Origin of the sequence: Agrococcus sp. ProA11 (assembly GCF_039880525.1) — a bacterium.
GTDB classification, from domain to species: domain Bacteria; phylum Actinomycetota; class Actinomycetes; order Actinomycetales; family Microbacteriaceae; genus Agrococcus; species Agrococcus chionoecetis.
In genome coordinates this window covers 2,141,844-2,598,817 of sequence record NZ_CP156989.1, presented here as the reverse complement: position 1 = coordinate 2,598,817, position 456,974 = coordinate 2,141,844, and the positions used below count along the sequence as shown (strand labels likewise).

The window sequence follows — 456,974 nt, the reverse complement described above, 5'->3', positions numbered from 1 at the left end:
CCCGTCGGTGCGCCGCAGCTCGCGCAGCTGCCGAGCACCGCGGCCCCCGCGCCGAAGTCGACCGTCTGGCGCTGGTCGAAGACGTACAGCGAGCCCTCCCAGAGCCCGGCGTTGCCGAAGCTCTCGCCGTAGCGGACGATGCCGCCGTCGAGCTGGTAGACCTCCTGGAAGCCGCGCTTCGTCATCAGGGAGGAGAGCACCTCGCAGCGCACGCCGCCGGTGCAGTAGGTGACGACCGGCTTGTCCTTCAGGTGGTCGTAGGCGCCCGAGTCGAGCAGCTCGACGAAGTCGCGCGTGGTGTCGACGTCGGGCACGATCGCGTCCTTGAACCGGCCCACCTCGGCCTCGAAGCGGTTGCGGCCGTCGAAGAAGACCACGTCGTCGCGCTCCTCCACCAGCGCGTGCAGCTCGCCCGGCTTGAGGTGCCGTCCGCCGCCGACGACGCCGGCGGCATCCACCTCGATCTCGTCCGCGGCGCCGAAGGTGACGATCTCGTCGCGCACCTTGACGCTCAGCCGCGGGAAGTCCGCGCCCGTGCCCGCCGACCACTTGATGTCCATGCCGCGGAACCCCGAGTACTCCCGGGTCGCCCTGGCGTACCGCTTGCACGCATCCATCTCGCCACCGACCGTGCCGTTGATGCCGTGGCGGGAGATGAGGATGCGCCCGGTGAGTCCGAGCTGCTCGCAGAGCGCGTGCTGCCAGAGCCGCACGGCCTCGGGATCGGCGATGGGCGTGAAGCGGTAGTAGAGCAGCACCTTGTGCATTGGACGATTCTCCCAAACGATGCGGGAGGCCGCGCACGCGTCGGGCAGGATTGCTCCTCATGAACATGTGGTTGCAGTGGCTGCTGGCGATGACCGTGAAGAGCAAGGGGCGCCCGGAGCTCGGGATCGACGAGGTGGCGCGCACGCCGTTCATGGTGCTGCCGACCGACATCGACCTGCTCGGTCACATGAACAACGGCCGCTACCTGTCCTACATGGATCTCGCGCGCGTGGACATGACCGTGCGCACCGGCATGCAGGAGGTGCTGGGGCGCGCCGGCATCTACGCGGTCGTGGGCCAGTCGACCATGGTCTACCGCCGCAGCCTCGACCTGTGGCAGCGCTTCGACATCGAGACGGCGGTGCTGGGTGCCGACGAGCGCGCCATCTACCTGCAGCAGCGCTTCGTCGTCGACGGCGAGCTGCACGCGCGCGGCGTCATGCAGGGCCGCTTCATCGAGCGGGGCGTCGGCACGGCGACCACCGCGCGCGTCATCGAGGTGCTCGAGGCGGCGGGCATCGCCGTGCCGCTGCCGGAGCTCGACCAGCGCGTGCACGACTGGGCCGAGATGAACCGGCTGCCCTCGAACCGGCAGCCGGCGCCGTCGAGCTGGGGCACGCGCACCCCTCGCTGAACCTCGTCCGTCAACCGGTCCAGTGGTCTGGCGAGTCGCGAATCCGGCCGCCAGACCACTGGGCCGGTTGAGCGACGGGGGCCGACGCGGCATTGCCGGTCGCCGCGCGCGCCGGCGGGCTCAGCGCAGGCGGTCGGCCAGCAGCTCCAGCGCCGCGTGAGCGGCGTTGTGGCCGCCGATGCCGGAGACGGCGCCGCCACGGCGCGCGCCCGATCCCGCCAGCAGGATCCGCGGGTGCGCCGTCTCGACGCCCCACGCCTCGGCTGGGCCGGCGGCCTCCGACTCCAGCCACGGCCACGACAGCGGGCCGTGGAAGATGTTGCCGCCCGGCATCGCCAGGGCGTCCTCGATGTCGAGCGTCGTCTTCGTCTCGATCGCACGACCCTGCGGGCCCTCCACGAGCAGCGGCTCGATCGGTTCGGCCAGCACCGAATCGAGCGACGCGAGCACTGCCTGCTCGAGCTCGCCGCGCATCCGCTCGTTGGTCTCGTCGGTCACCAGTCGGTCGGGGGTGTGCAGTCCGAAGACGGTGAGCGTGTGGGCGCCGGATGCGCGCAGCTCGTCCCCGAGGATCGTCGGGTCAGTGAGCGAGTGGCAGTAGATCTCGCACGGCAGCGGGTCGGGCACCGTGCCGCTCACCGCCGCGGCGTGCGCCGCACCGAGCTGCGTGTAGGTCTCGTTGACGTGGAAGGTGCCGCCGAACGCGGCCTCCGGCGCCACGTCACCGCGCAGCCGCGGCAGCCGCTGCAGCACCATGTTGACCTTCACCTGCGCGCCCTCCGGCCGCGGCGCCTGCTCGCCCAGCAGCTCCGCGAGCACGTGCGGCGCGACCGCCGACAGCACGAGGTCGAACTGTGCGGTGAGCTCGATGCCGGTCGGGAGGCCCGGCGAGCTCGTGGGCAGCCCGCCGACCCGCTCCTCCCACGTCACCTCGCCGTCGGGCGTCACGCGCGTGACCGTCACGCCCGTGAGGATCGTCGCGCCCGCCTGCCTGGCAGCGACCTCGAGCTCGCCGGAGACGCGCCCCATGCCGCCGATCGGCACATCCCAGTCGCCGGTGCCGCCGCCGATCACGTGGTAGAGGAGGCAGCGGTTCTGCTGCAGCCCGGGGTCGTCGAGCGCCGCGAAGGTGCCGATGAGGGCATCGGTCGCGATGACGCCGCGCACCAGGTCGTGCCGCACCGCTCGCTCGATGGCGTCGCTGATCGGCGCGTCGACGATCTCCGACCAGGCGGATGCCGAGCCGGCGGCCGCGCGGGCGGCGTCCCGGGTGGGCAGGGGCTGGGTGAGGGTCGGGAACAGCGAGCCGGCGAGCCGTGTCGTGCGGTCGGCGAACGCCGCGAAGGCGTCGGCGTCGTCGGCCGCGCCGATCGCGGCGAACGATGCGCGGGTGGCGGACTCGTCGCCGGCGTCGATGAGCAGGCCCCGGTTTGCATCCGCTCCAGAGCCTGCCGGCACGGGCGTGTAGCTCGAGTACCGGCGTCTGGCGAACTGCACGTCGAGGCCGAGATCGTCGATGATCTGCGCGGGCAGCAGGCTCACGAGGTAGGAGTAGCGCGACAGGCGCGCATCCAGACCGACGAAGTCGTTGGTCGAGACGGCGGCGCCCCCGACGTGCGGCAGGCGTTCGAGCACCGTCACCGAGACGCCAGCGCGGGCCAGGTAGGCGGCGGCGGTCAGGCCGTTGTGGCCTCCGCCGATGATGGCGACCTTCGGCATGCGACTCCTCCTCGAGCGACAGCGGTTCTGCGGGCCCGACTCGCGCGAAGTGAAGGCGCCGGGTCCCGCACGCATACGATATGCCGCATGACCGAGCAGCCCAGGCACGAGGACTTCGATGCCCTGATCAAGGAGGGCATCGCGCGGGCAGACGAGCAGCCTCCGGCGACGGAGCCGCAGCACGCGAGCGCCGACGACATCGCGCAGCTGGGTCTCGACGATCCGCTCGAGGTGGTCGAGGAGCAGGTCGTGGTGCAGCCGCCTGCGGCGCGGCCGGGCTCCGCAGCGCAGGATCCCGACGAGCCCATCGAGCTGCGGACGACGCTCGACTCCGGTCCCGCCTTTGAGATCGACGACGTCACCTGGGCTGCCGCGGTGCGGCCGTACGAGCCGGTGGAGGCGCCGGGCATTCCGCGCCCCGCTTCCGCCCCCGCGGCCGGCTGGTCGCTGTCGCACGATGTCGCCGAGGTGCCGACGGTGCAGATGGATGCTGCCGAGCTGCAGGCCGAGCTGCGCGCGGCGTCCCTGCCGCCGGAACCCGAGCCGACCGCGGAATCGGCGCCGCCGGCCACACGGAAGCGCATCAGGGCGCAGCAGGCCGCCGACGCGACGCCTGACGCGCCGACGCCGGATGCGCCGACGCCCGAGGCCTCGCAGCCGGACGAGCCGCGCATCGGTGGCCTTGCCGCAGCGGTCACCGCTCGCGCGGAGGCCAAGGCAGCGGCCGAGCGCGCGGCCGCGGCGAGCGCCGCCGAAGCGCTGTCGCAGCCGGAGCCCGCACCCGAGCCAGCGCCCGAACCTGAGCCCGCGCCCGCGCGCGCGCCGGAGCCCGAGCCGACGCCTGCGCCCGAGCCCGAGCCGACGCCCGCGCCCGCACCGATCACCGATGCCGCCAGCGACGACCCGTTCGCGCTCGCCGCGATCGAGCGCGTGCGCGGCTGGGTCTCCCGCCCGGTCGAGGGCAAGCGCGACAAGGCGGAGGAGCGCCTCGCGGGGCTGCTGCACGACCCGAAGGGCCTCGCCTTCGCGGTCGGGTTCGTCGACAAGGTCATGCGGCCCGAGGATCCGAAGATCAGCGCTCGCAACTTCGAGGAGCTCAGCCGCGACATCCCCGGCTTCCTCGACTGGTACCTCAAGCTCGGCGTCACGCTCGGCGGCGGCTTCGGCATCGTCACGCCCAAGCTGATCATCCCGGTGGTGAAGAAGGCGATGCGCGAGATGGTCTCGCATCTCGTGATCGACGCCACGCCCGCGAAGCTCGCGAAGCCGCTCGCGCGATTGCGCGAGGAGGGCAATCGGCTCAACATCAACCTGCTCGGCGAGGCTGTGCTCGGCGACGAGGAGGCGCTCGATCGGCTCGAGGGCACGATGGCGCTGCTGCGCCGCGATGACGTCGACTACGTCTCGGTGAAGGTGTCGTCGATGGCGCCGCAGCTGCAGCTGTGGGCATTCGACGAGACGGTCGACGCGGTGGTCGAGCGGCTGCTGCCCGCGTTCCGCCTGGCGGCCGAATCCCACACCCCCAAGTTCATCAACCTCGACATGGAGGAGTACCGCGACCTCGACCTCACGATCGCGGTCTTCGAGCGCCTCCTCGCCCGACCGGAGCTCGCGAAGCTCGAGGCGGGCATCGTGCTGCAGGCATACCTGCCCGACGCGCTCGCGGCCTACCGACGCCTGGCGGCCTTCGCCAAGGAGCGTCGTGCGCAGGGCGGCGCCGGCATCAAGGTGCGGCTCGTGAAGGGCGCCAACATCGCGCTGGAGCGCGTCGACGCCGCCCTCCACGGCTGGCCGCTCGCGGTGCTGCCCTCGAAGGAGTCGAGCGACGCGAACTTCAAGCGCGTGCTGCGCGAGGCGCTGCTGCCCGACAACGCGTTCGCCGTGCGGCTGGGTGTCGCGAGCCACAACCTCTTCGACCTCGCCTACGCGGCAGAGCTGTCGCGCCACCACGGCACGCACCATCGCGTCGATGCCGAGATGCTGCTGGGCATGGCCTCCGAGCACCGCGCCGCCGTGCGCGAGGTGTTCCCCGACCTCGTGCTCTACACGCCCGTCGTGCAGCCAGGCCATTTCGATGCCGCGGTCGCCTACCTGGTGCGACGGCTGGAGGAGAACGCCGCCGGCACGAACTTCGCCTCGAGCATGTTCGACCTCGCCGACCCGGCAGTGCTGCAGCGCGAGCGCGATCGCTTCCTCGACTCGCTGGCCGTGCTGGAGCGGGAGGATGCCGAGCGCGCGGACGGCGCCGCGCCCACGCCCAACCGCACCCAGGATCGCTCTGGCGACCTGCAGGCGTCCATGACGCATCCGGACGGCTTCGCGAACGAGCCGGACACCGATCCCGCGCTCGCGGCCAACCGCGACTGGGCTCGCCAGATCGTGCAGCGCGCGGCGTCCACCGAGCTCGGCAACCGCACGCTCGGGATGAACACGATCGAGGACTGGCCGACGCTCGAGCGCCGCATCGACCGCGCTGCGCAGGCGGCAGACGGATGGGCCGCGCGGGGAGCCGAGGCCCGCGCCGGCATCCTGCGCGATGCGGCGGCGACACTCGGGGCTTACCGCGGCCGCCTGATCGAGATCATGATCGCCGAGGCGGGCAAGACGCTCGCCGAGGCCGACCCCGAGGTGTCGGAGGCGATCGACTTCGCGCGCTACTACGCCGAGCAGGCGACGCTGCTGGAGGCGGCCGAGCACGCCACCCCGAAGCCGGTCGCGCTCACGGTGGTGACGCCGCCGTGGAACTTCCCCGTCGCCATCGCCGCCGGCGGGGTCACCGCCGCGCTCGCGACCGGCTCCGCCGTGATCCTCAAGCCCGCGCCCCAGGCACGCCGGAGCGCCGCCGTGCTGTGCGAGGCGCTGTGGGAGGCGGGCGTGCCGCGCGAGGTGCTGGTGCTGTGCGATGTCGCCGAGGGCGAAATCTCCCGGCAGCTCGTCACCCACCCCGCGGTCGGCCGCCTGATCCTGACCGGGTCGATCGAGACGGCCGAGCTGTTCTCCTCGTGGCGCCCCGACCTGCCGCTGCTCGCCGAGACGAGCGGCAAGAACGCGATCGTCGTCACCCCGTCGGCCGACCTCGAGCTCGCCGCGGCCGACATCGTGCAGAGCGCGTTCGGCCATGCGGGCCAGAAGTGCTCGGCCGCGTCGGTCGTCATCATGGTCGGCACGGTGGGGGACTCGGAGCGCTTCCGCCGTCAGCTCGTCGACGCCGCCACCACCCTGCGGGTCGGCTCGCCGCTCGACGCGCGTACGCACATCGGGCCGCTCATCGAGCCCGCGCAGGGTGCGCTGCTGCGTGCCCTGACCACACTGGAGGATGAGGAGGAGTGGCTGCTCGAGCCCAAGCAGCTGGACGCCGCTGGCCGACTCTGGTCGCCCGGCATCCGCGACGCGGTCGAGCCGGGATCGGTGACGCACCGCACCGAGTTCTTCGGGCCGCACCTCACGCTCATCGAGGTCGACACGCTCGACGAGGCGATCGACGTGCAGAACGACACCGAGTTCGGGCTGACGGCCGGCATCCATTCGCTCGACCCCTACGAGGTCGCGCAGTGGATCGATGAGGTGCGCGCCGGCAACCTGTACGTCAACCGCGGCATCACGGGTGCCATCGTGCGCCGGCAGCCGTTCGGCGGCTGGAAGCGCTCGCAGGTCGGGCCCGGTGCCAAGGCGGGCGGGCCGAACTACCTGACGACGCTGGTCGACTGGGAGCCCGTCGATCGTGGACCGCGACAGTCGGTGCGGCTGCACGGGCTCGACCGGCGCGTCTCCGCGGTGATCGAGGCGGCGACGCCGTCGCTCGACTTCCTCGAGTTCGACCGCGTGCGTGCGGGTGCCAACAGCGACCAGACCGCGTGGGAGGCGGAGTTCGGGCTCGCCAGAGACGTCTCCGAGCTCGGGGTCGAGCGCAACGTGTTCCGCTACCGTCCGGCCGATGTGCTGATCCGCGTCGCCGAGGACGGGTCGGTCGCCGATCTCGTGCGGCTGCTCGCCGCGGCGACCCGCACGCGTGCGATCGTGCGCGTGTCGAGCGCGGTGGAGGTGCCCGCGGGCGTCGTGCAGCTCTCGCGGCAGGCGATCCCGCCCCTGCGCCTCGAGGAGCTCGTGCAGGAGACGGATGCCGCCTTCCATGCCCGCATCGCCGACGGCTCCGTGCTGGCGGCGGTCGAGAACGAGGACGCGATGGGCCACACCCGAGTCACCGAGCCGCTGCGGCGCATCCGCCTCGTGGGCACCGACGCGGGGCTGCGGGGCGCGCTCGCGGGCAATGCGACCGTCGCGGTCTACGACCAGCCGGTGACCGGCGAGGGCCGCATCGAGCTGCTGCCGTTCCTGCGCGAGCAGGCCATCTCGATCACGGCGCACCGCTTCGGCACCCCCGACCCCGAGATGCAGGCGCTGCGCTTCTAGCCGCAGGCCGCCCGCGTCACGAGACCGGTCGTGCCGCCTCCCACCCGACCCTGCTTGACTGGCTCCCATGCGGTACGGATACAAGGCCAGCGCCGAGCAGTTCAGCCCCAGCGAGCTGCTCGAGCTCGTCGCGCTCGCCGAGCAGGCGGGCCTCGACAGCGCGTTCATCAGCGACCACCTGCAGCCGTGGCGGCACGACGGCGGCCACGCGCCGAACGCGGTCGCGTGGCTCGGGATGGCGCTCGAGCGCACCGAGTCGATCGTGCTCGGCACCTCGGTGCTCACGCCGACGCTGCGCTACCAGCCGGCCGTCGTCGCGCAGCAGTTCGCGACCCTCGGGCAGGTGCACCCGGGCAGGCTGATCCTCGGCGTCGGCACGGGCGAGGCGCTCAACGAGCAGATCATCGGCGTGGAGTACCCAGCGCTGCAGGAGCGCTTCGCCCGGCTGCGCGAGGCCGTGCGCCTCATCAAGCGGCTCTGGCGCGAGGAGCGGGTCGAGTTCGACGGCGACTACTACGCCACCAACGGCGCGACCATCTACGACCGGCCGGAGATGCCCGTCCCCATCTACGTCGCCGGCGGCGGGCCCGCCACGACGCGATACGCCGCGCGGTTCGCCGACGGTCACATCTGCACCTCCGGCAAGGGCGACGAGTACTACCGCGACACGATCGTGGCGAACCTCGAGGAGGGGCTCGCGAAGGCCGAGCGCGACACCGCCGAGGTCGACCGCATGATCGAGATCAAGGTCTCCTACGACCGCGACCCGGATGCCGCCTTGCACAACACCCGCTTCTGGGCGGCGCTGTCGCTCACGCAGGAGCAGAAGCACGCGGTGAGCGACCCGATCGAGATGCAGCGGCTGGCCGACGAGCTGCCGATCGAGCAGGTGGCAAAGCGCTGGATCGTGGGATCGGATGCGGCGGAGGTCGCCGAGGCGATCGGCCACTATGTCGAGCTCGGCTTCACCCACCTGGTCTTCCACGGCCCGGGCGACGACCAGCGACGCTTCCTCGAGCAGTTCTCGGAGGACGTGCTGCCGCTGCTGCCCGCCCGCTGAGCCGCCACGCATCGGCCACCTCGTGGCGCGTCAGACGGGCGCCGCGTCCGTCGCCACGCGGCGCACGAGCGGCAGCGCGCAGGCCGTCGCGCCCAGCGTGACCACCACGGCGCCGACCACGATCAGCGCCCACGCGAGCACCGAGTCGGGGCTGCGGATCCAGAACTGGATGCTCGGCAGGATGAGCAGCAGCGCCATCGCCGCGGCGCCGCCGACGGCGACCAGCAGCGGCAGCGCCACTTGGCGCACGATCGCGCCGCGCATCACCGACAGGTCGACGCCGAGCCGGTGCATCGCCTGGTGCTCCCGCCGCTGGTCGAGCACCTTCGCCGACTGCGCGATGCCCGCCAGCACGGCACCGAGCACGGCGGCGATCGCGATCGTCAGCACCGCACCGGTCGCCATGTCGCTGCTCATCGTGTCGTCCTCGGCGGCCAGCACCGGGGCGAGCGAGGCGAACCCGCCCGCCATCACGGCGATCGCCATCGCGCCGACGATGTTGAAGGCGCCGCGCGGGTCGTCGACCACGCGCCGCGCGGCCAGCAGGGTCGCGGGGCGACGTGCGCCCTTCGCCACGAGCCAGGCAACGCCTTGGATCACCAGTGGCCCGATCAACGCGTAGGAGAGCACGACGATCGAGATGAGCGCGATCGAGATGCTCAGCCCGACCGGGATGAGGTTCATGACGGAGATGACGATGTAGCTGGCCGCCACGAGCGCGAAGCCGGCGATGCGCCAGAGCGAGAGGCGCTTCGCGCCCACGCGCTGCGCGACGCCGAGCGGGGTGACGCGCACGCGCCGGAGCGACGCGAGCGCCGCGATGAGCGCGATGGCGACCACGGCACCACCGGCCGCGAGCCAGACCCACGCCGGCGGCAGGAGCTCGCCCACTGAGAACGGCATGCCCTGGAACTCGATGCGAGCGATCCCCGGCGTCACCGCGAGCGCGAGCATCGCGCCGACCAGCACGCCCACGAGCGCCTGCGCGACCGCGTCGAGCACGGCCATCGCCGTCACCTGCCCCTGGGTGGCGCCCGCGAGCCGCAGCGCCGCGAGGCGATCGTCACGGCGGGCGATCGCCAGCCGCACGGCGGCCTGCGCGAGGGTCCACACGGCGGGCAGCAGCAGGGCAGCCGCGACGAACGCGAGCGTCAGCACGAAGGCGCCGCTGTCCTCGTCGACGAGGCCGGTCTCCAGTCGCACGCGGAAGGCATTGACGCCGCCCAGCACGGCGAGCAGCGCCGCGGTCGCGAACGCGAACGCAACAGCGCTCAGCACGTCGGTGGCGCGCGGACCGGTGGCGCGGAGCAGTCGCGCCCAGAGGCGGAGGGCGGTCATCGCGAGACCTCGACCTCGGCGCGGGCGTCGCTCACGACGCGGCCGTCCTCGAGGCGGATCACGCGCGAGCACGCGGCGGCCACCTCGGGGTCGTGCGTCACCACCACGAGCGAGGCGCCGTGCCCGAGCGTCGCTCCGATCAGCAGCGACATGACGGCTTGGCCCGTCGCCCGGTCGAGCGCGCCGGTCGGCTCGTCCGCGAAGACGATGCCGGGGCTGCCGACCAGGGCGCGGGCGATCGCGACCCGCTGCGCCTGCCCGCCCGAGAGCTCGCCCGGCCGACGGTGCAGCATCCCGCCCAGTCCGAGCCGGTGCAGCAGTGCGCCGGCCGCCGCCTCCGCACCCGATCGCGGGCCGCCGCCGAGCATGAGCGGCAGGGCGACGTTCTCGATCGCGGGCAGCTCCGGCAGCAGCTGCCCGGACTGGAAGACGAAGCCGAAGTCGCTGCGACGCAGCCTCGTGCGCTGACTGTCGCGCATGGTCGCGAGATCGTCGCCGCGCCAGACGACGCGGCCGCTGTCGGGTGCGATGATGCCGGCGAGCACGTGGAGCAGCGTGGACTTGCCGGAGCCGCTGGGCCCCATGATCGCGACGGCCTCCGGGGCGTCGGCGCCGATGGAGACCGACACCTCGGCGAGCGCCGGGGCCGCCGAGTCGCCGCGCCCGTAGGTGTGCGTGAGCTGGTGTGCATCGAGTCGATTGATCTGCATGACTCCCATCGGAGCAGCAGCGAGCCGGCCGAGCGAGCGATTCGGCCCGCATTCCATCGGGCGTCGGATGCACGATCATCCGCTGGGATGAGAGCGCGGCACCGCTCGCTCACTCCGTAGGCTGGCGTCGTGACGATCGCAGCCGAAGGCGCCCCCACCAGGCCGATCGCGATCGTGCCCGCCGCGCTCGTGACGGCCGGCGCCGTGCTGCTGTTCTGGGTGCTGAGCGACTGGGGCTACCTGCCGCTCGTCGCGGGCGTCGTCGGCGGCATCCTCACCGACCGCGCCGGCGCCTCCCGCAAGCTCGGGCAGGATCTCGCGCTCATCGCGATCGCGCTCACGTGGATCAGCTTCATCTCGCTGCACGCCGACATCTCGAACGCGGGCATCGCCGGCTTCACGATCGCGCTCGGCGGCGCCGTCGTCATCCCCTACGTCGTCACGCGCTGGGGCTTCAAGGACCACGCCATCCGCTTCCCCTGGAAGGGCGGGCGCTGGTCGCGGCGCATGTGGACCTACATCGTCGTGGTGGTGCTCGCCGCCTACCTGATCCTGCCCTTCTACTTCCTCACCTCCGGCGTGTACCGCAACTGGCCGGCCGTGGAGGAGTGGGACATGATCGCGCGGCTCTTCATGGGCGTGAACGCCGTGGGGCTGTGGGACGAGCTGTTCTTCATCTGCACGGCCTACACGCTGCTGCTACGCCACTTCCGCCCGTGGCTGGCCAACATCCTGCAGGCGGGCATCTTCGTGTCGTTCCTGTGGGAGCTCGGCTACCAGGCGTGGGGCCCGCTGCTGACGATCCCGTTCGCGCTCGTGCAGGGCGCGATCTTCTCCTGGACGAAGAACCTGCTCTACGTCGTCACCGTGCACCTGCTGTTCGACGCCGTGGTCTTCCTCGTCATCGTGCACGCGCACCACCAGGAGGCGCTGCCGATCTTCCCGCTCGTCCACGGCTTCTGACCCGTCCGTGGCGGATGTCGCCGACCACGCGTAGCCTCACCGGCATGGCTATTGCACGCACCCCATCGATCGTCATCGACTGCCCCGACGCTCGCGGCCTCGCGACGTTCTACGGCGCGCTGCTCGACTGGCCGATCTCGCGCGCGAGCGACGACGAGGACGACCGCTGGGTCGAGATCCGCGGACCCGAGGGGCAGGTGCTCGACTTCCAGCAGGTCGACGACTACCGTGCGCCCGTCTGGCCCACGCAGGAGCACCCGCAGCAGATGCACCTCGACGTCGTGGTCGACGATCTCGACGAGGCAGAGGCGGCGACCCTCATCCTCGGCGCGACGAAGCACGAGCACCAGCCGGGCGAGACCTTCCGCGTCTTCCTCGACCCCGCCGGGCATCCGTTCTGCCTCTGCGCGAGCTGAGGCGACCGCTCAGTCCTGCGGCAGCACCACCGCCGCCTGGGTGCCCAATCTGGTGAATCCCAGTCGGTCGGCCAGCCGCAGCGATGCCTCGTTGCCGATCCGGGTGCGCCACTGCGCCACGAGCCCTGCATCGATCGCGGCGCAGACCGCGGCGGACGCGACCGAGAAGGCGAAGCCGCGCCGTCGCTGCGCCGGGACGCTCGCGACTCCCAGATGGGCGACGGTGCCGTGCCAGCGCTGGTAGCCCGCGACCGCCACGGGGATGCCCTCGTCGTGCAGTGCCCAGCGGTGCTCCATCGCCTGCACGCCGGCCTCCGCCCAGGCGGTCTCCACCAGGCTCGCGCCGACCGAGGCGACATCCATCGAGCTCGCCTCGTCGACCGGGAGCGGCGGATGCCCTGGCCGGGTGCCGGTGAACAGCAGATGGCCCGTGCCGATCGCGCGCGATCCCGGCAGCGCCGCCGCGATCGCTGCGGCGTCGCGCAGCGCCAGGACCGACAGCGACGCGAGCGCCGCCTTCACGCGCGGGGGACCGGCGACCACGGTGGCGTCGCCGATCGCCACCACGACCACCGCGTCCAGGTCGTCGCGCTCCACCCGGGTGATGCTCGAGCCCTCGAAGGCCGACATCGTGGTGCCCAGCGCCTCCGCCCACGCCGCGCGCAGCTGCACGCCCTCGCGCTGCGGCAGATCGGGGTTGCCGAACATGCCATCAGTGTCGTCCGCTTCGTGCGCTGCGGTCAACGCCACGCCCGGCCTAGGCTCGTCCCGTGACCACCGTGCTGCTCGACGTCGACACCGGCATCGACGATGCCCTGGCCATCTTCACCGCTGCGTTCTCCAACGAGATCGACCTCGTCGGGTGCACCGTCACCTGGGGCAACGTCGACGTGGCGCAGGGCGCCCGCAACACCTCGGAGGTGCTGCAGCTCGCAGGGCACCGCGACGTGCCGATCGCCGTCGGCGCGGCCGGGCCGCGCAACGGCGCTCCCGCGGTCTTCTCGCCCGAGGTGCACGGCGCCGACGGGCTGGGCGGATGCGCCGACCCGGCCCACGTGCCCGTCCTGGTGGCCGAGAGCGCCGTGGAGCTGCTGCTGCGGCTCAGCCACGAGCACGCCGGATCGCTCGAGATCGTCGCGGTCGGGCCGCTCACCAATCTCGCCGCCGCGCTGGACGCCGATCCCACGCTGCCCGAGCGCATCCGGCAGGTGACGATCATGGGCGGCACGGCGCTCGCACCGGGCAACGTGAGCGAGACCGCCGAGGCGAACATCTGGCACGATCCGGAGGCCGCGCAGATCGTCTTCGACGCGCCCTGGGAGACGACCATGGTGGGGCTCGATGTGACGATGACGTCGCTCATCACCGATGAGCACCGCGCGCGGCTCGCCGCCGGTGGCGCGATCGGCCGATTCTCGGCGGCGATCCTCGACTTCTACCTGGCCTACTACGAGAGCTACGCGGGCGAGCGCGCCTCCGGCAACCACGATGCCCTCGCCCTCGCGGTGGCGACCGGACTGGTGCGCACCACGCTGTCGCCGCTCGTCGATGTGACCGTCGACTGCTCGGATGGCGAGGCGCGGGGCCGCACGGTGACGACGCTGGAGGGCCAGTGGGGGATGTGGCCGGAGCGCGATGGCGACCGCCACCGGGTGGTGATGGAGGTCGAGCCGGGCTTCGAGGAGCGCATGGTCGACCTGCTCGCAGGCGCCTGAGCGCAGGCTCGGCAGCGCGATCAGGCGATCGCGCCCATGCGGCGCACGGCGTCCTCGATGACATCCGGCCTGGTGCCCAGGTTGAACCGCACGTGGTTCTCGCCGCCCGCGCCGAAGGCCTCGCCCGCGTTGAGCCCGACCCGCGCCTGCTCGAGGAACGCCTTCGCAGGGCCGGCGGAGAGCCCCTGGTAGCCGGCGTCGGCGCGTGAGGCGGGGTCGGCGACGCGGGTATGGCGGCAGTCGAGCCACGCGAGGAAGGTCGCCTCGCCCGGTCGCCAGCGGATCGTCGGCGCGTGCTCGGCGAGCAGCCGGGCGAGCAGCGCGCGGTTGTCGCGCAGGCCGTCGAGCACTTCGTCGAGCCAGGCGCGGCCGTCGTCGAATGCCGCGATGTGGGCGATGGAGGCGAGGTGGGAGGGGCCGTGGCTGACGACCTCGGCGATGCCGCCGATGGCCTCGCCCGTCTCCGCGCCGCCCACGATGAGCGCGGTGCGCAGGCCGGCGAGGTTCCAGGCCTTGGACGCGCTGGTGACCGAGAAGCCGCGCGGGTCGACGCTCCAGTAGGGCGTGAAGTCGGCGTCGAACAGCAGCGGGGCGTGCACCTCGTCCGCGATCACGCGCGCGCCGTGGCGGTCGGCGATCCGCGCCACGGCCTCGAGCTCCGCGCGGGTGTGCACGGTCCCGGTGGGGTTGTGCGGGTTGCAGAGCAGCAGCACCGCGCCCGCGGCGTCGAGGCGGGCGCACGCCTCCTCGATCGCGGCGAGGTCGAGCCGCAGATCCTCGCCCAGCGGCGCCTCGACGACCGCGCGCTCGGCGTGCGCAGCGTAGGCGTGGAAGGGCGGGTAGACGGGACTCGTCACGATCACCGAGCCGCTGGGCGGCGTGAGCATCCGGATCAGCTCGAACACGCCCATCATCACGTCGGAGACGAGGGCGGTGCGCGCCACCTCCAGCTGCGCGCCCCACCGGGCGTCGGCGAAGCGACCGAACGCCTCTGCGTAGCCGGTGCCGAACGGGTAGCCGGTGTCGCCGCGACCCAGCGCATCCGTGACGGCGCGGGTCACGGCCTCCGCCGGCATCACGTCCATCTCTGCCACCCACAAGGGCAGCACGTCGGGCTCGAAGAAGCGCCACTTGATGCTGCTGCGCTGCTGCAGGTCGGCGAGGGAGACGCGCTCGAACGGGTTCATGGCCCCATCCTGCCGTCGCTCAACCGGTCCTGTGGTCTGGGACGCCGGATTCTCGCCTCCCGCGCCAGCAGCCCGGTTGACGGACGGGACGCGGGGGAGTGGCGGGCGCTCAGGCGACCTGCTGCATGAGCCCCGTGTCGACGTCGTAGAGGAAGCCGCCGACGCGGACCCGGTCTGCGATCAGCGGGTGCGAGCGCACCCGGTGCACATCCTCGATGATCGCGAGCTCCTGATGCTCGATCGCGCCCAGGTCGAGCCACGATGCGTCGGTGCCGGCGGAGGCCGAGATGTCGGCGAGCAAGGTGCGCTCCGACTTCGACGCCATGGCGCAGCGGGTGTGCTGCACGATCAGCACGCGCTCGACGCCCAGCAGGTGCACGCCGAGGATCAGCGCCACGAGGGTGCGCTCGGTCGCGCGACCACCCGGATTCCGCAGGATCTTCGCGTCGCCCGGCACCAGCCCGACCATGCCGAGCGGATCCAGGCGCGAATCCATGCAGGTGACGATCGCGACGCCCGCACGCGCGACGCCATCGAACCCCTGCAGGTCGAAGGACTCGGCGAACGTCCTGTTGTGGGCGAGGAGATCGTCGAAGGAGGAGTCCATGGAGATGAATCTATTACCGCGTGCGAGCATTGGCCGCATGGAGCTCCGCGCCACCGCCCAGCAGATCGACGCGATCTCTCGCCGCTACGCCGACATCTACGGGTTCGAGCGCAGCACCGACTGGCTGGTGCTGAAGCTGCAGGAGGAGGTGGGTGAGCTCGTGCAGGCCTACCTGGCCAAGACCGGCAGGCAGCGCGACAAGGGCCACGCGCCGGAGGAGATCGACCGACGCTTCAGCCTGGAGCTTGCGGACGCGCTCGGCATGCTGCTCGCGCTGGCGGAGGCGACGGGCGTCGACATCGAGCAGGCGATCGACGACAAGTGGCTGGTGTGGGATCGGCGCGTCTCGCAGCGCGCCGGCGAGCGGGACGCCCCGGCGGCCGACTGAGGCGGGCTCCGGACCTCGCTGGCCGAGCACAGCCGCGGCCGTTAGCCTCGGTCTCATGACGCAGACCGCCATCATCGTCGGAGCAGGAATCGGCGGCCTCGCCGCCGCCCGAGGGCTCGAGGCAGCCGGCTGGCAGGTGCGGGTGCTGGATGCCGCGCCGGAGCCCGGATCGCTCGGAGCGGGCGTCTCGATCACGAGCAACGGCATGGCTGCGCTCGATGCGCTCGGCGTGGGCGACGCGGTGCGCGGCGCGGCCGTGCGCGCGCTGCCGGAGGGCGTCTTCACCGACCAGGGCACGCCGCTCCAGGAGGGGATGCACGCCGACTCGAGCGTCGTGCACGCGATCCATCGCTCCACGCTGCTCGACATCCTGCGCGGCGAGCGCGAGATCGAGACCGGGATGCGCGTCGCGGGCGCCAGCGATGGCGAGCGCGGACGGCCGAGCGTCACGATCGAGCACGGCGCGGCGGATCCCGACTCCTCCGATGCGCGGTCGGAGCGCGAGCGCCGCAAGGATCGGGCGCGCGGCACGAAGCTCGGCCGGCGACTGCACCGGCTGCTCGAGCCTGGCGACGACCCGATCGACCGGAGGGCGGAGGCCCGCGCGACCAGGGCGCAGGTGCGGTCACTGGCGTCGTCGCGCTTCGAGACGCTCGAGGCCGATCTGATCGTGGGTGCCGACGGCATCGACTCCGCGGTGCGGTCGGCGCTCTGGCGCAGGGCGCGCACCGACTACTCCGGTGCGACGGCGTGGTTCGGCATCGTCCAGGCCGAGGCGGATTCGCCCGCCGGACCCCGGATGTACCTCGGGCGCGGCGCCGCGTTCGGGATGGAGCCCATCGACGGCGGCCGCATCTCCTGGTGGGGCATGGCGTTCGCGCGCATGGGACGCCGTGCCGATGACGAGATCGAAGCCGCCGTGCGGCAGTTCGACGATTGGGCCCCGGAGGTGCGCGACCACATCGCCGCGACCGGCAGCAGCAGCATCACGCACCGGGATCTCTTCTCGCTCGCGACCCGCCTCGACTCGTACCACCGGCCGGGCGTCGTGCTCGTGGGTGATGCCGCTCACGCGATGCTCCCGACGCTCGGGCAGGGCGGCAATGCGACCCTCGAGGATGCCGCGACCCTCGGCATCCTGCTCGAGGATCACCCGCTCGAGCAGGCGCTCGCTGGCTACGACCGCGCGCGCGTGGAGCGCACCCAGCGCATGATGCACCTGTCGGAGCGCGTCGCGCGCGTCAACACGCGCATGCGGATGCCCGCGCTCGTCGCGGCGCGCAACGGCCTGCTCAATCTCACGCCGGCGCTGGCGACCGAGATCGCCAGCGACTGGATGCTCGCCTGGCGCTCACCCCGCAGCGCCGACTGACGCCGATCGCCGAGGCGCGGGCGGATCCAGCCTGGGGGACACGCGCGTTCAGGCAATGGGGAGTTCTCCCCATCGACGGCTCCCAGGAATCGCGCCTACCGTAGAGATACAGCCCGGCTGGGGCCCCGCGAGGGGAAATCGGGCTTGACAGGGTTTCGGAGTTTCTTCTCCGGGATGCAGAGGGAGTCCCGTTGCATGGACGGGGCAATGCGCGGCACTTCGGTGCCGTCCTGCTTTGCAAGGAGGGCCCGACCGCATCGGTCGGGCCCCCTTCGCGTCTCGGGCACTACTCGCGTGTCGGGCGCTATCGCGGCGTGCGCTCCGCGAGCAGCATCGGGAAGACGAGCTCGCGGTTGAGCGGCGCCTCCGACTGGTCATCGATGCCGGCCGCGGGGTCGATCCAGCGCACCGCCTCGATCTCGGCCTGCGCGATCGGCGCGACCGGCTCGCGGGTCCGGAACACGCTCGCGTGCAGCGCGAACCCCGCCTCGTTGGCGGCGCGCGTCTCGAACTCGCCCATCGGCTCGATGCGGTCGAGCGGGATCTCGACCCCGAGCTCCTCGAAGACCTCGCGCACCGCGCACTCGGCGGCCGTCTCGCCGGCCTCTGGCTTGCCGCCCGGCAGCATCCACGCGTGCGTGCCGCGCTTCCGCACCGTGAGCACGGCGCCGTCCTCACGCTGGAAGCAGATCGCCGACACGGTGATGATGCCCATGCCTTCAGGCTAGGGCTCGATACCGTCGACGGTATGCGGATCCCCAGCCGGCATCTCGGCAGCCCCTGCGCGCGGGCTGCGGTCGTGAGCGCGCTCCCGCGTGGCCGCCGCTCGGTGAGGCCCACGAGCCGATGAGGCACGTGGTGCACCTCGCTGGGGACGACCGTGACGTCATGGCCGTCGCCCAGGCGGCGCTGCGCTCCATCGGTCCGACCCACGCCTCCTGGGTCGCCAGCGTGCGGCGGCTCCACACGGAGCGGCGGGAGTACGTGCGCTCGCTCGCCACGGGGGACTGGAGTGAGGAGAGCGCTGTCGCCTCGATGGCGGCGGAGTCGCCGCAGCCGAGCACGACGGAGGCGACACCGGCGGCGCGCCCCGCGATGCTCATCACGGTGTGGTGGACGCTGCTGTCTGTCGCGGCCGTCGCCGCCACGATCGGTGCTGTGCCGCTGATCCCGCTGCAGATCGCGCAGGACCCCGCGCTCATCCTCGCGATCACACCGGCCGCCATGCTGCTGGCGGGAGCGCTGCTCGTGCTGACCGCCGCGTTCACGCCCAGGTCGGCGCGCAGCGGCACCGCGCTGGGACTCGCGCTGAGCAGCGCCGTGTTCGCTGCCGCCGCGGCCGCGCTGAGCGCCGTTCGCTGGGATCTCCTCATGGCGGCCGGCGGCGCCAGCAACGTGCTCACCTGGCTGATCGGCGCGACCGGCACCGTCGTGGGTGGCACCGTGCTCGCCTGGCGGGCCGCGCCACGCCGCGAGCGGAGCGTCGAGCTGAAGCCCGCGGAGCATGCTCGGCGGGAGTTCGCGATCGAGCTCGTCTCCCGCGCCCGCCGCTACGCGCGCAAGGTGCCGATCGACGAGGCGGTGCGGGAGCGGTGGCGGATCGAGCTCGCGGAGCTGGCCGGCAACGTGCCCCTCGAGTCGATCGAGCAGGCGCGCGCCCTCGGCCCGTGGGCTTGGCTGGTGTGGGCCGCCTACGACGGCGAGGTGCACCTGCCCGACCTGCTGGCGGCTCGCCGCTAGCCGGTGCTGCTGCGCCCGAGCGGTGCTGCTGCGCCCGAGCGGTGCCGGCGCGCCAGCCCCGCTCGGGCGGAAGCGCACCGGTCGGCGGCGGCCGGCGCGCCGTCAGCCGGCGTGGCGGCTGATCAGCTTCGAGAGCAGGATGGCGCTGGTCGTGTGATCCACCGACGCCGCGGCGCGCACCTTCTCGAGCGCCTCCTCGAAGGCGATCACGTCGCGCGCACGCATCATCACGATCGCGTCGGCGGTGCCCGTGACCGTGCTCGCCTCGATGACTTCCGGCACGCCGGAGAGCATCCGCTTGAGGTCGGCCGGTGAGACGGTGCCGCGACAGAAGAGCTCGACGTATGCCTCAGTCGCGAGCCCCTCGACCTTGGGGTCGATCTGCACCGTGAAGCCGCGGATGACGCCGTCGGCGATGAGCCGGTCGATGCGGCGCTTCACCGCGGAGGCTGAGAGCCCCACCTCGGCGCCGATGTCGGCGTAGCCCGCCCGCGCATTCAGGCGCAACTGGTCGATGATGCCGTGGTCGATTCGGTCCATACGCAGGAATCTACGACGCATTCAGCCGATCCGCAAGAAACTAGCGTTTCAACCCGTGCAATTGTGTCGATTCGTTGCAACCATCGAAGCATGCAGCAGACGACGACTTCGACCGCGACCACCGAGGGCCGCACGCCCAAGCACAAGACCGTGCTCATGTGCCGGCCCGAGCACTTCACGGTGAGCTACGCCATCAACCCGTGGATGGATCCGTCGAAGCCCACCAGCACCGAGCGCGCGGTCGAGCAGTGGCAGACGCTGCACGACGCCTACGTCGCGCTCGGCTACGACGTCGAGCTCATCGACCCGGTCGACGGCCTCGACGACATGGTCTACGCGGCGAACGGCGGCTTCACGCTCGACGGCCACGCCTACGGCGCGAAGTTCACCTACGCCGAGCGGATGCCCGAGGGCCCGGCCTACATGGAGTGGTTCGCGGCGAACGGCTTCCAGGTGCACGAGCCCGTGCACGTCAACGAGGGCGAGGGCGACATGCTGCTCTCGCAGGGCGCGATCCTGGCCGGCCACGGCTTCCGCACCAGCCTCGAGTCGCACGACGAGCTGCGCGGCATCTTCGACCGTGAGGTCGTGAGCCTGCGCCTGGTCGACCCGCGGTTCTACCACCTCGACACCGCCATGGCGATCCTCGACGACGACAACATCGCCTACCTCCCGACCGCCTTCGACGAGGCCAGCCGCTCGGCGCTCGAGCGTCGCTACCCCGACGCGATCATCGTCGACGAGGCCGACGCATCCGTCCTGGGCCTCAACTCCTTCGGCGACGGCCGCACCATGGTCATCGCCGAGCGCGCCGCCGGCTTCGAGCGCCAGCTCGCCGAGCGCGGCTACCAGACCACCGGTCTCGACCTGTCGGAGCTGCTGCTGGGCGGCGGTGGCATCAAGTGCTGCACGCTGGAACTGCGACGATGAGCACCGGCAGCACCACGCACGACCTGCCCACCGAGGCCACGACGACGGAGGCGACGATGACCAACATGACGGATGCCGTGAGCTCGGCGACGCAGGCCGCGATCACGCAGGTGGAGGCGCACGCCGCCCACAACTACCACCCGCTGCCCGTGGTGGTCGTGGAGGCCTCCGGCGCCTGGGTCACCGATGTCGACGGGCGCCGCTACCTCGACTGCCTCGCCGCCTACTCGTCGATGAACTTCGGCCACGGCAACCGGCGACTGCTCGACGCCGCCCACGCGCAGCTCGATCGCGTCACGCTCACGAGCCGCGCCTTCCACGCCGCCGCCCTCGGACCCTTCGTCGAGGCGCTCGCGGCGCTCGCGAAGAAGGACATGGTGCTGCCGATGAACACCGGCGCCGAGGCGGTCGAGTCGGGCATCAAGGTCGCCCGCCGCTGGGCCTACGAGGTGAAGGGCGTGCCCGCCGGCCAGGCGGAGATCGTCGTGATGGAGGGCAACTTCCACGGACGCACCACGACGATCGTGTCCTTCTCGGACGACCCGGATGCGCGCGAGGGCTACGCCCCGTTCACGCCCGGGTTCGTGCGCGTGCCGTTCGGCGACATCGCGGCCCTCGAGGCCGCGATCACGCCCAACACTGCCGCCGTGCTGCTCGAGCCGATCCAGGGCGAGGCCGGCATCAACGTGCCGCCCGCCGGCTACCTGCAGGCCGTGCGCGAGCTGACGACGCGCGAGCAGGTGCTCTTCATCGCCGACGAGATCCAGTCGGGACTCGGCCGCACCGGCGCGACGTTCCAGTGCGACAACGAGGGCGTCGTGCCCGACATGTACCTGCTGGGCAAGGCGCTCGGCGGCGGCGTGGTGCCGGTCTCGGCCGTGGTCGCGGACGCGGATGTGCTGGGCGTGCTCACCCCGGGCTCGCACGGCTCCACCTTCGGCGGCAATCCGCTCGCGGCGGCCGTCGGCCTCGAGGTGGTGCGGATGCTCGCCGAGGGCGACATGCAGGCGCGCGCCCGCGAGCTGGGCGAGCGGCTGCACGCGGGGCTCTCGGAGCTCGTCGGCCACGGCGTCACCGCGGTGCGCGGCGTCGGCCTGTGGGCCGGCATCGACATCGATCCCGCCGTCGGCACCGCCCGCGACGTGTGCATGCGCCTGCTGGACGCCGGGATCCTCGCGAAGGACACCCACGGCCAGACCGTGCGCCTTGCGCCGCCGATCGTGATCGACGAGGCCGACCTGGACATGCTCGTCCGAGAGTTCCGCTCGGCCGTCGGCGCGTAGCGCCGGCGCCCGAGCGGGTCGAGGAGCCGGCCCTTCCGGCCGGCGTCGCGAGACCAGGCCGTCGCGCAGGGCGCCGGCGTCCGCCCTGCGCGGACCCCGCCCGCCCTCGGCGACCCGGTGCACCGGGTCGCCGGTGGCGCCAGGGGTCGGCGGGATCGCCTCAGGGCTCTGGCGTGACGCGCATGGGGTCGAGCGGCTGCGACTCGCCGTGCATGGGTCGCTCCAGGTCGACATCCGCCGCGTCGATCTCGGTCGTGCCGTCGGTGCGCTGCGGCGAGACCATGCCGAACACGTTGCCGTCCGGATCGAGCAGGTAGGCGAGGCGGCCGACGCCCGGCATGTCGTGGGGCGCCAGCGCCTCGACGCCGCCGAGCGCGAGCCCCCGGGTGAAGCTCGCGTCGACGTCGTCGACCCCGACGACCAGATTGGCGCCGACGACCGGCGCGCCCGCCGCCGGTGCCGGTCCGCGGCGCCGCGTCAGACCGCCGTTGATGCCCATGCCGGGCTGCGGCTCGCCGTCAGCGCCCTGCTGCACCGCCCCGCTGCCGGTGTCGATCGACCAGTACTCCAGCTCGCCGAAGCGTGTGAACCTCCAGCCCAGCAGTCCGCTGTAGAAGTCGATCAGCCGCTGCGGCTCACTGGCATGGATCTCGAAGTGCACGACGAGGCTCATGGCGGCGAGGCTACGCGCGCCGCATCGCTCGCGCCAGGGGCGCGACGGCGCGGACGCCGCGCGCGGACTGGACTTCGTGCGAATCCGGCGTATGGTGACGGCGTGGTTGCACGCATCCTGCTCGGGCACGCCCCCAGACCGACCTCCGGCACGCAGCTGGAGAAGCGCATCCGCACCCTCGTGGTGGCGGCGGAGCCCGCCGGCGTCGCTTGCACGTCGGTGATCGACGCCGAGCTCGACGGCGCGGATGTCGCGCACCTGCACCTGGACCTGACCGGCTTCCGGCTCGCGGGCGAGCACGACCGCGATCGCGTCCGGCTCGAACCGCAGGGCGCGCCCGTGTCGGCGGAGGATGCCGTCATGCGCGAGCTGCGCGTCACCGGCGACCCGATGGTGATCTCCGGCGCCGAGGTGCGCCTCGATGCCCAGCTCGCCGACGTGCCGTTCCGCTGGGTCGAGACCGACAACGGGGAGCTGGCGGTCGAGGTCGCGCGGACCGACGCCGACCAACCGCTGCGCGGCCGAGCGCGCGTCGCGGTGCCCAAGGACGAGCTGGGCAAGGCCGTGCTCGGACTGGCCGATGCGATGCTGCGCGATCGCGGCGTCAGCGTCTCGCGCCTCGACCTCGACGTCGAGCAGGAGAGCCCGGACCGGCTGCGCCTCACATTCGAGGCGAAGGTGCGCAAGGGGCTGCTGGGCGCGCACGTCACGGGCGCCGCCACCGCTGTGATCGACGACGCCATGGGCGTGACGCTCTCCGACATCCGGGTGGAGAGCGGCAACGCGCTCGTCGCGGCGATGCTGGGCTCCCTGCGCGGCAGGATCGCGCAGTTCGAGGGCCGTCGCTTCGACCTCGCCTCGGAGCTGCCGGCGGGCGTGCGCGTCACCGACGTGCAGGTCGAGGTCACCGATCGCGTGACCATCGAGGCCCGTCTGGGCTGACGCCCCCGGCTACGCGTCGACCAGCTGCGCCGGGATGCGCGCGCGGGGCGGCAGCTCGACCCGGGCGTCCGCGAGTCGACGCGCGGACTCCTCGGCGTCGATCCAGTCGAGCGCCGCGAACTGCCCGAGCGGCACGACCGAGTGCAGCACCGTGCTGGGGTAGACGTGCACGAGGTTGAACGCGCGAGCGCCGTCGCGACCGCGCGTGCCGCCCACCGGCACATTGAGGTCCTGCGTGTAGCAGGTGGCGGAGGCGACCGAGACGGGGATGCCCGCGAAGGTCGCGGTGGAGGAGTAGTGCAGGTGGCCGGCCAGGATGGCGCGCACGTCGCTGCCTAAGAGCGCGTCGGCGAGGTCGGCCTGATCGCGCAGCTCGACGCTGACGGCGAGGTCGAGCACGCTGGGCACGGGCGGGTGGTGCATGGCCAGGATCGTGCCGTGCGGCGCCGGGGTCGCGAGCACCGCGCGCAGCCAGTCGCACTGCTCGGCGCTGACGCGACCGTGGTGGTGGCCGCGCACGGTCGAGTCGAGCGTGATGATGCGGAGCCCGTTGACATCCGTCACCGCGTCGACGGGGGCATCGGATGCCGGCTCGTCGAGCAGGCCGGTGCGGAAGGCGCGGCGCTCGTCGTGGTTGCCCATCACCCACACGACGCGCGCCCCCAGCTCGGCGGCGATCGGATCCACGATCGCCCGCAGGCGCCGGTAGGCGTCGGGCTCCCCGCGGTCGGCGAGATCGCCGGTGAAGACGATCGCGTCCGGCCGCGCGCCGGACCCCTCGAACTCGGCGAACAGCCGCCGCAGATGCTCCTCGCTCGGCACGCGGTCGTAGAGGCGACCGCCGCCAGCGAGCAGGTGGGTGTCGGAGATGTGGAGCAGGAAGTGGTCGGGCCGGGGATGCTCGGCCGCGCGGGTGCTCACGATTGATCCCATCCGATCGCTCGGTCCGTGCACGATGTCGGGCACGTGCTCGCACGGTAGTCCAGCACGGCCGGATGGCCGCGGCGTGAACGCGGCGTGTACGCAGGCCCAACCCGCAGCCCGTGCGATGACGCCGACTGCCCCAGGTCGGCGCGGATAGCATGAGTCGACACCAGCACCCCACAGGCAGGAGCCGAGCAAGACGTGAGCGATCTTCGAGAGCAGGGCATCGACGGCGAGCGCAGCGCATTCGCCGCAGTGCGCGCAGAGCCGCCCGGCATCCGCGTCGCGAACGTCGAGGAGCCGGTGCTCGTGCCGACGGGCGGTCGCTTCGATCGCTTCGACCGGCCCGACATCGTGGTGCGGAAGGGTCGCTACGCCCTGCGCAACGGGCACATGAGCCCGCGCGAGTCGATGGTCGAGGATCTGCTGGCGCTGGGCGCCGCGATCGATGCGGCGGGCATCCCGTGCCTGCTCGTGCGCCACGACGACGGCCGCCCGATCATCGCGGTCGACCGCGCGCGCCGCAAGGAGCTCGCGGCGGCCCTGGCTGCGGCCTTCGCCGACGAGCCCTTCTACGCCGAGGCGATCGCGCCGGAGCGGGTCGCGGGCCGTGGCCCTGCGCTGCTCACCGACGGAGCGCTCGCTGGGCACAAGAAGGCATCGGCGATGCGCGTCTACCGGCCGAGGGTCGAGCCGGCGGGCCGGCTGCGCTACGGGCCGGACACTGCGGTGCAGCTGGAGCTGTGGCGCTTCGGCGAGGAGACGCTCGTGGCTCCGCTGCCGAACGCGCTGATGCGGGCGGCCATGCCGCGCAGCGAGGCGGTGGGCGAGACGGTCGTGCGCTTCGGCAGGGAGTGGCAGACCATCCAGCACATGTGGGAGCCGCTGGCGAGCGACATCACCTTCGAGATCGACATGGTGTTCTCGTGGGTGGACGGCTCCAGCAGCGAGTACCAGCGCGAGCGTGCCAGGCAGATGCAGGCGTACGTCGTCGGCGAGGGCGACGACTCCGAGGCGCGCTACCGCCAGCTCGACGAGCTGAAGTACGCGCTGCGATCAGTGCACATGTACGCGCCCTGGGTGCGGCGCATCTTCATCGCGACGGATTCGCCGGCGCCGAGCTGGCTCGCCGAGCATCCGCGGGTGACCCTGGTGCCGGCCGAGGCGATGTTCGCCGACACCTCGACGCTCCCGACCCACAACTCGCATGCCGTCGAGGCGCAGCTGCATCACATCGAGGGGCTCAGCGAGCACTTCCTCTACTCCAACGACGACATGTTCTTCGGCAGGCCGCTGGGGCCCGACATGTTCTTCTCGCCCGGCGGCATCACGAAGTTCGTCGAGGCCACCACCCGCATCGGGCTGGGCGAGACCGATCCGGCGCGCTCCGGCCACGACAACGCGGCCCGCTACAACCGGCGGCTGCTGCGCGAGCGCTTCGGCGCGGTCACCACGCGCCACCTGGAGCACTGCGCGGCCCCGCTGCGGCGCAGCGTGCTGGCGGAGCTCGAGGCGACGTTCCCTGAGGACTTCCGGCGCACCGCCGCGTCGCGCTTCCGGTCGGCCACCGACATCTCGGTCACCAACTCGCTCTATCACTACTACGCGCTCATGACCGGCCGTGCCGTGCAGCAGACCGACGCCAGGGTGCAGTACATCGAGACGACGCTGCGCGCCGCCCTGCCCGCGATGGATCGGCTGTTGCGCAAGCGCGACCAGGACATGTTCTGCCTCAACGACGGCAGCAATCCCGAGCTCTCCACCGAGCAGCGCACGCACGCGGTCACCGAGTTCCTCGAGGCCTACTTCCCGATCGCAGCGCCGTGGGAGCGCCCGCGCGCCGCAGAGGCGGATCCGAGCGTCCCGCTGCCCTGACCGGGGCGCCACCGCCGCGCCGGGTTGGCGCTCGGGCCGACTTCGACCCACAATGTCTACGGTTGACAGCGGGAGGTCATGATGTCGGAAGTGCAGCTGCACCGCCCGCGCAGTCTCGGGCGCCAGGTCGCTGATGTGCTCAGGCAGCGCATCGTGCGCGGCGAGCTGCTGCCGGGGGCGCGGCTGGTCGAGGAGGCGGTCGCGGAGGAGTTCGCGGTGAGCAGGGGCCCGGTGCGCGACGCATTCACGCAGCTGAGCTTCGAGCGGCTGGTCGAGGTGCGGAAGCCCGCCGGAGTGTTCGTCATCGGCCTCACGCTCGACGACGTGGAGCAGCTGTACAGCCTGCGCGGTGCCCTCGAGGGGCTTGCGCTCGAGCGCGCCATGCGGGTCGTCGATGAGGAGCCGTGGAAAGGCTCGGAGCGCGCTGCTGAGGCGATGCTCGAGTGCGCTCGTCGCAGCGATGCGGAGGGGTTCCTCGCCGCCGATCTCGAGTTCCACTCCCGCATCTACGACTTGGCCGAGCATCCCAGACTGCTCGGCGCCTGGCAGCAGTATCGGCCGACGTTCGAAGCGCTCCTGGACGTCACCATCCATCAGGACAGCGATCTGACGGAGGCCGCGGAGGATCACCGACGCCTGCTCGACACCATGCGCTCGGGGGATGTGGCGGCCGCGAAGCGAGCGCTCGCGCGGCACCTCGAGGGATCGCACGCGCGCATGCGCACCGCCATCGAGTCGCGCTGAATCGGTCCCTTCTGCCGCGCGCCGCGCGCCGGCAGCAGCGCCCTCGGCGCGCCGCGCCGACCGAGCGTTGACTGTTAACAGTCAACGTCGTAAGGTGTGGACACGGCAGTCGCCGAACCGCTCAATGACGAGGAGGAGCATGATGCCCCGACCGACCCCCCGCCGCGCATTCGCGGCGCTCGCAGCGATCGGCATCGGTGCCGCGGCGCTGGCCGGCTGCGCGTCCACCACGCCGGCAGACCCCGAGGCGACCGATGCCGCCGACGGCTCGACGTTCCCCGAGAGCGACATCCGCCTGATCATCCAGGCCAACCCGGGCGGCGGCTCCGACCTCTCCTCCCGCGCGCTCGCCGCAGAGCTCGAGCAGATCCTGGGCGTCTCGGTGATCGCCGAGAACATGCCGGGCGCCTCCGGTGCCCTCGCGATGGAGTACGTCGCCTCGCAGCCCGCCGACGGCTCCGTCATCGGCTTCGGCCCGGTGGAGATCGCGATGCTCAACACGACGCAGGGCGCCGACGTGCTGCCCGAGAACTACGACTTCCTCGGCCAGATCATGCTCGCGCCGGGCGTCATCTCGGTGGCTGCGGACAGCGACATCCAGACGCTCGAGGATCTCGTCGCACAGTCGGAGGCATCGCCGCTCACGGTCGCGAACTCCGGTGCCGGCTCGATCTGGGAGGCGGCGACGCTCGGCCTCTCCGACGCGACCGGCGCGCAGCTGACGCCGATCCCGTATGACGGCGGGGCCACGGCCGTCTCGGCGGCCGCCTCCGGCGAGGCCGACGCGGCAGTGTCGGGCCTCGGCGAGGCGCTCGCCCAGGAGGGCGCCGTGCGCGTGCTCGCCGTCTTCCACGACGAGCGGCACCCGAAAGCGCCCGAGACGCCCACGGTCGAGGAGGCGCTCGGCGAGTCCGTCGAGTTCGGCGGCTGGGGCGGCATCTACGCGCCGGCCGGTCTGCCCGAGGACGTGCACGCGACGCTCGAGGATGCGATCGCCCAGGCGGTCGAGAGCGAGAGCTACCAGGAGTTCCAGGACAACTCCGGCAACCTCGTCGTCTACCGCGACTCCGAGGAGTTCACGGGCTTCGTCGGCGAGCAGTTCGACGTCTTCCAGCAGCTGCTGGGCTGACGTGTCCACGGCCGGCCGGGCGCTGCCCGGCCGGCCACCCACCCGCAGGAGTCAACGATGACCGACATCGCACCCGCATCCGCGCCCGCCGGTGCGCGGCGCTGGACGCGCGACACGGCGATCGAGCTCGTGGCCGCGCTCGCGCTGCTGCTCGTCACGATCGTCTACCTGGTGCTCGCCGGGCAGATCGAGCTCCGCCGCGAAGCGGCACCGGGGCAGATGGATGCCCGCGCATGGCCGACTTTCCTCGGCGTGGCCGCGGTCGCGGCCGCGGGGCTGCTCGTGCTGCGCACGATGCTGCGCGGTGCCGGTGCGCGCGACGAGATCGAGGCCGCCCAGCCCGGCGCGCTGCTGCGCGTCGGCGGCACCGTCCTCATCGCGCTCGGCTACCTCGCCCTGTGGTCGGTGGGCGACATCGCGCTCCTCGGCCTCCGCCTCGCGCTCTTCCCGGTCGCGACAGCGCTCACCGTGGCCGCGCTCCTGCTGCTCTACGGCCACCGCGGCTGGAAGGGCCTCATCATCTACCCGATCGCGCTCGCGACCCTCAACTGGGTGCTGTTCGCGATGATCCTGAGGATCCCCCTGTGAACGCGTTCTTCGACGGCATCGGCGCCCTGCTCGAGCTCCAGGTGATCATCGCGCTGGTCATCGGGATGGCGCTCGGCATGCTCGTCGGCGCGTTCCCTGGCCTCACCGCCACCATGGTGGTCGCGCTCGCCGCCGGCTTCACGATGACGATGGAGCCCGTGCAGGGCCTCGCCGTGCTGCTGTCGATCTACGTCGCCGCGAACTTCGGCGACCGGGTGCCCTCCATCCTGGTGAACACGCCGGGGACCCCCGCGTCGATCGCAACGACGCTCGACGGCTACCCGATGGCGAAGCAGGGTCGTGCCGGCCTCGCGCTGACGATCTCGGCGATCGTCTCGGCGGTCGGCATCCTCGCCTCGATCATCCTGTTCTGCGCCGCCGCGGTGCCGATCGCGAACTTCGCGCGCTCGTCGTTCAAGAGCCCCGAGCTGTTCGCGCTCGTGGTGTTCGGCATCGCGATCATGATCGGCATCTCGTCGAAGTCGATGGTCAAGGGCATCTTGGCGGGCCTCATCGGGCTCATGCTCGGCACCGTCGGCGCGTATGCCGCGACGGCCGACCAGCGCTTCACCTTCGGGGTGCTCGAGCTCGCGGAGGGCCTGAACTTCATCGCCGTGATCATCGGCCTGTTCGGCATCGCCGAGCTGCTCGACCAGCTGCTGACCCACTCGAAGACGGCAGTGCGCCCCATCTCGAGCCTGGGCCGCTGGTGGCCCAGCCGCGCAGAGCTGCGGCAGACGGGCCGCGCCGTCGCGGTCGGCGGCGGCGTCGGCCTGGGCGTCGGCCTCATCCCCGCCGCCGGCGGCGACATCGCAGGCCTCATCGGCTGGGAGCGCGCACGGCGCGCCTCGAAGCACCCCGAGGAGTTCGGCAAGGGCTCCATCGAGGGCGTCGCCGCCGCCGACACCGCCTCCAGCGCGACCCTGGGCGGATCGCTCACCACCACCATGGCACTCGGCGTGCCGGGCGACTCCGTGATGGCGGTGATGATCGGTTCGATGATCATCTGGGGCATCGCGCCCGGGCCGAGCCTGTTCACCAACCGGCCAGACCTGGTGGTCTCGATCGCGGGCATCATGCTGCTCGCGACGCTGCTCTCGCTCGCCTTCAGCCTCGTCCGCATGAAGGGGATGGTGCGGCTGCTCGATGTGCCGCGCCCCTACCTCTGGAGCGGCATCCTGATCTTCTGCGTCGTCGGCACGTACGCGACGACGAACAGCCTCTCGACGGTGCTCACGATGCTGGTCTTCGGCGTCATCGGCCTCTTCTTCAAGCGCGTCGAGATGCCCGCCGGACCGGTCGTGCTCGGCTTGCTGCTGGGACCGCTCGCCGAGGAGAACCTCGCGCGCACGCTCGCGATCCTCCCGACGCGCCCGTTCCTCGAGGTGGTGAGCCCGATCGCGATCCTGCTGCTGGTGCTCGCGGTGCTCTCCGTCGCCCTGCCGCCGATCCGCGCCGCGCTGCGCCACCGTCGCGACAGCCGCTCGTTCGCCCAGCGGCTCGAGGACGAGGCGCATGCCGACGCCGTCGCGGGCACCACCCACGACCCCGACCCCGCTCCCTCCAGCGCGCACCGCGCGTCGGACCCCGATCACGACAAGAGATGAGCACGACGTGCCCCACGACATCCTGACCGCCGTCCCCACTTCGTTCCTGCCGGATGGGTCGCTCGACGTGCCCGGCAGCCGCGCGATCCTCGAGCACGTCGGCCGCTCCGGCAACGAGGGCGCATTCGTGCTCGGCACCACCGGGGAGTTCCCGGTGATCGAGGAGGCGGAGTTCGCCACCCTCACCCGGCTCGCGATGGACACGCTCGGCGACACCATGCGCGTCGTCGTGCACGTCGGGCACCCGAGTGCCTACGGCGCCCTGCGCCGGCTCGCGATCGCCCGCGACGCGGGCGCCACCGAGGTCGCCGCCATCACGCCGTACTACCTCCCGGCGAGCGAGCAGGGGATCGTCGAGTACTTCTCGCAGCTGGCGGCGGCCGCCGACGGCATCGCGCTGTGGATCTACATCTACCCCGCGCGCAGCGGCAACGCGGTCTCCCCGGCGCTGCTGGCAGAGCTCGCGACGCTGCCGGGCGTCGTCGGCGCGAAGGTCAGCGAGCTCTCGCTCGAGCAGATCCAGGCCTACCGGGACGCCGTTCCCGAGCACTTCGTGCTGTACACCGGCGCAGACCGGGATCTGGTCGCGGCCGCCGGCTCGGGCGCGCAGGGCGTGGTCTCGGGCGTCAGCTCGGTGCTGCCCCGGCCGTTCCGCGCCCTCGCGGATGCCGCGGCGGCCGAGGATGCGCAGGCGATCGACGAGGCGCAGCGGCAGGTCGACGACGTCGTCTCGATCATCGGCGGCGACATGGCCCGCATGAAGGTGGCGCTGCGACTGCTCGGCGTCGCCGACGGCACCTGCCGCATGATGCTGGATGCGCCCGATGCCGCCGCGATCGGCGAGATCGAGCGCGTCGTCGCGGCCTATCGCTGATCATCATCCGCTGAAGCATCCGATGTTCCATGCGGGACATCCCGAACGGACGAGAGCGGATGCTCGCGCCTGAGCGGCTGGCGGCGCGCGCGGCGTGCGAGAACATCCGATCTCTGGCACGCTAGAGCAGGATCGAAGGAGTGCTCCATGCCCAGTGTCACCATCGGCATCGACGTCGGCACGTCGAGCACGAAGGGCGTGCTCGTCGATCAGCACGGTGCCGTGCTCGCGACCGCGGTCCGTGAGCACGCCGTGCATCGGCCCATGCCGGGCCACGTCGAGATGGACGCGGAGATCTGGTGGAGCGAGCTCGTCTCGATCGTCGCAGAGCTGCGTGAGCTGGCTCCCGACGCCGAGCCGGCCGCCATCGGCGTCAGCGGCATGGGGCCGTGCGTGCTGCTGCTCGATGACGCGGGCGCCCCGGTGCGCCCCGCCATCCTCTACGGCGTCGACACCCGCGCGGGCGAGCAGATCGCGCGACTCACGGCCGAGCTGGGCGCCGACGAGATCGTCGCCACGGGCGGCACGCCGCTCACCTCGCAGGCGGTGGGCCCCAAGATCGCCTGGGTGCGGGAGCACGAGCCCGACGCCTACGCCAGGGCATCGGCGCTCGCCATGCCCGCGTCGTTCCTCGCCCAGCGGCTGACCGGCGAGCTCTTCCTCGACCACCACTCGGCAAGCCAGTCGTGGCCGCTCTACGACATCGACGCCGCCGCATGGCGCGACGACTGGTGGGAGCGCGTCGCGCCGGGCATCTCGCAGCCGCGGCTCGCGCTGCCCAGCGACGCGATCGGCGTCATCACCGCCGAGGCGGCCCAGCAGACGGGGCTGCCGGAGGGCATCCCGGTCGCGCTCGGCACCATCGACGCGTGGGATGAGGCGGTGAGCGCCGGCGCCACCCGGCCCGGTGATCTCATGCTCATGTACGGCACGACGATGTTCCTCGTCACGACCACCGCCGAGCGGCCCGCTGCGCCCGGCATGTGGACGACGCGCGGCGTCGCAGCCGGCACCTACTCGCTCGCGGGCGGCATGGCGACCTCCGGCGCGATCACGACCTGGATCCGCGACCTCGTCGGCGGCGACTACGCCGGTCTCACCGCCCAGGCGGCCGAGAGCGGGCCGGGCGCGAACGGCCTGCTGATGCTGCCCTACCTCGCCGGCGAGCGCACCCCGATCCAGGATCCGGATGCCCGCGGCGTGCTCGTGGGCATGACGCTGCAGACCACCGCCGGCGACCTGTACCGCGCGGCCCTCGAGGCGACCGCCTTCGGCGTGCGCCACAACATCGACGTCATGCGCGAGGCCGGCACGCCCATCGAGCGGGTCGTCGCCGTCGGCGGCGGCACCACCGGCGGCCTCTGGACGCAGATCGTCTCCGACGTCACGGGTCTGCCCCAGGTGATCCCGAGCGTCACCGTCGGCGCGAGCTTCGGCGCCGCGTTCCTCGCGGCGGGCCTGGTCGGCGATCCCGACATCGATGCATGGAACCCGCCGGCCGTCGTCGTCGAGCCCGATCCGCGGCTGCGCGAGACCTACGACGCGCTCTACCGCCACTACCGAGCCCTCTACCCCGCAACCCGCGACATCGCCCACGCGCTCGTCGACCTCCAGCGCTGACGCGCCTCCCGAAAGGACCATCATGACCACCACCTACGCGATGCCGCAGCTGCGCTCCCGGCCCGAGCCCGCATCCGACACCGTCTACGCGGTCGCCTCCGGCGACCTGCGCCTGGCAGCGAACACGACCTGCTGGCCGGCTCAGCAGGCGTTCGAGGAGCAGGTGCGCACCGCGATGGCATCGCACGGCTGGGCAATGCAGCGGGCGCACGACGTCGATCCCGCGACCGGCCACGGCTTCATCGACTCGCAGGCGCGCGGCATCGAGGTCTTCCGCTCGGTGCCCAAGGATGCGCCGGTCGTGGTCGTCGACGCCGTCTGGCAGTACAGCCACCACGTGCTCGCGGGACTGCGCGCGCACCGCGGTCCCATCCTGCTGGTCGCCAACTGGTCGGGGCAGTTCCCGGGCCTCGTGGGCATGCTGAACCTCACCGCCAGCCTCACGAAGGCCAACATCGAGCACTCGATCCTGTGGAGCCGCGACTTCACGGACGAGTGGGCGCTCGACAAGCTCGGGGAGTGGCTGCGCACCGGCGCCATCGCGCACGAGACCTCGCACGTGCGCGACCTGCCTGCGCTCCGCGACAGCGACGAGGCCCGGCTGGGCACCGCGCTCGCCGAGCAGCTGCGCGAGGATCACGCGGTGATCGGCATCTTCGATGAGGGCTGCATGGGCATGTACAACGCCATCATCGACGACGAGATGCTCAACCCCACCGGCATCTACAAGGAGCGGCTCTCGCAGAGCGCGCTGCTGGCCGAGATGGATCGCGTGCCGGCCGGCGAGGCCGAGGCGGCGCTCGCCTGGCTCGAGGAGGCAGGTCTGACGTTCCACTGGGGCGAGGACGACGCGACCGAGCTCACCCGCGAGCAGGTGCTCAGCCAGCTGCGGATGTACATCGCGGCGCTGCGCATCGGCGACGACTACGGCGTGGACGCGATCGGCATCCAGTACCAGCAGGGCCTCAAGGACCAGTGCGCGGCATCCGACCTCGCCGAGGGGCTGCTGAACAACGTGCAGCGCCCGCCCGTGCGCTCGCGCGACGGCGAGCGAGAGCTGTGGGCCGGGGCGCCGCTGCCGCACTTCAACGAGGTCGACGAGGGCGTCGCGGTGGATGCGCTCGTGACCAACCGGGTGTGGACCGCGATGGGGTTCGACCCCGCCACCACGCTGCACGACATCCGCTGGGGCGAGGAGTACGACGGCGAGTTCGTCTGGGTCTTCGAGATCTCGGGCTCCGTGCCCGCGAGCCACAACGGCGGCTACGACCAGTCGTACTCGATGCGCCAGGTGCCGATGTTCTTCCCGAAGGGCGGCGGCACGCTCTCGGGCGTCTCGAAGCCGGGCGAGATCGTCTGGTCGCGCGTGTTCGTGATGGATGACGCGCTGCATGCCGACATCGGCCGGGCCCACGTGGCCGAGCTGCCGGCCGAGGAGACGCAGCGTCGGCTCGAGGCGACAGACCGGCAGTGGCCCATCATGCACGCGGTGCTGCACGGCGTCAGCCGCGACCAGCTGATGGCGCGCCACAAGGCCAACCACGTGCAGGTCGCCTACGCTCCGGACGCCGAGGCCGCCGATCGGGCGCTGGAGGCGAAGGCAGCGATGTTCGAGGGGATGGGCATCCGCGTCCACCTCTGCGGCGACGTCGCGCTGTAGTCCTGCAGCCGCGGCGCCCTGCGGTCGGATGTCTGACCGCAGGCGCCGCAGGCGACCCGGGCTGTCGCTTGGCGTCGCGAGCGCCCCTGGTGGCGCCTGAAGCGCGCCCGCCGAGGGCCGATCCTCAGCCGATTCCACCAATGACGGCGCGACGTCGGGGCATCGGCCCCGAAATGGTTATCGGGTCGTGACCTTGGATGCTCGCGCGCAACGGCCACGTTAGATACATTCAGATACAACTTGCGACAGACCGCCACCTGAGGGCATGATTGGTCGGATCTTTCCGACCGGGTCTGACGCAGTCGGAATCCTTCAACGAAGCAGGTACCAACGTGACAGCAGCGCTCCTCGAGGTCGAGGGGATCAGCAAGAGCTTCCCGGGCGTCCGGGCGCTCCACCAGGTGCAGTTCACCCTGCACGCGGGTGAGGTGCTCGTCCTCGTGGGCGAGAACGGCGCTGGCAAGTCGACCCTGATGAAGATCCTCTCCGGCATCTACCAGCGCGACGAGGGCACGATCAAGGTCGAGGGCCGCGAGGTCACGATCGCCAACCCGGCGGCGGCGCAGCAGCTCGGCATCAGCATCATCCACCAGGAGATGAACCTGATGCCCGACCTCACGGTCGCCCAGAACATCTACATCGGGCGAGAGCCGCGCAAGGGCCCGTTCCTGGATGCGCGCGGCATCAACCGCAAGGCGCAGCAGCTGCTCGACGACATGGGGATCTCGCTCGAGGCCGACCAGATCGTCGGGGATCTCACCGTCGCGAAGCAGCAGATGGTCGAGATCGCGAAGGCGCTCTCGTTCGACGCCCGCGTGCTGATCATGGACGAGCCCACGTCGGCGCTCACCGACACCGAGGTCGAGACGCTCATCGGCCTGATCGACAACCTGCGCGCCAAGGGCACCGGCATCGTCTACATCTCGCACCGCATGGAGGAGCTCAAGCGCCTGGCCGATCGGGTCACGGTGCTGCGCGACGGTGAGTACATCGGCACCCTCGAGCGCGAGCAGATCGACGTGCCGACCATCATCGAGATGATGGTCGGGCGCCACATCGACGAGGGCGCGCGGCCGAAGGCGAGCGACCACGCGCGGGATGAGATCGTGCTCCGCGTCACCGGCCTCTCCACCCGCGCCCTGCTCCGAGACGTCAGCTTCGAGCTCCACCGGGGCGAGATCCTGGGGTTCGCGGGACTGATGGGTGCCGGCCGCACCGAGACCGCCCGCGCGATCATCGGCGCCGATCCCCGCACGTCGGGCACGATCGAGGTGCACGGCAAGCAGGTCGCCATCAAGCAGCCCGCGGATGCCGTGCGGCAGGGCATCGGCTACCTCTCGGAGGACCGCAAGCGCCTCGGCCTGCTGCTCGAGCAGAGCGTCACGTTCAACACGTCGCTCGCCTCGATCGGTGCGTTCGCCGGCCCCCTCGGGTTCATCCAGCAGGCGAAGGCGAAGAAGGTCGCGCAGCGCTACGTCGAGGAGCTCCGCACCAAGACGCCCTCCACCGAGCAGCACGTGAAGCTGCTCTCCGGCGGCAACCAGCAGAAGGTCGTCATCGCCAAGTGGCTGGTGCGCGACAGCGACATCCTCATCTTCGACGAGCCCACCCGTGGCATCGACGTGGGTGCGAAGGAGGAGATCTATCGCCTGCTGCAGCGCCTCGCCGCCGACGGCAAGTCGATCATCGTCATCTCCAGCGAGCTGCCGGAGGTGCTGCGCCTGGCGCACCGCATCGTGGTGATGGCCAACGGCCGAGTCACGGGCACGCTCGCGAACGAGGATGCGAGCCAGCAGAAGATCATGGATTACGCGACCCACCTGGTCGCGGACGAAGAGGGAGCAGCATGACGAACACCACCCCCCAGACTCCCGTCGACGCCCCCTCGGACACGGCGATCGCCAAGGAGCGCGGCAAGCGCGCCGATCTCTGGCGCAAGGGCCTGCAGCAGGGCCTCGCCTTCGGCACCCTGGTGCTGCTGCTGCTCTTCTTCTCGATCGCCAGCAACAACTTCTTCACCTGGTCGAACATCTCCGGCATCCTGCTGGCGACCGCCGTGATCGGCATCCTCGCCCTCGGCACGACCTTCGTCATCACCACCGGCGGCATCGATCTCTCGATCGGCACCGGCATGACGCTGGCGTCGGTGATGACCGGTGTCGTCGCCGTGAACTTCGGCCTGCCACTCATCGTCGGCGTGCTCGCCGGCATCCTGACGGGCGCGCTCATGGGCTTCGTCAACGGCTTCAACGTCGCCTACCTCAAGCTGCCGCCCTTCATCGCGACGCTCGCGATGATGATGGTCGCGCAGGGCCTGGCGCTCGTGATCTCGGGCGTCAGCCCGATCTACTTCTCCGGCGTGGCCGGCTTCAAGGAGATCGCGACCGGCACCCTCATCCCCGGTCTGCCGAACGCCGTGCTCATCATGTTCGCGCTCGCCGCGTTCGCCTACGTGCTGCTGAGCAAGACGACCTTCGGCCGGTACACCGTCGCCATCGGCTCCAACGAGGAGGCGACGCGCCTGTCCGGCATCAACACCAACCGTCGACTCGTGATGATCTACACGGTCGCCGGCGTGTTCACGGGCATCGCGGGCGTGGTGATCGCCTCGCGGCTCGACTCGGCGCAGCCGCAGCTCGGTGTCGGCTACGAGCTGCAGGCGATCGCCGCGGTGATCATCGGCGGCACCTCGCTCCTCGGTGGACGCGGCTCGATCGTGGGCACGCTCATCGGCGCGCTCATCATGAGCGTGCTCATCAACGGTCTGCGCATCATGTCGATCCAGACGGAGTGGCAGAACGTCGTCGTCGGTGTCGTGATCGCGATCGCCGTCTTCGCCGACACGCTGCGCAACCGACGAGGCGTATGACCCCAAGACCTGCGACCGGCGGCATCACGTGCCAGCCGCCGAGCGCAGCCGGACCGTCCCGGCATCCAGCTCGCCCCAGGGGGCAGGCACCCGGCACAGCAGGACCCGATCACCGGACATCCCGGGATCACGAGACAACGGAGTTTCCATGAAGTTCAGCAAGAGGACAGCGCTGCTGGCAGGCACCGCGACCGTCGCACTCGCGCTCGCGGGCTGCTCCGGCGGCACCGACGCCCCGGCAGGTTCCGAGGGCGCAGGCTCCGAGGGCAACGGCGAGACGCTGCAGATCGCACTCGTGTCGAAGGGCTTCCAGCACCAGTTCTGGCAGGCCGTGCGCACCGGTGCCGAGGAGGCAGCGGACGAGCTCGGCGTCGAGGTGACCTTCGAGGGTCCCGCATCCGAGACCGAGATCGACGCGCAGCTGCAGATGCTGCGCGCCGCGATCGACCGCGGTCCCGACGCGATCGGCTACGCCGCGCTCGACCCGCAGGCATGCGTGCCGCTGTATGAGCAGGCCGAGGGTGCGAGCATCCCGATCGTCGAGTTCGACGCGCCCTGCGACAGCGAGTACAGCCAGAACCTGGCAGCGACCGACTCCATCGTCGCCGGCGGCCTCGCCGCCGAGCACATGGCGGAGCTCATCGGCCACGAGGGCCAGGTCGCGATCGTCGGCCACAGCCAGATCAACTCGACCGGTGTCGAGCGCCGCGACGGCTTCGTCCAGTACATGGAGGAGAACGAGCCCGACATCGAGATCGTCGACATCCAGTACGGCGACGGCGACCACCTGCGCTCGGCCGACATCGCGAAGGCGATCATCGCCGCCCACCCCGACCTCGCGGGCCTGTACGGCACCAACGAGGGCTCGGCGATCGGCATCGTGAACGCTGCCAGCGAGCTGAACCTGCCGAACGGGCAGATCACCATCGTCGGCTTCGACTCGGGCGCCGCCCAGATCGAGGCGATCCGCAGCGGCGCGATGGCGGGCGCCATCACGCAGGACCCGATCGGCATCGGCCGCAGCGTGGTCGAGAACGCGGTCGCGGCGGTCAACGGCGAGGAGCTCGAGGACTTCACCGACACCGGTTCGTACTGGTACGACTCGACCAACATCGACGACCCGGAGATCGCAGCGGTCCTCTACGAGTGATCCGCTGAGCCGAGTCTGACGCGAAGCCCTCGACCATCGCGGTCGGGGGCTTCGTCGTGCCGTCAGCGGCTGAGCGTGAGCAGGTCGCGCGGATGCTGCACGAGCATGCGCTCGAGCGCGGCCTCGCCGATGCGAGCCCGCAGCCTCGGGAGGTATCGAGCGCCGAGGTAGGCGAGCCCCGGCATGCCGCCGTAGGCGACGTAGCGGGAGGCGCGCGCGACGTCGCCGCCCAGCAGGAGGCGATCGTGCCCGCGCTCGACGACGGCTGCGGTGAGCGTCAGCAGCTCCTCGTCGCTGCGGTCCTTCCATCGGGCGATGCCGTCGTAGCCCAGCGCCGCGCCGCGCTCGAGCAGCTCGACGTGATGACCCGCGTCCAGCAGCCTGTCGGCGTGCGCGAGCATGACACGTTCGGCGCTCACGTCGAGCGACTCCAGCAGGTCGAGCACCTCGTGCGCGGCCGTGCCGTGCTCGAGGTGCACCATGATCGCCGCGCCGGTCGCCGCGTGGGCTGCGGCTGCGGCCTCGAGGGTGGTGCGCTCGAAGGCAGAGATCGACCAGTAGCCGATGCCGGTCTTGATCAGTCCCGCGCGCACGGGCGCACGGGAGGCGTCGTCGAGATCGGGCTCCGCGGCGTCATCCGCGTCGGGCATGCCGTCGCGCAGGTCGCGCAGGAACAGCGCGGCGCGCGCGTCGGCGTCGAGCGCGCGCAGCGGATGGCCGTCGGGGTAGTGCGCCTCGCGGTGGATGCCGGTGCTCGCGACCACCCGCAGGCCCGTTGCTTCGCTGATGGCGGCGACCGATGCCGGTCGGCGCCCGAGGCCGATGGGCGTGGCGTCGATCATGGCGTCGAAGCCGGAGTCGCGCAGGCTCGCCGCCTCAGCCGCGGAGCGCCGGGCATCGTCGAGCTCGTCGCCCGGCAGCAGCGGCGAGACCTGGAACAGGTGCTCGTGGGCGTTGACCCTGCCGAGCGACGCCGCGTCGATGTCGCCCAGCACCGTGCGGATGAGCGGTGCAGGAACGGGCGCCGCGCGCATGCCGCTCATGCCCGGAACGGCTCCGCCGCCGCTGCCAGGCGCTCGACGATCTCGGGCGTCATGTCGGTCTCGAAGACCTCGCCGATCACCTGGGTCCAGCCGTGGATGAAGTAGCGCCAGCCGTCGACGATCGTCAGCTGCCGCTCGGCCTGCTGCGCGCGGGCCTGCTGCAGGAACTCGAGGCTGCCGCGGTAGTTGAACTCCCAGACCACGGCGCGCTCCGGGAAGCGGGCGCCATCGGGCACGGGCGAGCCGGGGCGGTCCTTGCCGAGACCGGAGGCGTTGACCACTAGGCTGCCTGCCGGGGCATCGTCGAGCGCTGCGCGGGTGGCCGAGGGGCTCGCGAGCACGAGGTGCAGCAGCGCCGGGTCGGTGCCGCGCGCCTCGTGCACCTGGGCGAGGTGGTCGAGCCGATCCTGGCTGGCGTCGGTGACGATGATGCGACGCGGCCGGTCGTCGCGCTCGGCGAGCCGCCATGTCAGCGCGAGGCCCGCGCCGCCGGCGCCCAGCACGACCGCGTCGCGGGCCCCGCCGAAGGCATCCGTCGGCAGGAACTCGTCGAGCGCGAGCCCCGCCGTGATGGGGTCCTTCGCGTGCCCGAGCAGCCGGCCGTGACGCTTGGCGATGCTGGAGACCTCGCCGCAGGCGCGGGCGAAGTCGTCGAGCTCGTCGAACAGGTCGTGCGCCGCCTCGTAGAGGGCCATCTTGTGGGTCGTGACAAGCGCGCCGCGATGGGAGGGGTCGTCGCGGATCTGCTCGACCAGCGCGCGGTACTGCGTCGGCGTGGAGTCGAGCGGCAGGTCGTGGCCCGCGAGCTCACGCGTGGGGAGGTCGAGGATCTCGGCCCACACCGGGAAGATGCGCATGATCGACGACGACCCGGTCGAGACGCCGACGAATCCCATCCGCTCGCTCACGACTGCCTCGCCGCCTGCAGCGCAGCCGCGTAGTCGCGGGCGCGGGCCTCGATGCGGTGCCAGTCTCCGCCCGCCAGGGCGTCCTTGGCGAGCAGGTCGCCGCCGGCGCCCACCGCGACGGCGCCGGCCGCGAGGAACTCCGCGAGGTTCTCGGCGGTCACGCCGCCGGTGGGCATGAGCACGGCGTCGGCGAAGGGCTCGCGCAGCGCCTTGAGGAAGCCGGGGCCGCCCAGCGACGCCGGGAACACCTTCACGACATCCACGCCGAGCGACATCGCGACCATCACCTCGGTGGGGGTCATGGCGCCCGTCATGGTGACGAGGCCGGTGCCGAGCATGGCGCCCGTCAGCCCCGGGAGGGTGCCGGGGGAGACGAGGAACTGCGCGCCGGCCGCGGCCGACTCCTCTGCCTGCGCCGGCGTCGTGACGGTGCCCGCACCCACGAGCGCGGCGTCGCCGTGGCTGCGGCGCAGCTCGGCGATCACCGCGGGCGCGTCGGGCGTCGAGTAGGTCACCTCGATGCCGGTCACGCCGCCGCGGATGAGCGCATTCGCGGCCTCGATGGCGGTCTCGGGGCTCGCGGCGCGCAGCACGGCGAGCACGCCGGTCGCCCGGACGGATGCGAGCCGGTCGGCCACTGCTGTCGGATTCACGCGGTCTCCTGTCGTCGGCGGCTGGCCGCCGGATCTGGTTCGTTCACGGGGTTCGGGGCCGTGCGCCCGGCCAGCGCGGCGAGGGCGTTCTCGACGGCCATCGAGCCCATGCCGTCGACCGCCTCGACGGTCTGCGCCGCCAGGTGCGGGGTGATGGTGACGCGATCGGCGAGATCCTCCACCAGCAGTGCGGATGCGTCGGCCGCCGTGTCGCCGAGCAAGGTGTCGGCGGCGTACGCCGCCACGGTGCGCGCCCGCAGCGCCGCCGCGAGCGCGTCCTCGTCGATGAGGTCCGCACGCGCGGTGTTGACGAGCACGACCGGGCGCGCGAGGGTGCCGAGCCACGCGGCGTCGACGAGCGTCTGGCCGCCGGGCGCGTGCAGCGTGATGAGGTCGCACTCGCTCGCCATCTCGGCGAAGCCCATCGGCTCGGCGCCGGCCTCGCGCAACTGCTGGTCGCTGAGCATCGGGTCGGCGGCGACGATCCGCGAGCCGAAGCCGCTGAGCCGCTGTGCGACCCCGCGGCCGATGCGGCCAAAGCCGACGATGCCGACCGTGAGCGCGCCGAGCTGTCGACCGCGCACGACCGTCCAGTCGCTCGCGCGCACCCGCCGGTCGCCGTCCGCGATCGAGCGCAGCGCCGCGAGCATGAGCGCGACCGCGTGGTCGGCCACCGCGTCTGAGTTGGCGCCCGGCGTGTTCGTGACGAGGATGCCGCGCTGGGCGGCGGCCTCGACGTCGACGGCCTCCGTGCCGACGCCGTAGCGCGCCACCACGCGCAGCCGCGGCGCGGCGTCGAGGTGCGCCGCGGTCACGGGGCCCGTGCCCGCCACCCAGGCGTCGGCCGTGGCGAGGGCGCCCCGCAGCGCCTCGAGTCCGTGGTCGCTCGGCCCGCGGAGCACCGTGTGGCCCGCGCGCTCGAGGTCGCCGGCGAGGTCGATGCTGCCGGCGCCGAAGGAGCGGCTGGTCGCCAGGATCGTCGCCATCACTGCCTCCCGAACCACGGCTGGAGGGCATCGTAGGCCTCGTCGAAGCGCGTCAGGCGTCGCCGGTAGTCGTCGTGGCGGCCCACCTCGGGCGTGAACTCCGCGGTCACCTCCGACAGGTCGCGGGCTGCCGCGAAGGAGTCGACCAGGCCGAGGCCCACCGCGCCGACGACGGCGGCGCCGAGGCTGTTGGCCTCCTCGACCACGGAGCGGCGGCGCACGGGCACGCCCCAGACGTCCGCCATGATCTGCAGCCAGGCGTCGCTCGCGGCACCGCCGCCGACCGCGTCGATGCGGTCGATCGTGGTGCCCGATGCCCGGAACGCGTCGATGCAGACGGCGAGGTTGAAGGCCACGCCCTCGAGCACGGCGCGCACCAGGTGGGGCCGGCCGTGGTGCCGGCCGATGCCGACGAAGGCGCCCCGCGCATCCGGGTTCCAGCGCGGCGAGCGCTCGCCGAGCAGGTAGGGGAGGAAGTAGAGGCCACCGGTCGCGGCGTCGTCGGTGTCCGCCTCGGCGACGAGCTGCGAGAGGGTCTGCCCGTCGGGCTCGGGCGAGAGCACCTCGTTGATCCAGCTCACCGATGCGCCCGCCGACTGCATGGTCGCGGTCGGCACGTAGAGGCCCGGGACCACGTGGTCGAAGGTGAAGGTGCGCTGACTGGGGTCGAGCACGGGCTGCTCGGCGGCGAACGAGATCCACGACGAGGTGCCCATGCACACGTAGGCGCCATCCTCGGGGGCCACGATGCTGGCGCCGACCGCAGCGATGGGGCCGTCGCCGCCGCCCATCACGACGCGCGTGCCCTGCAGCAGGCCGGTGGCCGCGGCGGCATCCGCCGTGAGCGTGCCAACCACCTCGGTCGACGGCACGATCTCGGGGAAGATGGCGCTGTCGAGGCCCGCCGCGTCGATGACCGCCTGCGACCAGGTGCCCGCGCGCTGGTCGAAGGCGTTGGTGGCGGATGCGTCGCTCGGCTCGGTCGCGAGGCGGCCGGTCAGGCGGTGCACGACGAAGTCCTTCGCCACGCAGAACCAGCGCACGCGCTCGAACACCGACGGCTCGTTGTCGCGCACCCACATGACCTTGGCGATCGAGTAGGTGGGGTTCAGGCGGTGGCCCAGCAGGGCGTAGGCATCATCCTCACCGAGCCGGTCGACGAGCTGCTGCGTCTGCGGCTGCGACCGGGTGTCGGCCCAGATGATCGCGTCGCGCACCGGCTCGTAGCGCTCGTCGAGCAGCACGGCGCCCATCATCTGGCCGCTGACGACGAGCCCCGTGACCGTCGCGGGGTCGGTCCCCGTCTCCGCCAGGAGCGTGCGGGTGGCCTCGACGACCGCGCGCTCCCAATCGCGGGGATCCTGCTCGGCGACGCCGCCGTCGGCGAAGTGCGCCGGATAGCCGACGGTCGTGGAGGCGCGGAGGCGCCCGTCGTCGTCGTGCAGGCTGGCCTTGTTCCCGGTGGTGCCGAGGTCGTGCGCGATCAGCATGCTCAGGCGCTGTAGGGGCGGCGCTCGAAGCCGGCGCCATCGCGGTGGATGCGGTTGCCCATGCCGTGCTCGAGCACCCAGCCGTAGTCGTGCCCGGCCCCGCCGGGGTAGACCGCGAGGAACGAGTAGGGCTCGTCGCCGACGTTGACCGAGCGGTGCGCCCAGCCCGGCGGGATGTAGCCGATGACGCCGGGCGTCATGTCGAGCCATTCGGTGCGCTCGCCGTCGAACATGAGCAGCCCGCCGGTGCCGTGCAGCGCCAGGTAGATCTCCCCCTGGTGGTTGGGGTGCTGGTGCCCCTTCGTCATCCAGCACTCGCCGGCCGTCGTGCCGGGCTCGATCGTGGTGATCGACTGCGGCAGCTCGCGGTCGGCCTCCGGGACGGGCGAGGACTGCACGCGGTAGACCACGGGGTCGCCGTCGGCGACCGCTGCCTGCCAGGCGTCGTGGTCGGCGAACAGGCCCTCGAGGTCGCTCATGCGGCGCTCCAGCGTCGGGCCGGACGGCGTGAGGGTCGCGGCCTCGGCATCGAAGCGAATCGCGAACGGGGCGATGGGGGGCGTGGCGAACTCGGGCACGGGTCTCCTCGGTCGGTGGGCGCGCGTCCTCGCGCACACTGCGACCCTACCTGTCATTACAGGTTTGCGCCAGGTGGAACGGGCGCCGAGCGCTCAGTGCGTGCGGAACAGCGGACCGTGCGGATCGCTCGCCGAGGGATGGAACTCGAAGCGCGTGCGATCGCCGCGATGCAGCGCGCGGAAGTGCTCGATCGGGCGATCGGCGGCATCCACCATGGTGCTGCGCAGCAGCAGCACCGGCTTCGACGGCCCGATGCCGAGCAGCTCGCCCTCTCGCGCATCCGTCATCGACGCCTCGACCGAGCGCACGCCCTTCGCGGCTCGGATGCCGTGCGAGGCGAGCAGCGCATAGAGCGAGCTCTCGGTGAGGTCGGCGCCGAAGACGTGCGCGCCGATCGGCTCCGGAAGCCAAGTGGTCGAGAGCGACCAGCGCTCGCCGTCCACGAAGCGCAGCCGCTCGAGCGCCACGACTGTCGTGCCGGGCGCCAGCTGCAGTTGGGCGGCGACCGCGTCGGTCGCGGGCACGCGCTCGAGCCGCAGCACCTCCGAGTGCACGTGGCCGCCGCGCGCGGAGACCTCCTCGAACAGGCCGGCGAGCCCGTTGGCGAGCGACTCCGCCGTCTTCTGCGGGGCGACGAACGTGCCCTTGCCCTTGACCCGGGTGATGACGCCGTCGTGCTCGAGCTGCCCGAGCGCCTGCCGCACGACCGTGCGCGAGACGCCGTAGAGCTCGCACATGCGCAGCTCGCTCGGCAGCAGGTCGCCCGGCTGCAGGTCATCGTCCTCGATGGTCTCCAGGATCTGCCGGCGCAGCTGGTCGTACATCGGTGCGGCGGAGAGCCGGTCGATGCGGATCGAGGGCATCGACGCCGCGGTCCGCCCGCGGCGCGGGGTGGTGGTCGCCATCGTCAGTAGTCGACGCCGGCGATGAGCGCGACGTTGGCGTACGACGTGTACTCGCCGCTGCGCACGAACGCCCGGGCGCTGTGCGACCTGGCCTTGTAGTCGACGTGCGGGATGAGCTCGACCTCGATGCCGAGCGGCTCGAGCCGCTCCCGCACGGCGGCGAGCATGTGCGGGCTCGCCTCGGCGACCTCCGCTGGCATCACCGCGCCCTCGATCACGATCTCGGCGAGGATCGTGTCCAGCACGTCGAGGAACGGCGGCTCACCCTTGCGGTACGCGAGGTCGACGCGCTCGGCACCGGCGGGGATCGGCAGGCCCGCGTCGGTCACGAACAGCTCGTCGAAGTGCCCGAGCTCGGAGATGATCCTGCTCAGCTGCGGGTGGATGGTCGTGGCGCTGGAGCGCATCAGGCGTCCGTTCGTGCGCTGGCTCGGTCGGCGAGCAGCGCATCCACCTCGGCGGCCGTCGGCAGGCTGGGGGAGGCGCCGCGCTTGGTGACGGCGAGGGCGCCCGCGGCACCGGCGCGCCGGATCGCCTCGTCGCGCGGCAGCCCGGCGGCGAGGGCCGCGGCGAGGAAGCCCGCGAAGGCGTCGCCCGCGGCGGTCGTGTCCACCACCTCGACCGGGATCGGGGCATGGTCGGTGACGGTCTCGGCGGTCACGAGCACGCTGCCGGCGCCCGCCATGGTGATGAGCGCCGCGCCCACACCGCGCTCGATGAACCAGCGCCCGGCTTCGACGGCGGCGTCGCGGGAGTCGACCTGGATGCCGGTGAGCAGGGTCGCCTCCGTCTCGTTCGGCGAGACGATGTCGATGAGCGGCCAGATCTCGTCGTCGAGCTCGTGCGCCGGCGCGGGATCGAGCACCACCGTGATGCCGGCGGCATGCGCGCGGCGGATGGCGTGCATCGTGAGGCGGAACGGGATCTCGAGCTGCGTCAGCATCACGCGGGTGCGGGGGCCGAGCTCGGCGAATGCCCGATCGATCTGCTCCTCGTCGAGCGATGCGTTGGCGAGCGGCACCATCACGATGTCGTTCTCGCCGCTCGCGTCGACGCGGATGTGGGCGATGCCGGTCTGACCGGGCACCGTGCGCACGTGGCTCACGTCGACGCCCGCATCCTCGAGCCCGTGGAAGACGAGATCGCGGAAGAGGTCATCGCCAACGCAGCCCACCATGCGTGCCGGGACGCCCGCGCGGCCCGCGGCCACCGCCTGATTGGCACCCTTGCCGCCGAGCACCATCGTGAATGCGTCGCCCAAGAAGGTCTCACCCGGCTTCGGCAGCCGGCTCGAGAACGTCGTGACGTCGGCGGTGATCGATCCGACCACGAGCACACCGGCCCGGTCGCTGTCGGCTCGATCGTCGGCGGGATCCTGCAGGTCGGTCACGACTTCTCCGTCTCCGGCGCGGTCCTCGTTGACGTGTGCACGCGCCTGTCATTACATTAGCGTCCGTCCCCGCTGTCCTCGGGGCTGTCGCACGCCCTCGTCAGGAGCCCCCTTTGTCTGCACCGCGCCTCTACGTCGACTCCGCCGACCTCGATGCGGTCTCGCCGCTGCTGCAGCGCTCGCTCGTGCACGGCGTCACCACCAACCCGACGATCCTCGAGCGCGCCGGTCGCACGGTCGGCGAGATCCCCGCGCTCTACCGCCGCTGGGCCGACGAGGGCGCGCGCGAGATCTTCTTCCAGGCGTGGGGCGGCGACGCCGAAGCGCTCGAGGCGCGAGCGCGTGAGATCCTCGCGCTGGGCGAGCTGGCCGTCGTGAAGATCCCGGCGACCGGCGACGGCTTCGGGGTCGCTGCGAGGCTCGCGCGCGACGGTGCGCCGGTGCTGCTGACCGCCGTCTTCACGCCGGCGCAGGCGCTCGCCGCCGCGTCCTGCGGCATCCGCTACATCGCCGCCTACCTGGGCCGCATGCGCGATGCCGGCTTCGACGCCGTGACCGAGATCGCGCGCATGCAGGCCGCCTGCGGCGACTCCGGCACCGAGGTGCTCGCGGCGAGCCTGCGCACGCCGGACGACATCGTGGCGCTCGCGGAGGCGGGCGTGCCGACCTTCACGGCAGCGCCGGAGGTGCTGCACGCGCTGCTGGCGCATCCGGCCACGGATGCCGCGACGGAGGTGTTCGAGGCCTCCCCGTCGCTGCGTCCGTGACCGGTTGACGCCGCGCTACTCCTTGCGCAGCCGCAGCTCCTGCATGCCGCCGTCGACCGCGACGCTCGTGCCGGTGGTCGAGCCGGCCCTGGGGCTCGCGAGGTAGGCGACCGCATGCGCGATCTCCTCGGGCGCGACGAGCCGGCCGTGCGGCTGGCGGGCCTCGAGCTGCGCACGCTCCTGCGCGGGGTCGGGTGCGGCGTCGAGCAGCCTGGCGACCCACGGGGTGTCTGCCGTGCCGGGGTTCACGGCGTTGACGCGGATGCCCTCGCGCAGGTGGTCGGCGGCCATCGCGCGCGTCAGCGCGAGCACCGCGCCCTTCGTCGCCGAGTAGAGCGCGCGCTGCGGCAGGCCCGCCGTCGCGGCGATCGACGACGTGTTGACGACCGCTGCCGCAGCCGATTCGCGCAGGTGCGGCAGCGCCGCGCGCGTCACGCGCATGATGCCGACCACGTTCACATCCCAGACGCGGTGCCACTCGTCCTCGTCGTTGCCGTCGATTGCGCCCGCGGCGCCGATGCCGGCGTTGTTCACGACGATGTCGATCCCGCCCAGCTCGCTCGCGACCCGATCGATCGCCTGCCGCACGGAGGCGTCATCGGCGATGTCGCACTCCACCGGCAGATGCCGATCGCCCGGTCGCAGATCGAGCACGGCGACGCGGGCTCCGCGTCCTGCCAGCTCGTCCGCGATCGCCGCGCCGATGCCGCTGCCACCACCGGTGACGACCGCGACCAGTCCATCGAACTCGCTCATGCCGCTCCCTCCGCGACCATGGTGTGGCGCTGCGCGCCCAGGCCGTCGATCTCGATCTCCACGATGTCGCCGTCGGCCAGGTAGGGGAACCGGCCCGACAGCGCGACGCCCTCGGGCGTGCCGGTCAGCACCAGATCGCCCGGGTCGAGGCGCATGTAGCGGCTCAGGTCCTGCACCACGGTCGCGACGTCGAAGATGAGGTCGGCCGTGGAGGAGTCCTGCCGCGGCTCGCCGTTCACGCGGCTCCGCAGCCGCAGCGCGCCGAAGTCGACCTCGTCGCTCGTCACGAGCACCGGTCCGAGCGGCGTCGAGCTCGGCGCGCACTTGCCCTTCGACCACTGGCCGCCCGAGATCTCGAGCTGCCACGTGCGCTCGGAGAGATCGTCGGCGACCGTCGCACCCGCGATGCACGCGAGGGCCTCCTCGCGCGATGCGAGATTCCAGGCGGGCTTGCCGATCACGATGGCCAGCTCGACCTCCCAGTCCATCTTCTCGGCGTGCGCGGGCAGCGGCACGTCGTCGTCGGGCCCGACCACCGTGTTCGGGTGCTTGAGGAAGATCACCGGCTGCTTGGGCGGCTCGCTGCCCGACTCGGCCGCATGCGCCGCGTAGTTCATGCCGATGCAGACCACTGCGCCCGGACGCGCGATGGGCGCACCGACGCGCAGGCCTTCGCGGTCGAGCGTCGGCAGCTCGCCGGCCTCGAGCGCTGCCCGTGCTGCGTCCATGCCGTCGGCGAGGAACGCCCCGTCGATGTCCGCGGTGATGGAGCGCAGGTCGAGCGCGCGCTCGCCGTCGATGATGACGGGCACCTCCGCGCCCACCGCTCCGAGTCGTGCCAATCGCATCCTGCCCCTTCCGTCATCGCTGTCTGCGAGCCTGCTGCCGGATGCAAGAACATCCGAAGTCTGCCCCGATCGTAGGGCAGAGCCGCGAAGAATCCCAGAGACTTGCCTCTCAAACATCGGATCTATAGTCTGCAGGGGCCACAGCAGAGCAGGAGCGCGCATGAGCACGATCGTCACCGTCGACGTCGCCGACGTCCGATTCCCCACGTCGCAGGGCCTCGACGGCTCCGATGCGATGAACCCGGATCCCGACTACTCGGCGGCCTACCTCGTCATCCGCACCGACGCCGACGATGTGCTGGAGGGACACGGCTTCGTCTTCACGATCGGTCGCGGCAACGACGTGCAGCTGGCGGCCATCAGCGCGGTCGCGGAGCACCTGCGTGGGCGTGAGGTCGAGCCGCTGCTGGCCGACATGGGCGCGACCTCTGCCTGGCTCATCGGCGACTCGCAGCTGCGCTGGCTCGGGCCCGAGAAGGGCGTCATGCACATGGCGATCGGCGCCGTCATCAACGCGCTCTGGGATCTCAAGGCCAAGCGCGCCGGCCTGCCGCTGTGGCAGCTGCTGGCGCGCATGAGCCCCGAGGAGCTCGTCGACCTGGTCGACTTCCGCTACCTGAGCGACGCGCTCACGCGCGAGGAGGCGCTCGAGATCCTGCGCGCCGCCGAGCCCGGCCGCGCCGAGCGCGAGGCCGAGCTGCTCGCGACCGGCTACCCCGCGTACACGACCACGCCCGGATGGCTCGGCTACTCCGACGAGAAGCTCGCGCGGCTCTGCCGGGAGGCAATGGCGGATGGCTTCACCCAGATCAAGCTCAAGGTCGGTGCGGATCTGTCCGACGACGTGCGCCGCTTCCGCATCGCGCGCGAGGTGTGCGGGCCCGACTTCCCGATCGCGATCGACGCGAACCAGCGCTGGGACGTGCAGTCCGCCATCGACTGGGTGCGGGAGCTCGCGCCCTTCGGCGTGCACTGGGTGGAGGAGCCGACCAGCCCCGACGACGTGCTCGGGCACGCCGCGATCGCCCGCGGCATCGCGCCCGTGCCCGTCGCGACCGGCGAGCACGTGCAGAACCGCATCGTCTTCAAGCAGCTCATGCAGGCCGAGGCGCTCAACTACGTGCAGATCGACGCCACGCGCGTCGGCGGCGTGAACGAGAACGTCGCGATCCTGCTGCTGGCGGCCAAGTTCGGCCTGCCGGTGTGCCCGCACGCCGGCGGCGTCGGGCTGTGCGAGGCCGTGCAGCACCTGTCGATGTTCGACTTCGTCGCGGTCGCGGGCACACGCGCCGGCCGCGTGATCGAGTTCGTCGACCACCTGCACGAGCACTTCGTGACCCCGACGGTCATCGAGCAGGGCTCGTACCGGGCGCCGACCGCGCCCGGCTCCGGCATGGAGATGCTGCCGGAGTCGGTGCGGGAGTTCACGTGGAGCGGCGCGCATCGCGAGGCTGCGGCAGGCTAGGGGCATGTCGATCTTCGCCGACCACCCGCTCGCGTTCGGCGCCGCCACCGTCGGCAACCTCTACCGCGAGCTCACCGACGAGCAGGCGCTCGCGACCCTGCAGACGGCCTGGGATGCGGGCATCCGCCACTTCGACACCGCACCGCACTACGGCCTGGGTCTCTCGGAGCGACGACTGGGCGCGTTCCTGCAGACGAAGCCGCGCGACGAGTACGTGCTCTCGTCCAAGGTCGGGCGGATCCTCGAGCCCGTCGATCCCGGCGAGCCCGCCGGCGACGACATGGCCCACGACTTCGCGGTGCCGCGCACGCACGTGCGCCGCTACGACGCGACGACGACCGGAGTGCGGCAGAGCCTGGAGTCGTCGCTCGAGCGCCTCGGCCTCGACCGCGTCGACATCGTCTACCTGCACGACCCGGATGCGTCGCCGGAGGGCGAGCGGGCCGCGCTCGAGACGGGGCTGCCGGCGATCGCCGCGCTGCGCGACGAGGGCCTCGTGCGCGAGGTCGGCATCGGCACGAAGTCGCTCAGCGCCCTCGAGGCCGCCGCTGTCAGCGGCGCCGTCGATGTGCTGATGGTCTCGAGCCGCATCACGCTGCTCGACCACTCGGCGCAGGAGCGCGTGCTGCCGGCGTGCGTCGCGCACGGCGTCGAGGCGATCGCCGTGTCGATCTTCAACTCGGGGATGCTCGCCAGGCCCCGGCCTGCGTCTGACGCCCGGTACGACTACGGGTCGGCCGATGCCGCGCTCGTCGAGCGCGCGCACCGCATCGCCGACGTGTGCGAGTCGCACGGCATCGATCTGCCCACCGCCGCGATCGCCTACCCGCTGCAGCTCGCCGGCGTCACGGCTCGTGCGGTGAGCGGCAGCACGGTCGCGCAGGTCGAGCAGACCGCCGCGCGCGCGGCGACCGCGGTGCCCGATGCGCTGTGGAGCGACCTCGAGGCGGCGGGCCTGATCCCGGCACGGCCCGATTCGGCACGGCCTCGATCATGACCGACGCCCCCCGGCGCCGCATCGACGCCCACCTGCACCTCTGGCCCTCCACCGAGGGCTACGACTGGCTGACCGAGGCGCTCGCGCCCATCTGCCGCGGCTTCACCGCCGAGGAGGCGCGGTCGGCGATCACCGCGCATGGCTACGACGAGGCCGTGCTCGTGCAGGCGGCCGACACCGAGGCAGACACCGAGTGGCTGCTCGAGACCGCCGAGGCGCACGACTGGATCCGAGGGGTCGTCGGCTGGGTGCCGCTCGACGACCCGCACCGGGCCGAGCGGCGCCTCGATGCGCTCGCGGGCCGGCCGCTCGTCGGCATCCGCGTGCTGCTGAACGACCAGCCCGACGCGTCGCTGCTCGACCGGGCGGCAGCGCGCCAGACGCTCGCGCTGCTTGCCTCGCGTGGGCTGCCGTTCGACGTGCACGATGCGTGGCCGCATCACCTGGGTCGTGCCGCGTGCGCCGCGCGCGAGATCGACGGCCTCACGATGGTGCTCGACCACCTCGGCAAGCCGCCCACCGAGCCCGACGACCACGACGCCTGGCAGGCCGCGCTGCGGGAATTCGCAGCGGCACCGGGCACCGTCGCCAAGCTCTCGGGCCTCCATCGGATGGGCGCGACGCTGCCGCCGGACGCGTTCGATCGTGTCTGGGAGGCGGCGCTCGCGGCATTCGGGCCCGATCGCCTCATGCTCGGCTCCGACTGGCCGCTGCCGCTGCTGGGTGAGGGGCTCGCGCCCGTCGCCGCGCAGCTCGAGGCGGCCGTCGCGACGCTCTCGGCGGCCGAGCGTCGCCAGCTGGAGGCGGGCACCGCCGCTCGCGTCTATGGATTGCCCGCGTGAGCATCGGCTCGCGCGACCGACTCGGATGGAGGAGCCATGCTCACCGGAATCGACCCGCTGCTGAGCGGTGACCTGCTGCGGCTGCTCGACCACATGGGCCACGGCGACACCGTGCTCGTGGCCGACGCGCACTACCCCTCGTATGCGACCGGCGCGCCCGTCATCGACGTGCACACGACCTCGCCCGAGATGCTGCGCGCGGTGCGCTCGGTCGTGCCCTTCGATGACTACGAGGGCCCGTCGATCACGCTCATGACACCGGAGCCCGGGGAGGGCGAGGAGGTCGGCGCGCAGCTGCGCGAGGCGGCGCGCGCGCCGGGCGATCGCATCGACGCCGTCGAGCGCTTCGCCTTCTACGAGCTGGCGAGCACCGCGTTCGCGATCGTGCGCACCGCGGAGTCCCGCAAGTACGGCTGCGTGCTGCTGCGGAAGGGCGTGGTCGGCTTCGGCGACTGACGCGGCTCGCGCGAGCCTCAGCCGGCGTCGTTCTCCAGCGCCTTCGCCTCCCGCTCGGCGGCCCCGTGGAGCCACTGCTCGACGCCGGCGATGTGCACGATCATCGCGGCGCGCGCAACCTCCGTGTCGCCCTCCTCGATGGCGTCCAGGATGCGCTCGTGCTCATGCAGGGTGCGCGGCACTGCACCGTCCTCCGTGAGCGCGCGCCACACCCGAGCCCTGGCGGTCTGGCTCGAGATGGTCTCGAGCAGGCTGACGAGGTAGTCGTTGCCGGTCGCGCTCGCGATCATGCGGTGGAACGCCACGTCGTGGTCGACGAGCTCGTCCTGAGGAGTGTCGGGGTGCACATGCGTCAGGTGCTCGCGCATCTCGGCGATCTGCTCGGGCGTGGCTCGCCGGGCGGCGATCGCGGCCGAGGCGGGCTCCACGATGCGGCGCACCTCGAAGACCTCCAGCACCGCGTGCGACTCGTGGAAGTCGAGCACGAACGACATCGCCTCGAGCAGCAGGCTGGGCTGCAGGCTCGTGACGTAGGTGCCGTCGCCGCGCCGCACATCCAGGATGCGCATGGCTTCGAGCGCCTTCACGGCCTCGCGCATCGACGAGCGCGAGAGCCCCAGCCGCTCGGAGAGCTCCTGCTCCGGCGGCAGCCGATCGCCAGGGCGGAGCTCTCCCTGCTGGATCATCTGCTTGATCTTGGTGATCGCATCATCGGTGACAGCCACGCGGCCATCCTACGAAAGATCCGACCTCTGCGCGCGCACCGGGTGCGACGGGGCCTACCGTCGCGGCACGAGCCGGTCGAGCTGCGTGACGTGCTGCGGCCCGAGCTCCTCGAGCGAGCCGACGCCCAGCAGTCGCATGGTGCGCCGCACCTCCCCGGTGAGGATCGCCAGCGCGCGGTTGACGCCAGCGCGGCCGCCGGCCATCAGGCCGTACAGGTAGGCGCGACCGACCATGGTCGTGCGGGCGCCCAGCGCGACGGCGGCGACGATGTCGGTGCCCGACATGATGCCCGTGTCGAGGTGGATCTCGAGATCCCTGCCGACCTCGCGCGCGACCTCCGGCAGCAGCAGGAAGGGCACGGGGGCGCGGTCGAGCTGGCGGCCGCCATGGTTCGAGAGCGTAATCGCGTCGACGCCCAGGTCGGCGAGCGCGCGCGCGTCGGCGACCGACTGCACGCCCTTGACCACGAGCTTGCCCGGCCAGGCGGCCCGCACCTCGGCGAGCGCCTCGTAGTCCACCGACGGGTCGAACATCGAGTCGAGCAGCTCGCCGACGGTGCCGTCCCACTTCGAGACCGCGGCGAACGTCACGGGCTCGGTGGTGAGGAAGTTCCACCACCACTCCACCTTCGGCGCCGCGTCGAACAGCGTGCCGAGCGTCAGCTGCGGCGGGAACTGCATGCCGTTGCGGGCGTCGCGGTGGCGGGCCCCGGCGACCGGCGTGTCCACGGTGATCATGAGCGTGTCGTAGCCGGCCTTCCAGGCGCGGTCGACCAGCTCCAGCGAGCGGTGGCGCTCCTTCATCATGTAGAGCTGCATCCACAGGCGGCCGTCGGGCGACGCCTCGCGCACGTTCTCGATTGACGTGGTGCCGAGCGTCGAGAGTGTGAAGGGGATGTCGTACGCGGCGGCCGCGCGGGCGCCCGCCGTCTCGCCCTCGGCGTGCATCAGCCGGGTGAAGCCCGTCGGCGCGATCGCGAGCGGGAAGGCGCTGGGCGCGCCGAGCACATCCCACGACGTGGAGACATCCGTCACGTCCTTGAGCACCGCAGGGTGCAGCTCGACGTCCTCGAACGCCTGCCGGGCGCGGGCGATGCCGATCTCACTCTCGGCGGCGCCGTCGGTGTAGTCGAACGGCCCCTTCGGGGTGCGACGCTTCGCGATGTCGCGCAGATCCCAGATCGTCTGCGCCTGCGCGAGCCGCGCGGCTGCCGGGTTGCCCGGCGTCCTGAAGTTCAGGTTCGCACGCAGGTCGGTCAGGGTCGGGATGCGTCGTTCCATGAGGTCCTCGTCGTCACGTATTGGTCTGATGTCATTCTGTCACCGGGCGCCGGCCGCGCGCGGCCGGTACTCGGTGAGCTCGTGCGTGGCGCGCACGAGCGCACGCAGCTCCTCGAGGGTGTCCGGCGCCGCACCCAGCGTGCGCGCCTGCACGAGCACGTTGCCGATCGCGGTCGCCTCCACGGGGCCCGCGACGACCGGCAGCCCGGTGCGGTCGGCCGTCAGCTGGCACAGCAGGGCGTTGCGCGAGCCGCCGCCCACCACGTGCACGCGCTCGATGCGCTGCCCGCTGATGCGCGCCGCGTCCCGCAGGGTGACCGCATAGCCCTCGGCGAGCGACTCGAGGATGCAGCGCACCACCTCGGCGTGCCCCTGCGGGCCTCGCTGACCGCGCTCGCCGAACCAGGCGGCGATGCGCGCGGGCATGTCGCCGGGTGGGTAGAAGGCAGCGTCGGTCGGGTCGAACACCGGCAGCGGCCGGTCGACGCGCGCCGCAGCATCCAGCAGGCTCGGCAGATCGATCCGCGCGCTCTGCGCCTGCCAGGTGCGCATCGACTCCGAGAGGATCCACAGCCCCATGACGTTCTTCAGGAAGCGATTGCGGCCATCGACGCCGCCCTCGTTCGTGAACTGCGCGTCGAGCGCATCGGGCGTCGCGATGGGCTCGGCGGTCTCGATGCCCACCAGTGACCAGGTGCCGCTCGAGACGTAGGCGGCGTCTGGCTCCATCGGCACGCCCACCACTGCGGAGGCGGTGTCGTGCGAGCCGACGGCGAGCACCTCCGGGGATCCCTCGATGCCGAAGTGCGCGCGCGTCGTGGCATCGATCGCGCCGATCCTGGTGCCGGGCACCACGACCTCGGCGACGAGCGAGGAGGGGATGCCGAGCATCGCCATCAGCTCGGTGTCCCACGTGCCGTCGAGGCGCATGAGCCCGGTCGTGGAGGCATTGGTCGCCTCCGTGACCATGCGACCGGTCATCCAGTAGTTGAGCAGATCCGGCAGCATCAGCAGCGTGTCGGCCACCTCGAGCAGACCGCCCTCGCGGTCGACCATCAGCTGGTTGATGGTGGTGAACGGCATGCGCTGCAGGCCGCAGCGGGCGTAGAGCGCGGGCTGCTCGATGACCGCATCGACGAGCTCCAGCCCGCGCGCCGTGCGGTCGTCGCGGTAGGAGAAGGGGATGCCGAGCAGGCTGCCGCCTCGCAGCAGGCCGTAGTCAACCGCCCACGAGTCCACCGCGACCGACGCGAGCTGCGCGTCGCCCGTGCGACCCCTGGAGGCGGCCGCGACGCCCTGCATCGCATGGTCGTAGAAGCCGAGCACCGCCCAGTGCAGCCCGTCGGCGATCCGCACCGGGCGATTCTCGAAGCGCGTGATCTCGTCGAGTCGCAGCGACGTCCGGCTGACCTCGGCACGCACCACGCGGCCGCTGGTCGCGCCGAGATCGATCGCGGCGACGGTCGCCGTCATCGGAGGAATGCCGCCGCAACGCCCGAGTCGACCGGCACGTGCAGGCCGGTGGTGTGGCTGAGCTCGGGGCCGGTGAGTGCCGCCACGGCGTTGGCGACGTGCTCGGGCAGCACCTCGAGGCCGAGCAGCGTGCGACCGGCGTAGTACTTGCCGAGCTCTGCTTCCTCCACGCCGTAGACCTTCGCACGCGACGCGCCCCAACCGCCAGCGAAGATGCCGGAGCCGCGCACGACGCCGTCCGGGTTGATGCCGTTGACGCGCACGCCGTACTGGCCGAGCTCGGCGGCCAGCAGGCGCACCTGATGCGCCTGGTCGGCCTTCGTCGCCGAGTAGGCGATGTTGTTCGGCCCCGCGAACACGGCGTTCTTCGACGAGATGTAGATGATGTCGCCGCCCATCCCCTGGTCGATGAGCACGCGGGCAGCGGCGCGCGAGACGAGGAACGAGCCCTTCGCCATCACGTCGTGCTGCAGATCCCAGTCGGCCTCGGTGGTCTCGAGCAGCGATCGCGAGAGCGACAGGCCGGCGTTGTTGACGACCAGGTCGAGGCCGCCGAACGCCAGCAGCGTCGCGTCGACCGCTGCCTGCACCTCCGCCTCCTGCGTGACATCGCACTGCACGCCGATCGCGACGTCGGTGGAGCCGAGCTCGGCGGCCGCGGCCTGCGCCTTCTCGAGCGAGAGGTCGGCGATCACGACGCACGCGCCCTCCGCGGCGAGCCGGGTGGCGATCGCCTTCCCGATGCCCGACGCCGCGCCCGTCACGAGCGCGATGCGGCCGGCGTGCGAGCGCGGCTTGGGCTGCCGCTGCAGCTTCGCCTCCTCCAGCGACCAGTACTCGATGCGGAACTTCTCCGCGTCGGAGATCGGCGTGTAGGTCGAGACCGACTCGGCGCCGTGCATGACGTTGATGGCGTTGATGTAGAACTCGCCGGCGACGCGTGCGGTCCGCTTATCCTTGCCGAACGAGAACATGCCGACGCCGGGGATCAGCACGATGGCGGGGTCGGCGCCGCGCATCGCGGGGGAGTCCTCGGTCGCGTGGCGCTCGTAGTAGGCGGCGTAGTCGGCGCGGTACTGCTCATGCAGCTCCTGCAGCCGCGCGATGGCCTGCTCGACGGGTGCGTCGGCCGGCAGGTCGAGCACGAGCGGCTTCACCTTGGTGCGCAGGAAGTGATCCGGGCACGAGGTGCCGAGCTCGGTCAGCCGGCGGTGGTGCTCACGCTCGAGGAAGTCGGTGACGACCTCATCGTCGCTGAAGTGGCCCACCATCGGGCGGTCGGTCGCGGCGATCGCGCGCACATGCGCGCTCAGCGCGGCGGCCTTCGCGCGGCGCTCGGCGGGCGGCAGCGCCGCGTAGCCCTCCAGCGCCGTGCCGAACGGCTGCTGCGCGCCGTGCTCCTCCAGGTAGGCGGCGGCGGTGCGGATGATCCACAACGAGTTGCGCTCGGCCGCCTCGCTCGTCTCGCCCCATGCCGTGATGCCGTGCCCGCCCAGGATGCAGCCGACGGCATCAGGATGCTCGCGCTGGATGGCGCGGATGTCGAGCCCGAGCTGGAAGCCGGGTCGGCGCCACGGCACCCACACGACCTTGTCGCCGTAGATGCGCTCGGTGAGCGCCGGGCCATCGGCAGCGGTCGCGATCGCGATGCCCGCGTCGGGGTGCAGGTGGTCGACGTGCGGCTGCTCGACCAGCGCGTGCATCGCGGTGTCGATCGAGGGCGCGGCGCCGCCGGAGCCGTGCAGGCAGTAGTCGAACGCGGCGACCATCTCGTCCTCGCGCTCGACGCCCGGGTAGACGGCCTCGAGCGCCCGCACGCGGTCGAGCCGCAGGGCCGCGAGGCCCGACTCGGTCAGGGTGCCGAGATCGCCGCCGGAGCCCTTCACCCACAGCAGGTCGACCTGCTCGCCGGTGGCGGGATCGGTCGCCTGCCCTTTGGCAGAGGTGTTGCCGCCGGCGTAGTTGGTGTTGCGGGGGTCGGATCCGAGCCGGTTGCTGCGCTCGATGAGCTCCTGCACTGCCTTGTCCATGGCCGTCTCTCTCTGCATCGTCGTTCAGGCTCCCCAGCTCGCCTGCGCGCCACCGACGCGCTCGTCGGCGATCCGGTCGAGGTAGCCGGAGGCCAGGAAGGCGCGCATCGGGTCCTCCGGCAGGCCGCGCGACGCGCGGAACTCCGCGAGCAGCGGGCGCACGTCGGTGCTGTACGCGTCCATCACGATCTCGTTCGCGAGCAGCACGTCGGTGTCGCGGCGGGCTGCGGCGAGCGCCTCGGTGTCGAGCGAGAGCACCTTCGCGACCGCCTCCTGCACGTTCAGCACGCTGCGGATCTGGCCGGGGATCTTCGCCTCGATGTTGTGGCACTGGTCGAGCACCAGCTGCACGTCGGGATCGCCGTAACCGCCGCCGGAGACGAGCTCCATGACGATGCGGAACAGCTGGAAGGGATCCGCGAGGCCGACGATCAGGTCGTCGTCGGCGTAGAAGCGCGAGTTGAGGTCGAAGGCGCCGAGCTTCCCCAGGCGGAGCAGCTGCGCGACGATGAACTCGATGTTCGTGCCGGGCGCGTGGTGGCCGGTGTCGAGCACCACCTTCGCCTGGTCGCCGAGCGCGACCGTGTGGGCGTAGCTCGTCCCCCAGTCGGGCACATCCGTGTGGTAGAACGCCGGCTCGAAGAACTTGTACTCCAGCAGCAGCCGCTGGTCGGCGTCGAGCTCGGCGTAGATCGCGCGCAGGCCCTCGGCCAGGCGGTCCTGGCGCTCGCGGATCGAGTCCTGACCGGGGTAGTTCGTGCCGTCGGCGAGCCAGATCTTCAGGTCGCGCACGCCGACCGCGCGCATGATGTCGAGGCACTCGAGGTGGTGGTCGACCGCTCGCCGCCGAACGCGAGCGTCCGGGTGGCAGAGCGACCCGAACTTGTACTCCTCCTCCTGGAAGGTGTTCGAGTTCACCGTGCCGATCTCGACGCCCTGATCCTCGGCGTGCCTCCGCAGTGCCGCGTAGTCGGCGACGCGGTCCCAGGGGATGTGGATCGCGACGCGCGGTGCGAGGCCGGTCGCGGCGTGCACCTGCGCGGCATCGCTGACCTTCTCGAACGGATCCCGCGGCGTGCCGGGCGTCCCGAACACGCGAAAGCGCGTGCCGGAGTTCCCGTAGGCCCAGCTCGGCACTTCGATCTGCAGCTTGGCAAGCTCTTCCAGCGAGGGCGCGATGGCCATGGTCGCTCCTGTCATCGTCGACATCGGGGGGCGCCCCGCGACAACGGCGCGAGGTGCTCGTGCCTGCCAGCATGCCCCTCGTCGCTTTCGAACGCAACCACAAATGTTGCGGTTTGGTATCGAACGCTTGCGAAGGGGGTTTCGAAAGCGTACTGTCGCCAGCATCACTGACGAAGGAGTCTCTGTGGTCACTCGCGATTCGCGCATCCTCGATGCGTTGGATCAGCACGGCGCCGTGCAGGTCGCCGATCTGGCCAGGGAGCTCGGCGTCTCCGAGGTGACGATCCGCAAGGATCTCGACTCGCTCGCCGAGCGCGACCTGCTGCGGCGCACGCGCGGCGGCGCGCTGCCTCCTGACCGCGGCGATGAGGGCGCCTTCACCGACCGGCTGCGGCGGGAAGCGGGCGCCAAGCGCGCGATCGCTGCCGAGGCGGCCGCGCTCGTGCGCGACGGCGACGTGATCGCGCTCGACACCTCCAGCACCGCGCACTTCCTCGCGCTCGAGCTGCTGCAGCGCACCGGGCTGGTCGTCGTGACGCAGTCGCTGCGCACCGCGGTGCTGCTCATGGACCGCTCCGACGCGAGCGTCATCGTGCCCGGCGGCACGCTGCGCCGCGAGAGCTCCGGGCTGGTCAGCCCGATCACCGACACGCTCGTCGGCAGGGGGCGCATCGACAAGGCATTCGTGGGCGTCGTCGGCCTCTCCCCCGAACGCGGTCTGCTCGAGCTCGCCACCGACGAGGCGGTCTCCAAGCAGGGCCTGGTCGAGGCCAGCAACGAGGTGCACGCGCTGTTCGACAGCAGCAAGACCACCGGCTTCGCACTGCACTCGTTCGCGAGCACCGAGCTGGTCACGAGCCTCATCACCGATGAGCGCGCATCCGACGACTTCGTCGACGAGTGGGAGGCAGCGGGCGTCACCGTCACGCGCGTGCCCCTCGGCGACGCACAGACCACCGACACGGAGTCGGTGCCGGCGCGGGTGGGACGAGCCTCCCGACGCCTCACCCAGAAGGAGCATCGATGAAGATCTCACGCAGGATCACAGGTGCACTCGCGCTCACGGCGGCCGCTGCCGTCGTGCTCGCCGGGTGCACCTCGCGAAACGACCCGGGCACCACGCCCGCACCCGGCGCGACGGAGGGTGGCGACGAGCAGATCTCGATCGCCTTCGTCCCCAAGCTGCAGGGCATCCCCTACTTCGAGGCGATGAACACCGGCGGCCAGCAGGCCGCGGAGGATCTCGGCTTCGAGTGGCTGTACCAGGGCCCGACGACCGCCGACGCAGCAGCGCAGGCCGACATCGTGCGCTCGTTCATCCAGCAGGGCGTCGATGTGCTGTTCGTGGCACCCAACGACCCGAACTCCATGGCACCGCTGCTGCAGGAGGCGCAGGACGCCGGCATCCACGTCGCCACCACCGACACGGATGCCCCCGACTCGGTGCGCGAGCTCTTCGTCAGCCAGGCCTCCGTGGACGGCATCGGCGAGGCGCTGACCGACTCGCTGCTGGAGGCCATGGGAGGCTCCGGCAAGTACGCGATCGTGTCGTGCGGTGAGACGGCGGCGAACCTCAACGCGTGGATCGAGGTGCAGGAGGCATACACGGCATCCGAGTACCCCGACGCCGAGATCGTCGATATCGTCTACGCCGGCGAGGACCAGGCTGCGGCAACGCAGATGGCGCTCGACCTCATGAACTCGAACCCCGACCTCACCGGTCTGGTGGGCGAGTGCACCTCGAGCGCCCCGGGCGTCGCCCAGGCCGTCGAGGACGCCGGCCGCGCGGGCGAGGTCTTCACGGTGGGCCTCGGCACGCCGCAGGCGATGCTGCCCTACCTGGAGTCGGGTTCGTCGAGCGGCTCGATCCTCTGGGATGTCGAGGGTCTCGGCTGGCTCACCGGCTGGGCTGGCATGCAGCTGGTCAACGACGGTGACCTGAGCGACACGTCGAGCATCTCGAACCCGGATCTCACGGATGTCTCGTTCGACGAGGCGAGCGGCGTGCTGCTGCTCGGCCCGCCGACGGTCTTCACCGCGGAGAACGCCGGAGACTACGACTACTGATCCCTCGCCGGTCGCGGTTGATGCGACCAGCACCCGCCGGGGCGCGGCCCAGCCGCGCCCCGGCACCCCTCACGCTCATCCGCCGGTCACCGGCGGCACAATCGCTCGGGAGCACCATGACTGACACCGCGCCACGGCTCGAGATGCGCGACATCTCGAAGCGCTACGGCGGCGTCCGCGCCATCCGCCACGCCGACCTCACCGTCAAGCCCGGCACCGTGCACGCCCTGGTCGGGGAGAATGGCGCCGGCAAGTCGACGCTCATCAAGATCCTCGCGGGCGCCGAGCAGCCCGACACGGGCACCATCACGATCGACGGGCGCGACGTCACCATCCACTCGACGTCGGACGCGATCAAGCTCGGCGTGCAGACCGTCTACCAGGAGCCGCAGCTCTTCCCCGAGCTCACGGTCGCCGAGAACTTCTTCGTGGGGCGCGAGATCACGCGCGGGCTCGCCATCGACTGGCGCGCGCAGGCGCCGCGCATGCTCGAGCTGCTCGACACGGTCGGCCTCGACCGCGCGCTCGCGTCGCAGCCGCTCGGCACGCTCTCGATCGCCAAGCAGCAGCAGGTCTCCATCGCGAAGGCGCTGCTCGAGCAGGCGAGCGTGCTCATCCTCGACGAGCCGAGCGCCATCCTGACCGACAGCGAGATCGAGGTGCTCTTCACGGTGGTGCGCAAGCTCGCCGCCGAGGGCGTCTCGATCATCTACATCAGCCACCGGCTCGACGAGCTCTTCCGCATCGCCGACGAGGTGACGATCATGCGCGACGGCGAGACCGTGTCGTCGCAGCCGATCGGCGAGCTGACGGTGCGCGAGATCGCCGAGCGCATGGTGGGCGGCGAGTTGGAAGAAGGTGTGCGGGACACCGGCGAGCTCGGCGCGCCGGTGCTCGAGCTCGACGGGCTCTCGCTCGCGGGCGCCTTCGAGGACGTCTCCTTCAGCGTCCGCGAGGGCGAGATCGTGGGCCTCTACGGCCTGGTCGGCTGCGGCGCGGCCGAAGTCGGCGAGGTCGTCTACGGCATGCGGCACGCGACCGGCGGGCGGATGCGCTCCGTCGGCTCCGACGCGCACGTCACGAATCCCTCCGCAGCCAAGCGTCGCGGCATCCGCATGCTGCCGGCCAACCGCTCGTCGCAGGGCGCGTTCGCGTTCCAGCCCATCGCCTTCAACATCACCATCGGATCGCTCCCGCTGCTGAGCAGGATCCCCGGCTGGGTCTCGCCGAAGACCGAGCAGCGCATCGCCCGCGACCTCATCGGCCGACTGTCGGTGAAGACCCCCTCTGAGCGGCAGCCGATCGGCGCGATGTCGGGCGGCAACGCGCAGAAGGTCGTGCTCGCGCGACAGGTCGTCGAGCAGCCGAAGCTGCTCGTGCTCTCCGAGCCCACGCAGGGCGTCGACGTCGGTGCGAAGGAGGAGATCCACAGCATCGTCGCCGATCTCGCCGACAAGGGTGCCGCAGTGCTCGTGATCACGACCGACCTGGCAGAGGTGCTGCGCGTCGCCGATCGCATCCTGGTGTTCCGCGCCGGCCGCATCGCCAAGGAGTTCCCGCCAACCGCCAGCCAGGCCTCGCTGCTCGCAGCCGCGGCCGGCGCGATCGAGGAGGACGCCGCATGAGCGTCGACACCACTCCGGCCAAGCCGGCCGCGAGTCCCGAGCCCTTCAGCCTGCGTCGCATCCTGCCGCCGGTGGTGACGGGGCAGGAGATCGTGCTGCTCGTCGTGCTGGTCGTGCTCTGGGCGCTGCTGGGCATCTTCACCCCCGCGTTCCTCACGCCCGGCTCCGTCGGGCCGCTGCTCGTGCAGGTCGCCCCCATCGCGCTCGTCGGCGTCGGCATGACCTTCGTCATCATCACCGCGGGCATCGACGTCTCGGTCGCGTCCATGATCATGGTCGCCGCCGTCGTCACCGCTCGCATGATGGTGAACCTGGAGATCCCGGCGCCGCTCGCGCTGCTCGTCGCGATCGCCATCGGGCTCGCCCTCGGCGCGGTCAACGGCCTGCTCATCGCCTACGGCCGCGTGCACCCGATCATCATCACCTTCGGCACCCTCAACGTCTTCCAGTGGATCGGCCTGCAGGTGTTCGACTCGTCCACCGTGAACGGCATCCCCGGCACGCTCGACTTCCTCGGTCGTGGGAGCGACGGCTCGACGCTCGGCGTGCCGCACTCGTTCGCGATCGCGGTGGTCGCGGTCGCGGCCGCCTGGTGGTTCCTGCGCTACGCGAAGGCCGGCAGGAGCCTCTACGCGATCGGCGGCAACGCCAACGCCGCGCGTCTCGCGGGCATCAAGGTGCAGCCGCGCCTGGTGTGGGTCTACGCCGTCACCGGCGCCCTGGCCGGGCTCGCCGCGTGCATGATGATCGCCACCGGCACCTCGACGCTCGACCAGTCGGTCGGCTCCGGCAAGGAGCTGCAGGTCATCGCGGCCGTCGTCATCGGCGGCACCTCGATCATCGGCGGCCGCGGCAGCGTCATCGGCACGCTGCTGGGCGCGATCCTCGTGCAGACCGTCGTGTCGGGCGTCACGCAGCTCGGCTGGCCGACGCAGCTCGGCTTCCTGTTCGTCGGCATCTTCATCGTCGTCGCCGTCGGCACCGACCTCATCCGCGAACGAGCCAGGAGGCGCGCATGACCGCCGTCAAGCCGACCGATCGGCAGCAGACCAGTGCGCGGCCTGCGCGCGCCGACTCCCGCGTGCGCGACTGGCTCAGCGGCGGGATCATGAAGGACCGCACCGTCCTGCTGCTCGTGCTGGTGATCGCGCTCATCGTCGTCATGACGATCCTCGACCTCACGGGGCAGACGCGCGGCGACTTCAACAGCGACTACCTCGCCTCCTCGCTCATCGCCTACGTGCCGCTCGCGCTGCTGGCCATCGCCGAGCTGTTCGTCATCACCTCCGGCCGCGGCGGCATCGACCTCTCGGTCGGCTCGATGGTGTCGCTGTCGGGCATCGTGTTCGCGATGCTGTTCCAGCAGGCGGGGCTGCCGATCCTCGTCTCGATCGTGCTCGCGGTGCTCTTCGGCGCGGTGCTGGGAGCGGTCAACGGCTTCCTCTCCGCCTACCTCGGCTTCCCGCCGCTGATCGCCACGCTCGCGACCTTCTACGGCTACCGCTCGATCGCGCTCGTCATCAGCGACCAGCGCCCGATCTCGGGCCCCGAGATCTCCGAGTTCTACAACGCGGCGAAGGCCATCGAGCTGCCGGTCATCGGCGGCGGGCTGCCGCTCGTGCCGCTGGGGGTGTTCACGTTCCTGATCCCGGTCGCGATCGTCGCCTGGTTCGTGCTGAACCGAACCGCCTTCGGCCGCTCGCTCTACGCCATCGGCACGAACGACACCGCGGCGCAGTGGGCGGGCATCGACACCCGCCGCAAGCGCATGACCGCGTTCGTCGCCGCGGGCGCGATCTCCGGTCTGGTCGGCGTCTACACCGTCGCGCAGTTCGCCTCCGCGCGCCCCGACGCCGGTACGAGCGGCGGCGGCATGGCGCTGCCCGCGATCACCATCGCGGTGCTCGGCGGTGTCGCCATCACCGGCGGCATCGGCAGGCTGAGCGGCGTGCTGCTCGCGGCCCTGCTCATCGTCTGGCTCAACGCCTCGATCCTGATCGTGGTGCCCGGCAACGACGGCGCGCAGGCGCAGCTGCTGGCCCTCGGTCTCGTGCTCCTCGGCGCCGCGCTGTTCGGGCAGTTCTCGCTGCGACGGAAGCGGTCGAGCCCGCCACCGACCGGCACCGGCACATCCCCGATCATGACGCAGCCGGGATCACCGAAGCCATGACCCTCACCGATGATCTGCTCGCGCTCTGCCACGCGGTCGGCGAGCCGCACCGCGGCCTCGCGATCCTCGGCGAGGGCAACGTCAGCGCCCGCCTCGACGAGCAGCGGATGCTGGTGAAGGCATCCGGCTCGACGCTCGGCTCGGCGGGCCCGGACGATCTCGTCGAGTGCGAGCTCGCACCGATCCTCGCGATGCTCGACGCCGAGGACGCGGACGACGATGCCGTCGGCGCCGCGCTGATGGCCAGCCGCGTGGACCAGCAGGCGAAGCGTCCGAGCGTCGAGGCGCTGCTGCACGCGGTGGTGCTGTCGTTCGGTGCGGGCGCCGCCTGCCACACGCATCCGATCTCGGCCAACGGCATCCTGTGCTCCGACCGAGCAGAGCTCATCGCGGCCGGCGCGCTGTTCCCCGACCAGATCGTGGTGCTCGGCCAGCGGGCGCTCTTCGTGCCCTACGTCGACCCGGGCCTGGGCCTCGCGCTGCACATGCGCGATGCGCTGCGACGATTCGTGGCCGAGCACGGGCGGCTGCCCAAGATCGCCTACCTGCAGAGCCACGGGATCTTCGCCATCGGCGACGATGCGGCCGAGTGCCTGCGGATCACCGAGATGGCCGACAAGCACGCCAGGATCCTGACGGCGGCGCTCGCCGTCGGGTCGCCGAACTTCCTCGGCGACGACGTGCTCGATCGGATCGAGAATCGCGCGGACGAGCACCACCGCCGCCGCGTCCTGCAGAGAAAGAGGTAACACCATGCGCATCGGCTGCCACGGCTTCGTGTTCTCCGGCTCCTTCGACGAGGCGGGCATCCGCACCGCGATCGAGGGGGTGCAGCGCGCGGGGTTCGACTTCATCGAGATGCCGCTGATGGATCCGTTCAGCTTTGACGAGCACGTCGCCAAGCAGGTGCTGGCCGACACCGGCATCACCATGACCTCGTCGCTGGGCCTCAGTCCCGACACGGACATCTCGAGCGAGGATCCCGCGATCGTGCAGCGCGGCGAGGATCTGCTCAAGCGAGCGATCGACATCGTCGCGCACGTCGAGGGCACCGATCTCTGCGGCGTCATCTACTCGGCGCTGCAGAAGTACTCGCAGGCCGCGAGCCAGAAGGGCCGCGAGCACAGCGCCGAGGCGCTCAACCGGCTGGGCGACTACGCGGCAGAGCGCAACGTGCAGCTCTCGCTCGAGGTCGTCAACCGCTACGAGACCAACATCTGCAACACCGCGCGCGAGGGGCTCGCGTTCCTCGAGCTGGTTGGTCACGACAACGTGCACCTGCACCTCGACACGTACCACATGAACATCGAGGAGTCGGGGATGCTCGAGCCCGTGCTCGACGCGGGCGACCGCCTGCGGTACGTGCACATCGGCGAGAGCCACCGCGGCTACCTCGGCTCCGGATCGGTCGACTTCGACGGGCTGTTCCGCGGGCTCGCGCGAGCGAAGCACGACGGCCCCATCGTGTTCGAGTCGTTCTCGAGCGCCGTCGTCGACGAGCAGCTCACGCGGTCGCTGGGCATCTGGCGCAACCTGTGGGACGACTCCGACGACCTCGCCGCGCACGCCAACCGCTTCATCCGCGACGGGCTGCGCGCGGTGGAGACCATCGCGATGCACTGACGCGGCGGTGCCGAGCTGTCGTACGGCGCGCTCCTCCGCGCCGTACGATGGTCTCGGTGTGCCGGGAAGCCTGGTCGGCTCGCTGCGATACCTCGCAGCGGAAACGCTGGAAGGACCCAATGCACGCTTCGAAGTCCCGTCGCTCCCGACTCGGCGCCGCACTGCGGCTCGAGACCACGAGCGGTGTGCTGCTGCTCATCGCCGCGGCGACCGCGCTGATCTGGGCGAACTCCCCATGGCGCGACGGGTACACGGCGCTGTCGGAGACGGTGGTCGGCCCTGCAGCGCTGCACCTCGACCTCTCGCTGGCGACCTGGGCCGCCGACGGACTGCTCGCGATCTTCTTCTTCGTGGTCGGGGTCGAGCTCAAGCACGAGATCGCCGCGGGCACGCTCCGGCGCCCTCGGGAGGCTGCGGTGCCGGTGCTCGCCGCGATCGGTGGCATGGCGCTGCCCGCCCTCATCTTCGTCGCCATCATCGCGATCTCCGGTGACACCGAAGCGATGAGCGGCTGGGCGATCCCGACCGCGACCGACATCGCCTTCGCGCTCGCGATCCTCGCCGTCTTCGGCCGCGGCCTGCCGGTGCCGCTGCGCACCTTCCTGCTCACGCTCGCGGTGGTCGACGACCTGCTGGCGATCATCGTCATCGCCGTCTTCTACACGGCGTCGATCAGCGTGCTCGCGCTCGTCGGGTCGGTCGCGACGGTCGCCGTGTTCGCGGTGCTGGTGCGCACCCGCTGGGCGCGCTGGTGGATCCTGGTGCCCGTCGCGATCGTGGCGTGGGTGCTCATGCACGAGGCGGGTGTGCACGCGACCGTCGCGGGTGTGCTGCTGGGAGCCGTGGTGCCAGCGAAGGCGATCCACGGCGAGTCGGGGCCGCGAACGCACCGCTACGAGCATCTCGTCCGACCGGTGTCGACCGCGGTCGCGCTGCCGGTGTTCGCGTTCTTCTCCGCCGGCGTCAGCGTCGGCAGCGAGGGCTTCGTCTCGCTCATCGCGCAGCCCGTCGCGATCGCCGTCATGGCGGGTCTCATCCTGGGCAAGCTCGTGGGCGTCCTCGGGGTGACCGCGCTGGTGACCCGGCTCACGCCCCTCCGGCTTCCCGACGGCATCGGCCTGCGCGACCTTCGCCCGATCGCACTCCTGACCGCGATCGGATTCACGGTCTCGCTGCTGATCGCGGAGCTGTCGTTCCCCGACGAGGGCCAGACGGATGCAGCCAAGCTCGCGATCCTCATCGGCTCCGGCCTCGCTGCGGTCCTTGCCGCATTCGAGCTCCGCCGCGACGCGCGCAAGGCGCGCACGCGCGACATGAATGAGGATGGCGTGATCGACCGGATGTGGCCGGTCATCGGCGGCGACCGCGACGTCTGAGGCGGGCACGCGCATCCGCCGCCTCAGTCGGGGCACGGGCCGCCACGACTAGGCTCGCTGCATGGGCGATCTGTTCGAGGACTACGACAAGCCCTTCGAGACTCCGCGAAAGCGCCAGGGTGAAGCCTGGGATGAGATGTTCGAGGGCGAGGGGGCGCCGCGCGCCTCCTACAAGCCGCTCTACGACGCGCTCTCGGAGCTGACGAAGGATGAGCTGCGAGCCCGCGCGGACGCGCTCGCCACCTCCTACCTGGCGCAGGGCGTGACATTCGACTTCGCGGGGGAGGAGCGGCCGTTCCCGCTCGATGCGATCCCTCGTATCATCACCGCGCAGGACTGGAAGCACGTCGAGTCGGGTGTGCAGCAGCGGGTGCGCGCGCTCGAAGCCTTCCTGGCAGACATGTACGGCCCGCAGCGCGCGGTCGAGGATGGCATCATCCCGGCGAAGCTCATCAGCACGTCGACGCACTTCCACCGCCAGGCGGCCGGCGTCGTCGGCGCCAACGGTGTGCGCATCCACGTTTCGGGTATCGACCTGATCCGCGACCAGGATGGCGAGTGGCGGGTGCTCGAGGACAACGTGCGCGTGCCCTCCGGCGTCTCCTACGTGATGTCGAACCGTCGGGTGATCGCGCAGACGCTGCCGGAGATGTTCTCGTCGATGCGGGTGCGCCCGGTCGGTGACTACTGCGACGTGCTGCTGCACGCGCTGCGCGCCGCGGCGCCGGCGGGCGTCGACTCGCCTCGCGTGGTCGTGCTGACGCCCGGTGTCTACAACTCGGCGTACTTCGAGCACACGCTGCTCGCGCGCCTCATGGGTGTCGAGCTCGTCGAGGGCCGCGACCTGTTCACGAGCGGTGGGCGTGTCTACATGCGCACCACCGAGGGTCCGTCGCGGGTCGACGTGATCTACCGCCGCGTCGACGACGACTTCCTCGACCCGCTGCAGTTCCGCGCCGACTCGATGCTCGGCAGCCCCGGCCTCATGATCGCCGCGCGACTCGGCAACGTGACGATCGCGAACGCGGTCGGCAACGGCATCGCCGACGACAAGCTGGTCTACACCTACGTGCCCGACCTGATCCGCTACTACCTGAGTGAGGAGCCGATCCTCAAGAACGTCGACACCTGGAGGCTCGAGGAGCCGGGCGTGCTCGACGAGGTGCTGCCCCGGCTGCATGAGCTGGTCGTCAAGCCGGTCGACGGCTCCGGTGGCAAGGGACTCGTCGTGGGTCCGGATGCGACCGAGGAGGAGCTCAAGCAGCTCGAGCAGCGGCTGCGTGCCGACCCGCGCGGCTGGATCGCGCAGCCGGTCGTGCAGCTCAGCACCATCCCGACGCTCGTCGAGGATGGCGTGCGGCCGCGCCACGTGGATCTGCGGCCCTTCGCCGTCAACGACGGCAAGGATGTGTGGGTGCTGCCGGGAGGCCTCACTCGCGTCGCGCTGCCCGAGGGGCAGCTGGTCGTGAACTCGTCGCAGGGCGGTGGCTCCAAGGACACCTGGGTGCTCGCCGGCGCACGGGAGCAGATCCCGGTCGTCGACCACGACGCGGAGTTCGGCGCCACGGGCGAGCCCCCCATGACGAGGCCCATCCCCGTCATCACCGGCAACGACCACCCGCAGGACCAGTCGCCGCAGGACGCCCCGCGCCGCAACGACCAGGCCGAGCAGCAGCAGCAGTCCACCACCGTAGGTCGAGGAGCACGCGGCGAAGCCGCGCGCGTCACGAGACCGGGCCCCGCCGACGAAGGAGGCGCAGCATGATGCTCAGCCGCATCGCCGAGAGCCTGTTCTGGATCGGCCGCTACATCGAGCGTGCTGACGGCACCGCGCGCATCCTCGACGTCTACCTGCAGCTGCTGCTGGAGGACGTCGCGGTCGACGAGGACACCGCCTGCCGCGCCCTGCTCGGCGTCATGGGGCATGAGGCGGCACCGGAGGGGAAGCTCTCGCGTGCCGACGTCGTGAACATCCTCGCCATCGACCGCACCCACACCGCCTCCATCGCCTACTCCGTCAACGCCGCACGCGAGAACGCGCGCCGTGCGCGAGAGACGATCTCGACCGAGCTGTGGGAGGTGCTGAACGCCACCTACACGAAGATGCCGCGGCGGGTGAACAACGAGCAGGTGCACCAGATGTTCGGCTGGGTGCGCGAGCGCATGGCGCTCGCGGGCGGCATGGCCGACGCCACCTCGAGCCGCGACGACGCGTGGAGCTTCTTCACGCTCGGCCGCTACATCGAGCGCGCCGACATGGTCGCGCGGCTGCTGGCGACCCGTGCTCTGACCGAGGCATCCGGACCGTCGTGGACGACGATCCTCCGCTCGGTCGGCGCCTACGAGGCCTACCTGCGCACCTACCGCGGCGTGCCTTCGAGCACGAACGCGGCTGAGTTCCTGCTGCTCGACCGGCTCTTCCCGCGCTCGATCCTGTTCTCGGTGCGCGGAGCGGAGCAGTGCCTGGAGGACATCGAGCCGCGGCGCGAGCGCGTCGGCTACATCGGCGCGGCCGAGCGGATGCTCGGGCAGATCCGTGCGGAGCTCGAGTTCCGGCCGATCCAAGACATCATCGACGACCTGCCGACTGTGATGGACAAGGTGCAGACCACCACCACGTCCGTCTCGCATGCGGTGCGGGAGCGCTACTTCCCCACCCACAACATGCCGGCATGGACAAGGGAGGCATCGTGAGCCGAATCCGCATCCGCCATACGACCGGTTACCGCTACGAGACGCCTGCGGTCGCGAGCTACAACGAGTCGCGCATGCTGCCGTCGACGAGCGACGGCCAATTCGTCATCTACTCGAACCTCGACATCCGCCCCAACACCTCGGTGAACTCCTACGAGGACTACTGGGGCACGACGGTCGTGTCGTTCGACGTGCTCGCTCCGCACACCGAGCTGCAGCTCACGGCGACGAGCCTCGTCGAGGTGCGGCCGAAGCTCATCGGCGGCCGCGAGCTCACCTGGGACCAGGTCGAGAAGGTCGGCCAGCGCGCGACGCAGTACGTCGAGCAGCTCGTGCAGACCGATCGCACCCGCCCCACCGACGACCTCGTGCGCGCGGCGCGGGAGATCAAAGCGACGTCGGAGACGCCCGGTGAAGCCGCGGCTGCGATCTCTCGCATGATCGGCGAGGAGATGGAGTACATGTCGGGCGTGACGCACGTGCACACGCTCGCCTCGGAGGCGTGGCCGAGCCGCAAGGGCGTGTGCCAGGACATCGCGCACATCACGATCGGTGCGCTGCGCGCGGTCGGGATCCCGGCGCGGTACGTCTCCGGCTACCTGCACCCGAAGCCGAACGCGCAGATCGGCGAGACCATCCGCGGTGAGTCGCACGCGTGGGTCGAGTGGTTCACGGGTGAGTGGAACGCGTGGGATCCGACCAACCTGATCGACATCGGCGAGCGGCACGTGAAGGTCGGCCTGGGGCGCGACTACAACGACGTGCCCCCGTTGCGCGGCGTCTACGCGGGTGCCGCGAAGAGCCAGCTGTTCGTCTCGGTGGAGATCACCAAGGAGAGCTGAGCGCGGCGCGCCCCGGCATCGGACCGCGTCACGCGTCGAAACGGGTTGCCCGGCGATTCCCGCCACGCGGCGACACGACTCACGTCACAGGCGCATGACGATGGTGTGCGCGGGATGGTGATCGATCGGCGACACCCGCCGCCCGCGTCGACGGCTGGACGACAGGCGAAGCCGCAACTGGCGCTGGGACTGATCGCTGCTGCGTGCGCGCCGCCCACCGGCCTGGCGGGCTCGTCCGAACGCTGTGCTTTCGTCGAGCCGCCGCGACGGCGTCGCGTCGCGCGCCCGTTTCAGGGGTGCCTCTGGCAGTTTGATCGCGAGTGGCGGCGGCGCGGCGTGCGCCACCGTTGCGTGTCGACCAGTGGTGATCGAGTCGGGAGCGATCGAGTCAGGAGAGATCGCATCGAGCGTGCGCGGATCGGGAGTGCGCGGTGCGACTCCCGAGCGCCGGTTGCGGGCGTAGCGGTCAGCAGGGCGCAGCTGAGCAACGACCCGCCAGTCGCCGGGAGTGCCGACGACGAGTAGCCGGCCGGCATGCACCTCGTGGTGGCAGTGGCTGCAGAGCAGGATGCCGTTGCTGACGTCGGTAGGGCCGCCGTGCTGCCACCAGACGACGTGATGCGCTTCGGTCCAGGCGACTGGGAAGCCGCATCCCGGAGTCGCGCAACCGCGGTACTTGACAGCGAGCGCACGACGTTGCGCGCGGTTGAACGTGCGCTGCTCGCGCCCGAGGTCGAGCAGATGCCCCTCGGCGTCGAAGAGGGCACGCTGCACGACGGCGTTGCACAGCAGTCGATCCACCGTCTCGATCGGCACGATCGCACCGGTGTGCTCGATGGTGAGCGTGCGGTCGGCGTGCTCCTGGTTCCGCTGGTAGGCGTCGAAGGCTTCGATGCTGCCGTTGAAGACGAGCCTCGGCACTTCGCCGCCGGCGACGGGCGCCTCACCGGATGCGGCGTGCGCCTCGATGATGGACATGATGATGTCGTGCCGCTTCTGCTGCGGTGTGCGGTCGTCGATGTCCGCCAGGTCGTTGTCGGGGGCGTCCCCCGCGGCTGCGTCTGCCGGCTCGTCGTCGGTGAACGCGACCTTGCTGCGCGGCGATTCGTACGCATCCGTCAGTGTCTTGAGGGCCGAGCCCGACTCGGCCGGGCTGAAGATCTCCAAGCGCCACACGCCGTCGCGTCGCTGCCACACGCGGGCCGAACGAAGGTCGCGCTGCCGTTCGCTGTCAGGCAGCACGCCGTCGGGGTCGAGCACTGCCACGTAGGCGCGCGCCTGGGTGACCAGCAGTTCCGGCACCAACGGTGAGTCGGGGTCGGTTGCCGCATCCACAAGGCAGCCCTCCGCCCACGCCAACTGGTCAAGATCGGCGCGCGGTGCCGCGGGTTCGAGCGTGGTCAGGATGGCTCGAGCCTGAGCGAGCGAGAGGTCGCCGTCGTCGAGTGCGCGCGCCACGCGCGGATACTTGACCGCGATGACTTGGCCGGTGAGGCTCACCGGTGCAGACGTGCCGGCGGCCATCGACATGAGCTCGGCCGCGTCGCGGCTGCGAATGCCGAACGCCGATGCGATCGCTGCCCGCGCATTTCGGGCGCCCAGCACCCGGCAGATGGAATCGTCGTCCGAGCCCTTGGAGCGCTCCGCGATCGCTCCTGCCAGCCGCACCTGCTGTGCCTCCAACAACCTGGCTGCGGCAGCCGTGAGAGCGAGCAGGTCGGCCACCTCCTGGTTCGAAGCGGTGGAGAGCGAGTCGGCATCGACGAATGCCGCGCGGACTGCCGCGACTGCCGCTGCTGCTCGCTCGCTCCTGATCACCGTCGACTCCGTTTCCCTCGCGTCTCGTGGGATGGGAACCCATTCCCTCGAACGTTTGTTCGAATAGGTTAGCGTGCACCGCCGACACGGTGCCGTGCGCGAGCACCGCCTGTGGAGAAGTCACCCTCGCGTGTGTCTCGAGGTGCGGCAGCGCGACGAGGGGCGCGACTGCAGGGGCAGGCACCTGTTGTCGTCGGCGACGCGCGCGTACCGTGAAGCCATGTGCAGGAACATCACCGTGCTCCGCGGCCTTGAGCCCGCCGCGAACGAGACCGAGATCGAGGCCGCCGCCCGGCAATACGTGCGCAAGGTGTCGGGCATCACGCATCCGACTGAGCGCACGAGCGACGTCTTCGAGCGCGCGGTCGCCGAGGTCGCTCACATCACGCAGCACCTGCTCGAGGATCTGCCCGAGCGGCGCCAGCCTCCGAAGACCGTCCCGCCACTGCGACGGCCCGAGGTTCAAGAGCGCATCGCCGCGCGCGAGGCCGCCGCTAGCTGACGGCGCTCGCGTCAGTCCTCGCGTCGCATCTGCCGCGCGATCTCGTCCATCACCCGCATGATGGCGACCGTCTCATCGAGCGGCATGAGCTCGCTCTCGAGCTGCCCGGCGGCGATGCATCGCTCGACCTCGGCGGCCTGGAACTGCATGCCGCGCCCCTCGATCGAGGGCGTGTAGGCCTCCGCAACGGCATGGTGGTCGGATACGTCACGTCGCGTGAACGCCGTGGAGACATAGAACGCGGGGTCGAGCTCGATGACGCCCTTGGTGCCGGCAATGACCGCGCGATTCGAGCCCAGCGTCTCCATTGAGAAGGTGACGGAGGACGAGCCGCCGCCAGCGTGCTCGAGCATCGCGGCCCCGCGGTGGTCGACGTCCTGGTCATCGACGACTCCCGCCGCCTGGATGCGCGTGACGGGCCCGAGGAAGGCACTCGCGAGCGAGACGCAGTAGACGCCCAGGTCGAGCAGCGCGCCGCCGCCCAGCGACGGTTCGATGAGACGGCTGCCGGGGGAGAGGTCGAGCACCTGCGAGTGGTCGGCCGTGATGCTCACGATCTCGCCCAGGTCACCCGCGGCGATGCGGGCCCGCACGGCTTCCATCGTCGGGAGGAAGCGCGTCCACATCGCCTCCATGACAAACACGCCCTTGGCGCGGGCTGCATCGACGATCTGCTGCGCGTCATCGCCCGTGGTGGTGAATGCCTTCTCGATCAGCAGGTGCTTGCCTGCCTCGATCGCGGGCAGCGCGTGCTGCAGGTGGTGCGAGTGGGGCGTGGCGATGTAGATGACGTCGACCTCGGGATCGGCGGCGAGCGCCTCGTAGCCCTCGTGCACGTTCTTGATCGAGTACTCGTCGGCGAACGCCTGCGCGCGCTGCGCATCGCGGCTGCCGACCGCAGCGATGCGGTGGCCTCCCGTGCGCAGGTCACGAGCGAACAGGTGTGCGATGCGTCCGGCACCGAGGATGCCCCAGCCCAGCGAAGAAGTCGTCATGCCGCGACTCTATGACGAAGCCGCGGGCTGAGGTCAACCGCAGCCTGCCGCGCTGGAGTTCGCCGTGCAGTCACCATCGGTCAGCACGGTGTCGACGTCGAAGAGCTTGACGCTCACGCTCGGTGCGTCCACGGGCAGACTGCCCGGCACGGCGAACCACCCGCCGCCAGCATTGACCTCCGCGGTGAAGACGACGGTGACGGATGCGGTCACGTCTTCCCGGTCGGAGTACGTGTGGCTCGTGCTCGTCTCTGTCCACGACTCGTCGGGACCGTTCCAGGGTGCGCCGGATGCTTGGGTCTCCTCGATCGTCCCGTCCCCGTAGTCGAAGCGGTACGAGCTGGGCGTCCACCTGACCTCGATCGGAGCGTCGAACAGTTCGCCGTCGATCGAGTGCGTCTCGGCCGTGGCATAGAAGTTGGTCGGCGTACCGACGACTCCCCACCCCTCGGGTTCGACGACAAGCTCGCCGACGAGCGGCCTGAACCGAGCGAGGTCGCTGATGGTGATCACGGGTGTGCCCGCAATCGGCGGCGTGCCCGGGCCACGAACAATCAGCAGGTCATCGCACCGCGCGGCAGCGATTGAGCCAGATGCGGAATCTCGGCAAGCCTGAATCAAGCTGTCCACGTAGTCGTCCCACAGTTGGTCTAGCTCGGTCTGCGTCAATTCGCCCGGAGGCTGAATGCCAGGATCTTCTCGTCCGGAGCAGTCGATTCCGACCTGCGCATAGCCGCCGACGATTCCGCCGACTGGTCCGTCGCACCCGCGGACTACTGGCGAGGGTGATGCCGTCTCGAACAACCCAGCGAAGCCGAGTATGAGAATCAGGCCCGCTACTAGCCGCATCCCGCGAGCTCCGTGTTCGGATCGACCGGGGTCAGATCTGCGACTCGCATCCCCGACTCATCGTGCTTCACAGTGAAGAGCCGAGGCTGTCGCGGCTCGCCGCCAGTAACGGGTTCGCCGGCAGCGTTCATTGTCACGACGTTGGAAGTGTCAAGGCATGCGAGCACTTCGATGGTGCCGCTCGCGTCCGACCAATCGTCCCAACGTGTCAAGGCGGGGCTATCAAGGCTGGAGGTGCCGTTGAGCGTCCAGCCCAGGCCAGTGAATTCATCGAGTTCGCTTTGAACTTTCGCGATCGCCTCAGCGGTGGCGACGCGTTGCAGCGCCGCGTCCGAAAGCTCGCCGGTGGCAAAGCCTTCATCGACGAGCCGATAGAACTCGCGCGCGGTGGCGAACGCGTCGTCCAGTATCTCTTGCTCATCGGGCACGCCAGACGCGGCCGGCTCGGTCGCGGAAACACTGGCTGTCTCGACCGGATCCTCCGGCGTGCACCCGACCACCACCAGCGCCGCCACCGCCGCGACGGCGAAGGCTGTCCCGATCCTGCCGATCATGGGGGCAGGCTACGCGAGTGCCAGACAGCGCGGAACGGTCTCTCCACAGGACGCGGCCGCCCGAAGCTGCTCACTCAGCGATCGCTACCTCGGTCGCCTGCCGAGAGCGACTCATCAGCATCAGCGCGATCCCGCTGACCAGCGAGACGACAGCCGTGGCGAGGAGCAGCACTGCTAGCCCCGCTCCCGGGATCACGGCACCTGCGATGGCCGGTGCCACGACCGAGCTGACTGCGCCCACAACTAGGCACGCCGTGAAGGCAGCGCTCGCACGCTCCTGGGCGAGCTCTGCGGTCCAGATCGCGAGCACCGCCGACCCGGTCATGTAGCCGGCGCCGAAGACGACCGCCGAGATCATCGTCGTGATCAGCGAGTCGTCGGCAAAGCCGAGGAGCGCCAGCGCCGCACCGACGATCGCCAAGCAGGCCGCAGCGACTCGCGCCGCTCCGAGGCGCCGGGCGAAGGTTCCGGTGGCGAGGGCAACGATCCCGCTGAAGCCGACGGCCGCGTAGAGCGCGGGCACAGCGACGGCCGGGAGCGATTCGTCGTCGAGCGCATCGGCGGCGTAGGTGAAGTAGATGACGACGACGGCGAAGTAGACCAGCGCATACGAAGCGGGCACCCACAGCGCCCGCACCAGCGAGGCCATGGCAGCGAGTCCGCCTTGGCGCGCTTCCGGCTCGGTCTTCGGCACCAGCCGAAGGTTCAGCAGAGCGGCGGCCACAGCGGCCAGGGCGATGCCTGCCCAGACCAGGCGCCAGTGGCCCACCATGGCCAGTACGGCCAGTCCGCCGAGCAGCACCAGCCCGCCAGTCGTGCCCGTTGTGATGAGCGCCAGCGCCCTCGACTGCTGCTGCCGCGGCACGTCGCGCGTCACGATGTCGGAATAGGGCGCCCACACCAGACCGCCCGCGCTGCCGGCCAGGATGGCGCCGACCGCCAGCAGCCAGGGTGGCTGCGCGACGGTCACGATCAGTGCGCCGAGCGCGCCGCAGACGCCGCCGAGGGTCGTCGGAGCGCGCGAGCCACGCCGACTCGCGAGCCACCCGGCAAGCAGCAGACCGAAGAGATAGCCGACGAACGTCGCGCTCGAGATCAACCCCAGCACCAGCTCCGAGAGGTCCAGCTCCTCCCGGATGTCGGGCAGCGTCAGACCGTAGGCGTAGCGCGCCATGCCGAAGGCGACCCCGACGACCGCCGCGCCAGCCAGTCCGATCCGAGTGCCTGCGGCGAGTGTCATGGTGCCCTCTCATGCCAACGGAACGGAGCCCCCCGGATGCGCAGGGCTTGCGTGCGCGGAGGTCTTTCGCGGGAAGGATGCTAGCTCGTCACAGATGGGGTCAGGCTGGGAGCCCCGCGAAGGGTCGACCCGTAAGTCCCACACGCCACGGCAATTCGCTCGAGAAAGTTCGGCAATGCGCTTGCAATTCCATGCTCGATGCCGATATCTTCGTCATCGCGACCCCCGCGTCCGAACAGAAAGGAGGAGCTCGCGATGTTTGACACGATCATCCAGACCGCTGGAGCCCTTCTTCCGGGCGGAGTCTCCTAGCGGCAGCACGCAGCGGCTGAACGTCGCCGATGCTCTCCCAGCATCGCTTCTGCCAGGCCATCGTTGGCCTGCGACCTCTGCGTGAGTCCCATCACCGCACGCCGACGCCCGGCGGCGACCGGTCGGCCTCGCTTGACGAGGCGACCCGACCGCATTCCGCGATGCACGCATTCGCGTGAATGCAATGCGGCATTCGCCGCGCCATCGATCAGCAATTGATCGCGATTTCAGACGCCCAAATGCAGGGGCGATATCGCTATGCCAGAAAGCAGCACACCATGTCAACCATGTCACTCGCGCTGCCGGCCCCTCGCCGGCTCGCACTGCAGGCATCCCGCGTGCTCGAGCGATGGGCCATGCAGCCCCATCGCGATGAGCAGCAGCAACGCGAGCAGCTCGCCTACGAGGCGGCGCTCGAAGCTCGCGAGCAGCGCAACCTCGACGCGCTCGCGCGCCAGATGCTCGCCTGATGCGCACATCCCGAACGGGGTCGTCCCGCAGCGGACGGCCCCGTTCGCTGTGCCGCGAGGAGCGCTGCGTCCGCGCTCGGAGCGCTCCGAGCCCTCACGCCCTCCTGAACCCATTGACCTTTGAGGCGCGCGGGCTAAGTTGATGCCGTGGCTCGAGCCGAGGAACCGACCGACGCGCCGATGGATGACCCGCCTGCGGGCGACGACACATCCGGTGAGCTGATCGGGGGCGTGATCGGCTCGATCCCCCCGGAGGCGAAGTCGGGTGCCCGAGCCGCCAAGCGCAAGGTCAAGCGAGCCGTTCCGCTCTACCGCGTGCTCATCGCCGTCCGCACCGCGGTCGCCGCCATGCTCGCCTGGATCGTCGCCAACCGGCTGGGCGGCGACTTGGCCGACTATGCCTACGCGGCGCCGCTCGGCGCGTTCGTCGCGATCGGCACGAGCGTGTTCACGATCGCGCGCACGGCGCTGCAGCAGGCGATCGGCATGACCGTCGGCGCAGCGCTCGGGATGTTCATGATCCTGATGGATTGGAACGGCATCCTCGAGATCGGCCTCATCGGCGCCGTCGCCGTGCTGCTGCAGGGCGTGCCGCGGTTCACGGCGGGCGCGGCGATGGTGCCGGTCGTCGGCGTGCTCGTCATCATCTTCGGTGGCATCGACGCGGACGGCTACGCGATCGGCTACGTCGGCCAGTTCACGCTCGGTATGGCGATCGGCGTGCTCGTCAACGCTCTCGCCCCGGCGCTCTACGACCGCGAGGCGCGTAAGCAGATTCGCGACGCCGTCAACGACCTCGCGCGACGCGTGGATGTGCTCGCGGAGACCATGCGCGGCGACTGGCCGCCCGAGCGCGAGGACTGGGCCGGCTGGGGGCCTGAGCTGCGCGTTGCCGTCGAAGACCTCGGTACGCAGATCGAAGAGGCACGGAATGCGCGCCGCCTCAACATCCGGATGCTGTGGCACAAGCACGACCTGCAGTCCGACGAGCAGGCGTTGACCGCGCTGCGCTCGGTCGTGCACCGCATGGAGGACGTGCTCGAGGCGATCGCGAGCGCCGCGTGGGAGCAGCGACCGGTCGTCGTCACGCTCGAGCAGGACGAGCGGCAGCTTGCCGCCGACGCCGTCGAAGCGCTCGCCCAGCACCTGTATGCGTGGCACGGCGCTCGCGACGTTGATGCGGCCTCGAAGTCGTCCAAGGACGCGATCGACGCGCTCTACGACCGGGTCATGCAGGTCGCCCAGCCGCAATCGGGAGTGGTCTCGGTCGTGTTCGCGCTGCGCGCGATCCGGGAGCGGGTCGACTGGGCCGCGGCGCGACAGTACGACTGATAGCGCGAGCAGGCGGTCCTCGCTGATCTCTGCAGTCTTGTCGCTGTTGAGCGCCGCCGCGATCTACCCGACCGAGCCAGCCCCTCCGCCTCGGCCGAGGCGCATCGGGTCGACCAGCAGTCCGCGATCCTCCCGCATCCACACCTGCCCGGTCGCCCGATGCTCGGCGTGCGTGGCGAAGCGGTAGCGGTAGACCCGCGCCCGCACCCACGCGGGTCGCTCACCGTCGAACGGATCCTTCCCGAGCAGCCGCAGCGTCGGCTCGTCGGCCTCCAGCAGCCGGTGCAGCAGTGCTCGGAACCACGGTCCGCGTGCCCCGAGCGCCAGGAACCACATCATCCAGTCGAGCCGCAGATGGTACGGCGCGAACCACCCCGGCACCCGCCGCACGTCGCCGGGCTTGCCCTTGAACCCGTATTCCACCCAGCCGTCGTCACTCGGCGCATCCGACCCCGTCAGCCGCTCCCGCATCGTGCCCTCGACGACGATCTCGTCGCGCACCTTCGTGACGGTGCCGAAGGCGCCGTAGGCGTTCGCGAGCCGCAGCCGGTTGAACGACGCATTCATGAGCTGTCGGCGCGAGAGCAGATTGCGCACCGCGGGCATCGACAGCCACGCGTAGCCGATGAAGACGACGGTGGCGAGGATGCTGAACCAGACCGGCGTCGGCGCATAGCCGTGCTCGGCGGGCCAGGCGGGCAGCAGCCACGACACCGCACGGTCGTCCACGGCGGCGAACGCGAGCACGATCGTGATCCAGTTGAGCCAGGCGAAGTTGCCGGTGAGCACGAGCCACAGCTGCGTGAGGATCACGACCGCGGCCGCGGCGCTCGCGATCGCGGAGCCGGGCCAGGGCAGGAGCAGCGCGAACAGCAGCCAGGGCGCGACCAGCTGCGCGACGTGGTTGCCGAGCACCTCTCCCTTGTGGAACCAGCGCGGCAGCAGGTGCGCGGTGCGGCTGAGCGGGCCCGGCATCGGCTGCGTCTCGTGGTGGAAGGTGAGCGCCGTGAGGTCGCGCCACTCGCGGCCGCCGCGGATCTTGATCATGCCGGCGCCGAACTCCAGCCGGAACACCAGCCACACGACCAGCAGCACGACGAGCGTCGGGGGAGCCGTCGCATCCGAGCCCAGGAACGCCACCAGGAACCCCGCCTCGCACAGCAGCAGCTCCCAGCCGAAGCCGTAGAACACCTGCCCGATCGGCAGGATCGAGAGGTAGACGGCCCACAGCACGAGGAACGCGAGCATCGGCACCCACGGTGGCCCCAGCTGTGGCAGCCCGGCGACCAGCGCGACAGCGATCACGATGCAGACGACGCAGAGGATGCGCAGGAAGCGATCCGAGTAGTGCAAGCGGAAGATGCTGGGCTGGCCCTCCAACGCACCGGCAGCGATGAAGCGCGGCGCCGGGAGCAGGCCGCGCTCGCCGAGCAGCGCCGGGAACTGCAGCAGCGTCGACAGGAATGCGACGGCGAAGATCACGGCCGTGCCGCGTTGCAGCACCTGCCGGGCGAGCTCCGCGTGCGGGGCGTCGAGCCAGGCGACGGCTGCTGCCCATTCCATCGGTCACCTCCGCTCATCCGCTCGCATCTAGCGTCGCGCGCCGGGCGGCGGGCGACAAGTGCCGCGCTGTCGGGTCAGGCGGGGTCGGCGGTGCGCCGGCTCGCGTCCGCCAGGCGGCGCGCCAGGTTCTCGATGATCGATCGACGACTCGCCGTGCCCTCCGGCACGGGCAGCAGCGGCGTGACGTGCACGGCGCCGTCGAGCTCGTGATAGCCGGCGAGCGTCGCCGCCGGCAGCCGGTCGCGCAGCACGCGGCAGTCGGGCAGCGTGATGTCGCGCGTGCCTACCCAGATCTCGATGGGCGGCAGCCCCTGCAGATCGCCGTAGAGGGGGCTCAGCCTCGGGTCTCGGAGATCGGTGCCGTTGGCCCATGACTCGGCGATCGGGCGCAGGCCCGCGCGCGCCAGCCAGGGATCGGTCGGCTCGATCGCGTCGACCTCGGGATTGCTCATCGACAGATCGAGCCATGGCGCGATGAGGGTCGCGCCCAGGAGTCGGATGTCGGCGCGGTCGACCGCCGCCTGCGCGGCAACGAGCGCGAGCCCGCCACCCGCGGAGTCACCGATCAGGTGCACGGGACGACCCTCGGCGCCGAGCTCGCCCAGCATCTCCATGACGAAGGCGAGCGCCTCGAGGCCGTCGTGCTGCGGCGCCAAGCCATAGATCGGCACGTGCACCTCGGCGCCGGTCTGCTCGGCGAGATCCGCGATGAGACTCCAGTGCTGCGCGACGATCTCGTTGCAGTAGGCGCCGCCGTGCAGGTAGACGACCGCGGGCCCGGTGCCGGCGGCGCTGCCCGCATCCTTGGTGCGCACCACGTGGACGTCGAAGCCGCCGATGGCGGCACTTCTCACGGTGCACCGTGCCGTCAGCGAGCTCGGCGGCTGCGACGACCGCTTCGGCCGCTCGAGCATGGCGCGCCCGGCTGCCGCCGTCGCGAACCGGCGCTTGTAGACGAGCCCGAGCAGCGTCGCGAGCACGCGCATCTGCACGCTGGCCACGGCTAGCTCCCGCGCTTCGCTCGGATGCCGCCAGCACAGGCGGGGCGAACCGGTCGGCAAATGCGCGACCCGTTGCGCGACCCGCTGCACGTCGTGATCCCGAGCATCACCACTCGAGCGTGTTTCGCGGCGGCACCCCGACGTGCCTGCTCGACCGGCCCGGGCGCTGTGCGCGTCGCGCCGGCGCCGCTCGGCGGGCGGGGGCGACCTGCTGGCGCGCCGACCGGTGTGTGCCGCCAGCCGCCTTCCAGCGCGCGGTGTCCATCGTCCCGTGCCGGACTGCGAGACGAATGAGCCAATACGTGGCGTAGGCGACGAGGAACGTTCCTGCGGCCCAGATGAGCAGACCGAACAGCATGGTGCCACCAGTGAAGCTGGCGAGTCCGGTGAGGAACCCGAAGCTATCGAACGATCCGCTGGGGGAGGGAGACGGGTTCACGCTCGTCAATCTAGCAACGGCGGACTACGCGGACTTCGTCGGCTCAGCCCGGCTCCAGACCGCAGTCCTGCAGCGCCGCCTTCGCCGCGTACCAGCCGCTCATGCCGTGCACACCGCCACCGGGCGGGGTCGACGACGAGCAGAGGAAGACGCGGCCGGGCGTCGGCACGCGGTACGGATTCGCGAGCGTCGGGCGCGCCAGCTGCTGCGTGCCGGCCAGCGAGCCACCGCCGATCGAGCCGCCCACGAGATTCGAGTTCCACAGCTCGAGCGCGGCAGGCGGCATCGCACGCCGCTCGAGGATGCGATCGCGGAAGCCCGGCGCGAAGCGCTCGATCTGCGCCTCGATGGCGGCGGATGCGTCGCCCGGCCAGGCGTGCGGCACATGCGCGTACGCCCACACCAGGTGCTTGCCCGCCGGTGCGCGCTCGGCGTCGGCGGCGGTCGGCTGCGTCACGAGCACGAACGGTCGCTCCGGCATGCGACCGCGCGCGACGTCGGATTCGGCGGCGGCGATCTCGGCCAGGGTGCCGCCCACGTGCACGGTGCCCGCCCGCGCCACCCGCGCATCCGCCCACGGCACCGGGCCGTCGAGCAATAGGTCGAGCTTCGAGACGCCCGGGCCGTAGCGCCAGTTCGCGAGCCTGCGGGTGTAGCTGCCGGAGAGGTCGAGGCCGGCGAGGCGCAGCAGCTGGTGCGGGGTGAGATCGAGCAGCACCACGTCGGCACGCAGGTCGCGCAGGTCGGTGACCTCGACGCCGGTCTCGATGCGTGCGCCGGCCGCCTCGGCGACGCGCGCCAGCGCATCGGCGATCGACTGCGTGCCGCCGCGCGCGAAGGGCCACCCCGTGGCGTGGCCGAGCCCGCCGAACGCGACAGCGAACGCGCTCGTGATCGGCGCGCCGAGCGGCAGCGTCGCGTGCGTCGCGCTGCCGGCGAAGAGCGCCTGCGCCGCCCCGGAGCGGAAGACCGAGCGCGCCAGCAGGCTGGCGGGCCAGGCACCGCGCATGCCGATGCGAGCGAGCAGCAGGGGGTCGTCGGGGATGCGGATGAGCGGGGCCATGATGGCCTCGGTCGTCGCGTAGGGGTTGGCGGTGGTGGGCGCGTGCATGCGCAGCCACGCGCGCGCGTCGACGCCCAGCTCGCGGGCGGTCTGCTCGGCATCGCGGTGCAGGATCGCGGCTCGGCCACCCGGCAGCGGATGCGCCATCGGATAGTCGGCGTGCACCCACTCGAGCCCGTGCTGCTCGAGCCCGAGCGAGCGGAACGCCGGACTGGTCGCACCGAACGGGTGGCCGGCTGCGCCCAGATCGATGATCGCCTGATCGCCGAAGGCGGGCGCGGATGCCGCGGCGCCACCGATCTGCGGCAGCCGCTCGAGCACCGTGACCTCGATCCCGGCGCGCGCCAGCACGGCGGCTGCCGTGAGCCCGTTGGGGCCGGCGCCGACGACGATGGCGGTGGTCACGCTGCCTCCTCTGGTCGACGTCGCGGGGTACAGGCTCAGCCTGGCGCGGCTGGCGGATCGGTGCAAGCCGCCGGCGCCGCGCCACCGCAGAGAGGCTGCATGCGCGCGGCAGCGGCGAGCGTCAGGCGCCGAGCGTCAGGCGTCGCCGCGCAGGAAGCGCTCGCGCACCGTCTCGCGATTGATCCGCACCAACTGCTCGATCTGCTGGTCGGCGCGCAGCTGCAGCGCTCGCAGCATCCGATCCTCGAAGCGCGGGTCATCCTCGGCGAGCTCGAGCAGCGCGTCCCACATCGACCGCTTCGCGCGCACGGCGCCGGTGAGGAAGTCGAGCTCGAACTGCGCCATCGAGCTGCGGCGCAGGCGCAGCAGGTTGACCGGATTGACGCTGCCGCCGGCCCGCAGCGCCAGCGTGAGCAGGCGCTTCCAGCCCTTCGGCCGGAAGCCGAGCTGCTGGATGAGGCGAGCGAGATCGCCCCGATCGCGGGCGATCTCGTCAGCGAGCGCGAGCAGATCGCGCTCGTGCTTGGTGCCCTCGAAGGTGCGGGCAGCGGCCTTGAACGCCTGCACGCCGCCCTCGGAGGCGAGCAGGTGCTCGTTGAGGTATGCCGCGAGGTGGTCGTCGGCATCGGTGCGGCGGTCGTCGGGCATCGTTGGCTCCTGTGGTTCGGGTGCAGCACCAGCCTGCCGCGTGTCGGCGATGGTGACGGAGGACACGCGGAGTGCCGTGCGGGGATCGCGGATGCGGCACGGCTTCGGCACGTCGCGCGATCCCTCGAGCGGCTGGCGACCGGCCCCGGCCCACCCCGCCCGTGTAGCGTGCGATGCGATCCCCAGCCACGTCAGGAGCCCACTGTGACCGAGCCCATCGGACCCGTCGACGCCAGCCGCGTGCCCCGCTTTGCGGGCATCGCCACCTTCGCTCGGCTGCCCCGCATCGACGAGGTGCAGCACGCGGACATCGCCGTCGTGGGTGTGCCATTCGACAGCGGCGTCAGCTTCCGGCCCGGTGCCCGCTTCGGGCCGGCGCACGTGCGAGAGATCAGCCGCCTCCTGCGGCCCTGGAATCCCGCGCAGCAGGTGGCGCCCTTCGGCAGCCAGCAGGTCGTCGACGCGGGCGACATGGCCGTCAACCCCTTCTCGATCGACGAGGCGGTCGCCGACATCGAGGCGCACGCGCGCGAGCTGACGGCGAACGGCACGCGCCTGGTCACGATCGGCGGCGACCACACGATCGCGCTGCCGCTGCTGCGCGCAACGCACGCCATCCACGGGCCGGTCGCCGTGGTGCACTTCGACGCGCACCTCGACACCTGGGACACCTACTTCGGCGCACCCGTCACGCACGGCACGCCCTTCCGTCGCGCGAGCGAGGAGGGGCTCATCGACCTGACGGCGAGCGCCCACGTGGGCATTCGCGGACCCCTCTACAGCCAGCAGGATCTCGTCGATGACGAGCACCTCGGGTTCGTGCCGATCACCGCCGTCGAGATCGAGGAGCGGGGCGTGCAGGCGGCCATCGACCGGCTGCTCGAGCGGATCGGAGACGCGAAGGTCTACATCTCGATCGACATCGACGTGCTCGATCCCGCCCACGCGCCCGGCACCGGCACGCCGGAGGCGGGCGGGCTGACGAGCCGCGAGCTGCTGCGCATCCTCCGCGCGATGGCGCACCTCGAGATCGTCGGCGCCGACGTGGTGGAGGTCGCCCCGGCCTACGACCACGCGCAGATGACGGCGGTCGCCGCGAGCCACGCGGTCTACGAGCTGCTCTCGGCGATGGCGCCGCGCGACTGACGCTGCTGCGCGAACTGATAGCGCTCCCGACGGATGCGCGCATGCAGCCAGGTGTCGACGGCCAGCACGCCATCGAGCGCGCGCAGGGTGTCGAGCAGCTCGTAGAGCTCGTCGAATGACGCGAAGGGCGCCGTCGCGATCAGGTCGAACCGGCCGTAGGCGCGGGCGAGGAACTCGAGCCCCGGCCGCTTGGCGATCAGCTCGATCGCCGCTTCGCCCGCGTCGTGCAGCGTGATGCCGAGGCCGAAGAGGAAGTTGCGGGTCGTGTCGGAGCGCTGGCGCACGGCGCCGATGCGCATGATGCCGAGGTCGAGCATCCGCTGCACGCGCCCGCGCGCACCGTTGATCGACAGGCCGCTGGCAGCGGCGAGCTCGGCGTAGCCGACGCGGCCATCGCGCTGCAGCTCGGCGATGAGCGCGAGGTCGGCGTCGTCGAGATGCTGCTCGCTGTCGGGCTCCGCTCCGAGGAAGAAGCTGTTGAGCACCTGCTCGTACAGCGTCACCTGCATGTCGACCACGCCCTCGGCACCGCGCAGCAGCCGCATCGCGGCCTGCAGCTCGTGCCGGTCGCGGGTGTGCACCTCGGCCGCCACCGCGAAGGGCCCCACGGTCTCGGAGATGAAGACGGGGGAGTCGAGCTGGTCCATGCGCTCGAGCAGCGGTGCCGTCGAGCCGGCGACGCGGAACGAGAGGTGCGCGAGCGAGTGCAGTCCTCGAACGCGTGGATGGACGGCGGCGAGGATCCGCAGACCGCCCGTCTCCAGCAGTGGGGTGACCCGCGCGGTGATCGCAGCCCGGGTCGTGCCGAGCTGCCGCGCGATCTCGCTGAACGACAGGCGGCCGTCGCGGCGCAGCAGCTGCACTGCGGCCTCGGTGAGTTCGTCCATGGCTCCAGCGTAGGGGAGCAGACTGGATCCCTCTACAAGTTTTCTGTTTCGGGCGCGTTTCGTGGTTGTCAGCGCGGCCGAAAGTCGGTTCTGTGTGGCAACTTTCTCATTTCGACACGCCGCAACTGCAAAGTTGCTTGACATCATGTGTCGTCGACCGCCACGATGAGGCAACGGCAGCCGCAGCGGGTGCCCTTCCGATGGAGAGAAGCATGAACAATCGATTTGGCGCCCTCGGCGCAGCCGCCGCCGCGGCGGTCCTGCTCGCAGGATGCTCCGCCGGCACGCCGACGTCCTCGGCTCCCGCGAGCGACGAAGCATCCAGCAACGCGCCGGAGGGCCTCGTGAACGAGGGTCAGCTCTCGGCCTGCATCGACCCCGAGTACCCGCCGCTGGAGTACTACGAGAACGGCAGCGACGGCGAGATCGTCGGCTTCGACGCCGACAGCATCGAGGCGCTCGCCGACCACTGGGGCGTCGAGACCAACTACGTCGTGACCAGCTTCGACGGCCTCATGCCGGGCCTCCAGTCGAGCACCTGCGACGTGATCTTCGGCGGCCTCTACATGAGCGAGGAGCGGCTCGAGATCGCAGACGCGTCGCCGGTGATGAACGCCGGACCCGCGATCCTCGCCACCCCGGAGAACGCGCCCTCGATCACCGAGCAGTCCGACCTGTGTGGCCTCACGGTCGCGGCGCAGGCCGCCAGCGCCAACGAGGCGACGCTGCAGAGCCTGAACGAGGGTGCGTGCGCCGACGACGCGGTGAACATCCAGAGCTACCCGAAGACGGCCGAGACCGTGCTGGCCGTCGTCAACGGCCTCGCCGATGCCCTCATCGAGACCAACGTGGGCGCTGCCTATATGGAGACGCAGAACGAGGGTCGCCTGGCGATCGCGGCAGACGTCTTCCCGCCCGACACCACGTTCGGCGTCTTCACCCGCAAGGACGACGCGCTGAGCCCCGCGGTGGCCGAGGGCCTGCGCGCGATCTACGACGACGGCACGCTCGCCGAGATCGCCGCCGAGTACAACCTCGACCCGACCATCGTCGACGTCTACTGATCCGACCTCACCACTGAGCGTGCCCGACGGCTGCGTCGTCGGGCACGCGAGAGGAGCCCCTCGTGGGATTCGACTTCCAGATCTTCATCGGGCAGCTGTTCAGCCCCGTCTACCTGCAGGGCGCGATGCTCTCGCTCGGCGTCGCCGTCGTCTCGCTCATCATCGCGACCGTCATCGGCTTCATCGTCGCGATGGGTCGCGGCTCGAAGAGCCGCATCGCGCAGTGGCTGGCACTGACCTACACGTGGTTCTTCCGGGCCATCCCGGCGCTGCTCGTGCTCCTCATCATGTGGAACGCGCTGCCGCAGCTGCTGCCTGACCTGCGCGCCTGGGGCTACAACCCCTTCATCGCCGCGTCGATCGGCCTGGGCCTGGTGGAGGCGGCGTTCATGGCCGAGATCATCCGCTCGTCCCTCTCGTCGGTGGACGAGGGCCAGGGGCTCGCGGGCCGGGCGCTCGGCATGAAGCCCGGCACGGTGATGTCGAAGATCATGGTGCCGCAGGCGATCCGCATCGCCCTGCCGCCGACCACGAACGAGTTCATCGGCCTCATCAAGTACTCGTCGCTCGCGTCCGTCATCTCGCTGCGCGAGCTGCTGACGACCGCGCAGGTCGGCGTCAACATCACCTTCCGCTACGCCGAGTACTACACCGTGGCGATCATCTACTACCTGGTGATCGTGAGCATCATCACGGTCATCCAGATGCAGATCGAGCGGCGCTTCCACTGGGCGACGTCGCTGCCGGCGAAGAAGCGCCGCACCAACAAGCTGGTGGGAGCCGCACGATGAATGAGTCCACGACGTACACCCCCACCGGCGCCCTGCTGACGGACATCCCGACGCTCGAGGTGCGCAACCTCCACAAGGCGTACCACGGCAACGAGGTGCTCAAGGGTGTCGAGTTCAAGGTGCGACAGGGCCAGGTGAAGGCCGTGCTCGGCCCCTCGGGCTCCGGCAAGTCGACGATGCTGCGCCTGATGGCGCTGCTCGAGCCGGCCGACCAGGGCGAGATCCTGCTCGAGGGCGACCGCATCGGCGTCGACGGCCGCGGCCGCGCGCTGCCGGAGGCGCGGCTCGCCGTGCAGCGTCGCGAGGTGGGGATGGTGTTCCAGAAGTTCAACCTGTTCCCGCACCTCACCGCCGCGAAGAACGTCGCGCTCGCGCTGACGGCCGTGCAGAAGGTCGGCCGCGCCGATGCGCTCGAGCAGGCGCACGTGATGCTCGAGCGGGTCGGCCTCTCCGACCGGGCCGACCACCACCCCTCGCAGCTCTCCGGCGGTCAGCAGCAGCGCGTGGCGATCGCTCGGGCACTGGTGCTGAACCCCACGGTGATGCTCTTCGACGAGCCCACCAGCGCGCTCGACCCCGAGCTCGTCGGTGAGGTGCTCGAGGTCATGGAGCAGCTCGCGCACGACGGCATGACGATGATCGTCGTCACGCACGAGGTGCGATTCGCCCGCCGCGCCGCCGACGAGGTCACGCTCTTCGACGGCGGCGTCATCGTCGAGCAGGCACCGCCGGAGCAGTTCTTCGACGACCCGCAGCACGAGCGCACGAAGAAGTTCCTGAGCCATGTCCACTGAGGCCGCGGCGGCCGGCAGCCGAGTGGTCGCCGTCTGCCGCGACCTGGACGAGCTCGACATCGAGGCGGGCGTGCGGATGCTCGAGGCGGCCGGATGCACCGTGCTGCGCCTGAGCGCCGACGACCCCGACACCATCGCCCGCGAGGCAGCGGATGCCGAGGCGCTGCTGCTCGGCTACGCGCGCGTCGACGCCGACCTGCTGGCGCGACTGCCTCGGCTCGGGCTCATCGCGAACGCATCGATGGGCGTCGACATGGTCGACGTGGATGCCGCCACCGCGCGCGGCGTATGGGTCGCGAACGTGCTGGGCGCGGCGACCGAGGAGGTCGCCACGCACGCCCTCGCGCTGGCGCTCGCGGCCTCCCGCAGGCTCATCCCCTACGTGGATTCGGTGCGCTCGGGCGGCTGGGATCTGGAGGCGGCGCCGATGCCGCGCCGCGCCAGCGAGCAGACGCTGGGGCTGCTGGGGCTCGGCCGCATCGGGCTGGCGCTCGCGGAGCGGGCATCCGCCACCTTCGGTCGCGTCGTGGGCTACGACCCCTATGCCGGCGAGACGCCCGGCGTCGAACGGATGAGCGCTGACGAGGTGCTCGCCGCTGCCGACGTGCTCTCGCTGCACCTGCCGCTGATGCCCGAGACCGCCGGCTACCTGAACGCCCACCGAATCGCGCTGCTGCCTCCGGGCGCCACCGTCGTCAACGTCAGCCGCGGCGGGCTCATCGACGAGCCGGCGCTGCTCGACGCGCTCGAACGTGGCCACCTCGCGGCCGCAGCGCTCGACGTGCTCGCCACCGAGCCGCCGGCCGCCGACGATGCGCTGGTCGCGCATCCGCGGGTGCTCGTCACGCCGCACGCCGCGTTCCGCTCGGATGCCTCGATGGCCGACTACGTGCGGCTGCAGGCCGAGAACGTGCTCGCGTGGCTGCGCACCGACCGCCCCGTCTCGCCTGTCAATGCACCGCTCCCGAACTCTCAGAGGAAGACCGCCGATGCGCACCCTGCCACCGCTTGAGGCCCGCAACGAGCACCCGCTGCTCGTCACCGCGCACCGCATCCGCACCATGGCCGGCCCCGGCGCCACGGCCACGTCGATGCTCATCGTCGACGGCCGCATCGCCGCGATCGGCGGCACCGCCGAGGTCGAGCGCGCTGCCGTCGAACTGCCGCACGTCGAGCGCATCGACCTCGGCGACGCGACCGTCGTGCCGGGCTTCATCGACGCCCACGCGCACCCGCTCATGCTCGGGCAGTTGAGCACCTGGGTCGACTGCGGGCCCGACCGGGCGAGCGACATCCCCGGCGTCGTGGCGCTGCTGCGCGCCGCGGCCGAGCGCCTGCCAGCCGGCGCCCCCGTGCGCGGCTACGGCTACGAGCAGCGCAACCTCGCCGAGCTGCGCCACCCGACGCGCTTCGAGCTCGACCAGGTTGCGACCGACCGCGAGGTCTACCTGATGAACGCCTCCGGCCACGGCGGTGTCGTCAACTCGTGGACGCTCGAGCACAACGGCGTCACCAGAGAGACGCCGAACCCCGAGGGCGGCGAGTTCTTCCGCGACGCCGACGGCGAGCTGACGGGCGAGCTCTCGGATGCGGCGTGCAACGTGCTCACGGGCCTGCACGGCGTGAAGATCGGCCACCACGGCCCCAACTTCCACCTCGGCGACGAGCCGGCCGAGCTCGTGCGGCAGCTCGAGGGCGCGCAGGCGCAGTTCCTCGCCGGCGGCGTCACGACCGTCGGCGACGCGCAGGTGTCGAAGCGCGAGCTCGACACCTACCTGCGGCTCGCCGAGACCGGCGGGCTGACCATGCGAGTCTCCGGCTACCTGCTCTCGCACCTGCTCGACGCAGCGATCGAGATCGGCCTGCACGGGCCGCTCGGCGACCGCCGCCTCTCGATCCAGGGCATCAAGCTCTATGCCGACGGCACGCTCGGCGGCGAGACCGCCTGGTTCCCCGACGGCTACCTCGACGACCCGTGCCGCACGGGGCAGCTGTACCACTCGCCCGAGGAGTACCGCTCGCTCGTCGCCCGCGCGCACGCCGTCGGCCTGCAGACGGCCACGCACTCGCAGTCGCCGGATGCGATCGAGATGGTCATTTCGACCATCGAGGCCGCGCTCGCCGAGCGCCCCGACGCCGACGCACGCCATCGCATCGAGCACTGCGGCCTGCCCACGCCCGACCACATCGAGCGGATGGTCGCGGCCGGCATCATCCCCGTGAACCAGCCGCAGCACCACTTCAACTGGGGCGAGGGCGTCACGCGCGCCATCGGCACGCCGGGGGAGCGGTTCAACCCGCTGGGCGAGTTCGCGCGCGCAGGGCTCCCGCTCGTCATCTCGTCGGATGCGCCGGTGGCCGACCCGGTGCCGCTCGAGGCCGTGCAGGCAGCCGCATCCCGCATCACCCGCCGCGGCGTGCAGCTGGGCGGCGACGAGCTCGCGATCGACGTCGACCTGGCGCTCCGCGCCCACACCATCAATGCGGCCCGGGCGCTGGGACGCGAGAGCGACCTCGGCTCGCTCGAGGTCGGCAAGGCGGCAGACTTCGCGGTGCTCGCCGCCGACCCCGTCGTCACGCCCGTCGGAGAGATCGCGCGTCTCGGCGTGCTCGCGACCTGGGTGGGAGGCGTGGAGGCCTTCAGCGCGCAGACCGCGGCCGACACCGGCTCCGCCGCCGACGGACGTCAGCCGGGCGCATCCGCGCACGACCTGGAGGCAGCACGATGACCGAGCACCGCAGGAACGCCGGCTGGGCCGTGCTGCAGACGCTCGCGAACTACGGCGTCGACACCGTCTTCGGCATCCCCGGCACGCACAATCTCGAGCTCTACCGCCACCTGTCGGCGCTCGGCATCCGGCCAGTCACGACGCGGCACGAGCAGGGCGCCGGCTACGCCGCCGACGCCTGGTCGCAGCGCCGCTCGGCCGCGGGCGAGGTGACCCCCGGCGTCGTGATCACCACGAGCGGGCCCGGTCTGCTGAACGCGCTCTCGGCCGGCGGCACCGCCTTCGCCGAGTCGCGCCCGATGATCGTGCTCTCGCCCGGCGTCGCCATCGGCGACGAGTTCGCCGACCGCGGCGCGCTGCACGAGACGAAGGACCAGTCGGCGGCGGCCGCCGCGATCCTGCTGTGGAGCCGCCGGGTGCGCTCCGCGGAGGAGGCGGTCGAGGCGGTGCACGACGCCTTCGCGCTGTTCCGCTCCGGTCGCCCGCGTCCCGTGCACATCGAGGTGCCGCTGGATGTGCTCGAGGCCGAGACGGACATCGACGACTCGCTCCTCGCGCCACGCTCGGCCGCCGCGGCTGCGGCGCTCGACGCAGCTGCGCTCGACGCGGCCGCGGCGGCGCTGCAGGGCGCCGAGCGCCCGGTCATCATCGCGGGCGGCGGGGCCGTGCGCGCCGCGAGCGCACTCACCGCACTTGCCGAGCAGCTGGGCGCCACGGTGCTGACGTCCTTGAACGGCAAGGGCGTCGTGCCCGAGTCGCACACGCGCTCGCTCGGCAGCGAGCTGCGCCTCGCCCCCGCCGCCGAGGTGGTGAATGCGGCCGATGCGCTGCTCGTCGTCGGCTCCAAGCTGGGCGAGGCCGAGCTATGGGGCAACGAGCTCGCGCCCGAGGGCGCCGTGATCCGCGTCGACATCGACGAGGCGCAGCTCGACAAGAACCTGCCCGCGACCATCCGCGTCCTGGGCGAGGCGCGCGCGGTGGTGGAGGCGCTCGCCGCTCGAATCGAGCGTGAACCTGCCCCGGATGCGGGCCTGGATGCCGTGCGCAATGCGCTCGTCGAGGCCGCGCACGACTTCGCCCCGCGCGAGATGGTGGCGGCCGAGGCCATTGCCGCGGGCATCCCCGCCGGCGCCGTGGTGGCAGGCGACTCCTCGCAGATCACCTACTACGGCATGACGAGCGCCGTGCGGCAGGATGCGCCGGCGTCGATGCCCTACATGCCCGCCTACGCGACGCTCGGCTACGGCCTGCCCGCCGCGATCGGCGCCAGGATCGCCTCGCCCGAGACTCCTTCCGTCGTCGTGACCGGCGACGGCGCGCTGATGTTCAGCGTGCCGGAGCTCGCGACCGCCGTCGAGCAGCAGCTCGACATCGCGGTGATCGTGGTCGACAACGGCGGCTACGGCGAGATCGAGCAGAACGAGGCCGATCGCGGCATCGATCCGATCGGCGTGCGCCTGCACCAGCCCGACTGGGCGATGCTCGCCCGCGCGTTCGGCGCCTCCGGCACCCGCGTCGACGACGCATCCGCAGTGCCCGCCGCCGTCGCGGCAGCCATTGCCGAGCCGGGCGTCAGCCTCGTCCACATCCCCCTGCAGATCTTCGGAGCATGACCATGACCGACACCGACGTCGCGACCGCGACACCCGCATCCGCCCAGCTCTCGGAGGCCGCGAAGGCCACCGCGCGGGCCTGGATCGACGAGCACATGGGCGAGCTCTCGGCCTGGCACAGCGAGATTTTCGGCTTCGGCGAGCCCGCCTGGCGCGAGTACCGCTCGGTCGCCTGGTACGTGGCGACGCTGCGCGAGCACGGCTTCGAGGTGGAGGAGGGCTCGGCGGGCATGCCGACCGCGTTCTCGGCCACCTGGTCGAACGGTGTTGATGCAGACGGTGATGCGCCGACCCTGCTCACCTACGCCGAGTACGACGCGGTGCCCGGCAACTCGCAGGCGCCCGTCACGCACCAGCAGCCGCGCGAGGGATCGAGCCGCTTCGCGGGCGGCCACACCGACCCGCACTCGGCGCTCGGCATCTCGACGCTCGCGGGCGTGCTCGCGACGAAGCACGCCATGGAGCAGCACGGCATCGCCGGCACGCTCAAGTACACGGGGGAGCCGGCCGAGAAGATGCACGGCTCGAAGGTCGTGCACGGCCTGCGCGGCTACTACGACGACGTCGACGCGATCGTCTCGTTCCACCCCTTCTACATGCTGCCGCTGTGCAACACCGCGCGGTGGGACACGCAGTGCGGCGCCTACTACTCGAAGGTCTACACGTTCCTCTGCGAGCAGCCCGAGACCTGGCAGATGGGGCACGGCGACTCGCCCATCCCCGCCTCGCACTCGGCGGCGCGGGCACCCGGCGCCAACCTGGCGCTGACGCAGATGTACTCGGCGTCGCGGTCGATGCAGGATGCGATCCTGCCCGCAACCGGCGGCTGGTCGCTCACCGATGCGATCCTCAGCGACGGGCAGGCGACGGCCGACAACCTGCCGGCCCGCTCGGCGCGCATCCAGTTCTCGTGGCGCACCCCCGACATCGCGATGGCCGAGGCGATCCTCACCGCGCTCGACCGCAACGCGGCGGCGGCGGCGATGATGGCGCACTGCACGGTCGAGGAGACCTGGGTGGCGCGCTCGCGGCCCGGGCGCACGAATCACGTGCTCTCGACCGCGCTGTTCGACGAGCTCTCCGCTGTCGGCGCGCCGTCGTATGGGACGGATGCGGTGGCGGTTGCGCAGGAGATTCAGCGCAGCGTCGGCATCGAGCCGATGGAGCGGCCGTTCCTCGACGAGTGCGAGCAGCTCATCAGTCCGCAGGATGCCGAGGCGAAGCTGCGCGAGATGATGCCCGCCTGGCAGCGCAACTGGACGAGCGACGACTACGTCGAGATGACGCACTACGCGCCGACCGTGCGCTTCTACGTGTCGCGGCCCGCGCTGAAGGGCGACCCGACGGTGCCCTACCCGGCGTGGACGATGAACGCGATGGGCGGCATCCCGGCCACCATCGACCCGACGATCGAGACGGCGGGCAAGACGATCGCCGGCACGTTCCTGCGACTGCTGACGTCGCCCGACGAGCTCGCGGCCGCGAAGGCCGAGTTCGACGCGCGCACCGCCGCCGACCCGAGCCCTGCCCTGCTGCCCGCCAGCTTCGAGCCCCCCATCGACCTCCCCTGGCCCGAGTACTCGTAGGCCGAGGAGCACGACGCCACCGGCGCCGCCCCTTCCTTCCGTAGGCCGAGGAGCCCGATGCCAAAGGCATCGGGCGTCACGAGACCGATCCCGCCCCTCCCCGAGCAACGACCTACACTGCACTCAGTCGTCGCCAGCAAGGAGGCCGAGTGCTCGACCACCCCTTCCTCACCGATCGCTCCCGCGGCTTCCTGCCCTCGCCGGTGCGCGACGTGTGGGAGGCGTCAATGCAGCCAGGCGTCATCTCGCTCGCCGGCGGCAACCCCGACCTGTCGCTCGCCTCGCTCGACTGGCTCGCGGATGCCGCCGCGCGGCTCGTGCGCGACCGCCCTCACGACGTGCTGCAGTACGGCTCGGGCTTCGGCTCGACCGAACTTCGCGAGGCGATCGTCGAGCTGATGGCCGCCGAGCACATCGCCGCCGACGTCGACAGCATCCAGGTCACCGCCGGCTCGCAGGTGGCGCTCGACATCGTCACCAAGGTGCTGTGCGAGCAGGGCGACACGGTGCTCGTCGAGGATCCGACCTACGTGGGTGCGCTGGGCGCCTTCGGCGGCGCGGGCCTGCAGGTCGAGCACGTGCCGATGGACGCCGACGGCCTCGTGCCCGACGCGCTGCGGGAGCGCATCCGCCGCCTGCAGGCCTCCGGCCGCCAGCCGCGCATGCTCTACACGATCCCGAACTTCCAGAATCCGCGTGGCGTCACCCTCGCGGCCGAGCGGCGTCCCGAGATCGTCGAGATCTGTCGCGAGGCACGCATCCCGATCGTCGAGGACAACCCCTACGGCATGCTCGCGTTCGAGCCGCGCACGATGCCGTCGCTGCACGAACTCGACCCGGAGCACGTGGTCTACCTTGGCTCGTTCTCGAAGGTGTTGGCGCCGGGCCTGCGGGTGGGATGGGCGTCGGCGCCGACCTGGATGCGGCGCTCGCTGCAGCTTGCCTCCGAGTCGACCGTGATCTGCGCTTCGCCGTTCAGCCAGGCGATCGCGGCGGAGTTCATCACGAAGCAGGACTTCCGCGGTGCGATCGCGAGTGCCGCCGCGGTCTACGGCGAGCGAGCGCATGCGCTGTGCGAGGCGCTCGCGGTTCACCTGCCCGCGGGGTCGACGCTCACCGAGCCCGAGGGCGGCTTCTTCGCGTGGCTCACCCTGCCCGAGGGCTGGACGACGGATGCGTTGCTCGACGCCGCGATCGACGAGCAGGTCGTGTTCGTGCCCGGTGCGGCGTTCTGTGCGCCCGGCGAGGGGTCGCGCGAGCTGCGACTGGCGTATTCGTTTGAGTCACCGGAACGCCTGGCCGAGGGTGCGCACCGACTGGGGCGGGCGTTCGAGCGGGTCGCGGGCACGTTCGACGACTGAGCGCGGGAAGGCCGTGGGGCACGACGGCAGGAGCCCCGAGGATCAGCTCGGAGCATCCGCCCAACGGACACGCTTTACCCATTCGGAAAGCACGCTGGCGACCCGATGCGGGCTGCCGAGCCAGGGCGCATGCCCGCCGGGGACTAGGGCGAGCTCGGCGCCCGGGATGCAGGACTGGATCGTGCGAGCCACGTCACTGCCGCCGAGCGGGTCGTGCTCGCCCCAGACCAGCAGCGTCGGCACGGCAACCTCGTGCAGGTCTTCTTCTCGCACACGCGCTCGGCGACGGAACCCCGTTCGCGTCGCGAGCGCCCACGGCGCAACGAGCGCACGTATCTCCGCTCGAAGCGATCGCGCTGCGATGGGGTCGTTCCCGACCGCGACCATGAGTTCGACGAGCTCGGGATAGGCGCGGAGCGAGTCGCCTTCGCTCACTGGTTTCGCGAATTGCGCCACGGTGCGCGGGGTCTCTCGCTGCCGCTCGATGAGACTGCGCACACCCGGCGTGCCCATCAGCCGGAAGGGCAGCATGGCGCGCGTGCCTGGCAGGCCTGGCGCGGCGATCAGGGCGAGCCCGACGACGCGCTCGGGTCTCTTGAGGGTGAAGCGCAATGACCACAGGCCGCCCATGGAATGGCCGACGAGGATCGCCGCTGGCAGCGCGAGCGCGTCGAGGAGCATGTCGAGCCACCGCGCCTCCCATCCCTCTCCCATTGCGGTCGCCGGAGGCGGATCGCTCAGTCCGAAGCCAGGTCGGTCGACCACCACGGCGCGCATCCCTTCCAGGTGCGGCAGCAGCGGCAGCCAGAACGACCCGGGACTGCCGGAGCCGTGGACGAACACCACGGGTGGCCCGGAGCCCTGCTCGGCGACGTGGACCCGAGCGCCGTCGGAGGTGCGGACCATGCTGCTCGACAGATTCGCCTCGATGAGCAGGCGCTCATGGAGGCGCTGCACTGCGCTCGGATGTGCGGATGTGTCCTGTGGCTCGATGCCCATCGCGACCCTCCGATGCGTCGGTGGTCCTCCTCGAGTATGCGCGCGATGGGCGAAGGTCACCATGGGCCCCGTGGAGGCCGTCTCGGCAGGCGCTCGCGATTGGCACCGCGTTCACGCAGCCCCGCTAGTGTCTGCACCAACCACCGCCCTCGATGGCCCGCAGGAAGGAACAGACGTGAGCACCCACTACCTGGTCGTCGCGACCTACACCGCCAAGCCCGAGACCGCCGACCAGGTGGCAGAGCTGCTGCCGACGCTCGCCGCGGCGAGCCGCCAGGAGCCGGGCAACATCTCCTACTCCGTCGCCCGCGACCTCGAGCACCCGCAGGTGTTCACGATCGTCGAGGTCTACGAAGACGCGGATGCGTTCACTGCGCACCGCGAGAGCGCGCACTTCGCGTCGATCGGCAAGATGCAGATCATCCCGCTGCTGGAGTCGCGGGCGGTCGTTGGGTACGAGGGCGACGGCGTCGTCGGCTGACGGTCGATGCGACGACTGGCGACGCGGGACCTGCGATGGTGAAGACCGGAGCAAGAGCCGCCGCTCTCGAGACCTTGCTGTCCGACGCTGGGATGGCAGCAGTCGCCAAGCCCCCATCGGTGAGACTCGGCACGCTGCCCGATCAGATGCGCCGCCAGATCCTCGATCTGTACCGCTCGATGGGCGGTGCGCAGCCGGAACCGAGGCTTGCGCCCGGGGCATGGGATCTCGCGCTTGCCGACGGCAGGCTCGTCGAGCTCGATGAGGAGTTCCACTTCACCCGGTACCGCGCGGCGACGCTAGAGGCGGACTTCGCTGGCCATCTGCCATGGGCGTCGGCGTATCGCACGTACGTCAAGCAGTTTGAGCGCCGAGCGATCGCGCCCGGAAACCGCTGGGCATCGCCCTCTTCGATCGCAATGTTCGGCGGCGCCGACCCAGTCGGCGAGTTCTTCACGTTCGGCTCGCCCCGCGGCAAGCAGCGCGCGATCTATGACGCGATGAAGGACGCCGCTGCGGCAGCAGGCGTCGTTTCTCTCGTACGGGTGTCCGTCTACGACTCGATCGGCGAGGCCACGCTCGAAGGTGTTGTGCGCGGTAGAGCCGCGCCGAACCCACCCGCGTTGGCTGAACTCGTTGATCGGCGGACGAGTCAGCCCATCGTGTGACTCGAGGCCGGTGCGGCTGATCGGTCGGCGTCTCCCAGCGATGTGCGCCATCCTCAATCCATGCAGTCCTCGCCCACCGCAGCATCCGGACCCTCGCTGGCGCTGACCGCGTGGGTGACGATGCTCGCACCGTTGGTCGCGGTGCTCATCAAGGCGGCGAGTGGAGGCTGGCTCCTCGTGATGGTGGTCTGGTCGAGCCCACTGTGGCTTGCTGGCTACGTGCTGCTGGTCGTCGCGGCGGCGCGCGGGATGCTGCGGCAGCAGGGCGTGCTGCGCGAGGGTGCGCGCCGCACGCGCGCAACGCTGTGGGCGTGGCTGACGTCGGTCGGCGTGCTGCTGTTCGCGTTCTCCGTGGTCGACGGCGGCGACACGCGTGAGTCGATCCAGTCGACGCTGACGCTCGCGCTGGGAGCACCGATCAGCCCCTCGGCTGCCCACGAGGTCTCGGCCGGGATCGCCTACGTCGCGGTTGTCGCGTGGGCAGGCGGTTGGGTCGCGCTGCTGGTCGAGTGGGCGGTCGGCGTGCAGCGACGGCGACCGGTCGTGCCGCGCGTGGCGCCGCCGACCACGTAGACCTCGCGGCATCGTCTGCGCGCGACGAGCCCGCCGGCGACCTCCGCCTGCTCCGGCAGATAGCGTTGCCTCGACGCGATCGAGGGGAATCACGCGATGCCGGATCTGGCGAACGGGAACTACGTCTCGCAATCTGACGCCGACCGGCAGTGGGTGCCAGCGGCTCGCGACGTGCTCCTCGAGGTCGCTCGGGACTATGGAGCGTGGATCACCTACGACCAGCTGAGTCAGCGAATCCAGGCGTCCACCGGCATCACGACTCGGCAGCCCTTGGAGGGCTGGATCGGCCGCGTAATCGGCAAGGTGGCGGATGACGCGGCGTCGAGAGGCGAGCCACGGCTCACGTCGCTCTGCGTGGGATCTGATCTGACGATCGGCGAGAGCTACCCCGGTGTCGAAGCCGACGCTAGCGAGCGCATGCGCGAGCAGACCGCCGCAGCCGATCGCCTCGAGTGCTACCGCTGGTTCGGAGCCACGATGCCCGCCGACGGTGGTGCGCCGAAGGTCTTGCCGCAGTTGAGCGAGCGACCCGCTCGTGCGCGAGCGACTCAGCGCCCGGCGACCTCGCGCTCGACGAGCACGCGCGCGGCCGCGCCGACTCCGCAGCTGCGAGAAGCGACCTGCACCGAGTGCTTCATGGTCGTCCCCCTGGCGCCGACGTGCCGAGACTGCGGCGCCCCGATGGTGAGCGAGGGCGCGTAGCCAACAGTCGGTCGACGCTCCGCAGCGCAGGCACGTCAGCCGCGCGGTGCCGCCATCCGCTCCACCGCAGCAACGGCAGCCTCCACGCCGAGCTCGAACCCGGCGGGCGCGCGTCCCTCGTCATCGCCGGCAGCCGCCACCTCCCGCAACTCCGGCAGGTCGTGTCCCTCGACGCGCCACAGCGGCACGGGGGAAGCGGCATCCACCGCGGATCCCAGCACGACGGCGTCGATCATCGCCGAGCACGCCACCCGCTGCGCGACCGGCACCCCGGCGTCGCGCAGGATGACGAACAGCGCCTCGTAGATCTCGAGCGTGCGCGCATCCTCCACCGGTGCCCCGACGAGCACCGGCACGACGGCAGGCACGCGGGCCGTGGCGGCTCGGTAGGCCCGCATCCACAGTCGCAGCCGGTCGAGCGGCGGCAGCGCCGTGTCGAGCGCCGGCGCAAGGTCGATGTCGGCGTAGAGCTCCTCGCGCATGCGGTGCACGATCGCCGCGCGCCCGCCGGGCAGGTGGTGGTACAGCGACGAGGGATGCACGCCGAGCTCGGCGGCGACGCCGGGGATGGTGAAGTCCCCGTGCTTCGCGACCAGCCGAAGCGCAGCGGCAGCGATCAGCTGCGGGGAGAGGATGCTGTGCTTCGGCCTGGCCACGAGGCTCCGTTCGGTGAGGGCTTTAGAACATGATGACGCTTCGCCCGCGGGCGCCGGAGCGCATCAGTTCGAAGGCGTCGTTCACCTCATCGAGCGAGACGCGGTTGGTGATGAGTCGGTCGATCGGCAGTCGGCCCGCCAGGTAGAGCTGCGCGAGCATCGGGAAGTCGCGCGCAGGCACGGTCGAGCCGTAGTTCGAGCCGATCAGCGACTTGCCCTCCTCGGCGAGCGCCAGCGCGTCGATCGGCACCGGGCGGTCCTGCGGCGGCAGCCCGACGATCACCGCGGTGCCGCCGCGCTTGAGCGTTGCGGGCATGATCGCGATCGTGTCCGGGCGGCCGATGGCCTCGAAGGCGACATCCACGCCCTCCGGCATGATCTCGCGCACCTTGTCGGGCAGCGACGCATCCGACTTCACCGTGTGCGTGGCGCCGAACTCGCGCGCGAGCTCGAGCGACGCATCCGTCACGTCGGCGACGATGATGGGGCTGGCACCGGCGAGCGCGAGGCCCATAATGATGCTGATGCCCACGCCGCCGGCGCCGATCACGAGTGCCGAACGGCCCGCCTTCAGCTGCGCGTCGTTCACGACCGTGCCGACGCCCGTGGCGATCGAGCAGCCGATGAGCGCCGCCACGTCGAACGGCAGCTCCTTCGGCACCTTGATCGCTGCCTGCTCGGCCACCACGACGCGCTCGCTCATCGAGCCGACCGCCAGGTAGGGGTAGGCGGTGGCGGCGTCGAGCGTCATGGGCGTCGAGCCATCCGGCAGCACGCACGCCTCGGAGCCCGACCCGGTGCACACCCAGGTGCGGCCCTCGCGGCAGCTGGTGCAGACGCCGCACGGGTAGAACCAGGTCATGATCACGTGGTCGCCGGGCTCCAGCGAGCGCACTCCCTCGCCGACCGCCTCGACGACGCCGGCGCCCTCGTGACCCATGATCGTCGGCGTCGGCATCTGCCAGTCGCCGTCGAGTACGTGCCGGTCGGATCCGCAGACGCCCGAGGCGCCGATGCGCACGAGCACCTCGCCGGGGCCGGGATCGCGGAGGGTGACCTCGCGGATGTCGAGGGTCGCCTTGCCGTCATAGACGGCGGCACGGGTGGTGGTCGCCATGTCAGCCTGCCTTCGTGAACGCGCGCTTGCGGTAGATCACGCGCGTGAGCAGCAGGTAGGCGACCGCCGCGACGATCGCCGCCGGCAGGCTGGCCGTGATGACCGAGAACGCGGCCTGCGTCTCGAGCGTGATCGGGTTGTAGAGCCAGAGGTAGAAGACGGCACCGGTCAGCAGCGCGCCGATGCCGGCCCAGTTGATGCCCGCCGGGTAGGCGTAGAGCGTGCCGCGCTGCGCCAGGTGCATCTCGCGGAGGTCGATGCGCTGCTTGCGCAGCACGAAGTAGTCGGCGAGGGCGACGCCGCAGAGCGCCGTGAGGAACGCGCCCGACATCAGCACGAAGACCATGAACTGCTCATACATGAACTGCGGGAAGAAGGTCATGATCGCCGGCACCACGAAGAACGACGCGGTCAGCACCTTCCACGGCACCTTCGCGAGCAGGCCGCCGGACGACTGCCGGATGGCGAGGATCGTCGAGTAGACGATCGACGACATCGAGGTGATGTTGGCGAAGGCGATGAAGACGAGCACCGCGATGCCGAGCACGGCGCCGCCGAACGGCACCATCCAGACGGTCGGGTCGGAGTCGCCGAGCGTGAGCGCGGCGGCCATGCCGACGACCTGCGCGACCATCGTCGCGATCAGGAGGCCGCCGTAGGCGGGCCAGACCGCGGCCTTGCGGCTGCGGGTCATGCGGGCGAGCGATCCCATCACCGGGTACCAGGAGACGCCGACGCCCACGTTGAACTCGATGGCGACCATGAAGTTGAGCGTCTCGTCGTCGAACGGCGCGAGCGGTGCGGCCGAGAAGAGCTGGTCGAGCGAGGTGTTGGCGATCAGGAAGACCATCATGATGACGGTGATGACGGCGAGACCGGGAGCGATGATCGCGTTGAAGCGGCCGATCGTGACCGGTCCGCGGGAGAGCACCCACCAGGCGATCGCGATGGCGATCAGGCCGCCGATCGTGACGACCGGGCCGTACTGGCCGAGATCGGTGCCGGCGACGGTCGAGGCGACCTGGCTGGTGGCGCGGCCGGCCATGACGGCGAGCAGCGACGACCATCCCATCTCGGTGATGAGGATGACGGTGAAGACGAGCGCGCCGACGCCCACGACGCCGAACGCGCCGCGCAGCAGCATGTACTGCTCGGAGCCGTAGCGCTGCGAGGCGACGACCGAGGCCAGCACCATGAAGCACAGGCCGATGGCGTTGCCGATCAGCATCGCCGCGATGCCGGCCTGGAAGCCGACGAGCAGGGCCGTCGAGCCGCCGACCAGGAACGCCCAGGTGGCGATGGCGAGGGCGGTGTTGACCCAGGTGAAGTCGAGGGCGCTCCAGGAGCGCTCCTGCTTCAGCAGCGGGAAGGTGCCGAAGACGTGCTCGCTCTTGAGCTTCGGGTCGGCCAGTGCGGCCTTGCGCTCGCTCACAGGATCACGACCAGGATGCCGACGGCCACGGCAGCGACCGTGACGGAGACGTAGAGGGCGAGCTCACGGACGGTGAGCGGCAGGCGGGAGTCGTCGTCGCGCTCGTCGCGCTCAACGACGCGGATGCGGCGCTCGAGCTCGGTCGCGACGGCCGGCTCCTGGCCGGCGGCGATCATCTCGCGCTCGAACGACGAGGCGTTCGCCTCGTCGGTGGTGCCCTGCGGGGTGGGGGTCATCGTCGGCTCCTTCGCCGTGTCGGTGGACCGCGTCGAGTTCATGACGCTAAACCCAATCGAATTTGGTTTAGCGTCATACTGAACTACGACGGGCTTGCGCGTCAACTTGTTGTTTGCGCCGATGTGGCCGCCTGGCACGACCGTGGACGAGGATGGACCCATGAGCGACGACCGAACGCACACCATCGCGGTGGCCCAGGCGGCCGCCGTTATCGACGACGTCGACCAGAACCTGGCGACGCTGGCAGGGCTTGTCGCGTCCGCTGCGGAGCAGGGCGCGGACGTGGTCGTGACACCCGAGCTCTTCGCCACTGGCTATGCGCCCGACCGCGCCTGGCAGCACGATGGCGCGGCGATCCGAGAGTCGCTCTCGGCGCTGGCGCTCGAGCACGGGATCGGGCTCGTGGCGTCGTCGATCGACTCGGTGGGCGACGCGCATCACATTGCCGCCTCGTTCTTCTCGTCGGAGGGGGAGGAGCTCACTCGCGTACACAAGCGTCACCTCTATGGCGGCGTGGAGCAGCAGTGGATCACGCCGGCTGAGGCCTACGGGGTTCCGGTCGCCTGGCGCGGCACGTCGTGGGGCGTTGGCATTTGCTACGACGTCGAGTTCCCGGAGTTCGCCCGCTCGCTCTCGGTCGCGGGCGCCGACATCCTGCTGGTGCCGACCGCGGTGCCGACGGTCGAGGAGGGCGTTGAAGGGCTGGGCGACGCCTGGCACTACTCGGCGACGCAGACGTCGACGCTGCAGGTGCCGGCGCGGGCGCTCGAGAACGGAGTGGTGATCGCGTATGCGAACCACTGCGGCCCGGGGTTCACGGGGCGGAGCTGCGTTGCGACGCCGTTTGGGCACAACGTCGCCCTACTCGGCGACGATGCCGGCGTGGCCGTGGTGCGGGTGCCGGTCTCGGCGATCGAGCGTGCGCGCTCGATCAACACCTACGTCGCCGACTTGCCTCAGGACTGACGGCGATCCGCGAGCGCTCGTCCAGTCGCCGCCGCGCGCTGGACCGTTAGCCGCGAACCTCCGCCAGCGGCAGCTGCTGCGCGAACTGGTAGCGCTCCTGCTTGATTCGCGCGTGCAGCCGCGTGTCGACCGCGCGGACGCCGTCGAGCAACGCAGCGTGACGCGCAACTCCTGCTCGTCGCGGAAGCGCTCGAGCAGCCGGATCTCGTGCACGCCGCCAAGCTCCGCCGCGCGCTCGAGCATCGCGTCGTCGGGCGGGAGCGGCTCGGTGTCCCAGCACAACCCGGTGGTCGAGCACGTGCAGGAGGGCGAATTCGAGTCGGATGCGAGAGTCAGGTCGCTCGTGCTCGTCACGAGGGCGGTGTCGGCCAGGAGGAACACGGCTACTTTCGAAGCGGGTCGACTCTTGCGGGCACCGGCTCGGCCTACATTGCTCGCATGAAGCGATACTGCCGAACAGATCCGGCCCTGACGGCTGGTGCCGCTTGCTGTTTGCGGGCAGCCGTTCGGCACAGTGGCCACCTAAGAGTTGACGACGCCGGTGCGATACGCGTGAACGGCACGAGTTCGAACGGTCAGCGACCGCTCGAGCTGGGGCGGCGATGTCGCGCCATCCGCGCAGCGCTACGCCGTGTGCCGCGGGCATCCGCACCGTCCGCCGTCGATAAGGTTGCGGTATCGGCGCATGTAGCCCGGAGGCCACCGACGTGGTTCAGCCGTGGCTGTCTGCGGAGGAGATCGCCGTCACTTGGGCATTACGAAGGACACCTGCGAGTGGATCACGGACGAGAGGATGGCCAGCCATCGCGTTGGCCAGCGGCGGAGGTTCAGGCCAGCGAGATCGGCGAGGGGGTGCGCAGCGGCTGGGCAGCGCCCGAGCCGCGGGACGACAACACGTGCTCGCTCCCCAGCGGTGTCAGTAGGTCGACGTATCCTGATCAACTTGCCGATTTGCCAGGGAGGAGGTTTCCATGAATGGCAGTTATGCTGCCGGGCCGCGCTATGCGCTGAACTTCGTCAGCCGAGCACTACTTGTGCGCGAGACCACACTCCTCGCCGGTCTGCGTAGGCCTGGCGAGTCATGGGAGTCGGTTCGTGATCGCGCGGTCAGGGAGAATGCGGTTCAGGCTCGAACGCACAGGTCCGGCGTTCGCCTGACCCGTGAAGCTGTTCGACGGCTGGTCGTACTGTCCGATGACGAGGTCGAGTTCTTGCTCGACGCGGCTCCGAGGGAGCGCGGGTACCTCACGTGGGCGGCCGCCTGCCGCGCCTACCCGTTCATCGGCGATTTCGCAGAACAGGTGCTCCGCGAGCGCTACTTGATCCTTGCGTTGACAATCTTGCCGGAACACCTCGAAGCATTCGTGTTGAGCCAGGCGATGTGGCACGCAGAGCTGGCTGATCTCTCCGACTCGATGGAGAGCGGCATCCGGCAGACCGTCTTCCGGATGATGCGAGAGGCCGACCTAGTGACATCAGACGGTGAGATCGTGCCCGCCCTGCTCTCCGGTCGGCTGGCTGAGCTGTTGACAGCGGCTGGCCGAAACGACCTGCGCTTCTTCCCGACGAGAGGTGCCTAATGCCTTTCCAGCCCACACTGGCTCAGCAAGAGGAACACCTATTCAAGGTGCTCAGCAGCGAGCGCTTCCTCAAGATGGAGGGCCTCGGCAACGAGGTTGCCCACTTCATCTACGACTACGACCCCGCCTGGGCCCTCGACGTCGCCCAGGCTAAGAAGCGCATCAAGACAAAGCTCGACACCGAGCGCGGCATCAAGGTCTTCGAGATCAACCTCTATGACCTGTGCGTTGAGCTGCTCAAGGCGCGCAGCGTGTGGGAGCGCGTGCTCGCCGCCGAGACGACGATGGACAAGCCCGACTTCCTCAAGATGCTCCAGAACATGCTCGACCCGCAGATCCACCTCGCACCGGCGATCAAGGATCGCATAGCGGGCGAGTCGTTCCACATTCTGTTCCTCACCGGAATCGGCGAGGTGTTCCCGTTCGTGCGCTCGCACACGGTACTGAACAACCTGCAAACCGTCGTCTCGGACAAGCCGATGCTGATGTTCTTCCCCGGACGGTACGAGGTGTCGGCCACACAGGGCTCAGCACTGGTGCTGTTCGACCGGCTCAAGGACGACTCCTTCTACCGCGCCAAGCGCATCCTCGACCAGGAAGCATGACCCGATGAAACTCAACGAGATCTTCCTCAAGGATGTCACCCGCTCGATCGAGGGCGTCGTCAAGGCTGACGACGGAGACCACCTGGGCATCGAGGTTGAGGAGTACGTCTTCACCAACGACGCCGCGAAGGGTGTTGCGCCGCTGCTGGAGCAATACACCAACTACACGAACGCGAACGGCGTGTGGATCTCCGGCTTCTTCGGCTCCGGTAAGTCTCACCTGCTCAAGATGCTTGCCCACCTCCTCGGCGATGTCGAGGGTCAGGCGTTCCCCCGCGAGAAGGTGAGCGAGGCCTTCCTCGGCAAGACTGACGACGCGATGCTTATCGCCTCACTGAAGAAGGCCGCAGCCATCCCGGCTAAGAGCCTGCTATTCAACATTGACCAGAAAGCGACCTTGATCGCCAAGGACCAGGCCGACGCCCTGCTCAAGGTCTTCGTCAAGGTCTTCGACGAAAGCCGCGGCTACTTCGGCAACGACGGTGCTGTCGCCCGGTTCGAGGAGGATCTTGACCGGCGCGCCCAGTACGAGGCGTTCAAGGCGGCCTTCGCCAAGCACGCCGGCGTCGACTGGTCCCGGGGGCGCGAGCAAACCGCCCTGGAAGGTCACAACATCGACAAGGCGTTCGCCGAGGTCAACGGCGAGGCGAACCCCGGGATCATCGCGCAGTACCAGAACTCCTACGCCGTCTCGATCGAGGACTTCGCCACGTCGGTCAAGGCATGGATCGACAAGCAGGAAGCGGGCTTCCGGCTCAACTTCTTCGTCGACGAAGTCGGCCAGTTCATCGCCGACGACGTCAAGCTCATGCTCAACCTCCAGACGATCGCCGAGTCCCTCAACACGAAGTGCAAGGGGCAGGCGTGGGTCTTCGTGACGTCGCAGGAGGACATGGACAAGGTCGTCGGCGACCGCACCAAGCAGCAGGGCAACGACTTCTCCAAAATCCAGGCTCGGTTCAGCGCGAAGGTGAAGTTGACAAGCCAGGACGTCGAGGAGGTCATCAGCAAGCGTCTGCTGGAGAAGAGCGACGCGGGCGCTGCCGCCCTCACGTCGATCTACTCCGAGGAAGCGGCGAACTTCCCGACGATATTCAACTTCGTCGACGGCGCGAAGACTTACCGCAACTACGTCGACGAAGCCCGCTTCATCAACACCTACCCGTTCGTCACCTACCAGATCCCGATGTTCCAGGCCGCGATCGAGGGCCTATCCGACCACAACATGTTCGAGGGCAAGAACAGTTCCGTGGGCGAGCGCTCGATGCTCGGCGTAGTCCAAGAGGTCGCCAAGCGCATCGGCGAAGAGCAGGTGGGTTACCTCGCGACCTTTGATCAGATGTTCGCGGGTATCAGCGCCGCGCTGAAGTCGGCTGCCCAGAGCGCTATCCTCCAGGCCGAGAAGCACTTGCCCGAACCTGGTTCCGAAGTCACGATCCTCGCCAACCGGCTGCTTAAGGCGCTGTTCCTAGTCAAGTACGTCGACACGTTTAAGGCCACGCCCCGCAACCTCACCGTGCTCGTCTACGACCGCTTCGGGCTCGACCTCGCCGGGCGGGGCAGGCAAGTGCAGGACGCGCTCAACCTGCTTGAGGCACAGTCCTACGTCCAGCGCAACGGCAACGTCTACGAATACCTCACCAACGAGGAGCAGGAGATCGAGAAGGAGATCAAAGCGGTCGACGTCGACTCGTCCGAGGTCTCTAGCAAGCTTTTCCGGTACCTCTCGTCCGACATCCTGAAGACCAACAAGCTGAAGTACGCGAAGAACGGCCAGGACTTCTCCTTCGGCTACAAGCTTGATGACACAGTGCAGGGAAACCAGCGTGAGCTGACCATCCACTTCATCACGCCCGAGACCAACTACAGCGATTCCGAGATTGCAGCGCAGAGCATGGGTAGGGACGAGCTGCGGGTCTTCCTCGGCCGCGACAAGCGGCTGCTTGCCGACCTGCGCCTGCTGCTCAAGACGGAGAAGTACACCAAGCAGCGCACCAACTCCGGTGCCACGCCATCGATGCAGGCGATCCTCCAGTCGAAGCATGTGCTCAACGCGGACCGCGAGAAGGAACTCGTCGAGCGCCTCCGGCAGGCTGTCGGCAAGGCGCAGCTAATCATCAACGCCGCTGAAATCACCTCCAGCTCGCAGGATGCCGCCATGCGCGTGGCCGATGGGTTCCAGGAACTCGTGAGCCGCACGTACACCAGCCTTGGGCTCCTCGGCGGCAAGGTGTTCTCCGAGCAGCAGGTCGCCAACGTAGTCCAGAACGACAAGGGTCTGTTCGACGCGGCCACGCTAAGCGCGCTCAAGTCGCCGGGCGCCGAGATGGAGTCTTGGATTATCACCCGGTCCGGCCTGGGTGAACAGGTGACGATCAAAAAGATCGTCGACCGCTTCGAGACCAAGCCCTACGGCTGGGGTCTCGGCTCCATCGAGGTCGTGCTGGGCTGGCTCGTCGGCAACGGCAAAGTCGCGCTCAGCGTCGACTCGAACCCGGTCGTTCGGACCGAAGCATCGTCGCTCATCCGCAACACGGGTAAGCACCAGCACCTCGTCGTCGCTCCGCAGAAGGCGTACGACCAGGCGAAGGTTGCGGGTTTCAAAAGGTTCTGCACCGACTTCTTCGACGAGGGTGCCGTACCAAGTGACCCCGCCGAACTGGCTAGGTTCGGCAAGGACCGGCTCGCGTCGAGGCGCGACGAACTCAACGCCCTCGTGAGCAGCAGCCGGTACCCGTTCGTCAACCAGCTCTCCGGCGTCGTCGCCTTGCTCGACGAGGTCGTCGGCAAGCAGGTCGACTGGTACCTCAGCGAGTTCGACAAGGGTGAGGAGTTGATCGACGCCAAGGAGGACCTGGTCGACCCGATCAAGTCCTTCCTCAACGGGCAGCAAGCCAAGATCTTTGACGAGGCGCAGACTTTCCTCAACGCCAACGTTGGGAACCTCGGCTACCTTCCCGTAGGCAGTGCCGACTCGGCCAAGGCCTTGCTCTCTGATGCCAACGCCTTCCGTGGCAACAAGATGAACCAGCTCAAGTTGGCTGCGGACGCCTTGCGGGGTCAGATCGACGATGTCGTCTCCGGCAACCGCGCCGACGTGACCGCAGCGATCGAGGGGCGCAAGGCAGAGATCCTCGGCAGCGTCTATTACGCCAACGCCAGCTCACTCGCGCAGGAGAGCGTGGTAGAGCGCATCGACCAGATCCTCGTGCGACTCGGCGGCGAGACTCAGATCGCTCTCATCCTCCAGGTTGGAGCAACGTTCGAGCAGGATGATTACCCGGCGCTGCTGAGTCGTCTCGTCGAGACGCAGCCGGGGGTGGGCGACGACGTTCCGGCGCCCACGCCGATCGTGTCGGTCAAGACGATCAGCGCCCCCGGCGTCTCCGGCATCCTCGAATCCGAATCCGATGTCGACAACTACCTTGCCGCCCTGCGCACCGCGCTCATCGCGACCCTTAGCGACGGAAAGCGAATCACGCTCTGATGGACACCGCACCGCTTAAGGCCTTCGCCACGTCGGCGCGCACAGAACTGATTCGCGAAGTCGGCGCGCGCATCACCGCCGTGCTGGCCCAGGGGTCACCGGAGAGGGTCGAGCAGCGCTGGGCCGTGACAGCGCTGGAACGTGCCATCACCGGCGGGGGCGGTGGCGACAACGGCAAGGCGCATGTGGCCGACAAGGTCGCCTACACGTGGTTCAACCGCATCATCGCCCTGCGCTTCATGGATGCAAACGGCTATACCGGCATCGGCGTGGTCTCGCCCGCCGCCGATCAGGTCGGCCAGCCCGCGGTCCTCGCCGCAGCCAAGCGCGGCCAGGTCGACAGTGTCGTGGTTAAGGGAGCGCACTCCGCAACCATCACCGGACTGCTCAACGGCACCCGCCAGCCACGACCTGGCGTCGACGCGCAAGCGGAGTCATACGCCCTACTTCTCGCGGACTACTGCCGCTACTGGAATGCGGCCATGCCCTTCATGTTCGAGCGCGACGGTGACTACACCGAGCTGCTCATCCCAGCCAACCTGCTCGCCGAGGACTCTGTCCTGAGCCGCTCCGTCAAGGTGCTCACCGAGGACGTGTGCCAGGACGTCGAGGTCATCGGCTGGCTTTACCAGTTCTACATCTCGGAGCGGAAGCAGGAAGTGTTCGACGGGTTCAAAGCGAAAGGCGCCGAGCGGAAGCGGGCCGGCGCCGACGAGATCCCCGCCGCGACGCAGTTGTTCACTCCGCACTGGATCGTCCGCTACCTCGTCGAGAACTCCTTGGGTCGCCTGTGGATGCTCAACCATCCCGAGTCTCGCCTCATCGACCAGTTGGACTACTACATCGCCCCGGTTGACCAGGAGGCCGACTTCCACAAAATCACCAAGCCGGAGGAACTGAAGGTGATCGATCCGGCGTGCGGCTCGGGTCATATGCTCACGTACGCTTTCGATCTCCTCTACGCAATTTATGAGGAGGAGGGCTACACGCCGTCGAAGATTCCCAGCCTGATCCTCACGAACAACCTCTACGGCATCGAGATTGACCCCCGCGCCGGCGCACTGGCCGCATTCGCCCTGACTATGAAGGCCGCCGCTAAGCGCAAACTCTTCCTCAAGGATCCGGTCGAGCCGAACATCTGCGTCCTGTACCCGACTACCTTCACACCCGACGAGGTGGGCTTCCTTGTCACGGAGGACGGCGACCGGTTTTCGGAGGAGGCATTCTGGAACCAGTTTGCCGAGGCTGACACGTTCGGCTCCCTGATTCAGCCCAACCCTGCCCTGGCCGTTCGGCTCGCGTGTCACCTCGCGACGCTCGACGCCGACGGCGACATTCTTCGGGCCGATACGCTTGACCGAGCCCAGAAGGTGATTCACCAGGCGGAGTACCTGTTGCCGAGGTACGCGGTGGTTGTTGCCAACCCGCCCTACATGGGCAGCAAGAACATGTCTTCTCAATTGGTCGAGTTTGCGAAGTCCAAGTATCCGAGCGCGAAGACTGACCTCTACTCCATGTTCATCGCGCGGAACCTCGTCCTTGCCTCGAGGGGCGGATTCGTGGCCATGATCACGATGCAGTCTTGGATGTTCCTCAGCACCTTTTCTGCCTTAAGGCAGAAGATTCTACGTGAGTTCATCGTTGCGACGCTTGCGCATTTGGGAGCAGGGGCGTTCGACACGATCGGCGGAGAGGTAGTTTCTACCGCCGCGTTCGTGATCCATGTCCAGCCGGGCGAAGCGCGCGGCGTCTATCTCCGCCTGGCGGGTCTAAGCGGAGAAGCCGTTCAATCAAGAGCTGCGCTAGTAGTGGCGGCCGGCACCGATTCGACCCTTCGGCACGAAGTCACCTCCCGCGACCTCACCGAGTTGCCGCTGTCGTCGATGGCCTACTGGTTGAGTGCCAGTGAGAGGCACATCTACCGAGACCACCCTAGCCTTATGACGTTGGCAGGAACTCGGCAAGGACTGGCAACTGGAGACAACAGCCGGTTCCTCAGGTTCTGGTGGGAGGTGTCTAGAGCGCGGACCTGCCGAACTGCGGCCAGCCATGCGGAAGCTGCCGAGTCGCGTGCACGATGGTTCCCCGTGCAGAAGGGCGGTACGCCCCGACGGTGGGTGGGGAATGACGAACTAGTCGTTGACTGGGAAAGCGACGGGTTGGCGCTCCTCAACTTTCGTCCGCGTTCGGTGATCCGGAATCCTAGCTACTACTTCCGTGCCGGCGCGACGTGGTCGAGTCTCTCCGGCGAGTTCGCGGTCCGCGTCTCACCTGAGGGATTCCTGTTCGAATCCAAGGGATCGATGCTCTTCCCACTTAAGAACGAGGACCTCAACTGGATTCTTGGATACCTGAACACCCCGATCGCTCGGAGATTGATCGACTCGCTCTCCCCGACGCTCGATTATCACGAAGGTCCAGTCGCGAGAATCCCCGTGATTCACCCTGCACGTCCCGAAGAAGTTGCCTCAAGCGTGACCTCGGCCCTCGTGTCCGCAGGCGAAATCTGGGCCAGGCGCGAGACTTCGCCGTCATTCGATCGATTCCTAATGGTCGACGCACCCTCGTCGGTGAAGGATGCCTTGGATTCGGACCGCTCGGCGCGTCTGGAAGCGGAGAAGCGTGTTCTCAAATTGGAGCGGACCATTGAAGAGCACTTCCGCGAGTCAGGTTCGGTTGGTCCCGACGTTTTCCCGTTGGCGGAGCAGCGGCCTACGGGTTTGGTCCATGATGACCTCCGCAATGATGCAAGTGCGGCGCGGCTGTTGGCTGAGGACCTCGTCTCCTATGCAGTCGGCTGCATGTTCGGCCGCTACAGCCTCGACGAGTCCGGGCTAATCCTTGCTGACCAGGGCGCGACGTTGCACGACTACCTCACGAAGGTTCCGTACCCGACGTTCACGCCCGACACAGATAACGTCATCCCCATCGTCGACGGCGACTGGTTCGAGGACGACATCGTCGAGCGGTTCCGGCAGTTCCTGCGTGCCGCGTTCGGCGAAGAGCACTTCGAGGAGAACCTCCGATTCGTGGCCAACTCGCTTGGGGTGAAGAGCCTACGCGGTTACTTCGTGAAGTCCTTCTATAAGGATCATTGGCAGCGGTACAAGAAGCGGCCGATCTACTGGCAGTTCTCCAGTCCTAGGGGTTCGTTTAATGCCCTGATCTACATGCACCGCTACACACCGTCGACAGTCTCGACGGTGCTGACCTACCTGCGCGAGTACGTGACGAAGCTGGAGTCGGCCCTTCAGCAGGCCGAGCGGGCCGGCAACGCGAAGGAGGCGGATCGGCTTCGCAAGATCCTCGTCGAGCTGAACGAGTACGAGCACGACACGCTCTTCCCGAAGGCGTCCGAGAACGTCGTGTTCGACCTCGACGACGGGGTCCGGGCGAACTACCTGAAATTCGGCGCCGCACTCAGAAAGATCGTCGGAATGGAGGCTGCAAGTGACTGATCTGAGCGCCGTCCAGCGCGCCCTCCACAGTCGACTAGCCTCCCAACGTGTTGTGTTCTGGCACGATCCCCTCGGCGAGTGTGCCGCCGATCTAGATGCGCTCGATCTCGGCGCGGTCAACGTCATCCGTCTACAGCACAATGAGTTCAGCGTGAAGAACACCATCCTCACCGACCCCGTCAACAAGCACCTTGTCTACCGCTCCGGTGACCTCCCGCGTGTCACCGAGAACTGGCTGCTAGATCTGGAACTCGCCCACGGCATCTTTACGGCCGACAAGACCTCCATGCTCCAGCAGTCACTTGGCCTTAATGACCCGGCCCTGTTGCCGGTGATCGAGCAGCACCATCAATTCTTCGCCGCGAATAGTCGGAAGCAGGCGCTGGAAGAACTGCTTAATGACGAAGACGACGCCGCCCGCCTGCGAGCCAAGCTGTGCCAAGTGCTTGTCAGAGCGTCAGGGAACCAGCTGACCGATATCATCCGCGAACTTCTCGTCGAGAACGCTGCCGGGAAGACAGCCAAGTTCGACGACCTCGTCGCCTTCGGCCTCGACCAGTTCTTCTGGCACGGGCTCGCGAGCATTTACAAGTACCGGAACACGACGCCGACGATCGATGACTTCGTCATCTGGATGTTCGGCCGCGCCATCGAGGACTTCGCGTCGGCCACCCCTGACGAGTTCCGTAACATCCGCAGCGACTTCAACGCCTTGCGCTACGACGTCCGCACCCAAGACGTGATGAAGAAGCTCGCCTCCCGCGCGGCAGAAGCACTCGACGTGAACTCGAAGATCGAGCATCGCGACTACCGCGAACTGACCAAGATCACGATCTTTGAGGAGATTGACCGCAAGGTGATCGTCGACCTCGCCGCCGCCGTCGCTGGTCAGTCGGTGACGCCCCGCGAGATCGCGGACATCGTTCGGCACCGTCATCACAGCCTGTGGAGCGCCAAGTACGTCAAGCTCTACGAAGCGATTCAGAGCGCCTCCGAGTTGCTCGCCGCGATCGCTGCGCTGCCGCACGCCATCGCTTCTGCCGCCCTTGGGCTGGAAAAGTACCAGTCCGATTGGTTCCGCATCGACCAGCACTACCGCTGGTTCACCTACGCCCACCAGACCGCCGATTTCCAGAAGCCGCTAGAAGCGCTTAAGGCCGAGGTCGATAAGCAGTATGCCAATAGGTACCTCTACGACTTTGGCGGGCTCTGGCAGCAGGCTCTTGAGCCCATGAGCGAGTGGAAATCGGACTCCCTGGCACCACAGGCGAAATTCTTTGATCACTACGTCGCTCCCGTCGTCAGGGACGGACGCACCAAAGCGGTCGTGATCATCTCCGACGGCATGCGCCACGAAATCGCCGAGGAACTCGCGTCGATGATCCGCAGCGAGGACCGGTTCGACGCCTCACTCTCGGCCGTGCTCGGCTCACTGCCGAGCTACACCCAGCTCGGTATGGCGTCGCTGCTTCCGCAGTCGAGCCTGGAACTCTGCCCCGCGGGTCTGCCGGTGCTCGCGGACGGGAAGCCGACGAACGGAACCGCGAACCGCGACAAGATTCTGCAAGCCGTCAAGGGACACGCAATCACCGCGGCCGAGGTCCTGGCTATGCCGGGGAGCGAGCTTCGCGAGCTGTACACGAAGCACCAGATCTTTTACGTCTACCACGACCGCATCGACGCCGCGGGCGACAAGGCCCCGACGGAGCGGACTGTCTTTGAAGCCGCCGCGGAGGCCCTCCGCGAGTTGCTCCAACTCGTCAAGAAGTGGGCAAACGCGAACGCGACGAACATCCTGATCACCGCCGACCACGGGTTCCTCTACCAGGACATCCCGCTGGAGCAGTCGTACTACGTCTCGGAAACTCCCCGGGGTGACGCGGTCACTAAGATCAACCGGCGTTACGTTCTCGGCCGGTCGCTGAAGCCATCCCCGTCGTTCATGACGTTCACCTCGGCGCAGGCGGGGCTCTTGGGCGACCTCGATATTCAGATTCCCAAGTCGATCCACCGCATCCCGCAACCCGGCGCTGGCACCCGCTACGTCCATGGTGGCGCATCTCTTCAGGAGATCGTCGTCCCGGTGCTCATGGTCAACAAGAAGCGCAAGAGCGACATCCGTTCGGTCAACGTCGACCTCATGCCCGAGACCGACAAGATCACCACCGGGCAGCTGGCGGTCAAGCTGCTCCAGCGCGAGGCGGTCACGGACAAGATCCAGCCGCGTCAGGTTCGCCTCGGTCTTTACGTCGGCGACATACTGATCTCCGACCAGCCCGTCCTCCCCTTCACCAGTGCATCCGACGACCAGCGCGATCGGTATCAGAAGGCAGTGCTTTACCTAACCCAGGACGCTGACCGGTACAACAATCGGCCCGTCGAGCTGCGTCTCGAAGAGCCGGTCCCGAACACGACACAGTGGAAGACGTTCTCGAAGGGGAACTACACCATCAAACGGTCGTTCACGACGGACTTCGACTTCTAGGGGGAGTTGTGACGAACCTCGAAGACGCTCTCGGCGAGATCGATGTTTTCGCTCCTGAGGCGACCGATGCGGCCCCGGCGAAGTCCGAGCTCGACGACAAGATCAACGAGCACTTCGCCGGTGCCGTCGTCCGCAAGGACCTTGTCAAGGCGGTCCGAGGCAACGCTGTGGTGCCATCGTACGTCCTGGAGTACCTGCTGGGCCAGTACGCCGCGTCCGACGACGAGGCGACGATTCAGGCCGGGATCGACAGCGTTCGCCAGATCCTCGCAACCCATTACGTCAACCGCAACGAACACATGCTCGTGAAGTCGGAGATCCGCCGCAAGGGCCGCCATCGCGTGATCGACAAGGTCACGGTCACGCTCAACGAGAAAAACGACGTCCACGAGGCGGAGTTCGAGAACCTCCAGGTCAAGGGCGTCATAATCGACGACGTCACGGTTAAGCACAACCCCAAACTCCTCGTCGGCGGTGTGTGGTGCATCTGCGACATCGAGTACTTCCACTCCGATGACCAGCGCGTCGTGCCGTGGATTCTCGGCAGCCTCAAGCCGATTCAGGTCGCCGGCGCCGACATCGACCACTACTACGAGGCGCGCAAGGCCTTCACCACCGACGAGTGGATCGACCTGCTCATGCAGTCGATCGGTCTCAACCCCGAGCGGTTCAACGAACGCGGCAAACTTATCGCTCTGACTCGGCTCATCCCGTTCGTCGAGCGCAACTACAACGTCGTCGAACTCGGCCCCAAGGGCACCGGCAAGTCGCACACGTTCAGCGAGTTTTCCCCGAACGGCATCCTCATCTCCGGCGGCGAGGTCACCGTCGCCAAGCTCTTCGTGAACAACGCGAGCGGCCGTATCGGCCTGGTCGGGTACTGGGATTGCGTCGCGTTCGACGAGTTCGCCTCCATCCGACGGGCCGACCAGAACCTTGTCAACGTCATGAAGAACTACCTTGCGAACAAGTCGTTCTCGCGAGGAACGAGCATCTACGGCGCCGAGGCCTCGATGGCCTTCATTGGCAACACCACGCACACAGTGCCGTACATGCTAAAGAACACCGATTTGTTCGACGAACTGCCCGACGCATACCGCGACCCGGCCTGGCTCGACCGCATCCACCACTACATCCCGGGCTGGGAGGTCGCCCCGATCCGCTCGGAGATGTTCTCGACCGGATACGGCTTCGTCGTCGACTACCTCGCCGAGATCCTGCGCGCCAAGCGGTCTGAAGACTTCTCGGACAAGTACAAGGAGTACTTCGCACTTGACAACTCGATCTCGACGCGCGACCAGGACGGCGTCCGCAAGACCTTTTCGGGGCTAATGAAGCTTGTGCACCCGAGTGGCGCGGCCACCGAGGACGAGATCCGTGCGCTGCTCGAGTTCGCGATCGAGGGTCGCAAGCGCATCAAGGACTCGATCCTTCGCATCGACGCCACGATGCGCGACACCTCCGTCCACTTCCGGTACGCCGACAAGACGGGCGGGTGGCACGACGTCACCACACTTGAAGAGGACCAGTACCCACAGCTTTATCGACGGGACTGGGATTCATCGCCCCACGATGAAGGCGGCTCAGGTGCAGGTGCGCCTACAGCGACCTATCCGACCCCGACGCCCGCGCCATCGACCGCCTCTTCTGCGGCCGCACCGGACAAGCCCGCGGAGCCCGCTACCTCAGCGTTGGCCGAGGGGCATCGGGACTTCACGGCCGGCCAGAAGGGCGTGTCCTACGAAGCACTCCTTCTGCCTTACCTTCGCGGCGCATCCAAGATCACCATCACGGACCCGTACATCCGCCTGCCGCACCAGGGGCGCAACCTCGCGGACCTGCTGAGCCTGCTCGCCGCGGCCAAGGACGACGCCGACGAGATCGATGTCGAGTTGGTCACCACCGAGGAGCCAAAGGTCGAGTTCAAGCACAACCAGTTGCTAATGCTCAAGTCGATCAAAGACGCGTCCGACGCCGTAGGTGTACGCCTCGGTGTGCGGCTCGACGATACGATCCACGACCGCCGCCTCGAGACCAACCACGGTTGGCGTGTTGACCTCGGCAAGGGCCTCGACATCTGGCAGAAGCCGAGCGACAACCCCTTCGACTTCGGCCGTAACCGCCAGGAGTTCCGACTCATTGGCTCCGCGTTCAGTGTCCACTACGTGAAGATCCCCATCGCGCCCAGAGAGGAGGCAGCGCAGTGACACGTCTTCGTCGAATCGAGCACGGCGCGTGGCGTCATGGCAAGTCCGGAGCGAGCCGATGACATCGGATTAGGCCGAAGCCGTCGTGGGCCGAGGTCATCCGGATGTTGGCTCGCTAACTTCAGGCGACGACGTCTGCATCCGTGTCGCTCGTCCTCGGCTCGGCTGATTGGCTGGAATGCGATGCGAGGCTGGTTTCCGTTGCATCCTCGAAGGTGGCACCGGGAGCAGCGGCGGCACTGTGAACCGTCCCCGGTTTGATGCCGGTTCCTTTCGAGTCTGGAAGGAAGATAGTCATCATGCCGAAGCAGATCCCGGAGGAGACGAAGCAGCGAGCGATCCGGCTCGTGCTCGACCATCTCGATGAGTACCCGAACCTGACGACCGCGTGCGAGACGGTCTCGAAACGGCTCGGCTTCGGGGCCGAGTCGCTGCGCCGATGGGTGCGGCAGGCTCAGATCGACGCCGGCGAACGGCAGGGCGCCTCGACGAGCGAGTCGGAGCGGGTGCGGCGGCTTGAGCGGGAGAACCGTGAGCTGCGTGAGGCGAACGCGATCCTGCGCGACGCGGCGGTTTTCTTCGCCGGGGAACTCGACCCCCGACGCCGCTGATCGTCGGCTTCATCGACGAGCAGCGAGCCAAGGGCCGCGCGGTCGAGTCGATCTGCCAGGTCCTGCGGGAGCAGGGTGTGGAGGTCGCCGCGCGAACCTACCGGGCGTGGAAGCACGCTCAGCCGAGCAGCAGGGACCTCGCCGACGCGGCCGTCATCGACGCGCTGCTGGCGACCGTCGGCACGCCGGAGGGCATGTACGGGCGGCGGAAGATGACCACGCATCTGCGACGTGCCGGCCACGACGTGTCCCAGCGGCGCGTGGACCGGCTGATGCGGGATCTCGGCCTCAACGGCCGGGTGCGCGGGCGTGGCGTGCGCACGACCGTCCCGGATCGGAACGCCGAGCGCGCACCGGATCTGCTCGAGCGGGACTTCACCGCGCCCGCGCCGAACCAGCGCTGGGTGGCGGACTTCACCTACGTGCGCACCTGGGCCGGGTTCGCGTACGTGTCGTTCGTGATCGACTGCTTCTCACGCGCGATCGTCGGCTGGCAGGCCGCGACCACGAAGACGACACCGTTGGTGACCACGGCGCTGCGGATGGGCCTGTGGCGGCGCGACCGAGCCGGCCGCCCGGCGCTCGACGGACTGGTCCATCACAGCGATGCCGGGTCTCAATTCACGTCCGTGAGCTTCGCCGAGACGCTCGCCCTGGAGGGCATCGCTGCGTCGATCGGCTCGATCGGCGACGCGTATGACAATGCTCTCGCCGAGTCGACGATCGGGCTGTTCAAGACCGAAGCGATTCGCGACGACTCGCCCTTCCGGACCGGTCCGCTCAAGCAGCTGGAGGACGTCGAATGGGTCACCGCTGAATGGGTCGACTGGTACAACGCCAGGCGCCTGCACACGACCCTCGGCGACGTCCCTCCCGAGGAGTTCGAGGCCGCGTACTACGCTGACCTCGAAACGCCATCACACCCGGTGCTGGCACCCGCATAGGAGCGGCAGAGAACCGGGGACGGTTCAGTCCGACGCGTCGCCGGATCTGATGCGCAGTCTGTTGCAGACGATGATCAACGCGCTGCTGTCCGCCGATGCGGACGCGGTGGTGGGCGCGGAATGGGGCCAGCCCAGCCCCGACCGGCTCGCGCGTCGCACCGGCTACCGGCATCGCCCGCTCGACACCCGGGTCGGCACGGTCGATGTCGCGATCCCGAAGCTGCGGCAAGGCACCTACTTCCCCGACTGGCTGCTCGAGCGGCGCAAGCGCGCCGAGACGGCGCTGATCACGGTCGTCGCCGACTGCTACCTCGCGGGCGTCTCCACCAGGCGGATGGACAAGCTGGTGAAGACGCTCGGCATCCACTCGCTGTCGAAGTCGCAGGTCTCGCGCATGGCGGCCGAGCTCGACGAGCACGTCGAGCAGTTCCGCCACCGACCGTTGGACGAGGCTGGACCGTTCACGTTCGTCGCCGCGGATGCGCTGACGATGAAGGTCCGCGAGGGCGGCCGCGTCATCAACGCCGTCGTGCTCGTCGCGACTGGCGTGGACGGCGACGGGCGCCGAGAGGTCCTCGGCATGCAGGTCGCCACCAGCGAGACCGGGCCGGCCTGGAACACGTTCTTCGCCGACCTCGTCGCCCGCGGCCTGGCGGGCGTGCGCCTGGTCACCTCCGACGCCCACCGCGGGCTCGTGGAGGCGATCGCCGCGAACCTGCCGGGAGCGGCCTGGCAACGCTGCCGCACCCACTATGCCGCGAACCTCATGTCGGTGACGCCCAAGAGCTACTGGCCGGCCGTGAAGGCGATGCTGCACTCCGTCTACGACCAGCCCGACGCTGCCGCCGTGCACGCTCAGTTCGAGCGGCTGCTCGACTACGTCGAGGAGAAGCTGCCCGACGCGCACCAGCACCTCGATGCCGCCCGAGCCGACATCCTCGCCTTCACCGGCTATCCCGAGGCCGTTTGGCAGCAGATCTGGTCGAACAACCCGAACGAGCGCCTGAACCGTGAGATCCGCCGCCGTACCGATTCCGTCGGCATCTTCCCGAACCGCGACGCGATCATCCGCCTCGTCGGCGCGGTCCTGGCCGAGCAGACCGACGAATGGGCCGAAGGTCGCCGATACCTCGGCATCGACGTGCTCGCCAAGAGCCGCCTTACCCTCGTCCCCGACACCGGAAGCGAGGTGACCACCGACCCCGTCCTGCAGCTCTCCGCCTAACCCTCCAGAACGAAGGACACCGCTACACCACTACTTGGGACTTGACCCGGTCGAGTTCACCCACGAGCAGTGTCTGGGCGTACAACGGCGGGCTCCCGGGCGGAGGTCGACGCTAACGATGAGAATCGAGGAGCGGTCACCTTCATCGCAGAAGGCAACGAGGCGACGGGACGCGGCGAGCCCGATGCCTTCGCCGGTTGGGCGACACGAGTCGCGGGGCTTTTTGGGGCTCTTCGGACATTCGGTAGGGCAGGGGCGCGCCGGGTGATGACGCGCGGGTAGGGGTCGAGGTCCCCGAAGATCGGAAGCGCTAACCACCCGATCGATCGAAGGACCTCGACGTGTTCCACGCTACGGGGCGCGCTGCCGCGCGCGCTACCGACCCCTGCTCGCGCTGCGATCTGCTGCTTGGCCTGGAGTGTGTCCGGGTCGAGCATGTCGATCGCGGCGCTCGGGTGATGACCGTGACGGTCTCGAGCGCGGATGGGTCGGCCGGATGCCCGTCGTGCGGTGTCGTCGCGGTCGGCCACGGTCGCCGCAAGCGCATGCTCAACGACGCGCCAGGGACCGTGCGGGTCCGAATCCTCTGGCGGCAGCGCGTCTGGCGCTGCCCCGATCCCGACTGCGCGCGCGGCGTCTTCATCGAACAGCTGCCCGGCCTGGTCGCCCCTCGCGGCTCCATCACCGTCCGGGCGATCGACTGGGCGATCGGGCAACTGCGCCGCGAGCATGGCACGATCGCAGGGATCGCCAGGCAGTTGGGCACGTCGTGGAAGACGCTCTGGCGGGCGATCCGGCCAGAGCTGGAACGGCTGGCCGCCGACGAGTCGCGCTTCGACGGCGTCACCTCGCTCGGGGTGGACGAGCACGTCTGGCACCACGTCGACCGCCGCAGGCGTGGGCCCCGCGAGCTCACCGGCATGGTCGACCTCACCCGTGACAGCCAGAGCCGCGTGCGGGCGCGGCTGCTGGATCTCGTGCCCGGCAGAAGCGGCAAGGCCTACTCGGGCTGGCTGGTCGAGCGCGGCGACGCGTTCCGGCGCGGCGTGCGGGTCGCGGCACTGGATCCGTTCGCCGGCTACAAGACCGCGATCGATGCCCGGCTCGATGACGCGACCGCCGTGCTCGACGCGTTCCACGTCGTCAAGCTCGGCACCCAGGTCGTGGACGAGGTCCGCCGGCGCGTGCAGCAGGCCACGCTCGGTCACCGCGGCCGCAAGGGCGACCCGCTCTACGGCATCCAGACGATCCTTCGCGCCGGGGCCGAGCACCTCACCGACAAGCAGCTCGCCCGCCTCGCCGCCGCGATCGAAGCCGACCCTGCCCACGAGGAAGTCTTCATCGCCTGGCAATGCGCGCAAGACCTCCGCACCGCCTACCGCGCCGGCAACCTCGCCGAGGGCCGCGCGATCGCCGAGCGGCTCGCGGACAGCCTGCACACGAGCCCGATCCCGGAGGTCGCGCGGCTCGGGCGGACGCTGCGCCGCTCGCGGGCCGCGTTCCTGGCGTACTTCACCACGAACCGCTCATCGAACGGCGGCACCGAGGCCATCAACGGCATCATCGAACTCCACCGCCGCCTCGCCCGCGGCTTCCGAAACCGCGACAACTACCGCCTCCGCATGCTCCTCGCCGCCGGCGGCCTCACCGCGTGACCCCCACCGAATGTCCGAAGAGCCCTTTTTGGATTGCAGCCATGAGTCGCTGCGACGTCGTCGCCGCCATTGCCAAGTTGATGACCTCGAGACGTCAGGGACGTCGCGCTGGTGTTGCGTTGTGGCGCCGTCCGCCGGGTTGGCGAGAGGCCGCTGTTGCGCCTCGAAGCGGCGGCGGGTGAGCCCTTCCGCAAGCGCCGATGGCGCACATGTCGGCCGTTTCTGATTGCATAGCGCCAGCGGCTGATCCGATCCGAGGAGCGCAGTACATGACGCAGATTTCAGCTTACGAAGAGAAGGTTTGGTCCGCTCTTGTTGCGGGGGAGCGAGCGCGGCGAAGCCGGCCTGCCTCACGTGTAGTCACGCGTGTCTCCCACGCGGTCGGCATCGCTGTCGCTCGGGTGCGAGAGAACGAAGTCGCCGATTCGGTATTCGAGTTGAGTGGAGAGACGCTCGGCAAGGCACTTGAGGGCGCGTTCCACGCCGTGTTCATCCCCGCGATTCGAACGGCATCGATCGACCGCGCAGAGCGCCGTGTCCTCAAGTCCTTCCCCCAGGCGGACCCTGAATCGCCATTCTTGTCGATCGACTTGAAGCATCTCGATCGTCATCGGCCCGGAACTGTTACCCCGTTCGTCGGAGCTGCAGAGTCGGGCGCTGCATCCGTTGTCGTTAGCGGGTTGACAGTCAGCGCAACGGTGAGTGGCGGCACGACGGCACTGGTCGCACTGGGTGCCATTGCCGCGGATGCCATTGCTTCCATCGCATTGCTCGGCAGAACGATCGCCGAGATTGCAGCGAATTATGGTTACGATCCCCGACTGCCTGAGGAAGAACTGTATTTGCTCGGCGTGCTCAATTACAGCATGGCTGCAACCAGCGGCAGCAGGACCGCCGCGCTTGCTAGCGTCTCACGGCTATCGCAACAGATGATGCGAAACCCCACATGGGCCCAACTCAGCACTGACCCCATTGTCATCATCATCCAGCGCATCTTCGCGACGTTGGGACTGAAGTTGACCCATACCAAGTTGGCGACCGCTGTGCCGATAGCAGGGGTCGTCATCTCGTCGGGGTTGAGCTTCCAAGCGCTGAAGAGCGCTGCCGATGATGCGACGAGGCTCTACCGAGCGCGGTACCTCGCGGAGAAGCACAACCTGTCGTGGGATGCAATGTTCGACGCAAGCCAAGCTCGTGCAACCGATGATGAGTCGTCCATTGATCCGTCCAGCGCGGCGGTCGATGACTTGTTCAATCAGGTCGTAGACGGCGTCGTCGAAGGCGACGTCCCCGCTGGGCGGGCGAGTTGAGCATGTCGGCGCGATGGCAGAAGAACTTCAGTCGAATGTCGTCGGCTCGCAGCCTCCTCGGCGCGGCGTCGAGTCGCATCCTGACTTGGGCGATGATGTCCGGGTCGCTGTCGCGTGCAGGACGTGCGCGCCGCCGCGAAGGAGTGGATGCGTGACCGAGTCCCAGAGCAAACACCTACGTCGTCAGAATGCGCTCGCCTGGTGGTTCGCGTCGACGCTGGCGCGAAGGAACTCGCGCCTCCTCGTTTGGGGACACCATCCGATGGGTGGCTTCTACGACTCGCTCGGGATTCGCGACGGAGAACTGAGAGACTTCGGCTCGACGGTCGACATCAATCGTCCCGGCAGTCTGCACGTGCACGCTGACCGGGATTGGCGACCGGTTGGTATGTCCGAGATGTTGCAACTCGATGAGCCCTTCGCATTGGTGAAGCGGGTGGAGTCTGCGGCCGGGTGGGCTAAGGGTCATGCCGTGACCACACCTCGGTCGCTGACCTACCGGGTGATCGCTAATGTGCTCCAATCGCAAGTGGAAGACAAGCATGCTTGGGACGCACGGCACGTGCGACCGTCGACGGCGGCACTCGACGAGACGTCCGAGCTGTACTTGCCACCGTCCGTGATCGAGGGTTTCCCGGGTGGCGTTGAGCTCGTCTCGAGCCGCGACGAGACAAGGACCATGTTCGAGCCTTGGGAGCACATCTGGGTGCTCCTACGAGGCGAAGCGCCAGTCGCGATCTTCGATACGGAGGGACGGGTGGCTACGTTCCACGGCACTCACGAGATGATGCCTATCTACAAGGCCGAGGGGCATCGGCTCGGCAGTGTGATCGCTGCGACTCTAGGGCGCACCCTGCCCTAGGGGTTGTCCGTCGCCGCGGCATGAGCGACAGGACTGTTCCGCGCCGCGTCAACAGACTTAGCTCACATCGTTTCAGAAGGTTCTTGCGCGTTCGTGGCGCACCTCTGGCCAATGTGGGACGCGGTCGCAACTACTGGGCATGGGCCGTTGTGCGCTAAACCGGTTCCATGACCCTCGACGACGAGATCCGCGAAGCCGCCCAGGCGATCGTGCGCGCCTTCCGCAACAACGACGAGGAGGCGTACTTCGCCGGCTTCGCCGACGACTGCTCCTTCGCGTTCCACACCGATACTGCGCCGCTGCTCGGCGCCGACGCCTGGCGCGAAGGCTGGCGCGAACTGCAGGCGAGCGGCTGGCGAGTGCAGGAGTGCCGCACGCTGTGGGATCACGTGCAAGTCATTGGCGACGGCGGCGTCTACCTGCATGAGCTCGAGACGACGGCAGGAGAGCCGGACGCGGTCGAGACCTATCGTGAGCGCGAGTCGATCGTGTTCGAGCGGCGGGACGCGCGCCTGGTTGCGGTGCACGAGCATCTTTCGCCGATTCCGGCGCAGGACGACGGCGGGGCGTGAGGCGACGCATTCGCCGATGACTGACACTGGTCTCGAGACGCGCCCTTTGGGCGCTCCTCGACCGACAGGGGACGGCACTCCTCGACGACGACGAACCACTGAAGGACATCCATGACCGACACCAATCGCCGCCGCCTGCTCGATCGGATCGAGGAGGGCTCCGGCGGCTTCGGCCCGATCCGCGGCAACCGCGGCACCGGCCGCGTGCTGCTCATCTGGCTGGCCGCCAACCTCGTCGTCACGACGCTCCTCACCGGCACGCTGTTCGTGCCGGGCGTGAGCATCGGCGAAGCGATCATGTGGATCGCCCTCGGCACCGTCATGGGCGCGGTCGTTCTGACGCTCATCGGCGTGATGGGCGTACGCACCGGCCTGCCGACCATGTCGCTCACGCGCGGCTCCTTCGGCCTTCGCGGCTCGATCGTGCCCGCTATCTCGAACTTCATCGTGCTGATGGGCTGGTCGTGGGTGCAGGCGATGCTCGCCGGCATCTCGATCGACTGGCTCGTCGCGCAGGCGACGGGCTTCTCGAACCCGGCGATGTGGGCGGCGATCTGCCAGGCGATCGTCGTGACGCTCGCGATCTTCGGCCACGAGGGCATCGCCCGCATCGAGCCCTACTTCGCGTTCGTGATCCTCGGCATCATGGCCTACATCTTCGTGGTCGCGCTCACGACCTACGCGCCCACCGAGTTCGCCGCGATCGAGCCCGACCCCGAGTTCGGCATGACGAGCTCGCTGGTGTTCGACATCGTCTTCGCCACGGCAATCTCCTGGACGGTGCTCTCCGCCGACCTCACCCGCGTCGCCCGCACGCAGCGCGCCGGCGGCGTCGGCGCCTTCGTCGGCTACACGCTCTCCACGACGCTGACCATGACGCTTGGCGCGGTCGCGATCGCCTTCGTGCTGCTCTCCGGCGGCGAGGTCATCGCCTTCGACCCGGTGACGATCATCGAGGCCTTCGGTGCCCCGCTCGCGATCGCCATCTTCCTGTCGGTCATGGCGACCAACACGATGGTCATGTACGGGATGACGCTGTCGCTCACGAACGCGCTCCCCACCCGCAAGCCGCTGCGCTTCCTGCCGACCGCGCTCGTCGTCGGCGCGATCGCGATCATCGGCTCGACCTGGCTCGCGCTGCTCGAGCAGTTCACCGTCTTCCTGTCGACCATCGGCGCCCTCTTCATCCCGGTGTTCGCGATCATGATCGTCGACTACTACCTGATCCGCGGCCGCGCCTACGGCCGCGACATCCTCGAGCGCAAGGGCGGCCGCTACTGGTTCACCGGCGGCGTGCACTGGGCGGCGATCGTCACCTGGGCCATCGGCGCACTCACCTACCTCGCGCTCACGTTCTGGTGGGGTTCGCCGATTGGGGCGGCACTGCCGACCTTCGCCGTGGCGTTCCTCCTCTACTGGGTCTGGGCGCGTGCGACGCGCGTCGGTGCCGGTGACACGGTGGAATCGCGCAACCTGGCTGAGGTCGAGGGCGTCACCGACGGCGACGCCGCGTGATCGTCGACCTGTCGCATCCGATCGTCACGGGGATGCCGCTGTATCCAGGTGATCCGGAGGTGGCGACGTCGCCGGCCACCACGCTCGAGGCCGACGGCTTCGCCGTGACGGCGCTGCAGCTCGGCTCCCACTCGGGCACGCACGTGGATGCGCCGTCGCACTCCATCGCGGGCGGCGCGGCGATCGACGAGATCGACCCCTCGCGGCTGATGGGCCGCGCGCGCATCCTGCGGGTGACCGTCGGTGATGGCGAGACGATCGGCGTGGACGGGCTCGACGCGCAGCTGCGCGCCTGGGATGGCGAGCGGATTGCCCTCCTCCACACCGGGTGGGATGCCCACTGGGGCACCGACCGCATGCTGCGGCACCCGGCGGTCTCGGTCGAGTTCGCGGACGCGCTGCTCGCGCTCGGCGTCGATGTGCTCGGCGTCGACACGCTCAGCCCCGACTCATCGGAGCCTGGCGCGGACGACGCCGACGACGGCCCCGCGGTGCTACCGGTGCACGATCGCTGGCTCGGCGCGGGTGGTCTCATCATCGAGAACCTGCGTGGGCTGGACATGGTGCCGGGGGAGACGTGCGAGCTGATCGCGCTGCCCCTGCGGCTGCAGCGGCTCGACGGGTCGCCGGTGAGGGCGATCGCGCGCTGCTGAGCACTCCGCCGTTAGCGTCACCCCGGCGGTCATCCAGTAGACATCTGGTTGCTGCTCTCGCGAGACTCGCCGGGCAGGCCGCCGACAGAGACCCACGGCGCTAGCGTGATGCCCATGAGTGAGGACGCTTCGGTACACGTCGGCATCGACCTTGCGTGGGGTCCGAAGAATCGCACCGGCCTCGGGGTGGTCGCCGCGGATGGCCGGCTGCTCGCATCGGGAAGCGCAGGCGGAGACGACGAGATCGTCGAATGGATCCGTGCGAACGCGCCGCAGCTGGGCGTGGTCGCCATCGATGCTCCACTGATCGTGACGAACGCGGTGGGACGGCGGATGTGCGAGTCGTTCATCCACGCGGCTTTCGGGCGGTACGACGCCAGTCCGCACTCCACGAACCTCGGCAACCCTGAGATGAACCCGCCACGAGGAGCGGTGATCGCTGAGCGGCTTGGCCTGCCGGTCGATCCAGACGGACCGCGCGATGCGGTCGCGATCGAGGTCTACCCGCATCCAGCGATGGTCGGTCTGTGGGAACTCGACCTGATCCTGAAGTACAAGCACAAGGCGAAGTACGAGTTCTCGTTCCGGAAGGAGCAGTTCGGCCAGTTGCTGACTCTGCTCAAGGGAGAGTCATCACTCCGCGTCGCCGAGTCTCCCCGATGGGGTGAGATCCGTGCAGTCGCGGCGCAGGCGACAAAGCACAGCGAGTTGAACCGCATCGAAGATGAGGTGGACGGCATCGTCTGCGCGTGGCTGGCGTATCTCTGGGCTAATGCTGACGAGCGGCTTGAGGTCTACGGCGATACTGCAACCGGCTACATCGTCGCGCCCGAACCTCCTCGCCATCGTCCCCGGCCACGCTCGGAGAGACAGGCGCCACGATCCGCTTCGCGGTCTGCCGCGGTCCAGCCAGCAGTGCGGTTCGTGGACACAGGGTCGGATCGAGCCGACGCGGGCGCTGTTGTCGGTCAACCCGAGTTCTACCTAGACGGCCCAAGCGGCCGCAGGCTGCTGACGTCTGCCGAAGCGCGGATGCTCGAAGGCGCACTTGCCGCCGTTCGCGACGAGACCGCGCGAACCATCGCTGGCTGATCGCCGCCGAGCCGCGTCCGCTACCGCAGCGGCACCCACGCTCCGGTGCCCACCGGCTCAGCAGCCTCCGCGGTCGCGAAGCGCTCGATGCTGAACGGCGCAAGCACCGGCGACGAGGTGCCGGTCGCGATCTCCTCGGCGAGCAGTTCTCCCAGCACGAGTCCGAGCGTCGCGCCCGAATGCGTGAACAGCGTGTAGAGCCCGTCGACCGACGGCACGCGCCCGGCAACCGGGTCGCCGTCGCCGGGGATGGGCTTGAGCCCAGCGCCGACGCGCTGCGCCGTCAGCGTTGGGTTGCCCGCCAGCACCTTCGACGCCGCTTCGAGCAATCCCTGCACCGACGCATCCGGCACGGTGATCGTGCCATCGTCGGCGACGCGGATCGACTGCTCGGCCCAGTCGGCGTCGAGCACGAGGCGACCGTCGGGCGTGGGGCGCACGGCCACACGAGGAGTATTGAGCACGGTCTTGACGGGCACGTCGACCGGGTCGGTGAAGAGCACGAATGCAGTGGGCGTGGCGTCGGGTACCTCGACACCGAGTGCCAGCAGCTGCGCCGGCACGGCACCGCCGGTGGCGAGCACGACGCGGTCCGCGTCGATGCGCGAGCCGTCACCGAGGATCACACCCGCGACCGAGCCGTCCTGCGCGTCGACGCGGGCGTCGCCAGCCTCCTCGACGACGCGCGCGCCGAGCGCGGTCGCCTCGTCGATGAGCGCCGCAATGAGGTTCGGCAGGTTGACCCAGCCCTCACCGGGGTTGAAGATCGCGCCTTCTTCGGCCACTGCGTCCGGATCCACGTCGGGAGCGACGCGACTGATGTCGGCTCGGTCGACCCACACGGAGTCATAGCCGCCAGCGCGCTCGAAGGCGTAGGTGTCCGCGAAGCTCTCGCCCGGCGCCGCCCACTTCAGGGCGCCATCGAACCGGAGATACGAAGCGCTCTCCGGGTGGCGAACCGCCCACGTGCGGTAACGGTCGAGCGCGAGCAGGCGCAGGTAGTGGTAGGCGCCCGAGCGCGCACCGGAGGAGTTCAGCCACGCGATCGAGCGGCTGGATGCTCCGTCGGCGATGGCGCCCGCGGTGACGAGAGTGGCTTGGACGCCCGCGCGCGCGAGGTGCGCGAGCGTCGACGCGCCGAGGATGCCGCCGCCGAGCACGACGACGTGGGTGGGCTGGCTGTTGGCCATGGTGGTGTTCGCTTTCTGGTCGAAGGTCAGCGCGCTGCCAGGGCGTGCGCCTGCTCGATGATCTGGAGTGCCGCGACGGCGTCGCGGGGGTCGACGGGCAGTGGCCCGCCGGTGCGCAGCGCGATAGCGAGCTGGCGGTAGAACGCGCCGTAATCACCGCGCTGCGTCGGCACCGGGTGATGCTCAGCGTCGGTGCCGAGCGTGCCCCAGCGCGCTTCGGGCGTCTCGCCGAAGCCGGGATCCCCGGGGCGCGCACTGGCGATGAGCGCCGGCTCCTGTCCGTCGAGCCCCCAGGACGTGTAGGCGGCGCGCGAGCCGAGCACGCGGAATCGCGGGCCGCACATCGGCGCGACCGCACTCATCCACAGGTGTGAGATCACGCCCGACTCATGCTGCAGTGCCACGAAGGAGTCGTCATCGGCGCCGGCGCCCGCGCGACGGGTGGAGGCCTCGGCGTGCACGTGCGAGACCGGCCCGAAGAGCTGCAGCGCCTGATCGATCAGGTGCGCGCCCAGGTCGTAGAGGATGCCGCCGGCTTCTGCCGCGGTGGCCTCGGCCTTCCATCCGGCACGCAACTGCGGCTTCCACCATTCGAAGCGCGATTCGAAGCGACGGATGTCGCCCAGCGCGCCGTCGTCGACGAGCGCCCGCAGCGTGCGGAAGTCGCCATCCCAGCGACGGTTCTGGAACACGGTGATCCGTCGGCCGAGCCGCTCGGCCTGCGCGATGAGCGCTTCCGCCTCCCGTGCTGTCGCGACGAAGGGCTTGTCGACGACGACGTCGAGCCCGGCCTCGAGGGCGGCGCGCGCAAGCGCTGCGTGCGTGCCGCTGGGGGAGCCGATCACGACCAGGTCGATCGACTCGCTCTCGGCCCATAGCTCTGCCGGTGTCGAGAGGATGCGGGCGTTCGGGTACTCCTCCGACGCGGCGGCCCTCCGAGTCTCGTCAGCCGTCACGATGACGTCGAGCGAGAAGTCGGGGTCGGCGGCCAGGAAGGGCGCGTGGAAGATGCGACCGGAGGTGCCGAAGCCGATGATCGCCGTGCGGATGGGCGTCTCGGAGCCCGGCATCACAGCACCTCCGACAGGAACCGCTGCAGGCGGACGCTCTGCGGATTCTCGAACAGCTCGTTGGGCGGCCCGGCCTCGACGACCTTGCCCTCATCCATGAAGACGACCTGGTCGGCGACCTTGTGCGCGAAGCCCATCTCGTGCGTGACGACGAGCATGGTCATGCCGCGCTGGGCCAGCTGTGCCATCAGGTTCAGCACGCCCTTGACGAGCTCGGGGTCGAGCGCGCTCGTGACTTCGTCGAAGAGCATGACCTCGGGATCCATCGCCAGCGCACGGGCGATCGCCACGCGCTGCTGCTGACCGCCGGAGAGATCGCGCGGTCGGTGATCGGCGCGCTCGCCGAGCCCGACCTCCTCGAGCCGCTCGCGCGCGATGCGCTGCGCTTCCGCCTTCGACATCCGCTTCACATTGCGCAGCGCGAGCGCCACGTTCTCGAGGGCGCTGTGGTCGGGGAAGAGGTTGAAGTGCTGGAAGACCAGGCCGATGCGCCGACGAATCTCATCGGGCTTCTGGTTCAGCACGCTCTCGTCTGCGAGCAGCACATCACCCGACTTCGGCTCGTGCAGGCGGTTGACGCCGCGCAGCAGCGTCGACTTGCCCGACCCCGACGGGCCGATGATGCAGGTGGTGGTGCCGGGAGGAACTGCGAGGCTCACGCCGCGCAGCACCTCGATCTCGCCGTACGCCATGCTCAGGTGGCGCAGCTCAAGGCTCGAGCCGGTGTAGTGGTGGCCATCGGTGATGGGCACGGGCGTGGTGTAGGTCATGTGTTGCTCCCGTGGGTGAGCGCCGGGCTGGGCGAGAAGTCCTCCACCTCGTCGAGGCCGCTCTTCGGCGGGGCCGCCTTGCGGCGCCCGGTGCGGAAGCGGTCGTCGAAGTAGTTGACGAGGTGGGTGAGCGGAACGGTGATCACCAGGTAGAAGATGCCGGCGAGCACGAGCGGCGACAGGTTGCCGGTCAGCACGGCCGCGTCCTGCCCCACGCGGAACAGCTCGCGTTCCGAGGCGAGCAGGCCGAGGAAGTAGACGAGGCTGGAATCCTTGACGATCGCGATGAACTGGTTGACGAGCGCGGGAAGTACGCGGCGGATGCCCTGCGGCACGACCACCAGGCGCATCGCCGAGCCGTAGCTCATGCCGAGCGCGCGGCAGGCTTCCAGCTGGCCGCGGTCGACGCTCTGGATGCCGGCGCGGAAGATCTCGCCGATGTAGGCGCTCGCGATCAGGCTGAGCGCGAGGATGCCGAGCGGGTAGGGCGACGGGCCGAAGAACTCCTGGCTGACGCGGGCGAAGCCCTGCCCGATGAGCAGGATGGTGAGGATCGCCGGCAGGCCGCGGAAGATGTCGGTGTAGACGCGCGCCGGGACGCGCAGCCATCGCGAGGGCGAGATGCCCATGATCGCGACGATCATGCCGAGCACGACGCCGATGACGGTCGCGGCGATCGAGATGATGAGGGTGTTGACGAGCCCGGTGCCGAGCATCTGCGGCAGGACCTGCCACATTGCGCCGAAGTCGAGGAACGTCCTGACGAGGTTGTCGAGCCAGTTCATGGTGTGCTCCATCCGGTGGGCGGCGACCGGCGTGAGGTGGATGCCCCGCGCCGGTCGCCGACGGCGGGATTATTCGGACTGCTCGCCGGAGGGCAGGTACTGCTCGGGCATCGGGGAGCCCGGGAACCACTCCTGGTAGAGCTCCTTCCAGGTGCCGTCCTCCATGGCTGCGGCGAGTGCCTCGTTGAGGGCCTCCTGGAACGCCGGGTTGTCCTTCGCGATCGCGAAGCCAGCAGGAGCGTCGAACGACGGGATGTCGATCGAGTTCACGAGCCCGTACTGCTCCGCGTACACCTTTGCCGCCTCGTAGTCGAGGAACGTCGCGTTGATGGAGCCCGAGTTGACGCCGGAGATCGCGGTGTTGTTGTCGGGGAAGCGAACCAGCTCGGTGTCGGTGAAGTGCTCGACCGCGTACGCCTCCTGCAGCGTGCCCTGCACGACGCCGAGACGCATGCCGGCCAGGTCCTCGACATCGCTGATGCCGGCGTCGGGGCTCGCCATCACCGTGAGGTAGCCCGCGAGGTAGCCGTCGGAGAAGTCGACCGTCTGCTGGCGCTCCTCGGTGATGCCGATCGCGGCGACGCCCACGTCGAACTGGCCGTTCGCGACCGCGGCGAGCAGACCCGAGAAGTCCTGACCCGTGAAGACGACATCGTCGATGCCGATGCGCTCCGCGACGTCGGTGAACAGCTCGACGTCGAAGCCGGTGAACTCGCCCGACTCATCGGTGAAGGTGTAGGGGCGGGCGTCGCCAAGGCTTGCGACGCGGATCTGGCCCGGCGTGATGAGGCCGTAGGGGTTGTCGTCGACAGCGTCAGCGGTATCGGCCGCGGGGGCGGTGCCGCCAGAGCAGGCGGCCAGGACGAGCGCCGCCGTGGCGGCGACAGTGACGGCCGCCGTGCGGCGGAAGGTGGTGCGGAACTTCATGGTGGTCCTCTCGATGGTGCTGCAGTCGTTGGAGCGTGATCGGATTCGGGGAAGGCTTGCTGAGACCGGTCTCAGTCCCGTACGTTGAGACCGGTCTCAGTTGCTGGGAGCGACAGTACGCGACGATGTGATGAGACGTCAACACGATCTTTGGAGGACGGGTGCCCGAACCCCACGCTGAGGCTGCGAGCCGCCGCGAGGCCACCGTGGCTGACGTCGCATCTGCCGCGGCTGTCTCGAAGGCGACGGCTGCGCGGGCGCTCGGTGACTACGGAGCCGTGAGCGACGCCGTGCGCGATCGCGTGCTGGCGGCTGCGGATCGGCTGGGCTACCGCCCGAATGCGCTCGCACGCACCATGAGCACGGGCCGGTCGAACACCATCGGCATCGTCGTCGGCGACATCGAGAACATCTTCTTCGCGCGCGCGACCCGGGGCGCAGCCGACGTCGCGCGAGAAGCCGGGTATGACCTCATCCTCTCCAACTCCGACGAGGACGCCGAGATCGAGGCGAAGGCGATCGGCGTGCAGCTCGCGAAGCGTGTGGATGGCTTGCTGGTCGCCGCGGCATCATCGCTGGCGACGCAGAACCTGCGCCCGATCATCGAGTCGGGCAGACCGTTGGTGCTGTTCGATCGGGCCGTCCCCGAGCTCGGTGTCGACACCGTCATCGCGGCGAACCGCAGTGGGGCGCGAGACCTCACCGCACTGCTGGTCGATGCGGGCCATCGACGGATCGCGTTCGTCTCCACGCTTGCGCACGCAACCGCCTTCGATGGCTCCGACCCGCTGTACTCGTCGCCGGTGGCTGAGCGCGTGGAAGGCTTCACCGATGCACTCGCGGCGGCGGGCGTCTCGCAACCCGAGGCCTTCGTGCATCTGAACGCGCGAGCAGAAGGCGTAGAGTCGCTCGCGCGACGGCTGCTGACCGGTCGCGACGCCGTCACGGCGGTGGTCGCCTCCGACAGCCTGGTCGCGCTCGGCGTCTTCCGTGCGGCACGCGAACTCGGGCTGCGCATCCCGACCGATCTCTCGCTCGTCGCATTCGACAACGCGGATTGGACAGAGGTCGCGACGCCAGGCATCACGGTGATGGCGCAGCCGATCCACGAGATCGGCGCGGAAGCGGCGCGGCTGCTGATCCGGCGCATCCACGGGTCGAACGATGCTGCGATCACGGTGGTGCTCGATCAGAACCTGATCGTCCGGGAGTCGGTCGCGCCGCCCTCGCGCGACCGCTAGAGGAACTCGAGCGGGTCGAACTCGTCGATCGGGATGACCCGCACGCGCGGCAGGCGGCTGGTGAACGCCGCGACGTCGTACTCGAGGTCGAAGAACTCGGCCCCCGGCACCTCGCGCAGGCTGGCCGCCATGAACTCGCCGAAGCCGAGGATGCCGACGCGGCGGTTCTCGTCCTCAGCCAGGCGTTCGAGCTGCGGCACGAAGTCGCGGTCGTGACTGAGCAGCATGACGTCGGCGTCGCGCTCGACGAGCGCCTCCGCCGTGCGCTGGATGGCGATGTCGACGACCTTGCCGTCACCGCTCAGCGGCACCGGCCGGTAGCCCATCGCGATGAGCGCCTGCACGAACGATGCCGGCAGCTCGTTGGTCACCGCGAGGAAGAACAGCCCCTTGACCGGCTGCTGCCACTCCTGCTCGGCGAAGGTGAGCACCTTGTTCCAGCGCGGCCGCTCATGCGGCTCGGGGCGCCGGTCGAGGATCGAGACGCCGAGCGTCGCATCGATGTTCTCGCCGTCGACGAGGAGATAGGTGGTGCGCTCGGCCATGGCCTGAGCCTATTGGCCGAGCGGCACCAGTGACGTGCAGCCTTAGTTGGAGGCCTGCAGCTCGTCCATCTGCGCCTGCAGCTCCTCGAGCTGCAGCTCGAGGCGGTCGCGGTTCTCGCGCATCAGGTCGAGGCTGCTCTGCGCGATGCCCGCACGGGTCTCGAGGTCGCCGTGCTCCTCCTGCAGCGCGGCGAGCTGTGCCTGCGCGTCGGCCGCGGATGCAGCGGCGATGCCGGTGCCGGCGGCACCGAGACCGGCCACCACGACCAGCGCGGCGATCCACGGCCAGCGGCGTGCGGTGCGGGCGGGCGCCTGCTTCGGCGCCTCGGTCGTTGCGCCGGCCTCGGTTGCGGGGGTGACCTGGTCGATGGTTCCGGTGTTGCTCATGTTGATGCTCTCGTCGTGTGAGACGGATGCGCGCGCGACGGAGCGCGAGGCATCCGCCGTTGGATTGATGGGGTGAGGAGGCGCTGCAGCGAGGTCGCTCTCGTACCCCATTATCGCACTCTCCAACCTGAGTGCGCGCCGCGCGGTATCCGCCATGGGCGAAGACGCCGGTGACCGCAGCGCTCGCGCGGTCGGACCGTGCGAGGCGGGGGTGATTCGCTGCGCTCCAGGGCGACGACTGACGCCAGCAGGCCGGTGTGGAAGAGTCGCAGAGCGGGATCGTGGTCCGCTGCGGCGGGCCGGGAGAGTAGCGGAGGAAGCCATGTCAGAGCTCCTGATCATCTCGATCGTCGTGTTCGCCTTCGCCATGGTGTCGGGGCGGCTCTCCATGTCGCCGGTGACAGCCCCGATGGTGTTCACGGGCGTGGGCGTGCTGCTGGGTCTCGTCGGCGGCGAGTGGTTCCGCCTCGATCTGGAGGGCGAGGCGGTCTCGCTGCTCGTCGAGGCAACGCTCGTGCTGGTGCTCTTCACCGACGCGGTGCGCATCGATCTGCGAGCGCTGCGGCGTCAGATGGCTCTCCCCGCGCGGCTGCTGGGCATCGGTCTCCCGCTGACGATCCTCCTCGGCACGCTCGCCGCCGTCGTCCTCTTCGAGCGGCTCACGATCATCGAGGCCGCGCTCATCGCTGCCGTGCTCGCCCCGACCGACGCGGCCCTCGGGCAGGCCGTCGTGAGCGACAAGCGGCTGCCGGTGCGCATCCGGCAGACGCTCAACGTGGAGAGCGGCCTCAACGACGGGATCATGGTGCCGGTGGTCACGGTGCTGCTCGCGATCGCGGCGACCGAGACGGGCTCGGGCATGGACAACTGGGGTCTCTTCGCCGCGCAGCAGATCGGCTTCGGGATCCTTGCCGGCCTCCTGGTCGGCCTGCTCGGCGGGTGGTTGCTCGACCGTCTCGCTCGCGCCGGCCAGGTCGCGGGCGTCTACCGGCAGCTGGCCGCCATCGCCATCGCGGTCGCAGCGTTCACAACCGCCGGCGTGGTCGGCGGCAACGGATTCGTCGCTGCGTTCGTCGCCGGGCTCGCATTCGGTCATGTTGCGCGCGAGCAGAGCGAGCATGTGCAGGACTTCACCGAGGACGAAGGGCAGCTGCTGGAGGCGGTGACGTTCCTCGTGTTCGGTGCAGTGCTGGCCACCCAGGTGCTCGGATCGCTGACCTGGCAGATCGCGCTCTACGTGGTGCTCTCGTTGACCGTCGTGCGGATGCTGCCGGTGCTGCTCGCGCTCGCCTGGTCTGGGACTCGCACCCAGACGCGGCTGTTCATCGGGTGGTTCGGACCCCGTGGTCTCGCATCCATCCTGTTCGCGCTCATGGTGGCCGAGCAGCTGAGCGGCGCGGTCGGCGACACCGTCTTCTCGGTGGCGGTGTGGACCATCCTCGTCAGTGTCTTCGCGCACGGCGCCACGGCAAGCCCGTGGGCGGCCAGACTCGCGCGGCACCTGGAGGGGGCGCCGGCGTCCGCGCCCGAGATGGTCACCGTCGACGAGATGCCGACCCGGCGCCGGTTGTGACGCGGGCCGCAGATCCACGCTGCACATCCACCTGGGTCATAGGCGCACTCGTTACGCTGAACGACGGGCCCTTTCCCGATACTGGCTCGCGACGGAGGTTCTGTGGCTGGCAACGCGACCACGCGGTTCGAGAACGTCTCGCTGCTGTCGGTCGCGAGCACGCTGCCGAGCAGGGTGACGACCTCGATCGACATCGAGGAGCGACTGGGCGACGCACTCTCGCGCCTGCGGCTCAAGAGTGGCCTGCTGCGCCGCGTCGCGGGCGTCGACGAGCGCCGCAATTGGGCCGACGGCGAATCCGCCGACGACGCCACCGTGGAGGCGGGCAGGCGCGCGCTCGCCGAGGCCGGCGTCGACGCCTCGGAGGTGGGCCTGCTCATCAACACCTCGGTCACGCGCAAGCACCTCGAGCCCTCGGTCGCCGTGCGCCTCCACCACGAGCTCGGCCTGCCGACCAGCGCCATCAACTTCGACGTCGCGAACGCCTGCCTCGGCTTCGTCAACGGCATGAGCCTCGCCGGGGGCATGATCGAGTCGGGCCAGATCGACTACGCGATCGTCGTCAACGGTGAGGACGCCGACGACATCCAGGTCAACACGATCGACCGCCTGCTCGGCAGCGACATCGACCGCTCCGACTTCCTGAGCGAGTTCGCCACCCTCACGCTCGGCTCCGGCTCGGCCGCCGCCGTGCTCGGCCGCACCGACCTGCACCCCGACGGCCACCGGATCCTGGGCGGCGTCACGCGCGCCGCCACCCAGTGGCACGACCTGTGCGTCGGCAGCGCCGAGGGCATGTACACGAACGCGAAGGCGCTGCTGAAGGGCGGCCTCGACCTCGTGGTCTCGGCGTGGAAGGAATCGGCGCCGGAGTGGAACTGGTCCTCCATGGATCGCTACATCACCCATCAGGTCTCCTCCGTGCACACCAACGCGATCGTGAAGGCGGCCGGCCTCGATCCCGCCCGCGTGCCGACGACCTTCCCGCGCTTCGGCAACGTCGGCCCCGCGTCGATCCCGATCACGCTCGTGGAGGAGCAGGAGCGGCTCAAGAAGGGCGACCGCGTGCTGCTCATGGGCGTCGGCTCCGGGCTCAACACCGCCATGATGGAGCTCGCCTGGTGACAGCGCTGGCCTCGCCGTCTGCGGCGGCGCCCGCCGGCGCCGCTGCGTCGCTGCCGCCGAGCGACCTGCCCGGTCTCGACCCGGCGTGGAGCCGCCTCGTCCAGGTGCCCGGGCGCGGCCTCGACGCGGAACGCACGCGCGAGTGGCACTGCCTCGACACTGCGGATGCGCTGGCGCAGCTCGGCGTGGAGGCGGCCGGCACGATCCTGGCCGTGCACGGCAACCCCACCTGGTCATACCTGTGGCGCCGCATCGCCGCCGAGTCGCTGCGGCGCGCGGCCGCGGGGGAGACCGCCTGGCGCGTGGTCGCGGTCGACCAGCTCGAGATGGGCTTCTCTGAGCGCACGAAGCTCGCCGTCGGCGCCCGTCGGCACCGCACGCTCGCGCAGCGCGTCGCCGACCTGTCGGCGTTCACGGATGCGCTGGATCTCCACGGCCCGGTCGTCACGCTCGGGCACGACTGGGGCGGCGTCATCTCGCTCGGCTGGGCGATCGACCATCCGGAGTCGCTCGCGGGCGTCGCGCTGCTGAACACCGCCGTGCACCACCCGGAGGGCACCCCGATCCCGGCACCGCTGCGACTCGCGGGCGCTCGCGGGGTGCTGAGCGCGGCGACGGTCGCGACCAGCGGCTTCCTCGACACCACGCTGGCGCTCGCGTCGCCGTCGCTCGAGCCCGAGGTGCAGGCCGCGTTCCGCGCGCCGTACGGCTCCGCATCGCGGCGCCAGGGCATCGGCGGCTTCGTCGCCGACATCCCCGTCGACGCGCAGCACGAGAGCTTCGCCGAGCTCAAGCGCATCAACGCCGGTGTCGCCGCGCTGACCGTGCCCGCGCTGCTGCTGTGGGGGCCGAGTGACCCGGTCTTCGGCGACCGCTACCTGGATGACCTCATCGACCGGATGCCGCACGCCGACGTGCACCGCTTCGAGGGCGCCAGCCACCTCATCGCCGAGGACCGCCCCTACGCCCCCGCCGTCCTCGACTGGCTCGCCCACTCGCCCACCTCGCCGGTCGAGGAGCCGCCGAAGGCGGCGTCACGAGACCAAGCCGCCCACCCCGCCCTCACCCCGTCGGTCGAGGAGGGCATCGGCGAAGCCGACGCGCGTCACGAGACCAGAGCCCCCTTCACCCCCCTCTGGCACGGCCTCGACCAGCGCGCCGGCGACGCCGCCGTCGCCGTCATCGACATGGCCGCGCGCGGCGGCGGCCAGCGCCGCGTCAGTTGGCGGCAGCTCGACACCCGCGTGCGCGAGCTCGCCGCCGGCCTGCACGCCACGGGCATCCGCAAGGGCGACCGCGTCTCGCTCCTCCTGCAGCCCGGTCCGACGCTCACCGCCGTCCTCTACGCCTGCCTCCGCATCGGCGCCGTCGTGGTGGTCGCCGACGCAGGCCTCGGCATCCGCGGCCTCACTCGCGCCGTGCGCGGCTCCTGGCCCGACGTCGTCATCGGCGAGCGCCTCGGCCTCACCGCCGCCCGCGCGCTCGGCTGGCCGGGAACCCGCATCTCCGCCGAACGGCTGCCGCGCGTCGCAGCCGCGGCGCTCGGCGTCTCGCGCAGCCTCGCCGATGTCGCCGAGCTGGGGCGTGGCGTCCCCGACTCCGAGCAGCCCGACCCCGAGCAGCCCGGCCCCGACGACGAGGCCGCGATCCTCTTCACCTCCGGCTCCACCGGTCCCGCGAAGGGCGTCGTCTACCGCCACGGGCAGCTGAGCGCCCTGCGCGACGTGCTCGCCGCCCACCTCGACATCTCGCCCGAGATCGGGCTCGTCACCGGCTTCGCGCCGTTCGCGCTCCTCGGCCCGGCGCTCGGCACCCGCTCGGCCACACCCGACATGGATGTCTCCGCGCCGCGCACGCTCACCGCCAGAGCGGTCGCCGATGCGGTGCGCGCGTCGGTGGCGGGCATTGTCTTCCTCTCGCCCGCCGCGATCCTCAACGTGGTCGAGACGGCGGATGCGCTCACCGCCGACGACCGCCGCGCACTCGAGCGCGTGCGCACCTTCCTCTCCACCGGCGCGCCGATCAGCGCGGCCATGCTCACCGCCGTCGCCGAGCTGATGCCCAACGCCACCCCGCACACCCCCTACGGCATGACCGAGTGCCTGCTGGTCGCCGACATCACGCTCGACGGCGTGCGCGCGGCGGCCGAGGCTCCGGATGCCGGTGTCTGCGTCGGCACGCCGATCGGCGCCAACCGCGTGCTCGTCAGCGCTCTTGACGCGGACGGCCGCGCGACGGGGGAGCCGAGCGCGACCCCCGGCGTGCTCGGCGAGGTCATCATCTCGGCCCCGCACCTCAAGCAGCGCTACGACCGCCTCTACCTCACCGACCGCGCCGCAACGCGCGACACGGAGTCACTCTCGCCGGTCGAGGAGCGTGCGCCGCAGGCGCGCGCGTCACGAGACCAGACCGCCCCCACCGCCCGCTGGCACCGCACCGGCGACATCGGCCACCTCGACGAGCACGGCCGCCTCTGGGTCGAGGGCCGCATCCAGCACGTGATCGTCACCGCCGACGGCCCGGTCGCGCCCGTCGGCCCCGAGCAGGATCTCGAGGTGGTCGACGGCGTGCGCCGGGCGGCGGTCGTCGGCATCGGCCCGCACGGGCTGCGGCAGGCGGTCGCGGTGATCGAGCCCGCCGCCGACGGCTCTCGCCCGCAGGCGCGCCCCGGGCTCGCCGACCCGCAGCTGACCGCCGCCGCACGCGAGCGCTCGCGGGCGCCGCTCGCGGCGGTGCTCGTCGTGCCGCAGCTGCCCACCGACATCCGCCACAACTCCAAGATCGACCGGTCGCGCCTCTCCGAGTGGGCCGAGCGGATGCTCGCCGGCGAGCGGGCGGGCAAGCCGTGATCACGCGCTCGAGCAGCACCGGGAGCCGCCGGTGAGGGTGCTCGCAACCGGCGCCTCCGGCTTCCTCGGCCGCGCCGTCGCGGCGGCGCTCGTCGACGCCGGCCACGAGGTGCGCACGCTGCAGCGGCGCCCCTCGAGCGTGCCAGGCGCGACGGATGTGCTGGGCTCGGTCGCCGACCCGACGCACGTGGCGCTCGCCATGGAGGGCGTCGAGGGCGTCGTGCACCTCGCGGCGAAGGTGTCGCTCGCGGGCGACCCCGACGACTTCCGCCGCGTGAACGTCGAGGGCACGCGCACGCTGCTGGATGCCGCCGAGCGTGCGGGCGTCGCGCGCTTCGTGCAGGTCTCCTCGCCCTCGGTCGCGCACACCGGCTCGTCGCTCGCGGGCGTGGGCGCCGAGCCCGCATCGCCCGAGCACGCGCGCGGCGACTACGCCCGCACCAAGGCCGCCGCCGAGCTGCTCGCGCTCGAGCGCGACACCGAGACCATGCACGTGCTGGCCGTGCGCCCGCACATCGTCTGGGGTCCGGGCGACACGCAGCTCATCGAGCGCGTCGTGGAGCGCGCCCGGCGCGGCCGCGTGCCGCTGCTGAGCGGCGGACGCGCACTCATCGACACCACCTACGTCGACAACGCGGCCAGCGCGATCGTCGCCGCACTGCACCGAGCGGATGCCGCCCACGGCAAGGCCTACGTCGTCACCAACGGCGAGCCCCGGCCGGTCGCCGACATCCTCGCGGGCATCTGCCTGGCCGCAGGCGTGCCGGTGCCGCGCCGCAGCATCCCCGCCGGTCTCGCGCGCGCGGCCGGCTCGGCCGTCGAGCGCGTCTGGGCGATCCGCCCGGGCAGCGACGAGCCGCCCATGACGCGCTTCCTCGCCGAGCAGCTCTCGACCGCGCACTGGTTCGACCAGCGCGAGACGCGCGCCGCGCTCGACTGGGCGCCGACGGTCACGATCGACGAGGGCCTGCGCCGCCTCGCCGCCCACTACGCCTAGCCGCCCCCCCCGCCCCGCCCCCGCGGGGCCAGCCGACGCGTGTCAGGTTGTTGCTGTCCCTGCGCCGCAGAACTGCAACAAGTTGACACGCGCCGCACAGGAGGGGGCTTCAGGGCGAGACAGGGTCGGAAATATAGCGGATTGCGCAGATTTGAACCGGTAGCCTGGCTACAAATGACGTCTCCCCCGCTCCGCGTCCTCGTCCTGGAGGACGACGACGACGTCGCCATGCTCGTGGTGACCGTGCTCGAGCGACGGCTCGGCTGCGAGGTGCGACGGATGCCGAGCGTCGTCGGCTTCGTCGAGGAGATGCGCGAGTTCGCGCCCGATGTGGTCGTCACCGACATCGAGATGCCCGGCGGCAGCGGCCTCGACCTGATCACCACCGCTCGCGACCTCGACCCGCACTTGCCCATCATCCTGATGACCGCGCACGGCTCGGTCACGTATGCGGTGACCGCCCTGCGCGCCGGCGCCGACGAATTCCTGCAGAAGCCGCTGTCATCGGCCGACCTGATCGCCGCGGTCGAACGCCTCGGCCTCGCGGCCCGGCGCAAGCGGGCAGCGCGCGTCGCGCGATCGGTGCTGGCCATCGGCGCGCACCCGGATGACGTCGAGATCGGCGTCGGCGGCACACTGGCCGCACACGCGGCGGCGGGCGACCCGATCACGATCCTCACGCTCTCCCGCGGGGCGCGCGGCGGCAGCGCCGACGACCGGCAGCACGAGTCGCTCGCGGCAGCCGAGCTGCTGGGCGCGCGACTGTTCCTGAAGGATCTGACCGACACCGCCATCTCGAACTCCGACCCGACCGTCGGCATCATCGAGCGTGTGGTCGCCGAAGTGCTGCCGACGACGGTCTACGTGCACTCCCGCAACGACCGGCACCAGGATCACCGCGCCGTGCACGAAGCCGCCATGGTCGCGACGCGCAACGTGGCCCAGGTCGGCTGCTACCAGAGCCCATCCGCGACCATCGGGTTCGCGCCGACCCGCTTCGTCTCGATCGACGGCTACGTCGATGCGAAGCTCCGGCTGCTGGAGAGCTTCGCGTCGCAGAGCGGCATCCGCAACTACCTCGCACCCGACCTGGTGCGGGCAACCGCACGCTATTGGTCGCGCTTCGGCACCGGCACGCACGTCGAGCCGCTCGAGATGATCCGCGATGCGCGCGGTATCGAGGCTGCGTCGGAGCACGCACACCGCGGCCGCGACCAGCTCGGCGGCGCATTCGAGACGACCAGTGGAGAACGACCATGACGACCCGAGTGCTCGTAACCGGAGCGGGCGGAGCAGCCGGCGTCGCCGTCATCCGCTCCCTGTTGCAGCGCGGTGACCTGGAGGTCTTCGCCGCCGACATGGACGGCTGGGCGAGCGGCCTCTACCTGGTCGACGCCGAGCATCGGCGCATCGTGCCGCCGGGCAAGGCCCCCGGATTCGTGGATGCTGTCAGCGCGCTCGTCGCCGTCGATGGGATCGACGTGGTCGTCTCGACCGTCGACGTCGAGCTCGTGCCGCTGAGCGCCGAGCGGGATGCGCTCGGGGCCGTGCTGGCGGCGCCGTCCGAGGCCGCGCTGCGCACCTGCCTCGACAAGTGGCTGCTCGTGCAGGCGTGCGCCCCGCACGCGCGCGTGCCGCAGACCGCGGTGCTCGACGACGCGGGCGTGGCCGTCGACTGGACCTTCCCGGTGATCGTGAAGCCGCGCAGCGGCGCCGGCTCGCGCGGGGTGCACCTGGTCGACGACCGCGCCGCACTCGAGGCGGAGCCGCGCGATGACGCCTGGATCATCCAGGAGAACCTGCCCGGCGAGGAGTTCTCGGTCGACGTGCTCATGGGCGCCGACGGCACCGCGATCGCCGCCGTGCCGCGCCTGCGCGCGCGCGTCGACTCCGGGATCGCGATCGCCGGCCGCACCGTGCACCGCGACGAGCTGGAGCGCACGGCCGAGGCCTGCGCCGCGGCCGCCGGGATCGTCGGCGTCTGCAACGTGCAGCTGCGCTACGCCACCACCGGCGAGCCGGCGCTGCTCGAGATCAACCCGCGCTTCCCCGGCTCGATGCCCCTGACGATCGCAGCTGGTGTCGACATGCCGTCGCTCGCCATCGACCTCGCGCTCGGCCGCCCGGTACCAGAGCGCGTGCCGTTCGCAGAGATCGCGAACGTCCGCTACCTGGAGGACGTGTTCGTCGCGACCAGCGAGATCCTGGCCGGGACCGAGGCCGTGCGATGACGCACCCGGAGCTCGCCGGCGACTGGCACATCCACTCGACCTTCTCCGACGACGCCGAGAGCACGCTCGCCGAGAACGTCGCCGCGGCCGTCGCGCGCGGCCTGCGGGAGATCCGCCTGATCGACCACGTGCGCGTCGACACCACCTGGGTGCCGGAGTTCCTCGCCGCCGTGCGCGCGCTCGACGTGCCGCCCACGCTGACCGTCCGTACCGGCGTCGAGGCGAAGATCCTCGATGCGTCGGGCACCCTCGACATCCCGGCCGACCTGGTCGTCGGGCCCGGCGGCATCGACGGCATCGTGATCGCCGACCACCAGTTCCCGGGTCCGGACGGGCCGTGGAGCCCGTCGCGCACCGCTGCCGCACTCGCCGACGGCCTGAGCGCCGCCGATGCGGTCGCCACGCTGGTCGGTGCCACCATCGCCGCCATGGAGCGCGCCGGAGGCGGCGCGCAGCTCGCGCATCCGTTCTCGATCCTGCCGAAGATCGGGCTCGACGAGCGCGACATCGACGACGAGCTGCTGCGCGCATGGGCCGAGGCGGCCGCGCGCACCGGCACCCGCATCGAGGTCAACGAGAAGTGGGGATGCCCGAGCCCGCGCGCCGTGCGCGCCGCACGGACCGCAGGCGCAGCCCTCGTCGCATCCACCGACAGCCACACGGCCGACGACATCGGGCGCTACGAGCGGGTCGCCGCGATCCTGGAGGAAGCAGCATGACCGGTGCGGAGTGGCTGAACATCGGTGAAACGGTGCTCGTGGTGGTGCTCGTCGCCATGGTGCTCATCGGCGCGGTGCCCGCGTTCGTGATGGCGAGCCAGTTCCTGCTGGTGCCCGTGCACGGATTCGTCAACCACCTCAAGCGCAGCGCACCGACGAGCCCGCGCGTCGCCGTGATCGTGCCCGCCTGGAACGAAGGGGCCGTGCTGGCCGAGTCGATCGACCGACTCATGCGGCTCGAGTATCCCGACGGGCGCCTGCGCATCTACGTCGTCGACGACGCCTCCACCGACGACACCCCCCAGGTCGTGCAGGCGAAGGCGCTGCAGTACCCGGGTGCCGTCTTCCACCTGCGCCGGGAGGTCGGGGGCGAGGGCAAGTCGCACACCCTCAACCACGGCATCCGCCACGTCATGGCCGACGACTGGATGGAGGCGCTCCTCATCATGGACGCCGACGTCATCTACCTGCCGGACTCGCTGCGCAAGATGACGCGCCACCTCGCCGACCCCGAGGTGGGCGCCGTGACCGCCTACATCCGCGAGGGCAGCGCCGACAAGAACTACCTCAGCCGCTTCGTCTCCTTCGAGTACGTCCTCGGCCAGCTCGGCAGCCGCCGCGCGCAGAACGTGGGCGGCGCCATCACTTGCCTGGCGGGCGGCGCGCAGCTGCACACGCGGCGCAACATCGAGGATCTCGGCGGCGCGATCGACACGAGCTCGCTCGCCGAGGACACGGTGACGACCTTCGAGACCCAGCTTTCCGGCAAGCGCGTCGTGTTCGAGCCGCTCGCGGTGGTGCTGGCCGAGGAGCCGCAGCGGGTCGGCGCGCTCTGGAAGCAGCGGCTGCGCTGGGCGCGCGGCAACGTGCAGATCACCAAGCGCTACCGCGACATCTGGTTCCGGCCCTCGAGCGAGCACCGGCTGGGCTCGATCTTCTTCGGGCTCGCCTGGTTCGGCATCTACCTGCTGCCGGTGTTCATGATCATGGCGTCCATCGGGCTGATCTCGCTCTACGTGATGGAGTCGCCGATCTCGGAGTTCATCTTCCGATCCATGTGGATCGTCGTCGGCGCGGCCAGCATCTACACGATCACGCTCGCCGCGATGCTCGACCCCGGCATCACGCGCACCGCGTGGCGCGAGGTCGTGCTCTTCCCCGGTGTGCTGTTCACGATCGTCGTGCTCTCAGCGTTCTTCCCCGGCTTGTTCACCGAGCTGGTGCCCTCGCTGTTCGGCCTGCGGATGACCGAGACCGGCATCGACATCTGGTACATCGCGATCTATGCGTGGATCTCGCTGTGCATCCTGGGCGCCTGGGGAGTGAAGAAGCTCGACGAGGCGAACGCACCAGAGTGGCTGATGGCCATGACCGTCTACCTGCTCGGCTACGGGCCGATCCTCGTCGCCATCACCTTCGACTCCTACGTCAAGGAGGCGCAGGGGGCTGCGATGGTCTGGGACAAGACCGAGAAGACAGGACGGGTGATGGCATGAGCGGGCTCGACTTCGAGGCGGAGCAGCAGGAGATCGAGCGCGACAAGCGGGTCGAGCGCCACCTGCTGGTGCAGGCCGCCATCGCCGCGGCCATCGTCTCCGCCTTCGTCATCGTCCGGACGCTGATCGTCGGCTGACGAGGCGCGCGCCGCAACCCCGCTCACCGCGCCCCCTCGCTCGCTCCGCCCGCCCATCCGGCGCGCGCGTGTCAGGTTGTTGCACTGTCGCGGCCCGAACTCAGCAACAACCTGACACGCGCGGGCGGGCGGGCTGGCGGGCTGCGCGGGGCTGGGCGGGCGCGCGGGTCAGCGGGTGGCTGCCGCCTCGGCGAGCATGCGCGCGCGCTCCGTCACGTGCGAGGGGAGCGGATGCGTCAGCACGTACGCGCGGTCGTGCACGATGGCGTCCACCACCATGGGGCCGACCAGCGCGGGGTCGATCGCGTCGCTCGCACTCGCGCCGGTGTCCGAGGGCTGCCCCTCGGTGTACGTCGTCCACGGCACGACGCCGCGCGCCTCGGCTCGCTCATCGGCTGAGCGCAGCCGCTCGCTGGAGGCGAAGTCGGTGCGCACGGGGCCGGGGAAGAGCACCGTCACGCCGATGTCCAGCCCGGCGGCCGCGTACTCGGCGCGCACGGCCATCGAGAATCCGTCGACCGCCGCCTTCGACGCCGTATAGGCGGCGTGGCCGGGGATGGGCTGCAGCACCGCGCGCGACGCCGTGTTCACGATGTGCGATGGCAAGCCGGAGCGGCCCATCCGCGGCGCGAACGCGCGATGCCCGTGCAGCACGCCCCAGAAGTTCACCGCCATGATCCAGGCGAAGTCATCGGTCGAGGCATCCCAGCTCGCGCGATACGGGCGCCAGGTGACGCCCGCGTTGTTCACGAGCACGGCGATGTCGCCGAAGGCGTCGAAGCTGGCGTCGGCGAGCGCCTCGACGTCCGCCTGCTGCGACACGTCGGTGCGCACCGCGATCGCGCGCCGCCCGAGTCCGCGGATCTCGTCCCGGACGCGCTCCGCGGACTCCAGCTCGATGTCGGCCAGCACGACATCCATGCCCTGCTGCGCGAGCGAGAGCGCGATGGACCGGCCGATGCCACCGCCGCCGCCGGTCACGACGGCGCCGCGACCGGCCAGCTGCTCGACGCGCATGCCGAGCTCAGTTCTCGGGGAAGCCGAGGTTGAGGCCGCCGTGGCTGGGGTCGAGCCAGCGCTGCGTGATCGCCTTCTCGCGGGTGAAGAACTCGAAGCCGGCCGCGCCGTAGGCCTTCGAGGATCCGAACAGCGACTGCTTCCAGCCGCCGAACGAGTGGTAGGCGACCGGCACGGGGATCGGCACGTTGACGCCCACCATGCCCACCTGGATCTCGTTCTGGAACTTGCGCGCAGCGCCGCCGTCGTTCGTGAAGATCGCCGTGCCGTTGCCGAAGATGCCGGAGTTGATGAGCTCGACGCCCTCCTCGAACGACTCGATGCGCACGATCGAGAGCACCGGGCCGAAGATCTCCTCCCGGTAGGCGCGCGACGTCGTCGGCACGTTGTCGAGCAGCGTCGGGCCGAGCCAGAAGCCGTCCGCGTCGCCGTCGACCTCGATGCCGCGGCCGTCGATCGCGACCGTCGCGCCATCCTCGACGGCGATGTCGATGTAGCCGGCCACCTTGTCGCGGTGCGCCTCGGTGATGAGCGGCCCCATGTCGGTGCCGCGGCGGCCATCGCCGATGCGCAGCGTCGACACCCGCTCCTTGACCTTCTCGATCAGCGCATCCGCGACCGAGTCGATCGCCAGCACGACCGAGACTGCCATGCAGCGCTCGCCGGCCGAGCCGAAGCCCGCGTTGACCGCGGCGTCGGCGACCAGGTCGAGGTCGGCATCCGGCAGCACCAGCATGTGGTTCTTCGCGCCGCCGAGTGCCTGCACGCGCTTGCCGTGCTGCGCGGCGGTCTCATAGATGTACTGCGCGATGGGCGTCGAGCCGACGAAGGACAGTGCCTGCACCTCGGGGGCCGTCAGCAGGCCGTCGACCGCGACCTTGTCGCCATGCAGCACGTTGAAGACGCCGTCGGGCAGGCCCGCCTCCTGCAGCAGCTCGGCCATCCACATCGCCGCAGAGGGATCCTTCTCGCTCGGCTTCAGCACCACGGTGTTGCCCGCGGCGATCGCGACCGGGAAGAACCACAGCGGCACCATCGCCGGGAAGTTGAAGGGGCTGATGATGCCCACGACGCCGAGCGGCTGCTTGATCGAGAAGACGTCCACTCCCGTGGAGACGTTCTCGCTGTAGGCGCCCTTGAGCAGGTTGGGGAACGCGGTCGCGAGCTCCACAACCTCGAGGCCGCGTGCGATCTCGCCGCCGGCATCCGAGACGACCTTGCCGTGCTCGCTCGTGATGATCTCGGCCAGCTCGCCCTTGCGCTCGTTGAGCAGCTCGCGGAAGCGGAACATGATCGCCTGCTTGCGGGCGATCGACAGGTCGCGCCAGGCGGGGAATGCCGCGTGCGCCGCCTCGATCGCGGCCCGCGCCTCGGCCTCGTCGGCGAGCGCGACGTGCTTCGTGACGACGCCGCGCGCCGGGTCGTAGACGGGTGCGGTGCGGCCGCTCGCGCTCTCGTGCGCCTTGCCGCCGATCCAGTGGTGGACCTTGGTGGTCTTGGTGGTCTGCTCGGTGATGGTCATGGATGCTCCTGCTCGGTGGGATGTCGGGGTCACGCGTCGACGGCTCAGGCCTAGACGGCTCAGGCGTAGACCGCTCAGGCGTAGACCGCTCAGGCGTAGATGGCCGTGTACAGCTGCGCGACCTGTTCGGCCGTCGGCACGCGGGGGTTGTTGTTGGGGGATCCGGAGGCCAGTGCCTGCTGCGCCATCACCGGCACCAGCGCGTCCCAGGTGGCGCGCTCGATGCCGCGCAGGGCCGGCGTCGGGACCTCGAGCTCGACCGCGAGCGCGCGCAGCTCGGCGACCAGCCGGTCGGCCGCGGCGGCGTCGGTGTCCTCTGCGCTCGCGACGCCCAGCTCGCGAGCGCAGGTGGCGTAGCGCTCCACGGCGTCCTGCACCGAGAACGCGGTGATCTCGGCGAACAGCATGGCGTTGGCCATGCCGTGGGCGATCTGGAAGTGGGCGCCGAGCGGTCGGCTCATGCCGTGCACGAGCGCGACGCTCGCATTCGAGAAGGCCATGCCGGCGAGCGTCGCCGCGGTCATCATCTCCTCGCGGGCGACGCGGTCGGCGCCGTCGCGGTAGGCGCGGCGGAGGAAGCGGCCGATGCGGCCGATCGCGGCGAGCGCGTAGGTGTCGGAGACCGGGTTGGCCTTGCGGCTCACGTACGCCTCGATGGCGTGCGTGAGCGCGTCGATGCCGGTGTCGGCGGTCAGGCGCGGCGGCATCGAGAGCGTCAGCTCGAAATCGACCACGGCGGCCTTCGGCAAATAGCCGGGGCCCGCGCACAGCATCTTCTCGTTCGTCTCGCTGTCGGTGATGATCGTGAACTGCGTCACCTCGGAGCCCGTGCCCGCGGTCGTGGGCACGGCGATCACGGGGAGCGCTTCGCCGGTGAACTGGAACGGAGCCTTCAGCTCGCGCATGTGGCCGCCGCGCACCGCGAGCACCGAGAGCGCCTTCGCGGTGTCGATCGGGCTGCCGCCGCCGAGCGCCACGATGCTGTCGGCGCCGTGCGCGCTGATCGCGTCCAGGCCCGCCTGCAGCGAGTCGGTCGTGGGGTCGGGGATCGTGCCGTCGAAGACCGCGGGCTCCTGGCCCGACGCGCGCAGCGCATCCGCGACCTGCGCGGCCACGCCGACCGAGACCAGGAACCCGTCGGTCACCACGATCGGGCGCGCGACGCCCATGGTCGCGAGCAGCTCGCCGATGCTGCCGACGCTGCCCGCGCCGAATCGGAGGACGGGAGGGGTGTGGATGTCGATGCTCACCAGTGACACGCCTTCGTGATCGGCCCAGAGAGGGGGAAAGTGGATGGCTCCACTCTGCGATGCACCGATGCAGGCGTCAACGGCTAATCCCGCAGATTCGACTGCAGAAGTGCAGACTGTTCCTATGGACACCGAGAACCTGCGCTACCTGCTGGAGGTCGCACGCACCGGTCGGCTGCGCGAGGCGGCGGCACGGCTGCAGGTCGATGAGACGACCGTCTCCCGCCGCATCAGCCGACTCGAGCAGGAGCTCGGCGTGCGGGTGTTCGACCGCACCCCGCAGGGGTGGCGCATCACCGAGCCCGGCAGGCTCGTGGTGCCGCATGCGGAGGCGATCGAGTCGAGCGTCTCGCGCGCCATGGAGGCCGTCGCGTCGCGCGCCGGCGAGCTGAGCGGCGCCGCGCGCATCCTCGCGCCCGACGGCTTCGGCGCCAACGTGCTCATGCCGGGCCTGCGCCCGCTGCTCGACACCTACCGCGGCCTCTCGCTCGAGGTGATCACGGCGACCAGCCACGACCTCATCACGGCGCGCGACTTCGACGTGGCGGTGACGCTCGAGCAGCCCTCGCCGCGCGCCGCGGCCGTGCAGCACCTCGCCGACTACGAGCTGCGCTGCTATGCCTCGCGCGAGTATCTCGGCCGTCGTGGCACGCCGGAGTCGGTCGACGAGCTCCGTCGCGACCACGACCTCATCTGGTACGTCGACGCGATGCTCGACGTCGTGCCGCTGCGGATCCTCGATGAGCTGCTGCCGCGGGCGCATGCTCGCCTGCAGACCACGAACATCACCGGCCAGCACAGCGCGGCACGCGCGGGCCTGGGCGTGGCGCTGCTGCCGGCCTACATCGGCGCCACCGATCCCGAGCTCGTCGGCGTGCTGCCCGACGAGCTGCGCATCAGCCGCACCTACTGGCTCGTCGTGCCGCGCGATCTCAGCGAGCTGCTGCGCGTGCGCGAGATCTCCCGGGCGATCCGGGCGCTCGCCGCGGAGCATCCCTACCTCACGACTCGCGCGAACTGAGCCGGGTGAGCTGAGCCGCACGAGCTGACTCGTGCCCGCTGACGCGCGGGCGGGCGCGGCCTCAGCGAATGCGGTTGCGCAGCGTCTCGACGCCGGAGAGCTCGGTCTCGAGCAGCTGGCCCGGCTGCAGATGGCGCGGCGGCTGCATGCTGTGCCCGACACCGCCCGGCGTGCCGGTCGCGATCACGTCGCCCGGCCGCAGGCGGACGAGGCCGGAGGCGTAGGCCACCAGCGCGGCCGCGTCGAAGACCAGCTCGTCGATGCGGCCGCGTTGCACGACCTCGCCGTCGACCCGCGTCGTGATCGCCAGGTCGTCGGTGAGCGGCGCGACGATGGAGCCCATGGGGGAGAGGCTGTCGAGCGCCTTCCCCTGCAGCCACTGCGTCGTGCGGTACTGGTGACCGCGCGAGGTGACATCGTTCAAGGCGCTGACACCCAGGATGCCCCCGGTGTCAGCGGCGGCATGGCGCAGGTGGCCGCCGATGACGAGGGCGATCTCGCCCTCCCAGTCGAGCTGATCCACGTCGGCCGGGCGCACGATGTCGTCGCTCGGACCGACGCAGGAGTCGACGAACTTCGCGAACAGCGTCGGGTACGCGGGCGCCTCGCGCCCCATCTCCTCGATGTGCGGCCGGTAGTTGAGGCCGACGCACAGGATCTTGGCACCGTGCCGCAGGAACGGCAGCGGCTTCGCGGTGCCGGGGTCGAGGTGCTCTGTGCCGTGCTGCGGCACCGCCTCCAGGATGCGGCCCTCGTCCCAGTCGCCCAGCACCTCGAGCGCGCCGGCGCCCCGCCGCACGAGCAGATCGCGACCATCCGGGGTCGCGATGCGCTGCAGCGTCATGCTGCCGCCTCCAACGGGGAGGGCACGCCCGCCTGCGCGGCGAGCGCCTGCAGCTCGTCCACCGTGGCCGTCGAGAGCGTGAGCTCCACCGCGTTGCGGGCGGCTGCGGCGCGCTCCAGGTCGCCCGGCGCGAAGATCGCGTCGACGCCGGGCGCGCGCTCGCTCGCGCGGATCTGCGCGGCGAAGCGGTCGACACGGTCGGCGACCTTCTCGGTGCCATCGAAGCGCGACGCGTCGATGGCGAGGAAGACGTGCGAGCACTCGTTGGGCCGGTCGCGCTCCTGGTAGAGGCTGCGCACCTCGCCGCCCACGGCGCCGCCGCTGAGGATGCCGGTCAGCACCTCGATGAAGAACGCCAGGCCGAAGCCCTTCGCCCCGCCGGCCGGCAGCAGCAGACCCTGCCGCGCGGCCGCGGGATCCGTCGTCGGCGCGCCCTGCGCATCCGTGGCCCAGGTGGGCGGGATCTCGGTGCCGGCACGGTCGGCCTCGATGATCTTGCCGAGCGCGACGGCGGAGAGCGCCATGTCGGTGACGGGGATGCCGTCGTTGCCGGGCGCCGCGATCGAGAGCGGGTTGTTGCCGATCACCGCCTCCGCCCCGCCGACGGCGGGCATGAGCGGCGTGGTGTTCGCGGCGACGATCCCGACCATGCCGGCCGCCGCCATCCGCTCGCTGAAGGCGCCGGCGCGGCCGAAGTGGTCGGCGCCGCGGGCGACGACGATCGCCATGCCCGCCTCGCGCGCCTTGGCGATGCAGAGATCGGTCGCGCGGGCGGCCGACCAGGCGCCGAAGCTGTGGCCGGCGTCGATGATCGCGCCCGTGCCCCACTCCTGCACGATCCGGGCGGCATCGTGGCCGACGATCGCGCCGCTGCGCAGCCGGTCGAGGTAGAGGCCGAGCCGGGAGACGCCGTGCGACGCGACCCCGTGCAGGTCGGCATCGACGAGACCCTCGGCCACGACCGTCGCGACCTCCTCGTGGCAGCCGTTCGCGACCAGGATCGCCTGCACCGACTCGCGGAGGCGCTGCGGCGTGACGGTGCGCGCGGCGGTCATGCGGCGTGCAGCCGGCCGCCCACCGCGGCGGCGTTGGCGAACACGTCGGCCGCGGCCAGCACCTGGGCGGCGTAGGGCAGCAGCCGGCGACCGTTCGCGGTGAGCGCGACGCTGCGGGCTCGGGTGACGACGTCGTAGCCGAGCGAGATCTCGAGCTGCTTGATCTGCAGCGACAGGGCTGGCTGCGTGATGAACAGGCGTGAGGCCGCGCGACCGAAGTGCAGCTCCTCGGCGAGCGCCGCGAAGCATCGCAGCCGCCAGATGTTGACCTCGCAGCTCACGCCGACACCCCCTCGAGCACGCGGGCATCCTGGCTCGGCTCGCCATCGATGAGGTACTCGTCGGGCCGGAAGGTGCCGCTCTCGCGACGGAACTTGTGCATGAAGTCGGGCCAGACTGTCGTCAGGCGGCCGTACCGGTGGTCGACGTACCAGGAGTAGCAGCCGCCGTTGAGCCACACCGTGTTCTGCGCGCGCTCGTCCACCGACGCGACGAAGCGGTCCTGCGCCTCCTGCGTGATCTCGATCGTGGAGGCGCCCACCTGCTGCAGGTGCTCGAGGGCGCCGATGATGTAGCGGATCTGCGACTCGACGATGTAGATGATCGAGCCCGCGCCGAGGCCCGAGTTCGGGCCGTTCATGATGAACAGGTTGGGGTAGCCGGCGACCGTCGAGCAGGCGTACGCGGCACCGCCCGATGTCCAGGAATCGGCCATGGAGCGTCCGTGCTCGTCGAAGATGCGGTGCGTGATCGGCAGGTCGGCCGCCTCGAAGCCGGTGCTGAGCACGAGCGCATCCAGCTCGATCTCGCCCTCGTTCGTGACGATGCCGCGCTCGGTGACCTCGACGATGCCGCTGGTCTCGAGCTCGACGTTGTCGCGCAGGAAGGTCGGGTAGTAGTCGTTCGAGATCAGGATGCGCTTGCAGCCGATCATGTAGTCGGGGGTGAGCTTGTCGCGCAGCTCGCCCTCCGGCACCTGCGCGGCGAGGTGGTCGAGGGCCGTCGACTCGATCTTGGAGATGAAGTCGGCGATGCCGCGGCGCTGCGGCAGGCGTGCCTCGTTGCCCCAGAACAGCTCGTCTCGCAGCGCCTGCGCGGTCTCGGGCATGCGGCGGAACATCGACTTCTGCGCGTCGGTGTACTCGTGATCGACGCGGGGGATGATGTAGGGCGCCGAACGCTGGAAGACGGTGAGCGTGCCAGCGGTCTTCGCGAGCTGGGGCACGATCTGGATGCCCGAGGCGCCTGAGCCGATGACGCCGATGCGCTTGCCCTCCGGCTCGAACGAGTGATCCCACTGCGCCGAGTGGAACATGGTGCCGGCGAAGGTCTCGAGCCCAGGGATGTTCGGCAGCTTCGGGTCGGAGAGGTGCCCGGCCGCGGTCACCACGAAGTCGGCCGTGAACGCGCCGGCCGTGGTCTCCAGCGACCAGCGCGCCGCATCGGGCTGCCAGGTGGAGGAGAGCAGCTCGGCGTCGAAGGTGACGTGCGGCAGCACGCCCTCGTCGATCGCGGCCTCGCGCAGATAGGCGAGGATCTCGGGCTGCGTCGCGTAGACCCGCGACCAGTCCGGGTTCGGTCGGAACGAGAACGAGTAGAGGTGCGACTGGATGTCGCAGGCCGCTCCCGGGTAGGTGTTGTCGCGCCAGGTGCCGCCGACATCGCCGGCACGCTCGAGCACGATGAAGTCGTGCTCACCGCGGCGGCGGAGCTGGATCGCCAGGCCGAGGCCTGCGAAGCCCGAGCCGATGATGGCGATCTTGGCGTGGGTGGTCGACGGCTGCTCGCTCGTCGCGGTCGTGGATGCGTGCTGCATGGTGGCTCCCAGCGTCGGTGCCGGTCAGGCGTGGTCGGTGCGGATGATGGTGCCCGCGGCGTGCTCGCGCGGGTCAGCCGTGAAGTCGTCGATGGCGACGGCGAGCTCGGCGGGGCGTTCGGTCACGACGCCGTGGCCGCTGTCGATCTCGAGGTAGCGGGCGTCGGAGATCGCGCCGAAGAGCATCCGGCTGTGGTGCAGCGGCACCATCGCGTCGTGCTTGCAGCCGATGACGAGCGTCGGCACGTGGATGCGGCCCAGGCCCGACTCGATGTCGATCTCGCGATTCAGCCGCATGATCTGTGCGGGGAAGGGGCGGGATGCCACGGCCGCCTGCAGCTCAGCCCAGTCGCGCTGGTTGCGGCCGATGATGTAGCCGGGTGAGAAGCCCATGACCAGGCCGAAGGCGCTGAGCGCTTCGGGGTCGCTCTCGTGCAGGCGCTGCCAGAGGTCGTTGCGCAGCAGCTGGTGGCGGTCGGTCCTCGACCAGCCGGCCACGAGGGAGAGCGATGCGATGGTCTCCGGCTGCGTCGATGCATAGGCGGCGGCGACGACGGCCCCGAAGGAGTAGCCGACCAGGGCGACCGGGCCCTCGGCGGCTGCGTGCTCCACGACGGCGCGCAGCTGATCGACCGCCTCGGCGAGCGTGAGCTCGCCCTCGGCCGGCAGCTGCAGGTCGAACGCGACCACGCGACGCGTGAAGGTGAGGATCGGGTAGACGGCCTGGAAGCTGCCGCGCGCGGTGCCGGAGGTGCCGTGCACGAGCACGATCGTGGGGCTCGCGGTCTCGTTGCCGCTGTCGTAGATCGGGATCGACCGGTCACCGTGGTCGACATGCCCCGACGGCTCGACCAGCAGCGGTGCTCGCAGGGTCCCGTCCGAGTGCCATGCGCTCTTCGGCGCTGCAGCCTGCTCCGTGACCATTGCCACCTCAACCTCACTTCGTCGTGATCTGAATTCTGATAGTACGCTATCAAAAGATGTTCTCCGGGGAGGTTACACGGCTCCGGATCGGTTGCCAATAGGGGGAACTGATTGCCGGCTCTCGCTTTGCTCCCTACGCTCGGAGGTGCGGCGACGGAGCCCTTGCCTTGCGCTGCCACGACGAACGACGAGCTGGAGACGGGTGGTGCGGCGATGGCCGAGACGACGAACGAGCGGGTGCTGGTGACCGGTGGGGCGAGCGGAATCGGCGCGGCGATCGCGGCGCAGCAGCGTGCCCAGGGGCGCGAGGTCGTGATCATCGACAAGCAGCCCGGCGGCATCGAGGCAGACATGGGCGACGCCGAGCAGGTCGAGGCGGCGCTCGCGGAAGCGCTCGCGGGCGGCCCCATCCATCGCCTCGTCAACAACGTCGGCTACATCCGGGTCGCCGACCTGGAGGATCTCGACTTCGACGACGTGCTGCGCACCTACGAGATCAACACGGTCGCGGCGATGCGCTGCGCGAAGGCGCTGCTGCCGGGCATGCGGAAGGCCGGCTTCGGCCGCATCGTGAACATCGCCTCGCGTGCGGCGCTCGGCAAGCCGGGCCGCGGCGCCTACGGCGGCTCGAAGGCGGGCCTCATCGGCATCACGCGCACGTGGGCGCTCGAGCTGGGCCGACACGGCATTACGGTGAACGCTGTGAGCCCCGGCCCCATCCGCACCGCCATGTTCGAGGCGGCGAACCCCGCTGGTGAGCCGCGCACGCAGCAGATCATCGACGCGATCCCGGTCAAGCGGGTGGGGGAGCCGGAGGACATCGCCTCGGCGGTGGCCTTCCTGCTCGACGACCGCGGCTTCATCACGGGCCAGAACCTCAACGTCTGCGGCGGCATGACGATCGGGGCCGCACCGCTGTGACCGGGCCGACGCTGGCGGCGACGCTGGCCGCCCACATCGTGCGCACTGCGGCCACGCCGCTGCCGGCTGCGACGCGCAGCGCCACGATCTCCGCGCTGCTCCACAACCTCACCGTCGGGCTCGCCGCGCACGGCATGGCGCTGCCCGGGATCGCCGGCAGCCGCGAGCTGCCGTGGGCGGCGACGGCCGTGTCGGTCCCCGACCGTGCCTTCGCGACCTCGCTCCGCATGGGCGCACGCGCCCAGCACGACGAGCATCCGCGCTCCGTGACGCATCTCGGCAGCGTGGTGACGCCAGCCGTGCTCGCGGTCGCGCCCCGCGACGTCGATGGTGACCGCGTGCTCTCGGCGCTCGCGATCGGCTATCAGGTGGGCGGCGTGCTGGGCGGCGCGCTGCTGCCGCACGCGCGCGCCCGCGGCATGCGCGCCACCGGGGTCGTGGGCCCGATGGCTGCCGCCGCCGGTGTCGCCGCGGTGCTCGGCCTCGACGAGCGGGCGACGGCCAACGCGATCGCGCTCGCGGCGAACCGCGCCGCCGGCTACACCGAGGTATGGCTGGTCGGCACCGACGAGTGGCGGCTGCAGACCGCGGCGGCGTCGCGCGACGGGGTCGAGGCCGCGCTCTGGGCGGCGGGCGGTGCTCGCGGCGCCGCGACAGCGCTGGAAGGCCGGTCCGGCCTGCTCCGCGCGCTGGGCGCAGACCCCATCGACACCGGGCAGCTCGCAGCGGAGCTGACGGGCGACGCGGTCATCGAGCAGATGCTGCTGAAGGCGCATCCGGTGTGCGCGATCAACCAGGCCGCGGTGGAGATCGCGCTCGAGCTGCGGGGCGAGCTCGAGCCGTTCGACGCCGCATCCGTCGAGCGCGTCCTCGTGCGCCTGTCCGACGCGGATGCGGCCTACCCCGGCATCGACAGCCCACAGCCACCGACGTCGTGGCCGCAGGCGATGATGGATGCGCGGCAGGGCGTCGCCGTCGCACTCGCAGCGGGCCGCGTGACGGTGGCGGCGCTGCACCCGGCGAGCGCCGAGGTGGCGCACCTGCGCGAGCGGATCGAGGTGGAGGGCGGGCTGCGCGCGAGCGATGGTCGCGGGGCCGACGCGCACGGCGCCGAGGTGTCGATCGAGCTCCGTGACGGTCGACGCGTGCGCGGTGCGCTGGACAGTGTGCGGATGGATGCCGCTCGCGCCGCCCAGCTCGCGGTCGAGCTGCTGCCGGCAGCCGGCATCGCGCGGAGCCTCGCGATGCAGCTGCCGACGCTGGTCGAGGGCGTCGATGAGGCCGGTGGCATGCGGCGCCTGATCGATGCGCTGTACGGCATCGAGCCGTGGGGCTCGCTGTGCTCGGGATGATGCAGGCTGTCGCGGCGACCGCGTGGGGCGGGCCGGATGTGCTGCAGCCCGTGACCGTGCCGATCCCTGCGCTGCTCCCCGGCGAGGTGCTCGTGCGGGTCGAGGCGGCGGGCGTCAACCCCACCGACTGGAAGTCGCGCGCCACCGGCGGGCGCGGCCTCTGGGGCGACCCGGCGATCCTCGGCTTCGACGTCGCAGGGATCGTCGAGGAGGTCGCCGACGGTTCGAACGTGCTCGTGCCCGGCGACCGCGTCTTCGGCATGCCGCGCTTTCCGCTGCCGGCTGCGGCGTACGCGCAGTACGTCTCGGCTCCCGCGCGGCAGCTGGCGCGCATGCCTGCGGGGCTCGACTTCGCCGACGCGGCATCGCTCCCGCTGGCCGGGCTCACCGCGCTGCAGGCGCTCGAGGCAGCGGGCCGGCTGCGCGCCGGCCAGTCGGTGCTCGTCTGCGGCGCCGGCGGGGGAGTCGGCAGGCTCGCGGTGCAGATCGCCATGGCGCTCGGCGCTTCGGTCACGGCGTGCGCCCGACCCGCGCGGCTCATCGAGGCGTCGAGGTGGGGCGCAGCCGTCGTCGAGGCCGCGCCCGACGGCACGCCCGGGCAGCCCTCGCGGCACGATCTGGTCATCGATCCCTTCGGCGGCGAGCGCACCGCCGCGCTGCTCGACTGGTGCGCACCCGGCGGCAGCCTCGTGTCGCTCATCCCGCGCACCGCCGAGAGCGTGGAGCAGCGCGCCAGCAAGCGCGGCATCAGGCTGCGCAGGGTCGTGGTCGAGCCGTCCGAGACCGGGATGGCACGCATTGCGCAGTGGGTCGAGCTCGGTGCCCTGCGGCCCCGCGTGGCGCGCACGTTCCCGCTCGTCGACGCCGCCGCGGCGCACCGTGCGGGCGAGCGAGGCGGCCTGGATGGCAAGATCGTGCTGCAGCCCTGGCAGGGCAGCAGATCCCAAGACGCGATGAGGTGACGCCGTGACGACCGCTCCGGAGATGTCGGCGCGCCAGCGCGGCAAGCAGCGCAAGCGTGACGCCATCCAGGCTGCCGCCGCATCGCTCATGCACGAGAAGCGCTTCGAGGACATCACGATGCGCGAGGTCGCGCTGCTCGCCGGCGTCGGCGAGGCGACGCTGTTCCGCTACGTGGCGAGCAAGGACGAGCTGCTCCACATGGTCTTCGGCGATGAGCTCGACGACGTGCTCGACCGCATCGAGGATCAGGATGCGGCGCTCGTCGCCGCGCAGGGCGACAGCCCCACCGGCGTCAACTTCGTCGAGCGCGTGCGCGCGGTCTACCTCGAGCGCTGCGCCTTCTATCGCCGGAATCCGGCCAACTCGGCGCGCTACCTGCGCGAGGGCTTCGCGCTGAGCGAGCGGAGCGCGCGCAACGTCGCGCAGGGTGACCGCACGATCGCGCTCGTGCGGGCGATCATCGAGGCCGGCCAGGAGCGGGGCTTGCTCGACCTGCGCGCCGAGGCGCTGCTGGTCGCACAGAACTGCCACGCGATCTTCATGCACGAGATCGATCGCACCCCGGTGCGCGGATTCGATCCGAATCGCATCTGGGAGCGGCTCGGGCCGCGGCTGGATGCGCAGCTGCGGCCGCTCGTGCTCGTCGCGCCGCGATGAGGCGCGCGCGCAGCGACCGCACGACCACCCCGAGTGATTGTCGATGCTTATCGCGGCTTGACGCCGCGACCGCCACGAGACTACGTTCGCGACAGGACATTTCGAGAGTCCACTCTCAAAACCAGGTCCACTGTCACTAACAACGAGGTTAGGAGCCGCCATGCGCAGCATGAGCAGGAACAACAATCGGTCGCTCATCGCGGCCGGAGCCATCATGGGCGTCACGCTGCTCGCAGGCTGCAGCGCGGCTGACGCGGGCGAGACCACAGCACCGGAGGCGGAGGCCGCGGCGTTCCCCCAGGGCGACATCCGCTTCGTGGTGCCGTACTCGGCCGGTGGCCCGACCGACGTCACCGCCCGCGCACTCGCGCCGTGCCTCGGCGACGAGCTCGGCACCAACATCATCGCCGAGAACATCACCGGCGGCTCCGGCTCGGTCGGCCTGCAGGACATGATCTCGAAGCCGGCCGACGGCCAGACAATCGCGATCGTCTCGCCCGGCATGGTCGCGCTGTCCCCGATCGCGAACGGCCTCGACTACTCCCGTGAGGATGTCGCCCCGATCGGCGTCATCTCCTACTCGCCGATGATCCTCGTCGTCGGGCAGGACTCGCCCTACGCCTCGGCCGAGGACTACTTCGCCGCAGCGGAGGAGGCTCCCGGCACGCTGACGGTCGGCGTCTCCGGCGCATCCACCCCGCAGGCCATCGAGCTCCAGCGCCTCGCCGACGAGTACGGCATCGAGGTCACCGTGGTGCCCTTCGACGGCAGCGCCGGCGCCATCACCGCGCTGCTGGGCGGCCACGTCGACTCGATCTTCGTGAACGACCAGGAGGATGTGGTGCAGCGCATCGAGTCCGGTGAGTTCTCGGCCCTCGCCGTCTCCTCGCCCGAGCGCCAGTCGCACCTGTCGGAGACGCCCACGCTGAGCGAGCTCGGCTACGACGACCTCACCCTGGCCGTGACGATCTACGCCCTCGCCGCCCCTGCGGGCACGCCCGACGACGTCGTGGCGACGCTCTCCGACGCGCTTGAGAGCTGCCTCACCAACGACGAGACGGTCGCCGCGATCGGCGAGAACTACGTGCCGGCCGAGTACCAGACCGCCGATGACTTCGACGGCTTCCTCGCGGAGGCCGAGGAGGTCTACACCCGCATCCTCGGGAGCTGACGACCATGACCGACGACGCTGACCGCGCTGCGCTGCTGACGGCGCCTCCCGCATCCGATTCCCCCGAGGCGCTCGAGGGCGCTCGCGGGCGACGGATCGCGCGCTGGAGCGCGGTCGCCGTGCTCGCCGCGGTCAGCGTCGTCGCCATCATCCTCAGCACCGGCTACGGCCTCGGCACGGGCACCCGCCCGGGGCCGGGGCTGTGGCCGTTCATCGCCGCCGTGCTGATGCTCGGCTCGACCATCGTGGTCGCCCTCACCGACACCTTGGACGACTACGAGCCATGGGGCACGGAGTCCGTGCGCACCCTCATCGCGCTCGGCTCGCTCGTGGTCTTCGCCGTGCTCTTCACCGTGTTCGGCTTCACGCTGCCCGCCATGCTGCTGATGCTGCTGTGGCTGCGGATGTTCGGGCAGATGCGGTGGGTCACCGCCGCGCCGCTGGCCGTCGTCGGTGCCATCGCCCTCTTCATGCTGTTCGACGTCGTGCTCGGCGTCCCGATGCCTCGGGACCTGCTCATGACGCCGCTGACGTCCTGGATGTGATTCGCCATGCTTGATGGCCTGCTGACCGGGTTCGGTGTCGCGCTCGACCCGATCAACCTGCTCTACGTCTTCGTCGGCGTCGTCATCGGCACCGCGATCGGTGTCCTGCCGGGCCTCGGCCCGACCGCGACCATCGCGCTGCTGCTGCCGCTCACCTACGCGCTCGACCCCGCGACCGCGATCATCATGCTCGCGGGCATCTACTACGGCTCCATGTACGGCGGCACGATCACGTCGGTGCTGCTGCGCATGCCGGGCGAGGCCGCCTCCGTCGTCACGACCTTCGACGGCTACCAGATGGCCAAGCAGGGCAGGGCCGGGCCCGCGCTCGGCATCGCCGCGATCGGCTCCTTCATCGGCGGCATCGTCTCGGTGATCGGGCTAGCGATCTTCGCCCCGATCCTCGCCGACGCCGCACTCGCCTTCGGCCCGGTCGCCATGGTGGCGCTCATGGTGCTCGGCCTCATGCTCGTCACCTCGCTCGGCACCGGATCCACCTGGAAGGCCATGACGATGGCCGCGGCCGGTCTGCTGCTCGCCACCGTCGGCCAGGATCAGATCAGCGGCATGCCGCGCTTCAACTTCGGCTCCGCCTCGCTGCTCGACGGCTTCGACTTCGTCGCCATCGCCATGGGCCTGTTCGGCGTCGGCGAGATCCTGCACAACCTCGAGCAGGGCGGCCACCTGCACAAGGTGGCCAAGAAGGTCACCAAGATCATGCCGACGCGCGGCGACCTCGCGCAGTCGGCCATGCCGATCGTGCGCGGCTCATTCCTCGGCTTCTTCATCGGCATCCTGCCCGGCGGCGGCGGCGTGCTCTCCTCGCTCGCGTCGTACGCGCTCGAGAAGCGCAGCTCGAAGACGCCAGAGCGCTTCGGCAAGGGCGCCATCGAGGGCGTCGCCGGCCCGGAGACCGCCAACAACGCCTCCTCGACCTCGGCATTCGTGCCGCTGCTGGTGCTCGGCATCCCCTCCAACGTCGTGCTCGCGCTCATCTTCGGCGCCCTGCTCATCCAGGGCATCACGCCGGGACCGAGCCTGATCCCGAACCACCCCGAGATCTTCTGGGGCGTGGTCGCCTCGATGGTGATCGGCAACGCGATGCTGCTCGTGCTCAACATGCCGATGGTGGGTGTCTTCGTGCAGCTGCTGCGCGTGCCCATGGGGATCCTCGTCACCTTCGCCATGGCGATCGTGCTGATCGGCACCTTCTCGATCGCGAACGACCCCTTCGACATCTGGATCGTGCTCGGCTTCGGCATCCTCGGCTGGCTCATGAAGCGCACCGGCTTCGACCCGGGCCCGCTCGTGCTCGCGTTCGTGCTCGGCCCGATCCTCGAAGCGTCGGTGCGGCAGTCGCTGCTCATCTCCGGCGGCGACTTCACCGTCTTCGTCAGCGACCCGATCGCCATCACCATCTACTCGGTGCTCGCCATCGGCATCGCCTACGCCGCCATCCGTCGCCGCACGAAGGGCCGCCCGTCGGTGCTCGTGCAGGCACGCAACATCCCGCCGGCCACCGGCCTGCTCGAGCTCGCGCGCGTGAAGCGCGAGCAGCGGGCGAAGCGCGCCGCAGGGGATGCTCCGACTGACGCGACAGACGGCGAGCAGACGGAGGAGGAGCGCGCGGAGAACGCGCGACGGCAGTGACGCGCGATCGCCGGGAGCGGGGGCTCGTCGCAGCGCTGTTCGTCTCCGGCTTCGCGACCTTCTCGCAGCTGTTCGACGCGCAGGCGATCCTTCCGAGCCTCGCGCGCGATCTCGACATCTCCAGCGCGACCGCGGCCCTCGCGGTCTCGGCCACCACGACCGGCATCGCCGTCTCGGTGCTTGCGTGGGCATGGCTGTCGGATCGCATCGGCAGGACGGCCGTCATGCGCATCAGCCTGGTCGCGACGACGGCCGCCGCACTCCTGGCGCCCCTCGCGCCGACGCTGGAGGTGCTGCTCGTGATGCGAGGGCTCACGGGCATCGCGCTCGGGGGCATCCAGGCGGTGGCGATGGCGCTGCTGGTCGAGGTGCTGCCGCGCCACCGCGTGCCTGCCGCGGCCGCGGTCTACATCACCGGCAACACCATCGGCGGCGTCACCGGCCGCGTCATCGCAGGGCCGCTCAGCGAGCTGCTGCACTGGCGCGTCGGGCTGATCGCCGTCGCGGCCATCGGGCTGGTCGCGTGCGTGCTGTTCTTCGTGCTGCTGCCGCGCGGCATCGAGGAGCGCATCGCGCGACCCACGAGCTTCCGCGCATCGCTGGCGGATGTCGGCCACCACCTCTCGCGCTGGCGGACGACCTCGATCTACCTGCAGGGCTTCCTGGTGATGGGCTCGTTCACCGCGGTCTACAACTACCTCGGCTTCCACCTCACCGGTGCGCACTTCTCCATCCCGGCGGCGATCGCGAGCCTGTTCTTCCTCGTCTACTTCGTCGGCGCGCTCGCCGCACGAGTGGCCGGGCGGCTCGCGAGCGTCGTGCCGCCATGGTCGGTCGTCACCTTCGGCGGCCTGAGCGTGGCGATCGCGGCGCTGCCGATGCTCGGGCAGAGCTTCTGGGTGCTGCTCGTCGGCATCACGCTGCTGACCATCGGCACGTTCATGGCGCATCCGATGTCGAGCACCCTCTCTGGCATGGAGGCCGACCGGGGCCGCGCGCAGTCGACGGCGCTCTACCAGCTGAGCTGGCTGACGGGGGCTGCGCTGTGGGGATGGTTCGGCGGCGTGCTCTACGACCGGTTCGGCTGGGTCGGGGTCGTGGGGATGTCCACGGTGCTCGCGCTCGGGGCTGTGGGTGTGGCGGCGAGCAGAGCGTGGGTGACGAGAATGGGTTTGACCGGAGAAGGGAGCACGGCATGAAGGCGATGCAGTTCGAGGTCGATGGACCGATGGAGTGGGTGGAGGTGCCGGACCCGGTGGCCGCGCCCGGCGAGGTGCTGGTGCAGGTCGCGGCGACGGCCGTGAATCGCGCCGATCTGCTGCAGCGCGCGGGCGGCTATCCGCCGCCGGCGGGGGAGTCGGAGATCCTCGGGCTCGAGTGCTCCGGCACGATCGTCGCGCTCGGTGAGGGCGTCACCGACTGGGCGGTGGGCGATGAGGTGTGCGCGCTGCTCGCGGGCGGCGGCTACGCCGAGCTGGTGGCCGTGCCGGCGACGCAGCTGCTGCCGGTGCCGGAGGGCGTGACCCTGATCGAGGCCGCCGCGCTGCCGGAATCCGTCTGCACCGTGTGGACGGCGCTGCGCGAGCTGCCCGCACCCGAGCCGGGCGACCTCGCGCTCGTGCACGGCGGCAGCGGTGGGGTGGGCACCGTGGCGATCCAGATGCTGGTCGCTGCGGGCTGGCGGGTCGCGACCACCGCGAGCGCTCGCCACCACGAGCTCTGCCGCGACCTCGGGGCCGAGATCGTCGTCGACTATCGCAGCGAGGACTTCGTGGCGGCGGTGCACGGCGCGACCGACGGCCGAGGCGCTGGCGCGATCCTCGACGTGATCGGCGGCAGCTACCTCGCGCGCAACCTGGCCGCGCTCGCCCTCGACGGCACGCTCACCGTCATCGCGGTGCAGGGCGGCACCAAGGCCGAGGTGGATCTGCGCACCCTCATGCGCAGCCGCGCCACGCTTCGCGCGATGACGCTGCGCGCCCGGCCGCGCACCGGCCGCGGCTCGAAGCAGCACGTGATCGCACAGGTGCGCGACCACATCTGGCCGGCGATCGCGGCAGGCACCGTGCGGCCTGTGATCGGCGCGACACTCGCGCTCGAGGAAGCCGGTCGCGCGCACGACCTGATGGGCTCGCCGGAGGCGCCGGGAGGCAAGCTGCTGCTCGTGCGCTGAGGCAGGGCCAGGTCGGGTCGACTCCGAGCGGCCCGAGGGAGTCGTCGCCTCGCTCGGGCCCTGGCTCCTTCAGCTCGACGCAGCAGCCGGGCCAGCGAGCGCGTCATAGGCCGGCGTGCTCCGGCGGACGCCGTGCCACCATCGAGCCATGGCATCGACAGCGGCATCCGGGGCGCGGCTGAGGTTCGCCTGGATCGCCTTCGCGATCGCGATGCTCGTGCAGCTCGCGGTGCTCTACGCGCCCTCGACGCCCGACGGCACCCCGCAGGTGCCCGGGCTCGACAAGGTCGTGCACGCGACGATCTTCCTGCTCCCCGCGCTGTTCGGCGTGCTGGCGGGCATCCGGCCGCTGCGGCTCGCGGTGGTGCTCGTCGCGCACGCCGTCGCCTCCGAGCTCGTGCAGCATGTGCTGCTGCCGGAGCGCTCGGGGGATGCGTGGGATGCGGTGGCCGACGTCGCCGGGGTTGGGATCGGGCTCGCCGTCGGTGTGGTGGTCGTCAGGTGGGCGCGGTCGGGGGTGCGGAGGGGGCGCGGTTCGGTCTCGTGACGCCCGCGCTTGCGGCGCGGGCTCCTCGACCTACGAGGGTGGGCGCGGGGTCATCGACCTACGGGGCAGCGGAGAGGGGCAGCTCCGAGGCGGCCTCCACGCCGTCCATGGTCTCCGGCTCCTCGGCGATCGCCTCGACCGCGTCGGTCAGCTCCGGAGACTGCGCGGGGCGCGGGTCGAGATGCACGCCCGCGATCATGCAGCGCACCGAGCCGCCCGCGAGCTCGACCGTCGGGATGTCGACCGCGACGATCTCGCAGGATTCCTCGATGATCGCGATCTGCGCATCCGACAGTGACGCCCGCGCGCGCGCCGACATCGCCATGATCGTGCGACGCCGACCGTCTGGCCAACGCCCAGCCAGCTCGACCGCATTGCCGGCGAACTCACGCACCTGCCGCTCGCTCAGCTCGACCACCTTGCGCCCGGTGACGATCAGGCGCTCGCGCACCTCCGCGCGGCGGCGCTCATCCGGGATCATCTCCAGCGCGAAGAGCGCGACCTCGGTGCCGATCGTCGCGATGACGTTCGTGTGATAGACCGGCACGCCGTCGGCGTCGATCGCGTCGAAGACCATCGGCTCGTAGTTGAAGTCGGTGCAGAAGCGCTCCAGCACGTTCGTGTCGGCGCGGTGGCTGCGGGCCGTGTAGGCGACGCGCGAGATCGGGTCGAGCACCATGGCGCCCGTGCCCTCGAGGAAGATGCCGTCGGGCTCGAGGCCCGAGTAGTCGACGATCGCCTGCACACGGTAGCTCGCCTTCAGCATCTCGAGCACGTCGGCCCGGCGCTCGTGGCGGCGATTGGATGCGTACATCGGGTAGACCGCGACCGTGCCGCCCGCGTGCGTGGAGAGCCAGTTGTTGGGGAAGACGCTATCGGGGCGCGTGTGGTCCTCATCCTCGAACACGTGCACCTTGACGCCCGCATCGCGCAGCGCGTCGGCGAGCGCATCCATTTCGGCGAGTGCCTTGGCCGCGGTCGTCTCGGGGCTCTCGCCGTCGCTCGGCTCCGCCTGGAAGGCGTTGTCGGCCGCCGTGGCCGGGTTGGGGCGGAACCGCAGCGCGCGGATGAGGATGACGGACTGGGGTGCAACGGCGCTCACACCTGCCGAATCTAGTGGCGAAGTCGCGCGGATTCCGGGCATCGGCGCAAGCAGCGCGCGCGTCTGCGGGATCACACGCTCGTTCCTTGCTCACCGCCCGCGTGTGACCGCGGTCCAGGCGGCGGAGGGGCTAGAGGCCTCCGCTCGGGGCGGGAGGTGCGGCTGCGCTGACGCGGGTGCCCTCAGTCGGAAGCGCCGGCGCCCGTCTCCCCGGTGTAGAAGCCGAAGGTCGCGTCTGCCTGGGCCTGCGCCTTCGTGGCGGCGACCCCGTTGCCGATCGCGGCGCGCGCCCATGCATCCGCTGCTCCACGGTAGAACGACCGACCCTCCTCCGAGGCTGCCCAGGCGTTCAGGGTCTCCGCGTCCATGCCCGTCTCGCCGCTGCCCGACAGGTGCCGGGAGAGTCCGAGCAGGCCGCCGTCCCAACCCACGCCGGTGGCACCGGGACCGAACATCTCTGCCATCTCGACCGGGAGGTCCGCGTCGCGCGCGACGTGTTCGAGCTCGAGCCTCGTGCCCTGGCCCTCGGCCGCGAGCCGAATCGTCAGCCAGGTGACGCCGCCGCCGAACTCCCACGTGACGCGGTAGCTCGCGGCATCGTCCGCAGGAGGCGTGCACTCGAGCACCCTGCCGCCGGCGTTGCCCTCGAGCTGGTAGCTGCCGCCCAGGCGCAGGTCTCCGCTCACGGGCATGAACCAGCGCGCGATCCGCTCGGCGCGCGTCACCGCGTCCCACACATCGGCGAGCGATGAGGGATAGACCTGTTCGAGCGTCTGCACGGTCGAGGCCTGACCGTCGATCTCCTCTGTGCGCACGCCGCGCGACACCGCGCCCAACTGTCTCAGCACATCCATCGCTTCACTCCTGCTCTGCTGTTGTGTCCGCAGGCGCATCACCCGCGGTCTCGTCGTCCACGCGGGCGCCCCGCGCAGCGGTCTGTCTGCGCCTCGCGGCCTCGATCGCCGCGCTGCCGTCTGCTTGACGGCGACGCAGGCGACGGCCACGCGCGAGTTCGGTGTCGAGGGCGGCCAGTTTCGGCATCCAGAAGCCGTCGAAGGCGCTCAGCCACTCCCGCGCCTCGCTCGGGCCGCTCGCGTCGACGGCGTAGAGCCGCCGCTGGCCCTCCGGCCGCACCGTCGCGAAGCCCTGCTCGCGCAGGATGCGCAGGTGCTGGCTCACCGCGGGCTGGCTGATGCCGAACTCCTCGCCGATCACCGTCGCGATCGCGCCTGCGCTCGCCTCCCCGTCGCTGAGCAGCTCGAGGATGCGCCGCCGCACCGGATCGCCGAGAACGTCGAGGGCGTGCATGCAAGGATGGTTGCACGCAGACTTATATAAGTCAACCCTGAATTACACGGAGAGGCGGCGGCGGGCGCGCGCAGGGGTGGCTAGCGTGGGGCCATGAGCATCGATCAGGTTGACAACGCGCGGCTGCGGCAGGCGATCGCGGACTTCGCGACCGAACCGATCGAGCGGAGGATGGTCGACGTGCTGCGCGCCGCGCTGGTCGGCGAGCTGCTGCTCGACGCCACTCGCTCGGAGTTCGACCTGCGCGAGGGCAAGCCGCAGACGGGCTCCACGATTCGTCTCAGCAGTGGCGTCGGACCCGACGGGCGTCGCGCCATGCTCGCGTTCACGAGCAATGCCGAGATCGCCCGCATGCATCCGGAGGGCACGCAGCACCAGTCGCTCGCGCAGCCCGCGGCGGGCGTGCTCGAGATGGCGAAGAAGCAGGGGGCCGGCTGGCTGTTCCTCGACCCTGCCGACAAGAAGGTCGCGCTGTCGTCGAAGGACATCGACTTCGCGCTGCGCCACCACCGCAACGACCGCATCAGCGCCGCCATCGCCGCGACCGACGCCGGTGGCCCGAGGCAGGCGGTCGTCGACGCGCTGCGCATCGATGGGCCGATCCTGCTCGCGGGCGAGATGCAGTCGGGCGAGGAAGCGGAGGGGCAGCCGCGGCTGCGGATGCTTGGTCGGCCCAACGGGTCGCGCGCCCTGCTCGTGTTCACCTCCGCGCCGGAGATCGCCGCGCGGCATCCGCAGGACACCGTGATCTCGACGACGACCGCCAAGCTCCGTGCGCAGCTGCGCACGAGTTCGCTCTTCAGCGCGCTGGTGGTCAACCCGGCGGGGCCCTCGGCAGAGGTCAGCCGCGAGGAGTTCCTGGGCGACTGAACCCGCGAGCGTCCCGATGGCACCGTGGACACCGTCTATTCAGGCCCGCTCGCTACGTTGGTGGATCCATCTGCGAGAGGGAGGCGCCAATGAAAGCAGCACGGTTCTACGGCAAGGAAGACATTCGCATCGAGGAGGTCGACGAGCCTCAGACGCGTCCTGGCGCGGTGAAGATCGCGCCGGCATTCAACGGCATCTGTGGCAGCGATCTGCATCTGTACCACGACGGTCCCATCCCGCCGGCTCCGTCGGCCGACACCCCGCATCCGCTTTCGGGCGAGACCCTGCCGGTCGTGCTCGGCCACGAGTTCTCCGGCGTCGTGGAAGAGGTCGGCGAAGGCGTCGAGGCCATCGCCGTGGGTGACGCCGTCGTGGTCGAGCCGCTCATGGTCGATGACGCCTGCCCGGCGTGCAAGGCCGGCAAGTACAACCTGTGCAAGCAGATGGGCTTCATCGGCATTTCGGGCGGCGGCGGCGGCCTGAGCGAGCACATCGTTGTGGATGAGCGGTGGGTGCACTCGGTCGGCGATCTACCACTCGATCAGGCTGCGCTCATCGAGCCGCTGGCCGTCGCGGTGCACTCGGTCAAGCATGCGGGTGTCGAGGCCGGCCAGATTGCTGTGGTGGGCGGAGCCGGGCCGATCGGCCTGCTGATCGCCGCGGTGCTCAAGGCGAAGGGCCTCACAGTCATCGTGAGCGAGATGTCGGCGGCTCGCCGCGAGAAGGCGTCCGAGACCGGTGTGGCAGACGTCGTGGTCGATCCCGCGAGCGAGGATCTGATCGCGGTGGTCGAGCAGCACACCGACGGCGCGGGTGCCGCAGTCGCATTCGACGCCGCCGGCGTCAGTGTGGTCGTCCATCAACTGCTCGAGGTGCTGGCAGCCGGCGGTCGTCTCGAGGTCGTCGCGCTGCACGGCAAGCCGGTAGAGCTCAATATCACCGCAGAGCTCACCATGCAGGATCGGGTGCTCGGCTCGTCGATCGGCTACGCGCATGACCACGCGGATGCGATCGAGCTCGCCCGCAGCGGCCAGGTCGACCTGGCGCCATTCATCACCGGACGGATCCTCGTCGACGACCTCATCGAGCAGGGGTTCGAGCGCCTCACGACGAGCAAGGACGAGGTGAAGATCCTCGTGTCGATGCAGTAGCAGCACGACGGCCGGAGCCAGCCGTCGACATCAGCGGCCCCGTCGAGCGAGCGGCGGGGCCGCTGCGCGTTCTCGAACGGGTTGTCGCCTCTGCACGCGCCTCGCGACACGCCGAAACAATTGTTGTGAAAGGACTCTTGCAAAAGCGGTGCTTCGAAAGTACTCTTTCATATGTCGACAGGTCGTCGGCATTGGAAGAGGAGGCACCCCATGGAACGCACGAGCAGGATCGCCACCGCGGCGACCGCCGCGTTCGAGCTGGCCAGTGAGGCGCGACGCAACCGCACGCGCCTCGACCGTGACGACTCGCAGCGCTACTACGACCGGCTGCGAGCGGAGATCACCATGCAGCGTGGTTTGATCTGAGCGTGACTGAGGAGCGGGACATGCACGGCACGGAGGTGTTCGAGGACGAACGCGGTCGCGGGCTTCGCACCGGCGACCCGGCGATGCTCCGAGCGCTCGCGCATCCGCTCCGGATCGACATCCTCGCCACGCTCGACGAGCTCGGCGAGGCCACGGCCACCCAGATCGCCGAGAGGGTCGGCGAGAGCCCCTCCAACTGCTCCTTCCACCTGCGCACACTCGCGAAGGCAGGCTTCATCGAGCGCGGCGAGGCCAAGGGGACGTCGAAGCCGTGGAAGTCGGTCTACCAGAGCCGCGATCTGAGCCCCGAGGCTGGAAACCCCGAGTCGATGCGCACCTCCGCCACCATCGGCGCCCTCTACGTGCAGCACGAGGCCAACCGGGTCGTCGACTTCCTGACCCGGCACGGGCTCAGCGACGAGGATTGGCTGCCGGGCACCACGGTGAACTCCGCTGCGTTCTGGGCGACGAAGGAGGAGCTCGCCGAGCTCGCCGCCGAGATCGAGCACCTCGCCGACCGCTTCCGCGGCCGCAAGGACCCCGCGAAGCGTCCGGCCGGGAGCCGCAAGGCGCACCTGTTCGTGACGCTGAACCCCGACTTCGACCTGCCCGCGACGGGCGAGGAGCCGGCTGAGGGCTGACCGCAGCCCTTCCACCACCACTGCTGATCGTCGCCGCGAGGCGACGGCTGCTGACCGCCCTCTGGTCTCGTGACGCCTGGCGCCCTTCGGGCGGCAGGCTCCTCGACCGACGGGCGCACAGGACACAGGAGTCCTTCCATGACCGACAACGCACCCGCCCTCGCTCGGGCTGTCAAGCCGCCGTCGCCCATGCGCCGGCCCGCCTACCGCCGCCTGATGGTCGGATGGTTCGCCACCAACCTGGGCGACAGCGCCCTCTATCTCGTGCTCGCCATCTGGGTGCGGGAGCTCACCGGATCCGATTCGGCCGGCGCGCTCGTGTTCCTCTTCCTCGCGCTGCCGGCGCTGGTCGCGCCGTGGGCGGGCCAACTGGCCGACCGCGTGCGGCGACGACCGCTCATGATCCTCACGAACCTCGGCACCGCATCCGTCATCCTCACGCTGCTGCTCGTGCAGGGCGCGGCGCAGGTCTGGCTCATCTACGCCGTCGCGTTCGGCTACGGCCTCTCCGCCTACCTGACCAGTGCCGCGCAAGCAGGTATGCTGCGCGACCTGCTCCCCGACGACGAGCTCGGCAGCGCCAACGGCATCTTCACCTCGATCGACAACGGCATGCGCATCGTCAGCCCGCCGCTGGGAGCTGGGCTCTACGTGCTCGCCGGGCCGTGGGCCGTCGTCGCCGTCAGCGTCGCCGGCTACCTCGTGATGGCGCTCATGCTCCTCAGCGTGCGCATCGAGGAGTCGCTGCCCGAGCCGCGCACCGGCGACGAGAGCTACTGGGGCGAGGTCTCCGCGGGCTTCCGCGAGCTGTGGCGCGACCCGCTGCTGCGGCTGCTCACGCTTGCGGCCGCGGCGGGCTTCGGCCTCACGGGCATCCTCAACGCCACGGTGTTCCCCCTCATCGAGCACGGCCTGCAGGAGGGCCCCGCCGCGCTGGGGCCCGCCCAGGCGATCCAGGGTGTCGCGGCGCTCGCGGGCGGCCTCGTCTCGGCGGCGCTGCTGCGCCGCATCGGCGAGCGGCACCTGTTCGCCTGGGGCATGACGCTCGTCGCGATCGGCTCGTTCGCGGCGTTCGCGATCGTGCAGTGGCCGATGCCGGAGGCGTGGATGCGCTGGGCCGGCATCGCCCTCGTGCAGTGGCCGGTGGGCTTCGGCGTGCCGTGGGTCATCGTGGGTCTGTCGACGCTGCGGATGCGGCTCGTACCGCGCCGTCTGCAGGGTCGCGCGTCGGCGGCGATGAACGTCACCATCAGCGTGCCGCAGATGCTGCTGCTCGCGTTCGGCACGGCGGCGATGGTGGTCGTCGACTTCCGCTGGCTGCTGCTGGCGGCAGCCGTGGGCATCGGCGCGGCGGCCCTCGCGGTATGGACGTGGCGCTCGGCTCGCGCATAGCGGTGGCTGGCATGCTGGAGTGATGACGCAGACTTCCACGACCACGCTCGGCGACTTCACGGCCGAGGCACTCACGGGCGGCGAGGTGTCGCTGGCCGAGTACCTCGGCAAGGTGGTGCTGGTCGTGAACACTGCCAGCAAATGCGGGTTCACGCCGCAGTACGAGGGGCTCGAGCATCTCTACCGCGAGCTCGGCGACGAGGGGTTCGTGGTGCTCGGCTTCCCCTCCGACCAGTTCGGCAACCAGGAGCCCGGCACCGAGAGCGACATTGCCGAGTTCTGCGAGCGCAACTACGGCGTCTCGTTCCCGATGTTCGCGAAGGTCGACGTCAACGGTGCCGATGCGCATCCCGTCTTCGCGTGGCTGAAGAACGAGAAGAAGGGGATGATCGGCGGCGCCATCAAGTGGAACTTCACGAAGTTCCTGATCGGCCGCGACGGCACGCCCCTCGAGCGCTACGGCTCGGCGAAGAAGCCCGAGGAGCTGCGCGGCGACATCGAACGGGCGCTGCGGGCCTGATCGCTCGCTGTGGCGGTCACCCCGGCGGACGACCCGCGCTGATCCGGCGGATATCCCCCATGCGGTGCGTCGGCGCTCGGCCTAGCGTGGAGCCATGACGGTCCCGAACCCCAACACCCACGCCCCGCAGCCCGGCAGTGCCGGTGGTTACGGCGGCTACCCGCAGCAGCCGTACATGCCGCCCGTCTACGACACCGCCCCGCGCAAGCCCCCGCGCCCGAAGCTCACGAAGGCGGCCGCTCACCGCGCACGCCTCGCGGGAGGCGTCGGCGGCGGCATCGCCTGGCTCGGCCTCGGCATCACGCAGGTGAGCGCGACGCTGCTGCTCCTGCCGTTGGTCGTCGGCGCCGTCATCTACGGCATCGGCTTCGCGGTCATGCAGGATGGTTCGAGCGCCACCGCGGGCGCCTGGGACCAGACGCTCGCGTGGCTCGGCAGCCCCGGCGGCATCGCGCTCGCGATCGGCATCCCGGCCGGTATCGCCATCGCGCTGCTCGGGCTCTGGATCAGCACCCGCATCCTGCGCCACCCCGACCTGCGGCGTCCCACCGGCGTCACCTGGGCTGGCTTCGGCATCTCACTGGTCGCGGCGATGGTGCTCTCGGGCTTCGGCTCGATCACGCTGCCGTTCTTCGGGGGCATGCCGTTCGGCGACGCCGACTTCGACCGCGGCGGATTCGGCTCCGGACCCATGGATGACACGCGGGTGCAGGAGTGGTTCGCGCAGGGCGGCGGCGACCTGCTCGAGAGCATCGGCGATCCCGGAACGCTGCTCGGCCTGCTCGGACCCTGGATCGCGATCGCGCATCTGCTGGCACTCATCGTGCCGATCATCGTCAGCATCTTCACCTGGTGGTGGATGGCGCACGCGATGCGCCCCGCGCAGCGCCCCTAGGCCTTGGCGCGCTTGGCGATGTCGCGCGCGATGATCTCCTTCATGATCTCGGTCGTGCCGCCATAGATCGACTGCACGCGCGAGTCGCGGAACGCCCGTGCGACCGGGTACTCCTCCATGAAGCCGTAGCCACCGTGCAGCTGCAGGCTGCGGGTGATGACGCGCTGCTCGAGCTCGGTCGCCCACCACTTGGCCTTGGAGGCATCCGCGGTGGTGAGGTGGCCCTCGTTGAGCGCCAGCACGCAGCGCTCGATGTAGGCGCGGGTCACGTCGAGCTCGGTCTCGAGCTCGGCGAGCGTGAAGCGCACGGTCGGCAGGTCGCCGACCAGCCCGCCGAAGGCCTTGCGCTGGAAGACGTAGTCGCGGCCCCAGGCGTAGGCGGCCTCGGCCGACGAAAGGGCGCCCGTGGCGATCGAGAGTCGCTCGCGGGGCAGCCGCTCCATCATCGCGATGAGGCCCATGCCCGGCTCGCCGACCACGTTCTCGGCCGGGATGCGCACGTCGGTGAAGAAGAGCTCGGCGGTGTCCTGCGAGTGCAGACCGAGCTTCTCGAGCTTGCGGCCGCGCGTGAAGCCCTCCATGCCGTTCTCGACCAGGAAGAGCGTGAAGCCGCGCGAGCCCGCATCCGGGTCGGTGCGCGCGAAGACCAGCACCTTGTCGGCGTGGAAGCCGTTGGTGATGAAGGTCTTCGAGCCGTTGAGCACCCAGCCGTCGCCGTCACGCACCGCATTGGTGCGGATGCCCTGCAGGTCGCTGCCCGCGTCGGGCTCGGTCATGCCGATCGCGGCGATCGAGGTGCCGGCGGCCATCGGTGGCAGCCAGCGCTCGAGCTGCTCCGGCGTGCCGAGGTCGAGCAGGTAGGCCAGCACGATGTCGTCGTGCACGCCGAAGGTCGCGTTGACGGCAGCCGCACCGACCTTCGAGAGCTCCTCGCTGATCACCATGCGGAAGCGGTAGTCGTCGACCTCCATGCCGCCGAAGCGCTCCGGGATCGCCAGCCCGACCATGCCGGCCTCGCCCATCGAGCGGTAGAGGTCGGGGTCGATGAGGCCGTCTGCCTCCCACTGCGCGTAGTGCGGCGCGACCTGGCGGGCGACGAGCTCGCGCACCGTCTCGCGGAAGGCATCGTGGTCGTCGTCGTAGAACGTGGAACGCATCGGGTCTCCTAGCGGGCTTGCATGCGGATGGCGCCGTCGAGCCGGATGGTCTCGCCGTTGAGCATGGGGTTGGCGACGATCTGCGTCACCAGCAGCGCGAACTCGGATGGGTTGCCGAGCCGCGCGGGGTGCGGCACCTGGGCGCCGAGCGAGGCCCGCGCCTCATCCGGCAGTGCCGCGAGCAGCGGGGTGTCGAACAGGCCGGGCGCGATCGCGTTGACGCGGATCTGCGCATCGGCGAGTTCCCGGGCGATCGGCAGCGTCATGCCGACGATCGCGGCCTTCGAGGCGGCGTAGGCGGCCTGACCGATCTGGCCGTCGAACGCCGCGACCGAGGCGGTCGAGACGATGACGCCGCGCTCCTCGCCGATCGGCTCCAGCCGCGCCATCCGCTCGGACGCCAGCCGGATCACGTTGAACGTGCCGACCAGGTTGATGTCGAGCACGCGCTGGAAGCGCTCGATCGGGAACGGGCCCGACTTGCCGACCACCTTGGCCGCATCGTTGACGCCGGCGCAGTTCACCACCACGCGCAGCGCGCCGACCCGCTCGGCGGCATCCAGCGCCGCGGCGACCTGCGCCTCGTCGCGCACGTCCGCGGCGACGAACGTGACGCCGTCGCGGGAGCGCACCGCATCGGCAGCGGGTGTGCCGTCCAGATCGATGACGACGACGTGCGCGCCCTGCGCCAGCAGCGCCTCGGTGGTCGCGAGGCCCAGCCCCGACGCGCCGCCGGTGACGAGTGCCACCTGCCCCTTGATGTCCATGGAGACCCTTCCGCTGCCCTCATCGGCAGCCGCCGTCCGATCGCGTCGCGCGGCGAGCATCGTCGCTTCCCGCGTCCGAAGCACGGTGCTCTGGACGCTAACCGGTGCCAGGCGCGGCGAGCAAGCATCTTGGCAGAAGCCACAGCGCCGCTGGCGCGCCGCCTGCCCAGGATGGTAGATATGTGGACGTCCATGCAACTGCGAGGACGACAAGCATGAGCGGGCGATCCCTGCTTGCGACGAGGAGGTCGTGTCGACGTGACGCTGACGATGAGCCAGACCAGCGACGAGGATCGCGCCGCGCTGATCGAAGCGGTGCGCGACTTCGCCGATGCTCGCCTCGCCCCCTTCGCGAACCAGCGCGACGCCGACCACGAGTTCCCCGTCGCGACCCTGCGGGAGGCCGGCCAGCTCGGTCTCGCCGCCATCTGCGTGCGCGAGGACGTCGGCGGCGCCGGCCTCAGCCGCGTCGACGCCATCGCGATCTACGAGGAGCTCGCCCGCGGCGACATCGCTGTCGCCACCTACATCTCGATCCACAACATGGTCGCCGGCATGATCGACGCCGAGGGCACCGAGGAGCAGCGACAGCAGTGGCTGCCGAGGCTGTGCACCATGGACGATCTCGCGAGCTACTGCCTCACTGAGCCCGGTGCCGGCTCCGACGCCGCCGCGGTCGCGACGACGGCTGTGCGCGACGGCGACGACTACGTGCTGCACGGCACGAAGCAGTTCATCTCCGGCGCCGGCACCTCTGCGGTCTACGTCGTGATGGCGCGCACCGGCGGCACCGATCCCGAGCTGCGCGGCTCGCGCGGCATGACGGCGTTCATCGTGCCCGCGGGCACGCCCGGCCTGTCGTTCGGCAACCAGGAGGAGAAGATGGGCTGGCACGCGCAGCCTACGCGCGCCGTGATCCTCGACGGCGTGCGCGTGCCCGCCGCCAACCGTCTCGGCGCGGAGGGGGAGGGCTTCGGCATCGCCATGCGCGGCCTCAACGGCGGCCGCCTCGGCATCGCCGCCGCCTCGATCGGCGGCGCGCAGTTCGCGCTCGAGCGCACCATCGACTACGTCAAGCAGCGCGCCACGTTCGGCCAGCCGCTCTCGACCCGCCAGCACGTGCACTTCCAGCTCGCCGACATGGAGACCGAGCTGCAGGCCGCCAGAGCGCTGCTGGAGCGCGCGGCCATGAAGCTCGACGCCAAGGCGCCCGATGCCCCCACCGCCTGCGCGATGGCCAAGCGCTTCGCCACCGACACCGGCTTCACGGTCGCCGACCAGGCGCTGCAGCTGCACGGCGGCTACGGCTACCTGCACGAGTACGGCATCGAGCGTGTCGTGCGCGACCTGCGCGTGCATCGCATTCTCGAAGGAACCAACGAGATGATGCGCATGATCGTCGGCCGCGCCGTGCTCGGCGAGCGCTAGGCAGGAGCAGCATGGGCAGCATCCGCACCGAGATCCGCGGCGCGCTGGGCGTCATCACGCTCGATCGCCAGGAGGCGCTGAACGCGCTCACGCACCACATGGTGCGCGAGATGGCGGATGCGCTGCGCGCCATCGCGGCCGACGACGCGGTCGAGCGTGTGCTCATCACGGGCGCGGGCGAGCGGGCGCTGTGCGCCGGCGGCGACGTCGTGACGCTGCGCGATGACGTGGACCGCACGCGCGGGCAGGGCGCGGCGCGCTTCTGGCGTGACGAGTACGCGCTGAACGCGCAGATCGCGCGCTTCCCGAAGCCCGTCGTCGCGCTGCAGCACGGGATCGTGCTGGGCGGCGGCGTCGGCGTCTCCGGCCACGCGAGCCACCGCGTGGTCACCGATTCCACCCGCATCGGCTTCCCGGAGGTGACGATCGGCTTCGTGCCCGACGTCGGCGCCACCTGGCTGCTCACCAGGCGGCGAGGCGAGCTCGGCACCCGCGCGGCGCTCACCGGCGAGCACTTCGGAGCCGCCGACGCGATCGCGCTCGGCCTCGCCGACCGCTACGTCCCGGCCGGGCGCCTGCCGGAGCTCGCGCGGCTGCTCGAGACCACGCATCCGGATGCCGCGATCGAGCAGCTCGCCGCCGAGCCGCCCGCGGGCACGCTCGAGCAGGCGCGGGCGCTCATCGATCACGCGTTCGTCGGTGACGACGCGCAGCAGATCGTCGCGCGCCTGCACGCCGCAGGTGAGGAGGGGCAGGCGCTCGCGGCGACCATTGCGAAGCGGTCGCCGTTCGCGGTGGCGGTCACGCTCGCTGCGCTGCGTCGCGCCCGCCGGCTCGGATCGCTGGAGGAGGCGCTCGTGCAGGAGTACCGCGTCTCGCGGCACACGTCGCTCGCGCCCGACTTCAGCGAGGGCATCCGCGCGCAGCTGATCGACAAGGACCGCAGCCCCAGGTGGACGCCGCCGACCCTGGCCGGGGTCACGCAGGCCATGGTGGAAGGATGCTTCGCACCGGTGCCCGAGGGCGACCTCGAGCTGCCGGCCCCACTCGCAGAGGAGATCCCATGACCGACTACGAGACCATCACGATCGAGCGAAAGGGCCGCGTCGCCTGGATCACGCTCGACCGGCCGGAGGCGCTGAACGCCCTCAACACGCAGCTCATGCACGAGCTGGTGGATGCCGCGACGGCGCTCGACGCCGACGACGCGATCGGCGCGATCGTCGTGACCGGCTCCGAGAAGGCCTTCGCCGCAGGCGCCGACATCAAGGAGATGGCGTCGAAGTCGACCGCAGAGATGCGGGAGGCGGATCACTTCGGGCCCTGGATGGAGTTCGCGCGCGTCAAGAAGCCGGTGATCGCCGTGGTCTCGGGCTATGCGCTCGGCGGCGGGTTCGAGCTGGCGCTCATGTGTGACGTGATCCTCGCCTCCGACTCGGCGAAGTTCGGCTTCCCCGAGATCGGGCTGGGCGTGATCCCCGGCATCGGTGGCACGCAGCGCATCATGCGCATCGTCGGCTACCCCAAGGCCGCGGAGCTCGTGCTCACCGGTCGCCGCATCGACGCTGCGGAGGCCGAGCGGATCGGCATCGTGTCGCGGGTCGTGCCGGCGGCCGAGCTGCAGGCCGAGGCCGAGCAGCTGGCGACCGCGATCGCCTCGAAGTCGCTGCCGGCGTTGGTCGCGGCGAAGGCCGCGCTCGACGGCGCGCTCGAGAACGGACTCGAGGAGGGGATCGCGCTCGAGGCCGAGCGCTTCACGGCGCTGTTCGACACCGTCGACCAGAAAGAGGGGATGGCGGCCTTCCGTGAGAAGCGCGAGCCCAACTTCCGCCATGCGTGACCCCCGCCGCGCCGCCCGTCCGCCGGTCGAGGAGCACGCGGCCGCAGCCCGCGCGCGTCACGAGACCCTTCGCGCCGCCGCCGCCCGCCCGCTGGTCGAGGAGGCTGGCGCAGCCAGCCGTCACGAGACCAAGGCCCCCGGCTACAGCGGCTCCGCCGCCGGCCGCGGATCCTCGAAGTCCCCCGACCGCTTCCGCAGCAGCGCGATGATCCGCACCAGCTCCGCGAGTTCCGCATCCTCCAGCCCCGTCGCCGTGAACGCCTCGTCGTTCAGCGCCGCCGTCGCCAGCTCCACCCGCTCGCGCCCCGCATCCGTGATGGCCAGCACCGTCGCGCGCCCGTCCGTCGGGTGCGGCTCCCGGAGCACCAGTCCGTCCCGCACCAGCCGGTCGACCGTGCTCGTGACGCTCGTCGGATGCACCTGCAGCCGCCGCACCGCCGACTGCATGGGCATGCGCCCCTCGCGCATGAAGGCCAGCAGCCGCAGCACCTCGAAGCGGGCGAACGACAGCGAGAACGGCCGCAGCACCGCCTCGACCCGCGCCTCCAGCAGCTGCTGCGCGCGGTTCACGGAGGTCACGAGCGTCATGCCCGGCGCCGCATCCGCCCAGCCGTGGTCGAGCCACTGTCGACGCGCTTCCGCGATGGGGTCGAGTGTCTCCGGCCTGTCGCTCATGGGTGCCTCCTCACTCCGAGTCACCGTAGCGTGGGCTGTGCCCTCCGCCCCACTCCTCCAGAAGGGAGCCCGCCGATGAAGATCATCGTGCTCGTCAAGCCCGTGCCCGACACCTACGGCGAGCGAGTCCTGAGCCTCGAGACGGGGCTCGCGGACCGCGCGGCCAGCGAGACCGTGCTCGATGAGATCACTGAGCGCGCGGTCGAGACCGCGATCCGGCACGCGGAGTCCGCGGGCGACGCAGAGGTCGTCGTGCTCTCGATGGCGCCGACCGAGTCGCAGACGACGCTGCGGAAGGCGCTCGCGATGGGCGCATCCGCGGCCGTGCAGGTCGCCGACGAGCGGCTCGCCGGCGCCGACCTGGGCCGCACGGCCGAGGTGCTCGCCGCAGCCCTCAAGCACACCGGCTTCGACCTCATCATGACCGGCAACGGCTCCACCGACGGCAACGGCAGCGTGATGCCGTCGATGCTGGCCGAGCTGCTCGAACTGCCCGCGATCACCCGGCTCGAGACGATCGAGATCACGGCGGATGCCGTGCGTGGCACGCGCGCCACCGACGGCGGCGCGATGACGGTCACCGCGCCGCTGCCCGCGGTCGTCTCGGTCACCGAGCGCATGCCCGACCCGCGCTTCCCCGCGCTCAAGGGCATCATGGGCGCGAAGAAGAAGCCGTTCGAGGTGCTCTCGCTCGACGACCTGGGGGTCGAGATCGACGAGACCGCCGCGCCCCGTTCGATCATGGTCGCCGCCACGCAGCGACCGCCGCGCGAAGCCGGCGAGATCATCACCGACGACGGAGACGCCGGGGAGCGCATCGCCGCCTTCCTCGCCGACCGCCGGCTGGCCTGAGGAGCCTGACATGACCAACATCCTGACCCTGCTCCTCGCCGCTCCCGGCGACGAGGTCGCGCTCGCCGACGGCGCCGCCGAGGTGCTCGGCGCCGCAGCCCAGCTCGGCACGCCGGTCGCCGTCGTGGTCGGCCCAGAGGCTGCGCTGCCGCAGCTTGCCGAGGCCGCCGCATCGCTCGGTGCCGCACAGGTGCTCACCGCCGCCGTCGACTCCGCGCAGCTCGGCGCACCCGTCGCCGATGCGCTCGCAGCCGCCGTCGTTCAGGTCTCGCCAGAGGCCGTGCTCGTGCCGCACTCGATCGAGGGCACGGATGCGGCTGGCCGCGTCGCCGCGCGACTGCGCGCCCCGCTCTCGGTCGACGTGGTCGGCGTCGAGCGCGACGACGAGGGCATCGTCGCCCGGCACTCGGTCTACGGCGGCGCCTACGACGTGACCGCGGCGTCGACCTACGGCCCCCTGATCGTGACGCTGCGGCTCGGCTCGGTCGACCACCGCGCAGATGCGGCGACACCCGAGCTGAGCGCGCTGCAGGTCGAGGCCACTGGACGCCCGGCGGCTGCCGTCGAGGGATTCGAGCCGGAGGAGCAGACCTCGACCCGGCCCGACCTGCGCGCGGCGAAGAAGGTCGTCTCCGGCGGTCGGGCGTTGGGCTCGAAGGAGCAGTTCGCGCTCGTCGAGCAGCTCGCGGATGCGCTGGGTGCCGCCGTCGGCGCATCGCGCGCGGCGGTGGATGCCGGCTACGCCGACCAGTCGCTGCAGGTCGGGCAGACCGGCACCTCGGTCGCACCCGATCTCTACATCGCGGTCGGCATCTCCGGTGCGATCCAGCACCGCGCTGGCATGCAGACGGCGAAGACGATCATCGCGATCGACAAGGACCCCGGCGCACCCATCTTCGAGGTCGCCGACCTCGGCGTCGTCGGCGACCTCTTCACGATCGTGCCGCAGCTGATCGCGGCGCTCGAGTCGCGGAAGGGCTAGCGATGACGACCGGCGCGATGCAGGGGGAGCCGCGGGCAGTTCGCCGCGGGCTGCCGCGCACGCCCGGCGGCGAGCCGTGGCCGCCCGTCGCGGCCGTGCCCGCCGGTGCGCCCGACGTGGCCGCGGCTGCCGAAGCGGCGCCGGTTGCGCCGCCGGCCGAGCCGGCCGCGCCCGCGCCTGTCACGCCGCCGGCCGAGCCCGCCGCGCCCGCGCCTGTCACGCCGCCGGCCGAGCCCGCCGCGCCCGTTGCCCCTGCGTCCGAGCCGGCCGCGCCCGTTGCCCGGGCGTCCGAGCCGGCCGCGCCCGTCGCGCCAGCAGCCGATGCTGCGGCGACCGGCCTGCCTGCGGCTGGTCCCGCATCCGCTGAGGCGACCGCGCCCGAAGCCGCCGCCGCCGGGTCGCGGAGCGCCACCGCATCCGACGACCGCACCGCTGCACCCGAGCGCGAGGCCTCGCAGCCAGCGGCGAGAGCAGTCACCATCCGTCGTGGACTGCCGCGAACGCCCGGCGGCGAGCCCTGGCCGTCCGCCGCGTCGCCAGCTGTGTCGTCAGCCGCGCCCGCACCCGCGCCAGTCCCCGCCGCCGCGCCGGCGGACATTGCTCCACGGTCGGGCACGGAGTCCGCCGACGTCGAGCCCGAGGCGCCGCGGCAGGAGCCGCAGGAGTCGCAGCAGGCACCGCCGCCCGAGCCGCAGCCAGCGCCCGCTGCCGGTGCCGCCGCTGCCGCCGCTGGTGCGGAGACACCGTTCCGGCGCGGCCTGCCCCGCGTCGCAGGCGGCGATCCGTGGCCCGCCACCGCGCCAGCGGTCGCGCCGGCCGCCGCCGCGACGGCACCACCGTCCGCCGTTACGCCCCCCGCCTCGGCACACGCGGCGCCGGGTTCCGGTACCGAAACGTCGCCTGACCCCACCCCCGAGCGACAGATTGGTACCGCTCCCGCCGCTGGCGCCCCACGCGGCGCGAGCGCGACGGGTTCCGGTACGGAAACGTCGCCTGACCCCACCCCTGAGCGACACATTGGTACCGCTCCCGCGCAGCCGGCTTCCGCGCCGGCCGCTGCCGCGCCGGCCGCTGCCGCGCAGCCGGCTCCCGCGCGGGCCGCTGCGCAGGCGCCCGCCGCGCAGGCGGCGCCGGCGGCCGAGCCCAGCCTCCGCCCGGTGACGCGCAAGCAGTGGGCGTTCACGGGAGTCCTCCTCACCCTCGCCGTCATCGGCGCGGCCACGATCATCGTCGCGATCGCCCGCTGGCTCGCCGGCCTCGAGCCGGTCGCCGCGTTCATCGCCCGATACCCCGGCACCTACGAGTTGCCCGAGGGCGCCCCCATCGGCCTGCCCGCGTGGCTCAACTGGGCGCACTTCTTCAACTTCCTGCTGCTCGCCCTCATCATCCGCTCCGGTCTGCAGGTGCGGGGCGAGCGCAAGCCACCGGCCTACTTCACCTCGAAGCGCACCGGCGCCAAGGTCTCGCTCACCGTCTGGCTGCACACGAGCGTCGACATCCTCTGGGTCGTCAACGGCCTGGTCTTCCTCGTGCTGCTGTTCGCGACCGGCCAGTGGATGCGCATCGTGCCCACCAGCTGGGAGGTGTTCCCGCACGCGATCTCGGCGGCGCTGCAGTACGCGACGCTCGAGTGGCCGCTCGAGGACGGATGGGTCAACTACAACTCGCTCCAGCAACTCGCCTACTTCGCCACCGTCTTCATCGCCGCGCCGCTCGCGATCGCGACCGGCGTGCGTATGAGCACCTGGTGGCCGAAGGACAACGACCGGCTCAATCGCGCCTACCCCGTCGAGTGGGCGCGTGCCATCCACTTCCCGACGATGCTCTACTTCGTCGCGTTCACCATCGTGCACGTGCTGCTGGTGTTCACCACCGGCGCGCTGCGGAACCTCAACCACATGTTCGCCGCGCGTCCCTCGGATGATTGGCTCGGCTTCGCGTTCTTCGCCGGCTCGATGCTCGTGGTCGCGGGCGCGCTGGTCGCCGCCCGGCCCACGCTGCTCACGCCCATCGCGAGTCGCTTCGGCACCGTTTCTGGCCGATAGCGCGGCCCGCGGCGCGTGTCAGGCGGATGCCCTGCGGCACGGCAGGATGGACGGGTGACTGAGCACGCAGCGACCGACCACCGCAGACCGATCTGGGCCCTAGTGCTGATCGGGCTCATCTCCGGCTTCCTGTCGGGCATGTTCGGCATCGGCGGCGGCATCGTCATCGTGCCGCTGCTGGTGATGCTCGCGAAGTTCCCCCGCAGGCTCGCCGCCGGCACCTCGCTGGGTGCCATCGTGCCCTCGGCGCTCGTGGGCGTCGCGAGCTATGCGGCGGTCGGCAACGTCGACTGGCTCGTTGCCCTGATCCTCGTCATCGGCTCCGTCATCGGCGCTCAGATCGGCGCCCACCTGCTGCACCGACTGCCCGTGATGGCGATTCGATGGGCGTTCATCGCGTTCCTGGTCGTGGTCGCGGTCAGCCTGTTCTTCGTCGTGCCCTCGCGCGACGGCTCGATCGCGCTCGACGTGCTGCCGATCATCGGGCTCATCCTGCTGGGCTTCATCACCGGGGTGCTCTCCGGCATCCTCGGCGTCGGCGGTGGCATCGTGATCGTGCCGATGCTCATCCTGCTGTTCGGCCAGAGCGATGTGGTCGCGAAGGGCACCTCGCTCGCGATGATGATCCCCACCGCGATCTCAGGCACGATCGGCAACCTGCGGCGCAAGAACGTCGACCTGCTCGGTGCCGCGATCGTCGGCGTCGCCGCGAGCGTCACCACCGCGCTCGGCGCTGCGGCAGCGATCGCGCTCGACCCCCGCACCGCGTCGATCATCTTCGGCGCGTTCCTGCTGCTGCTGATCGTGCGCCTGGTCGTGGAGGCGATCAAGCTGGGCCACAAGGAGTAGTCAGCTACCAGCCGCGCGTGCCGGGCGCGCCCTTGAACGGGCCGACCACGCGCGACGTGATCCAGCCGCCATAGAAGTCACCCTCCTGCGCCTGCACGACCTCGCCGTCGACCTCGATGCGATCCATGCGCGCGGGGTAGAGCGCGACGTGGTCGCGCAGCGATTCGAACCCGGGCTGCGGCGTCGGGTAGTGCCAGCCGGCGGCCTGCTCGGCGCGGTCGCCGCCCGTCACCGTCAGGTAGCTGGCGGCGCCCTTCCACTCGCACATGCTCGCGCCGGGCGCGGCGGCGAGCGCGCCCTCGATGAAGGCCTCGCGCGGCAGGTAGTAGGTGGGCGGATGGCTTGTCTCGAGCACGCGCAACGCAGCGCGCGTCTCGGCGATCACCACACCGCCGAGGGTGACGCGCACGTGCTCGTCGGTCGGTTCGACGCGTGGCGGCCGGGGGTAGTCCCAGACGGATTCGGTCGGTCGCATGCTGCTCCTGCTCTGCACCGACGGGTGTCGCCGACGCTATCGGACGATGTTGATGGACTCCGAGGCCGGAGGCAAGGTCAGGGTGCCCGTGCGGCTCATGCGGTCGTCGCGGCGCACCCGCACCCAGAAGATCGCGCCGACGATGAACGCCGTCAGGCAGGTGATCGAGGCGACCATGATGCCCATCCGCGGCCCGAAGAGATCCGCCACCCAGCCGACGATCGGCGCACCGACGGGCGTGCCACCCATGAAGACCGCGCCGTAGAGCGCCATCACGCGGCCGCGCACCTCGGGCGCGGAGGTGAGCTGCACCATCGAGTTGGCGTTCGTCATGAACAGCTGCGCGGTGAAGCCCGCGACGGCGAGCGCGACCGCGAACAGCACGATGGTGGGCGACCATGCCGCGAGCGTGCAGGCGATGGCGAACATGCCGATGCCGCCGACGATCGAGGTCCAGCGCGGCCGCGCCGATCGCGCCGAGAGCAGCGCGCCGGTGACAGATCCGATGGCCATCGCGCTGGAGAGGATGCCGAAGGTGTCGGCCTGGGCGCCGAACTCGATCGACGTCATGGTGGAGATGTAGATGGGGAAGTTCAGGCCGAACGTGCCGAGGATGAACGCCATCACGAAGATGATGAGCAGGTCCTTGCGCTTCCGCACGTAGCGGAAGCCCTCGACGATGTCGCCCAGGCCCTTCGCGCCGCGCGGCGTCGGCTGCAGCTCACCGGTGCGGATGCGCATGAGCGCGACGAGCATGGCGATGAACGTGACCGCGTTGATGAGGAAGACGGGGCCGGGCGCGACGAGCGCGATGAGCAGGCCGGCGACGGCGGGCCCGATCAGCCGGGCGCCATGGAACGAGGCCGAGTTCAGCGCGACCGCGTTGGCGATGTCGGTCTGCCCGACCAGCTCGGAGACGAACGCCTGGCGGGCGGGCATGTCGAACGCCTGCACGACGCCGAACATCAGCGCGAAGACCTGCACATGCCAGAGCTCGACGACGCCGGTCGTCACGACGATGCCGAGGACGAGTGCCAGCACACCCATGGCCGACTGCGTCACGAGGAGCACCTTGCGCCGGTCGTACTTGTCGGCGATCAGGCCGGAGATCGGCACGAGCAGCAGCTGGGGGCCGAACTGCAGCGCCATGTTGAGCCCGACCGCCGTCGCGTCGTTCGCGGTGAGCACCGTGAGCACCGTCCACGACAGCGCGGTCGACTGCATCCACGCGCCGATGTTGGAGATCAGGGCGCCGACGAACCAGGTGCGGTAGTTGAACAGCCGCAAGGACCGGAACATCACGGTTCGGCCAGCCTCTCCAGCAATGGGATGGCGGCCGCGAGCGTGCGCTGCTCCTCGGCGGTCATCGTCGCGATGGTCTCGGCGAGCGCGCGGTTGCGGTGCTCTCGCATGGCGGCGAGCTTCCGCTCGCCGCTCTCGCTGATGCGCAGCACGAGCATGCGCCCGTCGCTGGGGTGGGCGCTGCGCTCGATGTAGTCGAGGTCCTCGAGGTACTGCAGGGTCTTCACCATGCTCGGCGGCTTCACGCCCTCGCACGCGGCGATGCGCGCCAGTGTGGGCTCTTCGAGCTGCTGGATGGCGCCGAGCGCCGAGAGGTGGTGCGGCGCGAGGGCCTGATCGAAGCGCTCCCGGCGCATGCGGCGGCCGAGGCGCACGAGCGCGACGCGGAGATCGTCCGCAAGTGCGATGGTAGGCATGTCATTAGTCTATCTCACGACTTTGCCCTTCGCCGTGCGTTCGCCGGGAATCCAGTCGGCGAGGGGACCGTCAGCGCGAGCGAGGGATGCGCTGGAGGTCGAGCGCCTCGTCGAGCATCAGGTGGGCGGCCTCGCGGCTGTGCTCGGCGGCACGGATGGCGTGGCCGATCAGGTGCAACGAGGTGAGCGCCGCGGTGCGCGGCTCCGACAGCCAGCGATCGGCTGCCGTCTCGGCGAGCGTGTGCAGCACCTCCGCGTCGCGGCTGCGGCCGGCGACCTCGTTGCGCACGGCGCTCGCGGTCGCGTGGCCGATGAAGGCCGCAGTGTCGTCGCAGGGATCGCCGAGGCCGGCGGTGTCGATGTCGATGACCGAGGAGACGGCGCCGTCCGAGCAGAACAGCTGGCCGATGTGCAGATCGCCGTGGATCACCTCGGCCGCGCCCTGGCGCTTGAGCTGCGGCACGAGCTCGGCGCGCAGCCTGCGCAGCTCGTCGCTGCGGTCGGGCAGCGCCGACGCGATCCTGTCGATGTGCCAGTCGAGGCGCGTGCCGACCGAAGGTCGCGCGATGCGACGGGTCTGCACCCGCTTGAAGTGCTCGCGCAGGGTCTCGACGGCGTCGAGCACGGCATCGGCGGTCATGTGCGTGGCGGCGACGGGGCCCGGCGTGCCGACGGCGTCGCGCACCACGACCACGCCCGCGCGCGACCAGTGCACGACCTCCGGCGCTGGCACGCCTGCCGCTCTGCACGCCTCGTGGATCGCGGCGAGATCCTCGGCCTCGCCGGGGCGCACGACCTTCACGAACAGGTGCACGCCGTGCTGCGTCAGTCGCACGACGGCGCGACGGCCCGGCCGGTAGGCGAGCACGCGCGCCTCGATGGCGCCGCTGGAGCCGGCGGCGCTGGCGATGCGGCGGAGGCGCTCGGGGTCGGTGGCGGTGCGCAGTGCCGGCAGGCGTGGATCGAGCGGATGCTTCCAGATGCGGGCCACGACGGCTCCCGCGCGGTCGCGGATCACGAAGCCCGTCTCCGCCGGGACCGGCTGCAGCGAGGTGTCGACGAACCAGTCGCCGGCCTCTCCGCTCCGGTCGACGTGGAAGCGCGCGATGCGGCCCGCGCCGAAGGGCTCGGCTGAGACCAGGCGACCGGATTCGCCGATCGCCCTCTCCAGCAGCCGCTGCTCCACCATGGTTCCAGTGTCTCAGCAGTGCGCGGGGACTCGCCGGAGGGTTCAGCAAAGTTGCCGCTCTCGAATCAGTCAGCCGAGTCGGCGCACCCCTATCTCGTAGGTTCCGGAGCCGGTTGCCCTGTAGTGCCGCACGCGAGCGTGATAGCGGCCGGGGGTGAGCTGCGCGGTGATCCGAGCGTTGCGGCCCTCGCCCCCGTCGTCGTCCTGCGCGACGGTGGTGGTGAGGCTGTCGGGCCCGAGGAGGGTCATGACCACGTCGGTCGTCCCGAAGGTCTCGACGCGGTACTGCCCGCTGTCGACCACGGCGAAGCCGAACAGATCCTGCTCGGCGGGGGCGCCGATCGTCGCCTGCGTGTATGGCGGGGCGACCGTGAGCTCGACCGCGCTCGGTGCCGTGCGCGGATAGATGGTCGCCATGAACGCCTTGTCGGTGGGAGACAGGGCGCGGTTCCATCCGACCTCGTAGTCGCCGGTCGTCAATTGATTCGGGATCGCGTACAGCATGATCGAATCGCGGTCGAAGCTGGAGTGGTTCGTCACCGTCGACGAGTACCGCTGGAAGATGTTGCGATCCACGACATCCCGCGTCCAGTTGTTCGGCGGTCCGCCGTAGTACGCGTAGACGGCGGGCTTGTCCCAGGGGATGTCGGCCACCGGGTTCTGATGCTCGTGGATCGCCGACAGCGCGTGCCCGAACTCGTGCAGCACGACGCGGCTGATCTCGTCATCCGTGCTCGCGTCGGTGAGCCACCCGTAGTTCATCGTCGCGTCCGCTTGCGGGATGCTCAGGGCATCGGTGCCGAGGTACGACCACGAACCACCGGGTGTGAAGTCGATGCGGATCTCCGGGTTCGCGTGGCTGCCGAAGTCGAGGGTGAGGTTCGCGTGGTCCTCCCACCGCTTGGCGACCGCCTCGACCTTGCTGCGCAGCGACGCGGAGCCGCCGAGGAACCCGATGGCGATCGTGCGACCGGTCGCCCACTTCTTGCCGGTGAGTATCGCGAGCTCCAGGGGGCCGTTGTCCTGCACTCCTGGCAGCGTCGGGCGCGGCGTCTGCGCCGGCACATTCTCCGGCGCCTCCTCGACCGCCCGCTCCGATGACTCGATGAGGTCGGTCACCGGCAGCTGCTTGTCGATGCAGATCTCGAGGTGCTCGTGCATGGTGGTCTCCTCACCGACGGTTACGGGACCTCACCCGGCGTGGTGATGGGGCGCCATGAACGCGATCGATCCCCTGCGTCCATGCTAGGAGCGTTCTTCGCGCAGGGAAGGGGCCAATTCCCCGTGGTCACCGTGCCAATCCGCGCCGCTCGCGCCGCGGAATCGTTGGGTCGATCGGTTCAGGCTCCCTGCCGGGGCCCGTCGTCGCCTCGGCGCTCCAGCAGGCGCGCGCGCACCGGGCCGAAGACGCGCAAGAGCACCTCGAGCGCCTCGTCGTCGAGGCCACCGAGGAAGAGCTCCTCCACGTGCCTCGCGTGCACGGGCCGCACCTTGCGTAGGCGCGTGCGGCCGGCGTCGGTGAGCACGGCGTCAGTGCCGCGCCCGTCGGCGACGCTCGGCTCGCGCACGACCAGTCCGTCGCGCTCGAGCGCCCCGACGCGATAGGTGAGGCGACCGGGTGCGAATGCGAGGGCGCGCGCGAGGTCGCCCATGCGCAGCCGCAGATCAGGCGCCTCGGCGAGCACGAGCAGCACGTTGAAGTCGCCGAGGTCGAGCCCGCACGATGCCTTGAGTCGGTGCTCCAGCTCGTTCTCGAGCAGGCGCGAGCCCTCGAAGTACTGCCGCCAAGCGCGCGGCGCGAGCGCATCGGCGGGCGTCATGCGTGCCCCAGCATCTGCTCGAACGAGACGAAGGCGTCGCTCGAGGCGTCGAAGGGGTCGGCCTCGCGCCTGCGCGGCATCGCGACCAGCAGGTCGGCCAGTTCGCGACCCTCGCGCTCGATCCGGCGGTCGAGGCCGGAGCCGCTTCCCCAGTCCTCCGCTGCAGCGAACACGCCTGTGGGCACGACCTGCGCCTTCAGGTAGGCGAACATCGGCCGCATCGCGGTGTCCATCACCATCGAGTGCCTGGCGGTGCCGCCGGTGGCGCCGAGCGCGGTCGGGATGGAGGCGAGCTGACCCTCCTCGATCAGGTCGAAGAACGACTTGAACAGCCCCGAGTAGCTCATGTTGAAGGTCGGCGTGACGGCGATGATCGCGTCCGCGTCGACGACCTCGCGCATGGCCGCAGCCAGCGCATCCGTCGGGCTGTGGGTGAGCAGCTGGCTGGCGATGTCCTGCGCGAGCGGTCGCAGCGTGACGTCGACTGCTTCCGCGTGCTGACCGTGCGCGGTCAGCGCCGCGAGCGTCGCGTCGCGCAGCCGGTCGGCGAGCAGCTTCGTGGTCGACGGGTCGCCCAGACCGGCGGAGACGATCGCGATGCGGGGGGCGCTCATGCGGCATCGACTCCCCGTGCTGCCTCGACGGCGGCTGCAACGCGCGACGCGTGCGTCGGCGCATCCGGCACCCCGTCCTCCCGCAGCAGGTCGAACTCGCGGCGCAGCACCGGCACCACCTGCGTGCCGAGGATCTCGATCTGCTCCAGCGCAGCCTCGAGCGGCAGGCCCGCGTGGTCGACCAGGAACAACTGGCGCTGGTAGTCGCCGGCGTAGTCGCGGAAGGAGAGCGTGCGCTCGATGACCTGCTCGGGTGTGCCGACGGTCAGCGGCGTCATCTCGGTGAAGTCCTCCAGGCTCGGGCCGTGGCCGTAGACCGGGGCGACGTCGAAGTACGGGCGGAAGGCGTCCTTCGCCTCCTTCTCGGTCTGCTGCATGAAGACCTGGCCGCCGAGGCCGACGATCGCCTGCTCGGGCTCGCCATGGCCGTAGTGCGCGAAGCGCGAGCGGTACAGCCGCACCATGCGCTCGGTGTGCTCCTTGTTCCAGAAGATGTTGTTGTGGAAGAAGCCGTCGCCGTAGAAGGCGGCCTGCTCGGCGATCTGCGGGGAGCGGATCGAGCCGTGCCACACGAATGGCGCGACGCCGTCGAGCGGGGCCGGGGTCGAGGTGTAGCCGGTGAGCGGCGTGCGGTGCTTGCCCGACCAGTTGACGACGCGCTCGTGCCACAGCTTGTGCAGCAGCGCGTAGTTCTCGATCGCGAGCTCGATGCCGTCACGGATGTCCTTGCCGAACCACGGGTAGACGGGGCCGGTGTTGCCGCGGCCGAGCGTGAGGTCGGTGCGGCCCTCGCTGAGGTGCTGCAGCATCGCGAAATCCTCGGCGATCTTCACCGGGTCGTTCGTGGTGATGAGGGTCGTCGCGGTCGACAGCAGCAGCCGCTCGGTCTGCGCGGCGATGTAGCCGAGCGTGGTGGTGGGGGAGGAGGAGAAGAACGGCGGATTGTGGTGCTCGCCGAGCGCGAAGACGTCCAGGCCGACCTCTTCGGCCTTCTTGGCCATCGCCACCACGCCCTTGATCCGCTCGTGCTCCGAGGGCGTGTTGCCGGTCACCGGATCCCGGGTGATGTCGCTCACCGAGAAGATGCCGAACTGCATGCTGCTCATCGTGGGTCCTTCCGTCGCGGACAAGTGTTTCAAAGTTGAACAATGGGTGCAACGGTGTGCCGCGAAAGCATATTCCCAATGCCGGCTTTGCCGCTCAGACGCTGGTCGCCGGGTCGATCGCCGGTCCCTCGAGCGTGGCGCTCGCGGTGTCGGCGGGGTCGTGCTGGGCCCGGCTCAGGAGCACGAAGGGGATCGCGGCAGCCGACACGATGCCGCCGAGCAGCAGCGAGAAGCCGTAGCCGCCGATGTCGGCGGCGCGGCCCAGCGCGGGCTGGGCGATCGCACTGCCGCCGGAGCTCATGAGCGAGTCGAAGGAGAGCACGGTCGCACGTTGCTTCGACGGGATCATGTCGTTCAGGTAGGCGCGGTGCACGGGATCGTCGATCGACGACATCACGCCCCAGACCGCGACGAGCGCGACGGCCGCCCAGAAGTGCTGCACGAGCCCGAGCCCCAGCAGCACGGCGACGCTCGTCAGGGTCGAGAGCAGGATGGTGGAGGTGCGCTTGCGGAACAGGCGCCGCACCGCGGGCGCCAGGAAGCCGCCGAGCATGGCCGATCCCGACAGCAGCGCCGCCGCGAGGCCGGCCACCGAGTAGGCCTCCGGGTCGCCCCAGAGCTCGAGCAGATAGGGCTGCAGCGCGTAGAAGGCGTAGAACCCGACACCGGCCGTGAAGGGGCTGGCGAGCATCAGCCACCGCACGGGCGGGTTGCGCAGGCCGTACTTGAGCGACGACCGCAGCACCGTGCGGGTCGCGGCAATCGGTCCCTCGCTGCGGTCGGGCGTGAAGCCGAGGTCGCGCATGAGCACGCCGGCGACGACGACCATCACCACGAGCACGCCGGCGCGCAGCAGGAAGGGCACGCCCAGGTCGGTCAGCTGTGCGACGACGCCTCCCAGCACCGACCCCACCAGCATCGCGCCACCGCTGACGATCACGGAGCGGCCGAACACTCGCTCCAGCGATCCCTCGTAGCCCGTCGCATGCAGCGCATCCACGAGCCACGCATCCACCGCCCCGGTGAAGAAGGTGAAGCCGAGCCCCAGCAGCATCGAGGCGAGCGCCCACCCCCAGAACGGTGCTTCCCAGACCCACATGAGCCAGTAGAGCCCGGTCGTGACGGCGAGCGTCGCGCAACCCAGCACGTACGACCAGCGCCTGCCGAGCGTGTCGGCGACCACCCCGGTGGGGATCTCGAACAGGAGCACGCCCACCGTGTAGAAGGCGTTAGCCGCGAACGCCTCGAGGTTCGTGAGTCCTGCGTCGAGCAGGAACAGCGTGTTGATGCCCCAGATGAACGACGCTGCGAGCGTGTTGCCGAGCACCAGCACGTAGTAGATGCCCTGCACCCGCCGAGGGCTCGGCAGCGAGCCCGCATGCCCGCTCATGCGGCACCCAGCGTGCTCATGCGCCCATCCGCCCGGTCAGAAGAGCTGTCGCCAGTTGGTGCGCGCGAGGTCGAGCAGCTCGTCGCCCCGGCCCGAGAGCACGGTGCGGATCGCGTAGAGCGCGAAGCCCTTCGCCTGCTCGAAGGCGATCGCTGGCGGGATGGTGAGCTCCTGCGCGTCGCACAGCACATCGACGAGCGCCGGACCGTCGTGCGCGAACGCCTCGGTGAGCGCGGCGTCGACGTCGGCCGAGCTCTCGACCCGGATGCCCTTCATGCCCATCGCCTCCGCCACCGCCGCGAAGCTCGGGTTCTCGAGATCGGTCGCGAACGGCACGAGTCCGGCGGCCTTCATCTCCAGGTCGACGAAGTTCAGCGATGCGTTGTTGAAGACCACGACCTTGGCGGGCAGGTCGTTCTGCGTCAGCGTGAGCAGATCGCCCAGGAGCATCGCGAGCCCGCCGTCGCCCGAGAGCGTCACGGTCTGGCGCGTGCGGTCCTGCGCCAGCACGCCGATCGCCTGCGGGACGGCATTGGCCATCGAGCCGTGACTGAACGACCCGAGCAGGCGTCGCCTGCCGTTCATGGTCAGGTAGCGGGATGCGTAGACGACCGGCGAGCCGACGTCGGGAATGAAGACCGCGTCGTCGGCGGCGAGCTCGCTGATGCGGCGAGCGAGGTACTGCGGGTGCACGGGGCGGCCCTTGCGAGCCGGTGTCGCGAGATCATCCAGCTGCTCGCGCGTCTTGGCGTAGTGCTTCTGCGCGTCCCGCAGGTGTCGGTCGCCCTTCTGGTCGAGCAGCGGCAGCAGGGCAGCGCAGGTCTCCTGCACCCCGCCGACGAGCGCCACGTCGATGGGATGCCGCCTGCCGATCTGCTCGCCGCGGATGTCGACCTGCACGAAGCGCGCGTCGTCCGGATAGAACTGCGGGTAGGGGAAGTCGGTGCCCAGCAGCAGCACCGCATCCGCGTTGCTCATCGCCCGGTAGCCGCTCGCGAAGCCGAGCAGCCCCGTCATGCCGACGTCGAACGGGTTGTCGTGCTCCAGGTGCTCCTTGCCGCGCATCGCGTGCACGGTCGGGGCGCCCAGCCGCTCCGCGACCGCGAGCACCTCGGCATGCGCACCTGCCGTGCCGGCGCCGCCGAGGATCGTCACGGTCTTGGCGCCGTTGAGCAGCTCGGCGGCTTCGCGCAGCTGCTCGTCGACCGGCACGGTGGCGGAGCGCGTGCGGCGGATGAGCGTGTGCCGGTCGTCCTCGAGGGCGGCAGAGGCCACATCCCCGGGAATCACGAGCACGGCGACGCCGCGCTGCTCGATCGCGGTGCGCATCGCGATCTCGAGCAGCCGCGGCATCTGCTCGGGGCTCGCCACGTACTCGACGTAGACGGAGCACTCGCGGAAGAGCTCCTGCGGGTGCGTCTCCTGGAAGTAGTTCGTGCCGATCTCGACCGTGGGGATGTGCGCGGCGATCGCGAGCATCGGCACCCGGTTGCGGTTGGCGTCGAAGAGGCCGTTGATGAGGTGCAGGTTGCCGGGCCCGCAGCTGCCCGCGCACACCGTCAGCTCGCCGGTCATCTCGGCTTCGGCGCCGGCGGCGAAGGCGGCGGTCTCCTCGTGGCGCACGTGCACCCAGTCGAGCCGATCCTCGACGCGGATCGCCTCGGTGAAGGCGTTGAGCGAGTCACCGGGCAGCCCGTAGACGCGCTGCACGCCGTTCGCGACCAGGGTCTGGACGATGTTCTCCGCAACCGATCCCATGCGGCCACCATGGCACGCGGATGCGCTGCGCGACAGGGTGCGCGCGTCACGTCGCGTCCGTTCCTTCGCGGACCCCGTTCCGGCTGCGGGACCCGAGATCTCGGGTCCACGCGCCGAATTCAGGTCCGCGACGTAGCCGGCGGACGCGGAGGGCTAGTCGGCGGGGTCGGTGGCAGGCGGCGCGTGGTCGGCCCGTGCCATCGGCTCGCTGCCGCGCAGCCGCTCGAGGCCCGCCATCAGGTGGTAGATCACGAGCGTCGCGACTGTGCCGAGCACGATGCCCTCGAACAGCAGCGTGCCGGTGCTGAGTGTGAAGTTCGCGATTGCGACGATGAGGCCGACGCCGGCGGCGAACTGGTTGCGCGGCTTCGAGAAGTCGACCTGGTTCTCGATCCAGATGCGCACGCCGATGATGCCGATGAGTCCGTAGAGCGCCGTGGTGACGCCGCCGAGCACGCCGGCGGGCACGGCGAAGATGATCGCGCCGATCTTCGGGCTCAGGCCCAGCAGGATCGCGGTGAACGCCGCCACCCAGTACGCGGCGGTCGAGAAGACGCGCGTGGCGCTCATGACGCCGATGTTCTCGCCGTAGGTGGTCGTGGCCGAGCCGCCGAAGAGCCCGGCGATCGTGGTGGCGATGCCGTCGGAGAAGAGCGTGCGGCCGGCGAGCGGATCGAGGTCGCGCCGCAGCAGCGCGCCGACGCCCTTCACGTGGCCCAGGTTCTCGGCGATGAGCGGGAGCACGACGGGCACGAACATCAGCAGGGCGGGCAGCAGCGCCGGGTCGAGCGAGGGCGTCGTGAACTCCGGCAGGCCGATCCATGCGGCGTCGGCGACCGGCTGCCAGTCGATCGAGCCCGTCGCTGCGGCGACCGCGTAGCCGACGACGACGCCGACCAGGATGGCGAGGCGGCCGACGAGCCCGCGGAAGAGCACCGCCGTGAGGATGACGGCGCCGAGCGTGATGACCGACAGCAGCGGGTCCTGGGCGAAGTTGTCGCGCGCCGCAGGCGCCAGGTTGAAGCCGATGAGCGCCACGATCGTGCCGGAGACGACCGGCGGCATGACGGCGCCCAGCCATCGCGTCCCCGAGAAGTGCACGATGACGCCGACCAGCGCGAGCAGCAGGCCGACCAGCACGATGCCGGCGAGGGCGAAGCCGTGCCCGCCCATCGCGGTCGCGGCGCCGACCGGCGCGATGAACGCGAACGACGAGCCGAGGTAGCTGGGCAGCTGGTTCTTCGTGATCAGCAGGAAGAGGATCGTGCCGATGCCCGAGAAGAGCAGCGTCGTCGACGGCGGGAAGCCGGTGATGATCGGCACCAGGAAGGTGGCGCCGAACATGGCGACCACGTGCTGCATGCCGAGGCCGATCGTGCGCCCCCAGCCAAGGCGCTCCTCGGGGTAGACGATGTCGGTCGCGGACAGGGTCGCGTCGTCGCGGGTGCGCCAGGTGAACATGGGGCCCTTCGGTGCAGGGGGATGCCGGGGTGCGCGCCGGCCGCGACGGCGGGGCACCGTCCGACGGGATCGTATCCGCGTGGGGCGCCGGCGGCCGCGCGCGAGCCCCGCTCGCCGCGCATCTGCCCGTGCGGTGGCCATCGCCGCCCGATAGCGTCGAACCGTGGTCGAGCAGATCAGCGTGCGCGGTGCGCGCGAGAACAACCTCCAGGGTGTCGACGTCGACATCCCCAAGCGGCAGCTGAGCGTCTTCACCGGCGTCTCCGGCTCCGGCAAGTCGAGCCTGGTGTTCGGCACGATCGCGGCCGAGTCGCGGCGCCTCATCGACGAGACCTACGAGGCGTTCGTGCAGGGCTTCATGCCGCCCGCGCCCCAGCCCGACGCCGACAGCCTCGAGGGCCTCACCGCCGCGATCCTCGTCGGGCAGGACCAGATGGGCGCCAACTCGCGCTCGACCGTCGGCACGGCGACGGATGCGTACACGATGCTGCGGATCCTGTGGTCGCGGGTGGGCGAGCCCAGGCTCGATTCGCCGGTGCTGTTCTCGTTCAACGACCCGCGCGGCATGTGCATGGTGTGCGAGGGCCTGGGCCGGGTCTCGGCGATCGACGTGGATGCGATCGTCGACCGGCAGAAGAGCCTCAACGAGGGCGCGATCGACTTCCCGAACTACCAGGTCGGCTCCTGGTACTGGAAGCTCTACGCCGAGTCCGGCCAGCTCGACCCCGACAAGCGCGTCGCCGACTACAGCGCCGAGGAGCTGCGCCTGTTCCTCCACGGCGACGAGCGCAAGGTCAACTTCGCCGGGTTCAACATGACCTACGAGGGCCTCATCCCGAAGCTGCGGAAGAGCGTCTTCGTGAAGGACCTCGACTCGATGAAGCCGGCGCTGCGAGCCCGCGTCGAGGCGGCGGCGACCTACGGCGACTGCGAGGAGTGCGGCGGCTCGCGGCTCAACGCGGCGGCGCGCGAGGTGACGGTGCAGGGCTCGACGATCGCCGAGGCGACCGCGATGCAGCTGACCGACCTGGCGGCCTTCGTCGCCGCGATCCCGGCCGACGCCGGCGGCGCCGCGACCGCGCCGCTGCGGGCCAAGCTCGTCGACCTGCTCGAGACCTTCGACGCCATCGGGCTCGGCTACCTCTCGCTCGACCGTCCCGCCGGCAGCCTCTCCGGTGGCGAGGCGCAGCGCACCAAGATGGTGCGGCACATGGGCTCGGCGCTCACCGACGTCACCTACGTGTTCGACGAGCCGACCGCTGGCCTGCACGCGCACGACGTCGAGCGCATGAACGGCCTGCTGCAGCGGCTGCGCGACAAGGGCAACACCGTGCTCGTCGTCGAGCACAAGCCCGAGGTGATGGCGATCGCCGACCGCATCGTCGACATGGGTCCCGGCGCCGGCCGGCACGGCGGCACGATCGTGTTCGAGGGCACCTTCGACGAGCTGCGCGTCGCCGGCACCCGCACGGGCGACCACCTCGAGCATCGGCAGGCGATCAAGTCCTCCGTGCGCGAGCCGACGGGGCACATCCCCATCCGCGATGCTCGCGCGCACAACCTGACGGGGATCGACGTCGACGTCCCGACCGGCGTGCTCGTCGCCGTGACGGGCGTCGCGGGCTCCGGCAAGTCGTCGCTGATCCACGGCTCGCTGCCGCGCGAGGGAGTCACGTTCGTCGACCAGACCGAGATCCGGGGCTCTCGGCGCTCGAACCCGGCGACCTACACGGGCATCCTGGAGCCCATCCGCAAGGCGTTCGCCACCGCCAACAAGGTGAAGCCGGCGCTCTTCAGCGCCAACTCCGAGGGCGCCTGCCCGGAGTGCAAGGGGCTCGGCGTGATCTCCTCCGACCTCGCCTTCATGGCGGGCGTCACGACGCCGTGCGAGCTCTGCGGCGGCCGGCGGTTCACGGCCGAGGTGCTGGAGTACGAACTGCGCGGCGCTTCGATCGGCGACGTGCTCGACATGTCGGTCGAGCAGGCCGCGGCGTTCTTCACCGAGAAGCAGGTCGCGCCGATGCTCGGTCGACTCGAAGACGTGGGGCTCGGCTACATCACCCTCGGTCAGACGCTCCCGACCCTCTCCGGCGGAGAGCGCCAGCGGCTGAAGCTCGCGATCGAGATGGGCACCGATGCCGCCGTGATCGTGCTCGACGAGCCCACCACCGGCCTGCACATGGCCGACGTCGACAACCTCGTCGGGCTGCTGGAGCGCATCGTCGACGCCGGCCGCACGGTGATCGTGATCGAGCACAACCTCGACGTCGTCGCGCGCGCCGACTGGCTCATCGACCTCGGGCCGGGCGCCGGGCAGCAGGGCGGCCGGCTCGTCTTCGAGGGCACACCGGCCGCGCTCGCGGCAGCGCCCGGCGACTCGCTCACCGGCCACCACCTCGCGAAGCGTCTCGCCCCCTGACCGCCCCGCCGGCCCCTGCGCCGGCCCACCCAGCGCCCCGCGCCGGCCGTCAACCGGCCCTGTGGCGCGGCGAGCGGCTGAGGCGGTTGCCAGACCACAGGGCCGGTTGACGGACGGAGATCGGTGGGCGCGGCGGAGGAGGGCGGGGTGCACCGATGCGGCCACAGCCAGCGAGCCGTCCTAGAATGCGGCCGTGCCCAAGTTCACCGCCATCCGCACCGAGTCGACCCTGGTCGACCTGCAGGGCGTGACCATCCACTGCTACACGTGGCGGCCAGGCAAGCCCAAGGCGGTCGTGCTCATCGCGCACGGCCTCGGCGAGCACGCGCTGCGCTACGAGCACGTCGCCCAGCACCTGGTCGGCGCGGGCTACGCCGTGTGGGCCCTCGATCAGCGCGGTCACGGCGCGACCGGCATCGAGCAGCACGAGGGCGATCTGAGCAAGCTCGGGCACCTCGGACCGGGCGGCATGCGCGCCGTGGTCGGCGATCTCGCGAGCCTGCTCAAGCGCATCCGCGGCGAGCACCCCGGCCTGCCGGTCGCGATCCTCGGCCACTCCTGGGGCTCGCTCTCCACCCAGATCCTGCTGAACGGCTCGGCGTCGCTCGTCGACGCCGCAGTGCTCACCGGCACGTCCTATCGGATGCCCGGCTGGATGAACGCGGGCGACCTGAACGCCCGCCATACGCATCTCGGCGAGACCGGCTACGAGTGGCTCTCGCGCGATCAGGCGGTCATCGACGCCTTCGTGCTCGATCCGCTCACGTTCCCCGCGAAGCCGCTGCAGCTGTTCGGCCCCGTCGAGGGCGCGCGCCTCTACGGAGTGCCGGCCCGTCGCATCCAGCCAGACATCCCCGTGCTCATCGCCGGCGGCTCGGACGACTCGCTCGGCGGCTCCAAGTCGCTGCAGAAGCTCGGCGAGGTCTACCGCAAGCGCTCGCAGCTCAGCGACGTCACCGTCACCGTCTACCCGGGTGCGCGCCACGAGATCCTCAACGAGATCAACAAGTCGAAGGTGCTCGACGACATCGTCGAGTGGCTCGACCAGCGACTGGTGCCGAGCGCGGCCGAGCGGCGCTGAGCCGAGCCGCCGCCCTAGGCTGGATGCATGCACGGCGAGTACAAGGTTCCCGGCGGCAAGCTCGTGGTCGTCGACCTCGACGAGCGAGACGGCCGCATCGTCGACTTCCGCCTCGCGGGCGACTTCTTCCTCGAGCCCGACGAGGCGCTGGCGGCGATCGATGCGGCCGTCGAGGGGCTGCCGGTCACGGCGACCGCGGTCGAGATCGGCGAGGCGATCAAGGTGGGGCTGCCGCGGGACGCGGTGCTGCTCGGCTTCACGCCCGAATCGGTCGGCGTCGCGATCCGTCGCGCGCTGCAGCATGCGAGCTCGTTCAGCGATTACGAGTGGACGATCATCGACGACGAGCCGCGGCTGCCGATCGTGCATGTGGCGCTCGACGAAGTGCTGACGGAGGAGGTCGGTGCCGGCCGCCGCGGCCCCACCCTCCGGTTCTGGAACCTGGCAGGGCCCGCCGTCTACCTGGGCTCGTTCCAGTCGTACAGGAACGAGGTGGAGCCGGATGCCGCCGAGCGCCACGGCATCCCGGTGCTGCGCCGCATCACCGGCGGCGGCGCGATGTTCTCGGAGCCCGACAACGCCATCACCTACTCGCTCTACGTGCCCGGCGACCTGGTCTCGGGCATGAGCTTCCAGGATTCCTACGCGTTCCTCGACGCCTGGGTGATCGAGGCGCTCAAGGGTCTCGGCATCGACGCCTTCTACGCGCCGCTCAACGACATCACTTCGGCGAAGGGCAAGATCGGCGGCGCGGCGCAGAAGCGCCTCGCTTCCGGTGCCGTGCTGCATCACGCGACCATGTCGTACGACATCGACGCCGACAAGATGACCGAGGTGCTCCGCATCGGCAAGGAGAAGCTGAGCGACAAGGGCACCACGAGCGCGAAGAAGCGCGTCGACCCGTTGAAGTCGCAGACCGGCATGGAGAAGGCTGCGGTGCAGGATGCGCTCAAGGCCACCTTCCGCAAGCTGTTCGGCGGCGCCGACGGGGCGCTCACCGAGGCCGAGCTCTCGGCGGCGGACGATCGCATCCGCACGAAGTTCAGCACCAGGGAGTGGCTGCACCGCGTGCCATGAACCGATCCGTCCAGACTGACGGCATCTACGACGCCTAGAATCGCCGCACCATGGACTTCTCGCTCGTTCTCACGCCCGACCTGCTCGCCATCTTCCTGACGCTGTTCGTGCTCGAGATCGTGCTCGGCGTCGACAACGTCATCTTCATCTCGATCCTCGCCGCGAAGCTGCCGAAGTCGCAGCAGGCGAAGGCGCGCACGCTCGGCCTGACGCTCGCGATGGTGATGCGCATCGGCCTGGTGCTGCTGGCCGGCTGGATCATCACGCTCAACACCGACCTCTTCACGCTGTTCGGCATGGGCTTCTCGGGCCGCGAGCTCATCCTCATCTTCGGCGGCGGCTTCCTCCTCTACAAGGCGATCCACGAGATCCACCTGAAGCTCGAGGGAGAAGAGGGCCACGAGGCGTCGGCGGGCACGGCCACCTTCGGCGCTGTGCTCGCGCAGATCCTCGCCATGGATCTGGTGTTCTCGCTCGACTCGGTCATCACCGCTGTCGGCATGACGAGCAACATGATCGTCATCATCACCGCGGTGGTCATCTCGTTCGGCATCCTGCTGTTCTCGGCGAAGTACATCTTCGACTTCGTCAACCGCCACCCGACCGTGAAGATGCTGGCGCTGTCGTTCCTGCTCCTGATCGGCGTCTTCCTGATCGCGGAGGGCTTCGGCTTCCACATCGACAAGGCATTCATCTACGGCCCGATGGTGTTCGCCGTGCTCGTCGAGGGCCTGAACCTCTGGGCCGCGGCGCGCCGCCGCAAGCGCGCAGGCAAGGCCGACGAGGCGGTGCGCCTGCATTTGCGCACCTACGCCGGCCCGGTGCGCGGCGAGGGCCGCGACCTGGAGGGGCAGTCGCCCGCGACGGCCGCGAGCCCCGAGCGACCGACTGAGCCGATTGACTGAGCCGACGGACTGAGCCGACGGGCTTGTCGTTCGCGGCAGTGCCGGGTTGGATGGGGCCATGAACGAGCCGCAGACATCTCACGACCACGTCATCGTCGGCGACGACAGCGACCGGGGGCGCTACGAGGCGCACGTGGGCGGTCGCCTCGCCGGCGTGCTCTCGTATGTCGATGACTCGGACGGCAACCGGGTGCTGCAGCACACCGTCGTCGGCGACGAGTTCGGCGGCCACGGCGTCGGAGGAGCCATGGCGGCGTTCGCGCTCAGCGACGCGGCGGAGTCGGGGCGGCAGATCGTGCCGCAGTGCACGTTCGTGCAGTCCTGGCTCGAGAAGCACCCGCAGCAGCAGCAGCACGTCGCGCACCCCTACGGCAGCTGACGACGCCCGCCGCCGCTCGCACCAACCGCTCGTCGAGGAGCGTCGGCCGCGGGCCGACGCGTCACGAGACCCGGCAGGCCGACGCGTCACGAGACCCAGCACAGCAGCGTGCCGTAGACTGTCGGAAGCCGCTCAGCGGTCGCGCGGATGTAGTTCAATGGCAGAACTTCAGCTTCCCAAGCTGATAGCGCGGGTTCGATTCCCGTCATCCGCTCACACAGGCCCGGCAGAACGCCGGGCCTTCATGCTCTCGGCACCCGCCGCTCGTGCTGCTGCAGGTAGCCTCTGCCCGTGACCATCGACATCCGCACCGAGATCCCGAGTCCCGCGGCGATCGTCGAGCTCTACCGCTCCGTCGGCTGGAGCGCATACACGGATGACGCCGACCGGCTCGTGGCGGCCGTGGCCGCATCGCACCGCGTCTTCACCGCGTGGTCTGCGGACGCGGAGCTCATCGGGCTCGCGCGCACGGTCTCCGACGGGCTCACGATCGCGTACCTGCAGGACATCCTGGTCGCGCCGCAGCACCAACGCGGCGGCATTGGCGGCGCGCTGCTCGACGCGGTGGTCGCCGCGTCGTCCGGGATCCGCCAACTGGTGCTGCTGACCGATGACGCGCCTGCACAGCGCGCCTTCTACGAGTCGCGCGGCTTCACCGAGGCGCACGACGTGGCACCCCGCGCGTTGCGCTCATTCGTGCGCCTGCGCTGACGCCGCACAGGCGCGCCCGAGCGCTCGCGTCTACGCTCGACGTGTGATTGCGAACCGCTGCGACGAGATCCGCGCCGACAACGGCGGCCGCGCATGAGCGACGCCGCCGAGACGCCGCGACGTCGCGGACGCGGCTTCGTCATCCTCGCCATCGTGCTCGTCGTGGTCGCGGCACTGGTGGTGGCCGCCGAGCTCGTCGCGCGCCAGGTGGTGCCCGACACGATTCGCTCGACGGTGGTCGAGCAGCTCTCGCTGCCGCCGGAGCACCCGGTCCAGGTGGAGGTCGACGGCATCCTGCTCCCGCAGCTCGTCGCCGGATCGCTCGCTGATGTGCGGATCGCGTCGGAAGCCGTTACCGTCGGCGCGTTCGCCGGCGACATCACCGCGCAGTTCGAGGACGTCCCGATCCGGGGTGACGGCGCGGCCGCGAGCGGTGCGGCGCAGGTGCGCATGACCACCGAGCAGCTGCGCTCGCTGCTGGCGACCATCGACGGCTTCCCGGCCGAGACCATCGAGCTGGAAGCGCCGAACGTCACCGCGTCGACCGAGTTCTCGCTGCTGGGCGCGACGATCGCGCTGGGGCTGGTGCTCGAGCCCAGTGCCGCCGACGGCGACCTCGTGCTCTCGCCCGTCGAGGGCAGCATTGCGGAGGCGACCGTCACCGCCGAGCAGCTGCGGCAGCAGTTCGGCGGCCTGCTGGAGCCGGTGCTGCAGGACCGCAGCGTCTGCGTCGCGTCGTCGCTGCCCGCGGCGCTGACGCTGGAGTCGATCGAGGTGGAGGCGGATGAGCTCGTCGCCGGCTTCGACATCGACGGCGGCATCATCAATGATCCGGCGCTGCAGGAGGACGGCACCTGCTGAGAGCCTGCGCGTGCACGCCCCGGTTGTTCGTGCACGCGTGCTGCAGCAGCGCGGCTCAGTCCGGCACGGTGAGCGGCTGCAGCACGCCGAGCTGCAGCCACGCGAGCGGCGCGACCACGGCCAGCGCCGCGACCAGCAGGAGCGTCAGCACCACCACGATGTACTGCACGCGCCGTCGCCCGTGCGAGATGCGGCGGAAGCCCCACGCGATCGGCAGGCCGACGAGCGCCACCATGAGCGCGATCGTCGGAGCGACCCAGTGCGGCACGCATGCGAGCGCCGCGAGCAGCGCGACCCCGATCGCGAGCGGCAGCATCGACTTCTCCCGCTGCTGAGCCGTCTCGGCTGCGGGTGGCGCGTTCCAGGGCGGCATCGGCGGCCGGATCTCGGAGGCCAGGCCGGCGGATGCGTCGGTCGGGTTCCCGACCGGTGGCAGCCCGCGGGTCCACGGCGCTGCGGCTGACGACGGAGCGTCGCCGGCGGTGTCTCCGTCCCGCCGCTGCTCGGCACCGTCGCCGGGCACGGCACGGCGATGCGGCGGCGCCCAGCGCCGCGCATCCTCGTCATGCCGGTCCACGCGGCCATCCTCCCAGCCTCGACCGGCACGCGGCTTGGACGGACCCGTGAGCGCGACCGAGCTCGCCGCGCAGCCTCAGGGCACGAGCGGCATCTGGCCGGTCTCCGGCGGCATCGGCCGTGCACGGGCGGCGGTGATCGCGACGCCCGCCGAAGCGGCCACGACGAGCGCGAGCGCGAGCACGTCGAGACCCGTGAGCAGCTCGCCGATCACGAGGAATCCGAAGATCGCGGCCGCCGCGGGCTCGGCAGACATCAGGATGCCGAACACCCGCGTGGGCACCCGCCGCAGCGCCAGCATCTCGAGTCCGTAGGCGATCGCGCTCGAGAGCATCGCGACCGCGAAGGCGGGCAGCAGCACGGTCGGGTCGGCGGAGACCGCGCCCACCACGCCCAGCAGCCCGAACGGCAGCACGGCGAAGGTCGCGATCACGAGCGCGCCCGCGAGCCCGCCCACGCCCTGCACGTGCCGCCCCACCGAGGCGGAGGCGAGGATGTACGCCGCCCAGCAGCCGCCGGCGGCGAGCGCGAGCACGACGCCCAGCGGATCGAGCGAGCCGTCGAACGACTGCACGCCCAGCACGCCGACGCCCGCCACCGCGAGGCCGACCCAGGCGAAGTCGATCGGGCGCTTCGAATGCGAGAGCGCGACAACGAGCGGGCCGATGAGCTCGAGCGTCACGGCCACCGCGATCGGGATGCGCGGCAGCGCCAGGTAGAACAGCAGGTTCATGCCGGCGAGCGCCAGCCCCAGGAACAGGATCGAGCGCCAGGCGGCACGGTTCCACGAGCGGATGTCGGGCCGCGCGATCAGCAGCATCACGACCGCGGCGATCGCGAGCCGCAGCAGCGTCAGCGCCGCCGGATCGATGCGGTCGAAGAGCGTCTTGGCGATCGAGGCGCCGAACTGCACTGACGAGATCGAGCACAGCACGAGCAGCACGCCCGCGACCATGCCGCCGGTGGAGAGACGACGGAGGCGGGGCACCGCTCCAGCCTAGGCATGGCGGGCACACCGGGCGGCATCATCCTCGCGGCTGATCTTCCGCGCGCGGAGTGGGCAATCCTCACATTGCCGGGCAGGATGGCCCCATGACCACAAGGCAGTGCCGCGCGGCCGAGGCCCCCGAGTGAGCGACAGCGCGCCGGGGGCGCCCGAGCCCATCCCCGCATCCTCCCCGCCGGTGTTCGTCGACCCGCTCACGCAGCAGTCCGAGCGCCCCGAGCCGGGCAGCGGCGGCATCGTCGTCGAGCGCGTCGCGCGCAGCTTCGGCGGCGTCCACGCGGTGCGCGAGATGTCGTTCCACGCCAAGCCCGGTCGCGTCACCGGCCTCATCGGCCCGAACGGGGCGGGCAAGACGACGCTGCTGCTCATGCTGGCCTCGCTGCTGGCGCCGAATGCGGGCTCGATCCGGATCGACGGCGTGGATCCCATGCACGACCCGCGAGCGGTGCGCCGCGTCATGGGGTGGATGCCCGACGTGCTCGGCACCTGGCGCACGCTCACGCCGCACAGCATCCTCACCACGGTCGGGCGGCTGCACGGGCAGTCGCGCGCCACCGCGAGCGAGCGCGCGGATGAGCTCATCGTCGAAGCGAGGCTCGAGGAGCTGGCGAACCGCCCGAGCCGGGTGCTCTCGCGCGGCCAGCAGCAGCGGCTGGGACTGGCGCGCGCCATGGTGCACCGCCCGCGCGTGCTGCTGCTCGACGAGCCGGCGGCCGGGCTCGACCCGACCTCGCGCGTCGAGCTGCGCGAGATGCTGCGCTCCTTCGCCGCCGACGGCGGCACGGTGCTGATCTCGAGCCACGATCTCTCGGAGCTCGACGAGATGGCGCACGACGCGGTCTTCGTCGACCGCGGCGAGGTGGTCGGCGGCGAGCGACTCGTGCTCGCCAAGCAGGCGGCGCGCGAGTGGCGCATCAAGGCGCTCGACCCGCGCGCGCTCGGCTATCAGCTCGCCCGCGTCGGCGTCGCGTTCGACCGCGTGCGCCTCGAGGGTGACTTCGCCTACGTGGCACTGGACCGCGACGAGGATGCGGCCGCGGTGCTGGCGCTGCTCGTGCAGGCGGGCGTCGGGGTGACGCACTTCGCGCCGTCGGTGGGCGACATCGAGCGCACCTACCTCGGCCTCGCGGGAGGGGCCCGATGAGCGCCTGGCTGCGCATGCTCGGCGTCGTCATCGGGCTGGAGCTCAAGCAGCGCGTGCGGTCGGTCGCCTGGTACGTGCTGCTCGGCGTCGTCGCGCTCGTGGTCGGCGGCGTCGTCACCGTGCTCTTCCTGTCGCTCGCGGGCTTCCAGCGAGACCTGGGCGGCGCGATCTTCTCGATGACGATCTTCCTCGTGCTGCTCGTCACCTCGCTCGTCACGCCCGCGCTCAGCGGCAACGCCATCAACGGCGACCGCGACGCAGGCACGCTCGCCTCCACACAGGTCACCCAGGTGACCGCATCCCAGCTCGTGCTCGGCAAGGTCATCGGCTCCTGGATCGCCTCGCTCGGATTCCTCGCGGTCTGCACGCCCTTCATGCTCGTCTCCGCGGCGCTGGGCGGGCTGCGCATGGAGGCGGTGCTCGTCGCGATACCGATCCTGGTGCTCGAGATCGGCGTCATCTCGGCGATCGGCGTCGGGCTCTCAGGACTCATCCGCAAGCCCGTGCTGTCGACGGTCGTCACGTACCTCGTCGTCGCGTTCTTCAGCGTCGGCACGCTCATCGGCTTCGGCGTCGGGACGCTCGCCTTCCAGCAGGAGGAGACGCGCGACGAGATCACGTGGGAGTACGACGAGCAGACCGGAGCCTCCACCTGCATCGAGACCGACCGCACGTACGAGACGACGGTGCCGCGCCCGGACCGCGTGTGGCTCATGCTCGCCGCGAACCCCTACGTGATCATGGCCGACGCCATCCCGCCGCACCTCGACGCGAGCGGCTACCCCGACGACATCTTCGGGCAGATCGGCCTCGGCGTGCGGATGGCGCAGGAGCCGCCGCGCGCGGAGTCGTGCGCCGACTACGGCGACGACGGCTCGTGGCAGGACCCGAACGAAGGCATCTACGAGCGCACCGCGCCGAGCTGGTTCGTCGGCCTCGGCCTGCACCTGCTGCTGGCGGGTGCGGCGGTGTGGGGCGCGATCGTGGCCGTGCGGGCCCCTGCCCGCACCCTCGCCGCGGGCAGCCGCATCGCGTGAGCGGCAGGATGAGGGCATGACGCTTCCGCAGAGGGCAGAGTCCATCCAGCAGCAGCTGCGCGCGCTGGGCATCGACCGCGAGGTGATCCACTTCCCCGAGGGCGTGCACACCGCGAAGGCCGCCGCGGCGGCGCTCGGCATCGAGGTCGGCGCGATCGCGAACTCGCTCATCTTCTGGATGGCGGATGCGCCGCTGCTGGTGATGACCTCGGGTCGCCACCGCGTCGACACCGCGGCGCTCGCCGAGCAGCTGGGGGAGGGCCCGATCGAGCGCGCCGCACCGGCGCAGGTGCGCGCCGCCACCGGTCAGGTGATCGGCGGCGTCGCGCCGCTCGGCCATCCCGCGCCGATCCGCACGCTCGTCGACGTCGCGCTGCGCGACTACCCGCTGCTGTCGGCGGCGGCAGGCACCGCCGACACCGTCTTCATGCTCAGGTACGACGAGCTGCTGCGCATCACCGGCGGCGAGGAGCGCGTCGTCGGCGACTGACGCAAACTCAGGTTTTGCGCAAGAAGCGCGCAAGCGTCTAGTGCGCCTTGCGCACATCTTCTTAACTGGCGGTTCCTCGGAGGTCCCTAGCCCCCGTCTTCCACATCGGAGACCCCATGTCGAACACCACGCCAAATCCGGTTGGGGTGCCCAATCCGGCATCGCGGGCACCTTCCGAGCAGTTCTCGACCCAACAGGTACCGACGAACTCGCATTTCAGTGGACAAATGGGTGCCGACCAGCCACCGCCACCACCGCAGTACCAGCCCCACCCCATGCCGCCCCAGCAAGGCCCGAAGAAGCCGGTCTATAAGCGGGTCTGGTTCTGGATCGCCCTGATCATCGCCCTTGCGCTCTTCGGCAGTGCCGCAAACGCGTTGGGCGGAAACGAGTCCGCAGCCCCCGTTGCACCGACTCGCGCGGCCATAGCGCCCGAGGAACCTGCCGAAGATGAAGCGGCCGCTGAGGCGGCGGCGGAAGCCGCTGCAGCAGAAGCTGAGGCCGCAGAAGCTGCAGCGGCAGAGGAAGCCGCAGAGGCGGCAACTGCGGAGGCAGAGGCGGCAGCGGCGGAGGCTGAGGCGGCGGAGGCGGAAGCGGCAGCTGCAGAGGCTGCAGCCGCGCCCGATTACTCACTGGCCCAGCAGAATGCGATCAGCAGCGCTGAAAACTACCTCCGCTTCATGGGATTCTCTCGCAGCGGCCTAATCGAGCAACTGGCGTTCGAGGGCTACGCAGAAGCGGACGCGACGGTTGCCGTCGACTCGCTCGACGTGGATTGGAACGAGCAGGCGGCTGTCTCAGCGCAAAACTATCTCGACACGATGGCGTTCTCCAGGCAAGGACTCATCGACCAGCTCGTCTTCGAAGGGTTCTCCACTGAGCAGGCTGCGTACGGCGCAACGGCCGTCGGATACTGAGGCGCGATTCTGCCCAGCGGTTATGAGGTCTGCATCTCGGTGCGATGCCACGAGTTCTGCTGGGGTACTTGCGCCGGCGTGTTCCCCTCATCGTCCGGAGCCTCACACCTGATGCAGAACTGACCCGCCTACACTCGGCAGCGTGACTGACACCTCTCCCGCTCTGCAGGTATGGCCCGGTGAGGCCTACCCCCTCGGCGCCACGTTCGACGGCTCTGGCACGAACTTCGCCCTCTTCACGGAATCGGCGGAGCGCGTCGAGCTCTGCCTCTTCGACGATGACGATGTCGAGACCAAGGTCGAGCTGACCGAGGTCGACGGCTTCGTCTGGCACGCCTACCTCCCGTCCGTGCAGCCGGGCCAGCGCTACGGCTACCGCGTGCACGGCCCCTACGAGCCCGAGCAGGGCCTGCGCCACAACCCCGCGAAGCTGCTGCTCGACCCGTACGCGAAGGCGACCATCGGCTCGATCGACTGGGGCCAGCCGCTCCACAGCTACAACTTCGGCGACCCCCTCAGCCTCAACGAGGAGGATTCGGCGCCCCACATGGTCAAGGGCGTCGTCATCAACCCGTTCTTCGACTGGACCGGCGACCGCTACCCGCGCACGCCCTACAACGAGACGATCATCTACGAGGCGCACGTCAAGGGCCTGACCGAGACGCACCCGGATGTTCCGGAGGAGCTGCGCGGCACGTATGCCGGTCTCGCGCACCCGTCGGTCATCGCGCACCTGCAGAAGATCGGCGTCACGGCGATCGAGCTGATGCCGGTGCACCAGTTCGTGCACGACGCGACGCTGATGGAGAAGGGCCTGCGCAACTACTGGGGCTACAACACCCTCGCCTTCTTCGCGCCGCACGCGGAGTACGCCGGCACCGGCCAGCTCGGGCAGCAGGTGCAGGAGTTCAAAGGCATGGTCAAGGCCCTGCACGCCGCCGGCATCGAGGTCATCCTCGACGTGGTCTACAACCACACCGCCGAGGGCAACCACATGGGCCCGACGCTCAGCTGGCGCGGCATCGACAACCGCGCGTACTACCGCGTCGTCGAGGACGACGAGCAGTACTACATGGACTACACGGGCACGGGCAACAGCCTGAACGTCGCCCACCCGCACTCGCTGCAGCTCATCATGGACTCGCTGCGCTACTGGGTCACCGAGATGCACGTCGACGGCTTCCGCTTCGACCTCGCGGCCACGCTCGCGCGCGAGTTCTACGACGTCGACAAGCTCTCGACCTTCTTCGAGATGGTGCAGCAGGATCCGGTGATCAGCCAGGTGAAGCTGATCGCCGAGCCGTGGGACATCGGCCCCGGCGGCTACCAGGTCGGCAACTTCCCGCCGCAGTGGACCGAGTGGAACGGCGAGTACCGCGACCAGGTGCGTGACTTCTGGCGCGGCGAGCCGACGGCGCTGGGCGAGTTCGCCAGCCGCCTGGCCGGCTCCGCCGATCTGTACGAGCACTCCGGTCGCCGGCCCGTCGCATCCATCAACTTCGTCACCGCGCACGACGGGTTCACGCTTCGCGACCTGGTGAGCTACAACGAGAAGCACAACGACGCCAACGGCGAGGACGGCAACGACGGAGAGAGCCACAACCGCTCCTACAACTACGGCGTCGAGGGCCCCACCGACGACCCGGAGATCCAGGCGGTGCGATCGCGACAGCAGCGCAACTTCCTGGCGACGCTGCTGCTGAGCCAGGGCGTGCCGATGCTGCTGCACGGCGACGAGCTCGGTCGCACCCAGGAGGGCAACAACAACACCTACGCGCAGGACTCCGAGCTCAGCTGGATCGACTGGTCGAACATCGACCAGCCGCTCATCGAGTTCACGGCAGCGATCGCGAAGCTGCGCCATGACCACCCGACCTTCCGGCGCAAGCGCTTCTTCACGGGCACCACGGTGCGCACCGGTGACGGCGAGCGGCTGAACGACATCGTCTGGCTGCTGCCCGACGCGACGCCGATGGAGTCCGAGCACTGGCAGGAGGCGGAGTCGGACAAGACCCTCGGCATGTACCTGAACGGCGAGGGCATCGCGGGTCTCGGCGACCGCGGCGAGCGCGTCATCGACAATCACTTCCTCATCTACTGCAATGCGTCGGAGGAAGAGCGGGAGATCACGATCCCGCCGGCCGAGTACTCGGAGGCGTGGGATGTGCTGATCGACACTGGTGCTGGGGTCACGAGCGACGGTCCGGTGCGGGCAGGCGAGGTCGGCAGGCTCGCGCCCCGATCCATCGCCGTGCTGCGCGAGCACCTGCCGGCTGTCGACCAGGATCACTCGGTGGCGGCGTCCGTCGCCGCCGCGAGCGGCAGCTCGGCGCCCGGCCCGGTCACAACGCCGGAGCCCCTGCCTCCCGAGGGGCGACCGCTGCATGCCTCCGCTCCGGTCGCGGATGACGACCAGCCAGTGGAGCCCGGCGTCGACGGCGTCGTTCCCACCAAGTCCGACTCCGACCACTGACCCCTAGAAGGAGAACAGTGCGCACGCCGCTCAGCACCTACCGTCTGCAGATCAACGAGGCCTTCACGCTCTTCGACGCCGCCGCGCGGCTCGAGGCGCTCGTCGACCTCGGCGTCGACTGGGTCTACCTGTCGCCGATCCTGCAGGCGGAGCCCGGCAGCGACCACGGCTACGACGTGGTCTCGCATGCGCGAGTCGATGCCTCGCGCGGCGGCAAGGAGGGCCTGGATGCGCTCGCCGCCGAGGCGCGCCGGCTCGGCATGGGCGTGCTGGTCGACATCGTGCCCAACCACGTGGGCGTCGCCACCCCCGAGCACAACGACTGGTGGTGGCAGGTGCTGCGGGACGGCGCCGAGAGCGCCCTGGCGGATGCGTTCGACATCGACTGGGAGGCCGGTGGCGGCAAGCTGCTGCTGCCGATCGTCGGCGACGACGACTGGTCGGAGGACGGCACGGTCGCCCACCTCGAGCTGGAGCCCGGCGGCGAGGCGCTGCGCTACTGGGACACGCGGCTGCCCGTCGCGCCCGGCACCGGCGAGGGCACCGCGCAGGAGGTGCTGGAGCGCCAGCACTACCGGCTGGGCCACTGGAAGCAGGGCGACGACCAGCTCAACTACCGCCGCTTCTTCGCCGTCAGCACGCTCGCGGGCGTACGAGTGGAGCTGCCCGAGGTGTTCGACGCCACGCACGGCGAGATCGAGCGCTGGTTCGACGAGGGTCTCGTGCACGGGCTGCGCGTCGATCACCCGGACGGGCTGCGCGACCCGGCCGGCTACCTCGAGGACCTCGATCGCATCACGGGCGGTGCCTTCGTCCTGGTCGAGAAGATCCTGGAGCCCGGCGAGGAGCTGCCGCGCTGGGCGACCGCCGGCACCACCGGCTATGACACGCTCGCGGCCATCGACCGCGTGCTCACCGACGCATCCGCGGCCGAGCGGCTCGATGCGCTCGACGCGCGCCTGCGCGGCGGCGAGACGGTCGACTGGGCCGAGCTCACGCACCGCACCAAGCGCCGCATCGCCGACGGCATCCTGCGCGCCGAGGTGCTGCGCCTCGAGCGCGAGGTACGGGCGGCGGATGCGTGGGGCGACGAGGGCGCGCCGGCCGAGACCGCAGACGCGATCGCCGAGCTGCTCGCGTGCTTCCCCGTTTACCGCTCGTACCTGCCCGACGGGCTCGAGCACCTGGGCACGGCCGCCGAGCGCGCCAAGCAGTATCGGCCGGAGCTCGCCGACACGATCGACGCGCTGATGCCGGTGCTCGGCAATGCTCGCCAGCCTGCGGCCCTGCGCTTCCAGCAGACCAGCGGCATGGTGATGGCCAAGGGCGTCGAGGACACGGCCTTCTACCGCTACTCGCGGCTCACGAGCCTCAACGAGGTCGGCGGCGACCCCGAGGTCTTCGCCATCGACGTGGCTGACTTCCACGCGGCGATGGGCCGACGGCAGGCCGAGTGGCCGCACGCGATGAATACGCTCTCGACGCACGACACCAAGCGGGGCGAGGATGTGCGCGCACGCATCACCACCATCGCCGAGGTGCCCGCTGCCTGGGAGGAGCTGCTCGACAAGCTGCTCGTGTTCGCCCCGCGTCAGGGCCGCGCCTTCGTCAACCTGCTGCTGCAGGCCGTGATCGGCGCCTGGCCGGCAAGCGAGGATCGCCTGGTCGCCTACATGGAGAAGGCGGCGCGCGAAGCGGACGCCATCACGCACTGGACCGATCCCGACACCACGTTCGAGGCGAACCTTACCGAGCTCGTGCAGCACGTCATCGCCGAGCCGGCCGCGCACGACGTCGAGGCGTTCCTCGCCGAGACGGAGGCAGGATTCCGCGCGAACGTGCTCGCCGCCAAGCTGCTGAACCTCACGATCCCCGGCTTCCCCGACATCTATCAGGGCGCGGAGGCGCTCGAGCAGTCGCTCGTCGACCCCGACAACCGTCGGCCGGTCGACTGGAAGCGGATGGATGCGCTGCGCGCCGAGGCGCGCGACCCACTGTCGCCCGAGTGGGATCTCGAGCTGGCGAAGACCCGACTCGTGCGGGAGGCGCTGCATCTGCGCCGTGCACATCCGGAGCGCTTCAGCGACTACTCGCCGCTGCTCAGTCACGGTGAGGCAGCCGAGCACGTGATCGCGTTCGACCGCGGTGGAGCGGTGGCCGTGGCGACGCGGCTGCCGATCGGACTGGCGGCGCGTGGCGGATGGGGCGACACGAGCATCCAGTTGCCCGATGCCACAGGCGGCGCAGGCCGCTGGCGGGAGCTGCTCACCGGTCGCGAGTTCGAGGGCGGCGCGGTGCAGCTGACCGAACTGCTGAGCACCCTCCCCGTCGCACTGCTGACTCGCACCGACACGTGACCGGCTGGCTGCTCGCAGCCTTCCGCGCGCTCGTCGTGCTCGTGCTCGGCTGCGCGGTGCTCGTCGTGCTCGGCCTGGTGGGCAGCGGGCCGGCCGAGATCACGCTGCTCGCCGTCGGTGTGCCGCCTGAGCTGCTGCCGGTGGGCAGCGTGCCGCTGCTCGTCGCGGGCGCGATCGTGGCAGCCCAGGCCGCCGCGCTGGTGTCCGCCACGCGGCGGCGCGAGTGGGGCCGGTGGGCGCTGCTCGTGATCGCGGCCGTGACGACGGCGACGCGGCTCTCCACCGGCGCGGCGACGGGCGATCTCCTCGCAGCCGCCGCGTTCTCGGCGGTCTGGCTGCTGCTGGTCGGCCTGCTCTTCCTCCCCAGCTCCACCGAGTGGTTCGACCGCCAGCGGCGCCCGCGCTGACGGTCGCGTCCCGGCACGCACACATCTGACACGGAGGAGCCGCTGGCACCATTGGTGACATGAGCGAGCTGCACGAATACCGGGTCTGGGCGCCGAACGCTGAGCGGATGCGCGTGGTCGCGGGCGACCGCACGGAAGCGATGACGCGCGGCGAGGCCGGGTGGTGGCACGCGCTCGCGCCGGCCGGCGACTACGGCTTCCAGATCGACGATGACGATGCCGTGCGTCCCGATCCGCGCTCCACGCACCAGCCCGGTGGGGTGCATGAGCGCTCGCGCACCTGGGATGCATCGGCGCATGACTGGGCCGACGGCGCCTGGACCGGTCGCCCGATCGCCGGAGGCGTGCTCTACGAGCTGCACATCGGCACCTTCACGCAGGAGGGCACGCTCGACGCCGCCGCCGAACGGCTCGGGCACCTGCTCGAGATCGGCGTGACGCACGTCGAGCTGCTGCCGGTGAACGCCTTCAACGGCACGCACAACTGGGGCTACGACGGCGTCGCCTGGTACGCGGTGCACGAGGGCTACGGCGGGCCGGCCGCCTACCAGCGCTTCGTCGACGCCGCGCACGCCGCCGGGCTCGCGGTCGTGCAGGACGTCGTCTACAACCACCTCGGGCCCTCCGGCAACTACCTGCCGCTGTTCGGTCCCTACCTCTCGAGCGAGGGACGCTCCACCTGGGGCGAGCACATGAACCTCGCCGAGCCGGCGGTGCGCCGCCACATCCTCGACAACGTGCGCTTCTGGTTCGAGTCGATGCACGTGGATGCGCTGCGCCTCGATGCCGTGCACGCGCTGCTCGACGAGAGCGAGCCGCACATCCTCGAGGAGATGGCGATCGAGACCGCCGCGCTCGCGGCGCATCTGGGGCGTCCGCTCGAGCTGATCGCCGAGAGCGACCTGAACGACCCGAAGCTCATCACGCCGCGTGAAGCGGGCGGCTACGGGCTGGATGGCCAGTGGTCCGACGACTTCCACCACGGCGTGCACGTGGCGCTCACGCGCGAGACCGAGGGGTACTACGCCGACTTCGAGCCACTGGCGGCGCTCGCCAAGTCGCTCGAGCGCGGCTTCTTCCACGACGGCACCTTCTCGTCCTTCCGCGGACGCGACCACGGGCATCCGATCGATACCCAGCGGTCGCTGTCCTGGCGCCTCGTGGTGAGCGCGCAGAACCACGACCAGATCGGCAACCGCGCGCGCGGCGACCGCACCTCGGAGGTGCTCGACGAGTCGCAGCTGCTCTGCGCCGCGCTGCTGCTCTACGGCGGTCCGTTCACGCCCATGCTGTTCATGGGGGAGGAGTGGGGCGCGTCGACGCCGTTCCAGTTCTTCACCTCGCACCCGGAGCCCGAGCTGGGCAAGGCGACCGCCGAGGGGCGACTGGCGGAATTCGAAGCGATGGGCTGGGATGAGTCGGTCGTGCCGGACCCGCAGGACCCGGCGACGTTCCAGGACTCGAAGCTCGACTGGAGCGAGCAGCGTCGCGAGGGCCACGCTCGCGTGCTCGACGGCTACCGGCAGCTCGCGGGTCTCCGCCGCGAGCTCGATGCGCTCACCGACCCGCACTACGCGCGCAACCGCGTCGAGGCCGACGAGCAGACCCGAGTGCTGCGCCTCATCCGGGGCGCTACTCCGTCGGTCGAGGAGCGCGCCGGCGTCGCCGGCACGCCAGTTTCGTCGGTCGAGATCGTCATCAACTTCGGCGACGAGCCCCAGACCATCTCGGTGACGAGCGACCGCATCCGCTTCCAGACGCATCCGTCGGTCGCGGTCGACGACGGCGTGCTCTCGCTCCCGCCCGGCAGCGGCGCGCTGCTCGCCTGAGCGGCACCTGCCGTCTCGCTCACCGCCCCGTCGGCTCCGGCCGGTCCGCGCACGCCGGCAGCCTGCCACGTGCGCATCGCCACTACCGTGGAGCCGTGACTCAGACCGTCGGCGAGCTCGACTTCCCCATCCATGGCTTCCTCGAGACGCGGCGCGGGCCGATCGTCGAGATCGCCCTCTCGAACGACCCGACGCGCATGGCGCGCACCTACGTGCTCGTGCCGGAGGGCGCGGGCGAGATCCCGCCCGGCGTCTACAGCACGCTCGTCAAGCAGGTCGTCGACCTCGACGAGGAGTTCGGCTGGGTGGTCGAGATCGACCTGGAGCCGGAGCCGAAGGCCGCCGAGGTGCGTGGCGACGCGACGCTCGACGACGAATGGGAGTCGGACGAGCGCGACCTGCTGATCGCATCAACCGCCGACCGGTTCCTGCAGGAGCCGCCGCCGGAGCGCGAGGGCGATGCGCCCGTGAATCCGTTCGGGCTGTGGGCGATCGACGCGCAGGGCGTGCCGTTCCGCGTCGAGGCCGAGCTCGACGAGGAGACCGGCGGGCTGATCGTCGAAGCGGCGACGCGGTTCGGGAAGGCGCTGCATCCCTGGGCCTACGGCGCGGTGCGCGCCGACACGCTCAGCATCGAGCAGCACGCGCTCGACGCTGACGACGCGCTGCTCGATCTGCAGCTCTATGCCTTCGACGGCAACGAGGATCATGCCTACGAGCGCTGGCTGGTCGGCACGCGCCGCGCCGTGGAGGCCGCAGCGCGCGAGCCGCTGCCGGAGTTCGACCCGGGGCGGTGGATGCGCTGGCTGACGCCCATAGGCGGCGGCGACCCGGTGGCGTTCGGCGGCTTCCTCGATCCTGAGGGCAGCGCGATCGAGCTGGCGCCGGTGATGCCGCAAGAGCCCGACTGGGCAGCCGGCCGGGTGCTGACGATCCCGCGCGAGCGCCCGGATCAGGAGTTCGGCGCGAGCCGCGAGGTGACCGTGTACGGCAAGCCCTACAAGGAGCTGCGCTCGTCGAACGCCAAGCTGCGCAAGCGCCCAGCCACGGCGATCGGCCGCTTCACGCTCGAGCCCGAGGGCTTCATGCCCCCGAGCTGGAGCTCGCTCGGCTGACGTCAGTGCCTGCGTCCGCCCCCGCTACGCCGTGACCGGCTCGGGGCGGGCGAAGCGGCGTCGGTACGAGGAGGGCGCGACGCCGAGCTGCCGCGAGAAGTGGTGTCGCAGCAGTGCGGCGGTGCTGAAGCCGGCCCGCTCCGCGATGGCATCGAGCCCGAGATCCGTGACCTCGAGCAGCTGCTGCGCTCGCTGCACCCGCTGCGACGTCAGCCATGCTGCCGGTGTCGTCCCCAGCTCTTCGCGGAATCGTCGCGCGAACGTGCGCTCGGACAGGTTCGCCCGACGCGCCAGCGCCGAGACCGAGTGCTCCTGCTCGAGGTGCTCGACCATCCACTCGATGAGCGGCGCGAGCGTCTCGGCGCGCTGGGCTGCGATCGGGCCGATGGCGAACTGCGACTGGCCGCCATCGCGCAGCGGCGGTACCACCATCGACCGCGCGATCGTCGCGGCGACCTGCGCTCCCTGCAACTCACGCACAATGTGGAGCGCTGCGTCGATCGCGGCCGCGGTGCCCGCACTCGTGGTGATCGGCCCGTCATCCACCCACAGCGCGTCGCGCTCGACGGTCAGCTGCGGGAACTCGGCTGCGAGCGCATCGGTGTGCGCCCAGTGCGTCGTGACGCGGCGCCCGGAGAGCACGCCCGCGCGTGCCGCGACGAAGGCGCCCGTGCACATCGTCAGGACTCGTGCGCCGCGCTCCACCGCACGCTGAATGACGCGCGCGACCGGCAGGCTGCAGGCCAGGTCGGCGCTGCATTCGGCGTAGGGCGTGATGATGATGACGTCGGCGCGATCGGCGAACTCGAGATCCTCGTCGACCATGACGGGGAGTGAGAGCCCGCCGGAGATGCGCACGGGGCCCGGCGTCGGCGTCACGACGCGGAAGTCGTTGCGCGGCACGCCGCGGTCGGTGCGATCGATGCCGAACACCTCGGCCGCCACGGCGAGCTCGAACACGGTCACGTCGTCGTCGACGATGCAGGCGATCTTCAGCATCTCTTCCCTCTCGGTCGGGCCCGTGTCGTCGGGCTGCAGACGCGGTTGACAGAATCTTATTGGATGTTGGCCATCCTGCCACTGGTGGCAGGAACTTCGCAAGCGCACACTTTCTGCCATGGACATCACCTGGATCATCGTCATCGCCGTGATCAGCCTCGCCGGCGTCATCGGCACCGCCATCTCGCTGCTGCGCGAGCGAGCACCGCGCGTCGTACCCGACCCCGAGCTGGTCGCCCGCATGCGCGATCGCCTGGCCGATCGCGAGGCGCGACTGCTGGCCGAGCAGCGCGCCGAGCGCGTCGTCGCGGAGCTGCAGGCGCGGGGTCGCGCGCCGCAGCGCTCGCAGCCGCGCAGCCCCCACGCCGTGAGCACCGAGCGCCTCTGGGCCGGCGGTCTCTGAATCTCGCCTCTGGCCCAATCCGGAGCAGGAGCGCATCATCATGGTCATGAACCCCACCTGGCTCAGCACCGCAGCCATGGATCCCACCTGGCTCGGCATCGTCGCCGCGATCGGCGCCCTCGGGCTGATCGCCACCGCCATCGCACTCGTGCGACAGGCGGCACCCCCCACTCGCGTCGATCGTGAGCGCGTCGCCCGTCGTCGAGGGACAACCGCGCGGCTCGCGCACTGACCGACATCGGGCGCCGCGCCCTCGCGACCGACGGGCGCGGCGCCCGGTAGCGTGCCGACCATGCGACTTGCGAATGTCCGCCTGCTCGACGGTCTCTACTCCCTGGGCGGAGCACCTGCCACCGGTGATCTGCTGGCCGATGTCGACATCGTCGACGGGGCGATCGAGCGGGTGAGCCCCGCCGGATCGACGCCGTCGGTGGGCGAGCGGGAAGATCTCGACGGCGCGACGCTCATCCCTGGCCTCTGGGATGAGCACACCCACATGGGGCAGTGGGCGCGCCACCGCACCCGACCGAGCGTGCTCGACGCCGCCACCGCCGACGAGGCCGCCGCGATCGCAGGCACGGCGGCGCGCGCGCACGCTGCGCACGCCGGGGCTGCCGGGGATCCGCTCGTGCTCGTCGGCATGCGCGACGGACTGTGGCCGGCTCCGCCCACGCGAGCGCTGCTCGATGCGGCGACCGGCACGGTGCCCACCCTCGTGGTCTCGAGCGACGTCCACTGCTCGTGGCCGAACACCGCCATGCTCGAGCGCCTCGGTCGCAACCTCGACGGCGCGCTGCTGCGCGAGGATGCGGCCTTCGACGCGCTTCAGGCGGTCGAGGGGATGCTCGACACCGATGCGCTCGACCGACTGGTCGTCGACGCGCTGGCGGCGGCCGCCGAGCGCGGCGTCGTCGGGGTCGTCGATCTCGAGTTCGATGATGCGGTGGGCGCGTGGACGCGTCCGGGACGCGTCACGCCCACGCGCGTCGAGGTCGGGGTCTACCAGCAGGATCTCGAGCTCGCGGCGCAGCGCGGCCTGCGCACCGGAGACCCGATCGCCGGCAGTGCCCGCATGGGCCGGCTGAAGGTCATCACCGACGGCTCGCTCGGCACCCGCACGGCGTGGACGGCGCATCCGTACGCCGGAGCCACCGGCAGCGAGGGCTCCGGCGTGCGGAACGTCGACGACGCCGACCTCGATCGGCTGCTGGCCCGCGCCGGCGAGCTCGGCCTCGCGGCCGCGGTGCACGCGATCGGCGACGCGGCCGTGGGCGCGGCGATCGACGCGTTCGAGCGTGCCGCGAGCGCAGGCCGCAGCAGCATCGACGATCGCATCGAGCATGCGCAGCTCGTCTCCGCGGCAGACATCCCCCGCCTCGCGCGGCTCGGCCTCACGGCCTCCGTGCAGCCCGAGCACGCGCTCGACGATCGCGAGCTCACGGAGTCGCTCTGGGCGGATCGCGCGGGTGACGCCTTCCGCATCCGCTCACTGCTGGAGGCCGGGGTGCCGGTGGTCCTGGGCTCCGACGCGCCGGTGACGCCGCTCGACCCGTGGCGCGCGATCGCCACCGCGGTCACGCGCACGCGCGGCGACGAGGAGCCGTGGCAGGCGGCCGAGTCCATCACGATCCCGCAGGCGATCGCCGCCTCGGCTCGCACGCGCATCGCCGCGGGAGAGCCGGCCGACCTCGTCGTGCTCGGTGCGCGGCTGCCGAGCGGCGACGATCCGCACCGGGTCGCGGCGGCGCTGCGCTCGATGCCCGTCGCGCGCACCCTGATCGGCGGCGCGACCGTCTTCGAGGCCTCCACGTCGAGCTAGCGCGGGTCGGCGACGCAGGTGCGATGGTCGACAGCGGATACGCCGCAGCGTTGTAGGCACGGCACAACTCGACGAGGGGCCCTCCCGCGTGCCCTTGTGCCCTCGATCAAGGGCAGGTGACCCCGGCCGGAGGCGCGCCTACCGTGGTAATGCGCCTGCAGAGGCGCCGCATCATCACGTCCGAGGGGGACCCATGGCCGACACGAACCGCACCCGCCGCCAGCGCAGCGAGGAGCCTCGCCAGCACGGCAAGGTCGATGTCGACTGGCTCGGGCGAGACCTGCGCGGCACCTGGGGCGAACGCCGCCTCGCGGCGCGCGCCAAGGTCGCCGACCCGCGCTACCAGCGCCTCGATGACCAGCCGATGGCCGACCACCGACAGCGCGTGCTCGAGCAGATGCACATGCTCGTCGACGACGGCGCCGTGCTCGCCGCCTTCCCGTCGCGCCTCGGCGGCGATGACGACCACGGCGGCAACATCGCCGGCTTCGTCGAGCTCGTGCTCGCCGACCCGAGCCTGCAGATCAAGTCGGGCGTGCAGTTCGGCCTCTTCGGCGCGGCCGTGCTGCACCTGGGCACCGACTACCACCACGACACGTTCCTGCCCGCGATCATGAGCCTCGAGGTTCCGGGTGCGTTCGCCATGACCGAGACGGGCCACGGCTCGGATGTCGCCTCGATCGGCACCACCGCGACCTACGACGAGGCGACGGAGGAGTTCGTCATCGACACGCCCTTCCGCGGCGCGTGGAAGGACTACCTCGGCAACGCAGCGCTGCACGGCACCGCCGCCGTGGTCTTCGCGAAGCTCATCACCAAGGGCGTCGACCATGGCGTGCACGCGTTCTACACGCCGCTGCGCGACGAGGATGGCAGCTTCTTGCCCGGCATCGGCGGCGAGGACGACGGCTACAAGGGCGGCCTCAACGGCATCGACAACGGGCGGCTCCACTTCACGCAGGTGCGCGTGCCGCGCGTCAACCTGCTGAACCGCTACGGCGATGTGACGCCGGACGGCACCTACTCGAGCCCGATCGACAGCCCGGGACGCCGCTTCTTCACAATGCTCGGCACGCTCGTGCAGGGCCGCGTCTCGCTCGACGGCGCAGCCGCGGTCGCCCAGCAGGCCGCGCTCGCCATCGCCATCCGCTACGGGTCGGAGCGCCGCCAGTTCAACGCGTCGAGCGAGACGCACGAGGAGGTGCTGCTCGACTACCGCCGGCACCAGCGCCGCCTGTTCACCCGCCTCGCCAAGGCCTACGCGCAGACCTACGCGCACGAGCGCCTGCTGGTGCAGTTCGACGGCGTCTTCTCGGGCCGCACGGACACGCCGGAGGAGCGAGAGGATCTCGAGACCCTCGCCGCCGGGCTCAAGTCGCTCTCCACCTGGCAGGCGCTCGACACGCTGCAGGAGGCGCGCGAGGCGTGCGGCGGAGCCGGCTTCCTGGGCGAGAACCGGCTCGTGCAGCTGCGCGCCGACCTCGACGTCTACGTCACCTTCGAAGGCGACAACACCGTGCTCCTGCAGCTGGTCGGCAAGCGCCTGCTCGGTGACTTCGCCAAGCAGTTCAAGGGCGCGTCGAAGGCCGACATCGCGCGCTTCGCCGCTGATCAGTTCTTCGAGCGCGCGTCGACGTTCGTGGGCCTGCGCACCCTCTCGCAGGATGTGCGTGACCTGCGCAACGTGAAGAAGTCGTCGATCGCGCTGCGCGACCGCGACCTGCAGCGTGAGCTGCTCGAGGATCGCGTCGAGACCATGGTCGCCGACATCGCCGGCCGTCTCCGGCACGCCCCGAGGGAGCAGGAGAAGGCCGCCGCCGCGTTCAACGCCGAGCAGCACCAGCTCATCGAGGCTGCGCGCGCCTGGGTCGAGCTGCAGCAGTACGACGCGCTCGCGCAGGCGGTCGACCGCAGCCCCGAGGCGACCAGGAAGGTGCTGACGCACCTGCGCGACCTCTTCGCGCTGACGATCATCGAGGAGCACGCGGCGTGGTACCTCGAGAACGGCCGCCTCTCCGGTGCTCGCTCGCAGGCCGTCAGCTCGACGATCGAGCGCCTGCTGCCGAAGATCCGCCCGCATGCGCTCGACCTGGTCGCGGCGTTCGGGCTCGGCGACGAGCACCTGCGCTCGCGCATCGCATCGGGCGCGGAGGGCAAGCGCCAGGCCGAGGCGCAGGCGCACTATGCCGAGCTGCGCGAATCGGGCCAGCTGCCGACGCCGGAGAAGAAGGCCAAGGGCACCGATCCCGACGCCCAGCCGATCGCCGTCGCCGGTGCCGCGCCGATCTCGCCAGAGGACATCCTGGACGACTCGGTCGAGGCAGCGCCGCACGCCGACGCGGCGGATGCCGCTGCGGACGCGGAGAGCGCCGGCGCCGCCGCGCGCTGACCCCGCTCCCATCGCGACGAAGCCCGGCTGCACTGCGCAGCCGGGCTCTGCGCGTGCGCAACCGAGCTGCAGGCGTGCGCCGTCAGGCCGCATGCATGCGCAACCCATAGCCCGTATTCCGCCTCCGGCATTGCGTACGCCATACGCTAAGAAGCATCCGAGGTCCCGACCACACGAGGTCGGCCGGCCTCCACCGGCTGGGAAGTCGCCGATGACCCCTAGGGGGCCGTATGACCACGACGACCGCACCCGCGGTGACACACGGAGCGCTGCGAACGACAGTCCGCGCATCCGATCGATCCGAAGAGGACCGCCGCGCCGACTTCCGAGTCGTTGCCAAGGCGGTGCGCGATGCGGGCCTGCTGGAGCGGGCTGTCGGCTTCTACACCTGGCTGATGGTCGGGCTCGGCGTCGCGCTCGTCGGGCTGCTCGTCGGGTCGGTGCTGCTGGGCGACAGCTGGTTCCAGCTGCTCATCGCCGCAGGCCTCGGCATCGTGCTGACGCAGATCTCGTTCGTCGCGCATGAGGCCTCGCACCGTCAGGTGCTGAAGTCGGGCCCCGCCAACGACCGCCTCGGCCGCATCCTCGCCGCCGGCGTCGTCGGCATCAGCCACCAGTGGTGGATGTCGAAGCACTCGCGCCACCACGCGAACCCCAACCAGATCGGTCGCGACCCCGACATCGAGGTCGACACGATCTCGTTCCTGCCGAGCGACGCGAAGCAGTCGCGCGGTCTGGTCCGGATGATCACCCGTCAGCAGGGCTGGTTCTTCTTCCCGCTCCTCACGCTCGAGGGCCTCAACCTGCACCAGCACTCGATCCGCACGCTGCTCGAGCGCCGACCCGTCACAGGCCGGTGGATCGAGCTCAGCCTCATCGCGACCCGATTCACCCTCTACATCACGTTCCTGCTGCTGGTGATGCCGCCGCTGATGGCGCTCGCGTTCTTCGCCGTGCAGATGGCCGTCTTCGGCGTCGGCATGGGCGCATCCTTCGCGCCGAACCACAAGGGCATGCCGACCGTCAGCCGCGACGCCAAGCTCGACTTCTTCACCAAGCAGGTGCGCACCTCGCGCAACGTGCGCGGCTGGGGCACGACCTCGCTGCTCGGCGGCCTGAACTACCAGGTCGAGCACCACCTCTTCCCGAACATGGCGCGCCCCCACCTGCGTGCGGCGAGCGAGATCGTGCGCGCCCACTGCGCGAAGCACGACATCGCCTACGTCGAGACCAGCCTGGTCGGCGCATACGGCGAGGTCGTCCGGTACCTGAACCGCGTCGGGCTCGCAGCGCGCGATCCCTTCGATTGCCCCATGCTGGACATGCGGCGCTGAGCGCGCCGCTGACGACCACCACCGAGGGGCACGCATGGGCATGATGCCGATCCGTCACGCGATCGCGCGACTGCACTGGGCGCTGAGCCCGTGGCAGCTGCAGCGCGAGCACCCGACGCATGACGGGCCGCGGCTGCTGATCGGCGCGCCCCACACGTCCAATCGCGACTTCGTGCTCATGCTCGCGATCACGTGGGATGCCCGCCTGCCCGTGCGCTGGCTCGGCAAGCGCGAGCTCTTCCAGGGCCCGTTCGGCCGCGTCATGCACTGGCTCGGCGGCATCCCCGTCGACCGCGACGACCCCGCGGGGCTCGCCGACCGCGTGATCGAGCTGGCCCGCACCGACCCGCACGCCGCGATCGTGGTGACCCCCGACGGCACGCGCAGCTCGAGCCAGTGGCGCAGCGGCTTCTACCGCATCGCCTACGAGGCGGGCGTGCCGGTCACGCTCGGCTTCGTCGACTCCGGCACCGGCACGACGGGGCTCGGCCCCACGATGCAGCTGACCGGCGACGTGCCCGCCGACATGGAGCAGATCCGCGCCTTCTACGCCGACAAGCGCGGCATCAACCCCGAGCGCACCACCGAGCCTCGCCTGGCCGACGAGGCGGGCCTCGCCGAGCGCCTGGCCCAGAAGCGCGCGTAGCCCCCTCCGCCGGTCGAGGAGGGCCGCAGGCCCGTCACGAGACCCGCCCCTGGCGCGCGCGCACCAGCGATGCAACCATGAGGCCATGGCCGAGAACCCCGTGCACGAGATCAGCGAGGCGGAGAGCCTCAAGCTCCTCTCCGTCTTCGAGTTCGGGCGCATCGCCTTCAACGTCGGCGATCGCCTCGAGGTCTTCCCGATCAACTACCACGCAGACGGCCACGAGATCACCTTCCGCACCGCGCCGGGGACGAAGCTCGCTGGCGTGCTGCTCGCCGACGATGTCGTGTTCGAGATCGACAACATCGGGGTGCGCGAAGCCTGGAGCGTCGTCGCGCACGGCAAGGCCCGACGGCTCGAGACGAGCGACGAGGTCGAAGCCGCATCGGCGCTGCCGATCTACCCGCTGATCCCCACCGTGAAGCGCGAGTTCGTGCGCATCGACCTCACCAGGGTCTCCGGTCGCCGCTTCCACCGCTGGGCGGAGCCTGCCGCTGACAGCGAGCCGGTCGTCGACTCGACCGACTGACCCGACCGGCTGCTGCGCTGCCGCTCGCGCCTCCCGTGCGCGCTGCGCGCTGGGGCGCCGCGGGTCGCGCGCATCGGCGCCGTGCAGCGTGCCTCAGGGCAGATGCGGCCGCGCTGGCGCAGCTGCGGCTGCGCTGGCGGGAATGCGGCTGTGCCGGCCTGCTGTTGAGACACTGGGAGACGACAGGGGAGTGGACGCATGGCGCAGCAGGCCGAAGCGAGCAGGGGCGGTACCGGAATCGTGGATCTCGAGTGCCAGACCCAGACGATCGCGATCCTGGGCGCAGGCAAGATCGGCACGGTGCTCGCGAAGCGCTCGCTCGCAGCGGGGCACCGCACGCTCATCGCCGGCTCCGGCAGCGCCGCGCGCATCCGACTGATCGTCGAGTACCTGGCGCCGGGCGCCGAGGCGATGGTGTCGGCGGATGCCGCTGCCGCGGCCGACGTGGTCATCCTCGCGCTGCCGCTGGGCCAGTACGAGCGCCTGCCGGTGGACGCGCTCGCCGGCAAGCTCGTGATCGACGCGATGAACTACTGGTGGGAGACCGACGGCATCCGCGACGAGTTCACGGATCCCGAGCGGCCGACGAGCACCATCGTGCAGGAGTTCCTGCCACGGTCGCGCGTCGTGAAGGCGTTCAACCACATGGGCTACCACGACCTCGCCGACGGACCGCGGCCCGCGGGCCATCCGCAGCGCCGTGCGATCGCGGTCGCCGGCGACGACCCGCGCGACGTCGAGCAGGTCTCGGCACTCATCGACGCCTTCGGCTTCGATCCCGTCGTGCTCGACTCGCTGGCGGAGGGTCTGCACCTGCAGCCGGGCTGGCCGGCGTTCGGCGCCAACGAGAGTGCCGCCGCGCTCAGAGCGCTCCTCGTGACCGACTGATTCGCGCCTTGCGCGTGTCTTGAGGCTCAGGAACGCCGCACGGGAATGCTCTGCGTTCCGGTGCGTTCCGGTGCGTCCGGAAACGACGAAGCCCCCGGCTGGCGGGGGCTTCTGCTGTGGCTCCGACGGGCGTCGATCCCGTGACCTCACGATTTTCAGTCGTGCGCTCTACCAACTGAGCTACAGAGCCGGACTCCGAGGAGTCAGGCGGACGCTCGTCCGCCCTTGCACAAGGCCCTCTCTTTCGAGAGGGCCTTCACAACCGCGACCCTGACGGGACTTGAACCCGCGACCTCCGCCGTGACAGGGCGGCGCGCTAACCAAACTGCGCTACAGGGCCTTACTGGTAGAACCCATCGTACAGAAGAATCCGTACTGAGTGACCCCAACGGGATTCGAACCCGTGCTGCCGCCGTGAAAGGGCGGTGTCCTAGGCCGCTAAACGATGGGGCCGAGTGCCGAAGCACACGACTACCGAGGAGAGACGTTACAGGACACGTGGCGCTTCGCGCAAACCGAGCGCACGCCGCCTGTCCGCAGCGCACGATCCGGGACGCCGGGAGCTTGCGAGGCGTCGTCGGGGCAGCTTCGCGACACGCCTGGCTGAACTTCGCCTGAACAAAACCTTCAGGTGGAACATGAAACTTGGTAGCGTGGCCCTGATTGTGTCGTGACAGTGGCGTGAGCTGGGTGCACGATGTTGAGCAACGCGGTGGCACGACGCCGCAAGATGGGAAGACCATGGCCCAGCCCGACCGGCAGGCGCAAGCGAGCGGAGCGCGCACGAGACTGCGGCGGCTCCGCATCGCCATCGCAGCCTCCGCAGCGGTCGCGACCGTGGTCTCGCTCACCGTGCTTCCCGGCACGCCCAGCGCCGACGCCGTCGACCAGTACGGATACCCGACGTGGTCGGAGGTCGAAGCCGCGCGGGGCAACGTCTCGGCGAAGAACCAGCAGATCGAGCAGATCCGCGGGCTCATCGCGCAGCTCGAGAGCGCCGCCGTCAACGCGCAGGCGGAAGCCGACCAGCGCGCCGCGGAGGCGATCGAGGCGCAGCGAGCGTACGACGAGGCCGTCGCGGTCGCCGCGCGGCTGCAGGAGCAGGCCGACGAGGCATCGGCGCGCGCCGAGGAGTCGCAGGTCGCCGCCGGACAGCTGGCTGCGCAGCTCGCGCGCTCGGGCGGCACCGGCGACATGAGCGCCGAGCTGTTCGCCAATCCCGGCTCTGCCGACAACTGGCTCTACCGGCTCGACATGATGGATCGCGTCGCGGGCACCGCCGACACGCTCTACCAGCAGGCGCAGCGCGACGCGAACACCGCGCAGTCGCTCCAGGATCAGGCCGCGGTGGCACGCGATGCGCTGCAGGGGCTCAAGGAGGCAGCGGATGCCGCCTACCTCGCGGCGCAGGAAGCCGCCGTGCAGGCGCAGGTCGCCGTCGAGGAGGAGCAGAACCACCGCGTCGAGCTTGAGGCGCAGCTCTCGGTGCTGGTCGAGAATCGCGCGGCGACCGAGCGGGACTACCAGGCGGGCCAGGCCTACCGGGCGTACCTCGCCGAGCAGGAGCGGCTGCGCATCGAGCGCGAGCGCCGCGAGGCCGAGGAGGCCAGGCAGCGCGCCATCGCCGAGCAGCAGCGGCTCGCTGCCGAGGCCGCAGCTGCTGCTGCGGCTGCGGCAGCTGCCGGGGGTGGCAGCTCGGGCGGCGGCGGCAGCAGCGGCGGAGGCGGCACCGTGCCCGTCGCACCGCCGGCCAGCAGCGGCTGGGTCACCCCGCACTACGGTCGATTCACCTCTGGCTACGGCTGGCGCAACGACCCGGTCGGCGTACTGGGCCGGAAGCTCCACGCGGGCATCGACATCTCCGCCGGATGCGGCACGCCGATCTACGCGGCCGCCGCGGGCACCGTGACGCTCCGCTCTCGCGACATCTACGGCGCCAACATGCTCTACATCGATCACGGCAACGGCGTGCAGACCGAGTACTTCCACATGAGCCGCGCGGCTCACGTGTACCCGGGCCAGCGCGTGAGCGCCGGACAGGTCGTCGCCTACGAGGGATCCACGGGTCACTCGACCGGTTGCCATCTGCACTTCCAGCTGCGCGTGAACGGCACCCTGGTCAACCCCGAGTCGTTCCTGAACGCGCGCGGCGTCTCGCTGCGCTGACGCCGGACGACGAAGGAGGGGCGCACCGTGCGGTGCGCCCCTCCTTCGTTGCGTGCTGGGATCAGTCGGTGACGTCGCGGCCGCCCTCAGGCTTCTCGACGGGCTCGTCGGTCTCGTCGCCATGCGCGGCGTCGAAGGCCGCGAAGCCGGCGCGCACCGTCTCCTCGGCGGCGGCAGCGCCCTGCCAGCCACCGAGCTTCGCCCACTTGCCGGGCTCGAGATCCTTGTAGTGCTCGAAGAAGTGCTCGATCTCGTTGCGCGTCTGCTGCGGCACATCCTCGATGTCCTGGATGTGCGCCCAGCGCGGGTCCTTCTCCAGCACGCAGATCACCTTGGTGTCGATGCCGCCGTCATCCTCCATGTTCAGCTGACCGATCGGGCGCGCCCGCACGAAGACGCCCGGCGGCACCGGGTACTCCAGCAGCACGAGCGCGTCGACGGGGTCACCGTCGAGGCCGAGTGTCCCCTCGAAGAAGCCGTAGTCCGTGGGGTAGACGAAGGTGGTGAACAGCACGCGGTCGAGGTAGACACGACCGGTCTCGTGGTCGATCTCGTACTTGTTGCGGCTCCCCTTGGGGATCTCGATGACAACGTCGTAGGCGGCCAACGGCGGCTCCTTCTCGTGGGGATGGGGAATCGGCATAAGGTTACTTCATGCCCGAAAACGACCGCCGTCCTCGGCTGACGCCCGCCGTCGCCGACGTGCGCCGGGCGGTCCGCGAAGCGACGGCAGACCTCGAAGCCGGGTCTCTGGTGCTCGTCGCGCTCTCTGGCGGACCCGATTCGCTCGCGCTGGCCGCGGCCACCGCATTCGAGGCGGAGCGCTCCGGGCTGCGAGCCGGCGCCGTGGTCGTCGACCACGGCCTGCAGCCGGGCAGCGCCGAGATCGCGGAGCGCGCAGCCGATCAGGCGCGCGAGCTCGGCCTGGACCCCGTGCGCATCATCCCCGTGCACGTCGCGCCCGACGGGAGCCCGGAGGCCGCCGCGCGCCAGGCGCGCTATGCCGCGCTCCTGCAGGTGCGCAAGGAGCTCGACGCCGCTGCCGTGCTGCTCGGGCACACGCTCGACGACCAGGCGGAGACCGTCCTCATCGGCCTCGCGCGGGGCTCCGGTGCCGAGAGCCTGTGGGGCATGCATCGTCGCATCGGCTTCCTGCGACGCCCGCTGCTGCAGGTGCGCCGAGCGACGACCCATCAAGCCTGCAGCGACGCCGGTCTGGCGCCCTGGCGGGATCCGCACAACGACGACGATCGCTACCTGCGCGTGCGCGTCCGGCATCGGGTGCTGCCGATGCTCGACGAGGTGCTGGGCGGTGGCGTCGCGCTCGCGCTCACCCGCACCGCCGACACGCTGCGCGAGGATGCCGAGGCGCTCGCCCACTTCGCGCAGGAGCAGATCCTCGACCTCGTCGAGCACGCCGAGGGCGGCCTGTCGCTCGACGCGGGCGCCCTGGCCGCGAACCCGCCGGCGCTGCGCCAGCGCATCATCCGCTTGGCGGTGCAGAGCGAGTTCCACGTTGCGCTGTCCCGCCAGCAGACGCTCGAGGTCTCGAGGCTCGTGACCGACTGGCACGGCCAGGGCCCGATCCACCTGCCCGGCATCCGCGTCACGCGGGAGGGCCGCAGGCTCGTCTTCGTCGCCGCACGTGGCTGACACCCGATCGGTGCGCACCCGGCGCATCACGACGTGCGCCGCCACCGCGCTGGTGCTTGCGCTGACCGCGTGCGCGCAGCCCGCGGTGGATGCGGTCCCCACGAGCGATCCCTCCGCCAGTGTCGAACCAACGACGACGGCGCAGCCGACCGCGGCGGCCTCGCCGAGCATGACTCCGGCCACGCCAGCGGATCCGCACGCCGACTGGCAGCAGATCGCGACTCCTAATGGCACCGCGACGTTCCTGATCCCGCCGGCGTGGAGCGCCGAGGTCGACGGCGAGGAGCTCGAGTACGACGGCGAGCTGCGCTGGCAGAACGTCGTCCACGTGCTCGACGAGTCAGGCACGGTGCAGCTCGGCTACGTGGATGGCCCGTTCGACGACGTCGGGGTCGCTGCGCGGTTCGGGGTCGTGGCTGGCGAGCGGGTCGAAACGCTGGACGATGCGGAGCGCGCGGCGGCAGAGCAGGACGTCCTCGACCCGTCGTATCTCGACCACGCGGCGCTGGCATCGTGGGCCGACAGCCTCTCCCCGGAGATCACGGCCGTGGTCTCCCTCGCGTTGTCCGCAAGCCTCGATGGGAATGCACAGCCGGTCCTCCTCGTGCAGGACAGTCAGCGCTCGATCTCGTTCAGCACGCAGCGTGAGATGAGCTCGATTGACGAGGCAGAGGCGTGGCTCGCGGGCGATGAGGCGGCTCGACTGCTGGAGATCATCGGCACGCTCGACCTGAACGCAGTGCCAGCGCCGGTGCTCCCGTGACCATCGCCGCGCGCCTGACGTTCACTGCCCTCGCGGGAGCCATCTGCATCGCGATCGCTGGGTGCGCTGCTCCTGCGCAGGAGACGCCTGCCGCGGCGCCTTCGGCACCTGCGACCACCGCCCCGGCAGTACAGCCGGCCCCGACCGATCCATCGACCACCGACCCCGCAGATCCGATGGCCGACTGGCAGACGATCCGGCTCGAGAGCGGCCGCACCCAGTTCCGGATCCCTCCGGGCTGGTCGGCCGACATCACCTTCGAAGAGACCGAGGTGGGTACCGTCGACCGCGCCGCCGTACTGCGACCGGACGGTCAGCAGCAGCTCCGTTTCGGACATACTCCCGGCGATGTCGGCGGCACCTGCGAGCCGAGTGCAGAGCTGTTGGAGTCGACACCCACCGCGCTCGGCGAGGGGCAAGGGTCCAGCGAACCAACCTTCGCCGCAGTCGCGGTCGAGCGGGAGGATGGCCGCTGGACGTTCGCCGCAGGCATCGCCGAGGCGTCGCACCTCACAGCACCGCTCGGATGCCCGTTCTACTTCCTCGTGGGAGGTCCGGGAGGCGGCGTCCTGACGTTCAGCACCGAGCTCGAGCTCCGGCCCTCTGGCGGCGACCCGCTCTGGATCGTCGACTCGCGCGATGCAGCGCTGGCCTATCTCGAGACCGAGGAATACGCGCTGCTCAAGCAGATCCTGCTCTCGCTGGAGTACCTCGTCTGAGCTCGTTCAGCCCTGACCGGCTGGCCGCGGGCGGTAGGTTTGTCGCACCGCCGATCGCCAGGAGCGCACATGGACTTCACGCACGTCGAGGGCGACCTCGCCAAGACCCTCATCACCGAGGACGAGCTGCACGCCAAGCTCGAGGAGCTCGCTCGCAGGATCGAGACCGACTACGAGGGCAAGGACCTGCTGCTCGTGGGCGTTCTGCGCGGCGCCGTGATGGTGATGGCCGACCTCGCGCGGGCGCTCAACCGCCACATCGAGATGGACTGGATGGCGGTCTCCTCCTACGGCTCTGCCACCGTCTCCTCGGGCGTCGTGCGCATCCTGAAGGACCTCGACAGCGACCTCACCGGCCGCAACGTGCTCATCGTCGAGGACATCATCGACTCGGGCCTGACGCTCTCGTGGCTGCGCGGCAACCTCGAGTCGCGCGGCGCCGCCTCGGTCGAGATCTGCACCATGCTGCGCAAGCCCGACGCGCTCAAGGTCGAGGTCGACGTGAAGTACTGCGGCTTCGACATCCCGAACGAGTTCGTCATCGGCTACGGCCTCGACTATGCCGAGCAGTATCGCAACATGCGCGGCATCGGTGTGCTCGCCCCGCACGTCTACACCGACGCCGAGTAGCCGGTGGCGACGGCCGAGGTGGGGATGGCCTGCCTTTCAGCACGAGGCCCCGTTCGTTTGGAAGAATGTTGACATGACGCTCCGCGCACGCCTGCTCGCCCCGATCACCGTGATCGTCGCCGCGGCGGCCCTGGTTGGTTGCTCGGCCACCCCCGAGCCGACCACGGGGCCCTCGATCCCGCCGGGCATCACGGCGCCGCCGCCCACCGCCCCGGCGACGCCCGAGGTCGAGATCCCCTCGGAGCTGCCCGCCGAGATCGCCGGCGTCGACACGAGCGAGTGGCAGCAGATCGGCGTGCCGAGCGGCACCGCCACCTTCCGCATCCCCGCCGACTGGTCGGTGCGCGAGGCCGAGGGCGGCGTCGACCTGCTGCGGGCCGACGGGCAGCGGCAGCTGCTCTACCGCGAGTCCCCTGACACGGGCGACGGCAGCTGCGTGAACGCCGACGGCGTCGCGGTCGCGTGGCGCACCGCCATCCTCGACCGCCAGGATGTCGAGCTCGCCGGGGCTCCCGGCACCGCGTTCGGCGCCGCCGGGCTGCTGCTGGGCGATCAGTGGATCGTCAGCGTCGGCCTGCGGCCGGCAGCGGACGCGCAGTCGCCCCGATGCCCGATCGTGAACGCCTTCGACTCGAGCACGGGCACGATCAGCTTCGGCTCCGAGACCGTCGTCACGGGTGCCGGCGAGGCGGCGGCATGGCAGGTGGCATCGCTCGAGGCCGGTCAGGCCTACCTGAGCGACCCCGAGTTCGCGACCATCCGCGCGATCCTCATGTCGCTCGAACTGCTGGCATAGCCCGTCGGCTGGCACCGGCTGAGAGCGAACAGCACGGCCGGGCTGACGCGCGCCCGATAGCCTGATCGCATCAGACTCAGAAGGGCGTCATGAGCTTCAAGAAGTTCCTGCGCGGACCGATCCCGTGGATCGTCATCGCAGTCCTCATCGTCGGTGTGGTGTTCAGCTTCTTCATCACGCCGCAGTTCCGATCCGTGCAGACGGACGTCGGGATGCAGATGATCGAGGACGGCCGCGTGCAGCAGGCGCGCATCGTCGACGGCGAGCAGCGCGTCGACCTCGAACTCTCCGACGCCGACCCCGAATTCGGCCAGCGCGTGCAGTTCTACTACGTCGAGCCGCGCGGCGACGCCGTGGTCGAGGCCATCACGACGGCCGACCCGGAGGGCGGCTACGTCGACGAGGTGCCGCAGGCCAACTGGCTGCTGTCGATGCTGGGCATCCTGCTGCCGGTGCTGCTGCTGGCGGGCCTGTTCTACTTCTTCATGATGCGCATGGCCGGCGGCAACCGCGGCGTCATGCAGTTCGGCAAGTCGAAGGCGACGCTGATCACCAAGGACATGCCGCAGGTGAAGTTCTCGGATGTCGCGGGCGCCGACGAGGCCGTCGAGGAGCTCCACGAGATCAAGGAGTTCCTGCAGGACCCGACGAAGTTCCAGGCGGTCGGAGCGCGGATTCCGAAGGGCGTGCTGCTCTACGGCCCTCCCGGCACCGGCAAGACCCTGCTCGCACGCGCCGTCGCGGGTGAGGCGGGTGTGCCGTTCTACTCGATCTCGGGCTCGGACTTCGTCGAGATGTTCGTCGGCGTCGGTGCCAGCCGCGTGCGCGACCTCTTCGAGCAGGCGAAGCAGAACGCGCCGGCCATCATCTTCGTCGACGAGATCGACGCCGTCGGCAGGCACCGCGGCGCGGGCCTCGGCGGCGGGCACGATGAGCGCGAGCAGACCCTCAACCAGCTGCTGGTCGAGATGGACGGCTTCGACGTCAAGACCAACGTGATCCTGATCGCGGCGACCAACCGCCCCGACATCCTCGACCCGGCGCTGCTGCGCCCGGGACGCTTCGACCGGCAGATCGGGGTGGACGCGCCCGACATGGCCGGGCGCGAGACGATCCTCGGCGTGCACGCGAAGGGCAAGCCGATCGCACCGGGCGTCGATTTCGCGGTGCTGGCCCGCAAGACCCCCGGCTTCACGGGAGCCGACCTCGCCAACGTCCTCAACGAGGCCGCGCTGCTCACCGCGCGCAACAACGCGACGCAGATCACGGATGAGGCGCTCGATGAGGCCGTCGACCGCGTGATGGCCGGCCCGCAGCGGCGGTCGCGGGTCATGAACGACAAGGAACGGCTCATCACCGCATACCACGAGAGCGGCCACGCCCTCGCGGCCGCCGCCATGCGCCACTCCGACCCGGTCACGAAGGTGACGATCCTGCCCCGCGGCCGCGCACTCGGCTACACGATGGTGCTGCCGGTCAACGACCGCTACTCGGTCACGCGCAACGAGCTGCTCGATCAGCTCACCTACGCGATGGGTGGCCGCGTGGCGGAGGAGATCGTCTTCCACGACCCCACGACGGGCGCGAGCAACGACATCGAGAAGGCCAGCGGCATCGCCCGCAAGATGGTGACCGAGTACGGCATGACGAGCGCGATCGGCGCGGTGAAGCTCGGCCAGGCGCAGGGCGAGCAGTTCTTCGGCCGCGACACCGGCTCCAGCCGCGACTACTCCAACTCGCTGTCGGAGGCAGTCGACCGCGAGGTGCGCGCCCTCATCGAGCAGGCGCACACCGAGGCGTGGCAGGTGCTCAACACCAACCGCGACGTGCTGGACAGGCTCGCGAGCGAGCTGCTGGAGCAGGAGACCCTCGACCACCTGAAGCTCGAGGCGATCTTCCACGACGTGCAGAAGCTGCCGGAGCGCCCGCAGTGGCTGTCGAACAGCGATCGACCGGTGAGCGACCGCCCGCCGATCGAGCTGCCCGTCTCGCAGCACGTCGACGAGGCCGTGGAGCCGGACACCGAGACCGAAGCACAGGTCTGATGGCGGTCGATCGCGAGCGCGTTGAAGCCGCCGTCCGCGAACTTCTGGCAGCGATCGGCGACGACCCCGGACGCGAGGGCCTCACGGACACGCCGCGGCGCGTCGCGACCGCCTACGGCGAGTACTTCGCGGGCGTCGGCGTCGACCCCACCGCCCAGCTCGACACGCTCGGGCTGGAGGGGGAGACGGGCGAGCTCGTGCTGCTGCGCGACATCGAGTTCCGCTCGATGTGCGAGCACCACCTGCTCCCGTTCACGGGGGTCGCACACGTCGCCTACCTGCCGGGCGACCGCATCACCGGTCTTGGGCGCATCCCCGCCGTGGTCGATGTCGTCGCCTCCCGACCGCAGATCCAGGAGCGGCTCACCGACGAGATCGCCGACGCGCTCGAGGTCGGTCTCGAGCCGCGCGGGGTGCTCGTCGTCGTCGAGGCCGCGCACGGATGCGTCGCGGCGCGCGGGCAGCGGCAGGCGAAGTCGACCACGGTGACGATGGCCAGCCGCGGTGAGCTCGCGAAGCCCATCGAGCGCGCCGAGATCATGGCGCTGATCGGGGAGCGCAGATAGATGACCGAGGTCTGGGGCATCCTGAACGTCACGCCGGATTCGTTCAGCGACGGCGGTCGCTTCGTCGACCCGGGGGCCGCGATCGCGCACGCCCGGCGCCTGCTGGCGCAGGGCGCGGATGTGATCGACATCGGCGGTGAGTCCACCCGGCCCGGCGCCGAGCCGATCGACCCGAGCGAGGAGCTCGCGCGCATCCTGCCCGTCGTGGAGGCGCTCGTGCGCGAGGGCGTGCGCGTCTCGGTGGACACGATCCACGCCGCAACTGGCCGCGCTGCCGTGGCAGCGGGCGCCGAGATCGTCAACGACGTCACGGCAGGCCTGCATGACCCCGAGATGCTGCGCACGGTGGCGGGCAGCGGCGCCCGCATCGTGCTCATGCACTCGCGCGGCATCGACGTCACGGTGGACACCGCGTACGAGGACGTGGTGGAGGAGGTCGCGCGTCACCTCGTCGAGCGCGTTGCGGCCGCCGAAGCTGCCGGGATCGGCCGCGACCGGATCCTCATCGACCCGGGGTTCGGGTTCTCCAAGGTTCCCGACGACAACTGGCGGCTGCTCGCGCAGCTGCGTCGCCTGACGGGCCTGTCGCTGCCGGTGCTGGTCGGCACGAGCCGCAAGCGCTTCCTCGGCGCGCTGCTGCCGGAGGGTGCCGCGGCCGACGAGCGCGACGGCCTCACCGCCGTGACCAGCGTGCTTGCCGTCCAGTCGGGCGCGAGCGCGGTGCGCGTGCACGATGTGTCGTCGACGGTCGCCGCGCTGCGAGCGCTGGAAGCGGTGGAGGCGGCCAGCCGCTCGAGCGCCGACAACGACGCCGACCGCGGCTCGATCCGGCTCGAGGGCATCCGGGCCTTCGGCCACCACGGGGTGCTGGCCGAGGAGCGCCGCGACGGGCAGGAGTTCGTCATCGACGTCGACCTCTCGGTGCGGGTCGGTGCGGCCGCGCGGACCGACCGCGTCGCCGACACGGTGCACTACGGCGAGCTCGCGCAGCGTATCGTCGCGGCCGTCGAGCGCGACCCGGTCGACCTGATCGAGACGCTCGCGGTTCGGCTCGTCGAGCTCTGCATGCAGCATCCGCTCGTCGACGCCGCGCACGTGACGGTGCACAAGCCGCACGCGCCGGTGGGCGTGCCGTTCGCCGACGTCTCGGTGAGCCTGGGCCGGGTCAGGCCGTGGTGAGATTCGGCCTCGAGCGTCGTGCCGTGCTATCGCTCGGCGCGAACCTCGGCGATCGCGTCGCCACCATCGACGCCGCCGTCCGCGCCATCGATGCGATCGACGGCATCCGCGTGCTCGGGCGCTCGAGCGCCTGGGAGTCGCCCTCCTGGCACCCCGATGGCGAGGGGCTCTCGCCCGACTACGTGAACATCATCCTGATGGTGGGCACGCCGATGGAGCCCGTCGATCTGCTCGACGCGCTGCAGGCGGTCGAGGACGCGCTGGGCCGCACCCGCGAACGGCGCTGGGCCAGCCGCACGATCGACATCGACATCGTGTCGATGGGCGGCATCGAGCACGCGGAGGACCGGTTGGTGCTGCCGCATCCGCGCGCGCACCAGCGGCAGTTCGTGCTGCAGCCGTGGCTGGAGCTGGAACCCGACGCCGAGCTGCCCGGGCACGGCCCGATCGCGGAGCTGGCCGACTACGTCGACGGCGACGTCTGGAGGCTCGCGTGACACGCACGAGCGCCGCAACCGTGCTGCTCACCGCCCTCGTCGCCGGCGCGATCGCGTGGCTGCTCGAGGGCATGCTCGTGATGAGCGGGCGCGTGGCCGTGGTGCCGCCGGTGACGCTCGGCGTTGCGCTCATGCTGCTCGGCGCGGTGCTGCTCGTGCTCGCCTGGCCGGTGCGGCAGGCGGCGCAGGGCAAGCGACGCATCGACTACCGCCATGCGACCGCCGCGCTGGGCTTCGCGAAAGCTTCCTCGCTCGTGGGCGCCATGCTCGGCGGCGCCGCCCTCGGCGCGCTGGGCTTCTTCCTCACCCGCTCGGTCGTGGCGACCGACGCGGTGGTCGCCGTCGCGGTCGTCGCCGTCGGTGGACTGGTGCAGCTCATCGCGGGACTGCTGGCCGAGCACTGGTGCGTGCTCCCGCCCGATGACGACGACGGCGCCGCGGTGGCGGGCAGCCCCGCCTGATCCCTACCGCTCGGGCGCGGGCTGGAAGGTCGTCATCGACTCCTCGTCGAACGCGGCCTGCACCTCGGCGAGCCCGTCCTCGTTGATGTAGACGACCGACTGCGAGCCCTCCATGCCGGTGCCGAGCGTCGGCATCGTGAAGGTCTGGATCTCTGAGCCGCTGATGCCGGCGAGCGACGGGGCGAGCGACAGCACCGTGCCGAGATCGACGGTGTCGGTGGTCGCGACGTGCGGCGAGACGGTCGCGAAGATGTCGGCGATCCGATTGGGGTTGGTCATGTTCTCGCGCGTCATCAGCTGCGACATCATGCCGCGCAGGAAGGCGCGCTGGTTGTGGGTGCGCTGGTAGTCGCCGTCGCTGAACGGGTAGCGTGCCCGCACATAGACCAGCGCCTCCTCGCCCTGCAGGGTGATGTCGCCCTGCGGGAAGTCGTAGCCCCGCTCGGCGAACGCGAGGTCGTTGTCGACGGTGACCCCGCCGAGCGCCTCCGTGAGCCCCTCGAAGCCCTCGAAGTCGATGATCGCGACGTGGTCGATGCGCTGATCGATGAGGCCCTCGACGGTCTGGACCATGAGCGGCACGCCGCCGAGCGAGAGCGCGCCGTTGACCTTGCCCATGCCGTGGCCCGGGATCTCGATCCAGGAGTCGCGCATGATCGACATGATCTGGACCGTCTGGCGGTCCGGCGGGATGTGCGCGACCAGGATGGTGTCGGCGCGGTCGCCGAGATCGGTCAGCAGCGAGCCGTCCTCGGCGCGCGAATCGCTGCCCAGCAGCAGCACGTTCACCGGCTGCGAGGGTCCCTCGACGACCTCAGGGCGGAGCGACTCCTCGGGGAATGCGGTCTCGATCGTCTCCACTTGCTGCACCGAGGGGTTGATGCGCAGGAAGTACCAGCCGATCGCCGCCAGCAGCGCGAGCACGATGACGGCGACGATGGTCACGGAGATCCAACGGCCGACGTGGCGCTTCCTGGGGATCGCTTCTGTCACTGCGGCAGTATCGCAGAACTGCGACGGAGCCTCGCCGCACTAGCCTGAGAGCAGGCCGAATCCGGTCGTCCGCGCCCGCGCCGCCGCGTCGGCAGGAGCACCCAGATCGAAGCAGGAGGAACCCGTGGCAGAGCGCCTGGAGGTCACCGGTCCGTGGCAGCGCGTCAGCATGCGCTACGCGAGCGTCGAAGCCGTCAGCACGGTCCTGTGGTGGCTCGTGCTCGGCGCGGGAGCCACCGTGCCGATCTGGCTCGCGAACGACGGCGACATGCCCTGGTGGGGCTGGCTGCCGCTCGCAGGCGCCGTGGTGCTCATCATCATCGGCGTGACCTTCTCGATCCTGCGCACCCGCACGATCGGCTACCTGGAGCGGCAGGACGATCTGCTCGTGCGCCGCGGCATGCTCTTCCGCCGATTCGTCGCGGTGCCGTACGGCCGCATGCAGATCGTCGACATCACGCAGGGTCCGGTCGAGCGGATGTTCGGGCTCAAGTCCCTGAAGTTCATCACGGCCGCCGCCTCCAGCGCGATCACGATCCCCGGCATGCCCGGTGAGTCGGCGGAGCAGCTGCGCGACCACCTGGTCGCCGTCTCGGAGTCCCGGCGGGCCGGCCTGTGACCGACCCCCACCGCCCGCAGCTGCCGCCTCCCGCCGACGCCGCGCGGGTGCCGCAGGTGGCGCGCGCGGAGGCGGCCGACCTGGTCGACGGCGAGTGGCACCGGCTGCACCCCGCCACCCCGCTGCTGCGCGGCGGCCTGTCGCTCATCATCTTTCTCGGCATCCTCTTCTCGATCTTCCGCGACCGGCTCATCGCGATCTTCGTGCCGGACGAGTTCGACGGGGAGTGGGCACAGGATCCGTTCGCCGACTTCATCGTCAGCCAGCTGCTGTGGGTGACGCTGGGTGTGATCGTGCTCGTGCTGGTGCTCATCGCGCTGTTCTGGGCCGGCTGGCGCGTGCACCGGTTCCGCATCACGGGCGAGTCGGTCGAGGTGGAGCAGGGCATCTTCGTGCGCAAGCACCGCCGAGCGCCGCTCTCGCGGATCCAGGCCATCAACATCCAGAAGCCGTGGTTCGCGCGCCTGCTGGGCGCCTGCAAGTTCGAGGTGCAGCAGGCAGGCAACGACTCCAACGTCGACCTCAACTACCTGCGCTCGTCGGTGGCGGATGCGCTGCGGTACGAGATCCTCAACCGAGCCTCCGGCCGCTCCGCCGCCGACAACGAGCGCCTCGCCGCGGAGCGCCGGCTCGCCGCCGGCGGCGGCCTGGTGGGCGACCTCCTGCGCCCTGACGCCGAGATCGCGCACCTCGCGCCCGACTCGCTCGTGCGCATCCCCGTCCAGCGCATCGTGCTCTCGTCGCTGCTCGACGGCTGGATCGTCTGGGCGGTGCTCTACATGATCGGCACGCTCGTGGTGGTGTTCGGCTTCCAGCAGTGGTGGGCGCTCTTCGCGGTGCTGCCGGCCGCGATCGCGTTCTTCGCCGCCGGCATGCGGTCGCTGGGTGCGAAGCTGCGCTACTCGATCGCCGCGACGCCCGACGGCATCCGCCTCGCCTACGGCCTGGCGTCGACGACCACCGAGATCCTGCCGCCGGGGCGCATCTTCGCGCTGCAGGTCAAGCAGCCGCTGCTGTGGCGGCCGTTCGGCTGGTGGCAGGTCACGTTCACCCGCGCCGGCAGGATCAAGTCCGACGGCTCCGGCCAGGGCGGCCAGAACTCGCAGATGGCGAGCTACCTGCTGCCGGTCGGCGATCTGCGCGACGTGCGCACCGTCATCGGCCTCGTGCTGCCGGAGCTCGCGCACTCGCCGCTGGTCGACCAGGGGCTGTTCGGCCAGGCGCCCGACGCATTCGTCGTCAGCCCGCCGCGCGCCCGCATCTTCCGCTGGTTCTCCGTGCGGCGCAACGGGTTCTTCGTGCACGATGCAGCCTTCCTGCTGCGCACCGGCCGCATCTGGCGCGCGCTGCAGCTGGTGCCGGCGCCGCGAGTGCAGTCGATCGCGGTGCAGCAGGGCCCGATCTACGGCGCCGCGCGGCTCGCGCGCGTGCAGTTTCACGTGCCAGACACGGTGCTCTCGCCGGGCATCGGAGCCATCGACCAGCAGGACGCGCACACGCTCTTCGAGCACGCGTCGCGCACGGTGAAGGCGGCGATGGCGGCGGATGCCTCGGAGTCGTGGGCATCGTCGCTCGTGCGGCACGCGGTGCTGCCTGCGCCTCCCGCCCCGGCAGGCTGGCAGCCGCCCGCGCCGCCCCAGCAGTGGCAGCAGCCGGGCGTGCCTCCGCAGCAGTGGCAGCAGCCGGGCCCGCCTCCGCAGCCGCGGCAGCAGCCTGGCCCGCCCCAGCAGTGGCAGCAGCCCGTCCCGCCCCCGCAGCCGTGGCAGCCACCGGCGCCGCAGCAGCCACCTTCGTTCGAGCAGCAGCCGCCGCCCGAGTCCGACCGGCACGACTCGACCCCGGACGAGCAGCGATGAAGCCCGGCAGGCTCGGCGTCGGCGTCATCGGCGCCGGCCGCGTCGGCCCGGTGCTCGCGGCAGCGCTCGCTGGCGCCGGACACGCGATCATCGGCATTGACGCGACCGGCGACGATGCGATCGAGCGCGCGGAAGCGATGCTTCCGGGTGTCGCGATCCTCGACATCCCCACGATCATCGAGCGCAGCGAGCTGGTGCTGCTCGCCGTGCCGACCGATGCGCTCGCAGACCTCGTCGCCGGGCTCGCCGCGACCGGCGCGTGGCAGCCGGGCCAGCTCGTCGTGCACACCGCGGCCGAGCACGGGATCGAGGTGCTGCGCCCCGCGCTCGAGCGCGGAGCGATCCCGATCGCCCTGCACCCCGCGATGACGTTCACCGGCACCACGCTCGACCTGTCGCGCCTGCTGGAGGCGACCATCGCGGTCACAGCACCCGGCCCCGTGCTGCCGATCGGGCAAGCGCTGGCGGTCGAGATGGGCGCGGAGCCGATCATCGTCGACGAATCGGATCGTGCCGCATACGCCGAGGCGGTCGCCGCAGCGCGGGAGTTCGCCGACGGGGTGGTCGCCCACGCCATGCGCCAGCTGCACGAGATCGGCGTGGAACGACCGTCGCGGGTGCTGGGCGGCGTCGTGCGCTCCGCAGTCGAGACGGCGCTGTCGCGCTACCCCGACCCGCCCATCGAGCCTTGACCCCGTCCGTCAACCGGTTCCGTGGCGCGGCGACGCGAATATCGCGTTGCCGGACCACAGGCCCGGTCGACGGGTGGCGGCGCGGGGTCCGCCCGAGCCCGCCTATCCTGTCCTGGTGCCTGTAGCCACCCAGACCCTGACGACCATCGAGCAGATGCGGGCGTTCGTCGCGAGCGAGCGGGCCGCGGGCCGCCGCGTCGCGCTCGTGCCCACCATGGGCGCGCTGCACGAGGGGCACCTGGCGCTCGTGCGCGCTGCCCGCACGCATGCCGACACCGTCATCGCCTCCGTCTTCGTCAACCCGATGCAGTTCGGCCCCCACGAGGATCTCGAGCGCTACCCGCGCACGCCCGACACCGACACCGCGCAGCTCATCGTGCTCGGCGCCGAGGCGATCTTCATGCCCGAGGACGACGAGATGTACCCGGATGGCCGCAGCGCCACCGTCGTCACTGCCGGCCACCTCGGCACGGTGCTCGAGGGCCGCAGCCGCCCCGGGCACTTCGACGGGGTGTTGACCGTGGTCACGAAGCTGCTCTCGATCGTCACGCCGGATGTGGCGTGCTTCGGCGAGAAGGATGCGCAGCAGCTCTTCCTCGTGCGCCGCATGGTGCGCGACCTGAACCTGCCGGTCGAGATCGTCGGCGTACCCACGGTGCGCGAGAGCGACGGTGTGGCCATGTCGAGCCGCAACGCGATGCTCGCGGCGGGGGAGCGGGAGGACGCCCGCATCCTGCCGCGCGCGCTCGAGGCGGCTCGTTCCGCCTCGGATCGCGGCGTCGAGTCGATGCTCGCCGCCGCCCAGTCGGTGTTCCAGGCGGACTCCGGCGTGAAGCTCGATTACCTCGCGATCGTCGACCCGCGCACCTTCGCCTTCGCCGGTGAGCAGCATCACGGACCCGTGCAGGTGCTCGTCGCCGCCCGGGTCGGCGCCGTGCGCCTGATCGACAACGCGGTCTTTTCGATCCCCTGACGCCGCCTGGATGCCCGGCGCTGCGCCTCCCGATACCTCGCCGGTCGGGCCTGATCGGCCGGTGCTGGGCGGGTCGGCGCCCGGCTCGGGTCCGCGCGGTCGCCGGTAGGATCGACAGTCGTGACCGAGACTCCGAACGACAGCACCGCACAGCACGAGCGCGCCGACTGGGTCTCGCGCATGGCCGACGAGGTGATCGCCGAGGCCGAGCGCCGGGGCACCACGCCGGTGGCCGCATCCGGCATCTCTCCCTCGGGTCCCGTGCACCTCGGCAACTTCCGCGAGGTGATGAGCCCGCACCTGGTGATCGACGAGATCCAGCGCCGCGGTCTCGACGGCGAGCACATCCTGAGCTGGGACGACTACGACCGCTTCCGCAAGGTGCCGGCCGGCATCGAGGGCGTCGACGAGTCATGGGGCGAGCACATCGGCAAGCCGCTCACGAGCGTGCCCGCACCTCCCGGCAGCCCGCACGACTCCTGGGCCGCGCACTTCCGCGCGCAGGCAGAGGAGGGCTTCGCCGCCGCCGGCGTGCGCTACCGCGGCATCAGCCAGACCGAGCAGTATGCGGCGGGCGCCTACACCGAGCAGATCCTGCACGCGATGCGCCAGCGCCGCGAGATCGACGCGATCCTCGCGCAGTACCGGACCCTGCCTGCCGCCAAGGATGAGGACGAAGCGCTGCAGCAGGCGCTCGACGCCTCCTCCGGCGCCGCATCCGAGGACGACGGCTCTGCCGGCGCCGAGTACTACCCCTACAAGCCCTACTGCACGAGCTGCGGCAAGGACCTCACCACGATCGAGGCCTACGACGACGACTCGACCGAGATGACCTACTCGTGCCAGTGCGGCCACGGCGAGACGGTGCTGCTGCGCGAGTTCCGCTCGGGCAAGCTCGTCTGGAAGGTCGACTGGCCGATGCGCTGGGCCTACGAGCGCGTGGTGTTCGAGCCCTCCGGCGTCGACCACCAGAGCCCCGGCTCCTCCTTCCAGGTCGGCCTGCAGCTCGCACCGGTGTTCGGCTGGGAGCGTCCGTACGGGCCCATGTACGCGTTCGTCGGCTTCGGCGGCGTCGCCAAGATGTCGTCCTCGCGCGGCGGTGCACCGACCCCCTTGGACGCGCTCGCCGTGATGGAGACGCCCGTGCTGCGCTGGCTCTACGCACGCCGCCGCATGAACCAGTCGTTCGACGTCGCCTTCGGCTCCGAGCTCCAGCGCACCTACGACGAATGGGATGCGCTGCTCAAGAAGGCAGCGGCCGGCACCGCGGGTGAGGCAGAGCTGGCGGCCCTCGAGCGCGCCACCTCGACGGCGCACGAGCGCATGGCGGAGACGCCGCGCCGCATCGCCTATCGCACCCTCGCATCCGTCGTCGACATCACCTTCGGCGATGAGGAGCAGGTGCTGCGGATCCTCGGCGGGCTTGATGCCGACAACCCCATCACCGACCTGGCCCCGCTCCGCCCCCGGCTCGACCGGGTCGAGGCGTGGGTCGCGACCCACATGCCTGCCGAGGAACACACTGCGGTGCGCGAGCGCGCCGACCGCGCAGCGCTCGAGGCGCTGACGGAGCAGGAGCGGGAGGCGATCGCCCTGCTGCTCGACGGCGGCCAGGGCCTGCCCCCAATCGAGGAGGCGTGGACGCTCGACGGACTGACGCACCAGGTCTACGGCGTCGCCAAGGTGCAGCGGGGCCTCGAGCCCGGCGCCATGGTGAAGGGCGACAAGGAGCTCTCCGCGGCACAGCGCGCCTTCTTCGCGCTGCTTTACCGGCTGCTCGTCGACCGCGAGACGGGCCCGCGCATCCCGACCCTGCTGCTGGCGATCGGACGCGAGCGCGTGCGCGATCTGCTCAGCTGAGCGACGTGTCGCAGGCGCCTGCCCGGTAGACTGGCCCCATGCCTGAGAGCTGGTGGGGGAACGCGATCTTCTCGCTCGTGCCGACGATCGTGCTCGGGCTCATCTTCTGGATGGTCATGCGCATGATCATCCGCGGCGACCGCACCGCGCGCATGGAGTACGACCGCATCGAGGCCGAGGAGCGCATCAAGATGGGCCTGCCGCCCCGAGGTGCTGCGCCCGCAGCCGTGGCGGAGGCTGCATCCGCCTCGCCCGCGCTCGGAGCCTCGGCGCCCACCCCCGATCGCTCCGCCCCGGGCGATCTGCCCAAGTAGCCCCGCGGCGCCCGCTCGCGACCCGGGGCGCTGACTGGTGCGCTTGCGCCGGACCGGTGCCGGCGCGCCAGCACCGCTCGCGCGGAAGTGCACCGCTCGGGCGCAGTGTGCGCCGGTCGAGGGCCGCACCGTGCCGAAATAGCGGCAGCGGTGGCGACGGCGCGGCTCAGCGCGCGGCTGACGCGGCCATCGGCTGAGGCGGCTGGGGCGGCTGCTGCTCGTGCTGCTGCGCGGGCGGCTCGAGCATGTCGGCCGCTGCGCTGCCGAGCGTGAAGCGCTGCACCCGGCGCATCGTGAGGTGCACCGCGAGGTAGGCGAGCCCGAGCGCTGCGGCGGTGATGCCCGTCGAGAGCCAGTCCTCACCGGCGACCGGCTGCGACGACGCGAATGCCGAGACGCCCGTGAGCGCGAGCGGCACCATGATGAACACGTTGTTGGATGCGTGCAGCACCGATGCCGCCTCGAGCCCGCCAGTGCGGTAAGTGAGCATCGAGCAGGTGAAGCCCACCAGGGCCAGCTGCAGGGTGGCGGCGAACGACGGATGCGCGTGCATCGCGCCGAAGAGCAGTCCCGTCGCGACGCCCGTCCAGACGGCGTTCCCGAAGCGGCTCGTCAGCACCCAGGGGCCGACGGCTGCCGCGAGCAGCGCGAGCAGCGACAGCGGCCAGGTCGCCGGCTGCAGCACGAGCACCAGCAGCACCGGGGGCAGCATCACGAGCGCCGGCACGTAGCGGTGCACGCGCCAGCCGCCCATCATCTGGGGCAGCAGGCCGCGGAAGGTGAACTCCTCACCGGCCGACTGCAGCGGCGTGGTCAGCAGCACGGCGATGACGAGTCCCCAGTTCGGGTTCCACTGCCATTCGATGGCCGGATCCATCCACAGCGACAGCCCGATGTAGAGGGCGAAGATCGGCACGATCACGAGCGCGGCGCGCGCCACGACGCTCCAGCGCCAGGAGGCAGCCACGCTCATGGCGTAGCCGGCGGCGTGCTTGCCGAACGCGGCCATCGCCACGATCGCGCCCGGGATCATCACGGCCCAGGCCATGTTCACGGCCGCCATGCCGAGCGGCGTGCCGACGACCGCCTCGATGAAGTCCATGCCCAGCTGCGTCTGGTCGGTGGGCAGATCCATCAGGTCGATCGTCTCGAGGAAGGCGCCGATGCCCGGCAGCATCAGCGCGATCGAGAGCAGCTGGCCGACGAAGAAGAAGCCGAGCGCGATCGCCCACGCGAGGAACCAGCGGCCGACTCGACGCTCGAGCGGCTGGAAGGCCATCGCGAAGGGCCGGCCCGACATCGGCAGCGCGGCGGGCAGGAGCGCGGGCTTCTTGGGCGCCGGAGGCTGCGTGGCGTGGCCCGGATGCGGGTGGAGCATCTGGCCGTAGCCGGGCTGGCCGAACGCGGGCTGGCCGTATGGCTGCTGGCCGTACGCGGGCTGCCCGTACGGCTGCTGGCCGAACGCGGGCTGCCCGTACGGCTGCTGGCCGTACGCGGGCTGCCCGTACGGCTGCTGGCCGGCGGGAGCCTGCCCGTACGGCTGCTGCCCATGCTGCTGCTGCACCCCGTGCGGGTGCTGCTGACCCTGCGGCTGATCCCAGGGTGGCGTCGTCTGATCGGTCACCGTGCTCCTCGCGTCGCGTCGAGGGTATCGAGCGCACGTTGGTGTTGCGTGAGCGGCACCAGTGAGGCGCCACCGGTCGCGCCGACAGCGAACAGCCGCATGTTGCCACCCGGCACGCGGCTACGCTCGGCATCAAGGAAGGGAGGCAGCGATGTTCGAGAGATTCACTGACCGCGCTCGCCGGGTCGTGGTGCTCGCCCAGGAAGAGGCGAAGCTGCTCAACCACAACTACATCGGCACGGAGCACATCCTGCTCGGCCTCATCCATGAGGGCGACGGTGTCGCCGCGAAGGCACTGGAGCAGCTGGGCATCTCGCTCGATGCCGTGCGCGCGCAGGTGCAGGACATGATCGGCACAGGCAGCCAGCAGACGTCGGGACACATCCCGTTCACGCCGCGCGCCAAGAAGGTGCTCGAGCTGAGCCTGCGCGAGGCGCTGCAGCTCGGCCACAACTACATCGGCACCGAGCACGTGCTGCTCGGGCTGATCCGCGAGGGCGAGGGTGTCGCAGCCCAGGTGCTCGTGAAGCTCGGCGCCGACCTCAACCGCGTGCGCCAGACCGTCAACCAGCTCCTGGCCGGCTACCAGGGCAAGGAGTCGACGACCGTGGGCGGCGACCAGGCCGCGCAGTCGGACGCCAAGGGGTCGCAGATCCTCGACCAGTTCGGCCGCAACCTCACGCAGGCCGCCAGGGACGCCAAGCTCGACCCGGTGATCGGGCGCGAGAAGGAAATCGAGCGGGTCATGCAGATCCTGTCTCGCCGCTCCAAGAACAACCCGGTGCTGATCGGTGAGCCCGGCGTCGGCAAGACCGCCGTCGTCGAGGGACTGGCGCAGGCGATCATCAAGGGTGAGGTGCCAGAGACGCTCAAGGACAAGCAGGTCTACACGCTCGACCTGGGCTCCCTGATCGCCGGCAGCCGCTACCGCGGCGACTTCGAGGAGCGCCTCAAGAAGGTGACGAAGGAGATCCGCACCCGCGGCGACATCATCACCTTCATCGACGAGATCCACACGCTCGTCGGTGCCGGCGCCGCCGAGGGAGCGATCGACGCTGCCAACATCCTGAAGCCGCTGCTCGCCCGCGGTGAGCTGCAGACGATCGGCGCCACGACGCTCGACGAGTACCGCAAGCACTTCGAGAAGGACGCCGCGCTCGAGCGCCGGTTCCAGCCGATCCAGGTCAACGAGCCGTCGGTCGCGCACACGATCAACATCCTCAAGGGGCTGCGCGATCGCTACGAGTCGCACCACAAGATCACCATCACCGACGGCGCGCTCGTCGCGGCGGCGAACCTCGCCGACCGCTACGTGCAGGACCGCTTCCTGCCGGACAAGGCGATCGACCTGATCGACGAGGGCGGCGCTCGCCTGCGGCTGTCGATCCTGTCGGCCCCGCCGGAGCTGCGCGAGTTCGACGAGCGGATCGCCGACGTGCGCACCCGCAAGGAGGGCGCCATCGAGGGCCAGGACTTCGAGGCTGCTGCACGGCTGCGCGACGAGGAGAAGGAGCTGCTCGGCGAGCGGCTGCGCCTCGAGAAGAAGTGGCGCAGCGGCAACGGCGGCCCCACGGGTGTGCTCGATGAGGGCGTCATCGCCGAGGTGCTCGCGAACGCGACCGGCATCCCGGTGTTCAAGCTCACCGAGGAGGAGTCGGCTCGACTCGTCTTCATGGAGAAGGCGCTGCACCAGCGCGTCATCGGCCAGGAGGAGGCCGTCAGTGTGCTGGCGAAGACCATCCGCCGCCAGCGTGCCGGCCTGAAGGACCCGCGACGCCCCTCGGGCTCGTTCATCTTCGCCGGGCCCACGGGCGTCGGCAAGACCGAGCTCGCGAAGGCGCTCGCGGAGTTCCTCTTCGACGACGAGGATGCGCTGATCTCGCTCGACATGTCGGAGTACAGCGAGAAGCACACCGTCTCGCGGCTCTTCGGCGCCCCTCCCGGGTTCGTCGGCTTCGAGGAGGGCGGCCAGCTCACCGAGAAGGTGCGTCGCAAGCCGTTCTCGGTCGTGCTCTTCGACGAGATCGAGAAGGCGCACGTCGACATCTTCAACTCGCTGCTGCAGATCCTCGAAGAGGGTCGCCTGACCGATGGTCAGGGCCGCGTGGTCGACTTCAAGAACACCGTCATCATCATGACCACGAACCTCGGCACCAAGGACATCTCCGGTGGCCCCGTCGGGTTCGTGCTCGAGGGCGACTCGGAGAACGACTACGACCGGATGCGCGGCAAGGTGCGCGAGGAGCTCAAGAAGAACTTCAAGCCCGAGTTCCTCAACCGCGTCGACGAGATGATCGTCTTCCCGCAGCTCTCGCCCAGCGAGCTGCTGCAGATCGTCGACCTGTTCATCGCGCGGCTGGCCGAGCGTCTGCTCGACCGCGACATGACGATCGAGCTGGCGCCGGCTGCCAAGCAGCGCCTCATCGAGATCGGCCACGATCCGGCGCTCGGTGCGAGGCCGCTGCGCCGCGCGGTGCAGCACGAGATCGAGGATGTGCTGAGCGAGAAGATCCTGCACGGCGAGCTGGGCGCGGGGGAGCACGTCACCGTGGACTTCGCGGACGGCGATTTCGTCTTCACCCACACGAGCCCGGAGCCGCACGAGCCGGAGCTCGAGCCCGTCGACGCCTGAGTCGGCACGGCGAGCGATCGCCGCGAGCGAAACAGGGGCCCCGCGAGGGGCCCCTGTTTCGCGTCATCGACGAGTGCTCACCCGCTGTTCACCTTCCGGAGCGGATTGGGACTTCCTCAGTAGTGGGGAACTGCATAGGCTCGGGGCACTGCGCCTCGGCGCCCAACTCACATCCCATGCATCGGAGACTCACGTGAAGAAGCATTCGAAGCGCAGCGTTGCGCTCGGCGCCGCATGCGCCGTCGGACTCGGGGCGCTCGTCGCCCCGCAGGCCGCGGTCGCGACCGGCCCGGACGACGCCGCCGCTGCCGTCGGCGACACCGCCGTCATCAACCTGCTCCACATCAACGACTTCCACGGCCGCGTCCAGGGCCCGCTGACCGTCAACTTCGCGGGCCTCGTCGAGGACCTGCGCAGCGACCACCCCGGCAACTCGCTGCTCACCGGCGGCGGCGACCTGATCGGTGCCTCCAACTTCACCTCCGGCTCGCAGCAGGACGTGCCGACGATCGACGTGCTCAACGCGCTCGGCCTCGACGCGTCGACGGTCGGCAACCACGAGTTCGACCAGGGCGTCGCCGACCTCACCGACCGCGTCATGCCGCTCGCGGAGTGGACGTACCTGTCGGCGAACGTCACGCTCGACGGTGCCCCCATCGGTCCGTCCTACGTCACCTACGACATCGACGGCGTCACCGTCGGCGTCGTCGGCGCCGTGACCGAGGAGACCCCCTCCCTCGTCTCGCCCGGCGGCATCGTGGGCGTGGAGTTCGCCCCGGTCGCCGCGACCATCAACCGCGTCGCTGCGGAGCTGAGCGACGGGAACCCGGACAACGGCGAGGCCGACGTCGTCGTCGCCGAGCTGCACGACCACGGCCTCGACTACGAGGCAGAGTTCTCCGGCGATGTCGATGTGGTCTTCAACGGCCACACCCACCAGGCCTACGCCGAGATGCGGCCCATGCCGGGTGCGCCTGGCGCCACGCGACCGTTCGTGCAGTCGGGCGAGTACGCCGGCCACGTCGGCCAGGTGGTGCTCGAGGTCGACACCACGACCGGTGCGATCACGACGCTCACTGCGACCAACCACGCGACGCCCAACACCGATGGCTCCGCGTACATCGCGGAGTACCCGCGGGTCGCCGAGATCGCCGAGATCGTCGATGAGGCCGAGGCCGAGGCGGCCCTGGCCGGCAACGTGCAGGTCGGCACGATCAGCGCCGACATCACCGTGCCGCTGGAGGATCGCGGCAATCGCGCCGAGGAGTCCACCATGGGTGAGCTCGTCGCGACGATGTACCGCGACCAGGTCGCGCCCGAGTCCCGCGGCGGCGCCGAGATCGGCATCGTCAACCCCGGCGGGCTCCGAGACAGCCTGCTCTACGAGGCCGCAGAGGGCGTCGGCGAGGACACCGACGGCATCGTGCGGCTGGCCGAGGCCAACGCCGTGCTGCCCTTCATCAACAACCTGGGCAGCATGACGCTCACGGGCGCACAGCTCGACCAGGTGCTCGAGCAGCAGTGGCAGCGCAACTCGGATGGCACCACCACCGGCATCTCGCGTCCGTACCTGCAGCTGGGCCTGAGCGACAACGTCACCTACGTCTCCGACCCGAGCCGCGCCATGGACGACCGCGTCAGCGACATCCGCATCGACGGGGAGCCCGTGGCAGCGGATGAGGAGATCCGCGTCGCCAGCTCGTCCTTCCTGCTCGATGGCGGCGACAACTTCTGGACCTTCCAGGATGGCGCCGACCGCCGCGACTCCGGGCTCGTCGACCTCGACGCGTTCACCGCGTTCCTGGGCGACAACCCGGGCATCGGGCCGGACTGGTCGGTCAACCACGTGGACGTGACCGACCTGCCCGACGCTCCCGTCGTGGAGGGCACCGACGTGACGATCCAGGTCGACCAGATCGACCGCATCCGCTCCACCGGCGCCGAGGCGTCCGAGACGCTCGAGGTGCGCGACACCGACGGCATGGTGCTCGGATCGGCCGACGTGGTCGTCAACAACGACGGAGCCGGCACGCCGCTGACGACCTCGGCAGAGGTCACGTTCGACGTGCTCGTTCCCGGCGGCGCGGGCAGCGAGCCCGCTCCGGCGACGTTCGTGCTGCACGCGGACAACGGCACCGAGATCCCGTTCGAGGTCGACGTCGTCTCGCCGACCGACCGCATCGCGGGCGCGAACCGCTTCGAGACCGCCGTGGCGATCTCCGAGTCCGGCTACCCCTCGGGCGCGCCGGTCGTCTACGTGGCCAGTGGTGAGGTCTGGGCTGACGGGCTGACCGCCGGTCCCGCCGCCGCACACGAGGGCGGTCCGCTGCTGCTCGTGCGCAAGGGCGAGGCCCCGGAGGTCGTGCTCGACGAGATCGCGCGGCTCGGTGCCGAGCGCGTGGTGATCGTCGGCGGACTGCCGTCGGTCGGTGCTGACGTCGAGACGGCGATCGCTGCCATCGACTCGGTCGACATGATCGATCGACTGGGCGGCGCGAACCGCTTCGAGACCAGCAGGCTCGTGGCCGAGTACGCGTTCGAGTCGGCCGACGGCGCATACGTCGCCACCGGCACGCGATTCCCGGACGCGCTCTCCGCTGGCGCCGCCGCGGGTCACCTCTCGTGGCCGCTCGTGCTGATCGACACCCGTGACGAGGTCCCCGCGGCCACCGTCGCGGCGCTCGACGACCTGGGCGTCGAGCGGGTGCGCATCGTCGGATCGACGCACGCGGTGCCGTCGTCGAACGCGGGCGAGTTCGTCGACGCCGGCTTCGTGGTCACCCGTCATGGCGGAGTCAACCGGTTCGCGACGAGCGCGCTCGTCACGGGCTCGGCGTTCGACTCGGCTCCTGCCGGCGCCTACCTCGCCTCCGGCGTGCTGTTCCCCGACGCGCTCGCGGGCAGCGCGATCGCGGGCGCGCAGGGGGCACCGCTGCTCATCACGCAGCAGGGCTGCGTGCCGGAGCCGGTGCTGGACATGCTCGATGAGCTGTCGCCGGCGTCGATCACGCTGCTCGGCGGCGCACCGTCGCTGAGCGTGGAGGTGGCTCGCCTGACCGGCTGCTAGCAGCCGATCGCGCGAAGGGGCGGGGCTTCGGCTCCGCCCCTTCTGCATGCGTGCGGCGGCGCGGGGCGTAGGCTCGTGATCCATGAGTGCCGACGCAGCAGCGATCACCGTGCGCCCCGCCCGCACCAGCGACGTGCGCGGCATGCAGGCGCTCATCGAGCCGTACGTGCGACGACGGATCCTGCTCGGCAAGGAGCTCGTGACGCTCTTCGAGGCCGTCCAGGAGTTCGTCGTCGCCGAGCGCGACGGGCAGCTGGTGGGCTGCGGCGCGCTGCACGTCATGTGGGAGGACCTGGGCGAGGTGCGCACGATCGCCGCGGCGGAGGGCGCGCTCGGCAGGGGCGTCGGGCACGCGATGCTCTTCGCGCTGGAGGAACGCGCGCGGACGCTCGGGCTGGAGCGGCTCTTCTGCCTCACCTTCGAGACCGACTTCTTCACCCGCAACGGGTTCGAGGAGGTCGCCGAGCAGGTGGTGGAGCCCGAGGTCTTCGGCGAGCTGCTGCGCTCGCAGGACGGCGGCGTGGCCGAGTTCCTGGATCTCGCGCACGTGAAGCCCAACACGCTCGGCAACACGCGCATGCTCAAGCGCCTGTGAGCCTGCGCTCGCCTACCCTGGTGCAGTGAGCAAGCAGATGTCGTCGGCCAAGCGCCGCGCCGCCGTGCGCAGGCGCCGCACGCTGCTGGGCCTGCTGCTGATCATCGTGCTCGCGGCCGTCGCGCTGCTGCTGTGGAAGCCCTGGGCGACCACGCAGGCGCCCACCGATCCCGCGCCGACCGTGCCCACCGACGCACCCGCCGGGTCGGCGACCCCGGAACCGGAGACGAGCCCGACGCCCACCCAGCCCTTCACGCCGATCGGCGGCGACCCGACCGCGGGCTCGACCGAGCCTTGCGACGCCGGCAGCATCCGCCTGACGCCCGGCACCGATCGCACGACCTACGCCGAGGGTGAGCCGGTGCAGTTGTCGTTCACGATCGAGAACACCGGCGACGCCGCATGCTCGCTGAACGCCGGCACGAGCGTCCAGGAGTACGAGATCCGCACGGGCGACGAGCTCGTCTACCGCTGGTCGGACTGCGCGGCGGACGTGCAGGACAACGTCGTCGCGCTCGAGCCCGGCACGCCGCAGTCGACCGTGCCGATCGAATGGGATCGCACCCGCTCGTCGTCCGACACCTGCACCGCGGAGCGGCCGCAGGTGACCGCCGGCGGTGCCGCCTACAACCTCAGCGTGCGCGTGGACGACTACGCCAGCACCGAGAGCCGGCAGTTCATCCTCGAGTAGGCGTGGCCGCTCGGGCTCAGAAGTCGGGGACCGCCACGGGCCTCGGGCCCGGCGCGGACTCACGGCGGCCCTGGCTGATCGCCTCCGGGATGGCGTTGCGCACGAGCGCCACCGTCTCGTCGATCACGCGCGCGTAGCCGAGGCGCCGAGCCTCCGTGACGCGGCGGGCTGCCGCCGAGGCGGCCCGGATCTCGCCCGCGAGCGAGATCTCCCCGATGGCCGCCAGCCTGCCGGGCAGCGCCACGTTCTTGTCGGCGCTCGCGATGGCGAGCGCGATGGCGAGGTCGGCGCCGGGTTCGGTGAGCTTGATGCCGCCGACGGTCGAGACGTAGACGTCCTTCGCACCCAGGTGCAGCCCGGCGTGACGCTCGAGCACCGCCAGCACCATCGCCACGCGCGAGGCGTCGACGCCGTTCACCACACGCCGCGGCTGCGGGGTGGATGCTGCGACGACGAGCGCCTGCACCTCCACCGGCAGCGCACGACGGCCCTCGAGCGCGACGGTCACGCAGGTGCCGGCGAGCGGCGTCGCCGAGCGCGAGAGGAACAGCCCGGACGGGTCCGGCACCTCGGCGATGCCGTCGCCGGTCATCTCGAAGCAGCCCACCTCATCCGTCGGCCCGAAGCGGTTCTTCGAGGTGCGCACGAAGCGCAGCGCCGTCTGCCGGTCGCCGTCGAAGTGCGCGACGACGTCGACGAGGTGCTCCAGCACGCGCGGGCCGGCGACCGAGCCATCCTTCGTCACGTGCCCGACGAGCAGCAGCGGGATGTCGGCGGCCTTCGCCGCGCGGGTCAGCGCCGAGGCGACGTCGCGCACCTGGCTGGGCCCGCCGGCGAGCCCATCGTTGTCGGCATTCGCGACGGTCTGCACCGAGTCGACGATCACGAGCTCGGGCCTGGTGTCGCGCACCTGCCCGAGGATCGTGGCGAGATCGGTCTCGCTCGCGAGGTAGAGCTGCGGCTCCAGGGCGCCGGTGCGCTCGGCACGCAGGCGCACCTGCCCGAGCGACTCCTCGCCGGAGACGTAGAGCACGCGCCTGCCTGCCGCGGCGGCCTTCGCCGCCACCGCGAGCAGCAGCGTCGATTTGCCGACCCCTGGCTCGCCCGAGCAGAGCACCACGGCGCCCGGCACGATGCCGCCGCCGAGCACCCGGTCGAACTCGGCGATGCCGGTCGGCCAGCGCGGCGCATCCGTGGCCTGCAGCTCGGTGATGGGGCGGGCGGCGCGCGAGGCCGGCACGGCACCGGCGCTCACCCGTGCTGTCGAGACACCGACCTCCTCGATCGTGCCCCACCGTTGGCACTCGCCGCAGCGCCCGACCCATTTCAGGGTCGTCCAACCGCACTCGGAGCAGCGGAACGCGGGTGCCTTGGCCATGCTTTCGAGGCTAGCGGCGACCGCTGACGCGCCGCGGCCGCCCGGCCGCACATGTCAGCGGTGCTGCGGCATCGGCTACCGTGGCCACATGCGCAACGTTCGCACCGACATCTCGCACCCCCGTGTGCGCGGCGCCGTGGCGGGAGAGCGCGCATGACCGCGAACATCCGAGACGCCACGGTCGACGACGTCGCCGGCATCGCGAGGGTGCGTGTGGAGACCTGGCGCGCCGCCTACGGCGGGCTGGTGCCGCAGGACATCCTCGACCGCATGGATGTCGAGCGCGAGACCGCGCGCCGCATGGAGCACTGGGACGACATGCACGCCGATCCGCGGTGCCACGACCTGGTCGCCGTCGCCGACGGCGAGGTGGTCGGCTGGGCCATGTGCGGGCCCGCGCGGGATGCGGATGCGCCCGCGACCGGCGAGGTCTACGCGATCTACGCGCACTCCTCGCGGTGGTCGCGCGGCGTGGGGCAGGCGATGCTCTCCGAGCTGGAGCGTCGGCTGATCGGCGACGGCCACACGACCGCCTACCTCTGGCTGCTGCTCGGCAACGAGCGCGCGGAGCACTTCTACGAGGCGCACGGCTGGCATGCCGACGGCGGCGAGAAGACGCACGAGGGCCTGGTGGAGCAGCGGATGATCCGGCAGCTGGGCGTGCAGCCGGTTTGAGCCATGGCCCGAGCCTCGTGTACGCTCTCCCCTTGGTGACGTGTCCGAGCGGCCGAAGGTGCGACTCTCGAAAAGTCGTGTAGGGCAACCCCCTACCGTGGGTTCAAATCCCACCGTCACCGCCGAACCGCGTCCTTGCTCTCGCCAGCAAGGGCGCGGTTTTTGTCTGCCCGGTCAGCGCCGACCCCCGGGTCCGGGGCGACCCGAGCGGCCGGGGCCCCCGCGGCGGCGCGGGCGGTTGGCCGTCGGCTTCGGCTTGGGCTTCGAGGGTCGCGGCTTCGCGCCCGTGGCGGCATTGCCCGGCTCGACCGTGTGCTCCCGGTCGCCGCGCGACGAGCCCGCCCGGCGGCCTCGCGCGATGCCGATGAACTCCTGGTGCAGGGGCGAGTCCTCCGACTGCAGCCAGACGAGGGCGATGGTCGTCTCGGGCCGGTCGGTCACCACCCGGCTGCGCGTGTCGGGCCCGCCGAGCGCCCGCGCGACCGACATCGGCACGATCGCGATGCCCGCGCCCGTCGCGACGGTCTCGAGCAGCTGGGCGAGGGTCATGGTGCCCTGGTCGAGCATCGCCTCGCCCTCGAGGTCGGCGCTCGTCACCGCCTCGAACGCGACGATCGGATGCCCCTTCGCGGCGACCGCCACCGGCAGCTCGTCATAGAGCCGCACCACGTGGAGGTCGTCGCCGGCGATCGGGAGCCGAGCGAGCACCGCATCTGCGCGTCCCTCCCGGAGCGCGGCCACCGGATCCGCCTCGTCGATCTGCACGAGCACGGCCGGCACGTCTGGCACCCGCTCGCGCCACACGCGCAGCCACTTGGCCGGGGTCACCCCCGGCACACCGCCCAGCCTGAACCGCTCCACGCGCCCAGTCTGCCGTGTCGGGGAGGTCGGATCGCGCGCTACACCCGCTGGAGGAACGCGACGACGTCGTCGAGCTCCTCGGCGATGATGGTGTGCGGCCGCTCGTAGGTGCGCCGCTCGACGTCGAAGTGCGCGTCGAGCCACGGCGTGGAGCGCGCGATCTTGTCCGGCTGGATGATGTCGTCGAGCGTGCCGATGGTGGTGAGCAGCGGGATGCGCGGGCGCCGCGCCGCCAGTGCCGCGTCGCCCGGTGCGTCGCCCGCGTGCACGAACGAGGCGAGGTGCGTGATCGACGCGAAGCGCTCCGGTGCGAGGCGAGCCAGCTGCACAGCCATCGCGCCGCCCTGCGAGAAGCCCAGCAGGTGCACGCGGCGGTACGGGCCGTCCAGTCGGTCGAGCCAGCCGAGCACCGCAGTCGCCGCCTCATCGATGAGCGCCTGGTCCTCGCTGTCGACCGCTGAGAAGTCGAACCACGCGAAGCCGCCGCCGTAGGGGATCGGCGCGCGCAGCGACGCGATCGTGAGCGACGCGGGCAGGTGCGGGGCGAGGCCGAAGAGGTCGCCTTCGTGCGAGCCGAGCCCGTGCATGACCACGAGCAGCTCGCGCTCATCGTCGGCGGCCGTGCCGTCGCGCCAGCGCACGACATCCGCATCGATCTGCAGCATGGGAGCCCCTCTCCGGCGGCGTCGATCGAGCATCGGCCGCCTCTCCGAACACCGTAGCCTCGAAGCATGACGAACACCTCGGCGACCACCAGGGTGCTGCGCACCGCCGGCGCTCCGGCGCGGCGCGACCGGGCTGCCCCGAGCCGCCGTCGCGGGCGCGCCATCGGCCGCGTCGTGTCGCTCGACGCCGCGCGCGGTGTGCTCGTGCTCGGCACCGTCTTCTGGCTCGCCGCGCCCCGCAGGCCGTTCCCGGTCTCCGAGGGCTGGGGCACGATCGGCCTCGACGCCATCGCCATGCCCGCGTTCGCGGTGGTGCTCGGCTGCGCGTTCGCGATGGGGCAGCATCGCGGCTGGATGAGCGGCGGCCGCGTCATGCGTCGAACGCTCCTGCTGCTGCTCGCCGGCCTCGTGCTCGCGGCGGCCGCGGCGCTCATCGGCGGCGCTGCCGCCGGCATCCCCTTCGCGCCGGACGCGGGCACCCTCGGTGGGCTCGAGCGGATGCGCGTGACCGGCCCGCTGCTGCAGCTCGCGGTCGCGGTCGCCGCGCTCGGCTTCCTCGGGCTCCTTGCGCGCAACTGGTCCGGCTGGGCGTTCACCGTCGCCGTCGCATCGGCGATCGGCGCGGGAACGCTGTGGCTCACCACCGGGCTCTGCGGCGAGCTCAGCGACCGCTGCACGCCGGCGACGCTGCTCGTCACCGGCGTGGCGGATGCCGCCGGCTCGACGGCCGACCCCCTCATCACCGCGGGCGTCACCACTGTGGTCGCCGGACTTGGCCTCGCGCTGCCCGCGGCGGCCGGAGCGGCGCTCGTGCACGCATTCCTGCGGGCACGCAGCGTCACCCACCATCAGCGCGGCCGCGTCATCGGCTACGGGCTGCTTGCCGCGCTGCTGTTCGCCGTGCTGGGGATCCTCGCCTACTTCACCCCCACGGTCTGGGGGCAGCAGGCGCTCGAGCCCACGACCGTGCTGTGGACGCCGCCGCTCACCCTCGCGGTCGCGACGCTCGCCAGCCTGCTCGCGACCGCCATGCATCCGGCGATCGACACCGACCTGCGGGGCGGCACCTCCGCGCTCGGCGTCTTCGCGGAGCCCTTCGCCGCGGTCGGCCGCATCAGCCTGCTCGCCGTCGGCACCACCCTCGCCGCGCGCACGCTGCTCGACGCCATGACGCCGAGCCCGGTCTCCTGGTTCGCGTCGCTCGGCGACATCCCGTCCATCGCGCTGGGCGCCATCGTCGTCGCGCTGTGGCTCGCGATCGCGCTCTGGGCAGACCGCGCGGGTCGCCGGCTGCGGCCCTGAGCGTCGGTCTCCCAGCGGGGGCACGCGCGGACGGGCAGAATGGGGCCATGGCCGTGCGCACCCCTGACCCCAATCCCGGCTGGCTGAGCGATGATGAGCTGCAGCAGGCCAGGGAGCGGATGCCGATCCTCTACGTGGAGGCCCTTCCCGTGCGACTCGACGGCCTCGGCCAGGTGACCGAGGTCGGGCTGCTGCTGCGCATGAACGCGCAGAGCCAGATGACGCGCACGGTCGTGTCGGGGCGCGTGATGCGCGGCGAGCGAGTGCGCGATGCGCTCTACCGCCACCTCGAGAAGGATCTCGGCCCGATGGCGTTCCCGCAGCTGCCCGCCGACCCGACGCCCTTCCACGTCGCCGAGTACTTCCCGCTGCCCGGCGACGGCATCTACTCCGACGATCGGCAGCACGCGGTCTCGCTCTGCTACATCGTGCCCGTCACCGGCACGTGCGATCCGCGCCAGGACGCGCTGGAGCTCACCTGGCTGAGCCCCGAGGCCGCGGCGTCCGAGCTGGTCACGAGCGAGATGGAGGGCGGCCGGGGTGCGCTCGTTCGGGCGGCCCTCGCCCGCCTGGGAGCGCTGCGCTGATGAGCGTCGACTACCAGGTGACCCTCGAGTGGGGAGCTGCGGGCCTGCATGCCGCCTCCGCCGACGTCATCGTGCTCGCCGATGCGGACCGCGGCGCGGAGACCGCCGAGCTGCTGCGGCTCGCGCCGCGCACCGCGCTGGTGCTGGAGGCGACGCTGGAGAACGCCGACCTGATCGCGCGCGCCGCGCTCGACGAGCAGGAGCGGCGGGGCGACCGAGCCTCGGTCGCCATCATCGCCGCCGGGCAGCGCTGGCCGGACGGCTCGCTTCGGCCGACCGCCGCCGACCTGCTGACCGCCGGCCGCGTGGTCGACGCGCTCGCCGAGCTGGGCATCGACTTCCACAGCCCCGCGTGCGCCGCCGCCTGCGCCGCAGCGGTCGCACTCCGCGGCGCATCCCGCACCCTGGTCGCCGCCGAGGCGGCGGCTGCCGCGACGCCCGCGACCGACGCGGGCACCGCATCCGACACCGCCCCCGAGCACCCTGGAGCACCCCGATGAGCTGGACCGCCGACCCCGCCCGCTACGACACCGACCGCCCCGACGCGATGCAGTACCGCCGCGCGGGCCGCTCCGGCCTCAAGCTGCCCGCGCTCACGCTGGGCCTGTGGCAGAACTTCGGCGACGACGCCCCGCTGGAGCGCCAGCGCGCGCTCGTGACGACCGCCTTCGATCGCGGCATCACGCACTTCGACCTTGCCAACAACTACGGCCCGCCCTATGGCGCGAGCGAGCGCAACTTCGGCCGCATCATGCAGAGCGACCTGGCGGCCCACCGCGACGAGATCCTCGTCACCACCAAGGCGGGCTGGGACATGTGGCCGGGGCCCTACGGCATCGGCGGCAGCCGCAAGTACCTCATCGCCAGCCTCGACCAGTCGCTCGAGCGCATGGGCCTCGACTACGTCGACATCTTCTACCACCACCGTCCCGACCCCGACACGCCGCTCGAGGAGACCATGGCGGCGCTCGACCACATCGTGCGCACCGGCAAGGCGCTCTACGTGGGCGTCTCGAGCTACTCGGCGGAGGAGACGCGCGAGGCACACGAGATCCTCGCCGGGCTCGGCACGCCGCTCACGATCCACCAGCCATCCTACTCGATGCTCAACCGGTGGATCGAGACTGATGGTCTGCTCGACACCGCAGGCGAGCTCGGCATCGGCGTGATCGGCTTCACCGCGCTCGCGCAGGGCCTGCTGACGGGCAAGTACCTCGACGGCGTCCCCGCGGACTCGCGCGCCGGTCGCGGCGGCGACGGCGCCTCGGTGGACCCGAACGTGTCTGCTGAGGCCACCCGCCGCATCCGCGGGCTCGCCGGCATCGCCGAGCAGCGTGGGCAGTCGCTCGCGCAGCTGGCGCTGTCGTGGGCGCTGCGCGATGAGCGGATGACGTCGCTCACGATCGGCGCGTCCCGCGTCGAGCAGCTGGAGCAGAACCTCGGGGCGCTCGCGGCCGCGCCGCTGAGCGCCGACGAGTTCGCCGCCATCGACGAGTTCGCGGGCGACGAGCCGGGCGTCGACCTCTGGGCCGCCGCCCGCGACTCCCGCTCGTAGCGCCCCCGCTCCCACCCTCCCTTCGCTCGCCCCGCCCCTCCCGCCCGCCCGCCACGTCCCGCCCCCTCGCCCGCCGCGCCCGCCCCGCAGCGCGACCGGTACGGAACGGTCGCCTCCCGCGCCGTTTCGCGACCACTTGGTACCGGTCGTTCGACGCACGCGGATGCGGTGCGCGCGACCGGTACCGAACGGTCGCCTCCCGCGCCGTGTCGCGACCACTTGGTACCGCTCGCTCGGCGCGCTCGGATGCGGGGCGCGCGCGGGTGCGGTGCGCGCGACCGGTACGAAACGGCCGCCTCCCGCGCCGGGAGGCGACAAGTTGGTACCGGTCGGGCGCGGGGCGCGGCTGGGGCGCGGCGCGGCTGGGGCGCGCGACGCGAGGAGGGCTGTTGCGCGGCGGGCCGCCTCGGTAGCGTCGTGGCATGGCTCCCGTGGAGCCTCGCTCGGCTGGGCGCAGCCAGGGCGAGCGCATGTTCCTGCACGTGCTGGGCAACACGGCGCTCGCGAACGTGACGACCACGTACATGTGGTTCGCGCTGACGTTCTGGGTCTACCTCGAGACCCGCAGCGTGCTGGCCACCGGCATCATCGGCGGCGCCTACATGCTGTTCATCGCATTCGGCAGCATCCTCTTCGGCTCGATCGTCGACCACCATCGCAAGCTGCGGGTCATGCTGCTCTCGGGCACGATCACGTTCGCCGCCTTCACGGTCGCCGGCGCGATGTACCTGCTGCTGCCGGAGCCCGTGCTGCTCGACCTCGCGTCGCCGTGGCTGTGGCTGTTCATGGCGATCATCCTGGTGGGCTCAGTCGTCGAGCACATGCGCAACATCGCGCTCTCGACCACCGTCACGATCCTCGTCCCGGACGAGCGGCGCGCCAACGCCAACGGTCTGGTCGGCACCGTGCAGGGGCTCGCGATGATCGTGACGAGCGTGTTCTCGGGCCTCTCGATCGGGTTCCTCGGCATGGGATGGACGATCGCGATCGCCATCGGCATGATCGCCCTGAGCCTCGGCCACCTGATGACCCTGCGGATCCCGGAGGATGTCGTCGCGGTCGACCCTGACGACGAGGCCCGTGGCATCGACCTGCGCGGCTCGATCCGCGCCGTGCTGGCGATCAGCGGGCTGTTCGCGCTCATCATCTTCTCGACCTACAACAACCTCATCGGCGGCGTCTACATGGCGCTCATGGATCCCTACGGCCTCGAGCTGTTCGACGTGCAGACCTGGGGCCTCGTCTTCGGTGTCGGATCGACCGGCTTCATCGTCGGCGGGCTGCTCGTCGCGAGGTTCGGGCTCGGCGCGCGCCCGATCCGCACGCTGCTCATCGTGGTGGCGATCATGGGGGTGATCGGCGCGCTGTTCACGATCCGCGACTGGTGGTGGCTGTTCGCGCTCGGGATCTGGGTCTACATGGCGCTCATCCCGGCCGCAGAGGCCGCCGAGCAGACGATCATCCAGCGCGTCGTGCCGCTGCCCAGACAGGGGCGCGTGTTCGGATTCGCGATGGCGTTCGAGTCCGCGGCCGCTCCCGTCACCGCGTTCCTCATCGCGCCGCTCGCCGAGTTCGTCATCCTGCCGTGGGCGCGCTCGCCGGAGGGCGCTGCGGCGCTCGAGCCCGTGCTCGGCACCGGCATCGCGCGCGGCATCGCACTGGTGTTCCTCTGCGCCGGCGCGCTCATGGTGCTCGCGGCCGGGCTCGCCTTCCTCACCAAGTCGTACCGCCGCATCAGCGACTCCTACGAGACGAGCGCTCCGCGACGGGCGCCGGCAGCCGCTGACGACGTGCCGGGCGCGCCCTCGGCGGCGGCCGCGCCGGCGGCGAAGGGCGGCGTGACCGACGCGGGCGGCGCGGCAGCGGACGATCGATCGCCGCACGGCGGGGTCGACGACGACGCGCTGCCGGAGACACGCGCATAGCAACCCACGCGAGCTCGTGAGCACGAGCCGAGACATGGCACGGTGCTTCCGGATCGTGTGGCGTCGTCGGGGCGATGGCCGAGTTCACGGCAGGATGCATCCATGACGATCGCGGCGGGGAGTCGAACGCAATGACGTCGCTGTACTCGAAGCTCATCAAGGGCGAGGGCAGCGACGACGACGTCGTCGCCCCGGCCAGGCCGCACATCGCCAGCAACGGGATGCGACAGATGGTCGCGCAGGCCCTGCAGAGCATCGGCGATCAGGTCGTCAACGCGAAGACGGTGCTGCCCTGGCTGCTCACCGCGGTCGGCGCACCCGGCGTGCTGCTGGCGTTCCTCGTGCCCATCCGCGAGTCCGGCTCGATGCTGCCGCAGGCCGCGCTCACCCCGTGGCTCCAGCGGCTCGCGGCGCGCAAGTGGGCGTGGGTCGGCGGCGCCGCCGCGCAGGCGATCGCCGCGGCCGCCATCGCCGTCTCGGCGCTCACGCTGCGCGGGTGGGGCGCGGGGGCAGCGATCCTGGCCGCGCTCGCGGTCTTCGCGCTCGGTCGGGCGCTGTGCTCGCTGGCCAGCAAGGACGTGCTCGGGCGCACGATCCCCAAGGGCGAGCGCGGGCAGATCACCGGCATCGTCACCGTGCTCGCAGGCGGCGTCGCGCTCGTGCTCGGGCTGAGCCTGGAGGTGTGGGGCGGCGATGTCGGCGCCGACCTGCTCGCGGCGCTGCTGCTCGGCGCCGCCGCCGCGTGGGTGCTGGGCCTCATCGTCTACGCGTCGATCCGCGAGCCGGAGACCGATCCCGGTGCATCGACCGAGGGAGCCAGCTGGCTCGGACGGTCCTGGCAGCTGCTGCGCCACGACGGCACGTTCCGCCGCTTCGTGCTGGTGCGCGCGCTGCTGCTCGTCTCGGCGCTGAGCCCGCCCTTCGTGGTCGCGATCGGGGTGGCCAACCACGGCGGCGACCTCACCGGCCTGGGCCTGTTCGTGATCGCGCAGGGCGTCGCCAACGTGCTCGGCGGCCGCGCCTTTGGGCGCCTGGCCGACCGCTCCTCTCGACTGCTGATGGTGTGGTGCGCGGTCGGAGCGTCCGCGTGCATCGTCGCGTTCCTCGTGCTCCTGCAGGTGCCGGCCGCTCGCGACTCCGAGTGGCTCTACCCGGTGACGTTCCTGCTGCTCGCGTTCGTGCACCTCGGCACGCGGCTGGCGCGCAAGACCTACGTCGTCGACATGGCCGAGGGCGATCGGCGCACGGAGTACGTGGCGGTGGCGAACACCGCGATGGGCGTGCTGCTGCTCGCGGCCGGCGCGCTGACCGGCGTGCTCGCGCTCTGGGGCAATGAGTGGGCGCTGGTGCTGCTCGCCGCGCTGGGAGTCGCCGGCGCCCTGATGGGCAGGTCGCTGCCGGAGGTGAGTGCCGGGAACTCGCGAGCGGAGTGAGCCCGGCTCAGGCGGCGTCCGCCCGCTTGCTCCAGCGCACCTCCACCACGCGCCGCTCGGCTCTCGTGCACGGCTTGCACGCGTAGCGACCACGCGGGGCGCGGAAGCGCACGTGCTCATGCCCGCCCGGGCAACTGCCCACCCAGCCGGCGCGCTCCGCAGCGATCTCGCCCTGATGCGTGCGCCCGCCGACGTAGCCGATCTCGCGCGCCGTGCGCCGCCACACCGGGCCGTGGCCTGCGCCTGGCCCGACCATGGCGTGGGCAACCTCATGCAGCAGGATCTGATGCACCTCGTCGTCGTCCCAGCGCACGGCCAGGTGCTTCGACACCGTGATGCGCTTCGCGGTGTAGTTCGTCAGTCCCGCCCGCTTCGCCGCCCGGTCGAACTCGAAGTGCCAGGAGTCGTCGAGGTGCAGGCGGATGAGCGCCGCCGCCCACACGCGCACCCGATCGAGGTCAGCCATCCGTCACCTTCCGCCGGCTGGAAGCATGCCAGCAGCGGTCGATGCGGCGCGAACCGGACGCGCGCACCTGTGGACGGAGCGGCTGCGCGTCAGCGCCCGCCCCAGATCGGGTGGCTCGCGCGCGGCACGTCCCGCTCGGCGCGCAGCGCCTCGGTCTGATCGCGGTCGGTCGCCACCATCAGCGCGATCTCCGCCGCCTCGAGCTGCTCGGCCGGCAGCTCCGCCTCGCGGCACAGCTCCACGGCGACGGTGAAGTCGACGCAGGCCTCATGCCACTGCCCAAGCGCGAAGTGCACGGTGCCGCGCTGCTGCAGCGCGTGCGCCCACAGCTCGACCCAGTCGTTGGAGCGCGACTCGGCGATGATCGCGGTGCACTCGCGCAGCGCCGTGCGCAGGTCGCCGCGGGTCTGGATGACGGATGCGCGCAGCAGCCGCGCCTCGGCGACGCGGTCGCGTGATCCGGAGGCGCGGGCGAGCGTGACGGCCTCACTTGCGGCGGCGAGCGCGTCGTCCAGTCGCCCGATCGACTCCAGCAGCCACGCGCGCTCGGACACCGCGGCGAGCGACCGCTCGCGGCCGAGCTGGCGCAGCCGGCGTGCGGCGGCCGCGACGTCGACGGCGTTCCGCAACGCGGTCTGGTCGTAGCCGATCGACGTGCTCATGCCGCCATGGTCGCGCATCCGTGACGATTCGGCGGGAGCACGCGCCGGAGTGGGCGCTCGAACGCGCGCGGCGGCGCCCCGGATCAGCCGAAGATGCCGCGATCCGGCGTCGGGCTCGGGGTCGCGTCGGCGTCGCGAGCCGGCCGTGCTCCGCCCAGGAATCGGCGCAGCTCTGCGCCGGCGACGACCTTGCCGGGCAGCGGGTCGCGCCGCAGCGCGCGACCGATGTCGTCGAGGTCCGGCAGCGAGCCGGCGACCGCGACCACGTTGCCGAAGCGCCTGCCCTTGAGCATGCCCGGGTCGGCGAGCGCCGCCACCTCGCCGTGCACCTCCGCCAGCGCCGCCAGCTGCCGCTTCGCGAACGACAGCGTGCGGTCGTCGGCGATGTTCACGATCGCGACGCCGCCGGGTGCGAGCAGGTCGCGCACGAGCGCGTGGAACTCCACCGTCGTGACGTGCGCGGGCGTCTGGGCGCCGGAGAAGACATCCACCACCACCAGGTCGACCGATCCGCGCAGGCCCGCGGGCAGCCGGGACAGTTGCTCGCGGGCATCGCCGTAGCGCACGCGGATGCTCGCGCCGCGGGGGAGCGGGGCCACCTCGCGCACCAGCTCGACCAGCAGCGGCTCGAGCTCGATCACCTGCTGGCGCGATCCGCGCCTCGTCGCATCGATGAAGCGCGGGATCGTGAGCGCGCCGCCTCCCAGGTGCACCGCAGTGAGCGGCCCGGGCGGCATCGCGTCGATCACGTGCCCCATCTGCTGCACGTACTCGTAGACCAGCAGCTCTGGCCGCTCCGGATCGACGTGCGACTGCGGCGTCCCATCGACGACCAGCTGCCAGCCACCGGAGCCCGAGAACCGCATCTCGGCGTGCAGGCCACTGGAGAGGCGTCGGCTGGGAGTGGTCACCACCCCATTGTCTCTCGACACCCGCGTTGTCTCGCCCGCACCCCGTTAGCATCGGGGCGGCGGCGGTCGCCAGCCGACACGCCGCCTCGACTGGACATCAGGGCGCGAGCCGCGTAACGTAGCGAGTTGCGCTCAAAGACATCCCCTCTGCCTTCATATTGCGGTCGGCGCGCGCCCGAATCGGGCGCTTCAGGGTGTTGACGAGTCTCTCACCGACGACACGATCCCGGGAAGACCCGCAACCCTTTCCGGACCGGAGGTATCTGCCTTGGCTGAACTGAGCCCCAAGACTGGTCGAAACGCGAGCCGCCTGAGCTTCGCACAGATCGCGGAAACGCTGACTGTCCCCGACCTGCTCGCACTGCAGACCGAGAGCTTCGAATGGCTCATCGGCGACGACGCATGGAAGGGCCGCGCGGATGCCGCACAGGCCTCCGGTCGCGACGATGTCCACTCGGAGTCCGGTCTTGAGCAGATCTTCGAGGAGATCTCGCCCATCGAGGACCTGAGCGAGAAGATGCAGCTCTCGTTCTCCGAGCCGGTACTCGATGTGCCGAAGTACACGATCGCTGAGTGCAAGGAGCGCGGCAAGACCTACGCCGCACCGCTCTACGTCTCGGCGGAGTTCATGAACCACGAGACCGGCGAGATCAAGTCGCAGACGGTCTTCATGGGCGACTTCCCGCTCATGACCCAGAAGGGCACGTTCATCGTGAACGGCACCGAGCGCGTCGTCGTCTCGCAGCTCGTCCGCAGCCCCGGCGTCTACTTCGACCGCACCCCCGAGAAGAACTCCGACAAGGACGTCTTCTCCGCTCGCGTCATCCCCAGCCGCGGTGCCTGGCTCGAGTTCGAGATCGACAAGCGCGACGCCGTCGGCGTGCGCATCGACCGCAAGCGCAAGCAGTCGGTCACGGTCTTCCTGAAGGCCCTCGGCCTCACGAGCGAGGACATCGCCCGCGAGTTCGCCGGCTACGAGTCGATCATGGCGACGCTCGAGAAGGATGCGCCCATGTCGAAGGAGGACGCCCTCCGCGACATCTACCGCAAGCTGCGTCCGGGCGAGCAGGTCGCCGCCGAGGCCGCCCGCGCGCTGCTCGACAACTTCTACTTCAACCCGAAGCGCTACGATCTGGCCAAGGTGGGTCGCTACAAGATCAACCGCAAGCTCGGCATCGACGTGCCGATGAGCGACTCGGTGCTCTCGGTCGACGACATCGTCGCGACCATCAAGTACCTCGTCGCGCTGCACGCCGGCGACCAGACGGTCAAGGGCACGCGCAAGGGCGAAGCGGTCGACATCCGCCTCGACATCGACGACATCGACCACTTCGGCAACCGTCGCATCCGCGCCGTCGGCGAGCTCATCCAGAACCAGGTCCGCACGGGCCTGGCCCGCATGGAGCGCGTCGTGCGCGAGCGCATGTCGACGCAGGACATCGAGGCCATCACGCCCCAGACCCTGATCAACGTGCGTCCCGTGAGCGCCGCGATCAAGGAGTTCTTCGGCACCTCGCAGCTGTCGCAGTTCATGGATCAGAACAACCCGCTCGCGGGCCTGACCCACAAGCGCACGCTGTCGGCGCTCGGCCCCGGTGGTCTGTCGCGTGAGCGCGCCGGCGTCGAGGTGCGAGACGTGCACCCGTCGCACTACGGCCGCATGTGCCCGATCGAGACCCCGGAAGGCCCGAACATCGGCCTCATCGGTCGTCTCGCGACCTTCGGCCGCATCAACTCCTTCGGCTTCATCGAGACGCCGTACCGCCGGGTCGACAACGGCGTGGTCACCACGCAGATCGACTACCTGACGGCCTCCGAGGAGGACGAGTTCATCGTCGCCCACGCCAACAACCGCCTCGACGCGCAGCAGCGCTTCGTCGAGGAGCGCGTCGTGGCGAGGAAGAAGGGCGAAGAGGTCGAGCTCGTCGAGCCGACGTCCGTGAACTACATGGATGTCTCGCCGCGCCAGATGGCGTCGCTCGCGACCAGCCTCATCCCGTTCCTCGAGCACGACGACGCGAACCGCGCCCTGATGGGTGCGAACATGCAGCGTCAGGCCGTGCCGCTGGTGCGCTCCGAGTCGCCGCTGGTCGGCACCGGCATGGAGGGCTTCGCGGCCATCGACTCCGGTGACGTCATCACCGCGACCGGCGCCGGCGTGGTCGGCGAGGTCTCGGCCGACATGGTCACCGTGCAGCTCGACGAGGGCGGCACGCAGCAGTACTTCCTGCGCAAGTTCGACCGCTCGAACCAGGGCACCTCCTACAACCACCGGGTCATCGTCTCGGCTGGTGAGCGGATCGAGGTCGGCGAGGTCATCGCCGACGGTCCCGCGACGGAGGACGGCGAGCTCGCGCTCGGCAAGAACCTGCTCGTGGCGTTCATGCCGTGGGAGGGCCACAACTACGAGGACGCGATCATCCTCAGCCAGAACCTCGTGAAGGACGACGTGCTCTCGTCGATCCACATCGAGGAGTACGAGGTCGACGCCCGCGACACCAAGCTGGGCAAGGAGGAGGTCACGCGTGACCTCCCCAACGTCGGTCCCGACCTGCTGGCTGACCTCGACGAGCGCGGCATCATCCGCATCGGCGCAGAGGTCGCTCCCGGCGACATCCTGGTCGGCAAGGTGACGCCGAAGGGCGAGACCGAGCTGAGCGCCGAGGAGCGCCTGCTCCGCGCGATCTTCAACGAGAAGAGCCGCGAGGTGCGCGACACGTCGCTCAAGGTGCCCCACGGTGAGCAGGGCACGGTCATCGCGGTCAAGCAGTTCCGCGCTGAGGACGGCGACGACGAGCTCGGCTCGGGCGTCCACGAGAAGGTCGTGGTCTACATCGCGCAGAAGCGCAAGATCACCGAGGGCGACAAGCTCGCCGGCCGCCACGGCAACAAGGGCGTGATCGCCAAGATCCTGCCCGAGGAGGACATGCCGTTCCTCTCCGACGGCACGCCGGTCGACATCGTGCTGAACCCGCTCGGCATCCCGAAGCGCATGAACTTCGGCCAGGTGCTGGAGACGCACCTCGGCTGGATCGCCGCGACGGGCTGGAAGGTGGAGGGCACGCCCGAGTGGGCCAAGGACCTCGACCCGGCGACCCTCGAGGCGCCCGCGGGCACCAAGGTCGCGACGCCGGTCTTCGACGGCGCGACCGAGGAGGCCATCATCGGCCTGCTCGACGCGACGCTCCCGACCCGTGACGGCGACCGCCTGATCGACGGCAGCGGCAAGGCGAACCTGTTCGACGGTCGCTCCGGTGAGCCGTACCCGTACCCGGTCTCGGTCGGCTACATGTACATCCTGAAGCTGCACCACCTGGTCGACGACAAGATCCACGCTCGCTCGACCGGCCCCTACTCGATGATCACGCAGCAGCCCCTGGGCGGTAAGGCCCAGTTCGGCGGCCAGCGGTTCGGCGAGATGGAGGTCTGGGCGCTCGAGGCCTATGGCGCTGCGTACACCCTGCAGGAGCTCCTCACCATCAAGTCGGACGACATCGTCGGCCGCGTGAAGGTGTACGAGGCCATCGTCAAGGGCGAGAACATCCAGGAGCCCGGCATCCCGGAGTCCTTCAAGGTGCTCATGAAGGAGATGCAGTCGCTCTGCCTGAACGTCGAGGTGCTGAACGCAGCCGGCGACGTCGTCACGCTCCGCGATGACGAAGATGAGGCACTCCGCACGGCCGAAGAGCTCGGCATCAACATCTCCCGCCCTGAGCTGTCGTCGATCGACGACATCTGATCCGGGCTATCGAGAATTCGACAAGAGGGAATTGCATTGATCGACGCAACAACGTTCGATGAGCTGCGGATCGGGCTGGCAACGGCCGACGACATCCGAGGCTGGTCACACGGCGAAGTGAAGAAGCCTGAGACCATCAACTACCGCACGCTCAAGCCCGAGAAGGACGGCCTGTTCGGCGAGCAGATCTTCGGTCCCAGCCGGGACTGGGAGTGCGCCTGCGGCAAGTACAAGCGCGTGCGCTTCAAGGGCATCGTGTGCGAGCGCTGCGGGGTCGAGGTGACGAAGTCGTCGGTGCGCCGTGAGCGCATGGGCCACATCGAGCTCGCCGCGCCCGTGACGCACATCTGGTACTTCAAGGGCGTGCCCAGCCGTCTCGGCTACCTGCTGGACATGGCGCCGAAGGACCTCGAGAAGGTCATCTACTTCGCCGCGTACATGGTCATCTCGGTCGACGAGGAGGCTCGTCACGAGCGCCTGCCGCAGCTGGAGCAGGAGCTCCGCCTGAAGGTCGGCGAGATCGAGAAGCGCCGCGACGCCGACATCGCCGCTCGCCTCGCCCAGCTGGAGACCGACGTCGCCCAGCTCGAGGAGGAGGGCGCCAAGGCCGACCAGAAGCGCAAGGTCAAGGACGCCGGTGAGCGCGAGATGGCGCAGCTGCGCAAGTTCGCCGACGAGGAGATCGCGCAGATGGAGCGCGTCTTCGACGACTTCCGCACGCTGAAGGTCGGCGACCTGAAGGCTGAGGACGCGACCTACCACGACCTCGTCGACCTGTACGGCGAGTTCTTCCACGGCCACATGGGGGCCGAGGCGATCAAGATGCGCCTCGAGGCGTTCGACCTGGTCGCCGAGGGCGAGGACCTGCACAAGCAGATCGCCGAGGGCAAGGGCCAGCGCAAGATCCGCGCGATCAAGCGGCTCAAGGTCGTCAACTCGTTCCTGCAGACGGGCAACAGCCCGGCTGCGATGGTGCTGGACGTCGTGCCGGTCATCCCGCCGGAGCTGCGCCCGATGGTGCAGCTCGACGGTGGCCGCTTCGCGACCAGCGACCTGAACGACCTCTACCGTCGCGTCATCAACCGCAACAACCGCCTGCGTCGCCTGCTCGACCTCGGTGCTCCCGAGATCATCGTGAACAACGAGAAGCGCATGCTGCAGGAGGCGGTGGACGCCCTGTTCGACAACGGTCGTCGTGGCCGTCCCGTCACGGGCACGGGCAACCGCGCGCTGAAGTCGCTCTCCGACATGCTCAAGGGCAAGCAGGGCCGGTTCCGCCAGAACCTGCTCGGCAAGCGCGTCGACTACTCGGGCCGCTCGGTCATCGTGGTCGGCCCGCAGCTGCAGCTGCACCAGTGCGGCCTGCCGAAGCAGATGGCGCTCGAGCTGTTCAAGCCGTTCGTCATCAAGCGCCTGATCGACCTGGGCCACTCGCAGAACATCAAGCACGCCAAGCGCATGGTGGAGCGTTCGAAGCCGCAGGTGTGGGACGTGCTCGAGGAGATCATCCGCGAGCGCCCCGTGCTGCTGAACCGTGCGCCCACGCTGCACCGCCTCGGCATCCAGGCCTTCGAGCCGCTGCTCGTCGAGGGCAAGGCCATCCAGCTGCACCCGCTCGTGTGCGCGGCGTTCAACGCCGACTTCGACGGTGACCAGATGGCTGTGCACCTGCCGCTCTCGGTCGAGGCGCAGGCCGAGGCGCGCGTGCTGATGCTCGCCTCCAGCAACATCCTGAAGCCGTCGGACGGCCGACCGGTCACCCTCCCGTCGCACGAGATGGTCTCCGGTCTGCACTTCCTGACGTCGCTGAAGGAGGATGGCGCCGGCACCGGCCGCGCGTTCTCGTCGATCGCCGAGGCGATCATGGCGATGGACCAGGGCTCGCTGCACCTCGGCTCGGTCATCCGGATCCGTCTGGACGGCCTCGCCTTCCGCGACCAGGACCGCCCGGAGGGCTTCGTCGACGGCGAGACCTTCCTGCACGAGACGACCCTGGGTCGCGCGCTCTTCAACGAGCTGCTGCCCGCGGACTTCCCGTTCGTGAGCGAGCCGGCCACCAAGCCGGTCATCTCGCTGATCGTCAACGCGCTCGCCGAGCACTACCCGAAGACGGTGGTGGCGGGCACGCTCGACAAGATCAAGGACGCCGGCTTCTACTGGGCCACGCGCTCGGGCATCACGGTCGCGCTCTCCGACGTCATCACGCCGGCGCGCAAGGACGAGATCGTCGCGGAGGCCGAGGAGTCGGCCTCGAAGATCCAGGGCAAGTTCGAGAAGGGCCTCATCACCGACTCGGAGCGTCGTGGTGACCTGACCGAGCTGTGGACGAAGGCCACCAACGAGGTCCAGAAGGCCACCGAGGCGGCGTTCGACAAGGAGAACTCCATCTACCGGATGGTCACCGCGGGCGCCAACGGCAACTGGATCCAGGTGCGAAACATCACCGGTATGCGTGGTCTCGTGACCAACCCGAAGGGTGAGGTCATCCCGCGTCCGATCATCTCCTCGTACCGCGAGGGCCTGACGGTGGCGGAGTACTTCATCGCCACCCACGGTGCGCGCAAGGGCTCGGCCGACACGGCGCTCCGCACGGCCGACTCGGGCTACCTGACGCGTCGTCTCGTCGACGTGTCGCAGGACGTCATCATCCGTGAGGACGACTGCGGCACCGAGCGTGGGCTCGAGGTGCCGATCGCAGAGGTCATCGACGGTCAGCTGACGCTGCACGAGAACATCGAGTCGGCGGTCTACGCCCGCAACCTCGCGACGGACGTCGTGACGTCGGACGGCACGGTGCTCGCCACCGCCGCCCAGGACATCGGCGACCGCGAGATCCGTGCGTTCATCGCCGCGGGTGTCGAGTCGGTCAAGGTGCGCTCGGTCCTCACGTGCGAGTCGGCAGTCGGCGTCTGCGCCCACTGCTACGGCCGCTCGCTGGCGACCGGCAAGCTCGTCGACATCGGCGAGGCCGTGGGCATCATCGCCGCCCAGTCGATCGGTGAGCCCGGCACGCAGCTGACGATGCGCACCTTCCACACCGGTGGTTCGGTGGGCGCGAGCGACATCACGCAGGGTCTGCCCCGTGTGACGGAGCTCTTCGAGGCCCGCACGCCGAAGAACGCCTCGCCCATCGCGGAGGCAGCCGGTCGTGTGCGCATCGAGGAGGACGAGAAGTCCAAGCGCGTCATCATCACGCCCGACAACGGTGACGAGGAGGTCGTGTACCAGGTGCTCCGCCGCGCGACCCTCGAGGTCGGCGACGGCGACCACGTCGAGCAGGGTCAGCAGATCCAGATCGGTGCGGTCGACCCCAAGGAAGTGCTGCGCGTGCGCGGCGTCCGCGAGGTCCAGAAGCACCTGGTCTCCGGCGTGCAGGACGTGTACCGCTCGCAGGGCGTGCCGATCCATGACAAGCACATCGAGGTCATCGTGCGGCAGATGCTGCGCAAGGTCACCGTCGTCGACCACGGCGAGACCGACCTCCTGCCCGGCGAGCTCGTCGACCGTTCGCGGTACAACGAGCTCAACCGTGCGGCGCTGACCGACGGCAAGAAGACCGCTTCGGCTCGCCAGGAGGTCATGGGCATCACCAAGGCGTCGCTCGCGACCGAGTCGTGGCTCTCGGCCGCCTCCTTCCAGGAGACGACCAAGGTGCTCACCGAGGCGGCCCTCGCCGGCAAGCGCGACCCGCTGCTCGGCCTCAAGGAGAACGTCATCATCGGCAAGCTCATCCCCGCGGGCACCGGCCTGTCGCGCTACCGCGACGTCTCGGTCGAGGCCACCGAGGAGGCCAAGGCCGAGCGCTACCCGAACCGTCTGTTCGCAGACGCCGGTGGCGTGGACGAGTCCGACCTGTCGTACCTCGACTTCGACGCCTTCACCGGTGGCGAGTTCAACGAGGAGCCGGGTCAGATCGTCTGATCGACCGCACGCAGCAGGGGCCGCATCCACATCGGATGCGGCCCCTGCCGCGTGTCGCGGCGATTGCGCGGGCGGCGGGGTGGCGCGGGCCGGCGTGCAGGCGCAGTGCTTAGAATCGGCCGACGACGCGGCACGGTGCCGCTGCAGGAGGTTTGACCATGAGCGACGAGCAGCCCACCTCGTGGCGGGATCGGTTCTTCGGCAGCTCGCCGTCGACGGATGCCGACGCGGCATCGCGCGACGGAAACGTCGACGAGCCCGCACTTGCCGATGACGCGCCCGTGCATGACGAGTCCGCGGCGACGCCTGCCGAGGCGGATGCCGCCGCGACCTCGATCGAGGATCACGACGAGCCGCAGCCGCTGGTCGAGCACACGTCACGCGATGACGACGACCGCGGCGGCGACAGCCCGATCGAGCCCACGGTGATCGCCCCATCGACGCTGCGTGGGCCCTCGCACTCGGCGGCGCACCCCGACGACTCGGCCCGCGCAACGGCAGACGAGGTGCACGACGAGGCGGCCGAGAACTCGCTCGAGCAGCATCGCGGGCAGGCCGCTGCCAGCGACGCTGATGGCAGCGCTTCCGGAGCCGCGACGCCGCCGCCGCTCGTCGAGCCTCGCCGCCCGTCGTTCGGTCTGCGGCGACGCACCGATGCCGACGATGCGGCAGCCGACGCGGACGCACTCGCAGGAGGCGCAGACGCTCGGCCCGGCACCTCCGACCGCGACTTCGTCGAGCCGGCGCCGACCGAGGCCATGGCGCAGCAGCCGGATCACCACGCGGACGACGAGCAGCGCACGCGAGCGATGCACGCGAAGCGCACGCCGGAGGTCGAGGACACCGCCGCACAGACGCAGGTGCTCGACACGCAGGACGACTACCGACCGGGCGACACCACGCAGCGCACCGAGCGGTTCGGCATCGTGCGGGACGAGGTGCCGCCGTCGACCATCGCCGTCGATGAGGAGACGGCGCGCGCGGCTGCCGGCGGCACGCCGATCGTGCTCGTCGAGGAGCCGCAGCCGCCTCGTCGCAAGGGCGCGCGCGGCGTCGGCTTCCTCGTCGCGCTGCTCGCATCGATCATCTTCGCCGCGCTCTTCGCGGTGGCCTTCTTCGCCGTCGGCTACCTCTTCGATCGCGCGTTCAACGCGACCGAGACGCTGGAGACGGTGTGGCTGCGCCCCTCCTACCTGCTGCCGGTCGTGGTGTTCTTCCTCGCCTACTGGCTGATCACGCTGCTCGTGAACCGAGCGGGCTGGTGGGCGCATGTGCTCGGCGCCTTCGTCGTGGCGCTGCTGGTCTACGCGGCGCACATCGCCGGCGCCCACATCGAGCAGGAGGGCGGCTGGTCGGCCTATGCCTCGGTGTTCAGCATGGACCTGCAGTCGCTCGGCCAGCTGGTGCTCGCGCCGCTGTCGGTGCTCGCGTTCATCCTGGCCCGCGAGGTGCCCATCTGGTTCGGCGGCATCGTCGCCCGCCGGGGCCGCAAGGCCCGTGACTGGAACCGTCAGGCGCTCGACGACTTCAATGCCGAGAACGCGGAGCGCCTCGCCGCGTACGAGCGCGCGCGCGGCTGACCGCCGCAGCACGATGCTCCGAGGGCCCATCGCCATGATGGGTGCTCGGAGCATTGTGCGGATCTCCAGGTATGCGGTCGCGGAGTTCTGACACAATGACCGAGGTCGCGCCCCCGACCGCGGGTCCCCCAGTGCCCGCCGAGGGCGTCACGGGAGGCCGGCAGTGTTCAGGTGGATCAGGAGCCATCGCAAGTCGACGGTGGCGGGAGGACTCGTCACCGCCGTGTCGCTCGCGCTCGGCATCCTCGCGTTCACCTACGACGGCTTCACCACCACCGACGTCGACCTCCATGACGGAGGCGTCTGGGTCACGAAGCAGGACAGCCAGCAGCTGGGCCGCATCAACATCCAGGCGGCAGAGCTCGACGCCGGACTGACCTCGCCGACAGCCAGCTTCGACGTGCTGCAGGACGGCGACGACGTGCTGCTCCACAATCGGGAGTCGTCGGCAGTCATCGTGGTCGACCCCGTGCACGTCGTGCTCGGGACGAGCGTGCAGCTGCCTGCGCAGGGACGCATCGCCATGGGTGGCGGCGTCGTCGCGGTCGTCGATCCCGCCGACGGCTCGCTCTGGGCGATGTCGTTCAACGACTTCGTCGGCTTCTCGCCCGAGAGCGCCGAGCCCCTCGCCGAGCTCGGCGAGGGCACCGCGGTCGCCGTCGGGCGCGACGGCACCGTGTACGCCGCGTCGCCGAGCGAGGGGCAGCAGCTCAGCGTCGCCCGCCTGGACGACGGCACGTTCGACGAGCCGACCGTGCGCGACCGTAGCGAGCTGCGCGCCATGCAGGAGCCGCTGGTGACGGTGGTGGGTCGGCAGCCAGTCGTGCACGACCCGGGGACCGGCACGCTGCTGCTGCCCGGCGGCGCGACCCGGGTGCCGGACGGATCGGCGGTGCAGCTGGTGGGCGACGACGCCGACGATGTCGTGCTCGCGACGCCGACCCAGCTCATCCGGCAGCCGCTCGGCGGCGGCGACCCGCAGGTCGAGCAGCGCCAGGGCGGCGGCGACGCGGTGCGCCCCGTGCAGCTGCACGGGTGCGTCTACGCGGTCTGGACCGGCAGCGCGCAGTTCCTCCGCGACTGCCAGGGCGCCGAGCGAAGCGAGCAGCAGGTGCCGCAGATGGACGGCAGCGCCGCGACCTTCCGCATCAACCGCGACGCGGTGGTGCTGAACCAGTTCCAGGAGGGCTCGTCCTGGCTGCTGTCGGACACGCTCGTGCTGGTCGACAACTGGGACGACCTGCTGCCAGAGCAGTCCGACGAGACCAGCGACCAGGACGACTCCGAGTCCACCGAGGACCTGCTGACGAACCAGCCGCCGCCGGTGAACGAGGAGAACACCGATCCGGACGCGAACGACGACCGATTCGGTGCGCGGCCCGGCCGCTCGACGATCCTGCCGGTGCTGTGGAACGACAGCGACGCCGACGGCGACGTGCTGACCGCCCGCGTGGTGGGCGATCTGCCCGAGGGCGCCGCGATCGCCCCGGTCGCGAACGACTCCGCGCTGCAGCTCCAGCTGCCGGAGCGCTTCACGGGCGGCTTCACCTTCAACTACGAGATCGACGACGGTCGTGGTGGCACGGACACCGCAGGGGTGCGCGTGGAGGTGCGCGGCGATGGGGAGAACTCGCCTCCGGAGCAGCAGCGCGCGCAGGCGTTCGCGGTCGAGCAGGGTGGCGAGTACGAGTACCAGGTGCTCGCCGACTGGATCGACCCCGACGGCGACGACATGTACCTCACGGGCGCGACGACCGATTCCGGTGACACGATCCAGACCGACCCCTCGGGCCGGCTCATCTACACCGCCACCGGCGACGTGGGCGTGCAGACGCTCACCGTCACGGTCTCGGACGGCCGCAGCGAGGCATCCGCCGAGGTCGAGGTCGACGTGCGCGAGCGCGGCGATGCGCCGCCGCTCGCCAACGCCGACTTCGTCAGCACCGTCGAGGGGCGGGAGGCGACGATCCGCCCGATGCTCAACGACTACTCCCCATCGGGACGCCCGCTGCGGCTGGCTTCGGTGGATCCGGTGGCGGGCGTGGAGATGGATTGGGACAAGGCCACCGGGGTCGTGCACATCCGCTCCGGGACTGTCGGGACCCACTACCTGACCTACATGATCGCCGACGGGCCGCTGCCGAGCATCGGCCGGATCCGCATCGACATCCGCACGCCCGACCAGGAGGCGCGCCCCGTCGCCGTGCGCGACACCGCGCTGCTGCCGCAGCAGGGCTCGGCGATCGTCGACCTGCTGGCGAATGACGTGGATCCGGCGGGTGGGGTGCTCGTCGTGCAGCAGGTGACCGTCGAGGGCGCGGCACCGATCACCGTGGAGCTGCGCGATCGTCGCATCGTCAGCATCCGTGACAACGGGCTCGACGCGCCGTTCCAGTTCACTTACACGGTCTCGAACGGGCGGTTCTCCGAGACCGGCACCGTGGAGGTCATCCCGGTCGCGCCGCCCGCGCAGCCTCGCGCGCCGAAGGCGGTCGACGACGCCGCGACGGTGCGCGCCGGCGATTACGCCACCGTCGACGTGCTCGCCAACGACTTCTCGCCCGACGGCACCCCGTTCGAGCTGGTCGATCGAGTCGTCGACACCAGCTTCGCCTCCGATGACGAGGGCGTCGCGTTCATCTCCGAGGGGCGGCTGCGCGTCCACGCGCTCGTCGACGCCCCCACGCGGGCGACGGTCACCTACGAGATCACCGACGAGTTCGGCAATCGCGACTCGGCGACGGTGGCGATGACGATCGTGCCGCGCGACGAGGAGGAGAACGCGCCGCCGGCTCCCGAGACGGTGACCTCCCGCGTGCTCGCCGGCTCGACGGTGCGCATCCCCATCCCGCTCCACGGGATCGACCCCGATGGTGACGGCGTCGAGCTGGTCGGCTACGACACCGGACCCGGCGGCGGCCGCATCCTGCCGGAGGTGGGCCCCGACTACTTCGACTTCGAGGCCTACCCCGACAGCGCCGGCACGGTCGAGTTCACCTACCGGGTGCGGGACCGCTGGGGCGGCGAGGGCACCGCGTCCGCCATCATCGGCATCGCGCAGGCGGCCGACGTGAACCAGACGCCGTTCGCGCAGGTCGACCTCGTCACCGTGCGCCCAGATCGCTCCGTCGCGATCGCGGTGCTCGAGAACGACTCCGATCCCGATCAGGATGCGCTGTCGCTCACCAGCGACGGGCTCGACCTGCCCGACGAGCTCGCCGACGCGGTCGTCAACCGCGAGCGCGCCACCGTCGATCTGCGTTCGCCCGCGGAGACGGGCGACTACCAGTTCACCTACACGGTGACGGATGCGCGAGGCGCGTCGACGACGGGCTCGGTCGTGGTGACGGTGGCGGAGGACGCGCCGCTGCTGCCCCCGATCGCACGCGACGACCCCCTGCCCCGCGACGGGGTCGAGGTCGACGTGCCGCTGGATGTGCCGGTGCTCGAGAACGACCTCGATCCGGACGGCGACCCGAGCGAGCTCACGCTCTCCATCGCGACGGGTCCCGGCTCGGTCGCGGGCGACGCGATCCAGGTGGTGCCGAGCGAGGAGTTCCAGGTCGTCACCTACCGCGTGACCGACATCGACGGGCTCGCGTCCGAGGCGTTCGTCGCCGTGCCGCCCGTGCGCGACCGCGCGCCGTTCCTCTCGCGCACCGAGCCGATCCAGATCCCCTCCGGGATCCTGCGCGAGCTGCCGCTGCGCGACTGGGTCACCACGTTCAACGGCAACCCGCCGCGCATCACCTCCGGCGAGACCGTCACCGCCGTGAACGACGACGACACGGGCCTGATCGCGGGCGCTGACACCCTGCAGTTCCGATCGCCCGAGGGCTACGTCGGGCCGGCGTCAATCACCTTCGAGGCCACCGACGGCACGGGACCGGAGGACGGCAACACGGCAATCCTCACGATCCCGATCGACGTGGTCTCCTCCAGCGTCGTCGAGCCGGTCTTCGCCGGTGCCGTGCTGCGGCCGGTGGCGGGTGAGGGCGCCGTGGAGTTCGACCTGCGCGACGCCACCACGGATCCGGATCCCGGCGACCTCGAGGCGATGGTCTTCGAGTCCGGCGGCGGCTCGATGAGCGGGGTCGAGATCTCGATGAGCGGCTCGATCTTCTCGGCGACGGCGGCGCCGAACACGCCGCCGGGCGCGACCGGCTCGTTCCAGATCGTCGCCATCGACCCGCACGGCAACCGCGCACCGGGCACCGTGATCGTCGAGGTCGTCCCCACGAACCGTCCGATGCCCATCGCACGGCCGAACAGCGGCGAGGCGACGCAGGGTGTTCCCTTCACGCTCGACGTGGTGCAGGACGACTTCAACCCGTTCGAGCGGGACGGCATCCCGCTGCGGATGGTCGCGGCAGCGGTGGTCGCCGGGCAGGGCACGATCTCGAACACCGACCGAGAGGTCACCGTGACGCCGGGCGCCGACTTCTCCGGCGTGCTCACCGTGCGCTATACCGTGCAGGACGCCACCGAGCTCGCGCAGCGCCAGGTGAGCGGCACGCTCACGCTCAACGTCAAGGGCAGGCCGGATGCGCCGCCGCGGCCCAACGTCGACGCGGTCGGCGACGCGCAGGTGACGCTCACCTGGGCACCGCCGCCGTCGAACGGCGCGCCGATCACGGGCTACGTCGTGCGGTCCTCCGACGGCGCCGTGCAGCAGCCCTGCGCGGCGACGACCTGCGTCATCGCGGGCCTGACGAACAACGTGACCTACACCTTCCAGGTGCTGGCGCAGAACGAGGTCGGCGATTCCGACCCCTCGGCCGCATCGCGCGAGGCGCGTCCCGATGTGCGGCCGGAGCAGCCGGCGCCGCCGCAGCGGGAGCGGGGCGACACGCAGGTCGCGCTCTCGTGGCAGGCGCCGGTCAACAACGGCTCGCCGATCCAGCACTACGTCGTCGAGATCTCGCCGCCGGCGCCGAACGGTGCCGTGCAGCAGCAGGTGCAGGGGCTGAACTACACCTGGACGGGGCTGGCGAACGGCACGGCGTACACCTTCCGGGTGCAGGCCGTGAACCTCGCGGTCGAGCCGAGCGACTTCTCCGCCTACTCGCAGCCGGTCACGCCCGCGGGCCCGCCCACGCAGGTGCAGGGCGTCACGGCGACCCCCGACCGCTCGATCCCGGGGGAGGTGCAGGTCGCCGTCACCTGGCAGCCGGCGGATCCGAACGGTGCGGCGATCACCGTCTACACCGTGACGCCATCGAACGGTGCGACGCCCGCGCGGGTCACCGGCACGCAGGCGAACTTCCGCTTCGCGGCGGAGGGCGAGAACGTCACGTTCACGGTCACCGCCACCAATGACGCGGGCACGAGCACGCCCTCGGCGTCCTCGGCGGCGGTGCGCACCTACACGGCCCCGGATGCGCCATCCGCGGTCTCCGCGAGCGACGGCGACACCGATGCCCAGGTCACCTGGACGCCCGGCAACTCCAACGGCCTGCGCTCGAACGAGGTGTCGTTCGAGGTGCGCGGCGGCGGCGCCGGGACGCAGTCGTTCGGGCCGGGCGGCACGTACACGGGCATGGACAACAACGGCGGGCCGTACACCTTCTCGGTGCGCGCGGTAGCGTTCGTCGACGGCACCAGCTACGCGTCCGAGTGGACGAACGCGGGCAACCAGGCGCGCCCCTACGGCGCGATCGGCAGTCCGGCGGCGGATGCGAAGAGTGCGGTCGGGCAGGTCAACTTCAGCTGGTCGGCGCCGGCGAGGAACGGCCGGAGCATCTCGACCGAGATCCGCATCGACGGCGGCGCGTGGCGGAGCGTCGCCAACAGCGGCACGGAGTCGGCCACGGGCGGCCCCGACTCGCAGCACACCATCGAGGTGCGCACCTCGACAGGTGCCGCGGAGGCGGGCCACGGCGCGCAGGCCACCACGGCCAGTGCCAGCGCGCGGGTGCGAGCGGCGCCATCCATCTCGCTCGGCAAGGGCGACGACGCGAGTCGCGCGGACGGCGGGTGCACGACGGGCACGTCGGCGAAGTGCCGCTACTACCAACTGAGCTGGTCGAACCTGACGCCCGGCTCGTACCAGTTCGCCTGCCACAACAGCAACGGCAACGGCGACGGCAACCCCTTCCAGCAGGGCACCGTGCAGATCGGGGCCTCGAACGGCACCACGCAGTATCGCTCGGGTAGCACACGCCTGTGCTACTCGGGCTTCAGCGGCAACGCCTACATGTACGTCTGGGGCGGCCCCGACGGCATCCCGCACGGCAGTCTCCGAACCCCGAACGTTCGGTGGCCATGACCACTCCATCCCAATCCATCCCCTTCCGAGAGGACCGACGATGAGCGCATCCATGACCCGTGAGCAGGCGGACTGGTTCGCCCAGACCTTCACCCGCCTGGTCGACAACGTCGGCACCGTCGTGCTCGGCAAGGACGACGTCATCCGGCTCGCGTTCACCGCGATGCTCTCGGAGGGGCACCTGCTGCTCGAGGATGCGCCCGGCACCGGCAAGACGCAGCTCGCGAAGTCGATGGCGGCGACCGTGCAGGGCACCAACCACCGCATCCAGTTCACGCCCGACCTGCTGCCCTCCGACGTCACGGGCGTCACGGTCTACGACCAGAAGACCCAGACCTTCGAGTTCCACAAGGGGCCCATCTTCGCCTCCATCGTGCTCGCCGACGAGATCAACCGTGCGAGCCCGAAGACGCAATCGGCGCTGCTCGAGGTGATGGAGGAGGGCCGCGTGACCGTCGACGGCACGGCGTACGAGGTCGGGCGCCCGTTCATGGTCATCGCGACCCAGAATCCCATCGAGCAGGCCGGCACCTACCGGCTGCCGGAGGCGCAGCTCGACCGCTTCCTGATGAAGACGTCGATCGGCTACCCGGGTCGCGAGCAGACGGTGCGGATCCTCGCGGGTGCCTCGATCCGCAACGCCTCCGCCAGCGTGCAGCCGGTGATCACCACCGGCGCCATCGCAGAAATGATCGACCTCGCCGCGACCGTCCACGTCGACGAGTCGGTGCTCGACTACGTCGCCCGGCTCTCGGAGCACACGCGCGAGTCGAAGGACACGCGTCTGGGCGTCTCGGTGCGCGGAGCCATGGCGCTCATGCGCGCCGTCAAGGTGTGGGCAGCGGCAAAGGGTCGCGCGTTCGTGCTGCCCGACGACGTCAAGGAGCTCGCGCAGTTCGTCTGGGCCCACCGCATCGTGCTCGACCCGGAGGCGGAGTTCTCCGGCGTCACCGGCGACCGCATCATCGACCGAGCGATCGCCGATGTCGCTGCGCCGCAGGACCGGCAGCGCGCTGCATGACGACGGCGCCCGCGCGGGCGACGTCGACTCCCGCCCCTGATCCCGAGCCCGCGACCGCGACGACGACCGCATCCGGCAGCACCCGGCTGCGCAGCGCCGTGCAGCGCGAGCGCCCGCCGCTGCGGCGCGCGCTCGACGCGGCGGTCGGGGAGGAGTCGGTCACGAGCGCCTGGGCGGCGGCGTCGGCTGCGTGGCTGCGTCGTGTCGTCTGGCCGGTGCTCGAACCGATCACGGGCTTCGGCTGGGCGGTGCTGATCGGCACGGTCGCCGCGCTCGGCGGCGGCATCGCGCTGGGGTGGAAGGAGCTCATCGTGATCGGCCTCGTGGGCGCGCTGCTGCTGATCGCCGGCATCGCGTTCGTGGTCGGGCGCAACCGCTACCGCATCGAGCTCGACCTCGCCTACACCCGCGTGGTGGTGGGGGAGCGCGCGCTCGGGCGCATCGAGATCCACGCCGCCTCGCAGAAGCCGCTGCTGCCGGCCACCATCGAGGTGCCCGTCGGCACGGCGCTCGCCTCGTTCCACCTGCCGCGCATGCAGCCGGGCGACGTGCACGAGGACGTCTTCGCGATCCCCACCAGCCGGCGCACCATCCTGCAGGTGGGGCCCGTGCGGTCGGTGCGCGGCGACCCCGTCGGCCTGCTGCGCCGGCAGGTGAAGTGGACCGATCCGGTCGAGCTGTACGTGCACCCCAAGACCGTGCAGCTGGACGAGAGCGCCCCGGGGCTCATCCGCGACCTCGAGGGCATCACGACGCGCGACCTGACCAACAGCGACATCGCCTTCCACGCGCTGCGCGACTACGTCGCCGGCGACGACCGTCGCTACATCCACTGGAAGTCGTCGGCGCGCACCGGCACGCTGATGGTGCGCCAGTTCGAGCAGACCCGGCGCAGCGTGCTGGCGCTCGGGCTGTCGACCTCGCCGGAGGACTACGGCGACCCGGCAGAGTTCGAGACCGCGATCTCGATCCTCGGATCGCTGGGCGTGCAGGCGGTGCGCGACGAGATGGATGTCGTCGTGCAGACCTCGCGGCGCACGCTGCCGGCCTCGACCGGCAAGCGGCTGCTCGATGCGCTCTCCGGCGTCGAGTGGTCGCCCCGCGACGATCGACTGCTCGACCTCGCCGCGACGATCGCGCGCGAGCACGCGGGGGCCTCCGTCATCATGCTGCACGCGGGCGCGGGGGTGGAGCCGACGCTCGTGCGGCGCGCGCGCACGCTGCTGCCGTCGCAGGCGCGCGTGATCGTGTTCACGGTGGGCAAGGGCGCCAAGCCGCGGCTGCAGCCCATGGGCGACACCATGCTCGCCACCGTCGGCAGCGTGAGCGACCTGCCGCGCGTGATGCGGGGGGTGGCGCTGCAGTGACCGAGACGCCCTTGCTGCCCCGCACGCCGACGCAGGCGCTCGTCGACGGCGCCGCGATCTTCGCGCTCGGCCTCGCGGCGACGCTCTCGTTCGGTCCGGTCTTCGGCGGCACCGCCTACCTGGTCGCCGGGCTCGGCGGCACCCTGCTCGGCATCGCCGTCGGCGTCGTCACCTCGCTGCGCCCGCTGCGTGGCTGGCTGCTCACGGTCGCCGGGGTGGTGCTGGCGCTCGTGCTGTTCGGGCCGGCGCTCGCGGTGCCGCGCAAGACCATCGGCGGCATCCTCCCGACGCTCGACGCGTGGCGCGAGCTGCTGCTGGGCGTGGTCTTCTCGTGGAAGGGGCTGCTGACGGCCGAGCCGCCCGCAGAGGGCTTCCCGAGCCTGCTCGTCGTGCCGTTCCTGACGCTGCTGGTGTGCTCGACCGTCGCCACCGTGCTGGCGCTGCGGCTGCGCCGCGGAGCCCCGTTCGCGATGATCCCGGGCGTCGCCGCGCTGCTGGTCGGCATCAGCTTCGGGACCAAGATCGCCTTCCTGCCCGCGGTGCTCGGCATCGTGGTCGCGGGCGTGGTCGTCGCGTGGTCGGCGTGGCGGCGCGCGACGTGGCGGACCGCGCTCAACGACGAGGTCGAGGTCACCAACGACGGCCGTCAGCGTGGACGCGCGCGACGGCGGCGTACGCGGGGCGCCGTGGGCATGGTCGCGGCCGCGCTGCTGGTGGCGGGCCTGCTGAGCATCCCCGTGCAGCCGAGCAGCCGGGCGGTGCTCCGCGACACGGTGCAGCCGCCCATCGAGCTCGCCGAGTACCCGAGTCCGCTCGCCGGCTTCCGCAACTGGCACAAGAGCTTCGAGGACTCCACGCTCATGACCGTCAGCGGCATGCCTGCGGGCGGTCGTCTGCGGCTCGCGACCTTCGACTACTACGACGGCACCGTCTTCGCGGTGGCCGGGGCGCAGCAGGCCTCCGGCTCCGGATCGTTCGCCCGCATCGGCGACGAGGTGCTCGTGCAGCAGTCGGGCACGCCGGCGACCGTGCGGGTGCAGCTGCAGGACTATGCGGGCATCTGGGTGCCGGAGGTGGGCTACATCCAGTCGCTGCGCTTCGAGGGGCCGCGGGACGACGCGCTGCAGCGCTCGCTCCACTACAACGGCCAGACGGGCACCGCCATCACGCTCGAGGGCCTCGGCGCCGGGGACTCGTACACGCTCGAGGCGATCGTGCCGAAGCAGCCGGAGCACGAGGAGCTCGACGGGTCGAGGATCTCCGAGGTGCAGGTGCCGGATCCCGCTGTCGTGCCCGACCTGCTGCAGGCGTGGGTCGCCACGAGGGGCAACGAGGGGCAGGACCGACTCGAGAACATCCAGAACATGCAGCGGCTGCTGCAGAACGGCAGCTTCAGCCACGGCCTCGAGGACGACACGATCCCCTCGCTCGCCGGCCATGGAGCCTCGCGCATCCAGGCGATGTTCGAGCGCGACGTGCTGGTCGGCGACGACGAGCAGTACGCGACCGCCTTCGCGCTCGCGCTGCACCGCATTAACGTGCCCGCGCGCGTGGTCATGGGCCTCTACCCGAGAGACGGCTTCACCGGCAGCGCCGACCCGGTCGAGCTCACCGGTGGTGACATGCACGCGTGGGTGGAGGTGCCGTTCGAGGGCCACGGATGGGTGCGATTCGACCCGACGCCGCCGGAGGACAACGACGACATCCAGCCGGAGCCCGAGCCCGAGCCGGACCCCAAGCCGCAGGTGCTGCAGCCGCCGCAGCCGCCGGAGGAGCCGGCCGACATGTCGCCGGACACGGTGGCGGACGAGGGTCAGCAGGACGACGAGGAGCTCGAGGACACCTCCTGGGTCGTCTGGCTGTGGCTGGGTGGCTCGGTGCTGCTGCTCCTGCTGCTGCTCGCCTCGCCGTTCCTCGTGGTCGGCGCGCTCAAGGCGGCGCGGTGGCGCCGGCGGGCGCGCGCCGAGCGGGAGAGCGATCGGCTGGCCGGCGGCTGGCACGAAGTGGTCGATCACGCGGTCGACCTGGGGCTGCCGGTGCCCGCCGGTGTCACCCGCCGAGAGGTCGCCGGTCTGGTCGAGGATCGCTACCCTCGATCGAGAGCGACCGAGATCGGCGAATTCGTCGACGAAGGCGTCTTCGGCCCCGGCGAACCCGCCAGGGACGAGGTCGACGCGTTCTGGCTCGACGTGGAGCGGAGCGTGCAGGGGATGCGCGCAGAGGCGAAGCTCAGCACGCGGCTGCGGAGCAGGCTGTCGCTGCGATCGTTCTCGCGACGGAGGAAGGAGCGCAGGCGCCGATGATCTGGGAGATCCAGGACGACCGGAAGGTCATCGAGGGCCTCGATGAGGATGGCCGGCCCGACCCCGCGTACGCCGCTGCGCTCGGGCTCCGGCCCGCGCCGCTGGGACGCCGGGCGGTCGCGTCTCTCATCGAGTTCGCGGTCTACGCCCTCCTGCAGCTGCCGTACTGGCTGGTCGCGCTGCCGAGCTTGCTGAAGGTCGCCACCGGTGCCATCGCGCCGGCCGGTCTCGTGAGCCATCCGAACTTCGTGTGGATGGTCGTGGCCACCGCGGTCTCCACCGTGCTGTCGATCGCTTTCGTGATCGTGCAGCTCGTGCTGCACGGGCGGAGAGGCGTGACGTTGGGCAAGGCCTTCACGGGCATCCGCTCCGTCAACGTCGCGACGCTCGCCCAGCCGCGCTTCGGCAGGGCGCTGCTGCGCGCGACCGTGCTGTACGCGAGCTTCCTGGTGCCGCTCATCGGTCCGCTGCTCGTGTTCCTGTCACCGCTGTTCGACAGCGAGAGGCGCGGCCGCGGCTGGCTCGACAAGGTCGGCGCGACCTGGTTCGTCGACACGAAACTGGGGCTCGATCCGTACCACGAGAAGCGGATGCGCATCGCGCGGAAGACCGTGAACGCGGAGCCCGAGGCCGCGCGCTCCGAGTTGCCGTCGCTCGCCACCCCCGCCGATCGCACGGGCCACGCCTATCGCCCCGGCGCGCGCACGAGCGCGGGCGTCGTCGGCGTCGCGCGCCCCGAGGCGCAGGGTCGGGAGCCCGTGGGGCTCGCGGGCCGGCCACCGGTCGAGCCGTCGCCGCACACCACACCAGGAACGGCGACGGGCGCCGCGCGAGCGGGGGGCTATCGACCCGGCGAGCTGAGCGGTCGTGCCGCAGCTCCCGGGCAGTCGCGCGAGCAGCGCGCACCGGGGGTCGAGCGCACACCGGCCGCGTCGATCGGCGGGATCGTCGACAGCGTGCCCGGCAGGGAGTCGGCGCGCGAGCAGCCGCCGGCTGCGCCGTCGGCGACAACGCCGCAGTCCGCGCCTCCGACCGCGCCGCAGCCGGCACCCCAGCGGGCACCCCAGCGGGCACCGCAGCCGGCCCGTGGCGCGGTGCCGTTCAGCGAGGACACGATCCTGGAGCTCGACGTCGACAGCGGTGCGGGCGACGACATCGACGACAGCACCGTGCGCCGCGTCGATGCGGTCGACCACGATGACGACCTGGATGCCACTCGCGCGCGACCGCGTGCACGCGCCACCGTCGCAACGCTCGCGTTCGACAGCGGCGACCGCTGCTCGATCACGGGCTCCGCGCTCATCGGTCGCAACCCGGCGGCCGCCGCCGGCGAGATCGTCGAGCGCTTGCTGCCGGTGGTCGACGAGACGCGCTCGATCTCGAAGACGCACCTGCTCATCACTGCCGACCCGCTTGCCGCCGTCGACCGAGCGTCGACCAACGGCTCGACCGTCGTGCGCGCGGGCGTCGAGCACGTCCTCGCACCGGGCCAGGCCTTCGCGCTCGCCGCCGGTGACGTGGTGCGATTCGGCGACCGCGCGGTCACGATCGAGCCCGGCAGCGGGGGAGGTGCGCCGTGAGCGCCGTCGGCGAGTTCCGATACAGCCATCCCTCCATCTCGCTCCGTTGGGCTGGAGCCACGCACCCCGGCCTGCGTCGGACGGTGAACGAGGACTCGGTGTTCGCGTCGTTCCCCGTCTTCGTGGTGGCGGACGGCATGGGCGGTCACGCCGCCGGTGACGTCGCGAGCACGCTCGCGGTGGAGGCGTTCCGCAGTCTGCGCGGCCGTACGCTCGCCGATGTCGCGCGCGTCGAATCGGCGCTGGAGCGCGCCTTCGACTCCATGCGCGAGCACGCTCGGGCCGCGCAGCTCGGCGGTTCGACGCTCTCGGGCGCGGTGCTCGTCGATGTCGGCGGCATCGCCCACTGGCTGATCCTCAATATCGGTGACTCCCGCACGTACCTGTATGAGCGCGGCGAGCTGCAGCAGGTCACCGTCGATCACTCGATGGTGCAGGAGCTGGTCGAGGCCGGCGCGCTGCGCAGCAGCGATGCGCGCACGCACCCGCACCGCAACGTGATCACGCGGGCGCTCGGCGCGGGGCGGCGACAGAGCGCCGACGTGTGGCTCCGCCCGGCGGAGCGGGGGCAGCGCATGCTCGTGTGCTCCGACGGCCTGACGGGCGAGGTGGAGGATGGCGAGATCGCCGAGATCCTCGATGACGTCTCCTCGCCGGCGCCCGCGGCGGCGCTGCTGCTCCGTCGTGCGCTCGACGCGGGTGCCCCCGACAACGTCTCCGTCGTGGTCGTGGACGTGGATGCGGTGGAGCTCGCCGACGAGGACCTCTTCGACACCCACGCGCAGAAGCTCGACGACACGCTCCCGAGGGAGGCGCGGCCATGAGTGCTCCTGCGCAGCGAGCGCACATCGACTACGCGCCCGGCGAGGCCTGGTGCGTCGCAGCGGGCCGAGTTGTGCTCGTGTGCGAGCGCGACCTCGAGCCGGGCTCTGCGGCAGCGCTGCACGCCGCGAGCGCCTCGGTCGACACGCTCGACGCGCTGCGCTCGCTGCTGGACTCGGAGCCCAGCGCGCTCACAGGGCTCGTCGACCTCGACGATCGCCGCGCGATGCTGCGACGTCATGGCGTGCCGGCGACGGCGGGCGACGCCCAGCTCGACGACCGCTTCGGTGCCGAGTGGTCGCTCGACGAGATCGACGCGACCGCGCCAGTGGAGGCCGGCGACCTGGGCGCGCTCGCGACCCGCACGCTGCCGCTCGACGGCGGTGTCGTCCGAGTGTCGGCCGTGCGGGTGCATCCGCGGACCGCGACGTTCCGGCAGACCCTGCCGCCCGCCGCACCGACCGAGGCGGTCGTCGCCCCGCCGGCGGCGAGCCCGCTCGATCGCGGTCTGATCGATTCCGTGCCGGGTTTCATCAAGCCGGCCGTCGATCTGCACGGCTCGACGACGGCCGCGCCGCCTGCGGCAGCACCGGTCGCGCCCGCACTGCCGTCTGCGCCCGCCGTGCCGTCTGCTCCGGCTGCAGATGCCGCAGCAGGCGAGACGGGCGACCACGACGGCATGACCATCACCGCAGCCGAGGCGCGACGGCTGCAGGAGGAGCGCGAGCGACGCCAGGAGGCGGCGCCTGCGACCGGACCACTCGTGCTCTCCGCACTCTGCCCCGACGGCCACGTCAACGCCCCCGGCAGCGTGCGGTGCACGCTCTGCGGAGCACCGGTCGACGAGCGGACCGCGGCGCAGCGGGCTCGCCCCGAGGTGGCGGTGGCGGTGCTGCCCTCCGGCGAGCGCGTCCCGCTCGGTCGCGGTGTCGTGATCGGGCGCCGCCCGCGCTCGCGCCGCGTCGAGTCCGGTCGAGTGCCGAGGCTGGCGACCGTCGACAGCCCGAGCGAGGATGTATCGCGCAGCCATGTCGAGCTGCGTGTCGAGGACTGGAACCTCGTCGCCATCGATCTCAGCTCGACGAACGGCACGCTGCTGCTGCGCGAAGGCGCGGCGCCGCAGCGACTCCGCCCTGAGGCCGCCACGATCCTGCAGCTCGGCGATCGGCTCGACCTGGGAGACGCGCAGATCATCACCGTCGAGGCGGCACCGTGAGCCCCAAGCGCGCGCCCTCCGCGCCACCCCAGCTGCCCGGCTACGACTACCTCTCGCTGCTCGGCTCCGGCGGCTTCGCCGACGTGTTCCTCTACCAGCAGCTCCTGCCGTCGCGGCAGGTCGCGGTGAAGGTGCTGCTGCCGGATGCCGTGAACCGCGAGCTGCTCGAGAACTTCCGGCACGAGGCCAACGTCATGGCCCAGCTCTCGACCCACCCGTCGATCGTGACGATCTACGGGGCGGCGGTCGCGCCCGACGGCCGCCCGTACCTCGAGATGGAGTACTGCCCCCGGCCGAACCTCGGCGTGCGCTACCGACGCGAGCGCTTCTCCGTGCCGGAGGTGCTCACGCTCGGGGTGCAGATCGCCGGGGCCATCGAGACAGCGCACCGCGCGGGTATCCTGCACCGCGACGTCAAGCCCGCGAACATCCTCGTCACCGCCTACAACCGACCGGCGCTCACCGACTTCGGCATCGCCACCAGCGCCGGGGGTGCCGACGACACGAGCGGGATGTCGATCCCGTGGTCGCCGCCGGAGGCGTTCCTCGAGCGTCCGGCCTCGAGCCCGGCGTCCGACGTCTTCTCGCTCGCGGCGACGCTGTTCACGCTGCTGGCGGGCAGGACGCCGTTCGAGCTGCCGGGCGGCAGCAACACGAGCGTCGACCTCATCGACCGCATCCAGCGCGGCGACATCGCGCCGCTGGCACGCCACGACGTGCCGCAGCGGCTGGAGGCGGTGCTCGCTTCCGCGATGGACCCGGAGCCCTCGCGCCGCCATCGGTCCGCCATGGCGTTCGGTCGCGCGCTGCAGCAGGTCGAGGCCGAGATGGCACTGCCCGTCACTCCCCTCGACGTGCTCGACGACTCGCTCGACGCCGAGGAGGTCGACGAGGAGGACGGCGGCGCGACGCGCATCCGCGGGGTGGTCTCGATCGACCCGCATGCGGGCGACGTCGCCCCCTCGCATCCCAGCAGCATGGCGGGCGCGCGGCCGTCGCCCGGCGCGCTCACGGATGCCACGATCCGTCGTGCCCCGACCGAGGCGCGCGCAGCACCGGCGTCCGCTCCGGCCGCACCGGACGCGCCGCCGATCCGCTCGAAGCGCGCATCGCTGGTCGCCGTGCTCGGCAGCGCAGTGGTCGCGGCGCTCGGCATCGGCATCGTGTGGCTCGCGCTGACGGCGGGCAACCAGCCGCCGCCGCAGGCGAACCCCTCGCAGTCGGTCGCGCCACCGGCAGCGCCGCAGCGGCCCAGCGCGCCGATCAACGTCGCCGGCACCGTCGACGGCGAGACCGTCACGTTCACCTGGACGAATGCCCAGCCGCAGCCGGGAGACACGTTCCAGTATCGGTATGAGCGCAGCGACGCGGATCCGATCACCGCGCATGTGTCGACCGAGTCGGTCACGCTCGAGCGCGACAGCGACGGCGAGTCGTGCATCCTGGTGCGTCTCGTGCGCGAGGACGGACGATCGTCGAACGACACGGAGGGGTGCGGCATTGGCTGAGCAGCATGCAGAGCTGAAGCTCGAATTCGCGGGGGAGTGGTTCACGCTCGAACCCGTGAAGCCGTTCGTCATCGGCCGGGAGGGTGACCTGACGGTCGACGACAACCAGTACCTGCATCGGCAGTTCCTGGAGCTGCGCAATCAGGACGGCCTCTGGTGGCTCTCGAACCTCGGGTCGCGGCTCTCGGCCACCGTCTCCTCCGGGGGCGGCGCGGTGCAGTCGTGGCTGTCGCCCGGGGCTAGGCTGCCGATCGTCTTCTCCGAGTGCTCGATCGTCTTCACCGCAGGGCCCACCACCTACGAGATCGGCGTCCACTCGGATGACGCGGCGTTCGCCATGTCGACCGAGCACCGGCGCCGCTCGTCCGGCGAGACCACCGTGATGCCGGTGGCGCTGACGCAGCTGCAGAAGCTGCTCATCGTCGCGCTCGCCGAGCCGATGCTCCGCCGCGACGGCGTCGGCATGAGCGAGCTGCCCTCCAGCGCGGCGGCGGCCGAGCGGCTCGGCTGGACCATGAGTCGCTTCAATCGCAAGCTCGACAACGTCTGCGACAAGCTCGACCGGATGGGCGTGCAGGGCCTGCGGGGCGGGATCGGCAAGCTCGCCAGCAACCGTCGCGCGCGGCTGGTCGAGTACGCCGTGTCGTCGCAGCTCGTGGCGCGCGCCGACCTGGAGATGCTCGACGACCCGGCGCTGCGCGATGCAGACGACAACCAGGACTGACGGGGAACGCACGCATGAAGGTCAAGCTCACGCTCCACCGGCCGACGGCCGAACCCACCGACGTGGTGATCACGGCGGATTCGACCGCGACGGTCGAAGACGTCGCGCGGCAGGTCGCGCTCGCTGATCCCAGCAGGAGCGTCGTCCTCGGCGAGCACGACACGCTGACGCTCGCGGTCGCCCCACCCACCGACCAGCAACTGGTCGAGCTGCAACCCGATGTGCTCGTCGCCGAGGCGCCGCTCGGATCGGGCTTCCACGCGCAGGTCGTGAACCTGGGAGCGCATCCGCGTCGCTTCGGCGCGACACCGGGCACGACGCCGGAGGCGATCGCCGTGCTGCGCGCGGTCGACGGCGCGATGCGCGGCCAGGAGTTCCAGCTCGCTCGTGGGCATTGGCGGATCGGCAGGGACGCGAGCAACGACATCGTGCTCGATGACCCGCTCGTGTCGAAGCGGCATGCGCGCATCGAGGTCGGTGCCCACATCGAGCTCGTCGACCTCGGCTCGTCGAACGGCATCCTGGTCGACGGCCAGCACGCGACCCGCTTCACCGTCATCCCCGGTCAGCCCTTCACCATCGGCGACTCGGACTTCGTCGTGCATCTCGTGAGCGCCTTCGACAGCTCAGGCGAGGATCCGGTGCTCGAGCGCGGTGGCGCCCTGATGTTCAATCGCAGCCCGCGCGTCGAGCCACGATACCCGGGCGAGGCGCTGAAGGCGCCACGGATCCCGAAGGAGATCAGCGACAAGCTGTTCCCCTGGCCGATGCTGATGACGCCGATCCTCATGGCGGCTGCCCTCTACGCGCTGACCAACCGGGTGCGCTCGATCCTGATCGCGTTCATGACCCCGCTGATGTTCCTCGGCAACTTCATCAACCAGCGCCGCCAGTCGGGCCAGCGGCAGCAGGTGGAGATCCAGGTCTTCGAGAAGCAGTACGAGGCGCTCGAGGAGCGCTTCTACCGCGAGCAGCCGGTCGAGGTCCGCATCCGCAACCAGGAGGCTCCGCCGGTCGCCGAGGTCTTCGAGCATGCGATGCGACTCGGGCCCATGCTCTGGACGCGCAGGCCGGAGCACTGGAACTTCCTCGCGCTTCGCCTGGGCAGCTGCCGCGATGATTCTCGTCTGACGATTCGCGAGCCCTCCGAAGACGAGGGCAGCGGCCTCCCGGAGTACCTGGATCGCGTCGACCGCCTGCGCGAGCGCATGCGCGAGGTCGACGACGTGCCCGTGTTCGAGTCGCTGTCGACCGCCGGCTCGATCGGCATCGCCGGCCCCAAGAGCCTGGCCGCTGACGCCCTGCGCGGCATCGCCGTGCAGCTGTTCGGCCTGCACGCACCGAATGAGGTGGTCGGGGTGTCGATCTGCGATCCCGAGTGGACCGAGGAGCTCGACTGGCTCAAGTGGCTCCCACACACCACGAGCGCGACCAGCCCGTTCGCGGCGCTGCCGCTCGCCGACTCGGCGCCGGCGGGTGCCGCGCTGCTGAACGCGCTCGAAGCGCACGTCATGCGCCGCGAGATGGCCCCACAGCCGCGCGGACCGATGGCCGATCACTGGACGCCGATGGATTTCGGCACCGACGTGGAGCGGGCGGCGGGCATCACGCAGTCGAAGCATCAGACTTCTGTCGTCATCATCGTGACGAACGATGCGCCCGTCGACCGCCCGCGCCTGACCCAGATCCTGGAGCGCGGTGCGGATGTCGGCGTGCACGCGATCTTCGTGGCGCCCACAGTCGAGTCGCTCCCTGCCGCCTGCCGCAGCTTCGTCGACGTCACCGACGGGCTGGCGGCCGCCAGGGCGGGATCGGTTCGCGCCGGCGAGGCGAAGGAGTCGGTGACCGTCGAGGGGGTCTCGCTCGACTACATGCGGATGTTCGCGAAGCGCCTCGCGCCCGTGGTCGACTCGAGCATCGTCATCACCGACAGCTCCGACATCCCCGGCTCGGTCACGCTCCTCTCGCTCATCGGTGATGAGGTGGCGGAGGACCCGGGCGCGGTGATCGACCGCTGGCGACAGAACTCCACGATCCTCGACCGATCGGGCGCGCAGCTGCCGCGCCTCAAGCGCGCCGGCACGCTGCGGGCGGTGATCGGGCAGGGATCGAGTGACGTCATGACGCTCGACCTGCGCACGCAGGGGCCGCACGCGCTGGTGGGAGGCACGACGGGAGCGGGAAAGTCGGAGTTCCTGCAGGCATGGGTCCTCGGCATGGCCGCGGCCCACAGCCCGGACCGCGTGACGTTCCTGTTCGTCGACTACAAGGGCGGATCCGCCTTCGCCGACTGCGTCGAGCTGCCGCACTGCGTTGGCCTCGTCACCGACCTCAGCCCGCACCTGGTGCGTCGCGCGCTCACCAGCCTGAAGGCCGAGCTGCACCACCGCGAGCACCTGTTCAACCGCAAGAAGGCCAAGGATCTGTTGGAGCTCGAGAAGCGGCAGGACCCTGAGACGCCGCCAGCGCTCGTGCTCGTCATCGACGAGTTCGCGGCGCTCGCGAAGGAGGTGCCGGAGTTCGTCGACGGCGTCGTCGACATCGCGCAGCGAGGGCGCTCGCTCGGCATCCACCTCATCATGGCGACGCAGCGGCCAGCGGGCGTCATCAAGGACAACCTGCGCGCCAACACCAACCTGCGCGTGGCGCTCCGGATGGCGGATGAGTCCGATTCGAAGGACGTCGTCGACGACCCGGTCGCGGCATCGTTCGACCCGCGCCTTCCGGGTCGTGGCATCGCGAAGACGGGGCCCGGCCGCCTCGTGCCGTTCCAGTCGGCGTACGCCGGCGGTTGGTCGAGCCAGGAGGAGGTCGTCGCCGCGGAGGTGCGAGTGGCCGAGCTGCGCTTCGGCTCCACCCCCGACTGGGAGGTCGAGCGCGTCGCGGAGTCGGACTCGCATGACGAGGACCTCGGCCCCAACGATCAGAAGCGCATCGTCCGGACGCTCATCGCGGCGGCCGACGAGGCAGCCATCCCGGCGCCGCGGCGCCCCTGGTTGGACGACCTGCCGACGTCGATCGACCTGCGCTCCCAGTGGATCGAAGGCGACGGCAGGGTGCTCCTCGGCCTCTCCGACATCCCGGAGCGGCAGCAGCAGCTGCCGGCCTACTTCGAGCCCGACAAGGATGGCTCGATGCTGGTCTTCGGCGCCTCCGGCGCAGGCAAGTCGGCGCTGTTGAAGACGATCGGCACCGTCGCGGGGATGCGGCCCGAGCTCGGACGCGCTGAGGTCTACGGGCTCGACTTCGGCTCCGGCTCGCTGCGCTCGATCGAGCGACTGCCCCACGTCGGATCGGTCATCGAGGGCGATGACGTCGAGCGCGTCCAACGACTGCTGCGCTCCATCGACCGCGAGCTCGACCGCAGGGCTCGGGCGTTCGCAGCGGCGGACGCGTCGAGCCTGGGAGAGTTCCGCGCCATCGCCGAGCCGGACGCGACCAGGATCTTCGTCCTGGTCGACAACTTCCCCGAGTTCCGCAAGGACTGGGAGATCCAGACGAGTCGCTCGCCGTACTACCGGATGTTCATGCGGATCATCGGCGAGGGGCGCAACCTGGGTGTCCACGCCGTCATCGCCGCGGATCGACCCGGCTCGCTCTCCAGCAACGTGACCGCCAACATCTCGCGCCGCGTTGTCCTGCGCCTGGCGGACCCGAACGGCTACCTGTACCTGGGCGTCGACCGCGACGTGCTCGACGACACCTCCGCGGCTGGTCGTGCCATCTATGACGGTGCCGAGACGCAGCTGGCCATCATCGGCGGCACGGCGAACGCCGCGGAGCAGGCCGCACTGCTCGACGAGCTCAGTGGCGCGCTGCGCGCGCACGGCGCCCCGGAGGTCGAGGAGATCGGCGCGCTGCCGACCCTGGTCCCGCAGTCCGAGATGCCTGCGGCGATCGACGGCATGCCGGTGTTCGGTGTCGCGGAGGACACCCTCGCTCCGCGGCCCTTCGAGCCGCTGGGCACCTTCACCGTCGTGGGCCCGCCGCAATCCGGGCGCACGAGCACGCTGCGCGCTCTCGTGCGAGCGATGGAGCGCTTCGACCCCGACGTGAAGCTCTTCCACTTCGGGGGACGGCGCGCGGAGCTGGCTGACTTCCGTCCCTGGATCCGCAGCGCGGTGCGTCCCGACGACGTCGATGCGCTCGCGAAGGAGCTCGTCGAGCTCGTCGTCGACGAGTCCGTGCCCGGCAGGATCGCAATCGTCGTCGAGGATGTCGCGCAGCTGAACGATGGCCCGTCCGAGCGCGCGGTGCGTGCGCTGATGGCGGCCGTGAACAACAGCGATCACGTGCTCTTCGGCGAGGCGGACATCGCGCGTGCCGGAAGCAGCAGTGGCGCGCTGGGGGAGTGGAAGGCCGGCAGGCAGGGCATCGCGCTCCAGCCGGACTCCTATGACGGCGACAGCATCTTCAAGGTGCCGTTCCCGCGCGTCAAGCGCTCGGAGTTCCCGGTGGGCCGCGGCATCTTCGTGCAGCACGGCCGGTCGGTGGCGATGCAGATGCCGCTGACGCGCGAGGAAGCGCCGGTGTCGCTGGACGCGGGCAGCCATGGGTAGGTCTCCCCATTGAACTCCCAGCGTGGGGATCCTAGGTTGATCGCAGATGGTCCGGACCGGGGCCACGACTCCTCCTGAGAAAGGCGATCACCGATGAGTGACTTCGGCGCAACGTATGACGAGATGGAGACCACGGCCTCCCACCTCGACACCGGCAAGACGGACATCGACGACCTGCTGACCAAGCTGCAGGGCTACGTCGACGAGCTCGTCGAGGACGGCTTCAAGACCGAGAAGGCGTCTGGCAAGTACCGCGACGGCTACCAGGACCTGACCGACGGCCTCAAGGAGGCTGCCCAGGGCGTCGAGGACATGGCGCAGGCGCTGCGCGACATGTCGCAGGCCATCAAGGACACCGACACGGCGCTCGCCGGCGGCTGAGCCGGTCCATGCCAGAAGGGGGCCGCAGCCGCGGCCCCCTTCTGGCATCGCCGCTGTCGGCGCTCGATGGGGAGGTCTCCCCATCGACCCGACCGCTCTGCACCGCCTAGATTCGCACCAGCGGCACCCGCGCCGCCGACCGACCCGAGGAGACACTGATGAACGATGTGCTCATCAAGTACGAGGACCTGGAGACGCTCGTCAAGCAGCTCGACAGCATCATCAGCGAGTTCGAGAACTCCGGGGACCGCTCCAGCCAGATCCGCGACGCGGTCGGCTACCCCTTCATGCGCACCGAGCTCACCGACAAGGCGAGTGAGGCGGAGTCGCGCTGGAGCTACAAGCGCGGCAAGCTCACCGAATCGCTCATCGGCATTCGCGATCACGGCCAGGGCGTCTACGAGGCCTTCAAGGAGTTCGACGATGACGCCGCGACCAAGTTCGAGGCCGGCGAACAGCCGCCGGCCTGACACCCACCATCACTGAACCGCCGAAGGACGAGGGCATGAGCAACTGGCCGTACACGCCGAGATCGCGGCAGATCGTGGAGTTCCAGCAGGACGGCGGAGAGATCGTCGACGTCGCCAAGGAGATCACTGACCTGGCGGAGTACATGACGAGCGCCGCGGGAATCATGGAGAGCCTCGCCAACGGCAGCGACGGACAGCAGGGCCAGGCTGTCGACAAGCTGCGCGACAAGGTGGGCGACGCCCACGTGCAGCTCAGCCTGGCTGCCAAGCTGTACATGCCGATCGGTGACGCGCTGATGGCCTACGGCACCGAGGTGGACGGCACCATCAACGCGCAGATCAACACGCGCCACGAGAGCGCCCAGGAGAAGTGGACGACCTACGCCAGCCTTCCGGGCGACCGGGAGGGCAGGACCTACTTCCTCGGGATCGGCGAGCCCGAGGCCGGCTCTCCGGAGGCGGAGCAGCACGAGGCGGAGGACGCCGCGAAGCGCCAGGCGTGGAACGACTGGATCGATGCCGCCGAGTCCTACGACGCGGCCTACGACACCTGGGAGTCGGCATGGAACAGTGCCGTCGACAGGCTCGACGACGGGTTCAGCGACGACCTCAAGGACTCGCGCTGGGAGAAGTTCAAGGAGGGGCTCGGCGACGTGCTCGAGGTGCTGAAGTGGGCCGGCCTCGTGGTCGGCATCCTCGCACTCGTCATCGGCGGGCCGATTCTGGCCGCGATCGCCGCCGCGATCGCCGTGATTGCGCTCATCGGCACGCTCATCCTCGCGTTCGCTGGCGATCGGAGCTGGGGCGATGTCTCGTGGGCGGTGGTGGACGTCGTGCCGGTCGGCAAGCTCGGCAAGCTCTTCCAGGCGGGCGAGAAGATGAAGTTCGTCAAGGAGATGGGCAAGAACTTCCGCCCATCCACCTACTCCGACGGCATCAGCGCGCTCAAGAAGTTCCCGACGGAGGGCTGGGGCAAGGGTGCCTCGCGCGGCCTGCTCGATGGCACCACCGGTCTCCTGACCGGCAAGAACAGTGCCGGCTGGAAGGCGATGTGGAACGACAACATGGACATCTCGGCGTGGCGCGAGGCCGCGAACCCGGGCCTCATGGACCGCGTCGGCGAGCGGATGATCCGCTTCGGCGGCACGATGTACGAGGGAGCGTTCACGTTCACCAACAACGTCTTCAAGGTGCAGGACTGGGGCACCACCATCTCGAACGGCATGACGGGTCAGGACGACACGAGCTGGCGCAAGAGCAACCCCGTCCTGCGCGTCATCTTCTGATCGATGGGCGCTGCTAGGGTCGCCGGCGTGACGGCAACGACCAGCGGCGTGTTCGCCGCGACGACGACCGAGGATGGTTGGCTCCGGATCCCGGAGCTGCCGGAGGCACAGCGGGACGCCTGGGTCGCAGAGGTGGTGCGTGAGCTCCGCCTCGCGTGGGGCGATGCCTGGGACGATCGCGCCGAGTTGATGGTGCCCGCCATGCTCTCCGACACGATCGGCGCCCGCCCCGACGCACACGTGGTCTTCGAGGTCTGGCCGTTCGCTGCTCCGGCGCGCGCTCGAGTGCAGATCTCGATGCTGGATGCAGCCTCCGTGCCCGACCTGCAGGCGCTCGGCTTCAGCCTCGTGCCCTATGACGGCGCTGCGATGGGTCCCGGGCTCATGCTCGTGCGCCAGCGCACCCAGACTGCGGAGGACGGCGAAGGCATCAGGCTCGTCGACTGGGGTGTGCTGTTCAACGACGGCGCGCGCGCCGTCCTGGTCCAGGTCGACACGTTGCCGCTGTTCTTCCTCCAGCGCATCCTCCCCGGGCTCCACGGTCTCGTGGTCGCCCTCGAGGCGACGCTGCCCGGTGGCGGCGCATTCAGATCGGCCCCGACCGTGCACGCACTGGACGACCCGGATGGTGCGTGGTCGGCGCTGCGGCTGCTCGCCGAGGGCCTCTCGGGCGACGACGAGGCCCGCTGATGGCGCGCGAGAGCGAGACGGCCACGCCGCAGGGCGCCACCATCGAGCGCGTGTCCCTGCGCGAGGAGCTGGGCGCCATGCCGATGCCGAGCTTCGAGCTCGCGCTTCCGACCGGCTGGGGGCGGATCGCGACTGATGAGGGCGGCCAAGCGGACCTCGAGCGACGCGTCAGCGAGCGGATGATGCGCACGGGGCGGCCCGACCTGATGGCCGGGCTGCGCGCGGTGCTGCGCGAGAGCATGACCTCGATGCGCGACCACGGCGCTGTCGCGGTCTTCCTGCCGCTCGATCCCGACGGAGCCGGCCAGACGGGTACCCCGACCTCCATCACCGCGTTCCTGCGCACCGGCACACCCGAGGCGCCGCTCGACGAGTACGTGCAGCAGGCCATCCGGCGATTCGAGGCGCAGCCGTTCTTCGACGACCTCCGCACGCTTCGGTTCGAGACCGAGTCGAGCCGCGACCTCGATGGAGTCACTGCCATCATCTCGACGACGCACTACATCACGCCGGTGCCAGGCACGCGGCGCCAGCGCGCGCTCGAACTGCTGGCCACCTACGGTCGACCCGAATCGATGCCGCGGGACGATGAGCGGGTCGAGCTGCTGCACGCCATGTTCGACTTGTGCGCGTCGACGCTGCGCTGGACCAGGGAGGGCGCATGAGCGAGCGTACGAGCGCCGCGGTCCGGCAGGCCCGCGAGGACGACTTCAGCGACGGGCTGCGGCTCGGCTCGCTCGAGATGCAGCAGGCGGTCGATGCACCGGGCGTGCGGATGGGCGGCGCGGGCGCCACGCTCCTGACCCTCGTGACCGGCATCGCGCTGATCGCGCCGCTCGGCGGCCTGCTCGCGCCGCTCGGCGGCTCGGGCGCCGATGTGTTCTCCGGCACCGGCCGGCTCGCGCCTGATCAGGAGCGGCTCATCGTGCTCGCCTGCTTCTGGCTCGCTGCCGTCGGGCAGGTGTGGAGCCTCATCAGCTGGTGGCGGCTCGACCGTCCCAGAAGCGGTTCCGCCGTCGCTGCCGCTGCTCTCGCAGCGGCGGCGTCCACGGCTGCAGCGCTCTGGCACCTGGCTCGCACGCCCGAGCCCACGGCGCTGCTGCTGCCCATCGTGCTGACCGGACTGCTCGGCCTCGTCGGCCTCGTCGCTCGGCTCGCGCTCTCGCGGGCCGAGACCACCGCCGACGTGCGTCGACGCCTCGTCGCCGAGCAGCTGCGTGCGCTGCCGAGCGAGCAGCAGCATGCCCTGCTTGCCGAGCGGCGCGAGATCCTCGCTGCCCTGCAGCAGCGCGGGCTGGTCGACGACGACCTCGCGCAGCGCGCCGCCGCCGCGCCGATCGGCGAGTGGTGGCGGATCGACCGCGATGACAGCGCGCGGGCGTGACACGCAGCGCTTGACCGCACATGGGGCATGGCCCTATTCTTGATCTCGTGTGCGCACGAGCGCGCCTTGCGTCATGCGCGAGGGGCGTGCGAGTTCACTCGGGCCACGGACCCACGTCCGGGACCCCCACGGCATACCCACCACTCGTCACCGAGACGCGCGCGAGCGTGCACGGTGGGTTCCCGATGGAGCCGGCTCAGCCGGTACACCACATCGAAGCGCTGTCACCGTGCAGCAGGAAGAAGCAACGTGCCCACTATTCAGCAGCTGGTCCGCAAGGGCCGGACGCCGAAGGTCTCGAAGACCAAGGCGCCCGCCCTGAAGGCGAACCCCCAGCAGCGCGGCGTCTGCACCCGCGTCTACACCACCACGCCCAAGAAGCCGAACTCCGCGCTCCGCAAGGTCGCTCGCGTGAAGCTCTCGAACGGCACCGAGGTCACCGCCTACATCCCCGGTGAGGGCCACAACCTCCAGGAGCACTCGATGGTGCTCGTCCGCGGCGGTCGTGTGAAGGACCTCCCCGGTGTGCGCTACAAGATCGTCCGAGGCGCGCTCGACACCCAGGCCGTGAAGAACCGCAAGCAGGCTCGCAGCCGCTACGGCGCGAAGATGGAGAAGAAGTAATGCCTCGCAAGGGACCCGCACCCAAGCGCCCCGTCGTTGCTGACCCCGTCTACGGCGCACCGATCGTCTCGCAGCTCGTCAACAAGATCCTCCTGGACGGCAAGAAGGGCCTCGCAGAGCGCATCGTCTACGGCGCGCTCGCCGGCGTCGGCACCAAGTCCGGCGAGGACGCGGTCGTCGTGCTCAAGAAGGCGCTCGACAACATCCGCCCGACCCTCGAGGTCAAGTCGCGCCGCGTCGGTGGCTCCACCTACCAGGTGCCCGTCGAGGTCAAGCCGCACCGTGCGAACACGCTCGCGCTGCGCTGGCTCGTCTCCTACGCCAAGGCGCGTCGCGAGAAGAGCATGACCGAGCGCCTCCAGAACGAGATCCTCGACGCTTCGAACGGCCTCGGCGCCGCGGTGAAGCGCCGCGAGGACACGCACAAGATGGCCGAGTCCAACAAGGCCTTCGCGCACTACCGCTGGTGATCCGTTGCGGGCCGCCGACCGGCGGCCCGCAACCCACCACACTTTTCGCTCATCCACTCATCGGAGGAACCCTGTGGCACAGGACGTGCTCACCGACCTGAACAAGGTCCGCAACATCGGCATCATGGCCCACATCGATGCCGGCAAGACCACGACGACCGAGCGCATCCTGTTCTACACGGGCGTCAACCACAAGATGGGCGAGACGCACGACGGCGGCGCGACCACCGACTGGATGGAGCAGGAGCAGGAGCGCGGCATCACGATCACGTCTGCCGCCGTGACCTGCTTCTGGGACAAGCACCAGATCAACATCATCGACACCCCCGGCCACGTCGACTTCACGGTCGAGGTCGAGCGCTCCCTGCGCGTGCTCGACGGTGCGGTTGCCGTCTTCGACGGCAAGGAGGGCGTCGAGCCCCAGTCCGAGACCGTCTGGCGCCAGGCCGACAAGTACGACGTGCCGCGCATCTGCTTCGTCAACAAGATGGACAAGCTGGGCGCCGACTTCTACTTCACGGTCGACACCATCATCAACCGCCTCGGCGCTCGTCCGCTGGTGCTCCAGCTGCCGATCGGTGAGGAGAGCTCCTTCGAGGGCATCGTCGACCTGGTCGAGATGAACGCGAAGACCTGGCGAGGCGACTCCAAGGGTGACGTGAAGATGGGCGCCGAATACGCCATCGAGGAGATCCCGGCCGACCTCAAGGAGAAGGCCGACGAGTACCGCACGGCCCTCATCGAGACCGTCGCCGAGACCGACGACGCGCTGATGGAGAAGTTCTTCGAGGGCGAGGAGATCTCGGTCGCCGAGATCAAGGCCGCCATCCGCAAGATGACCGTCAACTCGGAGATCTACCCCGTGCTCTGCGGTTCCGCGTTCAAGAACCGCGGCGTCCAGCCGATGCTCGACGCGGTCGTCGACTACCTCCCGAACCCGCTCGACGTGCCCGCCATCCCGGGCCGCGACGTGCGCGACGAGGAGGTCGTCATCGAGCGTCACGCCGACCGTGACGAGCCCTTCGCGGCGCTCGCCTTCAAGGTCGCCGTGCACCCGTTCTTCGGTCGCCTCACCTACGTGCGCGTCTACTCGGGCCACGTCGACTCCGGTGCCCAGGTCGTGAACTCGACCAAGGGCAAGAAGGAGCGCATCGGCAAGATCTTCCAGATGCACGCCAACAAGGAGAACCCGGTCGAGTCGATGTCCGCCGGCCACATCTACGCGGTGATCGGCCTCAAGGACACGACGACGGGCGACACGCTCAGCGACCCGGCCAACCAGGTCGTGCTCGAGTCGATGACGTTCCCCGAGCCCGTCATCGAGGTCGCCATCGAGCCGAAGACGAAGGCTGACCAGGAGAAGCTCTCCATCGCCATCCAGAAGCTCGCCGAGGAGGACCCGACCTTCCGCACCGAGAACAACCCGGAGACCGGTCAGACGGTCATCAAGGGCATGGGCGAGCTGCACCTCGACATCCTCGTCGACCGCATGAAGCGCGAGTTCAACGTCGAGGCGAACGTCGGCAAGCCCCAGGTCGCGTACCGCGAGACCATCAAGGGCACCATCGAGAAGTACGACTACACCCACAAGAAGCAGACCGGTGGATCCGGTCAGTTCGCGAAGGTGCAGATCAAGCTCGAGCCGATGGAGGTCACCACCGAGGTCACCTACGAGTTCGTGAACGCCGTCACCGGCGGTCGCGTGCCCCGTGAGTACATCCCCTCGGTCGACGCCGGCATGCAGGATGCAATGCAGGTCGGCGTGCTCGCCGGCTACCCGACGGTCGGCGTCAAGGCGACGCTGCTCGACGGCGCGGCGCACGACGTCGACTCCTCGGAGATGGCGTTCAAGATCGCCGGCTCCATGGCCTACAAGGAAGCTGCCCGCAAGGCGCAGCCGATCCTGCTCGAGCCGCTCATGGCCGTCGAGGTGCGCACGCCCGAGGAGTACATGGGCGACGTCATCGGCGACCTGAACTCGCGTCGCGGGCAGATCCAGTCGATGGAGGAAGCACAGGGCGTGAAGGTCATCAAGGCCGACGTCCCGCTGTCCGAGATGTTCGGCTACGTCGGCGACCTGCGGTCGAAGACCTCCGGCCGTGCCGTGTACTCGATGGAGTTCTCGAGCTACGCCGAGGTCCCCAGGGCCGTCTCGGACGAGATCGTCCAGAAGAGCAAGGGCGAGTGAGCCCGTCGGGGCGGCCGAGTTGGCGCCCCGACGGCCACCGTCATAGGCTTCGGTTTTCTCTGCATCCGTCGCCGAAGTACGATAGATCAACACCACCCCGAAGGACCGTCGCAGTCGCGGCGGTGCACTCACGAGAACAGTCCTAGGAGGACACAGTGGCTAAGGCCAAGTTCGAGCGGACCAAGCCGCACGTCAACATCGGAACGATCGGTCACGTCGACCACGGCAAGACGACGCTGTCGGCTGCCATCTCGAAGGTCCTTGCTGACAAGTACCCGTCGGCGACCAACGTGCAGCGCGACTTCGCGACCATCGACTCCGCTCCCGAGGAGCGCCAGCGCGGCATCACGATCAACATCTCGCACATCGAGTACGAGACGCCGAAGCGCCACTACGCGCACGTCGACGCCCCCGGTCACGCTGACTACATCAAGAACATGATCACGGGTGCGGCCCAGATGGACGGCGCGATCCTCGTGGTCGCCGCCACCGACGGCCCCATGGCGCAGACGCGCGAGCACGTGCTGCTCGCGAAGCAGGTCGGCGTTCCCTACCTGATGGTCGCGCTCAACAAGTCCGACATGGTCGAGGACGAGGAGATCCTGGAGCTCGTCGAGCTCGAGGTTCGCGAGCTGCTCTCGAGCCAGGACTTCGACGGCGACAACGCTCCCGTCATCCGCGTCTCGGCGCTGAAGGCGCTCGAGGGCGAAGAGAAGTGGGTCGACGCGGTCCTCGAGCTCATGCAGGCCGCTGACGACCACATCCCGGACCCGGTCCGCGACCGCGACAAGCCGTTCCTCATGCCGATCGAGGACGTCTTCACGATCACCGGCCGTGGCACGGTCGTCACGGGCCGCGCCGAGCGCGGCACGCTCGCGATCAACTCGGAGGTCGAGATCGTCGGCATCCGTGCGACGCAGAAGACCACCGTCACCGGTATCGAGATGTTCCACAAGCAGCTCGACGAGGCATGGGCCGGCGAGAACTGTGGTCTGCTCCTCCGCGGCACCAAGCGCGAGGACGTCGAGCGCGGCCAGGTCGTCGTGAAGCCGGGCTCGGTCACGCCGCACACGAACTTCGAGGGCACGGCGTACATCCTCGCCAAGGACGAGGGTGGCCGTCACAACCCGTTCTTCACGAACTACCGCCCGCAGTTCTACTTCCGCACCACCGACGTCACCGGCGTCATCTCGCTGCCCGAGGGCACCGAGATGGTCATGCCCGGCGACACCACCGACATGTCGGTCGAGCTGATCCAGCCGATCGCCATGGAGGAGGGCCTCGGCTTCGCCATCCGTGAGGGTGGCCGCACCGTCGGCGCCGGCACGGTCACGAAGATCGTCAAGTAGTCAGCTGACTGCACTGGAAGGGCCCCGCTTCGGCGGGGCCCTTTCTGCATGCGCGGGAGCCCCCGCCCCCGCCCCAGCCGTGCGCCGCGCCGACCACGCACGCGAGGGTGCATCATGGGTGCATGGCCGAGGCGAAGACCAGACCGACCGACGCGGATGTCGACGCGTTCATCGACGCGGCGCAGCCCGCGCAGCGCGCGGTCGACGGGCGGCGCCTGCTGCAGATCATGCGCGAGGAGACCGGTGAGGAGCCGGTGCTCTGGGGCCCGTCGATCGTCGGCTTCGGCAGCTTCCACTACGTCTCGCCCTCGAAGACGTCGCGCACGGAGGGGGAGTGGCCGAAGGTCGGCTTCTCGCCCCGCAAGGGCGCCCTCTCGCTCTACGGGCTGAAGGATTCGCCTGCAGGTGCCGCACTGCTGCCCCGGCTCGGCTCGTACACCGAGGGCGCCGGGTGCGTCTACGTCAAGCGGCTCGAGCAGATCGACGAAGCGGTGCTGCGGCAGCTGATCCAGATCGCGAGCGCTCGCTCGGACGACCCGGCCCGATGACCGATCCCGTCGGTGCGGTCGGGGCGATCCTGCTGCTCGTGGGCGCCGGCTTCAGCCTGCTCGTCTGGCCCGCCTTCCTGCGCCGAGTGGCGGACGACGAGCGCGCGCGGGATGCGCACGGCAGGCCGACGCGCTTCCTGACGGTGCACGTGACCCTGGTCTCGGTGGCGCTCATCATCGCCGTCGCGCAGCTGGTGGTCGGCGTCTGGTGGCTGATCGACGGCCTGCTCTGACGCCTGCGTCCCGCGCCACGACACCGCATGACGCCCCGTGACGCCGCGCGTCGCCGCGTGACGCGGCACCCTGCGGGATCGGCGATGCGGCTCATAGCGTGATGACTCCGACCGACAGGAGCCATCATGACCATCACCGCAGCACCCGCCATCCGCATCACCGACGCGGAGCGCGCCGAGCGGCTGACCGCCGCAGAGCATGCGTGGGGCGAGCGCCTCGCGGCCGACGTGTCGCACGCCAGCCTCGTCTTCACCGCCGCCGGCACTGCCGAGGGAGCCGTCGCCACGCGCGTGCGCGCCGGTCGGCACGAGTTCGTCATCGACGAGCCCGCGGGTCTCGCGGGCGACGACGCGGGCGCGAGCCCCGTGGAGCTCGCGCTCGGAGCGCTGCTCGGGTGCCAGACCGTGGTCTACCGGCTCTACGCGCAGCGGCTGGGCCTGACGATCGACCGACTGGCGCTGCGCGCGGAGGGCGACCTCGACGTGCGCGGGCTGTTCGGCGCCGATGACGTGCGGCCCGGATTCCGAGGCGTCCGCATCGTCGTCGACATCGACGGGCCCGACGAGCGGGCGCGCTACGAGGAGCTCCGCCGCGTGGTCGATGCGCACTGCCCGGTGCACGACCTGTTCTCGAACGCCACCCCGATCGAGACGCGGCTCGGCTGACGCCGACCAGCGTGCCACTGCGTGCGCCGCCGCGGGATCGCGGCGTTGCCGATCGAGCGCCGGCATGATGTGCTGGCGGTGGGCGGCGCACCGGCCGCCCGACGAGCACGGAGGTGGGAGATGGCGAACGCTGAGCCGCCGGTGGACGATCGTCGCGACGACGACGGGCCCGACGTCGAGCTGCCGGGGATCGATGTCGATGGCAGCCAGAACTTCGTCGACGACGCGACCGGCGCGTCCTACGAGGAGCAGGCCGATCGCGCGCAGGACGTGATCGATCGGGCGCACGCGATGGCGCAGCCGGAGTTCGAGCCGGACGACGCCTCCGCGGCGGCGCTGGCTGCCTCGGAGCCGCAGGGGCCCGACGCAGACGAACGACCGGTCTGACCGTGCATCAGCCGCCGCCGAGCCGCTGTGTGAGCTCGGCGGCGGCTGCTGCGCACTGGGCGCCGAGCGACTCCCAGTCGGCGGGGTCGAGGGCCGCCTGCCGGAATGTCAGGCCGACGGCCGCGGCGGGGTAGCCGGCCGCGTCGCGCGCCGCGGCGGCGACGGAGCCGTAGGAGGCATCGACCTCACCGTCCTCGCGTGCCCAGCCGCGCCGCCGCACCCCCGCGAGCAGGGTCGTGAGCGCAGCGCGGGTCGCGGGCCGCTCGCCCGCCAGGTCGCGATCGTGGGGGATCAGGGCACGCACCTGCTCGGCGCTGAGCGCGGCGAGCATCGCCCTGCCGGTCGCCGTGCGCACCGCTGGCAGCCGCACCCCGACACTGGATACGGTCGCCGGCGACCTGGGCTGCTCGCCGCGGCCGGCGTAGGCGACGTCGCGACCGGCCAGCACCGCGAGGTGGCTCGTCGTCGGCACCCGAGCGCCACGCACGAGACGGTCGAGGATCGGCTGCGCGAGCAGCTGGAGCCGGGTCGCGGCAGCGACGCGCGAACCGATCTGCTGCACGCGGGCGCTCGGACCCCAGGCGCCGAGCTCCGGGTAGTGCACGAGGAAGCCCTCATCGCGCATCACCTGCAGCAGCTGGTAGGTGCTGGAGCGCGGCAGGTCGAGGGTGCGCGCGATGGTCGCGGCCCGCACCGGGCCCGTCTGCTCCGCCAGCAGCGCGAGCACGCGGAGCGCGCCGCGCGCCGCCGGCATCCTGGGCATCCCCATCACTCGTCCTCTCGGCCACGATCGAGGCGGCACGCGTCGAGCCGGCCGTCGGTCTGAGATCTCAGACACCAGTGTGGTGCACGCCGATGCGGCGCGCTGGCCGGACCGGTGGAATGGGGCCATGCCAGTGGTCATCGGAGACGCCCCCCTCACCCGACACGAGGTCGTGCAGGTCGCGCGCTTCGATGCCGCCGTCGAGCTGAGCGCAGCCGCGCTCACGCACATCGACGCCGCGCGCGCGGTCATCGACGACCTGGCGGCCGACCCTCGGCCGCACTACGGGATCTCGACCGGCTTCGGGGCGCTCGCCAACACCGCGATCGCACCGGAGGACCGCACGCGCCTGCAGCAGTCGCTCATCCGCTCGCACGCCGCCTCGAGCGGCGAAGCAGTGGAGCGCGAGGTCGTGCGCGGCCTCATGCTGCTGCGGCTGCAGACGCTCGCCACGGGACGCACCGGCATCCGGCGCGCGACGGCAGCGCTCTACGCGGGCATGCTCAACGCCGGCATCACGCCGGTCATCGGCGAGTACGGCTCGCTCGGCTGCTCCGGCGACCTCGCGCCCCTGTCGCACGTCGCGCTCGCAGCTATGGGCGAGGGCGTGGTGGAGATCGATGGCGAGACGATGGACGCAGCGGCCGCACTCGATCGCGCCGGCCTCGCGCCGGTGACGCTGGCCGAGAAGGAGGGCCTCGCGCTCGTCAACGGCACCGACGGCATGCTCGCGATGCTGTGCCTCGCACTCGCCGACCTCGACAAGCTGCTGGACACGGCCGACCTCACGGCGGCCATGAGCGTCGAGGGGCTGCTGGGCACGGACGCGCCGTTCGCCGAGGAGCTCATGGCGCTGCGCCCCCACCCGGGTCAGCTGGCGAGCGCACGGAACATCGCCGCGCTGCTCGCGGGCAGTCCCATCGTGGCGAGCCACAAGGGCCCGGAGGACACGCGCGTGCAGGACGCGTACTCGCTGCGGTGCGCACCGCAGGTGCACGGCACCGCACGCGACACCGCCGCCCATGCGGCGCGCGTGGCCGAGATCGAGCTGGCCAGCGCGATCGACAACCCCGTGGTGCTGCCCGATGGGCGTGTGGTCTCGAACGGCAACTTCCACGGCGCTCCGGTCGCGGCGGCGCTCGACTTCCTCGCCATCTCGATCGCCGACGTGGCCTCCATGAGCGAGCGCCGCAGCGACCGCTTCCTCGACCCCGCGCGCTCGTTCGGGCTCCCGCCGTTCCTCGCCGGCGACCCCGGCGTCGACTCCGGGTTGATGATCGCGCAGTACACCCAGGCTGGGATCGTCTCCGAGCTGAAGCGCCTTGCCGCCCCGGCGTCGGTCGACTCGATCCCCTCCAGCGCCATGCAGGAGGATCACGTCTCGATGGGCTGGGGCGCGGCGCGCAAGCTGAGGCGTGCAGTCGACGGGCTCGGACGGGTGCTCGCGATCGAGCTGATGACCGCCTCCCGCGGCATCGAGCTGCGCGAGCAGTCGGCTGGGCCGCGCACCGGACGCGTCATCGAGGCGCTGCGGCAGTTGGTGCCCGGCGTCGGCCCCGACCGGTTCCTCGCCCGCGACATCGAGGCAGCGGTCACGTTCACCGTCGGAGGCGGAGCGCTGCTCGCGGCGGACCTGCTCGAGCACGCCGACGCGTGGCAGCCCGGCGCGCACGCGGCATCGGCGGGTGCCTGATGGCAACGCTCATCACCGGCATCGGTGAGCTCACCACCAATGACGACGCGCTCGGTCGCCTGCACGCTGCGGCGCTCGTCGTGGACGGGCCCGAGATCGTGTGGGTGGGCGAGGCGGCCGCGGCCCCGGCCGCCGACGAGCGCGTGGATGTCGACGGACGCGCCGTGCTGCCCGGCTGGGTCGACAGCCACACCCACCTGGTGTTCGCAGGCGATCGCACCGCGGAGTTCGAGTCGCGCATGGCGGGGCAGGCGTATGCCGCCGGCGGCATCGGCGTGACCGTGGCAGCCACGCGCGCCGCGACCGACGAGCAGCTGGCCGACAACCTCGACCGGCTGGCCGACGAGATGCTGCGCGGCGGCACCACCGCGTTCGAGACCAAGACGGGCTACGGGCTCACGGTGGCCGACGAGCTGCGCAGTGCGCGCATCGCCGGAGTGCGCGCGGACTCCGTCACCTTCCTCGGCGCGCACCTCGTGCCAGAGGGCTCAGCACCGGATGCCTACGTCGACCTGGTCGCCGGGGAGATGCTCGACGCGGTCTCCCCGCACGCCGACGCGATCGATGTCTTCTGCGAGCGCGGCGCCTTCGACGAGGCGCAGTCGCGCCGGGTGCTCGAGGCCGGGCGTGCCGCAGGGCTCGCCGTGCGCGTGCACGGCAACCAGCTGGGCCAGGGACCCGGGGTGCGGCTCGCCGTCGAGCTCGGCGCCGCGAGCGTCGACCACGTGGCCTTCCTCACAGACGATGAGGTGGGGATGCTCGCGGGCTCCTGGCGGCGCGCGCCGGGCTCGCCCGCCGGCGCCGTCGGTCGCCGTGGCACGGTCGCCACGGTGCTGCCGGCGTGCGATCTGTCGACGCGCATGCCGCTGGCACCCGCCAGGCGGCTCGTCGACGCCGGTGCCGTGCTCGCGATCGCGACGAACTGCAACCCGGGGACGAGCTACACCACCTCGATGGCCTTCTGCGTCGCGACCGCGGTGCTGCAGATGGGCCTCACCGTCGAGGAGGCGGTGCGCGCGGCGACGCTGGGCGGCGCCGTGGCGCTGCAGCGGGAGGAGGCGACCATCGACCGCGCCGGGAACCCGCGACTGCCGCTGGGCCGCATCCGACCCGGCGCGCGGGCCGACCTGCAGGTGCTCGCAGCGCCGTCGATCACGCACCTCGCCTACCGACCGGGAGTGCCGCTCACTGCCGCCGTCTGGCAGGCAGGACGCCGCGTCGTCTGACCGGTCACCGGTAGCGGGCGTGGTGCGCGTGTGCTTTGGTGGCCACGAGCGCCGCGGTCCGCGCGGCACCGACGGAAGGAATGCCGCATGGGCTTCGACGATCTCGTCAACAAGGGCAAGGACGCGCTGAACAGCGAGCAGGGCGAGCAGCACAGCGACCAGGCCATCCAGGCTGGCGGTGACGGCTTCGACAAGGTGACCGGCGGCAAGTTCGCCGAGCACACCGACCGCGCGCAGGAGCACGCCGATGGCTTCGTCGGCCAGCAGGACGCGCGCGACGCGCAGGACGCGCAGGACCACCACTAGCAGCTGCGCGAGCGGGGGCGGGGCGAGCGTCCCGCCCCCGCCGTCCCGCGCATGACCGGCGCGACACGCCCGGGTTGCACGGACATCCGCTTCCGTGCGAGAATCGTGAGGTTGCAAACGCGACGGTTCACGTCGCTCACTGCTCTGGCTGTGCACAGGTCGATCTCGATCCTGGGCCGCGGGCAGCTCCAACAGGAACTTCGCCGAAGTCGAGCATGGCACTGCCGTGCGCGACAGCGGCGCGCGCCCCTTGCGGGCATTGACAGAAGAACAGCGGTGCACTCGAGAGTGCGTTGCGAGCAGCCCAGAACAGCTGCGTCGACAGGAAGAGAGTCAGCCATGGCGGGACAGAAGATCCGCATCCGACTGAAGTCGTACGACCACGAGGTCATCGACTCGTCGGCGCGCAAGATCGTCGACACCGTGACCCGTGCGGGCGCGACGGTAGTGGGCCCCGTGCCGCTGCCGACCGAGAAGAACGTGGTCGTGGTGATCCGGTCACCTCACAAGTACAAGGACAGCCGCGAGCACTTCGAGAAGCGCACGCACAAGCGACTCATCGACATCATCGACCCGACGCCGAAGGCAGTCGACTCGCTCATGCGCCTCGACCTGCCCGCTGACGTCAACATCGAGATCAAGCTTTAAGGAACGCCATGTCGAAGATCACGACGACTCGCGGCCTGCTCGGCAAGAAGCTCGGGATGACCCAGGTGTGGGATGAGCAGAACAAGCTCGTCCCCGTCACGGTGCTCGAGATCACGCCGAACGTGGTCACGCAGATCCGCACGCCCGAGAAGGACGGCTACGCAGCCATCCAGATCGCCGCCGGCCAGATCGACCCGCGCAAGGTCACCAAGCCTGCCGCCGGTCACTTCGACGCCGCTGGCGTCACGCCGCGCCGCCACCTCACCGAGGTGCGCACCGACAACGCCGCTGAGTACGAGCTCGGCCAGGAGCTGGCAGTCGACCTGTTCGCCGCCGGTCAGAAGGTCGACGTCGTCGGCACCTCCAAGGGCAAGGGCTTCGCCGGTGTCATGAAGCGCCACAACTTCGCTGGCGTCTCGGCATCGCACGGTGCCCACCGCAACCACCGCAAGCCCGGCTCCATCGGTGCCTCGGCCACGCCCAGCCGCGTCTTCCGCGGCAAGCGCATGCCGGGTCGCATGGGCACGGACCGCGTGTCGGTGCTGAACCTCACGATCCACGCCGTCGACGCCGAGCAGGGACTCATGCTCGTCAAGGGAGCCGTTCCCGGCGCCCGTGGTCGTCTCGTGTACGTCCGCAACGCTGTGAAGGGAGCCTGAGCATGACTGCACAGGTCGCCATCGTCGACGCCAAGGGCGAGCAGGCAGGCTCGGTCGAGCTGCCCGCGAGCATCTTCGACGTCCAGACGAACGTTCCGCTGATCCACCAGGTGGTCGTCGCGCAGCTCGCTGCCGCACGCCAGGGCACGCACTCGACCAAGGGTCGCGGCGAGGTCTCCGGCTCCGGTGCGAAGCCGTTCAAGCAGAAGGGCACGGGCCGCGCCCGTCAGGGCTCGATCCGGATGCCGCAGCACCGCGGCGGTGGCATCGTCCACGGCCCGACGCCGCGCGACTACTCGCAGCGCACCCCCAAGAAGATGATCGCCGCAGCACTCCTCGGCGCACTCTCGGACCGCGCACGCGGTGGCCACCTGCACGTGATCTCGGCGTTCTCGTCCGAGGCGCCCAGCACCCGCACGGCCGTCGACACCTTCGCGGCGCTCGGCGTCGTGAAGAACGTGCTGCTGGTGCTGGACCGCTCCGAGGAGACCGCGTTCCTGTCGGTGCGCAACCTCGCAGAGGTCCACGTGCTCCCCTGGGACCAGCTCAACGCCTACGACGTGCTCGTGAGCGACGACATCGTCTTCTCGACGACCGCCTTCGAGGCGTTCGTCGCCGCGAAGACCGGGTCGTCGGTCGAGGTCGCCGCCGCAGCCCCCAAGGGTGCCGCGAAGGCCGCCAAGACCGAGCAGCCTGCCGCTGCGCCGGCTGAGACCGCCGACGAGGCACCGGCCGCTGCCGCTGCCGACTTCGGACCGGGCTCGCACGCCCCGCTCGAGGACGGCTCGGCTCCCGAGGGCTTCGAGATCAAGGGCAACGCCAGCTCGAAGAAGTACCACCGCCCCGAGGGCCGCTGGTACGCGCAGACCGAGGCCGAGGTGTGGTTCCGCGACGCCGAGGCCGCTGAGGCCGCAGGCTTCGTCGAGGCCGGCAAGGCCGCGAAGGCCGACAAGGCAGAGAAGGACAACTGATGAGCGGCTACAACAAGGACCCGCGCGACGTCATCATCCGACCGATCGTGTCGGAGAAGAGCTACGCGCTCATCGACATGGGCAGCTACACCTTCGAGGTCGATCCCCGCGCCTCGAAGACCGAGATCAAGCTCGCGATCGAGAAGATCTTCGGCGTCAAGGTGGAGCGCGTCAACACCCTCAATCGCGTCGGCAAGACGCGCCGCACCCGCTTCGGCACTGGCAAGCGCAAGGACACCAAGCGCGCCATCGTGAAGCTGAAGTCCGGTTCGATCGACATCTTCACGGCTGTCGGCTGAGGACTGAAGGAACGAGAACATGGCTATTCGCAAGTACAAGCCGACGACCCCGGGTCGTCGAGGCTCGTCCGTCGCAGACTTCGCTGAGATCACCCGATCGACGCCCGAGAAGTCGCTGCTTCGCCCGCTGCCGAAGACCGGCGGCCGCAACAACACCGGACGCATCACGACGCGTCACATCGGTGGCGGTCACAAGCGCCAGTACCGCGTCATCGACTTCCGTCGCAATGACAAGGACGGCGTGAACGCCCGCGTCGCGCACATCGAGTACGACCCCAACCGCACGGCGCGCATCGCGCTGCTGCACTTCGAGGACGGCACGAAGCGCTACATCCTGGCTCCGACCAAGCTCGGTCAGGGCGACGTGGTGGAGTCCGGTGCAGGCGCCGACATCAAGCCCGGCAACAACCTGCCGATGCGCAACATCCCCACCGGTACGGTGATCCACGCTGTGGAGCTCCGCCCCGGCGGCGGTGCCAAGATGGCCCGCTCGGCTGGCGCCTCGGTGCGTCTGGTGGCGAAGGATGGCCCCTACGTGCAGCTGCGTCTGCCGTCGGGCGAGATCCGCAACGTCGATGCGCGCTGCCGCGCCACGATCGGCGAGGTCGGCAACGCCGAGCAGTCGAACATCAACTGGGGCAAGGCCGGCCGCAAGCGCTGGAAGGGCGTCCGCCCGACGGTCCGTGGTGTCGCGATGAACCCGGTCGACCACCCGCACGGTGGTGGCGAGGGCAAGACGAGCGGTGGCCGCCACCCCGTCAGCCCGTGGGGTCAGGCCGAGGGTCGCACCCGCCGCCCCAACAAGCCGAGTGACAAGCTCATCGTCCGTCGCCGTTCGACCGGCAAGAAGAAGCGCTAGTAGGAGAGTCCGATGCCCCGCAGCCTCAAGAAGGGTCCGTTCGTCGACGACCACCTCCTCACCAAGGTGGTTCGGCAGAACGAGGCCAAGAGCAAGAACGTCATCAAGACGTGGTCGCGCCGTTCGATGATCGTCCCGGCCATGCTTGGCCACACGATCGCCGTTCACGACGGTCGCAAGCACATCCCGGTCTTCGTCACTGAGACGATGGTCGGTCACAAGCTGGGCGAGTTCGCGCCCACCCGCACCTTCCGTGGACACGTGAAGGACGACAAGAAGGGCCGTCGCCGCTAAGCGCGGTGACGGAAGAAGGAGAAGGCAATGGTTGAGTCGATCGCTCGCGTTCGTCACATCCGCGTGACCCCTCAGAAGGCCCGCCGCGTCGTCGACATGATCCGCGGCAAGCAGGCCGAAGAGGCCCTCGCGATCCTGAAGTTCGCCCCGCAGGGCGCCTCGGAGCCCGTGTACAAGCTCGTCGCCTCGGCGGTGGCCAACGCTCGGGTCAAGGCTGACGCTGCGAACGAGTTCCTCGACGAGCAGGACCTGTACGTGTCCCGCGTCTTCGTCGATGAGGGCACCACGCTCAAGCGATTCCGCCCGCGTGCACAGGGTCGCGCATTCCGCATCAACAAGCGGACGAGCCACATCACCGTCGTGCTCGCGACGCCGACCACGGAGGACGAGAAGTAATGGGACAGAAGGTCAACCCGTACGGCTTCCGCCTCGGCATCACCACCGACCACGTGTCGCGTTGGTTCGCCGAGTCGACGAAGCCGGGCCAGCGCTACGCCGACTACGTGGCTGAGGACATCCGCATCCGCAAGATGCTGACGACCAGCCTCGACCGCGCCGGCGTCGCCCGCATCGAGATCGAGCGCACCAAGGACCGCGTCCGCGTCGACATCCACACCGCCCGCCCGGGCATCGTGATCGGTCGCCGCGGCGCCGAGGCAGAGCGCATCCGCGCCGACCTCGAGAAGCTCACCGGCAAGCAGATCCAGCTGAACATCCTCGAGGTCAAGAACCCCGAGGGCTCGGCGCAGCTCGTCGCGCAGGGCATCGCCGAGCAGCTCAGCGCTCGTGTGGCATTCCGCCGCGCGATGCGCAAGGGCCTGCAGTCGGCGCAGCGCGCCGGCGCCAAGGGCGTCAAGATCAAGGTCTCCGGCCGCCTCGGCGGCGCCGAGATGAGCCGCAGCGAGCAGTACCGCGAGGGCCGCGTGCCCCTGCACACGCTCCGCTCGAACATCGACTACGGCTTCTACGAGGCCAAGACGACCTTCGGTCGCATCGGCGTGAAGGTCTGGATCTACAACGGTGAGCTCACCAACCGCGAGCTCGCCCGCGAGCAGGCGAACCAGAAGTCGCCGCAGCGCGAGCGTCGTGGACCCCGTCGTGACGCAGCTCCGGCTGCAGCAGGAGCAGAGGCGAAGTAATGCTTATTCCCCGTCGAGTCAAGCACCGCAAGCAGCACCACCCGAAGCGTCGTGGCCAGGCCACCGGCGGCACGGCAGTGTCCTTCGGTGACTACGGCATCCAGGCCCTGACGCCTGCGTATGTCACGAACCGCCAGATCGAGGCCGCACGTATCGCCATGACGCGTCACATCAAGCGTGGCGGCAAGGTGTGGATCAACATCTACCCCGACCGTCCGCTGACGAAGAAGCCTGCCGAGACCCGCATGGGTTCCGGCAAGGGCTCGCCCGAGTGGTGGGTCGCGAACGTCAAGCCGGGCCGCGTCCTGTTCGAGGTCGCCGGTGTCGAAGAGGAGCTCGCGCGTGAGGCGATGACGCGAGCCATTCACAAGCTGCCGCTCAAGGCACGCATCATCAAGCGCGAGGAGGCTGACGCATAATGGCGATCGGTTCCAAGGAGCTCATGCCCGCCGAGCTCGCCACCCTCGATGACGAACGACTCGTCGTCGAGCTGAAGCGGGCCAAGGAAGAGCTGTTCAACCTGCGCTTCCAGTCGGCCACCGGCCAGCTGGATTCGCACGGCCGCCTCCGGGCTGTGAAGCGCGACATCGCGCGGCTGTACACCGTGATCCGTGAGCGCGAGCTCGGCATCAGCGCCTCCCCGGCGCCCGTCGAGAAGCCTGCGGACAAGAAGAAGTCGAAGAAGGCCGACGAGGCCCAGGCTTCTGAGAATGACCAGAAGGCTGAGGACAACTGATGGCTACCACCGAGCAGCAGGGGGACGAGAGCGTCCAGCGCGGCTACCGCAAGTCGCGCATCGGCTTCGTCACCTCCGACAAGATGGACAAGACCGTCGTCGTCGAGGTCGAGGACCGCGTGAAGCACCCGCTGTACGGCAAGGTGCTGCGCAAGTCCTCGAAGGTGAAGGCGCACGATGAGCAGAACGCCGCCGGCATCGGCGACCGCGTCCTGATCGCAGAGACCCGTCCGACGTCCGCCACCAAGCGGTGGCGCGTCGTCGAGATCCTCGAGAAGGCCAAGTAGGCCTCGGCCTCGAAGGAGATCAAGACAAATGATTCAGCAGGAATCTCGCATCAAGGTTGCCGACAACACCGGCGCCAAGGAGCTCCTGACCATTCGCGTGCTCGGCGGCTCCGGCCGTCGCTACGCCGGCCTCGGTGACACCATCGTGGCCACGGTCAAGGATGCCATCCCCGGCGGCAACGTCAAGAAGGGCGACGTGGTCAAGGCCGTCGTCGTCCGCACCGTGAAGTCGACGCGTCGCACCGATGGCTCGTACATCAAGTTCGACGAGAACGCAGCCGTCATCCTGAAGACGGATGGCGACCCCCGCGGCACTCGCATCTTCGGACCCGTCGGTCGCGAGCTCCGCGACAAGCGCTTCATGAAGATCGTGTCGCTCGCACCGGAGGTGATCTGACCCATGGCCAGCATCAAGAAGGGCGACCTCGTGCAGGTCATCGCCGGAGCGCGCGAGGCGCGCGGCGGTGACCGTGGCAAGACCGGTCGCGTCCTCGAGGTCCTCATCGAGCAGGACCGAGTGATCGTCGAGGGCATCAACCTCGTCACCAAGCACATCAAGGTCGGCCAGACCAACCGCGGCACCCGCACGGGTGGCATCGAGACCCACGAGGCCCCGATCCACGTGTCGAACGTCGCGCTCGTCGACCCCGAGACGAAGAAGCCGACGCGCGTCCGCGCCGAGGTCAAGAACGTCGAGAAGAACGGCGTCTCGATCCCGCAGAAGGTCCGCGTCGCGACGAAGTCGGGCAAGGAGATCAAGAGCAATGACTGACACCGCTGTGCGCCTGCCCAGGCTCAAGCAGCAGTACCGCGAGACGATCGTGAAGCAGCTCCAGGAGGAGTTCGGCTTCACCAACGTCATGCAGGTGCCTGGCTTGACCAAGATCGTCGTCAACACGGGCGTCGGCGAGGCCGCGCGCGACTCGAAGGTGATCGATGGGGCCATCCGCGACCTCACGCAGATCACCGGCCAGAAGCCGAAGGTCACCGCCGCCAAGAAGTCGATCGCGCAGTTCAAGCTGCGTGACGGCATGCCGATCGGCGCCCACGTCACGCTGCGTGGCGACCGCATGTGGGAGTTCCTCGACCGTCTGCTGACGCTCGCGCTCCCGCGCATCCGCGACTTCCGCGGGCTCAGCCCGCAGCAGTTCGACGGCAATGGCAACTACACGTTCGGCCTCGCGGAGCAGTCCGTGTTCCACGAGATCGACCAGGACAAGATCGACCGCGTCCGCGGCTTCGACATCACCGTCGTCACGACGGCGAAGTCGGATGACGAGGGTCGCGCGCTGCTGAAGGCGCTCGGCTTCCCGTTCAAGAGCGAGTCGAACGAGTCCTGACCCCATCGGCGCCGTCGGCGCCGAGCTGACTTCAAGGTCGCTGTCCGTGGAACGGGCAGCGAAACCAGAATGGAGAAACACCCATGACGATGACCGACCCGGTCGCCGACATGCTGACGCGTCTGCGCAACGCCAACACGGCGATGCACGACGAGGTCACGCTGCCGTCGTCGAACCTGAAGGCCAACATCGCTGAGATCCTCGAGCGTGAAGGCTTCATCTCGAGCTGGAAGGTCGAGGACGCACGCGTCGGCAAGTCGCTGACGCTGAGCCTCAAGTACGGCCCGAACCGCGAGCGCGCGCTCGCCGGCCTGAAGCGGGTCTCCAAGCCCGGTCTGCGCGTCTACGCGCGATCGACGGAGATCCCCCAGGTGCACGGCGGCCTCGGCGTTGCCATCCTGTCCACGAGCTCCGGGCTCCTCACCGACCGTGAGGCCGAGCAGAAGGGCGTGGGCGGGGAAGTCCTCGCTTACGTGTGGTGATCTGACATGTCACGAATCGGACGTCTCCCCATCGACATCCCCTCGGGAGTCGACATCTCGGTGAACGACGACGTCGTCACCGTCAAGGGCCCCAAGGGCGAGCTCACGACCCGCATCGCATCGCCGATCGAGGTCGAGATCGCCGACGGCCAGGTGCAGGTCACCCGGCCCGATGACGAGCGCGAGTCGCGTTCGCTCCACGGCCTCACCCGCACCCTGATCGCCAACGACATCGTCGGCGTGACCGAGGGCTACTCGAAGTCGCTCGAGGTCGTCGGCACCGGCTACCGCGTGCAGGCGAAGGGCACGGGCCTCGAGTTCGCGCTCGGCTACTCGCACCCGATCAACATCGAGCCGCCCGCTGGCATCTCGTTCACGGTCGAGGGCAACAACAAGGTCACCGTCACCGGCATCTCGAAGCAGGCTGTCGGCGAAGTGGCCGCGAATCTCCGCAAGCTGCGCAAGCCCGAGCCCTACAAGGGCAAGGGTGTGCGCTACGCAGGCGAGCAGATCCGCCGCAAGGCTGGAAAGGCTGGTAAGTGATGGGCATCGGTACCCGAGGCAAGAGCAAGTCGGCTGCCCGCGGCCGTCGTCACGCACGCCTCCGCAAGAAGGTCGTCGGCACCGCTCTGGTGCCGCGCATGGTCGTCACCCGCTCGGCACGCCACGTCTTCGTGCAGATCGTCGACGACTCGCAGGGCATCACCGTCGCATCGGCGTCGACCATGGAGGCTGACCTCCGTGCGCTCGACGGCGACAAGACGGCCAAGGCCACGCGCGTCGGCGAGCTGATCGCAGAGCGCGCGAAGGCAGCAGGCGTCGAGTCGGTCGTCTTCGACCGCGGCGGCAACCGCTACGCCGGTCGCGTCGCCGCGATCGCCGACGGCGCACGAGAGGCAGGGCTGGGACTGTGAGCGAAGAGAACAAGGACACGCAGGTGACGGACACCACGCAGCAGGCTGCTGCAGGCGCTCCCGCGGCCGAGGCCGGCCAGTCGGCCGACCACCGCGACGAGCCCCGCGAGCAGCGTCGCGGCAGCCGCGACCGCGGCACGCGCAACGAGCGCGGTCGACGCGACGACCGCACGGAGAACCAGTTCCTCGAGCGCGTCGTGACGATCAACCGCGTCTCGAAGGTCGTCAAGGGCGGTCGCCGCTTCAGCTTCACGGCCCTCGTGGTCGTGGGTGACGGCGATGGCATGGTCGGCGTTGGCTACGGCAAGGCCCGTGAGGTCCCGACGGCCATCTCGAAGGGCGTCGAGGAGGCGAAGAAGAACTTCTTCCGCGTCCCCCGCATCGCCAAGACGATCCCGCACCCGGTGCAGGGCGAGGCCGCAGCCGGCGTCGTGCTCCTGCGCCCCGCTGCCGCCGGTACCGGCGTCATCGCGGGTGGTCCGGTGCGTGCCGTGCTCGAGTGCGCTGGCATCCACGACGTGCTGAGCAAGTCGCTCGGCTCGTCCAACTCCATCAACATCGTCCACGCGACGGTGGAGGCGCTGCGCATGCTCGAAGAGCCGCGCGCCGTCGCCGCCCGTCGTGGTCTCGACGTGGACCGTGTCGTGCCGGAGCGCCTGCTCCGTGCCGAGGCGGAGCACACGAAGCACGAGGCCGAGATCGCGAAGGCGGCATCCAAGTGAGCAAGCTGAAGATCACGCAGACGAAGTCCGTGATCAGCGAGAAGCAGAACCAGCGCGACACGCTGCGGTCGCTGGGACTCAAGCGCATCGGCCAGACGGTCGAGCGCGAGGACAACCAGCAGAACCGCGGCTACGTCAACACGGTTCGGCACCTCGTCAAGGTCGAGGAGATCCAGAATGACTGACAAGAACGAGTCGACCGACCTCCCGTCGCTCAAGGTGCACCACCTCCGGCCCGCGCCGGGCGCGAAGACCGCCCGCACGCGCGTCGGTCGCGGTGAGGCATCGAAGGGCAAGACGGCCGGTCGAGGCACGAAGGGCTCGAAGGCCCGCTACCAGGTCCGCCCCGGTTTCGAGGGTGGACAGCTCACGAGCGTCATGCGCACGCCCAAGCTGCGCGGGTTCAAGAACCCGTTCCGCACCGAGTACCAGGTCGTCAACGTCGGGCAGCTGCAGTCGCTGTTCCCGAACGGCGGCGAGGTCACCGTCGCGGAGCTGGTCGCCAAGGGCGCGGTTCGCAAGAACCAGCTCGTCAAGGTGCTCGCCGGCGGCGAGCTCACGGTCGCGCTCACGGTCGCCGTCGACAAGGTGTCGGCCGCTGCTGAGCAGAAGATCGTGGCCGCAGGCGGTTCGGTCAAGTAAGTAGGCTGAGGGGCGGTCCGTTCGCGGACCGCCCCGATTGCCATTCTCTGGAAGGCTGCACGTGTTCAGTGCCATCGCACGAATCTTCAAGACGCGAGACCTGCGTCGGAAGATCATCTTCACGCTCGCCATCGTGACGCTGTTCCGGTTCGGGTCGTTCATCCCCGCACCGTTCGTCGACTACGGCAACGTGCAGGAGTGCATCGCAGCGAACCAGACGGCGACCGGGCTGTACCAGCTGGTCAACCTGTTCTCCGGCGGTGCGCTGCTGCAGCTGAGCATCTTCGCGCTGGGCATCATGCCTTACATCACCGCGTCGATCATCACGCAGCTGCTGCGCGTGGTCATCCCGCACTTCGAGACCCTCCACAAGGAGGGGCAGCAGGGCCAGGCGAAGCTGACGCAGTACACGCGCTACATGACGATCGCGCTGGCCGTGCTGCAGTCGACGACGCTCATCACCGTCGCGCGCCAGGGCGCGCTGTTCTCGCAGACCGGTGGCCCGGCGCTGCCGCAGTGCCAGAACCTGCTGACGAACGACTCGTGGTGGTCGATCACGCTCATGATCTTCACCATGACCGCGGGCACCGGCCTCATCATGTGGTTCGGCGAGCTCATCACCGAGCGCGGCATCGGCAACGGCATGTCGCTGCTCATCTTCACGTCGATCGCGGCGACCTTCCCGACCGCGCTCGGCCAGATCTTCCAGACGCAGGGCGTCAGCACCTTCATCATGGTGCTGGTCGTCGGCCTGTTCATCATGGCCGCGGTCGTGTTCGTCGAGCAGTCGCAGCGCCGCATCCCCGTGCAGTACGCCAAGCGCATGGTCGGCAGGCGCATGTACGGCGGCCAGTCGACGTACATCCCCATCAAGGTCAACATGGCCGGCGTGATCCCGGTGATCTTCGCGTCGTCGCTGCTCTACCTGCCGATGCTCATCGCGCAGTTCCTGACGCCGCAGGACGGCTCCGCTCCGCCCGAGTGGGTGCTGTGGGTGCAGGCCAACCTCACGTCCGGCGACGCACCGCTGTACATGCTGGTGTTCTTCTTCCTCACGGTCGGCTTCACCTACTTCTACGTCGCGATCACCTTCAACCCCGAAGAGGTCGCGGACAACATGAAGAAGTACGGCGGCTTCATCCCGGGCATCCGAGCCGGTCGCCCGACAGCGGAGTACCTCGACTACGTGCTCACGCGCATCACCCTCCCCGGCTCGCTGTACCTCGGCATCGTCGCGCTCATCCCGCTGATCGCCCTGTCGACGGTGGGGGCGAACCAGAACTTCCCGTTCGGCGGCGCCTCGATCCTGATCATCGTGGGCGTCGGCCTCGAGACCGTCCGGCAGATCGACGCGCAGCTGCAGCAGCGCCACTACGAAGGGCTCATCCGCTAGATGTCGAACCTCCTGATCGTGGGCCCGCCCGGCGCGGGCAAAGGAACGCAAGCAGCCAGGATCGCCGAGACGCTGGGTGTGCCCGCCGTCTCCACGGGTGACATCTTCCGGCAGAACATCAAGGACCAGACCGAGCTCGGCCAGCGCGTGTCGGCGATCCTCGACGCCGGGGAGTACGTGCCCGACTCGTTGACGAACGAGCTCATCGACGATCGGCTCGCGCAGCCCGACGCCGAGGGCGGCTACCTCCTCGACGGCTACCCGCGCACGGCCGGCCAGGTCGGGTTCCTCGACGGCGTCAACCTGCGCCGCGGCGAGCAGATCGATGCCGTCATCCGCCTGGTCGCCGACAGCGACGAGGTCGTGCGGCGCCTGATGGTGCGCGCGCAGGAGCAGGGCAGGAGCGACGACACCGAGTCGGTCGTCCGTCGCCGCCTCGACGTCTACGAGCGCGAGACCGCGCCGCTGATCGCGATCTTCGGCGAGCGCGGCCTGGTCCTCGAGGTCGACGGCATCGGCTCCGTCGAAGAGGTCACCGAGCGCATCCTCGTCGGCCTCGCCGAGCGGGGCATCTCCGCCTGATGCGGCCTCGCGCGCTCTACAAGTCGCGGCGCGAGCTCGCGGCGATGCGCGAGCCCGGCAGGATCACCGCGCTGGCCCTCGCCGCCGTGCGCGACGCGATCCGCGTCGGCGCCACACCGCTCGACCTGGATCGCATCGCCGAGCGAGTGATCCGCGAGCACGGTGCGGTGCCGAACTTCCAGCTCGAGCCCGGCTACCAGCACACCCTCTGCGTCAGCATCAACGATGTCGTCGTGCACGGCGTCCCCGGCGGCGAGCCGATCGAGCCGGGCGACCTGGTGACGGTCGACTGCGGCGCGACGATCGGCGGCTTCCACGGCGACGCGGCGATCTCCGTCGTCGTGCCGGGCGGCGACCCGGCGACGACCGCCGAGCGGCAGCGGCTCAGCGATGTCACGCGGGGCGCGCTCTGGGACGGGATCGCGGCGCTTGCCTCGGCGAAGCAGCTCGGCGATGTCGGCGCAGCGGTCGAGGACCACGTCGAGGCGAACAGCGACTACGGCATCAGCGACGACTACATCGGCCACGGCATCGGGCGCGCCATGCACGAGGACCCGCCGGTGTTCAACTACCGCACCAGGGTCAAGGGGCCTGCGGTCAAGCCCGGGCTCTGCGTGGCGATCGAGCCGATCATCCATGCCGGCTCGACGGCGACGACGACCGACGCCGACGGATGGACCGTCCGCAGCGCGGACGGCAGTGACGCGTGCCAGTGGGAGCACTCGGTGGCGGTGCATGCGGACGGCATCTGGGTGCTGACGGCGCTCGACGGCGGCGCTGCCGGGCTCGCGCCCTACGGCATCGTCCCGACGCGGATCGCTGACCGCTGATCGAGCGCGGCTGACCTAGGCTGCCTGCAGGATCGGGCGGTGCGCGAGGTAGCTGCGCACGATGTCGACCGTCACGCCGAGCTCCTCGGCGAGCTCGTCCTCATCGCGCGCCCACGCGCTCGCCGAGCGCAGTGCGGCCGGGTCGACCAGCAGCAGTGCCGCGAAGCGCTCCGCCGCACGCTCGGCTGGTGCGGACTCACCCGAATCCATGCGCAGCGCGTGACCGAGCTCGTGCGCGAGCACCGAACGCTGCTCGACCGGCGTGAGCCCGGGAGCGAGCATGATCCGTGCGGCGGTGTGATCGTACGCGCCGAGCCAGCCGGTTGGCAGTGGAGCGATGCGCACGGCGACGCCGAGCTGGTCGCAGAGCAGCACGAGCTCATTCAGCGTGGGGCTGGTCCCTTCGAGGGCTGCCGCGCCGTGCTGCAAGTCCATCGATCGCCTGCTCCTTTGGCTCGTGCTCATCGATCGCGGTGACGGTAGCCGCACCCTCTGACACGCCGCCGGCGCGGACATGCGCGGCGAGGGTGGCGATCGCAGCATCCGCAGCGAGGTGGCGACGGTCCACGGGGACATTGGTGAGCAGCTCTGACATCACGGCGATCCACAGCTCGACCTCCGGGTCGTGCCGCTGGGCATCGGTGGCGAGGCCGAGTGCCGCGAACAGCCGTCGCAGGACGTCCTCCTGCGGCGCCCCAGCACCCCGCTCGATGTTGCTGACGGTGGTCCGGTCCACGGCAGCGAGCTGCGCGAGCGCCATCTGGCTCAGGCCGCGACGCTGGCGCGCGGGTCGCACGAGTGCGGCGTAGTGCGCGCGCTCCGCTGCGCTCGCACCGCGAAGGTGGATCGACATCGAAGGCCTCGTCTCTGCTCCGCGGCCTCGGAGTGCCGCCTGGTGAACAGATTATCCGCAGGGTGGCCGGGCATCGCGGCTGTTCTTCGACAATACTTCGACAATGCTCGGGGAGTACCTGTCGAACCTGTGGAGAAGTTCTTGGGTGTTCGTCGAAAACCTGGCATGGTTCGCCACATGAGTGCAGAATCTCGCATCGGCGCTTCCTTGGCGGCGTTGCGCGAGTATGCCGGGTTGACGCCGCAGGAGCTGGCCGACCTCGCTGGCACGCAGGTGGAGACCGTGATCGCGATCGAACGCGGCTCGCTCGAGCCGCCGGTCGCGCTGGTCGAGCGCCTCACTGCCGCGATCGCTCATCGACTCAGCGATGACGAGCCGTGAGGCTCCATCCCGCAGTCTCGTGCCGAACGGCTCGGGCGCCCGTGGAAGGGCGGAACAGAGGAGGAACAGTATGCACATCGAAACCAGAAGGGGGCGCGCTCTGGTCTGGAGCGCCTCGGCGGGCGTCAGCGCCCTCGGCCTCGCCATCGCAGGACTCTCACTCGCCTGGCTCGTGGGCAGCTTCGGCATCTCCACGGCTGCTGCCACACAGATCGTGACCGCGATCGAGATCGGCGGCGCAGCGATCGCGATCATCTCCGCGATCCTCGGCGCAGGGCTGGTCGGCGTCGTCGTGTCGACGGTCGTCTGGTACCTGAAGCGCAAGCTGCGCAAGCTGGCGATCGCCTGACATGCGCTCGGCTGACGTCGCCGCTGCGCGGGCGCCGCTGTGGCCTGCCGTGACGGCGTCGGTCGTGCTCGCCCTCGCCGGGTTCGCGGCGGTGATCGCGGTCAGCGCTGGCTCCGCGACCGAGCTGGCGACCGCCAATGCCGATGCTGTCGCAGCCGGGCAGATCGATCAGCGCGTGCTCGCCGGCGATCGCGACGCGCTCACGATCGCGGTGCGCAACCTGGGCGCGATCGCGCTGCTGGCCGGCGGTGCCGGCACCGGCGGCATGCTGACCGTGGTCGCGATGGCGGTGCTCGGCGTCGGCATCGGCTGGGGCGCGGCAGCGGTGGTGGCCGCGCTGGGCGTCGCGGAGACCATTGCGCGCATCAGCGCGTACATCGTCTTCGAAGCCGCGGGGGTCGCACTCGCGACGGTCGCCGGCCTGCTGCCAGCCGTGCACGCGCTGCTCTGCGCCGTGCGGGGGCGAGCGGGACCCATCCGGGAGTACACGCGTGCGCTCGGCACCAGTCTTGCGCTCGGCGCCATCGCCGCAGCGCTCATCGTCGTCGCGGCAGTCGTCGAGGCGATCGTCATCGGTGTGCACACCCCGTGACACCGAGGGAGGAGGAGACAATGACGGAGACGGTGCACGATGCCGGGCGCACGGAGCGCGCCGGTCGCACCACCTCGATCGGGGTCTGGCTGCTCGTGGTCGCAACGGCGATCGCGCTGCTGCTGCTCCGGCTGCCGCGATTCATCGCGGTCGCGGAGGAGTCGCTCGCGGCCGAGACCGCCGCGCTGGGCGACGACGCGCTCTCCGGCGCTGCGATCGCGGTCGGCGCTGCCGCCGCCATCGCGCTGCACGCGATCGGCATCATGCTGGTGGCGGCGGTCGCCACTGTGCTCGAGCGCTTCCTCGGGCCGCAAGCACTGGGCACCGCCCTGCGGCTCGGGGTCGGAGGGGCGGCGCTCGCGGTCATCGTGCTGGGCCAGCAGGTCGCGGCGACCGTCATGGGCGTGGCCACGGTGGCGCGGGGACCGCTGTGGATCTTCGCCGTGGTCGTCGCGCTGTCCACACCTGCGCTGTTCCCCTCCGCCCGCGCGCACGTGCGCGGCTACGCTCGGGCCGTCGTCGTCGCGGGTGCGATCGGGGGTGTGCTGTGCATCGGATGACCGGCTCGTTCGACACCCCGCTCGTCAGAGTGCGCGTGGCGCTCGCACCCGCTGGTGTGCGTCTGCTCGCGGTCCTGACGCTGATCGTCGGTGCGGCGACGATCGCCAGCATCGCGGCCTCGCCGCCGCAGGCCTCGCGCGCGACGATGACGACCGTGCTCGTGCTGGCGCTGAGCGCCCTGACCGTGCTGGTCGTGGTGCTGCCGCTCCTCGACGGCCGCTTCCGCCCGCTGCTCGTGGGAGCGCCGGCGCTCGGCCTCGGTCTCGTGGCCGCTGCCTCGATCGGGCTCGGAGCGGCCTGGCCGGCGGCACCGCTGGCCTGGGTCGTCGTCGTCATCGGGGCTGCCACGATGATCTACCACCTGCTCGGCCGCGGGCTGCGCGAGCCCGAGGCGTGATGCGAACAGCCGAGCGCCGAGACTGCGAGTCGGCCGGGCGAGCGCGCGACGCCGGTGCGTGGAGGATCGCCGCGGTGCTGCTCGAGGTGGCGCTGCCCGCCGGGCTCGAACCGACGACGCTCGCCAGGCTGCGGACGCCGGTCGCGATCGCGCTCGGGGTGAGCGCGCTCGGGGCGCTGCTCGCGCTGCTCGCCGCCGTCGATCTCGCCCGCCTCGTCGTCGGAGCCGACGCCGTGGCCGTCGTGCTGGCGCTCGCACTGCTGCTGCTGCCGGCGTCGAAGCTGATGCTCGGCGCGCCGAGCGGGCCTATGGGCGCGATCGTGCGCGCCGCGTCGCTGCTGCGGGCGATCGATCTCGGTCACGCGCTCGGGGACGCGTGGCGGCTGGCCGCACTGCTGGCACCGATCGGGCCAGCCGTGGTCGGTGGGTTCGCCTGCTCGGCGGTGCTCGTCGCGCGTGGGGCACTGCTCCCCGGCGTCGCGGTCGCGACCGCTGCCGCCTCGGGAGCCGTCGTCGCCTGGCTCGCGGTCGACCGCACCGCGCGCATGCTGGTCGCAGGTGCGACGGTGCGGGTCGCCCCGTCGCGACTGCTCGCGCAGGTGGCACTCGCCGTCGCCGCGGCGCTCGGCGCGGCCGCCGTTGCGCCGCTGCTCGCGCAGGAGACACGTGCCGTGCTCGGACCCGCAGCGATGGCGGCCGCGCTGGCGACTGCGGTGCATCTCGCAGCAGAGCTGCTGGCGCTGGATGCGCGCGGGCCGCTGCGGCTGGCGCAGAGCCTCGTCGGCTGCGGCGCCGATCCCCGGCGAATCGTCGGCGTCGCGCTGGCGGGCGCCGGGGGATGCGCGGCGCTCCTGGGCGCGGTGGCGGCGCTCGCGGTCGCGGCTCTGAGCGCTGCACCCCTGCTGGCCGCGCTCGCCGGCCTCGGCACGGCTTGCATCGTCGGGAGCGCGCTCGCGGTGCTCGTGACGCGGCCGCGCGCGGCGGATGTCGTTCCTCGCGTGCTGCTCATGGGGGCTGCGCTCGTGCCGGTCGGCCTCGCGCTCGCCGTCGGATCGTGGGTGGCGCTCGCGGTTGCGCTCGCCGTCGTGCTGTCGCTCAGCGGATGGATCACGATGGGCAGGCTGCGGTGATGCATCTGGCGGTCGCGGGCGTCGGGTCGCTCCACCGCGGCGGCCGGCCGGTGCCGCTGCCCGAGCTGACGGTCGACGGCCCGGGGATCGTGCTGGTGCGCGGGGCGAACGGCTCCGGGAAGAGCACGCTGCTCGAGCTGCTCGCCGGTGGCATCCGCCCGCTCCACGGCAGCGTGAGCGTCTGCGGCGTGCCCGCGCATTCGAGCGCTGCCCGTCGCCTGCGGCGAGTGAGCAGGACCGACATCGCGCTGCTGCCGCACGTCACCCTGCGACGGCACGCGATGCTGTTCGCGCACGCTGCCGGAGTCCAACCGGCTGCGGCGCTCGAGTCGCTCGTCGATGAGGGGCTCGGCCCCCGCATCGACGCGCGGGTCGCAACGCTGTCGACCGGAGAGGCGAGGCGCGCGTGGGTGCGGCTCACCACGCTCGGAGCGGCGCCCGTGCTGCTGCTGGACGAGCCCTTCCTCGGTCTCGATGCGGCGGCGGGCGAGACGCTGCAGGCGAGGCTGGAGCGTTGGGGGAGCAATCGGCTGGTGCTGCTGGTCGACCACGGCGACCGTCGACTGCGCGGGGTGGTGCGCGAGCTGCGGATGGGCCCGGGGGCAGCATGACGGCGAGCGCCACCCGACGCGGCGGCGACGGCATCGAGGTGCGCGACCTGCGCCTGCGCCTCGCCGGTCGCGTCGTGCTCGACGGAGTCTCCTTCACGGCACCGAGGGGGTGCGTGACCGGGTTCATCGGCGTGAATGGCGCCGGCAAGACCACCACGCTGCGTCGGCTCCTCGCGCTCGAGCACGGTGACGGCACCGCCTGGATCGACGGCCTCGACTACCGGCGGCTCGCCCATCCGCTGCGTACGCTCGGCTTCTGTCCCGACGCGCTCGGTGCGCGCGCAGGGAGCACCGGGAGCGCGCACCTGCGAGCGATCGCGCTGCAGGCGGGAGTCGGCGATGTCGACGGCCTGCTGGCCGAGGTCGGGTTGGCCGGGGTCACGGCTCCCATCCGCTCGTACTCGCTCGGCCAGCGCCGTCGGCTCGCGATCGCGGGAGCGCTGCTGGCGTCGCCGCCGATCCTGGTGCTCGACGAGCCCTTCGACGGGCTCGATCCCGAGGCTCGGCGCTGGCTGGGCGGACGGCTGCGTGCGCACGCGGATGCCGGCGGCGCGGTGCTGCTCTCGGCACACGCGCTCGACGAGATCGCGTCGCTGCTCGACCGGCTGGTCTGCCTGCATGGCGGCAGGGTGCGGTTCGAGGGCGACACGGATGCGTTCCTGCGCGCACGTGCTTCGTCGGTGACGATCGTGCGCTCGCTCGATCAGGCTCGGCTCGCCGCCGCGCTCCGGCGCGCGGGGGCGCGCGTGGCGGGGCGCGCTGCCGGCGCGATCGCGGTCCGCGATCTTGCACCCGAGCGGATCGCCCGCGTCGCCGCCGACATTGGCGTGCTCGTCACCGAGCTCTCGCCGAGGCGGGTCTCCCTCAGCCAGGCGTTCGCCGCCATGGTGGCGGAGGCGGCATGACCTCGCGCGCCTGGGCGGGCATGGCGGCCGCGATGCTGCGCCTGGCGCAGGATGTGCGACCCCGCTGGATCCTCCTCGGCTCGGCTGCAGCCTCGTTCGGTGGCGGGCTCGTGCATGGCGCGCTCGCCGCGCAGCTCGGCGGCATCGATGCGGCCGAGCTGCAGACGGCGGTGGTCTCCCGCGGTGCGACGACGCAGCTCGCGGTCGTGCTGCTCATGATCGTCGCCGTCGCCGGGCCCTATCGGGACGGATCCTGGCTCCATGCGGCGCTCGCGGAGCCGCTCCCGTCGCGCAGGCTGCTCGTGTCGGCCGTTCCCGCGCTCGCCGCCTCGTGCCTCCTCGCGCTCGTCTCGGCCGCCGCCGCCACTGCTGGCGCGGCCGTCACGCGCCCCATCGAACCCGCCGTCGTCGCGGTGTCCATCGGTCTGCACCTCGCGGTCACATCGCTCTGGGCGCTCTGGATGCTCGGCCTCGCGCATGCGGTTCGCTCGCCGCTGCTGACCCTCGCCGTCGGGGCGGGACTCCCGATCGTGGTCGAACCCACGCTCGCAGGGCTCCTGTCGCAGACCGACCTCGGGGAGCTCCGCTGGCTGCTGCCCGGCAACGCGCTGCGCGCCGTCGCCGAGCAGCCGGCGCTCGGCGGCGGCCTGCTGCAGCCTGTGCCGCCCGAGGCGCTGCCTGCAGCCGTCCTCGCGATCACGGCCTGCACCCTGGGCATCGGCACGAGCGCGTGGCTGCGGCTGCGTGGGGCGCAACCGCGACACTGAGATATGGCGACGTCCAGGCGCAGTGATAGCGTGACCAGATCACCGGGCCTCCCGGCCCCTGGACGAAGGAACCAGCATGGCCGAGCGCACCGTCACCGTCGAGTCCAGCCACGGACTGCATGCCCGGCCCGCTGCGCTCTTCGCGCAGGCCGCAGCGAAGGCGGCCAGTGCCGTCACGATCACCAAGGGCGACAAGCAGGTCAATGCGGCCAGCATCCTCTCGGTGATCTCTCTCGGTGTCAGCAAGGGCGACACCGTCACGATCACCACCGACGACGAGAGCGCACTGGACGAGCTCGAGCAGCTGCTCGCGACCGACCACGACGCCTGAGCCCCCACCTCGTCCCAGCTCGGAGTCAACGATGACCAGCACAGCAGCACCGAAGCAGTCCGGCGGAGCACGCGTCGCCGTCCAGCGATTCGGCACCTTCCTCTCCGGCATGATCATGCCGAACATCCCTGCGCTCATCGCATGGGGCATCCTGACCGCGTTCGTCATCCCCGACGGCTTCACCCCCAATGACGGGCTCCTGACGCTCGTCGGGCCGACCATCCACTACCTGCTGCCGCTCATCATCGCGAGCAGCGGTGGCTCGATGATCTACGGCCACCGTGGCGCCGTCGTCGGCGTGCTCGCGACCATGGGTGCCATCGGCGGTGCCGACTGGCTCACCGCGCAGCTCGACAGCGGCCAGGGCTCGCCCCACATGTTCATCGGCGCGATGATCCTCGGCCCGCTCGGTGCCTGGGTCATGAAGCAGCTCGACAAGCTGTGGGACGGCAAGGTCAAGTCGGGCTTCGAGATGCTCGTCAACATGTTCTCGGCGGGCATCGTGGGCTTCTTCATGATGCTGTTCGGCTTCTACGTCGTCGCGCAGCTCGTGATGTGGATCATGGCGGTGCTCAGCACCGCGGTGAATTGGCTCATCTCCACGGGCGTCCTGCCGCTCGTCAGCCTCGTCATCGAGCCGGCGAAGGTCTTCTTCCTCAACAACGCGATCAACCACGGCGTGCTGACACCGCTCGGCGTGCAGCAGGTGGATCTCGACGGCCAGTCGATCCTGTTCCTCCTCGAGGCGAACCCGGGCCCCGGCCTCGGCGTGCTGATGGCGTTCACGTTCTTCGGCATCGGCGCGGCTCGCGCCACCGCCCCGGGCGCGGCGATCATTCAGTTCTTCGGCGGCATCCACGAGGTCTACTTCCCGTACGTGCTCGCCAAGCCGGCGCTGCTGCTGGCCATGATCCTCGGCGGCGCCTCGGGAGTCGCGACCAACGCGATCCTCGACACCGGGCTGCGCGCCCCTGCATCGCCCGGCAGCATCTTCGCCGTCGGGGCGCAGGCCGTGCTTGTCTCGCCGATGAACCTCGTCGGGGTGCTGCTCTCGGTGCTGGTGTCTGCGACGGTCACGTTCGCGGTCGCCGCGGTCATCCTGCGGGCATCGCGCAAGCGTGACCTCGCCAACGGCGATGCGGGCGACATGTCGGAGGCGATCGCCAAGACCGAGGCGGCCAAGGGCAAGAAGTCCGAGCACCTCACGAACCTGGCCGCCGCTGGCGCCGGGGGAGCGGCAGCGGGCGCCGCTGGCGCGACCGCGACGCCTGTCGCCGCCCAGCCGATCCGCAAGATCGTCTTCGCGTGCGACGCGGGCATGGGGTCGAGCGCCATGGGGGCGAGCGTGCTCCGCAACAAGATCAAGAAGGCCGGCATCGAGGGCGTCGAGGTGACGAACATCTCGATCGCCAACCTCGACGGCAGCGAGGATCTGATCGTCACGCATCAGGATCTCACCGCGCGCGCTCGCCAGCGCAACGACCGGGCGACGCACGTCTCGGTCGACAACTTCATGAACAGCCCCAAGTACGACGAGGTCGTCATGCTCGTCGGCGAATCGAACGCGACCGACTGAGGAGCTCCATGCCCGTTCTGACCATCGACCAGATCACCACGACACCGTCGGCCTCGACGAAGGACGAGGCGATCCAGGAGGCCGCAGACATGCTCGTGGCCGCTGGCGCCGTCACCCCGGCGTACGCGGATGCGATGCGTGAGCGCGAGCAGAGCGTGTCGACCTACATGGGCAACCTGTTGGCGATCCCGCACGGCACCAACGAGTCGAAGGACTCGATCCTCGACTCGGCCCTGTCGGTCGCGCGCTACGAGGCGCCGATCGACTGGGATGGCAACCCGGTGCAGTTCGTCATCGGCATCGCGGGCAAGGACGGTGGCCATCTCGAGATCCTCTCCAAGATCGCGATCGTCTTCGCCGACGAGGACGAGGTCGCGAAGCTCGTGGCCGCGCCCGACGCCGCCGCGATCCTCGAGCTCCTCGGCGACGTCAACGACTGATGCGTGCCGTCCACTTCGGTGCGGGCAACATCGGCCGGGGCTTCGTCGGGCTGATCCTGCACCGTGCGGGCTACGAGGTCGCGTTCGTCGACGTGAATCCGGAGCTCATCGGCATGCTGCAGACCGCGGACGCCTACCAGGTGCGCGAGGTGGGACCGGAGGCGACCGTGCACACGGTCACGGGCTTCACCGGCATCGACTCGCGGACCGATCCCGACGCCGCGGCGCGCGCGGTGGCCGAGGCGGATGTCGTCACCTGCGCGGTCGGGCCGACGGTGATGCGCTTCATCGCGCCGGTCATCCGTGACGGGTTGGCGCTGCGCGAGGGCGCACCGGTGACGGTGATGGCATGCGAGAACGCGATCGGAGCGTCGGAGACGCTGCGCGCGCTCGTGCTGGAGGGTGCGCCGGAGCTGGCCGATCGTGCGATCTTCGCGAACACCGCGGTCGACCGGATCATCCCGCCGCAGGACCCCGCTGGCCTCGACGTGGTGGTGGAGGACTTCTTCGAGTGGTCGATCGACAGCACCCCGTTCGCCGGCGCCGCTCCGATCATCCCCGACGCCCACTTCGTGGACGATCTCGCGCCGTTCATCGAGCGCAAGCTCTTCACGGTCAACACCGGGCACGCCACCACCGCGTACGCGGGCTGGATCGCCGGGGTGGAGACGATCGCCGAGGCACTGCAGCAGCCCGAGATCCGCGCCGCCGTGGAGGCCGCGCTGGCCGAGAGCTCGGCGCTGCTGGTCGCCAAGCACGGGTTCGATCCCGCGGAGCACGCCGCCTACGTCGCGCGGGCGATCGAGCGGTTCGAGAATCCGGCGCTGCCCGACACGTGCGAGCGCATCGGCAGGCAGCCGCTGCGCAAGCTCTCGCGGCACGAGCGCTTCGTCGAGCCTGCCTCGCAGCTCGTCGAGCGCGGCGAGAGCGCGGAAGCGCTCGTGCGGGCGTTCGGCACGGCGCTCGCCTTCGATGCGCCCGCCGACGAGGAGGCGCAGGAGCTGCAGCGGCTGCTCGCGTCGCTCTCGCCGGAGGACGTCGTCGCGCACGTGACGGACCTGCCCGCCGATCATCCGCTGGTGCCGCTGCTGATCGACGCGGTCTCGGCGGCGCAGGCGCGCTGATCGGCGGCGCGCTCGCGCGTCACGAGGATGTCGCGTCCGCGGCCCGCTCGATACGGTGAGGGCATGAGCGCTCTCGAGCTGCTGCGCCGGTATCCGCTGGTCGCGGCGACCCTCGCGGTCGCGCTCGTGGGCGGCATCCTGAGCGTCACGGGCGCCGCGTCGCTGGTGCCGTGGGTCGTCGGTGGTTGGGCTGTGCTCATGGCGGCGCGGTCGGCGGTCGGGATGGTGCGCGACCTGCTCTCGGGCCACGCGGGCATCGACGTGCTGGCGATCATCGCCGTGAGCGCGACCGTGCTGGTGGGCGAGCACTGGGCGGCGATCATCGTCGTGCTCATGCTCACCGGCGGCGAGGCGCTGGAGGACTACGCAGCGCAGCGAGCGCGCGCGGATCTCACCCGACTGCTGGAGCGAGCGCCCTCTGACGCGCACGTGGAGCGCGGTGGTCGCTTCGTGACGGTCGACGTGGCCGAGGTCCGCATCGGCGAGATCCTGGTGGTGAAGCCGAACGAGCTCGTGCCCGTCGATGCCGTGCTGCTCGATGAGCCGGCGGAGCTCGATCTTTCGTCGCTCACGGGCGAGTCGCTGCCGGTCGAGGTCGCCGTGGCGGGCACCGTGCCGTCGGGTGCGATCAACGGTGCGCGCGCGCTGCGGATGCGCGCTGAACGCACCGCGGCAGACAGTCAGTACCAGTCGATCGTTCGCCTGGTCGAGCAGGCGAGCGCGCAGAAGTCGCGGGTGGTGCGGCTCGCGGATCGCTACGCGGTGCCGTTCACCGCCGTAGCGCTCGCGATCGGCGGCGTGGCCTGGTGGGTCTCGGGGGATCCGCGGCGCTTCGCTGAGGTGCTCGTGGTCGCCACGCCGTGCCCGCTGCTGATCGCGGCCCCGGTGGCGTTCATGGCGGGCATGAGCCGATCGGCGCGCGCGGGCGTGGTGGTCAAGGGCGGCGACGTGCTCGAGCGGCTTGCGCGGGCGCAGACGTTCGTGTTCGACAAGACGGGCACGCTCACCGGCGGCGAGCCGCAGCTCGAGCAGGTGCGATCGGCCGACCCGGACCGCGCGCTCAGGGTGGCAGCGGCCGCAGAGCGCTACTCGACGCACGCGCTCGCCGCTGCCGTGCTGCGGGGAGCCGAGCGCCGCGGCCTCGCGGTGCCCGATGCGACCGACGCGCGGGAGACCGCGACGAACGGCGTCGAGGCGACGGTCGACGGGGCACGCGTGGTCGTCGGCAAGCGCGCCTACATCGAGCGCTTCGCGGGCCCGGTCGATGCCGAGTCGCTGGAGCCCGGGCAGGTCGCGGTCTATATCGCGATCGACAGCGCCTTCGCCGGATCGCTCGTGCTGCGCGATCGTCTGCGACCGGAGGCGGTCGCGACGGTCGCGGCGCTGCGGGCGACCGGCGCGGAGCTGATGCTGCTCACGGGCGACGCCGAGGCGACAGCCCTCCACGTCGCGCGCGAGGTCGGCATCGATCGCGTGCAGGCGGAGTGCCTGCCCGCAGACAAGGTCGACGCGGTGCAGCGGGCGGTGCGCCGCCCCGTCGTGATGGTCGGCGACGGCATCAACGACGCACCGGTGCTCGCGGTCGCCGACATCGGCATCGCGATGGGGGCGCGAGGCGCGACGGCGGCGAGCGACTCCGCCGACGCCGTCGTGCTCGTCGATGACCTCGCCGCGGTCGAGCGCGTGGCGCGCATCGCGCGGGCGACGGTGCGGATCGCGCTCGAGAGCATCTGGCTCGGCATCGCCATCTCCGTCGGGCTGATGCTGGTGGCGGCGTTCGGCTTCCTGCCCGCGATCGTGGGCGCGTGGCTGCAGGAGGTGGTCGACCTGGTCGCCATCCTCGGTGCGCTGCGGGCGCTCGGAGGGCGCTCGGAGCGCCGCCCCGCTCGTGCCGGGGCGCTGGCGACGAGCGAGGCGGGGCGCTGATGCCGTGGCGGTGGGCACGCAGCACCGGCCGGTCGGGCGCGCGTCCGCGGCAGCGCCTGCTGCACGGCTGGGACTGGTCGGATCCGAGCATCGAGCTGGAGGAACTCGCTCCCGGCAGTCGCGTGCTGGTCGCGGATGGCGCCGGCGACATGGTCGCCGCTCTCGCGGACGCCGGGCACTCGGTCACCGTCGTCTCCTCCAATCGGCAGCAGCTGCGGTATGCGAGGAGCCGGGTCGCGGGCGGCGGGTTCGAGCCCGGTGCCGCGGAGCGGCTGATCGATCTGGCGCGCGGCATGATCCGCGCGGCCAGCCCCGCCTGGAGTCGCAGAAGGGTGCGGCAGTTCCTGCGGGAGGCCGACCCGCTGCGGGCGGAGCAGCTGTGGAAGGAGCGGCTCGACAACCGCATCCTCGCGTCGATCCTCAAGACGATGCTCGGGCCCGCCGGGACGCTCTCGGCGCTCGTGCTGCGGGATTTCTCCACGCCCATCCCCGCGCACTTCGACGAGGCGATCCGAGGCCGCATCGCTCGGGCGCTGCGCAAGCACGCGCCCAGGGAGAATCCCTACGCCTGGCGCCTGCTGCTGGGGGAGGAGCTGCGCGGCCACCGGCTGCCGGAGATCGACCCGGCGACGGTCGCGTGGGTCGAGGAGCCGCTGCTCGAGCACCTTGAGCGCGCCGCCCCGGGCAGCTACGACGCGCTCACGCTCTCGAACGTGACCGACGGCGCGGACGAGCGCTGGGTGCGCGACCTGCGTAAGGCCGCGCTGCGCGCGGTCGTGCCCGGCGGGCCGGTGATCGCCCGATCGTTCGCCACCACCATGGACGACGAGGCGGCGAAGCGGGCCCGGCGCGATCGCGCGATGCTGTGGGGCTCGATCGTCGTGCAGCGCTCGCCGGTCGAATGACACCCCGGCGACACTCGGCGACACGCCCGGCTTGCACCGCGGTGCGCACAGCGCGTAGTGTTGACCGTTGGTGTCGTGCGCCCTCTGTGCGCGTCACTCGCATGACCGGCAACCAAGAAACTTGCAGAAGAAGGCTATGGCCAAAAAAGACGGCGTCATTGAGATCGAAGGCACGGTGATCGAGGCGCTCCCGAACGCGATGTTCCGCGTCGAGCTCTCGAATGGGCACGTGGTGCTCGCTCACATCTCCGGCAAGATGCGGCAGAACTACATCCGCATCCTGCAGGAAGACCGCGTGATCGTGGAGCTGAGCCCCTACGACCTCAGCCGCGGCCGCATCGTCTACCGCTACAAGTAAGCACGGTTGCTGGATAAGGAACGGCTCGCGCGCCGCGCGAGCACGAGGCCAGCGAGGAAGAAAACATGAAGGTCAATCCCAGCGTCAAGAAGATCTGCGACAACTGCAAGGTGATCCGCCGGCACGGTCGCGTGATGATCATCTGCACCAACCCCCGCCACAAGCAGCGTCAGGGCTGAGTCCAGAGCACGCCATGCGGCTTCGCCGCGTTGCGTGCGCCGGACTCAGGATCGAGGAGCGAGCGGCCGCAGGCCGCACGCGTCACGAGATCTCGAGCAGCAACACAACTCAACACCGCCCCACCTTCGGGAGGGGCACGCACCCAGCAGCGGTAAGAGTCCTCGAACGAGGGCGACACCTTGGGGGAGAGGCCCAGGCACCTCCGCTGCTCCAAACCTCTCAGCAACTCCCTAGGAGACACAGATGGCACGCATCGCAGGTGTCGACATCCCGCGTGAGAAGCGCGTGGAGATCGCACTGACGTACATCTTCGGCGTCGGCCGCACCCGGTCCGTCGAGACGCTCGAGGCCACCGGCATCGACCGCAACACTCGCGTCAAGGATCTGACCGACGAGCAGCTCGTGACGCTTCGCGATCACATCGAGAGCACGTTCAAGGTGGAGGGCGACCTTCGCCGCGAGGTGACCGCTGACATTCGCCGCAAGGTCGAGATCGGTTCGTACGAGGGCATCCGCCACCGTCGCGGTCTTCCCGTGCGCGGTCAGCGCACCAAGACGAACGCCCGCACCCGCAAGGGCCGCAAGCAGACGGTCGCCGGCAAGAAGAAGGCCGGCCGCTAGGCCGCGTGGAGGTTAGGACAACATGGCAGCTCCCAAGTCCGCGGTCCGCAAGCCGCGCAAGAAGGACAAGAAGAACATCGCAGTGGGCCACGCTCACATCAAGTCGACGTTCAACAACACGATCGTCTCGATCACCGACACCACCGGGGCCGTCGTCTCGCAGGTCTCGGGTGGCGGCGTCGGCATGAAGGGTTCGCGCAAGTCGACCCCCTACGCCGCGCAGCTCGCCGCCGAGTCGGCTGCGCGTCAGGCGCAGGACCACGGCATGAAGAAGGTCGACGTCTTCGTCAAGGGCGCCGGTTCGGGTCGCGAGACGGCGATCCGCTCCCTCCAGGCCGCTGGCCTGGAGATCGGCGCGATCCACGACGTGACGCCGCAGGCGCACAACGGCGTTCGTCCGCCGAAGCCCCGCCGCAACTAAGTCGTTCCCGCCGGGCAGGGGATCCCCCTGCCCGGCTATCCGCCGTCATTGAACACGCGAGTCATATAGCGGACTCGCGACCGAAAGGAACCGACACGTGCTGATCGCCCAGCGCCCCACTGTCACCGAGGAGACCGTCTCCGAGCACCGCTCGCGGTTCACCATCGAGCCGCTCGAGCCGGGCTTCGGCTACACCCTCGGCAACTCCCTCCGCCGCACCCTCCTCTCGTCGATCCCCGGCGCTGCTGTCACCAGCATCCGCCTCGACGGAGTGCTCCACGAGTTCTCCACGATCGCCGGTGTCAAGGAGGACGTCACCGAGATGATCCTCAACATCAAGCGGCTCGTCGTCTCGTCCGAGCACGACGAGCCCGTCGTCGCCTACCTCTCGCGCCAGGGCGCGGGCACGGTCACGGCCGCCGACATCACGGCTCCCGCCGGTGTCGAGATCCACAATCCCGAGCTCGTGCTCGCGACGCTGAACGACTCGGCGAAGCTGCAGCTCGAGCTGACGATCGAGCGTGGCCGCGGCTACGTCTCCGCCGTCCAGAACCGCGACGAGTTCGCCGAGGCAGGGGTCATCCCGATCGACTCGATCTACTCGCCCGTGCTGAAGGTCACCTACCGCGTCGAGGCGACGCGTGCCGGTGAGCGCACCGACTTCGACTCGCTCGTCGTCGACGTGGAGTCGAAGCCGGCGATCTCGCCGCGCGACGCCATCGCGTCGGCCGGTCGCACGCTCGTCGAGCTGTTCGGCCTCACGCGCGACCTGAACGCCGAGGCCGAGGGCATCGAGATCGGCCAGGCGCCCGCCGAGGCCATCGGCTCGGGCGAGCTCGCCACGCCGATCGAGGAGCTCGACCTGTCGGTCCGCTCGTACAACTGCCTCAAGCGCGAGGGCATCAACACGGTGTCCGAGCTGGTGGCGCTGAGCGAGACGCAGCTGATGAACATCCGCAACTTCGGCCAGAAGTCGGTCGACGAGGTGAAGGACAAGCTCGTCGAGCTCGGCCTCTCGCTCAAGGACGCGGTGCCCGGCTTCGACGGCGCGCACTTCTACAGCGGTTACGACGAGGACGCTCGCTGAACGCGGGCCGACTGAAGAACTAGAGGGAAACGAATCATGCCCAAGCCCACAAAGGGTCCCCGCCTCGGAGGCGGACCGGCGCACGAGCGTCTGCTGCTCGCGAACCTCGCGGCAGCGCTCTTCACGCACAAGTCGATCAAGACCACCGAGACGAAGGCCAAGCGCCTCCGCCCGGTGGCTGAGCGCCTGATCACCTTCGCCAAGCGCGGCGACCTGCACGCGCGTCGTCGTGTGCTCGGCGTGATCGGCGACAAGGGCGTCGTGCACGAGCTCTTCACGGAGATCGCACCGCTCATGGCCGAGCGTGAGGGCGGCTACACCCGCATCACGAAGCTCGGCTTCCGCAAGGGCGACAACGCCCCCATGGCCCAGATCGAGCTCGTGCTCGAGCCGGTCCAGAAGAAGGCCTCGAAGTCGAAGGCCGCCGCTGCCGCGCAGTCGGCGACCGCCGACCAGGAGGCTTCGGAGGCCAAGGCCGCCGACGTCGAGGCCGCTGACGCTGAGACCGAGGCCGTCGAGGCCGAGGAGCCCACCGAGGCTGCGGAGACCGAGACGGTCGAGTCCGCCGACGTCGAGACCGCCGACGGCGACGACGACACCGAGGCCGGCAAGTAGCCAGCGCAACGACAGAGGGGGTCCCGCATTCGCGGGGCCCCCTTCGTCGTTCGCGCGCTCAGCTGCGCTGGGTCTCCAGGCTGCGGTCGCCATCGGGGGCGAGGCCGGCATCCGCGCCGCGTGCCGTCGCGAGCTCCGTCGCCGCGATCACCAGGCCCAGGTGCGAGAACGCCTGCGGGAAGTTGCCCCAGTGGCGACCGGTCGTCGGGTCGATCTCCTCTGCCAGCAGCCCGACATCGTTGCGCAGCGCGACGAGGCGATCCATGAGCGCCTCCGCATCGTCGAGCCGACCTGCCTGCGCGTACGCGCTGACGAGCCAGAAGCCGCACAGCACGAAGGGGTGCTCGCCGCCCGCGAGCCCGTCGACGCCCGTGGTGCGGTAGCGCAGCGGGATGCCGTCCACCAGCAGATCCTGCTCGATGCGCGCGAGCGTGCCGAGGAAGCGCGGATCGGTCGCGTCGATGATGCCGATCGTGGGCAGCTGCAGCAGCGATGCATCCACCTCGCTCGTCGCGTAGTGCTGGCGGAACGATCCGGTGGACTCGTCGAAGCCGCGCGTCAGCACCTCCTCGCGCAGCGCATCCCGCAGCGCGATCCACCGGCTCGGATCGCCCTCGCAGCCCGACTCGATCGCGCGCACGCCGCAGTCGAACGCCGCCCACATCATCGCCCGTGAATGGGTGAAGTACTGCGGGTCGCCGCGCATCTCCCAGAGTCCCTGGTCGGGCTCCTGCCAGTGCTGGGCGAGCTCGTCGAGCAGCGCCCGCTGCATGTGCCACGCGTCGTGCGAGTCATCCAGTCCCAGCTCGCGCAGTCGCCCGAGCGTCAGCATCACCTGGCCGAGCACGTCGTGCTGGCGCTGGCACGCGGCGCCGTTCCCGATGCGCACCGGCGCGGCGCCGCCGTAGCCCGGCAGGTGCTCGAGCACGCGCTCGTCCAGCTCGCGACCGCCATCGCGCCGGTACATGATGCGCATGTCCTCGGGATCGCCCGCGATCGCGCGCAGCAGCCAGTTGCGCCACAGCCCCACCTTCTCGGTGAGCCGAACCGCGAGCATGGCGTCGACCGTCAGCGAGGCATCGCGCAGCCACGTGAACCGGTAGTCCCAGTTGCGCTCACCGCCCGGCTCCTCCGGCAGCGAGGTGGTGGGGGCGGCGAGGATCCCGCCGGTCGTGATGTCGGTGAGCGCGCGCAGCACGAGCACGCTCGTCTGCACCGCTTCCATGTACGGGCCCTCATAGTCGAGCGCGCGCAGCCAGTCCGACGATTCCGCGACGGTGGTCCGCACGACCTCCGCCTCACCGACCGACTCCGCGATCGGCAGCCAGGAGTTCTGCCAGCACATGTCGAGCACCAGGCGGTCGCCCTCCCGCACCGTGAACGTCGACCGGTGCCGATGCCCATCGGCACGCGGCAGCGCGGGCCCGCGCAGCACCAGCCGGTCGGGGCCCGCCACCGCGACGAGCATCTCCTCGCCGCGCTCCCGCGTGCGGCGGAACCAGGGCGGGATGGCGCCGTAGCCGAAGCGCACCACCAGTTCCTGCTCGAGCTCGACCTCGCCCGAGATGCCCTCGATGATGCGCACGACGTCGGAACGACCGCTCGTCGTCGGCATCGCGTCCGTCACCATCACCGTGCCGGTGGCGGTCTCGTGCGTCGTCTCGAGCACGAGACTGCCGGCCACGTACCGGCGGGTGGTGGATGCCTCGTGCAGCGGACCGACCAGCCATCGGCCGTGCTCGCTCTCGCCCAGCAGGGCGGCGAAGCAGGCGTGCGAGTCGAAGTGCGGCAGGCAGAGCCAGTCGATCGAGCCGTCACGGCCGACGAGCGCGGCCGTGGAGCGGTCGCCGATCATCGCGTAGTCGTCGATGGGCTGCGGGTGCTGTTTCGCCATGCCGCGAGGGTATCTGCCACCGCCGGGAGGGGCATGGCAGGTGCACCTAGGCTGGCACGGTGCCCCGGATCCGACTCGACCTCGCCTACGACGGCGGCGCGTTCTCGGGTTGGGCGAGCCAGCCGGGACTGCGCACCTGCCAGGGCGAGCTGGAGCGGGCCCTCACGACGATCGCGCGCGAGCACGTGCGTGTCACGGTGGCCGGCCGGACGGATGCGGGTGTGCACGCGAGCGGGCAGGTCGCGCACGCCGATGTGCCCGACGCGCTCGCGATCGTGCCGCACCTGGCGCGGCGGCTCTCAAGGCTGGCGGCCCCGGAGGGCGACCTCGTCGTGCGCGAGGTCTCGATCGCGCCCGAGGGCTTCGACGCACGCTTCTCAGCGCTCTCGCGCTCGTACCGCTACCGGATCGTGGCGTCTGCGGCCGCGGATCCGCTCGAGCGGCGCACGGCTGCGCATGTGCCGCGACCGCTCGACGTCGAGGCGATGCGCCGCACGGCGGACGCCCTTGTCGGCCTGCGAGACTTCGCCGCCTTCTGCAAGCCGCGCGAGGGGGCGACGACGATCCGCGAGCTGCGCGAGTTCTCCTGGCGGCACGACGGCGAGCTGCTGACGGCGTCGCTGACTGCCGATGCGTTCTGCCACTCCATGGTGCGCGCGCTCGTCGCCGCCTGCGTGCGGGTGGGGGAGGGCAGGCTGGGGCTGGCGGATGCGATCCGGCTGCTCGATGCCCGGCAGCGGTCGCCGCTCACCGGGCTCATGCCGGCGCACGGTCTGACGCTCGTCGCCGTCGGCTATCCGCCGGACGCGCAGCTCGCAGTGCAGGCCGAGCGAGCGAGAGCGCGTCGCAGCGCATCCGACCTCGACGCCGGTTGAGGCAGGGCGCTCTCGGCTAGCCGACGAGCAGGCTCCGCAGCGCATCGACCGAGTCGACGATCCGCGTGGCGCCGGCCGACTCGAGCTCCGCGCGGCCGCCGTAGCCGTAGGCGACACCGATCGATCGCATGCCCAGCTCGTGCGCGGAGGCGATGTCGTTCACGCGATCGCCGACCATGACGAGTCGCTCGACCGGCGCCCCGATGGAAGCGGCGGCCCGCGCGATGACCTCGGCCTTCGAGTGGCCGAGCTCGCCGGCGAGCCGTCCGTGCACGCCGCGGAAGCGGTGCCGCAGCCCGTAGTGGTCGATCACGGCTTCGGCGTCGCGCTGGATCTTGTGCGTGGCGACCGCCATCGGCCGCCCGGCGCCATCGAGCTCGGCGATGAGCTGCGCGATGCCCGGGTAGAGCGAGGAGTCGAGGAGGCCGCCCTCGAGCATGCGGGCTCGGAAGACCGTGAGGGCGGCATCGATCTCCTCGGCGGTGCGGCCGGCCTCGGCGAGCACGGTCGCCACCGGCGGTCCCAGCCAGCGCGTGAGCTCGGCGTCGTCGGGGGCATCCCACCCCTGCGCAGCGTGCATGTGACGCAGGCTCGACAGCAGGCCCTGCTTGGAGTCGGTGAGGGTGCCGTCGAGGTCGAACACGATGCCGTGCGGGGTCATAGCACCTGCATCGTGGCAGATATCTGATCGGGCGGCCACCGGCTCGGCCCCGGCATAGACTCGGCAATTGGCCGACGAGGTGATCGGCTCTGGAGTCGGAGGCACAGCGTGACGGATCAGCAGCCAGCATTCGAACAGGCATTCCGCGGCTACGACCGCGTGCAGGTCGATGGCGCGCTCAGCGAGCTGCGGCGCGAGCTCGACGAGCTCAAGCGGGCAGGCGAGCAGGCGGCGCTCGCAACCGAGGCCCGGGTGCAGCACCTCACGGAGGATCTCGACGCCGCCATCGCGCGCGCCGACCAGGCCGAGGCTCGCATGCTCCGGCTCGCGCAGCAGGTGCAGACGCTCGACGACGAGTCCGACGACGACCCGGAGACCGGCGAGGCGGAGGAGGGTCGGCAGACGCGTGTGCGCTTCGCCGAGATCCTGCGGGTCGCCGAGGACCAGGCGACGACGCTCGTGCAGAACGCCACGAACGCCTCGGAGCGCATCCTCGACGAGGCCAACGCCGAGCGCGACCGCATACGGAAGGACGCGCAGGAGGAGGCCGCCAGGGTGCTGCAGGAGGCGCAGCACGAGGCCGAGCTGGCTCGCCGTCGCGCCGAGACCGAGCAGACCGCGCATCGCGCCCGGATCGAGACCGAGCTCGGCTCGCTGGGTGACAAGGTGGCGCAGGCCGATCGCGAGGCGCAGGTGCTGCTGGGCGAGGCCGAGCGGGCGGCCGCCGCCATGCGGGCGCAGGCGCAGCGCGAGACCGATGACCTGAAGCTCGATGCCGACCGGATCGTGCGCGAGGCCAAGGCCCGTCGGATCGAGCTCGACGCGGCGATCACACGCCGCCACGACGACGCGCAGCAGGAGTTCCTGCGGCTGCACAGCCAAGCCGTCGCACACGCGGAGCGGATCACCGCCGACGCGAACGAGAAGGTCGCCTCGGCGCTCGCGCACGCCACGCACGTCGCCGAGCAGTCCGAGGCCTACGAGCGGCTGTCGAAGGCGCAGGCCGCGCAGATCGAGGCGAGCGCCAAGGCGAGGGCCTCCTCGATGCTGGACGAGGCCCGCCAGCGCTCGCAGGCGATCGTCGACACCGTCACGAAGCACACCAAGGATGTGCTGCGCGACGCCGAGGACCGCACGCGCAGCCTGCGCTACCAGCAGACCCAGCTGCACGGCTTCATGGCGGAGGTGCAGTCGCTCATGCACGTCGCCGATGCCGCCGACCCCCGCACGTGGGCGGCCTCCGAGACGCCGGCCCGCGATGCCGACAAGGAGACCGAGACGCCGGCGCAGACCGTCGCCGCAGAGGACCGAGTGGTCGTGCCCGACTCGCACACCGTGTCGGCACCCGAGGTCGACCCGCTGGCCGATCTCACGCTGCGGGTCGACGACGCCGTCGAGGGCGAGCCGATGGAGGAGTCATCCACCCGCGAAGAGGTCGTGGACGTCGTCTGGCACGAGGACGACGACGCGTACGACCCGTCGATCGACCGCTGAGCGGCGGCTCGCCGGGTGCTAGCCCCGCCCGGCGTCGGGGCCCTGCACGATCTCGAGCGCCATGCCAGGGCACGAGAAGGACGTGAGCCCGTCACGCGCGTCGCCGCGGATCGAGTCGCCGGTCTCGCGCCAGCTGCTGGTCGACAGCAGCACGCGCCCGATGCCGTTGACCACCGAGATGTCCGAGCCGAGCAGCGCGAGCCGCGGCGTGAGGTCGCGCTCGACCTCGTCGATCAGCAGATCGAGCCCCGCGACACCCGCGAAGGCCCCGTCCAGCAGCACGGGGAGAGCGACCGTGATCGTGTACTCGTCGCTGCAGAGGTAGTCGACGTACGGGCCCGCGACATGCGCCTCACCCGTCTGCTGGGGCACGCGGTACCACTCGAGCTCTGAGTAGTCGATGTGCTGCTTCGTCACCGATTGCGCCGCGAGCACCAGCTGGGCCCGGTCGATGCCCTGCCACCACGCGAGGTGGCTGCGGGCGTCCGCCAGCGAGTCGAGGGCCGCGATGAATCCCGCCCCGTAGACGGGCAGATCGACCGCGAAGGTGCGCTGCGCATAGGGCGCGACGAGCGCATCCAGCGCATCGGTGGTCACGGGACCGCGCGCGCGAGCCTCCCGCAGGTCATCGACGAACTCGTTCCTCCACGCCTCGAGCGCCGCGATGGCTCCGCCGAAGTACTCGCTGACGATGTCGGTGTGGGTGGTCACAGGGCTGATGCTCACGATGCTGTCCTCCTTGACGGTCGCGATGGAGAGGTCGCACTCATCCTGCCTCCAGCTCGGCACGATAGGCGATGAGCCACTCGACGGCTCGACCGATCCCGTCGCGCACGAGTGCGGACGCGCGCGCGGCATCGCCCCGCGCGGCCAGGTCGAGCACCTCGAGGAAGCCGTCAGCCATGCGGTCGCGCTCGGCAGGATCCGACTCGACGAGCGCCAGCAGCGGCGACAGCTCGGCCTGCAGCCGCATCTGCTCGCGAGTCAGCCGCGCGGACTGGCTGAGGGCGGAGAGCTCGATCTGCGCGTCGTCGCACTGCCGTCGCCAGGCGGTGGGATCGGAGCGATCGGCGCGCCGCAGTCGGGCGGCGATCTGCTCGACCTCGCTCGGCGCCGCACGCCGGGCGGCGAGCTCGACGCTCGCCCGGGTGATGGCGAGGTAGTGCACCGCCGCATCGCGGAGGCCCACGCGGGAGGTGCGCAGCAGCGCAGAGCGCGCGAACGCGGCAGGGTCCGCGGAGTCGGCGACGAAGCTGCCACCCCCGCGACCCCGTCGGGTGACGATCAGCCCCCGAGCGCGCAGGGCCAGCAGCGATTCGCGCGCGGTCGCGGGGGCGACGCCGAACGACTGCGCCATCTCGGCCTCGGACGGCAGGCGCTCGCCGGGCTGGAGCACGCCGCCCATGATGGCCTCGGCGATGCGTCGCTCGACGAGCGCGGCGCGTCCCTCGTCGCCGATGGGCCGGAAGACAGCGCTCAGCAGTCGCGTGGGCCGACCCCAGCGTGTGGGGGGCGCTGACGGCGGCGTCGACATGGCGTCCATTCTCGTGCACGAGCGTCGATCCGCCCGTCGCGTGGCAACGGCGCTCCGGCGGACCGGACCTCCGTGATGGGGAGCCTATACGCCCGACTTGTCGGAAGACATATGAAACTATATGTTTAGCGTCACACGCCCCGCATCAACGAAGCTCGGAGGAGTCGCCGACTCATGGGAAGCACTGACAGCAGCACCGCCGACGGCGACCGCGACGCGCCCGCCGGCCCCACATCGGGCGTCGAGCTGCGGGGGGTGACCAAGCGCTTCGGCGAGACCACTGCCGTGCAGGACCTCGACCTGCAGATCGCGCCGGGCGAGTTCTTCTCGATGCTCGGCCCCTCCGGCTCGGGGAAGACGACCGTGCTGCGGATGATCGCCGGCTTCGAGGACGCCACGAGTGGACGGATCCTGCTGGACGGCACCGACGTCACTTCGGCAGCGCCCTTCGACCGCACCGTGAACACGGTGTTCCAGGACTACGCGCTCTTCCCGCACATGACGATCGCCGACAACGTGGCCTACGGCCTCAAGGTGCGCAAGACACCGAAGGGCGAGATCGCCGAGCGGGTCGCGGCGTCGCTCGCGCAGGTGCAGCTGTCGCACCTCGCCGACCGGCTGCCGCACCAGCTCTCCGGTGGACAGCGCCAGCGCATCGCGCTCGCCCGCGCGCTCATCCTGCGCCCGCGCGTGCTGCTGCTCGACGAGCCGCTCGGGGCGCTCGACAAGCAGCTGCGCGAGCAGATGCAGCTCGAGCTGAAGCAGATCCAGCGCGAGGTCGGCATCACGTTCGTGTTCGTCACCCACGACCAGGAGGAGGCGCTGACGCTGAGCGACCGCATCGCGGTCTTCAACCAGGGTCGCGTCGAGCAGGTCGGCACGCCCCGAGAGGTCTACGAGTACCCGCAGACCGCGTTCGTGGCGAGCTTCCTCGGCATCTCGAACCTCATCCCGGCGGAGACGGCTCGCGCGATCACCGGAGTCGACAGCGCGATCAGCGTGCGTCCCGAGCGCGTGCGGCTCGCGGCACCCGACCACCGCGCTGCCGACAGCGAGACGAGCGTGCTCGGCACGATTGCCGAGACGGTGTACACCGGCCCCGCGACGCGCTACATCATCGCGACCGAGCAGGGGCTCACCGTCGTCGCCGAGCGGCACAACGACCACGCGCCGCACGACGACGCGCCGTATCGCCGCGGTGACGCCGTGCGGGCCGTGTGGTTCTCGGAGCACGCCGCCGTCGTGCCCGCCTGATCGCCCACCGTCCCATCCACCCAGACCGACCCAGCAGGAACCCCGAAGGAAGCAGGAGACCCATGAACAAGAAGATGCTTGTTCCCGCGGCCGTAGCAGCGACGATGCTGGTGCTCGCGGGATGCAGTGCCGGCGGAGCGTCCGGCGACGGGCTGTCCATCGACGTGCCCGACGTGCCGATGCTCGAGGAGCTCGGCGAGGCCGAGGGCTCGGTCGACATCGTCGCGTGGTCGGGCTTCGTCGAGCCTGCCTGGAGCGATGCCTTCACCGACGAGACCGGATGCGTCGTGAATCGTCGCGTCGCGGGCACGAGCGACGAGATGGTCACGCTCATGCGCACCGGTGACTACGACCTCGTCTCCGCCTCCGGCGACGCGAGCCTGCGCCTGATCGCGGGCGGCGATGTTGCGCCCATCAACCTCGACCTCATCCCGAACTTCGGCGACGACATCGTCGAGGGCATGCAGGGGCAGATCTACGACACGATCAACGGCAAGAGCTACGGCGTGCCCATCGGTCGCGGCGCCAACATCCTGCAGTACAACACCGACGTGGTCACCGAGGAGCCGACGAGCTGGGACGTCGTGTGGGAGGCCGACAGCCCGTACGCCGGCCAGATCACCGCCTACGACGCGCCCATCTACATCGCCGACGCGGCGGTCTACCTGATGCACCACGAGCCCGACCTCGGCATCACGAACCCCTACGCGCTCGACCAGACGCAGCTCGACGCCGCGATCGCCCTGCTGCAGCAGCAGAACGACATCGTCGCCGAGTACTGGGCCGACCCGGTTGCGCAGATCACCTCGTTCGCGGGTGGCTCGACCGTCGTGGGCACGTCGTGGGAGGTGCTGCGCAAGCTCGCCGATGACGACCGCTTCCAGGGCACGCTCCCGGAGGAGGGCTCGACCGGCTGGTCGGACGCCTGGATGGTCTCGTCGCAGTCCGACTCGCCCAACTGCGCCTACCTGTGGATGGACTACACCAGCTCGGCCGAGGTCAACGGCGCCATCGCGATGAACTTCGGCATGGCACCCGCCAACGCCGCGTTCTGCGAGCTGAACGACGAGGCCGCCGCGCACTGCGAGGAGTTCAACGCGACGGACGAGGAGTACTTCAGCAACGTCTGGTTCTGGACGACGCCGATCGAGCAGTGCGTCGACGGGCGCACCGACGTGCAGTGCACGAACTTCCAGCAGTGGACGCAGGCCTGGCTCACCGTCAAGGGCTGACGCCCTCCCGTCGGTCGAGCTGACCGGCAGCGGGGGCGGTGCCGCGCACCGCCCCCGCCCCCTCCCGCATCGCATCGCTCGCGCCCACAACTAGTCCGAGGAGCCCCCGTGACGACCACCGCGCCGCCGCCCGCACGACCGGCATCCGCCCAGGTCAGCCGACCCGTCTCGACGGTGCTCCACCGGCGCCCGCGCCTGCGGCTCGCCGGCCTGCTGGCCCTGCCGATGGCGTGGCTGATCGGGCTCTACATCCTCTCCCTCGCGCTGCTGCTGGTGACGGCGTTCTGGATCGTCGACCCCTTCACCTCGCTCGTGCGGCCCGGCTTCACGCTCGAGAACTTCGCGCTGCTCATCAGCAACCCCGCTTACGTCTCGACCTCCCTGCGTACGCTCGGCATCGCGCTCGCGGTCACGGCGCTCAGCGCCGTGTTCGCCGTGCCGCTGGGCATCTTCATGGCCAAGATCGCCTCGCCGTGGCTGCGCTCGCTGCTCGCGATCGCCATCACGCTGCCGCTCTGGGCGGGCTACCTGGTGAAGATCGTCGCGATGCGCATCACGTTCACCGAGGAGGGCTTCTTCAACTGGGTGGTCGGCGTCGTGGGCGGCTCGGGGCCGGGATTCGGCATCCCCATCGTCATCCTCACGCTCACCTACCTCTGGTTCCCCTACATGGCGCTGCCGGTGTACACGGCGATCCGGCAGATCCCCCGCAACCTCTTCGACGCGTCATCCGACCTCGGTGCGCAGGGATGGACGACCATCCGCACCGTCGTGCTGCCGCTGCTGACGCCCGCGCTCCTCGCCGGCTCGATCTTCACCTTCTCGCTGAGCCTCGGCGACTACCTCGCCGCACGGTTCGTCGGCGGACCCAGCAGTCAGATGATCGGCTCGATCATCGCCTCGAACATCAACCTGAACCCGCCGGTGGCCGCCGCATTCTCCACCGTGCCCATCGCGTTCGCGGTGATCTATCTGCTCGTCACCCGCCGCACGGGTGCGCTGGAGAGGATGTAGCAGCATGCTCAGACTGAACCGCGGTTCGAAGATCGCGCTCGGCACCGTCGTCGGCATCGTCCTCGTGTTCATGTACGTGCCGCTCATGCTCGTGCTGATCAACTCGTTCAACGCAGGCCGCATCCCGTCCTGGCCGGTGCCGGAGCTGTCGCTGCGCTGGTGGGAGATCGCCGCCACCTCCGAGTCCATCCGTGCTGCGGTGCTCAACTCGGTGCTCGTCGGGCTGGGCGCGACGGCGGTCGCGCTGGTGCTCGGCACACTCGCGGCGTTCGCGCTCTCCCGCTACTCGTTCTTCGGCAAGCAGACCGTCAATCTGCTGATCGTGCTGCCCATCGCGCTGCCGGGCGTCGTCACAGGCGTCGCCTTCAGCAACACCTTCAACTCGATCCTGGAGCCCGCCGGCATCCAGGTCGGCTACTTCGGCCTCATCATCGCGCACGGCACGTTCTGCATCGTGATGGTCTTCAACAACGTCTTCGCCCGGCTGCGCCGCATGAGCCCCAACCTGCAGGAGGCGTCGATGGATCTCGGCGCCGGCGTCGGGCAGACCTTCCGGCTCGTGACCTTCCCGCAGTTCCGCACGGCGTTCGTCGCCGGCGGTCTGCTCGCCTTCGCGCTCAGCTTCGACGAGGTGGTCGTCACGATCTTCACCGCCCCGCCCGGCGTCGACACGCTGCCGCTATGGATCCTGAACACCATGGGGCGTCCGAACGAGGGGAACCTGGTCAACGTCGTCGCGACGGTGCTCATCGTGCTGTCGATGATCCCCGTCTACGTCTCGCAGCGGCTCACCCGGGCCCAGGAGGACGAGTAGTCGGCGGCGACCCGCCGTCGGCTTGACCGCGGCCGATCGGCACGGCTATGCTCGATCCTTGGTGCGTGCAGCCTGCGCGTGCCCGAATGAGCCCTCCACCGGATCGTTCCGCCGCATCGCGGTCCTGGAACACCTCGGAGTGGGATTCACGACCATCCATTCGATCAGTGAGGCATCAATGACTCGCACGTATTCGCCCAAGGCGGCGGACGTCCAGCACAACTGGATCGTCATCGACGCCACCGACGTGGTGCTCGGCCGCCTGGCCAGCCACGCAGCTGCCATGCTCCGCGGCAAGCACAAGCCGACGTTCGCTCCCCACATGGACATGGGCGACTTCGTCATCATCGTGAACGCCGAGAAGGTGGCGCTCACGGGCCAGAAGCTGGCGAAGAAGATCGCCTACCGCCACTCGGGCTTCCCGGGCGGCCTGAAGGCCACCAACTACATCGAGATGCTCGAGCGCTTCCCGGTCCGCACCGTCGAGAAGGCGATCCGCGGCATGCTGCCGAAGAACTCGCTCGGCGCCGCTCAGATCAAGAAGCTCAAGGTCTACGCAGGCCCCGAGCACCCGCACGCGGCGCAGCAGCCGACCCCCTACACGTTCGACCAGGTCGCCCAGTAGGGCGCGAGGAGACACCAGACATGGCGAAGATCGCAGACTCCATCGAGGCTCCCGAGAGCTTCTCGACCGAGACGCCGGCAGCTGAGGCTCCCAAGGCGCCCCGCGTCGTCAACATCGGCGGCCAGGCCGTCGGCCGTCGCAAGCAGGCCATCGCCCGCGTGCGCCTGGTCCCCGGCTCCGGCACGTTCTCCGTGAACGGCCGCACGCTCGAGGACTACTTCCCGAACAAGCTGCACCAGCAGCTGATCAACGACCCGTTCACCCTGCTCGAGCTCATGGGCAGCTACGACGTGATCGCCCGCATCTCGGGCGGCGGCCCCTCGGGCCAGGCCGGCGCGCTGCGCCTCGGCATCGCCCGTGCGCTCAACGAGATCGACGTCGAGAACAACCGTCCCGAGCTCAAGAAGGCGGGCTTCCTCTCGCGCGACGCTCGCGTCATCGAGCGCAAGAAGGCCGGTCTCAAGAAGGCCCGTAAGGCGCCGCAGTACTCGAAGCGCTGATCGATGTCCCGCCTGTTCGGCACGGATGGGGTTCGAGGTCTCGCAGGCCTGGACATCACGGCAGAATCGGCGATGGCGCTGGCGCAGGGCGCCGCACTCGTGCTTGGGCGACATGCCCGGCAGGAGGGGCGGCGCCCTATTGCTGTCGTCGCGCGGGATCCGCGGATCTCCGGTGAGTTCATCACCGCTGCGGTGTCTGCTGGTCTCGCGTCCAGCGGCGTCGACGTGCTCGACGCGGGAGTGATCCCGACGCCGGCGGCCGCCTACCTGGTGGCCAGCATCGACGCCGACTTCGGCGTGATGATCTCCGCATCCCACAATCCCGCGCCCGACAACGGGATCAAGTTCTTCGCCACCGGCGGCCGCAAGCTGCCCGACGCGGTCGAGGACGAGATCGAGACCGCGCTCGGCGGCGCCCCGCTGCGTCCCATCGGCGGTGAGGTCGGCACCATCCGGCGCTTCTCCGACGCCGAGGACCGCTACCTCATGCACCTGCTCGGCACGCTGGACGTCAGCCTCGCAGGCCTGCACGTGGCACTCGACTGCGCCCACGGTGCTGCCGCAGGCGTGAGCCCGCAGGCGTTCGCGGATGCCGGCGCGAAGGTCTCCGTCATGGGCAACGACCCGGACGGCGTGAACATCAACCGCGAGGTGGGCTCGACGCACCTCGAGCAGCTGCGCGAGCTCGTGGTCTCCTCCGGGGCTGACCTCGGCATCGCGCACGATGGCGACGCCGACCGCTGCCTCGCGATCGATGCCGCCGGCGAGGTCGTCGACGGCGACCAGATCATGGCGATCCTCGCGGTCGCCGCGAAGCGCAGGGGCCTGCTCGCCGAGAACACGCTCGTCGCGACCGTGATGTCGAACCTGGGCCTCCGGGTGGCGATGGACGAGCACGACATCTCGCTCGTGCAGACCGCGGTGGGCGACCGCTACGTGCTCGAGGCGCTCCGCCAGTACGGCCTGTCGCTCGGCGGCGAGCAGTCCGGCCACGTCATCTTCTCCGCGCACGCGACCACCGGCGACGGCATCCTCACGGGGCTGCAGATCGCGGCCGAGATGGCGCGCACCGGGCGCTCGCTCGCCGAGCTCGCTGCGGTGATGCAGGTGTTCCCGCAGGTGCTGATCAACGTCACGGGCGTCGATCGGCTGGGACTGCGAGGCAACCAGTGCATCGCGGACGCTGTCGCCAAGGCCGAGCGCGAGCTGGGGGAGCAGGGCAGAGTGCTGCTGCGGCCCTCCGGCACGGAGAAGATCGTGCGGGTCATGGTCGAGGCTTCCGAGCAGCATGTCGCCCAGTCGATCGCCGATGAGCTCGCTGCGCTCGTGCGGTCCGAGCTGAGCGTCTCCGCCTGAGCGTTGGGCGCCCGGGTGCGCTCATAATGCAGCGGTTCCCGTGGCCCGGGACGGGCCACGGCGCTGGCGTCGCGGCAGAGGCCCGAAAGGGCCTCTGCTCATAGCTCCAGCGCGCAAGACGGGCCACGGCGCTGGCGTCGCGGCAGCGGCCCGAAAGGGCCGCTGCTCTAGTGCTCCAGCGCGCGAGCGCGGAACGCCGCGACGTTGGTGCGCGACTGGCAGGTGGTCGAGCAGAAGCGCCGTGACCGATTGCGCGAGAGGTCGACGAACATGCGGTCGCATCGCGCATCGCCACACCGCTTGAGCCGCACGATGTCATCGGCGCGCACGAGATCCGCGAGGCCCATCGCCGCGTTCACCGCGATCGCGTCGGCAATCGGTGCGCCGGTGGGCAGCCCGTGCAGATGCCAGTCCAGATCGTCGTGGCGCACGAGATGCGGGCGCGCGTCGCAGTCCCGCAGCAGCCGGTTCGCCATCGCCGCCATGCGATCGCGATCGGCATCCCACATCGCCTCGATCGTGACCAGATGCGCCCAGGTCGCCTCGGCGTCGGCCCTCGTCGCGCTGCTCGCGCCGGGGAACTGCCACTCGGCGCACACGGCCTTCAAGCTTGTCGCGGTCTCGAGCTCACCCTGCCGGCGTCGATTGCAGACGTCGGCGATGAACTCGAGCATCCGCACGAGCTCTGCTGGGTAGGGCAGCGTCACGGTTTCGTCCTCGGGTTATGCTCGGCTGTCAGGATCTTCGGTCGTGACCGAGGTGCACCGACGTGGTGAGCACGATGCTAGTCCTTCCGCCGATCGAGGAGCCATGCAGGCACGACGTCCCATCGGGCTCGCCTTCGCCCTCGCGAGCGCGGCCAGCTTCGCGCTCTCCGGCATCTTCGCCGCCGCACTCTTCGATGGCGGCTGGAGCGCGGGCGCGATCACGCTCGTGCGCATCGCCGGCGGTGCCCTGGTGCTGCTCGTGCCGACACTCTGGGTGCTGCGCGGCAGGTGGGCCGCGGTGCTGCGCTCGTGGCGGGAGGTGCTGGTGCTCGGCGTGCTCGCGGTCGCGGTCTGCCAGCTCGCCTTCTTCAGCGCCGTTGCATACATCGACCCGTCGCTCGCACTCCTGATCGAGTTCCTCGGCCCGGTGCTGCTGGTGTTCTTCACCTGGGCCACCACCCGGCAAGCGCCCGCCGTGCTGACGCTCGCCGGGGCTGCGGTCGCCCTGCTGGGGCTGGGGCTCGTCTCCGGCATCGGCGGGGAGTCGCTGCATCCGCTCGGCGTGCTGCTGGCGCTCGCCGCCGCGGTGGGCAACGCAGGCTACTGGGCCTCGGCCTCCAAGGCCGACTCCGAGCTGCCGCCGATCGCCCTCGCGGGACTCGGACTCATCGTCGGCGCCGCCGTGCTCGCCCTCGGCTCGATCACAGGGCTGCTGCCGTTCGTCGCCACTGCCGTGCCCGTCACGCTCGCGGGGGCGACCGTGCCGTGGTGGGCGGCGATGGGCATGCTCATCCTCATCGCCACGGCGAGCTCCTACGTGCTCGGGATCCTCGGCGCCAGGCGCCTGGGTGCCACCCTGGCGAGCTTCGTGGGCTACTCCGAGCCGATGTTCGGCATCCTCTGGACGGCGCTGCTGCTGGCCATCCTTCCCACCGAGACGCAGTGGATGGGCGCCGCGGCGATCATCGTCGGCGTGATGCTCGTGCGGCTCGGGCAGATCCGGCTGCCGAAGCGCACGCGGGGCCCGTCGATCGTCGAGGGCATCCCCAGCCCGTAGCCGAGCACCGGCTAGAGCTTGCGCAGCAGCACCGAGCGGATCGTGTGGTCCTCGGCCTTCCGCAGCACCAGGTCGGCGCGCGGCCTGGTCGGCAGCACGTGCTCGACCAGGTTGGGGCCGTTGATGGAATCCCAGATGTCCTCGGAGTAGATCCGTGCCTGCTGGCGCGTCATGTCGGCGAAGCGGTGGAAGTACGAGTCCGGATCTTGGAACGCGCTCTCCTTCAGCGCCCAGAACCGCTCGATGTACCACTCGCGGATCGCGCTCGTGCGGGCATCCACATAGATCGAGAAGTCGAACAGATCGCTCACCGCGAGGTGGGAGCCGGAGGGCGGCGGCTGCAGCACGTTCAGCCCCTCGACGATGAGGATGTCGGGCCGGCGCACGACGATCTCCTCGCCCGGCACGATGTCGTAGGTCAGGTGCGAGTAGACCGGAGCGCGCACCTCGGCCTCGCCGGACTTCACGCGCGAGACGAAGCCCAGCAGCGCGCGCCGGTCGTACGACTCCGGGAAGCCCTTGCGCTGCATCAGGCCCCGCTCCTCGAGCACCCGGTTGGGGTAGAGGAATCCGTCGGTGGTGAGCAGCTTCACCCTGGGTGATCCCTCCCAGCGCCGCAGCAGCTCCTGCAGCAGCCTGGCGGAGGTCGACTTGCCGACCGCGACCGATCCTGCGACACCGATGACGAAGGGGGTGGGGAGCGCCGTCGTGCCCAAGAACGCATGGGTCTCGCGGTGCAGGCGCGCGGCCGACTCCTGGTAGAGGCTCACCAGCCGAGACAGCGGCAGGTAGACCTCCGCCACCTCCCGCAGCTCGAGGCGGTCGCCGAGGCCGCGCAGGCGACGCACCTCGTGCTCGCTCAGCGGGTTCGGCATCCGAGGCGCCAGCCGCGCCCAGTCGGCGCGCTCGATCTCCACGAACGGCGACTGGATCGGCTGAGGCACGGGTGGAAGCCTATCGCCGCTACGATTGGCCGCATGTGTGGAATCGTCGGATACACGGGCCAGTCGAGCACCGTCGAGGTGCTGCTCGAAGGGTTGAGCAGGCTCGAGTACCGCGGCTATGACAGCGCCGGCGTCGCCGTGCTCGAGGGCGCATCGGTCGCCATGCGCAAGAAGGGCGGCAAGCTCGCCGTGCTGCGCGACAGCCTCGAGGACGCGCCGCTGCCCGCCGAGGGCGCCGGCATCGGGCACACGCGCTGGGCCACGCACGGCGGACCCACGGACGAGAACGCGCACCCGCATCTCGCCGACGAGGGCAGGCTCGCGCTCATCCACAACGGCATCATCGAGAACTTCGCCGAGCTGCGCGCCGAGCTGGAGGCTGACGGCGAGACGTTCCTGAGCGAGACCGACACCGAGGCCGCCGCCATGCTGCTCGGTCGTGCGTTCCGCGAGACCGGCGACCTCACCGCCGCGATGCAGCGCGTCGTCGCGAGGCTCGAAGGCCAGTTCACCCTGCTCGCGGTGCACGCGGAGCAGCCCGGCGTCGTCGTCGGCGCCTGCCACAACTCGCCGCTGCTGGTCGGCTACGGCGACGGCGAGCACTTCCTCGGCAGCGACGTGAGCGCGTTCGTCAAGTTCACCCCCCGCGCGGCGGCGCTCGACAACGATCAGATCGTCACGATCACGGCGACGGATGCGATCGTCACGGACTTCCAGGGCACTGCGGTCGAGCCGCAGCGCTTCGAGGTCAACTGGGACTCGTCGGCGGCCGACAAGGGCGGCTGGTCGTCGTTCATGGCCAAGGAGGTCTCCGAGGGGCCGGAGGCCATCGCGAACACCCTGCGGGGCCGGCTGACCGAGCGCGGCGTCGACCTTGGCGAGCTCGGCGTGCTGGACGACGAGGCGCTGCTGACCATCAACCGCATCGTGATCGTCGCGTGCGGCACCGCGAGCTACTCGGGCCTCGTCGGCAAGTACGCCATCGAGACGTGGTCGCGTGTGCCCGTGGAGGTCGACCTGGCGCACGAGTTCCGGTACCGGGACCCCGTGCTCGACGAGCACACGCTGGTCATCTCGATCTCGCAGTCGGGCGAGACCATGGACACCAAGATGGCCGTGCAGCACGCGAAGGCGCAGGGTGCGCGCACGCTGTCGATCTGCAACACCCAGGGCGCCACCATCCCGCGCGAGTCCGAGGCGGTGCTCTACACGCACGCGGGTCCGGAGGTTGCAGTCGCCTCCACGAAGGCCTTCCTCGCGCAGGTGATCGGCCAGCTGCTGTTCGGGCTGCACCTGGCGAGGGTGCGCGGCACCATGAGCGACGACGCGATCGCGGACGTGGTCGCCGAGCTGGAGGAGCTGCCGGAGAAGCTGTCGCAGGTGCTCGCCGAGCAGGAGACGCTGCGCGAGCTGGCGCACTGGATGAGCGACACCCGCTCGGTGCTCTTCCTCGGCCGCCACGTGGGCTATCCGGTCGCGCTCGAGGGCGCGCTGAAGCTCAAGGAGATCAGCTACATCCACGCGGAGGGCTTCGCCGGCGGCGAGCTGAAGCACGGACCGATCGCGCTCATCGAGCCCGGCCAGGTCGTCTTCGTGGTCGTGCCGAGCCCGCGCAACGAGCCGTTGCTGCACTCGAAGATCGTCTCGAACATCCAGGAGATCCGCGCTCGCGGCGCCCGCGTCATCGCGGTCGCCGAGGCGGGCGATGCGGCCGTCATGCCGTACGCCGACCAGGTGCTGCGCGTGCCGCTCACGCTGCCGCTGCTCGAGCCGGTGCTGCAGGTCGTGCCGCTCCACATCTTCGCGCTCGAGCTCGCCACCGCTAAGGGGCTCGACGTCGATCAGCCGCGCAACCTGGCGAAGTCGGTCACGGTCGAGTGATCCGCGACCGCGCGTGACGGATCGTCCATGATCATCGGACTCGGCGTCGACATCGTCGACCTCGCCCGCTTCGAGCGCGCCATCACCCGCACCCCGAAGCTGCGCGAGCGCCTGTTCGCACCCGAGGAGCTGGCCGCTGGCGGCCAGGCCCGCTCGATCCACTCGCTGGCTGCCCGCTTCGCGGCGAAGGAGGCCGCGCAGAAGGCGATCGGCACGGCTGCCGGAGCCACCTGGGTCGATTACGTCGTGCTGCAGGCCGACGACGGCAAGCCGTCGCTCGTGCTGCGCGGCGCCGCCGCCGATCGTGCCGCGGCGATCGGCGCGGTGCACCTGCACGTGTCGATGAGCCACGATGCCGGCCTCGCCACGGCGACGGTCATCGCGGAGTCCTGATGCGGGTCGACGTCGATGCCGCTGCGATCACGGCGAACGTGCGTGCGTTGATCGCGCGCGTCGGCGTGCCCGTGTGCGGCGTCGTGAAGGCGGCAGGCTACGGGCACGGCGCACTCGTGTCGGCGACCGCGATGCTCGACGGCGGCGCCGCGATGCTCGGCGTCGCCGACCTGGGCGAGGCGGTGGCACTGCGACGTGCCGGGATCGATGCGCCGCTGCTCACGTGGCTGCACGGGCCCGGCGTCGACTTCTCGGTCGCTGCCGCACTCGACATCGATGTCGCCGTGTCGTCCATGGCGCAGCTCGAGGCGGCCGCCGCGGCCGGTGCGGCCGTGCACCTCAAGGTCGACACGGGTCTCGGCCGCAACGGCATCGCCCGCGGCGACCGCTCGGCCGCGATCCGGCGCGCGATCGAGCTCGCCCGCGGTGGCGCACGCATCCGTGGCGCGATGTCCCATCTCGCCGGCACGAGCCGCGCGCATGACCTCGCGCAGGTCGAGGACTTCACCGCGGCGATCGCCGAGGCAGCGGCGCTCCCTCCGCTGCTGCGGCACCTGGCGAACTCGCAGGGCGCGCTCGCACTGCCAGAGGCCCGCTTCGACATGGTGCGCATCGGCATGGCCGCCTACGGCGTCGACCCGGACGGGCCGGCTTCCGGCGACGGCTCCCGTGCTGCGACGCTGGGCCTGGTGCCCGCGATGCGCGTCACGGCGGACTTCGCCGACGGGGTCGGCCGGATCGGTCTCGACGACGGGCTGCTGCCGGCGATCGGGGCACCGGTGCTGGTCGGCGGGGAACGCGCGCGCGTCGTCGCGGTCGACCCGCACCGCATCCGCATCGAGCCGGCCCTCAGCGGCTCCGGCGTGCTCTGGGGTGACCCGGCGGCAGGCGAGCCGAGCGCCGACGCCTGGGCGCGGGCCGCGGGCACCATCACCTACGAGACCGTCACGCGCATGGCCGCGGCGGCACCGAGCGACGACGGCGAGCCCATCGATCCTGCGCTGGCTCCCAGGCGCGTGCTCGAGCTCGGGCTCGACGGCGAGCCTCGGCGGCTGCTCGGCGAGGTGCTCGGGGTGAAGCGCGTCGAGGCGGGCCTCGGCGTCTCCTACGGCGGCGAGTACGTCACCGAGCGGCCGACCGCGCTCGCGCTGGTGGGCCTCGGCTATGCCGATGGCGTCACCCGCACCGCGAGCGGCCGGCCGGTCGTGCTCGGCGGTGTGGCGCGCCCCATTCGGGGCCGCGTCGCGATGGATCAGGTGGTGCTCGACATCGGCGACCTCCCGGCGGCGCCCGGCGACCGGGTCGAGCTGACCCACGCATCGTCCCCCGAGCTCACCGGCATGATCGGCACCCGCGTCGACGTGCAGCTCGCCGGGCCCGTGCCGGATGCCGACGCGATGGAGGCGCTCGGCGAGCGCATCGGCGCGCAGCTGCGCGCGGGCGATGCGGTGCTGCTCATCGGGCCGCTGGGTGCGGGCAAGACCACGCTCACGCGCGGCGTGGGGCGCGCGCTCGGCGCTCGCGGCACCGTGCAGAGCCCCACATTCGTGCTCGCGCGCACGCATCGCACCGCTGCCGGGCCCGACCTGCAGCACGTCGACGCGTACCGGCTCACCGCCGATGCCGATGATGAGGCGGAGCTCGACGACCTAGATCTCGACCTCGAGCGCGCCATCACCGTTGCCGAATGGGGCGCACCGCTCGAGCACGCATTGGAGTCCTGGCTGCGCGTCGAGATCGGCCGCGACAGCGCGGGCGTCGACAGCGACGACGAGGAGTCGCCTCGCACGGTGCGGATCAGCGGCCACGGAGGCGCGTGGCCGGGCGCCCGCGTGCGCGCGATCGCCGCCGCGGGGCTACCGGCTCGCGGGCGGGAAGGAGACGCATGATCCTCGCGATCGATACCTCGCTCGGCACCTCGGTGGCCGTGGTGGATGGCGACGCGGTGGTGTTCCGCGAGCACGCTGCCGACTCTCGTCGCCATGCCGAGCACCTGGGCGGCATGCTCACCCGAGCGCTCGACGGTCGCCGGGACCGCATCGAGCTCGTCGTCGCGGGCATGGGACCCGGTGCCTTCACGGGGCTGCGGGTCGGGATCGCCACGGCGCGCGCAGCCGCGCTCGGACTCGGCGTGCCGTGCCGCGGCGTCGTCAGCCACGCCGGGGTGACGACCGGCAGCGCCCAGATCACCACGGATGTGCGGCGCCGCGAACGAGCGTGGAGCATCGTCGTGGACGGTTGCGTGGTCGTCGCGCCGCAGCTCGCGCCTGCCGACGCGGTGCCGCGGCCGTCCGGAGCGCACGCGGGGCTCGATCGCATCGACGCCGACGCCATCGATGCGGCGCTGCTCGCGTTCGCCGTCATGCGGGGCGCGGCGGAGGTCGAGCAGGCCGTCTACCTGCGGGACGCCGACGCGGTGCCATCGGCGGGACCGAAGCGAGTGAGCCAGGCATGACCGACGCGACGCACACCATCCGCACGGCCGGCGCCGCCGACCTCGACGCCATCATGGCGATCGAGCAGGCTGCCTTCGGCGCGAGCGCCTGGGAGCGAGAGACGATGCGCGCCGAGATCGCCTCCGACTGGGGCCGCTACATCCTCGCCGAGGACGCAGACGGGGCGGCGCTCGGCTACGCGGGCCTGCGCGCGGTCGGTGTGGAGGGCGACGTGCAGACGATCGCCGTCGACGCGGCGGCGCGGGGCCGCGGCATCGGACGGGCGCTGCTGCTGGAGCTGCTGGCCGAGGCCGAGCGGCGCGGTGTGCGTGAGCTCTTCCTCGAGGTGCGTGCCGACAACCCGGTCGCGCGTTCGCTCTATGCCTCGGTCGGCTTCTCCGACATCGGGCTGCGGCAGCGCTACTACCAGCCGGAGGATGTCGACGCAGTGGTGATGAAGCGGGTAGCGGCAGGGATCGGTGGGTGAGGGCATGAGCAGCAGTGAGCACGCGGCGCCCGTGGTGCTGGGCATCGAGACGAGCTGCGACGAGACCGGCGTCGGGATCGTGCGCGGCACGGAGCTGCTCGCCAATCGCATCGCCTCGTCGATGGAGCTGCATGCTCGCTTCGGGGGAGTGGTGCCCGAGATCGCCGCGCGCGCCCATCTGGAGGCGATGGAGCCGACGATCCGGGCGGCGCTGCAGGATGCGGGGATGACGCTCGACGACATCGACGCCGTCGCCGTCACCGCCGGCCCCGGACTCGCCGGCGCGCTCATGGTGGGCATCGGCGCCGCGAAGGGGCTCGCCACCGCGCGGGACCTGCCGCTGTATGGCGTCAACCATCTCGTCGGCCACGTCGCCGCCGATGTGCTCTCCGGCGAGCCGCTCGAGCTGCCGACCATCGCGCTGCTCGTCTCCGGCGGCCACACCTCGCTGCTGCTGGTGCGCGACCTGGCGGAATCGGTGGAGCTGCTGGGGGAGACCATCGACGATGCGGCGGGGGAGGCGTTCGACAAGACCGCGCGCCTGCTCGGCCTGCGCTACCCCGGCGGTCCGTCCATCGACGCGGCCGCGGTCGGCGGCGACCCAGCAGCGATCGCGTTCCCGCGCGGACTGACGGCGCCGAAGGATCGCGAGCGTCACCGCTGGAACTTCTCGTTCTCGGGCCTGAAGACCTCGGTGGCGCGTCACGTCGAGCGGGCCGCAGCCGCCGGCGAGGAGCTGCCGATCGCAGATGTCGCCGCGAGCTTCCGCGAAGCGGTCGTCGACGTGCTGATCGACAAGGCGCTCGACGCATGCGCTGCGCACGGCGTGCCGCGTCTGCTGCTCGGCGGCGGTGTCGTCGCGAACCGGCGCCTGCGCGAGGTGGCTGCGGCGCGCTGCGCAGCGGCGGGCGTGACACTGCGCATCCCGCCGCTCGAGCTCTGCACCGACAACGGCGCGATGATCGCCGCGGTGGGCGCCATGCTGGTCGCGCGCGGCGATGCGCCGAGCGCAGCCGGATTCGCGGCCGAGTCGACGCTCGAGGCGGATGTCGTGCAGGTGCTCGGGTGAGGACAATGCACAGGTGGTGCTGGCAGGATCGATGCAGCACCGCGCAGCGTCCGCTGGGCGGGCGGGCGCGTCGAGGAGGCACGACATGAGCGCGAGCGGATACCCCCAGCAGGGGTGGCCCACGCAGCCGTCGGCGCCGGCCACCCAGCCGCCTGCGCCGACCTGGAGTGCGCCGGCCTGGAGTGCGCCGACGCATCCCGGGCCGAAGACCAACCTGTTGGCGATCATCGCGATCGTGGCGGCTGCCGCAGGGGCGACGATCATGCTCGGCATCGGGTCGATCGCGGCGATCGTGCTCGGGTTCATCGCACTGGCGCAGATCCGCAGGACCGGCGACGACGGTCGCGTGCTCGCGATCTGGTCGGTGGTGCTCGGCATCGTCACCCTCGTCGCGCTGATCGCCTCGGTCGTGCTCGGCGTCGGCGCGTTCCTTACGGTGGCAGAGCAGGCTACCGAGCTCACCGGTCCTTGACGCCGCCTCGCTCATCGATCTTTCAGGCTCGTCGGGCGCTGCGCGCGCTAGCGTGGAGCACGCGCATCGCATGTCCGCGTCTCAGCGCACTGCAAGGAGGATCCCGTGAGCGACCAGTTCCCCCCGAGCGACGATCGATTCCGTCGACACGACCAGGCGCAGCCCGAGCACGACGGCGCCGCGCAGTCCGGCGATCCAGCGCTCGGTCAGCAGCCCTCCGCAGACTTCGGCCAGCAGGTGGATGCCGCGCCGTCGTTCGGCCAGGCCCCGCAGGCACCCGCAGCATCGTTCGGCGAGCAGCCGGGGCCCGCTCAGTACGGCCAGCCCGACCAGGGGCAGCAGCAGTACGGCCAGCAGCCCGACCAGAGCCAGCAGCAGTACGGCCAGCAGCCGCAGTACGGTCAGCAGCCCGACCAGAGCCAGCAGCAGTACGGCCAGCAGCCGCAGTACGGTCAGCAGCCGGGCTACGGTCAGAGCGCTCCGGTGCAGGGCTACGAGCAGCCGGCGTACGGGCAGCAGCCCGCCTACGGCCAGGGCACGGCGCCCGCCGCCGGCTACGGCCAGCAGCCCGCATATGGTCAGCAGCAGTCCTACGGCGACCCGCAGTCCTACGGGGACCAGCAGTCCTACGGCCAATCTGGCGCGGCGTACCAGCAGGTCGGCTACGCGCAGCCGGGCGAGAAGCGGTTCAAGGGCATCACGATCACCGCGCTGATCCTGTCGGGGCTCGGGGTGCTCGGCACCTTCATCAGCGGGATCGGCTTCCTCGCGGCGCTCGCCGGCGGCATCGTCGGATTCATCGCGGTGAAGAAGAATCCCGAGGCGAAGCCGTGGCCGCTCATCGCCGGCATCGTCGGCATCCTCGCCGCGATCGCATCGCTGGTGGTCATCATCGTGCTCACCGTGCAGTGGATGAACTACTTCGCAGCCATCAGCGCGATGTAGTCCGAGTCTGCGTGCCAACGAAGCCCCCGGCCACGGCCGGGGGCTTCGTCATGGCTCGAGTCGGTCGGCCAGGATCGCTCGATGCCGGCCGCCGACTCGCGTCAGGAACAGGGTCGCCCGCTCATCGCCGGCGAGCTTCAGCCGCCTGCGGAACGCCGCCGGATCGATGTCGGCGCCGCGCTTCTTGATCTCCAGCTCGCCGATGCCGAGCGCGCGCATCCGCTTCGCGATCCCTCGCTCATCCAGCGGCATCGTCTCGCGCACGCGGAACGCCTGCGCGAGCGGGGTCGCGTGCTGCGCCGAGCCGCTCAGGTACGCGATCCCCTCGCTGATGGCGGCGGCGCCCAGCCGCTCGGCGAGCGCGCCGATGAGCTCCGCGCGGATCACCGCACCGGCAGGCTCGTAGAGGACGTCGCCGAGCGTGCCCTGCTCCGGGTGCGCGGGCTCGCCCGCCAGCTCGGCAGCGCCCGCATCGCTGAGCACCAGGGCACTGCGCGCGATGCCCGGTCGCGCGAGGCGTCCCGTCCACACGACAGCCTCCACCGTCTCCAGGCCGTCGGTGACCCACTGCTGCTCCGCATCCGAGGGCAGCAGGGACCGGTCGATGCCGGGCGCGAGCTTCACGCCGGCCGGCTGTTCGGCAGCCCGCGCGAAGACCCGGTCGAGCGCCGGGGACCAGTCACCGGGATCGCTCAGGCGTCGCCGGTCATCGCGGCGGGCGGGGTCGAACCAGAGCGCCTCGACGTCGATCGGGGTCTCGAGTGCGTCGCCGTGCACGACCGTCGCGCTCCAGGCGGCCAGGTTGTACATCGCGATCGCCGCGGTCACCTCATCGCGCTCGACCGCGGTGACCTGCAGCCCGAGCGTCGCGAAGGCGAGCGCGTCAGCGCCGATGCCGCAGCCCAGGTCGGCCACCGAGGCGATGCCGGCCTGCCGCATCCGCCCGGCGTGGTGCGCGGCGACCCGCAGCCGCGTCGCCTGCTCCAGTCCGGCCTCGGTGAAGAGCATGCCGCTCGCGAACTCGCCGAACTTCACCTTGGCTCGACGCCGCAGTCGCGCCTGGGTCAGCACGGCCGCGACCAGTCTCGGGTCGTGGCCCTCCGCGCGCAGCCGGGAGACCTCGCGCACGACATCGGTGCGTTCGCCGAGCTCTGACTCCGTGCGTTCGAGGAGCGCGAGTCCCTCGGTCGACAGCAGCAGTCGCAGCTCGGAGGCATCCATGCCCCCCAGTCTTGACCATCGAACGCCGGGTGCGCGCTCGATCGCGCCGGCTCGCTGGGACGATTGGCACTCATGTTGACCGAGTGCCAGCGGAGCGCTTAGGCTTGACCTGTTCCCGGCCCGTCCGGACGCACCCCAAAGACTGAGAAGAAAGAGGCAACCGTGTCGGTTTCCATCAAGCCGCTCGAGGACCGCATCGTCATCCAGCAGGTCGAGGCTGAGACGACCACTGCAAGCGGTCTCGTCATCCCTGACACCGCCAAGGAGAAGCCCCAGGAGGGCGAGGTCGTGGCCGTGGGCCCCGGCCGCATCGACGACAACGGCAACCGCGTCCCCATGGACGTGACCGTCGGCGACCGCGTGCTGTACTCCAAGTACGGCGGCACCGAGATCAAGTACGGCGCTGACGAGTACCTCGTGCTCTCGGCTCGCGACGTGCTCGCCATCGTCGAGCGCTGACACCAGCTCTGACGCATCGGCGGCTCCCCTTCGGGGGAGCCGCCTTCGCATCTTTCCGGGAGGGCCGATGGGTCAGCACGCCAAAGCAGGCCTCGGGTACGCATTGCTCGCGTACCTGTGGTGGAGCTTCCTGCCCGCCTACCTGCAGCTGACCAAGGGCATCGACGGGTTCGAGCTCATCGGCTGGCGGGTGCTCTCCTCCGTCATCGTGGCGATCGCGCTCGTCGCCGCCACCCGCGGTTGGGTCAGGATGCGGCAGGTGCTCCGCAGCCGCCGCGACACCTGGACGCTCGTGATCGCCGGGCACGCCGTGCTCATCAACTGGACGGCGTTCGTCGTCGGCGTGCTTTCCGACCGCGTGCTCGAGACCAGCCTCGGCTACTTCCTCAACCCGCTGGTGAGCATCGTGCTCGCTGTCGTGTTCCTCGGCGAGCGTCTGCGACCGCTGCAGTGGGTCGCGGTGGGGCTCGGGGCAGTGGGCGTCGGCGTGATGATCGTCGGCTACGGCGAGGTGCCGTGGATCGGGCTCATCGTCGCGGGCTCGTTCGGCGCCTATGGCCTCATCAAGAAGCGCGTCGGCGGCTCGGTGGATGCGCTGTCGGGCTTCACGATCGAGACCACTGCCGCGCTGCCGGCCGCGCTCGCCATGATGGCGGTCGCCTTCACGATCGGCGGCGTCACCGTCGGCGACAACGGTGTCGCGGGCATCGTCGGCGCCGCCGGCTTCGGCATCGTCACCGCGGTCCCGCTGCTCGCCTTCGCGGCGGCGACGCGCCGCATCCCGCTCACCTGGATCGCATTCCTGCAGTACCTCGTGCCGATCATGACCTTCATGTTCGGGGCGTTCATCATGCTGGAGCCCATGCCGATCGAGCGCTGGATCGGCTTCGCCTTCGTGTGGGCGTCGGTCGCGCTCATCTCGATCGAGATGGTCGGAAACCGGTTCCGGCGCCCGCGACCGATCGTGCCTGTGGCCTGAGCGCGCGCCGCCTCAGCACTCGCGCAGGAATGCCGCAGTCCGGCACGCTTGCGCCAAGACCGTTACAAGGACGTAACGCGGAACAGCCGAATTCTGCGCATTCCTCGCCTACTGTTGCAACAACGCCCGCGCCAGCGAGCAATCCATGCAATTGAGGAGCAGAATGCAGTCCTTCCTTCGCACCAAGGGGCACAGCCCCCGCCGGTTCGCCGCGCTCGGCGCAGCGACCGCCGGCGTGCTGCTGCTCGCCGCCTGCTCTGGCGGCGGCACCCCCGCACCAGACGGCTCGAACGGCCCCGATGAGGGCGCGTCCGACGACACGCTGTACATCGGCACGGTCCTGCCCCAGACCGGCAATCTTGCCTTCCTCGGCCCGCCCGAGTTCGCGGCTGTCGACCTCGCGCAGCAGGAGCTCGAGGCTGCCGGCTACCCGTACACGGTCGAGGTCAACCACCAGGACTCCGGTGACACGCAGACCGACATCGCCACGCAGTCGACCAGCACGCTGGTCTCGGCTGGCGCCGATGTCATCATCGGCGCAGCGTCGTCGGGCGTCTCGTTCACGTTCATCGACCAGGTGATCGACGCCGGCATCGTGCAGATCTCGCCGGCGAACACGTCGCCCGACTTCACCGACTACGAGGATGAGGGCTACTACTGGCGCACCGCTCCGTCGGACGTGCTCCAGGGTCGCGTGCTCGGCAACCTGATGGTCGCGGACGGCGCAGCAACGGTCGGCTTCATCACCATCAACGACCCGTACGGCACCGGCCTGCAGGAGAACGCGGCGATGGCGATCGAGGCCGCAGGCGGCACCGTCACGGCCAGCTCGCTCTACAACCCGGGTGACACGAACCTCTCCACCCAGGTCTCCGAGGTCATGGCTGACAACCCGGATGCCATCGGCATCCTCGCGTTCGCCGAGACCGCGCAGATCGTGCCGGAGCTCATCACGCAGGGCTTCGACCCGGCGGGCATGTACTTCGTCGACGGCAACCTGTCGAACTCGTACAACTTCCCCGAGGGCACGCTCGACGGCGCGAAGGGCACGCTGCCCGGCAACCCCGCCGATGACACGTTCCGCGAGCGTCTGCTCGAGGTCGACCCGGACCTGGAGGACTTCTCCTACGGCCCCGAGTCGTATGACGCAGTCGTGCTCGCCGCGCTCGCCGCGGTGCAGGGCGGCAGCCCCGACTCGGACACGATCCGCGAGAACATGCAGTCGGTCTCGGAGGGCGGTACCAAGTGCGAGTCCATCGAGGACTGCCTGGCGCTGCTCGAGGAGGGCGAGGACATCGACTACGACGGTGTCTCCGGCCCGATCACGTTCGACGAGAACGGTGACCCGACCGAGGCGTACATCGGCATCTTCCAGTACGGTGCCGACAACCAGTACAGCTTCGTCCGCACGGAGTTCGGCTCGCTCAACGAGTGACCTGACCCCGCACGCGAGAGGGCTCGGCTTCGGCCGGGCCCTCTTCGCGTGCTCCCGCGCATCCGCCACCGCCCCGCCTCCGCCGCCGTCCCGCATCCGCCGCGGCACCGCATCCGCCGCCGCCCCGCCCGCGCGGCCCGCGCCGCGACCGTCGCCGACTGGTGCTGATGTGCCTGAGTGGGGCTGGCGCGCCGGCACCACTCGGGCGGAAGTGCACCGCTCACGCGTCGGGCTCCCCTCGCCCCCGCAGGCCCGATCGCGCGCACGTTCGCGCCCGCGGCCGCCGCGCTGGCCCGCGACTTGTGCTGGTGCGCCTGAGCGGGGCTGGCGCGCCAGCACCACTCGGGCGGAAGCGCACCGCTCGGGCGGAGCGCCCCGGCCCGCGGAAGCGCACCGGCCCGCGAGGGCGCACCGGGTGCGAACGGCGAAGGCCCCGCCCTCCAGGAGAGAGCGGGGCCTTCGGCGTGCGAGCTATTCGGCCAGCGGGTCGACGGTCGGCTGCGCGTCCGTCTTCGCCTTCTCCTCGACGTCGGTCGCGAGTGTGCCGAGGTAGAGCTGGATGACCTTGGGGTCGTTCAGCATCTCGCGGCCCGTGCCGGTGTACGCATCCGTGCCCTGGTCGAGCACGTATGCGCGGTGCGAGATCTGCAGGCAGCGGCGAGCGTTCTGCTCCACCATCACGATGGTCACGCCGTGGCTGTTGATCTCGGCGACGCGCAGGAACGTCTCGTCCTGACGCACCGGGCTGAGGCCGGCGCTCGGCTCGTCGAGCAGCAGCACGGAGGGGTCCATCATGAGCGCGCGGCCCATGGCGACCATCTGGCGCTCACCACCGGAGAGGCTGCCGGCCCGCTGCTTGCGGCGGGAGACGAGCTCGGGGAAGAGCCCTCCCACGAAGTCGAAGCGCTCCTTGAAGAGCTTCGGCTGCTGGAACAGCCCCATCTCCAGGTTCTCCTCGATGGTCAGCGAGGGGAACACGTTGTTGTTCTGCGGCACCATGCCGACGCCCTTGCCGACCAGCTTGTCGGCCTTGAGCCCGCTGATCTCCTCGCCGTGCAGCAGGATCTCGCCGCCGCGCACCTGGACCTGGCCGAACACGGCCTTCAGCAGCGTCGACTTGCCGGCGCCGTTCGGGCCGATGATGCCGATCAGGTCACCCTGGTTCGCGACGATCGAGCAGCCGTTGAGGATGTTGACGCCGGGCAGGTAGCCGGCGACGAGGTCCTTCGTCTCCAGGACGGGGGTGGTGGTCATCGCTGGCCCTCCGGGTTGTCGGTCGCCGTGTGGTCTGCGTCCGGCTGTGTGGGCGTCGCGGGATCCGCGTGGGCAGCATCCCTGTCGTCCGCGGCATGGGAGCCGGCGTCCGCGTGCTCCGCGTGCGAGTCGCCGTCGGTGTGTGCGCTGCCGTCGGCGTGCGTCTCGACGTCGGCATCCTCGTGGATCTGCGTGACCTGCTGGTTGGTCAGCGTTCCCAGGTCGGTGTCGTGGTGCGCGCCGAGGTACGCATCGACGACGGCCTGGTTCTGCATGATGGTCTCGGGCGGTCCCTCGGCGACGATCTTGCCCTCGGCCATCACGATCACCCAGTCGGAGATGTGGCGCACCATGTGCATGTCGTGCTCGACGAAGAGCACGGTCATGCCGTCGTCCTTCAGCCCACGGACGTGGTCGAGCAGCGACTGCGTCAGCGCCGGGTTGACGCCGGCCATCGGCTCGTCGAGCATGACGAGCGTCGGCTCGCTCATGAGGGCTCGCGCCATCTCGAGCAGCTTGCGCTGGCCGCCCGAGAGCGAGGCCGCGTAGTCCTCCCGCTTGGTGTCGAGCTTGAAGCGTGCGAGCAGCGAGTCGGCGCGCACGACGTTCGCTTCCTCCTGCGCCTTCCAGAGCGGCCGGATGAGCGCCGCGAAGATGCCCTCGCCCCGCTGGTCGCGGGCGCCGAGCAGCATGTTCTGCAGCACGGTCAGGCGGCCGAGCGACTTCGTCAGCTGGAAGGTGCGCACCATGCCGCGGCGCGCGACCTTGTGGCTCGGCACGTGCGCGAGCGACTGGCCCTCGAACGACCACTTGCCCTTGTTCGGGCGGTCGAAGCCGGTGAGCAGGTTGAAGAACGTCGTCTTGCCCGCACCGTTCGGGCCGATGAGCGCGGTGATCGCGCCGCGGGGAATCTCGACGTGCTCGACGTCGACGGCGGTGAGGCCGCCGAACTGCCGGATGACGCCGTCGGCGACGACGATCGGGTCGACCTTCTTGCATCCCGGCTCGACGACACCGTCGACGAGCGGATGGGTGGCCGTGGCTGTGGTGGACTCAGACATGGAACGAGAGCTCCTTCTTGTTGCCGAGGATGCCCTGTGGTCTGAAGACGACCAGGAGCATCAGCGCCAGTCCGACGAGGACGAAGCGCAGCTGGCCGGCCTGCGTGCCGGTCATCTCGCCGAACGCGCCGATGGACTGCAGGCCGGAGAGGATGCCGCCGGTGAACGACAGCAGGACCCAGAAGAGCACCGAGCCCAGCAGCGGGCCGAAGACCGTCGCCGCGCCACCGAGCAGCAGCGCCGTCCAGATGTAGAACGTCATGGTGGTGGCGAAGTTGTCGGGCTGCACGGCTCGTGGCAGCACGAACATGATGCCTGCGAGCGCGCCCATCGTGCCTCCCAGGATGAGCGCCTGCATCTTGTAGCTGTAGACGTTCTTGCCGAGCGAGCGCACGGCATCCTCATCCTCACGGATGCCCTTCAGGACACGGCCCCAGGGGCTGCGCATGAGCAGCCAGACGACCACGAGGGCGACGATCACGAGCGACCAGGCGAGGAGGCGCACCCAGGTGTCGTACGCGGTCGCGGTCCACGGACCGAAGCCGTAGGTGGAGCCCGTCAGCGGGTTCAGCGCCGAGACGTCGCCCTTGTAGTCCTGACCGCGGAGTCCCTGCGAGCCGCCCGTGATGCTCGTGAGATCCTGCGTGCGAACCGTGAAGCGGATGATCTCCGCTGCGGCGATCGTCACGATGGCGAGGTAGTCGCCGCGGAGCCGCAGCGTCGGGATGCCGAGGATCAGGCCGAAGATCACCGATGCGACCACGGCCAGCAGGATCGCCGTCAGGAACGAGAGCCCGACGGGCCAGCCCCAGTTGGCGGTCGGGTCGACCATCATCGTGAAGATCGCGAACGTGTACGCGCCGACGGCCATGAAGCCCGCCTGCCCGAAGTTCAGCAGCCCGGAGTAGCCGAAGTGGATGTTCAGGCCGATGGTCGCGAGCGCGAACGCCGCGGTGGTGGGCGAGAGGATCTCGCTGGCGGCATTGCTCAGAATGGCGAGGATGTCCATGTCAGCCAACCCTTTCCTTGCGACCGAGGATGCCCTGCGGTCGCAGCAGCAGCACCAGGATCAGCACCAGCAGCGCGACGGCGTATCGCAGGTCGGGAGCGATCCAGAGCGTGGACAGCTCCGTCACCAGTCCGACGATCACCGCGCCCACGAGTGCACCGAACGCGCTGCCCAGACCGCCGAGCGTGACGCTGGCGAACAGCAGCAGCAGGATCGTGAAGCCCACGTCCCACTTGATGTTGGCGCCGATGAAGTAGGTGTAGAGGATGCCGGCACCGCCCGTGAGCAGGCCCGCCATCACCCAGACGATGCGGATGATCTTGTCGACGTCGATGCCGGACGCGGCGGCGAGCGAGGAGTTGTCGCTCACGGCGCGGGTCGCCTTGCCGATCCGCGTGCGCGTCAGGAAGAGCCCGACCGCGACGAGCACGACGATGGCGATCGCCATGCTGACGATGTCGGCGGTGGTCATGAACACCCCGCCGACCTTCACGACGTCGCCGCGGGGGACCGAGAGGCCGAGGATGCCGCCACCGATCAGGAACTGGAAGAAGTAGCGCAGGCCGATCGAGAGACCGATCGTCACGATGAGCACCTGCACCAGGCCGACGCCGCGCTTGCGCAGCGGCTTGAAGACCGCCCAGTCGTGCATCCAGCCGATCGCCGCGGAGGCGGCCAGCGTCGCGATCACCGCGATCCAGACCGGCCAGTCCACCAGCGTGGTGGTGGCGTAGAAGACCACGCCGCCGAAGGTGAGCAGCTCGCCATGCGCGAAGTTGTTGACGCCGGTGGTGCCGAAGATCAGCGTGATGCCGATCGCCGCCAGTGCCAGCAGCAGGCCGAAGCTGATGCCCGAGATGGTGCGCGCCAGTACGGCGGAGCCGAAGTCGCCAGCGCTCGTGGTGGCGGTCGCGCTGCCCGGCTCCGAGCCGGTGCTCGTGCCGCCCGTTGCCGGATCCGTGCCGCCGGTGCCCGCATCCGTGCCGCCCGTGCCGCCGGTCCCGCCGGTGGCGCCGCTCGAGTCGAAGGGGAACAGCACGCCGATCTGGCTCGTGCTGCCGGTCGTGAACTCACGGCTCTCGAACTCGGGGTCGCGCAGGGTGATGCCGTCGGGCAGCGTCTCGGTGTTGATCGTCACCGTGTACGTGCCGGGGTCGGCGACGCCGATGGACCACTCGCCCGCGGCGTCGGTGGCCGCGGTCTCCTCTGCGCCGTTGCCGGAGACCGTGATCTCCACGCCCTCGAGCGGCGTCTGGCCGTCTCGGATGACGCCCTGGAAGGTGAACTGGTCGGGGGTGTCGGCGGCGGGGAGCGAGGCGGCCATCGCCGCTGTCGTTCCGCCGGCAACCATGCCCATCACGGCCAGGGCCACGGCGATCGCTTGCCGCATGCCCCTCCGTCGAGGTCTGCTGGACGTCTTCACATGTCCTCCATGTTGTGGGGCAGCACTGCCCGGGGGAATGCCGCGTGCATCGTGCCCGTTACATCGGTGGGGACACAGTAGCGGCCGGGACCGGCCTTCCTCGCCCATTTCGGGGTGGGCTGCCCCAAGTTCGCCAGGATTACGCGGGACCGTTACCGAATAGATACGATGGAAGCGATGGAGATGCGCAACCCCTTCGGGCCCGTGGGCCTGACCTACGACGACGTCATGCTGCTGCCGGGCCGGACGGACGTGATCCCTTCCGAGGCCGACACCGGCACGCGGCTCTCACGCGGCATCCGCCTCTCCATCCCGCTCATCTCGAGCGCCATGGACACCGTCACCGAGGATCGCATGGCGATCGCGATGGCGCGCCAGGGCGGCATCGGCATCGTGCACCGCAATCTCTCGATCGCCGATCAGGCCGCGATCGTCGACCGCGTGAAGCGCTCCGAGTCGGGGATGATCACCGATCCGCTGACGACCACGGCCGACGCCACGATCGAGGACGTCGACCGCGTCTGCGGCGAGTTCAAGGTCTCGGGACTTCCGGTCGTCGACGAGACCGGCGTGCTCGTCGGCATCGTCACGAATCGCGACATGCGCTTCGTGCCACGCGACGAGTTCGCGACCACGCTCGTGCGCGACGTGATGACGCCGTCGCCGCTCAAGACCGCTCCGATCGGCATCTCCCGCGAGGAGGCGTTCAAGATCTTCGAGCAGACGAAGCTGGAGAAGCTGCCGCTCGTCGATGAGCAGGGCCGTCTCGGCGGACTCATCACCGTCAAGGACTTCGACAAGGTCGAGCAGTACCCGAACGCGACGAAGGATGCACACGGTCGCCTGCGCGTCGGCGCCGCCATCGGATTCTTCGGCGACGCCTTCGATCGCGCCGTCGCGCTCGCGGCAGAAGGTGTCGACGTGATCGTCGTCGACACCGCGAACGGCGAGAGCCAGGGCGTGCTCGACATGGTGCAGGCGCTGAAAGGCGACGAGCGCTTCGCCGGCATCGACATCATCGGCGGCAACGTGGCGACCTACGAGGGCGCGAAGGCGCTCATCGAAGCTGGCGTCGACGCCGTGAAGGTGGGCGTCGGGCCCGGCTCGATCTGCACCACGCGGGTGGTCTCGGGCGTTGGCGTCCCGCAGGTGACGGCCATCTACGATGCCGCGCGGGCCGCGCATGACGCGGGCACCGACATCCCGATCATCGCCGATGGCGGACTGCAGTACTCGGGAGACATCGCCAAGGCGATGGTCGCCGGCGCCTCCTCGGTGATGCTCGGCTCGCTGCTGGCCGGCACGAACGAGAGCCCCGGCGACCTGGTGCTCGTCAACGGCAAGCAGTACAAGACCTACCGGGGCATGGGCTCGCTCGGCGCGATGCAGACGCGCGGCAAGAAGACCTCGTACTCGCGCGACCGCTACTTCCAGGCGGATGTGCCGAGCGACGAGCAGTTGATCGCCGAGGGCATCGAGGGCCAGGTGCCCTACCGCGGGCCGCTCGGCACCGTCGCCTATCAGCTCGTCGGCGGGCTGCGGCAGTCGATGTTCTACACCGGCGCGCGCACCATCGAGGAGCTGCAGGCCAAGGGGCGCTTCGTGCAGATCACCGCTGCCGGACTCAAGGAGTCGCACCCCCACGACATCCAGATGGTCGTGGAGGCCCCGAACTACCGACGCTGAGCGCGGCGCGCCCCTGCGCTGGCGCGCCCGGGCGCGGTCGTGCGCGCTCCGGTGCTGACCAGTGCGGTTGCGCCCGACCGGTGCTGGCGTGCCCGCACCGGTCGGGCGCAGCCGCACCAGTCGCCGACCGCAGCGCTCGGCGCGGCGTCACCAGCCGGGGAGCAGCGTGGCACGCACCGGGATGTGGGCCTGCGCGAGCATGGCGCCCAGCTGCCGCGGCCGCATGACGTGATCCCACATCCAGTGGAGCGTGTCGATGTGCTCGCGCAGCGCATCCTCCCGCCGCTTCTCGCGGATCACCGCGTCCACGGGCTGCACCCCGTTCGCGTCGGCGATCACGCCGTACTTCCACGCGCCGTCGAACTCGCCTCCCAGCGGGCGCTTGCCGGGCCGCTCCCACAGGAAGTCGGGGAAGCGAGGTCCGAGGCGCGTCTGCACGCGAACCTGCAGCAGCGGCGCGGGCGCACCCAACCGGTGCAGCTGCACGCGGCTGAAGGACTCGCCCACTGATTCGGCCAGCGCGTCGGCGAACGCCACCACCCATGCGGCCCGCCGCTGCCCCCGAGGGCCCTGACGCGTGAGCGCATCCGTCACCTCGTCCTTCGTGACGATCCGATGGTGCAATGCCGCGTCGAGGGCGCCGACCGCGTCGACCTGGCGCCCGACGCGCGCCAGATGCGCGAGCGCGTAGGCCGGGGTGCAGCGCGCGATGCCGTCCTCGACGAGCACGTCAACGTCGGCGATGGGGCTCTGCGCATTGACGACGCCGTGGCGGCGCCCTGATGCGCGCGGGTCGCCGATGGTGAACACCGCCCCAGGGCGACCATGCGGCAGGCGGGCGAGGGCGAGTGCGGATTCGCGAGCGAAGACCGCGCCGGGCCGCGAGGCCGCGACGGCGCGCACCAGCACCGCGTGCCGGTCATCCTCCGGCAGCGCCTCGAAGCTCGCCCGATCGACGTAGGCACCGCGCCGGAGGCGCAGCATCGAGGCGTCACGGCGGAGTCGCAGCGGCTCGTCGCCGTCGGAGCGGAGGATGTCGATCGGCATGGGCGCACCCTGGCGCACCGGCAGGCTCCGCGCGGCACCCGTGGCGGGTGCTGTGGAGAGCGAGGTTGCGCTCGCCGCGATGCTGCCTGTGAGCAGTGCCGTTCCGCCCGACCGGGGCTGGCGTGCCGGCACCGCTCGGGCACCAGCGCACCGCTCGGGCACCAGCGCAACGCTCGGGCACCAGCGCGCCGGTCGGCGGCAGCGTCGGCGCTGGGGCTTGCGGGGCGGGGAGACGCGATATATCGTGAGCGACGAGAACGCGATATATCGCGTATGACGGTCGACATGGCCGCGGATCGGGGCGAGGGAGCACCATGGACGAGCAGTGGGAACAGACAGGCGGCGACGACCTGGTGCGCGGCCGACAGGCTGATGCGAGCCAGGGGACGCCGCGCAGCGCCTCGGGCGCAGCGGCATCCGGCGCCGACGTCATCACCGAGCGCTGGACGATCACCGAGGGGCAGAGCCGCGTCATCGACCTGGATGCCGTGACCGCGCTGCGCGTCGGCATCGTCGGAGGCAGCGTCGACATCGTGGCGCACGACGAGCCGACCGCGCGGGTCGAGGTGCACCGCGTCGAGGGACGCGACCTCACGGTCGCCCTCGAGCAAGGGCGCCTCTCGATCTCGCATCCGAGGGTCAGCTGGGATGACGTCTGGGAGTCGGTGAAGGCGCTCGTGGGCGTGCGCGCCAGGGTCGAGCTGAGCATCGTCGTTCCCAGGCAGGTGGCGGTGTCGCTCGGCCAGGTCACGGCATCCGCGCTCGTCTCGGGACTGCGCAGCCGCGCGAGCCTCAGCACCGTCTCCGGGCCGATCCAGGTCGAGTCGCACACGGGCGACCTCGACCTCAACACCGTCTCCGGCGACCTCGAGATCTCGGGCGGCTCGGGTCGGCTCTCGGTGCACGCGGTGTCGGCGGGGGTGGCGGCATCCGGGGCGCTCGACGTGGTCGGCATCGACACCGTCAGCGGTGAGGTGCTGCTCGATCTGCACGGTGCGCCACGCAGCATCAGCGCCAATTCGGTCTCCGGCGACGTGACGGTGCGCGTGGATGCCGGCCAGGGTGTCAACGCCACGACGCGCACGGTCTCCGGGCGCGGCTCGATCGCCGGCATCGCGATGCCGAAGCGCGGCGGTCGCGAGGTGATCGCGGGCGAGCATCCCGTCGACTTCAGCGCCAGCACCGTCTCAGGCAACGTGACGCTGGTCAGGCGCCAGGCATGACGCCGGTCTTCGGGCACGGAGCGCTGCGGCTGTACCTGCTGAGCCTGCTCGCCGAAGCCCCGCGCCACGGCTACGAGCTCATGCAGGCGCTCGAGCATCGCTTCGGCGGCACCTATTCGCCCAGCGCCGGCACCATCTATCCGCGGCTCGCGAAGCTCGAGGAGGAGGGCCTCGTCACCAAGACGGTCGATGGGCGCCGGACCACCTACGAGATCACCGACGCGGGTCGCGCCGAGCTGCGCCGACGCGAGGGTGAGCTGCACGCGCTGGAGGAGGAGATCACGGATTCGGTGCGCCGCCTGGCCTCGGATGTGCGGGAGGGCGTGCAGTCGGCCATGCAGACGCTGCGCGCCGAGCTGGCGGCCGCGGAGCGCGACGCGCGATCGAGCACGCGTCGCCCGAGCCGGTCGAGCGAGCAGGGCGCGGGCGAGCCGGCCCCGACCGCGCCGGATCCGACCGCGAGCCGGCTGGCGGTCCACGAGGTCGATCTGGCGCTCAGTGACTTCCGGCAGCGGTTGCGCCAGGCGGTGCGCCGCGATCACGGCGAGCACATGAGCCCTGCGCGGGCGGCCGCCGTGCGGCAGGAGCTCGAGACTGCGCTGGAGCGGATCGAGCGCCTGCTCTGAGCGGACGGCCGCCGCGGCGGTGCAGGCGACGGCCTCCCAGCCGATGAACCTGGGTGAAGTGCCGATCGCTCGGGGATAGGCTGGCAGCGTGACGGAGATCGAGATCGGCCGCAGCAAGCGAGCCCGCTTGGGATATGGCTTCGACGACATCAGCATCGTTCCCTCGCGCCGCACGCGCGACAGCGATCTGGTGTCGCTGCAGTGGCAGATCGACGCGTTCAAGTTCGAGATCCCGGTGCTGGGTGCGCCGACGGACTCGGTCATGAGCCCGGCGACCGCGATCGCGCTCGGCCGGGCTGGCGGCCTCGGCGTGCTGAACCTCGAGGGCGTCTGGACCCGCTACGACGACCCCGAGCCGCTGCTCGCCGAGATCGCGACGCTGCCCGCCGTCGAGGCGACCAGCCGCATGCGCGAGATCTACGCGGAACCCATCAAGCCCGAGCTCATCCGGGATCGCCTCGCGCAGATCCGCGACGCGGGCGTCGTCGTCTCCGGCAGCCTCAGCCCGCAGGCGGTGCAGGAGCACTACGAGACCGTGCTCGCCGCCGGCGTCGACCTGATGGTCATCCGCGGTGCGACGGTGAGCGCCGAGCACGTGTCGGCCGACGCGAGCGCCCCCCTCAACCTCAAGCAGTTCATCTACGAGCTCGACGTGCCCGTCGTGGTCGGCGGTGTCGTCACCTACACCGCCGCGCTGCACCTCATGCGCACCGGTGCCGCGGGCGTGCTCGTCGGCTTCGGCGGTGGCGCGGCCTCCACGAGCGAGCGCGTGCTCGGCGTCGCCGCACCGATGGCGACCGCGGTGAGCGACGTCGCCGCCGCGCGCCGCGACTACCTCGACGAGTCGGGCGGTCGCTACGTCCACGTGATCGCCGACGGCTCGCTCGGCACCTCCGGGCAGATCGTGAAGTCGCTCGCATGCGGCGCCGACGGTGTCATGCTCGGCACCGCGCTCGCTCGCGCCACGGACGCCCCGGGGCGCGGCTGGCACTGGGGCCCGGAAGCCCACAACCAGAAGCTGCCGCGCGGCAACCGCGTGCAGGTCGACCAGGTCGGCGCGCTCGATGTGGTCCTCAACGGCCCGTCGCCCGTCGCGGATGGGACGGCGAACATCATGGGCGCGCTGCGCAAGGCGATGTCGACCACCGGCTACAAGGACCTCAAGGAGTTCCAGCGGATCGACGTCGTCGTCGAGGCGAACCCGCCACGCTAGACCGCCCGAATCGGGCCGCACTGAAGGAGGATCCATGGCTGAGACCACCAACAATGTGAGTCGGTCGAGGAAGCTCGGCCCCGAGGAGCGCGCTGCGGCGATCTCGTCGATGCGCGACCGCGAGGTCGATGTGCTCGTGATCGGCGGCGGCATCGTCGGCGCCGGAGCGGCGCTCGACGCCGTCACCCGCGGCCTGCGCGTCGGCCTCATCGAGGCGCGCGACTTCGCCTCCGGCACTTCGAGCCGCTCTTCGAAGCTCATCCACGGCGGCATCCGCTACCTGGAGCAGCTGAACTTCGGTCTGGTGCGCGAGGCGCTGCTCGAACGCGGGCTGCTCATGCAGCGGCTGGCGCCGCACCTGGTGAAGCCGGTGCGCTTCCTCTACCCGCTGGAGACCCCCGTGGTCGAGCGCGCCTACATCGGCGCGGGCATGGCGCTCTACGATCTGTTCAGCTACACCGGCTTCATGAAGCCGGGCGTGCCCATGCACAAGCACCTGAGCAAGAAGCAGGTGCTGAAGCAGATCCCCTCGCTGGACGAGAACGCCTTCGTGGGCGGGCTCACCTACTACGACGCGCAGGTGGACGACGCCCGCTACGTGGCAGAGCTCGCTCGCACCGCATCGTTCTACGGCGCGCATGTCGCGAGCCGCGTGCGCGCGGAGGGCTTCCTGAAGGTCGGCGAGCGCGTCGTGGGCGTGCAGGCGCACGACTACGAGACCGGCGAGCAGTTCGAGATCCGCGCGAAGCAGGTCGTGAACGCCACGGGCGTCTGGACCGGCGAGACGCAGGCGATGGTCGGCGAGCGCGGGGAGTTCAAGGTGCGCGCCTCGAAGGGCGTCCACCTGGTGGTGCCGCGCGACCGCTTCCACTCGGAGATGGGTCTGCTGTTGCGCACCGAGAAGAGCGTGCTCTTCGTCATCCCGTGGGGCCGGCACTGGATCATCGGGACGACCGACACCGACTGGGAGCTCGACAAGGCGCACCCGGCGGCGACGGCGGCCGACATCGACTACATCCTCGACAACGTCAATCGGGTGCTCGCGATGAAGCTCACGCGCGCCGATGTCGAGGGCGTCTACGCAGGGCTGCGGCCGCTGCTCGCCGCGGGCGACGGCGGGTCCACCGCCAACCTGTCGCGCGAGCACCACGTCTCGCACACGGTGCCGGGCCTCGTGCTCGTCGCGGGCGGCAAGTGGACGACCTACCGGGTCATGGCCAAGGATGCGATCGACGAGGCCGTGAGCGCCATCGACGGCAAGTTCGCGCCGTCCTGCACCGAGCAGATCCCGTTGCTGGGCGCGACCGGCTACCGCGCCGCGTGGAACAAGCGAGCGAAGATCGCGCGCGCGTTCGGCATCCACAAGCACCGCGTCGAGCACCTGCTGAACCGCTTCGGCGTCTCCACGGATGAGCTGCTGGACATGATCCGGCAGGACCCGAAGCTGGCGGAGCCGCTGCCGGGCGCCGACGACTACATCGGCGCGGAGGTGCGCTACGCATGCACGCACGAGGGCGCGCTGCACCTCGACGACGTGCTCGCTCGTCGCACCCGCATCTCGATCGAGGCGTGGGACCGCGGCGTGGCAGCGGCCCCGGTGGCCGCTCGCATCATGGCGGACGTGCTCGGCTGGGACGATGCGCGCATCGAGCAGGAGGTCAACACCTACAACAAGCGCGTGGCTGCCGAGCTGCAGAGCCAGGAGCTGCCGGACGACGAGTCGGCAGACCGCGCACGGCTCGAGGCCCCGGAGATCGTGCCGCTGAACGCGCTGCCGACGGCCGACACGGTGCGCACCCGCCCGGAGCCCGCCAGCTCCTAGGCGGCGACGTGGGCACCTCCGGTCGATAGGCTGGAGGTGCCCATGAGCACCCCGCACCCCTCCTTCCGCTCGATCGCGACGCGACCGAAGTGGATCGGCGTGCTCGTGCTCTGCATCGCCGTCGCGGCCGTGTTCGCGCTGCTCGGCCAGTGGCAGATCGAGCGGGCCGTGGAGCAGGGGCAGAGCGACGAGCGCGACACCGAGACCGCAGTGCCGCTCCTGACTGTCGCCGAGCCCGGATCCACGCTCACGACCGAGGCGGGCGGCCGCATGGTCTCCTTCTCCGGCACCTGGGTGGCGGAGGACTTCGATCTGCTCGAGGGGCGCAAGCAGCACGGCGAGAGCGGCACCTGGGTGATCGGTCGTGTGCTCATCGACCACGCCGAGGGCGAGCGCGCGTCGCTGCCGGTCGCGCTGTCGTGGGTCGCCGATCATGCCGCTGCCGAGGCGCTCGTCGCGCAGCTCTCCGCGACGGCCGATGGCTCGGTCGATCTGGTCGGGCGGCTGATGCCGACCGAGGCGCCGACCCAGGGCGACATCCGGAGCGGCACCAGCGAAGCGATGAGCGTCGCCGCCCTCATCAACGAGTGGGACGAGTACAACGGCCTGGTCTTCGGGTCGTACGCGATCCTCGACGAGGCGTCGGCAGCCGCATCCGGCGCCCTCGTCGCCGGCGCGGAGCCGATCGTGTCGATGCGGCCCGTCACCGACACGCAGCTCAACTGGCTGAACGTCTTCTACGCCATCGAGTGGGTCGCGTTCATGCTGTTCGCGTTCTACCTCTGGTACCGACTCGTGAAGGACGCGTACGAGCGCGAGGTCGAGGCGCTCGAGGATGCCGAAGCCGCCGCGGCGACCGCCTCGGCATCCGGCGACGAGCCTCGCCGATAGACTGGCACCCGTGCCCCGCCCTATCGACCAGCTGCCGCAGATCCGCTCCGCGATCACCTTCTACCGCGTCATGTCGTGGGTGACGGGCAGCTTCCTGCTGCTGCTGGTGGCCGAGATGGTGCTGAAGTACTCGCCGACGCACGTCGAGCTCTTCGCCGGCGGCTCGGGCGGCCCGCTCTCGCTGCAGCCGGTCGTGCCCGGTGAGGGCTGCCAGTGGTTCTCGCTGTTCGTGCCAGGCGGGATGGGCTGCGAGATCGTCTCGCTCGGCGACGGCTTCAACATCTCGCTCGCGATCCTGATCGCGCACGGATGGATCTACGTCGTCTACCTGCTCGCGAGCTTCCGCCTCTGGAGCAAGCTGCGCTGGCCCTTCACGCGCCTCATCGCCATGGCGCTCGGCGGCGTCGTGCCCTTCCTCTCCTTCTTCGTCGAGGTGCCGATGCACCGCACCGCGCTCGCCGACGTCGCTCGACTGGAGGCCGAGAAGGCCGCCCGGGACAGCGCATCCGCCCCTGCATCCGCCACCCGGGAGTCCTGATGTCCGACACTGCTCAGCGACCCGTGCTCGTGGTCGACTTCGGCGCGCAGTACGCGCAGCTCATCGCGCGTCGCGTGCGGGAGGCCGATGTCTACAGCGAGATCGTGCCGTCGACGATCACCGCCGACGAGGTGCGCGCCAAGGCCCCGGCCGCGATCGTGCTCTCGGGCGGCCCCTCCAGCGTCTACGCCGAGGGCGCCCCGCGGCTCGATGAGGGCATCCTCGAGCTCGGCATCCCCACCTTCGGCATCTGCTACGGCTTCCAGGTGATGGCCGCGCAGCTCGGCGGCACGGTCGCGAAGACCGGCAACCGCGAGTACGGCTCCACGTCGATGACGGTGGATGCGCACGGCTCGCTGCTCGACGGGCAGCCGGGCGCGCAGACGGTGTGGATGAGCCACGGCGACTCGGTCGCGGAGGCTCCCGAGGGCTTCACGGTGCTCGCCACCACCGCCGACACCCCGGTCGCCGCGTTCGAGCACCGGGAGCGGAAGCTGGCCGGCGTGCAGTGGCACCCGGAGGTCAAGCACTCCGAGCACGGCCAGCGCGTGCTGGAATCGTTCCTGCACGACATCGCGGGACTGCCGGGGGACTGGGACGCGGGCAACATCATCGAGGAGCAGGTCGAGCGCATCCGCGAGCAGGTCGGCTCCGACCGCGTCATCTGCGGGCTCTCCGGCGGCGTCGACTCCGCGGTCGCCGCAGCGCTCGTGCACGAGGCGGTCGGTGACCAGCTCGTGTGCATCTTCGTCGACCACGGCCTGCTGCGGCAGGACGAGCGCGAGCAGGTGCAGCAGGACTACGTCGCCTCCACCGGCGTGCGGCTCGTCACGGTCGATGCGCGCGAGCGGTTCATGTCGGCGCTGGCCGGCGTCACCGACCCCGAGACCAAGCGCAAGATCATCGGGCGCGAGTTCATCCGCGTGTTCGAGCAGGCCGAGCGCGAGCTGGCCGCGGAGGCCGCGTCCGAGGGCGAGCCGATCCGCTGGCTCGTGCAGGGCACCCTCTACCCGGATGTCGTCGAATCGGGCGGCGGCACCGGCACGGCCAACATCAAGAGCCACCACAACGTGGGCGGGCTGCCGGACGACCTGCAGTTCCAGCTCATCGAGCCGCTGCGCGCGCTGTTCAAGGACGAGGTGCGGGCCATCGGCCGTGAGCTCGGCCTGCCGGAGGTCATCGTCGGCCGCCAGCCGTTCCCGGGGCCCGGCCTCGGCATCCGCATCATCGGCGAGGTCACGGAGGATCGCCTCGACACCCTGCGCCGTGCCGATGCGATCGCCCGCGAGGAGCTGACGGCGGCCGGCCTCGACGGCGAGATCTGGCAGTGCCCCGTGGTGCTCCTCGCCGACGTGCGCTCCGTGGGCGTGCAGGGCGACGGCCGCACCTACGGCCACCCGGTGGTGCTGCGCCCCGTCTCCTCCGAGGATGCGATGACGGCCGACTGGACGCGACTGCCGTACGACGTGCTCGCGCGCATCTCCAACCGCATCACGAACGAGGTCGAAGAGGTCAACCGGGTGGTGCTCGACGTGACGTCGAAGCCGCCGGGCACCATCGAATGGGAGTAGCGCCCCGCATCGTCGCCTGCCCTCGCGTCGGCGCCCGTGAGCCTGGATGATGAGCACATGAGGCCGCCGAGATCGCGCGAGCGCTCCGCCCGCGCGGCCGCGCTCTGGCTGCTCGTCATCGGGCTGGTGGCGAGCTCGCTCACGGCGCTCGCTCCGGCGAGCTTCCTGCAGCAGCGGCTGCGCTTCGCTTGCGTCTACACCGAGCGCGAGTGGCTCTGCGACGACCAGGCTGCGCTGCTGGTGCCGGCGATCGTCGGTGTAATCCTCGCGGTGCTGGCGCTGGGTGGCACGGCGCTCGTGGTGCGCTCCACCTGGGATCGCGTGCGCCTGCACGCCGAGCGATTCGGGGTGATCGCACTGCTGGCGGTGCTGCCGACGCTCATCCCGGCGGCGCTGCTGCTGGTCGACGCGATCATCCACGACGCCAGCGGGGTGCCGCTCGAGGGCAGTCGGGTCGCGATGTGGATCGAGCGCGCCATGCTCTCGACGCTCGGCGTCGCCGGCGCGGGCGCACTCGCGGGAGGAGCGCTGCGGATGCGCGCGCGGGGCCGATCACGGCGTGTCACCTTCGTGCAGCTCATCGGCGCGCTGCTGCTCCTGCTGCTGAGCGCGGCCATCTCCTCGCTCGCCACCCTGCCCGCGGGCATCGTGGCCGCATCCGCGATCGGGGCAGGCTGGTACCTCGCGGTCGGCGCCTGGCCGGCCGCGAAGAAAGAATCTGACGGAGATGTCGATCCAGCGCTGTGACGATCGACGTCCTAGTGAGAGGGTCGATCAGCGATCCCGACACGAGGAGACAACCATGCAGTACATGCTCATCATGCGCTCGAACGACGAGGCCGTCGCAGCGTCCAAGGAGCTCGACTTCGCCCAGATCATCGAAGCGATGGGGAAGTACAACGAGTCGATGATGGAGGCCGGCGTGCTGCTGGCCGGCGAGGGCCTGAGCGATGCGAGCGAGGGCTTCGTCGTCGACTTCAGCGCCGAGCCGCCGCTCGTCACCGACGGCCCCTACGGCGAGACGAAGGAGCTCTTCAACGGCTTCTGGATCCTCGAGGTCGCATCGAAGGAAGAGGCGGCGGAGTGGGCCTCGCGGTGCCCCCTTGGACCCGGTGCGAAGCTCGAGGTGCGTCGGGTGACCGGCCCGGAGGACTTCCCCGCCGACAACGAGTGGGTGCAGAAGGAAGAGGGCTGGCGCGACGAGCTCGCCGACCGCCGCGCGGGGGCGTGAGCGGCGCGAAGGACCTGCGGCAGTGACCGACCGCGATGCGGCCCGTCGTGCGGAGGCATCCGCGCGCCGGGCCGTGGTCGCTGTCTGGCGCATCGAATCGGCGCGCATCGTCGCGACGTTGACCCGCTACACCGGCGACTTCGCGCTCGCCGAGGATCTGGCGCAGGATGCGCTCGCGGATGCGCTGGCGCAGTGGCCGGCGCGGGGCGTGCCGCGCAATGGCGCTGCATGGCTCACGAGCGTGGCCAAGCGCAAGGCGATCGATGGATGGCGTCGGCAGGAGCGCTTCGCCGACCGGGTCGAGACGCTGGGGCTCGAGCTCGAGCGGGAGCAGGCCCGGGCGGCGGATGCCGTGCCGTGGGATCCGGAGGAGATCGACGACGACGTGCTGCGGCTCATCTTCACCGCCTGCCATCCGCTGCTCAGCCAGCAGGCGCGGGTCGCGCTCACGCTGCGCGTGGTCGCGGGGCTGGAGACCGCGGAGCTCGCCCGCCTGTTCTTCGCGCCGGTGTCGACGATCCAGCAGCGCATCGTGCGCGCCAAGCAGGCGCTCGCCGACGCGGGAGTGCCGTTCGAGACCCCGCCGCGCGCCGAGCGACAGGAGCGGCTGCGGGCGGTGCTGGGCGTCATCTACCTGATCTTCACCGAGGGCCACGCGGCGACCTCCGGCGACGACTGGATGCGGCCGGAGCTGAGCGCCGAGGCCATCCGGCTCGCGCGGATCCTCGCGGCGCTGCAGCCCGACGAGCCGGAGGTGCACGCGCTGCTGGCGCTACTCGAGCTGACCGCCGCCCGCTTCCGGGCGCGCCTCGACGCCCGCGGCGAGCCGGTGCTGCTCGCCGATCACGATCGGCGCCGGTGGGATCGCGGAGCCATCCGACGCGGTCGGGCGGCGCTCGCCCGCGCCCAGGGCTTCGGCCGAGGGCTCGGGCCGTATGGGCTGCAGGCGGTGATCGCCGAGACGCACGCGGCGGCATCCGACATCGGCGCGACCGACTGGTCGCGCATCGTGGCCGCCTACGAGGGGCTCGAGCGGATCGCGCCGTCGCCGGTCGTCACGCTGAACCGGGCAGTCGCGGTCTCGATGGCCGCCGGGCCGCACGCGGGGCCCGCGGCGGCGCTGGAGATCGTCGACGGGCTGGCGGGGGAGCGCTCGCTCCAGGCCGGTCACCTGCTGCCGTCGGTGCGCGGCGAGCTGCTCGCGCGGCTGGGCCGCGACGAGGAGGCCCGAGTCGCCTTCGCCGTCGCCGCGGAGCGTGCGCAGAACGCTCGGGAACGAGCGGTGCTGCTCGCGAAGGCCGCGGCCGGCCGTTGACCCGCCCGCGGCAGACGGGCTGAGCCGACACCTCGGTGAGGCGACTACCGTGGAAGGGTGACGATCGGAACCCACCATGCCCTCAGCGAGGCGCGCGTCGAAGCGCTGCGCGCGGATTTCCCGATCCTCGCCGAGCAGCCCGGCGGCGTGCCGCTCGTCTACCTCGACTCGGGGGCGACGAGCCAGCAGCCCCGCCAGGTGCTCGAGGCCGAGCACGCCTTCCGCACCCAGCACAATGCCGCGGTGCACCGCGGTGCGCACACGCTCGCGGCGCTCGCGACCGACGACTTCGAGCAGGCGCGCGAGCGCGTCGCACGCCTCGTGAACGCGCGCCCGGAGCAGATCTCGTGGGCGATGAACGCGACGGATGCGCTCAACACGGTCGCGCTGTCGCTCGCCGAGGCCAACCGCTCGGCCACGGTCGACCCGCTGCTGCGGCTCGGCGAAGGCGACGAGATCCTCGTCACCGAGACCGAGCACCACGCGAACCTGCTGCCCTGGCAGCGGCTCGCCGCCGAGACCGGCGCGCGGCTGCGGTGGGTGGAGGTCGACGATGACGGCGTCTGGACGGCCGAGTCGGCGCTGGCGCTCATCACCGAGCGCACGCGCGTCGTCGCATTCACGCACGTCTCGAACGTGACCGGGCAGATCGCGCCGGTCGAGCCGATCGTCGCCGCCGCCCACGCGGTGGGCGCGCTCGTGGTGCTCGACGCCTGCCAGTCGGTGCCGCACCGGCCGGTGGATCTCGGAGCGCTCGGCGTCGACGCCGCGGCCTTCTCCGGCCACAAGATGCTCGGCCCCGGCGGGATCGGCGTGCTGTACCTGACCGAGGCGCTGGGCGCCGCGCTGCCGCCGGCGCGCGTCGGAGGATCGATGATCACGACGGTCACCATGACCGAGCACGAGTTCCTTCCCGCGCCGCAGAAGTTCGAGGCGGGCACGCAGCCGGTGGGCTCGATCGTGGGCCTCGGCGCCGCGGTCGACTACCTGGAGGGCGTCGGCATGGCCGCGATCGAGGCGCACGAGGTGACGCTCGGTGAGCGGCTCGCCGTCGGTGTTTCGTCCATCCCCGGGGTGCGACTGATCGGGCCACCGGCGGGCGTGGAGCGCGCCGGGCTCGCGAGCGTCGTCGTCGACGACGTGCACGCGCACGACGTCGGCCAGGTGCTCGACGCGCACGGCATCGCCGCGCGGGTCGGCCACCACTGCGCCCAGCCGCTGCACCGCCGCCTCGGCGTCGCGGCCACGACCCGCGCATCCGCCTACCTCTACACGACCGACGACGAGGTCGACCGGTTCCTCGACGTGCTCTCGGGCGTGCGCAGCTACTTCGGAGCGATGTGATGGCAGATCCGCTGGCAGGCCTCTACCAGGAGCTGATCCTGGAGCACGCGAAGCGCCGCGTGGGCGAAGGCGAGATCGATCCCTTCGGCGCCGAGCGCTTCCTGCGCAATCCCACCTGCGGCGATGAGATCCGGCTGCGGGTGCGACTCGACGCTGCGGGTGACGCGGCGCGTGTGGATGCGCTCGGCTGGGTCGGGCAGGGATGCTCGATCTCGCAGGCATCCGCGTCGGTGCTGGCTGAGGAGGCACCCGGCCTCACGGTGGCGGAGGTGCGCGAGCGGATCGACGCCATGCGCGAGCTGCTGCGCTCGCGCGGCGCGGTCGAGCCCGACGAGGAGCTGCTGGGCGACGCGGTCGCCTTCGCGGGAGTCGCGAAGTTCCCCATGCGCGTGAAGTGCGCGATGCTCGCCTGGGTCGCCCTCGAGGAGGCCCTCACCGAGCTCGAGCGTCGCTGAGCGCGAGCGTCGCTGCGCGCGAGCGTCGCTGAGCTCGAGCGTCGCTGAGCTCGAGCGTCGCTGCGCGCGAGCGTCGCTGAGCCCAAGCGTCGCTGCGCGGCCGAGCCGAGCGCGGGCGGTGTCGCACAGCGCCCCTGGCACGGTTCGCCTGGGCCGAGTAGCCTGCCGTGCATTGGACGAGTCGGCGTCCTCTGGGGAGCCTCATGGCGAGCAGCAGCATTGGCGCGTGCCCGCTCCGCGCCCGGGTCGATGCGCGCCTCCTACGATTCACGGCTGGTGCCACAGCGGTCGTGCTCGCGGTCGTGTTGCTCCTGGTGGAGGTTGCGCGGCCCCTGGCGCTGTTCCTGCTCGCCTCGCAGATCGCTGTCTTCGCGTTCACCGCGTTCGTGAGCTTCCAGTGGTCGGTGTGGGCGCAGCTCTTCGCCCGCGTCGTCTGGCCGCGACTGGCAGCACCGGCGGCGTTGGTGGATGCCCGGCCGGCGAGGTTCGCGCAGCTCGTTGGGTTCGTCATCTCCGCACCAGCCGTGATCGCCTTCGCGGTCGACCTCGACGTCGCCGGCTACGGCCTCACCGCTCTCGCCGTCGGCATGGCGGCCGTGACCGCCGTGACCGGAGTGTGTCTGGGCTGCAGGCTCTACACGCTGACGCGTCGGCGGCAGGCGTAGCGTAGGCGGCATCCGCACCGAGGGAGAGACGATGGCGCTGCGCTGGTACTCGAACGTTGTCGAGACGACGGATGTGTCGAGGCTGGCGCGCTGGTGGGCCGAGGCTCTCGACTGGCAGATCGTCTACGAGGCGGCCGACGAGGTCGTCATCATCCCGAGGTGGGCGGAGGAGCTGAGCGAGAGGCTCACGTTCCAGCAGACCCCGCCCGGCCTCGTGTTCGTGCTCGTCGAGCACGAGAAGCAGACGAAGAACCGCATCCACATGGATCTCGCGCCGCACACGAGCGAGGACCGCGACGCCGAGATCGCCAGGCTCGAGGGGCTCGGCGCGACCCGCATCGATGTCGGCCAGGGGCCCGATGTCAGCTGGACGGTGCTCGCCGACATCGACGGCAATGAGTTCTGCGTGCTCTCCAGCCGCGACCAGTAGTCAGCGCTCGGATCCTGCGCCGTCGGGTTCTTCCGCTGCCGCCCGCAGCGCGACGACCGCGGCCGCGATGCGGCTCACGAGCTCGACGGGCAGCGGCAGAGCGTGCTTGAGGATGACGGTGTCCTTGCTCGAGCGCAGCGGTGCCACTTCGGCCTCGAGCGCGTCCGGGAGCGGCGGCACGGGATAGAGCCCGATGTGGTGCTTCCAACCCGCGAAGTGCAGGGCATAGCGCCCGCCGAGCATGACTGCCGAGATGCCGTAGCGCACGCGCTCCTCGGGCTGCGGCACCTCGGCGACGATGGCCGCGCGCACCCGCCGCAGGCGCTCGGCAACCTCAGGAGGGAAGCCCGCGATGTAGGTGTCGACGGACGCTGGCTGCTCGGTCATGCGAACAGTGTCCCGCGTCGTGTCCCAACGCAGAAGGGCCCCGACAGAAGCCGGGGCCCTTCGAGCGATTCGTGCGACTAGTTGCTGCTTCGCAGGATCGCGATGATGCGGATGATCTCGACGTAGAGCCAGATGATCGTCAGCACCAGGCCGAACGCCGCCGACCAGCCGTACTTCTTGTGGACGCCGCGCTTGACGCCCATCTCGATGCCCTCGAAGTCCATCACGAGCGAGTAGGCGCCGAGCAGCACCGCGAGGCCACCCAGCAGCACGCCCCACGGGATGCCGAACAGCGGGCTCGGCGCGGAACGCATGCCGAATGCGAGGTCGCCGGTGGCGCCGAAGAGCATCATGCCGAAGTTCACCAGCGAGAACACGCCGTAGGCGATGATCACGATGAAGAAGATCTTGTTCAGCTTCGGCGAGGTGCGGAAGACGCGGAACACGTAGCCGGCGAGCGTCACGCCGATCACACAGGCCGTCGCGAGCAGCGCCTGGAAGATGATGCCGTTGAGGCCCATGCCGAATTCGAGCATGCCGGAGAAGCCACCGAGGAACAGCCCCTGGGCACCCGCGTAGGCGAGGATCAGCGCCGGGCTCGGCTCCTTCTTGAAGATGTTCACGAGCGCCAGCACGAAGCCGACCAGCGCGCCACCGTACGTCAGCACGTAGAACGGCAGCGAGGTGCCGGAGACGAACAGCATGCCGAGCGTGACGATGAAGCCGAGCGCGGTCACGCCGAGCGTGAGCACCGTCTTCATGATCACGCCGTCGTAGGTGAGCCGCTCGGTCTCGACCGGGCCGGCCGCGGGCGCGTCGAACTGCCGGTTCAGCTGCTCGGGGCTCGGGGTGCCGGCCTGCTGGCCGTAGGGAGCGCCGTACTGCTGCTGGCCGTAGGGCTGCTGCTGGCCGTAGGGCGCCTGGCCGTAGGGCGCCTGGCCGTAGGGCGCCTGCCCATACGGGGCCTGGCCGTAGGGCGCCTGCTGGCCGCCGGGGACGGCCTGCGCAGCGCGCTGGGGGTTCTCGCTGAACGCGGGCGAGTTGCGGAACGCCGGGTTGCCTGCCAAGGGATGCTCCTCAAAGATGGTGCGCCCGCCGGAAGGCGGACGACCTCAGCCTACCCAGCCAGTGTAAGAAAATACTGTGGTTCACCGGCCGTTCGCCCTGCGCGCACCTCGCTAGCCTGGCCGCGTGCACACCACCCGCGTCATCGCTCACCGAGGTGCCTCCGGCTGGGCGCCGGAGCACACGGAGACCGCGGTGCGTCTGGCGGCCGACCTCGGTGCCGACGCGGTCGAGCCCGACCTGGTCGCCTCCCGCGACGGCGTGCTCGTGGTGCGCCACGACAACGAGCTGAGCGACACCACCGACGTCGCGAGCCGGCCGGAGTTCGCGGGCCGCCGTCGCACGCAGACGATCGACGGCGTCGCGGTCACCGGGTGGTTCGTGGAGGACTTCCGCTGGTCAGAGCTCGCCACCCTGCGCACGCGTGAGCGATTGCCGCACCTGCGCCCGCTGAGCGCCCGCCGGGATGGCACCGACCCCATCCTGCGCTTCACCGATCTGCTGGCGATCGCCGAGCAGACGGGCCTGGACGTCGTCGCCGAGCTGAAGCACGCCACCCATCACGCCGCGATCGGGCTTCCGCTCGCTGCGATGCTGGCGGATGCGGTGCTCGGCACCCGATGGATGACGGGCGGCGCGCTCACGGTCGAGTCGTTCGAGGAGACGGTGCTGCACGAGGTGCGCGCCCGCGGCGTCGAGGCGCGGCTGGTCTACCTGATGGATGCGGAGGGCGCCGCAGCCGACCTCGTCGCCGCTTCGGCATCATCCGCTGACCGCGCACCGCTCACCTATGCCGAGCAGTGCACCGACGCGGGGCTTGCGGCGCTCGCCAGCCGTGTCGATGCGATCAGCGTTGCGAAGTCGCTGCTGTTCGAGCGCGACGACGCGGGGCTGCGCACCAGCGATCTGGCCGAGCGTGCCCGCGCCATGGGTCTCGGCACCATCGCTTGGACGCTGCGACCGGAGAACGCCTTCCTCGAGCCGGAGCATCGGCTCGGCGATCACGCAGCCACCTGGGGCGACTGGCAGTGCGAGTGGTCGATGGTCGCTGGTCTCGGCCTGGAGGCGGTCTTCGCCGACCACCCGGATCTCTGGCGCCGCGTCGCGCGCTGAGTCCTAGCGCCTCACCCCGGCCGCTCTGAGGCCGCTCCGGTCGCAGAGTTGTCACGAACGGCGCTCATCCGCAGCGCTTGCCAGCCGCTAGCGACATATCTGCGCGGGTGCGCCCACCCGGCCCGGCGCGTGGGTGCCCCCGCGTAGAATCGAGCGGATGAGCGACTTGTGGGGGCTGAACGACGAGGGCTTCGGCGATGTGCAGCGGCCGGGACCCGTCGGACCCCGCGGCGACGGCATTCCCGAAGCCCTGCTGGCCGGCCTCAACCGCCCCCAGCGCGAAGCAGTCGAGCATCGCGGCCCCGCCCTGCTGATCGTCGCCGGCGCCGGTTCCGGCAAGACGCGCGTGCTCACGCACCGCATCGCTGGCCTGCTCGCGACGCGCGAGGCGTGGCCCAGCCAGATCCTTGCGATCACCTTCACGAACAAGGCCGCGGCCGAGATGCGCGAGCGCGTCGAGCACCTCATCGGCGAGGAGTCGCGCGGCATGTGGATCTCCACCTTCCACTCCGCGTGCGTGCGCATCCTGCGGCGCGAGGCCGAGGAGTTCGGCTTCAAGCAGTCATTCACGATCTACGACTCGGGCGACGTGCGCGCGCTCATCAAGCGCCTCATCAAGCAGCGCGGCGCCGACATCCAGGGCCTGACGCCCGGGGGAGTCTCCGCGCGCATCTCGAAGGCCAAGAACGAGCTGCACGACGTCGACTCCTGGGCCCGCACCGCGAGCCTCGAGAACCCGCTGGACGTCGCCTTCCTCGAGCTCTGGCGCGACTACGACGCCGAGCTGCGCCGCGCGAACGCGTTCGACTTCGACGACCTCATCTCGCAGACCGTCTTCCTGCTGCGCGCCTTCCCGCGGGTGGCCGCGCAGTACCGCAAGCGCTTCCGGCACCTGTTGGTCGACGAGTATCAGGACACCAACGCCGCCCAGTACGCGCTCATCCGCGAGCTGACGCAGCCCGTGCCGCGCGCCGACCTGCCCGACCTCCGCAGCGACCTGCCGGGCGCTTCGCTGACGGTCGTGGGCGACTCGGACCAGTCGATCTACGCCTTCCGCGGCGCCGACATCCGCAACATCACCGACTTCGAGCGCGACTTCGGCGGCGCGCGCGTGATCATGCTCGAGCAGAACTACCGCTCGACGCAGAACATCCTCTCGGCCGCCAACGCGGTGATCGGCAACAACTTCGACCGACGCGCGAAGAACCTCTGGACCGACTCCGGCGACGGCGCCAAGATCATCGGCTTCACCGGCCACTCCGGCTACGACGAGGCGCAGTTCGTGGCCGATGAGATCGTCGAGCTCACGAGCGGCGGCATGTCCTACAGCGACATCGCGGTCTTCTACCGCACCAACGCGCAGACGCGCGCGCTGGAGGAGGTGCTGATCCGCACCGCCGTGCCCTACCGCGTGATCGGCGGCACGAAGTTCTATGAGCGCGCCGAGATCAAGGATGCGATGGCGTACCTGATCACGGTGGCGAACCCCGCGGATGCGCTCAGCCTGCGACGCATCATGAACGTGCCGAAGCGCGGCATCGGCCCCGCCACCGAGGCGGCGCTGCAGGCATTCGCCGACGAGCACCAGATGACGCTGCGGGATGCGATGCGGCGCGTCGACGAGATCGCCCTCGGGCCGAAGGTGGCCGCGGCGATCAAGGATCTCGCCGCGCTGCTCGACGAGTGGAGCGACAAGCCCGACGCCGACCCCGGCGAGGTGCTGCGCGAGCTCATGAGCCGCTCCGGCTACACGGATCAGCTGCGCCGCTCGCCCGACCCGCAGGATGCCGCGCGACTCGAGAACGTCGAGGAGCTGGTGGCGGTGACGCGCGAGTACCGGCGGCAGAATCCGGGCGGCACGCTCGTCGACTTCCTCACCGAGACGGCGCTGGTCGCGGCGGCGGATGAGCTCGACGACTCGGGCGGCCAGGTGTCGCTGATGACGCTGCACACGGCGAAGGGCCTCGAGTACGAGGCGGTGTTCATCACCGGCGTCGAGGAGGAGCTGCTGCCCCACCGCATGGCCGCGATGGAGCCAGGCGGGCCCGCAGAGGAGCGGCGCCTGTTCTACGTCGGCATCACGCGGGCGCGGCAGCGGCTGCACCTCTCGCTCGCGATGACGCGTGCGCAGTTCGGCGAGGTCAACCCCGCGGCGCCGAGCCGCTACCTGGAGGAGATTCCCGCCGACCTGATCGACTGGCGCACACCGCCGTCGAGCATGCGCGGATCGCAGCCCCAGGTGCTGGGGAGCCGGTGGCGCGACGAGCCGCGGGAGTCGTTCGTGCGGGGATTCCGCGACAGCCCGAAGCCGCTGCCGAAGGGCCCGAAGCGCGAATTCGCCAACACCATCACCGAGGTGCGGGACAACTCCTCGCTGGAGCTGGAGCCGGGGGATCGCATCCGCCACAAGGACTTCGGCGAGGGCCGGGTGCAGACGGTGGCCGGCACCGGGGCGAAGCGCATCGCGGAGGTGCTCTTCGACAGCGCCGGACGCAAGCGGCTGCTGATCAAGATCGCCCCCATCGAGAAGCTGAGCGCGTAGACCGCTGCGCTGGCGGCGCGCTCGGGCCTACAGCCCCGGCGTCACCAGCAGCACCATGGCCACGAGCGTCACCGCGCCCACCAGCCAGATGACCGGCTGCAGCCGTCGCCGCAGCGTGCGCGGCGGACGACCGTCGTCGTACTGGTCGAACCACGGATCCAGCTCGGGCGGGACTCGGTCCTGCTCGTGCTGCTGCTGCCGCTCGTGCTCCTGCATGCGCACCAGCCTGCCATGCGCGCCTGAACCGGTCACGCTCGATCGATCTACCGGGCCGACGCACCGTGCTGTTTCACCCGTGCCGATCCACCCGTGCGGCGGGGGCCGCATCGGCCTAGCCTGGAGCCAGCGCGACTGGAGTCGCGCGAGCGGCAAGGGGGCAGACATGGCGCAGAGCGCGAGACGACGCTGGATCTGGTGGCTCGGCGGCGGGGTGCTCGTCGTCGCACTGGTCGTCGGCGCGGTGCTCTTCCAGCCCTGGCGACTCTTCGTCGACATGGTCGTCGACGAAGAGGTGCCCACCGCGGATGCCTCACCGACCGAGCCCGCAACGTCCGAGCCAGCCCCGTCCGAGCCAGCCCCGTCCGAGCCGGCCCCGGCGCAGCCGGTGCCCAGTGACGACCCCACCACGGTCGAGCTGACGAGCAGCAGCTTCATCAGTCACGAGCATCCGACCACCGGCACGGCGCGGGTGCTGCGACTCGCTTCCGGCGAGCGTGTGCTGGTGCTCGAGAACCTCGACACCTCGAACGGGCCCGATCTGCACGTCTGGCTCACCGACCAGCCGGTCATCGAAGGCACCGACGGCTGGTTCGTGTTCGACGACGGCGACTGGACCACCCTCGGGCCGCTGCGCGGCAACATCGGCACGCAGCAGTACGCGATCCCGGACGATCTCGACCTGGGCGCGGTGACGAGCGTCTCGATCTGGTGCGAGCGCTTCGCCGTATCGTTCGGTGCCGCACCGCTCGCCCTCAGCTGACCGCATTCGACCGCTGGCGGGCTGGCGCGCCGGGGGCCATGATGACCACATGGACGCCAGCGGCGACAGACGAGACCGCACCCTCTGGGTGGTGCTGGCCGCCGTCGCCGCGCTCGTCGTGATCGCGCTCATCGTGGTGTTCACGCGCGGCGCGGCGGCCCCTCTCGACGAGGCGACGCCGGCCGGAGTGGTGCAGCGCTACGCGGAGGCCGTGATCGCCGGCGACGAGCGCACCGCCCGCGAGTATCTCGTCGAGGAGGTGCGCGACGACTGCGAACGGATCGGGCAGGGCACGCTCGACGACATCCGGGTGACCCTGGTGTCGACCACCTAGCGCGACGACACCGCTGATGTGGATGTCTCGATCGTGACCTCCACCGGCGGTGGGCTGTTCGGACCTGCGGAGTATCGCGAGGACGCCACGTTCGACCTGGTGCGGGAGGGATCCGACTGGGTCGTGGAGACGGCACCGTGGCAGCTCGCCATCTGTCTGCAGGCGGCACCGTGAGCGCCGTCGAAGCGCCGGTTGTGCCCGACTCCTCGCCCCGCGGCGCGCAGAGCACGGTGCGACGGGTGATCGTCTACGCCATCTTCTTCGCGCTGGTCGCGATCACCGCGAACGGCGTCAGCGGTCTGCTCGGCCGGCTGCTCGAGACTCGTACCGATCTCGGCTCCGGCGAGGGCGGGCTCGCGCTCTCGCTGGCGTTCACCCTGATCGGCGGACCGCTCGCGATCGCCCTGTGGTGGCTCCTCTGGCGCCGCCTCGAGGGAGCGGACCGCGCATCGGTCTCCTGGGGGCTCTACGTCGGCGCGATGACGTTCGTCTCGCTCGTCACCTTCTCGACCGCGCTGCTGGGGGCGCTCGCCGATCTGATCCGTGGCGACTGGGCGCCGGAAGCGCTCGCGACCGCCATCGCCTGGCTCGCCGTCTGGATCCTGCACCGGCTCATGTCGGCGCATCGCAGCAAGGGACCAGTGCGCCTGTCCACCGTGCCGAGCGTGCTCGGTGCGGCATACGGGCTCATCCTGACGATCGGTGGCGCGATCCTCGCCCTGCAGATCGTCTTCGGCGCTGCGCTGCTGCCGGGCTCGGCGCAGATTGGAGACCCGTGGTGGCAGAGCGCGCTGCAGGCGCTCGTCTGGGCCGTAGGTGGCGCCGCCGTCTGGTGGCTGCACTGGATGCGCGACGGCGTTTGTCGCCTCACCGGCGGCTTCGCCGCTGTCGCGCTCGTCATCACCGGAGTGTTCGGTGGTGCTGCGGTCACGCTCGGCGGTGTGGGCACCGCGCTCTACGTCGGATTGCGCGCCGCCTTCGACCGCGGCGACGGGTGGCGGGCGCTGCTCGATCCCCTCCCGCTCGCGGCTGCGGCCGCGGCGGTCGGCGCGGTGGTGTGGCTGTACCACCGGCGCATCGCGCAGGAGCGCTCCGAGGGCACCCGCAGTGCCGCTCGCCTGGTGGAGGCCGGCATCGGTCTGATCGGCGCGGCATCCGGCATCGGGGTGATCGTCAACGCCCTGCTCGCCGCGCTCTCGACGCCCCTCGCCGGCAACGATGCGCGCGCGCTGCTGCTGGGCGGCATCGCCTCGCTCGTCGTCGGAGCACCGGTCTGGTGGCGCGCGTGGCGGCCGCTCGACACCGCGAAGGATGCCGGTGCCACCGGGCGGCGCGTCTACCTCGTCGCGGTCTTCGGCGTGAGCGCGGTCGTCGCGATCGTCGCCCTGCTCGTCATCGGCTTCCGGATCTTCGAGTTCACGCTCGACGGCGGCGCGGGCGACGGCTTCGTCGAGCGCATCCGCGCACCGTTCGGCCTGCTGCTCGCGACCGCGCTCGTGGCCAGCTATCACTTCGCCATCTGGCGCCGCGACCGCGCTGCGGCGCCGGGCGAAGCGCGTGCCCGCGCGATCGACCGGGTGATCCTGGTGACGATCGGGGATGCGTCGGCGCTGGAGGACGCGATTCGCGCCGCCACCGGGGCATCGGTCACGCGGTGGGTGCGCGCGGACGCGAGCGAGGCTCCGGCGGCGACCTCCGCGAACTCTGCTGCCGAGGGATCCGCCGAGGCCGTGGCTGCCGCGCTGCGCGCGCTCGAAGGCCTGACGGCGCGCCGCGTGCTGCTCGTGACGGGACCAGGGGAACGCGTCGTGGCGATACCGCTCGCCGACTGACGCCCGCGCCGGCGCCCGAGTCAGCCGGCGGTCTCGGGCGCCGAGCAGCTGCTGCAGCGTCCAGCGGCGACCGGCTCGTCGCGACGCTACGCCCCACCGCCCACAGACGAGCTCGACGGATGCCGCAGCCGGTGCACCGGGGCAGCATCCGTCGAGGGTCGTGGCTCAGTCGCGCTCGTCGCGCTCCTGATCCTTTGGTCGGATCGTGGGCAGCGCCGTGGTGGAGAGTCGACCGCGGTCGACCTCCGGGTGCGGCTCGTGCAGCTCGATCTCCTGATCGAGGGTGCTGATGGCGGTCGTGTCGACCGGCGGCAGCGACGCCTCGAAGCGAGCGCGGCGACGCTTGAGCCACAGCGCCAGCGCAATGACGAGCACCATCAGGCCGTAGGCGACGATCGAGAACGGGCTGTGCACCAGGTAGGCCGGATCGCCCTGGCCGATCTGCATCGCCTGCCGCAGCTTCTCCTCTGCCATCGGGCCGAGAATGGCGCCGACGACCAGTGGTGCGATCGGGAAGCCGAGCCGCCGCATGAAGAAGCCCATCACGCCCAGCACCAGCAGCACGCCGATGTCGAACACCGTGAAGTTCGCCGCGTAGGCGCCGAGCCCCGCGAACACGAGGATGCCTGCATAGAGGTAGGGGCGAGGGATCTGCAGCAGCTTCACCCACATGCCCACGAGCGGCAGGTTGAGCACCAGGAGCATCGCGTTGCCGATGAAGAGCGACGCGATCAGCGCCCACACGAGCTCGGGCTGCGCCTCGAACAGCCGCGGGCCGGGCTGGATGCCGTAGCCCTGGAAGGCGCTCAGGATGATGGCGGCCGTCGCGGTGGTCGGGATGCCGAGCGTCAGCAGCGGCACGAGCACGCCGGCCGCCGCCGCATTGTTGGCAGCCTCGGGACCCGCGACGCCCTCGATGGCACCCTTGCCGAACTGCGCCTTGTACTCCTTCTTGGCCACGCTCCGCTCGGTCGCGTAGGAGAGGAAGGTCGCGACGTCGGCGCCGCCGGCGGGAATCGACCCGATCGGGAAGCCGATGGCCGCGCCGCGCAGCCAGGGCTTCCAGGAGCGAGCCCAGTCGGAGCGGCGCATCCAGGTGCGCCAGCCACGCGTGATCGGGATGAGCGGCAGCTCGCCCCCGCGCAGCCTGGACCCTACATAGAGTGCCTCGCCGAGAGCGAAGAGCCCGACGGCCACCAGCACGACATCGATGCCGTCGCCGAGCTGTGGAATGCCGAGCGTGAAACGCGTTTGGCCGGTGAGGGAGTCGACGCCGATGAGCCCGATGAACAGGCCCAGCCCGAGCGACACCATGCCGCGCCATGCGCTGTCGCCCAGCAGGGCGCCCACCGTGAGGAAGGCGATCACCATGAGCGCGAAGTAGTCGGATGGGCCGAGGCTGACCGCGAACCGGGCCACGGTGGGTGCCAAGAGGGTGAGCAGCACCGTGGCGATCGTGCCGGCAACGAATGAGCCGATCGCGGCCGTGGCCAGCGCGGCTGCGCCGCGGCCGGCGCGCGCCATCTTGTTGCCCTCGAGCGCGGTCACGATCGACGCCGACTCGCCTGGCGTGTTCAGCAGGATGGAGGTGGTCGATCCGCCGTACATGCCGCCGTAGTAGATGCCGGCGAAGACGATGAATGCGGCGGTCGGCTCGAGCGAGTAGGTGATCGGGAGCAGCAGCGCCACCGTCATGGCGGGTCCGATGCCGGGCAGCACGCCGACGGCGGTGCCCAACAGCACGCCCAGCAGCGCGTAGAGCAGGTAGATGGGCTGGAGGGCGGTGGCGAAGCCGTCGAGCAGCAGCGACCAGGTATCCATCAGAGACCGATCCAAGAGGTGAGGGTGCCGGTGGCCGGCAGTGAGAGGCCGAGCATGGTGCCGAACACGAACTGCGTCACGACGCCGAGCGCGAGGCCGATGAGCGCCGCCAGCCACCAGCGCTTAGCGCCGAGTGCGACAGAGGCGCCGGTGAACAGGATCATCACGCCCAGTGGCCAGCCCAGGTGCGGGATGGTGAGCATGAGCGAGAGGAAGCTGAGCACCACGACGGCAGTGACGCCCCAGGAGGTGCCCGCCTCGAGGTCGACATCCTCGCCGGCTTCGGCGTGGCCGAATCGGCCACGGATCTGCGCGATGAGCACGGCCAGCGCACTCACGAGCAGCAGGCCGCCGACGGCGTAGGGCACGACGCGGGCGCCGAGCGTGTTCGTCGATCCCGGAGGCTCGCGAATGGTCGTTGTCGCGATCATGACCGCAATCGAGAGCACGATGAGCAGTCCGACGAAGACCATCGACTCGATGCGGAGCGAACGCGACGCCGCCGACGCACCCGAGGGGGCGTCGGCGGACGTCGGGGAGGTCATTCGATGAGGCCGATCGTGCGCAGCGTCTCCTGGGTGAGGGTCATGTCCTCTGCCAGGAAGGCGTCGAAGTCGTCACCGGCGATGAATGCATCGGTCCAGCCGTTGGTGGTGAGCAGCTCGCCCCACGCGGCTTCGTCGTGCAGCTGCGTCACCAGGTCGACGAGCGCGGTGCGCTCCTCGTCGGTGATGCCGCCGGGGGCAATGACGCCGCGCCAGTTGGTGAGCGTGATGTCGATGCCCTCATCCTGGATGGTGGGTACGTCGGGCAGCATCTCGGCGGGCTCGGCGCTGGAGACCGCGAGTGCACGCAGGTCGCCGGAGAGCACCGACTCCGAGAACTCGCCGACACCCGAGATGCCTGCCTGCACGGTGTTGCCGAGCAGCATGGTGAGCGCCTCGCCGCCGCCGGAGTTGGCGACATAGTTCAGCGTGCCGGGCACCTCCGCGGGAGCGACGCCGGCCTCGGTCAGCAGCAGCCCGGCGAGGATGTGGTCGATGCCGCCGGCCGAACCACCGGTAACGGCGACGCCCTGGCCCTCGGCGACGATCGCGTCGACGAGATCCTGCAGCGACTCGTACTCGGAGTCAGCGGGGACGACGATGACGAGCGGCTCCTCGGTGAGCTTCGCGATCGGGGTCATGTCTTCGATGCGGTTGTCGGAAGCGTTGGTCTCGACTGCGCCGACCATCACCGAGCCCGTGATCATGAGCGTGTTCGGGTCGGTCTCGGTCGCCAGGCTTGCGAGGCCGACGGTACCGCCGGCGCCGCCGATGTTCGTCACCGGCGCGCTGTCGACGAGGCCGGTGTCGGTGAGCGTGGCGCCGATGCCGCGCGCGGTCTGATCCCAGCCGCCACCAGGGTCGGCGGGGGCGATGACGCTCACCGCGGTGATCGCGGAAGCTTCGCCATCAGGCGCCTCGGAGCCTGACGCGGTGCCGCCGCTCGAGCAGGCTGCGAGCGTGAGGGCTGCTGCCCCAGCGACGCCGATGCGGACGATGGACTGCAGCCGCGGGCTGCGAGTGGTGCTGGGGTGCATGGATCGCACTTCTCCTCCTTGAGCGCCCGGCGCCATGCCGGGTCACGATCTTCGGAGAACGTAGCCCGGGCGCTCGCACCGCTCGGGGTTGTGGTCGTAAGGGTGCGTTCTGGTCGTTTCGGTCGTCATTCGGCACCGTCGCGGCGGCCTACGATGGCGGACGTGGAGCGAGCGATGACGCTGCGGACGCAGCTGGTGCTGCTGCAGAGCGCCATCATGCTCGTCGTCATCGTCGGCTCCGGCATCGCGGCCGCATGGCTGCAGGAGCGCTCGCTCCGCGACGCCTACCTCGACCGCATGATCGGGGTCGCCTACTCGGTCGCGCAGCTGCCGTCGGTGATCGAGGCCTTCGACGATCCCGAACCGTCCGTCGTCATCCAGCCGATCGCCGAGACCGTCCGCACCGCCTCCGATGTCACGTACGTCGTCGTGACGGATGTCGAGGGCATGCGCTTCTCGCACCCGAACCCCGATCGCATCGGCGAGGTCGCCTCGACCGAGCCCGATGCGGCGATCACGGGAGAGCTCTTCACCGGCAGCCAGACCGGCACGCTCGGGGAGTCCTGGCGCGCGAAGGTGCCGGTGTTCGGCTCGGGCGGCGAGATCATCGGCCAGGTGTCGGTGGGCATCCTGGAGGCGGAGCTGCAGCAGGCGTGGCTCGCGAACGTCTGGGTGCTGGCGCTCTGCCTCGCGGTGGCCGCGATCGTCGGCGTCGTGCTGGCGAGCTGGGCGGCCTCGCATGTGCGGCGGCGCATCTACGGGCTCGAGCCCGAGGAGATCAAGGCGATGCTCGAGACCCGCAACGCGACGCTGCACGGCATCGGCGAGGGGCTCGTGGTCGCCGACCCGCGAGGCGTGATCACGCTCTGCAACGATGCGGCGCTGCGGTTGCTCGGCCGCGAGGGCGACGAGCTCGCGGGCGTGCCTGTCGGCGCGGTGCTCGATGCACAGCTCGACGCGCTGCTGGCGGACGCCGGTGAGCAGCAGCTCGTGCTCGCGGGCGAGCGCGTGCTCGTCGTGCGCGCCGATCCGGTCGTCGTCGACGGCCGCGACATCGGCACCGTGCTCATCCTGCGCGACCGCACCGAGATCGCCACCGCGCTGCGCGAGCTCGCGGGCGCGCAGGGCATGACCGAGACGCTGCGGGCGCAGCAGCACGAGTTCGCGAACACGCTGCACACCCTCGGCGGCCTGCTCGAGCTCGGCGAGACCGAGGCGGCCGTTGGCGTGATCCGGCGCGCCGGCGGCGGCGGCGCGCTCGACCCGCTGGAACCGGACTCGGGCATCCTCGAGCCGGAGGTCGCCGCGCTGCTGATGGCGAAGCGGGCGCAGGCGCGCGAGCGGGGCGTCGAGCTGACGGTGCGGGCGGATGCGGCGCTGCGACCGGCGCCGTCGGCGGCGGTGGCGGGAGACTGGCTGACGGTGCTCGGCAACCTGGTCGACAACGCCGTGGATGCGTCCCCGGGCGGTCGGGTCGAGGTGGCGATCGACGACGCGGCGACGGTCGCCGGGCGCACCGTCACCATCGCCGTCGATGACGACGGCGCGGGCGTGCCGCCGGCGCTGCGCGAGTCGATCTTCGACGCGGCCTTCTCGACGAAGCAGCGCCCGCTCGGCTCGGCGCGCGGCTACGGGCTCACGCTCGTGCGCCGCGTGGCCGAACGGCTCGGCGGAGCCGCTGTCGTCGGGATGTCGCGGCTGGGCGGTGCGCGCTTCGTCGCCACGCTGCCCGTGGCGGTCGACAGCGTCGACGCTGCCCAGGTCGGGGAGCAGCGCTGATGCGGCCGCTGCGGGTGCTGATCGTCGAGGACGACAAGGCGGTCGCGGTCGTCACGCGCGGTTTCGTCGAGCGCCACGGCGCGTTCGCCGTGGTCGGCGAGGCCGGCACCGGGCGCGACGCGCTCGAGGCGATCGAGGCCGTGCGTCCCGACCTGGTGCTGCTCGACATCCATCTGCCCGACGCATCCGGCATCGAGGTGCTGCGGGTCGCCCGCGCTCGCGGCTTCGCGGGCGAGGTCATCGCGGTCACGGCGGCGCGCGACCTCGAGACGGTGCGCGCCGCCCGCGCATTCGGCGTGCGCCACTACCTCGTCAAGCCGTTCGGCCTGGAGGCGATGCGTGATCGGTTGGACGCGGTGCGGGCGGAGCTGGCGCAGGCGACGAGCCTGTCGACGCAGCCGTTGGATCAGCGCGCAGTCGACGCGATGCTGCAGCCGTCCGACCGGCAGAAGCACGCGCCTGCGGGCTCGCAGCTGACGCTCGATCGTGTCGCCGGGCTGCTCGCGGGCACCGAGGGCACGGTGAGCGCGGCCGAGGTCGGCGAGCACCTGGGCATGTCGCGCGTGAGCGCCCGACGCTATCTCGAGCGCCTGGTCGTCGAGGGGCGGGCCGAGGTCGCGCCGCGCTACGGCGGCACCGGACGGCCAGAGCTGCGGTACAGCGCGCGCTGATCGCGTCGGCGCGACGCCGTCAGTGCACCGGCGTGCCGACCAGCGCCCCGATGAACCAGGTGGCGGCCAGGGCGATCGTGCCGCCGATCAGCACCCGCAGCATGCCGCGGCGCTTGCCCGAGCCGCCGATGCGCGCCGAGATGGCGCCGGTGAGCACCAGCGCCAGGATCGTCGCCACGATGATCGGCCACGGCATCCAGGCTGCGGGGGAGACGAGCGCCGCGAGCAGCGGCACGAGCGCGCCGAGGGTGAAGGAGAAGCCCGAGGCGGCGGCGGCCGCCCACGGGTTGTTGAGGTCGTCCGGGTCGAGCCGGTACTCCACATCCAGGTGCGCACGCAGCGCATCCGCCTCGGTGAGCTCGACGGCCGCCCGGTGTGCCGTGTCAGGGCGCAGCCCGCGCTCCTCGTACATGTGGGCGAGCTGCTCGATCTGGCCGGTGGGATCGGCGCGCAGCAGCGCGAGCTCCCGATTGATCGCCGCGCGCTCGCTGTCGCGCTGCGACGAGACCGAGACGTATTCGCCCACGCCCATCGAGAAGGCACCGGCGACCAGGGCGGCGATGCCCGCGGTGAGGATGCCGCCGAAGGACGTGCCCGCGCCTGCCACACCGACCATCAGCGCGGAGGTCGACACGATGCCGTCGTTCGCGCCGAGCACACCGGCGCGCAGCCAGTTGAGCCTCGAGGTCATCGACTCGACCGGCGGCGGCAGATCGGGCCGACGCTGCAGTGCGGGATCCATGGATGTTCCTCCTGTGCAACCATCGTCGGTGGTCGATGCGAACCCCGCAAGCAAGGCGAGGCTCGCGCGAAAGCCGCAAGAAAGCCGAATCTTCGGGGTTCGGCGTGCCGAAAGCGCGCGGGATGCCCATGGCGACGGGACTAGGCTTGCGACGGCGAATCCCCCACTACATACGGATTGGATGACGCGTGGATCTCTACGAGTACCAGGCAAGAGACCTCTTCGAAAAGCACGGTGTCCCCGTGCTTCGAGGCATCACCGCCGACACCCCCGAGCAGGCCGAGGCAGCAGCCGCGGAGCTCGGTGGCGGTGTCGTGGTCGTGAAGGCACAGGTCAAGACCGGCGGACGAGGCAAGGCAGGCGGCGTCAAGGTCGTCAAGAGCCCCGAAGCGGCGAAGGACGCGGCGAACGCGATCCTGGGCCTCGACATCAACGGGCACACGGTGCACCGAGTGATGGTGGCTGAGGGCGCCGCGATCAAGGAGGAGTACTACTTCTCCGTGCTGCTGGACCGCGCGAACCGCTCCTACCTCGCCATGTGCTCCTACGAGGGCGGCGTCGAGATCGAGCAGCTGGCCGAGGAGCGCCCCGACGCGCTCGCCAAGGTCGAGGTCGACCCGGCCGTGGGCATCGACGCGGCCAAGGCCGAGGAGATCGTGCGCACCGCGAACTTCCCCGACGAGCTCGTCGCGAAGATCGCCCCCGTGCTGGTCAAGCTCTACGACGTCTACGTCAAGGAGGACGCCACGCTCGTCGAGGTGAACCCGCTGGTGCTCACCGAGGGCGGCGACATCGTCGCGCTCGACGGCAAGATCACGCTCGACGAGAACGCCGAGTTCCGTCAGGAGGGCCACGCCGCCCTCGAGGACAAGGCCGCCACCGACCCACTGGAGGCGAAGGCCAAGGAGTCCGACCTCAACTACGTCAAGCTCGACGGCCAGGTCGGCATCATCGGCAACGGCGCCGGCCTCGTCATGTCCACGCTCGACGTGGTCGCCTACGCGGGCGAGCGGCACGGCGGCGTGAAGCCCGCCAACTTCCTCGACATCGGCGGCGGCGCATCCGCCAAGGTCATGGCGGCGGGTCTCGACGTCATCCTGAACGACGAGGACGTCAAGAGCGTGTTCGTGAACGTCTTCGGCGGCATCACCGCCTGCGACGCCGTCGCGAACGGCATCGTGCAGGCGCTGGAGATCCTCGGCGACTCGGCCACCAAGCCGCTCGTCGTGCGACTCGACGGCAACAACGTCGAGGAGGGTCGCCAGATCCTCGCCGACGCCGCGCACCCGCTGGTGACGGTTGTCGACACGATGGACGAGGCAGCCGACAAGGCCGCCGAGCTGGCTGCGGCGTAAGGGAGCAAGAGATGTCGATCTACCTCAACAAGGACAGCAAGGTCATCGTCCAGGGCATCACCGGCGGCGAGGGCTCGAAGCACACCGCCCGCATGCTCGCGGCCGGCACCCAGGTCGTCGGCGGCGTGAACGCGCGCAAGGCCGGCACCACCGTCTCGCACGTGGCGCAGGACGGCTCGCAGGTCGAGCTGCCCGTCTTCGGCTCGGTCGCGGAGGCGATGGCCTCCACCGGCGCCGACACGTCGATCGTCTTCGTGCCGCCGGCGTTCGCGAAGGACGCCGTCATCGAGGCCGTCGACGCGGGCATCGGCCTGCTCGTGGTCATCACCGAGGGCATCCCGGTGCAGGACTCGGCAGAGTTCTGGGCCCACGCGAAGGCCAAGGGCACCACGCGCATCATCGGCCCGAACTGCCCGGGCATCATCACGCCGGAGGAATCGCTGGTCGGCATCACGCCGGCGAACATCACCGGCAAGGGCCCGATCGGCCTGGTCTCGAAGTCGGGCACGCTGACCTACCAGATGATGTTCGAGCTGCGCGACATCGGTTTCTCGACCGCCATCGGCATCGGCGGCGACCCGATCATCGGCACGACGCACATCGACGCGCTCGAGGCGTTCGAGGCTGACCCCGAGACGAAGGCGATCGTCATGATCGGCGAGATCGGCGGCGACGCCGAGGAGCGCGCTGCCGACTTCATCAAGGCGAACGTGACGAAGCCGGTCGTCGGCTACGTCGCGGGCTTCACGGCACCCGAGGGCAAGACCATGGGCCACGCCGGCGCCATCGTCTCGGGCTCGTCGGGCACGGCTGAGGCGAAGCAGGAGGCCCTGGAGGCCGCCGGCGTCAAGGTCGGCAAGACGCCGACCGAGGCAGCCCGCCTCATGCGGGAGATCATCGAGTCGCTCTGACGACTCCACGAGGAAGGGCCCCGGCTTCGGTCGGGGCCCTTCCTCGTTCACGGCCGATGCACGGATGCGGCGTCTATGGTGGCGGCACCGAGTTCGAGCAGGAGGACAGCATGAGCGACAGGGACGACCACCAGCACGACCAGCAGGACGGCGATGAGGGCACGAAGAAGGCCGACGGGCTCGGCTCCGACGGCACTATCCCGAACGAGCCGGACGGACTCGCCGCGACCACAGACGACGAGCCCTCGACCTTCGAACCAGAAGAGGGCGAGCCCACCGGTCACGCGTAGCGCTCGCTTCGCGGCTTCCGCTCCGCCAGCCGGCGCGGCACAGTGGTGCCATGACGACGCTGTGCGCCACGTGCGGGGTGGAGGCCGACCAGCCACTGCCCATGACCTGCCCGATCTGCGCCGACGAGCGGCAGTGGGTGCCGGCAGCGGGGCAGCGCTGGAGCTCGATCGCGCAGCAGCAGCGCGAGGGCTTTCGGATCGACGTGGACGAGCTGGAGCCTGGGCTCTGGGCGGTCACGTCCGAGCCGCAGGTGGGCATCGGCCAGCGCGCGCTGCTGGTGCAGACGGGCGAGGGCAACCTGCTCTGGGATCCGATCGGCACGATCACACCCGCCGCGATCGAGCGGGTGCGGGAGCTCGGCGGCATCGCGGTGGTGGCTGCCTCGCATCCGCACATGTTCGGCGTGCAATGCGCATGGGCGGATGCGCTTGACGCGCGCGTGCTCGTCAACGAGCGCGATGCGGCGTGGCTCCAGCGGCGGAGCGCGCGCATCGAGCTGTGGGACGGTGAGCTGGAGGTGCTCCCGGGTGTGAGGCTGATCCGCTTCGGCGGCCACTTCCCGGGCTCTGCGATGGTGCTCTGGGCGCAGGGCAGCGGCGGCGAGGGCTCGTTGCTCGCCGGCGACACCATCCAGCCGAAGCCCGATAGGCGAAGCCTGGGCTTCATGCGCTCGTTCCCCAACAACATCCCGATGTCGCCCGGCGTCGTGCGGCGGATCGCCGACCAGCTGGCGCCGCTGCGCTATCGCCGCATCTACGGCAACATCGCGGGACAGCTGATCGAGGACGGCCCGGCAGCGGTCGAGCGCTCGGCCGCGCGGCACATCGCCTGGTGCCGCGGCGAGCACGACGATCTGACCTGAGGCTCAGGCAGCGCCGGCCGGCTCGCACGGGCGCGCCCCGCAGATCGGGAACCCGGTGAGCAGGCGTGACTGCCGCTCGCGTCGCCGGCAGATCCGTGCCGGTCAGCGCACATCGCTGGACTATCCAGCTCTGCGCGCCGAGGCTCCCGGATCCGCCGCTTTCCACAACCGCTGCCTTGGCGAGCGCGACCGCACCCCTCCGCGTGCGACGGTGCGCCGCATGAGCGACACCCTTGCGACCCGGGCCGGAATCCTCACCAGAGCCCAGCTGCACGCGATCGGCTGGACCAGCGCGCAGCTCGAACAGGCCGTCGCGACGGGCCGGCTCATCCGCGTGCGTCCGGGCTGGTTCGCGGGCGAGCCGGTCGACCCGGAGGTGCTCGCCGCCGTCAAGGCCTATGGGTGCAGCTCGTGCTTCTCGGCGCTGCGGCTCCACGGCGTCTGGGTGCCGGAGGGAAGAGGTGCGCACGTGCGCCTGCCGCGCCATCGGCAGCGGCGCCGACGAGCAGGGGAGCCGAAGCGCTGCCGGCCCTTCGGGGTGCAGCCGCCCGTGGCCAGCGCGATCGACAGCCTCGAGGTCGCGTTCCGCTGCGTGCTGCGCTGCGGCAGCCGCGAGGAGATCGTCGTGGTGATCGACTCGATCCTGCAGCGGCGGCTCGCGAGCCGGCACACGCTGGAAGACTGGATGGACGACGCGCCGTTCGCCGTTCGAGCACTGGCTGCGCTCGCCGACGGCAACGCGGAATCGGGGACCGAGTCGATGGTGCGCTTCCGGCTCTGGAGGCGACGGCTGGCTACGCGGATCCAGGTGCGCGTCATGGAGGGGATCCGCGTCGACCTGCTGATCGGCGACCGGCTGATCATCGAGTGCGACAGCCGCGAGCACCACACGGAGGCAGGCGCTTACGAGAGCGATCGTCGCCGCGACCGCCGCCTCATTGCCCGAGGCTTCATCGTGCTGCGGCTCACGTACCGGCAGATCCACGACGAGTGGCCCGAAATCGAGCGGGAGATCCTCGCGATCGTTCGCCGCGGCGACCATCGCTGGCCTCGGCAGCGGAAGAACCGGGGCTGACGGTGCACACAGCTGGATAGTCCAGCTGTGTGCGCTCAGGCTCCCGGATCTGCCGGACCGCGGGCGCGCGCGGACGACGAGGGCCCGGCCGCGCATGCAGCCGGGCCCCGCAGATCGATCAGCGCAGCGGCGCGAGGATCGCGTTCAGCGACGCGCTCGGGCGCATGGCCGCGTCGGCCAGGTCGTCGTTCACGCGGTAGTAGCCACCGACGTCGACCGGGCTGCCCTGCACGTCGAGCAGCTCCTGCTCGATGGTCGAGGTCTGCGCGGCCAGCTGCTCCGCCACCGGTGCGAACGTCTCCGCCAGCGCCGCGTCGGTCGTCTGCGCGGCGAGCTCCTCGGCCCAGTAGCGCGCGAGCCAGAAGTGGCTGCCGCGGTTGTCGATCTCGCCGACCTTGCGCGAGGGCGACTTGTTCTCGTTGAGGAACGAGCCCGTGGCGGCATCCAGCGTCTCCGCCAGCACGCCCGCGCGGGCGTTGCCGGTGGACTCCGACAGGTGGCGGAACGACTCGGCCAGCGCCATGAACTCGCCGAGCGAATCCCAGCGCAGGTGGTTCTCCTCGATCAGCTGCTGCACGTGCTTGGGGGCCGAGCCGCCGGCACCGGTCTCGAACAGCCCACCGCCGTTCAGCAGCGGCACCACCGACAGCATCTTCGCGCTCGTGCCGAGCTCGAGGATGGGGAAGAGGTCGGTGTTGTAGTCGCGCAGCACGTTGCCGGTGACCGAGATGGTGTCCTCACCGCGGCGGATGCGCTCGATCGAGAGCTTCGTCGCCTCGACCGGGCTGAGGATCTGGATGTCGAGACCCTCGGTGTCGTGGCGGGGCAGCTCCTGCTCGACCTTCTTGATGAGCTCTGCGTCGTGGGCGCGCGCCTGGTCGAGCCAGAAGACCGCGGGCGTCGACGAGGCGCGGGCGCGCGTGACCGCGAGCTTCACCCAGTCGCGCACCGGCACGTCCTTGGTCTGGCAGGCGCGCCAGATGTCGCCGGCCTCGACGTCGTGCGCCATGAGCACGTCGCCCGCAGCGTTGACGACCTCGACGCGGCCGTCGCGCTCGATGCGGAAGGTCTTGTCGTGCGAGCCGTACTCCTCGGCCTTCTGCGCCATCAGGCCGACGTTCGGCACCGAGCCCATGGTGGTCGGGTCGAAGGCGCCGTTGGCCTGGCAGTCCTCGATCACGGCCTGGTAGACGCCGGCGTAGGACGAGTCGGGGATGACGGCAAGCGCATCGGCCTCCTCGCCATCCGGGCCCCACATGTGGCCGGACTGGCGGATCATGGCCGGCATCGACGCGTCGACGATGACGTCGCTCGGCACGTGCAGGTTGGTGATGCCGCGGTCGGAGTTCACCATCGCCAGGCGCGGGCCGTCGGCAATGCCGTCCTCGATGGCCTTGCGCACTCCCGCGGCGGTGGACTCGTCGAGCCCGGACAGCCCGGAGAGGATCGAGGCGAGACCGTTCTCGGCCGACAGGCCGGCTGCCTCGAGCTGCGAGCCGTAGCGCTCGAAGACCGCCGGGAGGAACGCGCGCACGACATGCCCGAAGATGATCGGGTCGGAGACCTTCATCATCGTCGCCTTGAGGTGTGCGGAGAAGAGGATGTGCTCGTCGCGGGCGCGCTTGATCTGCTCGGCGAGGAACGCATCCAGCGCCTTCGCGCTCATGAACGTCGCGTCGACGATCTCGCCCTCGAGCACCGGCAGCGCGTCCTTCAGCACGGTGGTCTCGCCGTCGGCGCCCACCAGGCGGATCTGCAGGGTGTCGTCGGCGGGCATCGTCACCGACTGCTCGTTCGAGAAGAAGTCGCCGCCGCTCATGGTCGCGACGGCCGACTTGGAGTCGTCGGCCCACGCGCCCATGGAGTGCGGGTGCTTGCGCGCGAAGTCCTTGACCGAGCGCGGCGCGCGGCGGTCGGAGTTGCCCTCGCGCAGCACCGGGTTGACGGCCGAGCCCTTGATCGAGTCGTACCGAGCGCGGGTCTCCCGCTCCTCGTCGTTCGTGACCTCGTCCGGGTAGTCGGGCAGGGCGAAGCCCTGCTGCTGCAGCTCGGCGATCGCGGCCTTCAGCTGCGGCACCGATGCCGAGATGTTGGGCAGCTTGATGATGTTGGCTTCTGGCGTGTTCGCCAGCTCGCCCAGCTCGGCCAGCGCATCCGGCTCCTGCTGGTCCGCCGGCAGCCGGTCGGCGAAGGTGGCGACGATGCGCCCGGCGAGGGAGATGTCACGGCGCTCGACCTCCACGTCGGCCGCAGCGGCGAATGCGCTCACGATCGGCAGGAAGGAGTGCGTCGCGAGCATCGGCGCCTCGTCGGTGTACGTGTAGATGATCTTGGCCATGCGGCTCGAACCTCTCGAACGATGTGGTGGGCGGCGGCCACGAACCGAGCGCGTGCCGCGCCGTGCCCATCCAACCTAGCGCCTGCCAGCTGGGCCGCGCGGCGAGGCGGCGGGGGAGACGGCGGATGCGTCGATACAGTGCCTGCCGTGCGTCGCGTATGGGCCGGCATCGGCCAGGCAGTCGAGTCCGCCGCCATCGCGGCGGTGGGCATCGTGCTGTGCGCGCTCGTGGTGCTCGCGGTGTGGGGCATCGATCAGGGCTTCGGTGGCGACCCGCTGCTGCAGTGGCGCATCGCCGCCGACGCATGGCTGCTGGGCCACGGTGTCGACATCGGCATCAGCCCCGGTCGCGCGGCCGTCGTCGAGGTCGGCCTGGAGGAGGTCGCGCGCCCCTGGGTGCTCTCCGCGGGCGCCTGGGGCATCGGAATGCTCACCTTCTGGCTGCACTGGCGCAGCGGTCGGCGCCTCGCGTCGCTGCCGCTCGTCGACGTCGCCATCGCGCTCCTGCTCGGCACCGCCGTGACGGCTGCGATCGGGCTGCTGGTCGGCTCGAGCGCGCAGCACGCCACGGCGGCACCGAATCTGGCGCACGCGGCGGTGTTCCCGGCGCTTGTCGCGCTCGTCGGCATGGTGGGCGCGGTGTTCGCGACTCACCGGCACCACTGGCTCATCGCGAGTGCTCGCGCGCTCACCGTCGAGGAGCGCTGGCTGCGCTCGATCCGCGCGGCCGCGCGCGCCGGCTTCGGCGGCTTCGTCGGCGTGCTGGGCGTCGGCGCGCTGCTCATCGGGCTCGGTCTGTTCCTGCGCTTCACGGAGGGCCTGCTGCTGCTGGAGGCGCTCGGGGTCACGGCGGTGGGCGTGGTCGTGATGTTCCTGCTGCAGCTCGCATTCGCGCCGACCGCCATCGTCTGGGCGGCCAGCTGGGCCGTCGGCCCCGGATTCACGCTCGGACGCGGCTCGAGCGTCTCGCCGCTCGACACCAGCCTCGGGCCCGTACCGGCGATGCCGCTGCTGTCCGCCATCGACCCGAGCCCGCAGCCCTGGATGGCCGCGGCGGTGGCGCTGCCCGTGCTCGCAGGACTGCTGGTCGGCGTGCTCGCGCGGCAGAGCCTGCTCGCGGGCACGGTCGATCGCCCGGTGCACTGGTGGGAGCTCGCGATCGCCGCCGCCGGCGGCGGCGTGCTCGCCGGCGCGCTGCTCGGCGTCGCGAGCGTGCTCTCCACCGGAGCGATCGGTCCCGGCAGGCTCGCCGTCACCGGCCCGGACGCGATGCTCAGCGCAGCCTGGGGCGCATTGGAGATCGGCGCAGGGCTGCTCATCGGCATGCTGGCCGGCGGTCGCGGCACGGGCGCGCTCGCGGGCGGCTTCACGGTGCCGCTGGCCGCCGAGGGACAGGGCACGGGCATCCGTGAGTTCTTCGGGTTCGGCCGCGGTGGTGCCGACCGCTTCGATGCGGATGCGGATGCGGATGCGGACGCGGACGCGGACGATGCTGCTGCTGCGGATGCCGATTCGGAATCGGATTCGGATTCGGATGCGGGTGCGGATGCGGCTTCGGATGCTGACGATGTTGCTGCTACGAACGCTGCTGCGGACGCCGAGGCTGCGCCGGCGCTCGAGGAGCCGCTCGACCCGGCGGACGAGGAAGCCGCGACCGGAGCGGATCACGACCCTCGGTAGGATGGTCGGCGTGCTGCGCCTTGTCGTCCTCGTCTCCGGCAGCGGCACCAACTTCACCGATCTGCTGCAACGCACCCGTGCGGGCCGCGTGCCGGCCGAGATCATCGCCGTCGGCGCCGACCGCGAGTGCGGCGGACTGGAGACGGCCGCAGCCGCGGGCATCGCCACATTCGTCGAGCCCTTCTCGACACCGCGCGAGGCGTGGTCGGACCGCATCGCCGACCGGGTCGCCGCGTTCGAGCCCGACGTCGTCGTGCTCTCCGGCTTCATGCGGCTGCTCTCGCCCGCTGCGGTCGCACGCTTCGAGCCCGCGATCCTCAACACCCACCCCGCGCACCTGCCCGAGTTCCCGGGTGCGCACGGCGTGCGCGACGCGCTCGCGGCGGGCGTGCAGGAGAGCGGCGCCAGCGTGATCATCGTCGACAGCGGCGTCGACACCGGGCCGATCCTCGCGCAGCAGCGGGTGCCGGTGCTGCCCGACGACACCCAGGAGTCGCTGCACGACCGCATCAAGCTCGTGGAGCGCGAGCTGCTGGCGAGGGTTCTCACCGACATCGCCGACGGCGCCATCGACCTCGCCGACCTGGGCCTCGAGCACCGGCTCGACCGCCAGCGGCCCACCGACCCGACAGTGAAGGAAGCCCCGTGAGCGGACCCCAGCACGACCCGAGCCTCTACCGCGAGCGCGACGCGGTGCCCTTCCAGCGGGCACTGCTGTCGGTGAGCGACAAGACCGGCATCGTCGAGCTCGGCACGGCGCTCGCCGCGGCCGGCGTCGAGCTCGTCTCGACCGGCTCGACAGCGAAGATGCTGGCGAATGCCGGCCTGCCGGTCACGGAGGTCGCAGCGGTCACGGGGTTCCAGGAGGCGCTCGACGGGCGGGTGAAGACGCTGCATCCGGCGATCCACGCGGGCCTGCTCGCCGACCTGCGGCTCGAGCACCACGAGGAGCAGCTGGCCTCGCTCGGCATCGCCCCGTTCGAGCTCGTGGTCGTGAACCTCTACCCCTTCGTGGAGACGGTGCGCTCCGGCGCGGCGGAAGCCGACGTGGTCGAGCAGATCGACATCGGTGGTCCGGCGATGGTGCGCGCATCCGCCAAGAACCACGCGAACGTCGCGATCGTCACCGATCCGCGGGTCTATTCGCTGATCGAGCGGGCGGCATCCAAGGGCCTCACCCTGATGCAGCGCCGAGCGCTCGCGCGCGACGCCTTCGCCCACACTGCCGCCTACGATCGCGCGGTCGCCCGGTGGTTCGCGGGCGAGCCGGTGGATGAGGCACCCGCCGCCGCGCCCGCGACGGCCCCCGCCTCGGCCGAGCAGGCGCCGGTCGCGGATGCCGCGGGAGCGGCCACGCCCCAGCTCGTCGAGCCCGCCGCGGCGGCGCCCGCGCGTGCGACGTCGGCCCCGGCCGCAGCCGGCGCGGCAGCGGCGTCACCGGCATCCGCGCCGACTGCCGCCGACACCTCGAACGCCACCGGCCTGCTCCGCGCGGTCGGCGCCGCGACCCTCGTGCAGGGACTGCGGTACGGCGAGAACAGCCACCAGCAGGCGGGCCTGTTCGGTCTTCCGGGCGGGCGCGGCCTCACGCAGGCCGAGCTGCTGCACGGCAAGGCAATGTCGTTCAACAACTACGTCGATGCCGACGCCGCGCTGCGTGCCGCCTACGACTTCACCGAGCCGGCCGTCGCGATCATCAAGCACGCGAACCCCTGCGGCATCGCCATCGCCGATCCCCGTGCCGCCGATCCGATCGCGTCCGCGCACGAGCGTGCGCACGCGTGCGACCCGGTGTCGGCCTTCGGCGGCGTCATCGCGGCGAACCGCACCGTCACTCGCGCGATGGCCGAGACCGTGAAGGACATCTTCACCGAGGTCGTCGTCGCCCCCGACTTCGAGCCCGAAGCGCTCGAGCTGCTCTCGGCCAAGAAGAACATCCGCCTGCTGCGCCTGCCCGCCGACTACGCGCGCGAGGGCTCCGAGCTGCGGCAGGTCTCGGGCGGCGTGCTCGTGCAGCAGCCCGACACCTTCGAGGGCTTCTCGTCGCACACGTGGCGCCGCGTGTCGGGCTCGCACGTGTCGGATGCGGTGCTCACCGACCTGGAGTTCGCCTGGCGGGCCGTGCGGTCGGTGAAGTCGAACGGCATCCTGCTCGCCGCCGGCGGTGCATCCGTCGGGGTCGGCATGGGCCAGGTGAACCGCGTCGACTCGTGCGGCCTCGCCGTCGCGCGGGCGGGCGATCGGGCAGCGGGATCGGTGGCGGCATCCGACGCGTTCTTCCCGTTCGCCGACGGACTGCAGGTGCTGCTGGACGCGGGCGTCGCCGCGGTCGTGCAGCCCGGCGGCTCGGTGCGCGACGAGGAGGTCATCGCGGCCGCGAACGCCGCCGGCATCACGATGTACTTCACGGGCGAGCGCCACTTCGCGCACTGACCCTCGCGCCCACCCCCGCCCGGCTCCACCCCCGCCCCCGCACCGCCGCCGAGCGGTGCCCTTGCGCCCGAGCGGTGCCGGCGCGCCCCCCCCCCCAGTCGGGCGCAACCGCACCGCTCGGGGCCGGCGGGCGCGGTGCGGCGACATCCGATCGAGATAACTCGATCAGGGGCTGGACACCGTCGCGCCGACCTGCTTAGACTCGAAGGCTGACCGCGCCACAGGGGAGCGGGCGACGGAGGAGAATGCCATGCGCACGACGACGACCACCCCGATCGCTGCCGCTGGTCTCCTCGTCCGCTTCGGACGCGTCGGAGCCTAGAAGCAGCACGGGCCCGCCGCGAGCGTCGCTCGCACTGCCGGTGTCGGTGGCACAGCCGAACATCGACGCAGCACCATCATCCGCGACCCACCGGTCGCGCCGCTCCACCCGCTGATGCACGACGTCAGCGGCATTGAAGGACCCCCATGTCTTCGACGTCCACCCCGGATGCAGCACCTGCAGCACAGGCCGCACCGACCGGCCACCTGCGCGCGCTCGGCCGGCTGCTGCCCTACATCCGCCCCGTGCTGCCCCGACTGCTCCTCGGCACGCTCGCGGCGCTGCTGTCCGCCCTGCTGAGCCTCGCGACCCCAATGGTCATCCGCGCGCTCGTCGACGGGCCGCTCGCCGAGAACAACGCCGCCGCCGTGTGGCCGGTCGCGCTGTTGATCCTCGTGCTCGCCCTCGGCGAGGCGCTGTTCGTCTTCCTGCGCCGATTCCTCGTCACGCTGCCGTCGACGAGGGTCGAGGCGGCGATGCGCAGCGCGCTCTATCGGCAACTGCAGGCGCTGCCGGTCGCGTTCCACGACCGCTGGCAGTCGGGTCAGCTGCTCAGCCGTGCCGTGCAGGATCTCGGCCAGCTCCGCCGCTTCCTGGCCTTCGGCGCCCCGCTGCTCGTGGTCAACTCGATCACGCTCGTGGTCGGCATCGTGATCCTCTTCGTGTGGAGCCCGGTGCTCGCCAGCATCTTCGTGGTGCTCTCGCTGCCGATCGCCGTCGTCGCGCTGCGCTTCGAGCGGCGCTACCACCTGGTCTCGCGCTCGGCGCAGGATCAGGCCGGCGACCTCGCGACCACGGTCGAGCAGTCGATCCACGGCATCCGCGTGCTGAAGGCGTTCGGCCGCGACCGGCACGCGCTCGAAGGCTTCACCGCGCAGGCGACGCGGCTGCGCGAGACCGAGATCGACAAGGCGCGCATGGACGGCTACCTGTGGATGTGGCTCACGATCGTGCCCTACATCTCCTACGCCGTCTGCCTGTTCGTCGGCGTCGGCCTCGCCGCGAGCGGCCAGCTCTCGGTCGGCACGCTCGCCGCGTTCTTCGCGGTCGCGATGGTGCTCAACTGGCCGATCGAATCCATCGGCTTCCTCTTCGCCTTCCTCATCGACGCGTCGAACGCCTCGCGCCGCTTCCACGAGATCACCGACTCCGAGAACACCATCGTCGACCCCGCGAACCCGCGGACGATCGCCGACGCCAAGGGGTCGCTGGTGTTCGAGGATGTGCACTTCCGCTACCAGGACGCGCAGGAGCACGAGCGCGACCTGGTCGACGGTGCGACGCTCGAGCTGCAGCCCGGCGAGACGATGGCGCTCATCGGCATCACCGGCTCCGGCAAGACGACGCTCACCGCGCTGCCGACCCGCCTCTACGACGTCACGGGCGGCCGCGTGCTGCTCGACGGCGTCGACGTGCGCGACCTCACCCTCGCCGAGCTGCGCACGCACGTGGCGATGGCGTTCGAGGATGCCACGCTGTTCTCGGCCTCGGTGCGCGACAACGTGCTCATGGGTGCCCCCGAGGCATCCGAGGCCGCCCTCGACCGCGCCCTCGCGATCGCGCAGGCCAGCTTCGCGCGCGAGCTGCCCAAGGGGCTGGACACCGAGATCGGCGAGGAGGGTCTGTCGCTCTCGGGCGGCCAGCGGCAGCGGCTCGCGCTCGCCCGCGCGGTCGCCGCGGCGCCCGCGGTGCTGGTGCTCGACGATCCGCTCTCGGCACTGGATGTCGAGACCGAGGCGCTCGTCGAGGAGGCGCTCCGCAGCGTGCTGGAGACCACGACGGCGCTCATCGTGGCGCATCGCCCCAGCACCGTGCAGCTCGCCGACCGCGTTGCGCTGATGCGCGACGGGAAGATCGACGACGTCGGCACCCACACCGAGCTGCTCGCCCGCAACGACCACTACCGCTTCGTGATCTCGAGCCTCGAGGAGACCGAGCGCGACCGCCAGAGCATCGAGGCCGTCACCGGCTCGATGCAGGTGATCGACCTCGAGCAGCTCGACGACCTCGATCCGCAGTCCTCCGAGGAGGTGTCCCGATGAGTGTCCAGGGAGTGCAGGGCGAAGACCGCTCCGACTACACCAAGGAGGAGTCGAAGCTGATCCGCGCCCGCTCGCGGCGCCTGCTCGGCTCGCTGCTGCGGCCGCACATCCGTCGCGTGGTGCTGACGATGATCCTCGTGGTGATCTCGGTCGCCGCCGGCATCGCCGGGCCCATGATCATCGCCTTCGGCATCGACCACGGCCTCTCGTCGATCGTCGATGATGCCGACTGGATGCCGCTGTGGGGCGCCACCGTCATCTACATCATCGCCGCGATCGTCTCCGGCGTGCTGATGTTCCTCTACACGGTGAGCGTCGCCCGCATCAGCCAGACGGTGCTGTTCGACCTGCGCCGACGACTGTTCTCGCACTCGCAGCGCCTCAGCCTGGAGTTCCACGAGAGCTACACCTCCGGTCGCATCATCGCGCGGCAGACGAGCGACCTCGAGTCGATCCGCGACCTGCTCGACCAGGGGCTGAACGAGCTGGTGCGCGGCGTGCTGTTCATGGGCTTCACCGCGGTGGCCATGGTGATCCTCGATCCGCTGTCGGGCCTCATCGTCGGCATCGCGCTCATCCCCGCGATCCTGCTCACGCGCTGGTTCCAGGTGCGCTCGACGAAGCTGTTCCGCGAGACCCGCACCACGAGCGCGCGCATGATCGTGCACTTCGTGGAGACGATGACGGGCATCCGCGCGGTGAAGGCGTTCCGCACGGAGCCCAAGAACCAGCGCGAGTTCGATCAGCGCGTGGACGACTACCGCGACGCGAACTTCCGCACCATCAACATCTTCGGCATCTACGAGCCGGGCATCATGGCGATCGGCGCGGTCACGCTCGCGACGCTCATCCTGGTGGGCGGCCTGCGCGTCGTCGAGGGCTCGCTCGAGATCGGTGCGCTGCTCGGCATCGCGCTGTACGCCCGCAACTTCTTCCAGCCCATCCAGGGCATCGGCATGTTCTTCAACGGCTACCAGGCCGCCTCGGCGGCACTCGAGAAGATCTCGGGCGTGCTGGAGGAGGAGCCGACCGTGCAGGAGCCGAGTGAGCCGAAGGCGCTGCCGACGTCGCGCGGCCAGATCGACTTCGATCGCGTCGAGTTCGCGTACGAGACCGGCGCGGACGGCACCGGCAAGGTCGTGCTGCCCGACTTCGAGCTGCACATCCCCTCCGGTCAGACGATCGCGCTCGTGGGCACCACGGGGGCCGGCAAGTCGACGCTGGCCAAGCTCGTCTCGCGCTTCTACGACCCGACCCGCGGATCGGTGCGGCTCGACGGCGTCGACCTGCGCGAGCTGGCGAACGACGACCTGCGCCGCGCGGTCGTGATGGTGACGCAGGAGGCCTATCTCTTCTCCGGCACGGTCGCCGACAACATCGCGCTCGGTCGCCCGGGGGCGAGCGCCGAGGACATCGAGCAGGCGGCCCGCGCGGTGGGCGCGCACGAGTTCATCACGGCGCTGCCGGATGGCTACGACACGGATGTCGCCAAGCGCGGCGGACGCGTCAGCGCCGGCCAGCGACAGCTGCTCTCGTTCGCCCGGGCATTCCTCGCCGACCCGCGCGTGCTGATCCTGGACGAGGCGACCGCCTCGCTCGACATCCCGTCGGAGCGGCTCGTGCAGACCGGCTTGACAACGCTGCTGGCCGACCGCACGGCGATCATCATCGCGCACCGGCTATCGACCGTCGCGATCGCCGACCGGGTGCTGGTGATGGAGCACGGGCGCATCATCGAGGACGGCAGCCCGGAGGAGCTGATCGCCGAGGGCGGGAAGTTCGCATCGCTGCACCGCGCGTGGCGGGAGTCGCTGGTTTAGGGCGACTCGCGGGCTGGGTCGACTCCGACTGGTGCTGCTGCGCCCGACCGGGGTCGGCGTGCCGGCACCGCTCGCGCGCAGACGCACCGCTCGGCGGCCGGAGCGCCTCGTAGGTCGAGGAGGCTGCGGCCTGCAGGGCCGCGGCCGTCACGAGACCGGATTGCGAGCGTGTGGGTTGGTCTCGTGACGCGCGCGGCTGCGCCGCACGCTCCTCGACCGACGAGGCTGGCGAGAGGGCGCGCCGGCTACGGGCGGGTGAAGCGGTCGAGCGCGACCGCCTGCCACGGGCCGAGCTCGAGCGCCGCTACGCCATCGCTGACCTCGACGACGGATGCGCACTCCGGCACGACGACGTCGCAGTAGCTGCCGTCGGGCAGGCCGACCGGCACCTCGACGGCGGTCGGCTCGTCGTCGAGCAGCACCGCGAACGCCGCAGCCTCACCCCGGAGCGACGTGTAGACGTGATCGATCGAGACCGTCTCGGTCACCGGCTCGTCCACGATCCGGGAGCGCCACGAGACCAGTTCGAGCGTGCCCGGCCAGCGGTGCTGGCAGACCCAGGCGCCGTCCTCCCACGCGTCGACGGCTCCGGGGCGCTCATCGCCGGTGCAGGCGGCATCCGCCACCGACAGATCCACCTCGGTCACCGCCCCGTCGTCCGCCGTCGTGCGTTCCGCGGCCTCCACCGCAGCCCCGGCGTCGCGGTCGCTGAACGCGTAGCCGGAGTAGAGCGTGGGCGGGCCGTAGTCGGAGGCGAGCATGATGGCCGTCGCCGCAGCGAACTCCGCGCCGTCTTGGTAGGAGAGCGTGGTGTCGTTGCGCTCGGTGTCGTGGTTGGCGATGAAGGTGCGCGCCTGCTCCTCGAGCAGCCCGTAGGAGGTCGGGCTGAGATCGGCCAGCGCTCGCGCCGAACCGCTGTGCACGAACTCGCCGACCCGCTCGGCCCAGCCGAACTCCCACACGGTGGAGAACGAGGTGTACTGCTCGGGGCTGACGGGCTCGCCGGCACCGCGGATGACCTCGCTGATTACGGGCGTGCCCGCCGGCAGCCGTGCGACGATCGCGGCCAGGTCATCCGGATCGATGTGCTTCGCGGCGTCGATGCGGAACCCGGTGACACCGAGGTCGAGCAGCGACTGCAGATAGGCGCCGATGTTCGCTCGCACGTGCTCGGTCTCGGTCGCGAGATCCGCGAGGTTCACCAGCTCGCAGTGCTGGATGACGAAGGGATCGGTGTAGCCGTCGATGTCATCGTCGGGCGTGCGGTCGCAGCGGTGGAAGTCGTCCTGGCTGTAGAGGCCAGGATAGGCGTAGTGGCCGAACTGCGAGCCCGACCAACCGGTGCCGGCATCGACGCCCGCCATGTGGTTGATCACCGCATCCGCATACACGTCGACCCCGGCGCTGCTGCATGCGCGCGTCATGTCGGCGAACTCGTCGCGCGTGCCGAGGCGCGAGTCGACCATGTAGGAGACCGGCTGATAGGACCACCACCACTCGCTGCCGTCCGTGCTCGCGAGCCGGGCGGTCGAGCCGTCGACGTGCTCCTGCGGCGGCGAGGTCAGCACCCAGGCGACACCCGCCTCGCCGAGCGTCGCGCACTCCGCGGCGATGGCGTTCCACGTCCACTGGAACATGGCGACGCCGGTGTCGCGGCGCTCAGGGGCGGCGGATGCGCAACCGGCGACACCGAGCACGGCAGTGACCGCGAGCGCCGCGATCAGACGTCGCATCGCACCATCGCGATGGCTGCGCCGCAGCACGGGGAAGCCGGTTCAGATCGCGGGTGTCAGAGCGTCTTGCGCCCGATGGCCTCGCCGTACTCGTTCTCGCCGATGACCTCGAAGCCGACAGCCTGGAAGAAGCGACCCGGGCCGAGGTCGCCCCGCTCCCAGACGGCGTAGATGCTGTCGAAGCCCTTGCGCTTCGCCTCTGCGGCGGCCTGGTCGACCATGAACGAGCCGACGCCGCGGCGCTGCGCGTCGCCGGCGACATACATCTTGAGGATGCTCGAGCGGTACTCCTCGCGGTCGACCTCGGGGTCGAAGTTGGCCATCACGAAGGCCACCGGCTCATCGCCGTCGAAGATGACGCGCTGCCAGGCGCTCTGCGTGTTGACGAACTCCTCCAGGCGCGTATTGGCCGCGAGGAATGCCTCCTGGCCGCGCTTCAGGGTCAGCCCGTTGGCCGCGACGATGTTCGCGGCAGACAGCTCTTCGACGCGCAGGTTCTCCATGCGCACACCGTACCAGCGGTTCCGGCGCCACGACATGGCGGCGGGCCCGGCTGCGGGTCAGCCGATGGTGGTGATGCGGATGCGCGACGAGAGCGCTGCCGCGTCGGCGATCGAGCCCGCCTGCGGTGACAGCACTGCTGCGCTCGACCAGGCTGCCGCGCGCGCCAGCTGCTCCTCGATCGTCGTTCCTTCCGCCACCGCCTGGGCGATCGCGGCGACGGCCGCATCGCCCGCGCCGGTCGGGTTGCCCTCCAGCACCCGGTCGAGTTGCGCGTGCCAGGCACGGCCATCGGGCAGCACCGCGAGCATCCCCTCGATGTCGAGCGAGGCGAAGACGGTGCCGGTGCCCTCGGCGGCGAGCCTGCGCGCGGCGTCGAGCGGATCGGTGCCGCCCATCGCATCCAGCAGCTCGTGCCGATTCGGCTTCACCGCCGTGGCGCCTGCGGCCACGGCGTGCCGCAGCTGCTCGCCGCCGACGTCGATGATCGAGGGCTTGCCGGCCTGGACGGCCAGCCCGACGACGCTCGCGCAGAAGCCGGGCGGGGTCTTGGGCGGGAGGGAGCCGGAGGAGATCAGGACGCGCGCGCTGGCCACCTCAGCGCGCACGATCTCGAGCAGCCGATCCCAGTCGTCGAGCGAGATGGCGGCGCCGCGCTCGTTGAGGTTGGTGGTGCCGGCTGGCGTGACGATCGCCGTGGTGCGGCGGGTGGGCGACTCGACCTCGATGAGGCGGTGGGCGATGCCCGAGCGGTCGAGGTCGTGCACGAAGAGCACGCGCACGGGCCCGCCGATGGGCGCGATGACCATGGCGGGCTCGTGGTGCTGGTGGAGCACGCGCGCGACATTGACGCCCTTGCCGCCGGCCCGGGAGAGGCCCGTCTCGACGCGGTGGCTGGTGCCGATCCGCAGCTCGTCCATCGTGTAGGTGATATCGATCGCAGGGTTCGTGGTGACGCACAGGAAGGCGGCGTCGGGCGTCGATGCGTCAGCGGTCGATGCGACGCTCAGGTCGTCGGCGGTGGGCGCCATCAGGCCTCCTGACGCTGGGATCCCGCGAGGGATGGATTGGTTCGATCTTCGCATGAGCGCCGATGCTTCGACACGCCGCACAGCTTGCTGCATTCGAACACATGTTCGAGAATGGAGGGATGGGGATGGCATCGACGAGGCTCGAGCGCCGTGCGGGTGAGGATCGCACGGCGACGGTCGAGGCGCTGCGTGCTCGACTGCGAGGCATGCAGCAGGCGTCGGCTGTGCAGGCAGTCCCGGCGGTCGACGAGTCGGTGCCGGAGGGGCTCGACGAGGTGGTCCGCCGACTGCGCTCGGGGGTGGCGCACAGCATCGAGTCGCGCGGGCTGGCGCTCGCGTGCTTGGGAGCCGCCATGCCTCCCGGCGCGTGGGGCGCGATCGTCGGCATGCCCGATCTCGGCATCGAGGCTGCCCGCGATCTGGGTGTGCCGATCGACCGGGTTGCGCTCGTGCCGCACCCGGGTCGCTCATGGCTCGACGTGGTCGCGAGCCTGGCGGAGGCCATGCCGGTGGTGCTGGCTGCTTCGCCTGGCCGCGTCTCACCCACCGACGCTGCACGGCTCGCCGCGCGGCTGCGGCAGGCCTCGTCGACGCTGCTCATCGCGGGTCCGTGGCCGAATGCCGCGACCGTCGTGCGCAGTGTGCGCGCCGAGTGGCAGGGTCTCGCCGATGGCGACGGGAGGATCGCCACCGGCGGCCTCATCGTCGAGGTCGCATCCGGTGGGGCGCCGAGCCGTGCGCGCATCCCGATCGCCGGTGACGGCGCGACGGCCGCCGTGCACGATGCGAGCCGAGAGCTCCTGCACCAGCCTGCCGCCTGATCCGACGGCTCCCAAACCTGGGAATGATCTGAGATTGTCTTGCTTTCCTGCGCGATCGGCGTAGCGTCGGGCGTGAGCACCCGGGAAGGTCACGACTTCGGAGGCAGGCATGGGAGCGATCGCAGCACGCGGACCGCTCCGCATCGTGCGCCTCGCGCTCGCGAGCGGCGCCGTCGCCATCGGTGCAGTCTCGCTCTCCCTCCTCGCCGGAGCGCCCGCTCACGCCAGCGGACTCGGCGATGACCGCGGAGGTCTGACCGGGCTGGTCGCCGATGTCGGTGACCTGGTCGGCACGGTGGTCGAACCTGTCGGCGCGGTGATCGAGCCTGTCGGCGCGGTGGTCGAGCCTGTCGGCACAGTCGTCGAGCCTGTCGGCACAGTCGTCGAAGCGGCGACCGAGCCCGTCAGTGCCATTGCCGACGAGCTTGCGCCCGCGACCACGATCGTCGCTCCCGTCGTCGAGAGCGTCACGGCACCGATCACCCCGGTCGTCGAGGCGGCAGTCGCTCCGACCGCTCCCGTGATCGATGCCGTCGTCGCTCCTGTGGCGGACGTGCTCGCTCCGGTCACCGCTCCGCTGACCCCGGTCACCGAACCGGCCATCGGCGTCGTCGACGACACGGTTGCGATCGTCGACGACACGCTGGGCGGCGACGTCGTGGCGCCCGTCGTCGAGCCTGTCGTCGACGTCGTGGAGGAGACGGTCGGCGAGATCACGCCAGCCACGCCCGCGGAACCGGCTGCAGAGAGCCCCACGGCGCCTGGGGCACCCGGTGAAGCTCCCGGAACGATCGCGCAGCCCGCGCCAGCGGATCCCGTCGGCGCGATCGCCGAACCGCAGACAGGCTCAGACGGGACCACGACCTCCGTGCCCGCGCAGCGCCTCAACGGCAACGACCCATCCGAACCCATTCCGACGTCGAGCCTGCATGCGCTCGTGGGCGCAGCCATCGGCTTCGGGAACATGCTCGACGTCCCTGACGCGACACCGCCGGGCGTCACAGAATCAGCCGAATCGATCGACCGTTCGGTGCCGATCGGCGAACCCGCTGCCCCTGCTCCGGCCGCCGTACCTGCTGCGCCCGCAGGCGCGGGCAGCGCGAGCGGCGCGGCGGCGGCGTCACCCGCTGACATCCATGACCACCTGCTGCCCGAGCTCTCGGGCGGGCAGGCGGGCGCAGTCGATCACGACCGCGCCCCCGCCTCGATCGTCGAGGAGCACACCGCCAGCCCTGATTGAGCGATCCGCGGCCGCGCTTGCGCGGCATGCAGCCGTTCCGGTGCGGAACGGCAGATCACTCCAATCAGGGAAGGCAGAACCATGAACAACCTCATGTGGCGAGCGCTGTGCACAGCAGCGGTCGCGGGCGGCCTGTGGGCCGCGGGCACTGGCATCGCCAGTGCGACAGACACCGACGAAGGTGTCGGATCCAGCAATCAGACAGTGGTGTCGCTCTCGGCACCCATCACGGTCGGCGGCAATGCGGTCGCGCTACTCGGCGATGCCGAGTCGAGCGACTCGGCGGCGTCCTCGACCGCGACGACACCATCGGCAGATGTCGACACGTCGGGCATCGGGGGCGTGCTCTCGGGCAACGCAGCGCTCATCGCGGTCGATGCACCGGTGACGGTGGGCGGCAATGCGATCGCCGTGCTGGGCGACGCGTCGAGCTCGGGCTCGACGGCGGAGTCGTCCTCGTCCTCTGGCAGCGCCGCTGGTGCGGCGACGTCGGGCGATGACGGGCTGCTGTCCGGCTCGCAGGCCGTGGCGGATGTTGCTGCACCCGTGACGGTCGGCGGCAACGCGGTTGCGGTGCTGGGTGACGCGACGAGTTCTGACTCGAGCGCTTCGGCGACGAGTGACGGCTCGGGTTCGGCAGATGGTGCGTCGACGTCGGGTGACGACAGCCTGCTCGGCGGGACGCAGGTCGTCGCCGATGTGCTGGCGCCGGTCGTCGCCGGCGGCAACGCGGTCGCGGTGCTGGGCGATGCGACGAGCTCGGGTTCGAGCGCGTCGGGTTCGGCGGGTTCGACTGACTCGGGTTCGGCGGATGGTGCGTCGACGTCGGGTGATGACAGCGTGCTCAGCGGGACGCAGGCGGTGATCGGTGCTGTGGCGCCGGTGGTCGTCGGTGGCAACGCGGTCGCGGTGCTGGGCGACGCGACGAGCTCGGGTTCGAGCGCGTCGGGCTCGGCGGATTCGGCTGGTTCGGGTTCGGCAGATGGTGCGTCGACGTCGGGTGATGACAGCGTGCTCGGTGGGACGCAGGTCGTCGCCGACGTGCTGGCGCCGGTCGTCGTCGGTGGCAACGCGGTCGCGGTGCTGGGTGACGCGACGAGCTCGGGTTCGAGCGCGTCGGGTTCGGCGGGTTCGGCTGGTTCGGGTTCGGCGGATGGTGCGTCGACGTCGGGTGATGACAGCGTGCTCGGTGGGACGCAGGTCGTCGCCGATGTGCTGGCGCCGGTCGTCGTGGGCGGCAACGCGGTCGCCGTGCTCGGTGACGCGACGAGCTCGGGTTCGAGCGCGTCGGGCTCGGCGGGTTCGGCTGGCTCGGGTTCGGCGGATGGTGCGTCGACGTCGGGTGATGACAGCCTGTTCGGCGGGACGCAGGTCGTCGCCGATGTGCTGGCGCCGGTCGTCGCCGGTGGCAACGCGGTTGCCGTGCTCGGTGACGCGACGAGCTCGGGTTCGAGCGCGTCGGGCGCGGTGGGTTCGACGGGTGGTCCGTCGACGTCCGGTGATGACAGCCTGCTCGGCGGAACGCAGGCGGTGATCGGTGCTGTGGCGCCGGTGGTCGTTGGCGGCAACGCGGTCGCGGTGCTGGGCGATGCGACGAGCTCGGGTTCGACGATCGACTCCGGAGCCACCGATGGTGAGACGCCGGTCACGCCTGGAGAGCCGGCGACGCCCGAGCCTGGTTCGCCGGTGCCTGGAACGCCTGTCGAGCCGGGCGCGCCCGTCAAGCCGGGTACCCCGGTGGAGCCGGGTGCTCCTGTCGAGCCCGGAACACCGGGCGAAGAGGTCGAGGAGGGTGCGCTCGGCGAGTCCGGCAACCCCGACGCTCCGGTCGATTCCGGTGACAGCAAGGTCGATGCCTCGGTCCTGGATCGCACCGCTGGCGCAACGGGCGTGGATCGCTCGGCCGCTGGGGCAGCGTCGCTGCCGCAGACGGGGGCGACCCAGACCGGGGCGCTCCCGATCGGGCTGGCACTGCTGGCTCTCGGGCTGCTGCTGCTGATCGGCGCGCGTCGCGTGCAGTCGATGCGTTGATCGAGCAGGCGAGCGCGGGGCGCGACCGTGCGCCCCGCGCTTCCGCCTGCCCACAAGCAGCCGCGCGTCATCGACCCCCGACACGAATGTCGGAACCGAGCCCGAAGCGACACACCGCATCCGCTTGACTCCATTCGAACGTGTGTTCGATCATGGTCGAGTGACCAGCGAGACGATCGAGCGCGGTGCCGAGCCGCGAGGTGCGCGGCCGCGGGACAGCCGCGTCGGTGTGCTCCGCGTGCCCGACTGGCCGGTCGTCGTCGCGCGTCAAACCGGAGCGCTGCCCGCCGGCGGCGAGGTCGGCGCGCCGGGTGCCGTGGTGCACGGCCTGCGCATCGTCGCCTGCGATGCCGGGGCTCGCAGCGATGGCGTGCGGATCGGCATGCGGGTGCGCGATGCGCAAGCGGCGTCTCCCATGCTCGCGCTCGCGCCTGCCGATCCGGTGGGGGAGGCGCTCGCCTTCGAGCGCGTCGTGCGCGCGGTGCTCGCGGTGGTGCCGGCGGCGCAGCCCATCGGCGATGGTGCGCTGGCCTTCCGGATGCGCGGGGCGAGCAGGTTCTACGGCTCCGAGCCGCGCGCGCTCGAGGCGGTGCGCGCTGCGCTCGCGCCACTCGGGCTGACTGCGGCCTTCGGCGTTGCCGACGACCGCTTCACGGCGGAGCTCGCGGTGGGCGCGGGCAGCGAGACGATCGTGCCCGACGGGCGCAGCCGCGAGTTCCTGAGCTCGCTGCCGGTGAGCGTGCTTGGCGACGACGAGCTGCCGAGCATGCTCCATCGCCTCGGGGTGCACACGCTCGGCGGCTTCGGGCAGCTGCCCGACGACAGCGTGCGCGACCGCTTCGGCCCCGCCGGCCTCGTCGCGCTCGCCCGCGCCCGCGGGCTCGACGATCGACGCATCGATGAGGCGGGGCTGGGCGAGGAGCGGGCCCTGCGGCTCGTCTTCGAACCGGGCATCGAGGGCGTCGCCGAACTGGCGCTCGCGGTGCGCGAGCCGGTCGACCGCTTCGTGCGGCAGCTGGCGGAGCAGCGGCTGGTGTGCAGCGAGATCCGCATCCTGCTGCGCGGCGAGGAGGGGCGCGTGAGCGAGCGGCTCTGGCGCCAACCCGGCTTCCTGCGCGCGGGCGACATCGTCGATCGGATGCGGTGGCAGCTCACCGAGAGCGAGCTCGGCTCGGCGCTCGTGGAGGTGCAGGCGAGCCCCGAGCGCCTCGACGCCGACGCCGAGCACATGCCGGGGCTGTGGGGCGGCGGCGACATCGACGACCGCACCAAGCACGCGCTCGAACGGCTGCAGCGCATGCTCGGCCGCGAGGCGGTGCTGACCGCCGCCACCGGTGGTGGCCGGCTGCTGGCCGAGCGGGGTGTGCTCACGCCTTGGGGGGATGCGGCACCGGTGCAGTCCGCCGGGCCATGGCCGGGCGCGCTGCCGGCCCCGCGCCCGAGCGTCGTCTTCCGGCCGCCGCTGCCGGTGCTGCTCACCGACGCGGAGGGGCGCTCGGTCGAGCCCGGTGCGCTCGACGTGCGCGATGCATCCCCCGCCGTGTTCTCACCACCCGCGGCGCCTCGCCGCCGAGTCGTGGCGTGGGCGGGGCCGTGGCCGATCCGGCGCCGCGAGCTGGGCGACACGGTGCACCGCGTGCAGCTGCTCGACGGCGAGGGCGAGGCGTGGGTGCTGCTGCACGTCGATGGCGCATGGCTCGCGGAGGGCCGCTATGCCTGACGATCGACGCCGCACTGCCGCCTGCCACCCGACTCTCGTCCGTCAACCGGTCCTGTGGTCTGGCGGACCGATATTTCGGCTGCGCGACCACTGGACCGGTTGACGGACGGAGGGGGAGCGGATGGCTGGCTGGAACAACCCGTCGATGCCCTGGCGCGAGCTCGAGGGCATCCTCAGCGACCGCGACGTCAGCGCGGGCAAGACCGCCGTCGCGGCCGAGCTCGAGGAGGCGCGCCGGCCGCGCATCCGCGTGCCCGCGCCAGGGGCGACGACCCCCTATGCCGAGCTGCACGCGCACTCGCACTACTCCTTCCTCGACGGTGCCTCCAGCCCGGCAGAGCTCGTCAACGAGGCGCGCAGGCTCGGGCTCGAGGCGCTCGCGCTCGTCGACCACGATGGGCTCTACGGCGCCGTGCGCTTTGCCGAGGCCGCCGCAGAGGCCGAGCTGCCGACCGTGTTCGGCACCGAGTTCACGCTCGGCCTCGAGGCGCCTCAGCACGGCATCCCCGACCCCGACGGCAGTCACCTCGTGGCGCTCGCGACCGGCCCGGCCGGCTACACGGCGCTCGCCACCGCGCTCACCGACGGCTACCTGACCTCCGACATGCACGGCCCGGGCGAGAAGGGCAGGCCGGTGTTCGAGCTCGAGCAGCTCGCCGAGACGGCGAACGGGGAGTGGATGGTGCTCTCGGGCTGTCGCAAGGGCAGCGTGCGGCAGGCGTTCGAGCGGCTCGGCTCGGCGGCGGCAGGCGCGGATGCGGCGGGCACGGAGCTCGATCGGCTCGCGTCGCTGTTCGGCCGCGACCGCGTCGTGGTGGAGCTCAGCGACATCGGCGACCCGCGCGACTTCGAGCGCAACCGGGTGCTCGCCGAGCTCGCGGAGCGCCGGGGGCTGCCGGTGATCGCCACCACGAATGCGCACATCGCCTCGCCCACCCGGCAGCGGCTCGGCGATGCGGTCGCCGCGGTGCGCGCCCGCCGCTCCATCGACGAGCTCGACGCCTGGCTGCCGGCCGGCGGCGTCCCCTCGCTGCGCAGCGGCACCGTGATGGCCCGTCGCTTCCGCGCGTTTCCCGGTGCGATCGACACGGCTGCGGCGCTCGGCCGCGAGCTCGCCTTCGACCTGCGCGCCGCATCCCCTCGGCTGCCGAACGTCGAGGTGCCGGAGGGGCACACGCCCATGAGCTGGCTGCGAGCGCTCGTCGCCGAGCGGCTGCCCCGCGTCTACGACGCCGTCGACGGCCGTCCGAGCCCCGAGGTCGCCGCCCGGCTCGAGCACGAGCTCGGCCTCATCGACGAGAAGGGCTTCGCGGGCTACTTCCTGATCGTGTTCGAGATCGCCGAGTTCGCGCACGATCGAGGCATCCTCTGCCAGGGCCGCGGCAGCGCCGTCGCGAGCGCCGTCTGCTTCATCCTCGGCATCACCGCCGTCGACCCGATCCGCTACCGGCTGCCGTTCGAGCGCTTCATCTCGATGATGCGCGAGGAGGAGCCCGACATCGACATCGACTTCGACGCCGGCCGCCGCGAGGAGGTCATCCAGCACGTCTACGAGCAGTACGGCAGACGCAACGCCGCCCAGGTCGCCAACGTCATCACCTACCGACCGAAGTCGGCGGTGCGCGACGCCGCGAAGGCGCTCGGCTACGCGGTCGGCCAGCAGAACGCCTGGTCGAAGTCGGTCGAGTCGCGCTCGCAGGCCGAAGCCCCCGGCATCCCCGACGCCGTCGTCGAGCTCGCTGGCGAGTTCCTGCACGCGCCCCGCCACCTGGGCATCCACTCCGGTGGCATGGTGCTCACCGAGGAGCCGGTGGGCTCGGTCTGCCCGATCGAGCCCGCCCGCATGCCCGGCCGCACGGTGCTGCAGTGGGACAAGGACGACTGCGAGTGGATGGGGCTCGTGAAGTTCGACCTGCTGGGCCTCGGCATGCTCAGCGCGCTGTCGCACACGATGGCGCTCGCAGCCGAGCAGCTGGGCGAGTCGTGGACGCTCGCGTCGATCCCCGTCGAGGAAGCCGGCGTCTTCGACATGCTCTGCGAGGGGGATGCCGTCGGCATCTTCCAGGTGGAGTCACGGGCGCAGATGGCGACGCTGCCGCGCCTGAAGCCGCGCTGCTTCTACGACCTGGTGGTCGAGATCGCGCTCATCCGACCCGGGCCGATCCAGGGTGGCGCGGTGCACCCCTACATCCGCCGCCGCACGGGAGCAGAGCCGATCACCTACCCGCATCCGCTCCTGATCCCTGTGCTCGAGCGCACGCTCGGCGTGCCGCTGTTCCAGGAGCAGCTGATGCAGATGTCGGTCGCGGTGGGCGGCTTCGACGCCGCTGAGGCCGACCAGCTGCGCCGCGCGATCGGCTCGAAGCGCTCACTCGATCGGATCGCGGCGCTGAAGGCGAAGCTGTTCGCCGGCATGGCGGCCAACGGCGTCGAGCCGGATGTCGCCGAGTCGATCTACCGCAAGATCGAGGCGTTCGCCGGCTTCGGGTTCGCCGAGTCCCACTCGCTCGCGTTCGGGAAGCTCGTCTATGCGTCGTCGTGGATGCGACTGCACTACCCGGCGGCGTTCCTTGCCGGATTGCTGCGCAGCCAGCCGATGGGGTTCTGGTCGCCGCAGACGCTGACGGCGGATGCGCTGCGGCACGGGGTCGAGACGCTGCGGCCCGACGTGGTGCGCTCCGCGATCGACGCCGGGCTCGAACCGAACGGGTGCGCGGCCGGCGGCGACGACGCCTGCCTGGCGCGCGAACAGCCGCCCGTGCCGCCCGTGGCTTCCGAGACCCTCGCGATGCGCAACCGGCACCGCCGCGATGGGGCCTTCTCGGTGCGGATGGGCCTGTCGAGCGTCACGGGCGTGGGCGCGGCGGCCGCCAACCGCATCGTCGCGGCGCGGGAGGCGGCGCCGCTGCGCGACATCCATGATCTGGCCCGGCGGGCCGACCTCGACCGCGGCGAGCTCGAGGCGCTCGCGACCGCCGGCGCGCTCGAAGGGCTGGGGGTGACCCGCCGTGAAGGGCTGTGGCTCGCCGGCCCCGCCTCGACCGAGCGCGAGGACCAGCTCGAGGGCTCGCAGGTGAGCCTGCAGCCGCCGCTGCTACCGATCCTGAGCGCCGAGGAGCAGGTGGCGCTCGACGTCTGGGCGACTGGCGTGACCCCCGGCGACCACCCGGTGCGCTACGCGAGAGGCATGCTCGATGGGCGCGGCGTGCTGCCGATCGCCGCTCTGGCGCAGGCGGAGGAGGGGCGCCGGGTGCAGGCGGCAGGCATCGTGACGCACCGGCAGCGACCCAGCACGGCGCAGGGGGTGACGTTCATGAACCTGGAGGATGAGACGGGGATGCTCAACGTCATCATCTCGAAGGGGCTGTGGGCGCATGCGCGGCAGGTGGCGAGGCATGCGCCGGCCCTGATCGTGCGGGGGATGCTGCAGCGCACGCCCGAGGGCGTGATCGCGCTGCTGGCCGACCGGCTCGACCGCTTCGACGTGCCGAGCCCCCGCTCCCGCGACTTCCAGTAGCCCGGCGGAACGGATCGTGGGTGCCTTCGGTCTCGAGACGGCGGCGTCCCTGCGGGCCGCCGCCTCCTCGACCTACGGAGTGCGGGCCGTCGCCTCCTCGACCAGCGGCGGGGGTGACCTCGTAGGTCGAGGAGCGGGCGGCGCAGCCGCACGCGTCACGAGACCGGAACGTGCCCCGAGACCGCGACCCCGTCACGCCAGACGCCGCGCACCGCGAGCTCGTCGTCGAGCGACACCAGGTCGGCGCGCGCACCCACGGCCAAGCGACCGAGGTCGGCGCGGCCCACCGCGTCGGCCGGCACGCGCGTCGCAGCCTCGATGGCGGCGATCAGCGGCACGCCGGCGTCGGTCAGCACACGCAGCGCGCGGTCGAGGCTGAGGGTGGAGCCCGCGATCGAGCCGCCCTCGGCGAGCCGCGGCAGTCCCTGCTCGACCCGCACGTCGAGCGAGCCGATCCGGTAGTCGCCATCCGGCATCCCGGCCGCAGCCATCGCGTCGGTGACCAGCGCCACGCGCCCGGGCGCAGACTGCACGAGCAGCGCCAGCATCTCCGCAGCGACGTGCTCACCGTCGGCGATCGCCTCGAGCGTGATCCGCTCGTCCAGCAGCGCCGTCGCCAGCGGGCCGGGGGAGCGGTGATGCATCGGCGGCATGCCGTTGCAGGCGTGGGTGAGCAGGGTTGCGCCCGCGTCGAATGCTGCGCGCGCGGTGGCCGCATCGGCGCCGGTGTGCCCGACTGCGACGCGCACACCCGCCGCGACGAAGCGGCCGATGGCATCGATCGCCCCCGGCAGCTCCGGCGCCATGGTGATCTGCAGGATCCTGCCGTCGCCGGCGTCGAGCAGCCGCTCCACCGCGTCCGGCGTCGGCGCCTGCAGCGCGCGCGGGTCATGCGCGCCACGGTGGCTGTCGGCGAGGAACGGCCCCTCGAGGTGCACGCCGAGCAGCGCGTCATCCACCGCGCATCGTGCCGCCGCCGCCTCGAGACGCGGCAGCAGCAGGTCGAGCGGCGCCGTCACGAGCGACACGGCCTGGCGCGTCGATCCGTGGCTCGTCCGGAATGCCGCGACCCGCTCCCACTCCGGCGCGGCATCGTCGAAGGCGGAGCCGAGCCCCCCGTGGCAGTGGATGTCGACGAATCCCGGCACCAGCGTGCCCGTCAGCGTGAGATCCGGCGCACGCGGCGGCGCGCCCTGACCGATCGCCGTGATCACGCCGCGCGCGGACTCCAGCCAGGCATCCGTCACGAATCGCCCGTCGATGAGCGCACGGTCGGTCGTCAGGAGCAGGCTCGACTCGGTCACACGACCAGCCTACGGCCGGCCGCACGCAGAGGGCCCGCGCCCCGATCGGGTGCGGGCCCTCGCGTCAGCTCAGCAGCTGGTGCGCCACGCGTCCGGCGACAGCGCCGGCAGACCGCCGACGTTGTAGACCGTCGCCGGTGCGAGGTCAGCGATCTGCTCCTCCACCGCGAGCCGCACGCAGGAGCGCACGGCCAGCAGCACCGGGGCGCTGTGGGCACCGGCGACCATGGAGGCGGACAGGGCATCGGGGAAGTTGAGCCCCGACGCGATCGCGATCGCCTGGTCGTCGCTCGGCGTGATGAACCGCTCGACGAGCATCGCGTTCGTGGCGTAGCGGTCGGAGCCGGCCAGACGCGTCACCGTGACCCCGGTGTCGCGGTAGGCGCGCAGCGCTGCGTCGGAGACCGAGGGCTGGCCACCGAGCACCGTCGCCGTCTCCACGCCGAGCGTCGAGAGCGCCGCAACCGTCGCGTCGTCCGCGCGCGCCTGAGGCGTCAGCAGCACCGGCATGTCGCCGAGCGCCGAAGCGGTGCCGCTCGCCGAGACCGCGTCAGCGAAGACCTGGCCGCTCGCGATGAACGCCTCCGACGCATCGCTGAAGTAGCGCTCGGCGATCATCGCCGCCGTCTCGTAGCGATTCGCGCCGGCGATGCGCTCGACCCTGGCACCGGGCACGATCTCGAGCACCTGCACGACGACCGCGGCCGAGACCGACGGCGTGCCGCCGATGATCGTGACCGACTCCGGCTGCAGCCGCTCGAGCTCCTCCGCCGTGAAGGACGGCAGCGTGTCGGGTCGCGTCAGCAGCAGGCTCGCGTCCACGCTGGCCGCGGCGGGTCCGGCTGCAAGCGCATCCGGGAACAGGTCGCCGGACGCCAGGAGCACGTCGGTGCCGGGCTCGAAGGTCGCGGCGGACGTGTCGGCGTTCGTCTCGTAGCGGTTGACGCCGGCGTAGGTCTCGACCATCGTCTCCGGCGGCACTGCCGCCTCCCAGTCGAGACCGATCACGACGGCGTCGTGGTCGCTTGCCCTGAAGGGATCGGGAGCGAACAGCGCGTCCTGCGCATCCTGCTTGAACGCCATCGAGTAGTCGATGATGCTCGGCTCGTCAGCGTTCGCGTGCCACGCCTGGGCGCCGACGACGAACGGCAGCATCGCGTCATCGGCGAGCCCGTAGTCGAGGTAGCCTAGCTGGCCGTCGAAGACGTAGGTGTAGGCGTTCTCGCCCTGGAACGTCTCCAGCAGATCCTCCCAGCCGGCGCCCTCGAGCGTCGTGATCGGATCCTCGTGGTCATAGGCGTTCAGGTCGCCGATGATCAGCGAGCCGTCGGCGTCGACGCCGGTCGGCTCACCCGCCATCCAGTCGGCGAGCGCGGCCGCGGCCGCGGTGCGCACGTCGTTGCAGTTGCCCTGCTCGGGGGAGCCGACGTCGCCCTCGCACGCGGAGCCCTTCGACTTCAGGTGGTTGACCGCGACCGTGAGGATGCGGTCGGTCGCGACGTCGCGGAACGACTGCGCGAGCGCCGGTCGGTTCTTGTCGTCGTCGAACCGCGCGTCGACGGAGGAGTCGAGCACCGCGAAGTCGCCCTCCGGCATCACGAGCGCCGGCTGGTAGATGAGCGCCGTCGTGATGGCGTCGGTGCCGAGCGTGCCGGTGTCGATCCCGGCCCACAGCTCGCTGCCGGCGTCGCCGTTCAGCGCCTCGACGAGCGTGTCGAGTGCGACGCCGTCATTGTTCTCGATCTCGAGCAGCCCGACGACCGCCGAGCCGAGGTCGTTGATCGCCGCGACGATCTTCGCCTCCTGGCGGTCGAACTCCGCAGCGGTCTCCGCGCCGCGGCTGTCCAGGGTGGTGAAGTAGTTCAGCACGTTGAACGACGCGATCTCGAGCGATGCGCCCTCGATCTCGGGTGCCGGGGTGCGCTGGTTCACTGCACTGTAGGTGCCGGCCTCCGTGGGCTGCACCGCCCAGGTGCTGAATCGCCAGTCGAGCACCCCGGTGATGCCGGTGATCGTGTCGCCGCCGCGGAACCGGTTCTCGAGCGTGAACTCCTCGAGATTGGCGGGGTGGATGGCCGGGTCGGGGTTCTGCGACGAACGGCCGTCGTCGATCGTGATGCGGTTGGCGGCGTTCGCCGCGGCGATGGCCGCAGCCTCGTCCGAACCCGGAGCGGCGACCGCGGTCGGCTGCATCTGACGCTCGGTGCCGACGACGACCTGGCCGAAGCGGCCGTAGTTGAAGTACTCGAGGATCGAGAGCGTCTGCGGCAGCGTCACCAGCATGCTCTCGGTCGCCTCGTGGTCGGCGATCGGCAGCTCGAGCTCGGTGGCGGCGGGCATCGTTCCTTCGCCGCAGTCGAGCAGGTTCGCGTTCGAGATCTGCGTCATGCCGAAGTTCTCGCCGGCGGTGCCGGTCACCTGCACGAGGTCGCCCTCGGCGAAGCCGTCGGTGCCCGGTGCGTAGATGAAGATGCCGTCGCTCGTCGCGTCATCGGCGTCACCCGCGTCCTGCAGCGTGAAGCCGTCGAAGCCGCCGGACTGCCAATCGCCCACGACCACGCCCTCGACCGTCACGGTCTGGCCGCTGAGCGGGGTCGCGTCGCCGTCGCCCTGCACCTCGCCGATGGCGATCACGGCATCCGAGCCGCAGGTGCCGTCGGTCGGAGGCTCCTCGACCTCGTACACCTCATTCGCGGCGCCCGGCGTGTTCCATGCCACGCCGTCAGCGGGCGGCCCGTCGAAGCCGTCGAAGCCGGCCTTGTTGAAGTCGTTGCGCACCCAGTCCGCGGCGGCATCCGTGTCGGTGCCGTCGGGGATGCGGCTGGCGCCGCCGACGGCGTTGCTGTTGCCGTCGTAGCCGCGCGTGAGCTCCACGCCCCAGCTCAGGTCGCCGCTGTCGCCGTCCATGGTCGCAACCGCGTCCACGACCGTGAAGTCGACGCTCTCGTCGATCGTCCCGTCGGCATCCGCGTCGATGGTGGATCCGACTGCCGCCGTGCCCTCGACGAGCAGCAGCGTGATCGAGCCGTTCTGGATGCCGTTCGCGGGGTACTCCAGCAGCCCGAAGCCGTCGGTGTCGACGGCAGGCACGGGGTTCGACTGCAGCACCTCGCCGATCGCGTTGGAGTCGCCCTTGACGACCAGCAGCGAATGACCGGAGAGATCGGTGCCGGGGGCGGCGTAGACCTCGATGAACTCGAAGCCGCCATCGGTGCTCGTGACGTTGGCCGAGAACTCGTTGATCACGGGATGCTCCGCGGCGACTGCCGGGGTAGCGACGATGCCCGTCAGGGCGAGCGCGGCGACTGTTCCAGTGCCGAGCAGGGTGCGTGCGCGCATGAATCCACTCCATCGGGGACAAGGGGTGGCCTCAACCTAACCCGGTCCACTGACGTTTGCGAGGGGTTCGAGTGAATGCGCGATGAATCTTCGTCGCGCCGACGGGCTCAGCGGAAGATGATGGTGCGCTGGCCGTCGAGCAGCACGCGATCCTCCGCGAACCACTGCACCGCCCGCGAGAGCGTGCGCGACTCCTCGTCCTGGCCGATCGCGACGAGCTGCGCGGGCGAGTGGGCGTGGTCGACGCGCACCACGTTCTGCTCGATGATCGGGCCCTCATCGAGGTCGCTCGTGACGAAGTGGGCGGTGGCTCCGATCAGTTTCACCCCGCGGGCGTGCGCCTGCCGGTAGGGATTCGCGCCCTTGAAGCCGGGCAGGAACGAGTGGTGGATGTTGATGAGCCTGCCCTCGAGCGCCGCGCAGAGCTCCGGCGACAGGATCTGCATGTAGCGGGCGAGCACCACCAGCTCGATGCCCTCCGCCTCGACGACCTCGAGGATGCGCCGCTCGAACGCGGCCTTCGAGTCGGCGTCCACGACCGGCGCGTGCTCGAAGGGCACGTTGTAGAAGGCGGCGAGCGAGCCCAGATCCGGGTGGTTCGACATCACCAGAGGGATGTCGACCGAGAGCTGACCGGCACGCTGGCGGAAGAGCATGTCGCCCAGGCAGTGCGCGGCCTTCGACACCAGCACGAGGGTCTTGAGCGGGCGCCCCACGTCGTCGAGGTGCCACTGCATGTCGTAGCGCTCGATCACGGGAGCGAGCTGCGCCTCGAATGCGGCGCGCTCGGCGGTCGCCTCGACCTGCAGGCGCATGAAGAATCGGTCGGTGTCGCCGGAGGAGAACTGCTGCGACTCGGTGATGTTGCCGCCGCAGTCGACGATCGCGCCGGAGATTGCGTGCACGATGCCGGGCCGGTCTTCGCAGATGAACGACAGGATCCAGTGGTTGCTCACCGGACGAGTCTATGCGCGACGGCACGCAGGAGCCGTGCCGTGCGGGCAGCGGCGACGGGCTACGCCTCGTGCTCGACGAGCGCCGACGCGATGCGATCGATGACGTCGTCCACCTGGACGGTGTCGTAGGCGCCCGCACCGCGGAGCATGCGGAAGCGCACCTGCTGCGCATCCTCGGCCAGCAGCTGCACGTCGCCGTCCGCCTCCCCCTCGTGCGCCCGCAGCGTGCTGATCACCCGATCGAGCCAGTCGTCGACCTGATGGGCGTCGTACCCCGCGTAGAGCGTGCCGCCGGTGGTGAACCGGGCGTTCAGCACCTCGTCTGCAGTGAGCACATGGCGACCGTAGCCCGCCTGCCTGATCGTGGGATCCGCGTAGGCTCGACGCTCGTGAGCGAGCAGACAGCGACGGGCCAGCGGTCCGCGACGCCTTTCCCGATGGCGGCCCTGCTCGTGCTCGCGCTCGCGATCTTCGTCAACATCTCCATCGAGATGCTGCCGATGGGGTTGGTGCTGCCGATGAGCCGCGACCTCGCCGTCTCCGAGAGCGGAATCGGCCTGCTCGTGTCGGTGTTCGCCTTCACGGTGGTGGTCTCGTCGACCACGCTCATCCGCCTCACCCGCCGGGTGCCGCGCCACGCGCTGGTGGTCGTCGTGCTGCTCGTCTTCACCGCCTCCTGCCTCGCGACGGCGGTCGTGCCCACCTACGAGTGGATCGTGGCGATGCGCATCCTCGGCGGGCTGGCGCACGGCGTCTTCTGGACCGTCGTGGGAGCCTACGCCGCCTACTTGGTGCCGCCAGAGCTGCTCGGGCGCGCGGTCGCGATCACGAGCGCGGGCGGATCGCTCGCGTTCGTGCTGGGTCTGCCGCTGTCGACGCTGCTCGGCCAGGCGGTGGGATGGCGCTGGGCGTTCGCCGTCTTCGGCGTCGCGAGCCTGCTCGCGGCGCTCGCGGTGTGGAAGGCGCTGCCGGCGGTCGACCACATGAAGGATGCGGCCACCACGGAGACGGGCTCGATCGCGCTGCCGGTCGATCACCCGAGGGTCTCGATGAGCGGCATGGTCGTGGCCGTCATCTCGACCACCCTCGCGATGACCGGGCAGTACGCCTTCTACACGTTCATCGCACCGTTTCTCGTGCAGCATGCGCAGCTGCCGGAGGAGTGGCTGAGCCCGGCGCTGCTCGCCTACGGCGTGATGGGTGCGATCGCGGTGCTCGCGCTCACGATCTGGCTCGGGGGCAGGCCGCTGGCCGGGGTCGTCGCGTGCATGATCGTGATGCTGCTGACGATGGTCGTGCTCGCGCTCTCGACCGTGCTGCCGCTGACGATCGCGGCCGTGCTGGTCTGGGGCCTCGCCATGGGTGCGCTGCCGCCGCTGCTGCAGACGAGACTGCTCGAGGCGGCGCCCGAGCGCCTGCTGCAGCCGGCGATGGCCTGGTACACGACGGGCTTCAACGTCGGGATCGGTGGCGGTGCGCTGCTGGGCGCGATCGCGTTCGATACCTGGGGGCCGGGCTCGCTCCCGTGGGTGCTGTTCACCGGCATCGCGATCAGCCTCGCGCTGGTCGGCTTCAGCCGCATCCGTCGCCCTGCCGCTGCCTGAGCAGTCAGTACCTGCGGGGCGGCCGCGGACCGGCGGCTAGACCGTCTCTGGTCGCTTCTGCCGGAACATCCGGGCGGGCCGGTCGTCGCCCTCCCACACCTGCGTGATGCCCCAGGCGACCGCGGTGATCGGCACGGCGAGCACGGCGCCGACGATGCCGCCGAGCACGGTGCCGATCGTCAGGGCGATGAGGATGACGAGCGCGTGCAGCTCGAGCGAGCGGCCCATGACCACCGGCTGCAGGAAGTTGCCTTCCAGCTGGTTCACGAGGATGACGGCGACCAGCACGATCAGCGCCGTCACCAGGTCGTTGGCGACCAGCGCGACGAGCGTCGCGAGCGCGCCGGCGAGCGTGGCACCGACGAGGGGGATGAAGGCGAGCAGGAAGACCAGCACGGCCAGCGGCAGTGCCAGTGGCACCTGCACGACCCAGAGCACGATGCCGATGGCGACCGCGTCGACGAACGCCACGGTGGCGGTGCCGCGCACGTAGCCGCCGAGCGTCTCGACCGTCTTGCCGCCGATGCGCTTGCCGCGCGCGTAGGAGTCGCCCTCGAAGGGGCGCAGCAGGAACTCCCAGATGCGCGGGCCGTCCTTGAGGAAGAAGAAGAGCATGACGATCATCAGCACGAACCCGGTGAGGAAGTTCGCGGCGGCGCTCACGCCCGCTAGTGCGCCAGAGCCGAACTGCGCGCTCGTGAGGAAGTCGACGACGGCGGTCCGCGCCTCGCCGATCTGCTCGTTCGTGGGCGCGAACGGCAGTGTCGTGACCCACTCGAGCACCTGGTCGAAGCCCTGCTCGGCCTGGCTGACGAGCTCGTCGAGCTGGTCGCGCACCGCGTTGACGATGAGCCAGATGACGCTGCCGAGCACGACGACGATCGCGAGCAGCGCGGCGGCGGTCGCGAGCGCCGACGGCACGCCGCGGCGGCGCATCCAGCTCATGACGGGCGCGAAGGCCGCGGCGATGATCAGCGCGAGCATCACCGGGATGATCACGAGCGTGAGCTGCACCATCGCGTAGATCACGCCGGTGACGACGATGAGCACGAGGATGATCTGGAGCGCACGCGTCGCGAGTCGACCGAACGAGTCGGCCCAGAGCGACCAGGGCGCGCGGACGGGCCGCTGCGCGACCGGCTGCGGTCGCTTCGGTGTGAACAGTCCCACGATTCCCCCTCGGATGCGTCTTCCGAGCGTAGCGAGCGCCGGCCGAGCGCCGGGGCGCCGCGCGCGGGCGTCAGCCGCTCGCCACTGCGGCCGGCACCGCTCCGCGCAGCGCCTCGCGCACCGCGGCGATAGCGGGGGAGTCGCTGGAGGCGGCGCGGGCGGCTGTGAAGATCTCGCGCCGCGGGGCAGCGGGCAGCGGCAGTGCACGGAAGCGCACCTCGGTGCCGACCCAGGTCAGATCGTTCATGATGCCCACCGCGTGACCGGTCTCGATGAGGCGCATCTGCGCCTGCAGGTCGGCGGTCGCGAAGCGCACGTCGGGCTCGAAGCCCGCAACCCGGCACTGCTGCTCGCCGAAGTGCCGGGAGGCTGCGCCGACCGGTTCCATCACCCACGGGTGGGCTGCGGCATCGGTCAACGAGCGGATGTCGCTGCCCGGCGGCACCGCGAGCCGCAGCGCATCCGTCATGAGCACCTCGCGGTCGAGTCCCTGGTGCTGCGGAGCCGCGTGCCCCGGATACTGCTCGGCGACGACCAGGTCGAAGTCGCCCACGTGGGTGTCGTAGAGCGCCGTCTCGGGCTCGCGCTGCACCATCTCGACCCGCACCTCCGGCGCTGACTCGCGCAGCAGGTGCAGCATGCTCGGCACGAGCGAGAGCGCTGCCGACTGGAACACCGCGATGCGCACCGTGCCGATGGGGCGGTCGAGCGAGGCGGCCACGGCGCGCTCGGCGGTCTCGAGCTGGGCGAGGATGCCCTCGGCGTGCTGCGCGAGCACCTCGCCCTGCGGAGTGAGGGCGAGGCGACGGCCCTGCTTGCGGGTGAGCGGCACGCCCACCTCGCGCTCGAGGGCGGAGAGCTGCTGCGAGACGGCGCTCGGAGCGTAGGCGAGGGCGGTCGCGACGGCCGCGATGGTGCCGCGCAGGCGCAGCTCGCGCAGCAGTCGAAGGCGTCGGACGTCGAGCATGGACGGGCCTCGCAGAAGCATCAGTGAATGCGATGGATATCCATCGCCATCCGTCACTGTACCTGAATGGTCTGCGGGTGCAGACTGGCGCTGCGCGCACCGTCGTGCGCACGACCACGATCGCAGGAGGGGCCGCAGCATGGGCGCAGCCACCACGGGGAAGCACACCGAGTCGATGCACGCGGAGTCGGCGCACGCCGAGTCGACGGACGCTGCGGAGTCGACCGTCGAGGACTCGACCCTCGAGGCTTCGACGCCAGAGGCTTCGGCGCAGGCGACCGAGCTCGAGCAGCTGCAGACGCTGGCGCCGCAGATCGTCGCGCAGGTGCGCACCTGGCTCGAGCAGGCGGAGCAGATCCCCGCCGACGCGAGCGCCGAGCAGCTCGCCGGTGTGCTGCGCGACCCCAAGGGGCTCGACTTCGCGGTCGCCTTCGTCGACGGCGTCGTGCGCCCCGAGGATGTGCACGTCGCGGCACGCACGCTGCGCGCCATCGCCGGTGACGCGCCCTCCTTCTTGCCCTGGCCGATGCGGCAGGCGCTCAAGCTCGGCGGCGGCGTCGCGCCGCTCGCGCCGCAGATCGTCGTGCCGATCGCGCGCCGCGTGCTGCGCGAGATGGTCGGCCACCTCATCATCGACGCGACCGACGCGCGCCTCGGAGCCGCGATCAAGCGCATCCGCGCCACCGGCGCCCGCCTGAACGTCAATCTGCTGGGCGAGTACGTGCTGGGCGCGCGGGAGGCCGAGCGCCGCATCGACGGCACGCTGGCGCTCATCGAGCGTGACGACGTCGACTACGTCTCGATCAAGGTCTCGGCGACGACCGCACCGCACCAGCCGTGGGCCTTCGACGCCCACGTCGAGCACGTCGTCGAGCGACTGCTGCCGATCTACCGCCGTGCCGCCGAGACCGGCACCTTCATCAACCTCGACATGGAGGAGTACAAGGATCTCGAGATGACCATGGCGGTCTTCATGCGGATCCTGAGCGAGCCCGGGCTCGAGCAGTACCGCGGCGGCATCGTGCTGCAGGCCTACCTGCCCGACGCGCTGCCGGCCATGCAGCGACTGCAGGAGTGGGCGGCGGAGCGCGTCGCCGGCGGCGGCGGCTCGGTCAAGGTGCGCCTGGTCAAGGGCGCCAACCTGCCGATGGAGCGCGTCGAGGCGTCGATCCACGACTGGCCGCTCGCCACCTGGCACACCAAGCAGAACAGCGACACGCACTACAAGCGCGTGCTCGCCTGGGCGCTCACGCCCGAGCGCATCGCGAACGTCGAGCTGGGCGTGGCCGGTCACAACCTCTTCGACGTCGCCTTCGCCTGGCTGCTGGGCAAGCAGCGCGGCGTCACCGCAGGTGTCGAGTTCGAGATGCTGCTGGGCATGGCGCAGGGGCAGGCGGAGGTGGTGCGCCGCGACGTCGGCGGCCTGCTGCTCTACACGCCGGTCGTGCACCCGTCCGAGTTCGACGTGGCGATCGCCTACCTGATCCGCCGCCTCGAGGAGGGCGCGAGCCGCGAGAACTTCATGTCGGCCGTGTTCGAGCTGGCGACCTCCGAGCCGCTGTTCGAGCGCGAGCGTGACCGCTTCCTCGCCTCGCTGGACGCGCTCGCGGCGGAGGCACCGGCCACCCACCGCGTGCAGGACCGCACGGCCGCGCCCGAGCCGGCGGAGACCTCCGGGTTCCGCAACGCGCCCGACAGCGACCCCTCGCTGCCGGCCAACCAGTCGTGGGCAGCGGGCATCCGCGAGCGGTCCAGGACGTCGACGCTGGGCGTCGACGCCGTCGAGGCCGCGATGCTGCGGGACGCCGATGCGCTCGAGGCCGTCATCGAGACGGGCGTCACTGCCAACGCATCGTGGCGTGCGCTCTCGGGCGCCGAGCGCGCCGAGATCCTGCACCGCGCAGGTGTCGAGATGGAGGCGCGTCGCGCCGAGCTGATGGAGGTCGCGGCGAGCGAGGGCGGCAAGACCCTCGACCAGTCCGACCCGGAGGTCTCCGAGGCGATCGACTTCGCGCACTACTACGCAGAGCGCGCTCGCGAGCTCGACCACGTCGACGGTGCCACCGCCGTGCCCTCGCGCCTCATCGTCGTGACACCGCCGTGGAACTTTCCGATCGCCATCCCCGCGGGCTCGACGCTCGCGGCGCTCGCGTCCGGCGCATCCGTCATCATCAAGCCCGCCCGCGCCACCGCTCGCACCGGCGCGACCATGGTCGAGGCGCTGTGGGCCGCCGGCGTGCCGAAGGATGTGCTGCAGCTCGTGCAGCTCGGCGACCGCTCGCTGGGCGACCAGCTGCTCGGCGACGAGCGGGTCGACCGCGTGATCCTCACCGGCGGCTTCGAGACCGCGGAGGCGTTCCGCCGCATCCGCCCCGACCTCAACCTGCTCGCCGAGACGAGCGGCAAGAACGCCATCATCGTGATGCCCTCGGCCGACTACGACCTCGCCGCGAAGGACATCGTCACGAGCGCGTTCGGGCACGCCGGCCAGAAGTGCTCGGCCGCGTCGCTCGCCATCCTGGTCGGGCAGGCGGGCCGCTCGAAGCGCCTGCACAACCAGATCGTCGACGGCGTGCGCTCGCTCGAGACCGGCTACCCGTGGGATGCCACCAGCCAGATGGGCCCGATCGTCGCGCCCGCAGAGGGCAAGCTGCTCGACGGGCTCACGCGGCTCGGCGAGGGCGAGAGCTGGGTGATCGAGCCGAAGCAGCTCGATGACGAGGGCAAGCTGTGGTCGCCGGGCGTGCGCGCCGGGGTGCAGCGCGGCAGCGAGTACCACCTCACGGAGTACTTCGGCCCGATCCTCGGCATCATGCGGGTCGACACGCTCGAGGAGGCGATCGCGCTCGTCAACGACGTCGACTACGGCCTCACCTCGGGCATCCACTCGCTGGATCCCGCCGAGATCGGCACCTGGCTCGAGACCATCGAGGCAGGCAACCTCTACGTCAACCGCGGCATCACCGGCGCCATCGTGCAGCGGCAGCCGTTCGGCGGCTGGAAGCGCTCGGTCGTCGGCCCGACCACGAAGGCGGGCGGTCCCAGTTACCTCATGCCGCTCGTCGACTGGCGCACCGCGCAGGCGCGCGAGCTCGCACCCGTCGAGCTGCTGTCGGTGCAGACGATCGTCGACGCGGTCGAGGCGCTGGCGAAGTCGTCGGATGCCTCGGTCACCGCCGACGAGGCGGCGGCGCTGCGGCGCGCGGCGGGCTCTGACCAGCACGTGTGGGCGACCGAGCTGGGCGTCGCGCGCGATGTGCAGCAGCTGCTCGCCGAGCGCGACATCCTGCGCCACCTGCCGATGCCCGGCGTCGTGATCCGGCTCGCGGAGGGTGGCCGCGTCGCGCAGCTCGCTCGCGCGGTCGTCGCCGCGCTGCGCGCCGGCGCCGAGGTGCGGGTGTCGACCGCGATCGAGCTCGCGCCGGCCATGCGCGCGGCGCTCGCTGCGGCGAACGTGCCGGTCGAGGCGCAGGACGACGCCGCGTTCCGGCGTGCTGCCGCAGCGCTCGGTCAGGGCCGCATCCGCTTCCTGGCCGCCGACGAGGATGTCGCAGACGGCGTGCGTGCGCTCGCGGAGGCCGTCGGCGGGCGCCCCGACCTGGCGATCGTGGCGCACCCGGTGACGGAGGCCGGCCGCGTCGAGATGCTGCCGTTCCTGCGCGAGCAGGCGATCGCGATCACCGCGCACCGCTTCGGCACGCCGAACCACCTCACCGACCACCTCATCTGAGGCGCGGCGCCCCGCGACACCGCGGCGGCGCTCGGCGTGCGATGACCGAGGACCCCTTCCGCCCCCGCCGACCTGGTGCGCCAGGTCGCGGATGGTGGGAGGGGTCCCGTTCGCGTCGGCCGCGCCCGCAGGGCTGGGCGCGAGGTGCGGGGCGGGGCGGGGCGTGGCGCGTCCCGCGGGTCAGAGCACGAGGTGCTGGCGGCCGTCGATGAGCTCGCGCGCCGCATCCAGGTGGCCTGCGTGCGTCGACTCATCGATGATCACGTGCATGAGCACGGCGGCGAGATCGGGGAACGCATCCACGGGCCAGTCGGGCTCGGGTCGGCGCGGGCGTGCATCGAGCGGCAGCGCGGCGATGATCGCGTCGGAGCGCGCGATCGCGTCGCGGTACTCGCGCACCACCGCATCCGTCGACTCGTCGGGCGCCACGCGCCAGTCGGCGGGCCTGCCGCCGTCGAGCGCGGGATCGTCGTCTGGCCAGTAGTCGAGCGGCTCGCCCGCCACGACGGTGTGGAACCAGAAGCGCTCGCCGCCGAGCGTCACGTGCCGCACGAGGCCGATCGGCGACCATCCCGATGGCAGTGTCGGCGTGCGCAGCTGCGCGTCGGTGAGCCCCTCGATCGCGGCGAGGATGTGGCTGCGCTGCGCGTTGAGCGCGCCGAGCAGCAGCGAGCGAGTGCGGTCGTCCTGAACCATGCGCCGATCCAAGCACGCGCCGCCGCGAGCGCGTCCGCCTGCCACTCGCCCCTCGCACGCGTGCCCCACGCCGCCGGCCCAGCGCTACCAAACCGTCGCCGCAGTGCCCCGCACGCGACGCATCGGTACCGGAACTCGCCGCCGAGCGCATCGGCAGCGCTCCCAGCGGTACCGAATCGTCGCCTGAGCGCCCTGGACGCGGCAGTTCGGTACCGGAGCACATCGCGGCGGATGGCGACGGGCCGTTCCGGCCGCTCAGCCCGCGAACCAGCCCCCGTCGTTCGGGATGATCGCGCCGCTGACGTTGCTCGCGGCATCCGAGGCGAGGAAGGCGATGAGGTTCGCCTGCTGGATCGGCTGTGCGGTGGCCAGCGCCGACTGATGCACGGGCGTGATCGCGGCGAGGCCCTCCTGATCGATGTGCTGCTGCACATCAGCCGTCATGACGTTGGTCTCGACTCCGCCCGGTGACACCGCGTTCGCGCGGATGCCCTGCTTGGCGTAGGTGTACGCGGTGTTGCGCGTGAGGCCGATCAGGCCGTGCTTCGACGTCGTGTACGCGGCGCCTGCGGCCGCCCCGCGCATCCCCGCCTCGCTCGCCACGTTGATGATCGAGCCGCCGCCCGCGGGCACCATCACCTTGAGTGCAGCGCGCGTGAGGAAGAACGGGCCGTTGAGGTTGATCCGCAGGATGCGCTCCCACACCTCGTCGCTGACGTTCGCCGCGCCCGCGAAGTGATCCATGACCCCCGCGTTGTTGACCAGCACATCGAGCCTTCCGTGGCGCTCGACGGCCGCGGCGATAACAGCATCCGCCACCGTGGGATCGCTGATGTCGCCGACCACGGCGGATGCGGTTCCGCCTGCGGCCTCGATGGCCGAGACGGTCTCGTGCGCGGTCTCGGCGATGTCGCTGACGACGACCGTGGCGCCGAGGCTCGCGAAGAGCTCGCAGGTGGAGCGGCCGATGCCGCTGCCGCCCCCGGTGACGACGGCGACCTTGCCGGTCAGATCGATGACGCTCATGGTTCTCCTTCGAACGGTGTGACTCCTCACCGCACGGTGTCACCGACTCCGCGCCGTGTCTAGGGCGCTCTGCCACCCGCACCGCGCCGCGGGCTACCATGGGAGAGGCCGTGACTGGCGCATGGGTGGATCACCACCGGGGAGCGGCCGATCTCGAGCCGCGCGCCTGGGCAATCAGCCAGCGACGCGCGCCAGCGCACAGCGAAGGAGCACCCGTGACCGACCGCCTGCCCAGCACGTTCAACTCGCCCCTCGCCGAGGTCGATCCCGAGATCGCCGAGGTGCTGCACCAGGAGCTGAACCGCCAGCGCGACTTCCTCGAGATGATCGCGAGCGAGAACTTCGTGCCCGTCGCCGTGCTGGAATCCGCCGGCAGCGTGCTGACGAACAAGTACGCCGAGGGCTACCCGGGGCGCCGCTACTACGGCGGCTGCGAGTACGTGGATGTCGCCGAGAGCCTCGCGATCGAGCGCGCCAAGTCGCTGTTCGGCGCCGAGTTCGCCAACGTGCAGCCGCACTCGGGTGCCACCGCGAACGCCGCCGTCCTCCACGCCATCGCGCGCCCGGGTGACACCGTGCTCGGCCTGTCGCTCGACCACGGCGGTCACCTCACGCACGGCATGAAAATCAACTTCTCGGGCCGCCTCTACGACATCGTCGCGTACGGCGTCGACGCCGAGACGAGCCGCGTCGACATGGACGAGGTGCGTCGCCTCGCGATCGAGCACAAGCCCAAGGTGATCGTCGCCGGCTGGTCGGCCTACCCGCGGCAGCTCGACTTCGCCGAGTTCCGCGCGATCGCCGACGAGGTCGGCGCGCTCCTGTGGGTCGACATGGCGCACTTCGCGGGCCTCGTCGCCGCGGGCCTGCACCCGAACCCGGTGCCGCACGCGCACGTCGTCTCGTCGACCGTGCACAAGACCATCGGTGGCCCCCGCTCGGGCTTCATCCTGACGAACGACGCCGACATCGCGAAGAAGATCAACTCGGGCGTCTTCCCGGGCCAGCAGGGCGGCCCGCTCATGCACGTGATCGCGGCCAAGGCCACCGCCTTCAAGCTCGCTGCCTCGGAGGAGTTCAAGGAGCGCCAGGAGCGCACGCTGCGCGGCGCGCACATCCTCGCCGAGCGCCTCATGCAGCAGGACGTCCAGGATGCGGGCATCTCGGTGCGCTCCGGCGGCACCGACGTGCACCTGGTGCTGGTCGACCTGCGCGACGCCGCGATCGACGGCAAGCAGGCGGAGGATCTGCTCCACGAGATCCGCATCACCGTCAACCGCAACGCGGTGCCGAACGACCCGCGCCCGCCGATGGTCACCTCCGGCCTCCGCATCGGCACGCCGGCGCTCGCGACCCGCGGCTTCGGCGACGAGGAGTTCACCGAGGTCGCCGACGTGATCGCCCTCGCGCTGCTGCCGGATGCCGACCTCGACAGCCTGCGCGCTCGCGTCGCGAAGCTCGCCGACGCATTCCCGCTCTACCCGGGCGTCGGGCCCTCTGGCCAGCCGGAGGCAGTGCACGAGCTCGGCTCGAGCGTCGACCGATGACGGCGCAGCTGCTCGATGGCAACGCCACCGCGGCGGCCATCAAGGCGGAACTGAAGGAGCGCGTCGACGCGCTGCAGGCCAAGGGCGTCACGCCCGGGCTCGGCACGCTGATGGTCGGCGACGACCCGGCGAGCCACTCCTACGTCAAGGGCAAGCACCGCGATTGCGCAGAGGTCGGCATCGAGTCGATCCGCGTCGACCTGCCGTCGAGCGCCTCGACCGCCGACGTGCGAGCGGCCGTCGAGGATCTCAACTCGGCACGCGAGGTCACCGGCTACATCATCCAGTTGCCGCTGCCGCCCGGCCACGACGAGCACGCGATGCTCGAGCTGATGGATCCGGACAAGGATGCCGACGGGCTGCACCCGACGAACCTCGGCCGCCTGGTGCTCGGCGTCGACGGCCCGATCGACTCCCCGCTGCCGTGCACGCCCGCCGGGATCGTGCAGATGCTGCGCCGGCACGACATCGAGATCGCCGGCGCCAGCGTCGCGATCGTCGGCCGTGGCCTGACGGTGGGCCGCCCGCTCGGCCTGCTGCTGACCCGCAAGGGCATCGACGCGACCGTGGCGCTGTGCCACTCGCGCACGCCGGATCTGGCGGCGCACGTGCGCGAGGCAGACATCGTCGTCGCGGCGGTCGGTGTGCCGGGGCTCATCAAGCCCGAGTGGGTGAAGCCGGGTGCCGCAGTGCTCGACGTCGGCATCACCCGCGGCCTCTCGGCCGAGACCGGCAAGGTGAAGCTGCTCGGGGACGTCGATCCCGGCGTGATGGATGTCGCGGCGTGGGTCTCGCCCGTGCCCGGCGGCGTCGGCCCGATGACCCGCGTGATGCTGCTCGACAACGTCGTGCAGATGTCGGAGAAGGCGACGCGCTCGCGCTAGTCGGTGCCTTTCGCCTACGAGGTCAGTTCGCGTAGGCGTCGCGCAGGGCGGGGTAGTAGTCGTCCCAGTCGGGCATCGCATCGCCCGTGATCGCGGCGACCAGCCGGTCGAGGTACCACTCCCAGCCGGCGGCGACATCGGGAAGCATCACCAGCGGCAGCTCATGCTGCGTGAAGCGGATCAGGGTGCCGGATCCGGGCTCGTGCCCGCCGTCCTCCAGCTCGACCTCCAGGCTCCAGCTGCCCGCCTCGTTCGTCGTCTGCACGACCAGGTGCTCGGGCGCTGAGCAGTCGAGGATCTCGACGGCACTCGTGGCATCGCCCTCCTCGGCGTTCATCGCCAGCACCACCTCACCGGAGTCGGGGTCGCCCACATACGTGCCGAACCACATCCCGAGCTCGCGCGATTCAGAGAAGAACGGCCAGACCGCGATGGCGTCGGCGCCCACCGCACGCTCGAGCGTGAGCTCGCACATCTCGCCGTGCTCGGTGACGGTGCCGGTCCGCTGGATTGTCATTGCGTGCTCCTCTCGGTGGTGCCGAGCCTACGCATGCGTCGCCGTGCCCCGCCAGGGGCGCGCACGCCGGGTCAGCGGCCGAGCGCGTCGACGTACAGCTGGATGCGCTGCGCGTAGCTCTCGGCGTTCCGGGCGATGCCGTGCCGCTCGTCGTCGGTGGTCTCGCGGCGCACCTTGCCCGGCACGCCTGCGACGAGCGACCCTTCGGGGATCACGGTGCCCTCGGTGACGAGCGCACCGGCGGCGATGATCGACCCCGCACCGATGACGGCGCCGTTCATGACCGTCGCGTGCATGCCGATGAGCACGTCGTCCTCCACCGTGCAGCCGTGCACGACGGCGTTGTGCCCGATCGAGACGCGCGCGCCGATGCGCAGCGGGTAGCCGTGGTCGACATGCAGCGAGCAGGAGTCCTGCACGTTCGAGTCCTCGCCGATCCGGATCGGCTCCTCTTCTGCGCGCAGGGAGGCGCCCGGCCAGATCCCGACGCGCTCGCCGAGCGAGACGGCGCCTGTGATGACGGCGCCGGGCATGACGAGTGCCGACTTCGGCAGGTGCGGCACCCGGTCGGGCAACGGGATGATCGTGGCGCGCTCGTGGACGGTCATGGGGCCAGCGTACGCCGAGGAGCGCTACGCAGCACGGGCTGCTGCGCCGCGTTCAGCACGTCGACCGGGGCTGGATGCGGTTCTCGGAGAAGTGGGCTACACCTGGAGCACCGGTTCGCTCGCGGACCGACTCGAGGCGAGGAGGTCCAGGGATGACGACTGCGGCAACGGGCATTCGGCGCCGGATCAGGCCTGCTGCGCCGCGGCAGCGGATGAGCCCGATGCGCCGGCGCGAGGCGATCGCGGGCTACCTGTTCCTCTCGCCGTGGATCGTCGGCTTCCTGGTGTTCACCTTCGGCGCCATGATCTACAGCCTGGTGATCTCCTTCAGTCACTACCAGCTCGCCACCGACACCGCACGACCGGCCGGGATCGCGAACTATCAGGCGCTCATCGAGGATCCGAAGATCGCGACGGCGCTCGGCAACACGCTCTTCTTCGCCGTGCTTGCCGTGCCGCTCGAAGTCGCGCTAGCGCTCGCGCTCGCCCTGCTGCTCGCCAGCGTGCGGCGGGGCGCCGGCATCTTCCGCACGATCTTCTACCTGCCGAAGATGACGCCGACGGTCGCCACCGCGTCGGTGTTCCTGCTGCTGCTCAACGGCAGCTCCGGCGCCATCAACCGCGGGCTCGCGGCGATCGGCATCGACGGCCCCAACTGGCTCATCGATCCGGCCTGGGTGAAGCCGTCGATCGTGCTCATGACGCTGTGGGGCGTGGCCGGCACGATGGTGATCTTCCTCGCCGCGCTGCAGAACGTGCCGAAGGAGCTTTACGAGGCGGCATCGATCGACGGCGCCGGAGCGTGGCGGCGGTTCTGGAACGTGACGCTGCCGCTCATCTCTCCCGCCGTGCTCTTCAACGTGCTGGTGCTGACGATCGCCGCCTTCCAGATCTTCGATCAGGCGTTCCTGCTCTTCCATCGCACGACCGCGGCGGGTTCATCGGATGCGTCGCTCTTCTACGCCATCTACCTGTTCGAGCAGGCGTTCCGGCAGTTCAACTTCGGCTTCGCGGCCGCGATGGCGTGGCTGCTGTTCCTCATCATCCTGGCGATCTCGCTGATCCAGATCCGGGTGGGCAACCGATTCGTCTACTACGAGGGAGGCGAGCGATGAGCGCCCCGGCAGACTCGGCCAAGGGCCCGATGAGCTCCGCTGCGCTCGCGGATGCGGCGGCGCGCCCGACGCGAGCGCGCGAGCGAGAGCTCTCGGTGTGGAACTGGCTGGGGCAGGCGGTGCGGTGGATCCTGCTGCTGGCCTGCACCGCACTCTTCCTCTACCCGATCGCCTGGCTGCTCGCTGCGAGCCTGAAGCCACGCGGCGAGGTCTTCGACAACCGCCTCATCCCCCGAACCTGGCAGCCGGAGAACTACGTCGAGGTCTTCTCGCAGCTGCCGCTGCTGAGCTGGCTGGGGAACAGCGTGCTGATCGCCGTGCTGGCCGCGGGCTTCGTGACCGTCTCGAGCGCGCTCGTGGCCTTCGGCTTCGCCTACTTCCGCTTCCCCGGCAGGAACGTGCTGTTCGGCATCGTGCTCGCCACCATGATGCTGCCGGGGGCGGTGACGCTCGTGCCGCAGTACCTGATCTGGAATCAGCTCGGCTTCGTCGGGACCCACGTTCCGCTCTGGGGCGCGAACCTGTTCGGCTCGGCGTTCTACATCTTCCTGCTGCGCCAGTTCTTCCTCGGGCTGCCGCGCGAGCTCTTCGAGGCGGCGCGCATCGATGGGCTGAGTGCGTGGGGGCAGTTCTGGCGCATCGCCTTCCCACTCTCGGTGCCCTCCTTCGTGATCGTCTTCCTGTTCGAGTTCCAGGCCAGCTGGAACAACCTGCAGGGTGCGCTCATCTACCTCAACACCGCCTCCGCCGACGGCTACACCGTGCCGCTCGGGATCGCGAGCGCGATGACGAAGTACAGCCCCGAGTCGGGCGGTCACGGCGACTACCAGTACGTGATGGTGGCGGCGCTGATCGTGACGCTCCCCATGCTGATCCTGTTCGCGTTCGGGCAGCGCTCGTTCATCCAGGGCATCGCCACGTCGGGCAGGACAGGATGAACGAGCGCCGCCCGCGGCGTCAGCCTCCGCTGACCTGGTCGTACGCGCGCATGGCGGCCTGCTGAGCCTGAGCGAGCGCATCGGCAGGCGAGCTCTCGCCGACCAGGGCCGAGGACATGGCGTTCTGCAGCTCGGACTGGATCTGCTGGCCTGCGGGTGAGGCGCCGAGCGAGGTGCCGACCGCCGCGGCGTCGTAGTAAGTGCCGATCGCCTCCTCGAAGCCGGGGTAGCCCTCCGCCGAGGCGTACTCCTCACGGATCACCTCGTCGCTCTCCGGCGTGCCGGTGAACAGGCCGGCATTGATGCCGTTCCGGTCACTCTCCTGTTCCGTGGTCGTTGCGCGCGCCTCGGCGGCCGCACGCCACGCATCCGCCTTCGTGAGCTCGATGGCCCAGGCGCATGCCGCGCCGGGATTCTGCGCCGTGGCGGGCACGACGAAGGACGACCCGCCGGCAGCCGTGAACGGCTCGCCGTCGCGGTCTCGCATCGGCACGGCACCGATCTCGACCTGGTCGGCATAGGGGGTCAGCACGTTGACGTACCACTGGTCGAACACCGCAGCCCCGACGAGGTCGTTGGCGTAGCCATTGCCGTCGCCGAAGATGTCGATCGAGTCGATGAACCCACTCACCTCCGCGAAGCCGCCCTGCGCCTCGTAGAGCCGCTGCAGGAACTCGACCGCGTCGACGTTCTCTGCGCGATCCAGCGTCGGCATGCCGGATTCATCCACGATTCCGCCGCCGAACGCCAGCATCCACTGCGCTGCCTTCGAGACGCCCTGCGGGTCGAAGCCCACGCGGCTCACGCTCGAGCCGTCCATCACGGTCATCGCCTCGGCCGCGGCGACCATGGCGTCGGGGTCGCTGGCGTCGAGATCCTCGGCGCTCACGCCCGCCTCGTCCATCACCCGAGCGTTCGTCAGGATCACCGGCGGCTGGTAGAACTGCGGCACCGCCCACATCTGGTCGTCCCAGGTCACGTCGGCCGCGACGTGCGGATACCAGTGCTGCGTCGGATCGATGGCGTGCGCCTCGAAGCACGCGTCGAGCGGCATCAGCAGACCTTGCGCGGCGTAGGTGGGCACGAACTGTCGATCCATCTGCACCACATCGGGCAGGTCGCCCGCGGCCGCGAGCGTCGTGAACTTCTGCGCGTCGAAGGCCGTCTGGTCGAGGTCGACCGTGACGTCCCCCAGGGCCGCTGCGGCATGGTCCAGCCGTGCCTGGCCGACATCGTCCGTGTTCTCGAAGCCCCAGCCCGCCATGGTGCCTGTCGGTGCGGCGTCGAAGTCGACGTCGTCGGCGACCGCGGCGCCGCCCCCTCCGCACCCGGTCAGCAGCAGCGCAGCCGCGGCCGCTGCTGCGGCGCCCACTCGTGATCGCATGGCTCATCCCCTCTCGACATGCAGCCCGGCAGGATGCGCGGGCCTGTGCGCCGGACGCTAGCAAGCCGTGTACCCCGGCGGTAGGCCCGCCACCTGTGAAGTACCCTCCCGGCATGAGGATCTCGCCAGCCCGGATCGAATCGCTCGAGCCGCATCAGGTCTTCGTCTTCGGCTCCAACGCGCGGGGGTCGCACGGCGCGGGCGCCGCGCGATTCGCCTCCGAGCGATTCGGCGCGACGTGGGGGCAGGGGAGCGGACTGCAGGGGCAGTCGTACGCCATCGACACGATGAGCGGGCTGACCGTGCTGCAGCGCGAGGCCGCTGCCTTCCTCGCCTTCGCGGCCGCGCATCCCGAGCTCGAGTTCCTGGTCACCGAGATCGGATGCGGCATCGCCGGGTTCACGCCGACCGACGTGGCTCCCGCATTCCGCGGCGCGAGCGCGAACGTGGCGCTGCCCGCGCGCTTCGCAGCCGCGCTCGGCGACTCCTAGCCCGGCAGCGAGCGCCGTGACGGCCGCAGCGCGGCGCTAGTGGCTCACGAGGTCGCGCAGGCTGAGGGGCGCGCGGCCGGTGAGCAGCTCGACGTCCTGGCTGACGTGCGCGTGCTCACCACGAGCGATCGCGGTGAAGGTGGTGATCCACCCCTCGAGCTGCCACTCGGGGGCGCCGAAGTGCGCCCGCGAGCGGCGCGCCTCCTCGATCGGCTCGTCCACGTATCGGATGTCGAAGCCGGTGGCCTTGCTGAGCGTTGCGGCGACGTCTGCGAAGGAGAGCGCCTCGGGGCCCGTGATCTCGTACGCGCGGCCGGCATGCGCGGCAGGGTCCCGCAGCACGGCGGCCGCGCAGCGCGCGACGTCGAGCTTCGCGACCGCCGCGATCCGGCCGTCGCCGCCGGGACCGCGGATCACACCGTCGGCATCCGGCAGCAGCGCCAGGAAGTCCAGGTAGAAGTTGTCGCGCAGCATCGTCCACGCCATGCCGGACGCGCGGATCGCCTCCTCGGTGGCGAAGTGCTGGCGCCCGTAGCTGAAGGTCATGTCGGGCGACGCGCCCTGGAACGAGGTGTAGACGATGTGCTCGACACCGGCGTCGGCGGCAGCGGCGACGAACGCGAGCTGCCGCTGCAGCCACCCGCCGACATCGCCGGCGGAGACCATCAGCAGCGTCGTCACGCCCTCGAGCGCGGCGCGCGCGTGAGGGTCGTCGTAGGCGGTCTGCACAACGACCCCGCCGGAGAGCTGCGGCGCACGATCCAGCGACCGCACCAGCAGGCGCAGCGGCAACCCGCCGCGAGCGAGCTCCTCAGCGGTGAGCCGACCGATCGCGCCCGTGGCGCCCGTGATCGCCAGCGCGGGTGCGTCGGTCATTCGGCGGGGCTCCATCTCGGCTCGGCGCGGGTGGATGTGTGCAGCCCGTCGTACTGACGGTACGCGGTGTGAGCGTCGACAGGTCTATCGTTTCGGCCGCCTGAGCCAACCCTGGGCAGGCGCTCAGGCGCGACCCGCGACCGGAGCTGCGGCTCTCGCCGCGACCGGATCGGCACGCGGTCGTGGCGCGCTCGGCGTAGCGTAGGGGCGGGCGATCGCCCGGCCCCCGTAGCCCAATCGGCAGAGGCGGCGGACTTAAAATCCGCGCAGTCTGGGTTCGAGTCCCAGCGGGGGCACCGCGGGCGCGCACGCGTCAGTAGGCTCGGCGCATGCGCCCACCGACCGGTCAGCAGTTCTCCCTCTCCACCACCGTCGACGGCAAGCCGCTGCGCGCCACGATCACCGAGGTCGCAGCAGGGTTGCGTGAGCTCGTCTATGACGGCGTCGACCTGGTCGAGCCCTTCGCCGAGGACGCGAGGCCCGCGAAGGCGCAGGGCATCGTGCTCGCGCCATGGGGCGGCCGCGTCGCGGGCGGCGACTGGCAGCACGAGGGCGCCACGCAGCGCCTCGCGATCACCGAGCGCGACAAGGGCAACGCGAGCCACGGGCTGCTGCGCTTCTCGCCCTACCGGGTGCTCGAGCACACCGAGACGTCCGTCGTGCTGCAGGCCACCATCCACCCGCAGTCGGGCTTCCCCTTCCTGCTCGACACCCGGGTGGAGTACGAGCTCACGGAGGACGGGCTGCTGGTCAAGCAGGAGGCGACGAACGTCGGCACGGAGCGCGCGCCGTGGGCGTGCGGCGCGCATCCGTACCTCGCCGTCGGTGCGACCCCTGCCGACGAGCTCACCCTGACCGTGCCTGCCGCCCGCGTCTTCAACGCCGAGGACCTCATCCCCACCGAGGAGACGCTCGTGGATGCGATGGATGCGACGGCGCCGGATCTGCGTGGCGGCAGGCGGCTGTCGGAGCTCGACATCGACCACAACTACTCCGGGCTCGAGTTCGTGGGTGGCGTAGCCACCGCGACGCTGCTCGACAGCACCGGCAGGGGAGTTGCCCTCTGGCAGGACTCGTCCTTCCCCTTCTCGGTGGTCTTCACCCCGCGCAGCTTCCCGGCGCAGGGCGGCGGCGCGAAGCACGCGGTGGCGGTCGAGCCCATGAGCGCACCCGCGAACGCGCTGAACTCCGGGACCGGCCTCGTGTGGCTGGAGCCGGGGGAGACGTGGGCGGGCCACTGGGGCATCGACCCCGTCGGATTCTGATGCCCTGGCCGCTTGCCAGCCGCGCCTGAAGCCTCAGGCGGCTGGCGCCACCGGCTGTCGCAGGATCGTGCGGTGCTTCGCAGGCGCCACGCGTCGGGCGTCGCTCAGGTAGATCTCGTGGTGTCGGCCGGTCTCGCGCAGGCCATGGTCTGGGAGGTAGCGATCGTGGAGCTCGGCGAGCACAGGGCCCTCATCGTCGAACGATCCCACGTGCAGGGTCTGCACGCATGTGCCCTCCTCGAGCCGCTCGAGCCGGATATCGGCGAGGCGCGCGGGAGCCCCCTTCGCGCGCACCGACTCCGCGGCATGCGCGGCGAGCTCGTCGTCGACCCAGTCCGGAACCAGCATCAGCAGCGTCCACTCCCACTGCCGCTTGTCCCGCGCGGTCGTGAACGCCTCCATGTGTGACGCCGACCACAGCCCCTCGAGCGGCATCACCACGTACTCGCGGCCGAGCTCGCGCCTGCTCGCGAACTTCAGCGCGTAGGCGAGCGGGTAGAGGGCCTCGACAGCGCGCGTGAACGCGGGCGCCGTGTTCGGGTCGCCGCGGCCATCGATCATCAGGTACTGCAGCGGTGGCACGTCGACGACGCGGAACTCGCCCGGCTTCGCCCGATAGCAGTCCAGGGAACGCTTGAGATCGATCTTCTCCATGCTCGCTCCTCTCGCCGCGTCGCCCGCGCCGAAGGTGTGGGGGACGCTCGGCGACACGCCCAACACGGGCCTGCCAGCGGAAATGTTGCCGACTCGTCATCTTCGGTGCTGCGCTACCTCACCATCATCGCGCGCAGACGCGTGTAGCACGATCCCTTCGATATCGCTCGGGACCGGAGTCGGTTGCGATCTATCGAGATCTCGGTAGCGTCGTTGTTCGCTGAGTCCCGGAAGCCGGCTGCCCACGCCGCCCGGTCGACTTGCGACTGCCACTGGCGCACCCCT

The 456,974-nt window shown here is 70.6% G+C and carries 422 protein-coding genes, 6 tRNA genes, 1 pseudogene and 1 riboswitch (1 of these 430 only partly in view); of the genes and pseudogenes, 301 read left to right on the top strand and 128 right to left on the bottom strand.

Annotated features, from left to right (window positions below; all coding sequences use genetic code 11):
- Positions 1-767: the 5' portion of a rhodanese-related sulfurtransferase gene (locus ABG090_RS12400; RefSeq protein ID WP_347754989.1), read on the bottom strand. 97 nt of this gene lie to the left of the window's left edge; only the first 767 of its 864 coding nucleotides appear in the window; it begins with the start codon at positions 765-767; the stop codon falls past the left edge of the window.
- Positions 768-826: 59 nt separating this feature from the next.
- Between ABG090_RS12400 and ABG090_RS12395 the strand changes: the two genes are divergently transcribed.
- Positions 827-1,402, top strand: coding sequence for a thioesterase family protein (locus tag ABG090_RS12395; RefSeq protein ID WP_347754987.1), 576 nt, complete (start codon positions 827-829; stop codon positions 1,400-1,402).
- A 120-nt stretch (positions 1,403-1,522) separates the two neighbouring features.
- Here the strand turns inward: ABG090_RS12395 and ABG090_RS12390 are convergent, their stop codons facing one another.
- Positions 1,523-3,121 carry an NAD(P)/FAD-dependent oxidoreductase gene (locus tag ABG090_RS12390; protein ID WP_347754985.1) on the bottom strand — a complete coding sequence of 533 codons (1,599 nt, stop codon included), beginning with the start codon at positions 3,119-3,121 and terminating at the stop codon, positions 1,523-1,525.
- An 87-nt stretch (positions 3,122-3,208) separates the two neighbouring features.
- On the opposite strand from ABG090_RS12390, the gene ABG090_RS12385 reads away from it, so the two are divergent.
- On the top strand, positions 3,209-7,531 hold the full coding sequence (locus ABG090_RS12385; RefSeq protein WP_347754983.1) for a proline dehydrogenase family protein: 4,323 nt from the start codon (positions 3,209-3,211) through the stop codon (positions 7,529-7,531).
- Between the two features lie 67 nt (positions 7,532-7,598).
- On the top strand, positions 7,599-8,591 hold the full coding sequence (gene fgd, locus ABG090_RS12380; protein ID WP_347754981.1) for a glucose-6-phosphate dehydrogenase (coenzyme-F420): 993 nt from the start codon (positions 7,599-7,601) through the stop codon (positions 8,589-8,591).
- Between the two features lie 30 nt (positions 8,592-8,621).
- Here the strand turns inward: fgd and ABG090_RS12375 are convergent, their stop codons facing one another.
- Both ABG090_RS12375 and ABG090_RS12370 read right to left on the bottom strand, forming a co-directional pair.
- A complete protein-coding gene (locus ABG090_RS12375) occupies positions 8,622-9,929 on the bottom strand; it encodes an FtsX-like permease family protein (RefSeq protein WP_347754978.1) in 1,308 nt (435 codons plus the stop codon).
- Entirely contained in the window at positions 9,926-10,639 is a 714-nt protein-coding gene (locus ABG090_RS12370) for an ABC transporter ATP-binding protein (protein WP_347754975.1), read from the bottom strand. Before ABG090_RS12370 ends, ABG090_RS12375 begins: the two co-directional genes overlap by 4 nt.
- A gap of 129 nt (positions 10,640-10,768) precedes the next feature.
- Here ABG090_RS12370 and ABG090_RS12365 point away from each other — a divergent pair, with 129 nt between their 5' ends.
- Both ABG090_RS12365 and ABG090_RS12360 read left to right on the top strand, forming a co-directional pair.
- Positions 10,769-11,602, top strand: a complete 834-nt coding sequence (locus tag ABG090_RS12365; RefSeq protein WP_347754973.1) for a CPBP family glutamic-type intramembrane protease — start codon at positions 10,769-10,771, stop codon at positions 11,600-11,602.
- Between the two features lie 44 nt (positions 11,603-11,646).
- Complete coding sequence (locus ABG090_RS12360) at positions 11,647-12,018, top strand: VOC family protein (protein ID WP_347754971.1); 372 nt, start codon at positions 11,647-11,649, stop codon at positions 12,016-12,018.
- A 9-nt stretch (positions 12,019-12,027) separates the two neighbouring features.
- Here the strand turns inward: ABG090_RS12360 and ABG090_RS12355 are convergent, their stop codons facing one another.
- Positions 12,028-12,726, bottom strand: a complete 699-nt coding sequence (locus tag ABG090_RS12355; RefSeq protein ID WP_347754968.1) for a GNAT family N-acetyltransferase — start codon at positions 12,724-12,726, stop codon at positions 12,028-12,030.
- 62 nt (positions 12,727-12,788) lie between these two features.
- Here ABG090_RS12355 and ABG090_RS12350 point away from each other — a divergent pair, with 62 nt between their 5' ends.
- The gene (locus ABG090_RS12350) at positions 12,789-13,733 is read left to right on the top strand and encodes a nucleoside hydrolase (protein WP_347754965.1); all 945 of its coding nucleotides are present in this window, start codon (positions 12,789-12,791) and stop codon (positions 13,731-13,733) included.
- Between the two features lie 20 nt (positions 13,734-13,753).
- On the opposite strand, the gene ABG090_RS12345 is transcribed toward ABG090_RS12350, so the two are convergent.
- Positions 13,754-14,920 (bottom strand): aminotransferase class I/II-fold pyridoxal phosphate-dependent enzyme, encoded by a 1,167-nt coding sequence (locus ABG090_RS12345; RefSeq protein ID WP_347754962.1) that lies wholly within the window; start codon positions 14,918-14,920, stop codon positions 13,754-13,756.
- 109 nt (positions 14,921-15,029) lie between these two features.
- Positions 15,030-15,527: a carbonic anhydrase gene (locus tag ABG090_RS12340; RefSeq protein ID WP_347754959.1), complete on the bottom strand. Its 498-nt coding sequence runs from the start codon at positions 15,525-15,527 to the stop codon at positions 15,030-15,032.
- 37 nt (positions 15,528-15,564) lie between these two features.
- Between ABG090_RS12340 and ABG090_RS12335 the strand changes: the two genes are divergently transcribed.
- Both ABG090_RS12335 and ABG090_RS12330 read left to right on the top strand, forming a co-directional pair.
- On the top strand, positions 15,565-15,915 hold the full coding sequence (locus ABG090_RS12335) for a pyrophosphatase (protein WP_347754956.1): 351 nt from the start codon (positions 15,565-15,567) through the stop codon (positions 15,913-15,915).
- A gap of 55 nt (positions 15,916-15,970) precedes the next feature.
- Entirely contained in the window at positions 15,971-17,287 is a 1,317-nt protein-coding gene (locus tag ABG090_RS12330; RefSeq protein WP_347754954.1) for an FAD-dependent monooxygenase, read from the top strand.
- 304 nt (positions 17,288-17,591) lie between these two features.
- Here ABG090_RS12330 and ABG090_RS12325 read toward each other — a convergent pair whose 3' ends face one another.
- The gene (locus ABG090_RS12325) at positions 17,592-18,002 is read right to left on the bottom strand and encodes an NUDIX domain-containing protein (RefSeq protein ID WP_347754951.1); all 411 of its coding nucleotides are present in this window, start codon (positions 18,000-18,002) and stop codon (positions 17,592-17,594) included.
- Positions 18,003-18,175: 173 nt separating this feature from the next.
- Between ABG090_RS12325 and ABG090_RS12320 the strand changes: the two genes are divergently transcribed.
- Entirely contained in the window at positions 18,176-19,027 is an 852-nt protein-coding gene (locus ABG090_RS12320; RefSeq protein WP_347754948.1) for a hypothetical protein, read from the top strand.
- Between the two features lie 102 nt (positions 19,028-19,129).
- Here the strand turns inward: ABG090_RS12320 and ABG090_RS12315 are convergent, their stop codons facing one another.
- Complete coding sequence (locus ABG090_RS12315; protein ID WP_092917344.1) at positions 19,130-19,567, bottom strand: Lrp/AsnC family transcriptional regulator; 438 nt, start codon at positions 19,565-19,567, stop codon at positions 19,130-19,132.
- Positions 19,568-19,657: 90 nt separating this feature from the next.
- Between ABG090_RS12315 and ddaH the strand changes: the two genes are divergently transcribed.
- Both ddaH and rocD read left to right on the top strand, forming a co-directional pair.
- Positions 19,658-20,497, top strand: a complete 840-nt coding sequence (ddaH, locus tag ABG090_RS12310) for a dimethylargininase (protein ID WP_347754945.1) — start codon at positions 19,658-19,660, stop codon at positions 20,495-20,497.
- Between the two features lie 65 nt (positions 20,498-20,562).
- Positions 20,563-21,780 carry an ornithine--oxo-acid transaminase gene (gene rocD, locus ABG090_RS12305; protein WP_347757615.1) on the top strand — a complete coding sequence of 406 codons (1,218 nt, stop codon included), beginning with the start codon at positions 20,563-20,565 and terminating at the stop codon, positions 21,778-21,780.
- A gap of 160 nt (positions 21,781-21,940) precedes the next feature.
- Here rocD and ABG090_RS12300 read toward each other — a convergent pair whose 3' ends face one another.
- Positions 21,941-22,453: a VOC family protein gene (locus ABG090_RS12300; RefSeq protein WP_347754942.1), complete on the bottom strand. Its 513-nt coding sequence runs from the start codon at positions 22,451-22,453 to the stop codon at positions 21,941-21,943.
- 102 nt (positions 22,454-22,555) lie between these two features.
- Here ABG090_RS12300 and ABG090_RS12295 point away from each other — a divergent pair, with 102 nt between their 5' ends.
- Positions 22,556-23,395, top strand: a complete 840-nt coding sequence (locus ABG090_RS12295) for a hypothetical protein (protein WP_347754939.1) — start codon at positions 22,556-22,558, stop codon at positions 23,393-23,395.
- Positions 23,396-23,404: 9 nt separating this feature from the next.
- Here ABG090_RS12295 and ABG090_RS12290 read toward each other — a convergent pair whose 3' ends face one another.
- The gene (locus tag ABG090_RS12290; protein WP_347754937.1) at positions 23,405-24,316 is read right to left on the bottom strand and encodes a phosphodiesterase; all 912 of its coding nucleotides are present in this window, start codon (positions 24,314-24,316) and stop codon (positions 23,405-23,407) included.
- Positions 24,317-24,622: 306 nt separating this feature from the next.
- On the opposite strand from ABG090_RS12290, the gene ABG090_RS12285 reads away from it, so the two are divergent.
- From ABG090_RS12285 to ABG090_RS12235, 11 genes are all read left to right on the top strand, one after another.
- A complete protein-coding gene (locus ABG090_RS12285; RefSeq protein WP_347757613.1) occupies positions 24,623-26,194 on the top strand; it encodes a stealth conserved region 3 domain-containing protein in 1,572 nt (523 codons plus the stop codon).
- A gap of 78 nt (positions 26,195-26,272) precedes the next feature.
- Positions 26,273-26,938: a GntR family transcriptional regulator gene (locus ABG090_RS12280; protein ID WP_347754934.1), complete on the top strand. Its 666-nt coding sequence runs from the start codon at positions 26,273-26,275 to the stop codon at positions 26,936-26,938.
- 142 nt (positions 26,939-27,080) lie between these two features.
- Positions 27,081-28,067: a tripartite tricarboxylate transporter substrate binding protein gene (locus ABG090_RS12275; protein ID WP_347754931.1), complete on the top strand. Its 987-nt coding sequence runs from the start codon at positions 27,081-27,083 to the stop codon at positions 28,065-28,067.
- Positions 28,068-28,124: 57 nt separating this feature from the next.
- Positions 28,125-28,655, top strand: a complete 531-nt coding sequence (locus ABG090_RS12270; RefSeq protein WP_347754930.1) for a tripartite tricarboxylate transporter TctB family protein — start codon at positions 28,125-28,127, stop codon at positions 28,653-28,655.
- Entirely contained in the window at positions 28,652-30,262 is a 1,611-nt protein-coding gene (locus tag ABG090_RS12265) for a tripartite tricarboxylate transporter permease (protein WP_347754928.1), read from the top strand. Before ABG090_RS12270 ends, ABG090_RS12265 begins: the two co-directional genes overlap by 4 nt.
- Before the next feature lie 7 nt (positions 30,263-30,269).
- Positions 30,270-31,136, top strand: a complete 867-nt coding sequence (locus ABG090_RS12260) for a dihydrodipicolinate synthase family protein (protein ID WP_347754926.1) — start codon at positions 30,270-30,272, stop codon at positions 31,134-31,136.
- Between the two features lie 147 nt (positions 31,137-31,283).
- Positions 31,284-32,756 carry an FGGY-family carbohydrate kinase gene (locus ABG090_RS12255; RefSeq protein ID WP_347754923.1) on the top strand — a complete coding sequence of 491 codons (1,473 nt, stop codon included), beginning with the start codon at positions 31,284-31,286 and terminating at the stop codon, positions 32,754-32,756.
- Between the two features lie 22 nt (positions 32,757-32,778).
- A complete protein-coding gene (locus ABG090_RS12250) occupies positions 32,779-34,416 on the top strand; it encodes a fucose isomerase (RefSeq protein ID WP_347754920.1) in 1,638 nt (545 codons plus the stop codon).
- Positions 34,417-34,748: 332 nt separating this feature from the next.
- Positions 34,749-36,266, top strand: a complete 1,518-nt coding sequence (locus ABG090_RS12245; RefSeq protein WP_347754918.1) for a sugar ABC transporter ATP-binding protein — start codon at positions 34,749-34,751, stop codon at positions 36,264-36,266.
- Positions 36,263-37,285, top strand: a complete 1,023-nt coding sequence (locus ABG090_RS12240) for an ABC transporter permease (protein ID WP_347754915.1) — start codon at positions 36,263-36,265, stop codon at positions 37,283-37,285. The genes ABG090_RS12245 and ABG090_RS12240 overlap by 4 nt, the downstream gene beginning before the upstream one ends.
- 148 nt (positions 37,286-37,433) lie before the next feature.
- On the top strand, positions 37,434-38,435 hold the full coding sequence (locus ABG090_RS12235; protein ID WP_347754913.1) for an ABC transporter substrate-binding protein: 1,002 nt from the start codon (positions 37,434-37,436) through the stop codon (positions 38,433-38,435).
- Between the two features lie 62 nt (positions 38,436-38,497).
- Here the strand turns inward: ABG090_RS12235 and ABG090_RS12230 are convergent, their stop codons facing one another.
- The 9 genes from ABG090_RS12230 to ABG090_RS12190 all read right to left on the bottom strand — a co-directional run bounded on the left by ABG090_RS12230 (position 38,498) and on the right by ABG090_RS12190 (position 46,389).
- On the bottom strand, positions 38,498-39,478 hold the full coding sequence (locus tag ABG090_RS12230) for an aryldialkylphosphatase (RefSeq protein ID WP_347754910.1): 981 nt from the start codon (positions 39,476-39,478) through the stop codon (positions 38,498-38,500).
- A complete protein-coding gene (locus ABG090_RS12225) occupies positions 39,475-40,386 on the bottom strand; it encodes a shikimate dehydrogenase (RefSeq protein WP_347754908.1) in 912 nt (303 codons plus the stop codon). Before ABG090_RS12225 ends, ABG090_RS12230 begins: the two co-directional genes overlap by 4 nt.
- A complete protein-coding gene (locus ABG090_RS12220) occupies positions 40,383-41,039 on the bottom strand; it encodes a bifunctional 4-hydroxy-2-oxoglutarate aldolase/2-dehydro-3-deoxy-phosphogluconate aldolase (protein ID WP_347754905.1) in 657 nt (218 codons plus the stop codon). The genes ABG090_RS12225 and ABG090_RS12220 overlap by 4 nt, the downstream gene beginning before the upstream one ends.
- Complete coding sequence (locus ABG090_RS12215) at positions 41,036-42,025, bottom strand: NAD(P)-dependent oxidoreductase (RefSeq protein ID WP_347754902.1); 990 nt, start codon at positions 42,023-42,025, stop codon at positions 41,036-41,038. The genes ABG090_RS12220 and ABG090_RS12215 overlap by 4 nt, the downstream gene beginning before the upstream one ends.
- A complete protein-coding gene (gene xylB, locus ABG090_RS12210) occupies positions 42,025-43,515 on the bottom strand; it encodes a xylulokinase (RefSeq protein WP_347754900.1) in 1,491 nt (496 codons plus the stop codon). Before xylB ends, ABG090_RS12215 begins: the two co-directional genes overlap by 1 nt.
- A gap of 2 nt (positions 43,516-43,517) precedes the next feature.
- A complete protein-coding gene (locus ABG090_RS12205; RefSeq protein WP_347754898.1) occupies positions 43,518-44,093 on the bottom strand; it encodes a glucose-6-phosphate isomerase family protein in 576 nt (191 codons plus the stop codon).
- A 93-nt stretch (positions 44,094-44,186) separates the two neighbouring features.
- The gene (locus ABG090_RS12200; RefSeq protein WP_347754895.1) at positions 44,187-44,999 is read right to left on the bottom strand and encodes a GntR family transcriptional regulator; all 813 of its coding nucleotides are present in this window, start codon (positions 44,997-44,999) and stop codon (positions 44,187-44,189) included.
- 2 nt (positions 45,000-45,001) lie between these two features.
- On the bottom strand, positions 45,002-45,406 hold the full coding sequence (gene rbsD, locus ABG090_RS12195; protein ID WP_347754893.1) for a D-ribose pyranase: 405 nt from the start codon (positions 45,404-45,406) through the stop codon (positions 45,002-45,004).
- A complete protein-coding gene (locus ABG090_RS12190; protein WP_347754891.1) occupies positions 45,406-46,389 on the bottom strand; it encodes a ribokinase in 984 nt (327 codons plus the stop codon). The genes rbsD and ABG090_RS12190 overlap by 1 nt, the downstream gene beginning before the upstream one ends.
- A gap of 113 nt (positions 46,390-46,502) precedes the next feature.
- Between ABG090_RS12190 and ABG090_RS12185 the strand changes: the two genes are divergently transcribed.
- Positions 46,503-47,156 carry a transaldolase family protein gene (locus ABG090_RS12185; RefSeq protein ID WP_347754889.1) on the top strand — a complete coding sequence of 218 codons (654 nt, stop codon included), beginning with the start codon at positions 46,503-46,505 and terminating at the stop codon, positions 47,154-47,156.
- A gap of 15 nt (positions 47,157-47,171) precedes the next feature.
- Here the strand turns inward: ABG090_RS12185 and ABG090_RS12180 are convergent, their stop codons facing one another.
- Both ABG090_RS12180 and ABG090_RS12175 read right to left on the bottom strand, forming a co-directional pair.
- On the bottom strand, positions 47,172-47,912 hold the full coding sequence (locus ABG090_RS12180; protein ID WP_347754886.1) for an SDR family oxidoreductase: 741 nt from the start codon (positions 47,910-47,912) through the stop codon (positions 47,172-47,174).
- Positions 47,909-48,760 (bottom strand): fumarylacetoacetate hydrolase family protein, encoded by an 852-nt coding sequence (locus tag ABG090_RS12175; RefSeq protein ID WP_347754884.1) that lies wholly within the window; start codon positions 48,758-48,760, stop codon positions 47,909-47,911. The genes ABG090_RS12180 and ABG090_RS12175 overlap by 4 nt, the downstream gene beginning before the upstream one ends.
- Positions 48,761-48,920: 160 nt before the next feature.
- On the opposite strand from ABG090_RS12175, the gene ABG090_RS12170 reads away from it, so the two are divergent.
- The 4 genes from ABG090_RS12170 to ABG090_RS12155 are packed head-to-tail and all read left to right on the top strand — an operon-like array spanning position 48,921 to position 52,520.
- A complete protein-coding gene (locus ABG090_RS12170; RefSeq protein ID WP_347754881.1) occupies positions 48,921-50,225 on the top strand; it encodes an L-fuconate dehydratase in 1,305 nt (434 codons plus the stop codon).
- A gap of 4 nt (positions 50,226-50,229) precedes the next feature.
- Positions 50,230-51,222, top strand: a complete 993-nt coding sequence (locus tag ABG090_RS12165) for an aldo/keto reductase (protein ID WP_347754878.1) — start codon at positions 50,230-50,232, stop codon at positions 51,220-51,222.
- Positions 51,219-52,064, top strand: coding sequence for an amidohydrolase family protein (locus ABG090_RS12160; protein WP_347754876.1), 846 nt, complete (start codon positions 51,219-51,221; stop codon positions 52,062-52,064). Before ABG090_RS12165 ends, ABG090_RS12160 begins: the two co-directional genes overlap by 4 nt.
- Before the next feature lie 36 nt (positions 52,065-52,100).
- Positions 52,101-52,520 (top strand): RbsD/FucU domain-containing protein, encoded by a 420-nt coding sequence (locus ABG090_RS12155; RefSeq protein WP_347754873.1) that lies wholly within the window; start codon positions 52,101-52,103, stop codon positions 52,518-52,520.
- 17 nt (positions 52,521-52,537) lie between these two features.
- Here ABG090_RS12155 and ABG090_RS12150 read toward each other — a convergent pair whose 3' ends face one another.
- Genes ABG090_RS12150 through rhaI form a run of 5 tightly spaced genes read right to left on the bottom strand, consistent with a single transcriptional unit; the run spans position 52,538 to position 59,214 of the window.
- Positions 52,538-53,245, bottom strand: a complete 708-nt coding sequence (locus ABG090_RS12150; protein WP_347754871.1) for a FadR/GntR family transcriptional regulator — start codon at positions 53,243-53,245, stop codon at positions 52,538-52,540.
- Between the two features lie 54 nt (positions 53,246-53,299).
- Entirely contained in the window at positions 53,300-54,526 is a 1,227-nt protein-coding gene (locus ABG090_RS12145; RefSeq protein WP_347754869.1) for an alpha-hydroxy acid oxidase, read from the bottom strand.
- A 39-nt stretch (positions 54,527-54,565) separates the two neighbouring features.
- Positions 54,566-55,999: a rhamnulokinase family protein gene (locus ABG090_RS12140; RefSeq protein WP_347754866.1), complete on the bottom strand. Its 1,434-nt coding sequence runs from the start codon at positions 55,997-55,999 to the stop codon at positions 54,566-54,568.
- Positions 55,996-58,047 (bottom strand): bifunctional aldolase/short-chain dehydrogenase, encoded by a 2,052-nt coding sequence (locus ABG090_RS12135; RefSeq protein ID WP_347754864.1) that lies wholly within the window; start codon positions 58,045-58,047, stop codon positions 55,996-55,998. The genes ABG090_RS12140 and ABG090_RS12135 overlap by 4 nt, the downstream gene beginning before the upstream one ends.
- Before the next feature lie 6 nt (positions 58,048-58,053).
- Complete coding sequence (rhaI, locus tag ABG090_RS12130) at positions 58,054-59,214, bottom strand: L-rhamnose isomerase (RefSeq protein WP_347754861.1); 1,161 nt, start codon at positions 59,212-59,214, stop codon at positions 58,054-58,056.
- A gap of 184 nt (positions 59,215-59,398) precedes the next feature.
- Between rhaI and ABG090_RS12125 the strand changes: the two genes are divergently transcribed.
- The 11 genes from ABG090_RS12125 (at position 59,399) to ABG090_RS12075 (ending at position 71,611) form a co-directional block, all read left to right on the top strand.
- Entirely contained in the window at positions 59,399-60,241 is an 843-nt protein-coding gene (locus ABG090_RS12125) for a DeoR/GlpR family DNA-binding transcription regulator (RefSeq protein ID WP_347754859.1), read from the top strand.
- Complete coding sequence (locus ABG090_RS12120; RefSeq protein ID WP_347754857.1) at positions 60,238-61,281, top strand: autoinducer 2 ABC transporter substrate-binding protein; 1,044 nt, start codon at positions 60,238-60,240, stop codon at positions 61,279-61,281. The genes ABG090_RS12125 and ABG090_RS12120 overlap by 4 nt, the downstream gene beginning before the upstream one ends.
- 116 nt (positions 61,282-61,397) lie before the next feature.
- Entirely contained in the window at positions 61,398-62,906 is a 1,509-nt protein-coding gene (locus ABG090_RS12115; protein WP_347754855.1) for a sugar ABC transporter ATP-binding protein, read from the top strand.
- Positions 62,903-63,925: an ABC transporter permease gene (locus ABG090_RS12110; RefSeq protein ID WP_347754853.1), complete on the top strand. Its 1,023-nt coding sequence runs from the start codon at positions 62,903-62,905 to the stop codon at positions 63,923-63,925. Before ABG090_RS12115 ends, ABG090_RS12110 begins: the two co-directional genes overlap by 4 nt.
- Positions 63,922-65,076 (top strand): ABC transporter permease, encoded by a 1,155-nt coding sequence (locus tag ABG090_RS12105; protein WP_347754851.1) that lies wholly within the window; start codon positions 63,922-63,924, stop codon positions 65,074-65,076. Before ABG090_RS12110 ends, ABG090_RS12105 begins: the two co-directional genes overlap by 4 nt.
- Entirely contained in the window at positions 65,073-65,825 is a 753-nt protein-coding gene (locus tag ABG090_RS12100) for a class II aldolase/adducin family protein (RefSeq protein WP_347754848.1), read from the top strand. Before ABG090_RS12105 ends, ABG090_RS12100 begins: the two co-directional genes overlap by 4 nt.
- A gap of 4 nt (positions 65,826-65,829) precedes the next feature.
- Positions 65,830-66,699 (top strand): sugar phosphate isomerase/epimerase, encoded by an 870-nt coding sequence (locus ABG090_RS12095; RefSeq protein ID WP_347754846.1) that lies wholly within the window; start codon positions 65,830-65,832, stop codon positions 66,697-66,699.
- 119 nt (positions 66,700-66,818) lie between these two features.
- Positions 66,819-68,075, top strand: coding sequence for a Na+/H+ antiporter NhaA (gene nhaA, locus ABG090_RS12090; protein ID WP_347754843.1), 1,257 nt, complete (start codon positions 66,819-66,821; stop codon positions 68,073-68,075).
- Positions 68,076-68,136: 61 nt separating this feature from the next.
- Entirely contained in the window at positions 68,137-69,840 is a 1,704-nt protein-coding gene (locus ABG090_RS12085) for a circularly permuted type 2 ATP-grasp protein (protein ID WP_347754841.1), read from the top strand.
- On the top strand, positions 69,840-70,769 hold the full coding sequence (locus tag ABG090_RS12080) for an alpha-E domain-containing protein (protein WP_347757612.1): 930 nt from the start codon (positions 69,840-69,842) through the stop codon (positions 70,767-70,769). Before ABG090_RS12085 ends, ABG090_RS12080 begins: the two co-directional genes overlap by 1 nt.
- Positions 70,766-71,611, top strand: a complete 846-nt coding sequence (locus ABG090_RS12075; RefSeq protein ID WP_347757610.1) for a transglutaminase family protein — start codon at positions 70,766-70,768, stop codon at positions 71,609-71,611. The genes ABG090_RS12080 and ABG090_RS12075 overlap by 4 nt, the downstream gene beginning before the upstream one ends.
- 84 nt (positions 71,612-71,695) lie before the next feature.
- Here the strand turns inward: ABG090_RS12075 and ABG090_RS12070 are convergent, their stop codons facing one another.
- Positions 71,696-73,429 carry a DUF222 domain-containing protein gene (locus tag ABG090_RS12070; protein ID WP_347754838.1) on the bottom strand — a complete coding sequence of 578 codons (1,734 nt, stop codon included), beginning with the start codon at positions 73,427-73,429 and terminating at the stop codon, positions 71,696-71,698.
- 220 nt (positions 73,430-73,649) lie between these two features.
- Between ABG090_RS12070 and ABG090_RS12065 the strand changes: the two genes are divergently transcribed.
- Positions 73,650-73,931: a DUF2277 domain-containing protein gene (locus ABG090_RS12065; protein ID WP_347754836.1), complete on the top strand. Its 282-nt coding sequence runs from the start codon at positions 73,650-73,652 to the stop codon at positions 73,929-73,931.
- Positions 73,932-73,942: 11 nt separating this feature from the next.
- Here ABG090_RS12065 and ABG090_RS12060 read toward each other — a convergent pair whose 3' ends face one another.
- From ABG090_RS12060 to ABG090_RS12045, 4 genes are all read right to left on the bottom strand, one after another.
- The gene (locus ABG090_RS12060) at positions 73,943-74,926 is read right to left on the bottom strand and encodes a Gfo/Idh/MocA family oxidoreductase (protein ID WP_347754833.1); all 984 of its coding nucleotides are present in this window, start codon (positions 74,924-74,926) and stop codon (positions 73,943-73,945) included.
- A 33-nt stretch (positions 74,927-74,959) separates the two neighbouring features.
- The gene (locus tag ABG090_RS12055) at positions 74,960-75,595 is read right to left on the bottom strand and encodes a hypothetical protein (protein ID WP_347754831.1); all 636 of its coding nucleotides are present in this window, start codon (positions 75,593-75,595) and stop codon (positions 74,960-74,962) included.
- A 170-nt stretch (positions 75,596-75,765) separates the two neighbouring features.
- On the bottom strand, positions 75,766-76,329 hold the full coding sequence (locus ABG090_RS12050) for a hypothetical protein (RefSeq protein WP_347754828.1): 564 nt from the start codon (positions 76,327-76,329) through the stop codon (positions 75,766-75,768).
- 70 nt (positions 76,330-76,399) lie between these two features.
- Positions 76,400-77,569 (bottom strand): MFS transporter, encoded by a 1,170-nt coding sequence (locus tag ABG090_RS12045; RefSeq protein ID WP_347754825.1) that lies wholly within the window; start codon positions 77,567-77,569, stop codon positions 76,400-76,402.
- Positions 77,570-78,159: 590 nt separating this feature from the next.
- Here ABG090_RS12045 and ABG090_RS12040 point away from each other — a divergent pair.
- Together ABG090_RS12040 and ABG090_RS12035 are read left to right on the top strand one after the other, a co-directional pair.
- A complete protein-coding gene (locus tag ABG090_RS12040) occupies positions 78,160-78,351 on the top strand; it encodes a hypothetical protein (RefSeq protein WP_347754823.1) in 192 nt (63 codons plus the stop codon).
- A gap of 147 nt (positions 78,352-78,498) precedes the next feature.
- Positions 78,499-79,683 (top strand): hypothetical protein, encoded by a 1,185-nt coding sequence (locus ABG090_RS12035; RefSeq protein WP_347754820.1) that lies wholly within the window; start codon positions 78,499-78,501, stop codon positions 79,681-79,683.
- A gap of 63 nt (positions 79,684-79,746) precedes the next feature.
- On the opposite strand, the gene ABG090_RS12030 is transcribed toward ABG090_RS12035, so the two are convergent.
- From ABG090_RS12030 to ABG090_RS12015, 4 genes are all read right to left on the bottom strand, one after another.
- Positions 79,747-81,246 carry a lipase maturation factor family protein gene (locus ABG090_RS12030; RefSeq protein ID WP_347754817.1) on the bottom strand — a complete coding sequence of 500 codons (1,500 nt, stop codon included), beginning with the start codon at positions 81,244-81,246 and terminating at the stop codon, positions 79,747-79,749.
- Between the two features lie 74 nt (positions 81,247-81,320).
- Complete coding sequence (locus ABG090_RS12025; protein ID WP_347754815.1) at positions 81,321-82,247, bottom strand: alpha/beta hydrolase; 927 nt, start codon at positions 82,245-82,247, stop codon at positions 81,321-81,323.
- 482 nt (positions 82,248-82,729) lie between these two features.
- Positions 82,730-84,154, bottom strand: a complete 1,425-nt coding sequence (locus tag ABG090_RS12020) for an NAD(P)/FAD-dependent oxidoreductase (protein ID WP_347754812.1) — start codon at positions 84,152-84,154, stop codon at positions 82,730-82,732.
- Between the two features lie 135 nt (positions 84,155-84,289).
- Entirely contained in the window at positions 84,290-84,802 is a 513-nt protein-coding gene (locus tag ABG090_RS12015; RefSeq protein WP_347754810.1) for a hypothetical protein, read from the bottom strand.
- Between the two features lie 204 nt (positions 84,803-85,006).
- On the opposite strand from ABG090_RS12015, the gene speB reads away from it, so the two are divergent.
- Positions 85,007-85,948 (top strand): agmatinase, encoded by a 942-nt coding sequence (gene speB / locus ABG090_RS12010; protein WP_347754807.1) that lies wholly within the window; start codon positions 85,007-85,009, stop codon positions 85,946-85,948.
- Here speB and ABG090_RS12005 read toward each other — a convergent pair.
- Positions 85,912-86,835: an Lrp/AsnC family transcriptional regulator gene (locus ABG090_RS12005; RefSeq protein ID WP_347754805.1), complete on the bottom strand. Its 924-nt coding sequence runs from the start codon at positions 86,833-86,835 to the stop codon at positions 85,912-85,914. The genes speB and ABG090_RS12005 overlap by 37 nt on opposite strands.
- Before the next feature lie 212 nt (positions 86,836-87,047).
- Between ABG090_RS12005 and ABG090_RS12000 the strand changes: the two genes are divergently transcribed.
- The 8 genes from ABG090_RS12000 (at position 87,048) to ABG090_RS11965 (ending at position 96,773) form a co-directional block, all read left to right on the top strand.
- On the top strand, positions 87,048-87,899 hold the full coding sequence (locus ABG090_RS12000) for a transporter substrate-binding domain-containing protein (RefSeq protein WP_347754802.1): 852 nt from the start codon (positions 87,048-87,050) through the stop codon (positions 87,897-87,899).
- Between the two features lie 62 nt (positions 87,900-87,961).
- Positions 87,962-88,690, top strand: coding sequence for an amino acid ABC transporter permease (locus ABG090_RS11995; protein ID WP_347754800.1), 729 nt, complete (start codon positions 87,962-87,964; stop codon positions 88,688-88,690).
- The gene (locus ABG090_RS11990) at positions 88,687-89,484 is read left to right on the top strand and encodes an amino acid ABC transporter ATP-binding protein (RefSeq protein WP_347754797.1); all 798 of its coding nucleotides are present in this window, start codon (positions 88,687-88,689) and stop codon (positions 89,482-89,484) included. Before ABG090_RS11995 ends, ABG090_RS11990 begins: the two co-directional genes overlap by 4 nt.
- Positions 89,474-90,496 carry an NAD(P)-dependent oxidoreductase gene (locus ABG090_RS11985; protein ID WP_347754795.1) on the top strand — a complete coding sequence of 341 codons (1,023 nt, stop codon included), beginning with the start codon at positions 89,474-89,476 and terminating at the stop codon, positions 90,494-90,496. Before ABG090_RS11990 ends, ABG090_RS11985 begins: the two co-directional genes overlap by 11 nt.
- Entirely contained in the window at positions 90,474-92,213 is a 1,740-nt protein-coding gene (locus tag ABG090_RS11980; RefSeq protein ID WP_347754793.1) for an amidohydrolase, read from the top strand. The genes ABG090_RS11985 and ABG090_RS11980 overlap by 23 nt, the downstream gene beginning before the upstream one ends.
- Entirely contained in the window at positions 92,210-93,826 is a 1,617-nt protein-coding gene (locus ABG090_RS11975) for a thiamine pyrophosphate-dependent enzyme (RefSeq protein WP_347754791.1), read from the top strand. Before ABG090_RS11980 ends, ABG090_RS11975 begins: the two co-directional genes overlap by 4 nt.
- 2 nt (positions 93,827-93,828) lie before the next feature.
- Positions 93,829-95,412 (top strand): amidohydrolase, encoded by a 1,584-nt coding sequence (locus ABG090_RS11970; protein WP_347754790.1) that lies wholly within the window; start codon positions 93,829-93,831, stop codon positions 95,410-95,412.
- Positions 95,413-95,561: 149 nt separating this feature from the next.
- Complete coding sequence (locus ABG090_RS11965) at positions 95,562-96,773, top strand: PLP-dependent aminotransferase family protein (RefSeq protein WP_347754788.1); 1,212 nt, start codon at positions 95,562-95,564, stop codon at positions 96,771-96,773.
- Between the two features lie 42 nt (positions 96,774-96,815).
- Here ABG090_RS11965 and ABG090_RS11960 read toward each other — a convergent pair whose 3' ends face one another.
- Positions 96,816-97,772 carry an alpha/beta hydrolase gene (locus ABG090_RS11960; RefSeq protein WP_347754785.1) on the bottom strand — a complete coding sequence of 319 codons (957 nt, stop codon included), beginning with the start codon at positions 97,770-97,772 and terminating at the stop codon, positions 96,816-96,818.
- 175 nt (positions 97,773-97,947) lie between these two features.
- Here ABG090_RS11960 and ABG090_RS11955 point away from each other — a divergent pair, with 175 nt between their 5' ends.
- The 3 genes from ABG090_RS11955 to ABG090_RS11945 all read left to right on the top strand — a co-directional run bounded on the left by ABG090_RS11955 (position 97,948) and on the right by ABG090_RS11945 (position 99,494).
- Positions 97,948-98,253, top strand: coding sequence for a putative quinol monooxygenase (locus ABG090_RS11955; protein WP_347754783.1), 306 nt, complete (start codon positions 97,948-97,950; stop codon positions 98,251-98,253).
- A 92-nt stretch (positions 98,254-98,345) separates the two neighbouring features.
- On the top strand, positions 98,346-98,921 hold the full coding sequence (locus ABG090_RS11950; protein WP_347754780.1) for a hypothetical protein: 576 nt from the start codon (positions 98,346-98,348) through the stop codon (positions 98,919-98,921).
- Between the two features lie 60 nt (positions 98,922-98,981).
- A complete protein-coding gene (locus ABG090_RS11945; RefSeq protein WP_347754778.1) occupies positions 98,982-99,494 on the top strand; it encodes a hypothetical protein in 513 nt (170 codons plus the stop codon).
- Positions 99,495-100,231: 737 nt separating this feature from the next.
- On the opposite strand, the gene ABG090_RS11940 is transcribed toward ABG090_RS11945, so the two are convergent.
- The 4 genes from ABG090_RS11940 to ABG090_RS11925 are packed head-to-tail and all read right to left on the bottom strand — an operon-like array spanning position 100,232 to position 103,637.
- A complete protein-coding gene (locus ABG090_RS11940) occupies positions 100,232-100,852 on the bottom strand; it encodes a TetR/AcrR family transcriptional regulator C-terminal domain-containing protein (RefSeq protein WP_347754775.1) in 621 nt (206 codons plus the stop codon).
- Positions 100,853-100,874: 22 nt separating this feature from the next.
- The gene (locus ABG090_RS11935) at positions 100,875-101,969 is read right to left on the bottom strand and encodes a Zn-dependent alcohol dehydrogenase (RefSeq protein WP_347754773.1); all 1,095 of its coding nucleotides are present in this window, start codon (positions 101,967-101,969) and stop codon (positions 100,875-100,877) included.
- Position 101,970: 1 nt separating this feature from the next.
- Positions 101,971-103,401: a cytosine permease gene (locus ABG090_RS11930; protein WP_347754770.1), complete on the bottom strand. Its 1,431-nt coding sequence runs from the start codon at positions 103,399-103,401 to the stop codon at positions 101,971-101,973.
- Positions 103,398-103,637, bottom strand: coding sequence for a hypothetical protein (locus ABG090_RS11925; protein WP_347754768.1), 240 nt, complete (start codon positions 103,635-103,637; stop codon positions 103,398-103,400). Before ABG090_RS11925 ends, ABG090_RS11930 begins: the two co-directional genes overlap by 4 nt.
- A gap of 160 nt (positions 103,638-103,797) precedes the next feature.
- On the opposite strand from ABG090_RS11925, the gene ABG090_RS11920 reads away from it, so the two are divergent.
- The 16 genes and pseudogenes from ABG090_RS11920 to ABG090_RS11845 all read left to right on the top strand — a co-directional run bounded on the left by ABG090_RS11920 (position 103,798) and on the right by ABG090_RS11845 (position 128,865).
- On the top strand, positions 103,798-104,604 hold the full coding sequence (locus ABG090_RS11920) for a nitrilase-related carbon-nitrogen hydrolase (RefSeq protein WP_347754766.1): 807 nt from the start codon (positions 103,798-103,800) through the stop codon (positions 104,602-104,604).
- A gap of 971 nt (positions 104,605-105,575) precedes the next feature.
- Entirely contained in the window at positions 105,576-106,184 is a 609-nt protein-coding gene (locus ABG090_RS11915) for a DUF1819 family protein (protein WP_347754764.1), read from the top strand.
- Entirely contained in the window at positions 106,184-106,789 is a 606-nt protein-coding gene (locus ABG090_RS11910; protein WP_347754762.1) for a DUF1788 domain-containing protein, read from the top strand. Before ABG090_RS11915 ends, ABG090_RS11910 begins: the two co-directional genes overlap by 1 nt.
- Before the next feature lie 4 nt (positions 106,790-106,793).
- Positions 106,794-110,276, top strand: coding sequence for a BREX system P-loop protein BrxC (gene brxC, locus ABG090_RS11905; protein ID WP_347754759.1), 3,483 nt, complete (start codon positions 106,794-106,796; stop codon positions 110,274-110,276).
- Entirely contained in the window at positions 110,276-113,734 is a 3,459-nt protein-coding gene (gene pglX / locus ABG090_RS11900) for a BREX-1 system adenine-specific DNA-methyltransferase PglX (protein ID WP_347754756.1), read from the top strand. Before brxC ends, pglX begins: the two co-directional genes overlap by 1 nt.
- Positions 113,727-116,219: a BREX-1 system phosphatase PglZ type A gene (gene pglZ, locus ABG090_RS11895; protein ID WP_347754754.1), complete on the top strand. Its 2,493-nt coding sequence runs from the start codon at positions 113,727-113,729 to the stop codon at positions 116,217-116,219. The genes pglX and pglZ overlap by 8 nt, the downstream gene beginning before the upstream one ends.
- A gap of 8 nt (positions 116,220-116,227) precedes the next feature.
- Positions 116,228-118,426 carry a BREX system Lon protease-like protein BrxL gene (brxL, locus tag ABG090_RS11890; RefSeq protein ID WP_347754751.1) on the top strand — a complete coding sequence of 733 codons (2,199 nt, stop codon included), beginning with the start codon at positions 116,228-116,230 and terminating at the stop codon, positions 118,424-118,426.
- Positions 118,427-118,725: 299 nt separating this feature from the next.
- Positions 118,726-119,981 (top strand): IS3 family transposase gene (locus ABG090_RS11885; protein ID WP_347754749.1). Its coding sequence is split into 2 segments (ribosomal slippage): positions 118,726-118,996 and positions 118,996-119,981, totalling 1,257 coding nucleotides; the frame shifts between segments, so codons are not numbered across the junction.
- 28 nt (positions 119,982-120,009) lie between these two features.
- A pseudogene (locus ABG090_RS11880) lies at positions 120,010-121,206 on the top strand (IS256 family transposase); the annotation flags it as partial.
- A 458-nt stretch (positions 121,207-121,664) separates the two neighbouring features.
- Positions 121,665-122,861, top strand: coding sequence for an ISL3 family transposase (locus ABG090_RS11875; protein ID WP_347754746.1), 1,197 nt, complete (start codon positions 121,665-121,667; stop codon positions 122,859-122,861).
- A 269-nt stretch (positions 122,862-123,130) separates the two neighbouring features.
- Complete coding sequence (locus tag ABG090_RS11870; protein WP_347754744.1) at positions 123,131-124,171, top strand: EcsC family protein; 1,041 nt, start codon at positions 123,131-123,133, stop codon at positions 124,169-124,171.
- Between the two features lie 151 nt (positions 124,172-124,322).
- Positions 124,323-125,033 carry a hypothetical protein gene (locus tag ABG090_RS11865; RefSeq protein WP_347754741.1) on the top strand — a complete coding sequence of 237 codons (711 nt, stop codon included), beginning with the start codon at positions 124,323-124,325 and terminating at the stop codon, positions 125,031-125,033.
- 167 nt (positions 125,034-125,200) lie between these two features.
- On the top strand, positions 125,201-125,605 hold the full coding sequence (locus tag ABG090_RS11860) for a nuclear transport factor 2 family protein (protein ID WP_347754738.1): 405 nt from the start codon (positions 125,201-125,203) through the stop codon (positions 125,603-125,605).
- Positions 125,606-125,716: 111 nt separating this feature from the next.
- Positions 125,717-127,120, top strand: a complete 1,404-nt coding sequence (locus ABG090_RS11855) for a cytosine permease (RefSeq protein WP_347754736.1) — start codon at positions 125,717-125,719, stop codon at positions 127,118-127,120.
- Positions 127,117-127,773 carry a cyclase family protein gene (locus ABG090_RS11850; RefSeq protein ID WP_347754735.1) on the top strand — a complete coding sequence of 219 codons (657 nt, stop codon included), beginning with the start codon at positions 127,117-127,119 and terminating at the stop codon, positions 127,771-127,773. The genes ABG090_RS11855 and ABG090_RS11850 overlap by 4 nt, the downstream gene beginning before the upstream one ends.
- A gap of 114 nt (positions 127,774-127,887) precedes the next feature.
- Positions 127,888-128,865 carry a DUF429 domain-containing protein gene (locus ABG090_RS11845; protein ID WP_347754733.1) on the top strand — a complete coding sequence of 326 codons (978 nt, stop codon included), beginning with the start codon at positions 127,888-127,890 and terminating at the stop codon, positions 128,863-128,865.
- Between the two features lie 20 nt (positions 128,866-128,885).
- On the opposite strand, the gene ABG090_RS11840 is transcribed toward ABG090_RS11845, so the two are convergent.
- From ABG090_RS11840 to ABG090_RS11820, 5 genes are all read right to left on the bottom strand, one after another.
- Positions 128,886-130,055 carry an FAD-binding oxidoreductase gene (locus tag ABG090_RS11840; protein ID WP_347754731.1) on the bottom strand — a complete coding sequence of 390 codons (1,170 nt, stop codon included), beginning with the start codon at positions 130,053-130,055 and terminating at the stop codon, positions 128,886-128,888.
- A gap of 26 nt (positions 130,056-130,081) precedes the next feature.
- Entirely contained in the window at positions 130,082-131,125 is a 1,044-nt protein-coding gene (locus tag ABG090_RS11835; protein ID WP_347754730.1) for a Gfo/Idh/MocA family oxidoreductase, read from the bottom strand.
- A complete protein-coding gene (locus tag ABG090_RS11830; protein ID WP_347754729.1) occupies positions 131,125-131,895 on the bottom strand; it encodes an amino acid ABC transporter ATP-binding protein in 771 nt (256 codons plus the stop codon). Before ABG090_RS11830 ends, ABG090_RS11835 begins: the two co-directional genes overlap by 1 nt.
- A complete protein-coding gene (locus tag ABG090_RS11825; RefSeq protein WP_347754728.1) occupies positions 131,892-132,680 on the bottom strand; it encodes an amino acid ABC transporter permease in 789 nt (262 codons plus the stop codon). Before ABG090_RS11825 ends, ABG090_RS11830 begins: the two co-directional genes overlap by 4 nt.
- A 69-nt stretch (positions 132,681-132,749) precedes the next feature.
- The gene (locus tag ABG090_RS11820; RefSeq protein WP_347754726.1) at positions 132,750-133,607 is read right to left on the bottom strand and encodes an ABC transporter substrate-binding protein; all 858 of its coding nucleotides are present in this window, start codon (positions 133,605-133,607) and stop codon (positions 132,750-132,752) included.
- A gap of 206 nt (positions 133,608-133,813) precedes the next feature.
- On the opposite strand from ABG090_RS11820, the gene ABG090_RS11815 reads away from it, so the two are divergent.
- Positions 133,814-134,848 carry a LacI family DNA-binding transcriptional regulator gene (locus ABG090_RS11815; RefSeq protein ID WP_347754725.1) on the top strand — a complete coding sequence of 345 codons (1,035 nt, stop codon included), beginning with the start codon at positions 133,814-133,816 and terminating at the stop codon, positions 134,846-134,848.
- Here ABG090_RS11815 and ABG090_RS11810 read toward each other — a convergent pair.
- Positions 134,845-135,393 (bottom strand): NYN domain-containing protein, encoded by a 549-nt coding sequence (locus tag ABG090_RS11810; RefSeq protein ID WP_347754723.1) that lies wholly within the window; start codon positions 135,391-135,393, stop codon positions 134,845-134,847. The two genes, ABG090_RS11815 and ABG090_RS11810, sit on opposite strands and share 4 nt — an antisense overlap.
- Before the next feature lie 42 nt (positions 135,394-135,435).
- A complete protein-coding gene (locus ABG090_RS11805) occupies positions 135,436-135,780 on the bottom strand; it encodes a hypothetical protein (RefSeq protein ID WP_347754722.1) in 345 nt (114 codons plus the stop codon).
- Between the two features lie 322 nt (positions 135,781-136,102).
- On the opposite strand from ABG090_RS11805, the gene ABG090_RS11800 reads away from it, so the two are divergent.
- The 9 genes from ABG090_RS11800 (at position 136,103) to ABG090_RS11760 (ending at position 146,907) form a co-directional block, all read left to right on the top strand.
- Positions 136,103-137,353, top strand: coding sequence for a cation:proton antiporter (locus ABG090_RS11800; RefSeq protein WP_347754721.1), 1,251 nt, complete (start codon positions 136,103-136,105; stop codon positions 137,351-137,353).
- A 102-nt stretch (positions 137,354-137,455) separates the two neighbouring features.
- Positions 137,456-138,478, top strand: a complete 1,023-nt coding sequence (locus ABG090_RS11795; RefSeq protein WP_347754719.1) for a 3-oxoacyl-ACP synthase III — start codon at positions 137,456-137,458, stop codon at positions 138,476-138,478.
- A gap of 5 nt (positions 138,479-138,483) precedes the next feature.
- Positions 138,484-141,327 (top strand): alpha/beta fold hydrolase, encoded by a 2,844-nt coding sequence (locus tag ABG090_RS11790; protein ID WP_347757608.1) that lies wholly within the window; start codon positions 138,484-138,486, stop codon positions 141,325-141,327.
- Between the two features lie 31 nt (positions 141,328-141,358).
- Positions 141,359-142,324, top strand: coding sequence for an NAD-dependent epimerase/dehydratase family protein (locus ABG090_RS11785; RefSeq protein ID WP_347754718.1), 966 nt, complete (start codon positions 141,359-141,361; stop codon positions 142,322-142,324).
- Positions 142,325-142,498: 174 nt separating this feature from the next.
- Positions 142,499-143,584: a response regulator gene (locus ABG090_RS11780; protein WP_347754716.1), complete on the top strand. Its 1,086-nt coding sequence runs from the start codon at positions 142,499-142,501 to the stop codon at positions 143,582-143,584.
- Entirely contained in the window at positions 143,581-144,555 is a 975-nt protein-coding gene (locus ABG090_RS11775) for an ATP-grasp domain-containing protein (RefSeq protein WP_347754715.1), read from the top strand. Before ABG090_RS11780 ends, ABG090_RS11775 begins: the two co-directional genes overlap by 4 nt.
- Positions 144,552-145,274, top strand: coding sequence for a PHP domain-containing protein (locus tag ABG090_RS11770; RefSeq protein WP_347754713.1), 723 nt, complete (start codon positions 144,552-144,554; stop codon positions 145,272-145,274). Before ABG090_RS11775 ends, ABG090_RS11770 begins: the two co-directional genes overlap by 4 nt.
- On the top strand, positions 145,271-146,770 hold the full coding sequence (locus ABG090_RS11765; RefSeq protein ID WP_347754711.1) for a glycosyltransferase: 1,500 nt from the start codon (positions 145,271-145,273) through the stop codon (positions 146,768-146,770). Before ABG090_RS11770 ends, ABG090_RS11765 begins: the two co-directional genes overlap by 4 nt.
- Positions 146,767-146,907: a hypothetical protein gene (locus tag ABG090_RS11760; RefSeq protein ID WP_347754710.1), complete on the top strand. Its 141-nt coding sequence runs from the start codon at positions 146,767-146,769 to the stop codon at positions 146,905-146,907. Before ABG090_RS11765 ends, ABG090_RS11760 begins: the two co-directional genes overlap by 4 nt.
- Positions 146,908-147,075: 168 nt before the next feature.
- On the opposite strand, the gene ABG090_RS11755 is transcribed toward ABG090_RS11760, so the two are convergent.
- The 3 genes from ABG090_RS11755 to ABG090_RS11745 form a co-directional block, all read right to left on the bottom strand.
- On the bottom strand, positions 147,076-147,924 hold the full coding sequence (locus ABG090_RS11755) for an SDR family NAD(P)-dependent oxidoreductase (protein WP_347754708.1): 849 nt from the start codon (positions 147,922-147,924) through the stop codon (positions 147,076-147,078).
- A gap of 7 nt (positions 147,925-147,931) precedes the next feature.
- Complete coding sequence (locus tag ABG090_RS11750; protein WP_347754707.1) at positions 147,932-149,446, bottom strand: CoA-acylating methylmalonate-semialdehyde dehydrogenase; 1,515 nt, start codon at positions 149,444-149,446, stop codon at positions 147,932-147,934.
- Between the two features lie 89 nt (positions 149,447-149,535).
- Entirely contained in the window at positions 149,536-150,696 is a 1,161-nt protein-coding gene (locus ABG090_RS11745) for an iron-containing alcohol dehydrogenase (protein WP_347754705.1), read from the bottom strand.
- Between the two features lie 124 nt (positions 150,697-150,820).
- Between ABG090_RS11745 and ABG090_RS11740 the strand changes: the two genes are divergently transcribed.
- Positions 150,821-151,717, top strand: a complete 897-nt coding sequence (locus ABG090_RS11740) for a LysR family transcriptional regulator (protein ID WP_347754703.1) — start codon at positions 150,821-150,823, stop codon at positions 151,715-151,717.
- A gap of 61 nt (positions 151,718-151,778) precedes the next feature.
- Here ABG090_RS11740 and ABG090_RS11735 read toward each other — a convergent pair whose 3' ends face one another.
- From ABG090_RS11735 to ABG090_RS11715, 5 genes are read right to left on the bottom strand one after another with little or no spacing between them, the layout of a single operon-like run.
- A complete protein-coding gene (locus ABG090_RS11735; protein WP_347754702.1) occupies positions 151,779-152,561 on the bottom strand; it encodes a fumarylacetoacetate hydrolase family protein in 783 nt (260 codons plus the stop codon).
- On the bottom strand, positions 152,558-153,616 hold the full coding sequence (locus ABG090_RS11730; protein WP_347754700.1) for an Ldh family oxidoreductase: 1,059 nt from the start codon (positions 153,614-153,616) through the stop codon (positions 152,558-152,560). The genes ABG090_RS11735 and ABG090_RS11730 overlap by 4 nt, the downstream gene beginning before the upstream one ends.
- Positions 153,613-153,897 carry a LysR family transcriptional regulator gene (locus ABG090_RS11725; RefSeq protein ID WP_347754699.1) on the bottom strand — a complete coding sequence of 95 codons (285 nt, stop codon included), beginning with the start codon at positions 153,895-153,897 and terminating at the stop codon, positions 153,613-153,615. Before ABG090_RS11725 ends, ABG090_RS11730 begins: the two co-directional genes overlap by 4 nt.
- Positions 153,894-155,432 carry an NAD(P)/FAD-dependent oxidoreductase gene (locus tag ABG090_RS11720; protein ID WP_347754698.1) on the bottom strand — a complete coding sequence of 513 codons (1,539 nt, stop codon included), beginning with the start codon at positions 155,430-155,432 and terminating at the stop codon, positions 153,894-153,896. The genes ABG090_RS11725 and ABG090_RS11720 overlap by 4 nt, the downstream gene beginning before the upstream one ends.
- 24 nt (positions 155,433-155,456) lie before the next feature.
- Positions 155,457-156,356, bottom strand: a complete 900-nt coding sequence (locus ABG090_RS11715; protein WP_347757606.1) for an alpha/beta hydrolase — start codon at positions 156,354-156,356, stop codon at positions 155,457-155,459.
- 213 nt (positions 156,357-156,569) lie between these two features.
- Here ABG090_RS11715 and ABG090_RS11710 point away from each other — a divergent pair, with 213 nt between their 5' ends.
- The 10 genes from ABG090_RS11710 (at position 156,570) to ABG090_RS11665 (ending at position 166,335) form a co-directional block, all read left to right on the top strand.
- The gene (locus tag ABG090_RS11710) at positions 156,570-157,277 is read left to right on the top strand and encodes an SDR family oxidoreductase (RefSeq protein ID WP_347754696.1); all 708 of its coding nucleotides are present in this window, start codon (positions 156,570-156,572) and stop codon (positions 157,275-157,277) included.
- Positions 157,274-158,629: an MmgE/PrpD family protein gene (locus ABG090_RS11705; protein WP_347754695.1), complete on the top strand. Its 1,356-nt coding sequence runs from the start codon at positions 157,274-157,276 to the stop codon at positions 158,627-158,629. Before ABG090_RS11710 ends, ABG090_RS11705 begins: the two co-directional genes overlap by 4 nt.
- Positions 158,605-159,591, top strand: coding sequence for an NADP-dependent oxidoreductase (locus tag ABG090_RS11700; protein ID WP_347754693.1), 987 nt, complete (start codon positions 158,605-158,607; stop codon positions 159,589-159,591). The genes ABG090_RS11705 and ABG090_RS11700 overlap by 25 nt, the downstream gene beginning before the upstream one ends.
- Positions 159,592-159,595: 4 nt before the next feature.
- Positions 159,596-160,249: a TetR/AcrR family transcriptional regulator gene (locus ABG090_RS11695; RefSeq protein WP_347754692.1), complete on the top strand. Its 654-nt coding sequence runs from the start codon at positions 159,596-159,598 to the stop codon at positions 160,247-160,249.
- A 160-nt stretch (positions 160,250-160,409) separates the two neighbouring features.
- Positions 160,410-161,420, top strand: a complete 1,011-nt coding sequence (locus tag ABG090_RS11690) for a tripartite tricarboxylate transporter substrate binding protein (protein ID WP_347754691.1) — start codon at positions 160,410-160,412, stop codon at positions 161,418-161,420.
- 5 nt (positions 161,421-161,425) lie between these two features.
- The gene (locus ABG090_RS11685) at positions 161,426-161,965 is read left to right on the top strand and encodes a tripartite tricarboxylate transporter TctB family protein (RefSeq protein WP_347754689.1); all 540 of its coding nucleotides are present in this window, start codon (positions 161,426-161,428) and stop codon (positions 161,963-161,965) included.
- A gap of 6 nt (positions 161,966-161,971) precedes the next feature.
- On the top strand, positions 161,972-163,615 hold the full coding sequence (locus tag ABG090_RS11680; RefSeq protein ID WP_347754688.1) for a tripartite tricarboxylate transporter permease: 1,644 nt from the start codon (positions 161,972-161,974) through the stop codon (positions 163,613-163,615).
- Positions 163,612-164,814, top strand: a complete 1,203-nt coding sequence (locus ABG090_RS11675) for an MFS transporter (protein ID WP_347754687.1) — start codon at positions 163,612-163,614, stop codon at positions 164,812-164,814. Before ABG090_RS11680 ends, ABG090_RS11675 begins: the two co-directional genes overlap by 4 nt.
- Entirely contained in the window at positions 164,811-165,788 is a 978-nt protein-coding gene (locus tag ABG090_RS11670; protein WP_347754685.1) for an NAD(P)H-quinone oxidoreductase, read from the top strand. Before ABG090_RS11675 ends, ABG090_RS11670 begins: the two co-directional genes overlap by 4 nt.
- Before the next feature lie 148 nt (positions 165,789-165,936).
- Positions 165,937-166,335: a VanZ family protein gene (locus ABG090_RS11665; RefSeq protein ID WP_347754683.1), complete on the top strand. Its 399-nt coding sequence runs from the start codon at positions 165,937-165,939 to the stop codon at positions 166,333-166,335.
- A 58-nt stretch (positions 166,336-166,393) separates the two neighbouring features.
- Here the strand turns inward: ABG090_RS11665 and ABG090_RS11660 are convergent, their stop codons facing one another.
- The 3 genes from ABG090_RS11660 to ABG090_RS11650 all read right to left on the bottom strand — a co-directional run bounded on the left by ABG090_RS11660 (position 166,394) and on the right by ABG090_RS11650 (position 168,745).
- Positions 166,394-167,437: an arginine deiminase-related protein gene (locus ABG090_RS11660; RefSeq protein WP_347754682.1), complete on the bottom strand. Its 1,044-nt coding sequence runs from the start codon at positions 167,435-167,437 to the stop codon at positions 166,394-166,396.
- 182 nt (positions 167,438-167,619) lie between these two features.
- Entirely contained in the window at positions 167,620-168,291 is a 672-nt protein-coding gene (locus ABG090_RS11655; protein ID WP_347754680.1) for an SRPBCC family protein, read from the bottom strand.
- Between the two features lie 4 nt (positions 168,292-168,295).
- Positions 168,296-168,745, bottom strand: coding sequence for a metalloregulator ArsR/SmtB family transcription factor (locus ABG090_RS11650; RefSeq protein WP_347754679.1), 450 nt, complete (start codon positions 168,743-168,745; stop codon positions 168,296-168,298).
- A gap of 93 nt (positions 168,746-168,838) precedes the next feature.
- On the opposite strand from ABG090_RS11650, the gene ABG090_RS11645 reads away from it, so the two are divergent.
- From ABG090_RS11645 to ABG090_RS11615, 7 genes are all read left to right on the top strand, one after another.
- A complete protein-coding gene (locus tag ABG090_RS11645) occupies positions 168,839-169,615 on the top strand; it encodes an SseB family protein (RefSeq protein ID WP_347754678.1) in 777 nt (258 codons plus the stop codon).
- Positions 169,616-169,704: 89 nt separating this feature from the next.
- The gene (locus ABG090_RS11640) at positions 169,705-170,766 is read left to right on the top strand and encodes an alcohol dehydrogenase catalytic domain-containing protein (RefSeq protein WP_347754677.1); all 1,062 of its coding nucleotides are present in this window, start codon (positions 169,705-169,707) and stop codon (positions 170,764-170,766) included.
- Positions 170,767-170,976: 210 nt separating this feature from the next.
- Entirely contained in the window at positions 170,977-171,132 is a 156-nt protein-coding gene (locus ABG090_RS11635; protein ID WP_347754675.1) for a hypothetical protein, read from the top strand.
- A 2-nt stretch (positions 171,133-171,134) separates the two neighbouring features.
- On the top strand, positions 171,135-171,773 hold the full coding sequence (locus ABG090_RS11630) for a winged helix-turn-helix domain-containing protein (RefSeq protein WP_347754674.1): 639 nt from the start codon (positions 171,135-171,137) through the stop codon (positions 171,771-171,773).
- Positions 171,774-171,911: 138 nt separating this feature from the next.
- Entirely contained in the window at positions 171,912-173,165 is a 1,254-nt protein-coding gene (locus tag ABG090_RS11625) for an MFS transporter (RefSeq protein WP_347754673.1), read from the top strand.
- A gap of 22 nt (positions 173,166-173,187) precedes the next feature.
- Positions 173,188-173,685, top strand: a complete 498-nt coding sequence (locus ABG090_RS11620; protein ID WP_347754671.1) for a glutathione peroxidase — start codon at positions 173,188-173,190, stop codon at positions 173,683-173,685.
- A gap of 94 nt (positions 173,686-173,779) precedes the next feature.
- Positions 173,780-174,580, top strand: a complete 801-nt coding sequence (locus ABG090_RS11615) for a hypothetical protein (RefSeq protein ID WP_347754670.1) — start codon at positions 173,780-173,782, stop codon at positions 174,578-174,580.
- Here the strand turns inward: ABG090_RS11615 and ABG090_RS11610 are convergent.
- Both ABG090_RS11610 and ABG090_RS11605 read right to left on the bottom strand, forming a co-directional pair.
- Positions 174,577-175,737: an acyl-CoA dehydrogenase family protein gene (locus ABG090_RS11610; RefSeq protein ID WP_347754668.1), complete on the bottom strand. Its 1,161-nt coding sequence runs from the start codon at positions 175,735-175,737 to the stop codon at positions 174,577-174,579. The genes ABG090_RS11615 and ABG090_RS11610 overlap by 4 nt on opposite strands.
- Before the next feature lie 8 nt (positions 175,738-175,745).
- A complete protein-coding gene (locus ABG090_RS11605) occupies positions 175,746-176,504 on the bottom strand; it encodes an SDR family NAD(P)-dependent oxidoreductase (RefSeq protein ID WP_347754667.1) in 759 nt (252 codons plus the stop codon).
- A 270-nt stretch (positions 176,505-176,774) separates the two neighbouring features.
- Between ABG090_RS11605 and ABG090_RS11600 the strand changes: the two genes are divergently transcribed.
- Genes ABG090_RS11600 through ABG090_RS11590 form a run of 3 tightly spaced genes read left to right on the top strand, consistent with a single transcriptional unit; the run spans position 176,775 to position 179,772 of the window.
- Positions 176,775-177,932: an acyl-CoA dehydrogenase family protein gene (locus ABG090_RS11600; protein ID WP_347757604.1), complete on the top strand. Its 1,158-nt coding sequence runs from the start codon at positions 176,775-176,777 to the stop codon at positions 177,930-177,932.
- A gap of 11 nt (positions 177,933-177,943) precedes the next feature.
- Entirely contained in the window at positions 177,944-178,999 is a 1,056-nt protein-coding gene (locus ABG090_RS11595; protein WP_347754666.1) for a 3-hydroxyisobutyryl-CoA hydrolase, read from the top strand.
- Complete coding sequence (locus ABG090_RS11590; RefSeq protein ID WP_347754665.1) at positions 178,996-179,772, top strand: enoyl-CoA hydratase-related protein; 777 nt, start codon at positions 178,996-178,998, stop codon at positions 179,770-179,772. Before ABG090_RS11595 ends, ABG090_RS11590 begins: the two co-directional genes overlap by 4 nt.
- Before the next feature lie 141 nt (positions 179,773-179,913).
- On the opposite strand, the gene ABG090_RS11585 is transcribed toward ABG090_RS11590, so the two are convergent.
- Positions 179,914-180,447, bottom strand: coding sequence for a MarR family transcriptional regulator (locus ABG090_RS11585; protein WP_347754664.1), 534 nt, complete (start codon positions 180,445-180,447; stop codon positions 179,914-179,916).
- Positions 180,448-180,522: 75 nt separating this feature from the next.
- On the opposite strand from ABG090_RS11585, the gene ABG090_RS11580 reads away from it, so the two are divergent.
- From ABG090_RS11580 to ABG090_RS11565, 4 genes are all read left to right on the top strand, one after another.
- Entirely contained in the window at positions 180,523-181,299 is a 777-nt protein-coding gene (locus ABG090_RS11580; protein WP_347754662.1) for an electron transfer flavoprotein subunit beta/FixA family protein, read from the top strand.
- A gap of 10 nt (positions 181,300-181,309) precedes the next feature.
- Positions 181,310-182,281 (top strand): electron transfer flavoprotein subunit alpha/FixB family protein, encoded by a 972-nt coding sequence (locus ABG090_RS11575; RefSeq protein ID WP_347754661.1) that lies wholly within the window; start codon positions 181,310-181,312, stop codon positions 182,279-182,281.
- A 1,157-nt stretch (positions 182,282-183,438) separates the two neighbouring features.
- Positions 183,439-184,326, top strand: a complete 888-nt coding sequence (locus tag ABG090_RS11570) for a cytochrome b/b6 domain-containing protein (RefSeq protein WP_347754660.1) — start codon at positions 183,439-183,441, stop codon at positions 184,324-184,326.
- A 54-nt stretch (positions 184,327-184,380) separates the two neighbouring features.
- On the top strand, positions 184,381-185,175 hold the full coding sequence (locus ABG090_RS11565; protein WP_347754659.1) for a sulfite exporter TauE/SafE family protein: 795 nt from the start codon (positions 184,381-184,383) through the stop codon (positions 185,173-185,175).
- A 4-nt stretch (positions 185,176-185,179) separates the two neighbouring features.
- Here ABG090_RS11565 and ABG090_RS11560 read toward each other — a convergent pair whose 3' ends face one another.
- From ABG090_RS11560 to ABG090_RS11510, 11 genes are all read right to left on the bottom strand, one after another.
- Entirely contained in the window at positions 185,180-185,650 is a 471-nt protein-coding gene (locus ABG090_RS11560; protein ID WP_347754657.1) for a DUF427 domain-containing protein, read from the bottom strand.
- A gap of 36 nt (positions 185,651-185,686) precedes the next feature.
- Complete coding sequence (locus ABG090_RS11555; protein WP_347757602.1) at positions 185,687-186,949, bottom strand: MFS transporter; 1,263 nt, start codon at positions 186,947-186,949, stop codon at positions 185,687-185,689.
- Positions 186,949-187,368 (bottom strand): MarR family transcriptional regulator, encoded by a 420-nt coding sequence (locus tag ABG090_RS11550; protein ID WP_347754656.1) that lies wholly within the window; start codon positions 187,366-187,368, stop codon positions 186,949-186,951. The genes ABG090_RS11555 and ABG090_RS11550 overlap by 1 nt, the downstream gene beginning before the upstream one ends.
- A gap of 70 nt (positions 187,369-187,438) precedes the next feature.
- Complete coding sequence (locus ABG090_RS11545; RefSeq protein WP_347754655.1) at positions 187,439-188,557, bottom strand: phosphotransferase; 1,119 nt, start codon at positions 188,555-188,557, stop codon at positions 187,439-187,441.
- 69 nt (positions 188,558-188,626) lie between these two features.
- Positions 188,627-189,718: a peptidase gene (locus ABG090_RS11540; RefSeq protein WP_347754654.1), complete on the bottom strand. Its 1,092-nt coding sequence runs from the start codon at positions 189,716-189,718 to the stop codon at positions 188,627-188,629.
- A 179-nt stretch (positions 189,719-189,897) separates the two neighbouring features.
- The gene (locus tag ABG090_RS11535) at positions 189,898-190,377 is read right to left on the bottom strand and encodes a MarR family winged helix-turn-helix transcriptional regulator (protein WP_347754653.1); all 480 of its coding nucleotides are present in this window, start codon (positions 190,375-190,377) and stop codon (positions 189,898-189,900) included.
- Entirely contained in the window at positions 190,374-190,991 is a 618-nt protein-coding gene (locus tag ABG090_RS11530; protein ID WP_347754651.1) for a CE1759 family FMN reductase, read from the bottom strand. Before ABG090_RS11530 ends, ABG090_RS11535 begins: the two co-directional genes overlap by 4 nt.
- Positions 190,988-192,088 carry an LLM class flavin-dependent oxidoreductase gene (locus ABG090_RS11525; protein WP_347757600.1) on the bottom strand — a complete coding sequence of 367 codons (1,101 nt, stop codon included), beginning with the start codon at positions 192,086-192,088 and terminating at the stop codon, positions 190,988-190,990. The genes ABG090_RS11530 and ABG090_RS11525 overlap by 4 nt, the downstream gene beginning before the upstream one ends.
- A gap of 103 nt (positions 192,089-192,191) precedes the next feature.
- A complete protein-coding gene (locus ABG090_RS11520) occupies positions 192,192-193,487 on the bottom strand; it encodes an MFS transporter (RefSeq protein ID WP_347754649.1) in 1,296 nt (431 codons plus the stop codon).
- 36 nt (positions 193,488-193,523) lie between these two features.
- A complete protein-coding gene (gene poxB, locus ABG090_RS11515) occupies positions 193,524-195,245 on the bottom strand; it encodes a ubiquinone-dependent pyruvate dehydrogenase (RefSeq protein ID WP_347754648.1) in 1,722 nt (573 codons plus the stop codon).
- Between the two features lie 153 nt (positions 195,246-195,398).
- On the bottom strand, positions 195,399-196,706 hold the full coding sequence (locus ABG090_RS11510; RefSeq protein WP_347754646.1) for a solute carrier family 23 protein: 1,308 nt from the start codon (positions 196,704-196,706) through the stop codon (positions 195,399-195,401).
- A gap of 163 nt (positions 196,707-196,869) precedes the next feature.
- Between ABG090_RS11510 and ABG090_RS11505 the strand changes: the two genes are divergently transcribed.
- From ABG090_RS11505 to ABG090_RS11470, 8 genes are all read left to right on the top strand, one after another.
- Positions 196,870-199,125, top strand: coding sequence for an excinuclease ABC subunit UvrA (locus ABG090_RS11505; RefSeq protein ID WP_347754645.1), 2,256 nt, complete (start codon positions 196,870-196,872; stop codon positions 199,123-199,125).
- 193 nt (positions 199,126-199,318) lie between these two features.
- Positions 199,319-200,206, top strand: a complete 888-nt coding sequence (locus tag ABG090_RS11500; RefSeq protein WP_347754644.1) for an alpha/beta hydrolase — start codon at positions 199,319-199,321, stop codon at positions 200,204-200,206.
- Positions 200,207-200,233: 27 nt separating this feature from the next.
- Complete coding sequence (locus ABG090_RS11495) at positions 200,234-201,283, top strand: biotin/lipoate A/B protein ligase family protein (protein WP_347754642.1); 1,050 nt, start codon at positions 200,234-200,236, stop codon at positions 201,281-201,283.
- 50 nt (positions 201,284-201,333) lie between these two features.
- On the top strand, positions 201,334-202,188 hold the full coding sequence (locus ABG090_RS11490; RefSeq protein ID WP_347754641.1) for a TerC family protein: 855 nt from the start codon (positions 201,334-201,336) through the stop codon (positions 202,186-202,188).
- Between the two features lie 58 nt (positions 202,189-202,246).
- Complete coding sequence (locus ABG090_RS11485) at positions 202,247-202,567, top strand: GNAT family N-acetyltransferase (protein WP_347754640.1); 321 nt, start codon at positions 202,247-202,249, stop codon at positions 202,565-202,567.
- A gap of 143 nt (positions 202,568-202,710) precedes the next feature.
- Positions 202,711-202,781, top strand: a tRNA-Gly gene (locus tag ABG090_RS11480).
- A 77-nt stretch (positions 202,782-202,858) separates the two neighbouring features.
- A complete protein-coding gene (locus ABG090_RS11475) occupies positions 202,859-203,278 on the top strand; it encodes a GNAT family N-acetyltransferase (RefSeq protein WP_347754639.1) in 420 nt (139 codons plus the stop codon).
- Positions 203,279-203,371: 93 nt separating this feature from the next.
- Positions 203,372-204,139, top strand: a complete 768-nt coding sequence (locus ABG090_RS11470) for a DUF2993 domain-containing protein (RefSeq protein WP_347754637.1) — start codon at positions 203,372-203,374, stop codon at positions 204,137-204,139.
- Positions 204,140-204,194: 55 nt separating this feature from the next.
- Here the strand turns inward: ABG090_RS11470 and ABG090_RS11465 are convergent, their stop codons facing one another.
- Positions 204,195-204,716: a hypothetical protein gene (locus ABG090_RS11465; RefSeq protein WP_347754636.1), complete on the bottom strand. Its 522-nt coding sequence runs from the start codon at positions 204,714-204,716 to the stop codon at positions 204,195-204,197.
- Positions 204,717-204,791: 75 nt separating this feature from the next.
- Positions 204,792-205,703 (bottom strand): EamA family transporter, encoded by a 912-nt coding sequence (locus ABG090_RS11460; protein WP_347754635.1) that lies wholly within the window; start codon positions 205,701-205,703, stop codon positions 204,792-204,794.
- A gap of 142 nt (positions 205,704-205,845) precedes the next feature.
- Between ABG090_RS11460 and ABG090_RS11455 the strand changes: the two genes are divergently transcribed.
- From ABG090_RS11455 to ABG090_RS11415, 9 genes are all read left to right on the top strand, one after another.
- Positions 205,846-206,865, top strand: a complete 1,020-nt coding sequence (locus tag ABG090_RS11455) for an ABC transporter ATP-binding protein (protein WP_347754634.1) — start codon at positions 205,846-205,848, stop codon at positions 206,863-206,865.
- Positions 206,862-207,902 (top strand): ABC transporter permease subunit, encoded by a 1,041-nt coding sequence (locus tag ABG090_RS11450; RefSeq protein WP_347754633.1) that lies wholly within the window; start codon positions 206,862-206,864, stop codon positions 207,900-207,902. The genes ABG090_RS11455 and ABG090_RS11450 overlap by 4 nt, the downstream gene beginning before the upstream one ends.
- 16 nt (positions 207,903-207,918) lie before the next feature.
- Complete coding sequence (locus tag ABG090_RS11445) at positions 207,919-208,392, top strand: YbaK/EbsC family protein (protein ID WP_347754632.1); 474 nt, start codon at positions 207,919-207,921, stop codon at positions 208,390-208,392.
- A gap of 116 nt (positions 208,393-208,508) precedes the next feature.
- The gene (locus ABG090_RS11440; protein WP_347754631.1) at positions 208,509-209,309 is read left to right on the top strand and encodes an Ltp family lipoprotein; all 801 of its coding nucleotides are present in this window, start codon (positions 208,509-208,511) and stop codon (positions 209,307-209,309) included.
- Between the two features lie 163 nt (positions 209,310-209,472).
- Positions 209,473-211,782 carry a glycogen debranching protein GlgX gene (gene glgX, locus ABG090_RS11435; protein WP_347757598.1) on the top strand — a complete coding sequence of 770 codons (2,310 nt, stop codon included), beginning with the start codon at positions 209,473-209,475 and terminating at the stop codon, positions 211,780-211,782.
- 17 nt (positions 211,783-211,799) lie between these two features.
- A complete protein-coding gene (gene treY / locus ABG090_RS11430; protein ID WP_347754629.1) occupies positions 211,800-214,139 on the top strand; it encodes a malto-oligosyltrehalose synthase in 2,340 nt (779 codons plus the stop codon).
- Positions 214,136-214,546: a hypothetical protein gene (locus ABG090_RS11425; protein WP_347754628.1), complete on the top strand. Its 411-nt coding sequence runs from the start codon at positions 214,136-214,138 to the stop codon at positions 214,544-214,546. Before treY ends, ABG090_RS11425 begins: the two co-directional genes overlap by 4 nt.
- Before the next feature lie 59 nt (positions 214,547-214,605).
- Positions 214,606-216,375, top strand: a complete 1,770-nt coding sequence (gene treZ, locus ABG090_RS11420) for a malto-oligosyltrehalose trehalohydrolase (RefSeq protein WP_347754627.1) — start codon at positions 214,606-214,608, stop codon at positions 216,373-216,375.
- A gap of 95 nt (positions 216,376-216,470) precedes the next feature.
- Positions 216,471-217,490, top strand: a complete 1,020-nt coding sequence (locus ABG090_RS11415) for a hypothetical protein (protein WP_347754625.1) — start codon at positions 216,471-216,473, stop codon at positions 217,488-217,490.
- Positions 217,491-217,514: 24 nt separating this feature from the next.
- Here ABG090_RS11415 and ABG090_RS11410 read toward each other — a convergent pair whose 3' ends face one another.
- The gene (locus ABG090_RS11410; protein WP_347754624.1) at positions 217,515-218,489 is read right to left on the bottom strand and encodes a helix-turn-helix domain-containing protein; all 975 of its coding nucleotides are present in this window, start codon (positions 218,487-218,489) and stop codon (positions 217,515-217,517) included.
- A gap of 118 nt (positions 218,490-218,607) precedes the next feature.
- On the opposite strand from ABG090_RS11410, the gene ABG090_RS11405 reads away from it, so the two are divergent.
- The 8 genes from ABG090_RS11405 (at position 218,608) to ABG090_RS11370 (ending at position 226,497) form a co-directional block, all read left to right on the top strand.
- A complete protein-coding gene (locus ABG090_RS11405) occupies positions 218,608-218,892 on the top strand; it encodes a hypothetical protein (RefSeq protein ID WP_347754623.1) in 285 nt (94 codons plus the stop codon).
- A gap of 46 nt (positions 218,893-218,938) precedes the next feature.
- Positions 218,939-219,124 (top strand): hypothetical protein, encoded by a 186-nt coding sequence (locus ABG090_RS11400; protein WP_347754622.1) that lies wholly within the window; start codon positions 218,939-218,941, stop codon positions 219,122-219,124.
- A 60-nt stretch (positions 219,125-219,184) separates the two neighbouring features.
- Positions 219,185-220,711 (top strand): amidohydrolase family protein, encoded by a 1,527-nt coding sequence (locus ABG090_RS11395; RefSeq protein WP_347754620.1) that lies wholly within the window; start codon positions 219,185-219,187, stop codon positions 220,709-220,711.
- Between the two features lie 193 nt (positions 220,712-220,904).
- Positions 220,905-223,100, top strand: a complete 2,196-nt coding sequence (locus ABG090_RS11390; RefSeq protein ID WP_347754618.1) for an acyl-CoA dehydrogenase — start codon at positions 220,905-220,907, stop codon at positions 223,098-223,100.
- Positions 223,101-223,330: 230 nt separating this feature from the next.
- On the top strand, positions 223,331-224,434 hold the full coding sequence (locus ABG090_RS11385; protein WP_347754617.1) for an acyl-CoA desaturase: 1,104 nt from the start codon (positions 223,331-223,333) through the stop codon (positions 224,432-224,434).
- 34 nt (positions 224,435-224,468) lie between these two features.
- Positions 224,469-225,080 carry a 1-acyl-sn-glycerol-3-phosphate acyltransferase gene (locus tag ABG090_RS11380; RefSeq protein ID WP_347754616.1) on the top strand — a complete coding sequence of 204 codons (612 nt, stop codon included), beginning with the start codon at positions 224,469-224,471 and terminating at the stop codon, positions 225,078-225,080.
- Between the two features lie 85 nt (positions 225,081-225,165).
- Entirely contained in the window at positions 225,166-225,609 is a 444-nt protein-coding gene (locus ABG090_RS11375; protein WP_347754615.1) for a pyridoxamine 5'-phosphate oxidase family protein, read from the top strand.
- A gap of 198 nt (positions 225,610-225,807) precedes the next feature.
- Positions 225,808-226,497 carry an NAD(P)-binding domain-containing protein gene (locus ABG090_RS11370; RefSeq protein WP_347754614.1) on the top strand — a complete coding sequence of 230 codons (690 nt, stop codon included), beginning with the start codon at positions 225,808-225,810 and terminating at the stop codon, positions 226,495-226,497.
- A gap of 117 nt (positions 226,498-226,614) precedes the next feature.
- On the opposite strand, the gene ABG090_RS11365 is transcribed toward ABG090_RS11370, so the two are convergent.
- From ABG090_RS11365 to ABG090_RS11355, 3 genes are all read right to left on the bottom strand, one after another.
- A tRNA-Phe gene (locus tag ABG090_RS11365) sits at positions 226,615-226,687 on the bottom strand.
- A 75-nt stretch (positions 226,688-226,762) separates the two neighbouring features.
- Positions 226,763-226,837, bottom strand: a tRNA-Asp gene (locus ABG090_RS11360).
- Between the two features lie 40 nt (positions 226,838-226,877).
- Positions 226,878-226,950: transfer RNA gene (locus tag ABG090_RS11355), tRNA-Glu, on the bottom strand.
- Positions 226,951-227,238: 288 nt separating this feature from the next.
- Between ABG090_RS11355 and ABG090_RS11350 the strand changes: the two genes are divergently transcribed.
- Complete coding sequence (locus tag ABG090_RS11350; protein WP_347754612.1) at positions 227,239-228,663, top strand: peptidoglycan DD-metalloendopeptidase family protein; 1,425 nt, start codon at positions 227,239-227,241, stop codon at positions 228,661-228,663.
- A gap of 61 nt (positions 228,664-228,724) precedes the next feature.
- On the opposite strand, the gene ABG090_RS11345 is transcribed toward ABG090_RS11350, so the two are convergent.
- The gene (locus tag ABG090_RS11345; RefSeq protein WP_347754611.1) at positions 228,725-229,270 is read right to left on the bottom strand and encodes an inorganic diphosphatase; all 546 of its coding nucleotides are present in this window, start codon (positions 229,268-229,270) and stop codon (positions 228,725-228,727) included.
- 47 nt (positions 229,271-229,317) lie between these two features.
- On the opposite strand from ABG090_RS11345, the gene tilS reads away from it, so the two are divergent.
- From tilS to ABG090_RS11295, 10 genes are all read left to right on the top strand, one after another.
- Positions 229,318-230,316, top strand: a complete 999-nt coding sequence (gene tilS / locus ABG090_RS11340; RefSeq protein WP_347754609.1) for a tRNA lysidine(34) synthetase TilS — start codon at positions 229,318-229,320, stop codon at positions 230,314-230,316.
- Entirely contained in the window at positions 230,309-231,079 is a 771-nt protein-coding gene (locus ABG090_RS11335; protein WP_347754608.1) for a hypothetical protein, read from the top strand. Before tilS ends, ABG090_RS11335 begins: the two co-directional genes overlap by 8 nt.
- 176 nt (positions 231,080-231,255) lie before the next feature.
- A complete protein-coding gene (locus ABG090_RS11330) occupies positions 231,256-231,798 on the top strand; it encodes a hypothetical protein (RefSeq protein ID WP_347754607.1) in 543 nt (180 codons plus the stop codon).
- Between the two features lie 69 nt (positions 231,799-231,867).
- Positions 231,868-232,428, top strand: coding sequence for a hypoxanthine phosphoribosyltransferase (hpt, locus tag ABG090_RS11325; protein ID WP_347754606.1), 561 nt, complete (start codon positions 231,868-231,870; stop codon positions 232,426-232,428).
- Positions 232,429-232,501: 73 nt separating this feature from the next.
- On the top strand, positions 232,502-233,224 hold the full coding sequence (locus tag ABG090_RS11320) for a hypothetical protein (RefSeq protein ID WP_347754605.1): 723 nt from the start codon (positions 232,502-232,504) through the stop codon (positions 233,222-233,224).
- An 89-nt stretch (positions 233,225-233,313) separates the two neighbouring features.
- A complete protein-coding gene (gene ftsH / locus ABG090_RS11315; RefSeq protein WP_347754604.1) occupies positions 233,314-235,269 on the top strand; it encodes an ATP-dependent zinc metalloprotease FtsH in 1,956 nt (651 codons plus the stop codon).
- Positions 235,269-235,835, top strand: coding sequence for a GTP cyclohydrolase I FolE (folE, locus tag ABG090_RS11310; RefSeq protein WP_347754603.1), 567 nt, complete (start codon positions 235,269-235,271; stop codon positions 235,833-235,835). The genes ftsH and folE overlap by 1 nt, the downstream gene beginning before the upstream one ends.
- A complete protein-coding gene (folP, locus tag ABG090_RS11305; protein ID WP_347754601.1) occupies positions 235,836-237,014 on the top strand; it encodes a dihydropteroate synthase in 1,179 nt (392 codons plus the stop codon).
- Between the two features lie 23 nt (positions 237,015-237,037).
- A complete protein-coding gene (gene folK / locus ABG090_RS11300; RefSeq protein ID WP_347754600.1) occupies positions 237,038-237,511 on the top strand; it encodes a 2-amino-4-hydroxy-6-hydroxymethyldihydropteridine diphosphokinase in 474 nt (157 codons plus the stop codon).
- Entirely contained in the window at positions 237,508-237,972 is a 465-nt protein-coding gene (locus tag ABG090_RS11295; protein ID WP_347754599.1) for a DUF3180 family protein, read from the top strand. Before folK ends, ABG090_RS11295 begins: the two co-directional genes overlap by 4 nt.
- Before the next feature lie 3 nt (positions 237,973-237,975).
- On the opposite strand, the gene ABG090_RS11290 is transcribed toward ABG090_RS11295, so the two are convergent.
- A complete protein-coding gene (locus ABG090_RS11290; protein ID WP_347754597.1) occupies positions 237,976-238,965 on the bottom strand; it encodes an LCP family protein in 990 nt (329 codons plus the stop codon).
- Positions 238,966-239,089: 124 nt separating this feature from the next.
- Between ABG090_RS11290 and ABG090_RS11285 the strand changes: the two genes are divergently transcribed.
- The 6 genes from ABG090_RS11285 to ABG090_RS11260 all read left to right on the top strand — a co-directional run bounded on the left by ABG090_RS11285 (position 239,090) and on the right by ABG090_RS11260 (position 245,279).
- Positions 239,090-239,584: a PH domain-containing protein gene (locus tag ABG090_RS11285; RefSeq protein ID WP_347754595.1), complete on the top strand. Its 495-nt coding sequence runs from the start codon at positions 239,090-239,092 to the stop codon at positions 239,582-239,584.
- Positions 239,581-241,440, top strand: coding sequence for a PH domain-containing protein (locus tag ABG090_RS11280; protein WP_347754594.1), 1,860 nt, complete (start codon positions 239,581-239,583; stop codon positions 241,438-241,440). Before ABG090_RS11285 ends, ABG090_RS11280 begins: the two co-directional genes overlap by 4 nt.
- Entirely contained in the window at positions 241,437-242,132 is a 696-nt protein-coding gene (locus tag ABG090_RS11275; protein WP_347754593.1) for a DUF2520 domain-containing protein, read from the top strand. Before ABG090_RS11280 ends, ABG090_RS11275 begins: the two co-directional genes overlap by 4 nt.
- Positions 242,133-242,247: 115 nt before the next feature.
- Positions 242,248-243,105, top strand: a complete 858-nt coding sequence (gene panC, locus ABG090_RS11270) for a pantoate--beta-alanine ligase (protein WP_347754592.1) — start codon at positions 242,248-242,250, stop codon at positions 243,103-243,105.
- A 120-nt stretch (positions 243,106-243,225) separates the two neighbouring features.
- Positions 243,226-244,965: a lysine--tRNA ligase gene (lysS, locus tag ABG090_RS11265; protein WP_347754591.1), complete on the top strand. Its 1,740-nt coding sequence runs from the start codon at positions 243,226-243,228 to the stop codon at positions 244,963-244,965.
- A 38-nt stretch (positions 244,966-245,003) separates the two neighbouring features.
- Complete coding sequence (locus ABG090_RS11260) at positions 245,004-245,279, top strand: hypothetical protein (RefSeq protein WP_347754589.1); 276 nt, start codon at positions 245,004-245,006, stop codon at positions 245,277-245,279.
- A gap of 166 nt (positions 245,280-245,445) precedes the next feature.
- Here the strand turns inward: ABG090_RS11260 and ABG090_RS11255 are convergent, their stop codons facing one another.
- Positions 245,446-246,903, bottom strand: coding sequence for a CPBP family glutamic-type intramembrane protease (locus ABG090_RS11255; RefSeq protein WP_347754588.1), 1,458 nt, complete (start codon positions 246,901-246,903; stop codon positions 245,446-245,448).
- A gap of 151 nt (positions 246,904-247,054) precedes the next feature.
- Between ABG090_RS11255 and ABG090_RS11250 the strand changes: the two genes are divergently transcribed.
- From ABG090_RS11250 to ABG090_RS11235, 4 genes are all read left to right on the top strand, one after another.
- Positions 247,055-249,535 (top strand): ATP-dependent Clp protease ATP-binding subunit, encoded by a 2,481-nt coding sequence (locus ABG090_RS11250; protein ID WP_347754587.1) that lies wholly within the window; start codon positions 247,055-247,057, stop codon positions 249,533-249,535.
- A 193-nt stretch (positions 249,536-249,728) separates the two neighbouring features.
- A complete protein-coding gene (locus tag ABG090_RS11245; RefSeq protein WP_347754586.1) occupies positions 249,729-252,602 on the top strand; it encodes a cell wall-binding repeat-containing protein in 2,874 nt (957 codons plus the stop codon).
- 82 nt (positions 252,603-252,684) lie between these two features.
- Positions 252,685-253,197, top strand: coding sequence for an amino-acid N-acetyltransferase (locus ABG090_RS11240; RefSeq protein ID WP_347754584.1), 513 nt, complete (start codon positions 252,685-252,687; stop codon positions 253,195-253,197).
- Between the two features lie 25 nt (positions 253,198-253,222).
- Complete coding sequence (locus ABG090_RS11235; RefSeq protein WP_347754583.1) at positions 253,223-253,888, top strand: hypothetical protein; 666 nt, start codon at positions 253,223-253,225, stop codon at positions 253,886-253,888.
- Between the two features lie 16 nt (positions 253,889-253,904).
- Here ABG090_RS11235 and radA read toward each other — a convergent pair whose 3' ends face one another.
- A complete protein-coding gene (gene radA / locus ABG090_RS11230; RefSeq protein ID WP_347754582.1) occupies positions 253,905-255,266 on the bottom strand; it encodes a DNA repair protein RadA in 1,362 nt (453 codons plus the stop codon).
- Between the two features lie 153 nt (positions 255,267-255,419).
- Between radA and ABG090_RS11225 the strand changes: the two genes are divergently transcribed.
- Together ABG090_RS11225 and ABG090_RS11220 are read left to right on the top strand one after the other, a co-directional pair.
- Positions 255,420-255,941, top strand: a complete 522-nt coding sequence (locus ABG090_RS11225) for a GNAT family N-acetyltransferase (RefSeq protein ID WP_347754581.1) — start codon at positions 255,420-255,422, stop codon at positions 255,939-255,941.
- Positions 255,942-255,975: 34 nt separating this feature from the next.
- Positions 255,976-256,063: transfer RNA gene (locus ABG090_RS11220), tRNA-Ser, on the top strand.
- 52 nt (positions 256,064-256,115) lie between these two features.
- Here ABG090_RS11220 and ABG090_RS11215 read toward each other — a convergent pair.
- A complete protein-coding gene (locus tag ABG090_RS11215; protein ID WP_347754580.1) occupies positions 256,116-256,802 on the bottom strand; it encodes a LysR family transcriptional regulator substrate-binding protein in 687 nt (228 codons plus the stop codon).
- Between the two features lie 38 nt (positions 256,803-256,840).
- A complete protein-coding gene (locus ABG090_RS11210; protein ID WP_347754579.1) occupies positions 256,841-257,467 on the bottom strand; it encodes an alpha/beta fold hydrolase in 627 nt (208 codons plus the stop codon).
- A 66-nt stretch (positions 257,468-257,533) separates the two neighbouring features.
- Between ABG090_RS11210 and ABG090_RS11205 the strand changes: the two genes are divergently transcribed.
- The 6 genes from ABG090_RS11205 to ABG090_RS11180 all read left to right on the top strand — a co-directional run bounded on the left by ABG090_RS11205 (position 257,534) and on the right by ABG090_RS11180 (position 264,269).
- The gene (locus ABG090_RS11205) at positions 257,534-258,769 is read left to right on the top strand and encodes a hypothetical protein (RefSeq protein ID WP_347754578.1); all 1,236 of its coding nucleotides are present in this window, start codon (positions 257,534-257,536) and stop codon (positions 258,767-258,769) included.
- 47 nt (positions 258,770-258,816) lie between these two features.
- Positions 258,817-259,356 (top strand): NUDIX hydrolase family protein, encoded by a 540-nt coding sequence (locus ABG090_RS11200; protein ID WP_347754577.1) that lies wholly within the window; start codon positions 258,817-258,819, stop codon positions 259,354-259,356.
- On the top strand, positions 259,356-259,856 hold the full coding sequence (locus tag ABG090_RS11195) for a hypothetical protein (RefSeq protein WP_347754575.1): 501 nt from the start codon (positions 259,356-259,358) through the stop codon (positions 259,854-259,856). The genes ABG090_RS11200 and ABG090_RS11195 overlap by 1 nt, the downstream gene beginning before the upstream one ends.
- Positions 259,853-260,911, top strand: coding sequence for an L-glyceraldehyde 3-phosphate reductase (gene mgrA, locus ABG090_RS11190; protein WP_347754573.1), 1,059 nt, complete (start codon positions 259,853-259,855; stop codon positions 260,909-260,911). The genes ABG090_RS11195 and mgrA overlap by 4 nt, the downstream gene beginning before the upstream one ends.
- A 422-nt stretch (positions 260,912-261,333) precedes the next feature.
- The gene (locus ABG090_RS11185) at positions 261,334-262,836 is read left to right on the top strand and encodes an MFS transporter (RefSeq protein ID WP_347754572.1); all 1,503 of its coding nucleotides are present in this window, start codon (positions 261,334-261,336) and stop codon (positions 262,834-262,836) included.
- A gap of 74 nt (positions 262,837-262,910) precedes the next feature.
- The gene (locus ABG090_RS11180; protein ID WP_347754570.1) at positions 262,911-264,269 is read left to right on the top strand and encodes an MFS transporter; all 1,359 of its coding nucleotides are present in this window, start codon (positions 262,911-262,913) and stop codon (positions 264,267-264,269) included.
- A gap of 7 nt (positions 264,270-264,276) precedes the next feature.
- On the opposite strand, the gene ABG090_RS11175 is transcribed toward ABG090_RS11180, so the two are convergent.
- The 3 genes from ABG090_RS11175 to ABG090_RS11165 all read right to left on the bottom strand — a co-directional run bounded on the left by ABG090_RS11175 (position 264,277) and on the right by ABG090_RS11165 (position 266,308).
- Positions 264,277-264,735 (bottom strand): SprT-like domain-containing protein, encoded by a 459-nt coding sequence (locus tag ABG090_RS11175; protein ID WP_347754568.1) that lies wholly within the window; start codon positions 264,733-264,735, stop codon positions 264,277-264,279.
- Between the two features lie 89 nt (positions 264,736-264,824).
- Positions 264,825-265,397, bottom strand: a complete 573-nt coding sequence (locus tag ABG090_RS11170) for a hypothetical protein (RefSeq protein WP_347754567.1) — start codon at positions 265,395-265,397, stop codon at positions 264,825-264,827.
- An 83-nt stretch (positions 265,398-265,480) separates the two neighbouring features.
- Positions 265,481-266,308: a fused MFS/spermidine synthase gene (locus tag ABG090_RS11165; RefSeq protein ID WP_347754565.1), complete on the bottom strand. Its 828-nt coding sequence runs from the start codon at positions 266,306-266,308 to the stop codon at positions 265,481-265,483.
- Between the two features lie 268 nt (positions 266,309-266,576).
- On the opposite strand from ABG090_RS11165, the gene rpoB reads away from it, so the two are divergent.
- The 27 genes from rpoB (at position 266,577) to ABG090_RS11030 (ending at position 307,592) form a co-directional block, all read left to right on the top strand.
- Complete coding sequence (rpoB, locus tag ABG090_RS11160) at positions 266,577-270,047, top strand: DNA-directed RNA polymerase subunit beta (RefSeq protein ID WP_347754564.1); 3,471 nt, start codon at positions 266,577-266,579, stop codon at positions 270,045-270,047.
- 36 nt (positions 270,048-270,083) lie between these two features.
- Positions 270,084-273,968 carry a DNA-directed RNA polymerase subunit beta' gene (rpoC, locus tag ABG090_RS11155; protein WP_347754563.1) on the top strand — a complete coding sequence of 1,295 codons (3,885 nt, stop codon included), beginning with the start codon at positions 270,084-270,086 and terminating at the stop codon, positions 273,966-273,968.
- Positions 273,969-274,126: 158 nt separating this feature from the next.
- On the top strand, positions 274,127-275,548 hold the full coding sequence (locus ABG090_RS11150; protein ID WP_347754561.1) for a hypothetical protein: 1,422 nt from the start codon (positions 274,127-274,129) through the stop codon (positions 275,546-275,548).
- A 199-nt stretch (positions 275,549-275,747) separates the two neighbouring features.
- A complete protein-coding gene (locus ABG090_RS11145; protein ID WP_347754560.1) occupies positions 275,748-281,816 on the top strand; it encodes an Ig-like domain-containing protein in 6,069 nt (2,022 codons plus the stop codon).
- 40 nt (positions 281,817-281,856) lie between these two features.
- The gene (locus ABG090_RS11140; RefSeq protein ID WP_347754559.1) at positions 281,857-282,837 is read left to right on the top strand and encodes a MoxR family ATPase; all 981 of its coding nucleotides are present in this window, start codon (positions 281,857-281,859) and stop codon (positions 282,835-282,837) included.
- A complete protein-coding gene (locus ABG090_RS11135; protein WP_347754557.1) occupies positions 282,834-284,204 on the top strand; it encodes a DUF58 domain-containing protein in 1,371 nt (456 codons plus the stop codon). The genes ABG090_RS11140 and ABG090_RS11135 overlap by 4 nt, the downstream gene beginning before the upstream one ends.
- Entirely contained in the window at positions 284,201-286,507 is a 2,307-nt protein-coding gene (locus ABG090_RS11130; RefSeq protein WP_347754556.1) for a transglutaminase-like domain-containing protein, read from the top strand. The genes ABG090_RS11135 and ABG090_RS11130 overlap by 4 nt, the downstream gene beginning before the upstream one ends.
- Positions 286,504-288,087, top strand: a complete 1,584-nt coding sequence (locus ABG090_RS11125; protein WP_347754555.1) for an RDD family protein — start codon at positions 286,504-286,506, stop codon at positions 288,085-288,087. Before ABG090_RS11130 ends, ABG090_RS11125 begins: the two co-directional genes overlap by 4 nt.
- On the top strand, positions 288,084-288,911 hold the full coding sequence (locus ABG090_RS11120; RefSeq protein WP_347754553.1) for a protein phosphatase 2C domain-containing protein: 828 nt from the start codon (positions 288,084-288,086) through the stop codon (positions 288,909-288,911). Before ABG090_RS11125 ends, ABG090_RS11120 begins: the two co-directional genes overlap by 4 nt.
- Positions 288,908-290,125 (top strand): FHA domain-containing protein, encoded by a 1,218-nt coding sequence (locus ABG090_RS11115; RefSeq protein WP_347754552.1) that lies wholly within the window; start codon positions 288,908-288,910, stop codon positions 290,123-290,125. Before ABG090_RS11120 ends, ABG090_RS11115 begins: the two co-directional genes overlap by 4 nt.
- Positions 290,122-291,633, top strand: coding sequence for a serine/threonine-protein kinase (locus ABG090_RS11110; protein ID WP_347754551.1), 1,512 nt, complete (start codon positions 290,122-290,124; stop codon positions 291,631-291,633). The genes ABG090_RS11115 and ABG090_RS11110 overlap by 4 nt, the downstream gene beginning before the upstream one ends.
- Positions 291,626-292,357, top strand: a complete 732-nt coding sequence (locus tag ABG090_RS11105; RefSeq protein WP_347754550.1) for a hypothetical protein — start codon at positions 291,626-291,628, stop codon at positions 292,355-292,357. Before ABG090_RS11110 ends, ABG090_RS11105 begins: the two co-directional genes overlap by 8 nt.
- A 14-nt stretch (positions 292,358-292,371) precedes the next feature.
- Entirely contained in the window at positions 292,372-296,916 is a 4,545-nt protein-coding gene (locus ABG090_RS11100; protein WP_347754549.1) for an FtsK/SpoIIIE domain-containing protein, read from the top strand.
- Positions 296,917-297,009: 93 nt separating this feature from the next.
- Positions 297,010-297,297: a WXG100 family type VII secretion target gene (locus ABG090_RS11095; RefSeq protein ID WP_347754548.1), complete on the top strand. Its 288-nt coding sequence runs from the start codon at positions 297,010-297,012 to the stop codon at positions 297,295-297,297.
- Between the two features lie 158 nt (positions 297,298-297,455).
- On the top strand, positions 297,456-297,767 hold the full coding sequence (locus ABG090_RS11090) for a hypothetical protein (protein ID WP_347754546.1): 312 nt from the start codon (positions 297,456-297,458) through the stop codon (positions 297,765-297,767).
- 35 nt (positions 297,768-297,802) lie between these two features.
- Entirely contained in the window at positions 297,803-299,053 is a 1,251-nt protein-coding gene (locus ABG090_RS11085) for a hypothetical protein (protein WP_347754544.1), read from the top strand.
- A gap of 27 nt (positions 299,054-299,080) precedes the next feature.
- Positions 299,081-299,743 (top strand): hypothetical protein, encoded by a 663-nt coding sequence (locus ABG090_RS11080; RefSeq protein ID WP_347754543.1) that lies wholly within the window; start codon positions 299,081-299,083, stop codon positions 299,741-299,743.
- A complete protein-coding gene (locus ABG090_RS11075) occupies positions 299,743-300,408 on the top strand; it encodes a hypothetical protein (protein WP_347754542.1) in 666 nt (221 codons plus the stop codon). Before ABG090_RS11080 ends, ABG090_RS11075 begins: the two co-directional genes overlap by 1 nt.
- A complete protein-coding gene (locus ABG090_RS11070) occupies positions 300,405-301,127 on the top strand; it encodes a hypothetical protein (RefSeq protein WP_347754540.1) in 723 nt (240 codons plus the stop codon). Before ABG090_RS11075 ends, ABG090_RS11070 begins: the two co-directional genes overlap by 4 nt.
- 249 nt (positions 301,128-301,376) lie before the next feature.
- Positions 301,377-301,751, top strand: coding sequence for a 30S ribosomal protein S12 (rpsL, locus tag ABG090_RS11065; protein WP_047561483.1), 375 nt, complete (start codon positions 301,377-301,379; stop codon positions 301,749-301,751).
- Positions 301,751-302,221 carry a 30S ribosomal protein S7 gene (gene rpsG, locus ABG090_RS11060; protein ID WP_347754538.1) on the top strand — a complete coding sequence of 157 codons (471 nt, stop codon included), beginning with the start codon at positions 301,751-301,753 and terminating at the stop codon, positions 302,219-302,221. The genes rpsL and rpsG overlap by 1 nt, the downstream gene beginning before the upstream one ends.
- A gap of 73 nt (positions 302,222-302,294) precedes the next feature.
- Positions 302,295-304,409, top strand: coding sequence for an elongation factor G (gene fusA / locus ABG090_RS11055; protein ID WP_347754537.1), 2,115 nt, complete (start codon positions 302,295-302,297; stop codon positions 304,407-304,409).
- Between the two features lie 155 nt (positions 304,410-304,564).
- The gene (tuf, locus tag ABG090_RS11050; protein WP_347754536.1) at positions 304,565-305,758 is read left to right on the top strand and encodes an elongation factor Tu; all 1,194 of its coding nucleotides are present in this window, start codon (positions 304,565-304,567) and stop codon (positions 305,756-305,758) included.
- A 122-nt stretch (positions 305,759-305,880) separates the two neighbouring features.
- Entirely contained in the window at positions 305,881-306,306 is a 426-nt protein-coding gene (locus ABG090_RS11045; RefSeq protein WP_347754535.1) for a DUF1801 domain-containing protein, read from the top strand.
- The gene (locus ABG090_RS11040; RefSeq protein WP_347754533.1) at positions 306,303-306,539 is read left to right on the top strand and encodes a hypothetical protein; all 237 of its coding nucleotides are present in this window, start codon (positions 306,303-306,305) and stop codon (positions 306,537-306,539) included. The genes ABG090_RS11045 and ABG090_RS11040 overlap by 4 nt, the downstream gene beginning before the upstream one ends.
- Before the next feature lie 126 nt (positions 306,540-306,665).
- Positions 306,666-307,205 carry an OsmC family protein gene (locus ABG090_RS11035; RefSeq protein WP_347754532.1) on the top strand — a complete coding sequence of 180 codons (540 nt, stop codon included), beginning with the start codon at positions 306,666-306,668 and terminating at the stop codon, positions 307,203-307,205.
- Between the two features lie 120 nt (positions 307,206-307,325).
- Positions 307,326-307,592, top strand: coding sequence for a hypothetical protein (locus ABG090_RS11030; RefSeq protein ID WP_347754530.1), 267 nt, complete (start codon positions 307,326-307,328; stop codon positions 307,590-307,592).
- Between the two features lie 7 nt (positions 307,593-307,599).
- On the opposite strand, the gene ABG090_RS11025 is transcribed toward ABG090_RS11030, so the two are convergent.
- On the bottom strand, positions 307,600-308,355 hold the full coding sequence (locus tag ABG090_RS11025; RefSeq protein ID WP_347754529.1) for an IclR family transcriptional regulator C-terminal domain-containing protein: 756 nt from the start codon (positions 308,353-308,355) through the stop codon (positions 307,600-307,602).
- Positions 308,356-308,482: 127 nt separating this feature from the next.
- On the opposite strand from ABG090_RS11025, the gene hutH reads away from it, so the two are divergent.
- From hutH to map, 26 genes are all read left to right on the top strand, one after another.
- Positions 308,483-310,048, top strand: coding sequence for a histidine ammonia-lyase (gene hutH, locus ABG090_RS11020; RefSeq protein WP_347754528.1), 1,566 nt, complete (start codon positions 308,483-308,485; stop codon positions 310,046-310,048).
- The gene (gene hutI, locus ABG090_RS11015) at positions 310,048-311,274 is read left to right on the top strand and encodes an imidazolonepropionase (RefSeq protein WP_347754526.1); all 1,227 of its coding nucleotides are present in this window, start codon (positions 310,048-310,050) and stop codon (positions 311,272-311,274) included. Before hutH ends, hutI begins: the two co-directional genes overlap by 1 nt.
- Before the next feature lie 87 nt (positions 311,275-311,361).
- Positions 311,362-311,580: an Rv0909 family putative TA system antitoxin gene (locus ABG090_RS11010; protein ID WP_347754525.1), complete on the top strand. Its 219-nt coding sequence runs from the start codon at positions 311,362-311,364 to the stop codon at positions 311,578-311,580.
- A 339-nt stretch (positions 311,581-311,919) separates the two neighbouring features.
- The gene (rpsJ, locus tag ABG090_RS11005) at positions 311,920-312,228 is read left to right on the top strand and encodes a 30S ribosomal protein S10 (RefSeq protein WP_021010896.1); all 309 of its coding nucleotides are present in this window, start codon (positions 311,920-311,922) and stop codon (positions 312,226-312,228) included.
- 8 nt (positions 312,229-312,236) lie between these two features.
- The gene (gene rplC, locus ABG090_RS11000) at positions 312,237-312,887 is read left to right on the top strand and encodes a 50S ribosomal protein L3 (protein ID WP_347754524.1); all 651 of its coding nucleotides are present in this window, start codon (positions 312,237-312,239) and stop codon (positions 312,885-312,887) included.
- 2 nt (positions 312,888-312,889) lie between these two features.
- Complete coding sequence (gene rplD, locus ABG090_RS10995; protein WP_347754523.1) at positions 312,890-313,858, top strand: 50S ribosomal protein L4; 969 nt, start codon at positions 312,890-312,892, stop codon at positions 313,856-313,858.
- On the top strand, positions 313,858-314,157 hold the full coding sequence (rplW, locus tag ABG090_RS10990; protein ID WP_347754522.1) for a 50S ribosomal protein L23: 300 nt from the start codon (positions 313,858-313,860) through the stop codon (positions 314,155-314,157). The genes rplD and rplW overlap by 1 nt, the downstream gene beginning before the upstream one ends.
- A 19-nt stretch (positions 314,158-314,176) precedes the next feature.
- Positions 314,177-315,016: a 50S ribosomal protein L2 gene (rplB, locus tag ABG090_RS10985; RefSeq protein ID WP_347754521.1), complete on the top strand. Its 840-nt coding sequence runs from the start codon at positions 314,177-314,179 to the stop codon at positions 315,014-315,016.
- Between the two features lie 12 nt (positions 315,017-315,028).
- The gene (gene rpsS / locus ABG090_RS10980; protein ID WP_347754520.1) at positions 315,029-315,310 is read left to right on the top strand and encodes a 30S ribosomal protein S19; all 282 of its coding nucleotides are present in this window, start codon (positions 315,029-315,031) and stop codon (positions 315,308-315,310) included.
- 27 nt (positions 315,311-315,337) lie between these two features.
- Complete coding sequence (gene rplV, locus ABG090_RS10975; protein WP_347754519.1) at positions 315,338-315,706, top strand: 50S ribosomal protein L22; 369 nt, start codon at positions 315,338-315,340, stop codon at positions 315,704-315,706.
- Positions 315,706-316,449, top strand: a complete 744-nt coding sequence (gene rpsC / locus ABG090_RS10970; protein ID WP_347754518.1) for a 30S ribosomal protein S3 — start codon at positions 315,706-315,708, stop codon at positions 316,447-316,449. The genes rplV and rpsC overlap by 1 nt, the downstream gene beginning before the upstream one ends.
- Complete coding sequence (rplP, locus tag ABG090_RS10965; RefSeq protein WP_240241222.1) at positions 316,449-316,868, top strand: 50S ribosomal protein L16; 420 nt, start codon at positions 316,449-316,451, stop codon at positions 316,866-316,868. The genes rpsC and rplP overlap by 1 nt, the downstream gene beginning before the upstream one ends.
- Positions 316,868-317,185, top strand: coding sequence for a 50S ribosomal protein L29 (gene rpmC / locus ABG090_RS10960; protein WP_347754517.1), 318 nt, complete (start codon positions 316,868-316,870; stop codon positions 317,183-317,185). Before rplP ends, rpmC begins: the two co-directional genes overlap by 1 nt.
- Entirely contained in the window at positions 317,185-317,472 is a 288-nt protein-coding gene (rpsQ, locus tag ABG090_RS10955) for a 30S ribosomal protein S17 (protein ID WP_347754516.1), read from the top strand. The genes rpmC and rpsQ overlap by 1 nt, the downstream gene beginning before the upstream one ends.
- 28 nt (positions 317,473-317,500) lie before the next feature.
- Positions 317,501-317,869 (top strand): 50S ribosomal protein L14, encoded by a 369-nt coding sequence (gene rplN, locus ABG090_RS10950; RefSeq protein ID WP_347754515.1) that lies wholly within the window; start codon positions 317,501-317,503, stop codon positions 317,867-317,869.
- 3 nt (positions 317,870-317,872) lie between these two features.
- Positions 317,873-318,244, top strand: coding sequence for a 50S ribosomal protein L24 (gene rplX / locus ABG090_RS10945; protein ID WP_347754514.1), 372 nt, complete (start codon positions 317,873-317,875; stop codon positions 318,242-318,244).
- Positions 318,237-318,812 (top strand): 50S ribosomal protein L5, encoded by a 576-nt coding sequence (gene rplE, locus ABG090_RS10940; RefSeq protein WP_347754513.1) that lies wholly within the window; start codon positions 318,237-318,239, stop codon positions 318,810-318,812. The genes rplX and rplE overlap by 8 nt, the downstream gene beginning before the upstream one ends.
- 83 nt (positions 318,813-318,895) lie before the next feature.
- Positions 318,896-319,294: a 30S ribosomal protein S8 gene (gene rpsH / locus ABG090_RS10935; RefSeq protein WP_347754512.1), complete on the top strand. Its 399-nt coding sequence runs from the start codon at positions 318,896-318,898 to the stop codon at positions 319,292-319,294.
- Positions 319,295-319,300: 6 nt separating this feature from the next.
- Entirely contained in the window at positions 319,301-319,837 is a 537-nt protein-coding gene (gene rplF, locus ABG090_RS10930; protein WP_347754511.1) for a 50S ribosomal protein L6, read from the top strand.
- Positions 319,837-320,208: a 50S ribosomal protein L18 gene (rplR, locus tag ABG090_RS10925; protein WP_347754510.1), complete on the top strand. Its 372-nt coding sequence runs from the start codon at positions 319,837-319,839 to the stop codon at positions 320,206-320,208. The genes rplF and rplR overlap by 1 nt, the downstream gene beginning before the upstream one ends.
- On the top strand, positions 320,205-320,930 hold the full coding sequence (gene rpsE, locus ABG090_RS10920) for a 30S ribosomal protein S5 (RefSeq protein ID WP_347754509.1): 726 nt from the start codon (positions 320,205-320,207) through the stop codon (positions 320,928-320,930). Before rplR ends, rpsE begins: the two co-directional genes overlap by 4 nt.
- On the top strand, positions 320,927-321,115 hold the full coding sequence (gene rpmD / locus ABG090_RS10915; RefSeq protein ID WP_347754508.1) for a 50S ribosomal protein L30: 189 nt from the start codon (positions 320,927-320,929) through the stop codon (positions 321,113-321,115). Before rpsE ends, rpmD begins: the two co-directional genes overlap by 4 nt.
- On the top strand, positions 321,108-321,572 hold the full coding sequence (gene rplO, locus ABG090_RS10910; protein ID WP_347754507.1) for a 50S ribosomal protein L15: 465 nt from the start codon (positions 321,108-321,110) through the stop codon (positions 321,570-321,572). Before rpmD ends, rplO begins: the two co-directional genes overlap by 8 nt.
- Positions 321,573-321,633: 61 nt before the next feature.
- The gene (gene secY, locus ABG090_RS10905) at positions 321,634-322,965 is read left to right on the top strand and encodes a preprotein translocase subunit SecY (RefSeq protein ID WP_347754506.1); all 1,332 of its coding nucleotides are present in this window, start codon (positions 321,634-321,636) and stop codon (positions 322,963-322,965) included.
- Positions 322,966-323,547 carry an adenylate kinase gene (locus tag ABG090_RS10900; RefSeq protein ID WP_347754505.1) on the top strand — a complete coding sequence of 194 codons (582 nt, stop codon included), beginning with the start codon at positions 322,966-322,968 and terminating at the stop codon, positions 323,545-323,547.
- Positions 323,544-324,377, top strand: a complete 834-nt coding sequence (gene map / locus ABG090_RS10895; RefSeq protein WP_347757596.1) for a type I methionyl aminopeptidase — start codon at positions 323,544-323,546, stop codon at positions 324,375-324,377. The genes ABG090_RS10900 and map overlap by 4 nt, the downstream gene beginning before the upstream one ends.
- 15 nt (positions 324,378-324,392) lie before the next feature.
- Here map and ABG090_RS10890 read toward each other — a convergent pair whose 3' ends face one another.
- Positions 324,393-324,812 carry an ImmA/IrrE family metallo-endopeptidase gene (locus ABG090_RS10890; protein ID WP_347754504.1) on the bottom strand — a complete coding sequence of 140 codons (420 nt, stop codon included), beginning with the start codon at positions 324,810-324,812 and terminating at the stop codon, positions 324,393-324,395.
- Positions 324,757-325,137 carry a helix-turn-helix transcriptional regulator gene (locus ABG090_RS10885; RefSeq protein ID WP_347754503.1) on the bottom strand — a complete coding sequence of 127 codons (381 nt, stop codon included), beginning with the start codon at positions 325,135-325,137 and terminating at the stop codon, positions 324,757-324,759. The genes ABG090_RS10890 and ABG090_RS10885 overlap by 56 nt, the downstream gene beginning before the upstream one ends.
- Positions 325,138-325,359: 222 nt before the next feature.
- Here ABG090_RS10885 and ABG090_RS10880 point away from each other — a divergent pair, with 222 nt between their 5' ends.
- The 21 genes from ABG090_RS10880 (at position 325,360) to rplQ (ending at position 340,507) form a co-directional block, all read left to right on the top strand.
- Positions 325,360-325,611, top strand: coding sequence for a helix-turn-helix transcriptional regulator (locus ABG090_RS10880; protein ID WP_347754502.1), 252 nt, complete (start codon positions 325,360-325,362; stop codon positions 325,609-325,611).
- Between the two features lie 70 nt (positions 325,612-325,681).
- A complete protein-coding gene (locus tag ABG090_RS10875; RefSeq protein WP_347754501.1) occupies positions 325,682-325,960 on the top strand; it encodes an uberolysin/carnocyclin family circular bacteriocin in 279 nt (92 codons plus the stop codon).
- Between the two features lies 1 nt (position 325,961).
- The gene (locus ABG090_RS10870; RefSeq protein WP_347754500.1) at positions 325,962-326,552 is read left to right on the top strand and encodes a hypothetical protein; all 591 of its coding nucleotides are present in this window, start codon (positions 325,962-325,964) and stop codon (positions 326,550-326,552) included.
- A gap of 20 nt (positions 326,553-326,572) precedes the next feature.
- Positions 326,573-327,112 (top strand): hypothetical protein, encoded by a 540-nt coding sequence (locus tag ABG090_RS10865; protein ID WP_347754499.1) that lies wholly within the window; start codon positions 326,573-326,575, stop codon positions 327,110-327,112.
- Complete coding sequence (locus ABG090_RS10860) at positions 327,109-327,510, top strand: hypothetical protein (RefSeq protein ID WP_347754498.1); 402 nt, start codon at positions 327,109-327,111, stop codon at positions 327,508-327,510. The genes ABG090_RS10865 and ABG090_RS10860 overlap by 4 nt, the downstream gene beginning before the upstream one ends.
- A 74-nt stretch (positions 327,511-327,584) precedes the next feature.
- Positions 327,585-328,640 carry a hypothetical protein gene (locus ABG090_RS10855; RefSeq protein WP_347754497.1) on the top strand — a complete coding sequence of 352 codons (1,056 nt, stop codon included), beginning with the start codon at positions 327,585-327,587 and terminating at the stop codon, positions 328,638-328,640.
- Positions 328,640-329,251 carry an ATP-binding cassette domain-containing protein gene (locus ABG090_RS10850; protein ID WP_347754496.1) on the top strand — a complete coding sequence of 204 codons (612 nt, stop codon included), beginning with the start codon at positions 328,640-328,642 and terminating at the stop codon, positions 329,249-329,251. Before ABG090_RS10855 ends, ABG090_RS10850 begins: the two co-directional genes overlap by 1 nt.
- Entirely contained in the window at positions 329,248-330,156 is a 909-nt protein-coding gene (locus ABG090_RS10845) for an ABC transporter ATP-binding protein (RefSeq protein WP_347754495.1), read from the top strand. The genes ABG090_RS10850 and ABG090_RS10845 overlap by 4 nt, the downstream gene beginning before the upstream one ends.
- The gene (locus ABG090_RS10840) at positions 330,153-330,923 is read left to right on the top strand and encodes a hypothetical protein (protein ID WP_347754494.1); all 771 of its coding nucleotides are present in this window, start codon (positions 330,153-330,155) and stop codon (positions 330,921-330,923) included. Before ABG090_RS10845 ends, ABG090_RS10840 begins: the two co-directional genes overlap by 4 nt.
- Before the next feature lie 76 nt (positions 330,924-330,999).
- Positions 331,000-331,254 carry an HPr family phosphocarrier protein gene (locus ABG090_RS10835; protein WP_347754493.1) on the top strand — a complete coding sequence of 85 codons (255 nt, stop codon included), beginning with the start codon at positions 331,000-331,002 and terminating at the stop codon, positions 331,252-331,254.
- A 31-nt stretch (positions 331,255-331,285) separates the two neighbouring features.
- Positions 331,286-332,830, top strand: a complete 1,545-nt coding sequence (locus ABG090_RS10830; RefSeq protein ID WP_347754492.1) for a PTS mannitol transporter subunit IICB — start codon at positions 331,286-331,288, stop codon at positions 332,828-332,830.
- An 8-nt stretch (positions 332,831-332,838) separates the two neighbouring features.
- Positions 332,839-333,270 carry a PTS sugar transporter subunit IIA gene (locus ABG090_RS10825; protein WP_347754491.1) on the top strand — a complete coding sequence of 144 codons (432 nt, stop codon included), beginning with the start codon at positions 332,839-332,841 and terminating at the stop codon, positions 333,268-333,270.
- Positions 333,270-334,394, top strand: a complete 1,125-nt coding sequence (locus tag ABG090_RS10820; RefSeq protein ID WP_347754490.1) for a mannitol-1-phosphate 5-dehydrogenase — start codon at positions 333,270-333,272, stop codon at positions 334,392-334,394. Before ABG090_RS10825 ends, ABG090_RS10820 begins: the two co-directional genes overlap by 1 nt.
- 63 nt (positions 334,395-334,457) lie before the next feature.
- Positions 334,458-336,320, top strand: a complete 1,863-nt coding sequence (locus tag ABG090_RS10815; RefSeq protein WP_347754489.1) for a heavy metal translocating P-type ATPase — start codon at positions 334,458-334,460, stop codon at positions 336,318-336,320.
- Complete coding sequence (locus ABG090_RS10810) at positions 336,320-337,225, top strand: hypothetical protein (RefSeq protein WP_347754488.1); 906 nt, start codon at positions 336,320-336,322, stop codon at positions 337,223-337,225. Before ABG090_RS10815 ends, ABG090_RS10810 begins: the two co-directional genes overlap by 1 nt.
- Before the next feature lie 136 nt (positions 337,226-337,361).
- Positions 337,362-337,583 (top strand): translation initiation factor IF-1, encoded by a 222-nt coding sequence (gene infA, locus ABG090_RS10805; RefSeq protein ID WP_072312769.1) that lies wholly within the window; start codon positions 337,362-337,364, stop codon positions 337,581-337,583.
- Between the two features lie 65 nt (positions 337,584-337,648).
- A complete protein-coding gene (gene rpmJ / locus ABG090_RS10800) occupies positions 337,649-337,762 on the top strand; it encodes a 50S ribosomal protein L36 (RefSeq protein ID WP_347754487.1) in 114 nt (37 codons plus the stop codon).
- Between the two features lie 244 nt (positions 337,763-338,006).
- Positions 338,007-338,384 (top strand): 30S ribosomal protein S13, encoded by a 378-nt coding sequence (rpsM, locus tag ABG090_RS10795; RefSeq protein WP_347754486.1) that lies wholly within the window; start codon positions 338,007-338,009, stop codon positions 338,382-338,384.
- Positions 338,385-338,406: 22 nt separating this feature from the next.
- The gene (rpsK, locus tag ABG090_RS10790; protein WP_072312767.1) at positions 338,407-338,805 is read left to right on the top strand and encodes a 30S ribosomal protein S11; all 399 of its coding nucleotides are present in this window, start codon (positions 338,407-338,409) and stop codon (positions 338,803-338,805) included.
- Positions 338,806-338,902: 97 nt separating this feature from the next.
- Positions 338,903-339,892, top strand: coding sequence for a DNA-directed RNA polymerase subunit alpha (locus ABG090_RS10785; RefSeq protein ID WP_347754485.1), 990 nt, complete (start codon positions 338,903-338,905; stop codon positions 339,890-339,892).
- Positions 339,893-339,928: 36 nt separating this feature from the next.
- Positions 339,929-340,507: a 50S ribosomal protein L17 gene (rplQ, locus tag ABG090_RS10780; protein WP_347754484.1), complete on the top strand. Its 579-nt coding sequence runs from the start codon at positions 339,929-339,931 to the stop codon at positions 340,505-340,507.
- Between the two features lie 58 nt (positions 340,508-340,565).
- On the opposite strand, the gene ABG090_RS10775 is transcribed toward rplQ, so the two are convergent.
- Positions 340,566-342,401, bottom strand: a complete 1,836-nt coding sequence (locus ABG090_RS10775) for a glycoside hydrolase family 15 protein (RefSeq protein ID WP_347754483.1) — start codon at positions 342,399-342,401, stop codon at positions 340,566-340,568.
- A 59-nt stretch (positions 342,402-342,460) separates the two neighbouring features.
- Here ABG090_RS10775 and truA point away from each other — a divergent pair, with 59 nt between their 5' ends.
- Entirely contained in the window at positions 342,461-343,276 is an 816-nt protein-coding gene (truA, locus tag ABG090_RS10770; RefSeq protein ID WP_347754482.1) for a tRNA pseudouridine(38-40) synthase TruA, read from the top strand.
- A 16-nt stretch (positions 343,277-343,292) separates the two neighbouring features.
- On the opposite strand, the gene ABG090_RS10765 is transcribed toward truA, so the two are convergent.
- Positions 343,293-343,937: an HAD hydrolase-like protein gene (locus ABG090_RS10765; RefSeq protein ID WP_347754481.1), complete on the bottom strand. Its 645-nt coding sequence runs from the start codon at positions 343,935-343,937 to the stop codon at positions 343,293-343,295.
- A 108-nt stretch (positions 343,938-344,045) separates the two neighbouring features.
- On the opposite strand from ABG090_RS10765, the gene ABG090_RS10760 reads away from it, so the two are divergent.
- Positions 344,046-345,431: a cell division initiation protein gene (locus ABG090_RS10760; protein ID WP_347754480.1), complete on the top strand. Its 1,386-nt coding sequence runs from the start codon at positions 344,046-344,048 to the stop codon at positions 345,429-345,431.
- Positions 345,432-345,449: 18 nt separating this feature from the next.
- On the opposite strand, the gene ABG090_RS10755 is transcribed toward ABG090_RS10760, so the two are convergent.
- Both ABG090_RS10755 and ABG090_RS10750 read right to left on the bottom strand, forming a co-directional pair.
- The gene (locus tag ABG090_RS10755) at positions 345,450-346,157 is read right to left on the bottom strand and encodes a cache domain-containing protein (RefSeq protein WP_347754479.1); all 708 of its coding nucleotides are present in this window, start codon (positions 346,155-346,157) and stop codon (positions 345,450-345,452) included.
- 40 nt (positions 346,158-346,197) lie between these two features.
- Positions 346,198-346,965 carry a GntR family transcriptional regulator gene (locus ABG090_RS10750; protein WP_347754478.1) on the bottom strand — a complete coding sequence of 256 codons (768 nt, stop codon included), beginning with the start codon at positions 346,963-346,965 and terminating at the stop codon, positions 346,198-346,200.
- Positions 346,966-347,139: 174 nt separating this feature from the next.
- Here ABG090_RS10750 and ABG090_RS10745 point away from each other — a divergent pair, with 174 nt between their 5' ends.
- The 7 genes from ABG090_RS10745 to glmM all read left to right on the top strand — a co-directional run bounded on the left by ABG090_RS10745 (position 347,140) and on the right by glmM (position 353,760).
- Positions 347,140-348,219: an ABC transporter ATP-binding protein gene (locus ABG090_RS10745; protein ID WP_347754477.1), complete on the top strand. Its 1,080-nt coding sequence runs from the start codon at positions 347,140-347,142 to the stop codon at positions 348,217-348,219.
- 62 nt (positions 348,220-348,281) lie between these two features.
- A complete protein-coding gene (locus tag ABG090_RS10740; protein WP_347754476.1) occupies positions 348,282-349,451 on the top strand; it encodes an extracellular solute-binding protein in 1,170 nt (389 codons plus the stop codon).
- Positions 349,452-349,559: 108 nt separating this feature from the next.
- Positions 349,560-350,465: an ABC transporter permease gene (locus ABG090_RS10735; RefSeq protein ID WP_347754475.1), complete on the top strand. Its 906-nt coding sequence runs from the start codon at positions 349,560-349,562 to the stop codon at positions 350,463-350,465.
- 4 nt (positions 350,466-350,469) lie between these two features.
- Positions 350,470-351,279 carry an ABC transporter permease gene (locus ABG090_RS10730; RefSeq protein ID WP_347754474.1) on the top strand — a complete coding sequence of 270 codons (810 nt, stop codon included), beginning with the start codon at positions 350,470-350,472 and terminating at the stop codon, positions 351,277-351,279.
- A gap of 178 nt (positions 351,280-351,457) precedes the next feature.
- The gene (gene rplM / locus ABG090_RS10725) at positions 351,458-351,904 is read left to right on the top strand and encodes a 50S ribosomal protein L13 (protein ID WP_347754473.1); all 447 of its coding nucleotides are present in this window, start codon (positions 351,458-351,460) and stop codon (positions 351,902-351,904) included.
- 20 nt (positions 351,905-351,924) lie between these two features.
- Entirely contained in the window at positions 351,925-352,404 is a 480-nt protein-coding gene (rpsI, locus tag ABG090_RS10720) for a 30S ribosomal protein S9 (protein ID WP_347754472.1), read from the top strand.
- 3 nt (positions 352,405-352,407) lie between these two features.
- Positions 352,408-353,760: a phosphoglucosamine mutase gene (glmM, locus tag ABG090_RS10715; protein ID WP_347754471.1), complete on the top strand. Its 1,353-nt coding sequence runs from the start codon at positions 352,408-352,410 to the stop codon at positions 353,758-353,760.
- Positions 353,761-353,927: 167 nt separating this feature from the next.
- Here the strand turns inward: glmM and ABG090_RS10710 are convergent, their stop codons facing one another.
- Positions 353,928-354,467, bottom strand: a complete 540-nt coding sequence (locus tag ABG090_RS10710) for a CGNR zinc finger domain-containing protein (RefSeq protein WP_347754470.1) — start codon at positions 354,465-354,467, stop codon at positions 353,928-353,930.
- Positions 354,468-354,570: 103 nt separating this feature from the next.
- On the opposite strand from ABG090_RS10710, the gene ABG090_RS10705 reads away from it, so the two are divergent.
- Entirely contained in the window at positions 354,571-355,524 is a 954-nt protein-coding gene (locus tag ABG090_RS10705; RefSeq protein ID WP_347754469.1) for a DMT family transporter, read from the top strand.
- An 11-nt stretch (positions 355,525-355,535) separates the two neighbouring features.
- On the opposite strand, the gene coaA is transcribed toward ABG090_RS10705, so the two are convergent.
- Positions 355,536-356,468: a type I pantothenate kinase gene (coaA, locus tag ABG090_RS10700; RefSeq protein WP_347754468.1), complete on the bottom strand. Its 933-nt coding sequence runs from the start codon at positions 356,466-356,468 to the stop codon at positions 355,536-355,538.
- Between the two features lie 33 nt (positions 356,469-356,501).
- On the opposite strand from coaA, the gene glmS reads away from it, so the two are divergent.
- From glmS to ABG090_RS10660, 8 genes are all read left to right on the top strand, one after another.
- The gene (gene glmS, locus ABG090_RS10695) at positions 356,502-358,349 is read left to right on the top strand and encodes a glutamine--fructose-6-phosphate transaminase (isomerizing) (RefSeq protein WP_347754467.1); all 1,848 of its coding nucleotides are present in this window, start codon (positions 356,502-356,504) and stop codon (positions 358,347-358,349) included.
- A gap of 27 nt (positions 358,350-358,376) precedes the next feature.
- On the top strand, positions 358,377-358,742 hold the full coding sequence (locus ABG090_RS10690; protein ID WP_347754466.1) for a holo-ACP synthase: 366 nt from the start codon (positions 358,377-358,379) through the stop codon (positions 358,740-358,742).
- Entirely contained in the window at positions 358,742-360,631 is a 1,890-nt protein-coding gene (gene tsaE, locus ABG090_RS10685; protein ID WP_347754465.1) for a tRNA (adenosine(37)-N6)-threonylcarbamoyltransferase complex ATPase subunit type 1 TsaE, read from the top strand. The genes ABG090_RS10690 and tsaE overlap by 1 nt, the downstream gene beginning before the upstream one ends.
- Positions 360,628-361,197, top strand: coding sequence for a tRNA (adenosine(37)-N6)-threonylcarbamoyltransferase complex dimerization subunit type 1 TsaB (gene tsaB / locus ABG090_RS10680; protein ID WP_347754464.1), 570 nt, complete (start codon positions 360,628-360,630; stop codon positions 361,195-361,197). The genes tsaE and tsaB overlap by 4 nt, the downstream gene beginning before the upstream one ends.
- Positions 361,194-361,664, top strand: a complete 471-nt coding sequence (gene rimI, locus ABG090_RS10675) for a ribosomal protein S18-alanine N-acetyltransferase (protein ID WP_347754463.1) — start codon at positions 361,194-361,196, stop codon at positions 361,662-361,664. Before tsaB ends, rimI begins: the two co-directional genes overlap by 4 nt.
- Before the next feature lie 4 nt (positions 361,665-361,668).
- Positions 361,669-362,733 carry a tRNA (adenosine(37)-N6)-threonylcarbamoyltransferase complex transferase subunit TsaD gene (gene tsaD / locus ABG090_RS10670; RefSeq protein ID WP_347754462.1) on the top strand — a complete coding sequence of 355 codons (1,065 nt, stop codon included), beginning with the start codon at positions 361,669-361,671 and terminating at the stop codon, positions 362,731-362,733.
- Positions 362,734-362,818: 85 nt separating this feature from the next.
- Complete coding sequence (locus tag ABG090_RS10665; RefSeq protein ID WP_347754461.1) at positions 362,819-363,205, top strand: DUF4190 domain-containing protein; 387 nt, start codon at positions 362,819-362,821, stop codon at positions 363,203-363,205.
- Positions 363,206-363,310: 105 nt separating this feature from the next.
- Positions 363,311-364,150, top strand: a complete 840-nt coding sequence (locus ABG090_RS10660; RefSeq protein ID WP_347754460.1) for a hypothetical protein — start codon at positions 363,311-363,313, stop codon at positions 364,148-364,150.
- A gap of 48 nt (positions 364,151-364,198) precedes the next feature.
- On the opposite strand, the gene ABG090_RS10655 is transcribed toward ABG090_RS10660, so the two are convergent.
- Entirely contained in the window at positions 364,199-365,371 is a 1,173-nt protein-coding gene (locus tag ABG090_RS10655) for a class I SAM-dependent methyltransferase (RefSeq protein ID WP_347754459.1), read from the bottom strand.
- Between the two features lie 162 nt (positions 365,372-365,533).
- Here ABG090_RS10655 and groES point away from each other — a divergent pair, with 162 nt between their 5' ends.
- The 3 genes from groES to ABG090_RS10640 all read left to right on the top strand — a co-directional run bounded on the left by groES (position 365,534) and on the right by ABG090_RS10640 (position 368,244).
- On the top strand, positions 365,534-365,830 hold the full coding sequence (gene groES, locus ABG090_RS10650) for a co-chaperone GroES (protein WP_347754458.1): 297 nt from the start codon (positions 365,534-365,536) through the stop codon (positions 365,828-365,830).
- Between the two features lie 67 nt (positions 365,831-365,897).
- The gene (rarD, locus tag ABG090_RS10645; RefSeq protein WP_347754457.1) at positions 365,898-366,809 is read left to right on the top strand and encodes an EamA family transporter RarD; all 912 of its coding nucleotides are present in this window, start codon (positions 365,898-365,900) and stop codon (positions 366,807-366,809) included.
- A gap of 163 nt (positions 366,810-366,972) precedes the next feature.
- On the top strand, positions 366,973-368,244 hold the full coding sequence (locus tag ABG090_RS10640; RefSeq protein WP_347754456.1) for an ABC transporter substrate-binding protein: 1,272 nt from the start codon (positions 366,973-366,975) through the stop codon (positions 368,242-368,244).
- A 471-nt stretch (positions 368,245-368,715) separates the two neighbouring features.
- On the opposite strand, the gene ABG090_RS10635 is transcribed toward ABG090_RS10640, so the two are convergent.
- Genes ABG090_RS10635 through ABG090_RS10620 form a run of 4 tightly spaced genes read right to left on the bottom strand, consistent with a single transcriptional unit; the run spans position 368,716 to position 372,958 of the window.
- Positions 368,716-369,498 carry an ABC transporter ATP-binding protein gene (locus tag ABG090_RS10635; protein WP_347754455.1) on the bottom strand — a complete coding sequence of 261 codons (783 nt, stop codon included), beginning with the start codon at positions 369,496-369,498 and terminating at the stop codon, positions 368,716-368,718.
- Entirely contained in the window at positions 369,495-370,559 is a 1,065-nt protein-coding gene (locus ABG090_RS10630; RefSeq protein ID WP_347754454.1) for an ABC transporter ATP-binding protein, read from the bottom strand. The genes ABG090_RS10635 and ABG090_RS10630 overlap by 4 nt, the downstream gene beginning before the upstream one ends.
- Positions 370,552-371,568, bottom strand: coding sequence for a branched-chain amino acid ABC transporter permease (locus ABG090_RS10625; RefSeq protein WP_347754453.1), 1,017 nt, complete (start codon positions 371,566-371,568; stop codon positions 370,552-370,554). Before ABG090_RS10625 ends, ABG090_RS10630 begins: the two co-directional genes overlap by 8 nt.
- A gap of 1 nt (position 371,569) precedes the next feature.
- The gene (locus ABG090_RS10620) at positions 371,570-372,958 is read right to left on the bottom strand and encodes a branched-chain amino acid ABC transporter permease (RefSeq protein ID WP_347754452.1); all 1,389 of its coding nucleotides are present in this window, start codon (positions 372,956-372,958) and stop codon (positions 371,570-371,572) included.
- Between the two features lie 210 nt (positions 372,959-373,168).
- On the opposite strand from ABG090_RS10620, the gene guaB reads away from it, so the two are divergent.
- Entirely contained in the window at positions 373,169-374,677 is a 1,509-nt protein-coding gene (gene guaB, locus ABG090_RS10615) for an IMP dehydrogenase (protein WP_347754451.1), read from the top strand.
- A gap of 147 nt (positions 374,678-374,824) precedes the next feature.
- Here the strand turns inward: guaB and ABG090_RS10610 are convergent, their stop codons facing one another.
- Complete coding sequence (locus ABG090_RS10610; RefSeq protein WP_347754450.1) at positions 374,825-375,724, bottom strand: hypothetical protein; 900 nt, start codon at positions 375,722-375,724, stop codon at positions 374,825-374,827.
- Between the two features lie 314 nt (positions 375,725-376,038).
- Between ABG090_RS10610 and ABG090_RS10605 the strand changes: the two genes are divergently transcribed.
- The 14 genes from ABG090_RS10605 (at position 376,039) to ABG090_RS10540 (ending at position 389,048) form a co-directional block, all read left to right on the top strand.
- Positions 376,039-376,947, top strand: a complete 909-nt coding sequence (locus ABG090_RS10605) for a DUF4097 family beta strand repeat-containing protein (protein WP_347754449.1) — start codon at positions 376,039-376,041, stop codon at positions 376,945-376,947.
- On the top strand, positions 376,944-377,573 hold the full coding sequence (locus ABG090_RS10600; protein WP_347754448.1) for a PadR family transcriptional regulator: 630 nt from the start codon (positions 376,944-376,946) through the stop codon (positions 377,571-377,573). The genes ABG090_RS10605 and ABG090_RS10600 overlap by 4 nt, the downstream gene beginning before the upstream one ends.
- Positions 377,574-377,661: 88 nt before the next feature.
- Positions 377,662-378,786: a GuaB3 family IMP dehydrogenase-related protein gene (locus tag ABG090_RS10595; RefSeq protein ID WP_347754447.1), complete on the top strand. Its 1,125-nt coding sequence runs from the start codon at positions 377,662-377,664 to the stop codon at positions 378,784-378,786.
- Between the two features lie 34 nt (positions 378,787-378,820).
- Positions 378,821-380,608, top strand: a complete 1,788-nt coding sequence (locus ABG090_RS10590) for a glycerol-3-phosphate dehydrogenase/oxidase (protein WP_347754446.1) — start codon at positions 378,821-378,823, stop codon at positions 380,606-380,608.
- Positions 380,609-380,650: 42 nt separating this feature from the next.
- Positions 380,651-381,499 (top strand): SURF1 family cytochrome oxidase biogenesis protein, encoded by an 849-nt coding sequence (locus ABG090_RS10585; RefSeq protein WP_347754445.1) that lies wholly within the window; start codon positions 380,651-380,653, stop codon positions 381,497-381,499.
- A gap of 10 nt (positions 381,500-381,509) precedes the next feature.
- Positions 381,510-382,037 carry a DUF3817 domain-containing protein gene (locus ABG090_RS10580; protein ID WP_347754444.1) on the top strand — a complete coding sequence of 176 codons (528 nt, stop codon included), beginning with the start codon at positions 381,510-381,512 and terminating at the stop codon, positions 382,035-382,037.
- Positions 382,037-383,608, top strand: coding sequence for a glutamine-hydrolyzing GMP synthase (guaA, locus tag ABG090_RS10575; protein ID WP_347754443.1), 1,572 nt, complete (start codon positions 382,037-382,039; stop codon positions 383,606-383,608). The genes ABG090_RS10580 and guaA overlap by 1 nt, the downstream gene beginning before the upstream one ends.
- A 57-nt stretch (positions 383,609-383,665) precedes the next feature.
- The gene (locus tag ABG090_RS10570; RefSeq protein ID WP_347754442.1) at positions 383,666-384,355 is read left to right on the top strand and encodes a hypothetical protein; all 690 of its coding nucleotides are present in this window, start codon (positions 383,666-383,668) and stop codon (positions 384,353-384,355) included.
- Positions 384,356-384,410: 55 nt separating this feature from the next.
- Positions 384,411-384,839 carry a YciI family protein gene (locus ABG090_RS10565; protein ID WP_347754441.1) on the top strand — a complete coding sequence of 143 codons (429 nt, stop codon included), beginning with the start codon at positions 384,411-384,413 and terminating at the stop codon, positions 384,837-384,839.
- A gap of 22 nt (positions 384,840-384,861) precedes the next feature.
- Entirely contained in the window at positions 384,862-386,154 is a 1,293-nt protein-coding gene (locus ABG090_RS10560) for a DUF6596 domain-containing protein (protein WP_347754440.1), read from the top strand.
- A gap of 57 nt (positions 386,155-386,211) precedes the next feature.
- The gene (locus ABG090_RS10555) at positions 386,212-387,498 is read left to right on the top strand and encodes a SufS family cysteine desulfurase (protein ID WP_347754439.1); all 1,287 of its coding nucleotides are present in this window, start codon (positions 386,212-386,214) and stop codon (positions 387,496-387,498) included.
- On the top strand, positions 387,498-387,953 hold the full coding sequence (gene sufU / locus ABG090_RS10550; RefSeq protein ID WP_347754438.1) for a Fe-S cluster assembly sulfur transfer protein SufU: 456 nt from the start codon (positions 387,498-387,500) through the stop codon (positions 387,951-387,953). Before ABG090_RS10555 ends, sufU begins: the two co-directional genes overlap by 1 nt.
- A 302-nt stretch (positions 387,954-388,255) precedes the next feature.
- Positions 388,256-388,618 carry a DUF4395 domain-containing protein gene (locus ABG090_RS10545; RefSeq protein WP_347754437.1) on the top strand — a complete coding sequence of 121 codons (363 nt, stop codon included), beginning with the start codon at positions 388,256-388,258 and terminating at the stop codon, positions 388,616-388,618.
- A 31-nt stretch (positions 388,619-388,649) separates the two neighbouring features.
- Positions 388,650-389,048 carry a VOC family protein gene (locus tag ABG090_RS10540; protein WP_347754436.1) on the top strand — a complete coding sequence of 133 codons (399 nt, stop codon included), beginning with the start codon at positions 388,650-388,652 and terminating at the stop codon, positions 389,046-389,048.
- Here ABG090_RS10540 and ABG090_RS10535 read toward each other — a convergent pair whose 3' ends face one another.
- Positions 389,049-389,435 (bottom strand): DUF1801 domain-containing protein, encoded by a 387-nt coding sequence (locus ABG090_RS10535; RefSeq protein ID WP_347754435.1) that lies wholly within the window; start codon positions 389,433-389,435, stop codon positions 389,049-389,051.
- 77 nt (positions 389,436-389,512) lie between these two features.
- On the bottom strand, positions 389,513-390,502 hold the full coding sequence (locus ABG090_RS10530) for a Bax inhibitor-1/YccA family protein (protein ID WP_347754434.1): 990 nt from the start codon (positions 390,500-390,502) through the stop codon (positions 389,513-389,515).
- Positions 390,503-390,626: 124 nt separating this feature from the next.
- On the opposite strand from ABG090_RS10530, the gene ABG090_RS10525 reads away from it, so the two are divergent.
- A complete protein-coding gene (locus tag ABG090_RS10525) occupies positions 390,627-391,613 on the top strand; it encodes a glycerophosphodiester phosphodiesterase family protein (protein ID WP_347754433.1) in 987 nt (328 codons plus the stop codon).
- Between the two features lie 157 nt (positions 391,614-391,770).
- The gene (locus ABG090_RS10520) at positions 391,771-394,155 is read left to right on the top strand and encodes a UvrD-helicase domain-containing protein (RefSeq protein ID WP_347754432.1); all 2,385 of its coding nucleotides are present in this window, start codon (positions 391,771-391,773) and stop codon (positions 394,153-394,155) included.
- 27 nt (positions 394,156-394,182) lie between these two features.
- On the opposite strand, the gene ABG090_RS10515 is transcribed toward ABG090_RS10520, so the two are convergent.
- The gene (locus ABG090_RS10515; RefSeq protein WP_347754431.1) at positions 394,183-394,371 is read right to left on the bottom strand and encodes a hypothetical protein; all 189 of its coding nucleotides are present in this window, start codon (positions 394,369-394,371) and stop codon (positions 394,183-394,185) included.
- Positions 394,372-394,537: 166 nt separating this feature from the next.
- On the opposite strand from ABG090_RS10515, the gene ABG090_RS10510 reads away from it, so the two are divergent.
- Genes ABG090_RS10510 through ABG090_RS10495 form a run of 4 tightly spaced genes read left to right on the top strand, consistent with a single transcriptional unit; the run spans position 394,538 to position 397,300 of the window.
- The gene (locus ABG090_RS10510; protein ID WP_347754430.1) at positions 394,538-395,134 is read left to right on the top strand and encodes a DM13 domain-containing protein; all 597 of its coding nucleotides are present in this window, start codon (positions 394,538-394,540) and stop codon (positions 395,132-395,134) included.
- A gap of 49 nt (positions 395,135-395,183) precedes the next feature.
- Complete coding sequence (locus ABG090_RS10505) at positions 395,184-395,468, top strand: hypothetical protein (RefSeq protein ID WP_347754429.1); 285 nt, start codon at positions 395,184-395,186, stop codon at positions 395,466-395,468.
- A gap of 18 nt (positions 395,469-395,486) precedes the next feature.
- Positions 395,487-395,642: a hypothetical protein gene (locus ABG090_RS10500; RefSeq protein ID WP_347754428.1), complete on the top strand. Its 156-nt coding sequence runs from the start codon at positions 395,487-395,489 to the stop codon at positions 395,640-395,642.
- The gene (locus ABG090_RS10495) at positions 395,639-397,300 is read left to right on the top strand and encodes a DUF5671 domain-containing protein (RefSeq protein ID WP_347754427.1); all 1,662 of its coding nucleotides are present in this window, start codon (positions 395,639-395,641) and stop codon (positions 397,298-397,300) included. Before ABG090_RS10500 ends, ABG090_RS10495 begins: the two co-directional genes overlap by 4 nt.
- Before the next feature lie 165 nt (positions 397,301-397,465).
- On the opposite strand, the gene ABG090_RS10490 is transcribed toward ABG090_RS10495, so the two are convergent.
- The 3 genes from ABG090_RS10490 to ABG090_RS10480 are packed head-to-tail and all read right to left on the bottom strand — an operon-like array spanning position 397,466 to position 400,703.
- Positions 397,466-399,121, bottom strand: coding sequence for a tripartite tricarboxylate transporter permease (locus tag ABG090_RS10490; RefSeq protein ID WP_347754426.1), 1,656 nt, complete (start codon positions 399,119-399,121; stop codon positions 397,466-397,468).
- Entirely contained in the window at positions 399,121-399,666 is a 546-nt protein-coding gene (locus tag ABG090_RS10485) for a tripartite tricarboxylate transporter TctB family protein (RefSeq protein WP_347754425.1), read from the bottom strand. The genes ABG090_RS10490 and ABG090_RS10485 overlap by 1 nt, the downstream gene beginning before the upstream one ends.
- Positions 399,663-400,703: a tripartite tricarboxylate transporter substrate-binding protein gene (locus tag ABG090_RS10480; RefSeq protein WP_347754424.1), complete on the bottom strand. Its 1,041-nt coding sequence runs from the start codon at positions 400,701-400,703 to the stop codon at positions 399,663-399,665. The genes ABG090_RS10485 and ABG090_RS10480 overlap by 4 nt, the downstream gene beginning before the upstream one ends.
- Before the next feature lie 162 nt (positions 400,704-400,865).
- On the opposite strand from ABG090_RS10480, the gene ABG090_RS10475 reads away from it, so the two are divergent.
- The gene (locus tag ABG090_RS10475) at positions 400,866-402,482 is read left to right on the top strand and encodes a sensor histidine kinase (RefSeq protein WP_347754423.1); all 1,617 of its coding nucleotides are present in this window, start codon (positions 400,866-400,868) and stop codon (positions 402,480-402,482) included.
- Positions 402,482-403,153, top strand: a complete 672-nt coding sequence (locus tag ABG090_RS10470) for a response regulator (protein ID WP_347754422.1) — start codon at positions 402,482-402,484, stop codon at positions 403,151-403,153. The genes ABG090_RS10475 and ABG090_RS10470 overlap by 1 nt, the downstream gene beginning before the upstream one ends.
- A 19-nt stretch (positions 403,154-403,172) precedes the next feature.
- Here the strand turns inward: ABG090_RS10470 and ABG090_RS10465 are convergent, their stop codons facing one another.
- Complete coding sequence (locus ABG090_RS10465) at positions 403,173-403,895, bottom strand: VIT family protein (protein WP_347754421.1); 723 nt, start codon at positions 403,893-403,895, stop codon at positions 403,173-403,175.
- A 188-nt stretch (positions 403,896-404,083) separates the two neighbouring features.
- Here ABG090_RS10465 and sucC point away from each other — a divergent pair, with 188 nt between their 5' ends.
- From sucC to ABG090_RS10440, 5 genes are all read left to right on the top strand, one after another.
- Entirely contained in the window at positions 404,084-405,250 is a 1,167-nt protein-coding gene (gene sucC, locus ABG090_RS10460; protein ID WP_347754420.1) for an ADP-forming succinate--CoA ligase subunit beta, read from the top strand.
- Positions 405,251-405,261: 11 nt separating this feature from the next.
- Positions 405,262-406,161, top strand: coding sequence for a succinate--CoA ligase subunit alpha (sucD, locus tag ABG090_RS10455; RefSeq protein WP_347754419.1), 900 nt, complete (start codon positions 405,262-405,264; stop codon positions 406,159-406,161).
- Positions 406,162-406,271: 110 nt separating this feature from the next.
- Positions 406,272-406,451 carry a hypothetical protein gene (locus ABG090_RS10450; RefSeq protein WP_347754418.1) on the top strand — a complete coding sequence of 60 codons (180 nt, stop codon included), beginning with the start codon at positions 406,272-406,274 and terminating at the stop codon, positions 406,449-406,451.
- A gap of 50 nt (positions 406,452-406,501) precedes the next feature.
- Positions 406,502-407,314 carry a hydrolase gene (locus tag ABG090_RS10445; protein WP_347754417.1) on the top strand — a complete coding sequence of 271 codons (813 nt, stop codon included), beginning with the start codon at positions 406,502-406,504 and terminating at the stop codon, positions 407,312-407,314.
- 220 nt (positions 407,315-407,534) lie between these two features.
- A complete protein-coding gene (locus ABG090_RS10440; protein WP_347754416.1) occupies positions 407,535-408,389 on the top strand; it encodes a type IV toxin-antitoxin system AbiEi family antitoxin domain-containing protein in 855 nt (284 codons plus the stop codon).
- 118 nt (positions 408,390-408,507) lie between these two features.
- On the opposite strand, the gene ABG090_RS10435 is transcribed toward ABG090_RS10440, so the two are convergent.
- Positions 408,508-410,727 (bottom strand): NADP-dependent isocitrate dehydrogenase, encoded by a 2,220-nt coding sequence (locus ABG090_RS10435; RefSeq protein WP_347754415.1) that lies wholly within the window; start codon positions 410,725-410,727, stop codon positions 408,508-408,510.
- Positions 410,728-410,874: 147 nt separating this feature from the next.
- Here ABG090_RS10435 and ABG090_RS10430 point away from each other — a divergent pair, with 147 nt between their 5' ends.
- The 5 genes from ABG090_RS10430 to ABG090_RS10410 all read left to right on the top strand — a co-directional run bounded on the left by ABG090_RS10430 (position 410,875) and on the right by ABG090_RS10410 (position 419,024).
- Positions 410,875-412,407: a DUF6350 family protein gene (locus ABG090_RS10430; RefSeq protein ID WP_347754414.1), complete on the top strand. Its 1,533-nt coding sequence runs from the start codon at positions 410,875-410,877 to the stop codon at positions 412,405-412,407.
- Between the two features lie 10 nt (positions 412,408-412,417).
- Positions 412,418-413,056 carry a phosphoribosylglycinamide formyltransferase gene (purN, locus tag ABG090_RS10425; protein WP_347754413.1) on the top strand — a complete coding sequence of 213 codons (639 nt, stop codon included), beginning with the start codon at positions 412,418-412,420 and terminating at the stop codon, positions 413,054-413,056.
- Positions 413,053-414,840: a bifunctional phosphoribosylaminoimidazolecarboxamide formyltransferase/IMP cyclohydrolase gene (gene purH / locus ABG090_RS10420; protein ID WP_347754412.1), complete on the top strand. Its 1,788-nt coding sequence runs from the start codon at positions 413,053-413,055 to the stop codon at positions 414,838-414,840. Before purN ends, purH begins: the two co-directional genes overlap by 4 nt.
- Positions 414,841-415,308: 468 nt before the next feature.
- On the top strand, positions 415,309-417,204 hold the full coding sequence (locus tag ABG090_RS10415) for an ABC transporter ATP-binding protein (protein WP_347754411.1): 1,896 nt from the start codon (positions 415,309-415,311) through the stop codon (positions 417,202-417,204).
- Complete coding sequence (locus ABG090_RS10410) at positions 417,201-419,024, top strand: ABC transporter ATP-binding protein (RefSeq protein WP_347754410.1); 1,824 nt, start codon at positions 417,201-417,203, stop codon at positions 419,022-419,024. Before ABG090_RS10415 ends, ABG090_RS10410 begins: the two co-directional genes overlap by 4 nt.
- Positions 419,025-419,269: 245 nt before the next feature.
- Here ABG090_RS10410 and ABG090_RS10405 read toward each other — a convergent pair whose 3' ends face one another.
- The 3 genes from ABG090_RS10405 to ABG090_RS10395 are packed head-to-tail and all read right to left on the bottom strand — an operon-like array spanning position 419,270 to position 422,289.
- Positions 419,270-420,757 carry an alpha-amylase family glycosyl hydrolase gene (locus tag ABG090_RS10405; RefSeq protein ID WP_347754409.1) on the bottom strand — a complete coding sequence of 496 codons (1,488 nt, stop codon included), beginning with the start codon at positions 420,755-420,757 and terminating at the stop codon, positions 419,270-419,272.
- A gap of 56 nt (positions 420,758-420,813) precedes the next feature.
- Positions 420,814-421,260: a GNAT family N-acetyltransferase gene (locus tag ABG090_RS10400; RefSeq protein WP_347754408.1), complete on the bottom strand. Its 447-nt coding sequence runs from the start codon at positions 421,258-421,260 to the stop codon at positions 420,814-420,816.
- Positions 421,261-421,317: 57 nt separating this feature from the next.
- Positions 421,318-422,289, bottom strand: a complete 972-nt coding sequence (locus ABG090_RS10395; RefSeq protein WP_347754407.1) for a hexose kinase — start codon at positions 422,287-422,289, stop codon at positions 421,318-421,320.
- 125 nt (positions 422,290-422,414) lie between these two features.
- Between ABG090_RS10395 and ABG090_RS10390 the strand changes: the two genes are divergently transcribed.
- The 5 genes from ABG090_RS10390 to ABG090_RS10370 all read left to right on the top strand — a co-directional run bounded on the left by ABG090_RS10390 (position 422,415) and on the right by ABG090_RS10370 (position 431,618).
- The gene (locus ABG090_RS10390; RefSeq protein WP_347754406.1) at positions 422,415-423,110 is read left to right on the top strand and encodes a hypothetical protein; all 696 of its coding nucleotides are present in this window, start codon (positions 422,415-422,417) and stop codon (positions 423,108-423,110) included.
- 109 nt (positions 423,111-423,219) lie between these two features.
- The gene (locus tag ABG090_RS10385; RefSeq protein ID WP_347754405.1) at positions 423,220-424,350 is read left to right on the top strand and encodes a hypothetical protein; all 1,131 of its coding nucleotides are present in this window, start codon (positions 423,220-423,222) and stop codon (positions 424,348-424,350) included.
- Between the two features lie 81 nt (positions 424,351-424,431).
- Positions 424,432-426,381, top strand: a complete 1,950-nt coding sequence (locus ABG090_RS10380) for a chaplin family protein (protein WP_347754404.1) — start codon at positions 424,432-424,434, stop codon at positions 426,379-426,381.
- 160 nt (positions 426,382-426,541) lie between these two features.
- Positions 426,542-428,101 (top strand): DNA polymerase Y family protein, encoded by a 1,560-nt coding sequence (locus ABG090_RS10375; protein ID WP_347754403.1) that lies wholly within the window; start codon positions 426,542-426,544, stop codon positions 428,099-428,101.
- A 121-nt stretch (positions 428,102-428,222) separates the two neighbouring features.
- Entirely contained in the window at positions 428,223-431,618 is a 3,396-nt protein-coding gene (locus ABG090_RS10370; protein WP_347754402.1) for an error-prone DNA polymerase, read from the top strand.
- Positions 431,619-431,773: 155 nt separating this feature from the next.
- On the opposite strand, the gene ABG090_RS10365 is transcribed toward ABG090_RS10370, so the two are convergent.
- From ABG090_RS10365 to ABG090_RS10350, 4 genes are all read right to left on the bottom strand, one after another.
- Positions 431,774-432,922, bottom strand: coding sequence for an amidohydrolase family protein (locus ABG090_RS10365; RefSeq protein ID WP_347754401.1), 1,149 nt, complete (start codon positions 432,920-432,922; stop codon positions 431,774-431,776).
- Positions 432,923-432,991: 69 nt separating this feature from the next.
- Positions 432,992-436,261, bottom strand: a complete 3,270-nt coding sequence (locus tag ABG090_RS10360) for an ExeM/NucH family extracellular endonuclease (RefSeq protein ID WP_347754400.1) — start codon at positions 436,259-436,261, stop codon at positions 432,992-432,994.
- A 107-nt stretch (positions 436,262-436,368) separates the two neighbouring features.
- Positions 436,369-437,217 carry a formyltetrahydrofolate deformylase gene (gene purU / locus ABG090_RS10355; protein WP_347754399.1) on the bottom strand — a complete coding sequence of 283 codons (849 nt, stop codon included), beginning with the start codon at positions 437,215-437,217 and terminating at the stop codon, positions 436,369-436,371.
- Positions 437,218-437,276: 59 nt separating this feature from the next.
- On the bottom strand, positions 437,277-437,552 hold the full coding sequence (locus ABG090_RS10350; protein ID WP_347754398.1) for a DivIVA domain-containing protein: 276 nt from the start codon (positions 437,550-437,552) through the stop codon (positions 437,277-437,279).
- Between the two features lie 54 nt (positions 437,553-437,606).
- Here ABG090_RS10350 and ABG090_RS10345 point away from each other — a divergent pair, with 54 nt between their 5' ends.
- Positions 437,607-438,821 (top strand): MFS transporter, encoded by a 1,215-nt coding sequence (locus tag ABG090_RS10345; RefSeq protein ID WP_347754397.1) that lies wholly within the window; start codon positions 437,607-437,609, stop codon positions 438,819-438,821.
- 36 nt (positions 438,822-438,857) lie between these two features.
- On the opposite strand, the gene ABG090_RS10340 is transcribed toward ABG090_RS10345, so the two are convergent.
- Both ABG090_RS10340 and ABG090_RS10335 read right to left on the bottom strand, forming a co-directional pair.
- Positions 438,858-439,985, bottom strand: a complete 1,128-nt coding sequence (locus ABG090_RS10340; RefSeq protein ID WP_347757594.1) for an AI-2E family transporter — start codon at positions 439,983-439,985, stop codon at positions 438,858-438,860.
- 76 nt (positions 439,986-440,061) lie between these two features.
- Positions 440,062-440,958 carry a LysR substrate-binding domain-containing protein gene (locus ABG090_RS10335; RefSeq protein WP_347757592.1) on the bottom strand — a complete coding sequence of 299 codons (897 nt, stop codon included), beginning with the start codon at positions 440,956-440,958 and terminating at the stop codon, positions 440,062-440,064.
- 139 nt (positions 440,959-441,097) lie between these two features.
- Here ABG090_RS10335 and ABG090_RS10330 point away from each other — a divergent pair, with 139 nt between their 5' ends.
- Positions 441,098-444,688, top strand: coding sequence for a bifunctional proline dehydrogenase/L-glutamate gamma-semialdehyde dehydrogenase (locus ABG090_RS10330; protein WP_347754396.1), 3,591 nt, complete (start codon positions 441,098-441,100; stop codon positions 444,686-444,688).
- Positions 444,689-444,868: 180 nt separating this feature from the next.
- Here the strand turns inward: ABG090_RS10330 and ABG090_RS10325 are convergent, their stop codons facing one another.
- On the bottom strand, positions 444,869-445,384 hold the full coding sequence (locus ABG090_RS10325; RefSeq protein WP_347754395.1) for a DinB family protein: 516 nt from the start codon (positions 445,382-445,384) through the stop codon (positions 444,869-444,871).
- A gap of 255 nt (positions 445,385-445,639) precedes the next feature.
- Complete coding sequence (locus ABG090_RS10320; RefSeq protein ID WP_347754394.1) at positions 445,640-446,410, bottom strand: SDR family NAD(P)-dependent oxidoreductase; 771 nt, start codon at positions 446,408-446,410, stop codon at positions 445,640-445,642.
- Positions 446,411-446,510: 100 nt separating this feature from the next.
- Positions 446,511-446,589, top strand: a riboswitch (ZMP/ZTP riboswitch).
- A 36-nt stretch (positions 446,590-446,625) separates the two neighbouring features.
- On the opposite strand from ABG090_RS10320, the gene glyA reads away from it, so the two are divergent.
- Positions 446,626-447,957 carry a serine hydroxymethyltransferase gene (glyA, locus tag ABG090_RS10315; protein WP_347754393.1) on the top strand — a complete coding sequence of 444 codons (1,332 nt, stop codon included), beginning with the start codon at positions 446,626-446,628 and terminating at the stop codon, positions 447,955-447,957.
- The gene (locus ABG090_RS10310) at positions 447,954-448,841 is read left to right on the top strand and encodes a bifunctional methylenetetrahydrofolate dehydrogenase/methenyltetrahydrofolate cyclohydrolase (protein ID WP_347754392.1); all 888 of its coding nucleotides are present in this window, start codon (positions 447,954-447,956) and stop codon (positions 448,839-448,841) included. The genes glyA and ABG090_RS10310 overlap by 4 nt, the downstream gene beginning before the upstream one ends.
- Before the next feature lie 22 nt (positions 448,842-448,863).
- Here ABG090_RS10310 and ABG090_RS10305 read toward each other — a convergent pair whose 3' ends face one another.
- Both ABG090_RS10305 and ABG090_RS10300 read right to left on the bottom strand, forming a co-directional pair.
- Positions 448,864-449,358 (bottom strand): SRPBCC domain-containing protein, encoded by a 495-nt coding sequence (locus ABG090_RS10305; protein WP_347754391.1) that lies wholly within the window; start codon positions 449,356-449,358, stop codon positions 448,864-448,866.
- A 71-nt stretch (positions 449,359-449,429) separates the two neighbouring features.
- Positions 449,430-449,966, bottom strand: coding sequence for a gamma carbonic anhydrase family protein (locus ABG090_RS10300; protein ID WP_347754390.1), 537 nt, complete (start codon positions 449,964-449,966; stop codon positions 449,430-449,432).
- Positions 449,967-450,187: 221 nt separating this feature from the next.
- Here ABG090_RS10300 and ABG090_RS10295 point away from each other — a divergent pair, with 221 nt between their 5' ends.
- Together ABG090_RS10295 and ABG090_RS10290 are read left to right on the top strand one after the other, a co-directional pair.
- The gene (locus ABG090_RS10295) at positions 450,188-451,081 is read left to right on the top strand and encodes a sugar ABC transporter permease (RefSeq protein WP_347754389.1); all 894 of its coding nucleotides are present in this window, start codon (positions 450,188-450,190) and stop codon (positions 451,079-451,081) included.
- The gene (locus ABG090_RS10290) at positions 451,078-452,019 is read left to right on the top strand and encodes a carbohydrate ABC transporter permease (protein ID WP_347754388.1); all 942 of its coding nucleotides are present in this window, start codon (positions 451,078-451,080) and stop codon (positions 452,017-452,019) included. The genes ABG090_RS10295 and ABG090_RS10290 overlap by 4 nt, the downstream gene beginning before the upstream one ends.
- Before the next feature lie 19 nt (positions 452,020-452,038).
- On the opposite strand, the gene ABG090_RS10285 is transcribed toward ABG090_RS10290, so the two are convergent.
- Entirely contained in the window at positions 452,039-453,403 is a 1,365-nt protein-coding gene (locus tag ABG090_RS10285; RefSeq protein ID WP_347754387.1) for an extracellular solute-binding protein, read from the bottom strand.
- A gap of 113 nt (positions 453,404-453,516) precedes the next feature.
- Between ABG090_RS10285 and ABG090_RS10280 the strand changes: the two genes are divergently transcribed.
- Positions 453,517-453,894 (top strand): hypothetical protein, encoded by a 378-nt coding sequence (locus tag ABG090_RS10280; RefSeq protein WP_347754386.1) that lies wholly within the window; start codon positions 453,517-453,519, stop codon positions 453,892-453,894.
- A 36-nt stretch (positions 453,895-453,930) separates the two neighbouring features.
- Here the strand turns inward: ABG090_RS10280 and ABG090_RS10275 are convergent, their stop codons facing one another.
- The gene (locus tag ABG090_RS10275) at positions 453,931-454,770 is read right to left on the bottom strand and encodes an SDR family oxidoreductase (protein WP_347754385.1); all 840 of its coding nucleotides are present in this window, start codon (positions 454,768-454,770) and stop codon (positions 453,931-453,933) included.
- Between the two features lie 222 nt (positions 454,771-454,992).
- Between ABG090_RS10275 and ABG090_RS10270 the strand changes: the two genes are divergently transcribed.
- Both ABG090_RS10270 and ABG090_RS10265 read left to right on the top strand, forming a co-directional pair.
- Positions 454,993-455,066: transfer RNA gene (locus tag ABG090_RS10270), tRNA-Leu, on the top strand.
- A gap of 33 nt (positions 455,067-455,099) precedes the next feature.
- The gene (locus ABG090_RS10265; RefSeq protein WP_347754384.1) at positions 455,100-456,035 is read left to right on the top strand and encodes an aldose 1-epimerase family protein; all 936 of its coding nucleotides are present in this window, start codon (positions 455,100-455,102) and stop codon (positions 456,033-456,035) included.
- Between the two features lie 33 nt (positions 456,036-456,068).
- Here the strand turns inward: ABG090_RS10265 and ABG090_RS10260 are convergent, their stop codons facing one another.
- Positions 456,069-456,689, bottom strand: coding sequence for a GyrI-like domain-containing protein (locus tag ABG090_RS10260; protein WP_347754383.1), 621 nt, complete (start codon positions 456,687-456,689; stop codon positions 456,069-456,071).
- Positions 456,690-456,974 lie beyond the last annotated feature (285 nt).

Excerpts from the sequence above, each read along its gene's own strand:
- ABG090_RS12395 (WP_347754987.1), top strand. The coding sequence starts at position 827 with ATGAACATGTGGTTGCAGTGGCTGCTGGCGATGACCGTGAAGAGCAAG.
- ABG090_RS12390 (WP_347754985.1), bottom strand. The coding sequence starts at position 3,121 with ATGCCGAAGGTCGCCATCATCGGCGGAGGCCACAACGGCCTGACCGCC.
- ABG090_RS12385 (WP_347754983.1), top strand. The coding sequence starts at position 3,209 with ATGACCGAGCAGCCCAGGCACGAGGACTTCGATGCCCTGATCAAGGAG.
- fgd (WP_347754981.1), top strand. The coding sequence starts at position 7,599 with ATGCGGTACGGATACAAGGCCAGCGCCGAGCAGTTCAGCCCCAGCGAG.
- ABG090_RS12375 (WP_347754978.1), bottom strand. The coding sequence starts at position 9,929 with ATGACCGCCCTCCGCCTCTGGGCGCGACTGCTCCGCGCCACCGGTCCG.
- ABG090_RS12370 (WP_347754975.1), bottom strand. The coding sequence starts at position 10,639 with ATGCAGATCAATCGACTCGATGCACACCAGCTCACGCACACCTACGGG.
- ABG090_RS12360 (WP_347754971.1), top strand. The coding sequence starts at position 11,647 with ATGGCTATTGCACGCACCCCATCGATCGTCATCGACTGCCCCGACGCT.
- ABG090_RS12355 (WP_347754968.1), bottom strand. The coding sequence starts at position 12,726 with ATGTTCGGCAACCCCGATCTGCCGCAGCGCGAGGGCGTGCAGCTGCGC.
- ABG090_RS12345 (WP_347754962.1), bottom strand. The coding sequence starts at position 14,920 with ATGAACCCGTTCGAGCGCGTCTCCCTCGCCGACCTGCAGCAGCGCAGC.
- ABG090_RS12340 (WP_347754959.1), bottom strand. The coding sequence starts at position 15,527 with ATGGACTCCTCCTTCGACGATCTCCTCGCCCACAACAGGACGTTCGCC.
- ABG090_RS12335 (WP_347754956.1), top strand. The coding sequence starts at position 15,565 with ATGGAGCTCCGCGCCACCGCCCAGCAGATCGACGCGATCTCTCGCCGC.
- ABG090_RS12330 (WP_347754954.1), top strand. The coding sequence starts at position 15,971 with ATGACGCAGACCGCCATCATCGTCGGAGCAGGAATCGGCGGCCTCGCC.
- ABG090_RS12325 (WP_347754951.1), bottom strand. The coding sequence starts at position 18,002 with ATGGGCATCATCACCGTGTCGGCGATCTGCTTCCAGCGTGAGGACGGC.
- ABG090_RS12320 (WP_347754948.1), top strand. The coding sequence starts at position 18,176 with ATGGCCGTCGCCCAGGCGGCGCTGCGCTCCATCGGTCCGACCCACGCC.
- ABG090_RS12315 (WP_092917344.1), bottom strand. The coding sequence starts at position 19,567 with ATGGACCGAATCGACCACGGCATCATCGACCAGTTGCGCCTGAATGCG.
- ddaH (WP_347754945.1), top strand. The coding sequence starts at position 19,658 with ATGCAGCAGACGACGACTTCGACCGCGACCACCGAGGGCCGCACGCCC.
- rocD (WP_347757615.1), top strand. The coding sequence starts at position 20,563 with ATGACGGATGCCGTGAGCTCGGCGACGCAGGCCGCGATCACGCAGGTG.
- ABG090_RS12300 (WP_347754942.1), bottom strand. The coding sequence starts at position 22,453 with ATGAGCCTCGTCGTGCACTTCGAGATCCATGCCAGTGAGCCGCAGCGG.
- ABG090_RS12280 (WP_347754934.1), top strand. The coding sequence starts at position 26,273 with ATGATGTCGGAAGTGCAGCTGCACCGCCCGCGCAGTCTCGGGCGCCAG.
- ABG090_RS12275 (WP_347754931.1), top strand. The coding sequence starts at position 27,081 with ATGCCCCGACCGACCCCCCGCCGCGCATTCGCGGCGCTCGCAGCGATC.
- ABG090_RS12270 (WP_347754930.1), top strand. The coding sequence starts at position 28,125 with ATGACCGACATCGCACCCGCATCCGCGCCCGCCGGTGCGCGGCGCTGG.
- ABG090_RS12255 (WP_347754923.1), top strand. The coding sequence starts at position 31,284 with ATGCCCAGTGTCACCATCGGCATCGACGTCGGCACGTCGAGCACGAAG.
- ABG090_RS12250 (WP_347754920.1), top strand. The coding sequence starts at position 32,779 with ATGACCACCACCTACGCGATGCCGCAGCTGCGCTCCCGGCCCGAGCCC.
- ABG090_RS12240 (WP_347754915.1), top strand. The coding sequence starts at position 36,263 with ATGACGAACACCACCCCCCAGACTCCCGTCGACGCCCCCTCGGACACG.
- ABG090_RS12235 (WP_347754913.1), top strand. The coding sequence starts at position 37,434 with ATGAAGTTCAGCAAGAGGACAGCGCTGCTGGCAGGCACCGCGACCGTC.
- ABG090_RS12230 (WP_347754910.1), bottom strand. The coding sequence starts at position 39,478 with ATGAGCGGCATGCGCGCGGCGCCCGTTCCTGCACCGCTCATCCGCACG.
- ABG090_RS12215 (WP_347754902.1), bottom strand. The coding sequence starts at position 42,025 with ATGGCGACGATCCTGGCGACCAGCCGCTCCTTCGGCGCCGGCAGCATC.
- xylB (WP_347754900.1), bottom strand. The coding sequence starts at position 43,515 with ATGCTGATCGCGCACGACCTCGGCACCACCGGGAACAAGGCCAGCCTG.
- ABG090_RS12200 (WP_347754895.1), bottom strand. The coding sequence starts at position 44,999 with ATGGCGACCACCACCCCGCGCCGCGGGCGGACCGCGGCGTCGATGCCC.
- rbsD (WP_347754893.1), bottom strand. The coding sequence starts at position 45,406 with ATGCGCTCCAGCGCCACGACCATCCACCCGCAGCTGAGCAGGATCATC.
- ABG090_RS12180 (WP_347754886.1), bottom strand. The coding sequence starts at position 47,912 with ATGAGCGAGTTCGATGGACTGGTCGCGGTCGTCACCGGTGGTGGCAGC.
- ABG090_RS12175 (WP_347754884.1), bottom strand. The coding sequence starts at position 48,760 with ATGCGATTGGCACGACTCGGAGCGGTGGGCGCGGAGGTGCCCGTCATC.
- ABG090_RS12170 (WP_347754881.1), top strand. The coding sequence starts at position 48,921 with ATGAGCACGATCGTCACCGTCGACGTCGCCGACGTCCGATTCCCCACG.
- ABG090_RS12165 (WP_347754878.1), top strand. The coding sequence starts at position 50,230 with ATGTCGATCTTCGCCGACCACCCGCTCGCGTTCGGCGCCGCCACCGTC.
- ABG090_RS12160 (WP_347754876.1), top strand. The coding sequence starts at position 51,219 with ATGACCGACGCCCCCCGGCGCCGCATCGACGCCCACCTGCACCTCTGG.
- ABG090_RS12155 (WP_347754873.1), top strand. The coding sequence starts at position 52,101 with ATGCTCACCGGAATCGACCCGCTGCTGAGCGGTGACCTGCTGCGGCTG.
- ABG090_RS12145 (WP_347754869.1), bottom strand. The coding sequence starts at position 54,526 with ATGGAACGACGCATCCCGACCCTGACCGACCTGCGTGCGAACCTGAAC.
- ABG090_RS12140 (WP_347754866.1), bottom strand. The coding sequence starts at position 55,999 with ATGACGGCGACCGTCGCCGCGATCGATCTCGGCGCGACCAGCGGCCGC.
- ABG090_RS12135 (WP_347754864.1), bottom strand. The coding sequence starts at position 58,047 with ATGCAGAGAGAGACGGCCATGGACAAGGCAGTGCAGGAGCTCATCGAG.
- rhaI (WP_347754861.1), bottom strand. The coding sequence starts at position 59,214 with ATGGCCATCGCGCCCTCGCTGGAAGAGCTTGCCAAGCTGCAGATCGAA.
- ABG090_RS12120 (WP_347754857.1), top strand. The coding sequence starts at position 60,238 with ATGAAGATCTCACGCAGGATCACAGGTGCACTCGCGCTCACGGCGGCC.
- ABG090_RS12115 (WP_347754855.1), top strand. The coding sequence starts at position 61,398 with ATGACTGACACCGCGCCACGGCTCGAGATGCGCGACATCTCGAAGCGC.
- ABG090_RS12110 (WP_347754853.1), top strand. The coding sequence starts at position 62,903 with ATGAGCGTCGACACCACTCCGGCCAAGCCGGCCGCGAGTCCCGAGCCC.
- ABG090_RS12105 (WP_347754851.1), top strand. The coding sequence starts at position 63,922 with ATGACCGCCGTCAAGCCGACCGATCGGCAGCAGACCAGTGCGCGGCCT.
- ABG090_RS12100 (WP_347754848.1), top strand. The coding sequence starts at position 65,073 with ATGACCCTCACCGATGATCTGCTCGCGCTCTGCCACGCGGTCGGCGAG.
- ABG090_RS12095 (WP_347754846.1), top strand. The coding sequence starts at position 65,830 with ATGCGCATCGGCTGCCACGGCTTCGTGTTCTCCGGCTCCTTCGACGAG.
- nhaA (WP_347754843.1), top strand. The coding sequence starts at position 66,819 with ATGCACGCTTCGAAGTCCCGTCGCTCCCGACTCGGCGCCGCACTGCGG.
- ABG090_RS12085 (WP_347754841.1), top strand. The coding sequence starts at position 68,137 with ATGGGCGATCTGTTCGAGGACTACGACAAGCCCTTCGAGACTCCGCGA.
- ABG090_RS12080 (WP_347757612.1), top strand. The coding sequence starts at position 69,840 with ATGCTCAGCCGCATCGCCGAGAGCCTGTTCTGGATCGGCCGCTACATC.
- ABG090_RS12065 (WP_347754836.1), top strand. The coding sequence starts at position 73,650 with ATGTGCAGGAACATCACCGTGCTCCGCGGCCTTGAGCCCGCCGCGAAC.
- ABG090_RS12060 (WP_347754833.1), bottom strand. The coding sequence starts at position 74,926 with ATGACGACTTCTTCGCTGGGCTGGGGCATCCTCGGTGCCGGACGCATC.
- ABG090_RS12050 (WP_347754828.1), bottom strand. The coding sequence starts at position 76,329 with ATGATCGGCAGGATCGGGACAGCCTTCGCCGTCGCGGCGGTGGCGGCG.
- ABG090_RS12045 (WP_347754825.1), bottom strand. The coding sequence starts at position 77,569 with ATGACACTCGCCGCAGGCACTCGGATCGGACTGGCTGGCGCGGCGGTC.
- ABG090_RS12040 (WP_347754823.1), top strand. The coding sequence starts at position 78,160 with ATGTCAACCATGTCACTCGCGCTGCCGGCCCCTCGCCGGCTCGCACTG.
- ABG090_RS12030 (WP_347754817.1), bottom strand. The coding sequence starts at position 81,246 with ATGGAATGGGCAGCAGCCGTCGCCTGGCTCGACGCCCCGCACGCGGAG.
- ABG090_RS12015 (WP_347754810.1), bottom strand. The coding sequence starts at position 84,802 with ATGCCCGACGACCGCCGCACCGATGCCGACGACCACCTCGCGGCATAC.
- ABG090_RS12005 (WP_347754805.1), bottom strand. The coding sequence starts at position 86,835 with ATGGACGAACTCACCGAGGCCGCAGTGCAGCTGCTGCGCCGCGACGGC.
- ABG090_RS12000 (WP_347754802.1), top strand. The coding sequence starts at position 87,048 with ATGAACAATCGATTTGGCGCCCTCGGCGCAGCCGCCGCCGCGGCGGTC.
- ABG090_RS11990 (WP_347754797.1), top strand. The coding sequence starts at position 88,687 with ATGAATGAGTCCACGACGTACACCCCCACCGGCGCCCTGCTGACGGAC.
- ABG090_RS11985 (WP_347754795.1), top strand. The coding sequence starts at position 89,474 with ATGTCCACTGAGGCCGCGGCGGCCGGCAGCCGAGTGGTCGCCGTCTGC.
- ABG090_RS11980 (WP_347754793.1), top strand. The coding sequence starts at position 90,474 with ATGCGCACCCTGCCACCGCTTGAGGCCCGCAACGAGCACCCGCTGCTC.
- ABG090_RS11975 (WP_347754791.1), top strand. The coding sequence starts at position 92,210 with ATGACCGAGCACCGCAGGAACGCCGGCTGGGCCGTGCTGCAGACGCTC.
- ABG090_RS11970 (WP_347754790.1), top strand. The coding sequence starts at position 93,829 with ATGACCGACACCGACGTCGCGACCGCGACACCCGCATCCGCCCAGCTC.
- ABG090_RS11960 (WP_347754785.1), bottom strand. The coding sequence starts at position 97,772 with ATGGGCATCGAGCCACAGGACACATCCGCACATCCGAGCGCAGTGCAG.
- ABG090_RS11950 (WP_347754780.1), top strand. The coding sequence starts at position 98,346 with ATGGCAGCAGTCGCCAAGCCCCCATCGGTGAGACTCGGCACGCTGCCC.
- ABG090_RS11945 (WP_347754778.1), top strand. The coding sequence starts at position 98,982 with ATGCAGTCCTCGCCCACCGCAGCATCCGGACCCTCGCTGGCGCTGACC.
- ABG090_RS11935 (WP_347754773.1), bottom strand. The coding sequence starts at position 101,969 with ATGGCGACCACCACCCGTGCCGCCGTCTATGACGGCAAGGCGACCCTC.
- ABG090_RS11925 (WP_347754768.1), bottom strand. The coding sequence starts at position 103,637 with ATGACCCCCACCCCGCAGGGCACCACCGACGAGGCGAACGCCTCGTCG.
- ABG090_RS11920 (WP_347754766.1), top strand. The coding sequence starts at position 103,798 with ATGAGCGACGACCGAACGCACACCATCGCGGTGGCCCAGGCGGCCGCC.
- ABG090_RS11915 (WP_347754764.1), top strand. The coding sequence starts at position 105,576 with ATGAATGGCAGTTATGCTGCCGGGCCGCGCTATGCGCTGAACTTCGTC.
- ABG090_RS11910 (WP_347754762.1), top strand. The coding sequence starts at position 106,184 with ATGCCTTTCCAGCCCACACTGGCTCAGCAAGAGGAACACCTATTCAAG.
- brxC (WP_347754759.1), top strand. The coding sequence starts at position 106,794 with ATGAAACTCAACGAGATCTTCCTCAAGGATGTCACCCGCTCGATCGAG.
- pglX (WP_347754756.1), top strand. The coding sequence starts at position 110,276 with ATGGACACCGCACCGCTTAAGGCCTTCGCCACGTCGGCGCGCACAGAA.
- ABG090_RS11875 (WP_347754746.1), top strand. The coding sequence starts at position 121,665 with ATGACCGTGACGGTCTCGAGCGCGGATGGGTCGGCCGGATGCCCGTCG.
- ABG090_RS11870 (WP_347754744.1), top strand. The coding sequence starts at position 123,131 with ATGACGCAGATTTCAGCTTACGAAGAGAAGGTTTGGTCCGCTCTTGTT.
- ABG090_RS11860 (WP_347754738.1), top strand. The coding sequence starts at position 125,201 with ATGACCCTCGACGACGAGATCCGCGAAGCCGCCCAGGCGATCGTGCGC.
- ABG090_RS11855 (WP_347754736.1), top strand. The coding sequence starts at position 125,717 with ATGACCGACACCAATCGCCGCCGCCTGCTCGATCGGATCGAGGAGGGC.
- ABG090_RS11845 (WP_347754733.1), top strand. The coding sequence starts at position 127,888 with ATGAGTGAGGACGCTTCGGTACACGTCGGCATCGACCTTGCGTGGGGT.
- ABG090_RS11840 (WP_347754731.1), bottom strand. The coding sequence starts at position 130,055 with ATGGCCAACAGCCAGCCCACCCACGTCGTCGTGCTCGGCGGCGGCATC.
- ABG090_RS11835 (WP_347754730.1), bottom strand. The coding sequence starts at position 131,125 with ATGCCGGGCTCCGAGACGCCCATCCGCACGGCGATCATCGGCTTCGGC.
- ABG090_RS11830 (WP_347754729.1), bottom strand. The coding sequence starts at position 131,895 with ATGACCTACACCACGCCCGTGCCCATCACCGATGGCCACCACTACACC.
- ABG090_RS11825 (WP_347754728.1), bottom strand. The coding sequence starts at position 132,680 with ATGAACTGGCTCGACAACCTCGTCAGGACGTTCCTCGACTTCGGCGCA.
- ABG090_RS11820 (WP_347754726.1), bottom strand. The coding sequence starts at position 133,607 with ATGAAGTTCCGCACCACCTTCCGCCGCACGGCGGCCGTCACTGTCGCC.
- ABG090_RS11810 (WP_347754723.1), bottom strand. The coding sequence starts at position 135,393 with ATGGCCGAGCGCACCACCTATCTCCTCGTCGACGGCGAGAACATCGAT.
- ABG090_RS11805 (WP_347754722.1), bottom strand. The coding sequence starts at position 135,780 with ATGAGCAACACCGGAACCATCGACCAGGTCACCCCCGCAACCGAGGCC.
- ABG090_RS11800 (WP_347754721.1), top strand. The coding sequence starts at position 136,103 with ATGTCAGAGCTCCTGATCATCTCGATCGTCGTGTTCGCCTTCGCCATG.
- ABG090_RS11780 (WP_347754716.1), top strand. The coding sequence starts at position 142,499 with ATGACGTCTCCCCCGCTCCGCGTCCTCGTCCTGGAGGACGACGACGAC.
- ABG090_RS11775 (WP_347754715.1), top strand. The coding sequence starts at position 143,581 with ATGACGACCCGAGTGCTCGTAACCGGAGCGGGCGGAGCAGCCGGCGTC.
- ABG090_RS11770 (WP_347754713.1), top strand. The coding sequence starts at position 144,552 with ATGACGCACCCGGAGCTCGCCGGCGACTGGCACATCCACTCGACCTTC.
- ABG090_RS11765 (WP_347754711.1), top strand. The coding sequence starts at position 145,271 with ATGACCGGTGCGGAGTGGCTGAACATCGGTGAAACGGTGCTCGTGGTG.
- ABG090_RS11760 (WP_347754710.1), top strand. The coding sequence starts at position 146,767 with ATGAGCGGGCTCGACTTCGAGGCGGAGCAGCAGGAGATCGAGCGCGAC.
- ABG090_RS11755 (WP_347754708.1), bottom strand. The coding sequence starts at position 147,924 with ATGCGCGTCGAGCAGCTGGCCGGTCGCGGCGCCGTCGTGACCGGCGGC.
- ABG090_RS11750 (WP_347754707.1), bottom strand. The coding sequence starts at position 149,446 with ATGACCATCACCGAGCAGACCACCAAGACCACCAAGGTCCACCACTGG.
- ABG090_RS11740 (WP_347754703.1), top strand. The coding sequence starts at position 150,821 with ATGGACACCGAGAACCTGCGCTACCTGCTGGAGGTCGCACGCACCGGT.
- ABG090_RS11735 (WP_347754702.1), bottom strand. The coding sequence starts at position 152,561 with ATGACGCTGCAGCGCATCGCGACCCCGGATGGTCGCGATCTGCTCGTG.
- ABG090_RS11730 (WP_347754700.1), bottom strand. The coding sequence starts at position 153,616 with ATGACCGCCGCGCGCACCGTCACGCCGCAGCGCCTCCGCGAGTCGGTG.
- ABG090_RS11720 (WP_347754698.1), bottom strand. The coding sequence starts at position 155,432 with ATGCAGCACGCATCCACGACCGCGACGAGCGAGCAGCCGTCGACCACC.
- ABG090_RS11715 (WP_347757606.1), bottom strand. The coding sequence starts at position 156,356 with ATGGTCACGGAGCAGGCTGCAGCGCCGAAGAGCGCATGGCACTCGGAC.
- ABG090_RS11710 (WP_347754696.1), top strand. The coding sequence starts at position 156,570 with ATGGCCGAGACGACGAACGAGCGGGTGCTGGTGACCGGTGGGGCGAGC.
- ABG090_RS11690 (WP_347754691.1), top strand. The coding sequence starts at position 160,410 with ATGCGCAGCATGAGCAGGAACAACAATCGGTCGCTCATCGCGGCCGGA.
- ABG090_RS11685 (WP_347754689.1), top strand. The coding sequence starts at position 161,426 with ATGACCGACGACGCTGACCGCGCTGCGCTGCTGACGGCGCCTCCCGCA.
- ABG090_RS11680 (WP_347754688.1), top strand. The coding sequence starts at position 161,972 with ATGCTTGATGGCCTGCTGACCGGGTTCGGTGTCGCGCTCGACCCGATC.
- ABG090_RS11670 (WP_347754685.1), top strand. The coding sequence starts at position 164,811 with ATGAAGGCGATGCAGTTCGAGGTCGATGGACCGATGGAGTGGGTGGAG.
- ABG090_RS11665 (WP_347754683.1), top strand. The coding sequence starts at position 165,937 with ATGGCATCGACAGCGGCATCCGGGGCGCGGCTGAGGTTCGCCTGGATC.
- ABG090_RS11655 (WP_347754680.1), bottom strand. The coding sequence starts at position 168,291 with ATGGATGTGCTGAGACAGTTGGGCGCGGTGTCGCGCGGCGTGCGCACA.
- ABG090_RS11650 (WP_347754679.1), bottom strand. The coding sequence starts at position 168,745 with ATGCACGCCCTCGACGTTCTCGGCGATCCGGTGCGGCGGCGCATCCTC.
- ABG090_RS11645 (WP_347754678.1), top strand. The coding sequence starts at position 168,839 with ATGAGCATCGATCAGGTTGACAACGCGCGGCTGCGGCAGGCGATCGCG.
- ABG090_RS11640 (WP_347754677.1), top strand. The coding sequence starts at position 169,705 with ATGAAAGCAGCACGGTTCTACGGCAAGGAAGACATTCGCATCGAGGAG.
- ABG090_RS11635 (WP_347754675.1), top strand. The coding sequence starts at position 170,977 with ATGGAACGCACGAGCAGGATCGCCACCGCGGCGACCGCCGCGTTCGAG.
- ABG090_RS11625 (WP_347754673.1), top strand. The coding sequence starts at position 171,912 with ATGACCGACAACGCACCCGCCCTCGCTCGGGCTGTCAAGCCGCCGTCG.
- ABG090_RS11620 (WP_347754671.1), top strand. The coding sequence starts at position 173,188 with ATGACGCAGACTTCCACGACCACGCTCGGCGACTTCACGGCCGAGGCA.
- ABG090_RS11615 (WP_347754670.1), top strand. The coding sequence starts at position 173,780 with ATGACGGTCCCGAACCCCAACACCCACGCCCCGCAGCCCGGCAGTGCC.
- ABG090_RS11610 (WP_347754668.1), bottom strand. The coding sequence starts at position 175,737 with ATGCGTTCCACGTTCTACGACGACGACCACGATGCCTTCCGCGAGACG.
- ABG090_RS11605 (WP_347754667.1), bottom strand. The coding sequence starts at position 176,504 with ATGGACATCAAGGGGCAGGTGGCACTCGTCACCGGCGGCGCGTCGGGG.
- ABG090_RS11600 (WP_347757604.1), top strand. The coding sequence starts at position 176,775 with ATGAGCCAGACCAGCGACGAGGATCGCGCCGCGCTGATCGAAGCGGTG.
- ABG090_RS11595 (WP_347754666.1), top strand. The coding sequence starts at position 177,944 with ATGGGCAGCATCCGCACCGAGATCCGCGGCGCGCTGGGCGTCATCACG.
- ABG090_RS11590 (WP_347754665.1), top strand. The coding sequence starts at position 178,996 with ATGACCGACTACGAGACCATCACGATCGAGCGAAAGGGCCGCGTCGCC.
- ABG090_RS11585 (WP_347754664.1), bottom strand. The coding sequence starts at position 180,447 with ATGAGCGACAGGCCGGAGACACTCGACCCCATCGCGGAAGCGCGTCGA.
- ABG090_RS11580 (WP_347754662.1), top strand. The coding sequence starts at position 180,523 with ATGAAGATCATCGTGCTCGTCAAGCCCGTGCCCGACACCTACGGCGAG.
- ABG090_RS11575 (WP_347754661.1), top strand. The coding sequence starts at position 181,310 with ATGACCAACATCCTGACCCTGCTCCTCGCCGCTCCCGGCGACGAGGTC.
- ABG090_RS11560 (WP_347754657.1), bottom strand. The coding sequence starts at position 185,650 with ATGCGACCGACCGAATCCGTCTGGGACTACCCCCGGCCGCCACGCGTC.
- ABG090_RS11555 (WP_347757602.1), bottom strand. The coding sequence starts at position 186,949 with ATGTTCCGGTCCTTGCGGCTGTTCAACTACCGCACCTGGTTCGTCGGC.
- ABG090_RS11550 (WP_347754656.1), bottom strand. The coding sequence starts at position 187,368 with ATGCCTACCATCGCACTTGCGGACGATCTCCGCGTCGCGCTCGTGCGC.
- ABG090_RS11545 (WP_347754655.1), bottom strand. The coding sequence starts at position 188,557 with ATGGTGGAGCAGCGGCTGCTGGAGAGGGCGATCGGCGAATCCGGTCGC.
- ABG090_RS11540 (WP_347754654.1), bottom strand. The coding sequence starts at position 189,718 with ATGCACGAGCACCTCGAGATCTGCATCGACAAGCAGCTGCCGGTGACC.
- ABG090_RS11535 (WP_347754653.1), bottom strand. The coding sequence starts at position 190,377 with ATGACGCCCGCCGATGCGCTCGCGCCGCGCGCTTGGCGGCAGTACTTC.
- ABG090_RS11530 (WP_347754651.1), bottom strand. The coding sequence starts at position 190,991 with ATGAGCGCCCCCCGCATCGCGATCGTCTCCGCCGGTCTGGGCGACCCG.
- ABG090_RS11525 (WP_347757600.1), bottom strand. The coding sequence starts at position 192,088 with ATGCAGTTCGGCATCTTCTCGGTGAGCGACATCACCCGGGATCCGGTG.
- ABG090_RS11520 (WP_347754649.1), bottom strand. The coding sequence starts at position 193,487 with ATGAGCGGGCATGCGGGCTCGCTGCCGAGCCCTCGGCGGGTGCAGGGC.
- poxB (WP_347754648.1), bottom strand. The coding sequence starts at position 195,245 with ATGGGATCGGTTGCGGAGAACATCGTCCAGACCCTGGTCGCGAACGGC.
- ABG090_RS11510 (WP_347754646.1), bottom strand. The coding sequence starts at position 196,706 with ATGTTCACCTGGCGCACCCGCGACGACGCGACCCTGTCCGCGACCGAC.
- ABG090_RS11495 (WP_347754642.1), top strand. The coding sequence starts at position 200,234 with ATGCACGGCGAGTACAAGGTTCCCGGCGGCAAGCTCGTGGTCGTCGAC.
- ABG090_RS11490 (WP_347754641.1), top strand. The coding sequence starts at position 201,334 with ATGGACTTCTCGCTCGTTCTCACGCCCGACCTGCTCGCCATCTTCCTG.
- ABG090_RS11485 (WP_347754640.1), top strand. The coding sequence starts at position 202,247 with ATGAACGAGCCGCAGACATCTCACGACCACGTCATCGTCGGCGACGAC.
- ABG090_RS11470 (WP_347754637.1), top strand. The coding sequence starts at position 203,372 with ATGAGCGACGCCGCCGAGACGCCGCGACGTCGCGGACGCGGCTTCGTC.
- ABG090_RS11450 (WP_347754633.1), top strand. The coding sequence starts at position 206,862 with ATGAGCGCCTGGCTGCGCATGCTCGGCGTCGTCATCGGGCTGGAGCTC.
- ABG090_RS11445 (WP_347754632.1), top strand. The coding sequence starts at position 207,919 with ATGACGCTTCCGCAGAGGGCAGAGTCCATCCAGCAGCAGCTGCGCGCG.
- ABG090_RS11440 (WP_347754631.1), top strand. The coding sequence starts at position 208,509 with ATGTCGAACACCACGCCAAATCCGGTTGGGGTGCCCAATCCGGCATCG.
- treZ (WP_347754627.1), top strand. The coding sequence starts at position 214,606 with ATGAGCGAGCTGCACGAATACCGGGTCTGGGCGCCGAACGCTGAGCGG.
- ABG090_RS11410 (WP_347754624.1), bottom strand. The coding sequence starts at position 218,489 with ATGCTGAAGATCGCCTGCATCGTCGACGACGACGTGACCGTGTTCGAG.
- ABG090_RS11405 (WP_347754623.1), top strand. The coding sequence starts at position 218,608 with ATGGACATCACCTGGATCATCGTCATCGCCGTGATCAGCCTCGCCGGC.
- ABG090_RS11400 (WP_347754622.1), top strand. The coding sequence starts at position 218,939 with ATGAACCCCACCTGGCTCAGCACCGCAGCCATGGATCCCACCTGGCTC.
- ABG090_RS11395 (WP_347754620.1), top strand. The coding sequence starts at position 219,185 with ATGCGACTTGCGAATGTCCGCCTGCTCGACGGTCTCTACTCCCTGGGC.
- ABG090_RS11390 (WP_347754618.1), top strand. The coding sequence starts at position 220,905 with ATGGCCGACACGAACCGCACCCGCCGCCAGCGCAGCGAGGAGCCTCGC.
- ABG090_RS11385 (WP_347754617.1), top strand. The coding sequence starts at position 223,331 with ATGACCACGACGACCGCACCCGCGGTGACACACGGAGCGCTGCGAACG.
- ABG090_RS11380 (WP_347754616.1), top strand. The coding sequence starts at position 224,469 with ATGGGCATGATGCCGATCCGTCACGCGATCGCGCGACTGCACTGGGCG.
- ABG090_RS11375 (WP_347754615.1), top strand. The coding sequence starts at position 225,166 with ATGGCCGAGAACCCCGTGCACGAGATCAGCGAGGCGGAGAGCCTCAAG.
- ABG090_RS11370 (WP_347754614.1), top strand. The coding sequence starts at position 225,808 with ATGGCGCAGCAGGCCGAAGCGAGCAGGGGCGGTACCGGAATCGTGGAT.
- ABG090_RS11350 (WP_347754612.1), top strand. The coding sequence starts at position 227,239 with ATGGCCCAGCCCGACCGGCAGGCGCAAGCGAGCGGAGCGCGCACGAGA.
- tilS (WP_347754609.1), top strand. The coding sequence starts at position 229,318 with ATGCCCGAAAACGACCGCCGTCCTCGGCTGACGCCCGCCGTCGCCGAC.
- ABG090_RS11330 (WP_347754607.1), top strand. The coding sequence starts at position 231,256 with ATGGCCGACTGGCAGACGATCCGGCTCGAGAGCGGCCGCACCCAGTTC.
- hpt (WP_347754606.1), top strand. The coding sequence starts at position 231,868 with ATGGACTTCACGCACGTCGAGGGCGACCTCGCCAAGACCCTCATCACC.
- ABG090_RS11320 (WP_347754605.1), top strand. The coding sequence starts at position 232,502 with ATGACGCTCCGCGCACGCCTGCTCGCCCCGATCACCGTGATCGTCGCC.
- ftsH (WP_347754604.1), top strand. The coding sequence starts at position 233,314 with ATGAGCTTCAAGAAGTTCCTGCGCGGACCGATCCCGTGGATCGTCATC.
- folE (WP_347754603.1), top strand. The coding sequence starts at position 235,269 with ATGGCGGTCGATCGCGAGCGCGTTGAAGCCGCCGTCCGCGAACTTCTG.
- folP (WP_347754601.1), top strand. The coding sequence starts at position 235,836 with ATGACCGAGGTCTGGGGCATCCTGAACGTCACGCCGGATTCGTTCAGC.
- ABG090_RS11275 (WP_347754593.1), top strand. The coding sequence starts at position 241,437 with ATGAAGCCCGGCAGGCTCGGCGTCGGCGTCATCGGCGCCGGCCGCGTC.
- ABG090_RS11260 (WP_347754589.1), top strand. The coding sequence starts at position 245,004 with ATGCCTGAGAGCTGGTGGGGGAACGCGATCTTCTCGCTCGTGCCGACG.
- ABG090_RS11250 (WP_347754587.1), top strand. The coding sequence starts at position 247,055 with ATGTTCGAGAGATTCACTGACCGCGCTCGCCGGGTCGTGGTGCTCGCC.
- ABG090_RS11240 (WP_347754584.1), top strand. The coding sequence starts at position 252,685 with ATGAGTGCCGACGCAGCAGCGATCACCGTGCGCCCCGCCCGCACCAGC.
- radA (WP_347754582.1), bottom strand. The coding sequence starts at position 255,266 with ATGGCCAAGGCACCCGCGTTCCGCTGCTCCGAGTGCGGTTGGACGACC.
- ABG090_RS11225 (WP_347754581.1), top strand. The coding sequence starts at position 255,420 with ATGACCGCGAACATCCGAGACGCCACGGTCGACGACGTCGCCGGCATC.
- ABG090_RS11210 (WP_347754579.1), bottom strand. The coding sequence starts at position 257,467 with ATGCTGCAGATCGATGCGGATGTCGTGCGCTGGCGCGACGGCACGGCC.
- ABG090_RS11205 (WP_347754578.1), top strand. The coding sequence starts at position 257,534 with ATGACGAACACCTCGGCGACCACCAGGGTGCTGCGCACCGCCGGCGCT.
- ABG090_RS11200 (WP_347754577.1), top strand. The coding sequence starts at position 258,817 with ATGGCCGTGCGCACCCCTGACCCCAATCCCGGCTGGCTGAGCGATGAT.
- ABG090_RS11195 (WP_347754575.1), top strand. The coding sequence starts at position 259,356 with ATGAGCGTCGACTACCAGGTGACCCTCGAGTGGGGAGCTGCGGGCCTG.
- mgrA (WP_347754573.1), top strand. The coding sequence starts at position 259,853 with ATGAGCTGGACCGCCGACCCCGCCCGCTACGACACCGACCGCCCCGAC.
- ABG090_RS11185 (WP_347754572.1), top strand. The coding sequence starts at position 261,334 with ATGGCTCCCGTGGAGCCTCGCTCGGCTGGGCGCAGCCAGGGCGAGCGC.
- ABG090_RS11180 (WP_347754570.1), top strand. The coding sequence starts at position 262,911 with ATGGCCGAGTTCACGGCAGGATGCATCCATGACGATCGCGGCGGGGAG.
- ABG090_RS11175 (WP_347754568.1), bottom strand. The coding sequence starts at position 264,735 with ATGGCTGACCTCGATCGGGTGCGCGTGTGGGCGGCGGCGCTCATCCGC.
- ABG090_RS11170 (WP_347754567.1), bottom strand. The coding sequence starts at position 265,397 with ATGAGCACGTCGATCGGCTACGACCAGACCGCGTTGCGGAACGCCGTC.
- ABG090_RS11150 (WP_347754561.1), top strand. The coding sequence starts at position 274,127 with ATGAGCGACGAGCAGCCCACCTCGTGGCGGGATCGGTTCTTCGGCAGC.
- ABG090_RS11140 (WP_347754559.1), top strand. The coding sequence starts at position 281,857 with ATGAGCGCATCCATGACCCGTGAGCAGGCGGACTGGTTCGCCCAGACC.
- ABG090_RS11135 (WP_347754557.1), top strand. The coding sequence starts at position 282,834 with ATGACGACGGCGCCCGCGCGGGCGACGTCGACTCCCGCCCCTGATCCC.
- ABG090_RS11125 (WP_347754555.1), top strand. The coding sequence starts at position 286,504 with ATGATCTGGGAGATCCAGGACGACCGGAAGGTCATCGAGGGCCTCGAT.
- ABG090_RS11115 (WP_347754552.1), top strand. The coding sequence starts at position 288,908 with ATGAGTGCTCCTGCGCAGCGAGCGCACATCGACTACGCGCCCGGCGAG.
- ABG090_RS11100 (WP_347754549.1), top strand. The coding sequence starts at position 292,372 with ATGAAGGTCAAGCTCACGCTCCACCGGCCGACGGCCGAACCCACCGAC.
- ABG090_RS11095 (WP_347754548.1), top strand. The coding sequence starts at position 297,010 with ATGAGTGACTTCGGCGCAACGTATGACGAGATGGAGACCACGGCCTCC.
- ABG090_RS11090 (WP_347754546.1), top strand. The coding sequence starts at position 297,456 with ATGAACGATGTGCTCATCAAGTACGAGGACCTGGAGACGCTCGTCAAG.
- ABG090_RS11085 (WP_347754544.1), top strand. The coding sequence starts at position 297,803 with ATGAGCAACTGGCCGTACACGCCGAGATCGCGGCAGATCGTGGAGTTC.
- ABG090_RS11075 (WP_347754542.1), top strand. The coding sequence starts at position 299,743 with ATGGCGCGCGAGAGCGAGACGGCCACGCCGCAGGGCGCCACCATCGAG.
- ABG090_RS11070 (WP_347754540.1), top strand. The coding sequence starts at position 300,405 with ATGAGCGAGCGTACGAGCGCCGCGGTCCGGCAGGCCCGCGAGGACGAC.
- rpsG (WP_347754538.1), top strand. The coding sequence starts at position 301,751 with ATGCCTCGCAAGGGACCCGCACCCAAGCGCCCCGTCGTTGCTGACCCC.
- ABG090_RS11045 (WP_347754535.1), top strand. The coding sequence starts at position 305,881 with ATGGCCGAGGCGAAGACCAGACCGACCGACGCGGATGTCGACGCGTTC.
- ABG090_RS11040 (WP_347754533.1), top strand. The coding sequence starts at position 306,303 with ATGACCGATCCCGTCGGTGCGGTCGGGGCGATCCTGCTGCTCGTGGGC.
- ABG090_RS11035 (WP_347754532.1), top strand. The coding sequence starts at position 306,666 with ATGACCATCACCGCAGCACCCGCCATCCGCATCACCGACGCGGAGCGC.
- ABG090_RS11030 (WP_347754530.1), top strand. The coding sequence starts at position 307,326 with ATGGCGAACGCTGAGCCGCCGGTGGACGATCGTCGCGACGACGACGGG.
- ABG090_RS11025 (WP_347754529.1), bottom strand. The coding sequence starts at position 308,355 with ATGCCCAGGATGCCGGCGGCGCGCGGCGCGCTCCGCGTGCTCGCGCTG.
- hutH (WP_347754528.1), top strand. The coding sequence starts at position 308,483 with ATGCCAGTGGTCATCGGAGACGCCCCCCTCACCCGACACGAGGTCGTG.
- hutI (WP_347754526.1), top strand. The coding sequence starts at position 310,048 with ATGGCAACGCTCATCACCGGCATCGGTGAGCTCACCACCAATGACGAC.
- ABG090_RS11010 (WP_347754525.1), top strand. The coding sequence starts at position 311,362 with ATGGGCTTCGACGATCTCGTCAACAAGGGCAAGGACGCGCTGAACAGC.
- rpsJ (WP_021010896.1), top strand. The coding sequence starts at position 311,920 with ATGGCGGGACAGAAGATCCGCATCCGACTGAAGTCGTACGACCACGAG.
- rplC (WP_347754524.1), top strand. The coding sequence starts at position 312,237 with ATGTCGAAGATCACGACGACTCGCGGCCTGCTCGGCAAGAAGCTCGGG.
- rplD (WP_347754523.1), top strand. The coding sequence starts at position 312,890 with ATGACTGCACAGGTCGCCATCGTCGACGCCAAGGGCGAGCAGGCAGGC.
- rplW (WP_347754522.1), top strand. The coding sequence starts at position 313,858 with ATGAGCGGCTACAACAAGGACCCGCGCGACGTCATCATCCGACCGATC.
- rplB (WP_347754521.1), top strand. The coding sequence starts at position 314,177 with ATGGCTATTCGCAAGTACAAGCCGACGACCCCGGGTCGTCGAGGCTCG.
- rpsS (WP_347754520.1), top strand. The coding sequence starts at position 315,029 with ATGCCCCGCAGCCTCAAGAAGGGTCCGTTCGTCGACGACCACCTCCTC.
- rplV (WP_347754519.1), top strand. The coding sequence starts at position 315,338 with ATGGTTGAGTCGATCGCTCGCGTTCGTCACATCCGCGTGACCCCTCAG.
- rpsC (WP_347754518.1), top strand. The coding sequence starts at position 315,706 with ATGGGACAGAAGGTCAACCCGTACGGCTTCCGCCTCGGCATCACCACC.
- rplP (WP_240241222.1), top strand. The coding sequence starts at position 316,449 with ATGCTTATTCCCCGTCGAGTCAAGCACCGCAAGCAGCACCACCCGAAG.
- rpmC (WP_347754517.1), top strand. The coding sequence starts at position 316,868 with ATGGCGATCGGTTCCAAGGAGCTCATGCCCGCCGAGCTCGCCACCCTC.
- rpsQ (WP_347754516.1), top strand. The coding sequence starts at position 317,185 with ATGGCTACCACCGAGCAGCAGGGGGACGAGAGCGTCCAGCGCGGCTAC.
- rplN (WP_347754515.1), top strand. The coding sequence starts at position 317,501 with ATGATTCAGCAGGAATCTCGCATCAAGGTTGCCGACAACACCGGCGCC.
- rplX (WP_347754514.1), top strand. The coding sequence starts at position 317,873 with ATGGCCAGCATCAAGAAGGGCGACCTCGTGCAGGTCATCGCCGGAGCG.
- rplE (WP_347754513.1), top strand. The coding sequence starts at position 318,237 with ATGACTGACACCGCTGTGCGCCTGCCCAGGCTCAAGCAGCAGTACCGC.
- rpsH (WP_347754512.1), top strand. The coding sequence starts at position 318,896 with ATGACGATGACCGACCCGGTCGCCGACATGCTGACGCGTCTGCGCAAC.
- rplF (WP_347754511.1), top strand. The coding sequence starts at position 319,301 with ATGTCACGAATCGGACGTCTCCCCATCGACATCCCCTCGGGAGTCGAC.
- rplR (WP_347754510.1), top strand. The coding sequence starts at position 319,837 with ATGGGCATCGGTACCCGAGGCAAGAGCAAGTCGGCTGCCCGCGGCCGT.
- rplO (WP_347754507.1), top strand. The coding sequence starts at position 321,108 with ATGACTGACAAGAACGAGTCGACCGACCTCCCGTCGCTCAAGGTGCAC.
- ABG090_RS10900 (WP_347754505.1), top strand. The coding sequence starts at position 322,966 with ATGTCGAACCTCCTGATCGTGGGCCCGCCCGGCGCGGGCAAAGGAACG.
- ABG090_RS10890 (WP_347754504.1), bottom strand. The coding sequence starts at position 324,812 with ATGGACTTGCAGCACGGCGCGGCAGCCCTCGAAGGGACCAGCCCCACG.
- ABG090_RS10885 (WP_347754503.1), bottom strand. The coding sequence starts at position 325,137 with ATGGCGCTCGCGCAGCTCGCTGCCGTGGACCGGACCACCGTCAGCAAC.
- ABG090_RS10875 (WP_347754501.1), top strand. The coding sequence starts at position 325,682 with ATGCACATCGAAACCAGAAGGGGGCGCGCTCTGGTCTGGAGCGCCTCG.
- ABG090_RS10870 (WP_347754500.1), top strand. The coding sequence starts at position 325,962 with ATGCGCTCGGCTGACGTCGCCGCTGCGCGGGCGCCGCTGTGGCCTGCC.
- ABG090_RS10865 (WP_347754499.1), top strand. The coding sequence starts at position 326,573 with ATGACGGAGACGGTGCACGATGCCGGGCGCACGGAGCGCGCCGGTCGC.
- ABG090_RS10860 (WP_347754498.1), top strand. The coding sequence starts at position 327,109 with ATGACCGGCTCGTTCGACACCCCGCTCGTCAGAGTGCGCGTGGCGCTC.
- ABG090_RS10850 (WP_347754496.1), top strand. The coding sequence starts at position 328,640 with ATGCATCTGGCGGTCGCGGGCGTCGGGTCGCTCCACCGCGGCGGCCGG.
- ABG090_RS10845 (WP_347754495.1), top strand. The coding sequence starts at position 329,248 with ATGACGGCGAGCGCCACCCGACGCGGCGGCGACGGCATCGAGGTGCGC.
- ABG090_RS10840 (WP_347754494.1), top strand. The coding sequence starts at position 330,153 with ATGACCTCGCGCGCCTGGGCGGGCATGGCGGCCGCGATGCTGCGCCTG.
- ABG090_RS10835 (WP_347754493.1), top strand. The coding sequence starts at position 331,000 with ATGGCCGAGCGCACCGTCACCGTCGAGTCCAGCCACGGACTGCATGCC.
- ABG090_RS10830 (WP_347754492.1), top strand. The coding sequence starts at position 331,286 with ATGACCAGCACAGCAGCACCGAAGCAGTCCGGCGGAGCACGCGTCGCC.
- ABG090_RS10825 (WP_347754491.1), top strand. The coding sequence starts at position 332,839 with ATGCCCGTTCTGACCATCGACCAGATCACCACGACACCGTCGGCCTCG.
- ABG090_RS10820 (WP_347754490.1), top strand. The coding sequence starts at position 333,270 with ATGCGTGCCGTCCACTTCGGTGCGGGCAACATCGGCCGGGGCTTCGTC.
- ABG090_RS10815 (WP_347754489.1), top strand. The coding sequence starts at position 334,458 with ATGAGCGCTCTCGAGCTGCTGCGCCGGTATCCGCTGGTCGCGGCGACC.
- ABG090_RS10810 (WP_347754488.1), top strand. The coding sequence starts at position 336,320 with ATGCCGTGGCGGTGGGCACGCAGCACCGGCCGGTCGGGCGCGCGTCCG.
- infA (WP_072312769.1), top strand. The coding sequence starts at position 337,362 with ATGGCCAAAAAAGACGGCGTCATTGAGATCGAAGGCACGGTGATCGAG.
- rpmJ (WP_347754487.1), top strand. The coding sequence starts at position 337,649 with ATGAAGGTCAATCCCAGCGTCAAGAAGATCTGCGACAACTGCAAGGTG.
- rpsM (WP_347754486.1), top strand. The coding sequence starts at position 338,007 with ATGGCACGCATCGCAGGTGTCGACATCCCGCGTGAGAAGCGCGTGGAG.
- rpsK (WP_072312767.1), top strand. The coding sequence starts at position 338,407 with ATGGCAGCTCCCAAGTCCGCGGTCCGCAAGCCGCGCAAGAAGGACAAG.
- rplQ (WP_347754484.1), top strand. The coding sequence starts at position 339,929 with ATGCCCAAGCCCACAAAGGGTCCCCGCCTCGGAGGCGGACCGGCGCAC.
- ABG090_RS10775 (WP_347754483.1), bottom strand. The coding sequence starts at position 342,401 with ATGGCGAAACAGCACCCGCAGCCCATCGACGACTACGCGATGATCGGC.
- ABG090_RS10765 (WP_347754481.1), bottom strand. The coding sequence starts at position 343,937 with ATGACCCCGCACGGCATCGTGTTCGACCTCGACGGCACCCTCACCGAC.
- ABG090_RS10750 (WP_347754478.1), bottom strand. The coding sequence starts at position 346,965 with ATGTCGACGCCGCCGTCAGCGCCCCCCACACGCTGGGGTCGGCCCACG.
- ABG090_RS10745 (WP_347754477.1), top strand. The coding sequence starts at position 347,140 with ATGGGAAGCACTGACAGCAGCACCGCCGACGGCGACCGCGACGCGCCC.
- ABG090_RS10740 (WP_347754476.1), top strand. The coding sequence starts at position 348,282 with ATGAACAAGAAGATGCTTGTTCCCGCGGCCGTAGCAGCGACGATGCTG.
- ABG090_RS10730 (WP_347754474.1), top strand. The coding sequence starts at position 350,470 with ATGCTCAGACTGAACCGCGGTTCGAAGATCGCGCTCGGCACCGTCGTC.
- rplM (WP_347754473.1), top strand. The coding sequence starts at position 351,458 with ATGACTCGCACGTATTCGCCCAAGGCGGCGGACGTCCAGCACAACTGG.
- rpsI (WP_347754472.1), top strand. The coding sequence starts at position 351,925 with ATGGCGAAGATCGCAGACTCCATCGAGGCTCCCGAGAGCTTCTCGACC.
- glmM (WP_347754471.1), top strand. The coding sequence starts at position 352,408 with ATGTCCCGCCTGTTCGGCACGGATGGGGTTCGAGGTCTCGCAGGCCTG.
- ABG090_RS10705 (WP_347754469.1), top strand. The coding sequence starts at position 354,571 with ATGCAGGCACGACGTCCCATCGGGCTCGCCTTCGCCCTCGCGAGCGCG.
- glmS (WP_347754467.1), top strand. The coding sequence starts at position 356,502 with ATGTGTGGAATCGTCGGATACACGGGCCAGTCGAGCACCGTCGAGGTG.
- ABG090_RS10690 (WP_347754466.1), top strand. The coding sequence starts at position 358,377 with ATGATCATCGGACTCGGCGTCGACATCGTCGACCTCGCCCGCTTCGAG.
- tsaE (WP_347754465.1), top strand. The coding sequence starts at position 358,742 with ATGCGGGTCGACGTCGATGCCGCTGCGATCACGGCGAACGTGCGTGCG.
- tsaB (WP_347754464.1), top strand. The coding sequence starts at position 360,628 with ATGATCCTCGCGATCGATACCTCGCTCGGCACCTCGGTGGCCGTGGTG.
- rimI (WP_347754463.1), top strand. The coding sequence starts at position 361,194 with ATGACCGACGCGACGCACACCATCCGCACGGCCGGCGCCGCCGACCTC.
- tsaD (WP_347754462.1), top strand. The coding sequence starts at position 361,669 with ATGAGCAGCAGTGAGCACGCGGCGCCCGTGGTGCTGGGCATCGAGACG.
- ABG090_RS10665 (WP_347754461.1), top strand. The coding sequence starts at position 362,819 with ATGAGCGCGAGCGGATACCCCCAGCAGGGGTGGCCCACGCAGCCGTCG.
- ABG090_RS10655 (WP_347754459.1), bottom strand. The coding sequence starts at position 365,371 with ATGGATGCCTCCGAGCTGCGACTGCTGCTGTCGACCGAGGGACTCGCG.
- rarD (WP_347754457.1), top strand. The coding sequence starts at position 365,898 with ATGGGTCAGCACGCCAAAGCAGGCCTCGGGTACGCATTGCTCGCGTAC.
- ABG090_RS10640 (WP_347754456.1), top strand. The coding sequence starts at position 366,973 with ATGCAGTCCTTCCTTCGCACCAAGGGGCACAGCCCCCGCCGGTTCGCC.
- ABG090_RS10635 (WP_347754455.1), bottom strand. The coding sequence starts at position 369,498 with ATGACCACCACCCCCGTCCTGGAGACGAAGGACCTCGTCGCCGGCTAC.
- ABG090_RS10630 (WP_347754454.1), bottom strand. The coding sequence starts at position 370,559 with ATGTCTGAGTCCACCACAGCCACGGCCACCCATCCGCTCGTCGACGGT.
- ABG090_RS10625 (WP_347754453.1), bottom strand. The coding sequence starts at position 371,568 with ATGGACATCCTCGCCATTCTGAGCAATGCCGCCAGCGAGATCCTCTCG.
- ABG090_RS10620 (WP_347754452.1), bottom strand. The coding sequence starts at position 372,958 with ATGCGGCAAGCGATCGCCGTGGCCCTGGCCGTGATGGGCATGGTTGCC.
- guaB (WP_347754451.1), top strand. The coding sequence starts at position 373,169 with ATGGAGATGCGCAACCCCTTCGGGCCCGTGGGCCTGACCTACGACGAC.
- ABG090_RS10610 (WP_347754450.1), bottom strand. The coding sequence starts at position 375,724 with ATGCCGATCGACATCCTCCGCTCCGACGGCGACGAGCCGCTGCGACTC.
- ABG090_RS10605 (WP_347754449.1), top strand. The coding sequence starts at position 376,039 with ATGGACGAGCAGTGGGAACAGACAGGCGGCGACGACCTGGTGCGCGGC.
- ABG090_RS10600 (WP_347754448.1), top strand. The coding sequence starts at position 376,944 with ATGACGCCGGTCTTCGGGCACGGAGCGCTGCGGCTGTACCTGCTGAGC.
- ABG090_RS10590 (WP_347754446.1), top strand. The coding sequence starts at position 378,821 with ATGGCTGAGACCACCAACAATGTGAGTCGGTCGAGGAAGCTCGGCCCC.
- ABG090_RS10585 (WP_347754445.1), top strand. The coding sequence starts at position 380,651 with ATGAGCACCCCGCACCCCTCCTTCCGCTCGATCGCGACGCGACCGAAG.
- guaA (WP_347754443.1), top strand. The coding sequence starts at position 382,037 with ATGTCCGACACTGCTCAGCGACCCGTGCTCGTGGTCGACTTCGGCGCG.
- ABG090_RS10570 (WP_347754442.1), top strand. The coding sequence starts at position 383,666 with ATGAGGCCGCCGAGATCGCGCGAGCGCTCCGCCCGCGCGGCCGCGCTC.
- ABG090_RS10565 (WP_347754441.1), top strand. The coding sequence starts at position 384,411 with ATGCAGTACATGCTCATCATGCGCTCGAACGACGAGGCCGTCGCAGCG.
- sufU (WP_347754438.1), top strand. The coding sequence starts at position 387,498 with ATGGCAGATCCGCTGGCAGGCCTCTACCAGGAGCTGATCCTGGAGCAC.
- ABG090_RS10540 (WP_347754436.1), top strand. The coding sequence starts at position 388,650 with ATGGCGCTGCGCTGGTACTCGAACGTTGTCGAGACGACGGATGTGTCG.
- ABG090_RS10535 (WP_347754435.1), bottom strand. The coding sequence starts at position 389,435 with ATGACCGAGCAGCCAGCGTCCGTCGACACCTACATCGCGGGCTTCCCT.
- ABG090_RS10520 (WP_347754432.1), top strand. The coding sequence starts at position 391,771 with ATGAGCGACTTGTGGGGGCTGAACGACGAGGGCTTCGGCGATGTGCAG.
- ABG090_RS10515 (WP_347754431.1), bottom strand. The coding sequence starts at position 394,371 with ATGCAGGAGCACGAGCGGCAGCAGCAGCACGAGCAGGACCGAGTCCCG.
- ABG090_RS10510 (WP_347754430.1), top strand. The coding sequence starts at position 394,538 with ATGGCGCAGAGCGCGAGACGACGCTGGATCTGGTGGCTCGGCGGCGGG.
- ABG090_RS10505 (WP_347754429.1), top strand. The coding sequence starts at position 395,184 with ATGGACGCCAGCGGCGACAGACGAGACCGCACCCTCTGGGTGGTGCTG.
- ABG090_RS10490 (WP_347754426.1), bottom strand. The coding sequence starts at position 399,121 with ATGGATACCTGGTCGCTGCTGCTCGACGGCTTCGCCACCGCCCTCCAG.
- ABG090_RS10485 (WP_347754425.1), bottom strand. The coding sequence starts at position 399,666 with ATGACCTCCCCGACGTCCGCCGACGCCCCCTCGGGTGCGTCGGCGGCG.
- ABG090_RS10480 (WP_347754424.1), bottom strand. The coding sequence starts at position 400,703 with ATGCACCCCAGCACCACTCGCAGCCCGCGGCTGCAGTCCATCGTCCGC.
- ABG090_RS10470 (WP_347754422.1), top strand. The coding sequence starts at position 402,482 with ATGCGGCCGCTGCGGGTGCTGATCGTCGAGGACGACAAGGCGGTCGCG.
- ABG090_RS10465 (WP_347754421.1), bottom strand. The coding sequence starts at position 403,895 with ATGGATCCCGCACTGCAGCGTCGGCCCGATCTGCCGCCGCCGGTCGAG.
- sucD (WP_347754419.1), top strand. The coding sequence starts at position 405,262 with ATGTCGATCTACCTCAACAAGGACAGCAAGGTCATCGTCCAGGGCATC.
- ABG090_RS10450 (WP_347754418.1), top strand. The coding sequence starts at position 406,272 with ATGAGCGACAGGGACGACCACCAGCACGACCAGCAGGACGGCGATGAG.
- ABG090_RS10445 (WP_347754417.1), top strand. The coding sequence starts at position 406,502 with ATGACGACGCTGTGCGCCACGTGCGGGGTGGAGGCCGACCAGCCACTG.
- ABG090_RS10440 (WP_347754416.1), top strand. The coding sequence starts at position 407,535 with ATGAGCGACACCCTTGCGACCCGGGCCGGAATCCTCACCAGAGCCCAG.
- ABG090_RS10435 (WP_347754415.1), bottom strand. The coding sequence starts at position 410,727 with ATGGCCAAGATCATCTACACGTACACCGACGAGGCGCCGATGCTCGCG.
- ABG090_RS10415 (WP_347754411.1), top strand. The coding sequence starts at position 415,309 with ATGTCTTCGACGTCCACCCCGGATGCAGCACCTGCAGCACAGGCCGCA.
- ABG090_RS10410 (WP_347754410.1), top strand. The coding sequence starts at position 417,201 with ATGAGTGTCCAGGGAGTGCAGGGCGAAGACCGCTCCGACTACACCAAG.
- ABG090_RS10405 (WP_347754409.1), bottom strand. The coding sequence starts at position 420,757 with ATGCGACGTCTGATCGCGGCGCTCGCGGTCACTGCCGTGCTCGGTGTC.
- ABG090_RS10400 (WP_347754408.1), bottom strand. The coding sequence starts at position 421,260 with ATGGAGAACCTGCGCGTCGAAGAGCTGTCTGCCGCGAACATCGTCGCG.
- ABG090_RS10395 (WP_347754407.1), bottom strand. The coding sequence starts at position 422,289 with ATGGCGCCCACCGCCGACGACCTGAGCGTCGCATCGACCGCTGACGCA.
- ABG090_RS10390 (WP_347754406.1), top strand. The coding sequence starts at position 422,415 with ATGGCATCGACGAGGCTCGAGCGCCGTGCGGGTGAGGATCGCACGGCG.
- ABG090_RS10385 (WP_347754405.1), top strand. The coding sequence starts at position 423,220 with ATGGGAGCGATCGCAGCACGCGGACCGCTCCGCATCGTGCGCCTCGCG.
- ABG090_RS10380 (WP_347754404.1), top strand. The coding sequence starts at position 424,432 with ATGAACAACCTCATGTGGCGAGCGCTGTGCACAGCAGCGGTCGCGGGC.
- ABG090_RS10370 (WP_347754402.1), top strand. The coding sequence starts at position 428,223 with ATGGCTGGCTGGAACAACCCGTCGATGCCCTGGCGCGAGCTCGAGGGC.
- ABG090_RS10360 (WP_347754400.1), bottom strand. The coding sequence starts at position 436,261 with ATGCGCGCACGCACCCTGCTCGGCACTGGAACAGTCGCCGCGCTCGCC.
- ABG090_RS10335 (WP_347757592.1), bottom strand. The coding sequence starts at position 440,958 with ATGCTCGACGTCCGACGCCTTCGACTGCTGCGCGAGCTGCGCCTGCGC.
- ABG090_RS10330 (WP_347754396.1), top strand. The coding sequence starts at position 441,098 with ATGGGCGCAGCCACCACGGGGAAGCACACCGAGTCGATGCACGCGGAG.
- ABG090_RS10325 (WP_347754395.1), bottom strand. The coding sequence starts at position 445,384 with ATGGTTCAGGACGACCGCACTCGCTCGCTGCTGCTCGGCGCGCTCAAC.
- ABG090_RS10320 (WP_347754394.1), bottom strand. The coding sequence starts at position 446,410 with ATGAGCGTCATCGATCTGACCGGCAAGGTCGCCGTCGTCACCGGGGGC.
- ABG090_RS10310 (WP_347754392.1), top strand. The coding sequence starts at position 447,954 with ATGACGGCGCAGCTGCTCGATGGCAACGCCACCGCGGCGGCCATCAAG.
- ABG090_RS10305 (WP_347754391.1), bottom strand. The coding sequence starts at position 449,358 with ATGACAATCCAGCGGACCGGCACCGTCACCGAGCACGGCGAGATGTGC.
- ABG090_RS10300 (WP_347754390.1), bottom strand. The coding sequence starts at position 449,966 with ATGACCGTCCACGAGCGCGCCACGATCATCCCGTTGCCCGACCGGGTG.
- ABG090_RS10295 (WP_347754389.1), top strand. The coding sequence starts at position 450,188 with ATGCGCCGGCGCGAGGCGATCGCGGGCTACCTGTTCCTCTCGCCGTGG.
- ABG090_RS10290 (WP_347754388.1), top strand. The coding sequence starts at position 451,078 with ATGAGCGCCCCGGCAGACTCGGCCAAGGGCCCGATGAGCTCCGCTGCG.
- ABG090_RS10285 (WP_347754387.1), bottom strand. The coding sequence starts at position 453,403 with ATGCGATCACGAGTGGGCGCCGCAGCAGCGGCCGCGGCTGCGCTGCTG.
- ABG090_RS10280 (WP_347754386.1), top strand. The coding sequence starts at position 453,517 with ATGAGGATCTCGCCAGCCCGGATCGAATCGCTCGAGCCGCATCAGGTC.
- ABG090_RS10275 (WP_347754385.1), bottom strand. The coding sequence starts at position 454,770 with ATGACCGACGCACCCGCGCTGGCGATCACGGGCGCCACGGGCGCGATC.
- ABG090_RS10265 (WP_347754384.1), top strand. The coding sequence starts at position 455,100 with ATGCGCCCACCGACCGGTCAGCAGTTCTCCCTCTCCACCACCGTCGAC.
- ABG090_RS10260 (WP_347754383.1), bottom strand. The coding sequence starts at position 456,689 with ATGGAGAAGATCGATCTCAAGCGTTCCCTGGACTGCTATCGGGCGAAG.